The following is a 332,612-nucleotide window of genomic DNA, read 5'->3' as shown; positions in this document are numbered from 1 at the left end:
GAATTCCCAAAACCCCTGTCTGCTGACGCAGACAGGGGTTTTGTCGTTTCAGAGCACAAAAAAGCCAGCCCCTGCTTCCAGGGGCTGGCCTGATTCAACGCAACGGATCAGAACTGGTAGCTCACCGTCGCGCTGACATTGCGCTCCTCGCCCATGTAGCAGAAGTTCAGGCTCGCACAGGAAGCGACGTAGGACTCATTGGTGAGGTTATTGGCATTGAGCCGAACATCCACGCCCTTGAGCCCGACCTTGCCTAGGTCATAGCCCACCGAGGCGTCCCACAGCGTGTAGGAAGGCACCTTCATGGTGTTCTCGGCATCTACCCAGCTTGAGCCCACATAACGTAAGCCCGTGCCCAGTCGCAGGCCATCCAGTGCGCCGCTGTTGAAGCGGTAATCCCCCCAGACCGATGCCATGTGTTTCGGCGCCTGGGTGGGAGAGTTACCTTTGTTGTCGACGTCGCTGACGGTGCTCGGCATGGACTTCGAATATTCGATGTCAGTCAGCGTGTAGCTGCCCAGCAGCTTGAAGTTGTCGGTCAGTTGCACATGGGCTTCAAGTTCCAGCCCCTGGGAGCGGACAGCGCCGATCGGTCGGTAGAAGTTTTCCTGCGGCAGCTTGGTGGCCAGGTTTTCCTGATCGATGCGGAACACCGATGCAGTAAACAGATTGTCGGTCCCCGGCGGCTGATACTTGATGCCGGCTTCCCACTGCTTGCCATCGGTTGGGGCCAGCGGATTGCCTGCGCTGTCGGAGTACGAGTTCGGGTTGAACGACTCCGAATAGCTCAGGTAAGGCGCAAGGCCGTTATCGAACAGATAGAGCACGCCGGCGCGCCCGGTGGTCTTGGTGCGCTTGTCGCTGATTTCAGTGCCTTCAGGGCGACCGAATTCGGCGATACGGTTTTCGTCCGATGTCTCCACCCAGTCATGGCGCAGGCCCAGGGAGAAACGCCATTTGTCCCATTCGATCAGATCCTGCGCATATACCCCGGTCTGCTCCAGGCGTCGCAGATAACTGGTCGGGTCGAAATAGGTGATCTGGGCGTTGCCATACACCGGGTTGAACGCGTTGATCGGCGCCAGAGACCCGCTCTGCCAGTCCACCACGGTCTTGCGCCGCTGGTAGTCAGCGCCGAACAGCGCAGTGTGTTTGACCGGGCCGGTGTAGAAATCCGCCTGCAGCATGTTGTCGACGATGTACGAATGCAGGTGCTCGTTGGCCCCCGAGTAATAACGGTTCAGCTCGTTGCTGGTCGGTGAAGTCCAGCCATAGCTGTAGACCTGATCCAGGCTCACCTTGGAATCCAGGTAGCGGAAGTTCTGCCGCGCGGTGAAGACGTCATTGAAGCGGTGTTCGAACTGATAGCCAAAGGATTGTTGATCGCGGCTGTAGCCATCGATGCCCGGCTCGCCTTCAAAGAAGTGCTGGGAGATACGCTGGCCGTTGCGCTGATGCAGCACACCGTCGGCCGGATTGCCGCCGTGGTACCCGCCCTCAGGATCGTGCTGCAGATACGCCTGCAGCGTCAGCGAGGTGTCCTCGCTGAAGTCGATGCTCAGGGTCGGCGCCAGTGCGTAGCGTTTTTCTTCGGTATGGTCGAACTGCGTGTCGGACTGGTCGGTGAGGCCGATCAGACGATAGGCAATGCGTTTGTCGTCATCCACCGGGCCGCTGAAGTCGAAACCCACGCCACGTTTATGGTTGGAGCCGACCGTCGCCTGAATCTGGTGATAGGGCTCGTACAGCGGTTTCTTGCTGGTCAGCGCGACCAGGCCGCCCGGCGAGCTGCGACCGTACAAGACCGAGGACGGGCCTTTGAGGATATCCACCCGCTCGAGGAAATAAGGGTCGACCTGCATCGTGCTGTACGTGCCGCTGTCGCCCATGGATTTGAGGCCATCGAGATAGATGTTGTCCACCGAGCCATCGTTGAAGCCGCGCAGCGCCACGTAGTCATATCGGTGGGTTGCGCCGTAGGGATTGGTCAGCACACCCGGCGTGTAGCGCATGGCCTGGGCGACCGTCTGCGAGCCCTGATCGTCCATCTGCTCGCGCGTGACCACCGACACCGATTGCGACGTTTCCAGCAGCGCGGTACTGGTCTTGGTCGCGATCTGGCTGTGGGTCGCGTTGTAGCCTTCCATGCTGCCCAGCGCATTACCCAGGGCAAAGCCCCGCACCTCGGTGCTGGGCAGCGACATCGCCGCATCATCGCTCTTGCGCAGCACATAACTGCTGCCGTCCTGGTTCACCGCCCGCAAACCACTGCCGCCCAAGAGAATGCTCAAGGCCTGATCCGTGCCGTAATTGCCCTGCAGGCCGGGTGAACGCAGCCCTGCGGTTTGCTCGGGCGTGGCAGACAGCATGATGCCCGCCTGGCGCGCGAACTGATTGAGCGCCTCGCCCAGCGGCCCCGCAGGCACCGCATAGCTGCGTACCGGGCTGATTGAAGCGGCGGGCTCCTGGGCCCAGACGTGCAGCGGCATGACGCCTACCGACAAGGTGGTGGAAATCAGCGCGGCACGAATGGCCGAGCCAAGCGCAGAAGGTCTGGCTGACAAGGGATCATTGCCCGTTTGCAGGAGCGGTGTAGGTTGAAGCCGGGTCATTGCAGGATTCCGTACAGGTCGGTGAAGAGAAGGGGTACTGATCTCTAAGCCGGACTCACGAGCAAAACCCGCCAAAATAAATCGTCATGCATTGCGTTGTAGCGTCACCCACCAGCGCGTGCGGTACTTGAGCTGGACCGGCAGCGTTTGTGGCAGCATCGCCAGCAGCTTGTCGGTGTCCTCCAGACGAAACACGCCCGAGAGCCGCAACCCGGCGATGTCCGGCGCGCAGCCCAGATAGCCATGGCGATAGCGCGAGACTTCAGCGAGGAAGTCGTCCAGGCGCATGTCGCGGGTGACGATCAGGCCATCGGCCCAGGCGCCGGGCTCCATGTTCAGCGGCGCGACCCGATCGGCGTGCAGCCCATCGACCCGGTAACTCTGCCCGGCGTCGACGATCACCGGTGTGACGCCGGGCGAGCGGATCACCACCTTGCCTTCGATCACGCTCAGGCGCGCATGCCCCGCGTCCTGGCGAACGACAAACCGCCCCGACAGCCCTTCGAAGACCCCATGTGCGCAACTGACCAGCAACGGCCGTCTGGTCGCGCTCTGCCCATCGGCGCCGCAAGTGACCAGAATCTCGCCCTTGCTCAACCGGATCAGGCGCTGCGTCGCACTGAAATCCTGATCCACCGCCGTGTCGGTATTGAGCTGCAGGCGAGTGCCATCGGCCAGTGCGAAGCCGCTGCGTTCGCCAAAGCCCGTGGCGAAATCGGCGTTCCATTGCTGCCACGGGGCAAGATCCTTCGCCAGATAAGTACCCGAGCCCAGCACCAACAGGCCACTCAACAGCTTCAACGTCTGCCGCCGTCCCAGTCGCTGCGCGCTGTTTTCCAGCGCATCGAACGCCACGCCGTTTCCGGGCAGTGCCTGAAAGCGGCCCTGCAGATCGGCGTTGAGCGAAAGCACCCGTTGCCAGGCGAGTTCATGATCCGGATGCGCCGTGCGCCACTGTTCACAGCGCTGTTGCACCCGAGCACTTGCCGCAGGATTGTCGAGCCGCATCATCCATTCGATGGCCTGATGCACGACGGCCGGGGAGGGCTGGCGATGGTTCAGCGCGGATGCCTGATTCATGCGCCGTACCGCAACAGGTAGCAGTGATACAGGGCATCGGCGACATGGCGCTCCACCGAGCGCACGGAAATGTCCATGTGTTCGGCAATCTGTTTGTGGGTCAGGCCCTCGCATTGGGCCAGCAGAAAGGCGCGGCGCACTTTGGGTTTGAGGCCGTCGAGCATGCGGGCGATGCTTTCCAGCAACTCGAACACCAGCTCTCGTGCCTCTGGCGAGGGCGCGAGCTGTTCGGGCAAATGGGCGAGGGCTTCGAGGTAGGCGCGTTCCAGCTCTTCACGGCGCCAGTGATCGATCACCAGCCCGCGCGCGACGGTGCGCAGGAAGGCTCGCGGAGCCTTGAGTTCCAGCAGTTCGCTGCGGTTGAGCAAACGCAGGAAGGTGTCCTGCGCCAGATCCGCGGCATCGGCAGCGTTGCCCAGCCTGCTGCGCAGCCAGCCGTTGAGCCAGCCGTGATGATCGCTGTACAGGGTGCGCAGGGTCGCGTTGGAAGAAGGCATCGAACCGCGCCATCCCAGCGCCGCTTAAATGATAATGAGTCGCATTGTGTTGAGATGTCTGGCGATTTGCAACTCCAGATCGGGGGATCGGCTGTAGGAGCGAATTCATTCGCGAATGGCCATGGCATCCGACATTGATGTATCGGATGCACCAACGCATCGCGAATAAATTCGCTCCTACAGGTTTGTTGCAGTGCCGTTAGATCTGTTAATCAGCCGAATAATTTCTGCACGTTGTTCATCGCATCATCGGCAAACCCCTGCAGAAACGCCTGAAAGTCTTGAGCGCTCATCGGGTTCCCTGCCGCCGGCTCGGCGATGATGGTCCAGGTGGCCACACTGCTGTCACCGGCAGGCACCACGGTCATCGACGCCCACAGATTGCCGACGCCCAGGTTGTTGTAAATCGTCGTCCAGGTCATGGACAGCGCCTTGTCGTCCCGCGAGTTGAGCTGCTCGACCACCTCCAGCCCGCCTTCCTTGAACTTCTTGTGGCGCACCGACCCCGCGCCGCTGCCAATCACCTCGATGCTGGCCAGCGCCGGAATGAATCTGGCGAAGCCGCCGAAATCACCGACGACTTGCCAGACGTCCTGCGCGCCAGCCGCGACCTTGACCGAGGCCACCACCGGTGTACCGGCAGGGTTGCTGACCAGAGTGTCGGGTTTGAGCGGCTGGATCTTGTTGATTGCGTTCATGTCGTTCTCCATTACGTACGTGGGTGTTGCGTTGGAATTGCCCGAATGACGGGGATGGGGGTCAGATGAAGTCGATTTCCCTGAGGTAATCGCAGCCCTTGCGCAGCAGCGCCGGGGTTTTCTGCGGGTAGCGCTCGCCCATGCGCTCAACCCCGGCCAGGGCGTTCTGATAGGCGATCATCGAGATGTCGCCGATGTCTTCCTCGAAGCCGTCCAGGTAGAAGCCGAGCACGCCGAACAGCGCGTTGTGGCTGTCGACCCGGTTGAGCTGGGTCTGCCAGTGCGCCACGCTGACCATCTCGAACTCGCGCCCGGCCTCGCGGAACGCATCGACATAGCCGCTCCAGCTCAGAGGCTCGGGGTTGTGCAGGTTGAACACCGCGCGGGCGGGCTGATAGCGGCTGCTGTGAAAGCCGATGAAGCGGGCCAGGAAATCCACCGGCATCAGGTCGAAGGTCATCGAGAAGTCGGGGACCTGGCCCAGCTGCATCGAGCCCTTGAGCATCAGCATCAGCCGGTTCTTGTGCGGCTGGCAGACGCCGGTGACGCTGTTGAAGGCGATGTTCCCCGGGCGGTAGATATTCACCCACGCCCCCAGCTCGCGGGCCTGCTGCAGGATGCGCTCGGCGACCCACTTGGACAGGTTGTAGCCGTTCTTGATGTAGATCGGCGGCGTCTCGGCGGCAGGCGCTTCCAGGACGCTGCCGTCGGCGGCCACGGCGCTGGAGGCCGAGAGCGTCGAGACAAAGTTGAAGACCTTCTTGCTGCGACCCTCGCACAGACGCAGGCATTCGAAGATCGGCGCCACGTTGTCCCGCGCCAGCGTCTCGTAGTCCTGCACGTGATTGACGTTGGCGGCGTTGTGCACCAGCGCGCCGAACTCGCGGTCCAGGCGCTCGTACACCTCGTCGGCCAGGCCCAGTTGCGGCTGGGTGACGTCGGCGGCGTAGACCCGCACTCGGCTCAGGTCCAGGTCCTGCAGGCGGTTTTCCCGCAGGGATTCGATGAAGCGATCCTGCGCCGTCATCCCGCCGCCTTCGCGCACCAGGCAGGCGACTTCGGTGGCACCCCACGCCAGCAAGGCCTCGACGATGTGTACGCCGAGAAAGCCATTAGCGCCGGTGACGATCACCTTGTGCACATCGCCCAGCTTGCCCACTGGCAAAATCGGGAGATCCAGAGGCGCGGTAGCGTCCTTGATCGCCTGCGGGCTGACGGTCCAGGCCGAAGCACCATCGCTGTCGATCAGCGACGCCAGGTTGATCAGCGTCGGCGCTTCGATGAAGCGGTTGATCGGGATGCTGCGCCCGAACCGCTCGCGAATGCCGAGCAGCATCTGTGACAGCAGAATCGAGTGGCCGCCGAGGTTGAAGAAGCTTTCATCGGTGGAAATATCCCCCGGCGGCAGCTCCAGCAGTTCGGCCCACAGCGCTAGCAGCACTCGCTCGTTTTCCGTGGCCGGTTCCCGCCGCGGCGCCTGCTCGATCATGTTCACCGGCAATTGCAGCAAGGCCTTGCGATCGATCTTGCCGTTGCTGGCGTAGGGCATCTTCGCCAGCTCGGTGTAGGCGGCCGGGCGCATGTAATCGGGCAGCAGGCGCTCGACATGGGCCTTGAGCAGATGCCGCGCAGCGTCCGGCTCGACGCCATGGGGCTGGGCGAGAAACGCCAGAATCCGTCGCTGCTCGTCGACCACCACCGCCACCTGCCGGTACAACTGACTGTCGCGCAGACAGTGTTCGATCTCCTCGGGCTCGACGCGAAAGCCGCGGATCTTCACCTGATTGTCGCGGCGCCCGGAAAGCTCGATGCCGTCCTCGGTCCACTTGCCGATATCGCCGGTGCGGTAGGCGCGCAGGGTTTCGCCGTCGCCCAGCCCAATCTGCACGTAGCGCTCGTCGGTCAGCGTGGGGTTGTGGATGTAACCCAGACACACGCCGGGCCCTGCGATGTACAGCTCGCCCGGCGTCTGTTCGGCGACCGGTTGCATCTGCTCGTCGAGAATCAGCAACTGGCTGTTGGCGATCGGCCGGCCCAGGTTGCGATTGCTACTGCCCGGCCGGAACTGCCCGGCAGTGATCAGCACTGTCGCTTCGGTCGGGCCGTACAGGTTGTGAAACTGGCACTGCGCGGCCAAGCGCTCAATCACGTAGGGCTCGCAGACGTCGCCTCCGGTCATCAAGTGCTCAAGGCGCAGCGGCTGCTCCATCGGCAGGATGCTCAGCAAAGCGGGTGGCAGGAAGGCATGGGTCAGGCCGTCATCGAGCAGCTCGCGCAGCTGCAACGGATCGCGGCGTTGATCCTCACTGGCCACCACCAGCTCGGCACCACTGAGCAGTGTCGGGAAGATGTCGATCACCGAGGAATCGAAACTCAGGGTCGAGAACTGCAGGACCCGGCTGTGCTGGGTCAGCCCCACGTACTCCGCGTACCAGGCGGTGAAGTGGCTGAGGTTGTGCTGGCTGAGCATCACACCTTTCGGATGCCCGGTGGTCCCCGAGGTGTACAGCGCCATGCACGGCGCGTGGCTTTCAGGGCGATGCTGCATCAGCGCTTCGGCGCTCGGCACCGCCTCGATCAGGCTGATGTCCAGCCCCGGTACGCTCTCGCCCGCCAGCGGGTGCTGGCCGTCGTGCAGCAACAGCGCGGCGCCGGAGTTCTGCAGGATGTACTGCTGGCGCTGGACCGGCTGGCTGGGGTCCAGCGGCAGGTACACCGCTCCCAGACCCAGAATCGCCAGAATCCCGGCAAACAGCGCCGCTGATTTGGGCAAGCAGATACCGATTACCACTGGCTCGCTCGTAGCCGCGAGCAGCGGCCTGATCTGCGCCTGAATCGCCACGCTGTGGACGCGCAAGGCGTCGTAGCTGATCCGCTCGCCATCGATATTCAACGCACAGCGCTCGGCAAATGCCGTGAAGCTCCCGTTCAATCGCGCTGTCAGCGGCACCTGCGCGATGCTCAGCAGGTGCGGTTGTGCGGTGCGGTTGAAGCGATGCTCGAAGGCCAGCCGGTCCAGCTGCTGCAAGCCTTCCTGCCATTCGCTCTGCGGCGCGGTGGCTGACTCGGCCCGGGCGAAATGCTCGGCGTCCCGGGAGAAGCGGCTGACCATCAGCGCCACGCTGTCGATCAGCGTCGCCACGGCGGCATCACGCAAGACACGGCCGTTGCCTGAGGGCTCGGTGGGCAGGGTTTGGCAGAGGATCAGCCGTTGCGCCGTTGCAGTGCCGCACCAGCACAGCAGCTCAATGCGCGGCAGGCTCTGTTGCAGATCCGGCGTCAGCCCGGCCCGCAGCCCCAGGTGCACGCTGCTTTTGAAGGCCTGCAGGCGCGTGCTGGTGAGGTCCAGCGTGCCGTCTTCGATCAGCATCGACGGGCTTTGCAACCTGTTGTCTTCAAGTGCCTGGGCGTCGGCAATCAGATGAAGCAAATGCCCGTGGCTGTCGAGTTCGACGCTCAGCTCATGCAGCGCCCGGCTATGGCCGATGAGCACGATTTCCAGACGTTTCATTGCGCGCCTCCTGCTGGCAGGTAGTCCGCCAGGGCCTGTTGCACGCAGGGTGATTCGAGCATCGAGCTGGTCTTGAAGAAGCGCACGATGTTGCCCACCAGCGGGTGGTGGCGATTGATCGGAAAGCACATCGCCTGGCTTTCTTCGCGCAGCGCCTGTTTGATCGGCTCGGCTACGTCGAGGTGGTCAATCAGCACGAAGTCGAAGGACTTCTGGATGTCATTGGTCAGATATTGAGCAATGAACACCGGCATGATCTGCGCGATGGTCGCCCGGTCTTCTTCCGGCGCGACATGCCAGTAGATGCGCACCAGCCGCGCCCAAAAGCCCGAATGGCGGCCTTCGTCGAGCAGGTGATCGGCCATCAGCCCCTTGATCGACTGCTTGACCGTGTCATCCTTGGCAAAGGCCGCCACATCGTTGGTCACGGTGTTTTCCGCGATCGCCACGCAGATCAGCTCGACCGCGCTGCGCAGGTGCTCGGGCGCCAGCGCCAGGGCGGCGGGAATCGCGCGGCTGAGTTCGATTTCAAGCGGCAGGTGTATGGGTTCGATGCCGGTCAGGGCGATGGTCTGCTGCATGAAATCCATGGCCACCAGCGCGTGATAGTCCTCGTCGACCACCACGGTCATCGCGTCGTAGCGGCAGGCGAACGGGAAACGGATTGCGAAGTTGTCCTTGGCGATGCTGCGGGCGGTCTTGTCGACGATCTCGGTCTCGAAGATCACCACGTCGTTGATGAACTTGTAGAGGCTCTGGATCAGCGCGAAATCGCGCAGGTGCGGGCATTCGCGGGTGAAGGTTTCGCTGAGCACCAGCGGCTGGCGACTCAGCGGATAGATGAGTTTCTCGTCGTTCTCGACGATGCGACGCGGCCGGGTGCGGATTGTGGCACGGCCTTCCCAGGCATCGACGAAAGACAGGTAGTCTTCGGCTTTCATGGTCTTGTCCCTGTGCGGTGGGCGAAAGAGGTGGCGGCCTGCGAGCGGCTCATACGCTGGCTTCCAGCGCCGGGCTGCGCATGCTCAGGCGCAGCGCATCCCACAGCGCGATGCGGCTTTCCACCGCGGCGATGGCGGCGGCGTAGACCTCGTGTTCGCGTTGCTCGTCGCCGTCGACCAGCCGCGCCAGCAGCGACTCGGCGGCCGGTCCGTGATCCTCGGAATCGACTTCGATGTGCCGCTGCAGGTAGTAGCGGAAGGTCGGCGCCTGGTGGGCGGTGATGCCCCAGTCGTCGAGAATGCTCTGGAACATCAGCGGGATGACGCTTTCGCGGCCATGCAGAAAGGCCGCGGCCACGCTGTGGGCGGGGGCGTTGAGTGCGGTTTCCAGGGTGTCCCGGACAAAGCGCACGGCGGCGCGGTCGGCGTTGACGCTGTCCAGCGCGGTGTCGACCTGCACGCCTTCCTGCTGCAGTTCGATAAAGCGCTCGATGTGCGCAGTGCTGGCGCCCACTTCGCGCATGGCATCCAGGTACAGCTCGAAATGGCTGTAGTGGCCGTGATCGACGCGGTCGTCAGACTCCTCGCCGAGCACGATCTCGTTGATCAGGCGCGCGGCCTTGGGATCCTTGGGCGGCAACCAGGGCAGTCGGGTGCAGGTCAGTTCCTGCTGCAGGCGCTTGGTCAGTGACATGAAGTCCCAGACGGCAAACACATGGGCCTCCATGAAGCGGCGCAGCACGTCCAGTGAATCGATTTCGGAAAAGATCGGATGACCACTTAGTTCAGACTTCTTACGGTTCAATAGTTGTTGTTGGCTATGCATTTTGTGGCGCCCTTGAGGTGGGAAAGTTATGGCGGTCCATACGGTTATTTCAGATTTAAGCATCGGATAAGTTGCCCGCTGACAGAGGCGTAAGTAATAGCCTCCCTTAAAGGCAGGCGAGCGCAGGCCGCGAACATAAACGTCCTCAAATGGTCAGTTGGTTGCTGAGCCAAATGCCTTGGGCACTGACGCCGCATGGCTTCAAGACGCTGAATAGCTAGGGCTTTCAGCGCCGTACAGCGAGCGACGGGAAAACGTTAAATCACTTTTTAATCATTGATCAAATACTTTTTGATACTTTTTAATGGGTATAAAAACAGGGCGCGAAGTGTTGGGATAAAACTTTTAAAATAAGTTTTATTGGGTCGAGCGCAACCCTTCCGACTCAATAAAGTCAGAATTATCAATAATGAACGAATGCCTCGTTCAGCGTTGCGCGTTAACTAAATAATCAAATGAAAGGGATTTTTATGTGGGCGGCGTTGATAGGCATCCCGATAAGCCGCACCCGTTGCACTGCTCCTTTTGTTGCTCCATGAAAATGACCTGTGCACAACCGACTGCAGGCGGGTCCGTCTGGCGAGTGTGCCTGAAACACGGGAATGCGCAGGGGTAACGCTGGCAGAAATCAGCAAGGGTGCAATGTCAGGGGGCGTGGGCGAGAGGTGCAGCGAACGTCAGCCAGGGGCGCTGACCGGCCAGGCTCAGACGTCGAGCAGTCCCAGGTGAGTGTTGATGATGTGCAGCAGCCGGCGGCGCTGCGCGGTGAGGAGGTCATGCTTGCCGGGGAGTTCGATCAGCTCGAATTCGCGGCGGGTGAATTCGCGCCAGTTCATCATGCTGGTGGCGGTGTCTTGAGGGTCGTCGCTGCCGTAGAGCGCGGTCAGCGGGATGTTCAGCCCTTCGTCAGGGTGGTGCGACCACAGCTCGGAGAGTTTCAGGTCGCTGCGCATCACCGGCTCGAACAGCTGCATGAGCCGGGTGTCCTGCAGCACGGACTCGGGCACGACGCCGAGTTTGATCAGCGCCTGGATGAAATCGTCCTTGGGCAGTGTGTGCAGATAGGGGCGGGCCTGCTGGCTGTCGGGGCTGCGGCAGCCAGAAATGAACAGGTGGCGGGTCAGCTTCGGATAATGGGCCTGTGCCAGGCGCGCCATTTCGTAGGCCAGGCGGGCGCCGAAACTGTGGCCATAAAAGGCGTGGGGTTCGGTCAGGTAATGGCGCAGCGCGCCGAAGGTGTCTTCGAGCAGCGGTGCCCACTGATCGTACGGGGTTTCCTTGAAGCGGCTGCCGTGGCCGGGCAGGCGTAATGTCACGAGTTCGATGTGGTCCGCCAGGCCCTGGGACCAGTCGCGGAACTGCTCGGGATCGACCCCGGCGTCCGGAAAACAGATCAGGCGCGTGCGGATGGGCTGTCCGGAATTGACCACCATCAGCCATTTGCTTTTCGCGGCGTACACTGAAAATCCCCGGGGCCTGCAGGGCAAGCCAGTTACTGCTGTGGGGCCGTGTCCTTCGGCGCTGGCACCGCGCCAGGCGGTGCCCAATCAACCCCATGCTCAATCCGGTCGGGGACCGCAAGCAGGGGCGCGAATGCCAGGGTCATGAACCGTTGCCGTTCATGACCGTGTCACCGTCATTGCTGGGCGAGGGCGCGCTTCCTCGTCGAGGCGGGTTTGGCGACTTCCGCCGGACGGCTCTTCAGGTAGTTGTTGATGGCCTCGACACCGCGGTTCAAGTGGTGGGCCAGGGCGCTGACGGTGGATTCGGTGGCGCCGGCCTCGGCCATGCGCAGCAGTTCGTAGTGGTCGTGCTGGGACAGCTTGCCCAGGCCCATGTGCTTGAGGTTGAAACGCAGGAAACGTTCTTCCTCGTTCAGGCCGTCCTCGACCAGCTTGAGCAGGCGCTTGTTCGGTGCCCGGCTGTACAGCGCCATGTGAAACATGCGGTTGAGCGTGCCCATTTTCGAGTAGTCGGTTTCGATCTCCAGCTGTTCGATATAGCTGCGCGCGCGGCTGATGTCTTCAGCAGTCAACAGCGGGATCGACTGACGCAGTGCTTCGGACTCCAGCAAGATGCGCAAGGCGTAGGCGTCGGTGGCGTCTTCGTTGATCAGCGGGGCGACCACGGCGCCCTTGTGGGTTTCGACGCGCAGCAGTGACTGGGCTTCGAGTTGGCGCAGGGCTTCGCGAACCGGCATGCGGCTGACCCCGAACAGGGTGGCCAGCTCTTGCTGACGCAGGGCCATGCCCGCCGACAGACGGCCGTCGAGAATCGCGCTGCGCAGTTTTTCTTCGATCACCGCGCGCGCCAGATGGGCAGGAGGCTGTTCGTCCCCCAGGATTTCCCGCAGAAATTGCTCTCTCTCAGTCCTGCGCATCGATTACTTCTTCTTCACTGATCAAATATTGGATCCAATGGAACACTAGAAGCCACGGCCCACCTTGTCAAACTTTGTTACATCTCTGGCCCTGTTGCGGCGGACCGCATTCTACAAGGCTTTCTGGCGAGAATGTGCGCACCGTGTTCTATCCTTTTAACGATACGAGGCGTCGGAAAACGGTCGCCTGGACGTGGCATTTTTACGCTCACTCGGGCAGACAATCGAAGTCATTGAATTGCAAGCCAATGATCGCCAGATGCCATTATTCTCCTCGGTTGGAGGCTCGCCAGCGAGTACCTCCGGTCGATCCCATGGATTGAGAGCTTTGGCGACCCGTTGCGCGTTTGGCCGGCTTGCACGCAGGTGCTGTCAGTTGCTGCTGACGGGCGTCGTGCTGGTCGGTTTTGTGCACGCCGACTGGGACTTTTCCCTGATCGTGCGCCGCGCGAGCGCGCTGTACGGGCCGTCGGTGGAAGGACGACAGCGGGTCGATGAATGGAAAGCCATGCTCGCCGGTCGCAAGCCGGGCAACGACCTGGAGATGCTGGAGCGGGTGAACCGGTTCTTCAACGGCGAGCTGCGCTATGTGGAAGACATCGACCTGTGGCACATGGACGACTACTGGGCCACGCCCATCGAGGCATTGTGGAAAGGCGCAGGCGATTGTGAGGACTTCGCCATCGCCAAGTATTTCAGCCTGCGGCAACTGGGCATGCCTGCAGACAAACTGCTGATTACCTACGTCAAGGTGCTCAACCCGGAACGGGCACACATGGTCCTGACGTACTACCCCGACGCAGACGGCGAGCCGCTGGTGCTCGACAGCCTGGTCGATACGATCACACCGGCCGATGCACGCAAGGACCTGCTGCCGGTGTATGCCTTCAATGGCGAAGGCGTGTGGTTGCCGGACGCGACGGACAGCACCATCGGCGGCAGTAACAGCATAGCGGGGGATATCAAACAGCTGTCCCGCTGGCAGGAAGTGTTGAACAAGATGAAAGCCGAAGGTTTTCCGGTCGAGGGCAATACGCCCTGACCCATCCGACAGAACAAGGATTGACCCATGACCCTGTTCAAACAGCTGTTGATCGCCATTTGCCTGTTCATGATCATCGCCTTTGGCGGCGGCTTCATGGTCAGCCTGGAAAGCTCACGAAACCAATACGTCAATCAGTTGCGCTCGCATGCCCAGGATGCGGCGACTGCGCTTGCGCTGTCGCTCAAGCCGGCAGTGGACGACCCGACGATGATGGAGCTGGTGGTCAGCTCGATCTTCGACAGCGGCTATTACGCGCGCATCCGGGTGATCAATCCTGCCACCGGCCAGGTCATCGTCGAGCGCAACGCCGTGCCCGCGAGCACAGCGCCCGACTGGTTCATCAAGCTGATTGCGCTGGAGCCGGCCGGGGCGAGCGCGATCATCAGCCGCGGCTGGCGCCCGGCGGCGCGGGTCGAGGTGGTCAGCCATCCGATGTTCGCCATCGGCAAGCTGTGGCAGGGCGCGCTGGGTTATCTGGGCTGGCTGGTGCTGTGCGGGGCGCTGAGTTTTCTGGTGGGTGCGTGGCTGTTGCGGCGCCAGCTCAAGCCGCTCGATTACATGGTCGAGCAGTCCCAGGCCATCGGCCGACGGGAATTTCTCAGTGTGCAGGAGCTGCCGGCCACGCCCGAGCTGCGAAGGGTGGTGCAGGCCATGAACCAGATGGTCGACAAGCTCAAGGCGCTGTTCCACGAGCACGCCGAGCGCACCGAAAAACTGCGCATCGAATCCTACGAGGACAGCCTGACGGGCCTGGCCAACCGGCGCTATTTCGACATGCGCCTCAACGAACACGTCAGCCAGGTCGAGGATGCGCGCTCAGGCTACCTGCTGCTGATGCGGGTCAATGACCTGACCGGCCTGAACGAGCGCCTGGGCGGCAAGAAAGCCGATGCGCTGCTGGTCGCCGTCAGCGATGTGCTGGTGCGCCAGTGCTTCAACCATGCCGAAGCGCGGCATCTGATCGGGCGGATTCGCGGCGGTGAATTCGCCGTGCTGGCGCCGGGGCTGGTCAAGGAAGAAGCGCTGCAACTGGCCCGCGAGCTTGAAACCGCGCTCAACAGCCTGCGCGGCACTGGCGCCTCGGACGTCAGCCCGGCCGCCTACATCGGCCTTGCGCCCTACAACCCCGGCGACTCGGCGCAGACCCTGCTGGGCCTCGCCGACCAGGCCATTTCCCAGGCCGAAAGCCAGGGTGGGCAGATCTGGTACTGCATCGAACACGGCGCGGTGAACAGCCTGGAGGACGATCATCACGCCTGGTACGAACTGCTGGACCAGGCCTTGAGCGAGCGGCGTTTTCAGCTGTTTTTCCAGCCGGTGATGGACGCCAGCGACGAGGGGCGGGTGTTGCACTTCAAAGTGTTGTCGCGGGTCATCGATGAGGATTCGCAAACCCTGCCCGCTGGCCGCTTCCTGCCGTGGATCGAGCGCTTCGGCTGGTCGGCGCGGCATGATCTTCTGATGCTGGAAACCGTGTTCGAGCAACTGGTGCGGCATGACCAGATGCTGGCGCTTAACCTCTCTGCGGCGACCGTCTCCGACCCTGTTGCGCTCAATGAGGTGATGGACGTGCTCAAGCGCAACGGGCATCTCGCTCACAGGCTGATTCTGGAAATCGGCGAAGAGCAGGTGCCGGACCAGCAGACCCTCGAAGACCTGACCCGGCGCCTGAAGGAGCTGGGTTACTCACTGGCCCTGCAGCATTTCGGCGGGCGCTTCAGCATGATCGGCAACCTGTCGAGCCTGGGCCTGGCGTACCTGAAGATCGAGGGCAGTTACATCCGCAATATCGATCATGAGCGGCACAAGCGGCTGTTCATCGAAGCCATCCAGAGGGCGGCGCACAGCATCGATCTGCCGCTGATGGCCGAACGCGTGGAGACCGAGGGCGAGTTTCTGGTGCTGCGGGAGATGGGGATTGTGGGCGTGCAGGGGCAGCTGTTCGGCGACCCGGCGCCGTGGGGGGAGTGAACGCTGTTTCGTCACACAACATTGGACCTGTGGGAGCCGGCTTGCTGGCGAATGCGGCGTGCCATTCAACCTCGCAGCGTCTGATCTAACGCATTCGCCAGCAAGCCGGCTCCCACAAAAGCTCAGCGACTAGACATATCGGCCGGTCACGAAATGCTGCACATCGTTGAAGCCTGGCGTCGAGGCATGCCCCGGAGTCACCAGCGAATCGATGAAGGCTTCGTCTTCAGCGCTGATCTTCACCTCGAGCGCCTTGGTGTAGCTGTCCCACTGCTCTTCGGTGCGCGGGCCGACGATGGCCGAGGTCACCGCCTGGTTGTTCAGCACCCAGGCAATCGCGAACTCCACCAGGCCGACGCCCTTGTCCTTGGTATAGGCCTGCAGCTTCTGCGCGATGTGCAGGGATTCGCTGCGCCATTCGGTTTCCAGAATCCGCTTGTCCTGCCGCCCGGCGCGGGTGCTGCTGTCCGGCGTCACATCAGGTGCGTATTTGCCGCTGAGCACGCCACGGGCCAGCGGGCTGTATGGCACGACGCCCAGACCGTAGAACTTAGCCGCAGTGATCTGCTCCAGCTCCGCCTGGCGGTTGACGATGTTGTACAGCGGCTGGCTGATCACCGGCGCATCCACGCCCAGGCGCCGGGCCACGTTGACCACCTCGGCGATGCGCCAGCCCCGGAAGTTCGACACGCCCCAGTAGCGAATCTTGCCTTCGCGAATCAGATCGCCGATGGCCGACACCGTCACCTCCAGCGGCGTGCTGTGGTCTTCCTTGTGCAGGTAATGGATGTCGATGTAATCGGTGTCCAGGCGACGCAGGCTCGATTCGATCTCGTTGAAGATGTGCTTGCGGTTCAGGCCGCTGGTGTTGGGCGCGGTATTGCCCGAGCTGCTGCCGACCTTGGTCGCCAGCACCCATTCGCTGCGGCGCGAGGCGATGGCTTCGCCGACGATCTCTTCGGAGCGACCGGCGTTGTAGACGTTGGCGGTGTCGATGAAATTCACACCTTGATCCCAGGCCTTGTCGATGATGCGCAGGGATTCTTCAGTGCCGGTCTGCACCCCGAACATCATGGAGCCCAGGGTCAGCGTGGAAACTTTCAGGCCCGATTGGCCAAGCGTGCGGTAGATCATTGCTCGATATCCTTTTCGTCAGGGAAGTGGAAATCAGGATGGCTCTAGACCGGACATACTCGCCTGTTTGACGCGGATTTGAAAAGTGACACTTTTTGAGGAATGGCATACGCGCTCCCGTGGGAGTGAGCTTGCTCACGAAGAGGGACTTCCAGACGCGAGGTTTTCTGCGCCTGAACCATCGCTTTCGTGAGCAAGCTCACTCCCACAGGATGTCGATGGAAGATAGGTCCGCGTCACAGGGCTATGTCGGTATTGGTCAGCCTGGCCTTGCGCCCCGCCAGAAAACACAAGGTCCCACCCATCGCCGTCAGCGCCGCCAGTGCATAGAACATCGTCGGCGCCGGGGTGTTGATCAACAGGTAACCACAGATCACCGGGCTCATCGCACCGCCGAACGCCGCCAGATTCTGCGCCCCCAGATAACTGCCACGCAGGTGCTCGGGCGCGATGGTGTCGACGAACAGGTATTCGGCGGGGTAGATGATCATCTCGCCCAGGGTGAACACGAACATCGCCGCGCACCAGGCCAGGGTCGACTGGGCGAAGCTGAAACCGAACAGGCCGACGGCGAACAGCGCAGTGCCCAGGCAGATCCAGTACGGCAGCTGCTCGCGCTTGAGAAAGCGGCCGATCTGGTACTGCATCAGGATCACCGTGATCGCGTTGCAGGCGAGCACGGCGGAGAGGATTTTCAGCGCCTGTTCCGAGGTGTGGGTCACCAGCAGAAATTGCGACAGATAGAGCGTGTAGCGGCCATGGACGATGGTGCTTAGCAGGCTGCCGCCGGTGAACAGAATCAGCGTGCGGTCGCTTTTCAGCGTGGCCAGGGTGTCGAGAAAACTGCGCGGCTGGTTTTCCCCTTCGGCCACGGTCGGCGGGATGCCGATCATCAGAAACACGCTGGCGAAGGCGATGGCGGCGGCAATGAAAAACGGCGCCAGCGGCAGTTGCCCGGCAATCACCACGCCGAGCATGGGGCCGGTGGCGTAGCCGATATTGGTTAATGTGTAGCGTAGCGAGAACACCTTGGCGCGCTGCCCGATGGGCAGGTTTTCACTGATGATCGCCTTGGAGCCGATGAGAAAGAGTGCCGACGCGGTTTCGGTGATCACCAGCGTGAGGGTGGTCAGGTAAACGTTGCTGGCAAAGGTCAGCAGGGTGAAGCCGATGGAACTGGACAGCATCGCCAGAATCATCAGCTTGCGCTTCTCCAGCCGGTCGATGACGTACCCGCCATACAGGCCCAAAAGCGTTGCGATAAACACCGCAATCCCCATCAACAGCCCGACATCCTGCTGATTCAGGCCCAGCCGGGTGCTCAGAAACAGCGTCAGCAGGGGGCTGGTCATCGCCCGGCTGACGACGATGGTCAGCGAACAGACCATCAGGCGGCGGATGACGAGGGAGTAGGTGGCCACTGTTGTTCTTCTGTCCTGAGGTTAAAACGACCCCGTGTAGGAGTGAGCTTGCTCGCGAATGCGGCCGGTCAGACACCGCAATATCGCCTGACACACCGCATTCGCGAGCAAGCTCACTCCCACAGGATGCGTGGCGCTCTTACTGGCCTTGATTCATCCCCACCTTGCTCACCGCACCCTGCTCCAGCTCCCACTTCTTGAGGATCTTGCCGTAGGTGCCGTCATCGACCATCGCCTGAATCGCCTCGGCAATCGCCTGGGCCAGTTCCGGGTTGGACTTGTTCACGCCAAGGCCGGTGAACTGCTTGCTGATCGCCAGGCCAATCGGCTTGTAGGTGTCCTTTTCCTGCGCCATCAGGTACGGAATGGTCTCGCTGCCCTGCATGGCCGCGTCCAGGCGCCCCTGACGCAACTGCGCGCGGGCGTCGGCCGAACCTTCGGAGCCGGTCACGATGATTGCCGGCTTGCCGGCGGCCTCGCAGTTCTGCTTGCTCCACTCGGCGATTTCGGCCGGCCACGTGGTGCGGCGGCTGGTGCCGACTTTCTTGCCGCACAGGTCGGTGGGCTGATTGATTTCCGTGTTCTTGGTCAGGGTGTACAGCTGTGGGCCGCTGGTGAAGTAATCGACGAAGGTCACCGACTTCTGCCGCTCGGCGGTGTCGGTCATGCCCGACAGGATGATGTCGAAGCGGCGGGTCACCAGACCGCTGACCATTTGCTCGAAAGCGGTTTCCTGCCATTTGATCTTCACGCCCAGACGCTCGGCCAGGGCGTTACCCAGATCGACGTCCAGGCCGGTCAGGGTGTTGGTGGCGGTGTCCTTGAAATCCATCGGCGGGTAGTTCGGCACGATGGCCGCAGTGATTTCACCTTTTTCCTTGATGCTGGCGGGCAGCGCGGCGAAGGCCGAAGCGCAGGACACAAGGCTTGCGAGCAGAGTCGGGATGATCAGTTTTTTCATGGTCGTTCTCGTTTGTTCTGGTTTAGGTGCGAACGGCAGAAATGAAGCTTTGGGTTCGTGGGTTTTGTGGGCTTATTAGAATGTCTTCGGGGCTGCCGGCCTCCACAATCTGGCCGCCGTCCATGAACACCATGCGGTTGGACACTTCGCGAGCGAAGCCCAGTTCATGGGTCACGACGATCATGGTCATGCCGGTGTGCGCCAGGTCGCGCATCACCGACAACACTTCGCCGACCAGCTCCGGGTCAAGGGCGGAAGTGGGCTCGTCGAACAGCATCAGCTTGGGCCGCATGGCCAGCGCACGGGCAATCGCCACGCGCTGTTGCTGGCCGCCGGACAGTTCGACGGGATAGGAATGACGCTTGTCGGCCAGGCCCACGCGGGCCAGCAGCTCGACGGCTTCCTCGCTGGCTTCCTTGGGCGAGCGCTTGAGCACCTGGATCGGCCCTTCAATGACGTTCTGCAACGCCGTCATGTGCGGAAACAGGTTGAAGCGCTGAAACACCATGCCGGTGCTCAGGCGCTGGCGAGCGATCTGGGCGTCGGTCAGTTCGTGTAGTTTTTTGCCGACCACGCGATAACCCACCAGCTCGCCGTCGACCCACAGGCCGCCCTTGTCGATCTTCTCCAGCTGGTTCACGCAGCGCAGCAAGGTGCTCTTGCCCGAGCCCGAAGGGCCGATGATGCACAGCACTTCACCTTGCTCGACTTCCAGGCTCACGTCCTTGAGGGCGTGGAACTGGTCGTAGTATTTGTTCAGGCCGACGGCTTTGACGATGCTTCTCATGACGAATTCTCCTGGGCCTGACTTACGAGCGCTTGCCGGCGCCGCGAGCGAAACGACGCTCCAGGCGGCTCTGGCCGAATGACAGCACGGTGACCACGGCCAGGTACCAGATCCCGGCAACGATCAACAGCTCCATGACGCGGGCGTTGGCGTAGTAGATGTTCTGCGCGTTGTGCAGCAGTTCGGAGTACTGGATCACGCTGGCCAGGCTGGTCATCTTGACCATGCCGATGAATTCGTTGCCCACCGGCGGGATGATCACGCGCATGGCCTGGGGCAGGATCACCCGGCGCAACGCCTGCAGGCGCGGCATGCCGATGGACTTGGCCGCCTCGTACTGCCCGGTGTCCACCGACAGCAAACCGGCGCGCACCACCTCGGCGGTGTAGGCGCCCTGATTGATGGAAAGGCCCAGCAGCGCAGCCACGAACGGCGTCATCACACTCACGGTGTCGAGCTGGAACAGGCCGGGAATGCCGATCACCGGGAAGATCAGCGCCAGGTTGAACCACAGCAGCAGTTGCAGAATCAGCGGCGTGCCGCGAAACAGCCAGGTGTAGGTGATCGCCACGTAGCGCAGGATCGGGTTGGCCGACATGCGCATGATCGCGGTGATCACGCCGATCACCACGCCCAGGATCATCGCCAGAATCGACATGACGATGGTGTTCAGCAGGCCCCACAAAATGGCTTCGGAGGTCAGGAACTGGCCGATGTAGTTCCACTCGATCTGGCCGTTGGCGAATGCCCGGGCCAGGCCCGCCAGGGCGACGACGATCAGCGTGGCGAAGAAGATCCGGCCGTAGTAGCGGCGCGGGACGTGTTCGTACTGGGTGATGTCGAACTCGTTCTCGGCCTGCTTGCGTTCGGCTCGCAGATGCTCTGCCTGGTTCTGGTTCATGGTGTGTCTCCCAAGCGGTGGTCAGACCGTGCGTGTTCGATTTCAGCGAGTTATCGACAGACTGGTCAGTGTGTTCGGGCACGCTTTCCAGGGTGAAATTTCGCTGAGAGTGGAGGGCAGTTTCAGGTCAAGGGTCCTGATCGAAGTGCCAGGTTTTATTCGCTGATTTCAATGATCGGGTCATTGATCAGGGCGTCGTGCAGATGGTTGCCAATCGCCATTTTCTGTGTTCATTATTGTCTTTCGGGCACGTTTTTGTTGTGGGTCAAAGCCTGTTGAATATGACGGGCGAGGTAAATCAGCATTATGGAAACTCCACTTTCCACTTCTGGAAACGTGCCACCCAAACCGGGCTATCGCCCGCCCATTTCCCTCAGCGGGATGGACTTCAAACTGCTGCGAGTGTTTCAGGCTGTGGTCGAGGCGGGCGGTTTCAGCGCCGCGCAAAACGAGCTGAACGTGGGGCTCGCAGCGATCAGCAAGCAGATTTCCGACCTGGAAATCCGCATCGGCATGCGCCTGTGCACCCGAGGCCGCGAAGGCTTTCACCTGACCGAAGAAGGCAAGCTGGTCTATCAGGCGGCCATCGAATTATTTGCCTCGGTGGACACTTTTCGCGACCGCATAAGTTCGGCGCAGAACGAACTGATCGGCGACTTGAGTATTGGTGTTATCGACAACACCATGTCCGACCGAAGTTCGCCGTTAATACCCTCGCTTCGCACCATGCACGATGAAGCGCCGAAAGTAAGATTGCGCCTGCTGGCCTCGCAACTTGACGAAATCGAACGCGGCGTTGTGGAGGGGAGGCTGACGGTCGGGATCGTCCCGGTCTACCAGCGTCGCGAAGAGTTCGATTACTTCGAGCTGTACCAGGAACAGGCCCACGCCTACTGCGCGCCGGGCCATCCGCTGTTCGACGTCGAAGACAGCACGCTGGACATCGACAGCCTGCGCCAACATCAAGTGATCAACCACCGCTACGCGATCCATCGCGACAAGGCCAGTTTCGTCAACTACGACAGCCAGACGGCGTCCGCCTCACAGGTCGAAGCCGTGGCAATCCTGATCCTGACCGGGCGCTTCATCGGCTTTCTGCCGGAGCACTACGCCCGCAACCTGGTCCGCGACGGCCAGCTGCGCGCGTTGCGCCCGGACCTCATCCACCTGCGCACCCCCTTCAACCTCATCCTGCGCCACAACGCCCCACGCAGCCCGCTGGTCACGGCGTTTGCCCAGGCGTTGGGGGTGGATTTGAAGCGGGTGGATTGAGAGCGGGCCATGGGCTTGAATTAGATGGCGAATGGCGGTCATCAGCCCTTGAAATCCGCCTTCCTCATCACGCTCAAGAATCGCTGCCTTCATGTACTCGGCCGCAAATTCTGGGTCATCCCGAATCATCGCAATGACAGCTTCGTCGTGGTCACTTGAAATGTTCATATCACGTCTTGGTGTTCAGGATTTCGAAGATGCTCAGGCTAGCCTTCGGTAAGGCTACCAAGATAGCGACTACCTCGTAGGACCTGACTGAAGAGCGAGTAAGGCGATTCCTACAGATAAATATAGGGTCACCTCATTTGTTTCTGCCCGGAGGGCGTAGGAGCGTAGCTAGCTCCGGGCCGCGATCGGACGATCTGGCGCGAAGCGGCAGTAAATCCTGACGACCCGGTATCACTGACACGGCCAGTGTGTCTGGCTTTGCTGCCGCTTCGCGCCAGATCGCGAGCAAGCTCAGCTCCTACGCCTTCGGCAGAAGCCGATAGTCAATGGTTCGACGTATTGGGTAAAAGCGGTCAGTCGGTGCGCCAACGCATATGGCAAAAGCAGGACGCTTTTAAAAATCCACCGTAGCCGACACCTTCAACGTCCTCGGTTCACCCTGGGTCAGGTAGTTGTTGGCCGTCGAGGCCGAGGCCCAGTAGGCCTTGTTGGCGACGTTTTCCACGTTGGCGCGCAGGGTGATGTATTTGTCGTCGGCCTTGAAGCCGTAGCGGGCGCCGAGGTCGACGCGCGTCCAGGCCGGGATGCTCAGGGTGTTGTCGGCGTTGACGTATTCGCCGCCGGTGCGCAGCATCCGCCCGCTCAGTGCGGCGCCTTCGATGCCCGGCACGTCCCATTCGGCGCCCAGGTTGTACTGGAAGCGCGGCACGCCGGCGGCGCGGTTGCCATCGGTCAGGCCGTTGGAGGTCTTGTTCAGTTCGGTGTGCATCAGCGTCGCGCCCGCCAGCAGGCGCAGGCCGTCGACCGGTTCGCCGAACAGGTTCAGTTCCACGCCTTTGTTGACCTGTTCACCGTCGACGCTGAAGGTGCCGAGACGGTTGCCGGGAGCGGTGGTGGTGGCGCTGTTGGGCTGCTCGATGCGGTACACGCCCAGGGTCGCGCCGTAGCTGTCCCAGTCCAGCTTCACACCGGCTTCGGTCTGCTTGCTGCGCCGTGGCGGGAAGACTTCGTTGGGGTTGGTGACGTTGGTCGCTGGCGCGGTCGGGCCCTGTGCCAGGCCCTCGATGCGGTTGGCGTAGAACGAAACATGCTCCCACGGTTTGATCACCAGGCCGTAAACCGGTGTGGTAATTGACTCGTCGTAGTTGGCGTTGCGCACGCCGGTGGTGGTATTCCACGCGTCGACTTCGATGGTCTGACGACGCACACCCACGGTCAGCAGCACGCGGTCGTCGACAAAGCCCAGGGTGTCGGAGACTGCCGCGCTCTTGATGCGGTTCTTGCCGACAATGCGCGGGTCGTGGATGTCGCTGCCGAAATAGGTGTTGGTCGGGCGCGGGATCTGCACCGGGTTGTACAGATTGTTCGGCTGACGGTTGGCCACCAGAATCGCTTCGAACGACGAGCGCTGCTCACCCCAGATACCCGACAGGCCGAAGTTCATCTGATGCGTCACCGGGCCCGTATCGAAGTGGCCATTCAACCCGGCGATGGCGCTCTTGTTGTCTTCATCGTGGGGCGAGTACAGGAAACCGGTGCGCGCCGTGCCGTTGTTGTCGCTGACGTACAGCGAGGAGTACTCGCCGTTCTCGCGGGTGTGCTTGGCGCCGGCGCCTGCGTAGGCGGTCCAGTGGTCGTTGAGGTCGTACTCGGCGTTGAGCATGCCGTAGGTGTCTTCCAGCTGCGACCAGGTCCAGTCCTGGGCGTAGTTGTCCTTGGCCGACGGCGGATGCGGCACGACAGAGCCGTTCGGATAGACCACGGCGCGGCCCTGATTGATGCGTTCTTTCTGGTAGCCGAAATCGGTCGACACCCGCAGGCGGTCGCCGCGGTAGTCCAGCGCCACGGCGATCAATTGCGAGCGTTTGGTCTCGTCGTCGATCGCGGTTTCGCCGCCGTGCTGCGCCAGGTTGATCCGCGCACCGAAGCGGTTGTCTTCGCCAAAGCGCTGGCCCAGATCCAGATGCCCGCCCACCTGGCTGTCGCTGGCGTAATCCAGCGTCACACTGCGGGTCGGCGTGTCTTCGGCGCGTTTGGGCACGATGTTGACGCTGCCGCCAATGCCGCTGCCCTGTGGCGCTACACCGTTGACGAAGGCGTTCGGGCCCTTGAACAGCTCGACCCGCTCGACGGCTTCGGTGGTGATGATCTGGCGCGGCAGGATGCCGTACATGCCGTTGAAGGCGATGTCGTCGGATTGCAGCGGCAGGCCGCGAATGGTGAACACTTGGGAGAAGTTGCCGAAGCCTGCCGACTGGCGCACCGAAGCATCGTTGAGCAGCACGTCGCCCACGGTTCGGGCCTGCTGGTTGGCGATGGTTTTCGAGGTGTAGCTGACCACGCTGAACGGTACGTCCTTGATCTCGCGATTGCCCAGCACACCCAGGCGCGCCGAACGCGCGACCTGCCCGCCGGCGTAGGTGTCGGCCTGGGCGTTGTTCTCGCCGGTGACCGTGGTGGCGCCCAGCTCCATCGCGTCACCGACCTTGACCTCAGGCGCCACGGTGTAGCCGTTGTCGCCGGTGCTCAACAGCGAGTAACCGCTGCCCTGCAGCAGGTGGGCGAAGCCTGACTGCACCGTGTAGCTGCCTTGCAGGCCGTCGCTGTGGTGGTCATTGAGCAGCTTCGAATCGAAGGACAGCGGCACGCCGCTGATAGCCGCGAACTGCGCGAGCACATCGCCCAGCGGGCCCGGCGCGATCGCGTAGCTGCGCGCCACGCTGCTCTGCACAGGATCGGCGGCCATGACGCTGTGCAGCGGCGCGAGGCCGACCAGTGCAACGGCAAGACTCAGGGCTTTTACCGGGAAGCGAGTGGGACTCATTCTGGAAGAGGGCGAAAGCGGCCTGAAAGTCATTCGGCAATCCTGTCGAAGCGAAGAAAAGTGAGGGGTTCTCTCCCACACCGAATGACAGGGGAAAAGGTATCAGGGAAATCATTAAAAAATGTTGGGCGCTTCATTGTGGGAGCCGGCTTGCTGGCGAATGCGGTGTGTCATTCACTGCTGCTTCGACTGACCTGACGCATTCGCCAGCAAGCCGGCTCCCACAGTTCGGCGGCGTTGCGCAGAATTAGGACCGGCCCGGTGCCTGCAGGAGCGCCGGATCGACCTCAAGCCCTGGGCTCCACCGCCACCCAATACCGGGTCAGGCTGCTGACGCTGATCGGCAGGGTGTTCTGCAGAAGGCGCAGACTGGCGTCGGTGTCACGCAGGGAAAACGCGCCGGAGACGGTCAGGTCGGCCACCGATTCATGGCAGCGCAACACGCCCTGTCGATAGCGCCCAAGCTCGGCCAGCAGGTCGGCCAGGCGCATGTTTTTCGCCACCATCATGCCGTTTTCCCAGGTCATGCTGGCCTGATCCAGCGGCAGTACCGCTTCGGTACCGCGCGAGCCGAATCCGCTCTGTTCGCCGGCGTTGACGATGACCGCCTGGCTGGCGTGGGAGGGGCGCATTTCCACCGCGCCTTCCAGCACGGCCAGGCGGCTGATGTTGTCCCCGACCCGCACGCTGAATCGCGTACCCAGCGCGCGGGCTGTGCCGTGGCGGGTCTGCACGATGAACGGGCGATTGGCCGGCGAAGGGTCCTTGGCCGTGGTGATCAGCACCTCACCATCGAGCAGCCGGATGCGCCGCTCATGGGTGTTGAACGCGATGTTCAGGGAACTGCCTGTGTTGATCAGCATGCGCGTGCCGTCGGGCAACGTCAGGTTGCGTTGCTCGCCAATGGCCGTGTGCTGATCGGCCATCCATTCCTCCCACGGCAATTGCCACTGCGCGAGCCAGATAGCGGGCCCCGCGAGCAGAAACAGGCCGATGCGGTTCATCGCCTGGCGGCGGCTGAGCGTGTTGCTGCGGCCGATGCGCTTGATTGTGTCGCTGGCAATCGAGCCTGGCACGGAACGGAAATCGCCGATGATTGCTTCCGCGCGCTGCCAGGCCTGGGCGTGTTGCGCGCTGCGACCGCGCCATAGCTGGATCGCGCGGTGATCCTCGTCGGTGGCGGTGCCTGAGTGCAATTGCACCAGCCAGTCGGCGGCTTCGCCGAGGATCTGCGGGTCGATGTGGTGGTTCATCAGGCCACGCTCAGGCAGGCGATAAAGGCGTCGCGCATGTAGCGTTTGACCGTGATCAACGACACGCCAAGCTGCTCGGCGATCTGCTGGTAGGTCATGCCGTCGATCTGCGACAGCAGAAACGCCTGGCGCACTTTGTCCGGCATTTCCCGGAGCATGGCGTCGATGCGATACAGCGCTTCGAGAATCAGCCAGCGGGTTTCCGGCGACGGCACCTCGGGCTCTGGCAGATGCGCGATGGTTTCCAGATAGGCGCGCTCGACGTCCTGCCGGCGCCAGCGGTCGATCACCAGGCCCTTGGCAATGTGCGTCAGCAGGGCACGCGGCTCGGCGCCCAGGCTGGCCGTGTTCTGCCGGGTCAGCAGACGGACGAAGGTGTCATGGGCCAGATCCGCGGCATCACAGGTATTGCCCAGCTTGCGGTGCAGCCAGCGGTGCAACCAGCCGTGGTGTTCGCAATACAGGTTCTGGACGTGCAGGTTGAGCGATCGATCGACAGACGACATAGAGACCACTGGAAACATTCCGGGCTTCCGTGCCGGATGTAATTAAGAATTGATCGCATTCTATAGTCGAGACGAGATTGCTGGCAATTTCATTGCACAGGGGACATGACGAGTGGTGAATGCCCCCCGTAGCATTGATGTCAGGCGCGATATCCCGGCAACCCCCAGTCTTCCAGTGGAAATTCGCTCAACGACCCCAGCATCAGATCGGCGTGGGCATATTGCTCCACAGGCATGTGCGAATCCGGCACCGCCACGGCGTACATGCCGGCGGCCTTGGCGGCTGTCACACCGAACGGCGAGTCTTCGAATACCAGGCAGTCCTTCGGATCGACGCCCAGCTTGCGCGCAGCAACGAGAAAGATATCGGGCGCCGGCTTGGCCGCCGTCACGTCTTGGTGATCCGCAGTCACCACATGTTCGAACAGCTCGAACCACGCGCGATGCTTGCTGGTTTTCACGCCGAAGTAGTGCAGCGAAGAGCTGGTGCCCACGGCAATCGGAATGTTGTGCTCGGCCAGATGCCGCACCAGCGCCTCGGCGCCGTGCATGGGCTGGGCGTGAGGGAAACGCTCGTCGAGCATGGGCTGGCGCACGGTGAGGAACTCGTCGGCAGACATCGGCAACTGGAGCGCGCCGATCACGTACTCGGCAAAATCCCGCGAGCCACGGCCGATGGAGTGCTGCTTGATCGCCCAGTCGAAGGTCTTGCCGTGCCAGTTGGCGATGGTGTTGGTCACGTCGGTGTAGATGCCCTCGGTGTCCAGCAGCAGGCCATCCATGTCGAAGATCACCGCCTTGATCGGCCCCTTTGGCTTGCGCGTGTCGCTCATCACATCGATCCCTTATCGCAGATTGAGGCCCAGCCTAACGCCGCTGCGCAGGCGCTGGCTAGGCGCAACGACTGCAAAATGCCCTCGCCAGATGCTACCCTCGGCCCGTTCTCGGCAGCGCAGGTGCTGCCCGGCGCGGGTATCGGAGCGCCGCAGCCCTACGGGGTCAGGGAAGACACGACCTCTTTTCAAGAACGGACATCTTCGAGTCGACACATGAATACATCAGCCAAATTTGCCGTAGGCGTCGTTGTGGTTGCAGGCGCTGTGATCACTGCGGGCGCCTGGTACACCGGCACTCGCCTGGAAGGCGTGCTCGGTGATGCCGTTGCACAGGGCAACCAACAGATTCAGGCTGCATTGGTCGGCCATCAGGGCAGCGCCAACGTCCAGCTGGTTTCGCTGGACCGGCACTTCTTCACCAGCACCGCGCACTACAAACTCACCTTCCAGACGCCCAAGCTCAACGACGGCCAGCCGGTGGAGCTGCTGTTCGTGGACAACATCGAGCACGGCCCCTTCCCGTGGAGCCGGGTGAAATCCCTGCAGTGGGTGCCGGTGATGGCGGCCAGCAACACGCAGCTGGAAAAGAACGCCTACGCCGAGAAATGGTTCGCCATGACCGGCGGCCAGTCGCCGCTGACCGGCCATTTCAGCATGGGTTATGACCGCGCCAGCCAGGGCCGCATGGAGCTGCTGCCGTTCCAATTCAGCAACCAGGAAGGCTCGTTCAGCTTCTCGGGCTTCACCCTCAATGCCAGCGGCAGCGCCAATGGCGAGAAGCTCGAAGCCAATGGCGTATTGGGCAACCTGGACGTGACCGCGACGTCCGAAGAAGGGCCGGTCAAGTTGAGCCTGCGCGACCTGACCTTCAACACCGGCGGCACCAAAGGCAAGTCGGGTTTCTACCTGGGGCACAGCGACGCGAAGGTCAGCTCGGCGGTGTTCGAGGCGGCCGGTCGGCCGCCCATCGAGTTCAAGAACTTCGTCAACACCAGCCTGCTGCAGGAAGTCGAAGGCAACCTCAATGCCCAGGTCAGCTATGACATCGGCAACATCAGCGTCGATGGCAAGGACATCGGCTCGTCGCAGATGCTCTGGAAGTTCGCCAACTTCGACATCGCCTCGACCAAGGCGCTGCTGCAGATCTATCAGGAGAAGGTCCAGCCTCAGGCCCAGGCCGCCGCTGCAATGGGCGAGTCGTACACGCCGCATCTGAGCGCAGCGGATCAGGCGCTGGTGCAGGCTGAAGTCGGCAAATTGCTGGCGGCCAAACCGCATATCGAGCTGGAAAAACTCTCGCTCAAGACCGCCAACGGCGAGAGCCGCCTCACCTTGTCGATGGACCTGGCCAACCCGACGTCCCTCGACCAGCCCGGCGCCCAGTTGCTCAAACAACTGCTGACCCAGCTCGACGCCAAACTGGTGCTGTCCAAGCCGATGATTCAGGACCTGGCGGCGCTGCAGGCCAAGGCGGCCGGGCAGACCGATCCTGCCGCCATCGCGCAGCACGCCCAGGGCACCGCCGAGTCCGTTGGCGGCATGGCGGTGATGCTGCAAGTGGGCAAGGTCGAAGGCGACAACATCGTCTCCACGCTGCATTACGCCAACGACGTCGTGGACTTCAACGGCGTGAAAATGAGCGCTCAACAGTTCGCCGCGGCGATGATGGGCAAAGTGGTGATGCTCAACGGCGGGCAGTGAGGCTTATCTGACTGACGTGCGTGAGCCGGTGAAGGCGCGGTAGGCACTGGGCGGCCGGGTTTCGAGCAGTTGTGCAAGCAGCTGATCGATGAACGGTTCGCCGTCCCCCGCGCTGGTATCGACCACGTACTCCGGCTCGATCGGCGGCTCGTAGGGGCTGTCGATGCCGGTGAAGTTGCGGATGCGACCCTCGCGCACGGCCTTGTACAAACCCTTCGCGTCGCGGCGCATGCACTCGCTCAGCGGCGTGTTGACGTGCACCTCGATGAACTGCCCTTCGGCGAAACGCTGGCGACAGGCATCGCGGTCCTCCCGGTACGGCGAGATGGCCGAAACGATGACGATCAGGCCGGCGTCCACCATCAACTTCGCCACCTCGCCGATGCGCCTGACGTTTTCGCGCCGGCTGTTCTCGCACATCCCCAAGTCCTGACACAGGCCGCGACGCAGGCGGTCGCCATCGAGCAGGTAACTGTGCAGGCCGTGGGCGACCAGGGTCTGGTCCAGCCGGTTGCCCAGCGTGGTCTTGCCGGCGCCGGACAGCCCCGTGAACCAGATGCAGCAGGCGCGCTGCAGCTTGAGCGCTTCTCGCTCCTGCTGATCGACAGCCAGGGGCGCGGCGATGATGGTCGGACGTGGCTCAGTCATAGGAAAACAACTCGTAATCTCGGGCATAGACCTCGCGGATGCGCTTGCGCGAGGCATCCGAGCACAGGTTTGCAGTCTGGTAGCGGGGGCCGGGTGAGCGGTTGAGGTGGCGCAGCTGAGTGCTGATGCCCAGGTGTTCGCACAGGGTGGCGAAATCTGATTCCAGATGTTCCTGGCGGCCGATGAAATCAACGGCAATCTGGCCCATGCCGTTCTGCAGAAAATGATATTGCGGGGCGAAATGTATTTGTCTGGATACATTTTCTGGGTGCAGCCAGCCATCCACGAAAGTGTCGAAGCGCGAATAACGGCTGACCAGTTCGTAAGCCGCTCTATCCCGGGCCTGCGGATTCTGTAATAAGTAACGATAAGCCGACAGTGCTCGATGTAATGGATCGCGTACAAAGCCAAACTTGAAGTATTGCTCATAGCGGTCTTTGAACTGTTTCTCATACCAGTACAGCGGCAAGTGGCCGGTGGGTGTATCGCCAAAGATCGACATCGCCACACTGCTGCCCGCGCACTTGGGGACGTGGATGAAGATGCATTCGAAATGGTCGAAAGCCTCGGGAAACCGGGCCTTGCGCGACAAGGTCTTGTTGACTACCTGACGATCGACGACAGAAAGCCGCTCCAGCAGAAACTCGCGATGGCTCTTTGGAAACAACTTCCAGAGTAAGTGATTCATGGGGGATGACCTGTAACGAGGTATGTAGCGACGTTCAGATTACAGGCAGTTATAAAGGGTGGGGCGAACTTTGCAAATACTTTACGCAGGCGGGAAGTTGAAGTGAATAATGTAGATATTTGTAGAGTTGTTGATACATATCAAGCGGGTTAGTTGGTGCGTGTGCTGTAACTGACTGTTTTCAGTGCAGTTGGCAAGTATCTGCTTTGTGAAGCAGCGCCCGGGCAATGACCCGGGCGCTGTCACCGATCAGCGGACGAAGTACGCCTGAAACTGCGGATAGGTCATGGCCTTGTACGCGACATACACCAGCGCCACTGCGATGAAGATCATCGGCCCGCGTTTGACGTTGGGCAACCGGTTGCGGATCTTTTCAGACAACGCTTCATACCCCTTCGGGAAGCGTCCGGGCGATGCGAATATCCACAACAGCATCAGCACCGTGAAGCAGCCGAGCGCCCATGGGCCGACCTGAGCCCCGATCACGCCCGCGAGCAGCAGGGGAACGCCGTGGCGTATCACCAGCGCCTGCGAACCGGGCCAGCTCAGCCAGTCAGGCAACAGCTTCGTGCTCAGCCATTCGTCCTGACCTTGCAGGGCATTGGCGATCGGCGTCCAGATCGTCATCACCCACATGCACACCACCATCATCAGCACCGGATACACCCCGAGCAGCGTCGCGACGTCGGCGAATGTAGTGGGGCGCGACAGCATGTGTTGCGGCAGCATGCAGGTCAGCGCCATCAGCATCCAGCCGATCCACAGCCAGCGCCGCACGTGGATCGGGCGCCTGTGCAGTTCGCGCCAGCCATTCAGATCGGCATTGGGGAAATGCTCCAGCAGGTCCGGGAAACGATGGGTCAGCTTGCTGCACAGGATCTCGCAGGCTTCCCACAAATCCGCATTGCCATGGCGCACCAGGTGCACGCGCTCGGCGTTGCTGGCGGGCGGGTCGAGCACCAGCACCGCAGCCTGTTCGTCGGTGCGGGTCGAGCCGCGGATCAGACTGCGCTGCAACTGCTTGAGGTATTCCTGTTTCTCGCAGCGCTCGATCAGGCCATGCCAGATGAACTCGGGCTGCGGCGGCGTGTGGCTGTTGATGTCCCAGCCGAGCAGCGTGCAGATCCGGTCGAACAGCGCGGCCGACCAGCCTTGCGAGTTGTGCAGGAACACCAGCATCCAGCGGTAAAACTGCTGGCGACGTTCCAGAGCGTTGAGCCAGGGTTGGCGGCTCAGGGTTTCGATATCGCCAAACAGACGACGCTCGTCACCCCGCGCGAGCAGCACTTCGAAGCCTTCGCTGTGGTCGTCCAGCAAGGCCTCGGTCAGCCTGACTTCCTGATCGAGGTTGATGCGCGCGGTTTGCCAGGGCGTGAGCCAGTGCAGATGCGCCACGCCCGCCAGCAGAAGTGCGATATTGGCCGCGGGGTTGTGCAGGCAGCGATTGAGCAGGGCCTGTTGATAGGGCGCCGCGCAGTCCTGCTCCTGGGCCTGCTGATACTGTTGCTGCAGATTGGTGTCTGTAGTGTGGGCCGCCAGCTCCATCCCGAGCTTGGCGGCCAGTTCCGCCGAAGTCGGGCCCCAGTCGACCAGCGACGGCTGCTGGTCACTGATCTGCTCGGGGACGATTTCAGGCTCGTGGCTGAGCGTGGATGACTGGAATTCGAAGCCATCGTCCTCGTCATCGTCCTGACGCATCCGCGCCCAGTTCAGGGCGTGTTCATAGGCTTCGCGCAGGCGCTGAAAGGCCTCGGGGTCGTCGTCCGGGCGGTTCACTTTCAACAGCCGGGCGTACTGGCGCTTGATGCTGCGCTCGTCAGCATCGTGGTCCAGTTCAAGCACACTCCAATGATCCATCTGGCTCACCACTCCCCGCGCTCGAACCGGTCGACCTGCTCGGCCAGACGCTTGCGCACCTCGCCGATCTGGCGCTCATCCTGGGTCTCCAGCACCTGCTGGAACTGGCTGGCCCACAGGCCGATCAGCTCGCGGGCATCGCCCAGGTATACCTGATACAGCCGCTCCAGGCGCGCCACCATATGGGTGTTCACTTGCTGCTCGCGAGGGTGGATCTTCAGCGACTCCAGCGCCTTGAGGCGCTCCTGGATCTCGGCGGCCGAGAGCACGCCCGGGTTGTTCTCAATCACCAGCGTGTGCGCCTCGCCGGTCATCGGGATGCGCACGTCAGCCTCCAGAATGCCGTTGCTGTCGTAGGTGAAACGCACGTCGATTTCGACCTCGCCGGCCTTGTGCGGCGGCACCTCGACTTCCAGCTCGCCCAGCGCGATGTTGTCTTTCACCAGCCGGCTTTCGCCCTGGAAAATATTCACCACCACATGGCGCTGGTTGTCCTGCAAGGTGTTGACCGTTTTCACCCGGCTCACCGGCACCACGCTGTTGCGCTCGATGATCGGCAGGTAATGACCGGCTTCCTGAACCTTGCCCATCGTGCGCGACACTTCGATACCCAGCGTGTACGGGCAGACATCGGTCAGCACCACTTCTTCCAGCGCCGAATCCCGCGCCTTGAGCGCCGCCTGAATCGCCGCGCCCTGGGCCACGACCTCATCGGGGTTGAGCGTGATCGAAGGAAAGCGCCCGAACAGGCTCGCGGTTAGCTTGCGGATCAGCGGCATGCGCGTGGTGCCGCCGACCAGCAGGATTTCATCCAGATCGGCGACGCGGATGCGCGCGTCACGCAGCGCTCGTTCGATTGGCGCACGCAGGCGGTCGAGCAGCGGCGTGTAGAGCTTGAGCAACTGCTCCTGAGTGATGCTCTGGCGCCATTCCTGGCCGGCGTGGCGCAGCACGAAATCCACGCTCGCCTCCTGCCCCAGCGCCTTGCGCACACGCTCGGCCTCGCGCCGCAGCGCCTGCTTGACCGAGTGAATGGTGGGAAACGCCGACTCGCCCTTGTGCAGTGCAACGAAGTGCTCCATCAGCACCTGATCGAAATCCTCGCCGCCGAGAAAGTTGTCCCCGGCGCTGGCGCGCACTTCCATCACGCCTTCGAACAGCTCCAGGATCGACACGTCGAACGTGCCGCCGCCCAGGTCGAACACCAGAAACGACGTCTCGCCTTCCTTCTGGTGCAGCCCGTAGGCCAGCGCCGCAGCGGTCGGCTCGTTGATCAGCTTGTCGACCTTCAGCCCCGCCAGTTCGCCCGCCACACGCGTGGCCTTGCGCTGCGCATCGCTGAAATACGCCGGCACACTGATCACCGCCTCGGTCACCGGCTCGCCAAACGCGCGCTCCACATCGGCCTTCAGGCTCTTGAGCACCAGCGCCGACAACTCCTCCGGCCGATAACTGCGCGACCCCAGCTTCACCTCATGAGCACTGCCCATGTGCCGCTTGAACAGCGCCGTGGTCAGCGCCGGATGCGTCTGCAAACGCTCGCGCGCCGCAGCGCCCACCAGCACATGCCCCTCGTCATCCAGCCCGACCACGCTGGGCGTCAACAACGCCCCCAGCGCATTGCCGACCAGTTGCGTGGCGCCCTCGCGCCATACGGCGACCAGGCTGTTGGTGGTACCAAGATCTATACCGACGATCATGCCGAACGTGCTCCTTGCGGGACTGCTGTGTCTGTATCAAGTAGACGAAAAAGACGGGGTGGTGATTAGGGGTTATCGGCAGTGATGGGTGAGGCTTGAAGGTTTCGGCACATGTCCTGTCTCGTCTACAGCTTTGAGAAACAGGAATGGATAGATTTTCAGAAGGGTAATGTCCCTTTGATTGCACTCAGTTTGCTGATATCCGCGCCGTTGGATACCAGATACTCCAATGCGTCTTCCAGAGTCTGGAATGTGTGTGTTTCTTCCTCGGCGTAATCTTCAAACACGTCGAACTTTGCCTCTTCGATCTTCAGGAAGTAAGTCTCATAGGTTCCCGTCTCTTTTTTTAGTGCGTACTGATACAGGTATTTAACCGACGCGACCTCACGCACTTCGTCGTAGCCGCGCCTTTTGCCCGCATCAAGCGCTTTGGTGAGATTTTCCATGCTGCCCTCTAATTCGTGATGTCGAGCCATGAGCTGCTCGTAGCCTTCTGGATATTTGGGCACACCATGACAACGCGCTTTTTCTCGATTGTTTCGCTCCAGTCCTGATAACGCGCTTGCCAGACGGTCATGCCGTCGGGTTCGGTGAGTTGATCGGGCAGGCCGTTGAGGGCGTTGTGGTAGTTGCGGATTTTCTGGGTTGCGCCTCGGCCACCCACCCACGCCAGGGTTTCATGGCTGCTTTCATCCTGGCGATTTTCTGTTTCTTGATCCGCTATTTGCAGTCGTCTTCATGGATCAGAGCTTTTTAACGCTCCATACTCGCAATGCTGCGGTAAAGGACAAATCTCTAAAGTGATCAGCCAGTTGCAGTGCCGACTCCCATGAATAGGCTTTTCTTGAAGTATAAGTTTGGGAACCTTCCTGATTCGCTATTTCGATAAAGTACATCCCTTTATTGTAATCCTGCTGCCTGCCGATGCGGTCTTCATACCTTGCAGGACGCATTGATATAACGCAGTCATCCATTAGGTAGCACCGTTTTTCATACTCGGACTCATCTTGGTTCCACGGGTTTTTCTTGGCGAGCACTTCGTCTACGACGTCGTCGTGAATGACGGTATACCAATGCGACGGTACGCCTACATCTCGAGCGTTCTGATCATCGGAATCAGAAAGGAGCAAAATTTTATTCATCTTCAATAGTCCAGGTGCAAGTTGTCGAAAATTCCTTTTCCGTTGTTCCACGCATTGACGTGCGGTCCAGCGCCGAATTCAGGATGCCCTAATTCGTCGTCCCTCCAGCCAGACGTCTTATCCTGCGTCCTCATCCCAATTCTTCCTTTGGAAGTTTGCCAACTCCGTGGGCCTCCCCGGAAATCTGGCTTTCTTGTTGTAACTGGGTCAGAGCCCAAATTCCCAGCTATCTCAGAAGCCGCCTGCCGCGCAGCGCGTCGGTTTGGCATCTTGTATCTATTCTCACCGGCGGCCACACCGCCATGCCGCTTGATGATTGATTCCGCGTGGGCTTGAGCTTTCGCGTCGCGGAAACACGGCTTCCATCCCAGCGGGTCAATCCACCCAACCGGATTCGGCGCGTACTGATACAGATTCAGCCCACCGGCCAACCCTATCGGATCCGGCGTGGTAAACCGCCCCACATCCGGGTCGTAGAACCTGAAGGTGTTGTAGTGCAGTCCGGTCTCGCGATCAAGGTATTGGCCCTGGAAGCGCAGGTTCTGGTTTTCCACGAAGTGCGCTTCGCGGGTTTCTTCGACGGTGTTGCCCCAGACCTGATAACGCGCCTGCCAGACAATCTGGCCGTCGGCTTCGGTGAGTTGTTCGGGCAGGCCGTTGAGGGCGTTGTGGTAGTAGCGGATGTGCTGGTGCGCGCCTCGTCCGTCCACGCGCGCCAGCGGTTCATGGCTGCTGTCGGCGTAGAGATAGAGAGTCGGCAGACCGTTCTGTTCTTCCTGCAGCAGGCGCAGGCCGTCCCAGGTGAATCGGGTTTCGCTGATCGGGTATCCGTTCGGATGCAGTTCGCGCTTGGCGATGCGTCGACCCAGCGGGTCATAGCTCATGCGTACGACATGGCCGTTGGGGTTGCGCACTTCGATCAGGCGGCTTTCGGCGTCGTAGGCGAAGCGTTGGGTGCCGCGGCGGATGCTGGTTTTCTCGACCAGGCGGCCGAAGCCGTCGTAGCGGTAGCGCTTGTCCTTAAAGGCCCGGAGCCTGTTGTGGGGCACGCGGCTGGCGTCCGATTGACTGCCGTCCACGAGGTTGGCGGCGGCGTCATAGGCGAAGGTTTCCAGTTGCCCGACGCGGTTGTCCTGAGCCGACATGATCCGGCCACTGGAGTCGTAGCCGAGCAGCGTCCGCAGTGTGCCCTGGCGGCTGCTGTCCACCCTGGCGGTCAGGTTGTCGACCGGGTCGTATTCGAATGTCCGGATGTTTTCGGCGGGTAGCGGCCTGGGCTGGCTGTTGAGCCTGCGCGTGCGCATGTTCAGGCGGCCGATGCGGTCGTACTCGCTGCGCGTGTTCATCTGCCCTTGGGTGCGCAGAACCTCCCGATGCAGCCGGTCACGTTCGAAGTCGCTGATCACCTGGCCGTCGAGGTTGATCTGGTGCAGATGGCCGCTGCCGTACAGCAGGCGATTGATCCAGCGGCCGTCGGGCGTTTGGGTCTGGATCAGGTTGCCGATTTCGTCGTAGCGGTGCTGGACGGTGCCGGAAGCGGTCGTTTCGCTGAGCAACTGGCCCAGCGCGTCGTAGCTGAAAGCGACACTGTTTTTTTCGCCGTCCGCATCGGTAAAGCTCACGTCGATCAGGTTGTCGAGCAGGTCGTATTCGTAGGCAGTGCGGCCATCATCGGTGACCTTGGCGACGAGCCTGCCTGCCGCGTCGCGTTCCAGTGAATGGGCGATCGACGCGCGCGAGCCTTCGCTGCCATCGGGCGCTGCCAACTGGTCGACATGCGCAGGGTTACCCAGCGCGTCATAGCGGTAGCGGCGCTGGCTGCCATCCAGATCCTGCTGCGCCGAGAGCCGATCTTCGGCATCCCAGGCAAACCGATAGCTTTCACCGTTCTCGTTGGTCAGTGCATCCAGCCGGCCGTAGGCGTCGTAGCGAAACTGCACTGGGCGGTTGTGCGGGTCGATCCGCTGGCGAACCTGGCCGCGCCGGTTGTAGTGATAGCGCGAGATTTCACCCGCGCCATTGATGTAGCCCGTCAGCAGTCCGCTCGGGTCGCGTTGATAACGCTCTGTGCGGCCATCGGGCCACTGGCGCTGTACCAGCCGGCCTTGGGCGTCGTATTGGTAGGACGTCGTTTCGGCGAGGGTGTCGACAACGCTTTCCAGCAGCCCGCGCCGGTTGTAGTTGAATTCGGTGCGATAGCCGGAGCAGTCGAGGTGATCGGTCAACTGCCCTGATTCGTTCCAGCGCAAACGGTTGGTTTTGCCCGAGGCGTCGATGATTTCGATGACTCGCCCGCGCTCGTCGAAGTGATAGCGGGTGATGTGTCCCAGCGGATCGGTTTCGTGGGTGCAATTGCCGCGAGCGTCGTAGCGGTACTGCCAGTGGTTGCCGACAGCATCGGTCTGTACTTTCGGCAGCGACCAGTGCTCCAGCCACAGGGTCGAGTCGATGCGCCCCAACGGGTCTTCGGTCGAGCTCAGATTGCCGGCGTCGTCGTAGCAGTACTGCCACTTACCGCCCTGGGGATCGACGGCGCTGAGCAACTGGCGTTCGTCGTTCCAGACAAAGCGCCAGGTCCGATCCAGAGCGTCGGTGTATTCGGTGATCTGATGCTGGCTGTTCCAGCGCCGGGTGCTGCGCCGGTTGAGCCCGTCTACGATCTGCGTGATGCCCGCGTCCAGATCGTAGCTGAAATGGTATTCGTCGCCCTCGTCGGTCCAGTGATGCACGACGCGCCATTCGCGTTCGTCGATCAGCGCCCACTCATAGAAGCAGCGCAGGCCGGTCGGCAGTTGATGCTCGGCCATTCGCTGGTGCTCGTCATAGGTGAAGCGGCGCTGAACGTTGCCTGCGGCGTCGCGTACCTCGGCCAGATTTCCCGAGGCGTCAAAGGCATAGCTGGCCAGTGTTTCGCGAACTCCATCGCTGAATGAGCGCTCGATTCGCTCCACACGGCCGGGCCAGCGCGCTGAATACCCGAGATTCACGCAGAGCACGTCATAAGTATCGCGCAGTTGCACCAGACGCCCTTGAGCGTCGTAGTCCAGATAAATGCGGTTGTCGTTGCGGTCGCCCAGTTGCGTCAGGTGCAGAAAACCCGGTTCATTCGATGTGGGCTCGAACAGCCGGTAAAGCCCGTCTTCGCTCTCGATCAACAGCTGACCATTGCCATGGCGACGTACGGCAAGACCCTCGCCCGGGCTGAATACTGCGCCGCCCAGAGGAACAGCGCCCATATCGATGCGGCGCGCCTGTTCATCGATATAGATGAGGCGTTCGCCACCGTCAGGGTGCGCCTCGATCTGCACGCAGACCTCATACGGCACACTCCAGCCGGCGCCGAACAGGCTGGAGCGTCGTTCGTCCCGGCTGTTGTAGAAGCGTTGCCACTCGATGGGCAGCATTGCCGGCAGCACGAAATCCAGGTCTTCGACGTCGCCTAATACCTTGGCGCCTGTTGCGGCATGCACCGGGTTGGGCGAGCCGGCGATGGCCTGGGTGAGCGCGCCCATCGCAGAGCTGACCACGAATGAGTTCACGCCGCTGAGCAGCATGCATGGCAGGTTGCTCAGAAACTTGCCTTTGCTGCCCTTGAGCATCATCAGGGCAGTGATCGCGAGCCCTACGCCCGGAGTCTTTCCGCTGCGAATTTCCCGAACCACCACTTTGCCGCCGCCAATGCGCACGTTCGGCGAAATCAGCCCGGAGGACACGACGGTGGCATCACAGGTGCTGCGGTCGCCACTGCGAATCGCGGGTTGCCCGTTGATCGTGACCTTGTCCGAGCCTTCGGCCAGCAACTGCGGCGGCATCGGCGGATGGCGGGTGCAGAGCACAAGATCCAGAGGTTTGGGCACGACTCCCGGCCCCGGCATGGCGACAGTTGGCCGCCACATCTGCGAGAAAAAGCCCTTGGCCATGTCCAGATAGCTGGCTTCTGGCGCGGGTTGATCATCGGGCTCCGGCGCCGCTTCTGGCGAGCCTGACGGCGCCAGCATCGACGGGACGCTGCCTGCGGCGCGCGCGGCGGGCAGGCCGTTGATGAAGGTGTCGGTCGAACCGGTGCTGATGGTGGCCTGTACCGTGGGAGGGAACAGGCCGTTGCCAATGTCCTCGCAAATCCGGCTCAGGCCCTTGTCGGCGCCGGTCTTGCTCATCACTACGCCGACCACCAGCCCGACCACGGCGCCAAGCACGCAGGCGCCGATGCCGCCGGTCGCGACGGTGATGCCCGTTGCAGCCACAACAGCGGCGGTCGCCAGAGCGCCGATGGCCACGTTGGCCGCGACCTCCAGCACACCGCCAAGGATGTCGGCCATCATTGAGGTATGCGCCAGCGCATCGCCGACCCGGGCGGCCCAAAGTGCGTCAGACATTCAGAGGCTCTTGCCGGAAATCATGGGGTGGCATCGAAATTCAGCGACTGCTTGAGCCGCGCCCAGTGCGCGGCCTCGGCATCGCCCAGCGGTTGCGGCTTGACGTAGCTGAGCGCCAGGACCTTGCGAGTGCCGGCCGGCACCAGCGCCAGCTGAAACTGGTAAACCATGTCGCTGCCCTTGCGAAACTGGCTGCGCAGTTCCAGCGCGTCGAGTTCCTGATCGGCGCCCACCCGGATCGCTTGCGGCGGCTGGTAGCGCAGATCCTGCACCTGCTGCTCCAGACGCTTGAGCTGCGCGTCGAAGTTGCTGTGCAAGGTTTCGTCATCGGCCAGAAAGCTGCGGCTGACGATCAACGTGGTGCCCAGCGCGGGAAATGTCAGGATGTTGATCGATGTGTCCTGCAGGCTGTCGTCGGGCAGGGCGAACTGAAATTCGTTGATGCGGTAAGTCATGTCGAACGTTTCTCTGCAAATAGGGGGCGTTACTGAGCCGCCTTGGGCTCAGGGAACATGGCGTTGACGGACGCATCGATGCTGCCCTTGTCGCCCTGGCCATCCGGCGTGGCGCCGGGGGCGCCGCCAATGTTCAGGTGCAGCTTGCCGCCGGTGTTGATCTCGGCGCTGCCCTCGGTGTTGAAGTTGAACTGCACGCCGGTGAGATTGATCTGGCCGCTGGCATTGAGCTCCAGGACGCTTTTGCCGCAGACCAGACGCAGGTTGCTGCCCACCTCGATCAGATAGCTGCTGCTGATGCTGTCGGTCTTGCTCGCGCCGACCAGGAGCACGTCGTTGCGCTTCACCGCGCGCAGGCGATCCTGACCCACTGTCACCGTCTCATCATTACCAACGCTCTTGCTCCGGTCATGCCCCACCGAGTGGCTTTCATCCACCTCCACCACGATGTCCTGATTGCGCTCGGCATGGATGTACAGTTGCTCGGCACCTTTCTTGTCTTCCATGCGGATTTCGTTGAAGTTGGCCGGCGTGCCGCCTTTGCTCGAACGGCTTTTCATGCCGCTTTGCGTGGCGTTGGCGGGCAGGTCGTAGGGCACGGCCTGTTCGGCGTTGTAGACGCGGCCGGTGATGATCGGGCGGTCGGGGTCGCCTTCGAGGAAGCTGACGATGACTTCCTGGCCGATGCGCGGAATCTGCATCGAGCCCCAGTTCTTGCCGGCCCAGGCCTGCGACACACGAATCCAGCAGGAGCTGTTTTCGTTGGATTGGTCGTGGCGGTCCCAGTGGAAATGCACTTTCACCTGGCCGTACTGGTTGGTGAAGATTTCTTCGTTCTCGGGGCCGACGACCACGGCGGTCTGCGGGCCGCGAACGATGGGGCGGCGCGTTGTCGGTTGTGCGCGAAAGCTCTGTTGAGCGTCGATGCATATCAGCGTGCTTGAGAACTGCAGGCCCGATGAGCTGATGCCGGTTTCCAGGTGTTCCTGAGTGATCTGGTATTGCGTGCGGACGACCAGATACTCGCGGTTCTGATCCTGACGGCTGAATCCGCTCAGGCTGAACAGGTGGCCTGCGCCCAGGCCACGGGCGTTGCTCTTGAGGTCGATGCGCTCGTGCAGGCCCTGAATCGCTTCGATGCGGGTGCGCGCGTAATGTTCGCCATCCTCGCTCTGCACGTAGGTGCCGGGGTAATCGAACAGCGGATAATCGCCCGCAGCATGAGGGCGGGGCATGGCCGAGCGGACGTCGATGCGCGCGCTGGGCCGCTGGAAATCGTAGTCGTTGAGCTCCAGGGAGCCGGGCTGGACCTGCTGCACCACGCGCCAGTCGCTGATGTGATCGCGCTCACGATGCTGGCCGTCCGGCGGGTAGAAGGGCACGGTCTCGTAGCCCGGCGCGGGCTGGTGCGCGCCATAAGCGTCGGCGAGCACCAGGACGTGGCGGTCCTTTTCGTGGCGAAAGAAGTAGTAGATGCCTTCCTGTTCCATCAGCCGACTGACGAAATCAAAGCTGGTTTCGCGGTACTGAACGCAATATTCCCACTCGCGATAGGGGCGGCTCAGGGTGTCTTCGAAATCGGAAAAGCCCAGGTCGCGAAACACCTGCTTGATGATCTGCGGCACGCTCAGGTGCTGGAAGATCCGGCAGTCCGAGGTGCGCGTCAGCAGCCACAGCCAGGGACGCAGTTCGACTTGGTAGCTGGCGAACTGGCCGACGTCCACGCCCTGGCTGCAGGTGGCGACCAGCCCGTGAAAATACCGGCTGCCACCGCCACTCAGTTGCAGGGTTACGCTCATAGGCTTGCCCAGCAGTTGATTCAGGTCGATGGCGTCGTCGCTGGAGGTCAGCTCCAGCGTGTACTGAAACGGTCGCCCCAGCTCATCATGGCCACCCATCTGTTTGAGCAGCAGGATGTCCGGCCCAAGGGGGCTGCTGACCTGGGCCAGGCGGGTGAGTTGCATGAATTGCATGGGCTGATCCGTTGAGTTGTTCGTGTTTCCGACCCGTAGCAGCACGGCTTGCCGGCGGTTGCGTTGTGTCAGGCAATGCATCGCCGACAGACAGAACGTCCCGCCGGCAAGCCGTGCTGCTACGGAGTCGTTGGTGTATCGCTGAATGTGTAATCGAACTGATTACCCCGCTCGCGAATGCTCACATTGGCCATCGGCTTGCCGTCGAGCATGCGGGTCAGGAACTCGCGGCTCATGTCCGGCAGCAGGGTGTTAGTGAGGATAGTGTCGATCATCCGTCCGCCGCTTTCGGTTTCGTTACAGCGTGAGACGATCAGGTCGATCACGCCGTCGTCGTAGTCGAACGCCACCTTGTGCGTGCCTTCCACGCGCTTTTTGATCCGGTTCATTTGCAGGCGGGCGATCGCTTTGAGCATGGTGTCGCTGAGCGGGTAGTAGGGGATGGTGACCAGGCGCCCGAGCAGCGCGGGCGGGAAAATCTCCAGCAGCGGCTGACGCAGGGCCTTGGCGATGTCTTCGGGATCGGGCACGTTCTGCGCGTCCTTGCACAGGTGCGAGATCAGCTCGGTGCCTGCGTTGGTGGTCAGCAGGATCAGCGTGTTCTTGAAGTCGATCACCCGGCCTTCGCCGTCTTCCATCACGCCTTTGTCGAACACCTGGAAAAAGATTTCGTGCACGTCCGGGTGGGCTTTCTCCACTTCATCGAGCAGCACCACGCTGTAGGGCTTGCGCCGCACCGCCTCGGTCAGCACCCCGCCCTCGCCATAGCCGATATAGCCGGGTGGCGCGCCCTTGAGCGTGGAGACGGTATGCGCTTCCTGGAACTCGCTCATGTTGATGGTGATGACGTTCTGCTCGCCGCCGTACATGGCTTCGGCCAGCGCCAGCGCGGTTTCGGTCTTGCCCACGCCCGAGGTGCCCGCCAGCATGAACACGCCGATGGGCTTGCTCGGGTTGTCCAGCCCGGCGCGGGAGGTCTGAATGCGCCTGGCGATCATTTCCAGCGCATGGTCCTGGCCGATGATGCGTTTTTTCAGGTGCTGACCGAGGTTGAGCACGGTTTCCAGCTCATTGCGGGCCATGCGGCCAACCGGAATCCCGGTCCAGTCGGCAACCACTGACGCTACCGCCTGATAGTCCACGGTCGGCAGGATCAGCGGGTTTTCGCCCTGCAGGGCGCTGAGGCGCGATTGCAGTTCGACCAGCCTTTCACGCAAGCCATGGCTCTGTTCGTTGTCTGCGTCCCGATCGACAACGCCCGCGATTTCACGCAGTTCGGCGCGTGTGGCGAGCAGTTCGTCCACCAACGCCTTTTCCTCGCTCCAGCGACTCTCGACCGCTGCCAGGCGCTCACGCTCGGTGCCCAGCAAGGTTTCGCTGTTGGCGCGTCGAGACGCGCTATCGATGCCAATCGCATGCTCGCGCGCAATGATCTGCAACTCGATTTCCAGCGCTTCGATGCGGCGACGGCTGTCGTCCACTTCGGCAGGCACAGCGTGCAGGCTGACCGCGACCCGGGCGCAGGCAGTGTCCAGCAGGCTCACGGATTTATCCGGTAACTGGCGCGCCGGAATGTAGCGATGGGAAAGCTTGACCGAGGCCTCCAGCGCTTCGTCGAGGATCTGCACCTGATGATGCTGCTCCATGGTCGAGGCCACGCCGCGCATCATCAGCAGCGCCTTGTCTTCCGATGGCTCGTCTACCTGCACCACCTGAAAACGGCGAGTCAGGGCCGGGTCTTTCTCGATGTGTTTCTTGTACTCGGCCCAGGTGGTGGCGGCGACGGTACGCAGGGTGCCGCGGGCCAGCGCTGGCTTGAGCAGGTTGGCGGCGTCACCGGTTCCCGCTGCCCCACCGGCACCGACCAGCGTGTGGGCCTCGTCGATGAACAGAATGATCGGCTTGGGCGAGGCCTGAACGTCTTCGATGACCTGACGCAGGCGCTGCTCGAACTCGCCCTTCATGCTGGCGCCGGCCTGTAGCAGGCCGACATCCAGGCTGCGCAGTTCGACATCCTTGAGCGCTGGTGGTACGTCGCCGGCCACGATGCGCAGCGCGAAACCTTCGACCACGGCGGTTTTGCCGACGCCGGCTTCCCCTGTGAGGATCGGGTTGTTCTGCCGGCGGCGCATGAGGATGTCGACCATCTGCCGAATCTCCTCGTCACGCCCGACGATAGGGTCCAGCTTGCCGCTGCGGGCCTGTTCGGTCATGTCGACGGTATAGCGCTTGAGTGCCTCCTGCTTGCCCATCGCGCTGGGGGCGATGGCGCCGCTGGCTTCGCCGGGTGTGGCGCCTGCGTTGAATCCGTCGCTGGCGCCCATGGCGTTTTCCGGTGAGTCACCGATGTACTCGTCGAAGCGATCGGTCAGGGTTTCGACCTTCACCTTGTCGAACTCGGACGACAGCGCCATCAACCCGTTGCGCAGGCTTGGGGTCTTGAGAATGCCGATCAGCAGGTAGCCGGTGCGCACCTGGCTTTCGCCGAACATCAGGCTGCCATACACCCAGCCGCGTTCGACGGCTTCTTCGACATGGGACGACAGGTCGGTGATCGACGTTGATCCGCGCGGCAGGCGATCCAGCGCATCGGTCAGGTCGCGGGCCAGTCGTGCGGGCTCGATGTTGAACTGGTGGATGATGCGGTGCAGGTCTGAATCCTGAAGCTGCAACAACTGGTGGAACCAGTGAGCCAGCTCCACATACGGGTTGCCCCGCAGTTTGCAGAACACGGTGGCGGCCTCGATGGCCTTGTAGCCGACGCTGTTGAGTTTGCCGAACAGTGCCGCGCGGCTGATCTCACCCATGTTCCGTGCTCCTTGCTGATTGATCTGAGTAGCTGTGTTGAGGGGTTTTTGGCGATGGGGGGCGATCTGCGTGATGGCGAGTCAGCAGCAGATCGTCGGCATCTGCCGAAGGGCGGCCCAGCCAAGTGTTGAAACCCAGACGGAACTGGCCGTTGAGTTGCAGTTTCGGGATCTGCGACTGTTGCAGAACCAGGTTCAAATCCCAGTCCAGCTCATGGCCCAGGTACTCGGCGACCCACGCCAGCAGATGCCGGAAGGGCTCGCCGTCGGGCAGCATGCCCATGTACTCGTCGAGTGTGAGCGGGCCCAGGCGGATGCGGAATTTGTGCTGGCGATCCCAGACATGGCTGCCCAGGCAAAAATCGACACCCAGCCGATTGGCGCTGACCGACACGCGCGTACGCTCCGGCAGCTCCAGCCATTGACCGACGAATTCCTCGATCTGCACCGGCAGGCCAAAGTAATCCTCGAGAATGGCTTTCAGTCCGTCCGGGTAGCGGGTTTGCGCAGAAAGGTGTCCGCTGAAATGCAGCTTGGCCGTGCCGGGAATCAGCCCCTGATCGATCAGGCTCGGCATGCCGCGCCCGCTGAACGCCGCCAGCCGCGCGGACCAGTAATCGTCATCGGGCCGGTCGTGGCTGACGGTGGGGCGTGCCTCGGCCCAGGCCCGGTAAAACAGGCTCAGCAGGCGATGATGGAACACATCGAGAAAGCGTTTGCTGGTGTCGTCGGCGTTGTTGCGCTGGCGCTCGCGCACGTACTCGGTGAGGTGCAGCGGCAGCGGTCCGTTCGGGCCTCCGAGGCCAAAGAAGAACTGCTCGAGCCGCGCCGGATCGCCTTCATCAGCGGGCGTCAGCGCGGCCAGTGTCGAGGGCGCGAAAGCGCAGTCGGGCTGCTGGCCCAGGCGCAACGGGTCGTCCGTCAGACGCAGCGAATGGCCGAAGCGCGGCAGATGTGGCGATTCACACTCGATGCGCCGCAGCGCCTGAAAGAAATCGTATTCCCAGGGCGCGGCGTGCATGTCGGTGAGCGTGCTCACAGGGTCGGGCGTCGGCCGGGCTTGGCTTTCCATCGCATGATCTCGCCGCGCTCGCTAGTGCGAATCACGGTCTCGGTGAAACTGTTGATGGAAACGTAGCGCGCCAGGAAACGCTCGAAGACCGCGCCCAGCAGAAACACGCCGGTGCCGCGAAAGGCGTTTTCGTCGAACTCCAGAGTGATTTCCAGCCCGCGCCCGAAGACGATCGGGCCGGGCATTGGCAGGCGACGGGTGCAGGGTTTGCTGCCGGCCTCGCGCAGGCCCTCGATCTGCAATTGCAGCGCGGCGTCGGTGCTGTCGCCGTACAGGCGCAACAGTTCGCGCAGGGCGGCGGCACCCTGGCCTTGTTCGCTCAGGGACAAATAGTTCAGGGATAACTGGCTGATCAAGCGCCAGGCTTTCTGATCGTGGGCATGGCTGGCGCGCGGGCGGCTTGGGCCCGCCACGCAGCGGATCGACGCCACCGGCGCGCTGTCGGCCAGGGTGAAGTCGGTCTTGCCGCCACCCACATTCATGAACAGCGGCAGATCGCGGTTGGTGCACAGGGCGCTGACGCCCAGTTGACGCAGGTCGTGGCGATACGGCGCCTGCTGGCTGTCGACCAGGCTGACGAAGGTCTCACTGCCGACGTAAGTCGAGCGCGTGCCGCTGCGGCGCTGCTCGCTGGACAACACTCGCGGCTCGCGGCGCACGATGTAATAGGCCTTGTCCCGGCCGTAACGCGACGGATCGCGCACCGCGTAGAACGGCAGAAACCCTTGCTCCGGCCCGGTGCCGTGGCCGGTGACGGCGGTCAGCGAATGGATTTCGAAATCCATGGGCCGGGTGCGGTCGGCAATCACATGGTGTTCGTTGACGCGATCGGACAGATGAATCCGGTCGACACGGCGGGGAAACAGGTTGATCGCCGGGGTGCAGAAGGGCACGAACTGCGCGGCCCCGACACCACCTTCCAGGCTCTGGTCGAAGCGGTCGAACAGCACGATCACTTCCAATTCTTGCCCGCTGCAGCGCTGTACGGCGCGTTCCAGGCCGATGAAATCGACGAACAGATAACGCTGCGGCAGGGCAAAATATTCCTGCAGCAGCCGATAGCCCTGAAACGCCTGGGCGACCACCGGCATCGCTGCTTCGCGGTCATCGAACCCGCAGGGTTGCAAGGCATCGACGGGCAGGCGTTCGACCCAATCGCTGCCCGGCTGGCGGGCGAATACCGCACAGGCGTTGCCGAGCAACTGTTCGTAGAGCCGAAACGGCAACTCATCCGCGCCGTTCAGGTACAGCGGCAGATGCTTCAGCTCCAGACTGTTGAACGGTACCTCGGCGCCGGTGCGCAGGGTCAGCCGCAAGCCGGCCTTGGCCTTGGGTTCGCTGGCGGCCAGGCGACCGAGCACTGTGGCCGGGTTGCCGAAATACTCCGCGCCGCTGACCTTGAGCGGCCACAGCGTCACTTCATGGGCGCTGCGGTATTCACAGGAGGTCTGCGAGTCCCGGCCCAGGGTGGCGCGCAACACGCTGTTGCGAGGCAGGGTGAAGCCGTTTCCGAGCGAGCCTTCGTCCGGATCGATCTGCATCTGCACGACGGTCATCGACGGCGTCGGCGCCAGATAGTGCGGGTAGGCGATCTCCAGCAGGTTGTGGGTGAAGGTCGGGTACTCGGCGTCGAGCTTGAGCTGCACGCGAGCGGTCAGATAGGCGAAGCCTTCGAGCAAGCGCTCGACATACGGGTCGGCGCAGTCCATGCCGGACAGCGTCAGGCGCCCGGCGATCTTCGGGTACTCCCGGGCGAACTCCGCCGCACTCTCGCGCACGTGCTGCAGCTCCTGGTTATACAGCTCGAGCAACTTCGGGTTCATGCACGCCTCCGTTGCTCGGCGGGCACCACTTGCACGTGGCCGGATTCCAGATCCATATCGGTGCGCAACAGCAACGGCAACGCCACCGGCTGCGCCCACAGGTCGCCCTCGATCTCGAAGCTCAGGGCGTTGTGGTTCATCTGCTCGGGCAGGGTCTGGGCGCGCACTCGCAGCGTATGGCGCAGGATCCGCGGCTCGAACGTGGCGATGGCCTGATGAATCAGATTCTCCAGCACACGGACATCAATGCTCGACGCGCTGTTGCCGGCCAGTGCAGGCAAACCGTAATTGACCACCGACGTACCCGCCGGAGTGTGCAGCGTGGCGTCGGTGTCCAGCAACGAAGTGGTGTTGAGCAGCCAGGTCAGGTCACGCAAGACTGAAGCCTTGAGCTGGTTGAGCGACAGCACGCGGCGGTCTGCGCTTTCCTGCAGATTGCCGGGCTCGTCGTCGGTCAGACGATCCAGCAGGGAGGGTTGCAGGCGTTCGCGGGGGCTCAAGTTGTTCACCAGCGGAAGCTAGCAACGAACATTTTCTGATCCCATTGGCCGGGACCGCACATGGCAATGCGCTGAACACGCGCTGCCTCCAATCGGCCTTTGTACCATCGCACTGCCTGCAGATCTGTGCGGCAATCCCGGCTCGGTGCAGGTAAATGCTCACCGCGTTCAACCATAAGTATCGGTGTCTCGTTGAACATCTCGATACGTGGCTGATTTTGCCTGGTTATGCTGAACTGACAGGGCCATTGCATATCCAGAATGACATCCGGAGTATCTGAACCCGCCAATTTGCAGCGACCCTGGTCGTTACTCAGGTTCACCACCTTCTCAGCAATCACGGCTTGAGTCGGGCCTTGCACCTCAGCATCCGGTTGCTCTGCACATGCCGCCATGCCGAACAGACTTGCAATCATGAGTGTTATCAGTTGAGTGAAGCGCATCACGACAACTCCCAGAACCAAACAGCTTTGGCCTCGTAGAAGTAGTCGCCGCTTTTGGTCTGGCCTCGGTCCCAAAGATCGATGTGATCACCCGTTGGCTGACCTGGGGCATCGTTGAGCTGCAGATAAAAGTCCTTGTAGAAGATGATCCCGGTTTTCGTCAGCAGCTTTGCTCGGTCAGCAGCGCTGTTGCTGTAGATCTTTGGCGGACCGATTTGTGCTTTTTTCCATAACCAGTTCGCCAGCGACTCGGCACCTCTGGCGTGCCCATGAGAACAGCGTGGTTCGCTGTAGGTGGAAGAGTTCACGGGTAGCGTGCGCTCGCCGCAAAGTGCAATGCTTACCCTTATGGCGCATTGATTTGCCCAAGGGCCGTCGCAGACGGGGGAGCCGGGTGAGTACTGTGGATAACTGTTCCACAGATTGATGAACGAAGGTTTTGGCACGTTCAGGCATCCTGCAATTAATCCATTTCCACCATGCGCCCGCCCCTATCAGGCAGGCGCACGGATGCAATCACAGCTTGGTGTTGTTGCGAATGTTCCAGCCGTACTTGATCACGCCACCTTCCTTGGTGCCGTCGGCTTTCTGCGGCTGGTAGTCGACGCTGACTTGCGCGAAGTTCAGGGTGACGCTTTCGGTCAGGCGGTCTTCGGAGCCCGAGCCGCCGGTGTCGTAGGCGGTGACGATGACTTGCTCCAGATTGATCACCAGGTACTCGACCTGGCTCTCGCCGCCGGCTTTGCGCACGGTCAGTTTGACCTTGTCGATGTGCTTGCCGCTGGAGCAGTACATCATCAGGTTCGGCGTTGCCTTGTCGATGTACTTGCGGAAGTTCAGGTTTTTGATGTCCACCTTGCCCGCACCCCCGCCACTGCCGGTGTGCATGTTGCCGGACTGGGTCATGCCCCAGCTCCAGTTCAGGACGTCGATCTCGTCCTTGTGCGTCTTGTCCTGCGACTCGCCCTTGATGTCGCCGATCTTGATGAAGATATCAACTGCCATGTTTTCTCCGATGTGGCCTTCGCCACGACTTCTTGATCAGGGCCGACGCCCCGTTGCGTCAGGCCAATGCTTGCCCCGTAGCAGTCCGGCAAGCCGTGCTGCTACGGGTTTGCGGTTAGGCACCCTTGGCTGAAGGCAGCTTTGAGACCAGGCGCAGCGACACCGTCAGCCCTTCGAGCTGGTAATGCGGGCGCAGGAAGAACTTGGAGGTGTAGTAACCCGGGTTGCCCTCGACGTCCTCGACCACCACTTCGGCAGCGGCCAGCGGCTGCTGGGCCTTGGTGGTTTCGGTGGAGTGCGCCGGGTCGCCGTCGACGTAGCGCAAGATCCAGTCCTGCAGCCAGCGCTGCATCTCGTCCTTCTCTTTGAACGAGCCGACCTTGTCGCGCACGATGCACTTCAAGTAATGGGCGAAGCGGCAGGTGGCGAACAGGTACGGCAGGCGCGCGGCCAGGTTGGCGTTGGCGGTGGCGTCCGGGTCGTCGTATTCGGCGGGCTTCTGCAAAGACTGGGCGCCGATGAAGGCTGCGAAGTCGGTGTTCTTCTTGTGCAGCAGCGGCATGAAGCCGTTCTTCGCCAGCTCGGCTTCACGACGGTCGGAAATCGCGATCTCCGTCGGACACTTCATGTCCACGCCGCCGTCGTCGGTCGGGAAGGTGTGCGCTGGCAGGTTCTGCACTTCACCGCCGGATTCCACGCCGCGAATCCGCGAGCACCAGCCGTAATGCTTGAACGAGCGATTGATGTTCACCGCCATCGCATACGCCGCGTTGGCCCAGGTGTACTTGGCGCTGTCGGCGCCGTCGGTATCTTCTTCGAAAGCGAAAGCCTCCACCGGATCGGTCTTGGCGCCGTAAGGCAGGCGGGCCAGGAAACGCGGCATGGTCAGGCCGATGTAGCGTGAATCCTCGGACTCACGCAGCGAGCGCCAGCCCGCGTATTCCGGGGTGGTGAAGATCTTGGTCAGGTCGCGCGGGTTGGACAGCTCCTGCCACGAACCCATGCCCATGACCGTCGGCGAGGCGGCGGCGATGAACGGCGCGTGCATCGCCGCGCAGGTCTTGGACAGCTCGCCCAGCAGCTCGACATCCTGGGGCGACTGATCGAAATAGTAATCGCCGACCAGACAGCCATAAGGCTCGCCGCCGAACTGGCCGTATTCCTCTTCGTACATCTTCTTGAAAATCGGGCTCTGGTCCCACGCCGTGCCCTTGAATTTCTTCAGGGTCTTGTGCAGTTCTGGCTTGGAGATGTTCAACACGCGAATCTTCAGCTGTTCGTCGCTTTCGGTGTTGTTGACCAGGTAGTGCAGGCCGCGCCAGGCGCTTTCCAGCTGCTGGAATTCAGGGTGATGAATCACCTGATTCACTTGGGCGGTCAGCTTGGCGTCGATGGCGGCGATGATCGATTCGATCGAGGTGATGGCGTCGTTGGAAACCAGATCGGTCTGCGCCAGCGCCTGCTCGGCGAGGGTACGCACTGCCGTTTCCACGGCTTCGCGGGCGCGCTCGGTCTTGGGCTTGAATTCCTGAAGCAGCAGCGAGGCGAACTCGCTGGCGTCTTCGGTGAGGCTGGTCTGGGGCTGATTGTCCTGCAGCAATTGGCTCATGATCGTTCGTCCTGATTAGGCCTTGGGCTCGGCGTCCGTGGGTTTTGGCGCGCTCGCCAGGGCCTGCAGCAATGCCGGGTCCTTGATCGCCTTCATGATGATGTCTTCGGCGCCGGTCTTGCCGTCCATGTAGGTCAGCAGGTTGGCCAGCTGGGTGCGTGCGTCGAGCAGCTGGTTGAGCGAATCGACCTTGCGTGCGACGGCGGCGGGGCTGAAGTCGTCCATGCTCTCGAAGGTGATGTCCAGGCTCAGGTTGCCTTCGCCGGTCAGCTCGTTGGGCACGTGAAAGGCCACGCGCGGCTGCATGGCCTTCAGGCGCGAGTCGAAGTTGTCGACGTCGATTTCCAGGAATTTGCGATCGGCCACGGCCGCCAGCGGCTCGGCAGGCTTGCCGGCCAGATCTGCCATGACGCCCATGACGAACGGCAACTGGACCTTTTTCTCGGCGCCATACAGCTCCACGTCGTACTCGATCTGGACCCGTGGGGCGCGGTTGCGCGCAATGAATTTCTGAGAACTGGTGTTCGCCACGTTGCTCCTCCTGGTCGCCTTTGCGACGTGATTGGCGTCATCGGACTGGGCCGGTAACGGGTTTGCGTGATCCTTGCCGGGTCATTGCGCGCAGCGCGCTACTCGGCGTCGGGCCCGCGCAGGTTTTCGAACTGGGACATGCCGTCCGGAATCAGATTGCGCACGATGGCGGCGAAGTCGGCGTGCACCAGGTTCTTCGCCCGGTTCAACAGCACCGGCAGCGGGCTCGAAGGCTCGTGCCTGGCGTAGTACGCAAGGATCCGGTCAAGGCTGTTCAGTACGTCGTCGCGGTTGGTGATTTCACCGCTGACCCGCGGCGCGCTGGCATTGGCGATGGTTTGCACGGTGGCCTGTGCTGCAACGACTTGCGTCGGTTCGGTTGGCGAAAGCTGGCTTTCACCGTCAGGCGCATACTCGGCGAGGATGTGTAGCGCCTGCTTGAGCGGCTGCTTGAGGGCGGACAGATCCACGCCCTGGGCCGAACCCACCTGTTGCGACACGTAATGCTCGATGGCGTCGGCGGTGCTGTGGGCCTCCGAGAGCGCGGAGCGCGTGGCCGACAATTGCTCGGGATCGGTGTCACGCAGGGCGCCGGCCAGCTCATCGGGCCGCAAGGTCTCGTCGGGAAAACTCTGCAGGCCGCTGGCGTTCAGCGCTGCGCGCAGGCTGACCGGGCCGAAAGTGCGTGATCGGGTCAGCAGGCTCTCGCGCAGCAGGCGGATGTTGCTGTCGCAGACGATACCGGCCAGCGCGTTGATGCGCACGGTAGGGTCGTTGTCGTCATCGGCGTCCAGCTGCGGGTACAGCGTTGGCCAGTATTGCCCGAGCAGGTCGTTGATCAGCGTCAGGGCATTGGCAAGCCCGGTGAAGCCATCGAGGGCCAGGGCACTTTGCAGGAGGAAATGGGTAATTCGCAGGTCTTTGCTGCGTTGCAGAAGAGCGATGCTGGACTGTTCGATCTGCCGCCATTGCGGGGGTTCGGCCGGCTGTACCGAGTCGCCCATGGCGCGCTCCGGTTTACCCTGGGCGTCGCGCTCCAACTGCAGAAAGTCGGCGTCGTACTCCAGGTCTTCACCACATGGAGAGTTCGCTGAAACTGCGGCGAGCAACAACGGAACATCCACCAAAATCGATCTCCTTATCGGGTGCGGATATATCTGATAGTTCGCGGTAAAAATTCCTACGCAAACTTCTAAATGGTCTTTCTTCTATATGGCTAATGATGTCATCGCGACATCATAGTTGTTTTGAAAGTTGTGCATTTTTGGTGTGGAAGTTATCCGTTGTCAAGGTAAGCTATGCGCCCTCTGTGACAGTTGTGATGTAGCTAACAGCGTGCAGTACTGATGAGTAACGGGCTGTACGAGTGTCACGAAGGTGTGTGTAGAATCGCGGAAAATCCCGCATCTGCAGCGTTTTAACCCGGTTTTTGAGCGTTATTGCACGATATTCGACTGTCATCGACAGGCCCGCGCGTCTGTGTGAAAAGGCACGAAGTGTAAGCAAGGAGGCGAAGTGTCGCTCTGTCTGACTATCACCAGTTATCACAAGATAACCCCTGGCCAGGTCCCCGAGATATCGATGGATAACGGGGTGATGGCAATAGGCCGCAGTCAAGAAAATGACTGGGTACTTCCCGATCCGGAACGCCTTGTTTCTTCTAGACATTGCGTCATTCAGTACAAGGATGGCCGTTACTACTTGACCGATCAAAGTACTAACGGCGTGGAGCTGGTGAACGCCGGTATTCGTCTGCGTCGCGGCAACAGTGAACCACTGGCCGATGGCGAAGTTATCCGCATTGGCGAGTACGAGATAAGCGCGCGAATTGATTTCGAAATGAAACTGGCGCAGCAAAGTGTTTCAACAAGTGACTCGGCCAACAGTTTCGAAGCGCTGATGGGCATGCACAAGAGCGCTGCGCCAGTACCTTGCGAACCGTTGCCGACTGCGCGGTTTCAGGGTGGTGGTGCGCAGGATACTTTTCCCGATCTGTTCGATTTTCTGTCAGCGCCCAGCGTTCCCCCCGCCACCGTTTCGGATCATGTACCCGCCGAACGCCACGACTTTCGCCCACCCGAAGTTCAGGCGTCTGTGGAGCACGTCCCGCCTTCTGCGGGCGTCATTCCGGAAGACTGGAACCTGCTCGCCGAGACACCTAAACCTGCGGCTCAAGCGCCGGTGATCCCGGCCGAACCGCTCCCTGCGCAAGCGCCATCTCCCGTTGTCGTTCAGGCCCAGGCAGCAGGATCTGAAATTGGCGCCGATCCGCTTCAGGCGTTTCTGCGCGGGGCGGGCCTGGAACAGCTGCGCATCGATCCAGAGCAGGTGCAGGCACAGATGGAGGCCATCGGGCGCAGTTATCGGCTGATGGTCGAGGGTTTGATCGACGTGCTGCGCGCCCGCAGCAGCCTCAAGGGCGAGTTCCGCCTGCAGCAGACCATGATTCGCCCGGTCGAGAACAACCCGCTGAAGTTCGCACCGAACGTCGACGAGGCCCTGCTGCTGCTCCTGCGCCACGGCAATCAGGCGTTCATGCCGCCGGATCAGGCGGTTGCTGACAGCTTCGACGATCTGCGCGCGCACCAACTGGCGGTGATGGCGGGCGTCGAAGCGGCGATCAAGGCGCTGCTCAAGCGTTTCGAGCCTGCGCAACTGGAAGCGCGCATGGGCAAGCCCGGTGCCTTGTCCAACCTGTTCGGCTCGCGTCAGGCCCAGCACTGGCAGCAGTTCACCGAACTTTACGCACAGATTTCCCGCGAGGCCGAGGACGATTTTCAGGTCCTGTTCGGTCGCGAATTCAGCCGCGCCTACGAAGAGCACAGCGCACGGTTGCGCCGCCCGTAAGCGGCGGCCCATGGAAAAACGGATAGACAGTCAGTACGTCATGAGGACGCAGGATGTTTGCAAGAGTTGTATCGGCAGCCGCCACGGCGCTGTTGCTGGTGTCGTGTGCGAAAGACGCAGCTACGCCTGCGTCAGTCGAAAATCCGGCTGACACCCGCGCTATTGCCCTGCATTTCAATGCCGCGCTCGGCCTCAACCCGGGCGCTACCGGCGAGCCCGCGCCTGTGCGGGTGCGCATCTACGAGCTGAAAAACAGCGCCACGTTCCTGCGCTCGGACTACTTCGCGCTGGCCGAGCGGGCGCAGGCGACGCTGGGCGCCGACCTTGTCGATCAGGACGAGGTGCAGGTCCTGCCCGGGCAGCAGCTCGATATCGAGCGCGACCTCAACCCTGCCACGCGCCAGGTCGGGCTGGTGGTCGGCTATCGCGAGATCGATCAGGCCCGCTGGCGCAGCGTGCTCAGCGTTTCATCCCGGCAAACCACCGCGCTGCGGATCGATCTGGATGCCCGCGCCGTGAACGTCCCTTCCTCAACTCGTTCTGCCCAATAGGCAACCGGAGAAACCATGTCCTGGAATAATCGTGTGGTCTGGTCGGAAGGCATGTTCATTGGAACCCAGCACTTCCAGCAGCATGACCGCTATCTGGAAAACCTCATCGATGCCCGCAGCCGCCCGCTGTCGGCCGGTGCCTGGGGTTTTTCCGAGCTGTTGCTCGATCAGGGGCTTCTGGCCCAGGGCAAGCTGGCCATCGTTTCCGCCCGCGGCCTGTTGCCCGACGGCACGCCGTTCAACATTCCCCATGACGACCTGGCGCCGAGCCCGCTGAACATCGATGACCAGCTGCGCGATGGTGTGGTGTATCTGGCCTTGCCGCTCAAGCGCGCGGGGCAGCGTGACACCGTGGATGAAGGCGAAGCGGCGGGCGGCGCGCGGTTTGTCAGCCAGGTGCGCGAGGTGCGTGACGACAATGCGCCCTTCGAAAACCGCGCCCCGGTGGCGGTCGGCGCCCGGGCGTTGCGCCTGCTGACCGCGAAGGACGGGCTAAGCGATTACGCTGCCATCGGTGTGGTGCGGGTCAAGGAAAAACGCGCCGACCGGACCCTGTCGCTGGACGAGCACTACATCCCGCCGGTCCTCGACGTCACGGCGTCTCACCTGCTTTCCACCTTTCACAGCGAGCTGGTCGGCTTGTTGCATCAGCGTGGCGAAGCGCTGGCCGGTCGGGTGGTAGCCTCCGGTGCCGGCGGTGCGGCTGAAATCGCCGATTTCATGCTGCTGCAACTGGTCAACCGCTCGGCGCCGCTGCTCGAGCATCTGAGTCAGCTGACCCCGCTGCACCCTGAGCGCCTGTACAGCGAACTGGTGAGCCTGGCAGGCGAATTTGCCACGTTTTCAGCCTCCGGGCGCAGGCCCGAGAAGTTTGTGCGGTACGAGCACGACGACCTGGTGACGACCTTTGCGCCGGTCATGCAGGCCTTGCGCGAAGCGCTGTCGATGCTGATCGACAGCAAGGCCACGCCGATTCCTATCGAAGAGCGCGCCTACGGCATCCATGTGGGGATGCTGTCTGACCGCACCCTGCTCGACAACGCCAGCTTCGTGCTGGTGGTGCGCGCCGACATGCCCAGCGAAACCCTGCGCGGGCGCTTTGGCCAGCAGAGCAAGGTCGGTTCGGTCGAGCACATCCGCAACCTGGTCAACCTGCAACTGCCCGGCATCGGCCTGCTGCCGCTGCCCGTGGCGCCCCGGCAGATCCCGTTTCACGCGGGCTCGACCTACTACGAGCTTGATCGCGGCAGTGAGCACTGGAAGGAGCTCGCCAAGTCGGGCGGTTTTGCCTTCCACGTCGCCGGTGAGTTTCCCGGCCTTAACCTGGCCTTCTGGGCCATTCGAGGATAAGCCGCGATGAACTCCCAGGACGGTCCGTTCAATACCTCGACGCCTGCCAACGAGCGCACCCAGTTCATGCCGCGCCCCGGTGGACGTGGCCCGCAGCCCGCAGGACCTGCCGAGCCTGCGCCGCCGTTGTCGGTGCCCGCCGCGCCATTGCCGATCGGTCAGGCCAAAGGCCTGAACCCGCTTGAGGCTGCGGCAGGTCCCCTGCTGGCCATGCTGACGCGCCTGCGCAGCACCATCGCCCACCCGGCACCGGCCAGCCTGCGTGCGCAATTGCTGGGCTATCTGCGCCAGTTCGAAGAGCGCGCCGAGGCAGCGGGCGTGGTGCGCAACGAGGTGTTGCTGGCGCGTTATGCCTTGTGCACCGCGCTGGACGAAGCCGTGCTCAGCACGCCCTGGGGCAGCGAAAGCGAATGGGGCAAGCAGAGCCTGCTGATCACTGTGCACAACGAGGCCTGGGGCGGCGAAAAGGTTTTCCAGCTGCTCGAACATTGCCTGCAAAGTCCCCGCGAGCGCCTGTACCTGCTTGAGCTGTTGTACCTGTGCATGTGCCTGGGCTTTGAAGGCCGCTATCGGGTGATGAACGACGGTCGCAGTCAGCTGGAAGTGTTGCGCGAACGCACCAGCGCGGCGATTCGCAGCGCACGGGGCGAGTTCGAGCGCGAGCTTTCGCCGCACTGGCGCGGGCTTGCGCTGGTGCGTGATCGGCTGTCGCAGTTCATGCCGCCATGGGTCGGGCTGGCAATTGGCCTGGCGCTGCTTTTGGTGTTGCTGGTCGGGCTGCGCCTGAAACTGGCCGCCGATGCCGAGCCGGTGTTCAAGAACATTCACGCGCTGGGCGAGATTCCGGTGCAGGCGATCACGCCTGCGGTGATTCAACCCAAGGTGGTCGAACGTCCTCGTCTGGCAGGCTTTCTTGTGGACGACATCAAGGCCAATAGGGTCGCGGTCGAAGACGCGGTTGACCGATCGGTGGTGACCATCCGTGGCGACGAAATCTTCTCGTCCGGCAGCGCCAGCATCGTCGACGACTTCCAGCCGCTGATGCTGCGCATCGCCGACGCCATTCGCAAAGTCAAAGGCCAGGTCCGCGTGACCGGCCACAGCGACAACCGCCCCATCGCCACCCTGCGCTTCCCGTCCAACTGGGCATTGTCCCAGGCCCGCGCCGAGCAGGTGCTGCAGATCCTCGCGGCCAAGACCGGCCAGCCGGAGCGCTTCTCTGCCGAAGGCCGCAGCGACACAGAGCCTGTGGCGTCCAACGCGACCGCCGAAGGGCGGGCGAAGAATCGTCGGGTTGAAATCACGGTATTGGCGGAGGGAGTCGAGTGAAGGCGTTTTTCGGTTTTGTCATTCGCTGGGTCGTCCCGGTGCTGGGCCTGATCGCGCTGAGCCTGATCATCTGGTTCATCGGCCCGCTGCTGGACGTGCTGGTGCCGGAAGGCCGTCGCTGGGCGTTGATCGTTCTGCTGTTCGCGGTGTGGATCGCCTGGCGGGTGTTCCGCATTGTTCAGGCGCGTCGTCATGCGGCGAAAGTTCTGGAAAGCCTGGCGGCAGAGACTGCGCCGGATCCGGCCAGTGTCGCCACCGCCGAGGAACTGGCGACCCTGCGCCAGCGCATGGACGAAGCGCTGCAGCTGTTGAAGAAAGCTCGTCTGGGTGGCGATGAGCGGCGCAATCTCTATGAGTTGCCGTGGTACGTGATCATCGGCCCGCCCGGCTCGGGAAAGACCACGGCGCTGGTCAATTCCGGGCTGCATTTTCCACTGGCTGCGCAAATGGGCGCCGGTGCGATTCGCGGCGTGGGCGGCACACGCAACTGCGATTGGTGGTTCACCGATCAGGCGGTCTTGCTCGACACCGCGGGCCGCTACACCACTCAGGACAGCCATGCCCAGGTCGACAAGGCGGCCTGGCTCGGCTTTCTCGATCTGCTGAAAACCCAACGCTCGCGCCGGCCGATCGACGGGGCCTTCATCGTTATCAGCCTGTCCGATCTGTTGCTGGGCACAGAGGCCGAGCGCGCGGCCCACGCCGCTGCGATTCGCTCGCGCATTCAAGAGTTGTACAGCCAGTTGGGCGTGCGCTTCCCGATCTACGTGATGCTGACCAAGCTTGATCTGGTGCCAGGCTTCATGGAGTTCTTCGATGCCTTGAGCAAGGAGGAGCGGGCGCAGGTCTGGGGCATGACCTTTGCGCTGGATGACGGCAAGAACAGCGAAGGGCCGCTGGCGAGTTTCCTCGGGGAATTCGCGTTGCTGGAGCAGCGCCTGAACGAGCGGCTGGTCGAGCGCCTGCAGCAGGAGCGTGACCCGGCAAGGCGGGATTTGATCTACGGATTCCTGCAGCAATTCGGTGCATTGAAAGAAACGCTGCAAGGCTTCCTGGACGGTGTGTTCAAGCCCAATGCCTTTGAAGACCGCGCTTTGCTGCGCGGGGTGTATCTGACCAGTGGCACCCAGGAAGGCAGCCCGATCGATCGCCTGATCGGCGCCATGGCCCAGAGCATGAATCTGGACCGCCAGTATCTGGCGCGGCAGACGGGCACCGGTCGCAGTTACTTCATCGAGAAGCTGTTCACCGCCGTCGCCTTTGCCGAGCGCGGGCTGGTGGGCGTGAACCCGGCAGTCGAGCGTCGCCGCAAATGGCTGGCGCGCGGAGCATTGGCGGCCACCGTTGCACTGGTGCTGGTGGTCGGCACGCTCTGGCTGGTCAGCTACCGCGCCAATCAGGCCTACATCGCGCAGGTCGATCAGAAGGTCGCCCCATTGGGCCAGAGCGTTCAGGCCCTGAGCCCGGCGCAGCGCGACGTGCTGGCGGTGCTGCCGCTGCTCAACGCCTTGCGCCATCTGGCCGGGGACGCACCGAGCATGTCCCGGGGGCTGGGGTTGTATCAGGGCGACATGCTGGAGGCCGAGTCCGCCAGCGTTTACCGCAAGTTGCTGATTGCCGTGTTCGCCCCGCGTCTGGTCAGCCGGGTCGAGGAACAGCTGCGCAGTGGCGGCAGCTCGGATTTTCTCTATGAAGGCTTGAAAGCGTACCTGATGCTCGCCGACAACGAGCATTACGACCCCGATTTCATCAAGGCCTGGGTGGCGCTGGACTGGGACCAGAGCCTGCCGCGCGATTTGCCGCCCGATCAGCGTCAGGCGCTGGGCGAGCATTTGCAGGCGCTGTTCGAGCGCCATCCGCCGACGGCGCGGCTCGACCAGCGGCTGATCGACGATCTGCGTCGACAATTGCAGCAGTTGCCGGTGGCGCAGCGGGTCTATGACCGGGTCAAGCGTCAGAAACTGCCACAGGGCGTGAGCGATTTTCGTATCACCGAAGCGGCCGGGCGCGATGCAGCGCTGGTGTTCTCGCGCAAGAGCGGCAAACCCCTGGGCGAACCCTTGAGCGGCTTTTTCACCGCCAAGGGTTATCGCCAGGCGTTTCTGGCCACCAGCCTGAGTCAGGCCGGCACCCTGGCCGAAGAGCAGTGGGTACTGGGCCTGGACCGCGCCGATCAGCAGAACGTCGCCAGCCTGGCGGCCGATGTGCGTCGCCTGTATTTCCAGGATTACCAGCGCCAATGGGACGCGCTGCTGGCCGATGTCGACTTCGTGCCCATCACCAGCGTCGCCCAGGCTGCCGATGTGTTGCGGGTGATATCCGGGCCGACGTCGCCGTTCAAGAAACTGCTGGTCGCCGTGGCCGCCGAAACCGATCTGCAGCACGAAGACAAACGCTTGGCCGAGCAGGGCAAGAAGGTCGAAGGCGGTGTCGATCAACTCAAGCAACGGCTGGGTTCGATGCTGGGGCAAGAACCGGCCAGCATTGCTGCTGCGCCTGAAGCGACGCAGGATCCGGTGTCCAGCCACTTCGCCGAGCTCAATGCCTTTGTCAGCAAGGGCGACGGCGAGCCCGCCGCCATCGACGGCCTGCTGGCGGACATGAACGCGCTCTATGTGCAGGTCAGCGCGATGGTCGGCGCCAGCGGCGATGCCTTGCTGGGTGAGGCGAAGAACTCGGCCAGCGCGGCAGCGACACGGGTGAGTCTGAACGCCGAGCGCCAGCCGCCTGTGGTACAGGGGCTGGTGAAATCGGTGGTCAGTTCGACCACCAACACCATGATGGGCGGCGTGCGCAATCAGCTGAATGCGGCGTGGGTCAGCGACGTGGTGAACGTTTACCGGCAGTCCCTGAGCGGCCGCTACCCGCTGACCCCCGGAAGCACGCGGGACGCGACCCTCGATGACTTCGGCCTGTTCTTCGGCGTGGGCGGGGTGATGGACAACTACTTCCGCAAGTACCTGCAAGGCTACGTCGACACCGCCAGCCCGACCTGGCGCTGGCAGCCGGGGGCGGCGCAGAAGCTGGGGATCAATGCACAGGTGTTGCAGACCTTCCAGCGGGCTTCGGCGATTCGCGATGCGTTCTTCCGCTCAGGCGGCCTGCAGCCGACCGTACGTTTCGAGCTCAAACCGGTGGCGATGGACGCTTCGATCACCCAGTTTCTGCTCGATCTGGACGGCCAGCAGATCAGCTACGACCACGGCCCCAGCCGCCCGGTGGCGATGCAGTGGCCTAATCCGGGCAGCATCGGCGTAGTGCGCCTGTCGATCCTGCCACCCGCGGCCAGCGGTCGCTCGGGCGTCACCCTCGATGGCCCATGGGCGTGGTTCCGCCTGCTGGATCAGTCGGATCTGGTCAGCGGCGGATCTCCCGACCGCTTCAACCTGAGATTGCGGGTCGACAACGCCAGCATTTCCTACGAACTGCGCGCCAACAGCGCCTTCAATCCGTTCAAGAGCCGTGTGTTGAGCGGGTTCAGCCTGCCGGAGCGGTTATGACGACGCTGGGTTTCTACGGCAAGTTGGCCAGCCGCGGCGATTTTGTCAGCCGGGGTCTGGGGCAGGACTTCATCAAGCCCTGGGACAGCTGGCTGGCGGCCGGGCTGCTGATGAGCCAGCAGCAACTGGGCCCGGACTGGCTCGATACCTATCTGGTCAGCCCGCTCTGGCGCTTTGCCCTGGCGCCGGGCGTATGTGGGCCGCAGGCCGTGGCGGGAGTGTTGATGCCCAGCATCGACCGGGTCGGGCGCTATTTCCCCATGACGGTCGCGCAGACCCTGGAACCCGGTCAGTCGCTGGCCGCAGTGGTCAACGCGCCTGACGACTGGTTCGAGCAGGTCGAGGCATTGATGCTGGCGACGCTGGAGGAGGGCGCGGATTTTTCGGCGTTCGACGACAGCGTGTCGAACCTGGGCTTTCTGCCCACATCTGCGCACCCGTCCATCGGCCGTTTCGCCGGGTTGCAACGCACCCAGGCGAGCGACCCGCAGGCACGTTTTCAGACACTCGCCGAGCTGGCCTGCGAAGGCGCAAGCCTGTGGTGGGGGAAGGGCTCGGAGCGTATCGCGCCGGGCCTGATGCGCTGTCAGGGCCTGCCTGATCCTGCGCAGTTCGCAAGCTACCTGTTGGGACAAGGAGCGTCGACCTAGATGCCTGCATTACCTGAATCACTGCACTACCGCAGCGCCAGCTACAGCCACGTCGGCCTGGTGCGGCAGATCAACGAAGACGCCTTTCTGGAGCTGGCGCACAACGGCCTGTGGGTGGTCGCCGATGGCATGGGCGGCCACGCGGCCGGGGATTACGTCGCCAGCCTGATCGTCGACAGCCTGCGCAGCATTGCGGCCAGCGACTCGCTGGCGACCTACAGCGCCGCACTGCGCGACGGGCTGATTCAGGTGAACAGCGCCGTGCGCGAAGAGACCCGGCGCCGCGGGTTGAGCCTGATGGGCAGCACCGTGGTGGCGCTGGCCGTTCAGGGCAATCAGGGCGTGTGCCTGTGGGTCGGCGACAGTCGCCTCTATCGCCTGCGCGACGGCCAGTTGCAGCGCATTTCCCACGATCACAGCTACGTGCAGGAGTTACAGGACAGCGGCTTGCTCAGCGAATCCGAAGCCCGGGTGCACCCGCGCGCCAACATCGTCACCCGCGCCATTGGCGTCGAGGATTCGCTGGAGGTGGCGGTGACCGAATTCGAGATCCTGCCCGGCGACACCTGGCTGCTGTGCAGCGATGGGCTGAACAAGACTGCCGAAGACCATGAAATCGGTGACGTGCTGGGCCACGCCGACCCCCTGCAGGTGGTGCGCAGCCTGGTGCACCTGGGCCTGACCCGGGGCGCCCCCGACAACATCACGGCCATTGTCGTCAAAGCCTCTTGAAGACCCGCACATGGACATACTGATTCCCGGATTCGACATCGAAGGCGAAATTGGCGAAGGCGCGATGGCCACCGTCTACCTCGCCACGCAACGCTCGCTGGAACGCAAGGTCGCGCTGAAAGTCATGGCCGCTTCGCTGGCGGCTGACCCCACGTTCTGCGAACGCTTCCTGCGCGAAGGCAAGACCCTGGCGCGCCTGACTCATCCGCACACTGTGACCATCCACGACATCGGCAATGTCGGCGATCTGTACTACATGGCCATGGAGTATCTGCCCAACGGCACGCTCAAGGAGCGCGTGGCGGCGGGCATGAGCGCCGAGCAGGGCCTGACCTACATTCGCCAGATCGCCCAGGCGCTGGGTTATGCCCATGCGCAAGGGCTGGTGCACCGCGATGTGAAACCGGCCAACATCCTGTTCCGCGCCAACGGTTCGGCGGTGCTGTCGGACTTCGGGATCGCCAAGTCGCTGGACGACCGCACCCAGTTCACCCAGGCCGGGTTCGCCGTGGGCACCCCCAGTTACATGAGCCCGGAGCAGGCGCGCGGGCTGGAGATCGACGGCCGCGCCGATCTGTATGCGCTGGGCGTGGTGCTCTACGAGATTCTCGTCGGCAAGTTGCCGTACGACGGCACCGATGCACTCTCCACCGCGCTGGCGCATCTGACCGAACCGCTGCCGGAACTGCCGATCCATCATGGCCGTTATCAACACATTCTCGAAAAGCTGCTGGCCAAGGATCGCGAGCAGCGTTTCGCCGATGCCGCCGAGCTGATCGCCGCGCTGGATGCCTTGCCGCCAGACGACCTGGACGCCACTCAGGTGCGCGTCTTGCCGTTGCCGCCTGCTGATTTCTCTGCGGCCAAACCCAAGGAAGACCTGGGCGGATTGACGCCGGTGTCCATCGAGATTCCGGACACGCCACCTGTGCAGCCAGCCACTGCACCCGCGCGACCCACTCCGGCGTCAAGCACTTCGGGCCAGTCCGAGCAGCGCAAGGGCCCTGTGCTGGCCTTGCTGGCTGTCGCAGTGGCGGCGGCGCTGGGATTGGGTGTCGGTGGTTACTGGTGGCTGGACAACGACAAGCCCGCGCAGGCGGCCGATGTCGCACCCGTCAGCCAGGCTGCGGCGGCACCCACCAAGCCGCTTCAGACTCCGCCACTTTCGACGAAACCGGTTTCCTCCACCACTGACGTCGATGGCGGCGAGCGCCCGCTACTGATGACGAACAAGAAAACCCTGTTCCAGCGGGTACTGAGCAAGCCCGGTGCGCTGCTCTCCGACGAAGCCGGTATCACGCCGGGCAGGCAGCCGCTGACGGCGTTTTCGGTGCTGTATGTCTACCAACGCAAGACGGTCAACGGCGCGCCATGGTTGCGGGTCGGTGCCGCCAGCGACGGGCGCAGTCAGGGCTGGCTGCCGGCCGACCAGGTCAGTGACTGGAAGCAGAGCCTGGTGCTCAAGTTCAGCGAACGTTCCGGCCGTGCGCCGGCAATGTTCCTGCGCGAGCCGGGCCCGCTGGAAAAGCTGCTCAACGATCCGGCTGCGGCGAAGCAACTACTGCTCGATGCGCAGAAAAACGCCGATCACTCGCAACAGGTGCTGGCCCTGGAGCCCGCCAACAGCGCCATCGCGCAAAACCAGTTCTACCTGCTGCCGATCTTCGATTCCCGCGAAACCTTCGATCAGAACGGCCAGCCGGTCCAGTTGCTCAACGTCGCGTCCATCGACCCCGGCAACGCGCCGCAGAAAACCGGTTCGGGTGAGCTGATCAAGCCTGTCGCCACAAACAACGCGTTCCGCACGGGCGTGGTGCTGGTGGTCGACACCTCGGTGTCGATGCAGCCGTACATCGATCAGGTGCGTGATGTCGTTGCCGAGTTGCAGAGCCAGATCGCCAAACGCGGCGAGCTGGACAGCGTCAGTTTCGGGCTGGTGGGTTTTCGCAACAACATCAGCAAAACCCCGGGCCTTGGCTATCTGAGCAAGACCCTGGTCACGCTGGAGCAGGGGCGTGACCCCAAGCGATTCCTCGAGCTGGCGAGCCAGGTCAAGGCCACGGATGTCTCCAGCCACTCGTTCAACGAGGACGGCTTTGCCGGGGTGATGCAGGCCGTCAACGGCATGGACTGGGATGGCTATGGCGGGCGGCTGATCCTGCTGGTCAGCGATGCTGGTTCATTGCGCAAGAACGACCCGTACAGCAGCACCCAGATGAACGAGGCCGAGGTGCGCCAGGCCGCGCTGGGCAAGCAGATCAAGATCTACGCCCTGCACCTGAAAACCCAGGCGGGGGCGAAGAACCATGCCTTCGCCGAGCAGCAATACCGCACGCTGACCGCCGATGCCAATCCGCAGATCGGTGATCTGTATGTGCCGGTGCCCGGCGGCGATGTGCACAAGTTCGGCGAACGGGTGGCGGAAATCGGCTCGGTCTTCGCCGATCTGGTGCATCAGGTACGCAGCAACCAGCCGCCCAGCGCGCCGGCTCTGCCAGCAGCGCCCGGCCTGAAGGACAAGTCGGCCGCCATCGGTTACGCGATGCAGATGGACTTTCTCGGCCAGAAGACCGGCACCCGTGCGCCGCAATTGGTCAGCGCCTGGACCGCCGATCGCGACCTGACCAACCCGACCCTGCCCGAATTCCAGGTGTGCGTGCTGCTGAGCAAGTTGCAGCTCAACGACCTGCAACAGTCGCTGAAGCTGATCGTCGACGCTGCGCGCAAGACGCAAAGCTCGCCCAAGGACTTCTTCCAGGAAATCGCCAGCGCCAGCGCCTACATGAGCCGCGACCCGGCTGCGCTGCGCCAGGGCGGCAATCTGGCCCAGAGCGGTGTGTTGGGCGAGTACCTGGACGGGCTGCCTTATCGCAGTAAATCCCTGAGCATGACTCAGGATCTTTGGCTGTCGCTGAGCGTGGCCGAGCAGGAAGACTTTATCGACGAGCTGGATTCGAAGATCCGCCTCTATGAAACCTTCCACAACGACCTCGCCAACTGGGTTCGCTTCGGTGATGCCGAGCCTGGCGATGCGTTGTACCGCGTTCCATTGTCGACGCTGCCGTGATGATCAGCCTGCGAGAGGTGCGCAAGACGCGCGGCCAAGGCAGCCAGCGCTACAGCCTGATGATCCCGCGCCTGGATCTGGCCGCCGGGCAGCAGTTCGCGCTGATCGGGCCCAGCGGCAGCGGCAAGAGCACGGTGCTCGACCTGCTGGCGCTGGTGCTTTCGCCGGATGACTCCCGGCGCTTTGATTTTTCCACCGAGCAAGGCCCCATCGACGTGGCCGGATTATGGCGCGAGGGTCGCCAGAACCGCCTGGCCAGCTTGCGCAGCCGGCAGGTGGGCTACGTGCTGCAGACCGGCGGCTTGCTGAGCTACCTGAATGTGCGCGGCAATATCGAGCTGTCGCGCAAACTGCTGGGGCTGGGGGACGATGGTTGTGTCGAGCGGTTGGCGGCGCAGCTGGAAGTCAGCGAGCAACTGGACAAAAAGCCCCATGCGCTTTCGGTGGGCCAGCGCCAGCGTGTCAGCTGCGCACGGGCGCTGGCGCACAATCCTTCCTTGTTACTGGCAGACGAACCGACCGCCGCGCTGGATCCGTTCAATGCCCTGCGGGTCATGCAGCTGCTGCTCCGGCAAAGCCGCGAGCAGCGAACATGCTGCGTAATCGCGACCCACGATGAGCAACTGGCCCGGGATGCCGGGTTGCAGCCGCTGCGCATCGACTGCGCGCGCGACCAAGACGGCGGCGTGACGGCCACGCTTGTGGGGGCGCACTGATGCCCTTCGCACTGGTAGCGTCCCTCGCCTGGCAGGACTACCGCGCCGATGCGCGCCTGTCGGCCTGCACCGTGCTGGCGCTGGTTGCGGTGATCGCGCCGCTGCTGGTGCTGTTCGGCTTGAAGTTCGGCCTGGTCGGCAGCCTGACCGAGCGGCTGGAACGCGACCCAGGCATTCGCGAAATCATCCCCATGGGCGGCGGGCGTTTCAGCGCCAGCTTCATCAATGAACTGGCGCAGCGGCCGGACGTGGCGTTTGCCCTGCCGCGCACCCGACAGATTGCCTCCACTGCCGACCTGTCTTTCCCGGCTCAGACCCAGCCGGTCAATGTGGAAATGATCCCCACTGCGGCAGGCGATCCATTGCTGGGCGATATCGCGCCGCCCGCGCGAATCGATCAGATTTTGCTCAGCGCGACCGCTGCCGAAAAACTCGGCGCCAAGTCCGGGGACTGGCTGGACGCGACCTTCACCCGGCAGGTGTCCGGGCGGCCCCAGGCCCAGCGCACCCGCTTGCAGGTGGCTGCAGTGCTGAAACTGGAAGCGTTCGGGCGAGACGGTATGTTCGCCTCGATGGCCTTGCTCGAAGCGGTCGAGGACTACCGCGACGGGCGCGTCGTCGAGGCTTTCGGCTGGAGTGGCGAGAGCTCCGATGCCGCGTCGCAGCGGGTGTTTCCGGCGTTTCGCCTGTACGCCCGCACGCTGGACGATGTCGAGCCGCTGCGCCGCTATTTCGCCGATCAGCATTTGCTGGTTTCCACTCAGGCGTCCGCCATCGCGCAAGTGCGATCCCTGAGCCGCAATCTGTCCATCGTCTTCTGGGTCATCGCCGGGCTGGCGTTGATCGGTGCGCTGGCTGCGGTGTTCGCAGGCGCCCTGGCGGCGGTCGAGCGCAAGCGGCGGGAACTCTCAGTGTTGCGTCTGCTGGGCTTGAGCACCGGAGCGCTGTTGTCGTTCGTGGTTATGCAGGCCTTCTACAGCGGCGTGCTGGCATCGCTGGTCAGCGCCGGGCTCTACCGTCTGGCCGAGTGCGGCCTCAACCAGTTATTCGTGCAGGTGCCGGGCGAGCACGCCAGCCAACTGCTTGTTCAGCATTACGTCGTTGCGGCGGGCGCCGTGCTGGCCGCCAGTGCGTTGGCAGCGGCGCTGGGCGGCTGGCGCGTGGCGCAGATCGAAGCTTCGGAAGGAATCAGAGATGTTTGAGTTGCGACGGGTTGGCCTGGCGCTGGCCATGGCGTCCTTGTGCGCGTCACTGGGCGTTGTTTCGCAGGCACTGGCCGAAGACACGCTGGATAACCCCAAGCCCTTGGCCGACGATGTGATCCTGCCGCTGCCCTGCGAAGGCCAGATGGTATTGCGCTACATCTATGTATTGGCGCAGGGCACGCTGGATGATCGGGAAATCAGCCTGGGTTATCCCTTCAGCGAAGGCGAGGCGGGCTACAAGCAGTCGTTTATTTCCGGCTATCGCCGCGACTTCATCAACGGCCAGTTCACCCTCAATGACTTGCCTGCCGACTGGCGCAAGACTATCAGCCCCAAGCTGCCGAAAACCGATGGCGCCACGCCGCTCAAGCCGATGCTGTATTTCATCGGCAAGTACGAAGTCACCGCGCGCCAGTACGCGCAAGTGATGTCCCAGGCCCAGTCTCTGGCCAGTGGCGAACCGGCCCCGGCCTGTGATGCGCCAGAAGGCATGGCCGGGCGCCTGCCCAAGGTGAAGCTGTCGCGCTTCGAGGCCGAACGCTTTTCGGCGGTCTACAGCGCCTGGCTGATGAAATATCACCGCGACCTGCTACCAGTCAGCGGCCGGGGCAAGAACGATGACGATGGCGGCGTGGGTTTCGTGCGCTTGCCCACCGAAGTCGAGTGGGAATATGCCGCTCGTGGCGGGCAGGCTGTCAGCCGTCAGGAGCTGGAAGGCCGGTTGTTTCCGCGCCGCGTCGAAGGCAGCGAAGAAGACGGCCCGCTGGGTGATTGGGCGGTATTCAATCAGGTGGCGGGCGGGACCGGGCAGGCTGCGCGCTTGATGCCCATCGGCACCAAGCTGCCCAATCCGGTCGGGCTGTTCGATGTGATCGGCAACGCTGCCGAGATGGTTCAGGAGTCCTTCCAGCTGGTGCACGCCGGGCGTCGTCAGGGCACCTACGGCGGATTCGTCGCCAAAGGCGGCAACTACCTGGAAGGCGAGGGCACGCTGTTTACCGGCATGCGCCGCGAATACCCGCTGTTCGCCGCCGATGGCACCGAACAGAGCAACGAAACCACGGGTTTCCGGGTCGCCATCGGCGCGCTCTCGGCACCGCGCTCGCGTTACAACGAGCTGTTCGAACAGTGGAAGAAGGAAGGACGCCTGGCCTCGCTGACCGACGCCATCGACGACGCCCAGGACCCGACCAAACGCCTGGACACCATCATCGCCGCCAGCACCGACCCGCGCCTGCAGGCGGAGCTTGGGCTGGTCAACGAAGAACTCAAGCGCAACGTTTCGCTGATTGCCCAGCAGCGCGAAGAAGCGGCGGGCAACCTGATCCAGTCTTCGGCGCTCGTTGCCGAGACCATCAACAACTACAACATCCGCCTGACCAACCTGCGCAAAAGTCAGAAACAGGCTGCCGACGCCAAGGACGAAGCCAGCGTGAAGCTGTTCGCGGGCGCCATCGAAAACGGCACCAGCGCGCTGGACGGTGCGGTCGCCATTTACATCGACAACCTGGCCACCGGGACGCGCTACACCGATGCGGTGATCCAGGCGCAGTTCCAGCGGGTGAAAGAAGAACTCAATCGCAAGCCGGTGCTGGGCAAGAGCCTGGTCGCCCGGGCCACGTTATTTGTTCGTCACGTGGGCAACTACCGCCAGCAAAAGCGCGCGGACCCACAGGCGATTCTGAAGGAACTGCTCGCTTCGGCCGCACAGCCGTGACGGCCGTCGTCCAGCGAGCTTAAAAAGGGAGTCCGGGCGGCCACCGCCGCGCCGGCGTTGTAACAACCAGAAAAGAGAGCATCACCATGCAGTTTTCCCGTAACCCTGCTGTTAACACTGTGGTTTCGAATTCCAAGTGCCGTGGGCTGACGTTGATCGCCGCAGGATTCAGCTTCGTGCTGATGGCCGGATGCGCCAACTCGCCGGTGTCCAAGGTCGGCGCCAGCACCAAGGTCGAGTACTACCCGACCTGTTACGAGCCGGTGCAGCACCTGCGCGACACCGATTCGAACATGAGCAAGTCGGTGATCGGTGGCGCCGCCGTCGGCGCACTGGGCGGTGCTCTGGCCGGCGCGCTGGTGGGCAGCTCCGAAGACCGCGCGCGCAACGCGGCCATCGGCGCCGCAGGTGGCGCACTGGTCGGCGGCGCCGCCGGTTACTACACCGAGAAGCAGAAGCAGATCACCGACGACAACCAGCGCATCGGCTCTTACGCTGCCGATATCAACAAGAACGCCGCCGACATGGACCGCAGCACCGCCTACGCCAAGGCGTCGCAGTCCTGCTACCAGAGCGAGTTCACCAAACTGCTTTCGGCGCGCAAGGCCAAGACCATCAACGACACCGAAGGCCGCAAGCGCTTGGCTGAAATCGTCGCAGGCCTGAAGGAATCCAACGACCTGATCACCGCTGTGAACGGCCGTACCGGCGAGAATCTGGACAACTACACCCAAGCGTACGAAAAAGACCTGCAGACCGTAGGCGTTCAGCGCGCTGACGTCGCGACTGTTGCCTCGGCGGACATCGCACCGGTGACCACCAGCAAGAAAAAGGCGCCAGTGAAGAAGAAACTGCCGACCGTGCCGCAGGAAGCCGTCAGCACCGAGAAGACGATCCAGGACGCCAAGACCAAACAGGCCGCCAGCCAGCAGGTTGCAGCGACCGGCCAGTCCCAGGTCAACGCCATGTGCAAGAACCCGGACCTGGGCGACTGGGCGCCGGTGCCGTGCCCGAACGTCTGATCGATCGCGCCTGATACACCTCGAACCGGCCTGGCTCCCTGAGCCAGGCCGGTTTTTTCTTGGGCGGGCAACACTGAAAGGCTGGCGGCTGTCAGAGATTTCTCTAACCTCACAGCATGCCTTCCCGTGTATTGCCGGACATCGCCTTCATGACTGCCATCTCTCGCCTTCCTCTGCTGTTGATCGCCGCCCTTTGCCTGTCGCCTCTGGCCGCGCACGCGGGTGAATGCAGCCAGTACGAACCCTCGGACGCGACCCTGAGCGGCACGCTCACTCGGCAAGTATTCCCGGGCCCGCCAGGTTTTGAGGACGTGGTTACCGGAGATGAGCCGCAAGTCGGCTTTTACCTGTCGCTGTCCGAGCCGCTGTGCATGACCGGCAACGACAAGGAAGCCGACATCAACGTCGAAGACAACGAAACCCTCGTGCAGCTGGTGCTCCAGCCCACCGACTACGACAACCTGCGCCCGTATCTCGACCAGCCGGTGGTGCTCAACGGAACCCTGTTCGGCGCCGTCACCGGCTTTCACCACACTCAGGTCTTGATGCAGCAAGTGCAACTGGTCAGCGGCATGAAAGCCGCGCCTGTCGACTGCGAACTGCTGAACCAGAAAGTCGGCATGCAGGAAGAAACCTACACGCCGTCGCTGCAAGGCAAGGTCATCGGCGGCCGGGCCTGGATCTACCAGGCCCCCAACCCGACCTGCAGCGACAAACGCCAGTTCATCGCCCAGGGCACGCCCGTTAGCGTGACGTCTATTGCCAATGGCGGTTGGGTGCGGGCCGAGATTGCTGGAAATGGCGGCAAGCCCGAGGTGGTGTGGCTGGATCAGGCGCAGGTGGTGTTGGGGTTGGGGGATGCGGAGCAGGAGTAGAGGCTCCGAAACGCTCGGCATCCAGGCCAGCTGTAAACTTTGAGTTTTTAACTGGCTTCATACACCCACAAAAAAAGCCCGCACATCGGCGGGCTTCTCTATATAGGTCGATTCACAGAACGTATCCCACGCACTGAAATCAAAAATGGCGCACCTGGCGGGATTCGAACCCACGACCCCTGCCTTCGGAGGGCAGTACTCTATCCAGCTGAGCTACAGGTGCAACGCGGGCGCCATGATACTCATCTGGCCCGCGTGCGTCCATGCTGGCGAGTCACTGTTGTCGATTTCGCACGTTTGCGTGTGTTGTTGCGGAGGCGAAATCAGGGTTTTGTTGCAAAGCGACGGTCTGCGTTCTTTTTTTCGAACACCCTATTGTCCTTTGCGGTTGTTGAACCTAGGATTCGTTTGAGATTTCAAACGCTCCCCGGTTCTGTCTGTTCGCGATCGCGCGGCAGGCCCGGCAACAGTTTTCCTGACGGCAGCCTCTGCAAGGAGGCGCCTTTGAACAATCAATAATATGCCCCGCCCCACGCGGTGCTGTTTAGGAGGCCGACATGCAGCTCAAAGACTCGAAGTTGTTCCGCCAGCAGGCGTACATCAATGGCGCTTGGGCCGATGCCGACAGTGGCCAGACCATCAAGGTCAACAACCCGGCGAACAACGAGATTCTGGGCACCGTGCCAAAGATGGGCGCTGCTGAAACCCGCCGTGCCATCGAAGCGGCCGACAAGGCGCTGCCTGCCTGGCGTGCCCTGACCGCCAAAGAGCGTGGCGCCAAGCTGCGCCGCTGGTTCGAACTGATGCTGGAGAACCAGGAAGACCTGGGCCGCCTGATGACCCTGGAGCAGGGCAAGCCGCTGGCCGAAGCCAAGGGCGAAATCGCCTACGCCGCGTCGTTCATCGAGTGGTTCTCCGAAGAAGCCAAGCGCGTCTACGGTGACGTGATTCCTGGCCATCAGCCGGACAAGCGCCTGATCGTCCTGAAGCAGCCTATCGGCGTAACCGCTGCAATCACCCCGTGGAACTTCCCGGCGGCGATGATCACCCGCAAGGCCGGCCCCGCGCTGGCAGCGGGCTGCACCATGGTCCTCAAGCCTGCTTCGCAAACCCCGTATTCCGCACTGGCGCTGGCTGAGCTGGCCGAGCGCGCCGGCATTCCGGCTGGCGTGTTCAGCGTCGTGACCGGCAGCGCCGGCGACATTGGCACCGAGCTGACCAGCAACCCGATCGTGCGCAAGCTGTCGTTCACCGGCTCGACTGAAATCGGTCGTCAGCTGATGGCCGAATGTGCCCACGACATCAAGAAAGTCTCGCTGGAACTGGGCGGCAACGCGCCGTTCATCGTGTTCGACGACGCGGACCTGGATAAGGCCGTCGAAGGCGCGATCATTTCCAAGTACCGCAACAACGGCCAGACCTGCGTCTGCGCCAACCGCATCTACGTGCAGGATGCCGTCTATGACGCGTTCGCCGAGAAGCTCAAGGCCGCAGTCGCCAAGCTGAAAGTCGGCGACGGCCTGACTGAAGGCACCACCACCGGCCCGCTGATCGACGAAAAAGCCGTGGCCAAGGTCAAGGAGCACATCGCCGACGCGCTGGGCAAAGGCGCGAAAGTGCTGAGCGGTGGCAACAGTCTGGAAGGCAATTTCTTCGAACCGACTATTCTGGTCAACGTACCGAAAGACGCTGCCGTGGCGAAGGAAGAAACCTTCGGCCCGCTGGCGCCGCTGTTCCGCTTCAAGGACGAGGCCGAAGTGATCGCGATGTCCAACGACACCGAGTTCGGCCTGGCCTCGTACTTCTACGCGCAGAACATGAGCCGCGTGTTCCGTGTGGCCGAAGCGCTGGAGTACGGCATGGTGGGTATCAACACCGGCCTGATCTCCAACGAAGTCGCGCCGTTCGGTGGCGTGAAGGCGTCGGGTCTGGGCCGTGAAGGTTCGAAATACGGCATCGAAGACTATTTGGAAATCAAATATCTCTGCATCAGCGTCTGACGCAGGGGTATTCAGCCCGCGAAGCGCGAGAGCGACGTTTCGCGGGTTTTAGTGGCAAAAAACACATAGGTGGCCGGGAGGCCGCGGCAGTCGATCATCGTATGCTGCCGCTGTTGACCCCCGCCGCCCTATCCTTGAACCACGCCGCCCGATGAGCGGTGAATGAGGAAATCATGAGCAAAACCAACGCATCCCTGATGAAACGCCGCGAAGCCGCTGTCCCACGTGGCGTTGGTCAAATCCACCCGATCTTCGCCGATTCCGCGAAGAACGCTACCGTTACCGACGTTGAAGGTCGTGAGTTCATCGACTTCGCAGGCGGTATCGCGGTACTGAACACCGGTCACCTGCACCCGAAAATCGTCGCTGCCGTGCAAGAGCAACTGACCAAGCTGACCCACACCTGCTTCCAGGTGCTGGCGTACGAGCCGTACGTTGAACTGTGCGAAAAAATCAACGCCCGCGTGCCAGGCGACTTCGCCAAGAAAACCCTGCTGGTGACCACCGGTTCCGAAGCGGTCGAGAACTCCATCAAGATCGCTCGCGCCGCCACTGGCCGCGCTGGCGTGATCGCCTTCACCGGCGCTTACCACGGCCGCACCATGATGACCCTGGGCCTGACCGGTAAAGTCGTGCCTTACTCGGCCGGCATGGGCCTGATGCCAGGCGGCGTGTTCCGCGCGCTGTACCCGAACGAACTGCATGGCGTGAGCATCGACGATTCGATCGCCAGCATCGAGCGCATCTTCAAGAACGACGCCGAGCCGCGCGACATCGCCGCGATCATCCTGGAGCCAGTGCAGGGTGAAGGCGGTTTCTACGTCGCACCGAAAGCCTTCATGCAGCGCCTGCGCGAGCTGTGCGACAAGCATGGCATCCTGCTGATCGCCGACGAAGTGCAGACCGGCGCTGGCCGTACCGGCACCTTCTTCGCCATGGAGCAGATGGGCGTCGCGCCTGACCTGACCACCTTCGCCAAGTCCATCGCTGGCGGCTTCCCGCTGGCCGGTGTCTGCGGCAAGGCCGAATACATGGACGCCATCGCCCCAGGCGGCCTGGGCGGCACCTACGCTGGTAGCCCGATTGCCTGCGCCGCGGCCCTGGCCGTGATGGAAGTGTTCGAAGAAGAGAAACTGCTGGACCGCAGCAAGGCCGTTGGCGAGCGTCTGGTGACCGGCCTCAAGGCCATCCAGGCCAAGCACCCGGCTGTGATCGGTGACGTGCGCGCGCTGGGCTCGATGATCGCCATCGAGTGCTTCGAGAACGGCGACACTCACAAGCCGAACGCTGCTGCCGTGGCGTCCGTTGTGGCCAAGGCTCGCGAGAAGGGCCTGATCCTGCTGTCCTGCGGCACCTACGGTAACGTGCTGCGCGTGCTGGTTCCGCTGACCTCGCCAGACGAGCAACTGGACAAAGGCCTGAAAATCATCGAAGAGTGCTTCGCTGAAATCGCCTGATGTCCGCCGATCACATTTGTAAAATGTGATCGAGTCGTCAGAAAAAACCTGCTCCGGCAGGTTTTTTCGTTTATTGACGTCAGAAAACGCGCTTTCTCCCTGTCTCCATTGCCAGTCTTTGACTAATGTACGAAGACTGGATGCCGGAGAGTCATGATGACCGTTGTAGAGGCGCCTTCCGTCCCTCGTGTATTGATCGCCGAAGCGGACCCCTGGGCCCGCGAAATGCTCAGTGAACTCGTGCTGGATGTGCGATGCGACGCACAGCTGGACGTGTGCCCGGACGGCAAGCAGGCGGTGGACATCATGCGCGGGTTCATCCCTGACCTGGTGATCGCCTCCCGCGAGCTGCCGGGGGTGGATGGCCTGACCCTTTTGCGCGGCGTGCGCATGCTCAAACGGCAGATCCCGGTGCGTTTCATCCTGCTCAGCAGCCGCAGTGACAGCGCCAGTGTGCGCGAGGCTGTGCAGCTAGCGCCTACTGCTTACCTGACCAAACCCTTGAATATCGACAGCCTGCGCCAGCGCCTGGAAAACCTGCTGCTGCGCGACGGTGCGCAGGTGGCGTGTGAAGTGCCGGCGCTGGCGCCGGGCGTGGGGCTGGACGGTTTTCTGGAAAAACGCCGCGAACTGGCCGACGGCGGGCCGTTGTACGTCGATGTGCGGGAGGTGCTGGCGCGCAGCCGCAACGCCAATGGTGTCGATCTCAAGCTGCTGGAACACGAGCTGATCGAAGACCCCCATGTCACGGCGGTGCTGATCGCCGCCTCCAACAGCGCCTCGCAACATCAGGGCAAGCCGCAGCAGACCCTCGGCCAGGCACTGACCACATTGGGCGGCACCCAGAGCGCCAACCTGATTCAAGGCCTGGCGCTCAAACGTGGGGCGATCCTGACCGACGAGAACTTGATCCTGCAGGCCAGCCAGATCTGGGCGGTGTCACGCCGTACCGCAGGTTATGCGCGGATTCTGGCACGCACGCTGGACCTGAACCACGAGCGTTGCTATTGCGCGGGCCTGCTCAGAAGCCTGGGCGAGCTGTCGGTGATTCGTTGTCTGCAGGAATGGCGACAGGCCGGCGGCACGCTGGACGAGGCGAGCATTGCCCGCGCGCTGGAGCAGTATTCGGCGGCGTTCGGCTCGGCCCTGCGTACCCGCTGGCGTCTGCCGCTTGAACTGCGCGAGCTGATCGCGGCGGTGTATCAGTACAACACCGGGGTCTACACCCGCGAGGTGCTGGCCATGAACCTGGCCGGGCAGATGGGGCGTCTGGGGCAGGAAGACCCGCTGGAAGCGCTGGCCAAGAGCAAGTCGGCGCGGTTGCTCAAAGTCAATGCGATGGATCTTGAGCGGGTGCGCAACAAGTTGGTGGCGTAAGAACGACGTGGATTCTGCGCATGGATCGTTGTTCGCGTCGGGCAGAGGACCTGTAGGAGCGAATTCATTCGCGATTGGCCTGAGCAGACGATACACCTGCATCGCCTGTTCGATTTTTCGCGAATGAATTCGCTCCTACAGAGGGATCGGCGTATGGATCGTTGATCGCGGGAAGTTCGGGAATCAAACCAACACGATCTGATTCTTGCCTTGGCGCTTGGCCTGATACATCGCGGCGTCGGCACGGGCGTAGAGCGCTTCCAGGCCCTGATCCTGCTTGTCGAGGTTGGTCAGGCCTTGGCTTGCGGTGATACCGAACGACTTTTCACCCTGGGGGAACACCAAGCGTTGGATCTCCCGTTGCAGGCGTTCGGCGATCTGTTTGGCCATGTCCGGCGCGCAACCGGGGAACACCGCGGCGAACTCCTCGCCACCGATACGCCCGAACAAATCGCCGCGGCGCAGCGTCTTGCGGCCGCATTCGGCGATCCGTTGCAGCACCACGTCGCCTTCCTGGTGGCCGTAGGTGTCGTTAACCAGCTTGAAGTCATCCACATCCAGCAACAGAAACGCCATGGGCGTGCCCTGCAGGCGGGCCTGTTCGAACTCGCGCTGGGCGCATTCGAAGAAGTGCCGGCGGTTGCTGCTCTGGGTCAGCACGTCGGTGGTGGCCAGGCGTTGCAGGTCGTCTTCGAGCTGTTTCTTTTCGGTGATGTCTTCGGCGATACCCACCACGATCAGGCGCTGGCCGGCCTGATGGCTGACGAAGCACTTGTCGCTGAGCCAGCGGACCTGGCCGTCGGCGCGCATGATGCGGTATTCGCGGTCTTCAATGGAGCCCTTTTCCAGCACTTCGCTGAGGCTGCGCTCGGCGTAGTCCAGATCGTCCGGGTAAATGCTGTCGCGCCATTCGCCGAAGTCGGCCAGCAGCAACCCGGCCGAGCGCCCGAAGATTTTTTCGTAGGCGGGGCTGACGTAGATCATGCGCTGGGTCTGCCAGTCGAACGCCCAGAGCACGGCGTTGACGCTGACCAGAAGGGAGCTGAAGAGCTGTTCGCGTTCACTCAGGCGTGCCACTTCGGCTTGGGCGTGCATCAGGGCCAGCAGGGTTTCTGCGGCGGCGGGTGTTTCGATTGAGGATGTCGAGTTGTCCATGAGCACTGCATCTCAAAATAAGGTGCGGCGCACAGCCACAACATGTCACACAGCATAGTGCGAAGGTGATAATGAGATGGGTGTAGTGGCACTTAGTTCCGACGGGCGCCCCGTCAGATGACGGAGCGCCGATCAACGGCAGGCGAAATCAGCCGTGGTGAGGGCGCAGCGAGTAGGTCTTGAGCTGGTCGGCGAAGTCGCGCAACGACTGGATGCCGCTGGCCTCGGCCTCGTGAACCCAGTCCTTGATGGCGGCCAGCATGTCGTGGCCGTTGCTGCTGGTGCGGGCCCAGATCTGTTGCAGCGCCAGGCGTTTTTCGTAGATCACCTTCAGTGCCTGGCTGTGCTCGAGCATGGTCTGGATGCGCACCTGATGCTTGTCTTCCAGCAGGCTGGTTTCCCGCGACAACAGGCGTTTGGCGCGGCGGAACTGGTGGCGAACCGAGGCGTCGGCCTTGGCCAGTTCCTGTTTCACCAACGGCGCGATCACCAGCTTGCGGTACTGGGCCATGATCTGAAAACGGTTGTTGAGGATCGCCATGGCGGTGTCCATGTCCACATGGCCCTTGCCTTCGACACGGTGGGCGATGGGGGCGATGCGCTGCACCTTGGCCAGGCGCAGCCAGCAGAACAGCTTGATCCACGCCCAGCCCATGTCGAACTCCCAGCGCTTGACCGACAGCTTGGCCGAGTTGGGGTAGGTGTGGTGGTTGTTGTGCAGTTCTTCGCCGCCGATCAGGATGCCCCACGGCACCAGATTGGTCGCCGCGTCCCGGCATTCGAAGTTGCGATAGCCCACCGCATGGCCCAGGCCATTGACCACACCTGCGGCCCACAGCGGAATCCACATCATCTGGATCGCCCAGACGGTGATGCCGATCACGCCGAACAGCGCCAGATCGAGCACGGCCATGATCGCGATGCCCAGCTTGGGGTAGCGCGAGTACAGGTTGCGTTCGATCCAGTCTTCCGGGCAGTTCTTGCCGTAGATGCGCAGGGTCTCGGGGTTCTCGGCCTCGGCGCGGTACAGCTCGGCGCCCTTGCGCAGGACGGTCGACAGGCCTTTGACGACCGGGCTGTGCGGGTCGTCCTCAGTCTCGCATTTGGCGTGGTGCTTGCGGTGCACGGCGGTCCACTCGCGGGTGTTCTGCGCCGTGGTCAGCCACAGCCAGAAACGGAAAAAGTGCTTGAGCCCGGCGTTGAGTTCCAGCGAGCGGTGAGCTGAATAGCGATGCAGATAGACCGTGACGCTGACGATGGTGACGTGGGTCATCGCCAGAATGACTGCGACCAATTGCCAGACGGAAAGGTCGAGCAGACCGTTGTTCCACATAGGCTGAAATGCCCTCGGTTGTAACGCGAACAGATGGCGGGCGCAGGCGTTGGCCAGGCCCGGTACGGCAGCGCGCATTATCACTTAGCCAGCAGAGAAAACCAGTCGGTGTTTTCCGAAAGCGTCGCAGGATGTTTCTTCCTCTATAATCCGCTTCTTTCGTCTGGCTTTGGCTTTTCCATGTCGGCTATTACCCGTGATGCGCTCAAAACCGCACTGTTGTATGGGCTGCTGTCGATTTTCTGGCTGGCGTTCAGCGACTCCCTGCTGCCACTTCTGATCGATGATCCGGCTCAGCTGGCCCGCGCCCAACTGATGAGCGGTTATGCCTGGCTGGCGCTCAGCGCGCTGTGCATCTTCTTTGCTCGCGCCCGTTTATCCGCATTCATGAGCAGCAAAGCCCGCGCCCGCCAGGATCAGGATATGCAAAGCCTGCGGCTGGCAGCAGCGGTGTTCGACAGCACGCTGGAAGGGGTGCTGGTCACCGATGCCAGCGGTGTGATCGTCCACGTCAACCGGGCGTTCATGGAGATCACCGGCTACCAGCAGGACGAAGTGCTCGGCCAGTTCCCCAGCAAATTCAAGTCCGGGCGCCATGGCCCGGATTTCTACGAGCGCATGTACAAGACCATTCTCAGCGCCGGGCAGTGGAGCGGCGAGATCTGGAACCGGCGCAAAAGCGGCGAAATTTATCCGCAGTGGCAGAGCATTCGCACCATCAAGGACGACCAGGGAAACATTACTCACTTCGTCGCGGTGTTTTCCGACATCACCTCCATCAAGCACTCGCAGCAGGAGCTGGCCCACGCCGCTCATTACGATGCGCTGACCGGTCTGCCCAACCGCCTGCTGTTCTCCGACCGCGCCGAGCAGGCCCACACCCACGCCCGGCGCAGCAAGCACTCGCTGGGGCTGCTGCTGATCGATCTGGACCACTTCAAGCACATCAACGACAGCCTGGGCCATAACGTCGGCGACGAAGTGCTCAAGGCGGTCAGTGAGCGATTGACCGGGCTGGTGGATAAGGGTGCGACGCTGGCCCGCCTCGGCGGCGATGAGTTCGCGGTGCTGGTGGAAGGGCCGGGGCAGGCCATGCAGATTGCGGAAAAGGCGCAGGCGCTGCTCGATGGCCTGCGCGAGCCCTTTGTCATTGGCGAGCAGACGCTGTTTCTGACAGCCAGCATCGGCATCAGCCTGTTTCCCAACGACGCGATGAATGCTGCGCAACTGTTGCGCAATGCCGACACCGCGCTGTTTCAGGCCAAGAGCCAGGGCCGCGAAGGCTACGCGCTGTACACCGAAGAGCTGACCGCCCACGCGCAGCGGCGTCTGGAGCTGACCGCGGAACTGCGGCGGGCCATCGAGCAGGACGAGCTGCGGGTGTTCTACCAGCCGATCCACAACCTGCAGACGCGGCGCATCGAAGGCGTCGAGGCGCTGGTGCGCTGGAGCCACCCGCAGCGCGGCATGGTGTCGCCGGGGGAATTCATTCCGGTGGCCGAGCAGAGCGGCCTGATTGCCGACATCGACAATTGGGTGTTGACCCGCGCATGCCTGCAGATGCGCCAGTGGTGCGAGGCGGGGGTGGGGCTGTCGTTCGTGGCGGTGAACGTGTCGACCCGGCTGTTCAGCCGTGGCGATCTGGACATCCGCGTGGCGCGGGTGCTGAACGAGACGGGTCTGGCGCCCGAGTTTCTTGAGCTGGAAGTCACCGAAAGCGCGGTCATGGACGATCCCGAGCAGGCCATCGAGCAGATGCACCGGCTGCGCGAATTGGGCCTGAAGCTGTCCATCGACGACTTCGGTACGGGGTATTCATCGATGCTGCGCCTCAAGCGCATGCCGGTGCAGAAGCTCAAGATCGATCAGGGCTTCGTGGCGGGCCTGCCGGGGGATGAAGACGATATCGCCATCGTGCGCGCGATCATCGCCCTGGCCCGCGCCATGGACATGCGGGTGCTCGCCGAGGGCATCGAACAGGCCGATCAGGCGGCGTTTCTGCTGCAGGCTCAGTGCGAATTGGGCCAGGGTTACTGGTTCGCCCGGCCGATGCCTGCCGAGCAGATTGACTGGGAGCATGCGCCGGTCTTTGCTACCGCCTGATGCCGAGTCTGTAGGAGCGAATTCATTCGCGAATGGGCGGGTCAGACAATACATATCCATCGCCTGATGAATCGTTCGCGAATGAATTCGCTCCTACAGGGTTCCGAGTTCGTATCGGGTCTAGCGGAGTCGCTACAGCTGATAAATTCCATTCGGTTATATCTGCATTCTTAAATAGTATTTTTAAGAATAAAAATCCCTCTCTACTATCGCTCCTACGCCACAAGCAGCTGCCTTCCCACGACGCTGCGGGCACTTCATTTCAGGAGCACGACAATGAGCGCATCTCTTCGTAGCGTCGACGGCCAGGACGAACAAAGCATTCTGCGGGAAATCCAGAGCGCACTGCGCGACCTGCGTTTCGGCGCGGTGGAAATCACCGTGCACAACGCACAGGTGGTGCAGATCGAGCGCAAGGAAAAATTCCGTCTGCAGAACCCGGGCAAACAGCAGGGCTGAGCCCGGCACCGGCAATCACGAATAACGCTTCACCAAAACTAGAAAAAGCCAACAACAGAACAGATTCCAGGAGCTTGATTCATGTCCATTCGCCGTTACGCGCTGGCCGCTCTGGCCAGTGCCGTGCTTGCCGGATCCGCCGTTGCCAAGGATTACCAGCTGCTGAACGTGTCGTACGACCCGACCCGTGAGCTGTATCAGGACTACAACGCCGAGTTCATCAACTACTGGACCAAGGCCCACCCTGGCGACACGGTCAAGATCAACCAGTCCCACGGTGGCTCGGGCAAGCAGGGCCGTTCGGTGATCGACGGCTCTCCTGCTGACGTGGTGACCTTGGCGCTGGCCGGCGATATCGACGAAATCGCCAAACTTGGCAAATCGCTGCCGGCCGACTGGCAAAAACGCCTGCCGGACGCCAGCACGCCGTACACCTCGACCATCGTGTTCCTGGTGCGCAAGGGCAACCCTAAGGGCATCAAGGACTGGGGCGATCTGGTCAAGAAAGACGTTTCGGTGATCACGCCCAACCCGAAAACCTCGGGCGGTGCGCGCTGGAACTTCCTGGCCGCCTACGCTTATGGCCTGAAAGCCAACAATGGCGATGAAGCCAAGGCCAAGGAATACATCACTCAGCTGTTCAAGCACGTGCCTGTGCTCGACACCGGTGCTCGCGGCGCCACCATCAGCTTCGTGCAGAACAACCTGGGCGACGTGTTGCTGGCCTGGGAAAACGAAGCCTTCCTGTCGCTGAAAGAAGACGGCGGCGCCGACAAGTTCGACATCGTTGTGCCTTCGCTGTCGATTCTGGCCGAGCCGCCTGTCGCGGTGGTCGACAAGAACGCCGAGAAGAAGGGCAACACCGAAATCGCCACCGAGTACCTCAAGCACCTGTACAGCAAGGAAGGCCAGGAAATCGCGGCGAAGAACTTCTACCGCCCGCGTGACAAGGAAGTGGCCGCCAAGTACGAGAAGCAATTCCCGAAACTGGACCTGGTGACCATCGACAAGGATTTCGGCGGCTGGAAGTCGGCACAGCCGAAGTTCTTCGATGACGGTGGCGTGTTCGACCAGATTTACGTGCCACAGTAACGCAAGGCACTATCACACCCGTAGCAGTCCGGCTTGCCGGCGGCAGCGATCTTCAGGACGCCACCGCCGGCAAGCCGGACTGCTACGGGGTCGACGCGAATCAAGTTATAGGCCCGGTTCATTCCGGGTTATGTGCATCAACCAAGGACACTTATGTCTCGACGCATATCCCCCGTCATACCCGGCTTCGGGCTGACGCTGGGCTACACCCTGGTGTACCTCAGTCTGATTGTGCTGATACCGCTTGCGGTCATGTTCATCCACGCGTCCCAGCTGAGCGCCGCGCAGTTCTGGAACATCGTCACCGCGCCCCGGGTGCTGGCGGCGCTGAAACTGAGCTTCGGCACGGCGTTCTTCGCGGCCATCATCAACGGCGTGATCGGCACGCTCTTGGCCTGGGTGCTGGTGCGCTACACCTTTCCGGGACGCAAGATCATCGATGCGATGATCGACCTGCCGTTCGCCTTGCCCACCGCCGTTGCCGGTATCGCGCTGACCGCGCTGTACACACCTACAGGGCTGGTCGGCCAGTTCGCTACCGATCTGGGCATCAAGATCGCCTACACTCCGCTCGGCATCACCCTGGCGCTGACCTTTGTCACCATGCCGTTCGTGGTGCGTACGGTGCAGCCGGTGCTGGCGGATATCCCCCGTGAAGTGGAAGAGGCCGCGGCCTGCCTGGGCGCCAAGCCGCTTCAGGTGTTTCGTTACATCCTCGTGCCTGCCTTGCTGCCTGCCTGGCTGACCGGCTTCGCCCTGGCCTTTGCCCGTGGAGTGGGCGAGTACGGCTCGGTGATCTTCATCGCCGGCAACATGCCGATGAAGACCGAGATCCTGCCGCTGCTGATCATGGTCAAGCTCGACCAGTACGACTACGCCGGCGCCACGGCCATCGGCGTGATGATGCTGGTGGTGTCGTTCATTCTGTTGCTGCTGATCAACATCCTGCAGCGACGCATCGAAACCCCTAACTGAGGAGGCGTAATCATGTCTGGTCCATCGCTTATTGCCGCTTCCTCCGCCAACGCTGCCCGCCGTGGCAGCTCGGGGGCGCGGCGCATCCTGATCGGCCTTGGCTGGCTGGTCTTTGCACTGTTTCTGTTGCTGCCGCTGGTGGTCGTGGTCAGCCAGGGCCTGAAGAATGGCCTGGGCGGGTTCTTCACCGCGATCCTTGAGCCTGACGCCCTGTCAGCCCTGAAACTGACGATCTACGCGGTGCTGATTTCGGTGCCGTTGAACGTCGTGTTCGGCGTGGCAGCGGCCTGGTGCGTGAGCAAGTACTCGTTCCGTGGCAAGGCCATTCTGGTCACCCTGATCGACCTGCCGTTCTCGGTCTCGCCGGTGATCGCCGGTCTGGTCTACATCCTGATGTTCGGCGCCCGTGGCGTGTTCGGCCCGTGGCTGCAGGATCACGACATCCAGATCGTCTTCGCCCTGCCGGGCATCGTGCTGGCGACCATCTTCGTGACGGTGCCGTTCGTGGCCCGCGAGCTGATCCCGCTGATGCAGGAGCAGGGCACGCAGGAGGAGGAGGCGGCGCGTCTGCTGGGCGCCAACGGCTGGCAGATGTTCTGGCACGTCACGGTGCCGAACATCAAATGGGGCCTGATCTACGGCGTGGTGCTGTGTACCGCGCGGGCCATGGGTGAGTTCGGCGCGGTGTCGGTGGTGTCCGGCCACATCCGCGGCGTGACCAACACCCTGCCGCTGCATGTCGAGATTCTCTACAACGAGTACAACCACGTGGCTGCATTTGCCGTGGCGAGCCTGTTATTGATCCTTGCGCTGTTCATCCTGCTGCTCAAGCAGTGGAGCGAAGCGCGCATTAGCCGTCTGCGCCAAAGCGCGGCGGAGGAATAATTCATGTCGATCGAAGTCCGTAACGTCAGCAAGAATTTCAACGCCTTCAAGGCCCTCAACAGCATCAATCTGGACATCCAGAGTGGCGAGCTGGTGGCCTTGCTGGGCCCGTCCGGCTGCGGCAAGACCACGCTGCTGCGCATCATCGCCGGGCTTGAAACCCCGGATCAGGGCAACATCGTGTTCCATGGCGAGGACGTCTCCGGCCACGATGTGCGCGATCGCAACGTCGGGTTCGTGTTCCAGCACTACGCGCTGTTCCGCCACATGACGGTGTTCGACAACGTCGCCTTCGGCCTGCGCATGAAGCCCAAGAACCAGCGCCCGAGCGAAACCCAGATCGCCGCCAAGGTCCATGAGCTGCTGAACATGGTGCAACTGGACTGGCTCAGCGACCGCTATCCGGAGCAACTGTCCGGCGGCCAGCGCCAGCGTATCGCCCTGGCCCGCGCGCTGGCGGTGGAACCCAAGGTGCTGCTGCTCGACGAGCCGTTCGGTGCCCTCGACGCCAAGGTGCGCAAGGAGCTGCGCCGCTGGCTGGCTCGCCTGCACGAAGACATCAACCTGACCTCGGTGTTCGTGACCCACGACCAGGAAGAGGCCATGGAAGTCGCCGACCGCATCGTGGTGATGAACAAGGGCGTGATCGAGCAGATCGGCTCGCCGGGTGAGGTCTACGAGAATCCGGCCAGCGACTTCGTCTACCACTTCCTCGGTGACTCCAACCGCCTGCACCTGGGCGAAGACAACCACGTGCTGTTCCGCCCCCACGAAGTGTCGCTGTCGCGTCAGGAAGTGGAAGGGCACCACCCGGCGGAAGTCCGCGACATCCGCCCGTTGGGTGCAACCACCCGCGTGACCCTGCGCGCCGAGGGCCAGCCGGATCTGATCGAGGTGGAAGTGGTGAAGGACCACGACAGCCTGATCGGCCTGGCGCGGGGCGAGACCTTGTTCTTCAAGCCGAAGGTCTGGCAGAAGGTCGCGAATCTCTAGGCTACACCCGCCTCGTAGCAGCACGGCTTGCCGGCGGGAGCGGTGTGTCAGACGACCTGTTCGTCACAGATACACCGCCCCGCCGGCAAGCCGTGCTGCTACGGGTTGAGTCGATTCCAGTTACACCGCAGCTTTCTTCATATCGCGCTTGTGCGTTCGCCCAACGCGCCCTTCGATGTTGCCCTGCAACTTTTTCCTCATCCCCATCAGAAAAGCCGCCTCGGCCGTGACGAACAGCGGGCCGATGATCAGACCTGAGAGGTCGTCCACAAACGCCGGCTTGCGACCTTCGTAATAATGGCCGACGAACTGGATCGCCCAACCCACCACGAACAGCCCGACGCCGCTGCCGAGCCAGACCAGGGTGCTCTGCTGTGCCAGATGTGCGCCAATCCACAGAAACAGCACGAGCACGATGCCGAGGGCGATGCCCAGTGGCCGGTCCAGCTTCAGGTAAAACCAGGCCGCCGCCACCGTCGCCAGCAGGGCCGGGGACAGCCACAGCTCGCCCAGCGCCCAACTGCTCCAGCCGGGGCGCGACAGCAGGATGGAGACCGCCAGCACGATCAGCGGCACGCCGACAAAGTGCGTGGCGATGTTTCGGGTATCACGGTGGTAGGACGCGTACTGACTGAGATGATCGACGAGGTTTTTCATTGTTATTCCTCACTGGATACGTGGATCATGCGGCCCGACTCAATCTGGCGGATCCATCGGAGGAACCAGCCTGCAATAAATCGCCATCAAGAAAAAGGAGATTCACGTGACGAATGGGACCCAATGGCGCTCATGGTTGGACAACGACCACTGGTTCACCGACTTGCCCACTTCCCTGCAGGATAGCTTGCTGGTCGGCATGCGGCAGCGGCGGTTCACGCCCGGCAAGCTGATCTTCGAACATGGTGAGGCGCCCTGCGGTTTGTACGCGCTGCTGTCCGGATCGATCCGCTTCAACGGGGTCAAGCAGCAGCGCGACTGGTTGCCCCCTGCCAAAACGCCGCGACCCTACTGGTTCGGCGAGGTTTCGCTGTTCGACGGCCTGCCCCGGCTGCACGATGTCTTCGCTCAGGACCAGATCATCGTCCTGCACCTGCCCCAAGCGTCCTTGAGCGAAATGCTCGAAGCCAACCCGCATCACTGGCGCTACTTCGCCCGATTGCTTGGCCGCAAGCTCGGCCTGGAAGTGCCGCCTAACGACCAGGTGACGCTGATGCCCACCGATGAGCGGGTGGCCTTTCGCCTGTTGCTGCTCACCGAAGGTTACGGTGACCTCGACCATTCGACGCGCACGGTGTCGGTCAATGACGTGTTATCCGACACCCGGCTGGGCCTGGCGCCGGAAGTCGTTGATCGGGTGGTCGGGCAGTTCGCCGAACGCGGCATCGTGCGCCGCGAGGGCGATTTCATCTGCGTGCTGGACGTCGAGCGCCTGCGCAAGGCCGCGCGGCATCGTCTGACCGGCGGCTGAGGCGGTCAGCGCAAGCCGTCGCGGTACTGGCTGGGGGTCATGCCGGTCCAGCGCTTGAAGGCGCGGCTGAAGCTGCTGGTGTCGGCGAAGCCTAGAAGAAAGGCGATTTCACTGAGCGAGCTGCCCGGCTCGCGCATGTGCAGCAACGCCAGGTTCTGCCGGCACTGGTTGAGCAGCAGGTCGTAGCTGCAGCCTTCATCGGCCAGGTGCCGCTGCAGGCTGCGCAGGCTCAAGTGCAAGTGCTGGGCGATGCGTTCGGCTGAGGGTTCGCCTTCGGGCAACTGCGCTTCGATGGCGCCGCGCACCTTGCGCTCCCAGGTCAGGGGGCTGAGTTTTTCCAGGGTGCGGTTGAGCACTGCTTCGTTGTGCTCGGCCAGTTCCGGGTTGGCGTCGTCCAAGTGGCTATCGAAATCCGCGCAGGCAAACTCCAGCAGGTTTTCCGCCGCACCGAAGTGCAGCGGCGCGCGGAACACGTCGTGCCAGGGCTTGGGGTCGGCGGGTTCGGGCCGCACCAGATGCACCGCCAGCGGCGCGTAGTGGCGGCCCAGACGGTTGCGGCAGGTCCTCACGTAGATCGCCGCGAAGGCGTCCATGGCCTCATTGGCCGGCATCGCGCCGCCCTCGGGCACGCGAAAGCGAAACTCGTAATGCTCACCGACGCGGGTGAAGCTCAAATCCAGCGCATCGCTGACCACCGGGTGATAGCGCACGATGCGTTCGAACACTTCGCGTAACGAGCCGCTGGCCACCAGCGCGTACCCCAGCGCATGAAAGGTCGTGGGGCTGACGAAGCGCGAGACGCGCAGCCCCAGCGCCGGGTCGCCGCTGGCCTGCACCGACAGCTCCCAGAAACGCGTGGTGACCGCCACCGGGTATCGAGCGTTGGGGTCGTCCATCAATTGCGGGTCCAGCCCCGCCGCCTGGCTCAGCGCGAGGCTGTCCAGGCCCAGCGCGTCGAGTTGCTTGCGCAGGGCACGGGTCCAGCTGGCGAGAACGCTTGGATCAGACATGAATATTGGCGCCTGCGGTCAACAACCTGGCGTCCACGGTCGGGCGGTTTTGCGCCCCGCGCGGCACAGTGGAGCCTCGTTTTTCATCATCATAAGACCGGAGAATGGAAGCATGCACGACTCTTCTGCAAGCGTGGCCGGATTGAATGCACAACAGCGATCAGCCCATATTCGCGCGGTGGTTACGGCCTACGGTGTCACCTTGCGCGAGCGCTACCCGATCCTGGCCCATCAGGATGCGATCGGCGCCGGCATCCTGGTGTTCACGCTGGCCGGCATGGTGGGCTGTGCGGCGCTCTATCTCGCGGGTTACATGGCGTGGTGGGTGTGCCTGTTGCTCAACGCTTTCTTCGCTTCACTGACCCACGAGCTGGAGCACGACCTGATCCACAGCATGTATTTTCGCAAGCAGCGCGTGCCTCACAACCTGATGCTGGCACTGGTGTGGCTGGCCCGTCCGAGCACCATCAACCCGTGGATTCGCCGGCATCTGCACCTCAACCATCACAAAGTCTCCGGCACCGAAGCGGACATGGAAGAACGCGCCATCACCAACGGCGAACCCTGGGGCATCGCGCGTTTGCTGATGGTGGGCGATAACGTCATGTCGTCGCTGATTCGCACCTGGCGCGCCAAGACCTGGGCGCACAAGTTCAGCATTCTCAAGCGCACTGCGCGGGTGTACGCGCCGCTGGCGTTGCTCAACTGGGGCGCGTGGTATGTGTTTCTCGGTTTTCATGCCGCCAACGGGATGGCGAGCCTGATGGGCGCATCGGTTGATTGGTCGGCCCATACGCTGGCGGTCATGCAGGTGATCGACATCGCTGTCGTGGTGCTGGTCGGGCCCAACGTTTTGCGCACCTTCTGCCTGCATTTCGTCAGTTCCAACATGCACTACTACGGCGATGTCGAGAGCGGCAACGTGATGCAGCAGACCCAGGTGCTCAACCCCTGGTGGCTGTGGCCGTTGCAGGCGTTCTGTTTCAACTTCGGCAGCACCCACGGCATTCACCATTTCGTGGTCAAGGAGCCGTTCTACATCCGCCAGATGAGCGCGCCGGTGGCGCACAAGGTCATGGCCGAGATGGGGGTGCGGTTCAACGATTTCGGGACGTTTGCGCGGGCGAACAGGTTCTCTGCGGTCAAGGCCAGCGCTGTCGCGCCTGAACCTGTACGCGGTTGAAACTGTGGGAGCCGGCTTGCTGGCGAAAAGCGGTGTGTCATTCGAAGTTGCAGTGCCTGACACGCCGCATTCGCCAGCAAGCCGGCTCCTACAGGTTGTGCATCCATCCGGAAATTTCAGGCGATAAAAAATTCTGTAACAACCCCACCGTATTCTCTGCTCATCCCCGGCGAGCTGGGGGCAGACAGCGTGATTTATCAGGGCCGCTCCTTAAGGCAGGGGGTGGCCCTCTTTTTTTCCGGCGGCGATCACCTGTTTTTGCGGTATATGAGTTCGAGTTATTAATAAATATCTTCTTATTCTTTTTCGAATATATATCCCGTCCCTATACTCGCCGCCATGAACGCAAAAAATGCAGGAGGCGAAGGCCATGCATAACGAGTCGATCCGTTACCTGATCGTGCCAGGCTGGCAAGGATCCGCCGACGATCACTGGCAGACCCACTGGCAGAACAGCCTGCCCAACAGCGTGCGCGTGGAGCAGGCCAACTGGTTGACGCCGCGCCGTGAAGACTGGGTCGGGGAGTTGCAACGCGCCATCGCCGCCGACAGCTCGCCGGTAATCCTGATCGCTCACAGCCTGGGCTGCGTGACGGTCGCGCACTGGGCGCAACTGGCGCCGCTGGAAACCCTGCGCCAGGTACGCGGTGCCTTGCTGGTCGCGCCTGCCGATGTCGAGCGGCCCAACTGCCCGCCGGCGATTCGCAATTTTGCGCCTATCCCTGAGCACCTGCTGCCGTTCCCGGCGCAGGTGGTCAGTTCCGACAACGACTCGGCCGTCAGCGCCTTGCGGGCGATGGAAATGGCCCGCAACTGGGGCGCCGAGATCGGCATCCTGAGCGGTGCCGGGCACATCAACGTCAAATCCGGTCACCAGCGCTGGGAGCAAGGCTTCGCCTATCTCTTCCGCTTGCAAGGCCGCATCGAACAGCTGGCTCGGCGCCGAGCATGAGCCTGCACCCTGTGAACGTTTTCGCCGCAGTGATCCGACAGGCGCTGCGGCCTTTTTTTTAACGCTCAAGCCCACGGATGGCTTGGGCGGGAGACTGCCATGAGCCACCCAGACGTACCCAGCCAACCGCTTCTGACCTTCCCCGACGCCGAAAAAAGCCCGCTGAGCATCCGCGCCAAGGCGCTGGTGTTCTTCGACCCGCGCTCACGGCGCCTTCGCGAAGAAATGGAACAACTGGCGCCGCTGGATCTACCGGTGCTGATTCGCGGCGAACCGGGCACGGGCAAGGAATTGCTGGCCCGGCACATCCATCGCGGCAGTGATCGCTCGGGGCTGTTCGTGTCGGTCAATTGCGGTTCGATCAGCCCGACCTACGCCGATGCCGAGCTGTTCGGCCATGCCGCCGGCGCCCACAGCGGCTCAGCCAGCAGCCGGGCAGGCTGGTTCGGCTCGGCCACCGGCGGCACCCTGTATCTGGACGAGATCGCCGACCTGCCGCTGTCGATTCAGGTCAAGTTGCTGGCGGCCCTGGAAAACCACGAAGTCACCCGCGTCGGGGCGTCCCAGCCAAGCCCGGTGGATGTGCGCCTGGTCGCGGCGACCAGTATCGACCTGAGCCTGGCGGTGAAGGCCGGCAAGTTTCATGAGCGTCTGTATCGCTACCTGAGCGAGGGGCGGCTGGATTTGCCCGCGCTGCGCGAACAGCCCGGCAACATCCTGCCGCTGGCCGAGTATTTTCTGGGGATCTACAGCCAGCGGCTGGACTTCGACATGCCGCTGATCAGCGAGGCTGCGCAACAGGTGCTCGAAGCGCATTACTGGCCGGGCAACACCCGGGAGCTGGAAAACGTCATCCACTTTGCGCTGTTGGTCAGCAGCGGGGCGGAGATCCTTCCCGAGCACCTGAGCTTGCCGCTCCGCTGACTTGCTTTTGTGGGAGCCGGCTTGCTGGCGAATGCGTCAGGCCAGACACCACGACGTTGACTGACACACCGCATTCGCCAGCAAGCCGGCTCCCACGGGTTGAATCGGGCCGATCACCATGGAAAATCCGCGAGATAGACGCATGGCTGATGGCTAAAAGCCTTCTGAGAACCAAAAGGCATATATCCGAGATGAAAAAGTATTGTCTCGGAATAAAAAATCTCGGTAATGTCCGCCTCAGCCGCCACCCCGACCGGGTCGAATCCGCGGCACTCTCAATAAGGGTTGCCCACAAGGTGACCGGATTTTTCCTAAGGAATTCGCATGAAAAAGACCTTGTTGTTCACCGCTCTGGCGGCTGCCCTTTCCATTGGCGCGGCTCAAGCCGGCGAGAAACTGGTGGTCGGCGCGACGCCGGTACCACACGCCGAGATTCTCGAACTGATCAAGCCTGAGCTGGCCAAGGAAGGCGTGGATCTGGAAATCAAGGTCTTCACCGACTACGTGCAGCCAAACGTTCAACTGAACGAAAAACGCCTGGACGCCAACTACTTCCAGACCAAACCGTACCTGGACGGCTTCAACAAGGGCAAAGGCGCTTCGCTGGTCACCGGCGTAGGCGTGCACGTCGAACCGTTCGGCGGCTACTCGAAGAAGTACAAGTCCCTGGCTGATCTGCCGGTTGGCGCGACCATCGCCATCCCGAACGAAGGCAGCAACGCTGGCCGTGCACTCCTGCTGCTGCAGAAGGCTGACCTGATCAAGCTGAAGAACCCGACCGACGCACTGGCCACGCCGAAAGACATCGCCGAGAACCCGAAGAAATTCAAGTTCCGCGAGCTGGAATCGGCTGTACTGCCACGCGTGCTGGATCAGGTCGACCTGGACATGATCAACACCAACTACGCGCTGGAAGCCAAGCTGAGCCCGAAAAAGGACGCGCTGATCCTGGAAGGTGCCGACTCGCCGTACGTGAACTACCTGGTGACCCGTACCGACAACGCCCATGCTGACGCGATCGAGAAACTGTCCAAGGCGCTGACCAGCCAGCAGGTCAAGGATTTCATCAACAAGAAGTACGACGGCGCGGTATTGCCAGCGTTCTGATGAAATAAACCGATTGGCGGGGTTTCCGTCCGTAGCAGCACGGCTTGCCGGCGGGAGCGATCTTGAGAACGACGGATGATCTGTAGGAGCGAATTTATTCGCGAAACGATCATCCCGACGACGCATATGTGTCGGGCGCACGGGCCATTCGCGAATAAATTCGCTCCTACAGGTTTGTTGCGACTAGTGACTCAGATGTTTAACGCCGACGGCTTTCACATGCGTCGGCGTTTTTGCGTGCGTGCCCAGCGCCCGGCGCAACGCGATAAGCAGCTTGACGTTGTCGTCGTGCGCTTTGTCGTGTGAGTGCTCGTTGTCGTTTCCACGTACCGGCATGATCGGTCCTCTTTTTGTTATCCCTGACGGCGGCTGATCGCGGCAGTGCCTTGCCGCGAGATGCGAGGATAGACACCTATAGTGCCCTTTGGGTTCGCTGGCGAAGATAAGAATTTGGTAACGCTGCGGTTACCAACTAGTGGCGTAACGCCTGCCCTAGTTCGTTCAGCGCTAACCATATGCCTTAACGGTATTTAAATTTCGTTTCTTATATCTATAAAGTTCCGACTTCAAAGCCATTCGCCTTTTTGCAGTCGGAGTACTCATGCCAGCAGCCTCCCAAGCTTCTACGTCCGCGCAAGCGCCGGATCAGCAGTTCGATGTACGCCCCTTCGCCGAGAAGGTGGGTGCGGAAATCGTCGGTCTGGACCTGTCCCGCCCGCTCAATGACGCAGATTTCGCCCGTGTGCACCGCGCGCACCTGGATCACCACGTCGTGGTCTTCCGCGACCAGCAGATCACCCCGCAACAACAGATCGATTTCAGCCGCCGTTTCGGCGTGCTGCAGATTCACGTGCTCAAGCAGTTCCTCCTCGCCAACCACCCGGAAATCCTGATCGTTTCCAACATCGTCGAGAACGGCCAGCCGGTCGGCCTGGGCGACGCCGGTAAATACTGGCACTCGGACCTGTCCTACAAGGAACTGCCAAGCCTGGGCTCGATGCTCTACGCCCAGGAGCTGCCGAGCGAAGGCGGCGACACCCTGTTCGCCGACATGCATCAGGCCTGGGACACGCTGCCCGAGCACCTGCGCAAGGCCGTCGAAGGCCGCAATGCGGTGCACAGCTACACCTCGCGCTATCGCGACGGGAAGAACGCCGAAAACTGGCGCCCGACCCTGAGTGCCGAACAGCTTGCACAAGTGGTTGTGGTCAGCCATCCGGTGGTGCGTACCCATCCTGAGAACGGCCGCAAGGCCCTGTTCGTCAGCGAAGGTTTCACCACGCATATCGTTGGTCTGCCCGAAGACGAGAGCCGCGCGATTCTGGAAGAAATCTACGCTCACAGCGTGCGTCCGGAAAACGTCCTGCGCCACAAGTGGCAGGAGAACGACATGGTCTTCTGGGACAACCGCTCGCTGATTCACCTGGCCGGCGGCACCCCGGACCACCTGCGCCGTCGCCTGCACCGCACCACCATTCAGGGCGATGCTCCGTTCTGATCTTTCCTCGACTCGGGAGCCCCGTTCCATGAACGCTGTCCTGCAAAGCCACACGGCTAGCAATCGCTTGAACGCGCAACAGGCTAATCAGCCTACCGCTGACGCGCTGTTGCAAGTCAAGGGCGTAAGCCTTGAATACCGCACGCCGGAACGCGTGGTGCGGGCCACTCACCAGGTGAGTTTCGAGATCGACCCGGCCGACCGCTTCGTGCTGCTCGGCCCATCGGGTTGCGGCAAGTCGACGCTGCTCAAGGCCGTGGCCGGCTTCATCTCGCCGGTCGAAGGGCAGATTCGCCTCGCCGGCGAGCAGGTCAGGGAGCCTGGTCCGGATCGCATCGTGGTGTTCCAGGAGTTCGATCAGTTGCCGCCCTGGAAGACGGTGATCGAGAACGTCATGTTTCCGCTGCTGGCTTCGCGCACGCTCAAGCGCCGTGAGGCCGAAGAGCGCGCGCGGCATTATCTGGAGAAGGTCGGCCTGAGCGCGTTCGCCAACGCCTACCCGCACACCTTGTCCGGCGGTATGAAGGCCCGCGTGGCCATCGCCCGTGCGCTGGCGATGCAGCCGAAAATCCTGCTGATGGATGAGCCGTTCGCGGCGCTGGACGCGCTGACCCGGCGCAAGATGCAGGAAGAGCTGCTGCAGCTGTGGGAAGAGGTGCGTTTCACCCTGTTGTTCGTCACCCACTCCATCGAGGAAGCGCTGGTGGTGGGCAACCGGATCCTGCTGCTGTCGCCGCATCCGGGGCGCGTGCGGGCGGAAATCAACAGCCATCAGTACGACCTGAAAAGCCTGGGCGGCGTGGATTTCCAGCGCTCGGCGCAACGCATCCACAACCTGTTGTTCGATGAAGGCGAGGCGCCGGTGATCGAGCAGGATTTGCGGTTTCAGGATATTCGGATCGCTTACTAGCCCCACTGATTTTCCTTGTGGGAGCCGGCTTGCTGGCGAATGTGGTGTGTCATTCACCGTTGCAGCGTCAGGTCTGACGCATTCGCCAGCAAGCCGGCTCCCACAGGGCAAGTGCATCGACTCAGAGAGACAACACCATGAGCCTTTCACCCCCGATTCGCGAGGAATACGAAATCGCGCTGGAGCCTTTCACCCAGGCTGATCTGGCGCGCGACATTCCTCTGGCCCAACGCATCTGGCAACTGGGCTGGGTGCGCAAGAGCGTGATCCTGATCGCCCTGGCGGTGATCTGGGAAATCGCCGCGCGCATTCAGGGCAACGACCTGCTGCTGCCCAGCTTCCTGCAAACCGCCAAGGCCTTCGTCGACGGCATCGTCACCGGCGAGCTGCTGGCCAAGGTGTGGATTTCCCTGACAGTACTGGTCAAGGGTTACCTGATCGGTATCGTGCTGGCGTTTGGCATGACCACCCTTGCCGTGTCGACCCAGCTGGGTCGCGACCTGCTCGGCACGCTGACTTCGATGCTCAACCCGCTGCCCGCCATCGCGCTGCTGCCGCTGTCGCTGCTGTGGTTCGGGCTGGGCGAGAATAGCCTGATTTTCGTGCTGGTGCATTCGGTGCTCTGGGCCCTGGCGCTGAACACCTACGCGGGTTTTCTCGGTGTCTCGGAAACCCAGCGCATGGCCGGTCGCAACTATGGCCTGAAGGGCATCCGGTTCGTCTGGCACATCCTGATTCCCGCTGCGCTGCCGTCGATCCTGGCGGGTCTGAAAATCGGCTGGGCCTTTGCCTGGCGCACCTTGATCGCTGCCGAGCTGGTGTTCGGCGCCTCCTCGGGCAAGGGCGGGCTGGGCTGGTACATCTTCCAGAACCGCAACGAGCTGTACACCGACAAGGTGTTCGCGGGCCTGGCGGCGGTGATCATCATTGGCCTTCTGGTGGAAAACCTGCTGTTCAGCAACGTCGAGCGCCTGACCGTGAAGCGGTGGGGCATGCAGCGCTGAGGCCGAGCGTACAAAACCGATCCGTAGCCGCCTGGCTTGCCAGCGGGAGCGATCTTGAGAACGCCCCGCCGGCAAGCCGTGCTGCTACGGGAAATTCGAACAATCAGCCGAATGGACCGGACCACCGGACATGAAGCCTTCCAATACTTTTCGCTTTTTCTTTGAGGATCGTTGCATGGAGACTTCATTCAAACGCCCGCTGTTGACCGCGCTGGCGGCCACGCTGGGCCTGGTCGGCGCGCTGTCGAGCGCGGGTGCGCAGGCCGAGGGCAAGATCAGCATCGCCCAGCAGTTCGGCATCGGTTATCTGATTCTTGACGTGGTGCAGCAGCAGAAGCTGATCGAGAAGCACGGCAAGGAGCAGGGCATCGACATCAAGGTCGACTGGAACAGCATTTCCGGCGCCACGGCGATGAACGAAGCGCTGCTGGCGGGCGCGCTGGACGTGGTGTCGGCCGGCGTGCCGCCGATGCTGACCATCTGGGACCGGACAAAGGGCAAGCAGAACGTCAAGGCCATCGCCTCGCTGGGGTCGATGCCCAACTATTTGCTGACCAACAACCCGAACGTGAAGACGCTGAATGACTTCACCGACAAGGACCGCATCGCCGTGCCTGCTGCCGGCGTGGGCTTCCAGTCGCGCACTTTGCAGATCGAAACCGCCAAAGTGTTCGGTAACGACAATTTCAAGAAATTCGACAACATCTCCGTCAGCCTGCCGCACCCGGACGCCACTTCGGCGCTGATCGCGGGCGGCTCGGAAATCAGCGCACACTTCTCAAGCCCGCCGTTCCAGTATCAGGAACTGGAGAGCGACAAGGTGCATAAAGTGCTGAGTTCCTACGACGTGCTGGGTGGTCAGGCGACGTTCAACGTGCTGTACACCACGCAGAAATTCCACGACGAAAACCCCAAGACCTACAAGGCGTTCTACGACGCGCTGGTCGAGGCCGAGAAGATCATCAAGGCCGACAAGAACGCGGCGGCCAAGACCTACATCGAGGTCGAGAAATCCAAGCTGCCGTTGCCGCTGGTGGAGAAGATCGTCAACGATCCGGAAATCGACTTCACCGTCGTGCCGCAACGCACCTTCATCTATGCCGAGAAGCTGCAGGAACTGGGCGTGCTGAAGAACAAGGCTGCGAGCTGGAAGGATTTCTTCTTCGAAGAGGCGCATGGCGGGGCGGGGAGCTGACTGCTCTGTGGGAGTGAGCTTGCTCACGAATGATTAGTGCTCACAACCAGTGTTGTGGATGTACCAGCCCTTTCGTGAGCAAGCTCACTCCCACAAGATCGGATGCCGTCTTCGTCAATCCGGCCAATGCCACGCCGGTTCATCCAGCATCCCCTGCCCGACCACCCCGGTCTGCCCCAATTCCTTCTCCAGTACGATGCAATTGCATTGGTCATCCCGTTCCAGCGCCGCGATCAGGCGGCTGGCGTGGGACACCACCCATACCTGGCATTGCTGCGACGCACGGATAATCAGCCTTGCCAGCGCAGGCAGCAGATCCGGATGCAGGCTGGTTTCCGGCTCGTTCAATACCATCATGGTCGGCGGACGCGGCGTCAGCAGCGCGGCGATCAGCAGCAGATAACGCAACGTGCCGTCCGACAGTTCCGCTGCCGACAGAGGCCGCAGCAGCCCTTGTTGATAAAACTCCAGCGCGAACAGGCCGCCGCTCTGCGCGTTGATCGCTATTCGAGCGCCGGGGAAGGCGTCGCTAATGGCCGCGTCCAGCGCTTCGGGCTCGCCGATTTCGCGGATGGTCTGCAAGGCGGCCGCAAGATCCCGGCCGTCGTGATGCAGCACTGGGGTGCGCGTACCCAGTTGCGCCTTGCGCGCGGGCGCGTCGGCGTCGGTGCGAAAGTGGTCATAAAATCGCCAGCCGCGAATGCTGTCGCGCAGTTGCAGTACTTCCGGCGAAGAACGCATGTTGCCCACCTGATCGAACAGGCTGTCGAACGCGGGCGTGTGTTGTGCCAGTACGTCCCAGCTGCGGCCTTCGCGAGCACGGATCATGGGACCTGCGCGGTCCACCAGCAGGCTGGCCGGGCGATACAGCGGGCCGGCCCAGATGCATTCGCGCTTGATCTCGGGGTCCAGCGAGAACGCGGTGGGGGCGTCGGGCGGTGGCGGCAGGCCGAGGGAGATCGCATAGCTGAAATCCTCGGCGGCAAAGCCCAGGCGCAAGCGCACGACGTCCTTGCGCGGCCCGCCCTGCACCTCGACTTCGCCATTGCGCATGCGCCGGCTGATGGTTTCGGGGCCCGCCCAGAAGGTCGAGTTCAAGCCGCCCTCACGGGCCAGCGCACTGATCACGCCACCCTGTGCGGTTTCCGCCAGCAGGCGCAGCGCGCGATAGAGGTTGGACTTGCCGCTGCCGTTGGGCCCGGTGATCAGGTTCAGGCGCCCGAGGGGCACCACCAGCGTGTTGATCGAGCGGTAATTGGCGACGGCCAGGGTGGTGAGCATCGAGCGATCCTTGCTGTGTGTGAACACAGGTGGCGAAACAGGTTCGGCGCAGTTTAGCGGTGCAAGGAACCCTGATCTACGCTCACAGTCGCATGTTCACGTCGCGCTCGTCTTGCGGGGCACGTCGCGGAACACGGCATTGGCACAAGGAGCTTGCATGCCCGTCCAACTTTCGATGCATGGATTAAGACTCCCCATGTTGGCGCTGTGCCTGGCGCTGGCGGCCGGGTGCGGCAAGGAAAAACCTGCCGAGCCGGTGCGCCCGCGCGTGCAGATACAGGAAGTCAAAACCAGCGAATTCGCCGCCACCGTGGCGCTGACCGGCGATATTCAGGCGCGGGTGCAGACTCAGCTTTCGTTCCGGGTGGGCGGCAAGATCATTCAGCGCTCGGTCGATGTCGGCGATCGCATCACCGCCAAACAAGTGTTGGCCCGGCTCGACCCCAAGGATCTGCAGACAAACGTGGATTCGGCGCAGGCCGCCGTGGCCGCCGAAGAGGCGCGGGTGAAGCAGACCGCCGCGGCCTTCGTGCGCCAGGAAAAACTGCTGCCCAAGGGTTACACCAGCAAGAGCGAATACGATTCGGCCCAGGCGCAACTGCGCAGCAGCCAGAGCGCGCTCAAGGCCGCCCAGGCGCAACTGGCCAATGCCCGCGAGCAACTGGGTTACACCGCGCTGATCGCCGATGCGCCGGGCATCATCACCGCGCGCCAGGCCGAGGTCGGCCAGGTGGTGCAGGCGACCATGCCGATCTTCAGCCAGGCCCGTGATGGCGAGCGCGATGCAGTGTTCAACGTCTACGAATCGCTGTTCGTCCAGCCGCCCACCGATCAGGAGGTCGAGGTCACGTTGCTCGACAACCCGAAAATCAAGGCCAGCGGCAAGGTTCGCGAAGTGACCCCGGCCGTGTCGGCGCAAACCGGCACCTTGCAGGTGAAGATCGCCCTGAATTCGCTGCCCGACGGCATGGACCTCGGCTCGGTGGTCAGTGCCGCACTGAGCGTGCCCGCCCGGCAGAGCGTCGAACTGCCATGGTCGGCATTGACCAAAGGGCTGGGCGATCAGCTCGGCCAGCCGGCGGTGTGGGTGGTCGACGAGCAGAACAAGGCCAGCCTGCGGGGTGTCACCGTGGGGCGCTACCTGACCGGCAAGGTGATCATCGTCGACGGCTTGAAAAACGGCGAAAAAGTGGTGGTCGCCGGAAACCAGCTGCTGCACCCGGACATGCAGGTGGAACTGGCCGACGTCTATAAACAGCCTGCGGGAGCGACGCCATGAAGCGCTTCTCGGGAATCGTCATCGCCGGCCTTTTGCTGAGCGCCTGTGGCAAGGAAGAACCGCCCGCAGAACCCGTGCGCCCGGTGCTGTACATGGAGGTCAAACCCCAAGCCGAGGAAAGCCTGGGCCGGTTCGCCGGCAATATTGCCGCCCGTTACGAAAGCACCCTGGGCTTCCGGGTGGCCGGGCGCATCGCCTCGCGCAGCGTGGACGTCGGCAGCGAGGTCGAGAAGGGCCAGTTGCTCGCCACGCTCGACCCTACCGACCTGCAGAACCAGGTGCGCGCCAGCCAGGGCGATCTGGCCCGGGTTCAGGCGCAGTACATCAATGCCCAGGCCAACGCGCGGCGCCAGCAGGAACTGTTCGATCGTGGCGTGGGCGCGCAGGCGGCGCTGGACGTCGCGGTGACTGACCTGAAGACCACCAGGTCCTCCTTCGATCAGGCCCAGGCTCAGGTGCAGCAGGCGCAGGATCAGTTGAGCTACAGCGAATTGCGCACCGACCACGCTGCCGTCGTGACCCAATGGAAAGCCGAAGCCGGGCAAGTGGTCAGCGCCGGCGAGCAGGTGGTGACCCTGGCCCGCCCCGACATCAAGGAAGCAGTGATCGACCTGCCCGCGCCATTGGCTGAGCAGTTGCCGCAGGATGTGGTGTTCAAGGTCGCCAGCCAGTTGGAACCGGAGATCAACACCACCGCAACCCTGCGCGAACTGGAGCCCCAGGCCGAAAGCTCGACCCGCACCCGTCGTGCACGCCTGACCCTCGCTGACACCCCAGCGGCGTTCCGGCTGGGCACGGCGATCAGCGTCACCCTGAGTTCGGCCATCGAGCCGCGCATCGAACTGCCCGCCAATGTGTTGCAGGAGGTCGAAGGCAAGACGCAGATCTGGATCGTCGACATGCAGAACCAGACGGTTTCGCCGCATCCGGTGAAGGTCGTCAGCCGCGACGGCGATTCCGTGGTGCTGGCCGGTGGCGTCAAGGGCGGGGAGCGTGTGGTCACGGCCGGGGTGAACAGCCTCAAGCCCGGCCAGAAAGTCAAAGTCGATAAGGACAGCCCACGATGAAAGGGACCTTCAACCTCTCCGAATGGGCGCTCAAGCATCAGTCGTTCGTCTGGTACCTGATGTTCGTCGCCCTGCTGATGGGTGTGTTCTCGTACATGAATTTGGGCCGCGAGGAAGACCCCTCGTTCACCATCAAGACCATGGTGATCCAGACCCGCTGGCCGGGCGCGACCGTCGACGAAACCCTGGAGCAGGTCACCGACCGCATCGAGAAGAAACTCGAGGAGCTCGATTCACTCGACTACGTGAAAAGCTACACCCGGCCCGGAGAGTCGACGGTGTTCGTCTACCTGCGCGACACCACCAGCGCCGCAGCGATTCCGGAAATCTGGTACCAGGTGCGCAAGAAGATCGACGACATTCGCGGCACCTTTCCCCAGGGGCTGCAGGGGCCTTCGTTCAACGACGAGTTCGGTGACGTGTTCGGTTCGGTCTACGCATTCACCGCTGACGGCCTGACCCTGCGCCAGCTGCGCGACTACGTGGAGCAGGTGCGCGTGCAGATCCGCGACGTGCCGGGGCTGGGCAAGATCCAGATGATCGGCCAGCAGGATGAGGTGATCTACCTCAACTTCTCCACCCGCAAACTAGCCGCGCTGGGGCTCGATCAGCGACAAGTCGTGCAAAGCCTGCAGGCGCAGAACGCGGTGACGCCAGCGGGTGTGATCGAGGCCGGGCCCGAGCGGATTTCGGTGCGCACCTCCGGGCAGTTCGATTCGGAAAAGGACCTGCGCGACGTCAACCTCAGGCTCAATGACCGTTTCTATCGCCTCAGTGACATCGCCGAAATCAGCCGCGGTTACGTCGACCCGCCCAAGCCGCTGTTCCGCTTCGACGGCAAACCGGCCATCGGTCTGGCCATCGCGATGAAGAAGGGCGGCAACGTTCAGGAATTTGGCAAGGACCTGCACGCGCGCATGGACCAGGCCACAGCGGATTTGCCCATCGGCGTTGGTGTGCATGTGGTGTCGGATCAGGCGCAGGTGGTGGAGAAGGCCGTGGGCGGCTTCACCAGCGCGCTGTTCGAGGCAGTAATCATCGTGATGGTGGTGAGCTTCATCAGCCTGGGCGTGCGCGCGGGGCTGGTGGTGGCGTGCTCGATTCCGCTGGTGCTGGCGATGGTCTTCGTGTTCATGGAGTACAGCGGCATCACCATGCAGCGGATTTCCCTCGGCGCGCTGATCATTGCGCTGGGGCTGTTGGTGGATGACGCGATGATCACGGTGGAGATGATGGTCACGCGGCTGGAGCTGGGCGACACCAAAGCCCAGGCTGCGACCTTCGCCTACACCTCGACCGCCTTCCCCATGCTCACCGGCACGCTGGTGACGGTGGCCGGGTTCGTGCCCATCGGCCTGAACGCCAGTTCCGCGGGCGAGTACACCTTCACCCTGTTCGCGGTGATCGCCGTGGCGATGCTGGTGTCGTGGATCGTCGCCGTGCTGTTCGCGCCGGTGATCGGCGTGCATATCCTCAGCGACAAGGTGAAAAAGCACGACGAAAAGCCGCCGGGCCGGCTCGCCCGAGGCTTCACCGGCTCGATGTACTGGGCCATGCGCAACCGCTGGCTGGCGATCATCATCACCATCGCGTTGTTCGCCACCGCGCTGTTCTGCATGCGCTTCGTGCAGAACCAGTTCTTTCCGTCATCGGACCGGCCGGAAATCCTGCTGGACCTGAACCTGCCGCAAAACGCTTCAATCAACGAAACGCGCAGGGCCGTGGACAAGCTGGAAGCCAGTATCAAGGACGACCCGGACATCGTGCGCTGGAGCACCTACATCGGCCAGGGCGCGGTGCGCTTCTACCTGCCGCTGGACCAGCAACTGGAGAACCCGTACTACGCGCAGCTGGTGATTGTCAGCAAAGGCCTGGAAGAGCGCGGGGCGCTGATGGAGCGCCTGAAAAAACGCCTGCGCGAGGATTTCGTCGGTATCGGCACCTACGTCCAGCCGCTGGAAATGGGGCCTCCGGTGGGGCGGCCGATCCAGTATCGGGTCAGTGGCGACAACATCGATAAAGTCCGCCAGCACGCCATCGACCTGGCCACGCTGCTGGACAAGAATCAGCACATCGGCGAGATGATCTACGACTGGAACGAGCCGGGCAAAGTCCTGCGCATCGACATCAACCAGGACAAGGCGCGGCAACTGGGGCTGTCGTCCGAAGACGTGGCACAGTTGATGAACACGATTGTGGTGGGCGCCAACGTGACCCAGGTGCGCGATGACATCTATCTGATCAACGTGGTCGGGCGCGCGGTGGACTCAGAACGCGGCTCGCCGGAAACCCTGCAGAACCTGCAGATCGTCACGCCGGGCGGCACCTCGATTCCGCTGCTGGCGTTCGCCAACGTGCGCTACGAACTGGAGCAGCCGTTGGTCTGGCGCCGCGATCGCAAGCCGACGATCACCCTGAAGGCGGCGGTGCGCGACGAGATTCAGCCCACCGACCTGGTCAAACAGCTAAAACCGGAGATCGACAAGTTCGCCTCGGAGTTGCCGGTGGGCTACAAGATCGCCACCGGCGGCACCGTGGAGGAAAGCGGCAAGGCCAAGGGGCCGATCGCCAAGGTGGTGCCGCTGATGGTGTTCCTGATGGCGACCTTCCTGATGATCCAGCTGCACAGCGTGCAGAAGATGTTCCTGGTGGCCAGCGTCGCGCCGCTCGGCCTGATCGGCGTGGTGCTGGCGCTGGTGCCGACGGGCACGCCCATGGGCTTTGTGGCGATCCTGGGGATTCTCGCGCTGATCGGCATCATCATCCGCAACTCGGTGATTCTGGTGACCCAGATCGAAGAGTACGAACACGCCGGCTACCTGCCGTGGGACGCCGTGGCCGAAGCCACCGAACACCGACGCCGACCCATCCTCCTGACTGCCGCAGCGGCCAGCCTGGGCATGATCCCCATCGCCCGCGAAGTGTTCTGGGGCCCGATGGCCTACGCGATGATCGGCGGCATCATCATCGCCACCCTGCTCACGCTGCTGTTCCTGCCCGCGCTGTACGTGGCCTGGTACAAGATCAAGGAGCCGACGCAGGAACAACGGGAGAAGGCCGAGGCCGAGAAGCAGCGGCACGAGGACGACGACGGCGCACATCCCGCCGCGCCTTAGATTGATGCACCGTCTTGAAATGTGGGAGCCGGCTTGCTGGCGAATGCGGTGTGTCATTCAACGTTGCAGTGTCTGGCCTGACGCATCGCCAGCAAGCCGGCTCCCACGCCTTCGGCAGAGGCGGATGGGTGTCGGATTCAAACCCTGCGCCAGACGCTCGCCAGCCACGGTTGCTGCTCTCTGGGCAGCCCCGCTGGGCGGTAGTAATGTTCGACCTCGACGAACCCGGCCTCGGTCAGGAGCGCGCTCCAAGACGCCAGGTCGTGAAACGAGCCATAGCGTTCGCCCTTCCAGCCTTCCTGATTGCTCCCGCGCGGGTTGGAGCTGAACAGCACGCCGCCGGGCTTCAACGCCGCGCGCAATTGCTTCAGCACTCGGGGCAATTCCTGGCGGGGTACGTGAAACAGCGAGGCATTGGCGAAGATCCCGTCGAAGCGCTCGGTGGGCAGGTCGAGTTCGAGAAAGTTCTGATGAAAGACCTCGCAGCCGCTGTCGGCACGCGCCATTTCGGCGAAGCGCTCCGAGCCGTCGAGCCCGGTCGCGATGTGCCCCAGCGCCGTGAACGTACGCAAATCCCGCCCCGGCCCGCAGCCGAAATCCAGAATCTGAAACGGCGCCGGGCCCTGAATATTGCGCAGCAGCGCGTCGATGTTCTGGCTCACATCGTGATCGCGCGTGCCCTCACGAAAGTCCTCGGCGACATCGTTGTAATTGCCCAGCGTGGTGGCGGTGATTTGGGCGAGATCCTGCGGGTCGAGTTTCATCGGTGCGTGTTTTGGTCGAAGGAAGCCGCCAATATACCCCCGCCCGACCTTGCTGCAATCCTGTGCTCACCACGACCTGCTTCTACGCCCTCCGGGCAGAGTCAAGAACGCGAGAACAAGGCGACGGTCACCGCTTGTTCAACCGCACCGCCAGCTGGTCCCCACTCAGCAGAGTCACCGCTGGCTAATGATGAAATCAACCAGTTGCTCCATGGTCTCGACTTTCAGTAAGCGCTCTGGATCCGGGTTGAGTTTGTACTGCCGCTTCACCTGCATGATGAAGCAGGTGAGGTCGTCGTCGATGATGTCGAATTCGGTGATGAAGTTTGTTTTTGCGGACACCGCTTCCCTGGGGATGAACCCAATAATCGACACGAACAGATCGATTATTTGTTCGGTCAGTCTTTCCCGGTCTGTATCAACGCCCATTTTTTGCCTCGTATGCACACAGTCCGATGCTCACCAGATCAAATATTGCAAGTCCCGCTGCGACGAAAGGAATTCCTCGTCCGATAACACCAAAGACCCTAACGGTACCAAAAGTGGCTTTGGCAACTCTTGCGGCAGTGGGCTGCCTGATAAGGGTTCGTGGAAAAAAATGAAGGCCAACTAAACTTGCCAAGTTGGTGGTTTTGCTCGATCCGGTAAGTACCCAGGCCCCTACTCCTGTTTTGCTGATCGGGATGCCAGCGGCGGCGGTGAGTATTGTCGCCGTTGTCAAGCCGTAATGCTCTTTGGTGCAACTCCAGAGAGTTTCAAGCGTAGTGTCCGGGATCGACGGCTGGGTCGGCACCGCATGGATAACTTCGTGAGCCGCAGCGCCGGTTGTCCATTCCTTGGTAGGAAGCAGCAGGGTGGCGGGGCAGGACGTCATCATCGAATTCGTCAGATTGAACATCACCAGACTAGGTGATCCCAGATCGACTCCTTGGCGTTTTAACTGGTGAAACTCCTTGAAAACAGCCTCTGACAAATCTCTCTCTTCCATGGCCTTGCGTCCAAGCTGATCAACGTGGCATGGAGACTATCTGATTTGTACCGCGACTTGTCGCCACCAGATAAAACAAGACTGCTCGTACGTTAGAGCAGGAATTTTCCTACTTTTTAGCGCTTGTTCAACCGCACCGCCAACCTGTCCCCGCCCAGTTGAATCACCGCCACCAACACCACCAGCAACACGATCACGGTCAGCATCACTTGCGTATCGAACCGCTGATAGCCATAGCGGTAGGCGATGTCGCCCAGGCCGCCTGCGCCGATGGCGCCGGCCATGGCCGAGGAGTTGATCATGGTGACCAGGGTGATGGTGAAGCCGCCGACGATGCCGGGCAGCGCCTCGGGCAGCAACACGTGCCAGACGATGTGCCAGCGGCGGCAGCCCATGGCCTGGGCGGCTTCGATCAGGCCGTGGTCGACTTCGCGCAGGCTGACTTCGGCGATGCGTGCGAAGAACGGCGTGGCGGCGATGGTCAGCGGCACGACCGCGGCCCACACGCCATAAGTGGTGCCGACGATCAGGCGGGTGAAGGGGATCAGCGCGACCATCAGGATAAGGAAGGGCACCGAGCGAAAGATGTTCACGAAGGCACCGAGCACGCGGTTGACGTTGGGCGCCTCGAAGATCCCGCCCTTGCCGCTGGTGACCAGGATCACCGCCAGCGGAATGCCCAGTACCAGCGCGATCAGCGATGACACGCCCACCATCAGGAAGGTGTCGATGACGCCTTGCCACAAACGATCAAGCCACATAACCCAGTACCTTTGCGTGTTGCGCCTGTCTGCGGGCGCGGATGAGCAGTTCGTCGACCGACAGCGGCGAGTGGCTGACCGAGAGCAGCAGATGCCCCAAGGCGCGGCCCTGAATGCGCTCGACGCCGCCGTGCAAGAGGCTGACCTTGCCACCGAAAGCACTGAACAGCGCCGACAGATCGGGCTCGTTGCCAACGAATTGCAGGTCGAGCACGACGCTGGCGTGAGCGGCTGCAGGCTGCGCTTTCAGGCGGGCTTGCAGGTCATCCGGCAGCGCGTGCTGCAGGGGGGCGAGCAGGGTTTTGCTGACCTCATGCTGAGGGTCGCCAAACACTTGCCAGACCGGGCCCTGCTCGACGATACGGCCTTGTTCCAGCACCACGACGCGGTCGCAGATCTCGCGGATTACCGCCATTTCGTGAGTGATCAGAATGATCGTCAGACCCAGGCGCTGATTGATCTCGCGCAGTAGCCCCAGGATCGACTGCGTGGTCTCCGGGTCAAGCGCCGAGGTGGCCTCGTCGCACAGCAGGATCGCCGGGTCGTGGACCAGCGCGCGGGCAATGCCGACGCGCTGTTTCTGGCCGCCGGACAACTGCGCGGGGTAGGCATGCTGCTTGTCTTTCAGGCCCACCAGTTCCAGCAGTTCGGTGACTTTGCGCTGGCGTTGCTCTCTCGGCACCTTCGCCACTTTCAGCGGCAGCTCGACGTTCTGCCACACGGTCTTGGCCGACATCAGGTTGAAGTGCTGGAAGATCATGCCGATGCGCCGGCGCAGCTCGACCAGCATGTCCTCGTTGAACGCGGCGATGTCGACCTGATCGATCAGCACCCGCCCGCTGCTGGGTTGTTCCAGGCGGTTGATGGTGCGGATCAGCGACGACTTGCCCGCGCCGCTGCGACCAATGATGCCGAACACCTCGCCGCGCTGGATGTCCAGGTCGATGCCCTGCAGCGCCGCCACCGGGCCGTGGGTGCCTTGATAGACCTTGCCCAGCTGGCTGAAGCGCACGTGAGCGCTGGCTTTTTCAGGGTGCAAACGCGCCTGATCGGCGGAATGCGGCGTGGGCTCTTCCAGTGGCAGGGAACGTTGCACAGTTGCGTTCATGTTCAGTTCTTCCAGCCGACCTGATACAGCGAGCCATTCACTTTATCCAGCGAGGCGCGCACCACAGGGGAGTGTTGGTAGATGTCGATGAATTTGGCCAGACGCGGGTCGTTCTTGTGGTCCGGCTTGATCACGAACTGGATGACGTACTCGGGGTGGTCCAGGCCGTCGAAGAGAATCGCCGAACCTGCATCGAAGCTTTTCGCCAGGCGAATGTAGGCGGGGTAACCCTGCACCAGATCGGCGTCGTCATAGGCGCGCACCAGTTGCACGGCTTCGACCTGAATGATCTTGAGTTTTTTCGGGTTGGCGGTGATGTCGTCCTCGGTGGCCTTGTAGCCCACGCCCGGCTTGAGGGTGATCAGCCCGGCCTTGGCCAGCAATTGCAGGCCGCGGCCGCTGTTGATCGGGTCGTTGGCGATGGCCACGCTGGCGCCAGTGGGCAGCTCATCGAAGCTCTTGTACTTCTTCGAATACAGGCCGACGTTGTTGATGATGCCCGGCGCGTAAGGGACCAGATCGAAGCCCGAGGCGGCCTTGGCGTTCTCCAGAAACGGGATGTGCTGGAAGTAGTTCACGTCGATGTCGCCAGCATTGAGGCTGACGTTGGGCGCGATCCAGTCGGTGAATTCCACCAGCTCGACCTTCAGGCCCTGCTTGTCGGCTTCGGCCACTGCGGCCTCCAGCGGGATGGCGAAAGCGGCCGTGGTGCCGACTTTCAAGGGTTGCTCGGCGGCCTGGGTGAGGCCGGTGAACAGGCCCAGGGAGAGGGCGAGGGTCAGCAGGGTTTTTGGCATCTTGTGTTGTCCGGTTCAATGTCGGTGGTCTGGTTTGATTTCATTGCTGTCAATGCCGCCGCGTTCGTGAGCAAGCTCACTCCCACATGCTCATAAGGGCCTTGGTGCAGCTGTGGGAGTGAGCTTGCTCACGAAGAGGCCAGGTCAGACGCCACATGTCTTGGGGTTGAAGCTTGGTATCTCGCCCCCGCATGGCGCTGCGGCAGCCGGGCGCCCCCCTCGACAAACAACTTCTCACGCAAGGTGCCGTGCTCATACGCGGTCTTGTACGACCCACGCCGCTGCAACTCCGGGATCACCAGGTCGATGAAATCCTCGTAACTTTCCGGAGTGACGATGCGGGTCAGGTTGAAGCCGTCCAGGCCGGTTTCGGCGATCCAGGATTCCAGCTCGTCGGCTACCTGCTCGGGCGAGCCGATCACGGTGATGTAACGCCCGCCCAGCGCGTGCTGATCCAGCAGTTTGCGTCGGGTCCAGTCGTTGTTCTTGAGAATCTTCGTCGCCGATTGAATGGCGTTGCTCTTGACGTGCTGGATCGGCTCGTCGAGTTCGTACTCGGCAAAGTCGATCGCAGTGGAGGCGGAAAAATGCGCCAGCCCCGCCTCGGCGCTGGCGTATTGCACATATTCGGCATATTTGGCCTGAGCGGCCTGTTCAGTGGCGCCGACGATCACGTTCAGCCCCATGAACACCTTGATGTCGTCCGGGTTGCGCCCGGCTGCCACGGCGCTGGCGCGGACCTTGTCGACCTGCTCGCGGGTCGCGGCCTTGTTCTGGCCGCTGATGAACACGCACTCGGCGTTGTTGCCGGCGAACTTCAACCCGCGCTCGGAGCTGCCTGCCTGAAACAAAACCGGTGTGCGCTGGGGCGAGGGCTCGCACAGGTGATAGCCCTGAACCTGATAGAACTCGCCGCTGTGGCGCACGTAGTGGACTTTGTCCGGCTGGGCGTAGATGCGATTGGCGCGATCTTCGATGACCGCGTCGTCTTCCCAGCTGCCTTCCCAGAGTTTGTAGAGCACCTCCAGGTACTCGTCGGCCTGATCGTAGCGCCGGTCGTGTTCGATCTGCTCGGTCAGGCCCATGGCCTTGGCGGCGCTGTCCAGATAGCCGGTGACGATGTTCCAGCCCACGCGCCCGCGCGTCAGGTGATCGAGCGTCGACATGCGCCGCGCGAACAGATACGGCGCCTCATAGGTGAGGTTGGCAGTCAGGCCGAAGCCCAGGTTTTTTGTGACCGCCGCCATGGCCGAGACCAGCAGCAGCGGGTCGTTGACTGGCAGCTGGATCGACTCCTTGAGCGGCACATCGACCGACTTCTGGTACACGTCGTAGACGCCGACGATATCGGCGATGAACAACCCGTCGAACAGGCCGCGCTCCAGCAGCTGCGCCAGGTTCGTCCAATAGTCGAGCGTCTTGTATTGGGTGGAAGTGTCCCGAGGATGGGTCCAGAAGCCGTGGTTGATGTGGCCGATGCAATTCATGTTGAACGCATTGAGCAGGATCTTCTTCTTGCTCATGAGCGGACCGCTCTGCGAACGCGAGCGCCGGGGTGGTTGCGCGTGACCATGGAAACCTCGATTCGATACCGCGTGGCGGCAGGAAAACTGACAAAGGTCCGGTGGTCCGGTGCATATACCCTAAGCGCTTATAAAAATTAAAAGAACTAATATTTGGGAATAAGAATAGAAGATTGAGTGGCCGTCGTCGGGCGTCGATCGGGGTCGCTCCACGTGTCGCGCTACAGCCTCCCTGCACCGCGACAATGTGCTTTGAGCCGACAGCATCAGGCCTGCGGACTTTGTGGGTCGCTGATGCAAACCCGGATATCGCGTGGCGGCGCCCAGCGCGAGTTGTTGCCCACGCGGTCGATCACGCAGTAGGTCACCTCCTGATGCAGGTCCTCGCCTGCTTCCCTGATCAGGTCGGCGGGCACATGCACGCTGACTGCCTTGCCGACGTGATCGTCGGTGAGCACCGGCAAGTCCATGCGCAGATCGCCCCAGCGCAGGGTGATCTCATCGTAGGCCTGCATGTTGGGGTAGCTGGGGATGGTGATATCGACGCCGCGCTCGATTTGCTCGGCGCACAAGCCGTTTTGCATGATCGTTTCGGCAAAGGTGACCGGGGCCAGCCCCTGGTTTTCTTCTCCATCGGCACTGACCAAATGACCTCCCGGCATCTCCAGTTTGACCCACAACTTGCAGGACGGTGATTGAACAGGTTCGCAGCCTATTTTCGTGACTTTGTAGTAAGTCTTGACCTTGCCACTTCGTAGAAAACTTTCCGGAACATGTAGGACGCAAGCCTGGCCCAAGTCGGACTCAGCTAACAATGTTGACGCGACATAACAGTCTCCCCAGAACAGTTCGATCAGATCCGCGCATTCCATATCGTCATAGGGCGGTACATGCACCAACAGATTGGCCGCAGCCTGGGCGCCGATGCCGTGCCTGTTCGACTGCGGAATGCAAGGCGCAAGCAGGTTGAAGCGGGGCTGGCAGACAGGTGTTTTTATCATGTCAGGGTACTCCTTGAAAGTTGAACGAAAGATCACTCAGCGATGTTCTTCGTTGCCATCGCAACTTGAAAGCGGTGGCGCTAGTACAAGCGTGATGTGGACTGAAGGCAATCATTACAAGCTGTATTAAATAAGTGATTGCATATCTCTGGTAATGGGTTTTTCAGGTTTTCAGTGAGCTAATTGTGTTGCTGCGTATATGTCAACAGTCAAAAAGATGCGTCTTGTTGTGAGCGAAAGAAACAGACTATTCCTACAGAAGTTTCTCTAACTAAGTCCTAAGCAATTGATGTGATGTCCTACTTGGAATGCGTAAAACTCTGATAGGGCGGAATCTGAAAGGCGAAATCTGTCAATCGCTTAATTGCACCGACCTGCAGGTTCATTCTTGGCGTCAGGGGAAGAGCGTGGTTTTGATAAAGGAAATCGATGAATGGTGACGCATAGCCTCATCGAAGGCCTGGAAAGGTCGATCAATCGGAGTTGTTTCAAGATCTACGGACCAACGAAAACGGCGCCCTGAGGCGCCGTTTTTTGTTCAATTGATGTAGGACTAATTTCTGCTGCGTTCCAGAAACTGCCGCGTGCGTTCCTCTTTGGGGTTGGCGAACAGCTCCTTGGCTTCACCCTGCTCAACGATCACGCCCTTGTCGATGAACACCACACGATTGGCCACGTCCCGCGCGAACTTCATCTCGTGGGTGACGATAACCATGGTGCGGTTCTCTTCGGCCAGCGCGCGGATAGCGTTGAGCACCTCGCCCACCAGTTCCGGATCGAGGGCCGACGTAGGTTCGTCGAACAGAATCACTTCAGGCTCCATCGCCAGCGCCCGGGCGATCGCCACGCGCTGTTGCTGCCCGCCCGACAGGCGCCGGGGGTAGGCGTCTTCCTTGCCCGCCAGGCCAACCTTGGCCAGCAGCTTGCGCGCCAGTTCCACGGCCTGCTCACGCGGCACCTTCTTGACCACGGTCGGGCCTTCGATGACGTTTTCCAGCGCGGTGCGATGGGGGAACAGGTTGAAGTTCTGGAACACGAAACCCACATGTTGACGCAGCTTGCGGATCAGGCCCTGTTGCTGGCTCAGCGGCTTGCTGCCATCGATCCTGATGTCGCCGACGACGATGGTGCCGCTGCTGGGTTCTTCCAGCAGGTTCAGGCAGCGCAGCAGGGTGGTCTTGCCCGAGCCGCTGGGGCCGATGATCGCGACCACTTCGCCCGGCTCGACTTTCAGATCGATGCCCTTGAGCACCTGGTTGCCCTTGAACTCCTTGGTCAGTTTCTCAACCGTGATCATGCTTCAGGACTCCTGATCATGGCGGTTGACCCGCGATTCGAGACGGTTCTGGAAATGCGCGAGCACGCTGCACAGGACCCAGTAGATCAGCGCAACGGTGATGTACATGGTGAAGACTTCCAGGGTCCTGGAAGAAATCAGCTGAGCCTGACGGAACACTTCCGGCACCTGAATGGTGGCGGCCATGGCCGTGTCCTTGACCAGCGAAATGAAGCTGTTGCCCAGCGGCGGCAGCGCGGTGCGCGCAGCTTGCGGCAGGATTGCCCGGCGCATGGTCTGGGCGCGGGTCATGCCGATACTGGCGGCCGCTTCCCACTGGCCCTTGTCCACAGCGCCGATGGCCGCACGCAGGATTTCGCAGGCGTAGGCAGCCATGTTCAGCGACAGACCGATCAATGCGGCGCTGATGGCATCCAGTTCGATGCCCAGATCAGGCAAGCCGTAATAGATCACGAACAACTGCACCAGCAACGGTGTGCCGCGAAAGAACGACACGTAGACGCGGGCGATGGCGCTGACGATCCAGACCTTGGACAGGCGCATCAGTGCCAGGCCGAAGCCCAGCACCAATCCGAAAAACATCCCGCCCAGGCTCAAGCCAACGGTGTAATACGCGCCCTTGAGCAGAAAGGGCGCGGAGTCCAGCGCGAGCTGAATGCTCTCTGAGATCATTTGGTCACGTCAGCCTTGAAGTACTTCTCGGACAGCTTGGCCAGGGTGCCGTCGGCGCGCAGCTTGTCGATGGCCTTGTTCAGGGCGTCGAGCAGTTCAGGCTCGCCCTTGCGCAGTGCGATACCGGCTTCCTGACGGGAGAACGCAGGGCCGGAGATGGCCAGGTTGTCCTTGGTCTTGGTGATCAGGTCCAGCGCGGCCAGGCGGTCGACCAGAATGGCGTCGATACGGCCGACTTTCAGGTCCTGGTACTTGGTCGGATCATCGTCGTAGGTCTTGACGACGGCGCCTGGCACGTTTTCCTTGAGCCACTGCTCGTAGTTGGTGCCCAGGCCTACGCCGACTTTCTTGCCGTCGAGGTCTTTAGGCGTCGGGAACTTGTTCTCGTCTTTCTTCTGCACCAGCGCCTGGATACCCGAGACGGTGTAGGGCTCGGAGAAGTCGTACTTCTTCTTGCGCTCGTCGGAAATGGTCACCTGGTTGACCACCACGTCCAGACGCTTGGACTCCAGTGCCGCAAGGATGCCGGCCCATGGGGTGGCGCTCAGTTTGACCTTGACGCCCAGCTCCTTGGCCAGCGCTTCAGAGAACTCGACCTCGAAACCGGTCAGCTTGCCGTCTTCACCCACGAAGCTGAAGGGCGGGTAAGTGCCTTCCAGGCCGACGTTGAGGGTGCCGTTCTTTTTGATGGTTGCCAGTTGCTCGCCGGCGACGGCGTGCGTGACCAGACCGGTGCCCAGCACCAGGCTGAAGGCCGACAGCAGGAAGGTGCGGCGGATAGCAGACATGTTCATGTGAGTCCCCTGTTTTTAATTGGTATGTCAGGTTGGTGTCAGACCTGACGAAGCTACTGTGGCATCGCGCGTTTATCCAGCTTTTTCAGTGCTCTGCCGGGTTTTGTCGTACACGCTGGGATGAATCATAGGAGGCGTTGGTTAGGATTAAAAATAATTAAAAACGAATCGCTTATCTTATTTTTGAATATACGATCGAGTGCTGTCTTCAATCTGTGGGAGCCGGCTTGCTGGCGAATGCGGTGTGTCATTCAACATCGATTGCGAATTACACACCGCATTCGCAAGCAAGCCGGCTCCCACGCCTTCGGCAGAAGCGGTGAATACTTACTGACCTGAGAAAACATCCGGATAGGCAAACAGCGCCGGCGCCCCGCCGGTGTGCAGGAAAATCACCGGGCCGTCGTCCAGCCGATGCCGACCGATGCCATCCAGCAGCCCGGCCATGGCCTTGCCGGTGTACACCGGGTCCAGCAACAGACCTTCCTGGCTCGCCACCAGCTTGACCGCCGCTAGCGTCCCGGCATTCGGTTCGCCATAACGCGGGCCGTAATACTCGTCCCACAGTTGCACCTTGAAGGCGTCGGGCAGCGGCACGCCGAGCAGTTCGACAGTGCGCTCGGCCAGTGTCTGCACCTTCGGCGCCTGGGTTTCTTCCGGGCGCGAAACGGTCACGCCGATCACCGGCAACTGCGGCAAGGCTTCGGCCAATGCCAGCGCCAGGCCACTGTGGGTGCCTGCGCTGCCGGAGGCCAGCACCACGGCGGCGAAATCGACGCCGCTGGCCTTGATCTGCTCGGCCAGCTCGAAACCTGCGCACACGTAACCCAAGGCGCCCAGCGCGTTGGAGCCGCCGATCGGCACCAGATACGGCTTCTTGCCGCTGGTCTGCAGGCGCGTGGCGAGGGCCTGAAGCTGTTCGTCGGCGTTGTCGAGGTTTTCCACCAGCTCGACTTTGGCGTCGAACAAGTCCAGCAACAGGCGGTTGCCATTGCCCAGGTAGTTGCTGTCTTCGGTGGCGATGGGGTTTTCCAGCAGCGCGACGCAGCCCAGGCCCAGTTTTGCGGCCAATGCGGCGGTCTGGCGAACGTGGTTGGACTGGATGGCGCCGGCGGTGATCAGCGTGTCGGCGCCTTGGGCCAGAGCATCTGCGGCGAGGTATTCGAGTTTGCGCAACTTGTTGCCGCCCATCGCCAGCGGCGTGATGTCGTCACGTTTGACGTAGATGTCGCGGCCGGCCCAGGCGGACAGGCGTTCGAGTTTTTCCAGAGGCGTCGGAGCGTTGAGCAGCTCCAGGCGGTTAAAGCGGTCGAGCTGATGTTTGATCATGATGAGGTCGATACGTGTTGCGAGTGAGTCGCTGGACTATAGGCAGACGATTCCCACAGGGCAACCCGGCGAGTTCTTGCGGCTTGCGGGTTATAGCCTCACGAAAATTGTTATTTTTTTGCGCTGAATGATTGCCGTAGAGTGATTCCCATTGCGGCCATGTCCAGCCTGACGAGCCGTTGAACCGAGGAGAAATCTGCGTGAGCACACTTCCTGACATGAGCCATGGTCCTGAACTGTCCCCGCAAGACTGTGCCCAGGGCGTGACCGGCCATTGGCAATTGCAGCGGATCGTGGGCGAGTTGCGCGCCGCACGGGATGACTGGCGCACCCGCAATGGTCGGGTCAGTGGCGAGAAGGGCGGGCGCGAACTGCCTTCGCGCGAGGCCCTGCGTGACATCCTTGAAGCGCTCTGTGGTGCGCTGTTTCCGATGCGTCTGGGGCCGGTGGACCTGCGCGAAGAAAGCGAGGACTTCTACGTTGGCCATACGCTGGACGTTGCGCTCAACTCGTTGCTGGCCCAGGCGCGGCTTGAGCTGCGCTATGTGGCGCGCCAGCGCGGCGAGGACGCCAGTTGCGCCGACGTGCATGCCGAGCGGCTGATTCAGGATTTCGCCAGCGCCTTGCCGGGCATCCGTCGCATTCTCGACACCGACGTGCTGGCGGCCTACCACGGCGACCCGGCGGCGCGCAGTGTCGACGAAGTGCTGCTGTGCTACCCCGGCATTCTGGCGATCATCCATCACCGTCTGGCCCATCATCTGTACCTGAACGGCCTGCCGCTGCTGGCGAGGATCAGCTCGGAGCTGGCGCATTCGGCCACCGGCATCGACATTCACCCCGGTGCGAAGATCGGCCCGAGCTTCTTCATTGATCACGGCACTGGCGTGGTCATCGGCGAGACCGCGATCATCGGCGAGCGCGTGCGGATCTACCAGGCCGTGACCCTGGGCGCCAAGCGCTTCCCGGCCGACGAAGACGGCCAGTTGCAGAAGGGCCACGCGCGCCATCCGATCGTCGAGGACGACGTGGTCATCTACGCCGGCGCGACCATTCTGGGGCGCATCACCATCGGCCAGGGTTCGACCATCGGCGGTAACGTCTGGCTGACCCGCGGCGTGCCGCCGGGCAGCAACGTCAACCAGGCCAGCCTGCAGCATGATGACGGCACCCAGAAATAAGGCTTAGCCCCAGAATCTCTGTTCATCGCCGATCTCCATCTGTGGGAGCCGGCTTGCTGGCGAATACGTTGTGTCATTCACAGATGTATCGTTTGACACACCGCATTCGCCAGCAAGCCGGCTCCCACAGTCGACTACCGCTCACGCTTGTGAATTGGTCCTCACCCCGCAATTCGTGTTTTAATTGAACGTTCAATCAAGTTAAACCGGTGGTTCGCTGCCCTCACAAAAGGAGGCCTACCCTTGCCGCATCAGCCTTGCATGAACGTTTTTCCCACCTTCGCCACGGTGAGCGCATGAGTGTGCCGAGCGCGCAGAACAGCGCGCCGGTCCGTATGAATGCCCCCGTTTTCTACTTCGCTGCCAGCTTTATCCTGATCTTCGGCCTGGTGGTCATCAGCTTCCCCGAAGCCGCCGGCCAGTGGCTGCTCGCCGCGCAGAACTGGGCGGCCAACACCGTGGGCTGGTACTACATGCTGGCCATGACGCTGTATCTGCTGTTCGTGATCGTCACGGCGTTTTCCAGCTACGGCAAGATCAAGCTCGGTGCTGACCATGACGAGCCGGAATTCAGTTACCTGTCCTGGGCCGGCATGTTGTTCGCCGCCGGGATCAGCATCACCCTGTTTTTCTTCTGTGTGTCAGAGCCGCTGACCCATTTGCAGCAACCGCCGCAAGGCGAGGGCGGTACCACCGAGGCCGCGCGCCAGGCCATGCAGCTGCTGTTTCTGCACTGGGGCCTGCATGGCTGGGGCGTGTTTGCCTTTGTCGGCATGGCGCTGGCCTATTTTGCCTATCGCCACAACCTACCGCTGGCACTGCGTTCGGCGTTGTATCCGCTGATTGGCAAGCGCATCAACGGCCCGATTGGCTATGCGGTGGATGGCTTCGGCATCATCGCGACGATCTTCGGCCTGGGCGCGGACATGGGCTTCGGCGTGCTGCACCTCAATTCCGGGCTGGATTACCTGTTCGGCGTGGCGCACACGCAATGGGTCCAGGTCGGGCTGATCACCCTGATGATGGGCGCGGCGATCATCGTCGCCGTGGCAGGCGTCGACAAGGGCGTGCGGGTCATGTCCGACATCAACATGCTGCTGGCCTGCGCGCTGCTGTTGTTCGTGCTGTTCGCCGGGCCCACGCAGCATCTGCTCAACACCCTGGTGCAGAACATCGGCGATTACCTGGGCGCCTTGCCGGTCAAGAGTTTCGACGTCTACGCCTACAACGAGCCCAGCGCCTGGCTGGGCGACTGGACGGTGTTCTACTGGGCCTGGTGGATCGCCTGGTCGCCGTTCGTGGGGCTGTTCATCGCGCGGATTTCCCGGGGCCGGACCATTCGCGAGTTCGTCTTCGGCGTGTTGCTGATTCCCTTGGGCTTCACCCTGGCCTGGATGTCGATCTTCGGCAACAGCGCCATCGACCAACTGCTCAACCATGGCCTGACTGCTCTGGGCCATGCAGCCATCGACGATCCGTCCATGGCGCTGTACCTGATGCTTGAGCAGTACCCGTGGAGCAAGACCGTGATCGCGGTCACGGTGTTTATCAGTTTTGTGTTCTTCGTGACCTCCGCCGACTCCGGCACCGTGGTGTTGTCGACCCTCTCGGCCAAGGGCGGCAGCCCCGACGAAGACGGCCCGAAGTGGCTGCGGGTGTTCTGGGGCGTGATGACCGCGCTGGTCACCAGCGGGTTACTGTTCTCGGGCAGCATCGATGCGCTGAAGTCGGCGGTGGTGCTGACCTCGCTGCCGTTCTCGCTGATTCTGCTGACCATGATGTGGGGCCTGCACAAGGCGTTTTACCTGGAGTCCCAGCGCCAGATCGCCCAGTTGTATTCGCTGGCGCCGGCGTCCGGGTCACGCCGGGGCGGCTGGCGCCAGCGCTTGAGCCAGGCGGTGCACTTCCCTTCGCGCGATGAGGTGTACCGCTTCCTCGACCACACGGTGCGCCCGGCCATCGAAGAAGTGACCGCGGTGTTCGTCGAGAAGGGCCTGAGCGTGATCACCCAGCCCGATCCCGTCACCCACACCGTCAGCCTGGAAATCGGCCTCGGCGAAGAGCGCCCGTTCGTCTATCAGGTGGCCATGCGCGGCTATTTCACGCCGTCCTTCGCCCGTGCCGGAATGGGCTCCAAGCAGCTGAACAACCGCCGCTACTACCGCGCCGAAGTGCATTTGAGCGAGGGCAGCCAGGATTACGATCTGGTGGGCTACACCAAGGAGCAGGTGATCAACGACGTGCTGGATCAGTACGAGCGGCACATGCAGTTTTTGCATCTGGTGCGTTAGATACGAAGCTGGATCGCAACCAAACCCGTAGCAGCACGGCTTGCTGGCGGGGCGGTGTGTCAGGCGACACTTTCGTCACAGACAGATCGCCCCGCCGGCAAGCCGTGCTGCTACGGGGCGATATGCCCCTTTTGCAAATGCCCGTGCAACAGCCCCAGCGCCGGCACATCCAGCGCCTGTGCCGCATAGCACAGGCCGACCCGGCGGATCAGGTTGGGGATCGGCGCGGGCAGGGTGATCACGCCCTGCTGATGGTCGAGCATGGATGCGGGCAGCATCGCCAGCCCGGCGCCGGCCTTGACCAGGCGCAGCGCCAGCGTCAGCGAGCCGGCAATCGCCGCCACCGGGCAGGCCGCGCGGGTGTAGAACTCCATCAGGCGCTGGTGGGACGGGTGCGACGGGCAAGTGATCCACTGCACGTCGAGCAGGTCGGCCTCATCCAGCGCCGCTCGTTGTGCGAGAACATGACCGGCCGGCAGCGCGAGCACGAAGGCCTCCTCCCAGATCGGCAGAAACAACTCGTCTTCGCAGCAGTCTTCCTCCACCGACAACCGCGCATCGCCGCTGCAACCGTCGGCCAGGGTCAGTTGCAGATTGGGCACGACCCGATACGCCGTCTGCAGAAAGGTTTCCAGATGACTGGCAGCGATCTCGCCCTCGATGCCGATGGCCAGGGTCAGGCGGTCGTTGCGCTGGCGGAACTGATTGCTCAACGCCTGGGCTTCGGCCAGCAGCCGACGTGCCTGCGGGTACAGCGTGCGCGCATCGTCAGTGACCTCGACGCCACGGGGCTGACGCTCGAACAGCGTGGTGCCCAGTGCTTCTTCCAGCTGGCGGATGGTCACCGACAGCGTGGGCTGGCTGGTGAACAGCCGCTGGGCAGCCTGGGTGATGTTGCGTTCTTCGAACACCGCGATGAAGGCGTTGAGTTGGCGAATATCCATATCAGAAACCGATGTCAGCCAGAGGAATAAAGCATTTTTCGCCCGAAGCGAGCGCTGAATATACTCGCTTCACTGCTTATCCATCGGCGTTTCTTATCGCAGCTGCTCATCCATGCGGCGCCACTCGAAGAAGAGAGAATCGAATGACCTACATCGCTGCCGAAAATCGTTATGAACGCGTTCCCTATCGCCGCGTCGGCCGCAGCGGCCTGGTGCTGCCTGCGCTGTCCATGGGCCTGTGGCACAACTTCGGCGACACCACCACGCTCGACACCCAGCGCGCCATGCTGCGCACCGCGTTCGACCTGGGCATCAACCACTTCGACCTCGCCAACAACTACGGGCCGCCCTACGGCAGCGCCGAGATCAACTTCGGCCGGCTGCTCAAGGAAGACTTCAAGCCCTATCGCGATGAGCTGATCATCTCCACCAAGGCTGGCTGGGACATGTGGCCGGGCCCTTACGGGCAGGGCGGCGGCTCGCGCAAATACGTGCTGGCCAGCCTCGACCAGAGCCTGGCGCGCATGGGCCTGGACTATGTGGATATCTTCTATTCGCACCGCTTCGACCCGGACACCCCGCTGGAGGAAACCGCAGGTGCGCTGGCGACCGCCGTGCAGCAGGGCAAGGCGCTGTATATCGGCATCTCGTCCTACTCGGGCGCCAAGACCCGGGAGATCGCCGCGCTGCTGAAAGAGTGGAAAGTCCCGCTGCTGATTCACCAGCCGGCCTACAACATGCTCAATCGCTGGGTCGAAAGGGATCTGCTGGAGACCACCGACGAGCTGGGCACCGGGGTGATCGCGTTCACGGCACTGGCCCAGGGGCTGCTGTCGGACAAGTACCTCAATGGCATTCCCCAGGATGCGCGGGTGAATCGTCCGGGCGGTGGTTCGTTGCAGGCTTCGCACCTGTCGGAGCAGAACATTGCCCACGTGCGGGCGCTGAACGAGATCGCCAAGCGTCGTGGCCAGAGCCTGGCGCAGATGGCCTTGGCCTGGACACTGCGCGACCCGCGGGTGACCTCGGCGCTGATCGGCGCCAGCCGGCCTGAGCAGATCATCGAGAACGTGGGGGCGCTGGATAACCTGACATTCAGCCAGGAAGAACTGGCCGAGATCGACCGGTTCGCGCAGGAAGGCGGGATCAATCTGTGGGCGAAGCCTTCATTGGCCGAGTAATGTGATCGCCGCTGTAGGAGCGCGCTTGCCCGCGATTGCGGTATGTCTGTGACGAATCCGTCGACCGACACGAAGCAATCGCGGGCAAGCGCGCTCCTACAGCGAATGCGGTATGTCGTTCAACGCTGTGTCGTCTGACCTGACGCATTCGCCAGCAAGCCGGCTCCTACAGGTTTTGCGTATTGAGGACAGATTGAAATCAATCAGCCCTCATCCCCCTCATCATCATCCCCACCATCGATCTTCATGCCCAGTTCCTTGATCTTGCGGGTCAAGGTATTGCGGCCCCAGCCCAGCAGCACGGCGGCGTCGCGACGGCGGCCGGCGGTGTGCTTGAGGGCGGTTTCGATCATGATGCGTTCGAAGGTCGGCACGGCGCTGTCCAACAGGCTCGACTGCCCGCGCGCCAGCGCCTGATCGGCCCACTGACGCAGTGCCTGCTCCCAGTTGGTCACTGGCGCGGCGTCCTGCGGCAGGCTCAGCAGTTCAGGCGGCAGGTCGCTGATGTGCACCTCGCGCCCCGACGCCATGACCGTGATCCAGCGGCAGGTGTTTTCCAGCTGGCGCACGTTGCCCGGCCACGGCAGATGCTTGAGGTATTCCTCGGTCTCGGCCTTGAGCAGCTTGGGCTCGACCGCCAGTTCCTGCGCGGCGCGGCTCAAGAAGTGCTTGGCCAGCGTGCCGATGTCTTCGCGACGGTCCGACAGGCGTGGAATGTGGATGCGGATCACGTTCAGGCGATGGAACAAGTCCTCACGGAACTTGCCCGCCTGCACCAGGGTTTCCAGGTTCTGGTGAGTCGCGGCGATGATGCGCACGTCGACCTTGACTGGTACATGGCCGCCTACCCGGTAGAACTCGCCGTCGGCCAAGACGCGCAGCAGGCGGGTCTGGGTGTCGGCCGGCATGTCGCCGATCTCGTCGAGAAACAGCGTGCCGCCGTCGGCCTGTTCGAAGCGGCCGCGACGCAGGTTGGCCGCGCCGGTGAAAGCGCCTTTTTCATGGCCGAACAGCTCGGATTCCATCAGGTCCTTCGGAATCGCCGCCATGTTCAGCGCGATGAACGGCGAGGCTGAGCGCGGGCTGTGACGATGCAGCGCGTGGGCCACCAGCTCTTTACCGGTGCCCGATTCCCCATTGATCAGCACGGTGATGTTGGAATGGCTCAGGCGCCCGATGGCGCGAAACACTTCCTGCATCGCCGGGGCTTCGCCGATGATTTCCGGCGTGCGGGTCAGGGTGGGCGCCGCGTCCATGCCCTGTTGTTCCTGGGCGTGCTGGTTGGCGCGCTTGACCAGCGCCACCGCCTCGTCGACGTCGAACGGCTTGGGCAGGTATTCGAAGGCGCCGCCCTGATAGGACGCCACGGCGCTGTCCAGGTCCGAGTGCGCGGTCATGATGATGACCGGCAGGCGCGGGTGCTGTTCGCGGATGCGTGCCAGCAGGTCCAGGCCGCTGGCGCCGGGCATGCGGATGTCAGAGATGATCACGTCCGGTTGCTGACGCGCCAGGCGGCTCATCACGCCATCGGCGCTGTCGAAGCTCTGAGTGGTCATGCCTTCCTGTTGCAAGGCCTTTTCAAGTACCCAGCGGATGGAACGGTCGTCATCGACGATCCAGACAGTTTCACTACGGCTCATGTCGAAGCTGCTCCTTGTTCCAGCGGCAGGAAGATCGAGAAAGTGGTGTGGCCAGGATGGCTGTCACACTCGATCAGCCCCTGGTGCTGACTGATGATGTTCTGGGTGATGGCAAGGCCCAGCCCGGTACCGTCCGGGCGGCCGCTGACCATTGGGTAGAAAATGGTTTCCTGAAGTTCCTGCGGGATGCCGGGACCGTTGTCGATGATTTCGATCTTGCTCACCAGCCGGTGGCGCACGTGGCCGATGGTGAACTGACGCATGGCCCGGGTGCGCAGGCTGATGCGGCCCAGGCGCAGCTCGTTCTGGCCGCTGATGGCCTGCATCGCGTTGCGCACGATATTGAGCACGGCCTGGATCATCTGCTCGCGGTCGATCAGCACATCGGGAATGCTCGGGTCATAGTCGCGCACCAAAGTGATGCAACCCTGGCTTTCGGCCTCGACCAGGCTGCAGACGCGCTCAAGCACTTCGTGAACGTTGGTCATCGCCAGCGACGGCAGCTTGTTCGAGCCGAGCATGCGGTCGACCAGGTTACGCAGGCGGTCGGCCTCTTCGATGATGACGTTGGTGTAGTCCTTCAGGCCTTCGTCGGGCAGCTCGCGGGACAGCAGCTGCGCGGCGCCGCGAATCCCGCCCAGCGGGTTCTTGATCTCGTGAGCCAGGCCACGCACCAGCATCTTGGTGGTTTCCTGCTTGGACAGCTGGGCCTCTTCCTTGGTGATGCGCAACAGGCGGTCACGGGGATGGACTTCCAGCAGCAACAGGGTCTCGCCTTGGGACAGAATCGGCGTGACGGCGTAATCCACCGTCAGGGTCTGGCCGGTGAGCGCGGTCAGCATCGCCTCGCGCTTGGTGAACGGATGCGCTTGCTCCACCGCCTGGCGCAACGAACTCAGTGCCTCGGCCGACTCGGTGAACAGCTCGCTGATGAATTGCCCATGGCTGCGCTGCCCGCTGATCGCCAGCAGCATTTCGGCGGCCGGGTTCATGTATTCCAGGCGCAGATCGGCATTGAGCAGAATCGTGGCAGTGGTCAGGTTGTCGAGCAGCAGTCGGTGCAAGGTATCGCTGATAGTCATGAATCTCGTTGACCTCTTTTGGCACATCGCACTGGGGCAAGCCCGAAAGTGCAGGCTCTGGTTGGTCTCTGCCGGCGTTGAACGTCCACTGACCGGCAGCGGATTCCTCGCATATGCACTGGCATATTCCGTAGAAACTGCAAAAACCAAACCAAGCTCCGAAAAGAAGCGCTGGCCGAGTCATTTCGGGCCTTTTCTGCACCTGAAAATTGAATGAGCGGCTGAAACGCGCGATTAGTGACCCAAAATGGTGTTTTGGTCAGGGCATTCGTTCAGCTGATGCACCATTTTGGAGCTTAGCCGCTTATCTGGTCGGATTCAGAAAAACGGCAGGATGCTGCCTTCTTCTTCCGGCGGCTTGTCCTTGAGCGGACACTCGGGGCGCACGCCGTAGTCGTCGGCCTTGCAGGGCTGGGCCAGGCGTTTCTGCGCCAGGGAGATGCGCATCATGTGGAAGGGCTGGTTGGGCGTGCGCTCGACCACGCGGCCGAACTCGTCGACGATCTCGATCGACAGTTGATGGGTGCCGCGGTCGATGTTGGTCATCGGGAACACCGGGCTTCTGCCCTGTTCGCTGAACGTCTTGCCGTCGAGCAACAGGCGATAGGTGTGGCGCGGTTGCAGCTCCGGATCGTTGGTGACGGTCACGATCAGGTTGCCCTGAATGTCGCGGATAGTGCTGTCCGGCTCGGGCGCGAGAATGCGCAGCAGCTGATAACGGAACAGCGGCCCGGGTTGCGGCTTGCTGCTGGCCGCCTGGCGCGGCGCCTTGGGCGTGGATTTGATCTGGTTGCTGGGCGCGATGTCGACCTTTTTCGCGCCGCGATGGGGCTGATCGGTGAAGACCCGGTTCCCCTCGGCATCGATGTAGGTGTAGACCTCGGCCACTGCCAGCCGGCCGCCGAACATCAGCAGGCAGGCCAGAAGCATTGCGCACCAACGGGGCTTACGGCTTGCCGACATGGACCCGCTGCACTGTCAGGTTGAGGGTCTGGCTCTGCTGGATCGCCTGGTTGCCTTGCAACACCGCCACCGAGAGGCTGTGTTCGCCACGATCGATCTCCATCACCTGCATGCGCGGTATGTTGGTGGGCTGGCCATAAGGCTTGCCGTCGATGATCAGTTGCAGCAGATGCCCCGGCTGCAGGCGCGGCTGGATCGCCACGCCAACGGTGAAGCTGCCGTTGTTGGCGCGCAGGGCTTCGTCGGTGGGCAGGTCGGTCAGTTCCAGCACTTGATAGGCCGCCGTGCTTTGTTGCGCCTGGTTTTGTGGCGACGGTGCGCTCGGCGCGGGTGGTGGTGCGTTGGTCGGCACGCTGTTGAGCGGCGGCAAGTCCACCGTCTGCGCCTTGATGCCGTCCGGCGGCTGGTTGGTGTAGGCCGTATTGCCGTTGGCGTCGGTGTATTTGTAGATCTGCGCGACGGCGGGCAGGGCAAGCAACAGCAGCAAAAGGGCAAGGCTTTGACGCATGAATGCTCCAGTACCACGATCAGGAGAACGGCGCGTGCCGCGCGCTTGAGTAACAGACGCCAGCATAGAGCAAAAGCGCCTCGCCTGGGGCATTGGCAAGGCGGCGCTGAGATCAGGCGTTGCCATGGGCGCTGCATAGGCCTTCGGTGGCGCGTTGCATCGCCGTCACGATGATCGGGTCGGAAGTGTGACGATGTATTTCGGCCTGTACCCAACTCGGGCAAGTCGCGTCCTGACGCCAGGGCATAAAGGCTGCGTACTGCTGCATCATCACCGGTTGCAGCGTGTCGAGCCGCACCCGAATACCTTGTAACACACTGGCGTCGGGCCTGGCCGGCACCTGACCGTGCTCGTGCCATTGGCCGATGCGCGCGTACTGGACCATCTTGTTGGCCTCGATCTGCGCGGTCATGAACCTTCGCACATCGTCTTTGCCCAGCCCGAAACTGCCCGCCTGGTTTTCGGCGTTGAGAATCACCTGTTGCTCGCGTTCGCTGTCCTGCACCTGCTTGCCGCTGTACCACTTGCTCAGCGCGACTTCGTTGGCGATGTCCGTGCGCTGGCCGATGGCTTCGATCAACGGGCGAAGGGCGGCCGGGGCAGGGTGATTCGATGCCGTGGTCGTGCAGCTGGCAAGCAGCGGCAGGGCGGCGAAAAGCGTCGCGAGAGAGGAGCGCATGGTGGAATCCTTGGTGTGAAAAGTCGCGTTCGGTCAGCGTCCGGGCAGGAACCGTGCGGGCAATTATCGCCCCGGTTTTTTTCCTGAATGCGGTACTGGAGTATCGCGTTTGATATCCGATTGTGTGCTACGGACAACATCACGGCCACAAAAAAGGCCTCCCGAAGGAGGCCTTTTCAAATCACGCAGCTAGCGCTGACGCAACGGGATCAGACGCTGTAGTACAGGTCGTATTCCAGTGGGTGTACGAAGGTACGTACCTTGATTTCTTCTTCCGATTTCAGCGCGATGTAAGCGTCGATGAAGTCGTCGCTGAATACGCCGCCCTTGGTCAGGAACGCACGGCCCTTGTCCAGCTCTTCCAGAGCTTCTTTCAGGCTGCCGCACACTTGCGGGATCTCTGCTGCTTCTTCTGGCGGCAGGTCGTACAGGTTCTTGTCGGCTGCATCGCCAGGGTGGATCTTGTTCTGGATACCGTCCAGACCGGCCATCAGCAGCGCTGCGAAAGCCAGGTACGGGTTGGCAGCCGGATCCGGGAAGCGGGCTTCGATACGACGGCCACGTGGGCTGGAGACGTAAGGAATACGGATCGAGGCGGAACGGTTACGAGCCGAGTAGGCCAGCATGACCGGAGCTTCGAAGCCTGGAACCAGACGCTTGTAGGAGTTGGTTGCAGGGTTGGTGAAGCCGTTCAGCGCCTTACCGTGCTTGATGATACCGCCGATGAAGTACAGAGCGGTGTCGGACAGGCCGGCATAGCCTTCGCCAGCGAAGGTGTTCTTGCCGTCTTTGGCGATCGACATGTGAACGTGCATGCCCGAACCGTTGTCGCCGTACAGTGGCTTCGGCATGAAGGTCGCGGTGCGGCCGTAAGCGTCAGCAACATTGTGGACAACGTATTTCAGGGTCTGGACTTCGTCAGCCTTCTTGACCAGCGTGTTGAATTTCACGCCGATTTCGTTCTGGCCGGCAGTGGCAACTTCGTGGTGGTGAACTTCCACGACCTGGCCCATTTCTTCCAGGGCGTTGCACATTGCGGTACGGATTTCGTGGTCGTGGTCGACCGGTGGCACTGGGAAGTAGCCGCCTTTGACGCCTGGACGGTGGCCTTTGTTGCCGCCTTCGACTTCCTGGTCAGTCATCCACGAACCTTGTTCGGAGAAGATCTTGAACATGGAACCGGAGATGTCGGACTTGAACTTGACCGAATCGAAGATGAAGAATTCTGGCTCTGGACCGACGAATACGGTGTCACCGATACCGGTGGACTTCAGGTACTCTTCGGCGCGGTGAGCGATGGCGCGTGGGTCGCGGTCGTAACCTTGCATGGTCGAAGGTTCGATGATGTCGCAGACCAGGATCAGGGTCGGCTCTTCGGTGAACGGATCCAGAACAGCGGTTTCGTCGTCCGGCAGCAGGATCATGTCGGAAGCTTCGATGCCTTTCCAGCCTTCGATGGAGGAACCGTCGAACATCTTGCCGACTTCGAAGAAGTCGTCGTCCAGTGCATCACGCGCTGGCATGGTGACGTGCTGCTGCTTGCCCTTGGTGTCCGTGAAGCGCAGATCAATCCACTTAACGTCATGATCTTTGATGAGTTGAACCGACTTCGACATGCTGTCCTCCGGGGTGAAATAGGGCGAGGTAGTTGTAGGCCCTTAAATTTGGGTGATGCCGGGCGCGAATAGTCGGCCAAGGCAACCTGCCTCACAAGGGAGCAATTTGCATGCCAGTGCCCCGTGATGGGTTTTTTGCGCAAATCCCACTGTTTTAGGGCGCAAAACGTCGCATTTGTGAAAATCGACGCACCTTATTGGTGCTTTTGGATTGTATACAGTGCCATTTTGGTGCGCTGATGATCGGCTGTGAGATAGTTGGTCAAACCTTGAGCAATTTCCGCTATAATCCGCGCCCCCCTTTTTCGACCGGCACCTCGCGCGCTGTTTTCATGAAACTAATCGTCAAAGTTTTCCCGGAAATCACCATCAAAAGCCGGCCTGTGCGCAAGCGCTTCATCAAGCAGCTGGCCAAGAACATCCGCACCGTGCTCCGCGACTTGGACCCGGCGCTGGTGGTCGATGGCGTGTGGGACAACCTCGAGGTCGAAACCAAGGTCGAGGACGCGAAAGTCCTGCACGAGATGACCGAGCGCCTGAGCTGCATGCCGGGCATCGCGCATTTCCTGCAGGTCGATCAATACCTCCTGGGCGACATGGACGACATCTATGAGAAGTGCAAACAGCACTTCGGTGACGTCCTGCCCGGCAAGATTTTCTCGGTGCGCTGCAAGCGCGGCGGGCACCATGACTTCAGCTCCATGGACGTCGAGCGCTACGTGGGCAGCAAGCTGCGCCGCGAGTGCGGGGCGGCCGGTATTTCGCTGAAGGATCCGGAAGTCGAGGTGCGGATCGAGATCCGCGACCAGCGCCTGTTCGTGATCCACAGCCAGCACAACAGCATCGGCGGTTATCCGCTGGGCTCGCTGGAGCAGACCCTGGTGCTGATGTCCGGTGGTTTCGACTCCACCGTCGCGGCCTACCACGTCATGCGCCGCGGCCTGATGAGCCACTTCTGCTTCTTCAACCTGGGCGGCCGGGCCCACGAGCTGGGCGTGATGGAAGTCGCGCACTTCATCTGGAAGAAGTACGGCAGCTCCCAGCGCGTGCTGTTCGTCAGCGTACCGTTCGAGGAAGTTCTCGGCGAAATTCTCGGAAAAGTCGATAACAGTCATATGGGCGTAGTATTGAAGCGTATGATGTTGCGCGCTGCGACTAATATTGCCGACCGCCTGGAAATCGACGCGCTGGTCACCGGCGAGGCGATTTCCCAGGTGTCCAGCCAGACGCTGCCCAACCTGTCGGTCATCGATTGCGTGACCGAAAAGCTGGTCTTGCGCCCGCTGATCGCCAGCCACAAGCAGGACATCATCGACGAGGCCGATCACATCGGTACCGGCGATTTTGCCCGGCACATGCCCGAATACTGCGGCGTGATCTCGGTCAATCCGAAGACCGCGGCCAAGCGCCACCGCGTCGAGCATGAAGAAAAAGAGTTCGACATGGCCGTGCTCGAGCGTGCGCTCGAAAACGCCCGTCTGGTGCCGATCGACCGCGTGATCGAGGAGCTGGGCCAGGACGTTCAGGTCGAGGAAGTCAGCCAGGCGCTGGCAGGACAGGTGGTCATCGACATCCGTCACCCGGATGAAGCCGAGGACCGTCCGCTTGAGCTGGCCGGCATTGAAGTACAAACGCTGCCGTTCTTTGCATTGAACAGCCGTTTCAAGGAACTGGATGAAACGCGCCAGTACCTGCTCTATTGCGACAAAGGCGTCATGAGTCGCCTGCATGCTCATCATCTGCTCAGTGAGGGGCATGCCAATGTGCGCGTTTATCGACCGAGCTAAGTGCCCGGGGCTGTTTGCCTGTGGCTTGCGTCACCGGCCCCCCGACACCAGTCGTCAGCCGTAACGGCTTTCGCCGGTTATTCGTTTTCATAGCTGACTACAATCAGTCAGCTCACCGAATCCTCTGATCGAGATACACAAGTGATCGAAAATCTACGTAACATCGCCATCATTGCTCACGTTGACCACGGTAAAACCACCCTCGTCGACAAGCTTCTGCGCCAGTCCGGCACTCTTGAGCGCAACGAGCTCAACGACGAGCGCGTGATGGACTCCAACGACCAGGAAAAAGAGCGCGGCATTACCATTCTCGCGAAAAACACCGCGATCAACTGGAATGGCTACCACATCAACATCGTCGACACCCCCGGCCACGCCGACTTCGGCGGTGAGGTAGAGCGCGTGATGTCGATGGTCGACTCCGTTCTGCTGCTGGTCGACGCTCAAGACGGCCCGATGCCACAGACTCGCTTCGTGACCAAGAAGGCCTTCGAAGCCGGTCTGAAGCCAATCGTCGTGATCAACAAGGTTGACCGTCCGGGCGCGCGTCCTGACTGGGTTCTGGACCAGATCTTCGACCTGTTCGACAACCTGGGTGCCACCGACGAACAGCTGGACTTCAAAGTCGTCTACGCCTCGGCGATCAACGGCATTGCCGGTCTGGACCACACAGACATGGCCGAAGACATGACCCCGCTGTATCAGGCGGTCGTCGATCACGTTCCGGCGCCAAGCGTTGACCGTGACGGTCCATTCCAGATGCAGATCTCCGCTCTGGACTACAACAGCTTCCTGGGCGTCATCGGTGTTGGCCGTATCGCTCGCGGTCGCGTCAAGCCAAACACTCCGGTTGTGGCAATCACCGCTGACGGCAAGCGCCGCAACGGTCGTATCCTCAAGCTGATGGGTCACCACGGTCTGCACCGTGTGGACGTCGAAGAAGCCGCTGCCGGCGACATCGTCTGCATCAGCGGTTTCGAAGAGCTGTTCATCTCCGACACCCTGTGCGACATCAACACTGTCGAGGCGATGAAGCCTCTGACCGTTGACGAGCCAACCGTTTCCATGACCTTCCAGGTCAACGACTCGCCATTCTGCGGTAAAGAAGGCAAGTTCGTGACCTCGCGTAACATCAAGGACCGTCTGGACAAAGAGCTGCTGTACAACGTTGCTCTGCGCGTTCAGGAAACCGATTCCCCTGACAAGTTCAAGGTATCGGGCCGTGGTGAGCTGCACCTGTCGGTACTGATCGAAACCATGCGTCGTGAAGGCTTCGAGCTGGCCCTGGGCCGCCCTGAAGTGATCATTCGTGAAGTCGACGGCGTCAAGCAGGAACCGTTCGAAAACGTCACCATCGACGTCCCTGAAGAATCCCAGGGCAAGGTCATGGAAGAGATGGGCCTGCGTAAGGGCGACCTGACCAACATGATGCCGGATGGCAAAGGCCGTGTTCGTCTGGAGTACAACATCCCTGCTCGCGGTCTGATTGGTTTCCGTAACCAGTTCCTGACCCTGACCAACGGTGCTGGCATCCTGACCTCGATCTTCGATCGTTACGACACCGTCAAGTCGGGCCACATGTCCGGTCGTCTGAACGGCGTTCTGGTTTCGGTCGAAACTGGCAAGGCACTGACCTACTCGCTGGAAACCCTGCAGGCGCGCGGCAAGCTGTTCATCGAACACGGCCAGGACATCTACAACGGTCAGATCATCGGCCAGAACAGCCGCGACAACGACTTGGGCGTCAACCCTACCAAGGGCAAGAAGCTTGACAACATGCGCGCTTCGGGTAAAGACGAAGTCATCGCGCTGGTTCCACCTGTTCGCTTCACCCTGGAACAGGCTCTGGAATACATCCAGGACGACGAGCTGTGCGAAGTCACGCCTCAGTCCATCCGTCTTCGCAAGAAGATCCTGGACGAAGGCGAGCGTACCCGCGCTGCCAAGAAAGCCAAGAACTAAGACTTAGTTCCGGCTGAACGAAAACGCCCCCGGTCGCAAGGCCGGGGGCGTTTTTGTTTGTGTCGGGATTATTATGAATATCCCAATCCTGTAGGAGCGAATTCATTCGCGAATGGCCGGTGCGTCCGATGCATCTCTTGCGCCTGACCGATCATCGCGAATGAATTCGCTCCTACAGGATCTCAGTCATCTTTAGAATTTAAGCGGAACCCGCCCGGAATTCGCGCTCAACGCGCCGCTACTCTGGCGCTCCGGCGCCTTGGGCTTGTACGCGCAGTAACCCGGGCGCGGGCCGATCTTCGGATGGTTGCGGCAGGTGTCCGGGCGCTTGTCGTAGATGGTGCACAGGCGGCTCTTGCGGTCCAGATACAGGCAGTCGTCGTTGCTCATGCGCTGCAGGGTGAAGATCCCCGACTTCTGGTTGAAGCGCTCGATAATGCCTTCCTTCTGCAGGCGCTTGGCGATGTTCTTGGGGTTGTCGCCCATCTCGAACTCATCGACCACGCCAATCCGGATCAGGTCCTTGATCTTCGCTTCCACAGGCAGGGGGCAGCAGCTGGAAACACAGCCTCCGCACATGTGGCTGGAGTATTTCTGCCAGGTCTCCAGGCGGTCGATTTCAGCGGCGGCGATCAGGGTCGGTTTCATCACGGTGAACTCTGGGTGTATCGGGCGCGCGATCATACCGGGCGCCGCGCATTTCCCCTATCGCAAAATGCTCGATTCGACTATCGGCATCTCTGGTGTTTCTGCCACGGCTTCGCAACACGCCGCGGGTAGGGTGTGCGCTCTGGCAGGCAACGGGTTGGTGAGGGCAGGTGATGCAACAGGCTGAGCAGGTGGTTAACGAGGTTTTCGGGTTGTATCTGCAACGTGGCAGCGACGACTACATCGGCGAGCCGGTGTCGCAGATCGAGCACATGTCGCAGTCCGCGCAACTGGCGCTGCTGGAAGGCTATGACGACGAAGTGGTGCTGGCCGCTTTCTTTCACGACATCGGCCACATCTGCGAGCACGATCCTGACGCCGCGAGCATGGGCGGCTACGGCGTGGCCAGTCACGAGCGGGTGGGCGCCGATTACCTGCGCAAATGCGGCTTCGGTGAGCGCATGGCCCGGCTGGTGGAGTATCACGTACAGGCCAAGCGCTACCTGACCCTGCGCCAACCCGGCTATTACGCGCAGTTGAGCGAGGCCAGCCGGCGCACGCTGGAGTACCAGGGCGGGGTCATGACCGAGTCTGAGGCTGATGCATTCGAGCAGGATCCCCTGTGCAGCGTCAGCCTGCGGATGCGGCAGTGGGACGAGATGGCCAAGGAAATGAATGTGCCGGTGATCGATCTGGATGTGCTCAAGGCCAAGGCGCTAGCCCTGCTTGCCACATAACTCTGATCAACACATACCCCTGTAGGAGCAATCCGAGGTTACGAGGGTCGCGATGCGGTGTGTCAGACAGATCGCGTTCGCGACCGTCCTAACGTCCGATTGCTCCTACAGGGTCCGCAGTGTTTCGGCGAGATTATCTATCTGCTCCTGCCGCTCCGCCTGATTGAGCCTGGAGTGCGGATTGAGTGTCGACCACTGCGGATGCGCCCGGGCTTTGTGCAACGGCTCGGGCAGTTTGCCTTCGCGCCAGGTTTTGTCCTGTGGAGTGGCCAGCTTGATGCTGTCCATCGCCGCATGGCCCCGCGCTTCCAGAGCTGCGAGCAGTTGGCGCTGGCGCAGGGCGAGCAGGCGCAGCACGGCGTCGTCGACGGTCAATTCACGCTGGCCCTTGAGCTTGCCCAGCAGTCGCCCGCCATAGCTGCGCGCGGTCTGCAGGGCGCCGCCGGCAATGGCACCGACCAGCGCGGCCGCGCCCAGGGTGATACCGCCGACCAGCAGGTCCACGCCCGCACCGGCCGCCGCGCCCGCCGCGATGCCGCTGCCCACTCGCACGCCAAGCAGTTTCAGGGTTTCCGGATTGAAGAGGTCATCGCCCCAACGGCCATCCAGCAGCGGCAGATCACTGGCCGAGGCGTCCTGCAGGCGAAACGCGTAGAGCTTGAGCAGCGATTCGACACAGCGCTGCTCGCGTTGACGCACAGCCTTGCGCAAGTCTTCGATAGCGCGTTGCACCTGATCGGACTCGGTGGCGACGCTACGTCGACAGGCCGCGCAGTCCACCAGCAGATCGGCAATCAGCCGCGCCGCGCTCTGCCTGCGCATTTCCCGCTGCGCCTGTTGATCGAGGATCAGCCGCTCCAGTTGTGCGCGTGAGTTCTCCAGCAACAAGGCCAGGCTTTCATACAACCGCCGTTCGCCGTCTTCCGGTGGCGCGACGCTGTCGAAGCGCACCAGTGCGTGCAGCCCGAGGCGGGCCAGCGCCTCGCGCCAGTCCGCTTCGCGATGCTGGGCGCTGCTGACGAAATTCAGCACCGGCAGCAGCGGTTTTCCGCAACTGGCCAGCACCGCCAGCTCGTCACGATACTTGGCCAGCACCGGCTCCCGGGCGTCGATCACGTACAGCCCGGCATCGGAGGCCAGCAACTGGCGAAGGACCTTGGCCTCCTGCTCGAAGCGCTGACGGGCCTCGCTGCCGTCGAGAAACCGGGCCAGACGCGCCGGCCCATCGAGCCGTTCGCCGGGACGGTCGAGGCGTTCCAGAAAATCCAGCAGCGCGATGGCGTCTTCCAGGCCTGGCGTGTCGTACAGCTCCAGCAACGCTTGGCCATCCACCGACAGGCGTGCGCCTTCGACGTGGCGGGTGGTGCTGGGGCGATGGGACACCTCGCCGAACCCGACATCGCGGGTCAGGGTGCGCAGCAGCGACGTCTTGCCGACGTTGGTGTGGCCGACGACTGCCAGTTTCAGTGGGCGATGGTCAGTCATGTCCGGTCTCCAGCCAGGTCAGTGGCGCGCTGTCGGCCCACTGCAGTTCGAGCTGCTGCAGCGCGGCATGCCAGTCACCCAGGCGGTCGGCGTCCAGCGCCTCGCCCACCGGCGCGGGCAGCAGCCAGACACGTGTGGCGCTGGCGCAGCGGGCCAGTTCGGCGATCAACGCCAGGCTGCCGCGATCCGGCGAACGGCGCGGGTCGCAAGCGATGGCCAGGCGCGCAGGCGGGTAGCGGGTCAGTTGATCGAGCAGATTGCGCCGCGATTCCCGGCTGTCGAGCACGCCCGCGTCGGCGATGCCCTCGGGCAGTTTCGGTGGCCAGGGGCGCTGGTCGTCCAGTTCGATGGCCACCAGCAATGCGCCCTCGCTTTCCTGGGTCGCGGGGCTGCGGGTCACCTGATGCAATTGCGCGGGCGCCGCATCGTTGACCCCCAGGCGCTCGCTGCTCGGCATCAGGCGCTCGCGCAATTCGGCAAAACCGGGGGCGCTCAGGTCCAGCGCAAGCTGCTTGCGGCCCGCGCGCCAACGGCCATAGCAGAACAGCGCGAGCAGCAGGCGCGGCAAGATGCCGTAGATCACTAGCACGCCCACCAGCCATCCGGCCCAGGCCTGGCGAGCGTTTTCGATGACCAGCGCACTGTCGCCGCTGGCGCGGATCATCGACTCGCTCGGCACGCTGAAACCCACCAGCGCTGGCAGCACGCCGAGCCCTTGCGTCAGGCTGACGAAAGTATCGCTGCTCAGAATCGTGGTTTCCCAGACAAAGCCGTAGCGCCGGGTCGCCATCAGCAACAGCAGCAAAGTCAGTGCGCTCGACAGCGCCAGCAGCCAGAGACCGTTGACGCAGGCGCCGAGCAGCCAGCGGTTCAGGCGCTTGCGCTGCAGCAGGAGAATCAGCGCCGGGGCCAGTTGCGCGGCCTGCGCATCCCGGGCGAGCCGTTCGCTGAGCCACAACCACAATCGCCCAAGGCTGGCGGCGCTTTCACCGGCGAACAGCAGCCCCAGCGCCCAACTGATCAGCAGAATCAGGTTCACGCCCAACAGGCTGCCCAGGGCCCAGAACACATTGACCGGCGTTTGCCCGTCGCCCAGCGCTGCAAAGGCCAGACCCGCGCCACTGACGATGGCAAAGGCCGCCAGCACGATCATCGACAGACGCGCGCCCTGTTTCCAGTGGCGCAGGGCCGCAACCATGCCATCGCGCTCGGCCAGCCACAGCGCCCTGTGTTTGATGCGCGCGAGCAGGTCGCCGCCACTGGCGCGGGCGCGGCGGGTCGCTTCGTCGTCTTCAAGAGGCCCTGCGTGTTGCTCGCGCAGGCGCACGGCTTCAGTCAGCCAGAGTTCATCGAGTGGGGTCAGTGCAGTCACGCGGCGTCTCGTTGGTCAAATCAGAGGTGAGCATAACCGTTGTGCCTGTGTTGCGCAGGCAAGGTGCTCGTGCTGCTTGGACCGCGCGGTAACCGAATGTTCTGTCGGGGCGTGCCTCTGCTATCCTCGCCGCCATGAAAAAACATCTTCCCCTCAGCCTGATCGCCGCGCTCGGTGAAAACCGCGTCATCGGCGTCGACAATTCCATGCCCTGGCACCTGCCGGGGGATTTCAAGTATTTCAAGGCGACCACCCTGGGCAAGCCGATCATCATGGGGCGCAAAACCTGGGATTCGCTGGGGCGTCCGCTGCCAGGACGGCTGAACATCGTCGTCACCCGTCAGGCGGATCTGCAACTCGAAGGCGCAGAAGTCTTCACCTCACTCGAAGCTGCCGTAGAGCGCGCAGAGCAGTGGGCCGTTGAGCAGGGCGTCGACGAGCTGATGCTGATTGGCGGTGCCCAGCTGTATGCGCAAGGCCTTGCGCACGCCGACCGCCTGTACCTGACTCGCGTAGCGTTGAGCCCTGAGGGCGATGCGTGGTTTCCGGAGTTCGATCAGGCGCAGTGGAAGCTGGTTTCCAACACCGAAAATCCGACTGAGGATGACAAGCCTGCGTACCGCTTTGAGGTGTGGGAACGGTCATAAAAGTGTCGCTTTTGTGTCATCTGTCGCGATCAGCTCGCAAGATGACGTCATCAGAACGCACACGGTCGCTGACGTTTTAAAACAGTAATGGCTTTTTGTTACGGTCCCTCCTCGAATTAATAAAGGGGAGGACACCGTTATGAATTTCGTACCAAAGCTGTTGGCCGCCGCGCTGTGCCTGGGCCTTGCCGGGCAGGCGTTTTCCACCGAGCTCAAACACTGGCCCGAGCCTGCTGCCAAGCAGTTGAACGCCATGATTGCGGCAAATGCCAACAAGGGTAATTTCGCTGTCTTCGACATGGACAACACCAGCTACCGCTACGACCTGGAAGAGTCGCTGCTGCCGTTCATGGAAAACAAAGGGCTGCTCACCCGCGAGAAGCTCGATCCTTCCCTCAAGCTGATTCCGTTCAAGGACACGGCCGACCACAAGGAAAGCCTGTTCAGCTACTACTACCGCCTCTGCGAAATCGACGACATGGTCTGCTACCCGTGGGTTGCGCAGGTGTTCTCCGGTTTCACCCTCAAGGAACTCAAGGGCTACGTTGACGAGTTGATGGCCTCGGGCAAACCGGTGCCTGCCACCTATTACGAGGGCGATGTGGTCAAGACCATTGAGGTCCAGCCGCCGAAGGTCTTCACCGGCCAGGCCGAGCTGTACAACAAGCTGATGGAAAACGGCATCGAGGTCTACGTGATGACTGCCGCGTCCGAGGAGCTGGTGCGCATGGTCGCGTCCGATCCCAAGTACGGCTACAACGTCAAACCGCAGAACGTCATCGGCGTGACCACGCTGCTGAAGAACCGCGACACCGGCGAGCTGACCACCGCGCGCAAACAGATCAGCGCGGGCAAATACGACGAGAAGGCCAACCTCGGTCTTGAGCTGACCCCTTACCTGTGGACCCCGGCCACCTGGATGGCGGGCAAGCAGGCGGCGATCCTGACCTACATCGACCAGTGGAAAAAACCGGTGCTGGTGGGCGGCGACACCCCGAGCAGCGACGGCTACATGCTGTTCCACAGCGTCGACGTCAACAAGGGCGGCATCCACCTGTGGGTCAACCGCAAGGACAAGTACATGACCCAACTCAACGGCATGATGAAAACCAACGCCGAGGCCCAGGCCAAGGAAGGTTTGCCGGTGACGGCGGACAAGAACTGGGTGATCGTCAAGCCGGAAGAAATCCAGTAGTCATCCGCTGCATTTGATACCGACACAAAACCTGTAGGAGTGAGCTTGCTCGCGAATGCGTCAGTTCAGGCAATTCAGCATCGTCTGGACTGACGCATTCGCGAGCAAGCTCACTCCTACATTGATCATCGGTGTCCATGCGATTGCGTTTCGTCAGGTTCTGGGTAGATCGAGAATCGCCTCAAGCCCGCCGCTGTCGCGATTACGCAGTTGCAGGCGGCCGTCGTGGGCGGCCGCTACGGTGTGGGCGATGCTCAGGCCCAACCCGTAGCCGCCGGTGCCCGCATTGCGCGAGCTTTCCAGGCGGTAGAACGGCTCGACCACCTGCTCCAGTTGATCCTCCGGAATGCCCGGGCCCTGATCGGCGATCACGATGCGCAAGCGCTCGGGTTGATCCTCGATAAAGATGTCCGCCTGATGCCCGTAACGAATGGCGTTCTCCAGGAGGTTCTGCACGCAGCGTTTCAGGCTGCGCGAGTAGGCGGGCAGTGGCTGATACGCCTCGCCATGCAACGCGACCTGGGCGCCCATGTCCTGAAAATCCACTTGCAGGCTTTGCAGCAGCGCGTTGATGTCCACGCTCTGGCGGGTTTCGTTGATTTCGCCGCTGCTGACGAACTCCAGCGTCGACGACACCATGTTTTCCATGTCCTCCAGATCCTTGCGAAAGCGCTCCCGCGTCTGCTCATCGGCGAGCATTTCGGTGCGCAGGCGCAGCCGCGTGATGGGTGAACGCAGGTCGTGGGAGATCGCCGCGAGAAACCGCGTACGCTCGCGCAGGTTGGCGATCAGGCGCTGCTGCATGCTGTTGAACGCCTTGGCCGCGCGGCGCACTTCCAACGGGCCGTCCAGCGCCAGCGGTGCGCGCTTGATGTCGCGGCCCAGCGCCTGCGCGGCGTTGGTCAGCTCGGTCAGCGGGCGAATGGCCAGGCGCACCGCGAGCAGGACAATGATGGTCAGCAGAATGATCCGCACCAGGTAAATGCGCAGGAAGTAATCGAACATCACCTGCAGCGGCGTCAGGCTGGTCCAGCCTTGATCCTCTCGGGCGCGCACCTGCAACCAGCGGCCATCGGGCAGGTGCAGCTCGATATTGAACATGCCCGCTGCGGGGCTTGAGCCAAACAGCGTGCTCATCCCGGCCGCATGGCCCTGATCGTCGAGCAGCGAGAGGTGCAACAGGCGCAGATCGCTGGGGATGCCGGTACGCTGTTCGATCACGTTGTTGAGCAGGCGCTCGGTGGCCTGATCGGCACTGCTCAGGGTTTCGCTGCGCGGCGTCGGCGCTTCGATGAACTGCAAGCGAAAGTCTGGCGTATTGAGGTGGCCGATAAAACCGTTGGTGTGGGTGGGTGCGACATGGATGACCCGCACGATATCAGCCAGACGGCTGGCGATCAGGCGCGTGGGAATTTCCAGCACCTGGCTGTGGCGCACGTCGTACCAGATGCTGCTGGTGGCGATCTGCGCGGCGATCATCCCCGCGACCAGAATGATCACCAGGCGCCCGTACAGCGTGCGCGGCCAAAGCCTCATGGAAGTCTCACGAGGCGCTGGCCACTTCAGTTGCAGTCAGCATGTAGCCTTCGTTGCGCACGGTCTTGATCAGCTTGGGATCGAGCTGCTGACGCAAGCGGCTGACGCAGACATCGATGGAGCGGTCGAACGGCGTGCTGTTTTTCTCGAACACGTGATTGAGCAGAAAGTCGCGGCTCAAGGGGCGATTGGGGTGCTGCAAGAGCAAGCGCAGTACGCGGTAATCGGAGTTGCCCAGGCTGATCACCAGCCCTTGGGGTGACAGTACTTGGCGTGCGCGGGTGTCCAGCTGCCAGCCGTCGAAGTTGACGAACGGGGTTTCATCGACGCGGGCGCGTTCGGGGAAGCTCTGCACCCGGCGCAGCACCACCTTGATGCGTACCAGCAATTCGCGCGGGTCGAATGGCTTGGGCAGGTAGTCGTCCGCGCCGATCTCCAGGCCGACGATGCGGTCGATCAGGCTGCCGCGCGCAGTGAGCATGATCACCGGCGTGTTGGAGGTGGTGCGCAACTCGCGGCACAGGCTCAGGCCGTCTTCGCCGGGCAGCATCACGTCCAGCACGATCAGGTCGATGACGTTCAGCTCAAGGCGGCGACGCATCTCCTTGCCGTCGCAGGCGGTGGAGGTCTGATAGCCCGCATCGCGCAGGTACTCGGCGATCAGTTGGCGGATTTCCGGATCGTCATCGACGATCAAAACGTGGTCTTGCCTGGACATAGGGGACGCTGTGCCTGTGAACCGAAGAAGGGCAGCCCTGCCGAAATGTGCACCGGACGATCCTGCCGACGCTGTGGTAGCGGAAAAACCGACCGGCGGGCGGAGCAAATGTAATGGAATGTTGTGGGCGACGAATTCCTGCACCCGCAATACAAACTCGGCCCGACCCGGGCCGCGCTGCTCTTTAGACTGGCTGTTGTAAATGCGAGTCATTGTAATCTGGAGACGTGCGTGTTCAAAACTTTCCTCTCGATGCGCAGCGCCGCTGCGCTGGTCTTGCTGCTCGGCGCCTGTGTGGGCCAGATGTCCATGGCCTCGGCCAAAGAAGTCACCGACGTGTTGGGCCGCAAGGTTCAGGTGTCGGACCACGTTCAGCGCGTGGTGCTGGGTGAAGGCCGGTTGATCTCGGTGTTTGCGCTGCTTGATCGCGACGAGCCGTTCAAGCGCATCGTCGGTTGGCAGGCTGATCTCAAGAAGCTGGACCCCAACACCTACAACGCCTACGCGGCGAAATTTCCCGAAGTCAGCAAGATTCCGCTGATCGGCCAGGCCTCCGAGCAGAGCGTCAGCGCCGAAGAAATCCTCAGCCTGAAACCTGACCTGGCGGTGTTCAGCATTTCCGGCCACGGCCCCACCGAGCACAGCCCGGTGGCTGACACCCTGGCAGCAGCGGGCATTCCGGTGCTGTTCGTCGACTTTCGCATCAAGCCCATCGAAGGCACCCGCACCAGCATGATGGCGCTGGGGCAGGCCCTGGGCCGTGAGAAACAGGCTGCCGATTACATCGATTTCTACGATCAGCACCTCAAGCATGTGATCGACACCGTGGGCAAGGTCGACGACGGCCAGCGCCCGAGCGTGTTCCTCGAACTGCTGGCCGGTGCCTGGCAGGCGCCGGGGCACACCACCGGCAAGAGCGGCCTGGGTGAAGTGATCAAGCTGGTGGGCGGGCGCAACATCGCCGAAGGCGTGGTGCCGGGCGCACTGGGCGACGTGAGCGTGGAATATGCGCTCAAGGCCGACCCGGACGTCTATATCGCCACTGGCAACCACGAACCGGGTCTGCTGCTGGGCGCGGGCGTACAAGCAGCGCCAGCGCAGGCAGCATTCCAGAAAGTGTTGGCGCGCCCCGAGTTCAAGGACCTGCGGCCGATTCGCGAAGGGCAGGCCCATGGCCTGTGGCATGACTTCTACAACTCGCCGTACAACATTCTGGCCATCGAAGCGCTCGCCAAATGGATCAGCCCGGCCAAGTTCAAGGACCTGGACCCGCAGCAGACCATGGCTGAGATGAACCAGAAATTCCTGCAAACGCCGCTGTCCGGCCAGTACTGGATCGATCAGCAGAAGTGACTTCTCAAGCACATGGCCTGCCCGCTGCCGCGGCAGGTCTTGAAGCCGCCAGCCAGGGTTATCGACGCTTGCTGGCGCGGCGTTTCTGGCTGCTGGCCGGGCTGGCGGTGGTGCTGGTGTTCGCGGTGCTGATCGACCTGACCACCGGCCCGTCCGGCATGAGCCTGGGCACGCTGCTCGACGGCGTGCTGCACCCCGACCATCTGCCGATCACCGACCGCATCATCATCTGGAACGTGCGCCTGCCGTACGCGCTGATGGCCGTGCTGGTGGGCTGCGCCTTGTCGCTGGCGGGCGCGGAAATGCAGGCCATCCTCAACAACCCGCTGGCCAGCCCGTTCACTCTGGGCGTGTCCTCGGCGGCGGCGTTGGGCGCCTCGCTGGTGATCGTTTTTCCGGTCTCGTTCAGTTGGCTCTCAGGGAATGCCGCCGTGACGGTATCGGCGTTCGTGTTCGCCTGCGCATCGGTGTTTCTGCTGCAAGCCATGTCGAAGCTGCGCGGCGCGGGTGTGGAGAGTCTGGTGCTGTTCGGCATCGCGCTGGTGTTCAGCTGCAACGCGTTGGTGGCGCTGCTGCAACTGGTCGCCACTGAAGACGTGCTGCAGCAACTGGTGTTCTGGAGCCTGGGCAGTGTTGCGCGGGCCAACTGGGACAAGCTGGGCATGCTGGCGCTGGTGCTGGCGGTGATCATGCCGATGTCGTTCGCCGCATCGCCGCGCATGACGCTGCTGCGCATGGGCGAGGACCGGGCGCAGAGCTTCGGCATCGACGTGCGCCGCTTGCGGTTGTTTTCCCTGCTGCGCATCAGCCTGCTGTCGGCCACGGCGGTGGCGTTTGTCGGCACCATCGGATTCATCGGCCTGGTCGGCCCGCACATCGCGCGGATTCTGGTGGGCGAAGATCAGCGCTTTCTGCTTCCGGCCAGCGCATTGGTCGGCGCCCTGTTGCTGTCGCTGTCGTCGATTGCCAGCAAGCTGATCATGCCCGGCGTGATCGTGCCGGTGGGTATTGTTACGGCGTTGGTCGGCGTGCCGATTTTTGTGTTTCTGGTGTTCAAGCGCGGGAGGCAGCTATGAGCGGCCTGAACGTGGGGGATGTGCATATCGCCTATGGGCGCCGGCAGGTGGTGCGCGGGCTGTCCTTGCCAGAGCTTCGGCCGGGCACGGTGACCGCGCTGATCGGCCCGAACGGCGCTGGCAAGTCGACCTTGCTCAGAGGCATCGCCGGGCTGGAAAGGATGACCGGCGATGTCAGCCTGCAAGGTCGCTCGCTGAATACTGTGTCCATCGCAGAGCGTGCGCGGCAGATCACCTACATGCCGCAGAACCTGCCGCCGGGGCTCTCGCTCAGCGTCATGGAAAGCGTGGTGGCGGCGTTGCGCGCGGGGACGTCCGACGGCGTGCCGTTGTCGAGCGAGGCTTGTCTGCGCGAGGCGTATCAGGCGTTGCAGCGGATCGGCATCACGCACTTGGCCGATCACCTGTTGAACGGGCTTTCCGGCGGGCAGCGGCAATTGGTCAGCCTGGCGCAACTGATTGCACGCCGGCCAAAGGTCATGCTGCTGGATGAGCCGACCAGTGCGCTGGACCTGAATTACCAGCTCAAGGTCATGGCCTGCGTGCGCGACATGGTGCGTGAGCATCAGTTGATTGCGGTGGTGGTCCTGCACGACATCAGCCTGGCGGCGCGGCATGCCGATCATCTCGCTGTGTTGCGCGACGGGCAATTGTTCGCCTTCGGTGGCGCGGGGCAGATCCTCACACCGGGGTTGCTCGCCGATGTGTATGGCGTGCAGGGGCGGGTCGAGTTTTGCTCGCAGGGCAGCATTCAGGTGCTGGTGGATGGGGCGTTGGCCTGATATCGCCACCGATCCGTAGCAGCACGGCTTGCCGGCGGGAGCGTTGTGTCAGGCAATGCATCTTTTGCTGATCGATCGCCCCGCCGGCAAGCCGTGCTGCTACGTGGGCGAGAGTGACGCCAAATAAAAAAGCCCGGCATCGCTGCCGGGCTTTTTGGTTGCTGCGCCGAGGCCGATTACGGCACCAGCTTGTCCAGCATGCCTTTGTCACGCACTGCGCCTTTATCGGCGCTGGTGGCGAGCAGGGCGTAGGCCTTGAGGGCCGTGGTCACCTTGCGAGGGCGTGCTTCGACCGGTTTCCAGCCTTTCTTGTCCTGCTCGGCGCGGCGGGCGGCCAGTTCTTCGTCGGACACCAACAGGTTGATGCCACGGTTCGGAATGTCGATCAGCACCTTGTCGCCATCGCGCACCAGGCCAATCGCGCCACCGGCTGCGGCTTCTGGCGAAGCGTGGCCGATGGACAGGCCCGAGGTACCGCCCGAGAAGCGGCCGTCGGTCAGCAGCGCACAGGCTTTGCCCAGGCCCTTGGATTTCAGGTAGGAGGTCGGGTACAGCATTTCCTGCATGCCCGGGCCGCCTTTCGGGCCTTCGTAACGGATGATCACGATGTCGCCGGCCTTCACTTCATCGGCGAGGATGCCGCGCACGGCGCTGTCCTGGCTTTCGAAGATCTTCGCGCTGCCTTCGAACACGTGGATCGACTCGTCCACGCCCGCGGTTTTCACCACGCAACCGTCCAGCGCGATGTTGCCATACAGCACGGCCAGGCCGCCTTCTTGCGAGTAGGCGTGCTCGACGCTGCGGATACAGCCGTTCTCGCGGTCGTCGTCCAGGGTTTCCCAGCGGGTCGACTGGCTGAAGGCGGTCTGGGTCGGGATACCGGCCGGGCCTGCCTTGAAGAAGGTGTGCACCGCTTCGTCGTCAGTCTGGGTGATGTCCCACTTGGCGATGGCTTCTTCCATGGATTTTGCGTGCACGGTCGGCAGGTTGGTGTGCAACAGGCCGCCACGGGCCAGCTCGCCCAGAATGCTGAAGATGCCGCCGGCGCGGTGCACGTCTTCCATGTGGTACTTCTGGATGTTCGGCGCGACCTTGCACAGCTGCGGCACTTTGCGCGACAGGCGATCGATGTCGCGCAGGTCGAACGCGACCTCGGCTTCCTGGGCGGCCGCCAGCAGGTGCAGGATGGTGTTGGTCGAACCGCCCATGGCGATGTCCAGGGTCATCGCGTTTTCAAAGGCCTTGAAGTTGGCGATGTTGCGCGGCAGCACCGACTCGTCGCCATCGCGATAGTAGGTTTTGCACAGCTCGACGATGGTGCGGCCTGCCTGCAGGAACAGCTGCTCGCGGTCAGCGTGGGTGGCCAGGGTCGAACCGTTGCCCGGCAGGGCCAGGCCCAGCGCTTCGGTCAGGCAGTTCATGGAGTTGGCGGTGAACATGCCGGAGCACGAACCGCAGGTTGGGCAGGCGCTGCGCTCGTATTCGGCGACTTTCTCGTCGGACGCCGAAGAGTCGGCGGCGATGACCATCGCGTCGACCAGGTCCAGGCCGTGGCTGGCCAGTTTGGTCTTGCCGGCTTCCATCGGGCCGCCGGAGACGAAGATCACCGGGATGTTCAGGCGCAGGGCGGCCATCAGCATGCCGGGGGTGATCTTGTCGCAGTTGGAGATGCAGACGATGGCGTCGGCGCAGTGCGCGTTGACCATGTACTCCACGGAGTCGGCGATGATCTCGCGGCTCGGCAGCGAGTACAGCATGCCGTCGTGGCCCATGGCGATGCCGTCATCCACGGCAATGGTGTTGAATTCCTTGGCCACACCACCGGCTTTTTCGATCTCGCGGGCAACCAGCTGGCCCAGATCCTTCAGGTGCACGTGACCCGGTACGAACTGGGTGAACGAGTTGGCGATGGCGATGATCGGTTTCTTGAAGTCTTCGTCTTTCATACCCGTGGCGCGCCACAGGGCGCGCGCACCGGCCATGTTGCGGCCGTGGGTGGACGTTTTCGAACGATAATCAGGCATGGAGCACTCCGGGCGGCTAATCAGGTTTAAACAGGGAGTGAGCTTCTCTTGGTCCATTGCAACGGCGACAGGTAGCTGCCGTTGCGGATGAGGTCGGTGACGCCACAGGATCGCTGCGCGCTCGGCCGGAGCTCATAAACCCGCCGGGGATGATTGGCGATGAATACGCCGATTCTACACCGCTGGCGTGCGGATGGAATGCCAAGACCGATCAGGGGCTTGCTGGATCACCGAGAAAGCTTCGCGAGCAAGCTCACTCCTACAGGAAAGGTGCAAGGCCTGTAGGAGTGAGCTTGCTCGCGAATGACGTCAGATCAGTCGCCGCATCGATCAGCTGTTGGGCAACAACCGGCAAGTAATGCTCTTGATGTAACGCGTTTCCGGAATCGCCGGGTGTACCGGGTGATCCGGGCCCTGGCCGCCGCGTTCCAGCAGCTGGATGTTGCGGTCAAGGTGGCGGGCGCTGGTCAGGAGGATGTTTTGCAGATCGTCTTCCGGCAAATGCATCGAGCAGGATGCGCTGACCAGGATGCCGTCCTTGGTCAGCAGGCGCATGGCCTGTTCGTTCAAGCGGCGGTAGGCACCTTCGCCGTTCTTCAGGTCTTTCTTGCGTTTGATGAAGGCGGGCGGGTCGGCGACGATCACGTCGAAACGTTCTTCGGCAGCCTTCAGCTCTTTCAGGGCTTCGAAAACATCGCCTTCGACGCAGGTGACCTTGTCGGCAAAGCCGTTCAGCGTCGCGTTGCGTTCAACGCCATCCAGGGCGAAGCCCGAGGCGTCGACGCAGAACACTTCGCTGGCACCGAATGCGCCGGCTTGCACGCCCCAGCCGCCGATGTAGCTGAACAGGTCCAGCACGCGCTTGCCTTTGACGTACGGCGCCAGGCGTGCGCGGTTCATGCGGTGGTCGTAGAACCAGCCGGTTTTCTGGCCTTCCATCACCGGCGCTTCGAACTTCACGCCGTTCTCTTCCAGCGCGACCCATTCCGGCACCAGGCCGAACGCGGTTTCGACGTAGCGATTCAGGCCCTCGGCATCGCGTGCGGCCGAGTCGTTCTTGAGCAGGATGCCGCTTGGCTTGAGCACTTGAATCAGCGCCGCCAGCACGTCGTCCTTGTGCTGTTCCATGGTGGCGGAGGCCAGCTGCACCACCAGAATGTCACCGAAACGGTCGACCACCAGGCCCGGCAGCAGGTCCGAATCGCCGTAGACCAGACGATAGAAAGGCTTGTCGAACAGGCGCTCGCGCAGAGACAGGCAGACGTTCAGGCGGTGCACCAGCAGCGACTTGTCCAGCGGCAGCTTGATATCGCGCGACAGCAGGCGTGCGCAGATCAGGTTGTTCGGGCTTAGCGCGACGATGCCCAGCGGCTTGCCGCCAGCAGCCTCAAGTATCGCTTGTGCGCCAGGAGCGAAGCCGTTGAGCGGGGTGGCGGCAACGTCGATTTCGTTGCTGTAGACCCACAGGTGACCGGCGCGAAGGCGGCGGTCGGCGTTGGGCTTGAGGCGCAAGCTAGGCAGGGACATGACGTCGCTCCGGGAAAAAAGAGCGGGATTATACCCCGTGATTCCGCCTGCGGGCGCGTCGCCTTGAATTAACCGGCTGACGGTCTGTCGGATCCAAAGACTGTATCAACGGTTGTCGAAGCATGGGCGACAAGGGTTAAAATCGCCCCCTGACCCCGAGTGTGTACTTATGTCCCAAGAGCTTACTTCCGAGCAGATCCAGCAGGCGTTGCAAGGCATCAGCGTCCCGCCCCAGCCGCAAATCATGGTGGATTTGCAGATGGAGCAGTACATGCCCGACCCTGACCTGGGTGTCATCGCCCGGTTGATCGCGCAGGATCCGGGGCTTTCCGGTGCCCTGCTGAAAATCGTCAACTCGGCGCATTACGGCCTGGCCAACAAGATCGCCTCGATTCAGCGCGCAGTGAACCTGCTGGGCAGCCGTTCGGTGATCAACCTGATCAACGCGCAGTCGATCAAGGGCGAGATGAGCGACGAGACCATCGTGGTGCTCAACCGCTTCTGGGACACTGCGCAGGATGTGGCGATGACCAGTCTGACGCTGGCCAAGCGCATCGGCTCGCAGACCGTGGACGAATCCTACGCGCTGGGCTTGTTCCATGACTGCGGCGTGCCATTGATGCTCAAGCGCTTCCCCGAGTACATGAATGTGCTCGAAGAGGCCTACGCCAACGCCGGGCCCGAGTCGCGCGTAGTCGACACCGAAAACCGCATTCTCAACACCAACCATGCGGTTGTCGGCTATTTCACTGCCAAATCCTGGCGTTTGCCTGAACATGTCAGCAATGCCATCGCCAATCACCACAACGCGCTGGCGATTTTCCAGGACGAATCAGGCCGCAACGCGCCGCTGAAGAATCTGCTGGCGATCCTGAAGATGGCCGAGCACATCTGTTCTTCACACCGCGTGCTGGGCAATCAGGTGGTCGATCATGAGTGGAACAGCATCGGCCACCTGATCCTCGATTACGTCGGGCTCTCGGACTACGATTTCGAGAACCTCAAGGAAAGTATCCGTGAACTGAGCTCGCACTGACCCTGCGAGCCGCGCGCCTGGCCCCCACCGAGTTGTCCCATGCCTGAATTGCCTGAAGTCGAAACCACCCGCCGGGGCATCGCGCCCCACCTGGAAGGGCAGCGCGTCAGCCGCGTGATCGTGCGTGATCGCCGCCTGCGCTGGCCGATCCCGGAAGATCTGGACGTGCGTTTGTCCGGCCAGAAGATTGTGGTAGTGGAGCGGCGCGCCAAGTATCTGCTGATCCAGGCAGAAGTCGGCACCTTGATCAGCCACTTGGGCATGTCGGGCAATCTACGCCTGGTGGAAGTGGGGATGCCGGCGCTCAAGCACGAGCATGTGGACATCGAGCTGGAGTCCGGGCTGGCCCTGCGCTACACCGACCCTCGTCGTTTTGGCGCGATGCTCTGGAGCCTCGACCCGCACAACCATGAGCTGCTGGTGCGCCTGGGGCCTGAGCCACTGACCGATCTGTTCGACGGCTTGCGCCTGTTCGAGCTGTCCCGTGGCCGCTCGATGGCGGTCAAGCCGTTCATCATGGACAACGCCGTGGTGGTCGGCGTGGGCAATATCTACGCGACCGAAGCGCTGTTCGCCGCGGGCATCGACCCTCGCCGTGAAGCCAAAAGCATCTCCAAGGCGCGCTATATAAAGCTGGCGGTGGAAATCAAACGGATTCTGGCGGCAGCGATCGAGCGGGGCGGCACCACCTTGCGCGACTTCATCGGCGGCGACGGCCAGCCGGGTTACTTCCAGCAGGAGCTGTTCGCGTACGGGCGCGGCGAGGAGCCGTGCAAGGTCTGCGGCACGACAATGCGCGAAATCAAGCTGGGGCAGCGGGCGAGCGTTTATTGCCCCAAATGCCAGAAATAAGGGCGGGTTTCCTACAGGATCTGTGTCGTTAAAGAGACACGCATTCCCTTGCTTAACCTTGATGCCTGTTTATAGTGATCAGCATCACTTTTGTTGCCGAGCCTGAAGGACCACGCCATGAGCCCGTTTCGCATTCTCGCTGCTACCCTGGCCCTGTTTTTTGGTTTGCAGATGACACCCGCCATGGCGCAGGTTGAGGCATCGGGCGGGGAAGATCCCGTCTATCAGATTCAGAATCCCCCTGCCTACGCGATGATCGGCGACCTGCTGGTGGCCCGTCCGCTGCTGATCGTGGCGACCGTGCTCGGCGCCGGGCTGTTTGTCATCGCATCACCGTTCGCCGCAGCAGGCGGCAACCTGGGCGCCACCGGCAAGGCGCTGGTGGTCGATCCCGGCAAGGCTGCGTTCGTGCGTTGCCTGGGTTGCACCACCAGCGGCTACGGCAAGCACGACTGATCCGCGCAGGCGCGTATCAGGCTCAACGGCGCCGTCGGTTTGAATATTTCTGAAACACCAATGCCGCGAGGATCGCTCGCGGCTTCCACGCGGGCGTTGGTCTTGCGCCACAGCAGCACCTGCTGATTGCCGAAGTCGCGCTTGGTCTCCCGCAGCCGATAGCCGCGCTCGCGCAGGTCGGCCAGTTCCTCGTCAGTGAACGCCCCCGGTTCGTACTCCATCACGTCAGGAATGTACTGATGGTGATAGCGCGGCACTGATATCCAGTTGGTAATGGGTTGATCGTCCAGATACTCCAGCATCGACAGCAGCACCATGCTGGGAATCCGGCTGCCGCCCGGTGTGCCAAAGGCGGTGAATGCATGGGGGCTTTCGATGAAGCTGGGGCTCATGCTCGACAGCGGGCGCTTGCCCGGCTCGATGATGTTCGCCTGGCTGCCCACCAGGCCGTAGGTATTGCTGCCCTTGGGATCGACGGCGAAGTCGTCCATCTCGTCGTTGAGGATAACGCCCGTGCCGGGCACGGTGAAGGTCGAGCCGAACGGCAGATTCAGCGACAGGGTCGCGGCGACCGCATTGCCCTCGTTGTCCAGTACGGCGAAGTGGCTGGTGTTGTCGCCCTCGCGCCAGCGCGGCGCAGGCGGCAGGATGTTGTTCGGCGTGGCCCGGTGCGGGTCGATGCTGGTGGTCAGTTGCATCAGGTAATCGGGCGCCAGGACCTGTGCCACCGGATTGGGCACGTAGTCCGGATCGCCGAACAGCACCCGGTCGCGATACGCACGGCGCAGCACTTCAACCACGTAATGGGCGCGCTGGACCTTCTCGGATTCGCGCCACGGCAACTGCTGCAGCATGTACAGGCTCTGCGCCAGTGCCACGCCACCGGCGGAGGGCGGTGGGGCGCTGATCAGCTCGCGCTGGTCAGCCAGTGGAAAGCGCAGCGGCGTGCGGGTAATCACGTCGTATTCTTCGAAATCGTGGTAATTCCAGATGCCGCCCGCTGCCCGAACCCCGCTGACCATCGCCTGGGCCGTCAAGCCGCTGTAGAACCCGGCGCGGCCTTTGTCGGCCAGGCGATCCAGGGTCTGTGCCAGTTCCGGCTGTTTGATGATCTCGCCCAGTTCCGGCACATCATTGTTGCGCAGGAACAGCCGGGCGCTTTCCTTGTTTTCCCGGAGTGCGAACAGCCGCCAGCTGGCACGTTCACGGTAGACCCCGTCGACCTTGAAGCCGCGATAGGCCACGCGGATGGCCGGTGCCAGGGAGATCGTCAGTGGCAAACGGCCATAGCGTTCGGCCAGTTCCACCAGCGCGGCGGGCAGGCCGGGGATGGCCGCAGCCATCGGGCCATTCAGGGAAAGATCGGCCTGGGCGACGCCATGGCGATAAAACATCCTGCTCTTGGCCTTGAGCGGCGCTTTTTCGCGGGCATCGAGGAACTGGTACTGCACCGGCTCCCCGGCCTGACGCAGCAGAAAAAAACCACCGCCGCCCATGCCGGAGCCATAGGGCTCGACCACGGCGAGTGTTGCGCTGATGGCGATGGCGGCGTCGAAAGCGTTGCCGCCGTCGACCAGAATTTCCCGACCGGCGGCAGTCGCAATGGGGTGAGGGCTGGCGATGGCCGCCTGACCCGGATGGTCGGGACTGGCCTGGGTGTTGAAGGCGCACAGGAAAAGCGCCGCGCCCACCGAGGACGGAATCCGCGAAAGCTTCGATGTCATGCGTATCTCGCTCAGGTCAACAGGCATTACAGCCAGTGTCTTCGGCGAAAGCGCGGATGCCGACAGGATATGCCTTCGGTTATGCCTTACTGGTGATCAACTTGTATTTGGCCATGAGCTCGTCCTTGCTCTCCACGTGGTTTTCATCCAGCGGGATGCAATCCACGGGGCACACTTGCTGGCATTGCGGTTCGTCGTAATGGCCGACGCACTCAGTGCACAGGTTCGGGTTGATCACGTAGATCTCTTCACCTTGAGAGATCGCTTCGTTCGGGCACTCGGGTTCGCAGACGTCGCAATTGATGCAATCGTCGGTGATGATCAGGGACATGGATACTCCTGCCGCGGTCGATGCCGGGGCATATCAAAACGAATGCGGCGAATTGTGCCGCATTAGCGCTCGACATGCACCTGCACCATCGCGTCGAGGTCAGGTCTTGAACCTTTCGCTCAGCGCCTTGGCGACCGCAGGGTGTACGAATTTGCTGATATCACCGCCTAACGCTGCGATTTCTCTGACCAGCGTAGATGAAATGAACGAGTAGCGTTCGGATGGGGTGAGAAAAAGACTTTCCACGTCCGGCGCCAGCTGCTTGTTCATGTTGGCCAGCTGGAATTCGTATTCGAAGTCAGACACGGCGCGCAGGCCGCGCAGCAGAATATTGGCGTTCTGCTCCTGGGCGAAGTGGGCGAGCAGTGTCGAAAAACCGACGACTTCGACGTTCGGCAGGTGTTGGGTGGCTTCACGAGCCAGTTCGACACGTTGCTCCAGCGGGAAAAGCGGGTTTTTCTTCGGGCTGGCAGCGATGGCGATGACCACTTGATCGAACATGCGCGAAGCGCGCTCGACCAGATCGCCATGGCCCTTGGTGATGGGGTCGAAGGTGCCTGGGTACAACACTCGGTTCATCGCGTCGTCCTGATGTCGCAGGGAACCGGGATGGTAGCGTAGCGGGCACGCGGGGCCAAGTCGCGGGGCGGCGTCTACGCCGGATCTTGCAACCGCTGCAACAACGCCGTCGCCAACTGCGCCGTCAGCCCATACACCGACAACTGCGGATTGGCGCCGATGCTGGTGGGAAACAGCGAGCCGTCGTGGATCGACAGGTTTTCCAGCTGATGATGGCGCCCCAGGCTGTCGGCCACCGCCAGCCTTGGGTCCTCGCCCATGGCGCAACCGCCCATCACATGAGCGCTGCCCAGGCGGGTGCGGAAAGTCTCAAGGCTCAGGCCATCGATCAGCGTGCGTGCCTGTTCGGCGGTTTTCATGTAGTGCGCGTCGCCGTGCAGCGGCATGACCGCTCGGGCGCCGCCTGCGAACTGGATCTCGGCCATGCTGTGCAGGGCGCGGCGTACGCCGTCCCAGGCGTAGGGCGAAACCTGATAGTCCAGCACCGGGGTGCCATCGCTGCGCAATTGCACGTCGCCGCCCGCGCTGTCTGGGTGAAACCCGTCGCGCAGCAGCGCCAGCATCATGTGGGTATGCGGGAGTTGCGCCATGCGCTCGGCGTTGGTCGGGCCGTAGCTGCCCAGCAATGTGCTGGCCAGCGCGGGCTGCAGCGGCGGCACTTCGAGTTTGTAGGCCATGGGCCCGGTCACACCGTCGCGCCACTGGAAATGGTCGGAATAGATCGACTGCGGCGCGCCGTAGAACGGGTTGATCACCTGATCGAACAGCGCCGCCGAGAAGGCCACCAAGTGCAGAAAGGTGCGCTTGCCCAGTCGCTCGTGCGGGTCGGGCGCCTTGGAGCGCATCAACAGCGCGGGGCTGTTGATGCCGCCGCCAGCCAGCACGGTGTGCCGCGCCTTGACCCTGATCTTGCGGCCGGTCGGGGCAACGCAGCGTTCGTCCATCGCCAGGCATTCCACGCCGGTGACCTTGCCGGCGTTGATGATCACGCGCTCGGCGCGGCTCAGGTAAAGCAGCTCGCCGCCCTTATCCAATGTCGCGGGGATGGTGGTGACCAGCATCGATTGCTTGGCATTGGTCGGGCAGCCCAGGCCGCAATAGCCCAGGTTCCAGCAACCGCGCACGTTGCGTGGGATCACATGCCAGCTGTAGCCAAGTTTTTCGCAGCCCTGGCGGATCACGTCGTTATTGGCGTTGGGCGGCATGATCCACGGCGCCACGCCCAGGCGCTGCTCCATTTTCTCGAACCAGGGCGCCATTTCGGCGGGGCTGTGCCCTTTGACCTGATGCTGTCGCGCCCAGTGCTCGAGGGTCTGATCGGGCGTGCGAAAGCTCGACGTCCAGTTCACCAGCGTCGTGCCGCCCACCGCGCGGCCCTGCAGAATGGTGATCGCGCCATCATTGCTCATTCGGCCGATGCCTTCCTGATACAGCGTGGAATACGCCTGATCTTCCAGCAGCGCGAAGTCGGAGCTGGTTTTCAGCGGGCCCTCTTCGATGATCAGCACCTTGAGCCCGGCGGCGCTGAGGATTTCTGCGGTGGTACCGCCGCCCGCGCCGCTGCCGATGATGGCGACATCGGCTTCCAGAGTCAGATCGCTTTCAAGGCGCGAACCATCGTAGGTTTTCCATCCGCGAGCAAGACCTTCGCGAAACGTGTCGGCAACTGGCATGTAACCTCTGCTTATTGTTGTTTTTCTTGCATCAGACTTTAGGTGGGCCAGGGTAGCCGCAGTGAGCCCAGGACTCGGGCTGGCTGTACCAGGCCATGAGCACCAGCTGCAGCAGCGAGCTGTGGCCCTGACGCAGCAAGTTCAGCGAACTGTGCTCCCAACGATCGAGAAAATGGCGGATCTGACCGGCGTCGGCGCTTTCCCAGGATCCCCAGATACCCGTCAGCGGCCCACGGGTGATGGCCATCGTCAGCACGTCGAACAGCTGGCGAGTCAGTTTCAGCATTTGCGGCGACAGGCTCGCAAGGCCTCGGTCCAGGCTGTGCAAGGTGCGTTCGGTGGCCGATTGCGCAGAAATGTTCGCCAGCGCGCCATCGAGCAGCACCGGGATCAAAGCCTTCAACAACGGCAGGTCGCTGGCGCGCAACGCCGAAAATCCCGCTGCCGCGCTGCTGGCCGAACAACCGCTGAGGCTGGCCGTGACGCCGACTGTGCCCAGAAATACGGTGGCGCCGAGGCTGAACTTGAGCAGGTTTCGCCGTGAAAACCCTTCAGCGGTTTCAGCGCTCATCGTACGAACAGTCTCTGAATCAGCTTCTGAATCGCCTTGCCGTAGGGCGGATAAATCAACCGCGCCGCGTTGAAGCGTTGCTTGATGAACACGCCTTTGGCCTTGCTGAAGGTGAGAAAGCCTTCGTGGCCGTGGTAGTGCCCCATCCCCGAGGGGCCGATGCCGCCGAAGGGCAAGTCGTCCTGAGCGACATGCAGCAGGGTGTCATTCAGACAAACTCCGCCGGAATGCGTCTGTTCCAGCACGCGATTCTGCTCGGCCTTGTTGTAGCCGAAGTAATACAGGGCCAGTGGGCGAGGACGTTGATTGATGTAGTCCAGAGCCTGCTCGATACGCTCGTAAGGCACGATGGGCAATAACGGCCCGAAAATCTCGTCCTGCATGACCAACATGTCATCGCGCACATCGAGCAACAGGCTGAACGACATGCGTCGCCCCTGGCCTTGCGGGTACAGCGGGATGACGCGCGCGCCTTTGTCGGTGGCGTCTTCCAGGTAGCTGTTCAGGCGTGCCAGATGGCGCGGATTGATGATCGCGGTGTAGTCCGGATTGTCGGCAAGCGTAGGAAAAAAGCCGGTAACCGCCTGTTTGTAGGCCGCGACGAACCCCTCGACGCGATCCTTGGGCACCAGCACGTAGTCCGGCGCCACACAGGTTTGTCCGGCATTGAGGGTCTTTCCGAAGGCGATGCGCTCGGCGGCGTCCTTGAGCGGCACGTCCTGGGCGACGATGGCGGGGGATTTGCCGCCCAGCTCCAGGGTCACCGGGGTGAGATTTTCCGCAGCGGCGCGCATCACATGCCGCCCGACGCTGGTGGCGCCGGTGAACAGCAAATGATCGAACGGCAGTTTCGAGAAGGCGATGCCGACATCCGCCTCGCCCAGCACCACAGCCACCAGATCTTCGGGAAAGACTCTGGCGAACAGCGTCTTGAGCAACTGGCCGGTGGCGGGCGTGGATTCGCTGAGTTTGAGCATCACCCGATTGCCCGCCGCCAGGGCGCCGACCATCGGGCCGATGGCGAGGTACAGCGGGTAATTCCACGGCACGATCACGCCCACCACACCGAGCGGCTGGTACACGACTTTCGCCGCCGCTGGCTGAAACGCCATGCCCACGCGGCGGCGGGACGGACGCATCCATTTCTTCAGATGACGGCGGGCGTAATGGATGTTGTGCAGGCTGGGCATCAGCTCGGCGAGCAGCGTCTCGTCGGCGCTGCGGTGGCTGAAATCGGCGCTGATGGCCTCGATCAGGGCCTGGCGTTCATCGCTGAGCAACTGGCGCAGGCTGTCGAGCCATTGCCGCCGCTGCCCCGCGACCGGCATCGGGTTCGCCGCAAAGGCCCGGCGCTGGGCGTCGAAGATGTACTGGAGATCATCCTGCTGGGCGGGAATGTCGTCTGGCAGGGACGAGCGGAGGGATTCGACAGGCATCGCTGCACTTCCTTCTGATTTTATAGAGTGATTTTTAGAGTCATTACTCTATAAAGTCAAATGCAGCCTCTGCCTGCCCCCGGCCTCGATGCATGCGTTAAGATTCAGCACATTCCCGTCACATTCAGCCTCTGAGTCGAGCATGGCGCCGCGCATCAAGACCCTTCGCATCAACACCCGAGACCGTATCGTGCAGACGAGTCTTGCGCTGTTCAATCAGCAGGGTGAGCGCAGTGTCAGCACCAATCACATCGCGGCCCACATGGAAATTTCGCCAGGCAACCTGTACTACCACTTCCCCAACAAGCAGGCGATCATCGCCGAGCTGTTCAGCGAGTACGAAGCGCTGGTGGACAGTTTCCTGCACCTGCCCGAAGGGCGTCTGCCTGGGGTTGAAGACAAGCGTCATTACCTCCTGGCGATCCTCGACGGCATGTGGCGCTACCGCTTCCTGCACCGCGATCTCGAGCACCTGCTCGATGCCGACCCTGAGCTTGCGGCGCGCTATCGACGCTTTTCCCAGCATTGTTTGCTCAAGGCCATGGCCATTTACGGCGGCTTCGTCGAGGCCGGCATTCTGCAGATGGACGAAGTGCAGATCGAATCGCTGACCCTCAATGCCTGGATCATCCTGACCTCGTGGGTGCGATTTCTCTGCACGACTCGTGAGAACGCCACGCGGCTGAACGAAGATGCCATCCGCCGGGGTGTCTATCAGGTGCTGATGCTGGAAATGGCCTACGTCACCCCCAAGGCACGGGATGAAGTGCAAGCGCTGTGCGAGCAGTTCTGCGTGCCGCTGGTTGGCATCTACCAGGATTGAACCTCGCTTCAGCGGTCGCTCACCCTTGGGCGAGTCGGCCCCTGCACGGCAGGTCACCACTGCATTTCGCCTTTGGCGACCTTGGCGCTGAGCTCCAGCGATGATTCGTCCCCAAGGCCGGGAAAGGCGCGTTGCATGGCACCGATCAGCTCGCTTGAGTTCTTCGCCTTCGGCGTTTCCTTGAGGAAGGTGCTGATGTAATCCCTGGTGAATTGAGCCGCTTTGACGGACCGGCTGCTTTCACCCAGGTAATGACCGGGAATCACGGTTTGCGGCGCAAGGTCGAGGATGCGTTGCAGCGTCTTGAGCCATTGCTGCTGCGCCTCTTCACCCTGAGTGTCGGCCATCCAGACGTGGATGTTCTCGGCGACTACCACGCCCCCGACCACCGCCTTGATCGACGGAATCCAGACGAAGCTGCGATCGGGTTGCTGGCTGTCCAGCCCGATGACTTCGAGCTTCTGGCCTTCGAGGGGCAGGCTGTTGCCTTGCAGCACGTCCGGTATGACCAGCTTCGAAGGCTTGTCAGCCCCCATTTTCGGCCCCCAGTAAGCCAGTTTGTCGGTCATTGTCTTCTTGATATGGGCAACGGTCGGGGCAGAGGCGACTACGCGAGCATCGGGGAATGCCGTGGTCAGGGTTTCAAGGCCGAAGTAGTAGTCCGGGTCGCCGTGGCTGATGTAGATGGCGGTCAGGTGTTTGCCGGATGCCCGGATCTGCCTGACTACCTGTTCGGCCTGGCTCGCGCCGAATTGGGCATCCACCAGAATGGCGTCCCTCTCACCGCTGACGATGACCGAACTGACTGGAAACAGCGCGTCGTTACCGGGGTTGTAGACCGTCAACTGCAATGGCGCAGGGCTGGCGTAGACGTGGCTGGCGAACATCAGTGCGCCCAGTGCCGAGAGGCAGTATTTGAACAATGACATGCATGAGCTCCGCAGTGATTTGGACCGGATAAGGTCGAACCTGAAGCTTAGTTGCGCCTTGCGGTACAAAAAACGTCGGTATTCAATACGGTTTGTTTCTGAAACCGGGCAAATCATGGATCACCTGAGCGCCATGCGCGTCTTCGTCGCCGTCATCGATCAAGGCAGCCAGTCGGCGGCGGCTGAACACCTGGGAATGTCCCGGCCAGTGGTTTCCCGCTACCTGGCGACACTGGAGGACTGGCTCGGGGCGCGGCTGATGCATCGCACCACTCGCAAGCTGAGCCTCACCGCTGCCGGGCAGGAAGCCTTGGTCCGCTGTCGGACGATGCTGGAGTATTCCGATTCTCTGCGCGCTGCAGTCAGCGAACCTGATGCCATACCGCGGGGCGAGCTGCGCGTGAGCGTGAGCACTTCGTTCGGGCAGGCCCAATTGATCGACGCGATTGCCGATTTTGTCGCCCTGCACCCCGCCGTGTGTATCGACATGGAAGCGCTGGATCGCACCGTGCATCTGGTGGATGAGCGCATCGATCTGGCCATTCGCACCAGCAATGTCGTGGACCCGGGCCTGATCGCCCGACGCCTTTGCGTCTGCCGCTCGGTGGTGTGCGCCTCCGCCGGTTACTTGCGCGAGCATGGCTGGCCTGAGCGGGTCGAATCGCTGAGCGAGCACAACTGCCTGACGCATGCCTACTTCGGGCGCAATCTGTGGCAGTTCGAGGTGGACGGCAGGCAGGTCTCGGTTCCCGTCAAAGGCAGCATCACGTCCAATGATGCCCTGGCCCTGCAACGTGCCGTGTTGATGGGCGCGGGCATTGCGATGTTGCCCACCTACCAGGCCGGCGCGCTCGTTCAGCGGGGCGAGCTGGTTCGTCTGCTGCCGCACGCCAGGCCGCAGGAACTGACCCTGTACGCGGTCTACACATCGCGCAAGCACATGCCGGTTGCGCTGCGAGCATTTCTGGATTTCCTGATCCAGCGATTCGCCACGCAGCCGCAATGGGATCAGTGGCTGGAACCGTCGGCCAGGGGTGGACATTGATTGCGTGCTGCGGACACACTTCCAGACACATTCACGCTGTCGAAATGTCCGTTACTCCACTTGCAGGAGCCAATCATGTCTATTGCGCAACTGATCAGCCCGCAACAACTGGCGGATCGCCAAAACAGGAAATCCGGGCTGGTCATTCTGGATTGCCGTGCCTCCCTCGATGACCTGGACTACGGCCAGCGCAGCTATGCCGAGGGGCATATCGAGGGCTCTTCCTACGCCGACTTGCTCAACGACCTGAGCGGGCCGATCACCAAGGGTGTGACGGGGCGTCATCCATTGCCCAACCCGCAGGCGCTGATCGAGCGGTTGCGGTTCTGGGGCGTCGATAACGACAGCGAAATCGTACTGTATGACGACGGCCCCGGTGCCTATGCGGCTCGTGCCTGGTGGCTGCTGGCCTGGCTGGGCAAGCGCGACGGCGTGTTCATTCTCGATGGCGGCCTGAAGGCCTGGCATGCCACAGGCCTGCCGCTGAGCCTGGACCCGCCAGAGCATCGCGAGGGCAACTTCCGGGGCAAGCCGGACGACGCGCTGGTGCTCAGTGCTGCCGATGTGCGGAAAAAACTCGAAAAGCCGGAAGTAGCCGTGATCGATGCCCGGGCGCCTGCGCGCTTTCGCGGCGAGGTCGAGCCGATCGATCCGGTGGCGGGGCATATTCCGGGCGCCCAGTGCGCGGCCTTCACTGACAATCTGGGTGCGGATGGACGTTTTCTGCCAGCCGATCAGCTCAAGCAGCGTTTCACCGAGATACTGAACGGGCGGCCTGCCGAGAAGCTGGTGGCCTATTGCGGCTCCGGCGTGACGGCGTGCCACAACCTGTTCGCGCTATGCCTGGCGGGTTATCCGTTGGGGCGGTTGTATGCGGGGTCGTGGAGTGAATGGATCACCGATCCGCAGCGCGCGGTCGCGACAGGGGAGTGAACGCGGATCTGTAGGAGCGAATTCATTCGCGAAAATGGGTCAGGCGATAGAGATATGTCGTCTGATCGGCCTTCGCGAATGAATTCGCTCCTACAGAGGGCCGCGTACATCGGGGCAATTGCGATGGGCCCGATCCGTCGCCGTTGGGCTTCAGATCTGCCCCATTGCCCAGCGCAGCAAGAAGAACACCGCCAATCCCCCGGCGATCGTTGCCAATAAATTGCGGGTAAATGCCGCGATCGCGATGGCAATGATGCCGCCCAGCAGATAAGCGTTATCCAGTGACAGCTGCCAGTGCTGGCCATCGGGCATCAGCATGCCGGGCACCACGATTGCGGTCAGCACGGCGGTCGGCACGTAATGCAGGCCCTGGCGCACCACCGGCGGGAAGCGCAGGTTCGGCCAGGCGAACAGGCTGTAGCGCATCAGGAAGGTGATCGCGGTCATGCCCAGAATCAGCCACCAGTAACTCATGAATGCACCTCCTTCGCGGGCGCCACGCCATTGGTCTGTCGGCGTTCGAGGATCACGCCGACGGCGATCCCGCTGAAGGCTGCGGCCATCAACCCCAGTTTGTAGGGCCACGACCAGGTCATCAGCGCAACCACGCCCGCGGCCAGTGCTGCGGCGATTTGCGGCTGGTTGCGCAGCACCGGCACGACGATACCGATGAAGGTCGCCAGCATGGCGAATTCCAGGCCCCAGCCCGCCATGTCCGGCACGGCCTGGCCGAACAGCACGCCGACCAGCGAGCTGCCCACCCAGCAGGCATACAGCGAGCAGGCGACACCGAGCCAGTACCAGTGCGCCAACGGCGATTTGCCGTGCACCAGGTAATAGCGCTGAACCACGGCGAAGGTTTCGTCGGTGAGCCAGAACGCCAGCAGCAGGCGCCAGCGCTGTGGCATGTCCTGGACCTGGGGTTGCAGGGTGGCGCTGTACAGCACGTGGCGCAGGTTGACGATCAGGGTGGTCAGCAGAATCACCACGGCACTGGCGCTGGCGCCCATCAGGCTGATGACGATGAACTGCGCGGAACCGGCGTAGACGAACATCGACATGCCGACCGCCTGCCACAGCGACAGGCCGCCGACCCCGGCCAGGGTTCCGAAAATGATGCCGAACGGCGCGATGCCGAACAGCATGGGCACGCTGTCGCGAAGGCCGCGAACGTAGAGTTGGTTGCGGGACATGGGTTTTCTCCTTATGTCCCGGATGGTAGGCCGGTGCGGGCGGGGGTTGTCTTGAACGATCTTGCAAGATCGTCCGTGGCAACACGGGGGCGATTTACATTACGCCGTGGACGTCCGCCAACCACTGCGGAATCCGCTGTTCCAGGTAGTAGACCGGCGTTCTGATCGAGCCGCCGACAAATCCCACATGCCCGCCTTTGGTCTGCAGATCGAACGCGGTGCTGGCTGACAGTTCGCTGGCATCGGGCAGGCTGTGCTTGAACACGAACGGGTCGTCCAGCGCTTGCACCAGCAAGGTCGGTGTGCGGATGGCGCCGAGGAAGTAGCGGCTCGACGCCCTGCGGTAATAGTCGTGCGCATCGAGGAAGCCATTGAGCGGCGCCGTCACCCGGCCGTCGAATTCCCAGAAGGTGCGAAGGTTTTCCAGCGAGCCCAGCGCGGCCAGTTCGGCCAGTCCCTCGCTCAGCCCTTCATGCTGAAAGCGCCGCTGCTTGTCCTTGATGTAACCGACCATCTCGCGCATGAAATGCCGCTGGTAAACCTTGGAAAAGCCCTGGCCGATGCGGTCGGCGCATTCGTCCAGGCGAAACGGCACCGAGACCGCCGCCGCGCCCTGCAAGTGGCTGTCCACGCCCGACTCACCCAGGTGCTTGAGCAGGATGTTGCCGCCCAGCGAGTAGCCCACCGCGTACAGCGGCGCCAATGGCCGGGCGGTGCGAATGTGGTCGATGACGGCGGCCAGGTCTTCGCTGGCGCCGGAGTGATAGCTGCGTGGCAGCAGGTTCGGCTCGCCCGAGCAGCCGCGCCAGTTCAGCGCGGCGCTGGTCCAGCCGCGTTTGGCCATGGCCTGCTGCAAGCCCACCACATAGGGCGAGTTGGACGAGCCGGTCAGGCCATGCAGGACCAGCACGACGGGCACTTTCGCGTCATGCGGGCCGTGCCAGTCGATGTCGAGAAAGTCGCCGTCTTCCAGCCAGAGACGTTCGCGGCGCCGTTCCAGATGAATGGTCTTGCGCCACAGGGGCCCCCACAGGGTTTGCAGGTGAGGATTGCCGAGACCGAACGCGGGAACGAACGGACGGCTGTCAGTGAGCGGTGCCACTGCGTTCCCACAGCGCGTAGTACACCTGCCCGGCCTTTTTCTCTCGGTGCAGGCGCCAGTTACCCGGCATGCCCAGGGTCGAAGGCGCGGTTTCGCTTTCGGTATAGACCCAGGCGTCATTGGCCAGCCAGTTGCGTTCCTCCAGCAGCGTGCAGGCAGGCGCCAGCAGGTTCTGGTGGAACGGCGGGTCGAGGAACACCACGTCGAACTGCTCGGCAGGCTGGGTTTCCAGATAGCGCAGGGCGTCACCGGTGGACGTCTTGCCCACGGTGCAGCGCAAGGTGCCCAGATGCTCGCGCAGGCTGGAGATCGCCGCCGAGTTTGTGTCCAGCGCCAGGCCCATGCTGGCGCCACGCGACAGCGCTTCGAGGTACAGCGCGCCGCTACCGACGAACGGGTCGAGCACGCGGGCGCCTTCGATGTAAGGCGCCAGCCAGTTGAACAGGGTCTCCCGGACCCGGTCCGGCGTCGGGCGCAAGCCCGGGCCATCAGGGAAAGTCAGACGCCGACTGCGCCATTCACCGCCGATGATCCGCAAGTGGCCAAGGCCTGTGTGTACTTTGGCGCCTTTGTGGATACGCGGCGGTTTGGAAGTCGAGGTCATCAGTGCTCCGGAACGCCAAGTGGTTGCTCGGCGGGTCTGTCAGTTGGGGGTGGCAGCGGCTTCTGCGGGACGGTCGGACCTGCGGTCACGATCACCAGATTGTCCACGTTCAGGTGCTTGTTCATCACGGCCTTGATCTGCTCGACGGTGACGCTCTGGGACTGCGTCATGAAATCTTCGAGGTAATTCAGAGGCAGATTATAGAAGCCGATGGCGCCCAGTTGGCCAACGATGGCCGAATTGCTGGCGGTCGACAGCGGAAAACTGCCCGCCAGTTCGCGCTTGGCGTCGTCGAGTTCTTTCTGGGTCGGGCCGTTGGCGAGGAACTCGCGGGTGACGTCCTTGACCAGCTTGAGGGTGTTTTCGCTCAGTTCGGCGCGGGTCTGCAGGCCGATCATGAACGGGCCCTGGGCCTGCATTGGGGTGAAGCCCGACGACACGCCGTAGGTCAGGCCGCGTTTTTCCCGCACTTCGGTCATCAGGCGGCTGCCGAAACCGCCGCCGCCCAGAATCGAGTTGCCCAGCGACAGCGCCGCGTAATCAGGGTCGGCGCGGTTGATGCCCAGTTCGGCCAGCATCAGGTGAGTCTGCTTGGACGGGAATTCGATGTGGGTTTCGCCCGCTTGCGGCGCGGTCGGCGCAACGGTTTTCGCCAGTGCCGGACCTTTTGGCAACGCTGCCGAGACTTGCGCGGCCACGGCTTCAGCGTCGGCGCGGGACAGGTCGCCCACCAGCGCGATCACCGCGTTGCCGGCAGCGTAGGCCTTGGCGTGGAAGGCCTTTAGCTGCGCCAGGGTGATCGGCGTGATGCTCTTGGCCGTGCCCATGCTCGGATGCGCGTACGGGTGCTCGCCGTACAGACGCTTGAACAGCTCATCGCCCGCCAGTTTGCCGGGGTTCTGCTTCTGGTATTCGAAGCTGGCCAGCAGCTGGTTCTTGATGCGCGCCAGTGAGTCGGCCGGGAAGGTCGGCTTGCCCACGACTTCCGAGAACAGCTTCAGGGCCGGTTCGCGCTTGTCGGGCGCGCTCAGGCTGCGCAACGAGGCAATGGCCATGTCGCGATAGGAACCGTTGCCGAAGTCGGCGCCCAGACCTTCGAACCCTTCGGCGATGGCGCCGACGTTCTTGCCTTTGACGCCCTCGTTGAGCATGGCGTTGGTGATCAGCGCGATGCCTGGGGTGGCGCCGTCCTGGCTGCTGCCGGCGGCGAACAGCAGGCGCATGTCGAACATCGGCAGCTCGTGGGCTTCGACGAACAGCACGCGAGCGCCCTCGGCGGTGTTCCAGGACTGGATGTTCAGCGTACGCCGTGCGGGCGCCTTGCCGTCCAGCTCCTTGAGGCTTTCCAGTTTCGAGGCGGCCTTGTCGATGGCCTTGGGCGCGTCAGCAGGCGCAGTACCGGACGTTTCTGCAAAGCTCTGCGCGCTGCCGAACAGTCCGAGGCTCACCGCCAGCAGCAGTGCCTGCGTCCGTTTCGGCGCACGACGTGTCTCAATGCGCTGGGTCATTGGGCTTTCTCCTCTGGCAGAACGTGCGCGACGGTCAGGCGTTCGCGGGTGAAGTAAGTGCGTGCGGCTTTCTGGATGTCTTCCGGGGTGACGCTTTGCAGGTCGTTCAGCTCCCGGTCGATCAGCCGCCAGGACAGACCGACGGTTTCCAGCTCGCCGATGGTGCTCGCCTGGCTGGTGATCGAATCACGCTCGTAAACCAGCCCGGCAATGACCTGGGCGCGAACCCGTTCGAGTTCCTCCTTGGTCGGCGGCTTGGTTTTCAGCTCGTCGAGCAGGCGCCAGATACCGGCTTCGGTGTCGGCCAGGGTTTTCTTCTTCTGCTGGTTGGGCGTCGCGCTGATGGTGAACAGGCTGTCGCCACGGGTATAGGCGTCGTAATTGGAGGACGCGCCGGTGACCAGTTCTTCGCCGCGTTCGAGGCGCGTCGGGATGCGCGCACTGTAGCCGCCGTCGAGCAGGGCCGAGATGAGGCGCAGGGCGTTGACCGACTGCGGATCGGTCGCGGTGGTCAGGCTCGGCACGTTGAAGCCGTACATCAGGCTCGGCATCTGCGTCGCCACATGCACGGTGATCTGGCGCAGGCCCGGTTCGGCCAGTTCCAGCGGCTTCTTGGTCGGGGGAATGTCGCGGCGCGGGATCGGGCCGAAGAAACGCTCGGCCAGGGCCTTCACTTCGTCGGGTTTTACGTCGCCAACCACCACCAGCGTGGCGTTGTTCGGCACGTACCAGGATTCGTACCAGTGGCGCAGCTCTTCGACGGTCATCCGATCGAGGTCGGCCATCCAGCCGATGGTCGGCGTGTGGTAGCCGCTGGCCGGGTAGGCGATGGCCTTGAAGCGCTCGTAAGCCTTGGCGTTGGGCTTGTCATCGGTGCGCAGGCGGCGCTCTTCCTTGATGACTTCGATTTCTCTGGCGAATTCCTCCGGCGGCAGGCGCAGGCTGGCCATGCGGTCGGCTTCCAGCTCGAAGGCCACACCCAGTCGGTCGCGGGCCAGCACCTGGTAGTAGGCGGTGTAGTCGTCACTGGTGAAGGCGTTCTCTTCGGCGCCCAGATCCCGCAGGATCAACGAGGCTTCGCCCGGGCCGGTCTTGGAGCTGCCCTTGAACATCATGTGTTCCAGCGCATGGGACAGGCCGGTCTGGCCCGGCGTCTCGTAACTGGAGCCGACCTTGTACCAGACTTGCGAAACCACGACCGGGGCGCGGTGGTCTTCACGCACGACGACCTTCAGGCCGTTGTCCAGCGTGAACTCGGAGGTAGGTTGCGGATCGGCGGCGATGGCAGCGAGGGGCAAGCACAATGTGCCGAGCAGAAGGCCTGCGGCACGGCGGGCGAGAGCATTCATTCGTAATTTGAACCTTCGAGACGGCCTGCGTGAACTTAGCGTCGGCGGGCGCGGGGGTGTTAGGATAGCGACCAGTTTGCTCGGCGACCATGGCTTTGACGTAGGACACTTCGTCTTATGCTGGAAGGCGATGCTTAAATGGCGTGAACGGCAGTGTGCTTGCTGAACAAGCGAGCGCTATTACAGTCTGTTTCGCATTGAAAGAATTTTTCAGAGGCGCCGCTCTGGCGCGTCGCTACCTTGAGATAGCCGTCCTCCATGTTTGGTTCCAACGACGACAAGAAGACCCCAGCCCCGGCTGGCGAGAAGAAAGGCCTGTTCGGATGGCTGCGCAAGAAGCCGCAGGAAACCGTCGCCGAGCAGCCCAAAGACGTACCCGCTGCAGCGCCCGAGCCTGTTGTCGAACCGACGCCGGTGGTTGCCGAGCCATGGCTCAAGCTGCCGGTGGCCGAAGAGCCGGTTGCGCTGACCGATCCGAGTGAGCCCCATGTCACGCCAGACATCCCGGCCCACACCGAATCTCACGTGCCTGACTCGCCCGTGGTTACCGAGGCTGCTCCCGTTGCGGCACCTGCTGCCGTGGTGCCAGTGGTAGAGCCGGTCCCTGTCACGACACCCGACAAGCTCGCGGGCGACGATCTGCCAGCCTTGGCGCAACCCGCTCCTGCGGCCGCTGCTGCCCCTGCTGCTGTAGTGCCGCCGGTCGTGGCGGCGGCAGTTGTACCTCCAGTCGAAACGCCAGTTGCGCCGGCCGTCGAAGCCCCTGCCAAACAACCCGGTTTCTTCGCCCGTCTCAAGCAAGGCCTGTCCAAGACCAGCGCCAGCCTGGGCGAAGGCATGGCCAGCCTGTTCCTGGGCAAGAAGGCCATCGACGATGACATGCTCGACGAGCTGGAAACCCGTCTTCTGACCGCTGACGTCGGTGTCGAGGCCACTTCGCTGATCGTGCGCAACCTGACGCAGAAAGTTGCGCGTAAACAGCTGACCGACAGCGATGCGCTGTACAAGTCCCTGCAAACCGAGCTGACCGAAATGCTCAAGCCGGTCGAGGCGCCGCTGGTGATCGACCAGCAGCACAAGCCGTTCGTGATTCTGGTGGTGGGCGTCAACGGCGCCGGCAAGACCACGACCATCGGCAAGCTGGCCAAAAAGCTTCAGCTCGAAGGCAAGAAAGTCATGCTGGCCGCAGGCGACACCTTCCGTGCCGCAGCGGTCGAGCAGTTGCAAGTCTGGGGCGAGCGCAACAAGATCCCGGTGATTGCCCAGCACACCGGCGCCGATTCGGCTTCGGTGATCTTCGACGCCGTGCAGGCCGCCAAGGCCCGTGGCATCGACGTGTTGATCGCGGACACCGCCGGGCGCTTGCACACCAAAGACAACCTGATGGAAGAGCTGAAAAAGGTTCGTCGCGTCATCGGCAAGCTCGATGAGCAGGCGCCTCACGAGGTGCTGCTGGTGCTCGACGCCGGTACTGGCCAGAACGCCATCAACCAGGCCAAGCAATTCAACCAGACCGTGAACCTGACCGGCCTTGCCCTGACCAAGCTCGACGGCACCGCCAAGGGCGGGGTGATCTTCGCTCTGGCCAAGCAGTTCGGGCTGCCAATTCGCTACATCGGCGTCGGTGAAGGCATCGACGATTTGCGGACTTTCGAGGCCGAACCCTTCGTTCAGGCCCTATTCGCCGAGCGGGAGCGCACATGATTCGTTTCGAACAGGTCGGTAAACGCTATCCGAACGGACACGTCGGCTTGCATGAGCTGAGCTTTCGAGTACGTCGCGGCGAGTTTCTGTTTGTAACCGGCCACTCCGGTGCCGGTAAAAGTACGCTCTTGCGCCTGTTGCTGGCGATGGAACGTCCGACCTCCGGCAAACTGCTGCTGGCGGGGCAGGACCTGGGCCAGATCAGCAACGCGCAGATCCCTTTCCTGCGCCGGCAGATCGGCGTGGTGTTCCAGAACCACCAGTTGCTGTTCGATCGCACGGTGTTCAACAACGTCGCCCTGCCGCTGCAGATCCTCGGCCTGTCCAAAGGCGAAGTGACCAAACGCGTGGACTCGGCGCTGGAGCGCGTGGCCCTGTCCGACAAGGCCGAGCTGTATCCTGGCGACTTGTCCACAGGCCAGCAGCAGCGCGTCGGCATCGCTCGCGCCATCGTTCACCGCCCGGCCCTGCTGCTGGCGGACGAACCGACCGGTAACCTCGACCCACGGCTGGCGGCGGAAATCATGGGTGTATTCGAAGACATCAACCGGCTGGGCACCAGCGTGCTGATCGCCAGCCACGACCTGGCGCTGATCGCGCGCATGCGTCATCGCATGTTGACGCTGCAGCGCGGCCGACTGATCGGTGACGGGGAGGCCACGGCATGAGCGCCACTCGCAGCCCTAAGGTTTCGGAGCGCGTGGCGCCCAAGGCCGCCGACCCGGCTCCACAGAAGAAAAAGAAACACGATGACGACGACGGCCCGGGTTTCGGCCAGCTCTTTCACGCCTGGATCGAGGCCCACCGGTCGAGCCTGATCGACAGCCTGCGCCGTCTGGGCAAGCAGCCAATTGGCAGCTTTTTTACCTGCATGGTGATGGCAGTGGCCTTGAGCCTGCCCATGGGGCTGTCGCTGCTGTTGAGCAACGTCGAGCGCCTGGGTGGTTCCTGGCAGCGTGCGGCGCAGATCTCCCTTTATTTGCAACTGGATGCTTCGGCAACTGAAGGCCAGGGGCTGGTGGCGCAGATCAAGGAAATGCCTGGCGTCGCCGAAGCGGAGTACATCAGCCGCGATCAGGCGCTGAACGAGTTCCAGCAGCAGTCCGGTCTGGGCGAAGCCCTGAAGGAGTTGCCGGAGAACCCGCTGCCGGGCGTCGTGCTGGTCACCCCGCAGGAAGTTGACAAGGCCGCGCTGGAAGCATTACGTACACGTCTGGCTGAACTGCCGAAGGTTCAGCAGGCCCAGCTGGATCTGGTCTGGGTCGAGCGTCTGGCGGCGATCCTCAAGCTGGGCGACCGGTTTGTGTTCGGTCTGACGGTACTGCTGGTGGGTGCCTTGCTGCTGGTCATCGGTAACACCATCCGTCTGCACATCGAGAACCGGCGCACGGAAATCGAGGTCATCAAGCTGGTGGGCGGTACTGACAGCTATGTGCGCAGGCCCTTCCTTTATATGGGCGCGATCTACGGCCTGGGCGCGGGTATCTTCGCCTGGGGCGTGCTGGCCTTCGGCCTGGACTGGCTCAACGACGCGGTCATCAAACTGGCCGGGCTGTATGGCAGCGACTTTGCGCTGGCCGGTGTGCCGGCTGCCGACGGTCTGTCGCTCTTGCTTGGGGCGGTGTTGTTGGGGTATATCGGTGCGTGGATTGCGGTTGCGCGCCACCTGAGGGAACTGGCCCCTCGTTAATGTTCAGGTAATCGTCAGGGTTTTTAGTATATTTTGTTTCATCTATTGACTTTTCAGCTAAGGGAACTTGTCTCGCGGTTCCCGGTCAATTTCGCAGTGCTGAACTGCACGAGTCATGTGTAGGAGGTTTTTTCGTATGACCAATTCTTTGCAACCTGCTTATGCGCTGGTTCCGGGTGCGAACCTGGAAGCCTATGTGCACACGGTGAACAGCATTCCGCTGCTGACGCCCGAGCAGGAGCGTGAACTGGCCGAAAGTCTCTATTACGAGCAGAATTTAGAGTCGGCCCGTCAGATGGTGCTCGCCCATCTGCGTTTTGTCGTGCATATCGCACGCAGTTATTCGGGTTACGGCCTGGCTCAGGCTGACCTGATCCAGGAAGGTAACGTCGGCCTGATGAAGGCCGTGAAGCGCTTCAACCCTGAAATGGGCGTGCGTCTGGTGTCTTTTGCCGTGCACTGGATCAAGGCGGAAATTCACGAGTTCATCCTGCGCAACTGGCGCATCGTGAAAGTCGCGACCACCAAGGCCCAGCGCAAGCTGTTCTTCAACCTGCGCAGCCAGAAGAAACGCTTGGCCTGGCTGAACAACGACGAAGTGCATCGCGTCGCCGAAAGCCTGGGTGTTGAGCCGCGCGAAGTGCGTGAAATGGAAAGCCGTCTGACCGGCCAGGACATGGCGTTCGACCCGGCAGCGGAAGCTGACGACGACAGCGCCTTCCAGTCGCCGGCCAACTATCTGGAGGACCATCGCTACGATCCGGCCCGCCAACTGGAAGACGCTGACTGGAGCGACAGCTCTACGGCCAATCTGCACGAAGCGCTGAACGTGCTCGACGAGCGCAGCCGGGACATTCTCTACCAGCGCTGGCTGGCAGAGGAAAAGGCCACGCTGCACGACCTGGCCGAGAAGTACAACGTCTCCGCCGAGCGTATTCGTCAGCTCGAAAAGAGCGCGATGAACAAGCTCAAGCTGTCGATCGCCGCGTAAGCGACACGCCGAAATGCAAAACGCCCCGATAACCTCGGGGCGTTTTTGTTTGTGCGTTCTTCCACCTTGTGGGAGCCGGCTTGCTGGCGAATGCGTCAGGTCAGACGCCAACGGGCTGAATGACCCACCGCATTCGCCAGCAAGCCGGCTCCCACAGGGTTATGCATCGTCCAGGCGCGAGGGTTTACCACTCGCGCCGATGATTGATCCCCACCAGATACTCATCCCCACCCAACTGGCGCATCTGCTGGCGGATCCACCCGGCGCGGCGCGAGACGTAGCTGGTGGGATGGCTGGCGCTCCATTCCCGCGGGTTGGGCAGTACGGCGGCCAGATAGCTGGCCTGCTGCATCGAGAGCTGGCTGGCGTTGATGTGGAAGTGGTGCTGCGCCGCGGCCTGGGCGCCGAACACGCCGTCGTCCCATTCCACGCTGTTGACGTAAACCTCGAGGATCCGCTGCTTGGACCAGAGCACCTCGATCAGTCCGGTGAACCAGGCCTCAAGGCCCTTGCGCAGGTAGCTGCGACCGGACCACAAGAACAGGTTCTTCGACACCTGCTGGCTCAGGGTACTGGCGCCGCGAATGGAGCCGCCCAGTTCGTTGTGGGCCAGGGCGGCGCGAATGGCGTCGATGTCGAAACCCCAGTGCTCGGCGAACTTCTGGTCTTCGCCGGCGATGACCGCGACTTTCAGGTCGTCGGAGATTTTCTCCCAGGGCTCCCAGTCACGCTGCAGGTCAATGGGCTGGCCGTCGAACCATGATTCGATCTTGCGCTCTACCATCAAGGCAGTGAACGGAGGAGGGACCCAGCGGAAAATCAGAACCAGCACGACACTGGCCGCTGCGAACCACAGCAGGCCTTTGACGACGCGACGAAGAAGAAATTGCAGCATATGAGATGGCTTGGCCGAACCCGTTGAGCGGGCCATTATACAGACCACGGGCCATTGAACGACTTTGCAGGGAGCTGCACATGTTACGAACCTTTCTGATGTTGGCTGCATTTTTCGGCTTCACCGGCGTAGGTCTGGGTGCCTTCGCCGCTCATGGCCTGAAAAACCGCCTGACGCCGGAGTATCTGGCGATCTTCCACACCGGCGTGCTGTACCAGTTGATTCATGCGCTGGCGATCTTTGGCGTGGCGATCCTGGCCACGCAGATTCAGGGACGGTTGATCAGCTATGCGGGGATCGCCTTCACCCTGGGCATCATTCTGTTCTCGGGCAGCCTGTATGTGCTGACCCTGACCGGGTTCAGCAAGCTGGGCATCATCACGCCGATTGGCGGGCTGTGCTTTCTCATCGGCTGGTTCATTCTGGGCTGGACCGCTTGGCGGTTGGGGCTCGACACGCTTTAACCGTAGCAGCACGCCACCTCCCCCGTAGCAGCCGGGCTTGCCCGCGGGAGGATCTTGAGGGCGATGGTGATCTGACGGGCGCACCCGCCGGCAAGCCGTGCTGCTACGGGTATACAATGCGTCTGGCATCATGCATCCAATCTGCGTGAGACGAATGGCATGACTATGCCTTGGTCGCACCGGCCGATCGGGCTAGAATGCTCGCCCCCCAAAAATGATGGCTGCCTTTCGCATGCGCATTCAGTTGAACGGTGAATCCTATGAACTGCCCGACGGCGAGACCGTTGCGGCATTGCTGACCCGTCTGGACCTGGCCGGGCGTCGAATCGCGGTCGAGCTGAATCTGGATATCGTCCCACGCAGCCAGCACGCCTCCACGGCGTTGAATGAGGGCGATCAGGTCGAAGTGGTGCACGCCATCGGTGGCGGCTGATCCGCCCCGCGCAACCTGATCCGCAAGACCTGCAAGCACCTCAACCGTAAAGAGGATTTTCGATGAGCAATGTTCGTAGCGACAAGCCGTTTACCGTGGCCGGTCGTACCTTCCAGTCGCGCCTGCTGGTGGGTACCGGCAAGTACAAGGATATGGAAGAAACCCGCCAGGCCATTGAGGCCTCGGGTGCGGAAATCGTCACCTTCGCCGTGCGCCGGACCAACCTGGGCCAGAACCCGGGCGAGCCGAACCTGCTCGACGTGCTGTCGCCGGAACGCTACACCTTCCTGCCGAACACTGCCGGTTGCTACGACGCCATCGAAGCCGTGCGCACCTGCCGTCTGGCCCGCGAGCTGCTCGACGGGCACAACCTGGTCAAGCTGGAAGTGCTGGCTGACCAGAAGACCCTGTTCCCCAACGTGATCGAAACCCTCAAGGCCGCCGAAACGCTGGTCAAGGACGGCTTCGACGTGATGGTGTACACCAGTGATGACCCGATCGTCGCGCGCCAGCTGGCCGAAATCGGCTGCTGCGCGATCATGCCGCTGGCAGGGCTGATCGGTTCGGGCCTGGGGATCTGCAACCCGTACAACCTGCAGATCATCCTCGAAGAATCGAATGTCCCGGTGCTGGTCGACGCCGGTGTCGGTACTGCGTCGGACGCCACCATCGCCATGGAACTGGGCTGCGAAGCGGTGCTGATGAACTCGGCCATCGCCCATGCGCAGCAGCCGGTGCTGATGGCCGAAGCCATGAAACACGCCATCCTGGCAGGCCGCATGGCTTACCTGGCCGGTCGTATGCCGAAGAAACTCTATGCCAGCGCGTCCTCGCCGCTGGATGGTCTGATCAAGTAAGAGCCTGTTGATGATTGATTCGCAAAAGCCCGAAGCACTTCCGGACGACGAAGTGATGAACGACGAAGACGGTAAAGAGCAGGGCGATGACAGCCATCATCGGCGCATCAAGAGCTTTGTGATGCGCGCCGGTCGCATGACCGAAGGCCAGCAGCGCGGCCTGGATCAAGGCCGCCCGCTGTTCGTGCTGCCGCTGGCCGATGCGCCGGTGGATTACGACAAGGTGTTCGGCCGCTCGGCGCCACGCACTCTGGAAATCGGTTTCGGCATGGGCCACTCGTTGCTGGAAATGGCAGCGGCGGCGCCTGAGCAGGATTTCATCGGTGTTGAAGTGCATCGGCCGGGTGTCGGCGCGCTGCTCAATGGCGTGCTGACTCAGGGCCTGACCAATGTTCGGGTCTACGATTGCGACGCGATCGAAGTGCTCAACCGCTGCGTGGCCGACAACAGCCTGGACCGTCTGATGCTGTTTTTCCCGGACCCCTGGCACAAGGCGCGTCACCACAAGCGCCGCATCGTCCAGGCCGAGTTCGCCGCGCTGGTGCGCAGCAAGCTCAAGCCCGGCGGCATCCTGCACATGGCCACCGACTGGGAGCCGTATGCCGAGTACATGCTGGAAGTGATGAACGTCGCGCCGGGTTATCGCAACCTGGCCGAAGACGGCAAGTGCGTCCCGCGCCCGGCCGAACGCCCGATCACCAAGTTCGAACGCCGTGGCGAGCGGCTGGGCCATGGTGTGTGGGATCTGAAGTTCGAAAAACTGGCGTGATGGGTTGAGTTGAAAGGCGCTGCGGCGCCTTTCTGCTTTTTGCAGGCATCGCTTGCAAATGTTACCACCTGCTCGCAGGGTCCAGATGTGAGCCTTCCGGTATTCGGGCATTGAGCCCGGACCACTATAGGAGGCTTTACATGTCTGCAAATCGTTTTGCACTGCAACTGGCGTTCTCCGCCGCAATGGCCGTGCTTGCCCAGGCCGCATCCGCTGTCGCTGTACCTGCCGTCGCCACACCCGGCTTCGATCGCTCCGCCATCGCGCAATACCAACGCCCCTCAAGTCTCTATCTGGCAAAGCTGGCGGATGGCATGGAGAGCACGGCATTTCTGATCGACAGCGGCAATGATGCCGCACCGGCACTGTTGGTGGCGACCGGGCACGGCGTGCACAGGGTGATCGACGGCGTTGGCGAACAGCTCGTCGGCAAGGGGACGGTGACGTTCGAAGAGGGTGGCGCTCACGCGTTTTCGGTCGCGCACATTCGCTATACCTCGCTGCGCGGCCTGGATTTTTCCGTCCTCGAACTGCAACAGACCCAAGGCGCGCTCAAGGCCCTGGGGATCGTGCCCATGAAGCTGGCCGGGCGCCAGGCAGCCGAAGGCGACCCCCTCACGATCGCTGCCCGTTTGAGCGGCAACTCCCAGAGCGATGCCCGATGGGGCACCCAGGAGTTGACGCGCATCGACCTCAAGACCGGGCGCGGCTTTCTCAATCGGCATCTGCTGGTGATGGACGGTGCGCGGCTGCAGGAGGGCGACTCCGGTAGCCCGGTGCTGGATCCGGCCACTGGCAGCGTATTGGCGGTCACTCATTCCGCCAATGCTCGCAAGGGCTATTCATCTGACCTGAGTTTTCTGCCGGCCTGCCTGCAAAACGGGCGCTTCGAGGCCAGTACTCAGGGCTGCGGGTTAAGCAACGCGTTCAACGTTTCGCTGGACGAGGATGATGATCGCCTGATCTACAAGGCAGGCAACGGCTCGATGATGATCAGCCAGGCCCTGTATTCGACCACGACCCTGTATCAGACCAAGCTCGTCGAGTTTCCCGAGCAATGCGAGGTGGCTGGCGGCTATGGCGTGACGCAGGCTTCCGGCAGCGCGCTGAATGTGCCGATCGAGGGCTTGACGCTGGCGCCAGCGAATCCGACGGTGCTGGCTTTGTGTGTCTGGGGGCGTGAAGCAACAGGGCCTGAACCTGCCAACCGCAACGCTGTGGCGCTGCCTGTGGTGGTGCACCCTGCGGGGCCGGCAGGGCGGCCCGAACTGGACATTGGCAAGCCGTACAAGGACATGCACGGCCGCAACAGCTATCTGGTGAGCGTCGATCCTGAGCAAATATCATTGCGTCGCGTGGAGCTCAAGAGCGGGCCGTGGGCTGGCACCGACTGCGCCGATCCATCAGGATATGTGGCCCTCGCGGGCGCCCGAAAGGTACTGGTGACCGAGGATACCCGGCTCTGCGCAGTGGGCGTCGACTATGCCGGGCAGCGCTCCCGCCCGGTGAAGCAGCGTTTGCTGCCGTGATGCGTCAGCCGCGCCGGTCGGCCACCACGCCGATCAGCACCAGCACCACCAGCAGCACCGGGGCCAGCGAGTAGTTGTTGAACTGGCTCAGCCCGCGCACCACCCATGGCGTTGCATAGATCAGTGCAGCGCCACTGCCGATCATCACCAGCAGCGCCATGAACGGCACTCGCAGCGCGCCGGCCAGCCCGCCCAGGCGCGCTTCGACCCAGCCTTTGATGTCGGTGCCGAACAGCACCAGCAGGCAGCCCACCAGAGCCAGCGAGATCTCCGACAGGTTGCTGCGGCTCCAGCGGGAAACGGTCGAGAGCAGGTCAAGTACCAGGTCCATGGGTCATCCTTAATTCAAGAAATACTGCAGCAGGTCATTGAGAAACAGCTGGCCGCGGGGCGTGGCCGCCAGGCGCTCCGGTTCGACCTGCAAAAGGCCTTTTTGTTCGGCGTCACGGCGCGCCTGGGCGAGCTGTGCCAGTGGCAGGCCGGTGCGTTGGGTGAACAGTTCGGCCTTCACGCCATCGGTCAGGCGCAGGGCGTTCATCAGGAATTCGAACGGCAGCTCATCGGCGGGCAGCAGTTTCTCACCGGCCTTGAATGGCTTGGCCAGGTTCAGATAATCCTTGGGCAGACGGGTTTTCCAGGTGCGCAGGATGCGCCCGTCCGGGAACGACAGCTTGCCGTGGGCGCCGGCACCGATGCCGATGAAGTCGCCGAAGCGCCAGTAGTTGAGGTTGTGGCGCGCCGCACGGCCGGCCTGAGCGTAGGCCGAGACTTCGTACTGGCGATAACCGTGCTCGGCCATCAGCGCCTGCCCGGCTTCCTGAATGTCCCAGAGGATGTCGTCCTCGGGCAGCTCCGGCGGCTGGCTCCAGAACACCGTGTTCGGCTCCAGCGTGAGCTGGTACCAGGACAGGTGGGTCGGCCCCAGCTCGATGGCCTGGCGCAGGTCGCCCAGGGCGTCGTCCAGCGACTGATCGGGCAGCCCGTGCATCAGGTCCAGGTTGAAGTTGTCGAAGCCCGCCGCCCGCGCCATGCCGGCGGCGCGTACCGCTTCGTCGCCGTTGTGGATGCGCCCCAGTTTCTCAAGTTTGGCTGGCTGGAAGCTCTGCACGCCGATGGACAGGCGGTTGATGCCGGTCTGCCGATAGGCCTTGAATTTCTCCTGCTCGAAGGTGCCGGGGTTGGCTTCGAGGGTGATCTCGATGTCCGCCGCAAACGGGATGCGTTGCTCCACGCCGCGCAGCAGTCGACCGAGGGCATCGGCGCTGAACAGGCTGGGCGTGCCGCCGCCGAAGAAAATGGTGCTGATGAAGCGCCCGTGAACGGCTGGCATTTCCTGATCCAGATCGCTCAGCAATGCAGTGACGTATTCGTCTTCAGGCAGCGTCGGCCCAGCCTGATGCGAGTTGAAGTCGCAATAAGGGCATTTGCGCACGCACCAGGGAATATGGATGTACAGCGACAGCGGCGGGAGTTCTGGAAGGATCAGGCCCGCCGGTTGCACAAGCAGCTTTTCGGTCATTACAGGCCCAGGCGTTGACGCAGAATGGCCATGGCGCGGGCGCGGTGGCTGATCTGGTTCTTGTCCGCAGGCGTCAGTTCGGCACTCGACATGTGGCGCTCAGGCACCCAGAACAGCGGGTCGTAGCCGAAGCCGTGCTCGCCGCTGGCGGCGGTCAGGATGCGGCCGTGCCACAGGCCTTCGCAGAGGATCGGCAGCGGATCGTCGGCGTGACGCACCAGCGCCAGCACGCAGACGAACTGAGCGCCGCGCTGCTCCTGTGGCACGTCCTTCAGGGCTTCCAGCAGCTTGGCGTTGTTCGCCGCATCGCCTTTGCCGTCGGCGTAACGGGCGGAGTAGATGCCCGGTGCGCCGCCGAGGAAATCCACGGCCAGGCCCGAGTCGTCGGCCAGCGCCGGCAAGCCGGAGATGCGCGCCGCGTTGCGGGCCTTGAGGATGGCGTTCTCGACGAACGACAGGCCGGTTTCTTCAGGCTCCACGCTGCTGAATTCGCCGATGGAGCGCAACTGGACACTGCCGCCGAGCATGGCTTGCAGTTCCTTGAGTTTGCCGGCGTTGTGGCTGGCGAGTACGAGTTGGGAGAAATTCATCATTCGTCCGAAAAAATCTGTTGGTTGAAGCTCAGGGTGTGGGTTTCGCCATCACCGGCTTTCACATTGACCGTGAATACGTAGGTCGCTGCGGTGTCAGGCTCGACGGCGAACTGCGCGATGTAATTGACCGAGCTGTTTTCGCTGATGGGCCGGAAGGTCAGCGGTTTTTTCCGGCCGGTCAGGTCGGCGACCGTGCCGTCGACGCTGGCCGTTACCGTTTTGCCATCCTTGATGGCCGTGATGTTGATCACGCCTTGGCCTTTGCTGCGGATCAGCCCGTTCTGCTGGGCGATGGCCGGTTGCAGCACGCGGGATGCGAAGGCGTTGTAGTGAACGATCAGGTCGCCGAACTGTTGTTGCCGGTTCGGGTTGGCGCTGTCGGCGGCCATCACTTGAGTGGCCAGCGCCAGCAGCACGCCCAGCAGTAAGGTCAGACGGCGCATGATCGTTCTCCTGTTTATAGGGATTACACGGCGATCTGATGGTCCTGCAGAGTGGGGCTGCTGACGCGGTAGATGCCGATCTCACCCAACAGATTAGGCCAAAGCCTGCTCGCCAGGCCATGCCGATGCTGTTGATCCACGGCCAGCCGATCAATGACCTTGGCCGAGCGCTCGCGGCACAGCTCCTCGAAGTCGGCGAAGGTGCAGAAGTGGATGTTCGGCGTGTTGTACCAGGTGTACGGCAGGAACTCCGACACTGGCATCCGGCCCTTGCTGGCCAGGTACCAGCGGCAGCGCCAGTGGCCGAAGTTGGGGAACGTGATGATGCACTGGCGCCCCACGCGCAGCATTTCGTCGAGGATCTTGTCGGGGTAATGCACGGCTTGCAGCGCCTGGGTCATGACCACGATGTCGAAGCTGTTGCTGGCGAAGTTGCCCAGGCCCTTGTCCAGGTCCTGCTCGATGACGTTGACGCCGCGTGCCACGCAGCGGGCGATGTTGTCGGCGTCGTTTTCCAGGCCGTAGCCGGTGACTTGCTTGTGTTCCTGCAGCCAGGCCAGCAATTCGCCGTCGCCACAGCCGAGGTCGAGCACGCGGCTGCCTGCCGGTATCCAGTCTTGGATGATTTCCAGGTCGGCTCTCATGGTATCCTCAGAGTGCAATTCGGTTCATGTAGCTGGAGAAAGCCTGCAGGTAGCGCGGGATCGGCATCAGGAAGGCGTCGTGGCCCTGGGGTGCGTCGATTTCCAGGTAGCAGACGTCCTTCTTGGCGGCCATCAGCGCGTCCACCAGTTCCCGCGAGCGGGCGGGGGAGAAGCGCCAGTCGGTGGTGAACGACATCACGCAGAACTTGGCCGAGACGTTGGCGAAGGTCGCCGCCAGGTCGTCGTTGAAATTGGCGGCCGGGTCGAAGTAGTCCAGCGCCTTGGTCATCAGCAGGTAGGTGTTGGCGTCGAAACGCCCGGAAAACTCCTCGCCCTGATAGCGCAGGTAGCTTTCGACCTGGAACTCCACGCTGTGGAAGTCGTAGTTGAGCTTTTCGCTCTTCAGGCCCCGGCCGAATTTCTCGCCCATGGAGTCGTCGGACAGGTAGGTGATGTGCCCGACCATGCGCGCCAGCATCAGGCCGCGCTTGGGGATCACGCCTTGTTCCTGGAACGAGCCGCCGTGGAATTCGGGGTCAGTGAGAATGGCCTGACGCGCCACTTCGTTGAACGCGATGTTTTGCGCCGAGAGCTTGGGTGCCGAGGCGATGGCCAGGCAGTGGCGCACGCGGTCGGGGTAGGTCATGGTCCATTGCAGCGCCTGCATGCCGCCCAGGCTGCCGCCGACGATGGCGGCCCACTGGGTCACGCCCAGCCGGTCGGCCAGCCGCGCCTGGCTGTGCACCCAGTCCTCGACGGTCAGCACCGGGAAGTCGGCGCCGAACGGCTTGCCGGTTTCCGGGTTGATGCTGCTGGGGCCGGTCGAGCCGTTGCAGCCGCCGAGGTTGTTCAGGCTGACGACGAAAAAGCGGTTGGTGTCGATGGCCTTGCCCGGGCCGATGCAGCTGTCCCACCAGCCCGGCTTGCGGTCTTCGGCACTGTGGTAGCCCGCCGCGTGGTGATGCCCCGACAGCGCGTGGCAGATCAGCACCGCGTTGCTTTTGGCGGCGTTGAGTTGGCCGTAGGTTTCATAGACCAGGTCGTAGGCGGCGAGCGAGCGACCGCAGGCCAATGCCAGCGGCTCGTTGAAATGCGCCGTTTGCGGCGTGACAAGACCGACAGAATCTTCGGGAAAAACCGTGGACATCGACCCGCTCTCACTGAAATGAGGCGTAAGTCTAAAGATCGCGGGGGGGAGCGGCAAGCGAACAGCGGGGCGGTGGGCAGTTGAAGGTTTGGGATATCGAAGCGGGCGCTTGGTGGGAGTGAGCTTGCTCACGAAAGAGCCCGTGTATCCGCACCTACTATAGCGTCTGAAACACAGCGTTCGTGAGCAAGCTCACTCCCACGGGGAGGGTGTCCAGCCGTGGGAGCGAATTTATCCGGTTTAGATCAACCGCCACAACACATCCGGCATCGACACCGACGCGGCAACGCTCGGCATCACGTACGACTGCAGCACCTGAATCGCCAGGAAGGCGAAGATCGGCGAAATGTCCAGGCCGCCCAGGTTGGGAATAATCTTGCGGAACGGCGCCAGAATCGGCTCGCTGATCTGCCAGGCCAGTTCCGCGGCCGGGTTGTGAGTGCCGGGGGCGATCCACGAGACGATCACCATGATGATCATCGCCACCCAGAAGATCTTCAGCAGCAGCGAGACGATGCCCAGCAACGCCCAGATCAGCAGGTGCGGGAAGTCGAAGATGGTGCCGAAGCTCATCATCAGCACGAACGCCATCAACAGCCCCTGAATCACGATGGCCAGCAGCAGCGACGAGGTGTCCATGCCCATCAGGCTTGGCACAATCCGGCGGATGGGTTTGAGCAGGGGCTGAGTGGCCTTCACGGTGAACTGGCTCAGCGGGTTGTAGAAGTTGGCCTTGACCAGTTGCAGCACGAAACGCAGCAGGACGATGGTCAGGTACAGGCTGATCAGCGTCTGGATGACGAAAATCGTGGCGCCGGTGAGTGCATTCATGAATGGCTCCTTATTTGCCCAGCAGTTCGGCAAGCTCGGCCGAACGGTGTGCGGCAGCGCCCAGCGCTTTCTCTACGATGGTTTCGAAGCCGTCCGCCTGGAACGACTTGATCGCAGCTTCCGTGGTGCCCGCAGGCGAGGTGACGCGACGGCGCAGCTCGGCGGCGTCGACATCGCTTTCAGTGGCCATGCGCGCAGCGCCCAGGGCGGTCTGCTCGGCCAGTTGCTTGGCGACGTCAGCAGGCAGGCCCAGCTTGGTGCCGGCGGCGGTCATGGCTTCGATCAGCAGGAAGAAATACGCAGGGCCGCTGCCCGATACGGCGGTAACGGCGTCGATCTGCGCTTCTGTCTCGACCCACAGCGCGATGCCGACTGCAGACAGCAGGGTCTCGGCCTGTTGGCGCTGGGCCTGGGTCACGTCAGCGGTGGCGTACAGGCCGCTCACGCCCTGGCGCAGCAGGGCCGGGGTGTTGGGCATGCAGCGCACCAGCGGCTGTTCGCCCAGCCAGGCTTTCATGCTGGCGCAGGTGATGCCAGCGGCGATCGAAACGATCAGTTGATTGGGCTTGAGCGCCGGTTTGAGCGCTTCGCAGACCGCTTTCATCATCTGCGGTTTGACGGCCAGCAGGATGACGTCCGCGCCCTCGACGGCTTCGGCGTTGTCGGCCACCACTGTGATGCCGTGTTCCCTGGCCATGCGTTCACGGGTCTCGGCGCCTGGGTCGCTGGCGCGAATCAGCTCGGCTGCCACGCCTTGGGCGCGCATGCCGCCAATCAGGCTGGCGGCCATGTTTCCGGCACCGATGAACGCGATACGGGTCTTGCTCATGAATGATTCCCTGTGAGGCAAAGGTTAAGGCTGCCCGTAATCGCGGGCGCCGAAGAGGGCAGTGCCGATCCGGACCCAGGTCGCACCTTGTGCGATGGCGGCCTCCAGGTCGTGGCTCATGCCCATGGAAAGCGTGTCGAGCGGCAGGTTCAAACTCTCTTGCAAAGTGCGCACGGCTGCGAAGGCCGCGTTCTGTTCGTCGCTGTTTTCGGTCGGCTCGGGAATTGCCATCAAACCGCGCAATCTCAGATTGGGCAGGCCGCTGATGGCCTGGGCCAGCGCCGGAAGGTCTTCAGGGGTGCAGCCAGACTTGCTGGCCTCGCCACTGACGTTGACCTGAATGCAGATATTGAGCGGCGGCAAATCGGCAGGACGTTGTTCGGACAGGCGTTGAGCGATTTTCAGACGATCCACGGAGTGCACCCAGGCAAAGTTCTCGGCGATGGCGCGAGTCTTGTTTGACTGGATGGGGCCGATGAAATGCCAGATCAAGGGCAGGTCGCTCAATTCGCTCTGTTTGCCCAGGGCTTCCTGCAGGTAGTTCTCGCCAAAGTCGCGCAATCCGGCGGCGTACGCCTGACGCAGATCGCTGGCCGGTTTGGTCTTGCTCACCGCGAGCAGGCCGACAGAGGCCGGATCGCGCTGCACGGCCTTGGACGCGTTGTGAATTCGCTCTGCGAGCGTTGAAATGTTCTCTGCTATCGTGGACATTGATTTGCGCCAGCAGGGCTAAAGTCTGCGGCATTCTATGTGATGAGGAGCTGTATGGATATTACCGAGCTGCTTGCCTTCAGTGCCAAGCAAGGCGCGTCGGACTTACACCTCTCGGCCGGCCTGCCACCGATGATTCGTGTCGATGGCGATGTGAGGCGGATCAATCTGCCAGCGCTGGACCAGAAAGAAGTCCAGGCGCTGATCTACGACATCATGAACGACCGCCAGCGCAAGGACTTCGAGGAAGATCTGGAAACCGACTTCTCCTTCGAAGTGCCGGGCGTTGCGCGTTTCCGGGTCAACGCGTTCAACCAGAACCGTGGCGCCGGCGCGGTGTTCCGGACCATTCCGTCGAAGGTCCTGAGCATGGAAGAGCTGGGCATGGGAGAAGTGTTTCGGAAAATTACCGATGTGCCCCGTGGCCTGGTGCTGGTGACCGGGCCGACCGGCTCGGGTAAATCGACGACGCTGGCGGCGATGGTCGACTACCTGAACGCCAACAAGCACCACCACATCCTGACCATCGAGGACCCGATCGAATTCGTTCACGAGTCCAAGAAGAGCCTGATCAACCAGCGTGAAGTGCACCGCGACACCCACGGCTTCGCCGAAGCCCTGCGTTCAGCCTTGCGTGAAGACCCTGACGTGATCCTGGTGGGCGAGCTGCGCGACCTGGAAACCATTCGCCTGGCGCTGACCGCCGCCGAAACCGGCCATCTGGTATTCGGCACGCTGCACACCACCTCGGCGGCCAAGAGTATCGACCGGATCGTGGACGTGTTCCCGGCTCAGGAAAAATCGATGATCCGCTCGATGCTGTCCGAGTCTTTGCACGCGATCGTGTCCCAGGCACTGCTCAAGAAGGTCGGCGGCGGTCGCGTGGCGGCGCACGAGATCATGATCGGCACCTCGGCGATCCGTAACCTGATCCGCGAGGACAAGGTGGCGCAGATGTATTCGTCGATCCAGACCGGCGGGGCGCTGGGCATGCAGACCCTGGACATGTGCCTGAAGGACCTGATCGCCAAGGGGCTGATTACCCGGGAAAGCGCGCGGGAGAAGGCGAAGACGCCGGATAATTTTTGATTAGCCAGCGCCGCATACATCTGTGGGAGCGAGCTTGCTCGCGAAGAGGCCGGAACATCCGCCGCATTTTCATAGGCAGTCATTCCGTCTTCGCGAGCAAGCTCGCTCCCACAGGTTGTAGCAGTCTTGTGCGAGTAGCTGTCAGCGTTGCGCGATACGCACGGTGCCCTTGTGGCTCGGCGGCTGTTTGGGCAGCACGCGCTTGGCGACCACGTAGTGGCTGTCCCAGTACGGTTTCTTCAGCGTATCGATGGTCACCGCCTTGCCACGACGCGGTGCGTGGACGAAGCGGTCGTCACCCAGGTAAATGGCGACGTGGTTGACCTTGCGGCTCTTGATGTTGAAGAACAGCAGATCGCCCGGTTTCAGATCCTTGCGATCGACCTTCTGCCCGTGGCCTTCGGCCATGGCATTGGAGGTGCGCGGCAGATCCACTTCACTGACGTCGTTGAAGGCGTACTTCACCAGACCGCTGCAATCGAAGCCTTTCGTCGGGCTGGTGCCACCCCAGCGATAAGGCGTGCCAATGGCCTTCACGGCGCGATTGACGACGTTGCTGCTCTGTTTGCTCCCCATCTGCGCAGGCGCGGCGAGGGCGACAGTGTTTTGCGAAATCTTGCGGGAACCCTTGGTGGCTTTCACCTTGGTGGACCGGCTTTTCTTGCCCGAGGTCTTGAGCGGCGTTGCCGTTTCTTCAAGGGCCTCTTGAGTGGCGGTGTTGCTGGCTACCGTGGTTTCGGTGGTTTGCGAAGCGTGGTTTTTCGCAGTGAAACCGGAGAAGCTTGGGGGTAGCGATTGCTCACGATTGGTGGCGTGGGCGGCCAGTGGCATAAAGAGACAAATAGTCAGCCATGTCTTAAAAAATGGACGCATCAGGCAGGGCTCATGTTGGTCAGCGCGCAACTTTATAACAGCTTTTGCCTGCATTCCGAGGCCACTTGTCGAACAATTTACTGCCCGCGCGGTCAGTTTTGACGTCAAAATTGTCACATGCCTGTAGTGATCGCCTTGCAGAACAAGGGTTTGCGCGATCGGCGCGAGGTTCAAACCATACGTCGGACGGCGCCATAAAAGTCACAAAAGTTACGCATATTTTTTTCTATCGCGGTAAATGAGGTACCCAATGAACACCTATCAGCACGACGTTCAGCGCCCGGACACCCACAGCAAGATCATGGGGTATCTGTTATGGATCGTCGGTTTCACCGGTTCCCATCGCTTCTATTACGGCAAGCCCGTGACCGGCACGATCTGGTTTTTCACCCTCGGCCTGCTCGGCATTGGCTGGCTGATCGACCTGTTTCTGATCCCGTCGATGGACCGCGAGGCGGACCTGCGCTTCAACGCAGGCTCGACCGACTACAGCGTCGCCTGGATTCTGCTGACGTTTCTCGGCGTGTTTGGCGTGCACCGGATGTATCAGGGCAAATGGATCACCGGGATCCTCTACCTGCTGACCGGCGGGCTGGCCTTTCTGGGGGTGCTGTATGACTTCTGGACGCTGAATGATCAGGTTTCGGTGAAGAACGCCGAGCGGCGCTAATCGGACTCGGCCGCGGCGCCGACTTGTGGGAGTGGGCTTGCCCACGAAGAATGCGTATAAGGCGCAGAAGCTGTGTTGCCATTCCTGGCCCTTTCGTGAGCAAGCTCACTCCCACGGGGTGTTGAGTCGCCCGTGGGAATGAGGTGTGCCAGGTCGGGCATCAACCGATATAGCTGATTCGCCCGTCCACAAAGGTGTACTTCACCGCGCTCGGCAGGCAATGGCCGATGAACGGGCAGTTCTCGCCCCGGGACAGCCACTTCTCGCCTGCGACGGTGGACGCCGCCGGGTCGAACAGCACCAGATCCGCCGCAGCACCCGCCGCCAGTTGCCCGGTCGGCAGGCGCAGCGCCGCTGCAGGGCCTGCGCTCAGGCGCGCGAGCAGGGTCGGCAGATCCAGCAGGCCGTCGTCAACCAGGGTCATCGCCAGCGGCAGCAACAGCTCGACGCTGCTGATGCCAGGCTCGGTCGCACCGAACGGCGCCAGCTTGGCGTCGCGCTCGTGGGGTTGGTGGTGGCTGGAAATGGCCTGGACCACGCCCGATTTCACCGCCTCGCGCAGCGCATCGCGGTCGGCGCGGGTGCGCAGCGGCGGCTGGACGTGATAGAGGCTGGAGAAATCGATCAGCGCCTCATCGGTGAGGATCAGCTGATACAAGGCCACATCCGCCGTCACCGGCAGGCCGCGGGCCTGGGCCTGGGCAATCAGCGCCACGCCGCGGGCGCTGGTCAGCTGGGTGAAGTGAGCGCGCACGCCGCTTTGTTCAACCAGCAGCAGGTCACGGGCCAGTGCCACGGTTTCGGCGGTTTCCGGGATGCCCGGCAGGCCGAGGAACGCTGCAGTCGGGCCGTCGTGGGCCAGGCCGCCCGCAGCCAGGTCTGCATCCTGAGAGTTGAAGATCACCGTCAGGTCGAAGGTGGCGGCGTATTCCAGCGCGCGGCACAGGGTGCGGTTGTTGCCGAAGTTCTGCAGGCCGTTGGTGAACGCCACGCAACCGGCGTCGCGCAGGGCGATCAGCTCGGCCAGTTGTTCGCCTTCCAGGCCCTTGCTCAGTGCACCGATCGGGAACACCTTGCTGTGCCCGGCCTCGCGGGCGCGGTCCAGAATCAGCTCGGCCACTGCCGAAGTATCCAGGACCGGTTTGGTGCGTGGCGGGCAGCACAGGCTGGTGACGCCGCCGGCCGCTGCAGCGCGGGTTTCGCTGGCGATGCTGCCTTTGCGGCTGTAACCCGGTTCGCGCAGGGATACGTTCAGGTCGACCAGCCCCGGCGCTGCGATCAGGCCCTTGCCGTCGATGGTCTGCGAAGGAGTGAAGTCGGCCGGTGCCGCGCCCAGGGCGAGGATCTTGCCGGCTTCCAGATGAATGTCGAGGACCTGATCCAGCCCGCTGACAGGGTCGATGACGCGAGCGCCGATGATGCTGAACTTCACTGGGCGTTCTCCTGCTCGAACTGACGTTGTGCGGTCTGGCCACTCATGGCCATGGACAAGACGGCCATGCGCACTGCGATGCCGTAGGTCACCTGATTGAGAATCACCGAATGGGCGCCGTCGGCCACCGCCGATTCGATTTCCACGCCGCGGTTGATCGGGCCGGGGTGCATGACGATGGCGTCAGGCTTGGCACCGGCCAGGCGCGCGGTGGTCAGGCCGAACAGGCGGTAGAACTCGCCCTCGCTCGGCAGCAGGCCGCCAGACATGCGTTCGCGCTGCAGGCGCAGCATGATGACTACGTCGACGTCCTTCAGGCCTTCGGCCAGATCGGTGTAGACCTTCACGCCGTACTGTTCCACGCCAATCGGCAGCAGGGTTTTCGGGCCGATCACGCGGATGTCCGGGCAGCCCAGCGCCTTCAGGGCAATCATGTTCGAGCGGGCGACGCGCGAGTGCAGGATGTCGCCGACGATGGCCACCGACAGGTTTTTGAAGTCACCCTTGTGGCGGCGGATGGTCAGCATGTCGAGCATGCCTTGAGTCGGGTGCGCGTGGCGCCCGTCGCCACCGTTGATGATCGCCACCTGCGGGCAGACGTGCTCGGCGATGAAGTGTGCCGCGCCCGAGTCGCCGTGCCGCACCACGAACATGTCCGCGGCCATGGCTTCCAGGTTGCGCAGGGTGTCGAACAGGGTTTCGCCCTTGCTGGTCGAGGAGGTCGACACGTTCAGGGTGATGACGTCGGCCGACAGCCGCTGGGCCGCCAGTTCGAAGGTGGTGCGGGTGCGCGTCGAGTTCTCGAAGAACACGTTGCACACGGTCTTGCCGCGCAGCAGGGGGACTTTCTTCACCGCCCGGGCGCCGACTTCAAGGAAAGAGTCGGCGGTGTCGAGGATTTCGGTGAGCAGTTCGCGGGGCAAACCGTCGAGCGAGAGAAAATGTTGCAGCTGACCCTGATGGTTCAGTTGCAGCGGGCGCTTGGCGTCGAGAGGCGTCATCGCAAAGGACTCTTAAAGGGCGGCGGAATCGGTGGAGAGGTCTTGCAGTTCCAGCGTCAGGGGCGCGGGGCCGGACAGCTTGACGCGCTCGTTGGGAGACAGGTTCAGCGTCGCTCCGGTCACATTCGGGCGAATCGGCAGTTCGGCGGCGTCCAGGTCCAGCAGGGACACCAGGGTCACGCTGGCCGGGCGGCCGTAGTCGAACAGCTCGTTGAGGGCGGCGCGGATGGTGCGGCCGCTCATCAGCACATCGTCGATCAGCACCAGGTGCTGGCCTTCGATCTCGAACGGCAGCTCTGAGGGGCGAACCTGTGGGTGCAGGCCGTTCTGGCTGAAGTCGTCGCGGTAGAACGAAACGTCCAGCGTGCCCAGCGGCGAATCGTTGTTCAGCGCGTCGAGCAGGGCCTGGGCAACCCAGACGCCGCCGGTGCGAATGCCGATGAAGCGGGGTTCGCTGATGCTGCGTTTGTTCAGGTGGGCAGTCAGATCGGTCGCCATCTGGCGGATCAGTTCGGCGGGGTTGGGCAGGCTGCTCATGGTCGCTCCTTCAAGAGCCAGGTCGTGCGCAACGCGGGTGACCTGGCTAAAACTCAGATTCGGTGCAGTGTAACGCTCACAGATGTCAGCTCGCTCAGCTGTCAGTTCTCGAACAGGGCGCTGTTGGCCTCCAGCCAGCCTTGCAGCAGCAGCGCTGCGGCGATGGCGTCGACCGGGTTGTCGCGATAGCTGCCGCGCTGGCCGCCACGTGCCAGGCGCTCGCCCTTGGCTTCAAAGGTGGTCAGGCGCTCGTCGTGGGTGTACACGGGCAGGTTGAAGCGGCCGTTGAGCTTGCGCGAGAACTTCTCGGCGCGGGCGCTCATCTCGCTCGGCGTACCGTCCATGTTCAACGGCAGGCCGACCACGATCGCGTCAGGCTTCCACTCGTTGATCAGGGCCTGGACCCGGTCCCAGTCCGGGACGCCGTTCTGGGCCTTGAGCGTGCACAGCTCTCGGGCTTGGCCGGTAACGACCTGGCCGACCGCCACGCCAATCTGTTTGGTGCCGTAGTCAAAACCCAGCAGCAGACGCAACGCGGCCATCAGGCGTGACCCGCCTGGCTGGTGAGCAGATTCAGGTTGATCCCAAGCTTGGCGGCGGCGGCGTCCAGGCGTTGTTCGCTGTCCAGCTCGAACAGGATCGCCGGATCGAACGCGCAGTTCAGCCAGGCATTGGCGGCGAACTCGGCTTCCAGCTGGCCTGCGTCCCAACCGGCGTAGCCCAGGGTGATCAGATTTTGATCAGGGCCGTAGCCGTCGGCGATGGAGAACAGCACGTCCTGCGAGGTCGACAGCGCGATGCCACCCAGGTCCACCGTGGCCTGGAACACCTGGCCGGGCGGGTGCAGCACGAAGCCGCGATCGGTCTGGACCGGGCCGCCGATGTGGATCGGGATCTGCTGGCAGCGCGCGGGTGCAGGCACTTCGGGACGAAGCTGCTCCAGGATGTCCGACAGGAAGAGGTTCTGTGGCCGGTTGATGACCAGACCCATGGCGCCATTGGCGTTGTGCTCGACGATGTAGGTCAAGGTCTGGGCGAAGTTCTCATCGTGCATGTGGGGCATGGCGATCAGAAATTGATGCTTGAGGTATGACGCGGGGACGTTTTTCATGAGCCCTAGTGTGGCGCCGCAGGGCTGTTGTGACAACTGGCAGAACCGACCCTGCGGTGGATAAATCGCGACCGGGTTCAGGTTTCATCTTCTCCGGATGATGATCTGTCCCGTAGCAGCACGGCTTGCCGGCGGGCGCGTCGTGTCAGGCAGTGCATCTGTTGCTGACCCACCGCCCCGCCGGCAAGCCGTGCTGCTACGGGGGGCGTGTGATTCAGAAATAATCAATTACTGGAAAGCTTGTCCCCACGGGCGAATTTCCAGGTGCGGATGATTTCCAGCCGGTCGATGTCCGACAAGTCGCCGGTGAACGGCGCAAACGGCGCGGCCAGGCGCACGATGCGCTGTGCGGCCTGATCCAGCAGCGGCTGGCCGGAAGACTCCAGCACCAGCACTTCATACAAGGAGCCGTCGCGGTTGATCGACACCATCATCCGCAGGCTGCCGTAGATCTGCTGGCGGCGCGCCTCTTCGGGGTAGTTGAGGTTGCCGATGCGCTCGATCTTCTTGCGCCAGTCTTCTTTATACCAGGCGCCCTTGTCGCGCATGGTCGACGCGGCGCTCAGGCGGTGGATCTTCGGCCGCTTGGCATAAGCCTGTTGCTCATCGGCCAGTTCGGCCTCAAGGCTGGCGATCTCGCTGTTGAGCTGGGTGCTGTCGAAGGTCGGCGCGGCTTTCTTCGGCTCGTCCGGTTTGACTTCGTCGCGCTTGGCGACGGTCTTCTGCGGCGCCTGGGCCTTGGTGGCCACGGCGGTCTTGGGCGCTTCCTGCTTGACCACCGGCTTGGCGGCAGGCGGAGGCGTCACCTTGTTGATCTGGGTGTCCTGATAGGGCGCGATTTCGGTGGTCTTGGGCACCGCTTTCTTGTCCAGCGTGCCGCTGCCCTGCTGGTTTTCCTGGGCGAGGAAGTCCGCGTCCTTGGGCTTGGTGTCGCTCTTGAACGGGGCCAGGGTGATTTCCAGCGTCTGGCTGATCTTCTCCGGTTTGACGTAGGTGAAGCCCACGCCGAGGATCAGCGCCAGGTGCACGAGCGCTGCGATCATCAGGGTAAAACCCAGACGATCAGCCGGGCGCACGGTGGTGCGGGTAAAGGCCATCGGGAGATCACTGTTGACCGCAGCGTTCATCGACGCTCCGGTATCGCATGAGCCAGCATTGCTAAAACCAACCTAGGGCGAAATTCAGGCCGCGCATGATAACGCAATGTTCGTAGGGACTTTGGTGTTGTTGCGAGTTGGCCGATTAGTGGACGGTGGTGGCTGCTTTGCTTTTGATTCTGGCCGCAGGCCGTGGGAGCTGGCTTGCCTGCGATCTGCCGGAAACCGGCAGTAAATCCTGTGATCGCGATCTGTCTGACACAGTCGGGTTGAATGGATTTACTGCCGGTGCCTGGCAGATCGCCAGCAAGCTGGGCTCCCACGCCCTCCGGGCAGAAGCGGGACTATGACCGGGCCTTGAGCTTCTTCTCGATCGCATCCATCAGCAGCCCGCCGATGTCCGTGCCGAACGCATTGTCGATCTCGCGAATGCAGGTCGGGCTGGTGACGTTGATTTCGGTCAGGTGCTCGCCGATCACGTCCAGGCCCACGAACAACAGGCCTTTCTCGCGCAGGGTCGGGCCGATTTCGTTGGCGATCCAGCGATCACGCTCGCTCAAGGGGCGGGCTTCGCCACGGCCACCGGCGGCCAGGTTGCCACGGGTCTCGCCGGCGGCCGGAATCCGCGCCAGGCAGTACGGCACCGGTTCGCCGTCGACCATCAGGATGCGCTTGTCGCCATCCTTGATCGCCGGCAGATAGGCTTGGGCCATGATCTGATGCGCGCCGTTGACGGTCAGGGTTTCCAGGATCACCGACAGGTTCGGGTCTTCTGCGCGGTGGCGGAAGATCGAGGTGCCGCCCATGCCGTCCAGCGGCTTGTAGATCACATCGCCATGCTCGGCGGCGAAGGCGCGCAGGATGTCGGCGCGGCGGCTGACCAGCGTCGGCGGCGTGCAGTGCGGGAACTGGGTGGCGAACAGCTTCTCGTTGCAGTCACGCAGGCTTTGCGGCTTGTTGACGATCAAGGTGCCCGCACGCTCGGCCATTTCCAGCAGGTACGTGGTGTAGATGAAGTCCATGTCGAACGGCGGGTCCTTGCGCATCAGGATCACGTCCAGATCGTCCAGCCCGCTGTCGATTTCGGCTTCGAATTCGAACCAGTGCTCGGGGTTGGCGAAGACTTTCAGTGGCTTCATGCGCGCACGGGCCTGGCCCGCGATCTGATACAAATCCTGCTGTTCCATGTAGAACAGTGACCAGCCGCGCGCTTGCGCGGCCAGGAGCATGGCCAGCGAGCTGTCCTTTTTATAGGAGATACGCTCGATGGGGTCCATGACAATTCCAACGCGAACGCTCATGGGCAATATCCTCTGATCGGTAAAGGCCTTGGGCCTTGAAAACAGGCGTCAGGGTGGCGCTGCGCAGCCTTGCGGTCAAGGGGCAAGCGTGGCGCATATGCTTTATGGAATGAGTCTTTAGAGTGTGCTAAAAAGGCTCGGCGTCCAACGTGATGCCAGTTGTCATACGCCCCTCCAGCCTCTTTCAAAAGCTGGAGGGTAGCGATCCGAACAGAACCACGCGCCAGGCCGAAGGCCAACCCGTCTGAATCGCCTGAGCGATGGTAGAGCAGATATGGAACAGCATTCAGCCCCATTGAAAGTGATGATCATCGACGACTCGCGCACGATTCGTCGCACCGCCGAGACCCTGTTGAAAAACGTCGGCTGTGAAGTGATCACCGCCGTCGATGGTTTCGACGCTCTGGCCAAGATCGCCGATAATCATCCAAGAATCATCTTTGTCGACATCATGATGCCCAGGCTGGACGGGTATCAGACGTGTGCGTTGATCAAGAACAACCGGGCTTTCAAGGCAACGCCCGTGATCATGCTGTCCTCGAAGGACGGGCTGTTCGACAAGGCCAAGGGCCGCATCGTCGGGTCCGATCAGTTTTTGACCAAGCCGTTCAGCCGCGAAGAGCTGCTCGGTGCGATCAAGGCGCATGTGCCGGAGTTCGTTGCAGTAGAACAACAACTATCTTGATGCCGGCCCCGCGCGGGGCGGCTGTTTGTATGGGGAAGCACCATGGCTCGAATTCTGATCGTCGATGATTCGCCGACCGAAATGTACAAGCTGACCGGCATGCTGGAAAAGCACGGCCATGAAGTCCTCAAGGCGGAAAACGGCGCCGATGGCGTGGCGCTGGCGCGTCAGGAAAAACCCGACGCGGTACTGATGGACATCGTCATGCCGGGCCTGAACGGCTTCCAGGCCACCCGCCAGCTGACCAAGGATGCCGACACCAACATGATCCCCGTGATCATGATCACCACCAAGGATCAGGAAACCGACAAGGTCTGGGGCAAGCGCCAGGGCGCGCGGGACTACCTGACCAAGCCGGTGGACGAAGACACCCTGATGAAGACCCTGAACGCGGTTCTGGCAGGCTAAGGCCGGCTGGCGTTCATGGCCCGTTCGCAAACGGCGTTCGCCCTGCTGCTGGACATCGATCAGCGTTGCCGCTCGCTGGCTGCCGGCCTGCCCCTGCAGGAAACCCGGCAGCAAGGCTGGAGCGGCATCGGCTTTCGCATGGGCGAGCGTTATTACGTGGCGCCGATGGGCGAGGTCGACGAGATCCTTCACGAGCCCCACTGCGCGGCCCTGCCCGGGGTCAAACCCTGGGTCAAAGGCATCGCCAACCTGCGCGGCCGCCTGCTGCCGGTGATGGACTTGCACGCCTACTTCTGCCAGGACCTTTCGGTGCTGCGCAAACAGCGGCGGGTGCTGGTCATCGATGATCAGGACGTGTTCGCAGGGCTCTTGGTCGATGAGGTGCTGGGCATGCAGCATTTCAGTGAGCGCAGCCTGATGCCCGAGCCTGCCGGCGACAGCGAGCCGAACATCGCGCCTTATATAAAGGGTCGCTTTGTCCGCGAGCAGGCCTGGCGGGTGTTCAGCCCCAGAGCCTTGGTGCAGTCGCCGGGTTTCATGGATGTCGCGCTTTAATATGGCCTGGCACAACCGCGACCTGGATCCTGTAGGAGCCGGCTTGCTGGCGAATGCGGCGTGTCAGACGACCCTTCTGCGATTGACCCACCGCGATCGCCAGCAAGCCGGCTCCTACAATGAATGGTCAGGCACATGCAGCAAGGCGTTTCCAACGAACTGTGATCCGGGCGGAGCCCTGAGAAATGAGTAATACCGGCAAGTCCCTGGAAGGCGCTCGCAGTCGTTCGCTGATCATCGCGCTGTTCATCGGCCTGATCGTGTTCATCATGCTTCTGTTCGTCAACTTCGCGTACCTGAGCACCCAGTCCAACTACGACAAGCAGTACATCGGCCACGCTGGCGAGCTGCGCGTGCTGTCCCAGCGCATCGCCAAGAACGCCTCGGAAGCCGCCACCGGCAAGGCTGCGGCCTTCAAGCTGCTGGCCGACTCGCGCAATGACTTCGACACCCGTTGGCAGTACCTGAAAAAAGGCGACAAGAACACCGGCCTGCCGGCAGCGCCCGCCGAAGTCACCGACGAGCTGAAAGCGGTGCAGAATGACTGGGAAAATCTGCGAAAAAGCACCGATGTGATTCTTTCCCGGGAACAGACGGTATTGTCCCTGCATCAGGTGGCGGCGACGCTGGCCGAGACCATTCCGCAATTGCAGATCGAGTCGGAAAAGGTCGTCGACATCCTTCTGCAAAACCGTGCCCCGGCGAGCCAGGTAGCCTTGGCCCAGCGTCAGTCGCTGCTGGCCGAGCGGATTCTGGGGGCGGTGAACACCGTGCTGTCCGGCGATGAAACGGCGGTTCAGGCGGCCGATGCCTTCGGCCGCGACGCCACGCAGTTCGGCCGCGTGCTCAATGGGATGCTCGAAGGCAACGCCACGCTGAAGATCGCCCAGGTCGAAGACAAGGACGCCCGGGCGCGGCTGGCGGAAATCGCCGAGCTGTTCCAGTTCGTGTCGGGATCGGTCGACGAAATTCTGGAAACCTCGCCGGAATTGCTCGAAGTGCGCGAAGCGTCGAGCAACATCTTCACCCTGTCCCAGACCCTGCTCGACGAAGCCTCGGTGCTGGCCAACAGCTTCGAACATCTGGCCGGCGGCCGCGCCACCAACAGCTATGGCGGCTATATCCTGGGCCTGCTGGCGCTGGCGTCGATCATCCTCATCGGCCTGGTGATGGTGCGTGAAACCAACCGCCAGCTGCGGGAAACCGCCGAAAAGAACGAGCGCAACCAGACCGCGATCATGCGCCTGCTCGATGAAATCGAAGACCTGGCCGATGGCGATCTGACCGTCGCGGCCTCAGTGACCGAAGATTTCACCGGCGCCATCGCCGACTCCATCAACTATTCCATCGACCAGTTGCGCGAGCTGGTGGCGACCATCAACCTTACCGCCGAGCAGGTGTTCGGCGCGGTCAAGGACACCCAGACCACCGCGACCCAGCTGGCGGCGGCGTCCGAGCACCAGGCGCTGCAGATCGCCGCAGCGTCCAACGCGGTCAACGACATGTCCAAATCCGTGCAGCAGGTCTCGGCCAACGCGTCGGAATCGGTGGCCGTGGCCGAGCGCTCTGTTGCCATCGCCAACAAGGGCAACGAGGTGGTACACAACACCATCAACGGCATGGACAACATTCGCGAGCAGATTCAGGACACCTCCAAGCGGATCAAGCGTCTGGGCGAGTCATCCCAAGAAATCGGCGACATTGTCAGCCTGATCGACGACATTGCCGACCAGACCAACATTCTTGCGCTCAACGCGGCAATCCAGGCGTCCATGGCCGGTGACGCCGGGCGCGGCTTCGCGGTCGTTGCCGACGAGGTCCAGCGGCTGGCCGAGCGCTCGTCGTCGGCCACCAAGCAGATCGAAACGCTGGTGCGCGCGATTCAAAATGACACCAACGAAGCGGTAATCTCCATGGAGCAGACCACCACCGAAGTGGTGCGTGGCGCGCGATTGGCGCAGGATGCGGGGGTGGCGCTGGAGGAAATCGAAGGGGTTTCCAAGGTGCTGGCGGCGCTGGTCGAAAGCATCACCAATGCCGCGCAGCAGCAGGTGGCGCTGGGCCGGCAGATTTCTTCGACCATGACCGTGATCCAGGAAACCACCACGCAGACCACCTCGGGCACGGCGGCCACCGCGAAAAGCATGGGCAACCTTGCGAAAATGGCCAGCGAGATGCGCCGCACGGTGTCCGGCTTCACACTGCCGGCCCCGCGGGATCAGCAGTGATTGCCACGTCGCAGCAATTGGGCAACTGGAGCCAGCATGGCTGACCGTCACGACTACGTGGCCCTGGAGTGGGTCAAGGGCGAAATAGCCGAAACCCTCAAGCATGCCCGGCAGGCGCTGGACACGTTTGTCGCGCGCCCGCATGACCCGTCGAGCCTGGAAGTCTGTCTGGATTTCATCCATCAGGTCCACGGCAGCCTGCAGATCATCGAGTTCTATGGCGCGGCCCTGTTCGCCGAAGAGATCGAACAGCTGGCGCTGGCATTGCAGCAAGGCCATGTGGTTCAGGAAAGCGAAGCCATTGCGCTGCTCAATCAGGCCATGAGCCAGTTGCCGGTGTACCTGGAGCGCGTGCATTCGGGCCGCCGCGACCTGCCGCTGGTGGTGCTGCCGCTGCTCAATGACCTGCGCAGCGCCCGGGGCGAGAGCCTGCTGACCGAGACCAGCCTGTTTTCCCCGCAACTGCTGTCTATCCCGGAACTGGACGCCGACACCCTCGCCGAGCGCGACAACCCCGAATTGCCGGCAAAACTGCGCAAGCTGCGCCAGACCCTGCAAACCGCGCTGGTCGGCCTGCTGCGCGAGCAGGACGTGCAGACTCAGCTGGGCTACATGAGCAAGGTCTTCACGCGCCTGGAAACGCTGTGCAAGGACGCGCCGCTCGAGCCCTTGTGGCGCATCACCGCGGCGCTGTCCGAGGCCATGGCCGAAGGCAACTTCACCAACAGTCCCGCGCTGCGCAGCCTGTTCAAGGACGCCGACAAGGAACTCAAGCGCCTGCTCGAACAGGGCATCGCCGGCATCAACCAGCCGGCGCCGGACGAACTGTTGAAAAGCCTGCTGTTTTACATCGCCAAGTCCGACAGCCGGGCCCAGAGGATGATCGATTTGAAGGATGACTACGGGCTCGCCGAAGCCATGCCGCAAAGCGCGCTGGTCGATGAAGAACGCGCGCGCATGGCAGGCCCTGATCGCGACGCGATGCGCTCGGTGATCATCGCCCTGTGCGATGAACTGGTGCGCACCAAGGAGCGGCTGGACGTCTTCGTGCGCGGCGATCGCCAGCATGTCAGCGAACTCAACAGCCTGCTGCCGCCGCTGCGGCAGATCGCCGACACCCTGGCGGTGCTGGGTTTCGGCCAGCCGCGCAAGGTCATCATCGACCAGCTGACCGTGGTTCAGGGCATGGCCCAGGGGCAGCGCGAGCCCAGCGACCCGACGCTGATGGATGTCGCCGGAGCCCTGTTGTACGTCGAGGCCACGCTGGCCGGCATGGCCGGCACCGTCGATCAGAGCAGCCCCGAAGAAAGCCGCTTGCCGACCACCGACCTGAGCCAGATCCACCAGTTGGTGATCAAGGAAGCCCGCGTGGTGCTGCAGCAAGCCAAGGACGTGATCGACGATTACTTCGATGGCGGCCTGAATCGCGAGCGACTGGCGCCGTTGTCGGCGCAACTGATTCAAGTGCGCGGCGCGCTGGCGATGATCCCCCTGACCCGGGCATCCGGCCTGCTGGCGGCGTGCAATGAATACATCGTCACCCACTTGCTGGGCTCCGATACCCAGCCTGCGCCCTCGCAGCTGGACCATCTGGCCGACGTCATCATCGGCATCGAGTATTACCTGGAGCGCATGGCCGAAGACCCGGAAGCACCGGGCGAGCACGTGCTCGATCTTGCCCAGGAAAGCCTGGCCCGGCTGGGTTACGCGCCGGTGGCGGAAACCGTCGATGTGCCGATGCTCGAACAGGTCATCAGCCACGACGAGTTGAGCGAGCTGCATGACCGCCAGGCGCTGGTCAGCCCGACCCAGAGCATCGCTGAAGTGCTGGCAAGCCCGCTGTCGAAGGTCAATCCGCCGGCCCGGCATGTGCCCGCCAGCCTGCTGCCGCCGCCCAAGGGCGAGCCTGCGGTGGACGACGAGCTGCGCGACGTGTTCCTCGAGGAAGCCGACGAGGTGCTGCAGGCGCTGCACGAATACCTGCCGCGCTGGCTGGCCGATGCCGAGAATTTCTCGGCCCTGGGCGAGATCCGCCGCGCCTTCCACACCCTCAAGGGCAGCGGGCGCATGGTCCGCGCGCTGGTGCTGAGCGAGCTGGCGTGGGCGCTGGAGAACCTGCTCAACCGCGTGTTGGAGCGCAGCGTTGCGCCGGACGCGAAGGTACAGCAGCTGCTGAGCGATGTGCAGGCGCTGTTGCCGGATGTGATTCGTGATTTTGCCGAAGAGGTGCAGCGCCAGCGCGATGATGTCGACCTGCTGGCCGCTCGCGCCCATGGGCTGGCCCAAGGCGAGGTCGTCGAGCCTGAGCCTGCAGTTTCACAGCCCGCGGCAAAGCCCCAGCGGGAAAGCTTCGACCCGCAACTGCTGGAGATTTTCCGCCAGGAAGCGCAGACCCACCTGGACACTTTCACTCGCTATCTGGAGATGAGCGAGGGCGACGATTCGCCGATTTTCAGCGATGAACTGCTGCGCGCGCTGCACACCTTGAAAGGCAGTGCCTACATGGCCGGCGTGCTGCCGATGGCCGAGCTGGCGGCTCCGCTGGACACCCTGGTGCGCGAGTACAAGACCAACCAGATCGCCGTCGGCCAGCCGGAACTCGACCTGCTGCGCAAGGCGCCGCCGCTGTTCTATCAAGGCCTGGCGCAGCTGAACATCGACCCGTTGATGCCGATCGAGGGCGCCGCCGCGCTCATCACCGAGGCCCAGGCACTGCTGGCCGAGCGCATGGCCGATGTGCTCAACGACGACAAGAACGGCCTGCGCACGCGGCGCAATCCGCAGATGTTGGCGAGCTTTCTGGCCGAAGGCATGGACATCCTGCTGGACGCCGAAAGCCTGCTGCAGCGCTGGCAGCGTCACCCCGGCGAGCGTCTGGAACTCAATGCGCTGCTCGACGAGCTGACCATGCTCGGCCAGGGCGCGCACATGGCCGATCTGCCGCAGGTGGACGAGTTGTGCGAGGCGCTGCTGGACCTGTACGGCGCGGTGGAAGAGAGCAGCCTTGCGGTCAGCGAGCGGTTTTTCCACGAAGCGGAAAACGCCCACGAAGCGCTGATCAACATGCTCGATCAGCTGGCCGCCGGGCAGCAGGTCGAGCCTCGCCCCGAGCGGGTTCAGGCCCTGCGCGAGCTGCTCGAAGAAGCGCTGGACCCGTCTGCTATGGGCCTGATCAAGAGCGATGGCGGGCTGGCCACCAGCGTCACCGAGCTGGGCGAGGCCACTGAGGATCTGGCCAACACACAAGCGACTCGCGACGCGCTGGATCAGGAAATCGTCGATATCTTTCTGGAAGAGGCCGTCGACATTCTCGAAGGCGCCGGCCAGGCCTTGCAGCGCTGGCTGAGCGACCCGGAAAACCCGCTACCGCTGTCGTCCCTGCAACGGGACTTGCACACCCTCAAGGGTGGCGCGCGGATGGCGGAAATCGGCCCCGTTGCCGATCTGGGCCACGAACTGGAGTCGTTGTACGAAGCGCTGACCGATCGCCGCTGCAGCTACTCGTCGCAACTGGCCGACTTGCTGGTGCGCAGCCACGACGCGCTGGCGCTGATGCTCGAGCAACTGCAGAACCGCGACCCGCTCACCGACCCGGTGGCGGTGATCGAGGCGATCCGCGAGTTTCGCCAGAACAACTGCTATGTGCTGCCTCAGGACGGCGAGGGCCGCAACGTCGGCTCGATGATCCAGCCGCTGGACGAGCGCGATCCCGAGCTGTTGGAGATCTTCCTCGAAGAAGCCGACGACATCATCGAAAGCTCCAGCGCCGCGCTGGTGCGCTGGCAGGCCGAGCCGCAGAACACCGTCGAAGTGGAAAACCTGCTGCGCGACCTACACACCTTGAAAGGTGGCGCGCGGATGGTCGAAATCACCCCCATCGGCGACCTGGCCCATGAGCTGGAGTCGCTGTACGAAGGGCTTTCCAGCGGCGCGCTGAAGAACGGCGCCCTGCTCAATGGCCTGCTGCAAAGCGGCCACGACATGCTCGCCGACATGGTCGATGCGGTGCGCGGCTACGAGCCTTTGCCCAACCCGGCGTTGCTGATCGAGAGCATCGCGCAGTATTCGGCCTCGGGCGCGATTCATGAAGTCGCCAGCAAACCGGCCGAAGAGCCTGTGATCGCCGTGCCGCCGGTGGTTGAGCCGGCAGCACCGGCGGCCGACCCCGATGCCGAGCGCCCCGGCCCGGAAATGGTCAAGGTGCCCGCCGAGGATCTGGAAGACCTGGTCAACCTGGCCGGGGAAACCTCGATCTTTCGTGGCCGTATCGAGCAGCAGGTCAGCGACGCGCAAGTGACCCTGGCTGAGATGGAAACCACCATCGAGCGCATGCGCGATCAGCTGCGGCGCCTGGACATGGAAACCCAAGGCCGGATTCTCAGCCGCGACCGTCAGGCCGAACAATTGGGCTACGAAGAATTCGACCCGCTGGAGATGGACCGCCACTCGCAGTTGCAGCAGCTGTCCCGCGCGCTGTTCGAGTCCGCCTCCGACCTGATGGACCTCAAGGAGACCCTCGACACCCGCGCCCACGAAGCCGAGACCCTGCTGCAGCAACAGGCGCGGGTGAACACCGAGCTTCAGGAAAACCTGATGCGCACGCGCATGGTGCCGTTCGAGCGCATGGTCCCGCGCTTGCGGCGGATCGTGCGTCAGGTGTCCAACGAGCTGAACAAGAAGGTCCGGTTCGACGTGCTCAACGCCGAAGGCGAGATGGACCGCAACGTACTGGAGCGCATGGTCGCGCCGCTGGAGCACATGCTGCGCAACGCCATCGACCATGGCCTGGAAACCAGCGAAAAACGCCAAGCCAAGGGCAAGCCCGAGACCGGCCACATCACCCTGAGCCTGGCACACGAAGGCGGCGACATCGTCATCGAGATGAGCGACGACGGCGCCGGGGTCGACTTCGAGGCCGTGCGCCGCAAGGCGATCAAGCGTGGCCTGATCAGCCCCGATGCCGAGCTGAGCGAGCACGACACGCTGCAGCTGATCCTGCAGGCCGGTTTTTCCACGGCCGAGACCATCACTCAGATTTCCGGGCGCGGCGTGGGCATGGACGTGGTGCTCGCCGAGGTCAAGGAGCTGGGCGGCTCGATGGTCATCGACTCAAGGCCGGGGCAGGGCGCGCGGTTTCGCATTCGCCTGCCGTTCTCGGTGTCGGTCAATCGTGCGCTGATGGTGCAGTGCGGCGAAGAACAATACGCCGTGCCGCTGAACAGCATCGAAGGCATCGTGCGGGTCATGCCGTCGGAGCTTGAGGCCTATTACCAGTCGGTGCCGCCGCGTTATCAGTACGGCGAGCGCAGTTACGAATTGCGGTATCTGGGCGAATTGCTCAACAACGGCCAGCCGCCCAGGCTGATCGGCCAGACCCAGCCGCTGCCGGTGTTGCTGGTGCATGTGCATGAACAGTGGGTGGCGGTGCAGGTGGATGCGCTGGCGGGCTCGCGGGAAATCGTGGTCAAGAACCTCGGGCCACAGTTCGCGGCGGTGCCGGGGGTTTCCGGCGCGACGATCCTCGGCGACGGGCGGGTGGTGCTGATTCTCGACCTGTTCGCTCACGTGCGCCGCTTCCATTCGCGGCTGTTGGCGCTGCACGCCAGCGGCCAGGTGCCGCCGCCCTATGTCGAGGCCGAACAGGTTCGGCCGCTGCTGGTGATGGTGGTGGACGATTCGGTCACCGTGCGCAAGGTCACCGGGCGCCTGCTGGAGCGCAACGGCATGAACGTGCTGACCGCCAAGGACGGCGTCGATGCCATGGCGCTGCTGCAGGAGCACACGCCGGACGTCATGCTGCTGGACATCGAAATGCCGCGCATGGACGGCTTCGAGGTGGCCAGCAAGGTCCGCGCGGACGACGCGCTCAAGCACCTGCCGATCATCATGATCACCTCGCGTTCCGGCCAGAAACACCGCGACCGCGCGATGGCCCTGGGCGTGAACGACTACATGAGCAAGCCTTACCAGGAGGCGGCGCTGCTGGCGAGCATCGCGCAATGGAGCCACGCCCATGTCTGACAGCACCACCCAGGCCGCGCGCCTGACCAGCCTGACCGGTTTGCTCATCCCCTTGAGCGACCGCCATCTGCTGCTCCCCAACGTGGCCGTGGCCGAGCTGATCGACTACCAGGACAGCATCGCCGACCCCGCCGCGCCCCAGTGGTACCTGGGCCCGATCAACTGGCGCAACCGCAGCCTGCCGCTGCTGAGCTTCGAAGCCGCCTGCGGCAGCCGCGCCCGCGTGGGCGGCCGCGCACGGATCGTCGTCCTCAACGCCTTGGGCGGCCGCCCCGACCTCAAATTCATCGCATTGCTGACCCAAGGCATCCCGCGCTCGTGCAAGCTCGACAACCAATTGAGCTACGTCGACGTCCCGCTTTCGCCGCTGGAACTGGCGGCCGTGCAAGTGGGCGAAACCGTGGCCAAAGTCCCGGACCTGGTGGCACTGGAACAGCGGCTGGTGGATTCGGGGTTGGTGCAGGTGGCGGGGTTGGGGATTTAGCGGCTGATCGGTGTTGGTCAGCCGGATCTGCTTTTGCTTCTGCCGAAGGCGTAGGAGCTCGGCTTGCCGGCGATCTGCCGCGAAGCGGCAGCAAAACCAGACGCCTTGGCCGCTTCAGATGCACCGCATGCACCGGATTTGCTGCCGCTTCGCGCCAGATCGCGAGCAAGCTCGGCTCCTACGCCCTTCGGGCAGACGCTGATTGGTGTAGGTCAGCCCGATCTGTTCTTGCTTCTGCCGAAGGCGTAGGAGCTCGGCTTGCCGGCGATCTGCCGCGAAGCGGCAGCAAACCCAGACGCCCTGGTCGCTTCAGATACACCGCATGCACCGGGTTTGCTGCCGCTGCGCGCCAGATCGCGAGCAAGCTCGGTTCCTACGCCCTTCGGGCAGACGCAACGTCAGAGATCTTGAGCCAATCATTACTCTAACCGTAACGATCCCACACCCAGCTTGATTGATGCCCACCCCCGCAACTTCTAAGGTGACCCACGACAGCGAACCCGTGGAGTCAGCATGACGACAACAACCAACCTTGACCCGCGCTGGTCGCGTCGTCGCAGCGAGAAGCAGCGGCGGCTCGAGCAAGTGCGTTCCCTCGCCGATGGCGTGGTACTGCCCACCGACAAGATCGTTGCGGCGCTTGAAGCGTTGATTGCGCCGGGCGACCGCGTGGTGCTTGAAGGCAACAACCAGAAACAGGCGGATTTCCTCTCTCGTTCGCTGGTCAAGGCCGATCCCGGCAAGCTGCACGACCTGCACATGATCATGCCCAGCGTCGGCCGTGCCGAGCATCTGGATCTGTTCGAACGCGGCATCGCCCGCAAACTCGATTTCTCTTTCGCCGGTACGCAAAGTCTGCGCATCAGCCAGTTGCTGGAAGACGGCCTGCTGGAAATCGGCGCGATTCATACCTACATCGAGCTGTATTCGCGCCTGCTGGTCGACCTGATTCCCAACGTCGTGCTGTCCGCCGGTTTCAAGGCCGACCGGGCGGGCAACATCTACACCGGCGCCAGCACCGAAGACACGCCCGCGCTGATCGAGCCCGCCGCGTTCAGCGACGGCATCGTCATCGTTCAGGTCAACGAGCTGGTGGACGACGTCACTGACCTGCCGCGCGTGGACATCCCGGCGTCCTGGGTCGACTTTGTGGTGGTGGCCGACAAACCCTTCTACATCGAGCCGCTGTTCACCCGCGACCCGCGCCACATCAAGCCGGTCCACGTGCTGATGGCGATGATGGCGATTCGCGGGATTTACGAGAAACACAACGTTCAGTCGCTCAACCATGGCATCGGCTTCAACACCGCCGCCATCGAACTGATCCTGCCGACCTACGGCGAGTCCCTGGGCCTGAAAGGCAAGATCTGCCGCAACTGGACCCTCAACCCGCACCCGACGCTGATCCCCGCCATCGAAAGCGGCTGGGTGGAAAGCGTGCATTGTTTCGGCACCGAACTGGGCATGGAGAACTACATCGCCGCCCGGCCTGATGTGTTCTTCACCGGCCGCGATGGCTCGATGCGCTCCAACCGGATGATGTGCCAGCTGGCAGGCCAGTACGCCGTGGACCTGTTCATCGGCGCGACCCTGCAAGTGGACGGCGACGGCCATTCTTCCACTGTCACCCGCGGACGCCTGGCCGGTTTCGGCGGTGCGCCGAACATGGGCCACGACCCGCGTGGCCGCCGCCACGGCACTCCGGCCTGGCTCGACATGCGCCAGCAGAACCCGGACACCGACGCCTACCTCGAACGCGGCAAAAAGCTCGTGGTGCAGATGGTCGAGACCTTTCAGGAAGGCGGCAAACCCACTTTCGTCGAGACCCTGGACGCGATCGACGTGGCGAAGAAAAGCGGCATGCCGCTGGCGCCGATCATGGTCTACGGCGACGACGTCACCCACCTGCTCACCGAAGAAGGCATCGCCTACCTGTACAAGGCGCGCAGCCTTGAAGAGCGTCAGGCGATGATCGCCGCCGTGGCGGGCGTCACTGCCATCGGCCTGCGCCACAACCCCAAAGACACCGCGCGCATGCGCCGCGAAGGGCTGATTGCGCTGCCCGAAGACTTGGGCATTCGCCGCACCGACGCCACCCGCGAACTGCTGGCCGCCAAGAGCATCGCCGAGCTGGTCGAGTGGTCCGGTGGCCTGTACAACCCGCCTGCGAAATTCAGGAGCTGGTGATGCGCGCACTCAATCTGGCTTTGCATGAAGCGCCCAGGGCGTTGCCGCTGGCCGAGCGATTGGCGGACCTGGCCGTGGATGCGCTGATCGACGAGGCCGACCTCTCGCCCAAGCCCGCGCTGGTCGACCGTCGCAGCAGCGGCGCGCACAGCGATCTGCATCTGGGCCTGATGCACGCCTCGGCGCTGTCGCTGTGGCCGGCCTTCAAGGAGATGGCCGAGGCCGCCATCGCCATCGGCGAAATCAACCAGCCACTGCGCGAAGCCATCGGCCGCATCGGTCGTGAAGGCGAAGCGGCGATGATGCGCACCACCGGCGGCGTGAACACTCATCGCGGCGCGATCTGGGCCCTCGGTCTTTTGGTCACCGCTGCGGCGCTCGATCCATCGGACCTGTCCGCCGCTGGCCTCGGCCTGCGCGCTGCCTGCCTGGCGCTGATCGACGACCGCCAGCAACCGGCCAGCAACAGCCACGGCGCGCAAGTCGCTCGTCAATATGGCGCGATGGGCGCGAAAGAGCAGGCGCAGATGGGCTTTCCGGCCGTCACCCAACACGGCTTGCCGCAGCTCATGCGCAGTCGCAACGCGGGGCACGGTGAACAGAACGCCCGGCTCGATGCGCTGCTGGCGATCATGACCACGCTGTCGGACACCTGCGTGCTCTACCGCGCGGGCGAGCATGGCCTGAACGCCATGCAGCAAGGCGCGCAGCGGGTATTGAGCGCCGGAGGCAGCGCGACCTTGAGTGGCCGTCGTGCGCTGCATGAGCTGGATCAGCAACTGCTGAGCCTCAACGCATCCCCTGGCGGCGCCGCCGATCTGCTCGCCGCCACCCTGTTCATCGATTGCCTGGAGCCTGCGCTCGGCAACGCCACGAGGACTGTCTGACCATGGAAACCCTGTCTTTTGAATTCCCCGCCGGCCAGCCGCCATTGGGCCGTGCACTGGTGGGCTGCGTCGGCTCGGGCGATCTGGAAGTGCTGCTCGAACCCGGCCTGCCCGGCAAGTTGACCATCAATGTCGTGACCTCGGTCAACGGCAGCTCGGCGCGCTGGCAGCACCTGTTCGAGCGCATGTTCAGCGAGCAGACGCCGCCCGCGATGAGTATCGACATCCACGATTTCGGCGCCACCCCGGGCGTGGTCCGCTTGCGACTGGAACAGGGTTTCGAGGAGATCGGCCATGACTGACAGCGCCCGTTTGCTGCAACAGCACAGCTTCATCGAACTCGGCGCCCGCCAGCGCGCACGAGCACTGCTCGATGAAGGCACCTTTCGCGAACTGATCGACCCGTTTGCGCGCATGACCTCTCCCTGGCTGGCGAAGCAGGGCGTCGTGCCCCAGGCCGATGACGGCGTGGTCGTCGCCAAAGGCGCCATCGGCGGTCAGCCAGTGGTGGTCTGCGCCATCGAAGGCGCCTTTCAGGGCGGCAGCATGGGCGAGGTCGGCGGTGCGAAAATGGCCGGCGCCCTTGAGCTGGCTGCCGAAGACAACCGTAAGGGCATTCCGACGGCCGCGGTCTTGCTGCTGGAAACCGGTGGCGTGCGCTTGCAGGAGGCCAATCTGGGCCTGGCCGCCATCGCCGAAATTCACGCAGCCATCGTCGACCTGCGCCGTTATCAGCCGGTGATCGGCGTGGTCGCGGGCAGCGTCGGCTGCTTCGGCGGGATGTCGATTGCCGCCGGGTTGTGCAGCTATCTGGTGGTCACTCAGGAAGCGCGTCTTGGCCTGAACGGCCCGCAGGTGATCGAGCAGGAAGCGGGCATCGAAGAATACGACTCCCGCGACCGGCCCTTTATCTGGAGCATCACCGGCGGCGAGCAGCGTTTTGCCAGCGGCCTGGTGGACGCCTATGTGCCGGACGACATCAAGGCCATCGCCCAGCAGGTGGAAGATTTGCTGAGCAAAGGCAAACCCGATCAGGAGCGCAGCGGCCAGTACGCACAGTTCCTCAAGCGTCTGGCGCAAGTGGACACCCGCGCCCAGATCGACCCCGCCACCGTGCGCCGCCTGTATCAAGGAGAGCAGCCATGAGCGAAGAAAAAGCCATGAGCATGTATTCGACCCGTGGCCTGAACTGGTTCAACGCGCTGGCCAATGGCGCTGCCGAAGTGGCTGGCTTGCCGGTTTCGGTGAAGGCCGCCGATGGCAAGGTGGGCGATCAAGACGTGCGTTTTGTCGCCGTCGTCGCAAACCCGGAAAACCCTTTCCCCCGCGCCCGCAACGGCGAAGTCGGCTTGCTCGAAGGCTGGGGCCTGGCGCAGGCCGTCGATGCCTTTATCGAGCAGGATCGCCAGAGCACGCATAAACGGGCGCTGGTCGCGATCATCGACGTGCCCAGCCAAGCCTATGGCCGTCGCGAGGAAGTGCTGGGCATTCATCAGGCCCTTGCTGGCGCCGTCGATGCTTACGCCTGCGCTCGGCTGGCGGGGCATCCGGTGATTGGCCTGTTGGTCGGCAAGGCGATGTCCGGCGCTTTTCTCGCCCATGGCTATCAGGCCAACCGGCTGATCGCCCTGCGTGATCCGGGGGTGATGGTGCACGCGATGGGTAAGGCGTCGGCGGCGCGGGTCACCCTGCGCAGCGTCGAAGAGCTGGAAAAACTCGCCGCCACCATCCCGCCCATGGCCTACGACATCGACAGCTACGGCGGCCTCGGCCTGCTCTGGGAAACCCTCTCGGTCAGCCAGATCGAACAGCCGTCCGCTGAGGATTTGGCGTCTGTTCAGCACTGCCTGAGCGCTGCCATCAGCGACGCGCGCGCCAGCGGCACCGACTTGAGTTCACGCCTCGGAGCGCCCAATCGTGCGGCGTCCTCCAAGGTGCGCGAACTGCTGCGGGCGCAGTGGTAATGAGCGCCTTCGCGCCGGTACAGCCCCACGATCTGTTGTGGGGCTTGCCCGTGGCCGCTTTGCCTGCAGACGCTCCGGCGTGGGTGGCCGAGGTGATTGGCCTTGGGCATCCGGTGGTGGTGCGTCGTGCGCGAGTGGCCGACGATTGTGTGGCCGTGGGTGTGCGCGGCAGCGCTCGCGATCAGCGTTTTGCGCTGGTGATGAAGCGCGCCGACATTACCCGTCGCGTTCATCCGGAGCAGTTGATCGATGTCGCGACAGACCTGATGTGGCCCGCTTTAGAAGCGCTTCGGCAGATTTACCCGGTGATGCAGGCGTTTGGCTTGCCGTGGGGCGTTGCAGGCAGTGCCGGCTTCGAGCTGGCGACCGGCATGCCTGTTCTTCATAAAGACAGCGACCTGGACCTGATCCTGCGCACCCCACAATTTTTCAGCCGCGAACAGGCCGCGCAACTTGTGGAAACACTGGACCGCGCCATTTGCCGCATCGACTTGCAACTGCAAACCCCGCTCGGCGCGGTGGCCCTGCGCGAGTGGGCAGGCAAGGCGCGCCAGGTACTGCTCAAGGCCGAAGACGGCGCGCGGCTGGTGAGCGATCCGTGGCAGTTTCAGGAGCGCGCGGCATGAGCAGCTTCTGGGTGTTTCCGGGGCAGGGCGCGCAGCAGGCGGGCATGTTGCACGCACTGCCGAGCGACCCGCTGGCCGCCGAATGCCTGCGCGAAGCCAGTGATGCGCTCAACGAAGACGTCCTGAATCTCGACACCGCTGACGCCCTGCAATCGACCCGCGCCGTGCAACTCAGCCTGTTGATTGCCGGGGTCGCCTGCTCCCGGGTGCTCATGGCCCAGGGCAACACCCCGGACTACGTCGCGGGCCTGTCCATCGGCGCCTATCCGGCAGCGGTCATCGCCGGCGCGGTGAGCTTCGCCGACGCGGTGCGGCTGGTGGCGCTGCGCGGCGAGCTGATGCAAAACGCCTACCCACAGGGCTACGGCATGACCGCCCTGATTGGCCTGGACCAGACCACCGTCGAAGGCTTGATCGCCCAGGTTCACAGCGCCGCGACCCCGGTGTATCTGGCCAACATCAACGCCGACAACCAGTTCGTCATCGCAGGTTCCGATCAGGCCATGGTCAGCGTCGCCAAGCTGGCCCATGAACAGGGCGCTGCAGCGACCAAACGCCTGGCTGTCAGCGTGCCGTCCCATTGCGAATTGCTCAACGAGCCTGCCCAACGCTTGGCCGAGGCGTTCGCCGAGGTATCGATTCATCTGCCGACCATCCGTTACCTCAGCGGCAGCACCGCACGCCCCATCTTCAATGCTGACAAATTGCGTGACGACCTGGCGTTCAACATGAGCCGGGTCATCGACTGGCGCAGCACCGTGCAGACCGCCTACGAGCGCGGTGTGCGCCTGCAGATTGAATTGCCGCCCAGCACCGTGCTCACGGGGCTGGCGCGGCGAGTGTTCGAACAAGGATCGGCAGTCGCCTTCCAGGGCGCGCGGCTGGACACGCTGAGCGCACTGTCGAAAGAGGAGGAACATCGCCACCCATAAACCGACTGCTGCTTTCGAAGGAACAAAAACAACAACTTCGACGATGCAATTTGAGGGCAATAACAATGATTATTTATGGTGTCGCGTTACTGGCTATCTGCACCCTGGCCGGGGTGATTCTCGGTGATCTGCTCGGTGTGCTGCTGGGCGTCAAATCCAACGTGGGCGGTGTCGGCATCGCCATGATCCTGCTCATCTGCGCCCGCCTGTTCATGCAAAAACGCGGCGGCCTGAGCGAAGGCTGCGAAATGGGCGTCGGCTTCTGGGGCGCCATGTACATTCCGGTGGTGGTCGCCATGGCCGCCCAGCAAAACGTCGTCACCGCGCTCAAGGGCGGCCCGATTGCCGTCATCGCCGCCATCGGTTCGGTCGTGGTCTGCGGCGTGACCATCGCCATCATCAGCCGCACCAACAAGGGCGAACCGCTGCCCAGGCTCGAAGATGATAACCCGCCCCATGCCGCAGTGATCGCGCCGAAAGTGAGCGCCACGCCGACGCCAGCAGGAGGCCGCTGATATGTGGGATCTCATCCAGAAAGACCTCATCAGCCAGGGCCTGGTCACCGCATTCGCCGTCGTCGGCGTGGTCATGTGGATTTCCGTCGTGCTGTCCAAGCGCCTGACGTTCGGCCGCATCCACGGCTCGGCGATCGCCATCGTCATCGGCCTGGTACTGGCCTGGGTCGGCGGCGTCATGACCGGCGGCCAGAAAGGCCTCGCCGACCTCGCGCTGTTCTCCGGCATCGGCCTGATGGGCGGCGCCATGCTGCGCGACTTCGCCATCGTCGCCACCGCCTTCGAAGTGCAAGCCACCGAAGCCAGAAAAGCCGGCCTGATCGGCGCCTTCTCGCTGTTCCTCGGCACCGTGCTGCCCTTCATCGTCGGCTCCTGCGTGGCCTACGCCTTCGGCTACCGCGACGCCGTGAGCATCACCACCATCGGCGCGGGCGCCGTCACCTACATCGTCGGCCCCGTCACCGGCGCTGCGCTGGGCGCCAGCTCCGACGTCATGGCCCTGTCCATCGCCACCGGCCTGATCAAAGCCATCCTCGTCATGGTCGGCACCCCCATGGCCGCCCGCTGGATGGCCCTCGACAACCCGCGTTCAGCCATGGTCTTCGGCGGCCTGGCCGGCACCGTCAGCGGCGTCACCGCAGGCCTGGCCGCCACCGACCGCCGCCTGGTGCCCTACGGCGCACTCACCGCCACCTTCCACACAGGCCTCGGTTGCCTGCTCGGCCCGTCGCTGCTGTACTTCATCGTGCGGGGGATCATGGGCTGATTGCGGATCGCTGATTGCTGATCGCAATGACACCCAACCCCCTGTGGGAGTGAGCTTGCTCGCGAATGCGGCCCCCCAGTCGCCGCATTCGCCAAGCCATACCCGAATCTCAAGCATATGAATTGCGACTCAGCCCTGTTTCTTATCCCGAAACCGAGCCTCCCCCAACCCCGCAATAGACGCCTCAACCAACGCCTTCGCCGCCTCGATCTGATGCACCACCGCCCGCGCCAGCGGACGGAATTCCGGCGTGGTGTTATCAGCAGATTCATAAGCCGTGGCAGCGGCGCAGTTCAGGTACTCGGACACCAGCACCAACGCGTCCTCGACCAGAATGCCTGGCTGCACGTTGAACAGGCTGCGATGGCCGAAATTGACGCCGAAGGGGAGGGATTGGGTGACTGGGATTTCAGGTGGATGTGGTGTGGATCTGATCATGTTCTCTTCCTGGAGGCTGAAACCGACACCGTCCCGCTGTCAAACAGATTGGTGGCAGCTGTAAGCGGGTTGACAGACCAGTCCAGGAACCTGGCGCACACGAATGTGCCCCACCCACAGCCGCCATGGCACAACCAGCAGATCAAAAACCTGCGGGTCGTTGCGTGCGCTGCATTCCAAGAGTCGGTCTGTCAAAACCGGTCGCCGAATAGCGACGGACCGAAGCCTAAGCCCAGACCCAGAGCACCGCAACGCGGTCGGGAGCATATCGACAATTTTCAGAAACGTCCTACAGGAACTGGTTTGTTTTGTGGGGGGATGTGTCTGTTTGAGCGATTTTTGATCGGTGGCTCGTGATTGAGAGCAGGTCTGCAAGCTTGGGAATATCTGAAATTTCCCACGAGTTCTTAAGACCTGTCGGGCATCCGAGCAGCAGACGGAAGAGCAGCCTTAGCGCCCTACTGAACGATGAGGGCCGAGCATGAAGCATTGGGGAACGTCTTTGGCGATCGCCTTGGTCATATCAGCACTGGCTTGGGCTTTCTGGCATTTTCTGGGGCGAGACGCGATGGACGTGTTTACTGCGAGCGTGATTATGCTTTTGGCGATAGACAACATGCGATTGAGGCGGACGGGTAAATGACACGCGCCAAAGAACCTAAAGCGATGACCCATGACAACCCCAATAAGCACTGCCCCCTGCTGCTCGAATCGACCCCAACTACCGATGAAGACGATGCGATTCTCAAGGTCGTGAACGAGCGCTTGGCCGATCCCCAGCGGGTAAAAGTCTCACTGGACAATTTGTAGTCGCCCCGAGCGACAGGCAGAAAAGAAAAACCTCCGGTTAAGGAGGTTTTCGCGGATGTCCTCAGGGACCTCACCCATCAACCGGCACGGCCGAGAACCAATGGCGGCATCTGAACACCTTCACCCTGAGTCGCCTGGGTGGAAGCTCCGATTTATCCAGATGGAACGAGCGGTATTCAAGACTGCCGCCATCGTCAACGGCGCCTGATGAACGTGGCCAAATTCAGAATCGGCCTACAAGAGTTGCGGCGATTTGCGCGCAGGCGGCGGTTGTATTGCCGTGGCGCGATCCCTACCATCAGGCCGTTCCCGAAGGGGGCTTGCGAGACTCTAAGGATCCTGGTCCGCCAGCAATCGTAGAGCCAAACAGGTGTGAGGCGATGACAAGCCGACCTGTTTGCAAAGGGGGCGCCTTTTGTCTTTCTAGGCAAGCAGTTCGCTTAGGCTGTCTTGCTCCAACATCTGCATTTGTAGCGAACTTCGATTCGTCGCTGTGCTGTATACCCATCCCAATTCGAGTCGTCGCCTTGCAATCCGCGAGATATCGCCGACAGGATTTTTCACTGACAGGCTAATCTACAACTCCTGAAAACCGGCCTAGCCTCGTCGAGATGTTCATGCAGCATATCCATATCGTGGAACCGGCTTCGGGGTGGCGAATGATCAGCTATTCATCAAGACGAATGTTGAGAGACTCAGCGTTCAACTCGACTCTGGCGATATTTATCATCCCACATTCAAGTACATGTGCTAGTGCCTCGGCCAACTTCAACCCTGTCCTCTTGTTCCTACGGAAAAGATGACTAGTGATCCTTTGTCGCGCGAGCCTCTTGGTAGTCTCTCCGAGATATCTGACTGAACATTCTGTTTCGCCGAGTGTAGTAAAGATAGCGTGTAAGTTTGCTGATCCTGAAACGCTGTCCAGTATCGTTTTATAGAGGCGAGCCAGCGTATCTCCGTTTAACGACGTGGTTTTAGTTTTAGCTGCGGCTGGTAGGTACGAAGCGCTCACTTTTCGTTCCGGATCCAAGAGATGAATTTAAACTTGATTAAGAAACTCCTCGAATGAAGAATTTTTTTCGCAGTGCTTAGCTAAAAGTAAGATCTCTGAGATCTGATGATCAAGCTAAAATACAGGTCTGAGCCCCTCAGAAATGGCTGCTTCGTGTCGAATGCAGCTGGGTTTTGCGGGGCGCTTCGACCCTATTTAGTCGGTATCCATCAGTGGGGAGTGATTAAGGATTGTCCTATAAGTAATACTATCATTAGGCTGGGTTTGTATGGGTCTAAATGGGGGTGGATGTGTGAATATTAATGGTTTATTTATAATTGTGCTCATTGTGAAGATTCTCCATCTGAAGTCCTAGATTTAGGCCGTATGTTGATTTTGTATTGATTTGAATATCTCGGGAAAATCGATGGGAGCAAACTGCGGATAGTCTAGTAGTACTTTGTTTATGATGTCGCTTTTTAGAGAGTTCTCATTTCGAAAACGCTTTAGAGGCGGGAAAGCATTTTTGACAGCACTCTCTAGATCGTGGCCATTCATTTTTAAGTACCATTCAGGTGTAGAGATAGCAAGCCCGCCTGCATATGAAACCTCCACTGTGCTGTGATCATCGCCACCCCCGATCTCTTTGCCAACAGTTCTCGCAACGTGGAGGGCAAGCCTTTCATAATCGGCAGGCTGCAATCCCCCTATTTTCATATAGCTTATTCTTCGGTCGAGCCCAGCGCACTCGGGTGTCAAATGTGACTCCCTTATCAGATAGAGCGCTAGAAGAAGCGGATCAAATACAATGTTTTCAAAGCTGTATCTATTATGTTCAGATACAACCTTTATGAAGTCGCTTCCGTTGTTCTTTCCGTCCCAGTCAATAACGCCATATATTTTGGTATTACCGTTTCGGCGGAGTATTCCAACTATTTCACGAACTTGATCGCTACTTCCAGAACCTCCTGAGCCAGACGAAATAAAATTCAGAGAAATTTCACTTTCCGCATCTCCCTTTAAAGCTTCGTAGATATCGCCGTAATTTTTTGCATCGTGCTTACTCTCCACGAAGACCTGAACGCGGTTGTCGTAGTTTACGCTAAGTGCTGGCACGCCAGAGGTGAGAATTTTTATGCATCTATCCTTCGTTTGCTTCGAAATTCGTCCTTCCGATTTTTTCATAGTATATAAGTATTCATCAGGAGCCAAAGCCACCGTGGATGGGGAGTGCGTTGTCATGATTACATGTACATTTCTTTTCTTGACAAAAACATCTTCAACTACCTTTAGTAGCTTTCCTGCCATCGAAGGATGCAGGTGACAGTCGGGCTCATCAAGTAATAGTACTTCAGGATAAATTCGCTCATAATGAGAATTGTAAAGTGCCAATACCAATGACATGAGTACCTTTTCTCCAGAGGATAGCTCGGAGAATGCTATCTCTAGACCGCTGGATCTAGTAACCAGCTTTACTGTGAATGGATCTTCTGGGGCTTGGTCTTCAGGCGTCGTTAAGGAGTAGTCTATATTGGCTGAGTCTAATATCTCGTTAGCAAGGATCCAAGGTGGTTCGCCATGCTTTGCTGTAAATTCAGCGTCTGACAATGCATCGATTTCGGCTCTGCCTTTGATTTCTTTTAAATAGCAATCAATGTCATTTTTGGCGTGAAGGATTTGATAGTTCTTGAAAATCTGTGATAAATCCGCATGGAAAATGTCTTGCCCCTTATTCTGCGGGCTTGCCTCGTCAATTATGAAGCCTGGCGGAATGTTTTTCATTATCTCTAATCGATCGGCATATTCAAGCTCGCCTTGCCCATGTTTCTTGTTTTGCTTTATCGCATTCAGTATTTTTTGCTCGTCTTTTGTGAAGAAAGTTTCGAACACGTAGTAGGTGAGTTGTGGTGAGTTCTTTTTGTGATAGCTGTAGTTGGAAAGCTTCGATTGGAGTGTTATGCAAAATCGTTCCAGTGCGCTTCCGTAAAATGTACTGCTAGGGATTTCTCCAAGGTTTCCGGAGAATAATTTTATTCTTTTTGCTGTTTCTCCATTGATAGTTAATTTGGCTTTCTTGTTTGAAATGGCGTGCAGTAGCTGCGTTTTGCCTGCGCCGTTTACGCCTGTAAGTATTACGAGGGGAGGGAACTCAATATCATTGAGGGTTTTTAATGACTTGAACTCTGCCTCAAGACTGATTCTCATATTGATATACTCAAGAATATGTTAATAATGATTGATTGATGTGTTGAAAGTGACTAGCTCGGAGCGGCGCCAAAGTTAAGCGGCTGGTCCAAGTCTTCCCTAGAGGTACTATTGTATGGGCGCAGTTTTGAGACTCGTCCGCTATCATCGAGTAGCAGTATTTTGTGGTGTGCGCCTGTAGCTGATATTTACTATGGGGATTCTTCCGCGCAGGAGTGTAAACTTTCTCCAATTGGCTAATTTGGTGAGAAATATCAGAGAGTTCAGGTCGGAAAGAAAGTTAATGTCTGTTTGACGTTCGATAAATAACCATAGGCATACCTGCTTTACATGAAAGTCTGCTCCGTTTACTTGGGCAATGAATGAGTTTCGTTCAAGAACACTAAGAGACGCAATCGCTTGGTCGATGGCATAATTCAGTTTTTGCGGCTCTCCAATTTTTACGATGAAGATGGTTTCATCCTTAAAAAGATCAGCAACTTCCACCGCAGCACCTTCTGGCGAACTCAAGTCACGATCCCCGTCACAGTACCCAAAATTTTCAGCCAGTGTTACGTTGACAAAGCGCTCGGCATATCTAACTCTGCCGGTTTGCTGTCCTTTCCAAATCTCAAAAGCATCATGATCAAATAGAGGCATTTCAGTCGAAAATCTAGTGTCAATCCGATTGACTTCATGACGAATTGTGTTCAAGTAAGTTAGATCATATCGATGCCATCTACCGCCCTCAAGGTAAAATCCTTCTTCATCCTTGTAGTCCAAGACGTCTTTGAGTGTCGTTATCAGCCTCTCGCCATCATCACCTAAAATAGAGACTGTTGCCTCGAATAGCGCTTCGTAATTCCCATCGAAATCTTCACGTGCAATGGTACGAAGCGTCGTCAACTCAAGTTCGTCATTTAAGACAAATTGCTGTTTTGGTGTCCTGAGCACATAGTCGCGCTCTTCAGGAAACATCAAAGCGACGCCTGATAACTGCGTTGGACAGATGTCGGCCATATACAGATTATTTTCAATTGCCTCAATTAACTTTCGATCTTGCTCCAGAATCGTGTCCTGTTGATGAATTATAATTCGCCGAGGAATCTGCTTTACAACACCGCCTTCAAGTACCTTAACAAGTCTTTGGCATATGAGATGACAGTTTTCTACTCCAAATTTTCTATGTCTAAGATGAACTGAATGTCCGCAACTTATGTTTCGACCCCACATTGTGATGTCGGTTGGAATACCTCGAATGTAATCGACGGCTTCGCCCGCCTCATAGGCCAGATCTGAAATGATTTTGTATGTGTCGATGCTTCTCAGTCGGCTTCCGGCAAACTCTTGCGAACTCTTGATTTTGAAGGAGCTCAGTAGTCGACTGGCTACATCTATCCCGAAGTCGAGGTCAGAAAACTTCGAGATGTAGAAGTGTGCTGATCCATAACTTAATGCAAATGCTTGATCATCAAAGGTTACTACTACGGCTGCGGCGTAGTGAGGGGTGCTCTTTTCTTCGATTTGAAAATTCTTTGCGAGGTCGACGGTCCATTTTATAGGCGTGGGATGGGTATTCTGTGTGAAGAATAGACTCAACTTAAAAAGTTTCCCTTCGTACTCGCGTTCTATTTCCTGTACGAACGTAAGATTGTTGTTTGTTAATGAATTGACCAAGTTGTCAAGTTGAGAAGTGTATATTTTGAATATATTGAGGGCAGCCATACCAATCCCTTGGTTGTGAAACCACTTGCCCGACAGTGCGGTTAGAACCAGGCATGAGGTGTCATTTTGTGGGTACAGAAAAAAGCCTGCGAACTTAATGGTAGCACAAGGCTACTCTAGGGTGACGCGTGCGAAGCTAAATGCTGTACCACCCACGAATCCCTGCCACCGACCACAGTGCGCCCTGACCGTGCCGCACTGGCCTACGGCGAACATGTCTTTCAGTGCTTTCGGCGCCGGGTAGCTCAACTACCTGCCGTAGTCGAAATTACGACCATCGCGTTTACCTACCAATGTCATGCCGATCACCTCATCTTCCTATCTCCGATCCTCGCTCCGCGTCATCCCGCCAAGAACGCTGAATGACATCAATGATCAAGGCTCCTGCGACCTATGAGGATGTCCTAGAGCGCGGGACTCGCGGTTCCTTAGGAGCAAGAACAAGAGCAAGCATCTCATGATCTGGCCTGCTGAACTCTGTTACCGGTGGGCGGGTGAAGGCTGCATTGGCTGACGAGACCAATGCCGCAAGATCCTGAGCCTGTACAAGCAGCAATGCGATGGCCGGGGCATGCCTGATTTTCAGTCAAGTGCAGTCCATTCCCTGGCTTGCGGCACCATTATCAACAGCGCTGTTGCTGGTGACATCGACGTTTGTCACGCCGATTGTCGCGAGAGTGATTGCCGCGAAGTCGTTTTGGGCTGCAGCGGTGTCAGGAGAGCTCGCTAGGGGAGAGGATCGAGGGCAGCTGAGCGCAGTATTCGATCAAGCGAACATGCAGCAGTAGTGCGGTTGAGACAGCCGACCGCCGCAGCTATGAGATCGTGAAAAACAGCCCAAACAAAAAAGGCCCACCTCTCGGTGAGCCTTTCTCGTTGTGTCATGGTGCGGCACCAGGAGTCGAATCGAAAGCCAACTATATGTTTAGTATGGTTTTTTTCTGTGGTTATTCAGCGCGCTATCTCTAATTCTACCCCTTTGACGCTTAGAAATTAGAACGGCGTCCTGCTTCTAATATTTGATGAATAAGGTTTGTTTCCCTGCCCGGCTGGCACTTACTCTGAAACTGGCCGTGTGAGGCATGCCCCATCGCTATCCTTGCAACGAGTGTTGCAGCCCTGTTCGGAAGTCTGGCTGACCCTTTTTTTGAACCTACAGGTATGGTAGATTCTGCGATGTCATAGTGACATCGCTCAAGGGAATGCATAAAAATGACAATCAAGGAAGTTTTCATAACGCCGCTGGGCGCGCGCAACAAAAAGTCTAAATATCGGATACGGAAATTAAGATCATATTCTATTGAGTTAGAAGTTTACTTCTGACTCTGTCTCTAAATTTGCCTAGGACATATTGCATGTCAAAATCGGCTGCCTCCCATCCTCATACAGCTGCGCCTACATGGAGTGGGTTTATTTACCAAGGGCATTTAGCGCTATATCATTCCATAGAATGTGTGCTAAATAAAATGTCGTTTGAGTTGCAAATCGACAGCATTGATGATTTTGCGATAATTGAAAATGGAATTGCAGTTTCTACGCATCAGGTAAAAGCGTTAGCAGATGATAAAAGAGCTGCTTATGGGGAGGCTCTCGAAAAAGCTGCATCCACACATAAGTTGTGTGATAAGAATACCAAAAGATATTTTCATACATCTGCGCGCCTTGATGATGCTTCTGATTTTGTTGGCAGTAATGGGAATGTTGTTAAATTTTATACTTACGATGGGCTGCCTTACTGCTATCTCCAAGATGTTGAAGAAAAAACGAAGTCAAGAATTAAGAGCTACTTGATTTCCGAAGGGTTGCCTTGTAGTGATTTTTTAGTGAATTTGAAGTTCGAAGCTTTGCAGAGTCATATTGCTGCTCAAGTAATATATATACATGCGTGCAATCAGGATGGGTTAATGAGCGCCGCAGAAGCTGCGTTTACTCAAACTTTAAAAAGTAAGAAGATTGTAGAGTTATTAAGCCTCGCCGCTACCCATGAAGACGACATTGTATACAAGATGTTCCAAGCCAGAATGGCCGTTTGTAAATCATTGTATGGGTATACCAATACAATGGAAAAAACAGTAGATAGAACTGTTATTCAAAAAGTCGCAAATGTTTACGATCAGATTAAAGAATTGGGTGATACCCCATTTACATGGCTGTGGAAGTCGTTATGTTTTGGATCTTCCTCAATGGTCGTGAGTGAGAACAGTGTTTATGACTATGTGGATGTGATCTACGATATAGATAAAGCACCACTGAGTGAGCAAAAGCCGCCTTATTATAGGTGCTCTGCCGGAGATTTTTATTTGCCGACAGCAATTTCGGCAGACAATGCTCGACGGGAGCATAGGTTTGCTGAAGATCTCATGGAGCAGCTGAAAAGCGATCCAGAGCTGATAGATATATTAGTTGAATATCAATGGCTAATTGCAGCTAGAGCAAATATTTTTTCACCTGCTGAGCGATTTTGTGCAGCTACCGGAGCTTCGCGGGATGCTGTAGAAGATGAGTTTTCATTGATGGGTAAGGATCGTAATAAAATAACTAAAGCCTTTGATGCAACAATAATTTCAAGGGAAGAGGCGAGGGTAAAGTTGAATGATTAAAGAGATTGTTCTACAGGCTGCCTTGAAGCATGAGTTTACTTTGTTTGATGTCGGCGACTATTCTAAAGTAGATGACGTCACCATAGAACATTCGGCAGGAAAAACCTTAGCAGGTCTTGAAGATATTGACTATAAGTCTTTGACTTATTTTAGTCAGGATAGTGGAGATAGGAAGCGATTCCTCGCTGTGGTTGAGTGTGGAAAAATACCATCACCGCAGGTGCTGAATAAATTAGTGCTACTGCATGCTCCTGAATCATTCAAATCTGATCCTGCTTTTGATAAAAATACCGACCTGATTATTTTGCATGAGTTAAGGCGTCGAGCTGACTTTAATGGAGTTGAGAGCAAGATATTTGGTATTGAAGAAAACCCATATTATTTTAAAAAATATTTTCTTTATTACAGCGAAGAAGAGCTTAGGTTGTTAGAAGGGCACAGCTTCGAAAGCGTTTCAGCGATGGTTGTCGATGATAGGATGTTTGCAGAATATCGAGATCAACCACTATCGCCTACATTATATAGTGTCGCGGCGAGAATTTTTATAAAGCTCCCATTTGTAAAGGTTCCAGTTAAGGAAAGCTCACTGAAGCCGCTTGATATTTATGTAGAGGAAGCACTTGCCGAGAAAAAATTGACCGATCTTCATCTCAGAATCTTTAATGCTTCTGCATCTGGGATTGAAGCAGACAAACTAATCGAGACTCTGATTCATGAAGAAATGGAAAATATCTAGCCTCAAGATTGAAAATTTCAAGCCATTTGAAAATACATCTATTGATTTTCGAGCTGCCTCCATGATTACTTTGGATGGCCCGAATGGTTTTGGAAAGACTAGCATATTTGATGCGTTGGAGCTTTTGTTTACTGGCGTCATACAAAGAATTATCAATACAAATGATGCAACAGTTGCGAAGCGTTCGCGCAAAAAACAATTTGAAGAAAACATATACTGGAATAGAAATAAAGAAGGCGACATCGCTATTAGAGCGGAGCTAATAAATCAAGATTCAGGAGAGTCAATTTTCCTAGCTCGTGTTGCTACCATAGCGGACTTATCGAACCCGGAAAATAATGCACCTGACAATTTTTCTATTTTTAAGCTTTACGAAATAAGCAGTATTGACTCCAATGAATTTGGAGTGAGTCTTGATTCTAAAGCGCTAGAGAGTATTCTAGGAGAGAATTTCTTAAAAAATTTCTCTTTATTGAACTATCTTGAGCAAGGGCAGAATAGGTACCTGTACTCGACGGACGCCACTGAAAGAAAAAAAGGTATTGAGCATCTGATTAATACCGATAAATTAACGAGCCAGATATCATATTGCTCCGCGTTAGAAAGTATTATTACGGAATCTTACACTGGGAAAGAGCATACTGACCTCCAAGCTGAGTTGAATGAAAAAATTAAACAGCTTAGTGGTCAGTTTCAAGATGCCGAGAATACCGTTGACTTCAAGCGGTTGAGTACCGCGCTGCCGTCGCCTGGTTGGGATGTTGAACAGCCTCTGTCGGCTGTAAATGATACTGATATTGAAACTCTGATACGTGAATTGCGGGATATATTTAAAATACATCAGAACTTTGATGAGGTTCTGAAGAGAAAAGCTAATAGTAATATTGATGAGTTTTTAAAAAGAGAGGTCGATATAAAGCTGGCTCTTCAGTTGGGTTCTGAAGTTGCTGGATATGAAGGTCTGAAAGTAAAAAACTCGACGCTAGTTGGGCTGGATCATGATATTTTGATATTCAGAAAGCCAGCTTCAGAGATAAAGGAAGTAGATCTAAAAGGTCTTAAGAATACTGCTGATTTGGTTGGTATAAATAGTCTCATTGAAGCGCGGGATCTAATTAAATCTGATAGTGCAGATAAGAACGCAAAGCTTGTAAATTTACTAAGTGCTCATGCAGAGTTACTACGACAACACCAAGAATGTGAAGATTTGGAAATTTCCGGTTGTCCATTTTGTGGGTTCTCATGGGCGACTTACGCTGCGTTAGAGGAAGCCGCTTTAAATAATGCGGAAAGAATTCGATCTGAAATAGATGCTTCTGCTCAGAAGCTAGAAGAGACAGTAAGGTCAATGCAGGACTTGCTGAATTTACAGATAGCAGCATTCACGCAGCAGCGTGACCTAGTCGCAAAAGATTTCGATAGTGTTCTTTTTAAGGCTCTCACATCAGCAGAATCTAAGTTCTCAATTATAAGTGAAGTGGTTTTGCAGTTGGTGCAATATGGCGTATCAAAAAATCTAAGTTTTACGGCTGATGATGCAGCTCTGCTGTTACGGTTTAATGAAGCAAAAGGTATTATTGCTACAGCTAAAAAACCAGAAAGTGATGTGCTTCCTTTAGGCTGGTCATCTAGCTTAGAGATGGCTTTCTCGAATGCATCAGATATAACCTCACTTAGTATTTCGGATTTTGAAAATAAAGAATCCTATCTCAGAGCCGCTCATTCTAAATTCAAAAGCGAAGAGTACAAGTCTAAAGTAGCGGAGCTTGATAAGCTCAGATCTAGGATTGAAGCTGGCAAAAAAATAAAAGCAAAAATTGTTAAGCTTAGGAAGCAATTGGACGAAACTGCGAAGCAGTATGCGAAAAAGACTATTGGTGACATAGAGCTGTTGTTCCATATTTATAGTGGGCGACTCATACAGAATTATCAGCGTGGATTAGGTTTGTTTATAGTGAGCGGTAAAGGAGATATACTCAAATTCAATACTGCGCTGAAGTCTGATCATGATGCAATCCTGTCTATGAGTAGTGGGCAAATCGCATCATTAGGTTTGGCGTTTTTCCTAACATTGAATAGGGTATATGCTCTTAATCCATTCATACTGATTGATGATCCAGTACAGTCAATGGATGAAATTAACATTGCTTCATTGAGTGATTTGTTACGGGTAGAACTTTCAGATCGTCAGATTTTATTGTCAAACCATGAGATGGAAGTGTCAACGTATATGCGGTATAAATTCAAGCGCGCAGGATTGTCTCAAGCGTCTGTTTCTATGTTGCCAAAAAACATAACAGCATAAATGTGTTTTAGGGGGGGCGCCTCACAATTAGGTTTTTGAGGCGCGTTTCTTAGTTGTTTGTTGCGCTTTGCCTAACCGAGCTAATATCAGGTTCATGGTTAGCCAGTAGTAATATTTGGTCGAGGTTGAGCGTGTTTTTATATGCGTAGTCAGGAACCAACTAAGATGCTTTCGCTGCCAAGCCCACGGATTGTCTATGTGCCAGCGTTTGGCAATCGCTGCTTGAATGGCTATTGCCTGGCGGAGATGACGCAGGCGCGTGGAGTGTGACCCCGTCAGGACGCCTACAAGGAATAGCTCCATGTCGAATGCCTTGCTCATGCTCGATCACCGATGTAAGCGGAAGCCACATCTGTACGACCGTGTCCCAGCTCATAGCTAATTTCTCTACGGGCCTGACGATCAAGATGCCTATCTACCCGGCAACATTGGCCGCCGTTGATAGGCGCGGGGTGCTGGGTGATTTGCTCATAGCGTTCACATGCGTAGGCCGCTCGTAACTCATGGAAGCCCTTGAGGCTGTGTGTATGCAGGATGTTCCGCGCAGGGCGGACGATTTTCTGCAAAACATGTAGGTAGCTTTCGCTTGGTGCAACCAGGTTGCGGCTACCGGCAGGAGAGACCTGCTGTGTAAATCCAAGCGCACCACGAATATGATCATCCACCGTAACCCAGCGTGGCGCCGAGGCGCCGGCGCGGCCGCCTTTAGTGCCATCCTGAATGTTAATCCTACCTAGTTCGCGAGCCTCACGGGTTAGTCGTGGCAGATCAGCCAAGATGGCCTCACGCAAGCGCATGCCGGTGGCTCGTGCCAATAGAACGATCGCTGCGGCTCGCAGCTGATCACGACTACAAAGTGCGTCGACGATCTGCTTAATCTGTTCGCGGTCTTGGCCCTGCGGAACCGAGTGACGAACCCCGGTGCGCTGCATAGCCAACGCCTTGCTCGGACTTGGCAGTTTCACATGCTGATCACCGCGAAGCGCAGCCATGGTCCTGTTAACGCTGGATAGTCGGTTTTGTGCGGTGCTGATGGCGAGGTCACCGCGCTCAACCGCACCGCGCAGATAAGCCGCATAGGCGGCCAACACCTTTCGATCGATTTGTCGCGCGTCATTGATACCGGGCCCATGTTCGGAGCGGCACCACTTCACGAATGCCTGCCATCGATCACAGTGCGCCTTGACCGTGCCGTAGTGGCCTCCGCCGAACATGTCTTTCAGCGCTTGTGGCCCTGCGTAGCTCAGTTGCCTGCCATACCCAAAATTGCGGCCATCCCGCCTACCTACCAATGCCATGTCGGTCACCTCATCTTCCGATTTCCAATCCTCGCCCCACGTCATCCCGCCAAGAATGTTGAGTGTTATCAGGGATCAAGGCCCCTGCGACCTGTGGGGAATGTCCACTACGCGGGACTGGCGGCTCCTTACATCCGGGAGCAAGGGCATCTCATGATCTGGCCTCCTGAACACCGTTACCGGTGGGCGGGTGGAGGCAGCACTGGCTGACTAGACCAGCGCCTGAAGATCCTGAGCTGGGTGAACGCAGCACTGCGATGACCGGGGCATGCCTGACTGTCAGTCAGGTGCAGTCCATTCCTTGGTCTGCGGCACCATCATCTACAGCGCTGTTGCTGGTGACATCGGCGTTTGTCACGCCGATTGTCACGAGGGGGAATGCCGCAAAGCCTTGTGCGATCAGGGCTGCAGCAGTGGTAGAAGTGCCCGTCTCTTTCCAGAAGAAAGAGACGGGCACAGGCTGGCGCAATATTCGGCCAAGCGGATAGGTTGCTGCAGGGCAGCGAGGTACGGTGTATCTGGCGCACGAGCGCTATATGTGTAAGAGCATCCATCACATGGGTAGTGACCGGGCGAGCTGCCGGATGCGAATCGCCCTTGGGGAGAACCACCGCGGGAGCGGCGTGACCTTTAAGGTTCGGGTCACCTGGGGTGCTGTTATCGACAGCGCTTGCAACTCCCGGTCTACGCCTGTGGACAATATTCGTCAAGCAAAGCGATTTCAGGGATTTAGCGCCTGTGGATAAAACTATCCCCCGGTGGACATCAGTGGTTTTCCACAGACGCACTCTGTGCCAGCAGTTTTTTTCTTAGGTATGGTCCTTTCAAACGGGGCGGCTTTGCAGCCCCGTTTGAAAGGACCCGCGCGGAGGAGCTTCATGCGGTGCTGTGGGTAACTTCACTACGAGTTGAGGTGGTGATGCGGCGGGTTACTCGGTCCTTTTGGCACTGCGAAGCCGCGTGACGTTCTCGCCCGTCTGCTTGGCAAACTCATGCGGCGTCACATGGTCCTCGCGGTTTGCCTCTAGAAACCGACTCCACCAGGTCATGATCATCCGGCGCTCTTCGAGGAACTCGGCCTTGTGGGTATAGGCGGCGCGCACGTTGTTGCGTTCCTTGTGGCTCATCTGGCGCTCGATCGCTATCTCTGACCACAGCCCGGACTCGACCAGTGCACTGCACGCCATGGCTCGGAACCCGTGGCCGCAGATATCCACCTTAGTGTCGTAGCCCATCGTTCTGAGCGCGGCATTCACCGTGTTCTCGGACATCGGTTTCCACGGCTTGGCATCCCCCGCGAACACCAGCTCGAACTTGCCGGTGATCGCGTGGATCTGCTCAAGCAAGGCCACTGCTTGCGGCGATAAGGGTACAACGTGAATGTCCCCGGCCATCTTCGTACCTCTTGTGGAAAACGGCACGCCGTCCAGCGCCGGGCGGGTGTCGGGGATTTCCCAAATTCCGCGTTTGAGGTCGAATTCGTTCCAGCGGGCGAAGCGCAGTTCACTGGAGCGTACGAATACATGCAGCGACAGCATCACCGTGAGGCGCGTAAGCGGGCGACCTCTGTAGTCCTCGATGCATGCCAGTAGCTCTGGCAGCCGCGATAAGGGTAGTGCGGGCCGGTGAGTTACTCGAGGAGTCTTGATCGAGCCATCGAGGTCGTGAGCCGGGTTCGCCGTGATCAGTCGCAGACGTTTGGCTTCACGCATGATGCTTTGCAGGTAGTTCTTGATCCTGAGCGCCACGTCGATGGTGCCGCGCTTCGTCACGGCTTCCAGTGGCTGCATAAGGTCGTGAGTGTCGAGCTCAACGATTGCCCTGGCACCGAGAAGAGGGAAGACGTGGGTCTTCAATCGGCTGAGCACCGTCTTGGCGTGGCCGGGCGCCCACTTCGGCACCATGCTCGCATACCAGTCGAGCGCAACGCTTTCAAAGGTGCGGCCGTTGATCACGGCTTGGGTCTTGGTTTGTTGCTTGTACTGGATGGGATCTATGCCGTTGGCGAGCTGCTGCTTGATCTCGAAACGCTTGCGGCGTGCATCACCCAACCCGACCACCGGGTAGCTGCCGAGGGCGGTCAGGCCTTCGCGGCCATCGGGTTTAACGTACCTGAGCCGCCAGCCTTTGCGGCCGTTGGGTTGCACAAGCAGGTAAAGACCGTCGCCGTCGAAGAGCTTGTACTCGCGCTCTCTGGGCTTTGCCGTGCGACAGGTGGTGTCTGTAAGCGGGGCAGTGGTGCGGGCCATAAGGGTAGTCTCCGATATCGAAACGGACCTCTATCCTTAAAACTACCCTTATTAGCGCTGGCTACCCTCGGAATCCGACGGAACGCCAAAACGAAAAAACCCGCCAGAAGGCGGGTTTTTCGGGGGTTCCAGAGATTTTGAAAGCTTTCTATGGAACCTTGAATGGTGCCGGCACCAGGAATCGAACCCGGGACCTACTGATTACAAGAAAGATGCTCGCTGTAGCGATTTCAATAGCTTACGGCAATGTCTGGTACGTGCTCAATAGTCTAAAGGCTAAGCAGGGTGTGGACCTCAACCTTCTTGGTACGTGGGAAATCAGTCTGCAGAAGGGGATACGAGCGGCAAGCTGAAGTCGTAAATATCGAGCATGGACTCATCTCGGTGGCCGCTGGCGTCTTGCTTCTGCTTGCGATCGCCTTGAGTGTCGGTGATGCCGCGCCGCTTGAGGTCGTGCAACGCGAAGCGCTGCTGCTCGCTGATTATTCCTTCCTCGATTGCCCTGGTGATGAATCGTTGCCAGGCAGTATCCAGACTGGACTTCTGCAGGGCGCCGCCGTGGGATGCAACAATGATAAATCTGCGATCGGCTGCCGCTGGAATTGGATAGCTCTGGCGAGTCCACACCCGACGCCGGTAGGCTTTAGCACCCTCCCAGGCCGCGCGCAGGCGGGGAGTCCAGCGCACGACGTTGTCGCGGCTGCCCTTGCGTCTGTTGGTCTGTAACCCTTCGTCCAGTTCATTGGCATCGGTCAGAGTGACAGCCTCGATCCCGCGCAAGCGGCAAAGGTAGGCCAGTTCCATGACGTAGCCCAGGTAGGCCGGACAGGAGCCGCGCTGGCCGCGTGCGAGTTTGCCCATCTCGTGCGCCCGGGCGATCAGTTCGGCCATGACCTTGGGGTTCGGTAGCCGACGCTGCTTTCGTTCGGTCGGGGCTTCGATGCCTTGTGCGACGTTGATTTCCAAGTAACCGCGATTGCGACCCCACTGCATCACTCGTCGAAGGTATCGCAACGCATGTGCGGCCTTGGAAGGAGTGCCCTCGTCTGCAATCCGATCGATTACACGCTGCACAAGGGCTGAGGTGAATTTGCGAACGCAAAGTTCACCCAACGGTTTTTGCAGTTTAGTTGGGATGGCTAACAGCACCTTCCGGCAGTATTCATAGTCGTCTCGGGAATTCTTCCCCAGCTTGGTGAACTGCGAGCTGGCGTGGAACTCCTTGCAAAGATGGTTGAGACTGTCACGGTCGATACCCTTTCTTTCTTCCATAATCCGGTGCAATTCTGCCAGCGTCGCGGTTGGCCCTGCGATGTTGACGCGTTTGCGATTTCCGCCTTCGTCCCGCCAGGTGGTGTACCAGACGCCGTTCCAGCGCTGATCAAAAAAAACGGCCGCCGGAATGGCGGCCTGGTCGATGTGCGCAGGGATGTGCGGGTTGTGTTTACGGGACCGCCTCATAGGATCTCGCTGCCATATTTTTCAGTTACCGGCGATGCTCCACCGGCTTGGTTGACCAGGTCGATGGTGGTCCAAGGGCCTTGGCGGCCCCAGAACCAGCGGATGCCCTGCTTTCGCAGGGCTTGCTCCACTCCAGATCGACGGGTGTAACCCGTGAGGCGTTGCAGATCCTGAAACGTCAGGACCTTGCTCGGCTGATGGTCGATCATACGGGTGGTGCTCCTCGGCAGGCGACTAGAACCGTAACGTCTGGGTTCTGGTGATCAAACCTCATCAGAGTGGTCAGAGCGATCTGTATCGACCGCCAGTCGTTGCGGGTTTTATTGACGTGCACAACTGGGCTCCCGGCCTTTGTCAGTCTCAGGTGGCCACCTCTGGTGAGGTGGATGTCCCAACCGTGATTGTGGCCGTACCAGGCCAAAATGCCGATCCGTTTTCCTATTCGCCTTGGGCGCGGCAGCATAATCATGCTCATGGCGCATCGCCCGCACTACAGACATGATCGGCCTCCCGTTGCGCGACGCTTAGCCCCACAGCCACCGGCTTTACCCATACCGGCATGTTGCTGAGCATGAATGTTTCGCCGGCGGCGGCCAGCAATAGGGTAGTGCCCATCACGTGAGCGATCGCTTCGGCTGCTGCCGGTGGTACCGCGTTACCGATTCGCTCGCGCCAAGCCTGATCGCTCAGGCCGTCCAGCTCGAACTGCTCTTCTGGGTCTACCAAGCTTTGCAGCGCAGCCAGCTCCAGTGTGGTGAAAGGTCGGTGCCAGGTTCCGTCGAGGCTCTCAATAACGCATGTCAGCCGATCATTGGCTTCCGGCATGCGTGGATCAGCGACTGACCACCGGCCGTTGTCCTGCTTGGCACTGGCCGAAACAGCGCCACACTGGCTGTTCCAGTCGACAACTCCGTAATGCCCTCCAGTGAGATAGGCGTCACCCTTCGCGCGCTTCATGCCTGGTCGAGGATCCTGAACAGCGAATGCGCCTTGCCCGGTTGTGCTTGCAGAGATAACTGTGCGCGAAGTGCCGTCCCACTGAGCCACGTTGTATTTTCCGTGGCCTATTCCTGGGTCGCGCGGATCAGCAACGCTGAACGTTCCTTGCCCGGGTGACTTCACACCGATGACCGCGCCGCTGGTTTCGCTCCATTTGCGAACACCGTACTGCTGGTACTGCAAGGCCCGTTCGGGGGCGCGCGGATCCGCTACGGAAAACTTCCCGTTGGCGGGACCGCTACGTGCAGCTACCGTGCCCGCGCTCTCTTGCCAGCTGTGCACGCCCAAAAATCCATTGCGAAACTGGGGAACGATGACCAGGTCACGCAAGTACCCGTCCTCGATCGCCAAGTCATTCAAGCTGCGCCAGTCTTTGCCAGCTTCGACTAAGGCGAGGCGTACCCATGTTTTCCACTGCAGCGCCGGAACTCGGTGCATTGGGCCTGCGGCTTCGATATCGCCGGCCAGCGGCATGCGATCGAGAATCGAACCTACTGACTTGAGGGTCTTCTTTTCTGGTTCGTACAGGAACGGTGGCACCTTCTCAATGTGACGGGCTACCAGCAAAAAGCGCTTGCGGCTCTGGGCCAAACCACCGATGACTCCACAGTCATGAGTGGTTTCAGCTACGGCGTAACCGAAGTGAGACAGCAATTTGTTGATCTGATCGAGCAGGTGTCGGCCACGGGAAGCCAAACGCGGAACGTTTTCAAACACCAGTAGCGGTACAGGATCATCTTTCCAGGCTTCGCCAAACAACCAGATGCAGCGCAGTGTTAGCTCGTTCAATGCCTGATACTTCGGCGTCATGCTCATCGTCTCGGAAAGAAGGCCGCTGGCCCCTTTGCAAGGCGAACTGATGAATACTGCATCAGGGCGGCGCCCGCCTGCGGCACGACGAATGTCTTCGGCTGTAGCTTCTCTCCAGCCTGGTGGCGGCTCTTTGCCGTGGAAACGGATGTACTGGTCGCGAGTGAACAGGTCAATCAGCGTGCCTTTCACACCGCTCAGTCGCTCGAAATCGGCGAGGCCGGCCGGGTCAACATCAACCCCACCGATGCATTCCCACTCGCCTTGCATGTTGCCAACGACAGGTTTTGCCCGGTTAAAGCCCTTGGCACCACCGCCGAGACCGCAGCACATGTGAAAGTGGTACAGCTTGCGCTTAACGAGCATTGTGACGTTCTCCCTGCGCGCGCTTGGCCTGGATATTTGCCATGTACGAATCCCATTCAGCGGATTTGCGCTTCTGGCGCAATTGACTGCAGCGTTCGTGGGTGCGAGTGGAGCGCGCTTTGCCGCAGATGTCACAAAAGTTGGGGAGGTCGAGGCGATGGCTGGCCATCGTCGGGCGTTCGCGGGTTTTGGCCATCACGCGTCCCCCAACAAGGCGCGGGTCAATGCGTTGCGCTGACCGGCGGGAGTGAGTTTGTGAACTGGCTGGGTACTAGTGCGGCCGTTGCGGCTGCGGACCTTGGCGACACCGTTGTCGATCGCGATGACCTTTCCTTCTTTGACCGACATGCCATAGCCGCCGGCGGTTGCCGTCATTTTCACGTAAGTGACCTGGTCACCTACCTTGATCGTGTTCGTGGTAGCCTCGGCCGCGCTGCCGTTGGGGGTTTGAATTTGCATGGTTCTCTCCTTTCAGGGGTGGCAGGTGCCATGGGGTTGCAGCCCCATGGCACCAACTCTTCTCAGTTGTTCAGCTCAGGATCAGGATCATCAGATCCGGCACTTTCATCGCAACGACGACAATTACCGCGATCGTCATCAATGCTCCGAGCAGTTGGCCCAGCAGGGCGCCGTGATGGTGTTGCTCAAGTTGTTCTGTGTTGCGCATGGTTCTCTCCTTTCAGGGATTTGCCGGTTGCAGCCGGCGGTTAACTCAGGCGGTACTGCTTGCCTTCGCTGATTACGTAAAAATTCACATCGCGCAGGCGATACACACCTCCCGGCCCGCCGTGCACGACGAAGTCGTCGTATGGCGCTGCACCCACGCTCACAGGAAAAAGCTTGTCGGTCTGATGGGAGTACTCGCTGCTCTTCTTGAGATGGGCGTACAGCTGTTGCCCAAAGGGTTTGCAACCGGCTTCGCCGTGTGCAGCTTCAAAACCCAGCCAGGCTGCATTTGTTTCAAGAGATGCGTACTGGCTCTTGTCAGGCGTCCGGATCACGCTGTAGCCGCGTGCTCCGGCCCAATCCTCAAATGCGAACACCAGCTCAAGGTTCTCCGTAGTCACTTCGCTCATGACCCTTCCCCTACGCTTGTTTTGACTGACATCGCAGGCCCGGTGATGACTTCGATTTGCATGGTTCTCTCCTTTCAGGGTTGTATGCGTGGGTTGCAGCCCTACGCCTGGAACATCCAGCACTTGACGGTGGGGGACTTGGTGATCGTGTTGTTGTGGCGCGTTGCCTGGTGAGCGCGCACGGCGCTGTCGACGGCCTTGTTCGACTCCAGAAACTTCCGCGAGCGGGACTCTTTGAGCCGGTCGCGCAGCTCGCTGACGTCGGCCAGCTTCTGGCGATGCTCTGCAGCGCGCTCGACGAACTCGTTGAGGTTGATGGCGATGACGTTGTCTTTCTTGCTGTGATTGACCACTGGGCCTTCGACGTCCAGACCCTGCAGGTACTCGTACACCTCCCAGAATTCCGCCACCACCGGATGATCCGCGCTGATTGAGCTCTGGCGCTCGATCGCCATCGACACGATGCAGCGTTGCGTGGTGGTCATCTGCGCGTCCGTGAACGGCACAAGCGTGCGCAGGCAGTCCAGCAGGCCGAGCATCTGGGCGTGGTTCTTCACGATCCGCTCTACACGGATGTAGCCCCGCAGCTGGTTTCCGCATTTTTGGCAGGCGGCTTTCTCATTGTTGGCCGGGTACGCGGTGTCGCAGGTGATGCAGTGGGTATGCAGTCGACGCAGCCGGGCTTCGTGAGCCGGGATCTTGTCGGCGAGCGTGGACATGACGTCCGCTTCCCGCTTCACGGCCTGCAGCAGGAAGTGGCTGAGCTGGTTGCCGTCCAGAGCGGTGAGCTGGTCGGCGGCGGCGCGGCTTTCCGGCGTCACGTTCGGGCGCACAAAGTGCAGCTTAACGATCCGAGTCATGATGGCTTCGGACGCCACCACGGGCGCGTTCTGGCTGATTGCGATCGTGCCTCGGAAAGGCGGCTCGTAGGTCTCGTTACCTGCGGTTTTCACGCCTTTGGTGGCCAGCGTGCCCCCGCCGAAGTAGTCCTTGAGTTCGTCCCATTCGAAGTTCTTCGCGTGGGCCTTGTCGTCGCCGCTCCGATCGGACTCCAGCAGCACCACCGGCATGCCCGAAACCTGCCCCATCAACCGGCTACGGCCTGCTTTCGTGGACTTCGACGGGTCGAAACCCTCATAGCCGGAGCGCCCGAGCAGTTTCCATAGCAGGTTGAGCAGGGTGGTTTTACCGGCGCCGGCCTCACCGGTGGCTTCCAAGAACGGAAACGACTGGTACCGCGCCCGGATCTGCTCGGCGAACAGAGAGCCGAACCAGAACGTCAGCGCTACGACGCCTTGGGGGCCGAAGCATGTCCACAGCAGTTTCGCCCAGCTGTCGCTGTACTCCTTTGGGTCGCGCTGGATACGAATCGGCACAGCTTTTTGCAGGGTTTTCAGCCGTAGCTTGCCAAACTCGAAAAACTCCTCGTCGTTGACTTCGACCACCTGGCCATCCTTGATGGCCAGCTCGCCGTAGACATAGCAGCTGTATTCCTTGCTGTACCCGACGTAATCGATCGTCTGGACCGTTTTGATAGCGAACAGTTGGTCTTTCATGATCTTGTCGAGCTGCTGGCCGCTACCGGTAAAGAAGGCACCGGCTGCCATGCCCACCAATCGTTTCTTGAACTCGCTCGCTGCAGCGACCTGCCCACCGGTGAAGGTGTTCTTCACTGACGGGCCGTCATGTGGGAAATCAACGCGGAAGAAGTACCAGGACTCGTCGGTAATCTCGTTGCGCTGGAAGTACAGGGCCTGCGGATAGCAGTTGGCGATCTCGACGACGCAGCCAGACATGCGCAGCGCTTTTTCTCGCATTGCGCGGTCGTTCAGCTGCTGCTCTTCGTGGTTGTCGCTTGATTCCAGCGCCTGCATGGCGTTGTTGAACTTGCTGATGTCGAGCTTCCACCAGTACAGGCGGGATTCGAAGCCGAAGTGGAATTCTTCGCGCTCGCGCCAGTTGTATATCAGCAACGCCTTCTCTGCCGCACTCTCGGCGATCAGCAGTGCTCCGTGGTGGCGGGCCTCATCGAGATCTGCATCCAGACGCCGCTGGCGATCTTCGTCACTGTCGATGAACGTCCAGCGCTGGTGCAGATCGTTCCAGTCGACCTTGCGTGCATCGCGTTGAGGGATTTGGGCCGCTTCGCAGGTGAAGCCCAGCGCGCGAGCCATTGTGACCCACTTGCGGGTGTAGCGGTGCGCACCTGGTTCGTTGTCCAGAGCCCAAACCAGCTTCGGCAGATTGCCGGCGCGAGCTGTGGCCAGCGCTTTGAGAGACGCCTCCGGGAATGCGTTGGATGACATTGCCGCTACGGCATCGATGTCGTTGTGCTGCAGCGCGATCGCGTCAAAGATCCCCTCAACAATCCACAACTCTTTGACCTGCGTGAGATCGGTGTGAGGCGAGCACCACCAGTAGCCGCGGTACGACTCACCGGGCTGAAAGCGGGCCTTTTTCTTGCCGAAACGGTGAGGCTGATCAATCAGGCGCTCCCAGTAACCGCCACGCTCCAATGGGAAGCGGACGGTCGCTGAGCCGATGCCCAATCTCGGATCGAAGAAATGCTCTTGAGTGAACAGGCCAGCCACCAGTTCGATCTTGAAGCCGCGTGCGAATTCCAGATATGCCCTAGCGCTGGCGTTCGGTTGATCGTCCGACGCCGGGGCGCGCTTGCTCCAGTCGTCGAACAGGTCGGCATAAAGCTCTTTCGCATGCCACTGCTGCCCGCACTTACTCTCTCGGCCGCATTTGATGAACCACGGGTTGACGTGGCTGCTGTACAGCTCTTTCTTGCCGCAGGCCGGGCAAGTGCCGCCGCGCATGAACTCGGTACCGGGCCGATGCTTCAAGCCGTAGTCGTTCTCGAACCGGGTCAGCACATCTGCCCGGATTTTTTGCTCCATCGGTTCCATCTTCACGCCTGCTGTCTGATGGCGACCTGTAGGGCGCCGAGAGTAGTTTTTTGAGCAGCCAGAGCCGGATAGGCGGTCAGAATTGCGCCGGTGCGCAGGCCATCAGGAATGAGGCGAAACTCGTCCGAGTACCAGTGCTCCTGGATGGCATGGCGCAGACGCTCACGCAGTTCCTGCTGCAGCGCCTGTGCGAGTGAAATGCTCAGATCCATTCGGATGGAAAGTGCTGTGTTCATGGCTGTTTCCCTGATTTCGGGCGCAATTTGCCCAAACCCATGCGATACGGGCGGCTCTATTCGGTCAGTTGGTCGGGGTGGTCTGTCGCTGACCGGGTGGATCGATCAGGTACTGGAAAATCAGTGAAACGGGGATGGCGAAGGATTTGCCACTACGAGGGTCGGAGAGCATGGCCACTGATTCGCTGCTGGCTGTCAGGTCCAGACGGCGCTGATCGCCGCACGTACGCAACTCCCCATACGCCAGCCCCACCAGTGTCTCGGCCAGGTACACCGGGACTTCCAAAGTCGCCTGCAGGTAGGTGACCGTGCGGGTGAACAGCATTTGGTCGTTGTGCAGATGTTCGGCCTGGTGGCGCTGCATGAAGCACAGCGCTGCACTCTGCATGGCTTCGCGATATTCGCGCTCGGGGTTCTGATGGCCAAGTTTGATTTTCATCAGGCTGTCTCCAAATCCAGTAGGTCCAGCTGCTGCTCGCCTTCTTTTTTCATGGCGTGCCTACGAATCGCGACTGGCGCGGCAGGTAGGCTTACCGAAGGATTGGGCATGCCCGATGGGCTCATTTCATGGGTCATTTCGAACTGTGCCCGGACCGACCAGCCACAGGCTTCGTTGGTGCATTGCAGATAGGCAATACGCAAAAAGATATGCGTGCCTTCACTGGTTCGGATGCGCATTCGCCCCTGGCAGTGTGGACATACCAGCTTGTAGGTGCTCACGTTTTCTCCCCGCCGCTAATCGCGGCCTTCGGCTAGTGCCGAGAATTGGAGGCGCTTCCTGCGCCTATTGCTGATCCTGGCTGCCCGAGTTTTCTCGGTGCAGAACGATCACCGCAGTGATCTCTTCATGTCTGGCTGCTACGTGTGCGTGGTGTGCCGCAAGAATTTCCTGAACCTCGCTGTCCTTAATAACGCCGTCCTCAAGTGCCTTCGCGATGATGGCGTCAACCAATCCCCGCTTTACGGCTGTATTGATAGACCGGGCGTACAAGTCGAGGTTGTCCAACTGACCTGCCTCCGCTACCGGAACAAACACGCCGCCGTACAAGCCGCAGATGTAGTCCGGAAGGTGGGTAGTTTGTGTTTCTGACTCCAAAAGCGAGATCTGCTCATCGGTCAACGGGCGGCTGCCTGCATTCTCATAAGCATGATTGTCGAACTTCTTGAGCGTCATACCGAGCCGAGGCGCTGCACAATCACGCCCACCGGGATAGGCGCAGATGACGGCGCTCACAACTTGACGGCGGGTTTCTAGAACAGTGCGTTTCATCTTCTGGTTTCTCGAACAAAGGTACGCCGTTAATTTGGTATTACGCCGTCTTTGATTCCCAACAAAACTGCTGCTCGGTGGGCTTCGCCTCGCAAGCATTTCTTCTGTCCGTTCAACACTGCGTAGACAGTGCTTGGATTGAGGTCATGTCGCTTGGCGAAATCAGCAGCAGACAACCCTTGCTCTACCAACTTATTACGAGCAAGCAGCAGCGCTTGCTCGGTGATAGCTGTGTTCGGCATAGTGCTCATTCGTGTGATTTCGTGTGGAATTGTGGCGATCATGGTCCAAATATTTGGACCTGTCAAGCATATGGGGTGCAATTTTGATGACCATTGGAGCTCGGCTTCGCGAAGAGCGTGGACGGCTGGGTATAAGCCAAACGGATCTGGCAACCGCTTGCGGCATTGCGAAAAACACACAGCTCAACTACGAGAAGGATGAACGCAGTCCGGATGCGGCATATCTGGTGTCAGCGCGCCAAGCGGGAGTCGATGCGCACTACGTGCTTTTCGGTGAGCGCATACATGAGTCTGTGGACAGCTTGTCAGGATTAGAAGCTGAGCTGTTGGAGTACTTCAGAGATCTGCCTGACTACGACAAAGAGTCTATTCGTCGCATGGCATTCGCAATGGCGACAGTTGCAAAAACTTCCGCCTAATTCCTGTTATCAAAAATTTATCTGCAAGAAGGAACTTGAACTAATGATGTCATCCATCAAGAAAAGTGTATGGACCGGTTTTCTGTTGTCGTTTTTATCAATTTCCGCCCACGCTCTGGAACCCCTGCATTACGCCAGCGTTCCCGCAATGGTCGAGGATCTCGGAGACTTTTCGGATGAAAACGGAACATTCAAGCTTGTCACGTCCAACCCCTTGCATGTGAAGTTCTCACCGCATGTAGTTCCAGGTGATCTTGCTGAAAATGTTCGCTATGAAGTGCAGCGTGCCGCCATTTATGGAGTGTACAGAACCTTCGTTCACACATCGGCAGATGCAGTGCGAGTGACCGCCAGCCCCCTTGAAATTGATTTGAAGAGCGGAAAGTCCAAAGCGCTGAATATGCCTACGGTGGATGTGACGGTTACTCGCGCGCAAGCTCTCGCCGCAGTAAACAAGATAATTCAGGCAGGGGATTTTGCTGACTTAGTGAGCCCTGAGCAGATGGGTGACATGCAGCTCGACAACTGGACGAAGGGATTTGAAACCCTTTACTACAAGCAGCCTGGTATCGACAAGCTGCTCAAAGAGCTGAAAGCAAAGCAGGGATAGGTACCTCTCCAGCACCGTTAGGGGCTAGCGAATCGTAACCCTCGTCAACGGATATGTATCCGATGCGACGAATTTCCGTTGGCTAAACGTTCCATTGTGGTTACTGTATGTTCATACAGTAGTGGAGCGTAGCAGACAATGGAACCGATTTGCGTCACCCCCGTAGCCGCGCCCGATGGGCTGGTAACCATGGAGCCGATTACCAAGTGGGAAAGAGAGCTGATCGTTGGCTACAGACGGCTTTCCTGTGACGACCAGCAACGTTTCCTGCTGGTGCTGGATGCTCTTGTTGCGGTAGCCCCGCGCAATCAAAGTGAATCCCGTGTGGGGTGAATTGAAGCCTCACGCTGTAGCTGCGGTGGACGCCGCAGCATTCTTCGCCTGCAGGCGCTTGTACTCACGCTCAACTGCCCGTTTCGCGGTCTTTTTGCTCTCGTACAGGTGAGTCAGCCGGCGGGGTTTGGTCTGGTCACCCTCGGTGATTGTCTGTTGCTTGCCCGTCTTAGATTCGCGGTACCAGGCAACGATGCCGGTGTAGTCGCGCTCATCCGTTGCCAGTTCTGCTACCTCGTCGCCGTCTGGCAGCTTTGATTCCAGATCGAGGCTGGTGGTGAACGATTCCGCCGAGAAGCTGTGCTTGATGTTGCCCCCCAACCAGATGATATCGGTGATTTCCTGTTTGAAGCCCGTCAGCGTGTACGTGAGTTCAGGTGACAGATCGGGGCGACCGCGCGCCAAGGTGTAGCTGAGCGTCGCGCTGCCGCGCTGCAGCCTATTCCACTCGGCCCGAGCTGCGACCAGCGCGCTTTGCTGGTCGGTGTAGGTGTGCCGTAAAACCTTGATGTTCTCGCCACCGCCGGAGACCGCCTCCTTCTTTTCGGCGCTGTTGACGTCGTAGTAGAACGCCCGAACGCCCGTGTAGCTGTCGCGGTCAGCCTGCAGGAAGCGGTGCTGATCGCCATCGCGGCGGGTCAATGTGACGTGAGGGAGGCTGAGGCCGCTGGCACTGGTCGCGTTGCCGATCGGCATGAAGAGCAGCTTGTCGGCCTTCACCGTTGCGATCGCATCATGCTCCTGGCCCAGTCGGGAAAGCAGGTTCGCATCGGACTCATTCGCTTGGTCGATGTGCACCACCTGGATGGCACTGAGCACGGCGCTCACCAGCGGGGCCAGACCATAGGCTGCAGCGATAACGTCAATCACCGTGCCGATCGTCTCATTGTGCCAGCTGCGCTCGCGTTTGATTTTGAGTCCGGCCCGTAGATCCACGCTGCGGGCGCGGATGCTCAGTTGATCGGGCGCGCCGCTGTGCTCGGTTTCGTCGACAGTGAACGTACCTTTGTCGACGAGTCCGGTGTCGCTCCAGCCCAGCCACAGGCGCAGCGTTGCTCCCCGGGGTGGAATGCTGAGTCGGCCATCGTGATCGGACAGGTTGACGTCCAGTTGGTCTGCTTCAAGCCCTCGATTGTCGGTCAGGTCGATGCCGATCAGGCGCTGCTCGATCGCAGTTGTGATGTCGCGGCCGTCCACGAGTAGCCGACAGATCGGGCGCGGATAGGCCTGCGCCTCGCGCATCGAATCTTTGGCGCTTTTGACATACGCGTCGAACTGGCTCAGTGCTTCGTCAATCACAGGATCTGCCTCAGAATGTTGCCCGCAGTGCTGACGCCAGCGCCGAGCAGATCTACGCGGCCATCGTCAATGCGCTTGAGCGCGATGGTGAATTCGATCCGGCGCGCCGCACCATCGGGGAAGAACAAGGTTCGGGTTTCGTTCAGGCTTTCGATGACCCAGATCCCAAGGATTCGCCCGGTGCCCTCAATGAGCGGCCAGGCCTTCCCGGTGTCCGCCATGGCCCGCAGCGTGTCGAGGCTTAACGGCGTTCCGGCGAGGGCGGGCAACAGCAGACCAGGCAGGGAGATTGAGTCGTCCCCCCTCCCAAGAAACTGCCGTGCCGGGTTGGTGCCAATGCGTGAGGTTGACCCGTGCCGCCATTCGGTCTGCCGCTGCAGCTCCTGGTACGCGAGCGTTTCGAGGCTGAAAATGAACATGCCCAAAGACATCATCATGTCCGATTACTCCTGGTCATACAGGGCGCTGCGCCCTTTGGCCCGCTTCGCGTTCTGGCGCCTGTCCAGCTCGGCGGATACGGCGCGGGCAATGGCCGCAGGATCCATACCCGAGGCCGGGTGAATGTTGATGACGATCGAATCTGGCGCGACCTGCGCCGCCGCAGGGGCAGCCATGGCAGCGATCGGGGGACGGTTGTCCACAGCGATCGCACTTTGCGCGCCAGTTACACCGATCGCCATCGCTCCCGCTTGCGCCAGGCGTTTGCCCATCCCCAGAACCGAGTCGAGCATCCCATCGCCCGGGTTGATGGCTTCACCGGCCTTGGTCATGAGCCCCCCGACTGCCTTGATCGCGTCGAGCGGCCCGCCTTGGGCGCCTGTCACACCTTGCGCGAGACCTGCCATGGTGAAACCGCCCAGCTCGGCAAACACCCGTGAAGGGCTGTGAATGCCCAACTTTTCCTTGAACCAGCCGATGGTGTTTGTGCCAGCGTCAGAGATTGCTGTTTTTACTGAACCCATGGCATTCGTGATGCCGTTGACCAGGCCAGAGATGATCATTCCGCCGAACTCCGTAAAACGGGTCGGCAGGTCCACGCCCAGGTAACTCATCACCGCAGCGAACGCCTGGTAGATCAGCCCGATTGGGCTGAAGTTGGCCAGCGTCTGCAGAATTCCGGAGATTCCGCCGCTGAACCCCTGCTTGATCTCCGTCCAGGCGTTGACGAAGTACGTCTTCACCTGGTCCCAGTTCGCATAGATCAGGTACGCAGCGGCCGCGATCGCAGTGATCGCCAGCCCGATTGGGTTGGTGAGCAGCAGGCGACCCATCCACAGGAAGGCTTGCCCGACGAAGGGCAGCACCTTCGAGCCTAGGTTGAACAGCATCCCGATCAGGGATGGAAGACGAATGCCGATCAGCGACAACCCATAGCGCACTGCGAGGAACGGCCCGAGTGTGGTGGCCAGAGCGAGCGCAACGGTGCTGAAGCCGATCGCCATTGCTGAAATACCGGCGCCGACCTTGAGAATTCCCAGTACGAGACCCGGGTTAGCGTTGGCCCAAGCGTTGACTTTCTCCAGCACGCCGTTGAAGCCGTTCATCAGTTCGACCAGGGCCGGCCGCAGCGTGGCACCCATCGCGCTACTGAGATTGAACATGCGGTTCTGGGACATCTGCCAACGGGCGGAGAGCTGGTCGCCCTTGATGTCGCCTTCACGTTGCATGGAGCCTTCGCGTTTTTTGGCAATTTCCGGGTTGGTGCTGTTCACCAGTTCGAGCTGGTGCCGGTATTCCTCCATGTTCGATGCAAGCTTGGCCGCGTCGTCGCCGTATTCCTTGCCGAACAGTTCGGTCATTACGCCGAGCTGTTTGTTCTTCGGCAGTTTGTTCACGGCATCCATGACTTTCTGAATGGTGCCCGTGGCGTCTTTGGTCATGCCGTCCTGCACGGCCTTCGCTTCGAGGCCGATCGCTTTCAGGCCGTTCACGAACCGTTTGGGCTGCTGGGTGGCGATGGCCAGCTCTCGGATCATGGCGTTGGTAGCCGTGGCTGCGATCTCGGACGACGCGCCGAGCGTCAGGAACGTCGAGCCGAGCGCCGCTGCGTCCTTGAACGACATGCCGACCGACGCAGTAATACCGGCGGTGCGCTGCAGGACATCGATGATATCGGAGCCCTTGGACATCGCGTTGTCATCGAGATAGTTGATTGCATCGCCGAGCTGGCTGACGTTCTTGATCGGCAGCTTGTAAAGTTCGGCGATGCGCGCCAGGTTCTCGCCGACTTGCTCTGCTGGCAGATCGAATGCGGTCGCAGCCGTTGCGGCCACGCGGGCGAACTCAAGCAGATCATCTTTTCCCTGAACACCCATTCGCGCACCACCCTCAACCAGAGCGGCAATATCGGTGGTGGCCATGGGGATGGTTTCGGACATCTTTTTGATGGCCGCGCCCATGTCGTAATAGGTCTGGGTCAACTTGCCATTGCTGTCCCGGGCACCGTCGACCTGTTTGGCCACGCCCGCCATGGCGTCTTCAAAGCTGGCGTAGTTCTTCACCATGCCCAGAATAGGCATGCCCGCAGCCGCACCAACCGCACCAGCGCTCGCACCAGCGACGGCGGCGTTGCCCGCAAACTCTTTGCCTCTCGAATAACTCTTCTGCGCGCGAGAGACGCGTTCCTGTTGTTTCGCCAGCGCTGAGAGGCGGTCTTTCTGTGCCTGAATCGCTATGCTGGCCGCCTCGATCTCAGATTTCAGCCGGCTTTCTGAGCTGCCAAGGTTCCGGGTGTCGACACCGGCGGATTTCATGGTAGTGATCAGCCGTTGCATCTCTGATCGCTGCGCAGTGTGCTTGGTCGTGAGCCGTTCGACCGTGTTGCTCGCGTTGACGAAGGACTTTTGGAATGCCGCTGTGGGTGCTTCCATGCTCTGCAGCTGCTCTCGCAGGCCGCGCAGCCGGTTCTGAGCCTTGGCCAATTCCTCAGACGATTGGCGCACAGCATCCTTCTGCCGGACGTAGCTGGAAATGTCGGACTGCTGGGTGTTCAGCTCTTTCAGTCGATCGCGCGCATCCTTCAGCGCGCGGGACGTCGATTTACCACCTGCAGCGATCTCTTTGAGGGGGGCGGTCACTTTGTCGATCGCCGACAACAGCAACTCTAGCCGTAGCTTGTCACTCATCTTTTGCCCCACTTCTCACACGGGCGCGCTCGCGCCATTCCATCAGCTCAGCCAGGGGCAGCGGATCCATTGCCGCCGGCCCCCAGTGGAAAATCACGGCGATGTCCGCCATGGCGTCATCTACGCAACGAGGGATGCTTCCGCCCTCGCCGACTTCCGAAGCAAAAAACTTGCGACCTCGGTTGCCATCTGCATCAAGTCAGCCGGATCCATCATGCCGATTTCATGATCGGTCAGGGTCGGCGTGGTGATCCTGGGTAGTACCTTGCGCAATGCCAGGACATCCATCTGCAACAGATCACTCAACGACACACCGCGCAGCTCGCCGGATGCGGGCTTGCGCAGGGTGACTTCGGTGATTTCGCCAGAGCCGCGAACGATCGGAGTGTCCAGGGTGATGACTGGACGGTTCGGATTTTTTTCGGTCGGGGTGCTGGAAGCTTCGGTGCTGGTTTCGGGGGTGGTCATGTTGGTGCCCTTTGGTAAGAGGAGGGCCGGCAGCGCCGGCGGGAGTGCCTGGAATTACAGACCGATCGCCTTGCGGTGCTCGGCCAGCATGTCTTTGCCGTTGACGTTGAAAACGAAGTTGAGCAGGTCGATCTCGACCTCTGCGTTTCCGTCGATAGAAAGCTTGTAGTAGCTGCAGGTGGTGGTGAACTTGTGTTCGGTGTCTTCACCGGATTCAGCGTCACCCATGTCGATTTCCTCATGCCGACCGCGCACGACGACTTCCACAGCGGAAACCTCGCCGGTATCGTCACGTTGAATCGCCCCTGCCCAGCGCAGCATGACGCCGCTTGCAGACACAGCGCCGTACTGACGCAGCGCTGTCAGGTCCCAACCGCCCAGCGTCCATTCCAGCTGGATACCGTCGTCGCCATGGCCCAGATCGACCTTCACGCCGCCATCCATGCCGCCGCCCCGAAAGGACTCCAGCTTGCGCGCCAGCTTGGGCAGCGTGACGCTTTTGCACTGGCCGACGTAGCTGACACCGTCGTTGAACAGGGTCATGTTCTTTAGCTTCTTGGGTAGAGCCATTTGGGCGCTCTCCTGCGGGCGCGGCTATGGCCGCGCGGATGAATGAATGTCAGCCGTTGACGCGGCTGGCGAAGTCGACCAGGTAGCGATCGGTGATGCGCTGGCGTAGCAGCAGGTTTTCCAGTGGTGGCACTGGCGTGTAGTCGTAGTCCAGGTACAACTTGCCTGCCTTGAGCGTGTCCTTGTCGTTGGCGGCCTCGTCGTACCAGCACTCGCCGCCGATCAGATAACCGAGGCGCACCATTTCGCGGAACTTGGCGTTGATGCCTTCGACGATGTCGCGGACCAGGCTGGCGTGCATTGGCGCGTCGACCGCCCAGAACTGCCCGTCAGCCATCGTGTCAGCCAGCACCTGGGCGGTTCGGGTGTAGTTCTCGAATGCAAACAGCGGATCGGCGCTGCAGGTGCGGGAGCCCCAGAACCGGAAGCCTTCACGGCGGATCAACGTAGTGACGTCTGCGGCGTTGAGCAGGCCTGCATCGGTCGCGGGGTCCTGCAGGTCCCAGTAGACATCGCGGCTCAGGCCAGTGACGCCGTTGACCGGAACGTTCGACAGGGTCTTGTGCCATCCCACCTGTTCATCGATCTTCGCCCGCATGCCCAGCGCACGAGCAATGGCAGTGGCCGGGGCGTCGGCGTTCAGGGTGGTGTCCCAGTTCACGAAGTCCGGCCAGATGGTCATCAGCTCGCGGGCACCGAAGTTTTCGCGATAGGCGATGACCTCTGAGACCGTCTCACAGTCCCAGGCATTGGCGTAGGCGAAGCCGCGAAGCTTCTGCGCGGTGATGATCAGCTCGTTGGCTACCGCGAGCGAGTCCAGCCCTGGCACACCGAGGATCCGGGGCTTTACGCCAAGCTGGGCTTCGGCCGCGAGCAGGGCTTTCATGCCGGTGTACTGGCCGTTAGCAGATACTCCGCCGATCACATTGCTGGTGGTGGCTGCTGAGTCAGCACCCTCGGGGACCCGAACGACAACAGTTACAGGGCTTGCCTGGTCGGCAATCGCGTCGAGACTTTTTGCCAGGGTGCCGCTCTCACCGGCCTTACCGCTGGCGGTCAGAACGTCGGTCAGCAGAACCGGGCGGTTTAGAGGAAACGTCGCGGCGTCAGCATCCTCGGCGGTGCAGACCATGCCGATGATGGCGGTAGCGACGGTGCGAATAGGGCGGGTGCCTTCGTTGATTTCGACAACTCGGACGCCGTGGTGATAATCGGTTGGCATGGGAGATCCTGCGCGTGGGTGGCAATGAAGCGCAGAGTGACGCGCGCGCGAAGTGCGTGCGAGTAACGGGCTCTGTATGCGAGCCCATTACAGGTGCGGTGGCATTTGAGTGGGAGAATTCAGGCTTTGAGCTGATCGGCTAACCAGTCAGGTGGTACCGGCCGCTCCGCACTGTCAGGAAAGGCGGGATTTTCCGGCCAGTCCCGGAGCTGCTTGCGATACAGGAGGAGCTCCGAGTACTGCGCATCAGTTAGGGTCGTCGCCTCGCCAATCTCCTGTTCGTCACGATGACGATTCACCAGCCATTCATTTGCGGCCAGCTCGCCGTCACGCCAGAAGCGTTCGTTCGTAGCCAGATCCTCGCCAGTGTCTCCGGTTGCCGCGGAGAATGCTCCATCGGCAAATAGCCAACCAAGCGCAACGTCCTCGGAACAGGCCTTCCAGATCCATGACGGGTGATACCGCCCTTCGGGGTCGACGTCTGTAAGCTCGGCCACTACGTCGTTTTCAATACGTGCCCACATAATCAATACCTGAGAGTTACAGAACCAGCAATTCCGGCCCCGGAGAGGCCGCCGTTATCCATCCGACCACCGCCCCCAGCCCCCGGCGCTTGGCCCGGCCTGAGAGGCGACTGGCCTACGCTGCTACCGTCGACTACCGCGCCGGCACCGCCCGCCCCACCGCCGCTACCGGGGAAACCCCACGTCGTTGCGGACGGTCGGCCGCCGCTCTGACCGTCACCAAGACCGTAGTTCAGCTCGCCGCCCGTACCAGTGCCGCTCTTGCCACCGCCGCCGCTGGAATCCCCACCGCCGCCACCGGTTGCAGACATGAGTGTGCCAAACGATGAGCTGGAGCCTGCCAACCCAGGGCTACCGCTGACGGAATAGGACACCCCCAAACCGCCAGCACCGACGGTGACGGTAATGGTGCTGCCCGGCACGAGGTCCACCATTCCTTCGGCAACGCCTCCACCGCCACCCCCGGAGCCGAACAACTGGCTGTTACGGCCGCTACCACCACCGCCCTTAACAACGACGTAGCCTTTGGTCACACCTGCAGGTACGACCCATTGATACACTCCGGGCACTGTCCACGAGATTGCGCCCCGAAATGGCAAATTTGAAAGCAGGGCGTAGTTCGCCAGCGCTGCAGCAATTTCTGTCTTGGTGAAGACATCGGTGATGCCGTAGGCGGCCAGCGTCGTCGGGTTTGTACCGCCAATCACGCGCCCGAACTTGTCAACGGTGACGCTGCGGTACGTCCCGGCAGTGACGCCGCTGCGTCCAATTGGCGATTCAAAGGTCAGGTCTGTTGTGCCCAAGACAATTGGAGCATCGGTGACGAGCTGGAAGACGCTGTCGCCGTACTTGTCACCCTTTTCCACATGCACGAACAGGCCCGGCGTCACCTCCAGGCTCGTATCGGCGTCTGCAGATCGTGACCAAGCATTGGTCGACATCAGGTAGATGCCGTTTTCTTTGGCGAGAGCCTGGTTCCAGACCAGCACGCGAGCACCCTCCGCTCCAGGCACGCCATCGAGCGTCTGCAGGCCGTTTAGCACAATCGGGACGGTGGTGGCCGCTACCACCGAGAACTTGAAGTCCAGCTTGTTCATCTCTTCGACAATGCGCTGATCGACATAAGCGCGGGTCGCCAGCACCACGGACGGGTCAATCTTCAACTCGACGTTGCCCGAATTGTTGACCTGCATGTTGAGGCGTACCACTTGTGTGCGGCCAGAGCCCTGAGCAAGCAAGGGCTTGAACGATGGTGCGCAGTTGGCGACCGCAACCAAGTCGCCGTCGGTGTCGTAGAGGCCGATTTCGCGAATCCATTTGCCGCCGACGTCTGCAGGAATAACCTGCTCTGCGATGATGATCGCTGCGTTTGTCGGGTCGACCTTCAGCGAGTTCAGCGGAGCACGTCGCCACTCGTTAATGAGTTTGGTCTGCGTGGCGTTCGGGACCGGGTCGGTATCATTGGCGTCACCAACGCCCATCTGGGCGATCTTCCACGGTACGCCGAGGGCATCGGCGTTCGCTTGCTTGGCCAGACCGACATTGGTCAGGATCGCAAAGAACTGCGAGTTTTGATTGATCATACGTACACATCCAGAGTGTCGATTGAGATTTCTCGGCCGGCCATGTCGATACCGCCCGTGACCTCGATGTCACGCGGCGCAGGCGGATAAACGTCGATTTCGTCGCCGTCGTAGAGGGATGCGGCCACGGTCACCGCCCCGGTTGTCTCCAGGCTGATGGCCAAGCCGGTCAGTTGGCGGGTCAGCGGCTTGGCGTCATCAATGAGCCACGTCAGCTCCTGGTACATCTCGTCCGTGATTCCGGTGTCCAGAACGCCGACTTTCAAAGCGAAAGTGCCCGGCACGCCTTCTGGTACGGTCTGCCACCACTCGACGACTTCAATCAGATAGCCAAGCGGCTCCACCACGCGGCGCAAAGCGCCGATCGTTCCCTTGCGTGAATGGATGAAGTAGGAGGACTTGATGACCTGGCGTTTCACGCTCTCCGGCCAATTGCTGTCCCAGCGGTCGACGGAGAAGGACCATGCCAGGTAGGGAAGCAGGTTGACCGGGCACTTGTCCGGGTTCATCAGGTCCCGGATCGGCACCGGCACGCGCTCGATCTGCGCCAGCGCGTCAGCGGCAAGCCGCTCCAACTGCTTGGAGTTCGGTGGGAGCTGTGCTGTCACGGTTGCGCTCCGATGGCCACGGTGTAGCCAGTGCAGAACGCTGCCTGTGCGACTGTGGGGGACAGATCGACCCATCCGTCCAGGACGACTTTGCGCACGCCTTCAACATGCAGGGCGGCATGGATTGCCGATTCAGAAATCTCAACCCCGAGGCGGCGCCGCTGATTGACGTACGCGGCGAGCTTGGCTTCGGAAGCCGCCCGGATCGGCTCGGCTTCGGGGCCGCTGGTGGCGAGATACAGCGTGGCGTTGACGCTGTAGTTCAGGATCTCCGCCGATTGAACCGTCAGGCGATCCGCGACCGGGCGCCTGTCATCGTCGCTCAGGTACTTGGCAACGATATCCAGCACTGCCTGATCTACAGCCCCGTCACCTAAGAGCGACTGCACGGTGACCACTGCAACGGCCGGTGATGGGCTTTCCGCCGAAGCATCGGCGATGCGCCCGTCCGAGCTGCGCGCATGCAGGATATAGCTGTTGCGTGGCCCCGCTGTAGAGAGCCCCTCCCATGCCATCTGGGCGCGCTCGCGCAGGCTGTCATCAGATTCCATCACTGCCTGGACGGGAGGCACGGCAGTGTTGTCGGCGGGGGTCACCACCAGGCGCTCTACGTTTACGTTGGCGGCCAGCTGCTCCAGGTCTTTGCCTTTAGCCGATTTCAGCATGTTGGCCAGCGAGGCTTCATTCACCCGCTGGCGCAGCAGCATTTCCCGGTAAGCGTTCTCCTGCAGCAGTTTGGTGAGCGGTTCCGACTCGATCGCGAGCGTCGCTGCGACCTCGGCCTGCTTGTCGGCGGGCCAGAGGCTGACAGCGTAGGCCTTTCGCTCGGCGAGGATCTGCTCGTAGTCGATTTGCTCAACGACGTCCGGATCCGGCAACTGCGAGAGGTCGATAGGCGTGAAAGTGGTCATGCTGTGGCCCCGAGGCTGAGTGGTACCCGAAGGCTGAGCGGCTCATTGGTGTCCACCACGCTGCCTTCGATATCGAGAATCGCCTGTCCGGCGACGTCACCCAGCGACAGCTGGACGCGGCTCAAGCGGATTCGTGTTTCCCAGCGCATCAATGCGATGGTGATCGCGGCGTAGGCCTGCAAGCGGGTTGCGTTGTTGAGCGGCCAGTCGATCAGATCAGCGATCTGGCAGCCGTATTCGCGGCGCATGACCCGGGTTCCAATAGGCGTGGTGCAGATGTCTTCGATGGACTGCACCAGGTGGCTGTAGCCCGAAATCTCACCCCCGGTGTTGCGGTTCATGCCAATCATGGGACTGGCCCGTCCGAAATCTGCCCGCCGCGCAGGACGCCGGAGGTGCGGTGGTTAATCAAGCTGATCTCTTGAGGCCCGGCGATAACATCCTTTGTCGAGGTCACGAGGCCATCGACGACAAGGTCGCCAGTGATGTGCGTACCGCCTGGCGTCACCAGAATGACCTTGCCGCCGTCTGGCAGCGTCGCGCTCAGGGTGTGGGTTTCGGTGTCGTAGTCGATCACAGCACCGTCGCGGTATCGGCGGCGACGGCGGGTTGGCTGGTTATCCGGCGCTGGAAACCGGTCGCTGTACAGACCGAAGATCACGAATCCGTGGGCCGGATTGCCGGACGGCGACAGCACCAGGCACTGTTCGCCCTCGCTGGGCGGATCCCAGTCACTGTCCTCGCCGGCACGCAGGGCGAAAAATGGCAGCCAATCGGTAGTCAGTCCGCCGGTACTGACGCGGCAACGTGGCTTCGCCGGATCCAGCTCGGCGATGGTGCCAGCGCGGATCAGGTTTTCAAGGCGACGAGTCAGATCGATGAGAGAGTCCATGCCGCCGATGTTGCAGGTCGCGCGTGCGAGCTGCATCGGCGGGAGGCTGTAGCGAAGGTGTGTACAGAGGGCGGTCAGCCCGTGAGGTGGTCGATCAGCAGGTTGCGTATGTTTTCCAGCTCGTCGCCACTGAACCCCAGCAACTGGCGAGCGTCGTATTGCACGTCCGGTTGCCCACGCTCAGGCCGGTCTTTCAGGCCGTACTGATGCACCCGGGCGATCCGGCCAACGCGTCCAAGGAATCCGAGCGACAGACCGTTCGCGCTGGTCTGGATGCGCAGATACCGAGCGGTTCGGAGCTTGGTAAACATCCTGTTCTTGATGCGCCCCTTTTTGCCGCGCAAATCTTTGGGCTTTCGCGGGGCATAAGCTGATCCATCAGGGTTGCGCTGGGCGGTGATGCGCTTCTGCTGACTGCGACGCAGGTCGCGGGCGATCGTGCTGAGCAGAGATCGACGTTCGCGCTCGTCCAGTTTGGCCAGGAGCACGGCAGCCCACTGTTCAAGGGCCTGCAAATCGTCGCTCATGGCTGCTCCGATTCACCCAGCGGCTGACCATCCGGAGTGATGATCTGCAAAGCGTCGATGGTGAAAAACTCGTCATCAACCACTGGCTCAGGCGGGTGAGTGACCACCAGCTTTCCGTCATCCTGGCGTTTGACGATGACCCGCTCCGTCAGCGGCAGCTTTATGGAGAGATCGACCTTGCTGTTGTCTAGGACGTCGGCCTCAAAGGCGATCGCGTCCTTGCCCCGTTCGAGGTTCTCCATCAGCTCCCGCTGGTTGACCATTATCCAAGCGAACAGCGGAATCGCGATGGAATCCGGGTGCCCGGCATAGTCGGTGAAAATCAGGTTCAGCGTGTAGCTGTATTCGAACGACAGGCCCGGCGCCGCAGTGCTTCGCATCGTGCCGTTGTCGATGAAGACCATCATCCGGTCAGGGTTTTTTGCGAGCCCGGGTACTTGGGCCAGCAGGTGAGCGCGCAGTGATTCTGGCTTGTTCATGGGTGGGCAGCCTGCTTTTGCTGATACTCATACACCGCATCGACCTGCGAGGCGCACTGTGCCCAGTCGCCTTCTGTGATGTCCTGATCGTTGACCAGGTCGCCGTTATTGGCCGGTTTTGTCGCTGACAGGACGCACGGCACCACGGCCGGACAGCCAGTCGCGATAACCTGCTGCTCCGGTGATGGCGGGACGTTCGCGCAGCCTGCGAGCAGCATCAGGCAGAGGCTGGCCAGCCCATTTCTTGAGCTCACTGTTTTCATGTTTCAGGTCCTCGATCATGCTCTGGCGGCTCGCCAGCGCATTCCGCAGTTGATCTTGAGTGCCGCGCAGCTTGGTCTGCGCCTTCCGTTCATCCTGCAATGCCTGCGCGAGTGCGCTGGACTTGGCATCGCTGCGATCGGCGCGTCCCTGCGCCGCAGTTGTCGCGCTCTGGGCCAGTTCGGTGTTCTTGTCCGCGACCTCAATGCGTTGCGCCTGGGCCCAGACCAGCAACGCCAAAGCACCGAGCAGGGCGATCCCATACAGCACCTGGCGAAGCGTGCTCATGCCCGGTACCAGCCGGCGGCGTTCATTTCAGCGGTGCTGAGCTTACGTACGTCGCTGCAAATCACCATGGCTTTGATTCCCGGCTTGGCCATAGCAATGGCTTCCATCAACGCCTTGGCCACCTCGTGCGGTGTACCTTCCGGCAACATGAAGATGTCCCCGTCAGAGGGGTGCAGTTTGCGAACCTGATCGGTGAGAGTCATGCGACCTCCGGTACTCGGCAACTGGTGGCGTGGCGCTGGTAGGCGGCTTCAAGTTTGGAGTCGTACAGGTTGCGTGCGTAGTCCGGGCCGTTGTACTCCTTCGCGAACGCTGCCCACTTCTTGCCCTTCAACGCTTTAAGCAGGATCGGGTCAGCTTCGACAAAGCGCACGAACGCCTCGAATTGCTCGTTCTCGTCCTTGCTCATCAAATCCACAAAGCTCTGTACGCTGCTGTATCCCAAGCGCACAGCGTGATAGCCCATGATCTGGAAGGCGCCCCAGCTCGCAGCCTCAGGCGCGCAGGTGTCATCAATCAGCCGAGCATTGGCCAGGCGCTGGTGCTCGGCGCTACCACCGGAATAGCCGCCGGGCTTGGTATTGACCAGGTTCGGTTGTGTGGCCGCCAGCTGGTCTGCGTGGGCTTTCAGTGCGCCAGGATCATCACCAGGTGTTCGCGGCGCGCAGAGCTGCCGGTACATGATGTGGCGCTCGAAGAGAATCTTCGGCTTGCCATTGCTCAAAAAGCCCAGACCTTGGCTCTCAACCTCGTTGACGGCCATCACGGTGGCGAGTTCGACGCCCAGACGCGCGGCTGCTTTGACCAACGAGGCTTGCTGCAGCATGTTGCCGCAGCCCGTGGCACCGGACAGCACCATGAGGGTTTTCGGACCCGCAATACCATCGGTTACCAACCCAACCTTGCGCTGGTAATCGCGCACCGCCGTCTCCGTTTTCTCGCCGAAGATACCGTCCACAACAAGGACGGTACCCTGGGCGTTGAGGCGTTGTTGAAGCGTGCGGACGTCCTGACCGCGATCGCCGTAGCGCAAAACGTTCATACCTGTTCCACCTTGCGTTTGAAGAATGTCTTGGCGAGTGCGCGGGTGCCCTCTACGCCGAGCAGGCCGATGACGCCGCCGAAGAATGGGCCGGTGGTGGCCGGAATCCCCAGCAGCGATAGCCCGTGACTCGCGGACAGTGCCAGCAGGCCGCAAAGCGGGGCCTCCAGCAGCACCCGACGCCAGGAGCCGCCTCCGTACATGATCCGCAGGGCCGCGATGACGCAGGCTAGGCCGCCCGCGTAAATGGCGGGCCAGTTCTGTTCGAGCCAGGCGGCGAACCAGGCCCATGTATCCGGTTTGTCAGGCATGCGCGTGGTTCCGCTGTCCGAAGTTGAAGGGGTAGGGGCGTCCGAGCCGGGTTTCGCGTGAGTCAGTCCCATAGGCTCACCATTTGCTGCTCTTGCGCTTGTGGTGCCACGTCCGGCAGTAAAACCTGCGTTCCGTGAGGAAGTACCGTGCCCAGATCGGCGAGGCCGGGGTTTGCGTCCAGCACCGCCTCGGTGACGCTTGCTGTCCGGCCGTATGCCCGCCAGCAGATTGCCTCGACGGTGTCACCCTGCTGGGCGTAAACGGTGGTCGGCATCAGATCAGCTCCACCGTGGAATGGCCGGTGCCCAGTAGGTCGCGGATCGCGAACCGGGCGTCTCGGCGGTACTCGTCCACCGATGGGGTCAATTCGTCCGCGTTCTTGTTGCCCTCGGCGGAGCTGTCGTAGCTGCGATATCGCTCGGCGATTTCGGCACCGGCCGTGCAGTAGATCGAACGGCGGTAGAGGTGAATCAGCACGCTGGTGCCTTGGATCTCGTCCGCTGGTACAGCGTCCAGCGTCTCAAAACCATTCGCGAGGTGGCCCGACTTGATCGCGGCCAGCTCGGTGTTGACTTGGATAAGTGCATTGACCACGGCGGTCTCCAGGCGCGGGTCACTCACGCTGCCGTCAATGCGCAGGCTGTCGCGAACAGCGGTACCGTCGATGTCCGGCCAAAATCCGTCGTTGGTGATCGGGAACGGAGCAGTGGCTACTGCGCCGTTGGCAATGAATCCGCTCATGTTTCGGCCCTAAGTCGGCGGTGGCCGGGGCGTCACAGCTAGGAAAGGAGAGAAACCTGCTGATCAGCCCCGGGCCGCCGGGGTTGCGGGGTACGCCCTGTCAGCTCCCAGTCGCGGGAGCAATTTTTTTCAGGAGGCGCTCGGCGCCTTCCAGATCCTTCTTGCCACCACAGCTGTTGTGCAGCTCGATGGCGCGTTTCAGCAGTTCGATACCGGTTTCCACCTGCCCGATTACCCCGGGGTTATCTGGGGTAAGGCCTGCGACCGTTGCCCGGCCGGTGGCCAGATACAGCTTGGCTTTGGCCTCGTCGGGCATGTCCTGGTCTGCGGTCAGTTGCATGGTGCGTTGAAGGGTTGCGAGGTCGAAACTGCCAGCGGCCTTTTGGGCCTTGAGTGCCGCCTCGGCAATTTCTTCCGCGATCAAGCAACCGGTGGTGCGCTCGAAGCGGTCAGGCATCAGCAGGTTGTGCTGCAACACATACGCTGCGATGTCGAGCGCCCCGGCGAAATCACCGGCGTCGATCCGCCAGATCATGATGGTGGTGAGCACCTCGTCTTGGGCGCCGTTGCCAGCGCCCAGAACACCTTCGACGTACGGCGCATACGCCGGCAACAGCTGCAGCTTCAATGCGGCCTTGCCTTCGTTGGACTGGATCTGCTTGAGGCGCAGCCGGTCCTGCAGCAGTTGGGCCAGCTGCATTTCGTACGCCGTCCCGCCCGCCATCGACACAGCAGGCGTAGCGGCGGCGGCTTCCTTTGACGCGAGTGCCTGTAGCCGATGACGTTGGGCGAGAGAGAGGGCCATGGTTATGCAGCCTCTTCGATGTTTTCGACCAAGGCGCCCAGACCGAAGTCTTCGACGACATACGCTTCGTTCGAGGATTGGTAGTCGGCGATGCGATCGCGTTCTGGTTCCTCGCGGGTCATGCGGCGGCGTCCACCGATCTGGAAGTAGATCGACAGGTTCTTCAAGGTGGTGATGAAGATGCCACCGTCGATGAAGAAAGGAGCGTCGACCACTGGCAGTCCACCGAGTGTGCCATTGGCAATGATGCGGGCTGCAGCGAGCTCGTTTTCGTTATCCGCTGCGCCTTCGATGTTGGCCAGGAACTTGGAGTGCAGCAGGCTGCGGTCAACCAGCACCACCAGATCCGGGCGCTTGCGATGCCACGGGTCCAGCAGTTGGATGGCGTCGTACACCAGGCCGTCGAGAGTTTTGTAGTCGCCGTTCGGGCCGATGGTAACTTTGCCAGCGACCTTACCGCTGCTCAGGACACGTTCAGGCGCCTTGGTGCGATACTTTTCCAGCCAGCCAACGTTCACATCCTGCAGCAATGGATTCGCGATACGGTCAGTGTCAGCAGCAACCGACTTGCCGTTGAAACCGATCATGATGCGGTCGAGGGCCTGCTGCCCCACGATCGCAGCGGACAACCGAGCTTGAAAATCCTTGAATTTCGCCCAGGCATCGAGCAGTTGGTACTTCACGAAGGTGTCGAAGTCGGTTTTTTTGCAGCTGTAGCTGTCGCTTTTCAGCGACCCGACGCCGTTCGGGCTGCGAGCCTTGGTAGAAGTGTCGGTGCGACCTGCGATAGTCGAGCCGACGCCCAGCAGGATCGCTTCACCGTCCTGTTCGTCTACGCCAATCACGTTGATTTGTTTCAGGAAGTCACTCGACTCTTGAATAGCGGTTTCCAGCGTTTGCTGAATCGTGGGGGTGACGGTGAATTTCTCAGAAGCCGATGCCACGGCGTTGAGCAAAGCCACCTGTTTCATGAAGCCGTTGAAGGCAATCCGTGTTTCGTTACGCATGGTGTTCTCCAGTTAAAGCTTGCAGGGGGCAGTCGGATCAGTAGGCAGTCAGAACAGCGCCTGCGCCGCCGCTCACCGGTGGCCGTGAGGTTTGGCTGTGGTCTTGGGTTTCGCCCAGGCGCTTGACCAGGTCGGCGAAGTCGGTGCTGAGCTTTTCGAACTTGCCCTGCAGCGCTTTGTGATCTTTCTCCGCAGCGGTGAATGCCTCGGCCTGTTCGGAGGCATGGGTGGCGAGTGCTTGAACGGCATCGTTCAGCTTGCTGAACTGCTCGCCTTCGGCAGCAGAGCCACCACCGCCCGCTGGTTTGTCCTTTTCCTTGCTCGACCCCAGCAGCTCGGCAACCCTGGCAAACAGTTCCTCGAATTTGCTGGGCGCGTCTTCGATCTCGTCGAACTCCAGCTGCGCTTCGACCAGTTCGGAGAACAGGTTGTCGGGTTTGCTCTTGCGGGCTTTGAGCGGGGACGAATCGGGGTTCTGAGCGCTGAAAGTGAGCATCTCGGTGCCCAGGCTCGCCGGGGAGTCAGTCACAGCCAACCCGTCCAGGTAAGCGCGGCCGGTGTCAGCAAACTTCGGCGAGATCTCGATGCTGGTGTAGAGCTTCTGGCGCGCCTTGTTCATGGCGACCAGGTCGTCGGTCGGCTCGATCTGGGCAAAAAGCCCCAGCTTCTTCACGCCGTTCACTTCGACTTCTTCAGTCTTCAGCGCGAGGACGTCGCCGTACGCCTTGAATGGGTTGTCGGGCAGCACGCTGCGGAAGTGCTCCAGCCAGACACGCGCACCATAGGTGTTCGGGTTGTAGGTTTCGGCGGCGTCGACCAGCCACTGGCGTTCGATCTGACGGCCGTCAGTGGTCGCGCCTTCGACGGCAACGCGAAACCATTTGGAACGGAATTTCTTCTTCATCGAGCGAGTCCTCAAAGCGGTGCTGCTGGGTGCAGTTGCGTTGAGGTGCATCGTCGACATCTGTACGGCGCCGAGCAATCGACGCCAATTGTAGGTTCTGGCGATACACGCCGCGTCGCTACGCCTTCACGCGCGCGTGGCCTCAGCATCGCCGCCATGACGACAACCGAAGCTGTGCCCATCCGCGATAACCGCCGTCAGGCCAAGTTCCTCTACTGGACCGGCCTGCGGATCTGCGCGATCGCCGAAATGCTGGGCGAGAAGGAAAAGACGGTTCACGCCTGGAAAACCCGGGACGAATGGGACCGGGCCGACAACGTCGAGCGAATCGGTGGTGCGCTGGAAGCCCGCCTGGTGCAGCTGATCCTGAAGGACGGCAAGACGGGCGGCGACTTTAAGGAAATCGACCTGCTGCACCGCCAGTTGGAGCGGCAGGCGCGTATCGAGCGCTTCAAGTCCGGCGGTACCGAAACCGAGCTGAACCCAAACCTGGCCAAGCGCAACGAAGGGCCGAAGAAGAAGGCCGCGCGCAACGAGTTCAGCGAAGAGCATGTCGAGCTGCTCACCGAGGCGTTCAAGGATGGCTGCTTTGGCTACCAGCTCGACTGGTACCGGGCGAGCAACCAGCGCACCAGGGCGATCCTGAAGAGTCGCCAGATCGGCGCGACATACTACTTTGCCCGCGAGGCGCTGATCGACGCGTTGGTGACCGGACGCAACCAGATTTTCCTGTCCGCTTCAAAGAACCAGGCGCACATCTTCAAAGCCTACATTCAGGGCTTTGCCCGCGAAGTCTGCGGCGTCGAGCTGACTGGCGATCCGATCATTTTGGCCAACGGCGCGGAGCTGCATTTCCTCGGTACCAACGCCCGAACCGCTCAGGGTTACCACGGTAATTTCTACTTCGACGAATTCTTCTGGACGTTCAAGTTCAACGAGCTGAACAAGGTCGCCAGCGGCATGGCGATGCAGAAGCAGTATCGCCGCACCTACTTCTCGACGCCGTCGAGCATGGCGCATGAGGCGTACACGTTCTGGACCGGCGAGCGCTTCAACAAGGGCAAGCCAGCCGCGCAAAGGCTGAAGATCGATGTCACGCACGACGCCCTGCAGCAGGGTCGGCTCTGTGAAGACCGGATATGGCGGCAGATCGTCACCATCCTAGACGCCGAGCAGCGCGGGTGCGATCTGTTCGACCTGGAAGAGCTGCGGCTTGAGTACAACGCGGACGCCTTCGCCAACTTGCTCATGTGCCAGTTCGTCGACGACGGCGCGAGCATCTTCCCGCTCAACGTGCTGCAGCCGTGCATGGTCGACAGTTGGGTCGAATGGGCCGAGGACTACAAGCCGTTCGCCGCCCGCCCGTTCGCCGATCGGCAGGTCTGGGTGGGTTACGACCCAGCGGAGACCGGCGACAGCTCGGGCTTGATCGTCGTTGCACCGCCGCTGGTGCCAGGCGGGAAGTTCCGGATTCTGGAGCGCCACCAGTTCCGGGGCATGGACTTCGCTGCGCAGGCCGAGGCGATCCGCCAGGTCACCATGCGGTACTGGGTTACCTACATCGGTATCGATATTACCGGCATGGGTTCGGGCGTTGCGCAGCTGGTGCGCCAGTTCTTCCCGAACCTGATCACGTTCAGCTATTCACCCGAAATCAAGACGAAGCTGGTGTTGAAAGCCTATGACGTCATCCACAAGGGGCGTCTGGAGTTCGACGCGGGCTGGACGGACATGGCCCAGGCACTGATGGCGATCCGCAAGACCATCACCGCCAGTGGCCGGCAGTTTACCTACACCGCAGGCCGCAACGACGAGACCGGGCACGCGGATCTCGCCTGGGCGCTGTTCCATGCACTGCAGAACGAACCGCTTGAGGGCCAGACCTCAACGAACACCGGATTCATGGAGATTTACTGATGAGCAAACGTCACAGCAAGGCCCTGCAAACGAGCGGCTCGCAACCTCCTGCGATCGAGGGGCAGGTGCTGCCGGCGAATGGCGGCAAGATGGAGGCTTTCACCTTCGGCGATCCGACCCCGGTCTTGGATGAACGAGGAATTCTCGACTACCTGGAGTGCTGGCTGAACGGCCGCTGGTACGAGCCGCCCATGTCGCTCGACGGTCTGGCGAAGTCATCGCGGGCCAGCGTGTTCCTGCAGTCAGGCCTGAACTTCAAGCGCAACATGCTCGCCCGGACCTTCATTCCCCACCGTCTGCTCTCGCGGCAGACCTTCGAGCAGTTTTCCCTGGACTTTCTCTGGTGCGGGAATGGCTACCTCGAAAAGCGCGAAAACATGCTACGCAGTGCGCTCGGCCTGCAGCCCGCGCTGGGCAAGTACATGCGGCGCGGTGTCGACCTCGATACCTATTACCAGGTGCGCACCTGGCGGGACGAGTACGAGTTTAAGAAGGGGACCGTCTACCAGCAACGCGAGGCCGACATCAATCAGGAGATCTACGGCCTCCCAGAGTGGCTGCCAGCACTGCAGAGCGCGCTGCTCAACGAGTCCGCAACCCTTTTCCGTCGCAAGTACTACAACAACGGCAGCCATGCCGGTTTCATCATGTACATGACCGACACCGCGCAGAACGAAACCGACGTGGCTGCGCTGCGCACGGCGCTCAAGTCGGCAAAAGGCCCCGGCAACTTTCGGAACCTGTTCATGTACGCACCTGGTGGCAAGAAGGACGGCATTCAGCTGATTCCGGTCAGCGAGGTGGCTGCCAAGGACGAGTTCGGTTCGATCAAGAACATCAGTCGCGACGACATGCTCGCAGCGCTCAGGATCCCGCCGCAACTGATGGGCATCGTGCCTCAGAACGCTGGTGGCTTCGGCTCGATCAAAGAGGCGGCGCAGATCTGGGCGATGAACGAGCTGGAACCGCTGCAGGCGCGTCTGCAGCAGGTAAATGAATGGCTGGGGGAGGAAGTGGTGCGGTTCCGGCCATTTGAGGAAGCACCTGGCGCTCCGACTCTTCTCAATCCGTAGGCGAAAAAAAACCGCCCATCGGGGCGGTTTCTCTTATCAGCTATCAGCTTCTTCAAGCCTGACGGTCAGTAGCATCTCTGCTGGCAATGCTACCTTGGAGATCAGCGCCAAGTGGTATTCCTGTTCACTATCTTCTGACCACAGCTGATCCTCAAGGTTGTTGAGCTCATCTTGGTTAGCGATAACTTTCAGCGAGGCAGAAAGCATCTCGTAGTAGTAAACGTGCAGGTTGAGCGCCAGTGCATTAGACATCTGACGTTGCCAGAAGAATTTGCCTTCGCCCGTCTGCTGATTGTCAGACAAAATTACGTCGTAACGCTCAAGGATGTAATTGAAGAACACCTTCTGCGCTACATCGCGTAGCACCGTGGCGTGCTGAGCATTCGGAGTGCGCCAGACTAGGTTCTGCGTCGCAGGACGGCAGTTCAGATCGACGATCGCAGAGATCACCACACGGTTGTAGTAGACAACCGATTGCTCGACGTCATTCAGCAGCGCAATTTCGAACTCATCGCTTGAAGGGCGAACCCGGTGGTCAATTCGGAGCAGCCGATAGCCTGGTGCCAAGATGCACTGTGCATCGGCACTGATGTCCGAGATGCTTTCTGCGCCTGATAACTGCGCGTAGAGCCGCTCATTGTCCGCCGTTCGCATCAGATGTGCGAAAGCCTCGCGGATTTCCGAATGCTTCACTATGAGTCTAGGCATAGGTTTTGGCCTGAGAATTCACTACCTGGGACAACAAAGCGCGACCTCGATCATACGAAGCCTGCGCTTTTGCATTGGGCTGATCATCGCGCATGTGTTCAATGAAACGCGTAGCGTCAGCACCAGTCAGCTCAACGCCGCTGAATGTGTCGCTCTTGATAGCCATCTGAAAATCCTTGCGGGAGACCGCGAGTTATCAGGCGTAAATCGCCGCTGAACAGAGTGACATAAAACAATTATGTCAAGATCGATAGTTAAACACGTTTGAACACCATGTCAAAGGGGAATACGCCTGAGGCGTATGGTGACGTTACGTTTCGCCGACGAAATGCGCTGTGAAATTGTCGGCTGTGGGTGTTGAGGCTCAAAACGACAACGGGCCAGCTTTCGCTGACCCGTCTGGTCTATCGGTACGCGGGGGGGATTACGCGGCTTCGCGTTCTTTCACTTCGATTTGAATCTGCAGGTTTGCGCCGCCTAAAAGGTTGACGAGAGCATCCAGGGAAAATTTATCGATCTTCCCTTTCAGCAGGTCATTCAGCCGTGGCTGGGTGACGCGCAGGCGTTGAGCCGCTTCTTTCTGAGAGACCTCCCAGGACTTTACTGTTTGGCTCAAAGCCATCATCAACTGAGAACGAATTCTTAGGTTTTCAGCTTCCTCTGGCGAGTCAACCAACGCATCCCAGACACTGGCATAGCGTTCGCTGGACATAGCGGTGATACCTCTACTGTGGCGTGCCGGCTACAAGCCAACACGCGAAAACTCGGACTGCACCATGATCTACGCATGTAGCGTAGTCGGAGGCCTCGTCTCAAAGACGGATCCCCTCTGAGCAGAGAGGGTCCCATGTCTTGTACCAATCAATCTAGCGACTTGAACCGGGCTTTTGCCAAGTCAATGTCGCGCTTTTCAGTCTTTTGTGTGTTTTTTTGGAATGCATGCAGCACATAGATCGCTTCAGGCCTATCCACCACATAAAACACGCGAAAAGCTCCATCTTCGCACTGCACTCTGATCTCTTTGACACCTTTGCCAACAGATTTCATTGGCTTCCAATCGTCAGGCTCGCACCCGGCTTCGACTAGAGAGAGCTGATACCCACATCGCTGGATGGCGCTGCGAGGGAATGCCCTCAGATCATCGAGACTGGAACCGACCCATGTGACCACCTTCTTCTTTACGTTGCTCATTTTCATACAGTCCTAAGATCAGTCTGAAGAACCCGCCATTGGTATGCATGCTTGGTCACCTGCTTTGAGTGTTACTAGAGAGTGTCGATGTGTTACGAAAAGGCAGGAAGCCTCCCCCCCGGCACTATTGATATCAGAACTGATATAAAAGTCAACGACGCCTGATCTGTTTTGAAAGGTGGGCACACAAAAAAGCCCCGCGTTCAATGCGGGGCTTTCTTACGTTACCGACGACTTACCCTTGGGTTAGGCTCAGTTGGCGCGGCTCTGGTTCATCAAACATCCAGCACTTCACGGTAGCCTTGCGTATGGAGCTATCCACCGCTTTCAGTTCGCGGAAACGCGGCTCGCTGCAGCGCTTGAGAGCGTTGGTGACTTCGCTGCTGATGGTGAATCTGATGCCATTGGCAGCGAACAGCTCGGTCAGGTGCGGCATGTTCAGGGCGATCAGCCCCGGCTTCTTGGAGTGGTTGTACGCGACGCCTTTGCTGTCCAGCTGCTGCAGCGCGCTCCAGAAGTCAGCGACCACGTCAGCCGGTGGGGGCTCAACGGTGCCGATGGCGGCTAGGTCGGGGACGGGCAGGCCCATGGCGCTCGACAGGTTGGTGATCTCTATCCCCAGCATGTCGCGCATCGAACGGTTGCGCGCTCGCAGCAGTTCTTTTAGGAGTGTCAGGCGGTGCTTCGACATGCTGATCTGTTGCGCGACAGTGATCGTACCTGGTCGGCTGACGGCGCCCTTGGTCCAGTATTGCCACAGCACTTCGTCGCATTCTTCCTGGTACTGGATGATCTTGTCGCGCAACTCGGGCGCTACCTTGTTGGGGCTGATCGAGTAGAGCCAGGCAGCAAGCTTGCGAAGGGGGAGGCAGGTCATTGAGCGTAGCTTGCCATCCTCGGCAACTGTTTCGATTTCCGAAATGGTTGCGCCGAACTTGTCCTGCAGCTTCACGTACTGAGCTGCCCAGATCAGCCCCATGTTTGCCACCACCGGTTTCATCGCCACATACGGCTCGTTGTTCTGGCCCACCAGCAAAACGGTGTCGCCGTGAAACGGAACGGGCATGAGTTGAGTGTTCATGTTCAGAGTCCTTTCGTTCAGTCGCGGGATTGGTTGTTGGTGGCAGAGCGGATCACGCCATTCAAGTCGGCGCAGATGCGATCGAGGAAGCCGGCCAGCATCTGTGGCTGGTACAGGCCTGGATCAGTCGCCATTTTGGCCAGAGCGTGTACCAGGGCGAGCGAATCTCGCACCTGCTCCAGCCGAAAAAGATCGTCGTCGGTAAGGCCGTGGGGTCTTCTCATTGAGCACCGCCTTGCGTTTCGAGCGTGCGAGCCAGGTGCATGTGATGGTTGTAGCGTTTGAGTCGGGTAGGGAGGGAGGAGTCAGCGTGCAGGGCGGCGAGGGCCATGCGGCGGTGTGCGAATGCACGGATTTTGGACGGAATGAGGGCGGTCATGGTCTAGATCCTCTTGCTAGATGGATCTGCCACCAAACGTCGCCAAACGATATGGGTGGCAGCTGTACGAGGGTTGGCGAACCGGGGCAAAAGGAACCCGGCAGACCCGAGGGTCTCCCGCGCACAGCCGCCATAACACGGAACTGCGGGCACAAAAAAAGCGCCTGCAATTGTGAAGATGGGCGCTGTTGCGCCTTTTGCTGATCGGGTCGCCAAACCCGGTCGCTGAATTGGCAGCGACGTGAGCAATGTAAAGCCATAAGGCTTGGCATTGCAAGTATCCCCGGACAAGACGATGCGCTCAGTTGCAAACGCAGGGGGGGAGTCCACGGATGTGGCCGAGATCGAAACGGAATGTACGGGGATAGTTTGGGAGAAGACTAAGCCGTAGGAAGCGCGACTGGGCAGCGTCGGTACGAGCGCACTCAACCCGTCACGACAAAACCGTGCGGCAATTGTGCTGAGGGGGCTGTCCGCACTACAAAACAGTCGGGTACCAGGACGAAGTTTTGCCGCTCATCAGCACGAAAAACCCCAGCACATCCTACCTTTACCACCCCTTTCAATCAAGCGGTAACAGGGCTGGAGCCCTTATTTTACGAGGGTTCCAGCCCCGGTCAGGCGCACCGATGGGTACGTGTAGCGCGGCGCTGCGGAACTGCTCCGAGCGGCTGGCGAGAGGGCGGCGGCATGCACCAAATCGGAGCGGTCTTGTGGGTGTGGGGGAGTGGCGTGCTACAGCTCCACCTGGCGCGCGCCGTCGTCCCCCCGCCACGCCTGCGGGCTAAATGGGTCTTTTTTTCTGCACCCCTGCACCCGGCTCTACTCAGCGCCCGCTGGGCCTCTCCTGCGCTGATCCTGGCTGCGAAAACCCTGCAGAACCCTGCAAGGCACCCCCTTTTTCAGAGCGCGTGCAGCAGGCTGTCTCCGGGGCTGATTCTCGGTTGACCCACGGGAAAATGGTAAGTCGTAGAAATGAGGGCTGCGAAAACCCTGAAACCCGCGCGCGATGCGGCGCTCAGGCATTACTTTGCACTGGGTTTTTTGAGTAATAGGATCGATGAAAAAAGGTTAGGTAATTGATTTATAACGATTTTTTATTTTGGTTTTCTGACCATGCAAAAAAGTAATGTCATTACCATATTCGACTAGTCAACTTACCTATCAGAACAGACTGAAAGCCTTTATCTACGCGGTCTTGCTCGATGTCGGGGTGGAAACTTACTTAAAATACTGGTTTCCCATGGGTCAACATAAAAACCAAAAACGCCATAGGGGGAGGTGGCTGGAAGGTGACGCGTCCATCTGCTCGCTTGCACGCAAGCATTCGTCCTGGCGCTCACAGACACGCTCACGGCCGCAACCGTCCCGATACGCGAGAGGTATACAGAGCTTGGTACGTGCGTTGGTACGTGGGGGAGATAAAACAAAGGCCTGCATCGCTGCAAGCCTTTGATTTATATGGTGCCGGCACCAGGAATCGAACCCGGGACCTACTGATTACAAGTCAGTTGCTCTACCAACTGAGCTATACCGGCGTGTGGGCGGTGATTATAGGGATTTGAGCTGTCGAGTAAAGCCTTAATTTCGCTTTTTTCGCCCGGGCTTATGCCGGATCGCGATTACCGTTATTCACAACCGATCCAATGCCGCGCTGACGGGCGGTCGGTTTGTGGAAGCGTTCTCATTTGTTCGCAAGCTACTGTTTTTGCGCAAATTTAACAGCTGTATAAAAAATGACCGATTTGTTAAAACGTTTGCGGATCAGGTTTTCTCTGGCTTGGGGGGAATTCCATCAACAGAGTTATCCACAGGCTGGGACATGTTTTGTGACTCAGTTGCGTTCCGCCAGGATGAGCAGATTGCGTGGTGTGAGCTGGCTGTCGCAGAAGGTGCCGATTCGGACTGTGTAGTCACGTTGTTGCAGGTAGAGGGCGCGGTCGAGGATCAGCCAGAGTTCCAGCGGGCGGCGGAAGAGGTTGCGCAGCAGTTCGAGGTTGCGCACCTGGGCCAGTCGTTGCCAGCCGGCGGCTTCGAGGGCGGGCCAGTCTTGGGGGCCGGGCCCGGGGAGTTGTTTGAGTTCGGCGAGGCCTTTGCAGTATTCGGCGAAGGGTTTGTCGAGCCAGGCGCTGGGCAGCGATGGGGTGGGCAGATATTCGTCGATGCCGCGCAGTTGGCGTTGCAACAGGTCGAAGCCCAGGCGGCGGGCCATGGAGGTGTCGCGCTGGCGGCGTACGCGGGCGCCTGCGGTGACGGTTTCGCTCAGCGGTAGGCCGAGGTCGTCGAGGGAGAGTGTGAGTGTCGAGGCCAGGCCTTCGGCGGATAGCGGTTGGTAGTGGTCGCTGGCGATGCGGTTGTAGCAGCAGGGGGCGATGGCCAGTTGTTGGCAGTGGGCGCTGCTTGCCAGGTGCATGAGGCGCACGTGCAGGTCGCCGCAGGCGTGGAGGGCGACGGGGGTGTGTTGGGCGGTCAGGCGGTCGGCGGCGTCGGGGGCCATGACGTCCTGGTGCAGGTGTTGGGCGGGGATGCCGAGTTTGTCGCTCAGGTGGCGGCCGGATTCGACCAGTTGCGGGTCGTATTCGAGGCAGGTCAGGGCCTGACCTGAGTGGGCGAGGCGGCGGCCGAGGTGGCCTTTGCCGGAGCACCAGTCGAGCCAGTGGCTGGGCGTTTGCGTGAAGCTGAGGCGGCTGGCGAAGGCTTCGATCTGTTGCCATTTGCGGCCGGGGACGTCGACGCTCATGCGCGATGAGACGCTGGCCAGATCGGTTTGCGGCAGCGCGGCGACTTCGCTCAGGGCTTTTGCCTGTCTGGCGATGGCGGCGAAGGGCTCGGGGGCGTCGAGGGCTTCGGGGTGGTTGTGGGCGGCTTCTGCCTGTTCCAGGGTGCGTTGGCGCAGCCAGCCGGCGAGCTCGGGGTGTTGCGCTTCCCATGGCAGCACGCGGTGGGTGAAGGGGCGCGGGCGCCACAGGTGCTGGTGCGCGAGCAGGAAGGCGTCGAGCGCGTGGAAGCGGGTTTGCAGGTCGGCGGGCATGGTGGGGAGGCGGTGTTGGGTGATGTGCAGAGTTTACGGGTATTGGGGTGCCTGATGCTGCCGGGTTGTCTGGTTTTGCTGCCGCTGCGCGGCAGATCGCAGGGCAAGCCAGCTCCCACGCCCTCCGGGCAGAATCAAAAGCGCGCCGTGTGGGCGCGCTTTCGCTGTCAGCGCCCTTGCAGCGCATTCACCCGCAGTTTGCGTTCCAGCAACTTGAAACCTTGCACCAGCACGAAGGAGATCAGCAGGTAGATCATCCCGGCCAGGAAGAAGCTCTGTTCGGGCATGTAGGTGCGGGCGTTGATGGTGCGGGCCATGCCGGTGATGTCGAGCAGGGTCACGGTGCTGGCCAGGGCGCTGGCCTTGAGCATCAGGATGACTTCGTTGCTGTACGCGGGCAGGCCGATGCGGGCGGCGCGGGGCAGGATGATGTAGAGCATCGCCTTGGCGCGGGACATGCCCAGGGCGCGAGCGGCCTCGACTTCGCCCACCGGCACGGCCTGGATGGCGCCGCGCAGGATTTCGGCGATGTAGGCGGTGGTGTGCAGGGTCATGGTCAGCGCGGCGCAGAAGAACGGGTCACGCAGGTAGGGCCACAGCGGGCCCTGGGTGATGACGTCGAACTGCGCCAGCCCGTAGTAGACCAGAAACAGCTGCACCAGCAGCGGCGTGCCGCGAAAGAAGAAGATGTAGGCGTAGGGCAGGGCGCTGACGTAACGGTTACGCGATGCGCGGGCGATGCCCATGGGGATTGCCAGGATCAGCCCGGCGACTACGGCGATGGCCACCAGCTCCAGCGTTACCGTCGCCCCATGCAGCAGCTTGGGCAGCCATTTGAGGGTGAATTCCCAGGTCATGACGCGCTCCTCACAAAGCCGATCGATGCGCGTTTTTCCAGCCACGCCAGGCCGACCATCGACAGCGCGGTCATCGCCAGGTACATCAGGGCCGCGACCATATAGAAGGTGAATGGCTCCTTAGTGCTGGTCACCGCGATCTGCGCGTGGCGCATGACTTCTTCAAGGCCGATCACCGACACCAGCGCGGTGTCTTTCATCAGAATCATGAACAGGTTGCCCAGCCCGGGCAGCGCGATGCGCCACATCTGCGGCATCACCAGCTTGATGAAAATGCGCGAGCGCGACAGGCCCAACGCCAGCCCGGCTTCGCGGTGGCCCTTGGGGATCGACAGCATGGCGCCGCGAAACACTTCGGTGGCGTAGGCGCCGAAGCACAGGCCCAGGGCGATCACGCCGGCGGCGAAGGCGCTGAGGGAGAAGTTGACCAGCCCAAACACCTGGCCGATGGCGCGCATGGCGTTGACGGTGCCGAAGTAGATCAGCAGCACCCACAGCAGCTCTGGAATGCCGCGCACCAGCGTCGAGTAGGTGCCGCCGATCCATTGCAGGGCGCGATTGGACGAGGTTTTCGCCAGCGCGCCGAGCAGGCCCAGGATCAGCCCCAGGCACAGGGCTGACAGCGCGAGTTGAATGGTCATCAGCATGCCAGCCGCCAGGGCCGGGCCGAATCCGTGGAGATCGAGGTTCATAACGCTTCTTGGCAGGAGAACGCCCGCCGCCGCTCACAGGGAAGCGGCGGCGTCGCTCGGGCGAATCAGAGAATGCTGAACGGGAAGTACTTGTCGTTGATCTTCTTGTAGGTGCCGTCTTCGATGATTTCTTTCAGCGCGGTGTTCAGGCGCTCACGCAGGGCATCGCCCTTGCGCACGGCGATGCCGATCTTGTCGTCGCCGAACATGGGCTCGCCCTTGAACTCGTAGTTCTTGCCGGCGTCGCTTTTCAGCCACTCGTAGCTGGCGTACTTGTCGCCGAGCAGGGCGTCCAGGCGGCCCGAGGACAGGTCCAGGAAGGCGTTTTCCTGCGAGTCATAGAGTTTGACGGTGACGTCGTCGCCCCAGTTGTCTTCCAGCCAGGTGCCGGACAGGGTCGCGCGCTGGGCGCCGATGGTCTTGCCTTTGAGGGCTGCCTTGATGGCGTCGTTGTCGGCGCCCAGGTTGGTCGACTTCGGTGCGATGAACTGCAGCTTGTTGGAGTAGTACGGGTTGGTGAAGTCCACCGCCTGCTTGCGCTCTTCGGTGATCGACATCGAGGAGATCAGGAAGTCGAACTTCTGCGCGTTCAGGGCCGGGATGATGCCGTCCCAGTCGGAGGTGACGACTTCGCAGGTGACTTTCATCTTGGCGCACAGGGCGTTGCCGATTTCCACGTCGAAGCCCACGACCTGGCCGCTGGCGTCCTTGTTGTTGAACGGCGGGTAGGCACCTTCGATGCCCATCTTGAGAGTTTCTGCAGCAAAAGCGTTGCTTGCCATGGCCAGGGTGGCGGCAGCGGCCAGCAGGAGGTGTTTCAGGGTCTGCATCGATGTTGCTCCGTTAGCGATTGCTGGACATGAATTGTTTGCAGCGCGCCGACTGCGGGTCGTCGAAGACCTGTTGCGGCGATCCTTGTTCTTCTACCAGCCCTTGGTGCAGGAAGACCACTTCACTGGACACCTGCCGGGCAAAATTCATTTCGTGGGTCACCATCAGCATGGTCCGGCCTTCTTCGGCCAGGCCACGAATCACGTTCAGCACTTCCTGCACCATCTCGGGGTCCAGCGCGGAGGTCGGCTCGTCGAAGAGGATAACCTTCGGCTGCATCGCCAGGGTGCGGGCAATTGCTGCGCGTTGTTGCTGGCCGCCCGAGAGCTGATTCGGGTAGGCGTGGCGCTTGTCGGCGATACCGACCTTGGCCAGCAACGCCTCGGCCGCCTCGATCGCTTCTGCCTTGCTCTGGCCAAGCACGCGGCGCGGTGCCTCGATGATGTTGTCGAGCACGGTCATGTGCGGCCACAGGTTGAAGTTCTGGAAGACGAAACCGATTTCGCTGCGCAGGCGGTTGATCTGACGGTTGTCGGCAGCGATCAGTTCACCCTTGCGCGTGGCCTTGAGCTTGAGCGACTCGCCTGCGACGAGGATTTCACCCTTGTGCGGATTTTCCAGCAGGTTGATGCAGCGCAGCAGGGTGGATTTGCCGGAGCCGGAGGAGCCCAGGATCGAAATCACGTCGCCATCGCGCGCGCTCAGCGAAATGCCCTTGAGCACTTCCAGTTGGCCGTAACGCTTGTGCAGATCGCGGATTTCCAGGGCGGGCGTGGCCTGGGCCATTGAGGGACCTCGTGTGTTCGGTGTGTTGCCGCGCACGACAAGCGGGCTCGCCTTGCGCAAAAAGGGCGCGATGTTGCCAGCTTTACCCGCCGCGGGAAAGGGTATTTCGGCCAACGGCATGAACACTTCATGAAACCTTGCCCTGGTTTGGTGCTTTTCGTCCGATGGTGTGTATTTTCGGTGCGGGTAATCGTCTTCTTCGTGTGGCGCTCGGTAACGTTTCCTACAGAAATGGCGAAATGCTAGCTCTCTCAGATACTTACCGAACGCCTCTGCCACGGGCATATCCGCGAGCGACGTCGCTAGTGAAATATTTTGGCGTAATTCTTGCGTAAAAAATAAATAACAGGACTGTTGTGATCTTTTTACGAGGGATCACAAACCGCTCTGATCCGTATAAAAATTCTTAAAGGTTGCTTCCATGAGCAGTACCCCAAACTCTTCGAACCTCGATCAGGGGCTCAAATCGCGGCACATCACCATGCTGTCCATTGCAGGTGTGATCGGTGCCGGTCTTTTCGTGGGTTCCGGCCATGCCATCGCTGAAGCAGGCCCGGCTGTTCTGCTGGCTTACGCGGCGGCGGGCACGCTGGTGGTATTGGTGATGCGCATGCTGGCAGAGATGGCCGTTGCGTCCCCGGACACCGGCTCGTTCTCGACTTATGCAGACCGCGCAATCGGCCACTGGGCCGGTTTCACCATCGGCTGGCTGTACTGGTGGTTCTGGGTGCTGGTGATCCCGCTGGAGGCCAACGCTGCCGCGACGATCCTGCACGCCTGGTTCCCGAACGTGGCGATCTGGGTCTTCACCCTGGTGATCACCCTGCTGCTGACCGCGACCAACCTGTTCAGCGTGAAGAACTACGGCGAGTTCGAGTTCTGGTTCGCGCTGATCAAGGTGCTGGCGATCATCGGCTTCGTGATTCTGGGCGTTGCCGCGGTGTTCGGCCTGCTGCCAAGCAGCCAGGTCAGCGGCGTGAGCCATCTGTTCGACACCAATGGCTTCATGCCTAACGGCATGGGCGCGGTGCTGGCAGCGATGCTGACCACCATGTTCTCGTTCATGGGTACCGAGATCGTCACCATCGCGGCGGCGGAATCGAAGAACCCTGGCCAGCAAATCACCAAGGCCACCAACTCGGTGATCTGGCGGATCTGCCTGTTCTATCTGGTGTCGATCTTCCTGGTTGTGGCGCTGGTGCCGTGGAATGACAGTCGTTTGGCCCAGGTCGGCTCCTACCAGACCGTGCTCGACCTGATGGGCATCCCGAACGCCAAGCTGATCGTCGACATCGTGGTCCTGGTCGCCGTCACCAGCTGCCTGAACTCGGCGCTGTACACCGCTTCGCGCATGCTGTTCTCCCTGGGCAAGCGCGGCGATGCGCCTGCAGTCTCCCAGCGCACCAGCAAGGCCGGTACGCCGTACTGGGCGGTGCTGCTGTCCACTGCAGCGGCCTTCGCTGCCGTGTTCGCCAACTACGTTGCACCGGCTGCGGTGTTCGACTTCCTGCTTGCCAGCTCCGGCGCCATTGCCCTGCTGGTGTACCTGGTGATCGCCGTCTCGCAACTGCGCATGCGCCGCAAGCGCGAAGCCGAAGGCCAGACCATCGCGTTCAGCATGTGGCTGTTCCCGGGCCTGACCTGGGCGGTGATCGTGTTCATCGTTGCGGTCCTGACCATTATGCTGTTCCAGGACGCCCACCGCATGGAAATCATCGCCACCGGCCTGCTGAGCATTCTGGTCGTGGCCGCGGGCCTGATCGTTTCGAACCGCCGCAAGGCAGTGAAAGCGGGGAAAGTCGTGCTCAATTGAGGGTTGATTGAGCCGGCTTTGCAGGTGAGAAAGAACGGCTGCCTTCAGGGATGAGGGTGGCCGTTTTTTTTTGAAGTTGGGTTGTTACTGGCTGTCGTAGCAGTCCGGCTTGCCGGCGACAGCGCCCGTGAGATCGCTGTCGCCGGCAAGCCGGACTGCTACGGGGATTGTGCAAAGGCTCGAATGCTCTAGCGGTTGATCATCCTTCCCAAAACCGACTTCCCTCGCACCTGATGCATCACCACCGCCGCCAGATGCAGCGCCACCAAACCCGCCAGGATTGCGCACAGCACGTGATGCAGTTCATGCAGCTCTACGAGCGCGATCTTCGAATGAATCAGCTGAGGCAGCGGCACAAGCGCGAGCAGAGTGATCGGGTGGCTCATCATAAGCACGCCCGTGATCAGTACGCCTGACACCGCTGCGTAGATCGCGGTATGGGCTGCGCTCGCCAGGCGTTCTTGCGAGCCGGTGCGATGGCGCGGGGCGGCACGCAGGGCCAGCCACAATCGCCCGGCGAAAAAAGGGATGAACAAGCTGGTGATCTGCGGATTGAAGGATTCGACCCACTGGCGGAACGGGTCGTTGGCATCCAGCAGTACGACGCCGAAGCCGCTGAAGGTCGCCCAGAGGATGATCGCGGCCGACAGCCAGTGCAGGAAGATTCTCGGCTTGGAGTAGGGGATTGCGTGTTGCGCTGTAGGCGATGGGGAATGTGGATCAGTCAAAACGGCAGCCTTGGTGAGAAGGAATTGCATTCTCGTAATGGCGCAAAGCTACCGTCTTGATCCGGGTCATGCAAACGGGAATTGTTTCAGCGGCGGCCTGCGTCGCGCGCGTTTTTCTTCTCGATGATCTGCGAGGCTTCGGCATAGGCCTTCTGGAAGCTGTCGCTGCCGATCCATTCGATGGCGGTGTCTTCGTCTTCATCGTGGAAGATCCCGCGATAGGTGATGAGCAGGCCCATCATGAAGTCGGTGGCCGGTTCTTCGGCTTCTTCGGCGATCACCAGTTCCAGCACCGGGTACTGCAGGAACACCACGCACAGGGCCAGCAGGCTGATCGCCTCGCCGGCTTTCATGGCCTCGAACAGGTCATCGAAGTCGGCCGGGTCGAAGCCGTTTTCTTCGATGTCCTTGAAATCGAACGTACTCAGGTCGATCGCCACGTCATCGAAAGGCTCGTTGACGTGTGCATGATTGAGCACCGGATGCACGACGCTCGGCTTGCCCTTGCCGGAACGGTTCTGCTTGGCCTTGGCTTTGGCCCGCTGGGCGCGTTTTTGCTGTTTGTCGGGGGAGGCCATGACGGCAGTTTCCTTGTGTGGTGCAGCCATTCGCATGGCCCGGGATCATCGGGCGCTCATTGTATTCACTTTTTGCCTGGATAGAGACTGTGATCGGGATCGAGCCACACCACGAAAAATACGTGATCTACGAAGAAACCGTGAATGCGCCCGTGCAGGTTGGCGCTCACGGCAAACTGAAATGGGGTGCTGCTGCGCAATTGCTCGTTCAGGTGGGCGAAGCCGTCGGGTTCCGAGGTGCCTTCCCAGTCGATGGGGTGCGCGCGCATGGCGGATGAGCGGTCCGCGTGAAACTCCTGCGCCGAGTAATGGCTTAGCGCGCTCAGGCGTTCGATGACTTTGCAGAAGTAAGTCGAGTCGCGCCGTGAATAGCTGAATTTTGCGTGGGCCTGATCGACGTGCCGAAATGAGAAGCTGATTCGTTGTCTGCCATCTGGCGCGCTGGCCCTGATCAGTGTGTGGCTCTTGGGGAGGCGTCTTGCTTTCATCGCCGTTCCTCACTGCTCAGTGTGAGACATCTCGGTGTAGAAGGCCCGGGTCAATGACTTGTCGATTGGCGCGGTACAGGCTGCATCGAGCGCAAGATCGCCGCGGGCGGCCTGCCATGGCGCTTCCTGATGAGTCATTTGCTCCAGCTCGTAAGCCGAGAAGCCGCCAAAGACCCGGTAGACATCAGCGAGAAATTTTTCGACGTGTTCCGCCACGGCAGGTTTTTCGGCATCGCCCGGGATAGGGTGCCACTTGTGTGCGCTGAACCTGACGTAGGTTTCCCGGTGAACCGGCCCGTGTACCCAGGCCTCGAAAGGCTCGTCGATCAGTTGCTCGCCATCGTGCATGACCATGTGCCAGGCGTCCGCATAAAACATCAGTTTCTGCAGCTTGAGGGGCGTGACGAGATCGCCGTGCTCTCTGGCAAACCACAAAAAATAGTCTGCGACGCCATTTGCTGTGCTGGCGGCCATGAATGATTTCCTTGGTTGGGATGGCGCGACGTTAGGTTCTGCCTGCATCGGATGTCAAACCGCCCTGTGTCCAGAATCGATACCCGGTAACCGGGTTGCATGGGTCCACTATAGGTGCGGCGGATGCGGTTGTGATCGGCTAAGCGGTCTGGTTGGGCGAAAAAAGACGAGTCTGAGAGGTGGTTCAGAATTGCCGACGGCGGTGCTTCGCGATGTCCTACAGATTCTGCATTTCAGGCCGGTTCAGGAGGGCTGGGGAAGGGCACCGAATCGCGCGCAATAAAAAACCCCTGAACCTTTCGATTCAGGGGTTTCGGTATTTGGTGCCCAGAGACGGAATCGAACCGCCGACACGGGGATTTTCAATCCCCTGCTCTACCGACTGAGCTATCTGGGCAACGGGGCGCATTAAACGTCTTTTTCAGGGGGTCGTCAAGAAAGTTTTTAAAAAAAATCGAATTATTTCCTTCGCTTACGTCCGCCCCCTGCTGCAAAGGCTTATTCGGACGGTGGAACGTAGCCTTCGGCCTTGGCGTATTCCTCGCCGGAGAGGTACTTGTCCATCTCGGTCTGGAGGAACTTGCGGTCTTCGGCGTTCATCATGTTCAGGCGACGCTCGTTGATCAGCAGGGTCTGGTGTTTCTGCCAGTCGGCCCAAGCTTTCTGCGAGACGTGGTTGAAGATGTCTTCGCCCTTGGCGCCCGGGTACGGTGGGCGTTCCAGGCCTGGCAGTTCTTCTTTGTACTTGCGGCACATTACGGTGCGGGTCATGGCGACTCTCCTGCATTCAATACGTCGGCTGCGTTTTTCAGCAGCTTTTTCACCGGGGCGGCCAGGCCCAGGCGCGGCGGGGTGGCGAGGTTATACCAGAGCCAGTCGTCCTCGGCCACGTGATGGGCGGTCTCCTGGACGCGCACCAGCCAGGGCTCGATGGTCAGCTGGAAGTGGCTGAAGGTGTGCACCAGACCCGGCATCGCCTGGTGTTCGCCAACGTTGAGTGCGTGCTGATCGGCCAGGTGCTGCACGTCGCTGAAGTCATCCAGCTCGGGCAGGCTCCAGAGCCCGCCCCAGAGGCCGGTCGACGGGCGGCGATAGAGCAGGATTTCCCCCGCGTCGTTGGCGAAGATCGGCATCAGCGTGCGCTTCTGCGGCACGGCCTTGCGCGGTTTGGGCACCGGGTAGCGGGTTTCCTGGCCGAGCATATGCGCTTCGCAGCCGCGTTCCAGCGGGCAGAGCAGGCAGATGGGTTTGCTGCGGGTGCAGAGCGTGGCGCCCAGGTCCATCATTGCTTGAGTGTAGTGATTGACCCGGCTGTGGGGCGTGAAACGCTCTGCGGTGGCCCACATCTGCTTGGCTACCTTCGGTTCGCCCGGATAGCCTTCCTGGGCGGTGAAGCGCGCCAGAACGCGTTTGACGTTGCCGTCCAGGATTGGCGCGCGCAGGCCCATGCTGATGCTGGCGATGGCGCCTGCGGTGGACTGGCCGATGCCGGGCAGCTCGGTGAGTTTCTCGACGTCGCGGGGGAATTCGCCACCGTGTTCGCTGACGACGATCTTCGCCGCCTTCTGCAGGTTGCGTGCGCGGGTGTAGTAGCCCAGGCCCGTCCACAGGTGCAGCACTTCGTCTTCCGGCGCGTCGGCCAGGGCCTGGACGGTGGGCAGGGCGTCCATGAAGCGGTCGAAGTAACCCAGCACGGTGCTGACCTGGGTCTGCTGCAGCATGATTTCCGACACCCAGACGCGGTAGGGCGTGATGTTGCGTTGCCAGGGAAGGTCATGGCGGCCGTGACGGTCGTACCAGTCGAGGACGGCGGAGGAGAACTGCTCGGGTTGCATCGGGGGTTCCGGTGTTCAGGGATATGTGTAGGTGGGTTGCGCCGATCCTTGTAGGAGCGAATTCATTCGCGAAGATCGATCAGTCGACGTAAATGCATCGGCTGGGCGATTTTTCGCGAATGAATTCGCTCCTACAGAGGGCTGCGTTGTATCAGATCAGCGTTTGAACAATCCCTTGAGCGCATCCTTGAGCTCGGGACTGACCTTGTCCCCGAGCTTTTCGTCGATCTTGTCGTTGAGCTTTTCACCCAGGCGATCAGTCGCCAGTTTCGCGGCGACCTTGCCCAGGCCTTCGTTGTCCAGGCGGCAGGCCTTGGCGCCCAGTTCCAGCGGGCCGCGGCAGAGGATCGGCCATTCGATGCCGACGAAGCGCGGGTTCACCTCGCAGGCCGGGTCCGGCATGTCGCTCTTGTCGCCTTCGATGATCACGCCCACGCGGTAGTTCATGCCCATCACGCGCAGGTCGATGTCGCCATCGCCGTTGACGGTCAGGCCCGGGGTGCGGACTTTCAGGTCAGGGTTGCTGGCCACGCCATTGCGGAACACCAGATTGCCGTTGAGCTGCTGGAAGGGCGTGTCCTTGCCCCGCGGCTCGCCGCTCAGGGTCTTGCGATTGAGCGTGGAGATGCCACGGCACAGCTGCTGTTCGAGGTTGGCGTTGACCAACACGCCGTCATTCAGCGCGAAGCTGGCGGTGCCGTTGAGGCTTTCGACCAGCGCCTTCTGGCTGTTGCCCTTGGCGGTGACGTCGCTGTTGAGGTTCATCAGGCCGCGCAACGGAGGCGTGGTGCCCTGGCTCTGGATAAAGTGCTCCACCGGCACCTTGGCGATGCGCGTCTGCACGCTGGCCAGCGGCACTTCGGGGCGCACATCGAGGTTGCCTTTGACTTCGAAATTGCCGTTGTAGAGATCGCCGCGCAGGCTGTCGACTGTGACCACGCCGTCAAGCGCCGAGGTTTTCAGCGCGGCGTTCTGGATCGGCAGTTTTTCCACGGTCAGCTTGCCGAAGCTCAGGTCGGCGTCGACATCCAGCTTGCGCATGCGCTCAAGCGGCAGCAGGCGCGCGTCACTCCAGGCCACCTGGGTGGGCTGGTTGGGCAGCGGTGAGGCGCCGGACGGCACCATGGCCTCGGCTTCGCCACTTTGAACCTCGGTTTTGCGTGCGGCACCGGCGGCCTTGGCTTGCTCGCTTTGCGGCGGACGATAGCGGTCGGCATCGAAGGTGTCGGCTTTCAGTTGCAGGCGCAGCGACTGTTTGGCGAAGTCTTCCACCGCCACGTGACCGGTGAAGGTGCTGTCGTCGAGTTTGAGCGTCAGGTCATCCAGCGACACGCTGCTCTGGGTGGCGGCGATGCGGGTGACCATCTCCAGCCTGGTCAGGCTGCCTTCGCCCAGTGCCGGCGCGGGTTGGCCGATGCTGTCGAGGAAGTCGCGCAAGTTGAACTGGGCGATGGACAGGCCGCCACTCAGTTGCGGGCTCTTGTCCAGATCACGCACATGCAGCTCGCCGATGGCGCGCAGCTGGTTGGCTGAGAGTTTGAGGTTGGTCCATTCGGCGACGTTGGCCGACATGTCTGCCAGCAACTGGCCCTGGGCGGAGAACGTCACGGTTTTGCCTTGCAGCGGGTCGCCCGCCGCTTCGCCGGAGAAGCGCATGTCATCGAACTGGTAGCGCTTGAGGGCGCGGTCAAAGCGCAGCTTGCCGGTCAGCTCGGTCTTGGTGCGGACCACCGGCTGGTTGGTGCTGAGGAACGCGGTGAGTTTTACCGGGATGTCGGTGGCGTTGTGCACGGGGCCGGTGCTCAGCTGAATGCTCTCGGCGGTGAATTGCCGGGCTTTCTGCATGTCGTTGAAATCGACCCGCGCGTTGTTCACGGTCAGGCTGTCGATGTCCAGTTTGAGCGGTTGCCATGTTCTTTCCGGTTTGGCGCTGTCGGCCGTGCTTTCAGGCGCAGGAGCAGGCGCAGCCGGTTGCGCCGGATCGGCCGGCTTGGGCGGCACCTTGCCGATGTCTTCCCAGTTGCCATGGCCGGTTTCGTCACGGGTCAGGGTCAGGTTCAGGCCTTCAACCCGCACGTCGCTCATCTGCACTTCCTTGCGCAGCAGCGGCAGCACGCGCACCGAAAGCCCGAGCATTTGCAGGTCGGCGAAAGGCTTGGTCGGCTCGTTCAGCGTGGCGATGCTGGCGTCGTGCAGCTCAAGGCCCAGCCAGGGGAACAGGCTCCAGCCGATGTCGCCGTTGAGGGTCAGTTCGACGTGAGCCCGCTCGCGGACCAGTTTACGAATCTCGTCTTTGTAGTCGTTGGGATCAAACAGATGGGTCAAGGCAAAGCCGAGAGCCACGATGATCAGCAACAGCCCGAGAATGAATAGTCCCAGGATTTTGCCGAACGCTTTCATGGGCGAGTCCTTGTAATCGAGTCGTTCAAAATTTAGCCCGCGAGTATAGCGTTCTCACGCAGGCGCCGGGCCCCGGTCGGCCTTGCGCGGTGTCTGACCAATGTTTAGCGGATGTTTGCACAGCTGGGACAGCACGAAAACGAGGTTATTCCGAGTGATCCTATAGATGGCGCGCAAGGTTCATGCAATGACAGATGGCATAAAAAAGGTAATGGCAGATTGATTTAAGTCACGCGTCAAGTGGTAATCTCTCGCCGGTCGCAGCCAGCCTGCGTCCAATTGTCACGTAATGAGGCTTTCTGCCGATAAAACTTCCGATGCTTGCGGCGTTAAGAGAAGTGGCGGAGGTAATGCCGGAGTTCATGCGCGGCACCACTATAAATGGGGGCACTACAATGAGTTCTACTGCTGCTCTGGGCGATTCCGTCGCTCAGCCTGCGTTCCTGTCCAAGGAACGCATCATCGCCAAACGCGGTTTCAACCGCTGGATGGTTCCGCCAGCTGCGCTGGCCATTCACCTGTGTATCGGCATGGCCTATGGCTTCTCGGTGTTCTGGTTGCCGCTGTCCAAGGCAATCGGTATCAAGACCGCCGTCGCCTGCGCGCCCGACATGGGCTTCTTCGAGCAGATCTTCTCGTCCAGCTGTGACTGGCCGATTTCGATGCTCGGCTGGATCTACACCCTGTTCTTCATCTTCCTGGGCTGCTCGGCTGCCATCTGGGGTGGCTGGCTGGAACACGCAGGCCCACGCAAGGCGGGTGTCGTTTCGGCACTGTGCTGGTGTGGCGGTCTGCTGATTTCCGCGCTCGGCGTTTATACCCATCAGATCTGGATGATGTGGATTGGCTCGGGCGTGATCGGCGGTATCGGTCTGGGCCTGGGTTACATCTCGCCGGTCTCGACCCTGATCAAGTGGTTCCCGGACAAGCGCGGCATGGCCACCGGCATGGCGATCATGGGCTTCGGCGGCGGTGCGATGGTGGGTGCTCCACTGGCGACCGCGCTGATGAGCCACTTCGCCACGCCTGACAGCGTCGGCGTCTGGCAGAGCTTCGTGGCCATGGCCGTGATCTACTTCGTCTTCATGATCGGCGGTGCCCTGCTGTACCGCGTTCCGCCTACTGGCTGGAAGCCTGAAGGCTGGACCGCTCCGGTCAAGAAAGCCAACAACGCAATGGTCACCAGCCGCCACGTACACGTGAGCGTGGCCTGGAAAACCCCGCAATTCCGTCTGGTCTGGCTGGTGCTGTGCCTGAACGTCTCGGCGGGTATCGGCATTCTGGGCATGGCCTCGCCACTGCTGCAGGAAGTGTTCGGCGGCAAGCTGCTGGGCACCGATCAGGCCTTCGGCCAGCTGGACGCCTCGCAACTGGCGGCCATCGCGGCCATCGCTGCAGGCTTCACCGGCCTGCTGAGCCTGTTCAACATCGGCGGTCGTTTCTTCTGGGCCTCGTTCTCCGACTACATCGGCCGCAAGACCACCTACTTCGTGTTCTTCGCGCTGGGCTTCCTGCTGTATTCGTCGGTTCCGACCCTGGGCCACTTGGGCAGCGTTGCGCTGTTCGTGGCGGCGTTCTGCGTGGTGCTGTCGATGTACGGCGGCGGTTTTGCCACCGTTCCGGCCTACCTGGCTGACCTGTTCGGTACGCAAATGGTCGGTGCGATCCACGGTCGTCTGCTGACTGCCTGGGCCGCCGCTGGCGTGCTGGGTCCGGTGCTGGTGAACTACTTGCGCGAGTATCAGCTGAGCCACGGCGTGGCGCGTGCCGATGCCTACGACATCACCCTGTACATCCTCGCAGGCCTGCTGGTGCTGGGTTTCATCTGCAACATGCTGGTGCGCCCGGTGGCCGACAAGTACTTCATGACCGAAGAAGAATTGAAGGCCGAGCAGGCGATCGGTCACGACGCTGGCGCGGACCACACCACTTCGCTGGAGTGGAAAGCCGACCCGAGCACCAAGCCATTGGCAATTCTGGCCTGGCTGGCCGTGGGCATTCCGCTGGCGTGGGGTGTGTGGATCACCCTGCAGAAGACTGCGGTGTTGTTTCACTAAACCGCTGTTGGAATCGGCCTGAGCGTTTTTCAGGCCGACGCAGAACCTGTGGGAGCGAGCTTGCTCGCGAAAGCGGTCGGACAGCCGACAGAGATGTTGGATGTTAAGCCCTCTTCGCGAGCAAGCTCGCTCCCACAATCGTTTATTGTGAGCTTGTACAGACATGTCTGCTCCCGATGACGCCTGACTCCCTCCGTCTGCCATAACACGCTTCGTGTTTCTGTTTCCCCGCCACACGCCTATAATGTCTGCCTTTTTCGCCCAATGATTTGCGGAGCTGGTGATGGCCGAACGTAAGGCGTTCGTCGAGCGCGACACCCTGGAAACCCAGGTCAAAGCCTCGATCAACCTGGATGGCACCGGAAAGGCTCGATTCAATATCGGTGTGCCTTTTCTTGAACACATGCTCGACCAGATCGCCCGTCACGGGCTGATCGACATCGAACTCGATTGCAAAGGTGACCTGGAAATCGACGACCACCACACCGTGGAAGACGTCGGTATCACTCTGGGCCAGGCGTTCAGCAAGGCCATCGGCGACAAGAAAGGCATCCGCCGCTACGGCCACGCCTATGTGCCGCTGGACGAAGCGCTGTCGCGCGTGGTCATCGACTTCTCCGGCCGTCCGGGCCTGCAGATGCACGTGCCGTACACCCGCGCCACTGTGGGCGGCTTCGACGTTGACCTGTTCCAGGAGTTCTTCCAGGGCTTCGTCAACCACGCCAACGTCACCCTGCACATCGACAACCTGCGCGGTCACAACACCCATCACCAGATCGAAACCGTGTTCAAGGCTTTCGGCCGCGCGCTGCGCATGGCCGTCGAGCTCGATGACCGCATGGCAGGGCAAATGCCGTCGACCAAGGGCGTGCTGTAATGCAGACGGTTGCAGTTATCGACTACGGCATGGGCAACCTGCATTCGGTAGCCAAGGCGCTGGAGCACGTAGGCGCCGGCCGAGTGCTGATCACCAGCGACGCCGAGGTGATCCGCGAAGCCGACCGCATCGTGTTTCCGGGTGTGGGCGCGATTCGCGATTGCATGGCTGAAATCCGTCGCCTGGGCTTCGACGCGCTGGTGCGCGAAGTCAGCCAGGATCGTCCGTTCCTCGGCATCTGTGTCGGCATGCAGGCGCTGATGGACCGCAGCGAAGAGAACGACGGCGTTGGTTGCATCGGCGTGTTTCCCGGCCAGGTGCGTTTCTTCGGCAAGGATCTGCACGAAGACGGCCAGCACCTGAAAGTCCCGCACATGGGCTGGAACGAAGTGGCGCAGGCGGTGGATCACCCGCTGTGGCACGGCATTCCCGACAAGGCGCGGTTCTATTTCGTACACAGCTATTACATCGAATCGCCGAACCCGCGGCAGATCGTCGGCCGTGGCCACTATGGCCGCGACTTCGCCGCCGCACTGGCTGACGGTTCGCGCTTCGCCGTGCAGTTCCACCCCGAGAAGAGCCATACCCATGGCCTGCAATTGCTGCAGAACTTCGCTGCGTGGGACGGTCGCTGGTAATGAGCCGCAAGAACAAGCCGCCGATCATGACCCTCACTCCCGAGCAGGAGAGCGAGGCGTGTCACAAGATCAAGCGGTTCATGGAAGACCGCTTCGAACTGGACCTGGGTTCGTTCGAGGCGGCTGAAATCCTTGAATTGTTCAGCCGCGAAATTGCCCCGCACTATTACAACCGGGCGATCTTCGACGCGCAGGCGCTCTTGAAGGAGCGTTTCGAAAGCATCGAAAGCGATGTTTGGGCGCTCGAGAAAAACTAATTTCCGATTAAGTAGGTTTCCAGATGCTGATTATTCCCGCTATCGACCTCAAAGACGGTGCCTGCGTGCGCCTGCGCCAGGGTCGCATGGAAGATTCCACAGTGTTCTCCGATGATCCGGTGAGCATGGCCGCCAAGTGGGTTGAAGGCGGTTGCCGCCGTCTGCATCTGGTCGACCTGAACGGCGCGTTCGAAGGCCAGCCGGTCAATGGCGAAGTGGTCACTGCCATCGCCAAGCGCTATCCGAACCTGCCGATCCAGATCGGCGGCGGCATTCGCTCGCTGGAAACCATCGAGCACTACGTCAAGGCGGGCGTGAGCTACGTGATCATCGGCACCAAGGCGGTCAAGGAGCCTGAGTTCGTCGCCGAAGCCTGCCGCGCGTTCCCGGGCAAAGTGATCGTGGGCCTGGATGCGAAGGACGGTTTCGTCGCCACCGACGGCTGGGCTGAAGTCAGCTCGGTGCAGGTGATTGACCTCGCCAAGCGTTTCGAAGCCGACGGCGTCTCGGCCATCGTTTATACCGACATCGCCAAAGACGGCATGATGCAGGGCTGCAACGTGCCGTTCACCGCTGCGCTGGCCGCTGCGACCAAGATCCCGGTCATCGCTTCCGGCGGTATCCACAACCTGGGCGACATCAAGGCGCTGCTGGATGCCAAGGCACCGGGCATCATCGGCGCCATTACCGGCCGCGCGATTTACGAAGGCACGCTGGATGTGGCCGAAGCCCAAGCCTTCTGCGATCAGTACGCGGTCTGATTCGTAGGAGCGCGCTTGCCCGCGATTGCGGTGTGTCAGCAACAGAAATGTTGAGTGAAGAGACGCAATCGTCGGATTGCCGCCCAGAGCAAGCGCGCTCCTACAGTTGATCTACAGAATTTTGGAGACATAGCCCATGGCCCTGGCTAAACGCATCATCCCTTGCCTGGACGTCGACAACGGTCGCGTGGTCAAGGGTGTGAAGTTCGAGAACATCCGCGATGCCGGTGACCCGGTCGAGATCGCCCGTCGTTACGACGAGCAGGGTGCCGACGAGATTACCTTTCTCGACATCACCGCCAGCGTCGATGGCCGCGACACCACGTTGCATACCGTCGAGCGCATGGCCAGCCAGGTGTTCATCCCGCTGACCGTGGGTGGTGGCGTGCGTACCGTGCAGGACATCCGCAACCTGCTCAACGCCGGTGCCGACAAGGTCTCGATCAACACCGCTGCGGTATTCAACCCCGAGTTCGTCGGCGAGGCGGCTGCGCGTTTCGGCTCGCAGTGCATCGTCGTCGCCATCGACGCCAAGAAGGTCTCCGGCCCGGGCGAAACCCCACGCTGGGAAATCTTCACCCACGGCGGGCGCAAGCCGACGGGGCTGGACGCCGTCGAGTGGGCGAAGAAGATGGAAGGCCTGGGGGCTGGTGAGATCCTGCTCACCAGCATGGATCAGGACGGCATGAAAAACGGCTTCGACCTGGGCGTGACCCGCGCCATCAGCGATGCGCTGGGCATTCCGGTGATCGCGTCCGGTGGTGTGGGCAACCTGCAGCACCTGGCCGACGGCGTGCTTGAAGGCCACGCCAGCGCGGTGCTGGCGGCGAGTATTTTCCATTTCGGTGAATACACCGTGCCTGAGGCCAAGGCGTTCATGGCCAGGCAGGGCATTGTCGTTCGCTGATCAAGGGAACAGCAGGTCGGTACGTGGCAGCGACGCTTGCCTGGACCGCTCAAACGCCTTCGAGCACAGCTTGAGGGGCAGTTCGGACGCGGAGAAGGTCATCACGCCCTCAAACATATAGGGCGTGTAGCCCTGCGGCGCATCGCACTGCACCGCGTTGGGCGCGCCGGATTTGAACTGGTAGGCGAACAACGACGGGTCGGAGAAGTAAGGCGTTACGCGGTAGCCGCCATCGGCCAGTCGATCGATCGTCAACTCCGGTGCGCGAGTAGGGCCTGGTGGCGCCAACTCCATCGCCACGATCACCGGCTTGTTCATAACCTCAGGTTCAGGGCGCTGATCCTGCGAGGCCACGCCAATGATGCACAGAAAGTGCATGCCTGGCTCAGGGCCAACGGTGTCGGCAATCAACGCCCCGTTTGCAGGGCTGGCGTCCTTGTAATAATGCGGGCTCTCGCAATCCGATGCGTTACGGGTGCTCTTGTAGCGATACATCTGCGTGTCCAGCGAGAACGGCCAGGCCCATGTCGGCAGCACTAACCCGCCGTGCTCATCCAGTGTGATCCTGCTGTAGGTCTTGGGTGAGTAGGCATCGCTCAGGGTCATTTCCAGTGTCGGGAACAACTCGCAGTCAAGGTCGTCCGGGTTGAACAGGCCGTTGGCGAAACACGTCCGCAAACCTATTGTCGGGCTGGAGTACTGAGTGTCTGGCGACCACACTGGCTGGCCTTCTTTGATCTCGCAGGGGGCGTCGGTCCTGCAGCGGTTTTCCTCCTTTGCGCGGTTCGTCGAAGTGCTCAGCACGGCCATTATCCGGTTTGACTGCCGATCCATTACGGGACTTCCCGAGCTGCCGGGCGCGAGACCTGCGCAGCGATGTTTGTGGAATCGGCGGAAGACATAGATCTCCTCGACCAGATCCTCGGCGCTCTCGTACGGGCACGTCGACAGCCTCAGTCCCGGTGTATCTTCATGGCCCGAAGGTACCCCAACGATCATCAGGTCCGTGCCTGCAGTGGGCGAGTCGGCGCTCAATGTCAGCGGTTCGATGCCCTTATCGAGCAGGGCCTGCAGCGGTGCGTGCAGTTCAATGATTGCCAGGTCCGCACCGCGCAGGGTCGCTCTGACGATCTGCTTCAACGGGTAGCGCTGAATCTGGTGCATGTTGCCGGTGAAGTAGTCGAAATCGATGTGGCCCGTCACGGGAACATCCTGTACGAAATTGAGGCTCTGGCGGGTCGCGCAGTGGCCGCTGGTGAGAATGTACGCAGGGCCCGAGGCTGGCGCGCCTTCGTTGCGAGAATCGATCAGGGCCCCGGTGCAGCGAGACTTTTGTGTGGCCTGATTGACCTGCAGGCGACCCACCGCTCGCCAGTGATCGTGACGCCCCTGTGCATTGTCGAGGGCCACGGAGGCCGAATGATTCACCAGGCCTTGGCCATAATCCCGAGCCTGTGTCGGCCCGGCTGAAATGAGCACGACCATTACAGCCATTGCAGTGGAGGGAGCAGCTTTTCGATGTTTCATGCGATACCTTTCTAACCTGTTGGCCCCCGTTCAAGGTCTGAGTTCATGGGGGAAACCAGCAGCTAGCCAGAAACGGCGAGCCTGAAATCCATACATATATATTGAGCGTCTGCGAAGCTGCTCAAGGCTCTGGACAAGGCGGCCCGGGATCCTCACTCTGTGCGCAGCCATGGATAAGGAAAGTGTTGTATGTTGAAACCGGTGGCGTTTTTTCTTGCACTGTTCGGTTTGATGTCAGGCGTGGGCGCATATGCGCAAGATTTGCCCGTAAACGCTGGTGACGGTGGGAAGGCGGCTTATTCGATGGTGCTCCTGACCGAGAATTTCCCGCCTTACAACATGGCCAACGACGGCAAGAACTTTGCCCAGGAGAGCAATATCCAGGGCATCGCCGTGGAGATCGTGCGCGAGACCTTCAAGCGCGCCGGTATCGGCTACAGCATGACCCTGCGTTTTCCCTGGGAGCGCATCTACAAACTCGCACTGGAAAAGCCCGGCTATGGCGTGTTCGTCATGGCGCGTGTGGCCGAGCGCGAGAAACTGTTCAAGTGGGTCGGCCCCATCGGTCCGGACGACTGGATCATGCTCGCCCGCGCTGACAGCCCGATCGAGCTGAACTCTCTTGAAGACGCCAGGCATTACCGGATCGGCGCCTACAAGGGCGATGTCATCGCCGAGGAACTGGGGCGCCAGGGCATGAAGCCGCTGACCGTGCTCAGTGACAAGGACAACGCCAGAAGGCTGGTCGAGGGGCAGATCGATCTGTGGGCGACGGGCGACCCGGCAGGGCGCTATCTGGCGCGTCAGGAAGGCGTGACGGGGCTCAAGACGGTGCTGCGCTTCAACAGCGCCGAACTGTATCTGGCGCTGAACAAGGACACGCCGGATGAGGTGGTCAAGAAGCTGCAGACGGCGTTGGATCAGTTGCGCAAGGAAGGGGCGGTGGATGGGATTTTAGGCAAATACCTCTGATGATCGGAGGCTTCTGCCCGGAGGGCGTGGGAGCTGCCGGGGTGGCGCTCCACCTTGCCAGCGATCTGCCGCGAAGCGGCAGTAAAATCAGGCAGCTTGGCCGTGTCAGATACATCGCGTCGTGGAATTCACTGTCGCTTCGCAACAGATCGCCGGCAAGCCGGGCTCCCACGGCCTCCGGCCAGAATCAAAAGCGCGATTGCGTCACGGGTCAGCGATAAACCCCATCCTTCCCATGCCCGGCCATCGCCTGATTGCCGCGCAGGCTGATCATGTGGCGCAGCTCGATCCACTCGATGCCTTGTGACTTGAGCTTGGGCAACTCGCGCTCCAGCACCTCCATGGTCACCGGATACGGATGGCCGATCATCACCGCAGAACCCTGCTTGTGGGCCAGCTTGATCGCGGTCTGCAGCTGGCCGTAGATGGCTTCGGCGGTGCGCTCATCGTCCAGAAACACATCCCGTGACAGGCTCGCCAGCCCGATCTTCTGCGCTTCTGCCGCCGCAACCGTCTTGGCGCTGGTGCGGCTGTCGACCAGGAACAGATGACGGCGCTGCAACTCGCCAGCCAACCAGGCCATGGCCACTGGTTCTGCGGTCATGCGGCTGCCTTCGTGGTTGTTGATCCCGGCGGCGTACGGCACTTTCAGCAGCGCGGCGTTGAGGCGCGACTCAAGTTCGGGCAATGGCAGATCGGGGCGCCAGGCGTAAGGCCCGGTGGCGGGGTCCATTGGCATGTGCAGCATGACCGTGCGGCCGGCCTTGTGGGCCTGGCGGGCGAAGTCGGTGGCGTGTGGGGTGTCAGGCATGATCGCCAGCGTCACGGGGCCGGGCAGGGCCAGCACGCGGCTGTCCTTTTCGGTACTTTGCCCCAGGTCGTCGATGATCAGGCTGATGTAGGCCGCTTTCGGCTTCTGGCCGTTGGCGGAAGGCTCGGCGGATGCCGCCGCGTGGGCGGCACCGGTCAGAGCGACTGTAAGCACTGCGAGGGCTCTGGCGAGCCCCTTCAAACGAAATCGCATATCAATTGCCGCGTGTCACACTCAATCCCTTGAGCAGGCTCAGGGCCTGGTTCAGCTGATAGTCGTCGTCCTGCGGACGCGCCTTGGCAGCCTTGGATTTGGTGGTCGGCTTGTCCGCGCCGCCATTGCCGTTGCCCAGGTGGCCGAGCAGGTCGGCTTCCTTGTAGTTCTCGCCATCGGCTTCGGTGGTGAGCTTGCCGCGTTTGACTTCGATGTCCGGGTTGATGCCCTGTGCCTGGATCGAGCGGCCGTTGGGCGTGAAGTACAGCGCCGTGGTGATCTTCAGCGCGCGGTCGTTGGCCAGTGGCAGAACGGTCTGCACCGAGCCTTTGCCGAAGGTGTCGGTGCCCATCAGGATGCCGCGTTTCTGGTCTTGCAGGGCGCCGGCGACGATCTCGGAGGCCGAGGCACTGCCGCCGTTGATCAGCACCACCAGCGGCGCGCCTTCGCTGGCGTCGGCCGGGTCTGCCGAGAAGCGCAGTTCGGAGTTGGCGATGCGGCCCTTGGTGTAGACGATCAGGCCCTTGGTCAGGAAATGGTCGGCCACTTCAACTGCCGCCTGCAGCACGCCGCCGGGGTTGTTGCGCAGGTCCAGGATCAGGCCGTTCATCTTCTTGCCGTTGTCCTTGCGCAGTTTGGCCAGCGCCTTGCCGACTTCCTCGCCGGTCTTGACCTGGAACTGGGTGATGCGGATGTAGCCGTAGCCCGGCTCGAGCATCTGCGACTTCACGCTCTTGACCTGAATGGTCGCGCGGGCCAGCGTCACGTCGAACGGGTTGCCGCCGTCGCGCACCAGGGTGAGGGTGATTTTCTCGCCGATCTTGCCGCGCATCTTGTCGACCGCTTCCTGCATGGTCTGACCCTGGGTCGGCGCGCCGTTGATCTTGACGATCAGGTCGCCTGCCTCGATGCCAGCCTTGGAAGCCGGGGTGTCGTCGATCGGCGAGACCACCTTGATGAAGCCGTCCTCGACGCCCACTTCGATGCCCAGCCCGCCGAATTCGCCGCTGGTGCTTTCCTGCAGCTCCTGGAAGTCTTCCGGGCCCAGGTAGGCAGAGTGCGGGTCGAGGTTGCTGAGCATGCCCTTGATGGCGTTTTCCAGCAGGGTCTTGTCATCCACCGGCTCGACGTACGCGGCCTTGATCCGGTCCATCACCTCGGCGAAGGTGCGCAGCTCGTCGAGCGGCAGCGGCGCCTTGAGGTTCGCCGCATTGGCGGGCGCGGAGGCCAAGGCGGCAGGCGTCGCAGCAGGGGCGGCACCGGCGGCCATGGCCTGCGGAGCACCGAGAACCACGGCGATGGTCAGGGCCAGCGAGGTGAGGCGGGACGAAAACGGCATCTCTTACGAACTCCTGAGTGAGGCGTCGACTTATCCTTGAGAGCGACACCATTGGGCCGGATCACTAGGGCGACCCTGCTGACGAATAGCGAAATACAGCGCCGGCGTGTCCTGACCACCACCACTGTTGCCCACAGTGGCGATCGCTTCCCCGGCTTTTACAACGTCCCCAGCTTCTTTCAACAGACTCTGGTTGTGACCGTACAGACTCAAATAACCGTTGCCATGGTCGAGAATGACCAGAAGCCCGGCCCCGCGCAACCAGTCGGCGAACACCACACGGCCACCATGTACGGCGTGTACCTGGCTGCCGGCGCTGGCGCTGATCATCACGCCGTCCCACTTGGTGCGGTCGTCATCGCCGCGGGTTTCCCCGAAGCGCGCCAACAATCGACCATCGACAGGCCAGGGAAGTTTTCCCTTTGCGGCTTCAAATGCGCCACCAAAGGATTGACCCGCGCTGGAAACCAGTGCGCCCGGCGCCTTGGTGGGGCGGCGCGGGGCTTCGTCGCTGTCGTCCTTGCCACGGCTTTTGGCCAGCGCTTCCTGCTCGCGCTGGCGCTTCTCGGCCTCCTGCTGGGCCAGCAGCGCTTTCTGCCGCGCCTCTTCGGCTTCGCGGGCTTGCCGGGCGAGGGTTTCTTCGATGGTCTTGAGGACTTTAGTCAGGTCTGCCTGATCCTGCTGGCGCGCCTGCAGTTTCTGATCGCGGGCCTTGTAGTCCTGATTGAGCTTGGCCAGCGCCACCTGACGTTCCTGGCGCACGGTGTCGAGCTGGGCCTTCTGGTCGTCCAGCGTGCTTTTTTGCACCAGCAACTGGGCCTGCTGCATGTCGATGTCTTTTTCGACTTCGGCCAGTTGGCGCAGGGTTTCGTTGAAGGTGCGCAACTGCGCCAGACGGGCCTGGCTCAGGTAGTCGTAATAGGTGAGGGTGCGGGCGAATTTTTCCGGGTTCTGCTGGTTGAGCAGCAGCTTGAGGTATTCCTGGCGACCATTCTGGTAGGCGGCGCGGGCCTGTATCGCGATCAGGCGTTGTTGTTCAACGCGTGCGCTCTGGAGTTTTTTTTTCTCCCCATCGAGCCTTTGCAGCTCGGTTTCACTCTTTTTTAGTTCCTTTTGCAGGGCCTCCACCTGCTTTTCCAGCTTGCCCATTTCGGTTTCGGTGGCGCGCAGGTCCTTCTGGACCCCGGATTTTTCTTCCTGCAACTGGCCCAGCACTTTCTTCAGCTCAGCGATGTCCTGACGCGTGGCATCGAGCTGTTTCTGGGTTTGTGCGCGCTCATCGTCGGCAAAGGCCGGATTGAGCAGACAAATCAAGGCTAGGGCGATCAGGGCGCGGAGCATGGGGTTGGGCATTACCAGAGGTGAAGACGGGCCTAGTATGCCCGCCGATGGCTGCAAAAAAAACGCTCCGGGAGCGCGGCTTTCAGACATTTCATACAAATAACCGGCCTGGACGCGATGCCAGGCCGGTTATCGGGTCTTACTTGGCGACCAGAATCGAGGTGCCGGTCATTTCTTTCGGGATTTCCAGGCCCATCAGCATCAGCATGGTCGGCGCAACGTCAGCCAGCACGCCGCCTTCGCGTACCTTCAGGTCACGCTTGCCGACGTAGACGAACGGCACCGGTTCCGTGGTGTGCGCGGTGTGCGCCTGGCCTGTGGTGTCGTCGGTCATCTGCTCGACGTTGCCGTGGTCTGCGGTGATCAGCGCTTCGCCGCCGACCTTTTCCAGCGCCTCGGTGATGCGGCCCACGCAGACGTCCAGGCATTCGACCGCCTTGACCGCCGCTTCCATGATGCCGCTGTGGCCGACCATGTCGCCGTTGGCGTAGTTGACCACGATCACGTCGTAACGCTGGTTTTCGATGGCGTCGACGATCTTGTCGGTGACTTCCGGCGCGCTCATTTCAGGCTGCAGGTCGTAGGTCGCGACTTTCGGCGATGGAATCAGGATGCGCTCTTCGCCTTCGAACGGCTCTTCGCGGCCACCGGAGAAGAAGAAGGTCACGTGGGCGTACTTCTCGGTCTCGGCGATGCGCAGCTGGGTCTTGCCGTTCTTGGCCAGGTATTCGCCCAGCACGTTTTCCAGGCTGCCTTTGGTGAACGCGGCGGGTGCCGGAATAGAGGCAGAATATTCGGTCAACCCGACGTAGCCAGCCAGCTTCGGCTGACGGGCGCGGGCGAAGTCCTTGAAGTCATCTTCGACGAACACGCGAGACAGCTCGCGAGCGCGGTCGGCGCGGAAGTTCATGAACACCACGGCGTCGCCGTCTTCGACCTTCACTTGCTCGCCGATGCGGGTGGCTTTGACGAATTCGTCGTTCTCGCCACGCTCGTAGGCGGCGTCCAGCCCGGCTTTGGCGGTCTCGGCCTGGAATTCCGACTTACCGTCGACGATCAGGTTGTAGGCAGACTCAACGCGCTCCCAGCGGTTGTCGCGGTCCATGGCGAAGTAGCGGCCGATGATGGTGGCGGTACGGCCCTTGCCCAGACGCTTGTAGGCCGTCTCCATGGTTTCCAAGTACTGGTGCGCGCTGCGCGGCGGCGTGTCGCGGCCGTCGAGGAAGGCGTGCAGGTAGATCTTGTCGGCGCCACGCTTGACGGCCAGTTCGACCATCGCCACCAGGTGGTCTTCGTGGCTGTGCACGCCACCGTCCGAGAGCAGGCCCATGACGTGAACGGCCTTGCCGGCAGCCACAGCCTTGTCCACGGCGGCGCAAATGGTCGGGTTCTCGAAGAACTCGCCGTCGCGGATCGCCTTGGTCACGCGCGTGAAATCCTGATACACCACGCGGCCAGCGCCCAGGTTCATGTGGCCGACTTCGGAGTTGCCCATCTGGCCGTCTGGCAGGCCGACGTCCATCCCGGACCCGGAGATCAGGCCGTTGGGCATGGTCTTGTACAGGCGATCGAACACCGGCGTCTTCTTGTTGGCAGTCGCGGTGTAGACAGCGTTGCCTTCGTGGCTGTCGCTGTGACCGAAGCCGTCCAGGATGATCAGAACCAGAGGTTTAGGCGTGGTAGTCATGAATCCCACTCTTGGCTAAAAGGTGATGGAGGAAAAAGATCGACATTCTAGGGGCTGTTGCCTTCCCAGTGCGAGTGGCCGTGTTGAAAGGACAGCGCACCCGCCAGCGGGTTCAAAAGCGGCGACCGCTGTACGGGCTTTGGCGCACCTTGGGGGCTGTGTATACTGGCCGGCATTTTAACGCCCTGGAACCCGATGATGGTCGAGCACCTGATTGCATTTGCCACTAACCACTATTTGATCGCTGGCGCTTTCGTCATCCTGCTGGCGCTGCTGATCGCCACCGAGTTGAACAAGGGCGGCAAGAGCCTCTCTACCGGCGAGTTGACCGCACTGGTCAACCGCGACGAAGCCGTCGTCATCGACGTGCGCGCCAAGAAGGAATACGCCACCGGGCATATCGTCGGCGCGCTGAGCTTCCCTCAGGACAAGATCATGACCCGTACTTCGGAGCTGGAGAAGTACAAGTCCAAGACCCTGATCATCGTCGACGCCGCTGGCCAGCACGCCGGCCACGTAGCCCGCGAGCTGCTCAAGGCCGGTTTCACTGCCGCCAAGCTGTCGGGCGGCGTCTCGTCGTGGCGCGGCGACAACCTGCCACTGGTGAAGTAAATGGCTCAGGTCGTCGTCTACTCCAGCGATTATTGCCCTTATTGCTCGCGCGCCAAGTACCTGCTCGAGAGCAAGAATGTCGACTTCGAAGAGATCAAGGTCGACGGCAAGCCACAGATTCGCGCAGAAATGACCCAAAAGGCCGGGCGCACGTCGGTGCCGCAGATCTGGATCGGCTCGGTCCACGTCGGCGGTTGCGACGATCTGTTCGCGCTGGAACGCGCAGGCAAACTCGATGCGCTGCTGAGCGCCTGAATCCCATACGTACAAGACCCTATATAGAGAAGGATCTGAGATGACCGATCAACAGAACAACGGCGCCACTTCCAACGAAGAAGCTCCACAGTTTTCCCTGCAGCGCATCTACGTGCGTGACCTGTCGTTCGAAGCGCCGAAAAGCCCGGCGATCTTCCGTCAGGAGTGGACCCCAAGCGTCAGCCTGGACCTGAACACCCGTCAGAAGCAGCTCGAAGGCGACTTCTTCGAAGTGGTGTTGACCCTGTCGGTGGAAGTGAAGAACGGCGAAGAAATCGCGTTCATCGCTGAAGTCCAGCAAGCCGGTATCTTCCTGATCAAGGGCCTGGACGCGGCTTCCATGAGCCACACCCTGGGTGCCTTCTGCCCGAACATCCTGTTCCCGTACGCCCGCGAAACCATCGACAGCCTGGTCGTGCGCGGTTCGTTCCCTGCGCTGATGCTGGCTCCGGTCAACTTCGACGCCCTGTACGCGCAAGAACTGCAGCGCATGCAGGAAGCGGGCGAAACCCCGGCTCCGACTGTTCAGTAAGGTTTGCTGGATGGATGAAAAAAAAGCGCCTTTTGTGGGCGCTTTTTTTTGGGTGGGGTGTTGGCTTGAGATTCTTACTCTGTTGCCCTGCGGGCCTATTCGCCAGCAAGCTGGCTCCCACATTTTTTGCAACGTGCCGCCATCTGACAGATCGCCTTGACCGCCTTTGGTGATCGACTCCAAATCGCCAAGCTTTTAAGCAACAGGGTCACCCCATGATTTCAAGCCTGACGCCAAAGGCTAACAATGGGGTGTGTCAGGCCATGGCACGTTGCAGCAAATGTGGGAGCCAGCTTGCTGGCGAATAGGCCCGAAGGGCATCAAAGTAAGAATCCCAAGCCAAGAACAATTACTTGAACCCGAGCTGCCGCCACCCCTCATAAACCGCCACGGCCACGGTGTTGGACAGGTTCAGGCTGCGGCAGCCTTCGCGCATGGGCAGGCGCAGGCGTTGCTCGCTGGACAGCGGGTCGAGCACCTCGGGCGGCAGGCCGCGGCTTTCCGGGCCGAAGAGAAAGGCGTCGCCTTCCTGGAACGCCACATCGTGGAAGGGCCTGGAACCCTTTGTGGTAAAAGCGAACAGGCGCGCAGGGCCGATGCTTTCCAGGCAACTGGCCAGGTCGGCGTGGCGGTGCAGCGTGGCGTATTCGTGATAGTCAAGGCCTGCGCGGCGCAGGCGCTTGTCATCGAGCTCGAAGCCCAGCGGCTCGATCAGATGCAGGCTGCAGCCGCTGTTGGCGCAGAGCCTGATGATGTTGCCGGTATTCGGCGGAATTTCTGGTTGAAAAAGGATCACGTGAAACATGCACGGCTCCGAACATAAGGACGGGATGCATTCTACCCCTGATGAGGACCCGAGACCGAAGCTATGGCGGCGGTTTTTGGGGTCTATCGCGATTTTCGGCGTGATGGTCGGCCTGATGATCGGTCGGCTCACGGCGCCGGACCCGATCGAGCTGCAACAGATCGAGGCGCTGCCCGATGGCGTGGCGGTGTGGTTCAACCGCGAGCCGCAACTGCATGGCGAGATCGTCGACGGCGCCGTGGCGCTGCTGTTCAACGCGCAAGGTCAGGCGCAGCATGGCGAACTCAAGCTCAACGGCCGGGATGTGCGCTGGCGGGTACGTAAAAGCGATAAGGGATTGTTGCTGAACCTGCTGGCGGCCCGTCCGTTGCGCGGTGAGTGGCACGGCGCAACTCAGGACGGGCGCTGGAGACTCCAAGTGAGTCTCCGGGAGGAATAAAAGAGGGGATTCCCCGGCCTGCCTGTACCAAGGTCCCCAAAACTGGTGATGCTTAACCTATTGCAGCGTGCGTGCCAGTTTTGGAGAAGACCTTGGAAAAACTTCAAAAAATCTCGCAAGGGCCCGGATCAAGGGCATTTGAGCGAGTGTTTACAGGAGTGGACGGTTTCCGGCATTCGAATCGGTTTTCGAATTTGGCTATTTTCTGATCGGTTTTGCACGTTATTCGCGCATTTTTCAGAGGCATGGGGCCAAAGTGATGCACGGCCACGAAGCCTCGGTCTGTACCGACTGATCTAAAACGGCACGTCGCCCAGAATGGTCGCCCGATGCATCACCCGCCGGTTGGGCCGGTAATCGTCCACTGCGTAATGCTGGGTGACGCGGTTGTCCCACATCGCCACATCGTTTTCCTGCCAGCGCCAGCGAATGGTGAATTCGGGGCGCGTGGCATGGGCGAAGAGCAACTTCAGGATGGCCTCGCTCTCGGCCGGTTCCAGTTCGTTGATGCGGGTGGTGAAGCCATCATTGACGAACAGCGCCTTGCGCCCGCTCACCGGGTGGGTGCGGATCACCGGATGGGACAGCGGCGGGTTCTTGCGCCGGGTTTCTTCCCAGCGCGCCAAATCTTCAGCGGTACTCCCGAAGCGCTCCAGCGGGAAGGAGCGGGTGAAATCGTGGGTCGCGGTCAGGCCGTCGAGCAGCGTCTGCAACGGTCGGGACAGTGCTTCGAAGGCAGCGATGCCACTGGCCCACAAGGTGTCGCCGCCGAAAGCTGGCAACTGCTTGGCACTCAACACCGCGCCCATCGCCGGGGTCGGCAGGAAGGTCACGTCGGTGTGCCAGATGGCGTTGTCGCGCACGTCGGTCAGGGCGGTGTCGAGCACCATGATCTCGGGCTGCTCGGCGACGTTGGGGTAGATCGGGTGCACGTGCAGGTCGCCGAACTGGGCGGCAAAGCGCGCTTGCTGCTGCGGCATGACAGGCTGCTGGCGAAAGAACAGCACTTGATGGACGAGCAGGGCCTGTTCGATGGCGTTGCGCTGTTCGGCGCTCAGGTCCCGGGCGAGGTCTACGCCACTGATGACTGCGCCGAGCGCAGCGCTGATCGGGGTGATGTGAAGGCTCATGGTGTTCTCGCAATGCGCCGAAATGTCGGCGTAGTCAGTGTCGGTAAATAAAGGCAGTCAGTGGTTCTGGCCGTGCCAGGGCACCAGTTTGCGTTGCAGGGCGCGCAGGCCCATTTCCAGCGCAAAGGCGATCAGCGCGATGACCAGGATTCCCAGCACCACCACGTCGGTGACCAGAAACTGCGCCGCCGACTGCACCATGAAACCCAGGCCGCTGGTGGCGGCGATCAGCTCGGCGGCCACCAAGGTCGACCAGCCGACGCCCAGGCCGATGCGCACCCCGGTGAGAATGTCGGGCAGGGCGCTGGGCAGGATCACATGGCGAATCAGCTGCCAGCGCGTGGCGCCCAGCGATTGCGCGGCGCGCAGCTTGGCGCTGTCGACCGTGCGCACGCCGGTGGCAGTGGCGATGGCGATCGGCGCGAAGATCGCCAGGTAAATCAGCAGCACCTTGGAGAACTCGCCGATGCCGCACCAGATCACGATCAGCGGCAGATAGGCCAGAGGCGGAATCGGGCGATAGAACTCGATCAGCGGGTCGAAAATGCCCCGGGCGATGCGGTTGTGGCCAATGGCGATGCCCACCGGAATCGCCGTCAGCACCGCAGCGCCCAGCGCCAGGCCGATGCGTTGCAGGCTGGCGCCCAGGTGCTGCCAGAGCGTCGAATCCATGTAGCCCTGGGTCATCAGCAGCCAGGCTTTCTGCAGCACGGCCGAGGGCGGCGGCAGAAACAGCGGCTCGACCCATTCGAACGCTGTGACCAGCCACCAACTGCCCAGCAGCACCAGCAGCGTCAAAACGCTAATGGCGCGGGTGCTCAAGGCCAGGCGTGGCGTGGCCGCTTTGTTCGATGAAGGCTTTGCCAGAATGTCGTTGGCAGGCGACGAGGGAAACTGGCTCATGCGCGTTGCTCCACGGTGGCTTGACGTTGGGAAAACACCCGCGCCAGCACGTGCTCGCGGGTTTCGATGAATTGGCGGTCGGACTTGATCGATCGCGCCGACTCGCCTGCGCTGTAGCGCTGGCCGAAGTCCAGTTTCAGGTGCTCGACGATCTGCCCGGGATTGGGCGCCAGCAGAATCAGGTCGGTGGCCAGAAACACGGCCTCTTCGATGTCGTGGGTGATCAGGAACACGGGCTTGGCGCTGCGCTGCCAGACCTGCAGCAGCAACTCCTGCATCTGTTCGCGGGTGAAGGCGTCCAGCGCGCCGAAGGGCTCATCCATTAGCAGCACCCGCGGATCGGCCGCCAGCGCCCGGGCCAGGCCCACGCGTTGCCGTTGCCCGCCGGACAGCTGCCAGATGCGGCGCTTCTCGAAACCGGCCAGGTCCACCAGCGCCAGCATTTCGCGAGCCTTGGCTTCCCGCTGCTCGCGAGGTACGCCGGCGAGTTCGAGGCCGAAGGCGACGTTGGCGAGGACGTCTTGCCAGGGCAGCAGCGCGTCGTCCTGAAACACCACGCCGCGCTCGGCGCTGGGGCCGCTGACTGGCGCGCCGTCCAGGGTGATCCGCCCGGCGCTGGGCGAGACGAAACCTGCGATCAGGTTCAACAGCGAAGTCTTGCCGCTGCCCGACGGGCCGAGGGCCACCAGCAGTTGCTGCGGGCCCAGGCTCAAGGAAATATCCGCCAGCACGGGAGTGGCCGCACCGGGGTACTGTGCGCTGATGCGCTCGAGTTTCAACAAGGCCATGGCAATGACTCCGCTGGTCCCAAAGGTAATGAACATCCACATTGTGGGAGCCGGCTTGCTGGCGAATGCGATCTGTCGTTCAGCTTTGCGGCGTCTGACCTGACGCATTCGCCAGCAAGCCGGCTCCCACAGGTCTTCGTTCTTTAAATCAGAACGCCGACTCTCATTTCTTACTGAGTAACGAATTTCGAGCTGACATAAGGCGTGTAATCCGCCAACACCGCATCCACCTTGCCCTGCTCCTTGAGGAAGGCCGCCGTCTTGCCGATGGCTTCGGTGGTCGGCGCGCCCAGCTCTTTGACCTGATCACTGGCCAGCGGGTACACGTTGCCCTGCAGCAGGCCCGGAATGTCAGCCGCCTTGGCGCCGGAAAGGGTCACCAGCTTGTCGACGTTCTTGCTGTTGGCCAGCCACGCGGCAGGATCCTTGCGGTAGTCGGCGTAGGCGTCGAGGGTGGTCTTGGCGAAGGCCTTGACCAGATCGGGGTGCTTGTCGGCGAAGTCCTTGCGCACGATCCAGGCGTCGAAGGTCGGCGCGCCGAGCTTGGCCAGCTCGCCGGAGGTAATCAGCACCTTGCCGGTTTCCTTGGCCACACCCAGCGCCGGGTCCCAGACGTAAGTGGCGTCGATGTCGCCGCGCTGCCAGGCCGCCGCGATGGCCGGTGGCGCGAGGTTGAGGATGGTCACTTTGGCCGGGTCGATGTTCCAGTGTTTCAGCGCCGCCAGCAGGCTGTAGTGCCCGGTGGACACGAACGGCACGGCGATTTTCTTGCCGACCAGATCCTGCGGGCTGTTGATGCCGGCGCCGTTGCGCGCGACCAGCGCTTCTGCAGCGCCGATCTGAGTGGCGATCAGGAAGGTTTCCACCGGCAATTTGCGCGTAGCCGCTGCGGTCAACGGGCTCGAGCCCAGATAGCCGATCTGCACGTCGCCAGACGCGATGGCGGTGATGACGTCCGCGCCGTTTTCGAACTTGCGCCAGTTGATCTTCGAGCCGGTGGCCTTTTCATAGGCACCGTCGGCCTGGGCGACTTTGGCCGGGTCCACGGTGGTCTGGTAGGCGACGGTGAAGTCGGCGGCCTGGGCGATGAGTGCAGAACCTGCCAGCGACAGGGCCGCGAGCAGGCGAAGTGGGTTGCGCAGTTTCATGATGGGGCTCCGAATCAAGGCAGGCCGTGGCTGATGATGCGGAGCGTAAATGATCTAAGAAACACAAAATAAATAACTTTTTTGCATGAGCTTAGAGAGGAAAAAGCGCGGGGATCCGGGGCGCTCGGCCCGTGGATCAGGGAATTGCGACAACAGGATGACGATTCATCGATCTGTCACATTTTGCAAATAAGATCGGCGCGCTTGCCCAAAAGGGATGCTTTTGCCCTGCGTGCGTCAACCCGAAACGGGGATGATGGCAGCGGTGGCCATCATGGATTTTCAGCGGTCAATCAGCGTAGCCGGTTCTGCCAGTTAACTGATGAGTTAATTCCGCTCTCCTCGAAAAAAATGACGAACAGCAGGATGACAACTGTAACAATCGCGTCTACCTGCTCAGCGATATCATATTTTTCAATAGGTTATGTCTTGAATTCTCAAGTCGTTTCGCAGCTCGACAGTGACTGAGCGGTCGAGTTCAGGTCGTACGATGTGCCGAAACCAATCGATCTGACGAATGGACATGAAATATTTTTTGGGAATTAGGTTAAGACGCCGATACACTCCGCAACGGACGGCTGAAACGGCTTGTGACATATAACTGCTTAGCATAAAAGCAGACCCACAAAGTCTTTTTAGGTTTAAAGGATTTCCCTTACCGTGCAGCCAGCTGTTTAGAGCGGTCTAGTCAATTAGTCGAAGGCCCATTGACTCCGCGAGTCGTGGCCAGTGCTAATCGCGCATCCGCGGTCTGAAGCCAAATGGCCATGACCAACGAACTACAAAAATTAGATTCAAGAGGAGCGAAACACAATGAAGAAGTCCACCCTGGCTCTGGCCATCTCTGTAGGGTTCATGGCCACTCAGGCTGGTGCAGCTGGTTTCCTGGAAGACAGCAAGGCATCGATCAGTTCCCGTACCATGTGGTTCGAAAGCGACAACCGTGATGGCGGTGCCGACCAGCGCGAAGCGGCGGAAGGCCTGCTGTTCAACTTCATCTCCGGCTACACCCCGGGCACCGTTGGCTTCGGTCTGGACGTGCAAGGCATGTACGGCCTGCACCTGGACGGTGGTAAGGGTCGCCACCCGGACAGCAACAGCTTCTTCCCAAGCGACAGCGATGGTTCGGCCGTTGCTGACTGGGCTCGCGGCGGTGCTAACGCCAAGGCCAAGTTCTCCAAGACCGAGCTGAAAATCGGTACCGCTCTGCAGCCTAACCTGCCGATCCTGGTAGCGAACGACGGCCGCCTGCTGCCACAAACCTTCACCGGTGGCACCATCCAGTCGAAAGAAATCGACGGCCTGACCTTCAACGGCGGCAAGCTGGAGCACCAAGCGGCTCGTGCTTCGAGCAACTACTCCGGCCTTTCGGTCAACGGTGCAACCCGCGACTCGAACAACTTCGTGTTCGGCGGTGTTGATTACAAAGTCACCAAAGACCTGACCCTGCAGTATTACTACTCGAACCTGGAAGACTTCTACAAGCAGCACTTCCTGGGTCTGGTACACGTTCTGCCAATCGGCGAAGACCAGTCGTTCAAGACTGACCTGCGTTACTTCGACAGCAGCTCCGACGGCAAGAACGGCCAGGGCGCTACCGGTTATGGCTTCAACAACAACGGCGGCTACGCCAAGCACGCTGGCGAAGTTGACAACAAAACCTGGTCGGCGATGTTCACCTACTCTCTGGGCGGCCACGCGCTCATGCTCGGTCACCAGCGTGTGAACGACGACGGCGGTTTCGTCTGGCTGAACCAGGGATCGGTACGTGACGGCAACAACCGTCCGGAAGGCGAGGCTGGTTCGAGCTTCTACCTGTTCACTGACTCGATGATCAACCAGTTTGCCCGTGCCGGTGAGAACACCACCTTCGGTCAATACTCGTACGACTTCGCCCGCGTTGGTATCCCAGGCCTGAAAGCTGCCTTCGCTTACCTGCACGGTACCGACATCAAGGCTACCAACGGTATCGGTGGCGATTCGTCCGAGTGGGAACGTGACATGCGTATCGACTACGTGTTCCAGGACGGCCCTCTGAAAGGCTTCGGCGCTACCGTGCGTCGTGCAAACTACCGTGGCGATGCCACCGGTATTGCTGATCAGGACCAGACCCGCGTGATCTTCAACTACACCTACGCTTTCAAATAAGCCCAGGTCAGTTGAAAGAAACCCCGCTTCGGCGGGGTTTTTTTATGCCCGAATGATTTGACGCCATGGTTTTTCGGTCTTTTCTTTTCAGTTGCCGCACAGGCACAGTAACCCGATAAATCACAGCCAAAGGAGCACGCTTGTATGGGACTGAAGCTCGGCGATATCGCCCCGGACTTCGAACAGGATTCCAGCGAAGGACGGATCAAATTCCACGAGTGGCTGGGCGGCAAGTGGGCGGTGCTGTTTTCGCATCCTGCCGATTTCACACCGGTTTGCACCACCGAGCTTGGCTTCACCGCCAAACTCAAGGACGAATTCGAAAAGCGCAATGTGAAGGCCATTGCCCTGTCGGTTGACCCGGTCGACTCCCACATCAAGTGGATCGACGACATCAATACCACCCAGAACACGATCGTGAATTTCCCGATCCTGGCCGACGCCGACCGCAAGGTCTCCGAGCTGTACGACCTGATCCACCCCAATGCCAGCGAAACCCTGACCGTGCGCTCGCTGTTCGTGATCGACCCGAACAAGAAAGTGCGCCTGACCATCACCTACCCGGCCAGCACCGGCCGCAACTTCCACGAGATCCTGCGGGTGATCGATTCGCTGCAGCTGACCGACAACTATAAGGTCGCCACGCCCGCGAACTGGAAGGACGGTGAGGATGTGGTGATCGTGCCGTCGATCAAAGACGAGGCCGAGATCAAGGAACGCTTTCCCAAGGGCTACAAGGCCGTCACGCCGTACCTGCGCCTGACGCCGCAGCCCAACCGCTGATACACCCGCTTTCAACCACGACATTCGGGCCGATTGATCGGCCCTTTTTTTGCCCGCCGCAAAACCCTTGTGGGAGCCGGCTTGCTGGCGAATGCGGTGTGTCATTCAACATCGCAGCGTCTGATCCGACGCATTCGCCAGCAAGCCGGCTCCCACGGCCTTCGGCCAGAGGCGAACCGTGGTACGGCGAACAATACGAGAAACTTACATATTCATTTCGGTGCTAACCAAATGAATAAATATGATTTTAAAGAATAAAAAGCCCCTGTTATGGTCTCTCCGTCCTGGCGAGATCGCCGGTCATGAATCCCCTCACCACCTTACTTCGCCCGCCATCGGGCAAGCAGGTGCAACCACAATAGCTACAGCAAAGGAGCGTGCCATGCGCACAGTCATTTTGCGTCGAAGCCTGGTCGCTCTGTTTGCTGCGGCGGTGTCTTTCGGCGTTCTGAGTCAGGCCCAGGCGGATACCCTGCGCATCGGTTATCAGAAATACGGCACCCTGGTGCTGCTCAAGGCCAAGGGCTCGCTGGAGAAGAAACTCGCCGAGCAGGGCGTGCAGGTGCAGTGGACTGAGTTTCCCGGCGGCCCGCAACTGCTCGAAGGCCTGAACGTCGGCTCCATCGATTTCGGCGTGACCGGCGAAACCCCGCCGGTGTTCGCCCAGGCTGCCGGTGCGGATCTGCTGTACGTGGCATCCGAGCCGCCAGCGCCGACCAGCGAAGCGATTCTGGTGCCCAAGGATTCGCCGATCACCTCGGTCAAGGACCTCAAAGGCAAGAAAGTTGCCCTCAACAAAGGCTCCAACGTGCACTACCTGCTGGTGCGCGCGCTGGAAGAGGCAGGCCTGAAATACAGCGACATCCAGACCGTATTCCTGCCACCGGCCGATGCCCGCGCGGCGTTCGAGCGCGGCAGCGTCGATGCCTGGGTGATCTGGGACCCGTACCAGGCCGCCGCCGAACAACAACTGCACGCCAAGACCCTGCGCGACGGCAAAGGCATCGTCGACAACAACCAGTTCTACCTGGCGACCAAGCCCTATGCGCAGCAGCATCCGAAAGTGATTCAGACGCTGGTCGAGGAAGTGCGCGCCGTGGGCGAATGGTCCAAGGCCAACCCTGACGACGTCACCAAGCAGGTCGCGCCGCTGCTCGGCCTGCCAGAAGACATCACCAAAATCTCGGTCAAACGCCAAGGCTACGGGGCGCTGTTCATCACCCCTGAAACCATCGCCGCGCAACAGAAGATCGCCGACACCTTCTATCAACTGAAGTTGATCCCCAAACCGCTCAGCATCGCCGACGTGATCTGGACGCCACCCGCTGCCGTTGCCAAGGCGCAGTAAGCGCGGGCCCAAGAGAGGAGACAACTCCATGAGTGTGGAAAAAATCACCCATAGGCTGGCGCCCTGGCTGCTACCGGTCCTGTTGTTGGCAATCTGGCAACTGGCGGTGAGCGCCGGCTGGCTGTCGACCCGCATCCTGCCCGCGCCCAGCGCGGTGATCGAAGCCGGTGTGACGCTGGTGCGCAGTGGCGAGATCTGGAACCACCTGGCAATCAGCGGCTGGCGCGCGGCGATTGGGTTCGCCATCGGCGGCGGCATCGGCTTGACCCTGGGCTTTATCACCGGCCTGTCGAAGTGGGGTGAGCGCCTGCTCGACAGCTCGGTGCAGATGATCCGGAACGTGCCGCACTTGGCGCTGATTCCGCTGGTGATCCTGTGGTTCGGCATCGACGAGAGCGCGAAGATTTTCCTGGTGGCGCTGGGCACGCTGTTCCCGATTTACCTGAACACCTACCACGGCATCCGCAACATCGATCCGGCGCTGGTGGAGATGTCGCGCAGCTATGGGCTGTCCGGTTTCGCGCTGTTTCGCCACGTAATTCTGCCAGGGGCGATGCCATCGATTCTGGTCGGCGTGCGCTTTGCCCTGGGCTTCATGTGGCTGACGCTGATCGTGGCTGAAACCATCTCGGCCAGCTCCGGCATCGGTTACCTTGCGATGAACGCCCGTGAATTCCTGCAGACCGACGTGGTGGTACTGGCCATCGTTCTGTACGCCGTACTCGGCAAACTGGCAGACCTCGCAGCGCGCGGTCTGGAGCGGGTCTGCCTGCGTTGGCACCCGGCGTATCAAGTGGCCAAAGGTGGTGCCCGATGAGCAATCTCCAACAACCGGCAAACCTGTTGCGCGGGATTCCGTTGCAAGTGCGCAAGCTGAAGAAAACCTTCGGTTCGCGAGAAGTGCTCAAGGACATCGATCTGCACATCCCGGCCGGCCAGTTCGTCGCCGTGGTCGGGCGCAGTGGTTGCGGCAAGAGCACCTTGCTGCGCCTGCTGGCCGGGCTCGACAAGCCTTCGGCGGGGCAACTGCTGGCAGGCTCGGCGGCGCTGGCCGATGCCCGGGAAGACACACGACTGATGTTCCAGGAAGCGCGCTTGCTGCCCTGGAAAAAGATCATCGACAACGTCGGCCTGGGTCTTTCCGGCGACTGGCGCGGCAAGGCTCTTGAGGCGCTGGACGCCGTGGGCCTGGCCGAGCGCGCCGAGGAGTGGCCCGCTGCCTTGTCCGGCGGCCAGAAGCAGCGTGTGGCCCTGGCCCGCGCCCTGATTCACCAGCCGCGCCTGTTGCTGCTGGACGAGCCGCTCGGCGCGCTGGATGCCCTGACCCGCATCGAGATGCAGCAGTTGATCGAGCGCCTGTGGCAGAAGCATGGCTTCACCGTGCTGCTGGTGACCCACGACGTCAGCGAAGCGGTGGCGATTGCCGACCGCGTGCTGTTGATCGAGGAAGGCCGCATCGGCCTGGACCTGCAGGTCGATCTGCCGCGCCCTCGGGCTCGTGGGTCGCACCGCCTGGCGACGCTGGAAACCGAAGTACTGAACCGCGTGCTGTCGCTGCCCGGCAGCCCGCCCGAACCTGAACCGACTTCACCCCTGCCCACGCAGCTGCGTTGGGCCAACTGAAACCCGGCGCACTGTCGCGCCGGGCACTGATCTCAAAAAAGGAAGCGCTACCATGACTATCAAAGCCATCAACGTCCGTAACCAGTTCAAAGGCACCATCAAGGAAATCGTCACCGGCGACGTCCTGTCCGAAATCGACGTACAGACCGCCTCGGGCATCGTCACCTCCGTGATCACCACCCGCTCGGTCAAGGAGCTGGAACTGGCCGTGGGCAGCGAAGTGATCGCCTTCGTGAAATCCACCGAGGTGTCGATCGCCAAGTTGTGATCGATGCGTTGTGAACAACCCCGAAGGGTGCGAGCCCTTCGGGGTTTTTGCATTCGATATCGTACCCGTAGCAGCACGGCTTGCCGGCGGGGCGGTGTGTCAGACGAATGCATTCGTTTCAGATAGACCGCCCCGCCGGCAAGCCGTGCTGCTACGGGGGATGTATGTCAGGTCGTTGGCGTGCGTTTGGGCAGGAATGGCGGCAGATACAACCCCAGATACGCATCGAACACTCGCTGGCCTTCTTCAGCCATGCGCGGGGTGATGGTGTCGTGCAGCTGCACGGAGCGGGCGTAGACGCGGTCGGCCAGTTCCAGCGCCAGGGCGAAGATCTCCACATCCTCCGGCAGCGCGGGCAGCTGGAAGTGCCGGGCGAACAGCTCGTGCATCAGGTTGCCCAGTTCGACGTCGTGCTGGCGGTCGGCCTGGGTCACTTCGGTCAGACCATGCTGGGCGAGGATCAACTGGCGGGCGCCGGCGTCATCGCTGTAGATGTGCAGCATGCGTGTTTCCACCAGCCGCGACAGGTCGTGCCAAGTGTTGAGCTGTGCGTGATCGATGGGCTGCTGCAGGCTTTCACGGAAGGCCGCGTGGACGTCGGCAGTCAGGGCTTCGAGCAGGGCCGGGACGCTGGCGAAGAAGTGATACACCGAGGAAGGCGGGATTTCTGCGCGCTCGGCCACGCTGTAGATCGACAGGCTCGCCACGCCATCGGACGCCAGCAGGGTACGCGCGGCATCGAGGATCGAATCGATTCGGGCCTGGCTGCGTGCACGGGGTTTGCGGGGTGTGGCGGGGCGGGTCATCGCGTGTTCTCTTGATCGGGGCGCGGAGCATTCTACCGTGGCGAGTGAGAGATTGCTTTCGTGAGCAAGCTCGCTCCCACACGCAGTACGCCAGGCGTATGAGGTCTGTAGGGGTGAGCAAGCTCACCTCCGTACGCTCTGCGCCCGTGGGAGTGAGCTTGCTCACGAAGGCGCCGGGGCGGTCAGCATCGGTCTGACAGGTGCCGTCTAAAATAAAAAACGCCCCTGACCATCCGGTCGGGGGCGTTCTTTTTATTTCACACAGTTGTCACACCGTGTGCAGGTACCAGTTGTACTCAAGGTCGGAGATGGAGTGCTCGAACTCCTCCAGCTCGCTTTCCTTGCACGCGACGAAGATGTCGATGTACTTCGGATCGATGTACTTGGCCATGATCTCGCTGTCGTCCAGCTCGCGCAGGGCATCGCGCAAGTTGTTCGGCAGGCTCTGCTCGAACTGCTCGTAGGAGTTGCCTTCCACGGGGGCAGTCGGCTCGACCTTGTTGGTCAGGCCATGGTGGATACCGGCCAGCACCGAAGCCATCAGCAGGTACGGGTTGGCATCTGCACCGGCCACGCGGTGTTCGATACGCACGGCGTCCGGGGTTCCGGTCGGCACGCGTACGGCCACGGTACGGTTGTCCAGGCCCCAGGTCGGCGAGTTTGGCACGTAGAACTGAGCACCGAACCGGCGATACGAGTTGACGTTCGGGCAGAGGAACGCCATCTGCGCCGGCAGGGTCTCGAGCACACCGCCGATCGCATGACGTAATGCGGCGTTCTGCTCGGGATCCTCGCTGGTGAAGATGTTCTTGCCATCGCGATCCAGGATCGAGATGTGCACGTGCAATCCGTTGCCCGCCTGGCCTGGGTACGGCTTGGCCATGAAGGTGGAGTCCATTTCATGGTCGTAGGCGATGTTCTTGATCAGGCGCTTGAGCAGCACCGCGTAGTCACACGCCTTGAGGGCGTCGGCGGTGTGGTGCAGGTTCACTTCGAACTGTGCCGGGGCGCTTTCCTTGACGATGGCGTCGGCAGGAATGCCTTGCTCCTTGGCACCTTCCAGGATGTCCTGGAGGCAGTCGACGTATTCGTCCAGGTCGTCGATCAGGTAGACCTGTGTCGAATGCGGACGCTTGCCGGAGATCGGCGAGCGCGGCGGCTGCGGACGGCCGTTCACGTTCTCCTGGTCGATCAGGTAGAACTCGAGCTCAAATGCGGCGCAGATGGTCAGGCCCAGTTCGTCGAACTTGGTCACCACCTGACGCAGCACTTCACGCGGATCAGCGAAGAATGGCTCGCCTTCCAGCTCGTGCATGGTCATCAAGAGTTGTGCGGTCGGACGCTTCTGCCAGGGCTCGTTGCAGAGAGTGTCGGGAATGGGATAACAGATTCGGTCTGCGTCACCGATGTCCAGGCCAAGACCGGTGCTTTCCACCGTCGAGCCGTTGATATCCAGTGCGAAAAGAGAAGCCGGGAGGTTGATGCCTTTCTCGTAAACCTTATGAAGGCTGGTGCGTTCAATGCGCTTGCCGCGCACCACGCCATTCATATCTGCAATCAGAAGGTCAACGTATAGAACCTCAGGATGTTCCTTAAGGAACGCGTTCGCTTCGTTGAGCTGAACGGCACGCGGGGGTACCGACATGATGCAACACCTTTGTTGTTGAAAATATCAATCATCGAGCATTACGGGGTTCAGTCAATCCGAAAGCCCGATTGAAGTCAAGAGAGCCCTGTTTTGCCCTAAAACGGCGCCTTGAGGCCATTTTTGCCGCACTTTAGGGCGGTAAATCGACGCTGGGGCGCTTGGGAACTGCGATCTTGAGCGGGGCGTGTTTTATTTTTTACGGGGCTGTTGTGTAAAAAAATGAACAAGGCTAAGCTCGGTCGCAACCCATAACAGCAATAATACCGGGGGTCACATGTCTCGCCTTCCGCTGATCGGCGTCACCGCCTGCACTCAGCAAATCGGTTCGCACGTCTATCACATCAGCGGCGACAAGTACGTCCGCGCCGTGGCCGTCGCTGCCAAGGGCCTGCCGATGATCCTGCCGTCACTGGCCGAACTGCTCGACCCTGCCGACATCCTCGCAACGGTCGATGGCCTGCTCTTCACCGGTTCTCCATCCAACGTCGAACCCTATCACTATAGTGGTCCTGCCAGCGCGCCGGGGACTCTCCATGATCCTGCGCGCGACCGCACTACCTTACCCCTGATTCGTGCCGCTGTGGCCGCTGGTGTGCCTGTTCTGGGCATTTGCCGCGGTTTTCAGGAGCTGAATGTGGCGTTTGGTGGCACTCTTCACCAGAAGGTTCACGAGACTGGAACCTTTATGGATCATCGTGAGCCAGACAACGAACCCGTTGAAATTCAGTACGCTGCGAGCCATCCGATGCACATCGAGGCGGGCGGCGTGTTGGCGGGTCTGGGGCTGGGTGAAGAAATTCGTGTCAATTCAATTCACGGGCAGGGCGTCGAGCGCCTTGCGCCCGGTTTGCGTGTTGAAGCGACAGCGCCGGATGGCCTGATCGAAGCGATCTCGGTACCTGCGGGCGCGCCTTTTGCTTCATTTGACGTGTTTGCACTCGGCGTTCAATGGCATCCGGAGTGGCAGGTCACGCACAACCCCGACTATCTTTCAATCTTCCAGGCATTTGGCGATGCCTGCAGAAAACGGGCAACACAACGCGACGCGCAAGCGCGCAAACACGCCTGAATCCATGATGGTTTTCAGGACACCAAAACCCTGAGGTATTTATGAGTACCAACCTCGACCAGCTCACCGATTGGTTGAAAGAACACAGGATTACCGAAGTCGAGTGTCTGATCGCCGACCTCACCGGTATCACGCGGGGCAAGATCGCACCGACCAACAAGTTCATTGCCGAAAAGGGCATGCGCTTGCCGGAAAGCGTATTGCTGCAGACCGTGACCGGGGACTACGTCGAAGACGACATCTATTACGAATTGCTGGACGCCGCGGACATCGACATGTTCTGCCGTCCTGACCAGAACGCGGTGTATCTGGTGCCCTGGGCCATCGAGCCCACCGCGCAGGTGATTCACGACACCTACGACAAGCAAGGCAACCCCATCGAGCTGTCGCCGCGCAACGTATTGAAGAAAGTCCTGCAGCTGTATGCAGATCGCGGCTGGAAGCCGATCGTCGCGCCCGAGATGGAGTTCTACCTGACCAAGCGCAGCGAAGATCCGGATTATCCGTTGCAGCCACCGGTGGGCCGTTCGGGTCGTCCGGAAACCGGGCGCCAGTCGTTCTCCATCGAGGCGGCCAACGAATTCGACCCGCTGTTCGAAGACGTCTACGACTGGTGCGAACTGCAGCACCTGGACCTGGACACGCTGATCCACGAAGACGGCACCGCGCAGATGGAAATCAACTTCCGTCATGGCGACGCGCTGTCGCTGGCCGACCAGATTCTGGTGTTCAAGCGCACCATGCGCGAAGCCGCGCTCAAGCACGACGTGGCCGCCACCTTCATGGCCAAACCCATGACCGGTGAGCCTGGCAGCGCCATGCACCTGCACCAGAGCATCATCGACATCGAGACTGGCAAGAACATCTTCTCCAACGAAGACGGGACCATGAGCCAGTTGTTCCTGCACCACATTGGTGGCCTGCAGAAACTCATCCCCGAGCTGTTGCCGCTGTTCGCGCCCAACGTCAACTCGTTCCGCCGCTTCCTGCCCGATACCTCGGCGCCGGTGAACGTGGAGTGGGGCGAGGAAAACCGCACCGTCGGCCTGCGCGTGCCGGATGCCGGCCCGCAGAACCGTCGTGTGGAAAACCGCCTGCCGGGCGCCGATGCCAACCCGTATCTGGCCATCGCCGCGAGCCTGTTGTGCGGCTACATCGGCATGGTCGAGGGCCTCAACCCCAGCGCGCCCGTGGTCGGCCGCGGCTACGAGCGCCGCAACCTGCGCCTGCCGCTGACCATCGAGGACGCGCTGGAGCGCATGGAAAACAGCAAGACCATCGAGAAATACCTCGGCAAGACCTTCGTGACCGGCTACGTGGCGGTCAAGCGCGCCGAGCACGAAAACTTCAAGCGTGTGATCAGTTCGTGGGAGCGGGAATTCCTGCTCTTTGCCGTCTGAAGACTGCCGGTGCCGCAGGGCCTCGCAGGCCTGCGGCACCTGACACGCGATACCCAGTCAATGGAGTGGTTCATGAGTTCCAACAACCCGCAAACCCGTGAATGGCAAGCCCTGAGCAACGATCATCACCTGGCGCCGTTCAGCGACTTCAAACAGCTCAAAGAGAAAGGCCCGCGCATCATCACCAACGCCAAGGGCGTTTACCTGTGGGACAGCGAAGGCAACAAGATTCTCGACGGCATGGCCGGTCTGTGGTGCGTGGCGGTCGGTTACGGTCGTGAGGAACTGGCCGAGGCTGCCAGCAAACAGATGCGCGAGCTGCCGTATTACAACCTGTTCTTCCAGACCGCCCACCCGCCTGCGTTGCAACTGGCCAAGGCAATTGCCGACGTTGCACCAGAGGGCATGAACCATGTGTTCTTCACCGGCTCCGGCTCCGAAGGCAACGACACTGTGCTGCGCATGGTGCGTCACTACTGGGCGCTGAAGGGCAAGCCGGCGAAGAAGACCATCATCAGCCGCATGAACGGCTACCACGGCTCTACCGTGGCGGGCGCAAGCCTGGGCGGCATGACTTACATGCACGAGCAGGGCGACCTGCCGATTCCGGGCATCGCCCACATTCCGCAGCCTTACTGGTTCGGCGAGGGCGGCGACATGAGCCCTGACGAGTTCGGCGTCTGGGCGGCCGAGCAGCTGGAAAAGAAAATCCTCGAGCTGGGCGAAGACAACGTCGGCGCGTTCATCGCCGAGCCTATCCAGGGCGCAGGCGGCGTCATCGTTCCACCTGCAACCTACTGGCCGAAGATCAAGGAGATCCTGGCCAAGTACGACATCCTGTTCGTGGCTGACGAAGTGATCTGCGGTTTCGGCCGGACCGGTGAGTGGTTCGGTAGCGATTTCTTCGGCCTCAAACCTGATCTGATGACCATCGCCAAGGGCCTGACCTCCGGCTACATCCCCATGGGCGGTGTCATCGTGCGCGATGAAGTGGTGAAAGTGCTGAACGAGGGCGGCGACTTCAACCACGGCTTCACCTATTCGGGGCACCCGGTGGCAGCGGCGGTGGGCCTGGAAAACATCCGCATCCTGCGCGAAGAAAAGATCGTCGAGCGGGTCAAGGCAGAAACGGCACCATACTTGCAAAAGCGTTTGCGTGAGTTGAACGATCATCCGCTGGTGGGTGAAGTGCGTGGTGTCGGCATGCTCGGCGCCATTGAGCTTGTGAAAGACAAGACGACTCGCGAGCGTTACACGGGGCTGGGTGTGGGCATGATCTGCCGCAACTTCTGCTTCAATAATGGGCTGATCATGCGAGCGGTGGGAGACACCATGATTATTTCGCCGCCGCTGGTGATCAGTTTCGCCGAGATCGATGAGTTGGTGGAAAAGGCACGCAAATGCCTGGATCTGACGTTGGCCGAATTGCAGAAATGACGGCCACGTTGTAGGAGCGACCGGGGTGGCGTTCCACCTTGCCCGCGATAACGGGATGTTAGTCGCAGAATTGGGCACAGACAGATCGCAATCGCGGGCAAGCGCGCTCCTACAGAGGTTCAATGTGTTGGCGTGCAGATGAAATCTTTGAAAGTTAAGCAACACGGCGGGTCAGTCGGCTTGTAAGCCCGCCCAGGAAATTGCCAGACTAACGGTTGTTTTAGTCGCCGCTAACATAAAAACACTGGAGCTGTACGAATGAAGAAATTTGGCAAAACCCTCCTCGCGTTGTCCCTGATGGGCGCAGTGGCTTCGGCTGCTCACGCGGATGACAAAGTTCTGCACGTCTACAACTGGTCCGATTACATCGCACCGAACACCATCGCCGACTTCGAGAAAGAGTCGGGCATCAAAGTGGTGTACGACGTCTTCGACAGCAACGAGACCCTGGAAGCCAAACTGCTGGCGGGCAAGTCGGGCTACGACATCGTCGTACCGTCCAACAACTTCCTGGCCAAACAGATCAAGGCCGGTGTTTATCAGGAGCTGGACAAGTCCAAGCTGCCTAACTACAAGAACCTCGACCCTGCGCTGTTGAAAGCGGTGTCGGTCAGCGACCCGGACAACAAACACGCCTTCCCGTACATGTGGGGTTCGATCGGTATCGGTTACAACGCCGAGAAGGTCAAGGCTGCACTGGGCGCCGATGCCCCGGTCAATTCGTGGGATCTGCTGTTCAAGCCTGAGAACGCAGCCAAGCTGAAATCCTGCGGCGTGAGCTTCCTCGATTCGCCAACCGAAATGCTGCCAGTGGCGCTGCATTACCTGGGCCTGCCAACCGACAGCCAGAAGAAAGAAGACATCGAGAAAGCCGAAGCACTGTTCAAGAAGATTCGTCCTTCGGTCACCTACTTCCACTCGTCCAAGTACATCTCGGACCTGGCCAACGGCAACATCTGCGTAGCCGTGGGTTATTCGGGTGACGTGTATCAGGCCAAGGCCCGCGCTGAAGAAGCCGGTGGCAAGATCAAGGTCAGCTACAACATTCCGAAAGAAGGTGCTGGCAGCTTCTACGACATGGTCGCCATTCCCAAAGACGCCGAAAACGTCGAAGGCGCCTACAAGTTCATGAACTTCCTGCTGCAACCAAAGGTGATGGCTGAAATCACCAACGCCGTTCACTTCCCGAACGGCAACAAGGCAGCCACCGAGTTCGTCGACAAGGAAATCACTTCCGACCCGGGTGTTTACCCACCAGCGGACGTTCTGGCCAAGTTGTACGCCATCGCCGATTTGCCAGCCGCGACCCAGCGCCTGATGACTCGTAGCTGGACCAACATCAAGTCGGGCAAGTAAGCCGTTAGTCCCTGTGGGAGCGAGCTTGCTCGCGAAGCGGCCGGTACAAACGCCACATCTGTGGCGGCTGTATTCGTGAGCAAGCTCACTCCCACAAGAGATTCCGTGATTGCGGCGTGACGCACGCGTCACAAAAAGTTTTTTTGCGAGAAGGGTTTATCGAAGGTAAGTTGCGCGCCGGATTGGTTTCAGGCAGCCGCGGCTGTCATCGGCACGGGCACAGGCCCACCTACTGAAAAGGACTGCAGACGTGTCTATCTCTTTATTTTCCAAAGGCTTGCTGCTCAGCGCCGGCCTTTCCCTCGCTGCCGGTGCGTACGCAGAGTCCACCGTCCGCATTTATAACTGGTCCGACTACATCGGGACCACGACCCTGGCGGACTTCGAGTCCACGACCGGGATCAAGACCAAGTACGACGTCTTCGACTCCAACGAAACCCTGGAGGGCAAGCTGCTGGCCGGTCACACTGGTTATGACGTGGTAGTCCCCTCCAACCACTTCCTTGGCAAACAGATCAAGGCCGGTGCGTTTCAGAAGCTCGACAAGTCGCAACTCCTCAACTATTCCAACCTCGATCCCGAACTGATGAAGCGCCTGGAGAAGAACGATCCGGGCAATCAGTATGCTGTGCCTTATCTGTGGGGCACCAACGGCATCGGCTACAACGTCGACAAGATCAAGCAAGTGCTGGGCGTCGATACCATCGATTCCTGGGCCGTGCTGTTCGAACCCGAGAACATCAAGAAGCTGCAGAAGTGCGGCGTGGCGTTCCTCGACTCGGCAGATGAAATGCTCCCGGCGGTGCTCAATTACATGGGCAAGAACCCCAACAGCACCGACGAGAAAGACTACAAGGCGGCCACCGACAAACTGCTCAAAGTTCGTCCGTACGTGACCTACTTCAACTCGTCGAAATACATCACCGATCTGGCCAATGGCGACATCTGCATCGCGGCCGGTTTCTCCGGCGACGTGTTCCAGGCCAAGGCCCGCGCTGAAGAAGCCGGCAAGGGCGTGAACATCGCCTATTCGATTCCCAAGGAAGGCGGCAACCTGTGGTTCGACATGCTGGCGATCCCCGCCGATGCGCCGGACGTCAAGGCTGCTCACGCTTTCATCAACTTCATCCTCAAGCCTGACGTGATCGCCAAAGTCAGCGACCAGGTGGGATACGCCAACCCGAACCCGGCTTCGGGCGAACTCATGGATCAGGAAATCCGTAACGACGAGTCGGTGTACCCACCGGCCGACGTGCAGAAGCGGCTGTACGTCAACTCGGAGTTGCCACCCAAGATTCAGCGCGTGATGACACGCAGCTGGACCACCATCAAAACCGGTAAATAAGACCAGGCGTCCGGCCGTAGTGGCCGGGCGCAAAAACAGTTGGGAGTTTCACCCATGGCAGTTGCCTCCGGCGCCTACAAAAAAGCCCTTGAGGGTGGTCAGCAACCTAAACAGGTGCTGGTCAAAATCGATCGGGTCACCAAAAAGTTCGACGAGACGGTTGCTGTGGACGATGTGTCTCTGCAGATCAACAAGGGCGAGATCTTCGCCCTGCTTGGCGGTTCTGGTTCGGGCAAGTCCACGCTGCTGCGCATGCTCGCCGGTTTCGAGCGGCCGACCGAGGGGCGGATTTTCCTCGACGGCGTCGACATCACCGACATGCCCCCGTACGAACGTCCGATCAACATGATGTTCCAGTCCTACGCGCTGTTCCCGCACATGACCGTGGCGCAGAACATTGCCTTCGGCCTGCAGCAGGACAAGCTGCCCAAGGAAGAAATCGAAGCCCGCGTGGCCGAGATGCTCAAGCTGGTGCAGATGACCCAGTACGCCAAGCGCAAGCCGCATCAGCTCTCCGGCGGTCAGCGTCAGCGTGTGGCCCTGGCCCGTTCGCTAGCCAAGAAGCCGAAACTGCTGCTGCTCGACGAACCCATGGGCGCGCTGGACAAGAAGCTGCGTTCGCAGATGCAGCTGGAACTGGTGGAAATCATCGAGCGCGTGGGCGTGACCTGCGTGATGGTGACCCACGACCAGGAAGAGGCCATGACCATGGCCCAGCGCATCGCGATCATGCACCTGGGCTGGATCGCCCAGATCGGCAGCCCGGTGGACATCTACGAGACCCCGACCAGCCGTCTGGTCTGCGAATTCATCGGCAACGTCAACCTGTTCGACGGTGAAGTCATCGAGGACATGGAAGGCCACGCGCTGATCAGAAGCCCGGAGCTTGAGCGCGAAATCTACGTCGGCCACGGCATCAGCACCTCGGTGGAAGACAAGCACATTACCTACGCGATTCGCCCCGAGAAGCTGCTCATTACCACCGAGCAACCGACCTACCAATACAACTGGTCGCGCGGCAAGGTCCACGATATCGCCTACCTGGGCGGCCACTCGGTGTTCTACGTGCAACTGGCGTGCGGCAAGCTGGTGCAGTCCTTCGTCGCCAACGCCGAACGCCGCGGCGCGCGTCCGACCTGGGATGACGAAGTCTACGTGTGGTGGGAAGACGACAGCGGCGTGGTACTGCGCTCATGAAAATTCGCAAAGTCAAACGCATGCTGCAACGCATAACGCCCAACGGCCGCACCGCGGTCATCGGGGTCCCGTTCCTGTGGCTGTTCCTGTTCTTCGCGCTGCCGTTTCTGATCGTCATCAAGATCAGTTTCGCCGAAGCCGACGTCGCGATTCCGCCCTACACCGAGATCTTCTCCTACGCCGAGCAGAAGCTCGACATCGTCCTCAACTTTGCCAACTACGCGTTGCTGAGCGGCGACGACCTGTACATTGCGGCGTACTTGGGTTCGCTGAAAATGGCCTTCTTCAGCACCCTGCTGTGCCTGTTGATCGGCTACCCGATGGCCTACGGCATCTCTATCGCCCGTAAAGAGATGCAGACGGTGCTGTTGCTGCTGATCATGATGCCGACCTGGACCGCGATCCTGATCCGCGTCTACGCCTGGATGGGCATTCTCAGCAACAACGGCCTGCTCAATGCCTTCCTGATGTGGCTGGGCGTGATCAGCGAGCCGCTGCAGATCCTCAACACCAACCTGGCGGTGTATATCGGCGTGGTCTATTCGTACCTGCCGTTCATGATCCTGCCGCTGTACGCCAACCTGGTTAAGCACGATCAGAGCCTGCTGGAAGCCGCCTCGGACCTGGGTTCGAGCACCTTCAACAGCTTCTGGAAGATCACCGTGCCGCTGTCCAAGAACGGCATCATCGCCGGCTGCATGCTGGTGTTCATCCCGGTGGTGGGCGAGTTCGTCATTCCTGAGCTGCTCGGCGGCCCGGAAACCCTGATGATCGGCAAGGTCCTGTGGCAAGAGTTCTTCAACAACCGCGACTGGCCGGTGGCGTCTTCGCTGGCGGTGGTGATGCTGTTGATCCTCATCGTGCCCATCATTCTGTTCAACCGTAGCCAGGCCAAAGAACTGGAGGGCAAGGCATGAGAGGCTTCCGATTCTCGAACCTGATGTTGGTATTGGGTCTGATCTTCATCTACGCGCCCATGGTCATCCTGGTGATCTACTCGTTCAACGCCTCCAAGCTGGTAACGGTCTGGGGCGGCTGGTCGGTGAAGTGGTACGTGGGCCTTCTGGACAACACCCAACTGATGGCCGCCGTGGCGCGCTCGCTGGAAATCGCCTGCTACACGTCCATCGCCGCCGTGGCGCTGGGCACCATGGCCGCCTTCGTGCTGACCCGCGTCACGCGCTTCAAGGGCCGCACCTTCTTCGGCGGCCTGGTGACGGCGCCATTGGTGATGCCTGAGGTGATCACCGGTCTGTCCTTGCTGCTGCTGTTCGTGGCCATGGCGCAGATGATCGGCTGGCCGCAGGAGCGCGGCATCGTCACCATCTGGATCGCCCACACGACGTTCTGTGCGGCTTACGTGGCCGTCGTGGTCTCGGCTCGCCTGCGCGAGCTGGACATGTCGATCGAAGAGGCTGCGATGGACCTGGGTGCGCGTCCATGGAAAGTGTTCTTCCTGATCACCATCCCGATGATCGCGCCTTCGCTGGCAGCGGGCGGCATGATGTCCTTCGCCCTGTCGCTGGACGACCTGGTGCTGGCCAGCTTCGTGTCCGGCCCGGGTTCGACGACTCTGCCGATGGAAGTGTTCTCGGCGGTACGTCTGGGCGTGAAGCCTGAGATCAACGCGATCGCCAGCTTGATTCTGCTGGCCGTGTCGCTGGCGACCTTCCTGGTGTGGTTCTTCAGCCGTCGTGCCGAAGAGAAGCGTCGCAAGGCGATCCAGCAGGCCATCGAAGAAGCCGCGGCCGATGGCTGGAAACAGCCTGAAGTGCGCCGCCCGCAGGTGGTTGAGCCGGTTTGATCCCGCGCAACGCGCGTGACCCGTGGGAGTGAGCTTGCTCACGAATATGTCTGTACATTCACCGCATCTGTGGCGGCTGAGGGTCAGTCTTCGTGAGCAAGCTCACTCCCACGTTGGCTTGGTGCTGCTAACGGGCATGAGATTCGGCCCTTGCGGTTCAGTTGGTGTTATTTGGCCGGCACCAACCTCAACTCTTCCTTGCTGTTCTGCTCCACATCCCCCTCACTGAACCGCTCCGGCTTGTACTGGCCGCTGATGTAGGCCTGTGCCTGATCGGCGTAGTGCTTGTCGAACAGCACGCCGCTCTGGCCCACCGGATTGATACCTAGCGCATGAGCAGGGTCGGCGAAGTCGATCAGGCGGCGGGTCGACGGGCCGTAGGTCACCGGCCACGGCGCCGTGGTGATGCTGGCCGAAAGGTTATTCGGTACTTCGTGAGTGCCCGGTGCAGCGAAGGGCCCGACGTTGAACAGCCTGTCCAGCGGCGGCTGACGGCCCAGCGGATGCTCGTGGGTCAGGGTATGCGCCTTGCCCCATGTCCACTCCTCGGGGTTGAGCCCGTACAGCGATTTCAGGTGCGACACCGCCATGTGCCAGGCGACCTTGACCGTGTTGTCGCGGGTTTCCGGCTCGTTGGAATTGCGATTGTTCCACCATGGCGAGTGCTCGTCGGCGGCCAGCTTCGGCAGCGCCAGGTCGATCACTCGCGTGGAGATCAGCGTGGCGAACAGGCCGTCGCCCAGCTCATCGCGAAAGGTCTGATCACACAGGTTGAACAGGAACTGGTTGAACAGCGTAGCGCCCACCGAATCCACCGAGTAATCGCCTTTCCAGGCGGCGAGGCGTTCGAGCAGGTCGTGCTCTTCGGGATCGCTGACCACGCGGCGCAGCACGGGAATCAAGGGCTTGAGGATCTGCGCGGCGTAATCGGTCTGCGTACCCAGCTGCAGCGCCTGGCTGTTCTGCAGATTCCATTTCACGCTGTCGTCGCTCAGTTGCTTGTTCAACTGGCGACCGCGCTCGGCGAGGTTGTAGTAGCCAGGGATCTCGATGCCCATGGGCGAGACGGGCTGGAAGTTGGCTGAGACGATGTACCCGCGCGCCGGATTTTCTTCCTGCGGGTTGGCGCTGAAAGGGTAGAAGCCGTGCTTGTCGGCCTGATCGCTGCTGCCGTCGAGTATGAACGCCGGGTTCACTCCATCCGCACGTTTGGGCAACTGCGCGGCGGCCCACCAGCCGATATCGCCACGGGCGTTGGCGTACACCACGTTCAGGCCGGGTGACTGAATCTTCTCGGCGGCGCTGCGCATCTTGTCCAGGGTGTCGGCGCGGTTGGCCTCAAAGAAGCCCTGCAGGATCGGGTTCTCCGACTCCAGAAACGACCACCACATGGCAATCGGCGTGTCGGCCTGTTCCTGAATCCCGCTGGCGCTCAGCACGTCGTTGACGATGGGGCCGTGGGGCGACTGGCGCAGGGTGAAGTTGATCGGGTCCTGGCCCTTGACCTTGATCTGCTCGGTGCGTGAGGTCATGTCGACCCAAGCGCCGTGGTACCAGACCTGATTGGGGTTGGCCGGGTTGGTCTTTTCGGCGATCAGGTCCACGTCGTCGTTCTGGAACATGGTCAGGCTCCAGCCGAAATCCATGTTGTGGCCCAGCAGCGCGAAGGGGTTGAGCGCCTGAAAATGGCCGTACAGCTCAAAGCCCGGCGCCGACAGTTGCGCCTCGTACCACACCGCCGGCACCGAGAAGCGAATGTGCGGATCGCCCGCCAGCAACGGCTTGCCGCTCTGGGTGCGGCTGCCCGAGACCGCCCAGGCGTTGCTGCCTTCGAATTGCGGCAGGCCGGCGTCTTCAAGGGCTTGCTGGCTGAGCAGCGCCAGGTCGCTCAGGCCTTTCCAGTCCTTGCTGGTCAGGGTCGGGTGCAGGGCGCCCTGTGGCTGCCAGTCCAGGTCGAAGGTTTTCAGATAGTCCGGGCCCAGCTTGTCGCGCACGTAGGTCAGCAGCGGCTCGGTGCGAAACGCGGCGGCGAAGCTGTAGGCCAGATAGCCGCCGATGCTCAGGGTGTCTTCTGCGGTGAATGGGCGTTTATCGATGCCCAGTACGTCGAATTCGATCGGCTTGGGGTGGCTGGCCTGAAACTGGTTCACGCCGTCCAGATAGGCTTGCAGCGCCTTCCAGGCAGGGGCGTTCTTGTCCATGCGGGCAACGTAGGCGTCGGCATGCTCGCGGATGCGCAGGCTGCGAAACAGCTTGTCGGTGTTGACCAATTTCGGCCCCAACACCTCGGCCAGCTCGCCACGGGCTAGGCGCCGCAGGATTTCCATCTGGAACAGCCGGTCTTGGGCGTGCACATAGCCCAGCGCGCGGTACAGGTCGTCCTGATTTTGCGCCTTGATGTGCGGCACGCCGCGTTCATCGAAGCGCACGCTGACCGGCGCCTGAAGATGGGCCATGGCGATCTCGCCATCGCGCACCGGTTGCTTGCCGTGGATGTACCAGGCGCCTGCGCCGACGATCAGCACGACGGCAACGGCAATGACGGAAAGACTGCGTTTCATCCGAAGGCCCGAAAGGTCGTTGAGAAGCCCGAAAGGCTACAGATTTGTCCCATGGGTGGGTAGCGGGGCAGGTGTCACCCGTTCCACGGGCAATAACACCCCACCGCCATGGTATGCGTAGCACTGACCGGCCGATCGTCCTTGAGCGCCTGCAGGATCGGCTCGATGAAGCTGTTGTTTGCATTGCACACCAGCCCCTCGCTGTAGGGGCCGAAATAGGCGAGGCGGCCTTGCCGGTCCCAGATCGCCACCGCCGGGCTTGAGGTAATGCGTTCGGCGCCCGGCAAATGGTCCAGGGGTTTGATCGCTGCCAGTGTCTCGGGCAACTGGCCGTGGCTGCCGGGCTTTTGCACGGCGTAGAAGTCGACGCCGCCGGCGCCTGCGTAATGCGCCACCAGCTCGCTCAGGTGCTGCTGATTGCCGACGTTGCAGGGGCAGGCCGGGTCCCAGAAGTGCACGACGCGAATGCGCCCCGGCCCGGCGAGCTCTGGCGGCAGGCTCAGCACGTCACCTGCGAACAAAGCCGTGCGATCACTGAACGCGCGCACGTATCGGCCCTCAAACCAGCCATACGCCCACCACAGGGCTGCGGCACAGAGACAGCCGATGAGCGCGACAAGAATGGTGCGACGTCGAGTGTGTGATTGAGCAGTCATGGGGAGGGCTTGAATTGGGGTGCCGTAGCTTGCCACGCCTTGGCGGACAGATGAAACTCGCAGCTATGCTCCTTCTGATCTCACCTGCCTGATCTGGAATACCGATGTCCAACACGTTCGACCCCGACCGCTTGCGTGCCAGCCTGCAGCCCTTGAGCGCAAAGCTCGCGCTGTCCGAAGATGGCCAGGCTTACCTGCGGTTCTACAGCCTGGCCGGGCTTGGGCGTGATCGATCGGTGACCAGCCGCCTGGGGCGCTTCGACATCGGCGGGTACGAAATCGTCACTCAGTTGTGGATGCCGGAAAACCCGGTCGCCACGCTGGTGCTGGTGCACGGGTTCTACGACCACATGGGCTTGTATCGCCACGTCGTCGAGTGGGCGCTGGAGCTGGGGTTCGCGGTGATTTCCTGTGACCTGCCCGGCCACGGCCTGTCCAGCGGAACCCGGGCGAGCATTACCGATTTCGCCGAGTATCAGCTGGTGCTCGACCGGCTGTTCGTCGAAGCCGAGCTGCTCGATCTGCCCAAACCCTGGCACCTGTGCGGGCAGAGCACCGGGGGCGCCATCGTTATCGACCATCTGCTCAATCATGGCGACGAGAGCCCGATCCAAGGCCAGTCGATCCTCCTGGCGCCGTTGGTGCGGCCGCGGGGCTGGACCTGGTCGAAAGTCAGCTATTACCTGCTGCGGGCGTTCGTCAAAGGCATCGACCGGCGCTTCAGCGAAAACTCCAATGCGCCGGCCTTCCTGCCGTTTCTGATGGCCGACCCGCTGCAACCGCGGCGCCTGCCGACGGTGTGGGTCGGCGCGCTGGCCAAGTGGATCGAACGCATCGAAAACGCCCCGCGCAGCCGCCGCAGCCCGCTGATCGTGCAGGGCGAGTCAGACATGACCGTGGACTGGAGCCACAACCTGGCGGTGCTCAACGACAAGTTCGATCATCCGCAGATCTTCATGCTGCACGAGGCGCGGCATCACCTGGCCAATGAATTGCCGGAGCTGCGGGAACAGTTTTTCAGGTTTCTGACCCAGCGGATGGTTTGAGCTTCGTTGTGGCTGTAGGAGCGCGCTTGCCCGCGATTGCGTCGGGTCAGCCACTCGTGATGTTGAATGACACACCGCAATCGCGGGCAAGCGCGCTCCTACGGGCATAGGCGTAGGTGGCGTTTATTTCAGCGGCTGCCCCACCGCCAACCCCGCGCGAATCGCAGCCAGCGCCGCCTGGTAATAGGCCTTGCCCTCGGCGGACTCTGCAAAGGTCGCGAATTCGTCCAGCTCGGCGTCGGACAGATCGCGATAGACGTACAGCAGCGTGTTGCTCATGTCGTTGGCGATCTGGCCCATCAGGCGCTGGCGCTGGCCGTCGAGCATGGCCTGGGTGGTGCCGCCGCCCATCAGCCCCGGAATCATCGAACTCAGGCTATCTGCCGCCACGCCGGCAATCGCCAGGCTTACTTCGGCGCCGGCTTCCTTGGCTGGCAGGGCGTTGGCCAGGTGGCCGATGATCAGCAGGCGATTGTCGTCGGCGGGCATCTTTGGCAGGCCCTGGGCGTTCTTGGCCAGTTGGTCGGGGCGGGTGGCGGTCAGTTCGGCGTTGACGATCTTGCGCCCCAGGGGCGACTGGAAGAATTGCAGCGCGGGGTTGGGGTCCGCCAGGGTCTGGCGCAGTTTCTGTTCGGCGCGCTGGTCCATGGCCTGCGGGGCGAAACGCTGATTGCTGTTGCTCACCAGCGCATCGAACACCGCCGGTGGCAGGCTGTTCTTGTAGCGCTGTTGGGCGGCTTTGAGGGCGTCGTTGAAGTGCGCGCGTTGATCCGGCCAGCCAGCGGTCTTGTAGAGCTGGTCGTGGACGTCTGCCCAGACAGGCGTGGTGCAGAACATCAACAGCAGGAAAAACAGACGGCGCATTTATGACTCCTGTCGGCAAGCCGCTATTTTCGTCGGGGCGGCGGTGATTTGTCGAGTTAACAGTTGCCAGACCCCGGGAAAACCGACGGGTTCGACGCTCCGGCGTGCAAAGCACGCTTTGATCATTGCGCGCTGAAAAATATTCCGCGTTTTACAGACCGCAGGATCTGTTGGATCGGGCGGCGTATGGATACTATGCGCGGCATGTCCCTATCCCCTGATGATCCACTGCTGCTGCGCATCGTCGACGACCTGGCGGAACGCGGCTGGTCGCAGCAGGACCTGTTCCTGACGCCCGAGCTGACTCGCGCGCTGGCCCTTGAGTGCCGCACGCGTTCGGCCGAGGGCGAGCTTGCGCCTGCCGCTGTCGGGCGCGGCGCCGCGCAGGAAGTACGCGAGGGGATTCGCGGCGATCACATCCAGTGGATCGAGGCCGGGCAGGCGGCGCCCTGCGACCGCTATCTGGAGCTGATGGACAGCCTGCGCCAGGCGCTCAATCGCGGGCTGTACCTGGGGCTGGAAGACTTCGAGTGCCATTTCGCGCTGTACCCGCCGGGCGCGTTCTACCGCAAGCACGTCGACCGTTTTCGCGATGACGACAAGCGCATGGTTTCGGCGGTGATCTACCTCAACGAAGACTGGCAGCCCGAGCACGGCGGGCAATTGCGCATGTTCCCCAGCAACGCTGCCGAGTTCGACGTACAGCCGGTGGGCGGCACCCTGGCGATTTTCCTCTCCGGCGACATGCCCCACGAAGTGCTGCCCGCCCACCGCGAACGCCTGTCGCTGACCGGCTGGTTCCGCCGACGCGGCAATGAGCCGTTCGATCTCTGATCGTCAACATGAAATCTTCGACACAAACTCATTCTCCCAAGGGCTGACGCACCAGATCAGGCTAATGTGAATGCCATGAACCGGGCCTGCTCGATTGCGGTCCGACATTCAGGATTCATCAAAAGGTAGAGATCATGAAGACGCTATTCGCAAGAACTGCCCTGGCCGGCCTGCTGCTGGGCGCGACCTTGGTGGCGCAGGCTGCCGATGTGCCGCGCACGCCGTCACCTGCCGGAGCCGAGGTGTACATCATCTCGCCCAAGGACGGTGCCACGGTCAATGGCACGTTCAAGGTGCAGTTCGGCCTCAAGGGCATGGGTGTCGCGCCAGCGGGCGTGGACGTGCCGGAAACCGGCCACCATCACCTGCTGATCGACGTGAAGGACCAGCCGGACATGAACGCGCCGCTGCCCACCACCGACAACATCCGCCACTTCGGCAAGGGCCAGACCGAAACCGAACTGACCCTGACCCCGGGCCAGCACACCCTGCAACTGCTGATGGGTGACAAGAGCCACATCCCGTTGAACCCACCGGTGGAGTCGCAGAAGATCACGATTACCGTGAAGTAGCGGGCTTCGCAGTTCCCTGTGGGAGTGAGCTTGCTCACGAAGCTTTTTCAGACCACGCATCCACGGTATGTGCTGGCCTTTTCGTGAGCAAGCTCACTCCCACGGTTAAAGCGTGTCATTGCATCGCTTTGATGGCAGCCACAAAAAAGGAGACCTAAAGGTCTCCTTTTTTTGTTGCAGCAAAGGGCTTAGAACAACACGCGGCTGCGGATGGTGCCTTTGATGTGCTGCAGTTTTTCTTGCGCCAGATCCGAGTACTCGGCGTCGACGTCGATGACCACGTAACCGACTTTCTCGTTGGTCTGCAGGAACTGACCGGAGATGTTGATGCCGTTTTCCGCGAACACCTTGTTGATTTCCATCAGCACGCCCGGGATGTTTTCGTGGATGTGCAGCAGGCGGTGCTTGCCCGGGTGAGCCGGCAGGGCCACTTCAGGGAAGTTGACCGAGGACACCGACGTACCGTTGTCGCTGTACTTGACCAGCTTCTCGGCCACTTCCAGGCCGATGTTGGCCTGGGCTTCGGCGGTTGAGCCGCCGATGTGCGGGGTCAGGATCACGTTGTCCAGGCCACGCAGCGGGCTTTCGAAGATGTCGTCGTTGGAGCGCGGCTCGACCGGGAACACGTCGATGGCGGCGCCGATCAGGTGCTGGTCTTTGATGGCAGAAGCCAAGGCGTCCAGGTCAACCACGGTGCCGCGAGCGGCGTTGATCAGGATCGCGCCTTTCTTCATGGCACGGATTTCTTTCTCGCCGATCATCATCTGCGTGGACGGCAGCTCAGGCACGTGCAGGGACACGATGTCAGCCAGGCCCAGCAGCTCGGTCAGGGAAGTGACCTGAGTGGCGTTGCCAAGTGGCAGCTTGGTCAGCGGGTCGAAGAAGAACACCTGCATGCCCAGACTTTCAGCCAGAACCGACAGCTGAGTGCCGATCGAGCCGTAACCGATGATGCCCAGCTTCTTGCCACGGATCTCGAAGGAATTGGCCGCGCTCTTGATCCAGCCACCGCGATGGCAGGAAGCGTTCTTCTCCGGGATGCCGCGCAGCAGCAGGATGGCCTCGGCCAGTACCAGCTCGGCCACCGAACGGGTGTTGGAGTACGGCGCGTTGAACACGGCGATACCGCGCTCGCGGGCTGCGTCCAGATCAACCTGGTTGGTGCCGATGCAGAAGCAGCCGACGGCGACCAGTTTCTTGGCGCAGTCGAACATCTCTTCGGTCAGTTGGGTGCGGGAGCGAATGCCGATGAAGTGGGCGTCGGCGATCTTTTCCTTGAGCTCGGCTTCCGGCAGAGACTTGGTGTGGTACTCGATGCTGGTGTAACCGGCGGCCTTGAGGACGTCGACGGCGGATTGGTGGACGCCTTCGAGAAGAAGGAACTTGATCTTGCTCTTGTCGAGGGAAGTCTTGCTCATCTGCGTAAACCTGTGTCCCGGAGAAAATGGCAGGAAATGGACAGCGCAAGCTGCCTCGCGGCGCAACGGCGCCACCGAGAGTCGGCCTCAGGCACGTCTCTGCGGGGGCGGTATGCTAGCATATGTGCCCCGCTAAATACCCGTTCCTGCGACGTGAAGCGTTCTCAGGATAATCATGAATATTCCGAGAGTTCTGCTGATGATCGACGTTGCCGCGATGGACGAACTGAAGACCCTGGTCGAGCCTGGCAAGGTGCTGACCGACCCGGAATCCCTCGAAGCGTACGGCAAGGACTGGACCCGCCAATTCGCCCCGGCGCCCAGTGCTATCGTGTTTCCCAAGTCTGTAGAGCAGGTTCAGGCCATCGTCCGCTGGGCCAACGAGCGCAAGGTCGCGCTGGTGCCATCGGGCGGGCGCACCGGGCTCTCGGCAGCCGCGGTAGCGACCAACGGCGAGGTGGTCGTTTCCTTCGATTACATGAATCAAATTCTCGAACTCAACGCCACCGACCGCACCGTGCGCTGCCAGCCGGGCGTCGTCACCAAGCAATTGCAGAACTTCGCGGAAGAAAACGGCCTGTATTATCCGGTGGACTTTGCTTCGTCGGGTTCCAGCCAGATTGGCGGCAACATCGGCACCAATGCCGGCGGGATCAAGGTCATTCGCTACGGCATGACCCGCAACTGGGTGGCCGGCTTGAAGGTGGTCACTGGCAAGGGCGACATCCTTGAGCTGAACAAGGATTTGACCAAGAACGCCACCGGCTACGACATGCGCCAGCTGTTCATCGGCGCCGAAGGCACCCTGGGGTTCGTGGTCGAGGCCACGATGCGCCTGGACCGCGAGCCGAAAAACCTGACCTGCATGGTGCTCGGCACCCCGGATTTCGACTCGATCATGCCGGTGCTGCACGCCTTCCACGGCAAGCTCGACCTGACTGCCTTCGAGTTCTTTTCCGACAAGGGCCTGGTCCACATCATGGCCCGTGGTGATGTGCCCGAGCCGTTCGCCACCCGCACGCCGTTCTACGCCTTGCTGGAATTCGAGGCGGCCAACGAGGACATCTCCAATCAGGCGCTGGAAATCTTCGAGCACTGCGTGGAGCAGGGCTGGGTGATCGACGGGGTGATGAGCCAGAGCCAGCAGCAGTTGCAGAACCTGTGGAAGTTGCGCGAATACCTGTCCGAAACCATTTCGCACTACACGCCCTACAAGAACGACATTTCGGTGACCGTCTCGAAAGTGCCGGCCTTCCTTAATGAAATCGACGCCATAATGACCGAGCATTACCCGGATTTCGAAGTGGTCTGGTACGGCCATATCGGCGACGGCAACCTGCACCTGAACATCCTCAAGCCCGAGAGTCTCGACAAGGCCGAGTTCTTCGCCAGATGTTCGAAGGTCAATAAGTGGGTGTTCGAGATCGTCGAGAAGTACAACGGTTCGATTTCCGCCGAGCATGGCGTAGGCCTGGTCAAGCGCGATTACCTGGAATACAGCCGCTCAAAGGTGGAAATCGACTACATGAAGGCCCTCAAGGCTGTCTTCGACCCGAACGGCATCATGAACCCGGGCAAGATCTTCACGCTATAAGTAAGCTGCACCGGCCGCCAAACGCATTCAGGAGCGCTCAATGAGCTATCAGCACAAGTACACCGACGGGACCACGGTCCATTTTCCACTGGGCAAGGTGGTCTGCATCGGCCGCAACTACGCCGAACACGCCAAGGAACTGGACAACCCGGTGCCGACCGAGCCGCTGCTGTTCATCAAGCCGGGCAGTTGCGTGGTCGAGATCGAAGGCGGCTTCAGTATTCCGCAGGACCGTGGTTCGGTGCATTACGAGGCTGAAATCGTCGTGCTGATCGGCAAGTCCCTGAGCAAGAACCCGAGCTGCGAAGAAGTGCTGGATGCGATTTCCGGTTTCGCCCCGGGCCTGGACCTGACCCTGCGCGACGTGCAGTCCAAGCTCAAGGAAAAAGGCCTGCCGTGGGAAATCGCCAAGTCGTTCGACGGCGCGGCGGTAATTGCCCCATTCGTCTCGGCCGATGCCTACCCGGACCTGACCGACATCGCCATCCGCCTGACCGTCAACGGCGAAGTGCGCCAGGACGGCAACAGCAGCCAGATGCTCAACCCGATCGTGCCGATGATCCAGCACATGGCTTCGCAGTTCTCGCTGCAGGCGGGCGACCTGATCATGACCGGCACGCCGGCGGGCGTCGGGCCGTTTAATGTCGGCGACCAGATCGTGCTCGAACTGCCGGGGCAAAGCCGCTTCGAAAGCGACGTGCGCTGATCATTGGCGTATCGCCCGGAAGCCGCCTGTGAGAGATTGCAGGCGGCTTTTTTGTTGAACGGATTGCCGTTTTTTTCACATGCGATCCGGATAATGCTCCGCCGACCCTAGCGCCCTGTCGCTGTATCCATGGATTTTTCAGGATCGTCTCGATGACCGTTGACACACCGTCGTTGCACAAACCCAAGCGCAGGCTGCGTTCCGTTGGAGGCTGGTTGCTGCTCGCCCTGGTGGTGATTCTGGTGGGCTTGTCCTACGCCTGGCACTGGGACGACCGCGGGCTGCTGTGGCTGCGCGAGCAGACGGCGTCGGCGGCGCAGAAGGATGCGAGCATCTGGCTGCCGGACTATCGGGTCGTCATCGACGGCAAACCGCTGGCGGGGCTGGAAAAGGATGAGGCGTCGGATCTGTCCTACGATCCATCCAGCAAAACCCTCTACTCGGTGATGGGCAAGAACGCCTTCCTGGCCGAACTGAGCGTGACCGGCGATGTGCTGCGCAAGATTCCGTTGGTGGGCTGGAGCAACCCCGAAGGCGTGGCGGTGCTGGGCAATGACCTGATCGCCATCGTCGACGAACGTCAGCACCTGTTGACCATCGTCACCGTGACGCCGGAAACCAAGACCCTGAACATCGCCGACTTCCCCAAATACGACCTGGGCCCGTCGGCTGACCAGAACAAGGCGTTCGAGGGCGTGGCCTGGGATGCGCGCAACCAGCAGATTCTGTTGGGCGAGGAGCGTCCGCCGGCGCTGTTCAGCTGGAAGTCCGATGGTACTGCCGTGTTGAAGGGCGACAAGCAGAAGCTGCCGGATACCGGCAACCTGATCATGCGCAACCTGTCGGCGCTGCATGCCGATCAGAAAACCGGGCATTTGCTGGCGCTGTCGGCCGAGTCGCACCTGTTGCTGGAGCTGGACGAGAAGGGCAACAAGGTCAGCTTCATGGCGCTGATCCGTGGCCTGAACGGCCTGGATCGCACGATTCCCCGCGCCGAGGGCATGACCATGGATGATGAGGGCACCCTTTATATGGTCAGCGAGCCGAACCTGTTTTATTCGTTCAAGAAGAAATAACGGGTAACGGCGATGATCCATCCGTAGCAGCACGGCTTGCCGGCGGGGCGATTTCGAGGACGCCTTCGCCAGCAAGCCGGCTCCTACAGTTTTGAAACAACGTTTTCAGGTTGGTTTCAGACTAGGGTGATATTAAAACGCCCCCTATCTGATCCCGAGCTTGATATATGCATGGCCTGACCTTCCTCAAGCGCGTTCTGCTGCTTGTGCTGATTCTCCTGTTGCTGGCGCTGGCTTATCTTGGCGCCCGCGAATACCGGGTCGTCGAACGGCTGGTGTTCAATTGGCATGTTTACTGGCAGGCCAGCGATGCGCAGGCGCTCGGCCTGGATGATTATGAAGTGGTGATCGAGGCCCGGGTCATCGAGGGGCTTGAAGACAACGTGTCGGCGCTGAGTTTCGATCCTGATCGCAAGACGCTGTTCACCGTCACCAACAAAGACCCCGAGCTGGTCGAACTGAACCTTGAAGGACGCATTCTGCGCAGAATCCCGCTGACCGGCTTTGGTGATGCCGAAGCCGTGGAATACATCAGCCCCGGGGTTTACGTGATCAGCGACGAGCACAGCCAGCGGTTGATCAAGGTGCATGTGGACGACAACACCCTGTTTCTCGATGCGGCCGATGCCGAGCAACTGACGCTGGGCCTGGATGCCGGTGGCAACAGCGGGTTCGAAGGCCTGGCGTACGATAACCAGGGTCAGCGCCTGTTCGTGGCCAAGGAGCGCAAGCCGGTGCAGATCATCGAAGTGCGCGGTTTCCCGAATGCCAGCCACGACACGCCGAAGATTCTGGAAGTGACGTCCAGCAAGCAGCGCAACGCCGGGTTGTTCGTGCGTGATCTTTCAAGCTTGCAGTTCGATGAGCGCAGCGGGCATCTGCTGGCGCTGTCAGATGAGTCGCGGCAGATCCTGGAGCTGGATACGACGGGGCGACCGGTCGGCAATGTGTCGCTGAGCAAGGGCAGCATGGGGCTGAACAAGAGCGTGCCGCAGGCCGAGGGCATTGCGATGGGCGCAGACGGGACGCTGTATGTGGTCAGCGAGCCGAATCTGTTTTATTCGTTCAAGAAAAATTAAGTAGGTGTTGGTTATTTGCCACTGTGGGAGCCGGCTTGCTGGCGAATACGGTGTGTCATTCAACATTGTGTTGTCTGACCTGATGCATTCGCCAGCAAGCCGGCTCCTACAGGGTTAGGAAGCGCGCCCGGGTTTGCGCAGCGCCTTACTCAACGCTTGAGGGCTTTCACGCCTTCAGCAGTGCCCAACAGCAACAGATCCGCCGAACGCGCGGCGAACAGGCCGTTGGTGACCACACCGACGATGGCGTTGATCTGCGCTTCCAGGGCCACCGGGTCGGTGATGCTCATGTTGTGAACGTCGAGAATGATGTTGCCATTATCGGTAATCACGCCTTCGCGGTAGACCGGGTCGCCGCCCAGTTTCACCAGCTCGCGAGCCACGTGGCTGCGGGCCATCGGGATGACTTCGACCGGCAGCGGGAAGGCGCCCAGCACCGGCACCAGCTTGCTGCCGTCAGCGATGCAGATGAAGGTCTTGGCCACGGCCGCGACGATCTTCTCGCGGGTCAGGGCTGCGCCGCCGCCCTTGATCAGGTTCAGGTGCTCGTCGCTCTCGTCGGCGCCATCGATGTAGAACTCCAGGTCGCTGACCGTGTTGAGCTCATACACCGGAATGCCGTGGCCCTTGAGGCGTGCGGCAGTGGCTTCGGAACTGGCGACCGCGCCGTCGAAAGCGGCCTTGTGCTGGGCCAGGGCGTCGATGAAGCAGTTGGCGGTGGAGCCGGTGCCGACGCCCACGATGCTCTTGTCGTCGAGTTTCGGAAGGATGAAGTCGACGGCGGCCTGGGCAACGGCCTGTTTGAGTTGATCCTGGGTCATGCGGGGCTCCACGGCGGGCAAAGGGCGCAAAAAGGGCGGGCATTATAGCGATATGCCGCTGTTAAAACCCGAGTCTTCGTGTGGTCGTCGGTCGGGACGCGGGGTAGACTCCTTGGCCTTGCCCCTTTTCGCCAGTGATGCCTTTGTGATGCTCGAACAGTACGTCAAGAAAATCCTCACCTCCCGCGTCTACGACGTCGCCGTGGAAACTCCGCTGCACGGCGCCCGTCAGCTGTCCGAACGCCTCGGCAACCAGGTGCTGCTCAAGCGCGAAGACCTGCAGCCGGTGTTCTCCTTCAAGATCCGTGGCGCCTACAACAAGCTCGCGCAATTGAGTGCCGAGGAACTGGCGCGCGGCGTGGTCACGGCCTCCGCAGGCAACCACGCCCAGGGCCTGGCGTTGGCGGCGAAGAAGCTGGGGATCAAGGCGACCATCGTCATGCCCAAAACGACGCCTGAGATCAAGGTCGAAGGCGTGCGTTCGCGGGGCGGCAAGGTGGTGCTGCACGGGGATTCTTTCCCCGAGGCCCTGGCGCATTCTCTGAAGCTGGTCGAGGAAAAGGGCTACGTCTACATCCACCCCTACGACGACCCGGACACCATCGCCGGTCAAGGCACGGTGGCCATGGAGATCCTGCGTCAGCATCCGGGCCAACTGGACGCGATCTTCGTGCCGGTGGGCGGCGGTGGGCTGATCGCGGGTATCGCGGCCTACGTGAAATACCTGCGCCCGGAGATCAAGGTGATCGGCGTCGAGCCGGATGATTCCAACTGCCTGCAGCAGGCCATGGCCTACGGCGAGCGCGTGGTGCTGCAGCAGGTCGGGCTGTTCGCCGACGGCGTGGCCGTGGCGCAGATCGGCCAACACACCTTCGACCTCTGCAAGGACTACGTCGATGAGGTGATCACGGTCAGCACTGACGAAATCTGCGCGGCGATTAAGGACATCTACGACGATACCCGCTCGATCACCGAACCTGCCGGCGCCCTGGGCGCGGCGGGGATCAAGAAGTACGTCGAGCAGTACGAGGTCAAGGGCCAGACGTTCGTCGCCATCGAGTCCGGCGCCAACGTCAACTTCGACCGCCTGCGCCATGTCGCCGAACGCGCCGAGCTGGGCGAAGGCCGCGAGGCGATCATCGCCGTGACCATTCCCGAGCAGCCGGGCAGCTTCAAGGCGTTCTGCGAGGCGGTGGGCAAACGCCAGATCACCGAATTCAACTACCGCTACCACACCGACCGCGAGGCGCACATCTTCGTCGGCGTGCAGACCCACCCGGAAAACGACCCGCGCAAGGCGCTGATCGCCAGCCTTACGGCACAGGGCTTCCCGGTGCTGGATTTGACCGACAACGAACTGGCCAAACTGCACCTGCGACACATGGTCGGCGGGCATTCGGAGCGGGTCAGCGATGAAGTGGTGCTGCGCTTCGAGTTTCCAGAGAGGCCGGGGGCGCTGTTCAACTTCCTGAATAAGCTGGGCGGGAAGTGGAATATTTCGATGTTCCACTACCGCAACCACGGCGCGGCCGATGGGCGTGTGGTGGCGGGGTTGGTGGTGCCGGAGGAGGAGCGGCATCTGGTGCCGAAGGCGCTGGAGGAGATTGGGTATCCGTATTGGGATGAAACCAATAACCCGGCGTACAAACTCTTTTTGGGCTAGTTGAACGCTCCGTAGCAGCACGGCTTGCCGGCGGGGGGCGTCCGCAAGATCGCTCCCGCCGGTAAGCCGTGCTGCTACGCTGAAATTACGGTTTCTATAAAGGAATGAACCGCCATGGAACACTTCGCCGCTCTGAAAATCCTGCACATGACCACCACTGCGCTGCTGTTCATCTGCGCGTTGGCGTTGGTGATGTGGATCGTTCGCGCGCGGCGGGCGGGGGATCTGACGGTGCAGAATCGGGCGATGCAGCGGCCCTGGGTGTTCGTCTGGCTGTTGATGGGGCTGTGCCTGCTGACTCTGCCCATCAGCGGCTGGTGGCTGGTGCATTACGCAGGCTGGTCGCTGGGGCAGATGTGGATTCTGGCCAGCAGCATCCTTTATACCGTCGGCGCCTTGAGCTGGGCGTGGCTGGCGGTGCGGGTCAACCGGTTGCGCCGGCCGGTGATCGTCGGCAACCCCAGGTTCACCCTGGGGCTGGCGATTTTCAGCATGGTCTGTTTCGTGGCAATCGCGGGTTTGATGGGCGCCAAGCCCGTCTGAGCGTCAATCGCGCAGCGAAATCACCGGCCAGCCACGACGGGTCGCCTCGGCGCGCAACTTCTCGTCCGGGTCCACCGCAACCGGGTTGGCCACCTGCTCCAGCAGCGGCAGGTCGTTCATCGAGTCGCTATAGAAGTAGCTGTCATCCAGGTTGAAGCCGTTTTCCTCGATCCAGCGATTGAGTCGCGTGACCTTGCCTTCGCGGAAGCACGGCACGTCGGTGGTGCGCCCGGTGTAGCGACCATCGATTACTTCGCATTCGGTGGCCAGCAGGGTGTCGATGCCCAGGCGCTCGACCACAGGCGCGGTCACGAAACGGTTGGTCGCGGTAATCACCACCAGCTTGTCGCCTGCGTCGCGGTGCTTGGCGATCAGGGCCAGGGCTTTAGGCAGCATCAGCGGCTCGATGCAGTCACGCATGAAGTCACGATGCCATTCGTCGAGTTGCGCCATGTCGGTGCGGCCGAGAATTTCCAGGCTGAAATTCAGGTAGTCGGTCAGGTTCAGGGTGCCGGCCAGGTAGTCCTGGTAGAAGGCGTCATTGCGCGCCTTGTAGGCGGCTCCGTCCAGAATGCCGCGTTCGCACAGGTAATCCCCCCAGGCGTGATCGCTGTCACCGCCCAAAAGGGTGTTGTCGAGGTCGAATAAAGCCAGGCGCATGGGTTACTCGCTGAAATGACTGGAAAAAGAGCACAAGAATACGAGGTTTTTCCAAGAGACTGCATCTATTAATGCCGGAGTCGCGATAAGCTGTCGCCGCCTCGTTGCTGCCTTCACGATCTTTGTGGAACAATGCGACGACATGCGTTTGCGAGGTTGTAGCCGTGATCGACCCCGATGGTTTCCGCCCTAATGTCGGGATAATTCTGACAAATGATGCTGGCCAGGTCTTATGGGCTCGCCGTATCAATCAAGATGCCTGGCAGTTTCCGCAAGGGGGAATCAACCCTCAGGAGACGCCGGAAGACGCGCTCTACCGTGAATTGAATGAAGAAGTCGGGCTGGAACGGCACGATGTGGAAATTCTTGCCTGCACCCGAGGCTGGTTGCGCTATCGTCTGCCGCAACGTCTGGTCCGTACCCACAGCCAGCCGCTGTGCATCGGCCAGAAGCAAAAGTGGTTTCTCCTGCGCCTGATCTCCAACGAGCAGCGGGTGCGGATGGATTTGACCGGTAAACCGGAGTTCGATGGCTGGCGCTGGGTCAGTTATTGGTACCCGTTGGGCCAGGTGGTGACATTCAAGCGCGAAGTCTATCGCCGCGCACTCAAAGAGCTTGCCCCGCGCCTGTTGGCGCGCGACTGACACGGAGTTCGACCCCGAGCCATGCTCAATACGCTGCGCAAGATCGTCCAGGAAGTTAACTCCGCCAAGGATCTCAAGGCGGCGTTGGGGATTATTGTGTTACGCGTCAAAGAGGCCATGAGCAGCCAGGTCTGCTCGGTCTATTTGCTCGATCCCGAAACCAACCGTTTCGTGCTGATGGCCACCGAGGGCTTGAACAAGCGCTCCATCGGCAAGGTCAGCATGGCCCCGAACGAAGGTCTGGTCGGCCTTGTGGGTACGCGCGAAGAGCCGCTGAACCTGGAAAACGCCGCCGACCACCCGCGTTATCGCTACTTTGCCGAAACCGGCGAAGAACGTTTTGCCTCCTTCCTTGGCGCGCCGATCATTCACCATCGGCGCGTCGTCGGCGTGCTGGTCATCCAGCAAAAGGAGCGCCGCCAGTTCGACGAGGGCGAAGAAGCCTTCCTGGTGACCATGAGCGCGCAGCTCGCCGGGGTTATTGCCCACGCTGAGGCCACCGGCTCGATCCGTGGCCTGGGCCGTCAGGGTAAGGGCATCCAGGAAGCCAAGTTCGTCGGCGTGGCCGGTTCGCCGGGTGCAGCAGTGGGCACGGCGGTGGTCATGCTGCCCCCGGCCGATCTGGAAGTGGTGCCGGACAAGGCCATCACCGACATCGATGCCGAACTCAAGCTGTTCAAGAATGCACTTGAAGGCGTTCGCAGCGACATGCGTGCGCTTTCGGCGAAGTTGGCTACACAGTTGCGCCCGGAAGAGCGCGCGCTGTTCGACGTCTACCTGATGATGCTCGACGATGCCTCGCTGGGCAGTGAAGTCACCAACGTCATCAAGACCGGCCAGTGGGCCCAAGGCGCGCTGCGTTCGGTGGTCAACGAGCACGTCAGCCGTTTCGAGCTGATGGACGACGATTACCTGCGCGAGCGGGCGTCGGACGTCAAGGACCTGGGCCGCCGCCTGCTGGCTTACCTGCAGGAAGAGCGTCAGCAGGCGCTGGTCTACCCCGACAACACCATTCTGGTCAGTGAAGAGCTGACCCCTGCCATGCTCGGCGAAGTGCCGGAAGGCAAGCTGGTGGGCCTGGTTTCGGTACTGGGTTCGGGTAACTCCCACGTCGCGATCCTGGCCCGGGCCATGGGCATTCCGACGGTCATGGGCGCGGTCGACCTGCCGTATTCCAAAGTCGATGGCATCGACCTGATCGTCGACGGCTACCACGGCGAGGTCTACACCAACCCCGGCGAAGTGTTGCGCAAGCAGTATTCGGTGGTGGTCGAGGAGGAGCGCCAGCTGTCCCAGGGGCTGGACGCTCTCCGCGAGCTGCCTTGCGTGACTCTGGACGGACACCGGATGCCGCTGTGGGTCAACACGGGCCTTCTGGCCGACGTGGCACGCGCCCAGCAGCGCGGTGCCGAAGGCGTCGGGCTGTACCGCACCGAAGTGCCGTTCATGATCAACCAGCGCTTCCCGAGCGAGAAAGAGCAGCTGGCGATCTATCGCGAACAACTGGCCGCCTTCCATCCGCTGCCGGTGACCATGCGTACACTGGACATCGGTGGTGACAAGGCGCTTTCGTACTTCCCGATCAAGGAAGACAACCCGTTCCTGGGTTGGCGCGGCATCCGCGTGACCCTCGACCACCCGGAAATCTTCCTGGTGCAGACCCGCGCGATGCTCAAGGCCAGCGAAGGCCTGAACAACCTGCGCATCCTGCTGCCGATGATCTCCGGCACCCACGAAACCGAAGAGGCGCTGCACCTGATCCACCGCGCCTGGGGTGAAGTGCGCGACGAAGGCACCGACGTGCCGATGCCGCCGGTGGGGGTGATGATCGAAATTCCGGCGGCGGTCTATCAGACCCGCGAGCTGGCGCGGCAAGTGGACTTCCTCTCGGTCGGCTCCAACGACCTGACCCAATACCTGCTGGCGGTCGACCGCAACAACCCGCGGGTGGCCGATCTATACGATTACCTGCACCCGGCGGTGTTGCAGGCCCTGCAGACCGTGGTGCGCGACGCCCATGCCGAAGGCAAGCCGGTGAGCATCTGCGGCGAGATGGCGGGCGATCCGGCGGCAGCGGTGCTGTTGATGGCGATGGGCTTTGACAGCCTGTCGATGAACGCCACCAACCTGCCGAAAGTGAAGTGGATGCTGCGCCAGATCAACCTGAGCAAGGCCAGGGAATTGCTCGATCAGTTGATGAAGAACGACAACCCGCAGGTCATCAGCAGTTCGCTGCAGCTGGCGCTGAAAAACCTCGGGCTGTCGCGGATGATCAATCCTTCGCCGGTCAAGGGGCACTGATCGGCGGAATGCAGACCCTGTGGGAGCCGGCTTGCTGGCGAATGCGTCAGGTCAGACGCTGCGATGGTGAATGACCCATCGCATTCGCCAGCAAGCTGGCTCCCACAAGGGACTGCGGCGTGTCAGTCAGATCTGTAGCTCGACCTCCCCCAATCTCCCACCATACGGCCCGAAACTGCGCTCGATCATCCGGCGCCCGCCATCGGCCGAGACGATCAACACCGTGCTGGCGCGCGTTCCGTAATTGGGGCTGGCGATGAACACGCTGGACAGCAGCTTTTCCGTGGCATGGCCCACGCCGGTGTCGGGCAGTTCGGCCTCGTTGGCCGGCTGCGGATCGGCGAGAAATCTGAACAGCGCTTCCGGCTCAGCTGTATCCACGTGCTCCGCCAGCGCGGCCTTGGCCTTCACCAGCTTGGGCCAGGGCGTGTCGAGCCCTGCATTGGACACCCCATAAAATCCGGCTTCGAGGCGCTGAGGCACTGGTTGCGCCGCATTGAGAAAGTGCAGTTCTTCACGATTTCCCACCAGCAGGTTGAACCCGCCGTACTCGGACGAGCGCCCTGCGACCTCCCGCAGATAATCCTCGATAGGCATTGAGCCGCTCAAAAATTGAGCAACCAGTTCGCCCCGAGAGCGACGTCCTGGCGGTTTGCCCGGATCGCGGATGTTGGTCAACGCTGCGAACCGTCCGTCGGCATTGACTCCAAGCCAGGTGCCGCCCGCTTCCAGATCCCGTCCGGCAAAGACACCGGGAGCGTGTTCCCATTGCGCCAGCGGCAACGTGGGGCGCGCATAAAACTCGTCGCGGTTAGCCGCTAGAATCAACGGTTGTGGGTGGGCAGGGCGCCAGGCGAAGACGATCAGGCACATGTGGCCTCCTTTTTTCGGTCACTTTACGCATACCCGCCATTGGCATCCATCGCTCACTGCTAGAGCGCGATGGCTCGCTCCGGTAACATGCCGCACTGATTTTTCGGAGACCTGCATGGAATTTCTGCTCTATCTGGCCCTGGGCGCGTGCGCTGGGGTGCTGGCCGGGCTGTTTGGCGTCGGCGGCGGCATCATCATCGTTCCGGTGCTGGTGTTCAGTTTCACCCTGCAAGGTTTCGACAGTTCGGTGCTGACCCATCTGGCCGTCGGCACTTCGCTGGCGACCATCGTCTTCACCTCGATGCTCTCGGTGCGCGCTCACCATCGCATGGGCGCGGTGCAGTGGCCGGTGTTTGCGTGGATGACGGTCGGTATTCTGATTGGCGCGGGCCTCGGTTCCCTGACCGCCAGCTACATCGCCGGGCCCAATCTGCAGAAAATCATCGGCGTGTTCGCGATTCTGGTGGCCATCCAGATGGCGCTGGACATCAAGCCCAAGGCCAGCCGCGGCGTGCCCGGCAAGGGCGGCCTGACCGCTGCGGGCGTGGTGATCGGCTGGGCCTCGGCGATTTTCGGCATCGGCGGCGGCTCGCTGACGGTGCCATTCCTGACCTGGCGCAGTCTCACCATGCAGCAGGCCGTGGCCACGTCATCGGCCTGTGGTTTCCCCATCGCGGTGGCCAGTGCGATAAGTTTCATGATTCTTGGGTGGCACGATCCCCTGTTGCCACCGCATAGTCTCGGTTTTGTTTACCTGCCAGCCCTGATTGGCATTGCGGTCACCAGCATGTTTTTCGCCCGTTTCGGCGCGAAGCTGGCCCACAAACTGTCACCCAGGCTGCTGAAACGACTGTTCGCCCTGTTGCTGGTGGTCGTAGGTACCAGTTTTCTGATTTGATCCGTCGCTCACCGAGCGCACCATTCTTAAGGAGTCGCAATGCTGCCTTACCCGCAGATTGACCCGGTAGCCGTGGCCATCGGGCCGCTGCAAATTCACTGGTACGGCCTGATGTATCTGGTCGGTATCGGCAGTGCCTGGTTCCTCGCCTCGCACCGCTTGAACAAGTTCGACCCGACCTGGACCAAGGAAAAACTCTCCGACATGATCTTCTGGGTCGCGATGGGGGTGATCGTCGGCGGGCGTTTGGGTTACGTGTTGTTCTACGATCTGCCGAACTACATCGCCAACCCGCTGCTGATTTTTGAAGTGTGGAAGGGCGGCATGGCGTTCCACGGCGGTTTCATCGGCGTGATGATCGCGACGTACTGGTTCGGCAAGCGCAACGGCAAGTCGTTCTTCCAGCTCATGGACTTCATCGCGCCGATGGTGCCGATCGGCCTGGGCGCCGGGCGCATCGGCAACTTCATCAACGGCGAGCTGTGGGGCAAGCCGACCGATCTGCCGTGGGCGATGGTCTTCCCACCGTTCAGCGACCCTGCGCAACTGCCGCGCCATCCGTCGCAGCTGTATCAGTTCGCCCTGGAAGGTGTGGCACTGTTCGTCATTCTTTACTTCTTCTCGCGCAAGCCGCGCCCGACCATGGCCGTTTCCGGGATGTTCGCGCTGTTCTACGGCATCTTCCGCTTCGTCGTGGAGTTCGTGCGGGTGCCGGACGCCCAGCTGGGTTACCTGGCCTGGGGCTGGGTCACCATGGGCCAGATCCTCAGCCTGCCGATGATCGTCGCGGGCCTGGTGCTGATCTGGCTGGCCTACCACCGCGCGCCTGCTGCCGACAAGGCAGCCGTTTGATTTCGAGCCGCCAGGCCTGCGCGCCCGGCCGGTTCACCGATACAGAGGGCCTTAGGGCATGAAGCAATACCTTGAGCTGTTACAGGACGTCATCGCCAACGGCACCCGCAAGGGCGACCGCACCGGCACTGGCACCACCGCCGTGTTCGGCCGTCAGATCCGCCACAACCTGGCCGACGGCTTCCCACTGCTGACCACCAAGAAGCTGCACTTCAAGAGCATCGCCAATGAACTGATCTGGATGCTCAGCGGCAACACCAACACCAAATGGCTCAACGACAATGGCGTGACCATCTGGGACGAGTGGGCCACCGAAGAAGGCGACCTGGGCCCGGTCTACGGCGCGCAGTGGACCGGCTGGCCGACCAAGGACGGCGGCAAGATCAACCAGATCGACTACATGGTCGACTGCCTGAAGAACAACCCCAACAGCCGGCGGATCCTGTTCCACGGCTGGAACACCGAATACCTGCCGGACGAAAAACTCTCGCCGCAGGAAAACGTGAAAGCCGGGCGTCAGGCCCTGGCGGTCTGCCACTTGCTGTATCAGGCGTTCGTCGCCGACGGCAAGCTGTCGATGCAGCTGTACATCCGCAGCTCCGACGTGTTTCTGGGCCTGCCGTACAACATCGCCGCGCTGGCCTTGCTAACCCACATGCTGGCGCAGCAGTGCGACCTGATCCCCCACGAGATCATCGTCAGCCTGGGCGACACCCATGCCTACTCCAACCACGAAGAGCAGATCGCCACGCAGCTGGGCCGCACGCCGAAAAAACTGCCGACGCTGAAGATCAATCGCCGCCCGGAGAGCATCTACGACTACCGTTTCGAAGACTTTGAAATCGTGGGCTACGATGCCGATCCGAACATCAAGGCGCCTGTGGCTGTTTGATGATGCGCTGAAATCGGTAGGAGTGAGCTTGCTCGCGAATGCGTCAGGTCTGACAACGCATTGTTGACTGGACCGGCGCAATCGCGAGCAAGCTCACTCCTGCACGGGTTCTGCATGGGAATACGTTATTTATACAAATCCGCTTTGTTCAGTGTTCGAACCGGTTAGAAATTTTAAACCTTGTTTCGCCTAAGGTTAATTACTGTGGCCATTGTTGCAAATGTGTAATAAGTGTTTTGCAGCGCAGTACACAAAATCGGCACGATAGATATTTTCAATCTATATATTGCTGAGGTTGATTTTAATTTCATGGTTTGTCTGGCATATAGTCGGGGTCTACCTACCTATAAGTCTTTAGCCTGACACGCGTTTGGAAATAACTATCCATGACCACGACGAACTTCAGCACTGACACCTATTCGGACCACACCTCGGGTCTCTATCGCACCGCTGCACG

General features: G+C 61.2%; 310 protein-coding genes, 3 tRNA genes and 6 pseudogenes (1 of these 319 only partly in view). 132 read left to right on the top strand and 187 right to left on the bottom strand.

Annotated features, from left to right (window positions below):
* Nucleotides 1–107 precede the first annotated feature (107 nt).
* From AC1MEK_RS09795 to AC1MEK_RS09755, 9 genes are all read right to left on the bottom strand, one after another.
* The gene (locus AC1MEK_RS09795; RefSeq protein WP_480396052.1) at nucleotides 108–2,612 is read right to left on the bottom strand and encodes a TonB-dependent siderophore receptor; all 2,505 of its coding nucleotides are present in this window, start codon (nucleotides 2,610–2,612) and stop codon (nucleotides 108–110) included.
* 84 nt (nucleotides 2,613–2,696) lie between these two features.
* On the bottom strand, nucleotides 2,697–3,692 hold the full coding sequence (locus AC1MEK_RS09790; RefSeq protein WP_480396051.1) for a FecR domain-containing protein: 996 nt from the start codon (nucleotides 3,690–3,692) through the stop codon (nucleotides 2,697–2,699).
* The gene (locus AC1MEK_RS09785) at nucleotides 3,689–4,189 is read right to left on the bottom strand and encodes a sigma-70 family RNA polymerase sigma factor (RefSeq protein WP_480396050.1); all 501 of its coding nucleotides are present in this window, start codon (nucleotides 4,187–4,189) and stop codon (nucleotides 3,689–3,691) included. The genes AC1MEK_RS09790 and AC1MEK_RS09785 overlap by 4 nt, the downstream gene beginning before the upstream one ends.
* A 212-nt stretch (nucleotides 4,190–4,401) precedes the next feature.
* Nucleotides 4,402–4,887: an SRPBCC family protein gene (locus AC1MEK_RS09780; RefSeq protein WP_480396049.1), complete on the bottom strand. Its 486-nt coding sequence runs from the start codon at nucleotides 4,885–4,887 to the stop codon at nucleotides 4,402–4,404.
* Nucleotides 4,888–4,948: 61 nt separating this feature from the next.
* Complete coding sequence (locus AC1MEK_RS09775) at nucleotides 4,949–8,398, bottom strand: non-ribosomal peptide synthetase (protein WP_480396048.1); 3,450 nt, start codon at nucleotides 8,396–8,398, stop codon at nucleotides 4,949–4,951.
* Nucleotides 8,395–9,339 (bottom strand): diiron oxygenase, encoded by a 945-nt coding sequence (locus tag AC1MEK_RS09770; RefSeq protein ID WP_480396047.1) that lies wholly within the window; start codon nucleotides 9,337–9,339, stop codon nucleotides 8,395–8,397. The genes AC1MEK_RS09775 and AC1MEK_RS09770 overlap by 4 nt, the downstream gene beginning before the upstream one ends.
* A gap of 49 nt (nucleotides 9,340–9,388) precedes the next feature.
* Complete coding sequence (locus AC1MEK_RS09765) at nucleotides 9,389–10,165, bottom strand: DUF3050 domain-containing protein (RefSeq protein ID WP_480396046.1); 777 nt, start codon at nucleotides 10,163–10,165, stop codon at nucleotides 9,389–9,391.
* Nucleotides 10,166–10,869: 704 nt separating this feature from the next.
* The gene (locus AC1MEK_RS09760) at nucleotides 10,870–11,625 is read right to left on the bottom strand and encodes a thioesterase II family protein (RefSeq protein WP_480396045.1); all 756 of its coding nucleotides are present in this window, start codon (nucleotides 11,623–11,625) and stop codon (nucleotides 10,870–10,872) included.
* Between the two features lie 176 nt (nucleotides 11,626–11,801).
* Nucleotides 11,802–12,545: a GntR family transcriptional regulator gene (locus AC1MEK_RS09755; RefSeq protein ID WP_480396044.1), complete on the bottom strand. Its 744-nt coding sequence runs from the start codon at nucleotides 12,543–12,545 to the stop codon at nucleotides 11,802–11,804.
* Between the two features lie 328 nt (nucleotides 12,546–12,873).
* Between AC1MEK_RS09755 and lapG the strand changes: the two genes are divergently transcribed.
* On the top strand, nucleotides 12,874–13,587 hold the full coding sequence (gene lapG / locus AC1MEK_RS09750) for a cysteine protease LapG (protein ID WP_480396043.1): 714 nt from the start codon (nucleotides 12,874–12,876) through the stop codon (nucleotides 13,585–13,587).
* A gap of 27 nt (nucleotides 13,588–13,614) precedes the next feature.
* Nucleotides 13,615–15,561 carry a cyclic di-GMP receptor LapD gene (gene lapD, locus AC1MEK_RS09745; protein WP_480396042.1) on the top strand — a complete coding sequence of 649 codons (1,947 nt, stop codon included), beginning with the start codon at nucleotides 13,615–13,617 and terminating at the stop codon, nucleotides 15,559–15,561.
* A 129-nt stretch (nucleotides 15,562–15,690) separates the two neighbouring features.
* Here the strand turns inward: lapD and AC1MEK_RS09740 are convergent, their stop codons facing one another.
* The 5 genes from AC1MEK_RS09740 to AC1MEK_RS09720 all read right to left on the bottom strand — a co-directional run bounded on the left by AC1MEK_RS09740 (nucleotide 15,691) and on the right by AC1MEK_RS09720 (nucleotide 20,765).
* Nucleotides 15,691–16,695 (bottom strand): aldo/keto reductase, encoded by a 1,005-nt coding sequence (locus tag AC1MEK_RS09740; protein ID WP_480396041.1) that lies wholly within the window; start codon nucleotides 16,693–16,695, stop codon nucleotides 15,691–15,693.
* A 236-nt stretch (nucleotides 16,696–16,931) separates the two neighbouring features.
* Nucleotides 16,932–18,116 (bottom strand): MFS transporter, encoded by a 1,185-nt coding sequence (locus AC1MEK_RS09735; RefSeq protein WP_480396040.1) that lies wholly within the window; start codon nucleotides 18,114–18,116, stop codon nucleotides 16,932–16,934.
* A gap of 139 nt (nucleotides 18,117–18,255) precedes the next feature.
* Entirely contained in the window at nucleotides 18,256–19,077 is an 822-nt protein-coding gene (locus AC1MEK_RS09730; RefSeq protein ID WP_480396039.1) for an ABC transporter substrate-binding protein, read from the bottom strand.
* Between the two features lie 22 nt (nucleotides 19,078–19,099).
* Nucleotides 19,100–19,864: an amino acid ABC transporter ATP-binding protein gene (locus AC1MEK_RS09725; protein ID WP_480396038.1), complete on the bottom strand. Its 765-nt coding sequence runs from the start codon at nucleotides 19,862–19,864 to the stop codon at nucleotides 19,100–19,102.
* 22 nt (nucleotides 19,865–19,886) lie between these two features.
* Complete coding sequence (locus AC1MEK_RS09720) at nucleotides 19,887–20,765, bottom strand: amino acid ABC transporter permease (protein WP_480396037.1); 879 nt, start codon at nucleotides 20,763–20,765, stop codon at nucleotides 19,887–19,889.
* A 306-nt stretch (nucleotides 20,766–21,071) separates the two neighbouring features.
* Between AC1MEK_RS09720 and AC1MEK_RS09715 the strand changes: the two genes are divergently transcribed.
* Nucleotides 21,072–22,037, top strand: a complete 966-nt coding sequence (locus tag AC1MEK_RS09715; protein ID WP_480396036.1) for a LysR family transcriptional regulator — start codon at nucleotides 21,072–21,074, stop codon at nucleotides 22,035–22,037.
* A 562-nt stretch (nucleotides 22,038–22,599) separates the two neighbouring features.
* Here AC1MEK_RS09715 and AC1MEK_RS09710 read toward each other — a convergent pair.
* The 4 genes from AC1MEK_RS09710 to AC1MEK_RS09695 form a co-directional block, all read right to left on the bottom strand.
* Nucleotides 22,600–25,062, bottom strand: a complete 2,463-nt coding sequence (locus AC1MEK_RS09710; RefSeq protein WP_480396035.1) for a TonB-dependent siderophore receptor — start codon at nucleotides 25,060–25,062, stop codon at nucleotides 22,600–22,602.
* Nucleotides 25,063–25,316: 254 nt separating this feature from the next.
* Nucleotides 25,317–26,282: a FecR domain-containing protein gene (locus AC1MEK_RS09705; protein ID WP_480396034.1), complete on the bottom strand. Its 966-nt coding sequence runs from the start codon at nucleotides 26,280–26,282 to the stop codon at nucleotides 25,317–25,319.
* Nucleotides 26,282–26,788, bottom strand: coding sequence for a sigma-70 family RNA polymerase sigma factor (locus AC1MEK_RS09700; RefSeq protein WP_480396033.1), 507 nt, complete (start codon nucleotides 26,786–26,788; stop codon nucleotides 26,282–26,284). The genes AC1MEK_RS09705 and AC1MEK_RS09700 overlap by 1 nt, the downstream gene beginning before the upstream one ends.
* A 140-nt stretch (nucleotides 26,789–26,928) precedes the next feature.
* Complete coding sequence (locus AC1MEK_RS09695; RefSeq protein WP_480396032.1) at nucleotides 26,929–27,621, bottom strand: HAD-IA family hydrolase; 693 nt, start codon at nucleotides 27,619–27,621, stop codon at nucleotides 26,929–26,931.
* Between the two features lie 216 nt (nucleotides 27,622–27,837).
* Between AC1MEK_RS09695 and AC1MEK_RS09690 the strand changes: the two genes are divergently transcribed.
* On the top strand, nucleotides 27,838–29,325 hold the full coding sequence (locus AC1MEK_RS09690; protein ID WP_480396031.1) for a YdgA family protein: 1,488 nt from the start codon (nucleotides 27,838–27,840) through the stop codon (nucleotides 29,323–29,325).
* Nucleotides 29,326–29,328: 3 nt separating this feature from the next.
* On the opposite strand, the gene cysC is transcribed toward AC1MEK_RS09690, so the two are convergent.
* From cysC to tssA, 20 genes are all read right to left on the bottom strand, one after another.
* The gene (gene cysC / locus AC1MEK_RS09685; RefSeq protein ID WP_480396030.1) at nucleotides 29,329–29,973 is read right to left on the bottom strand and encodes an adenylyl-sulfate kinase; all 645 of its coding nucleotides are present in this window, start codon (nucleotides 29,971–29,973) and stop codon (nucleotides 29,329–29,331) included.
* Nucleotides 29,966–30,661 (bottom strand): sulfotransferase family 2 domain-containing protein, encoded by a 696-nt coding sequence (locus AC1MEK_RS09680; protein ID WP_480396029.1) that lies wholly within the window; start codon nucleotides 30,659–30,661, stop codon nucleotides 29,966–29,968. Before AC1MEK_RS09680 ends, cysC begins: the two co-directional genes overlap by 8 nt.
* A gap of 249 nt (nucleotides 30,662–30,910) precedes the next feature.
* Nucleotides 30,911–32,518 (bottom strand): J domain-containing protein, encoded by a 1,608-nt coding sequence (locus AC1MEK_RS09675; RefSeq protein ID WP_480396028.1) that lies wholly within the window; start codon nucleotides 32,516–32,518, stop codon nucleotides 30,911–30,913.
* Between the two features lie 5 nt (nucleotides 32,519–32,523).
* Entirely contained in the window at nucleotides 32,524–34,218 is a 1,695-nt protein-coding gene (locus tag AC1MEK_RS09670; RefSeq protein ID WP_480396027.1) for a molecular chaperone HscC, read from the bottom strand.
* 158 nt (nucleotides 34,219–34,376) lie between these two features.
* Entirely contained in the window at nucleotides 34,377–34,664 is a 288-nt protein-coding gene (locus AC1MEK_RS09665; RefSeq protein WP_480396026.1) for a hypothetical protein, read from the bottom strand.
* 8 nt (nucleotides 34,665–34,672) lie between these two features.
* On the bottom strand, nucleotides 34,673–34,882 hold the full coding sequence (locus AC1MEK_RS09660) for an RHS domain-containing protein (protein ID WP_480396025.1): 210 nt from the start codon (nucleotides 34,880–34,882) through the stop codon (nucleotides 34,673–34,675).
* Between the two features lie 79 nt (nucleotides 34,883–34,961).
* Complete coding sequence (locus AC1MEK_RS09655; protein ID WP_480396024.1) at nucleotides 34,962–35,360, bottom strand: hypothetical protein; 399 nt, start codon at nucleotides 35,358–35,360, stop codon at nucleotides 34,962–34,964.
* Between the two features lie 2 nt (nucleotides 35,361–35,362).
* The gene (locus AC1MEK_RS09650; RefSeq protein ID WP_480396023.1) at nucleotides 35,363–39,736 is read right to left on the bottom strand and encodes an RHS repeat-associated core domain-containing protein; all 4,374 of its coding nucleotides are present in this window, start codon (nucleotides 39,734–39,736) and stop codon (nucleotides 35,363–35,365) included.
* A 20-nt stretch (nucleotides 39,737–39,756) separates the two neighbouring features.
* Entirely contained in the window at nucleotides 39,757–40,191 is a 435-nt protein-coding gene (locus AC1MEK_RS09645) for a DcrB-related protein (protein ID WP_480396022.1), read from the bottom strand.
* Nucleotides 40,192–40,220: 29 nt separating this feature from the next.
* Nucleotides 40,221–42,164, bottom strand: coding sequence for a type VI secretion system Vgr family protein (locus tag AC1MEK_RS09640; RefSeq protein WP_480396021.1), 1,944 nt, complete (start codon nucleotides 42,162–42,164; stop codon nucleotides 40,221–40,223).
* Nucleotides 42,165–42,283: 119 nt separating this feature from the next.
* Nucleotides 42,284–44,971: a type VI secretion system ATPase TssH gene (tssH, locus tag AC1MEK_RS09635; protein WP_480396020.1), complete on the bottom strand. Its 2,688-nt coding sequence runs from the start codon at nucleotides 44,969–44,971 to the stop codon at nucleotides 42,284–42,286.
* Nucleotides 44,964–46,043, bottom strand: coding sequence for a type VI secretion system baseplate subunit TssG (tssG, locus tag AC1MEK_RS09630; protein ID WP_480396019.1), 1,080 nt, complete (start codon nucleotides 46,041–46,043; stop codon nucleotides 44,964–44,966). The genes tssH and tssG overlap by 8 nt, the downstream gene beginning before the upstream one ends.
* On the bottom strand, nucleotides 46,007–47,866 hold the full coding sequence (tssF, locus tag AC1MEK_RS09625) for a type VI secretion system baseplate subunit TssF (protein WP_480396018.1): 1,860 nt from the start codon (nucleotides 47,864–47,866) through the stop codon (nucleotides 46,007–46,009). The genes tssG and tssF overlap by 37 nt, the downstream gene beginning before the upstream one ends.
* A complete protein-coding gene (gene tssE / locus AC1MEK_RS09620) occupies nucleotides 47,863–48,375 on the bottom strand; it encodes a type VI secretion system baseplate subunit TssE (protein ID WP_480396017.1) in 513 nt (170 codons plus the stop codon). The genes tssF and tssE overlap by 4 nt, the downstream gene beginning before the upstream one ends.
* Nucleotides 48,372–48,809 (bottom strand): hypothetical protein, encoded by a 438-nt coding sequence (locus AC1MEK_RS09615; RefSeq protein ID WP_480396016.1) that lies wholly within the window; start codon nucleotides 48,807–48,809, stop codon nucleotides 48,372–48,374. Before AC1MEK_RS09615 ends, tssE begins: the two co-directional genes overlap by 4 nt.
* Entirely contained in the window at nucleotides 48,809–49,255 is a 447-nt protein-coding gene (locus tag AC1MEK_RS09610; RefSeq protein ID WP_480396015.1) for a type VI secretion system amidase effector protein Tae4, read from the bottom strand. Before AC1MEK_RS09610 ends, AC1MEK_RS09615 begins: the two co-directional genes overlap by 1 nt.
* A gap of 70 nt (nucleotides 49,256–49,325) precedes the next feature.
* Nucleotides 49,326–49,814 carry an Hcp family type VI secretion system effector gene (locus AC1MEK_RS09605; RefSeq protein WP_480396014.1) on the bottom strand — a complete coding sequence of 163 codons (489 nt, stop codon included), beginning with the start codon at nucleotides 49,812–49,814 and terminating at the stop codon, nucleotides 49,326–49,328.
* A gap of 115 nt (nucleotides 49,815–49,929) precedes the next feature.
* Nucleotides 49,930–51,423, bottom strand: a complete 1,494-nt coding sequence (gene tssC, locus AC1MEK_RS09600; protein WP_480396013.1) for a type VI secretion system contractile sheath large subunit — start codon at nucleotides 51,421–51,423, stop codon at nucleotides 49,930–49,932.
* Nucleotides 51,424–51,438: 15 nt separating this feature from the next.
* Entirely contained in the window at nucleotides 51,439–51,954 is a 516-nt protein-coding gene (gene tssB / locus AC1MEK_RS09595; RefSeq protein WP_480396012.1) for a type VI secretion system contractile sheath small subunit, read from the bottom strand.
* A 98-nt stretch (nucleotides 51,955–52,052) separates the two neighbouring features.
* The gene (tssA, locus tag AC1MEK_RS09590) at nucleotides 52,053–53,078 is read right to left on the bottom strand and encodes a type VI secretion system protein TssA (protein ID WP_480396011.1); all 1,026 of its coding nucleotides are present in this window, start codon (nucleotides 53,076–53,078) and stop codon (nucleotides 52,053–52,055) included.
* Between the two features lie 391 nt (nucleotides 53,079–53,469).
* On the opposite strand from tssA, the gene tagH reads away from it, so the two are divergent.
* The 13 genes from tagH to AC1MEK_RS09525 all read left to right on the top strand — a co-directional run bounded on the left by tagH (nucleotide 53,470) and on the right by AC1MEK_RS09525 (nucleotide 71,515).
* A complete protein-coding gene (tagH, locus tag AC1MEK_RS09585) occupies nucleotides 53,470–54,801 on the top strand; it encodes a type VI secretion system-associated FHA domain protein TagH (RefSeq protein ID WP_480396010.1) in 1,332 nt (443 codons plus the stop codon).
* Nucleotides 54,802–54,854: 53 nt separating this feature from the next.
* Complete coding sequence (gene tssJ, locus AC1MEK_RS09580; protein WP_480396009.1) at nucleotides 54,855–55,352, top strand: type VI secretion system lipoprotein TssJ; 498 nt, start codon at nucleotides 54,855–54,857, stop codon at nucleotides 55,350–55,352.
* A gap of 15 nt (nucleotides 55,353–55,367) precedes the next feature.
* Nucleotides 55,368–56,702 (top strand): type VI secretion system baseplate subunit TssK, encoded by a 1,335-nt coding sequence (gene tssK / locus AC1MEK_RS09575; RefSeq protein WP_480396008.1) that lies wholly within the window; start codon nucleotides 55,368–55,370, stop codon nucleotides 56,700–56,702.
* Nucleotides 56,703–56,708: 6 nt separating this feature from the next.
* Entirely contained in the window at nucleotides 56,709–58,031 is a 1,323-nt protein-coding gene (locus AC1MEK_RS09570) for a DotU family type VI secretion system protein (protein WP_480396007.1), read from the top strand.
* On the top strand, nucleotides 58,028–61,531 hold the full coding sequence (gene tssM / locus AC1MEK_RS09565; RefSeq protein ID WP_480396006.1) for a type VI secretion system membrane subunit TssM: 3,504 nt from the start codon (nucleotides 58,028–58,030) through the stop codon (nucleotides 61,529–61,531). Before AC1MEK_RS09570 ends, tssM begins: the two co-directional genes overlap by 4 nt.
* Nucleotides 61,528–62,181: a type VI secretion system-associated protein TagF gene (gene tagF, locus AC1MEK_RS09560; RefSeq protein WP_480396005.1), complete on the top strand. Its 654-nt coding sequence runs from the start codon at nucleotides 61,528–61,530 to the stop codon at nucleotides 62,179–62,181. The genes tssM and tagF overlap by 4 nt, the downstream gene beginning before the upstream one ends.
* Nucleotides 62,182–62,913, top strand: coding sequence for a PP2C family protein-serine/threonine phosphatase (locus tag AC1MEK_RS09555; RefSeq protein ID WP_480396004.1), 732 nt, complete (start codon nucleotides 62,182–62,184; stop codon nucleotides 62,911–62,913).
* A 10-nt stretch (nucleotides 62,914–62,923) separates the two neighbouring features.
* The gene (locus AC1MEK_RS09550; protein WP_480396003.1) at nucleotides 62,924–65,980 is read left to right on the top strand and encodes a protein kinase domain-containing protein; all 3,057 of its coding nucleotides are present in this window, start codon (nucleotides 62,924–62,926) and stop codon (nucleotides 65,978–65,980) included.
* A complete protein-coding gene (locus AC1MEK_RS09545) occupies nucleotides 65,980–66,696 on the top strand; it encodes an ABC transporter ATP-binding protein (protein ID WP_480396002.1) in 717 nt (238 codons plus the stop codon). Before AC1MEK_RS09550 ends, AC1MEK_RS09545 begins: the two co-directional genes overlap by 1 nt.
* Complete coding sequence (locus AC1MEK_RS09540) at nucleotides 66,696–67,898, top strand: ABC transporter permease family protein (RefSeq protein WP_480396001.1); 1,203 nt, start codon at nucleotides 66,696–66,698, stop codon at nucleotides 67,896–67,898. The genes AC1MEK_RS09545 and AC1MEK_RS09540 overlap by 1 nt, the downstream gene beginning before the upstream one ends.
* On the top strand, nucleotides 67,891–69,618 hold the full coding sequence (locus AC1MEK_RS09535) for a formylglycine-generating enzyme family protein (RefSeq protein WP_480396000.1): 1,728 nt from the start codon (nucleotides 67,891–67,893) through the stop codon (nucleotides 69,616–69,618). The genes AC1MEK_RS09540 and AC1MEK_RS09535 overlap by 8 nt, the downstream gene beginning before the upstream one ends.
* A gap of 86 nt (nucleotides 69,619–69,704) precedes the next feature.
* Nucleotides 69,705–70,640, top strand: coding sequence for a type VI secretion system-associated lipoprotein TagQ (gene tagQ, locus AC1MEK_RS09530; protein ID WP_480395999.1), 936 nt, complete (start codon nucleotides 69,705–69,707; stop codon nucleotides 70,638–70,640).
* A 149-nt stretch (nucleotides 70,641–70,789) separates the two neighbouring features.
* Nucleotides 70,790–71,515 (top strand): DUF4431 domain-containing protein, encoded by a 726-nt coding sequence (locus AC1MEK_RS09525; RefSeq protein WP_480395998.1) that lies wholly within the window; start codon nucleotides 70,790–70,792, stop codon nucleotides 71,513–71,515.
* A gap of 146 nt (nucleotides 71,516–71,661) precedes the next feature.
* On the opposite strand, the gene AC1MEK_RS09520 is transcribed toward AC1MEK_RS09525, so the two are convergent.
* Nucleotides 71,662–71,738, bottom strand: a tRNA-Arg gene (locus AC1MEK_RS09520).
* 334 nt (nucleotides 71,739–72,072) lie between these two features.
* On the opposite strand from AC1MEK_RS09520, the gene gabD reads away from it, so the two are divergent.
* From gabD to AC1MEK_RS09505, 3 genes are all read left to right on the top strand, one after another.
* Nucleotides 72,073–73,515, top strand: a complete 1,443-nt coding sequence (gabD, locus tag AC1MEK_RS09515) for an NADP-dependent succinate-semialdehyde dehydrogenase (RefSeq protein WP_480395997.1) — start codon at nucleotides 72,073–72,075, stop codon at nucleotides 73,513–73,515.
* Nucleotides 73,516–73,688: 173 nt separating this feature from the next.
* A complete protein-coding gene (gene gabT, locus AC1MEK_RS09510; RefSeq protein WP_480395996.1) occupies nucleotides 73,689–74,972 on the top strand; it encodes a 4-aminobutyrate--2-oxoglutarate transaminase in 1,284 nt (427 codons plus the stop codon).
* Nucleotides 74,973–75,125: 153 nt separating this feature from the next.
* Complete coding sequence (locus AC1MEK_RS09505) at nucleotides 75,126–76,349, top strand: HDOD domain-containing protein (protein WP_480395995.1); 1,224 nt, start codon at nucleotides 75,126–75,128, stop codon at nucleotides 76,347–76,349.
* A gap of 183 nt (nucleotides 76,350–76,532) precedes the next feature.
* On the opposite strand, the gene AC1MEK_RS09500 is transcribed toward AC1MEK_RS09505, so the two are convergent.
* Entirely contained in the window at nucleotides 76,533–77,504 is a 972-nt protein-coding gene (locus AC1MEK_RS09500) for a GGDEF domain-containing protein (protein ID WP_480395994.1), read from the bottom strand.
* A 148-nt stretch (nucleotides 77,505–77,652) separates the two neighbouring features.
* On the bottom strand, nucleotides 77,653–78,837 hold the full coding sequence (gene desA, locus AC1MEK_RS09495) for a delta-9 fatty acid desaturase DesA (RefSeq protein ID WP_480396072.1): 1,185 nt from the start codon (nucleotides 78,835–78,837) through the stop codon (nucleotides 77,653–77,655).
* Between the two features lie 180 nt (nucleotides 78,838–79,017).
* Between desA and dibA the strand changes: the two genes are divergently transcribed.
* From dibA to AC1MEK_RS09465, 6 genes are all read left to right on the top strand, one after another.
* On the top strand, nucleotides 79,018–80,940 hold the full coding sequence (gene dibA / locus AC1MEK_RS09490) for a phosphodiesterase DibA (protein ID WP_480395993.1): 1,923 nt from the start codon (nucleotides 79,018–79,020) through the stop codon (nucleotides 80,938–80,940).
* Between the two features lie 276 nt (nucleotides 80,941–81,216).
* Nucleotides 81,217–81,399, top strand: coding sequence for a sulfur starvation response protein OscA (gene oscA, locus AC1MEK_RS09485; protein WP_274134169.1), 183 nt, complete (start codon nucleotides 81,217–81,219; stop codon nucleotides 81,397–81,399).
* 81 nt (nucleotides 81,400–81,480) lie between these two features.
* The gene (locus AC1MEK_RS09480) at nucleotides 81,481–82,491 is read left to right on the top strand and encodes a sulfate ABC transporter substrate-binding protein (protein ID WP_480395992.1); all 1,011 of its coding nucleotides are present in this window, start codon (nucleotides 81,481–81,483) and stop codon (nucleotides 82,489–82,491) included.
* 153 nt (nucleotides 82,492–82,644) lie between these two features.
* The gene (cysT, locus tag AC1MEK_RS09475) at nucleotides 82,645–83,466 is read left to right on the top strand and encodes a sulfate ABC transporter permease subunit CysT (RefSeq protein ID WP_480395991.1); all 822 of its coding nucleotides are present in this window, start codon (nucleotides 82,645–82,647) and stop codon (nucleotides 83,464–83,466) included.
* Between the two features lie 12 nt (nucleotides 83,467–83,478).
* Nucleotides 83,479–84,351, top strand: coding sequence for a sulfate ABC transporter permease subunit CysW (gene cysW, locus AC1MEK_RS09470; protein WP_480395990.1), 873 nt, complete (start codon nucleotides 83,479–83,481; stop codon nucleotides 84,349–84,351).
* Nucleotides 84,352–84,354: 3 nt separating this feature from the next.
* Entirely contained in the window at nucleotides 84,355–85,344 is a 990-nt protein-coding gene (locus AC1MEK_RS09465; protein ID WP_480395989.1) for a sulfate/molybdate ABC transporter ATP-binding protein, read from the top strand.
* A 120-nt stretch (nucleotides 85,345–85,464) separates the two neighbouring features.
* Here AC1MEK_RS09465 and AC1MEK_RS09460 read toward each other — a convergent pair whose 3' ends face one another.
* On the bottom strand, nucleotides 85,465–86,001 hold the full coding sequence (locus AC1MEK_RS09460) for an Mpo1 family 2-hydroxy fatty acid dioxygenase (protein WP_480395988.1): 537 nt from the start codon (nucleotides 85,999–86,001) through the stop codon (nucleotides 85,465–85,467).
* A 106-nt stretch (nucleotides 86,002–86,107) separates the two neighbouring features.
* Between AC1MEK_RS09460 and AC1MEK_RS09455 the strand changes: the two genes are divergently transcribed.
* Nucleotides 86,108–86,812, top strand: a complete 705-nt coding sequence (locus AC1MEK_RS09455; protein WP_480395987.1) for a Crp/Fnr family transcriptional regulator — start codon at nucleotides 86,108–86,110, stop codon at nucleotides 86,810–86,812.
* Nucleotides 86,813–86,817: 5 nt separating this feature from the next.
* Here AC1MEK_RS09455 and AC1MEK_RS09450 read toward each other — a convergent pair whose 3' ends face one another.
* Nucleotides 86,818–87,822: an AraC family transcriptional regulator gene (locus AC1MEK_RS09450; protein WP_480395986.1), complete on the bottom strand. Its 1,005-nt coding sequence runs from the start codon at nucleotides 87,820–87,822 to the stop codon at nucleotides 86,818–86,820.
* Between the two features lie 112 nt (nucleotides 87,823–87,934).
* Between AC1MEK_RS09450 and AC1MEK_RS09445 the strand changes: the two genes are divergently transcribed.
* The 4 genes and pseudogenes from AC1MEK_RS09445 to AC1MEK_RS09430 all read left to right on the top strand — a co-directional run bounded on the left by AC1MEK_RS09445 (nucleotide 87,935) and on the right by AC1MEK_RS09430 (nucleotide 91,988).
* Nucleotides 87,935–89,005: a fatty acid desaturase gene (locus tag AC1MEK_RS09445; RefSeq protein WP_480395985.1), complete on the top strand. Its 1,071-nt coding sequence runs from the start codon at nucleotides 87,935–87,937 to the stop codon at nucleotides 89,003–89,005.
* 370 nt (nucleotides 89,006–89,375) lie between these two features.
* The gene (locus AC1MEK_RS09440; protein ID WP_480395984.1) at nucleotides 89,376–89,957 is read left to right on the top strand and encodes an alpha/beta hydrolase; all 582 of its coding nucleotides are present in this window, start codon (nucleotides 89,376–89,378) and stop codon (nucleotides 89,955–89,957) included.
* A gap of 99 nt (nucleotides 89,958–90,056) precedes the next feature.
* Nucleotides 90,057–90,872: pseudogene (locus tag AC1MEK_RS09435) on the top strand (sigma 54-interacting transcriptional regulator); the annotation flags it as partial.
* 333 nt (nucleotides 90,873–91,205) lie between these two features.
* Nucleotides 91,206–91,988, top strand: coding sequence for a MetQ/NlpA family ABC transporter substrate-binding protein (locus AC1MEK_RS09430; protein WP_480395983.1), 783 nt, complete (start codon nucleotides 91,206–91,208; stop codon nucleotides 91,986–91,988).
* 183 nt (nucleotides 91,989–92,171) lie between these two features.
* Here AC1MEK_RS09430 and AC1MEK_RS09425 read toward each other — a convergent pair whose 3' ends face one another.
* A complete protein-coding gene (locus AC1MEK_RS09425; RefSeq protein WP_480395982.1) occupies nucleotides 92,172–92,324 on the bottom strand; it encodes a hypothetical protein in 153 nt (50 codons plus the stop codon).
* Between the two features lie 265 nt (nucleotides 92,325–92,589).
* Here AC1MEK_RS09425 and AC1MEK_RS09420 point away from each other — a divergent pair, with 265 nt between their 5' ends.
* The 4 genes from AC1MEK_RS09420 to AC1MEK_RS09405 all read left to right on the top strand — a co-directional run bounded on the left by AC1MEK_RS09420 (nucleotide 92,590) and on the right by AC1MEK_RS09405 (nucleotide 96,595).
* Nucleotides 92,590–93,486, top strand: coding sequence for a TauD/TfdA dioxygenase family protein (locus AC1MEK_RS09420; protein WP_480395981.1), 897 nt, complete (start codon nucleotides 92,590–92,592; stop codon nucleotides 93,484–93,486).
* A gap of 28 nt (nucleotides 93,487–93,514) precedes the next feature.
* Nucleotides 93,515–94,396: an ABC transporter ATP-binding protein gene (locus tag AC1MEK_RS09415; protein WP_480395980.1), complete on the top strand. Its 882-nt coding sequence runs from the start codon at nucleotides 93,515–93,517 to the stop codon at nucleotides 94,394–94,396.
* Nucleotides 94,397–94,533: 137 nt separating this feature from the next.
* Nucleotides 94,534–95,400 (top strand): ABC transporter permease, encoded by an 867-nt coding sequence (locus AC1MEK_RS09410; RefSeq protein ID WP_480395979.1) that lies wholly within the window; start codon nucleotides 94,534–94,536, stop codon nucleotides 95,398–95,400.
* A gap of 175 nt (nucleotides 95,401–95,575) precedes the next feature.
* Complete coding sequence (locus AC1MEK_RS09405) at nucleotides 95,576–96,595, top strand: ABC transporter substrate-binding protein (RefSeq protein ID WP_480395978.1); 1,020 nt, start codon at nucleotides 95,576–95,578, stop codon at nucleotides 96,593–96,595.
* Between the two features lie 114 nt (nucleotides 96,596–96,709).
* Here AC1MEK_RS09405 and AC1MEK_RS09400 read toward each other — a convergent pair whose 3' ends face one another.
* On the bottom strand, nucleotides 96,710–97,876 hold the full coding sequence (locus tag AC1MEK_RS09400; protein WP_480395977.1) for an AAA family ATPase: 1,167 nt from the start codon (nucleotides 97,874–97,876) through the stop codon (nucleotides 96,710–96,712).
* Between the two features lie 175 nt (nucleotides 97,877–98,051).
* Here AC1MEK_RS09400 and AC1MEK_RS09395 point away from each other — a divergent pair, with 175 nt between their 5' ends.
* The 3 genes from AC1MEK_RS09395 to AC1MEK_RS09385 are packed head-to-tail and all read left to right on the top strand — an operon-like array spanning nucleotide 98,052 to nucleotide 103,338.
* The gene (locus AC1MEK_RS09395) at nucleotides 98,052–99,155 is read left to right on the top strand and encodes an efflux RND transporter periplasmic adaptor subunit (RefSeq protein WP_480396071.1); all 1,104 of its coding nucleotides are present in this window, start codon (nucleotides 98,052–98,054) and stop codon (nucleotides 99,153–99,155) included.
* Nucleotides 99,152–100,222 (top strand): efflux RND transporter periplasmic adaptor subunit, encoded by a 1,071-nt coding sequence (locus tag AC1MEK_RS09390; protein ID WP_480395976.1) that lies wholly within the window; start codon nucleotides 99,152–99,154, stop codon nucleotides 100,220–100,222. The genes AC1MEK_RS09395 and AC1MEK_RS09390 overlap by 4 nt, the downstream gene beginning before the upstream one ends.
* A complete protein-coding gene (locus AC1MEK_RS09385; RefSeq protein ID WP_480395975.1) occupies nucleotides 100,219–103,338 on the top strand; it encodes an efflux RND transporter permease subunit in 3,120 nt (1,039 codons plus the stop codon). Before AC1MEK_RS09390 ends, AC1MEK_RS09385 begins: the two co-directional genes overlap by 4 nt.
* Before the next feature lie 137 nt (nucleotides 103,339–103,475).
* Here AC1MEK_RS09385 and AC1MEK_RS09380 read toward each other — a convergent pair whose 3' ends face one another.
* The 12 genes from AC1MEK_RS09380 to AC1MEK_RS09325 all read right to left on the bottom strand — a co-directional run bounded on the left by AC1MEK_RS09380 (nucleotide 103,476) and on the right by AC1MEK_RS09325 (nucleotide 114,372).
* A complete protein-coding gene (locus AC1MEK_RS09380) occupies nucleotides 103,476–104,102 on the bottom strand; it encodes a class I SAM-dependent methyltransferase (RefSeq protein ID WP_480395974.1) in 627 nt (208 codons plus the stop codon).
* Between the two features lie 174 nt (nucleotides 104,103–104,276).
* Complete coding sequence (locus AC1MEK_RS09375) at nucleotides 104,277–104,531, bottom strand: acyl carrier protein (protein WP_480395973.1); 255 nt, start codon at nucleotides 104,529–104,531, stop codon at nucleotides 104,277–104,279.
* Nucleotides 104,521–105,090 carry a hypothetical protein gene (locus AC1MEK_RS09370; RefSeq protein WP_480395972.1) on the bottom strand — a complete coding sequence of 190 codons (570 nt, stop codon included), beginning with the start codon at nucleotides 105,088–105,090 and terminating at the stop codon, nucleotides 104,521–104,523. The genes AC1MEK_RS09375 and AC1MEK_RS09370 overlap by 11 nt, the downstream gene beginning before the upstream one ends.
* 116 nt (nucleotides 105,091–105,206) lie before the next feature.
* Complete coding sequence (locus AC1MEK_RS09365) at nucleotides 105,207–105,851, bottom strand: methionine ABC transporter permease (protein ID WP_480395971.1); 645 nt, start codon at nucleotides 105,849–105,851, stop codon at nucleotides 105,207–105,209.
* Nucleotides 105,841–106,959: a methionine ABC transporter ATP-binding protein gene (locus tag AC1MEK_RS09360; protein ID WP_480395970.1), complete on the bottom strand. Its 1,119-nt coding sequence runs from the start codon at nucleotides 106,957–106,959 to the stop codon at nucleotides 105,841–105,843. The genes AC1MEK_RS09365 and AC1MEK_RS09360 overlap by 11 nt, the downstream gene beginning before the upstream one ends.
* A 2-nt stretch (nucleotides 106,960–106,961) precedes the next feature.
* The gene (locus AC1MEK_RS09355) at nucleotides 106,962–107,756 is read right to left on the bottom strand and encodes a MetQ/NlpA family ABC transporter substrate-binding protein (protein WP_480395969.1); all 795 of its coding nucleotides are present in this window, start codon (nucleotides 107,754–107,756) and stop codon (nucleotides 106,962–106,964) included.
* Nucleotides 107,757–107,884: 128 nt separating this feature from the next.
* Entirely contained in the window at nucleotides 107,885–109,279 is a 1,395-nt protein-coding gene (locus tag AC1MEK_RS09350) for an LLM class flavin-dependent oxidoreductase (RefSeq protein WP_480395968.1), read from the bottom strand.
* 266 nt (nucleotides 109,280–109,545) lie between these two features.
* The gene (locus tag AC1MEK_RS09345) at nucleotides 109,546–110,280 is read right to left on the bottom strand and encodes a hypothetical protein (RefSeq protein WP_480395967.1); all 735 of its coding nucleotides are present in this window, start codon (nucleotides 110,278–110,280) and stop codon (nucleotides 109,546–109,548) included.
* A 553-nt stretch (nucleotides 110,281–110,833) separates the two neighbouring features.
* Nucleotides 110,834–111,577, bottom strand: coding sequence for an L-cystine ABC transporter ATP-binding protein TcyN (tcyN, locus tag AC1MEK_RS09340; RefSeq protein WP_480395966.1), 744 nt, complete (start codon nucleotides 111,575–111,577; stop codon nucleotides 110,834–110,836).
* A gap of 3 nt (nucleotides 111,578–111,580) precedes the next feature.
* Nucleotides 111,581–112,249, bottom strand: coding sequence for a cystine ABC transporter permease (tcyL, locus tag AC1MEK_RS09335; protein ID WP_480395965.1), 669 nt, complete (start codon nucleotides 112,247–112,249; stop codon nucleotides 111,581–111,583).
* The gene (gene tcyJ / locus AC1MEK_RS09330) at nucleotides 112,246–113,043 is read right to left on the bottom strand and encodes a cystine ABC transporter substrate-binding protein (protein WP_480395964.1); all 798 of its coding nucleotides are present in this window, start codon (nucleotides 113,041–113,043) and stop codon (nucleotides 112,246–112,248) included. The genes tcyL and tcyJ overlap by 4 nt, the downstream gene beginning before the upstream one ends.
* A gap of 327 nt (nucleotides 113,044–113,370) precedes the next feature.
* A complete protein-coding gene (locus AC1MEK_RS09325) occupies nucleotides 113,371–114,372 on the bottom strand; it encodes a D-cysteine desulfhydrase (protein WP_480395963.1) in 1,002 nt (333 codons plus the stop codon).
* Nucleotides 114,373–114,590: 218 nt separating this feature from the next.
* Here AC1MEK_RS09325 and epsC point away from each other — a divergent pair, with 218 nt between their 5' ends.
* Both epsC and betT read left to right on the top strand, forming a co-directional pair.
* Nucleotides 114,591–115,553: a serine O-acetyltransferase EpsC gene (gene epsC, locus AC1MEK_RS09320; protein WP_480396070.1), complete on the top strand. Its 963-nt coding sequence runs from the start codon at nucleotides 114,591–114,593 to the stop codon at nucleotides 115,551–115,553.
* Nucleotides 115,554–115,849: 296 nt separating this feature from the next.
* Nucleotides 115,850–117,844 (top strand): choline transporter BetT, encoded by a 1,995-nt coding sequence (gene betT, locus AC1MEK_RS09315; protein ID WP_480395962.1) that lies wholly within the window; start codon nucleotides 115,850–115,852, stop codon nucleotides 117,842–117,844.
* Between the two features lie 110 nt (nucleotides 117,845–117,954).
* Here betT and AC1MEK_RS09310 read toward each other — a convergent pair whose 3' ends face one another.
* On the bottom strand, nucleotides 117,955–118,788 hold the full coding sequence (locus AC1MEK_RS09310) for a LysR family transcriptional regulator (protein ID WP_480395961.1): 834 nt from the start codon (nucleotides 118,786–118,788) through the stop codon (nucleotides 117,955–117,957).
* Between the two features lie 143 nt (nucleotides 118,789–118,931).
* On the opposite strand from AC1MEK_RS09310, the gene mgrA reads away from it, so the two are divergent.
* Nucleotides 118,932–119,969: an L-glyceraldehyde 3-phosphate reductase gene (gene mgrA / locus AC1MEK_RS09305; protein ID WP_480395960.1), complete on the top strand. Its 1,038-nt coding sequence runs from the start codon at nucleotides 118,932–118,934 to the stop codon at nucleotides 119,967–119,969.
* 203 nt (nucleotides 119,970–120,172) lie between these two features.
* Here the strand turns inward: mgrA and ntrC are convergent, their stop codons facing one another.
* Together ntrC and glnL are read right to left on the bottom strand one after the other, a co-directional pair.
* Nucleotides 120,173–121,609 (bottom strand): nitrogen regulation protein NR(I), encoded by a 1,437-nt coding sequence (gene ntrC, locus AC1MEK_RS09300; protein ID WP_480395959.1) that lies wholly within the window; start codon nucleotides 121,607–121,609, stop codon nucleotides 120,173–120,175.
* Nucleotides 121,606–122,691, bottom strand: a complete 1,086-nt coding sequence (gene glnL / locus AC1MEK_RS09295; protein WP_480395958.1) for a nitrogen regulation protein NR(II) — start codon at nucleotides 122,689–122,691, stop codon at nucleotides 121,606–121,608. The genes ntrC and glnL overlap by 4 nt, the downstream gene beginning before the upstream one ends.
* On the opposite strand from glnL, the gene AC1MEK_RS09290 reads away from it, so the two are divergent.
* Nucleotides 122,690–122,908, top strand: a complete 219-nt coding sequence (locus tag AC1MEK_RS09290; RefSeq protein ID WP_480395957.1) for a hypothetical protein — start codon at nucleotides 122,690–122,692, stop codon at nucleotides 122,906–122,908. The two genes, glnL and AC1MEK_RS09290, sit on opposite strands and share 2 nt — an antisense overlap.
* A gap of 101 nt (nucleotides 122,909–123,009) precedes the next feature.
* Here the strand turns inward: AC1MEK_RS09290 and AC1MEK_RS09285 are convergent, their stop codons facing one another.
* The 4 genes from AC1MEK_RS09285 to glnA form a co-directional block, all read right to left on the bottom strand.
* Complete coding sequence (locus tag AC1MEK_RS09285) at nucleotides 123,010–123,621, bottom strand: DUF4124 domain-containing protein (RefSeq protein ID WP_480395956.1); 612 nt, start codon at nucleotides 123,619–123,621, stop codon at nucleotides 123,010–123,012.
* Between the two features lie 16 nt (nucleotides 123,622–123,637).
* Complete coding sequence (locus AC1MEK_RS09280; RefSeq protein ID WP_480395955.1) at nucleotides 123,638–124,162, bottom strand: DUF4124 domain-containing protein; 525 nt, start codon at nucleotides 124,160–124,162, stop codon at nucleotides 123,638–123,640.
* Between the two features lie 112 nt (nucleotides 124,163–124,274).
* On the bottom strand, nucleotides 124,275–124,841 hold the full coding sequence (locus AC1MEK_RS09275; RefSeq protein WP_480395954.1) for a chorismate mutase: 567 nt from the start codon (nucleotides 124,839–124,841) through the stop codon (nucleotides 124,275–124,277).
* A gap of 209 nt (nucleotides 124,842–125,050) precedes the next feature.
* Nucleotides 125,051–126,457, bottom strand: coding sequence for a glutamate--ammonia ligase (glnA, locus tag AC1MEK_RS09270; protein WP_480395953.1), 1,407 nt, complete (start codon nucleotides 126,455–126,457; stop codon nucleotides 125,051–125,053).
* Between the two features lie 332 nt (nucleotides 126,458–126,789).
* Between glnA and thiI the strand changes: the two genes are divergently transcribed.
* Both thiI and typA read left to right on the top strand, forming a co-directional pair.
* Nucleotides 126,790–128,244 (top strand): tRNA uracil 4-sulfurtransferase ThiI, encoded by a 1,455-nt coding sequence (thiI, locus tag AC1MEK_RS09265; protein ID WP_480395952.1) that lies wholly within the window; start codon nucleotides 126,790–126,792, stop codon nucleotides 128,242–128,244.
* Nucleotides 128,245–128,385: 141 nt separating this feature from the next.
* Nucleotides 128,386–130,206, top strand: a complete 1,821-nt coding sequence (gene typA / locus AC1MEK_RS09260; protein WP_480395951.1) for a translational GTPase TypA — start codon at nucleotides 128,386–128,388, stop codon at nucleotides 130,204–130,206.
* Nucleotides 130,207–130,398: 192 nt separating this feature from the next.
* Here the strand turns inward: typA and AC1MEK_RS09255 are convergent, their stop codons facing one another.
* Complete coding sequence (locus tag AC1MEK_RS09255) at nucleotides 130,399–130,854, bottom strand: YkgJ family cysteine cluster protein (RefSeq protein WP_480395950.1); 456 nt, start codon at nucleotides 130,852–130,854, stop codon at nucleotides 130,399–130,401.
* Nucleotides 130,855–131,027: 173 nt separating this feature from the next.
* Here AC1MEK_RS09255 and AC1MEK_RS09250 point away from each other — a divergent pair, with 173 nt between their 5' ends.
* Complete coding sequence (locus AC1MEK_RS09250) at nucleotides 131,028–131,591, top strand: phosphonate degradation HD-domain oxygenase (RefSeq protein ID WP_480395949.1); 564 nt, start codon at nucleotides 131,028–131,030, stop codon at nucleotides 131,589–131,591.
* Nucleotides 131,592–131,696: 105 nt separating this feature from the next.
* Here the strand turns inward: AC1MEK_RS09250 and AC1MEK_RS09245 are convergent, their stop codons facing one another.
* Nucleotides 131,697–133,076 carry a DUF3482 domain-containing protein gene (locus AC1MEK_RS09245; RefSeq protein WP_480395948.1) on the bottom strand — a complete coding sequence of 460 codons (1,380 nt, stop codon included), beginning with the start codon at nucleotides 133,074–133,076 and terminating at the stop codon, nucleotides 131,697–131,699.
* Nucleotides 133,069–134,448 (bottom strand): DUF2868 domain-containing protein, encoded by a 1,380-nt coding sequence (locus tag AC1MEK_RS09240; RefSeq protein ID WP_480395947.1) that lies wholly within the window; start codon nucleotides 134,446–134,448, stop codon nucleotides 133,069–133,071. Before AC1MEK_RS09240 ends, AC1MEK_RS09245 begins: the two co-directional genes overlap by 8 nt.
* A gap of 134 nt (nucleotides 134,449–134,582) precedes the next feature.
* Between AC1MEK_RS09240 and AC1MEK_RS09235 the strand changes: the two genes are divergently transcribed.
* Both AC1MEK_RS09235 and AC1MEK_RS09230 read left to right on the top strand, forming a co-directional pair.
* The gene (locus AC1MEK_RS09235; protein ID WP_480395946.1) at nucleotides 134,583–135,095 is read left to right on the top strand and encodes a dihydrofolate reductase; all 513 of its coding nucleotides are present in this window, start codon (nucleotides 134,583–134,585) and stop codon (nucleotides 135,093–135,095) included.
* A gap of 139 nt (nucleotides 135,096–135,234) precedes the next feature.
* Nucleotides 135,235–136,290, top strand: a complete 1,056-nt coding sequence (locus AC1MEK_RS09230; protein WP_480395945.1) for an HAD family hydrolase — start codon at nucleotides 135,235–135,237, stop codon at nucleotides 136,288–136,290.
* A 153-nt stretch (nucleotides 136,291–136,443) separates the two neighbouring features.
* On the opposite strand, the gene AC1MEK_RS09225 is transcribed toward AC1MEK_RS09230, so the two are convergent.
* Both AC1MEK_RS09225 and AC1MEK_RS09220 read right to left on the bottom strand, forming a co-directional pair.
* Entirely contained in the window at nucleotides 136,444–137,826 is a 1,383-nt protein-coding gene (locus AC1MEK_RS09225) for an ATP-binding protein (protein WP_480395944.1), read from the bottom strand.
* Nucleotides 137,827–137,833: 7 nt separating this feature from the next.
* Nucleotides 137,834–138,544 carry a response regulator gene (locus AC1MEK_RS09220; RefSeq protein WP_480395943.1) on the bottom strand — a complete coding sequence of 237 codons (711 nt, stop codon included), beginning with the start codon at nucleotides 138,542–138,544 and terminating at the stop codon, nucleotides 137,834–137,836.
* Between the two features lie 252 nt (nucleotides 138,545–138,796).
* Between AC1MEK_RS09220 and AC1MEK_RS09215 the strand changes: the two genes are divergently transcribed.
* The 3 genes from AC1MEK_RS09215 to AC1MEK_RS09205 are packed head-to-tail and all read left to right on the top strand — an operon-like array spanning nucleotide 138,797 to nucleotide 141,755.
* The gene (locus AC1MEK_RS09215) at nucleotides 138,797–139,897 is read left to right on the top strand and encodes an ABC transporter substrate-binding protein (protein WP_480396069.1); all 1,101 of its coding nucleotides are present in this window, start codon (nucleotides 138,797–138,799) and stop codon (nucleotides 139,895–139,897) included.
* The gene (locus tag AC1MEK_RS09210; RefSeq protein WP_480395942.1) at nucleotides 139,894–140,973 is read left to right on the top strand and encodes a FecCD family ABC transporter permease; all 1,080 of its coding nucleotides are present in this window, start codon (nucleotides 139,894–139,896) and stop codon (nucleotides 140,971–140,973) included. Before AC1MEK_RS09215 ends, AC1MEK_RS09210 begins: the two co-directional genes overlap by 4 nt.
* Complete coding sequence (locus AC1MEK_RS09205) at nucleotides 140,970–141,755, top strand: ABC transporter ATP-binding protein (RefSeq protein ID WP_480395941.1); 786 nt, start codon at nucleotides 140,970–140,972, stop codon at nucleotides 141,753–141,755. The genes AC1MEK_RS09210 and AC1MEK_RS09205 overlap by 4 nt, the downstream gene beginning before the upstream one ends.
* A gap of 176 nt (nucleotides 141,756–141,931) precedes the next feature.
* On the opposite strand, the gene ilvD is transcribed toward AC1MEK_RS09205, so the two are convergent.
* Nucleotides 141,932–143,779: a dihydroxy-acid dehydratase gene (ilvD, locus tag AC1MEK_RS09200; protein ID WP_480395940.1), complete on the bottom strand. Its 1,848-nt coding sequence runs from the start codon at nucleotides 143,777–143,779 to the stop codon at nucleotides 141,932–141,934.
* Between the two features lie 330 nt (nucleotides 143,780–144,109).
* Nucleotides 144,110–145,306 (bottom strand): class I SAM-dependent rRNA methyltransferase, encoded by a 1,197-nt coding sequence (locus AC1MEK_RS09195; protein ID WP_480395939.1) that lies wholly within the window; start codon nucleotides 145,304–145,306, stop codon nucleotides 144,110–144,112.
* A gap of 169 nt (nucleotides 145,307–145,475) precedes the next feature.
* On the opposite strand from AC1MEK_RS09195, the gene AC1MEK_RS09190 reads away from it, so the two are divergent.
* From AC1MEK_RS09190 to AC1MEK_RS09180, 3 genes are all read left to right on the top strand, one after another.
* The gene (locus AC1MEK_RS09190) at nucleotides 145,476–146,342 is read left to right on the top strand and encodes an HDOD domain-containing protein (protein WP_480395938.1); all 867 of its coding nucleotides are present in this window, start codon (nucleotides 145,476–145,478) and stop codon (nucleotides 146,340–146,342) included.
* A 39-nt stretch (nucleotides 146,343–146,381) separates the two neighbouring features.
* Nucleotides 146,382–147,194, top strand: coding sequence for a bifunctional DNA-formamidopyrimidine glycosylase/DNA-(apurinic or apyrimidinic site) lyase (mutM, locus tag AC1MEK_RS09185; RefSeq protein ID WP_480395937.1), 813 nt, complete (start codon nucleotides 146,382–146,384; stop codon nucleotides 147,192–147,194).
* Between the two features lie 117 nt (nucleotides 147,195–147,311).
* Nucleotides 147,312–147,650, top strand: a complete 339-nt coding sequence (locus AC1MEK_RS09180; RefSeq protein WP_480395936.1) for a multidrug transporter — start codon at nucleotides 147,312–147,314, stop codon at nucleotides 147,648–147,650.
* On the opposite strand, the gene ggt is transcribed toward AC1MEK_RS09180, so the two are convergent.
* From ggt to AC1MEK_RS09150, 6 genes are all read right to left on the bottom strand, one after another.
* Nucleotides 147,632–149,374, bottom strand: a complete 1,743-nt coding sequence (ggt, locus tag AC1MEK_RS09175) for a gamma-glutamyltransferase (protein ID WP_480395935.1) — start codon at nucleotides 149,372–149,374, stop codon at nucleotides 147,632–147,634. The genes AC1MEK_RS09180 and ggt overlap by 19 nt on opposite strands.
* A 79-nt stretch (nucleotides 149,375–149,453) precedes the next feature.
* Entirely contained in the window at nucleotides 149,454–149,705 is a 252-nt protein-coding gene (locus tag AC1MEK_RS09170) for a YfhL family 4Fe-4S dicluster ferredoxin (RefSeq protein WP_400599356.1), read from the bottom strand.
* A gap of 99 nt (nucleotides 149,706–149,804) precedes the next feature.
* Entirely contained in the window at nucleotides 149,805–150,284 is a 480-nt protein-coding gene (gene coaD / locus AC1MEK_RS09165; protein ID WP_480395934.1) for a pantetheine-phosphate adenylyltransferase, read from the bottom strand.
* A gap of 74 nt (nucleotides 150,285–150,358) precedes the next feature.
* The gene (locus tag AC1MEK_RS09160) at nucleotides 150,359–151,957 is read right to left on the bottom strand and encodes a GMC family oxidoreductase (RefSeq protein WP_480395933.1); all 1,599 of its coding nucleotides are present in this window, start codon (nucleotides 151,955–151,957) and stop codon (nucleotides 150,359–150,361) included.
* Between the two features lie 31 nt (nucleotides 151,958–151,988).
* Complete coding sequence (locus AC1MEK_RS09155) at nucleotides 151,989–152,528, bottom strand: twin-arginine translocation pathway signal protein (RefSeq protein ID WP_480395932.1); 540 nt, start codon at nucleotides 152,526–152,528, stop codon at nucleotides 151,989–151,991.
* The gene (locus AC1MEK_RS09150) at nucleotides 152,525–153,964 is read right to left on the bottom strand and encodes a coniferyl aldehyde dehydrogenase (protein WP_480395931.1); all 1,440 of its coding nucleotides are present in this window, start codon (nucleotides 153,962–153,964) and stop codon (nucleotides 152,525–152,527) included. Before AC1MEK_RS09150 ends, AC1MEK_RS09155 begins: the two co-directional genes overlap by 4 nt.
* A 142-nt stretch (nucleotides 153,965–154,106) precedes the next feature.
* Between AC1MEK_RS09150 and AC1MEK_RS09145 the strand changes: the two genes are divergently transcribed.
* Nucleotides 154,107–154,787, top strand: coding sequence for a TetR/AcrR family transcriptional regulator (locus AC1MEK_RS09145; protein WP_480395930.1), 681 nt, complete (start codon nucleotides 154,107–154,109; stop codon nucleotides 154,785–154,787).
* A 53-nt stretch (nucleotides 154,788–154,840) separates the two neighbouring features.
* On the opposite strand, the gene AC1MEK_RS09140 is transcribed toward AC1MEK_RS09145, so the two are convergent.
* On the bottom strand, nucleotides 154,841–155,716 hold the full coding sequence (locus AC1MEK_RS09140; RefSeq protein WP_480395929.1) for an MBL fold metallo-hydrolase: 876 nt from the start codon (nucleotides 155,714–155,716) through the stop codon (nucleotides 154,841–154,843).
* Between the two features lie 115 nt (nucleotides 155,717–155,831).
* Here AC1MEK_RS09140 and AC1MEK_RS09135 point away from each other — a divergent pair, with 115 nt between their 5' ends.
* Nucleotides 155,832–156,761, top strand: coding sequence for a LysR family transcriptional regulator (locus AC1MEK_RS09135; RefSeq protein ID WP_480396068.1), 930 nt, complete (start codon nucleotides 155,832–155,834; stop codon nucleotides 156,759–156,761).
* Between the two features lie 75 nt (nucleotides 156,762–156,836).
* Nucleotides 156,837–157,694, top strand: a complete 858-nt coding sequence (locus tag AC1MEK_RS09130; protein WP_480395928.1) for a sulfurtransferase — start codon at nucleotides 156,837–156,839, stop codon at nucleotides 157,692–157,694.
* A gap of 150 nt (nucleotides 157,695–157,844) precedes the next feature.
* Here the strand turns inward: AC1MEK_RS09130 and AC1MEK_RS09125 are convergent, their stop codons facing one another.
* The 6 genes and pseudogenes from AC1MEK_RS09125 to AC1MEK_RS09100 form a co-directional block, all read right to left on the bottom strand.
* Nucleotides 157,845–158,168 carry an AzlD domain-containing protein gene (locus AC1MEK_RS09125; RefSeq protein ID WP_480395927.1) on the bottom strand — a complete coding sequence of 108 codons (324 nt, stop codon included), beginning with the start codon at nucleotides 158,166–158,168 and terminating at the stop codon, nucleotides 157,845–157,847.
* Complete coding sequence (locus tag AC1MEK_RS09120) at nucleotides 158,165–158,887, bottom strand: AzlC family ABC transporter permease (protein WP_480395926.1); 723 nt, start codon at nucleotides 158,885–158,887, stop codon at nucleotides 158,165–158,167. The genes AC1MEK_RS09125 and AC1MEK_RS09120 overlap by 4 nt, the downstream gene beginning before the upstream one ends.
* A gap of 94 nt (nucleotides 158,888–158,981) precedes the next feature.
* Nucleotides 158,982–159,989 (bottom strand): hydrolase, encoded by a 1,008-nt coding sequence (locus tag AC1MEK_RS09115; RefSeq protein ID WP_480395925.1) that lies wholly within the window; start codon nucleotides 159,987–159,989, stop codon nucleotides 158,982–158,984.
* On the bottom strand, nucleotides 159,973–160,593 hold the full coding sequence (rsmD, locus tag AC1MEK_RS09110) for a 16S rRNA (guanine(966)-N(2))-methyltransferase RsmD (protein ID WP_480395924.1): 621 nt from the start codon (nucleotides 160,591–160,593) through the stop codon (nucleotides 159,973–159,975). Before rsmD ends, AC1MEK_RS09115 begins: the two co-directional genes overlap by 17 nt.
* A pseudogene (locus tag AC1MEK_RS09105) lies at nucleotides 160,593–161,969 on the bottom strand (M16 family metallopeptidase); the annotation flags it as partial. The gene rsmD and the pseudogene AC1MEK_RS09105, both read right to left, overlap by 1 nt.
* Before the next feature lie 128 nt (nucleotides 161,970–162,097).
* A complete protein-coding gene (locus tag AC1MEK_RS09100; RefSeq protein WP_480395923.1) occupies nucleotides 162,098–163,450 on the bottom strand; it encodes a M16 family metallopeptidase in 1,353 nt (450 codons plus the stop codon).
* A 258-nt stretch (nucleotides 163,451–163,708) separates the two neighbouring features.
* On the opposite strand from AC1MEK_RS09100, the gene ftsY reads away from it, so the two are divergent.
* The 4 genes from ftsY to rpoH all read left to right on the top strand — a co-directional run bounded on the left by ftsY (nucleotide 163,709) and on the right by rpoH (nucleotide 167,835).
* The gene (gene ftsY / locus AC1MEK_RS09095; RefSeq protein ID WP_480395922.1) at nucleotides 163,709–165,154 is read left to right on the top strand and encodes a signal recognition particle-docking protein FtsY; all 1,446 of its coding nucleotides are present in this window, start codon (nucleotides 163,709–163,711) and stop codon (nucleotides 165,152–165,154) included.
* Nucleotides 165,151–165,822, top strand: a complete 672-nt coding sequence (gene ftsE, locus AC1MEK_RS09090) for a cell division ATP-binding protein FtsE (RefSeq protein ID WP_480395921.1) — start codon at nucleotides 165,151–165,153, stop codon at nucleotides 165,820–165,822. The genes ftsY and ftsE overlap by 4 nt, the downstream gene beginning before the upstream one ends.
* On the top strand, nucleotides 165,819–166,844 hold the full coding sequence (ftsX, locus tag AC1MEK_RS09085) for a permease-like cell division protein FtsX (RefSeq protein ID WP_480395920.1): 1,026 nt from the start codon (nucleotides 165,819–165,821) through the stop codon (nucleotides 166,842–166,844). The genes ftsE and ftsX overlap by 4 nt, the downstream gene beginning before the upstream one ends.
* A gap of 136 nt (nucleotides 166,845–166,980) precedes the next feature.
* Complete coding sequence (rpoH, locus tag AC1MEK_RS09080) at nucleotides 166,981–167,835, top strand: RNA polymerase sigma factor RpoH (protein WP_480395919.1); 855 nt, start codon at nucleotides 166,981–166,983, stop codon at nucleotides 167,833–167,835.
* 184 nt (nucleotides 167,836–168,019) lie between these two features.
* Here rpoH and mtgA read toward each other — a convergent pair whose 3' ends face one another.
* Nucleotides 168,020–168,730, bottom strand: a complete 711-nt coding sequence (mtgA, locus tag AC1MEK_RS09075) for a monofunctional biosynthetic peptidoglycan transglycosylase (protein ID WP_480395918.1) — start codon at nucleotides 168,728–168,730, stop codon at nucleotides 168,020–168,022.
* A gap of 80 nt (nucleotides 168,731–168,810) precedes the next feature.
* Here mtgA and AC1MEK_RS09070 point away from each other — a divergent pair, with 80 nt between their 5' ends.
* The 5 genes from AC1MEK_RS09070 (at nucleotide 168,811) to AC1MEK_RS09050 (ending at nucleotide 172,782) form a co-directional block, all read left to right on the top strand.
* On the top strand, nucleotides 168,811–169,194 hold the full coding sequence (locus AC1MEK_RS09070) for a DUF423 domain-containing protein (protein ID WP_480395917.1): 384 nt from the start codon (nucleotides 168,811–168,813) through the stop codon (nucleotides 169,192–169,194).
* Between the two features lie 232 nt (nucleotides 169,195–169,426).
* Nucleotides 169,427–169,627, top strand: a complete 201-nt coding sequence (gene thiS / locus AC1MEK_RS09065; RefSeq protein ID WP_296186335.1) for a sulfur carrier protein ThiS — start codon at nucleotides 169,427–169,429, stop codon at nucleotides 169,625–169,627.
* Nucleotides 169,628–169,689: 62 nt separating this feature from the next.
* On the top strand, nucleotides 169,690–170,484 hold the full coding sequence (locus tag AC1MEK_RS09060) for a thiazole synthase (protein ID WP_480395916.1): 795 nt from the start codon (nucleotides 169,690–169,692) through the stop codon (nucleotides 170,482–170,484).
* Nucleotides 170,485–170,539: 55 nt separating this feature from the next.
* A complete protein-coding gene (gene trmB, locus AC1MEK_RS09055; protein WP_480396067.1) occupies nucleotides 170,540–171,253 on the top strand; it encodes a tRNA (guanosine(46)-N7)-methyltransferase TrmB in 714 nt (237 codons plus the stop codon).
* Nucleotides 171,254–171,393: 140 nt separating this feature from the next.
* A complete protein-coding gene (locus AC1MEK_RS09050; RefSeq protein WP_480395915.1) occupies nucleotides 171,394–172,782 on the top strand; it encodes a trypsin-like peptidase domain-containing protein in 1,389 nt (462 codons plus the stop codon).
* 4 nt (nucleotides 172,783–172,786) lie between these two features.
* Here AC1MEK_RS09050 and AC1MEK_RS09045 read toward each other — a convergent pair whose 3' ends face one another.
* The 9 genes from AC1MEK_RS09045 to AC1MEK_RS09005 form a co-directional block, all read right to left on the bottom strand.
* A complete protein-coding gene (locus AC1MEK_RS09045; protein WP_480395914.1) occupies nucleotides 172,787–173,113 on the bottom strand; it encodes a DUF3392 domain-containing protein in 327 nt (108 codons plus the stop codon).
* Between the two features lie 9 nt (nucleotides 173,114–173,122).
* Nucleotides 173,123–174,301: a radical SAM family heme chaperone HemW gene (gene hemW / locus AC1MEK_RS09040; RefSeq protein WP_480395913.1), complete on the bottom strand. Its 1,179-nt coding sequence runs from the start codon at nucleotides 174,299–174,301 to the stop codon at nucleotides 173,123–173,125.
* Nucleotides 174,301–174,894 carry an RdgB/HAM1 family non-canonical purine NTP pyrophosphatase gene (rdgB, locus tag AC1MEK_RS09035; RefSeq protein ID WP_480395912.1) on the bottom strand — a complete coding sequence of 198 codons (594 nt, stop codon included), beginning with the start codon at nucleotides 174,892–174,894 and terminating at the stop codon, nucleotides 174,301–174,303. The genes hemW and rdgB overlap by 1 nt, the downstream gene beginning before the upstream one ends.
* On the bottom strand, nucleotides 174,891–175,337 hold the full coding sequence (locus AC1MEK_RS09030; RefSeq protein ID WP_480395911.1) for a DUF4426 domain-containing protein: 447 nt from the start codon (nucleotides 175,335–175,337) through the stop codon (nucleotides 174,891–174,893). Before AC1MEK_RS09030 ends, rdgB begins: the two co-directional genes overlap by 4 nt.
* A gap of 23 nt (nucleotides 175,338–175,360) precedes the next feature.
* Complete coding sequence (metW, locus tag AC1MEK_RS09025) at nucleotides 175,361–175,981, bottom strand: methionine biosynthesis protein MetW (RefSeq protein ID WP_480395910.1); 621 nt, start codon at nucleotides 175,979–175,981, stop codon at nucleotides 175,361–175,363.
* A 7-nt stretch (nucleotides 175,982–175,988) separates the two neighbouring features.
* Complete coding sequence (metX, locus tag AC1MEK_RS09020; protein ID WP_480395909.1) at nucleotides 175,989–177,128, bottom strand: homoserine O-succinyltransferase MetX; 1,140 nt, start codon at nucleotides 177,126–177,128, stop codon at nucleotides 175,989–175,991.
* Between the two features lie 240 nt (nucleotides 177,129–177,368).
* Nucleotides 177,369–177,959 (bottom strand): YggT family protein, encoded by a 591-nt coding sequence (locus AC1MEK_RS09015; protein WP_480395908.1) that lies wholly within the window; start codon nucleotides 177,957–177,959, stop codon nucleotides 177,369–177,371.
* A gap of 10 nt (nucleotides 177,960–177,969) precedes the next feature.
* A complete protein-coding gene (gene proC / locus AC1MEK_RS09010) occupies nucleotides 177,970–178,788 on the bottom strand; it encodes a pyrroline-5-carboxylate reductase (protein WP_480395907.1) in 819 nt (272 codons plus the stop codon).
* Nucleotides 178,789–178,812: 24 nt separating this feature from the next.
* The gene (locus tag AC1MEK_RS09005; protein WP_480395906.1) at nucleotides 178,813–179,499 is read right to left on the bottom strand and encodes a YggS family pyridoxal phosphate-dependent enzyme; all 687 of its coding nucleotides are present in this window, start codon (nucleotides 179,497–179,499) and stop codon (nucleotides 178,813–178,815) included.
* Nucleotides 179,500–179,553: 54 nt separating this feature from the next.
* On the opposite strand from AC1MEK_RS09005, the gene AC1MEK_RS09000 reads away from it, so the two are divergent.
* Nucleotides 179,554–180,588, top strand: coding sequence for a type IV pilus twitching motility protein PilT (locus AC1MEK_RS09000; RefSeq protein WP_480395905.1), 1,035 nt, complete (start codon nucleotides 179,554–179,556; stop codon nucleotides 180,586–180,588).
* A 141-nt stretch (nucleotides 180,589–180,729) separates the two neighbouring features.
* Here the strand turns inward: AC1MEK_RS09000 and AC1MEK_RS08995 are convergent, their stop codons facing one another.
* Nucleotides 180,730–181,461 (bottom strand): C40 family peptidase, encoded by a 732-nt coding sequence (locus tag AC1MEK_RS08995; RefSeq protein ID WP_480395904.1) that lies wholly within the window; start codon nucleotides 181,459–181,461, stop codon nucleotides 180,730–180,732.
* Nucleotides 181,462–181,711: 250 nt separating this feature from the next.
* Here AC1MEK_RS08995 and AC1MEK_RS08990 point away from each other — a divergent pair, with 250 nt between their 5' ends.
* Nucleotides 181,712–182,131 (top strand): NINE protein, encoded by a 420-nt coding sequence (locus AC1MEK_RS08990; RefSeq protein WP_480395903.1) that lies wholly within the window; start codon nucleotides 181,712–181,714, stop codon nucleotides 182,129–182,131.
* Nucleotides 182,132–182,291: 160 nt separating this feature from the next.
* Here the strand turns inward: AC1MEK_RS08990 and AC1MEK_RS08985 are convergent, their stop codons facing one another.
* The 7 genes from AC1MEK_RS08985 to gshB all read right to left on the bottom strand — a co-directional run bounded on the left by AC1MEK_RS08985 (nucleotide 182,292) and on the right by gshB (nucleotide 188,610).
* Nucleotides 182,292–183,563: a dihydroorotase gene (locus AC1MEK_RS08985; RefSeq protein WP_480395902.1), complete on the bottom strand. Its 1,272-nt coding sequence runs from the start codon at nucleotides 183,561–183,563 to the stop codon at nucleotides 182,292–182,294.
* Nucleotides 183,560–184,564, bottom strand: coding sequence for an aspartate carbamoyltransferase catalytic subunit (locus AC1MEK_RS08980; protein WP_480395901.1), 1,005 nt, complete (start codon nucleotides 184,562–184,564; stop codon nucleotides 183,560–183,562). The genes AC1MEK_RS08985 and AC1MEK_RS08980 overlap by 4 nt, the downstream gene beginning before the upstream one ends.
* A gap of 12 nt (nucleotides 184,565–184,576) precedes the next feature.
* The gene (gene pyrR, locus AC1MEK_RS08975; RefSeq protein WP_480395900.1) at nucleotides 184,577–185,101 is read right to left on the bottom strand and encodes a bifunctional pyr operon transcriptional regulator/uracil phosphoribosyltransferase PyrR; all 525 of its coding nucleotides are present in this window, start codon (nucleotides 185,099–185,101) and stop codon (nucleotides 184,577–184,579) included.
* A 101-nt stretch (nucleotides 185,102–185,202) separates the two neighbouring features.
* Complete coding sequence (gene ruvX / locus AC1MEK_RS08970; protein WP_480395899.1) at nucleotides 185,203–185,643, bottom strand: Holliday junction resolvase RuvX; 441 nt, start codon at nucleotides 185,641–185,643, stop codon at nucleotides 185,203–185,205.
* Nucleotides 185,643–186,212 (bottom strand): YqgE/AlgH family protein, encoded by a 570-nt coding sequence (locus AC1MEK_RS08965; RefSeq protein ID WP_480395898.1) that lies wholly within the window; start codon nucleotides 186,210–186,212, stop codon nucleotides 185,643–185,645. The genes ruvX and AC1MEK_RS08965 overlap by 1 nt, the downstream gene beginning before the upstream one ends.
* A 224-nt stretch (nucleotides 186,213–186,436) precedes the next feature.
* Nucleotides 186,437–187,339, bottom strand: a complete 903-nt coding sequence (locus AC1MEK_RS08960) for a TonB family protein (RefSeq protein WP_480395897.1) — start codon at nucleotides 187,337–187,339, stop codon at nucleotides 186,437–186,439.
* Nucleotides 187,340–187,653: 314 nt separating this feature from the next.
* A complete protein-coding gene (gene gshB / locus AC1MEK_RS08955; protein WP_480395896.1) occupies nucleotides 187,654–188,610 on the bottom strand; it encodes a glutathione synthase in 957 nt (318 codons plus the stop codon).
* Nucleotides 188,611–188,884: 274 nt separating this feature from the next.
* Here gshB and pilG point away from each other — a divergent pair, with 274 nt between their 5' ends.
* From pilG to madM, 16 genes and pseudogenes are all read left to right on the top strand, one after another.
* The gene (pilG, locus tag AC1MEK_RS08950; RefSeq protein ID WP_480395895.1) at nucleotides 188,885–189,295 is read left to right on the top strand and encodes a twitching motility response regulator PilG; all 411 of its coding nucleotides are present in this window, start codon (nucleotides 188,885–188,887) and stop codon (nucleotides 189,293–189,295) included.
* Nucleotides 189,296–189,337: 42 nt separating this feature from the next.
* Entirely contained in the window at nucleotides 189,338–189,703 is a 366-nt protein-coding gene (gene pilH / locus AC1MEK_RS08945) for a twitching motility response regulator PilH (protein WP_480395894.1), read from the top strand.
* Nucleotides 189,704–189,718: 15 nt separating this feature from the next.
* Nucleotides 189,719–190,258, top strand: coding sequence for a chemotaxis protein CheW (locus tag AC1MEK_RS08940; RefSeq protein WP_480395893.1), 540 nt, complete (start codon nucleotides 189,719–189,721; stop codon nucleotides 190,256–190,258).
* 185 nt (nucleotides 190,259–190,443) lie between these two features.
* Nucleotides 190,444–192,486 (top strand): methyl-accepting chemotaxis protein, encoded by a 2,043-nt coding sequence (locus tag AC1MEK_RS08935; protein WP_480395892.1) that lies wholly within the window; start codon nucleotides 190,444–190,446, stop codon nucleotides 192,484–192,486.
* Nucleotides 192,487–192,522: 36 nt separating this feature from the next.
* Nucleotides 192,523–195,042: pseudogene (locus AC1MEK_RS08930) on the top strand (FimL-related protein); the annotation flags it as partial.
* A 228-nt stretch (nucleotides 195,043–195,270) separates the two neighbouring features.
* A pseudogene (locus AC1MEK_RS08925) lies at nucleotides 195,271–198,507 on the top strand (Hpt domain-containing protein); the annotation flags it as partial.
* Entirely contained in the window at nucleotides 198,500–198,991 is a 492-nt protein-coding gene (locus AC1MEK_RS08920; protein ID WP_480395891.1) for a chemotaxis protein CheW, read from the top strand. The pseudogene AC1MEK_RS08925 and the gene AC1MEK_RS08920, both read left to right, overlap by 8 nt.
* A gap of 513 nt (nucleotides 198,992–199,504) precedes the next feature.
* Nucleotides 199,505–201,178, top strand: coding sequence for a malonate decarboxylase subunit alpha (gene mdcA / locus AC1MEK_RS08915; RefSeq protein ID WP_480395890.1), 1,674 nt, complete (start codon nucleotides 199,505–199,507; stop codon nucleotides 201,176–201,178).
* The gene (locus AC1MEK_RS08910) at nucleotides 201,178–202,065 is read left to right on the top strand and encodes a triphosphoribosyl-dephospho-CoA synthase (protein ID WP_480395889.1); all 888 of its coding nucleotides are present in this window, start codon (nucleotides 201,178–201,180) and stop codon (nucleotides 202,063–202,065) included. The genes mdcA and AC1MEK_RS08910 overlap by 1 nt, the downstream gene beginning before the upstream one ends.
* A gap of 2 nt (nucleotides 202,066–202,067) precedes the next feature.
* On the top strand, nucleotides 202,068–202,367 hold the full coding sequence (locus AC1MEK_RS08905; protein ID WP_480395888.1) for a malonate decarboxylase subunit delta: 300 nt from the start codon (nucleotides 202,068–202,070) through the stop codon (nucleotides 202,365–202,367).
* Nucleotides 202,360–203,211, top strand: a complete 852-nt coding sequence (locus AC1MEK_RS08900; RefSeq protein WP_480395887.1) for a biotin-independent malonate decarboxylase subunit beta — start codon at nucleotides 202,360–202,362, stop codon at nucleotides 203,209–203,211. The genes AC1MEK_RS08905 and AC1MEK_RS08900 overlap by 8 nt, the downstream gene beginning before the upstream one ends.
* Nucleotides 203,212–203,225: 14 nt before the next feature.
* Nucleotides 203,226–204,029, top strand: a complete 804-nt coding sequence (mdcE, locus tag AC1MEK_RS08895; RefSeq protein ID WP_480396066.1) for a biotin-independent malonate decarboxylase subunit gamma — start codon at nucleotides 203,226–203,228, stop codon at nucleotides 204,027–204,029.
* Nucleotides 204,029–204,655 carry a malonate decarboxylase holo-ACP synthase gene (locus AC1MEK_RS08890; RefSeq protein ID WP_480395886.1) on the top strand — a complete coding sequence of 209 codons (627 nt, stop codon included), beginning with the start codon at nucleotides 204,029–204,031 and terminating at the stop codon, nucleotides 204,653–204,655. Before mdcE ends, AC1MEK_RS08890 begins: the two co-directional genes overlap by 1 nt.
* Nucleotides 204,652–205,587, top strand: coding sequence for a malonate decarboxylase subunit epsilon (gene mdcH, locus AC1MEK_RS08885; protein ID WP_480395885.1), 936 nt, complete (start codon nucleotides 204,652–204,654; stop codon nucleotides 205,585–205,587). The genes AC1MEK_RS08890 and mdcH overlap by 4 nt, the downstream gene beginning before the upstream one ends.
* Before the next feature lie 65 nt (nucleotides 205,588–205,652).
* Nucleotides 205,653–206,102, top strand: coding sequence for a malonate transporter subunit MadL (gene madL / locus AC1MEK_RS08880; RefSeq protein WP_480395884.1), 450 nt, complete (start codon nucleotides 205,653–205,655; stop codon nucleotides 206,100–206,102).
* A 1-nt stretch (nucleotide 206,103) separates the two neighbouring features.
* Nucleotides 206,104–206,868 (top strand): malonate transporter subunit MadM, encoded by a 765-nt coding sequence (gene madM / locus AC1MEK_RS08875; RefSeq protein WP_480395883.1) that lies wholly within the window; start codon nucleotides 206,104–206,106, stop codon nucleotides 206,866–206,868.
* 129 nt (nucleotides 206,869–206,997) lie between these two features.
* On the opposite strand, the gene AC1MEK_RS08870 is transcribed toward madM, so the two are convergent.
* Entirely contained in the window at nucleotides 206,998–207,306 is a 309-nt protein-coding gene (locus tag AC1MEK_RS08870) for a DUF6124 family protein (protein WP_480395882.1), read from the bottom strand.
* A 639-nt stretch (nucleotides 207,307–207,945) separates the two neighbouring features.
* Here AC1MEK_RS08870 and AC1MEK_RS08865 point away from each other — a divergent pair.
* On the top strand, nucleotides 207,946–208,116 hold the full coding sequence (locus tag AC1MEK_RS08865; RefSeq protein ID WP_480395881.1) for a hypothetical protein: 171 nt from the start codon (nucleotides 207,946–207,948) through the stop codon (nucleotides 208,114–208,116).
* A 1,369-nt stretch (nucleotides 208,117–209,485) separates the two neighbouring features.
* Here AC1MEK_RS08865 and AC1MEK_RS08860 read toward each other — a convergent pair.
* The 3 genes and pseudogenes from AC1MEK_RS08860 to AC1MEK_RS08850 all read right to left on the bottom strand — a co-directional run.
* Entirely contained in the window at nucleotides 209,486–211,312 is a 1,827-nt protein-coding gene (locus AC1MEK_RS08860) for an AAA family ATPase (protein ID WP_480395880.1), read from the bottom strand.
* A 144-nt stretch (nucleotides 211,313–211,456) separates the two neighbouring features.
* Nucleotides 211,457–213,016 (bottom strand): DUF6119 family protein, encoded by a 1,560-nt coding sequence (locus AC1MEK_RS08855; protein WP_480395879.1) that lies wholly within the window; start codon nucleotides 213,014–213,016, stop codon nucleotides 211,457–211,459.
* A 153-nt stretch (nucleotides 213,017–213,169) separates the two neighbouring features.
* Nucleotides 213,170–213,265: pseudogene (locus AC1MEK_RS08850) on the bottom strand (integrase); the annotation flags it as partial.
* A 1,106-nt stretch (nucleotides 213,266–214,371) separates the two neighbouring features.
* On the opposite strand from AC1MEK_RS08850, the gene AC1MEK_RS08845 reads away from it, so the two are divergent.
* Genes AC1MEK_RS08845 through AC1MEK_RS08835 form a run of 3 tightly spaced genes read left to right on the top strand, consistent with a single transcriptional unit; the run spans nucleotide 214,372 to nucleotide 218,657 of the window.
* Nucleotides 214,372–215,616, top strand: coding sequence for an ABC-three component system protein (locus tag AC1MEK_RS08845; RefSeq protein ID WP_143512069.1), 1,245 nt, complete (start codon nucleotides 214,372–214,374; stop codon nucleotides 215,614–215,616).
* Nucleotides 215,609–216,352, top strand: a complete 744-nt coding sequence (locus AC1MEK_RS08840; protein ID WP_480395878.1) for an ABC-three component system middle component 1 — start codon at nucleotides 215,609–215,611, stop codon at nucleotides 216,350–216,352. Before AC1MEK_RS08845 ends, AC1MEK_RS08840 begins: the two co-directional genes overlap by 8 nt.
* A complete protein-coding gene (locus AC1MEK_RS08835) occupies nucleotides 216,330–218,657 on the top strand; it encodes an AAA family ATPase (RefSeq protein ID WP_480395877.1) in 2,328 nt (775 codons plus the stop codon). Before AC1MEK_RS08840 ends, AC1MEK_RS08835 begins: the two co-directional genes overlap by 23 nt.
* 27 nt (nucleotides 218,658–218,684) lie before the next feature.
* Here the strand turns inward: AC1MEK_RS08835 and AC1MEK_RS08830 are convergent, their stop codons facing one another.
* The 16 genes from AC1MEK_RS08830 to AC1MEK_RS08755 all read right to left on the bottom strand — a co-directional run bounded on the left by AC1MEK_RS08830 (nucleotide 218,685) and on the right by AC1MEK_RS08755 (nucleotide 231,579).
* Nucleotides 218,685–218,978: a hypothetical protein gene (locus AC1MEK_RS08830; RefSeq protein WP_480395876.1), complete on the bottom strand. Its 294-nt coding sequence runs from the start codon at nucleotides 218,976–218,978 to the stop codon at nucleotides 218,685–218,687.
* Nucleotides 218,975–219,955, bottom strand: coding sequence for an integrase domain-containing protein (locus AC1MEK_RS08825; RefSeq protein WP_480395875.1), 981 nt, complete (start codon nucleotides 219,953–219,955; stop codon nucleotides 218,975–218,977). Before AC1MEK_RS08825 ends, AC1MEK_RS08830 begins: the two co-directional genes overlap by 4 nt.
* Before the next feature lie 929 nt (nucleotides 219,956–220,884).
* Nucleotides 220,885–222,204 carry a tyrosine-type recombinase/integrase gene (locus AC1MEK_RS08820; RefSeq protein ID WP_480395874.1) on the bottom strand — a complete coding sequence of 440 codons (1,320 nt, stop codon included), beginning with the start codon at nucleotides 222,202–222,204 and terminating at the stop codon, nucleotides 220,885–220,887.
* Nucleotides 222,205–222,522: 318 nt separating this feature from the next.
* On the bottom strand, nucleotides 222,523–223,665 hold the full coding sequence (locus tag AC1MEK_RS08815; protein ID WP_480395873.1) for a site-specific integrase: 1,143 nt from the start codon (nucleotides 223,663–223,665) through the stop codon (nucleotides 222,523–222,525).
* Nucleotides 223,662–223,874, bottom strand: a complete 213-nt coding sequence (locus AC1MEK_RS08810) for a DUF4224 domain-containing protein (protein WP_480395872.1) — start codon at nucleotides 223,872–223,874, stop codon at nucleotides 223,662–223,664. Before AC1MEK_RS08810 ends, AC1MEK_RS08815 begins: the two co-directional genes overlap by 4 nt.
* Nucleotides 223,875–224,136: 262 nt before the next feature.
* Nucleotides 224,137–225,840 (bottom strand): DNA cytosine methyltransferase, encoded by a 1,704-nt coding sequence (locus tag AC1MEK_RS08805; protein WP_480395871.1) that lies wholly within the window; start codon nucleotides 225,838–225,840, stop codon nucleotides 224,137–224,139.
* Nucleotides 225,830–226,036 (bottom strand): hypothetical protein, encoded by a 207-nt coding sequence (locus AC1MEK_RS08800; protein WP_480395870.1) that lies wholly within the window; start codon nucleotides 226,034–226,036, stop codon nucleotides 225,830–225,832. The genes AC1MEK_RS08805 and AC1MEK_RS08800 overlap by 11 nt, the downstream gene beginning before the upstream one ends.
* Nucleotides 226,036–226,299 (bottom strand): hypothetical protein, encoded by a 264-nt coding sequence (locus AC1MEK_RS08795; protein WP_480395869.1) that lies wholly within the window; start codon nucleotides 226,297–226,299, stop codon nucleotides 226,036–226,038. The genes AC1MEK_RS08800 and AC1MEK_RS08795 overlap by 1 nt, the downstream gene beginning before the upstream one ends.
* A 70-nt stretch (nucleotides 226,300–226,369) precedes the next feature.
* Nucleotides 226,370–226,507 carry a hypothetical protein gene (locus AC1MEK_RS08790; RefSeq protein ID WP_480395868.1) on the bottom strand — a complete coding sequence of 46 codons (138 nt, stop codon included), beginning with the start codon at nucleotides 226,505–226,507 and terminating at the stop codon, nucleotides 226,370–226,372.
* A gap of 40 nt (nucleotides 226,508–226,547) precedes the next feature.
* Complete coding sequence (locus AC1MEK_RS08785; RefSeq protein WP_480395867.1) at nucleotides 226,548–226,916, bottom strand: hypothetical protein; 369 nt, start codon at nucleotides 226,914–226,916, stop codon at nucleotides 226,548–226,550.
* Nucleotides 226,917–227,017: 101 nt separating this feature from the next.
* A complete protein-coding gene (locus AC1MEK_RS08780; protein ID WP_480396065.1) occupies nucleotides 227,018–229,822 on the bottom strand; it encodes a toprim domain-containing protein in 2,805 nt (934 codons plus the stop codon).
* A gap of 11 nt (nucleotides 229,823–229,833) precedes the next feature.
* Nucleotides 229,834–230,067 (bottom strand): hypothetical protein, encoded by a 234-nt coding sequence (locus tag AC1MEK_RS08775; RefSeq protein ID WP_480395866.1) that lies wholly within the window; start codon nucleotides 230,065–230,067, stop codon nucleotides 229,834–229,836.
* A gap of 64 nt (nucleotides 230,068–230,131) precedes the next feature.
* Nucleotides 230,132–230,506: a hypothetical protein gene (locus tag AC1MEK_RS08770; protein WP_480395865.1), complete on the bottom strand. Its 375-nt coding sequence runs from the start codon at nucleotides 230,504–230,506 to the stop codon at nucleotides 230,132–230,134.
* Nucleotides 230,506–230,787 (bottom strand): Ogr/Delta-like zinc finger protein, encoded by a 282-nt coding sequence (locus tag AC1MEK_RS08765; protein WP_480395864.1) that lies wholly within the window; start codon nucleotides 230,785–230,787, stop codon nucleotides 230,506–230,508. Before AC1MEK_RS08765 ends, AC1MEK_RS08770 begins: the two co-directional genes overlap by 1 nt.
* A gap of 64 nt (nucleotides 230,788–230,851) precedes the next feature.
* Nucleotides 230,852–231,337: a YmfL family putative regulatory protein gene (locus AC1MEK_RS08760; protein WP_480395863.1), complete on the bottom strand. Its 486-nt coding sequence runs from the start codon at nucleotides 231,335–231,337 to the stop codon at nucleotides 230,852–230,854.
* 29 nt (nucleotides 231,338–231,366) lie between these two features.
* Nucleotides 231,367–231,579 (bottom strand): DNA-binding protein, encoded by a 213-nt coding sequence (locus AC1MEK_RS08755; protein ID WP_480396064.1) that lies wholly within the window; start codon nucleotides 231,577–231,579, stop codon nucleotides 231,367–231,369.
* Nucleotides 231,580–231,665: 86 nt separating this feature from the next.
* Between AC1MEK_RS08755 and AC1MEK_RS08750 the strand changes: the two genes are divergently transcribed.
* Both AC1MEK_RS08750 and AC1MEK_RS08745 read left to right on the top strand, forming a co-directional pair.
* On the top strand, nucleotides 231,666–231,998 hold the full coding sequence (locus AC1MEK_RS08750; protein WP_480395862.1) for a helix-turn-helix domain-containing protein: 333 nt from the start codon (nucleotides 231,666–231,668) through the stop codon (nucleotides 231,996–231,998).
* 43 nt (nucleotides 231,999–232,041) lie between these two features.
* Complete coding sequence (locus AC1MEK_RS08745; protein WP_480395861.1) at nucleotides 232,042–232,608, top strand: hypothetical protein; 567 nt, start codon at nucleotides 232,042–232,044, stop codon at nucleotides 232,606–232,608.
* A gap of 342 nt (nucleotides 232,609–232,950) precedes the next feature.
* On the opposite strand, the gene AC1MEK_RS08740 is transcribed toward AC1MEK_RS08745, so the two are convergent.
* The 25 genes and pseudogenes from AC1MEK_RS08740 to AC1MEK_RS08620 form a co-directional block, all read right to left on the bottom strand.
* Entirely contained in the window at nucleotides 232,951–234,240 is a 1,290-nt protein-coding gene (locus AC1MEK_RS08740) for a phage late control D family protein (RefSeq protein ID WP_480395860.1), read from the bottom strand.
* Nucleotides 234,237–234,677, bottom strand: coding sequence for a phage tail protein (locus AC1MEK_RS08735; protein WP_480395859.1), 441 nt, complete (start codon nucleotides 234,675–234,677; stop codon nucleotides 234,237–234,239). Before AC1MEK_RS08735 ends, AC1MEK_RS08740 begins: the two co-directional genes overlap by 4 nt.
* Before the next feature lie 6 nt (nucleotides 234,678–234,683).
* Complete coding sequence (locus AC1MEK_RS08730) at nucleotides 234,684–237,365, bottom strand: phage tail tape measure protein (RefSeq protein WP_480395858.1); 2,682 nt, start codon at nucleotides 237,363–237,365, stop codon at nucleotides 234,684–234,686.
* Nucleotides 237,358–237,477, bottom strand: coding sequence for a GpE family phage tail protein (locus tag AC1MEK_RS08725; RefSeq protein WP_480395857.1), 120 nt, complete (start codon nucleotides 237,475–237,477; stop codon nucleotides 237,358–237,360). The genes AC1MEK_RS08730 and AC1MEK_RS08725 overlap by 8 nt, the downstream gene beginning before the upstream one ends.
* Before the next feature lie 8 nt (nucleotides 237,478–237,485).
* Nucleotides 237,486–237,833 (bottom strand): phage tail assembly protein, encoded by a 348-nt coding sequence (locus tag AC1MEK_RS08720; RefSeq protein WP_480395856.1) that lies wholly within the window; start codon nucleotides 237,831–237,833, stop codon nucleotides 237,486–237,488.
* 54 nt (nucleotides 237,834–237,887) lie between these two features.
* A complete protein-coding gene (locus AC1MEK_RS08715) occupies nucleotides 237,888–238,403 on the bottom strand; it encodes a phage major tail tube protein (RefSeq protein ID WP_480395855.1) in 516 nt (171 codons plus the stop codon).
* Between the two features lie 49 nt (nucleotides 238,404–238,452).
* Nucleotides 238,453–239,625, bottom strand: a complete 1,173-nt coding sequence (locus tag AC1MEK_RS08710; RefSeq protein WP_480395854.1) for a phage tail sheath protein — start codon at nucleotides 239,623–239,625, stop codon at nucleotides 238,453–238,455.
* Nucleotides 239,626–239,744: 119 nt separating this feature from the next.
* The gene (locus AC1MEK_RS08705) at nucleotides 239,745–240,149 is read right to left on the bottom strand and encodes a phage tail assembly chaperone (RefSeq protein ID WP_480395853.1); all 405 of its coding nucleotides are present in this window, start codon (nucleotides 240,147–240,149) and stop codon (nucleotides 239,745–239,747) included.
* Nucleotides 240,150–240,151: 2 nt separating this feature from the next.
* On the bottom strand, nucleotides 240,152–241,732 hold the full coding sequence (locus AC1MEK_RS08700; protein WP_480395852.1) for a phage tail protein: 1,581 nt from the start codon (nucleotides 241,730–241,732) through the stop codon (nucleotides 240,152–240,154).
* The gene (locus AC1MEK_RS08695) at nucleotides 241,729–242,340 is read right to left on the bottom strand and encodes a phage tail protein I (protein WP_480395851.1); all 612 of its coding nucleotides are present in this window, start codon (nucleotides 242,338–242,340) and stop codon (nucleotides 241,729–241,731) included. Before AC1MEK_RS08695 ends, AC1MEK_RS08700 begins: the two co-directional genes overlap by 4 nt.
* On the bottom strand, nucleotides 242,337–243,251 hold the full coding sequence (locus AC1MEK_RS08690) for a baseplate J/gp47 family protein (RefSeq protein ID WP_480395850.1): 915 nt from the start codon (nucleotides 243,249–243,251) through the stop codon (nucleotides 242,337–242,339). Before AC1MEK_RS08690 ends, AC1MEK_RS08695 begins: the two co-directional genes overlap by 4 nt.
* On the bottom strand, nucleotides 243,248–243,601 hold the full coding sequence (locus AC1MEK_RS08685; protein WP_480395849.1) for a GPW/gp25 family protein: 354 nt from the start codon (nucleotides 243,599–243,601) through the stop codon (nucleotides 243,248–243,250). Before AC1MEK_RS08685 ends, AC1MEK_RS08690 begins: the two co-directional genes overlap by 4 nt.
* On the bottom strand, nucleotides 243,598–244,179 hold the full coding sequence (locus tag AC1MEK_RS08680; protein ID WP_480395848.1) for a phage baseplate assembly protein V: 582 nt from the start codon (nucleotides 244,177–244,179) through the stop codon (nucleotides 243,598–243,600). The genes AC1MEK_RS08685 and AC1MEK_RS08680 overlap by 4 nt, the downstream gene beginning before the upstream one ends.
* A gap of 38 nt (nucleotides 244,180–244,217) precedes the next feature.
* Nucleotides 244,218–244,670: a phage virion morphogenesis protein gene (locus AC1MEK_RS08675; protein WP_480395847.1), complete on the bottom strand. Its 453-nt coding sequence runs from the start codon at nucleotides 244,668–244,670 to the stop codon at nucleotides 244,218–244,220.
* Nucleotides 244,667–245,149, bottom strand: coding sequence for a phage tail protein (locus tag AC1MEK_RS08670; protein ID WP_480395846.1), 483 nt, complete (start codon nucleotides 245,147–245,149; stop codon nucleotides 244,667–244,669). Before AC1MEK_RS08670 ends, AC1MEK_RS08675 begins: the two co-directional genes overlap by 4 nt.
* A pseudogene (lysC, locus tag AC1MEK_RS08665) lies at nucleotides 245,146–245,334 on the bottom strand (Rz1-like lysis system protein LysC); the annotation flags it as partial. The pseudogene lysC and the gene AC1MEK_RS08670, both read right to left, overlap by 4 nt.
* On the bottom strand, nucleotides 245,255–245,698 hold the full coding sequence (lysB, locus tag AC1MEK_RS08660; protein WP_480395845.1) for an Rz-like lysis system protein LysB: 444 nt from the start codon (nucleotides 245,696–245,698) through the stop codon (nucleotides 245,255–245,257). The pseudogene lysC and the gene lysB, both read right to left, overlap by 80 nt.
* Nucleotides 245,695–245,901 carry a hypothetical protein gene (locus AC1MEK_RS08655; protein ID WP_480395844.1) on the bottom strand — a complete coding sequence of 69 codons (207 nt, stop codon included), beginning with the start codon at nucleotides 245,899–245,901 and terminating at the stop codon, nucleotides 245,695–245,697. Before AC1MEK_RS08655 ends, lysB begins: the two co-directional genes overlap by 4 nt.
* Nucleotides 245,898–246,740, bottom strand: coding sequence for an N-acetylmuramidase domain-containing protein (locus tag AC1MEK_RS08650; protein WP_480395843.1), 843 nt, complete (start codon nucleotides 246,738–246,740; stop codon nucleotides 245,898–245,900). The genes AC1MEK_RS08655 and AC1MEK_RS08650 overlap by 4 nt, the downstream gene beginning before the upstream one ends.
* Nucleotides 246,737–247,051 (bottom strand): phage holin, lambda family, encoded by a 315-nt coding sequence (locus AC1MEK_RS08645; RefSeq protein WP_480395842.1) that lies wholly within the window; start codon nucleotides 247,049–247,051, stop codon nucleotides 246,737–246,739. Before AC1MEK_RS08645 ends, AC1MEK_RS08650 begins: the two co-directional genes overlap by 4 nt.
* A 62-nt stretch (nucleotides 247,052–247,113) precedes the next feature.
* Nucleotides 247,114–247,326 (bottom strand): tail protein X, encoded by a 213-nt coding sequence (locus tag AC1MEK_RS08640; RefSeq protein ID WP_480395841.1) that lies wholly within the window; start codon nucleotides 247,324–247,326, stop codon nucleotides 247,114–247,116.
* Nucleotides 247,326–247,793 (bottom strand): head completion/stabilization protein, encoded by a 468-nt coding sequence (locus tag AC1MEK_RS08635; protein WP_480395840.1) that lies wholly within the window; start codon nucleotides 247,791–247,793, stop codon nucleotides 247,326–247,328. Before AC1MEK_RS08635 ends, AC1MEK_RS08640 begins: the two co-directional genes overlap by 1 nt.
* A 100-nt stretch (nucleotides 247,794–247,893) precedes the next feature.
* Entirely contained in the window at nucleotides 247,894–248,598 is a 705-nt protein-coding gene (locus AC1MEK_RS08630) for a phage terminase small subunit (RefSeq protein WP_480395839.1), read from the bottom strand.
* Between the two features lie 2 nt (nucleotides 248,599–248,600).
* The gene (locus AC1MEK_RS08625) at nucleotides 248,601–249,605 is read right to left on the bottom strand and encodes a phage major capsid protein, P2 family (RefSeq protein WP_480395838.1); all 1,005 of its coding nucleotides are present in this window, start codon (nucleotides 249,603–249,605) and stop codon (nucleotides 248,601–248,603) included.
* Nucleotides 249,606–249,642: 37 nt separating this feature from the next.
* The gene (locus AC1MEK_RS08620; RefSeq protein ID WP_480395837.1) at nucleotides 249,643–250,509 is read right to left on the bottom strand and encodes a GPO family capsid scaffolding protein; all 867 of its coding nucleotides are present in this window, start codon (nucleotides 250,507–250,509) and stop codon (nucleotides 249,643–249,645) included.
* A 156-nt stretch (nucleotides 250,510–250,665) separates the two neighbouring features.
* Here AC1MEK_RS08620 and AC1MEK_RS08615 point away from each other — a divergent pair, with 156 nt between their 5' ends.
* Nucleotides 250,666–252,426 (top strand): terminase ATPase subunit family protein, encoded by a 1,761-nt coding sequence (locus AC1MEK_RS08615; RefSeq protein ID WP_480395836.1) that lies wholly within the window; start codon nucleotides 250,666–250,668, stop codon nucleotides 252,424–252,426.
* Nucleotides 252,426–253,499, top strand: a complete 1,074-nt coding sequence (locus AC1MEK_RS08610) for a phage portal protein (RefSeq protein WP_480395835.1) — start codon at nucleotides 252,426–252,428, stop codon at nucleotides 253,497–253,499. The genes AC1MEK_RS08615 and AC1MEK_RS08610 overlap by 1 nt, the downstream gene beginning before the upstream one ends.
* A gap of 36 nt (nucleotides 253,500–253,535) precedes the next feature.
* Here the strand turns inward: AC1MEK_RS08610 and AC1MEK_RS08605 are convergent, their stop codons facing one another.
* The 13 genes from AC1MEK_RS08605 to AC1MEK_RS08545 form a co-directional block, all read right to left on the bottom strand.
* On the bottom strand, nucleotides 253,536–254,192 hold the full coding sequence (locus AC1MEK_RS08605; protein WP_480395834.1) for a hypothetical protein: 657 nt from the start codon (nucleotides 254,190–254,192) through the stop codon (nucleotides 253,536–253,538).
* A gap of 7 nt (nucleotides 254,193–254,199) precedes the next feature.
* Nucleotides 254,200–254,373, bottom strand: coding sequence for a hypothetical protein (locus tag AC1MEK_RS08600; protein WP_480395833.1), 174 nt, complete (start codon nucleotides 254,371–254,373; stop codon nucleotides 254,200–254,202).
* Between the two features lie 258 nt (nucleotides 254,374–254,631).
* On the bottom strand, nucleotides 254,632–254,919 hold the full coding sequence (locus AC1MEK_RS08595) for a helix-turn-helix domain-containing protein (RefSeq protein WP_480395832.1): 288 nt from the start codon (nucleotides 254,917–254,919) through the stop codon (nucleotides 254,632–254,634).
* 149 nt (nucleotides 254,920–255,068) lie between these two features.
* Complete coding sequence (locus tag AC1MEK_RS08590) at nucleotides 255,069–255,398, bottom strand: type II toxin-antitoxin system RelE/ParE family toxin (RefSeq protein ID WP_480395831.1); 330 nt, start codon at nucleotides 255,396–255,398, stop codon at nucleotides 255,069–255,071.
* Between the two features lie 235 nt (nucleotides 255,399–255,633).
* Nucleotides 255,634–256,479, bottom strand: coding sequence for a phage antirepressor N-terminal domain-containing protein (locus AC1MEK_RS08585; RefSeq protein WP_480395830.1), 846 nt, complete (start codon nucleotides 256,477–256,479; stop codon nucleotides 255,634–255,636).
* A 17-nt stretch (nucleotides 256,480–256,496) separates the two neighbouring features.
* Nucleotides 256,497–256,703, bottom strand: coding sequence for a hypothetical protein (locus AC1MEK_RS08580; RefSeq protein ID WP_480395829.1), 207 nt, complete (start codon nucleotides 256,701–256,703; stop codon nucleotides 256,497–256,499).
* Entirely contained in the window at nucleotides 256,700–256,858 is a 159-nt protein-coding gene (locus AC1MEK_RS08575; RefSeq protein ID WP_480395828.1) for a hypothetical protein, read from the bottom strand. The genes AC1MEK_RS08580 and AC1MEK_RS08575 overlap by 4 nt, the downstream gene beginning before the upstream one ends.
* A gap of 1,462 nt (nucleotides 256,859–258,320) precedes the next feature.
* Nucleotides 258,321–258,396: transfer RNA gene (locus AC1MEK_RS08570), tRNA-Thr, on the bottom strand.
* A gap of 296 nt (nucleotides 258,397–258,692) precedes the next feature.
* Nucleotides 258,693–259,889, bottom strand: a complete 1,197-nt coding sequence (locus AC1MEK_RS08565; RefSeq protein WP_480395827.1) for a methyltransferase — start codon at nucleotides 259,887–259,889, stop codon at nucleotides 258,693–258,695.
* 167 nt (nucleotides 259,890–260,056) lie between these two features.
* The gene (locus AC1MEK_RS08560) at nucleotides 260,057–260,746 is read right to left on the bottom strand and encodes an ABC transporter permease (RefSeq protein WP_480395826.1); all 690 of its coding nucleotides are present in this window, start codon (nucleotides 260,744–260,746) and stop codon (nucleotides 260,057–260,059) included.
* Nucleotides 260,743–261,438 (bottom strand): ABC transporter permease, encoded by a 696-nt coding sequence (locus AC1MEK_RS08555; protein WP_480395825.1) that lies wholly within the window; start codon nucleotides 261,436–261,438, stop codon nucleotides 260,743–260,745. Before AC1MEK_RS08555 ends, AC1MEK_RS08560 begins: the two co-directional genes overlap by 4 nt.
* A 65-nt stretch (nucleotides 261,439–261,503) precedes the next feature.
* The gene (locus AC1MEK_RS08550) at nucleotides 261,504–262,268 is read right to left on the bottom strand and encodes an ABC transporter substrate-binding protein (RefSeq protein WP_480395824.1); all 765 of its coding nucleotides are present in this window, start codon (nucleotides 262,266–262,268) and stop codon (nucleotides 261,504–261,506) included.
* A gap of 13 nt (nucleotides 262,269–262,281) precedes the next feature.
* Nucleotides 262,282–263,055 (bottom strand): ABC transporter ATP-binding protein, encoded by a 774-nt coding sequence (locus AC1MEK_RS08545; RefSeq protein WP_480395823.1) that lies wholly within the window; start codon nucleotides 263,053–263,055, stop codon nucleotides 262,282–262,284.
* A gap of 421 nt (nucleotides 263,056–263,476) precedes the next feature.
* On the opposite strand from AC1MEK_RS08545, the gene gabP reads away from it, so the two are divergent.
* The gene (gene gabP, locus AC1MEK_RS08540) at nucleotides 263,477–264,868 is read left to right on the top strand and encodes a GABA permease (RefSeq protein ID WP_480395822.1); all 1,392 of its coding nucleotides are present in this window, start codon (nucleotides 263,477–263,479) and stop codon (nucleotides 264,866–264,868) included.
* Between the two features lie 188 nt (nucleotides 264,869–265,056).
* On the opposite strand, the gene AC1MEK_RS08535 is transcribed toward gabP, so the two are convergent.
* From AC1MEK_RS08535 to AC1MEK_RS08500, 8 genes are all read right to left on the bottom strand, one after another.
* Nucleotides 265,057–265,626: a cytochrome b gene (locus AC1MEK_RS08535; RefSeq protein WP_480395821.1), complete on the bottom strand. Its 570-nt coding sequence runs from the start codon at nucleotides 265,624–265,626 to the stop codon at nucleotides 265,057–265,059.
* 56 nt (nucleotides 265,627–265,682) lie between these two features.
* The gene (locus AC1MEK_RS08530; RefSeq protein ID WP_480395820.1) at nucleotides 265,683–266,174 is read right to left on the bottom strand and encodes a hypothetical protein; all 492 of its coding nucleotides are present in this window, start codon (nucleotides 266,172–266,174) and stop codon (nucleotides 265,683–265,685) included.
* 65 nt (nucleotides 266,175–266,239) lie between these two features.
* Complete coding sequence (locus AC1MEK_RS08525; RefSeq protein ID WP_480395819.1) at nucleotides 266,240–266,662, bottom strand: hypothetical protein; 423 nt, start codon at nucleotides 266,660–266,662, stop codon at nucleotides 266,240–266,242.
* Between the two features lie 9 nt (nucleotides 266,663–266,671).
* Complete coding sequence (locus AC1MEK_RS08520) at nucleotides 266,672–267,136, bottom strand: Panacea domain-containing protein (protein ID WP_480395818.1); 465 nt, start codon at nucleotides 267,134–267,136, stop codon at nucleotides 266,672–266,674.
* A gap of 321 nt (nucleotides 267,137–267,457) precedes the next feature.
* Nucleotides 267,458–267,533: transfer RNA gene (locus AC1MEK_RS08515), tRNA-Phe, on the bottom strand.
* Between the two features lie 101 nt (nucleotides 267,534–267,634).
* A complete protein-coding gene (locus AC1MEK_RS08510; RefSeq protein WP_480395817.1) occupies nucleotides 267,635–267,907 on the bottom strand; it encodes an oxidative damage protection protein in 273 nt (90 codons plus the stop codon).
* Nucleotides 267,904–268,971 (bottom strand): A/G-specific adenine glycosylase, encoded by a 1,068-nt coding sequence (gene mutY, locus AC1MEK_RS08505; protein ID WP_480395816.1) that lies wholly within the window; start codon nucleotides 268,969–268,971, stop codon nucleotides 267,904–267,906. The genes AC1MEK_RS08510 and mutY overlap by 4 nt, the downstream gene beginning before the upstream one ends.
* A 156-nt stretch (nucleotides 268,972–269,127) precedes the next feature.
* Nucleotides 269,128–271,371 (bottom strand): AsmA family protein, encoded by a 2,244-nt coding sequence (locus AC1MEK_RS08500; RefSeq protein WP_480395815.1) that lies wholly within the window; start codon nucleotides 271,369–271,371, stop codon nucleotides 269,128–269,130.
* 395 nt (nucleotides 271,372–271,766) lie between these two features.
* Here AC1MEK_RS08500 and AC1MEK_RS08495 point away from each other — a divergent pair, with 395 nt between their 5' ends.
* From AC1MEK_RS08495 to hisF, 6 genes are all read left to right on the top strand, one after another.
* On the top strand, nucleotides 271,767–273,428 hold the full coding sequence (locus AC1MEK_RS08495; RefSeq protein WP_480395814.1) for an OFA family MFS transporter: 1,662 nt from the start codon (nucleotides 271,767–271,769) through the stop codon (nucleotides 273,426–273,428).
* Between the two features lie 283 nt (nucleotides 273,429–273,711).
* Nucleotides 273,712–274,305, top strand: a complete 594-nt coding sequence (gene hisB, locus AC1MEK_RS08490; RefSeq protein ID WP_081563617.1) for an imidazoleglycerol-phosphate dehydratase HisB — start codon at nucleotides 273,712–273,714, stop codon at nucleotides 274,303–274,305.
* Complete coding sequence (hisH, locus tag AC1MEK_RS08485; RefSeq protein WP_480395813.1) at nucleotides 274,305–274,943, top strand: imidazole glycerol phosphate synthase subunit HisH; 639 nt, start codon at nucleotides 274,305–274,307, stop codon at nucleotides 274,941–274,943. Before hisB ends, hisH begins: the two co-directional genes overlap by 1 nt.
* Nucleotides 274,943–275,200, top strand: coding sequence for a DUF2164 domain-containing protein (locus AC1MEK_RS08480; protein WP_480395812.1), 258 nt, complete (start codon nucleotides 274,943–274,945; stop codon nucleotides 275,198–275,200). The genes hisH and AC1MEK_RS08480 overlap by 1 nt, the downstream gene beginning before the upstream one ends.
* A 23-nt stretch (nucleotides 275,201–275,223) precedes the next feature.
* Nucleotides 275,224–275,961, top strand: coding sequence for a 1-(5-phosphoribosyl)-5-[(5-phosphoribosylamino)methylideneamino]imidazole-4-carboxamide isomerase (gene hisA, locus AC1MEK_RS08475; protein ID WP_480395811.1), 738 nt, complete (start codon nucleotides 275,224–275,226; stop codon nucleotides 275,959–275,961).
* Between the two features lie 136 nt (nucleotides 275,962–276,097).
* A complete protein-coding gene (gene hisF / locus AC1MEK_RS08470) occupies nucleotides 276,098–276,868 on the top strand; it encodes an imidazole glycerol phosphate synthase subunit HisF (RefSeq protein WP_480395810.1) in 771 nt (256 codons plus the stop codon).
* On the opposite strand, the gene AC1MEK_RS08465 is transcribed toward hisF, so the two are convergent.
* Nucleotides 276,869–278,296 carry a trypsin-like serine peptidase gene (locus AC1MEK_RS08465; RefSeq protein ID WP_480395809.1) on the bottom strand — a complete coding sequence of 476 codons (1,428 nt, stop codon included), beginning with the start codon at nucleotides 278,294–278,296 and terminating at the stop codon, nucleotides 276,869–276,871.
* Nucleotides 278,297–278,584: 288 nt separating this feature from the next.
* On the opposite strand from AC1MEK_RS08465, the gene AC1MEK_RS08460 reads away from it, so the two are divergent.
* Nucleotides 278,585–279,367 carry a substrate-binding periplasmic protein gene (locus AC1MEK_RS08460; protein ID WP_480395808.1) on the top strand — a complete coding sequence of 261 codons (783 nt, stop codon included), beginning with the start codon at nucleotides 278,585–278,587 and terminating at the stop codon, nucleotides 279,365–279,367.
* Between the two features lie 211 nt (nucleotides 279,368–279,578).
* Here AC1MEK_RS08460 and AC1MEK_RS08455 read toward each other — a convergent pair whose 3' ends face one another.
* The 4 genes from AC1MEK_RS08455 to gpmI all read right to left on the bottom strand — a co-directional run bounded on the left by AC1MEK_RS08455 (nucleotide 279,579) and on the right by gpmI (nucleotide 284,758).
* Nucleotides 279,579–280,391 carry a divergent polysaccharide deacetylase family protein gene (locus AC1MEK_RS08455; protein ID WP_480395807.1) on the bottom strand — a complete coding sequence of 271 codons (813 nt, stop codon included), beginning with the start codon at nucleotides 280,389–280,391 and terminating at the stop codon, nucleotides 279,579–279,581.
* Between the two features lies 1 nt (nucleotide 280,392).
* Nucleotides 280,393–281,730 carry a S41 family peptidase gene (locus tag AC1MEK_RS08450; RefSeq protein WP_480395806.1) on the bottom strand — a complete coding sequence of 446 codons (1,338 nt, stop codon included), beginning with the start codon at nucleotides 281,728–281,730 and terminating at the stop codon, nucleotides 280,393–280,395.
* 30 nt (nucleotides 281,731–281,760) lie between these two features.
* Nucleotides 281,761–283,071 (bottom strand): murein hydrolase activator EnvC family protein, encoded by a 1,311-nt coding sequence (locus AC1MEK_RS08445; RefSeq protein ID WP_480395805.1) that lies wholly within the window; start codon nucleotides 283,069–283,071, stop codon nucleotides 281,761–281,763.
* A 139-nt stretch (nucleotides 283,072–283,210) separates the two neighbouring features.
* Entirely contained in the window at nucleotides 283,211–284,758 is a 1,548-nt protein-coding gene (gpmI, locus tag AC1MEK_RS08440) for a 2,3-bisphosphoglycerate-independent phosphoglycerate mutase (RefSeq protein WP_480395804.1), read from the bottom strand.
* A 198-nt stretch (nucleotides 284,759–284,956) separates the two neighbouring features.
* Here gpmI and AC1MEK_RS08435 point away from each other — a divergent pair, with 198 nt between their 5' ends.
* Genes AC1MEK_RS08435 through secB form a run of 3 tightly spaced genes read left to right on the top strand, consistent with a single transcriptional unit; the run spans nucleotide 284,957 to nucleotide 286,157 of the window.
* Nucleotides 284,957–285,370, top strand: coding sequence for a rhodanese-like domain-containing protein (locus AC1MEK_RS08435; RefSeq protein ID WP_480395803.1), 414 nt, complete (start codon nucleotides 284,957–284,959; stop codon nucleotides 285,368–285,370).
* Nucleotides 285,371–285,625, top strand: a complete 255-nt coding sequence (gene grxC, locus AC1MEK_RS08430) for a glutaredoxin 3 (protein WP_480395802.1) — start codon at nucleotides 285,371–285,373, stop codon at nucleotides 285,623–285,625. It begins immediately after the preceding gene.
* 40 nt (nucleotides 285,626–285,665) lie between these two features.
* Nucleotides 285,666–286,157 carry a protein-export chaperone SecB gene (gene secB, locus AC1MEK_RS08425; RefSeq protein ID WP_480395801.1) on the top strand — a complete coding sequence of 164 codons (492 nt, stop codon included), beginning with the start codon at nucleotides 285,666–285,668 and terminating at the stop codon, nucleotides 286,155–286,157.
* 349 nt (nucleotides 286,158–286,506) lie between these two features.
* Here the strand turns inward: secB and trmL are convergent, their stop codons facing one another.
* Nucleotides 286,507–286,962, bottom strand: coding sequence for a tRNA (uridine(34)/cytosine(34)/5-carboxymethylaminomethyluridine(34)-2'-O)-methyltransferase TrmL (trmL, locus tag AC1MEK_RS08420; protein WP_480395800.1), 456 nt, complete (start codon nucleotides 286,960–286,962; stop codon nucleotides 286,507–286,509).
* Here trmL and AC1MEK_RS08415 point away from each other — a divergent pair.
* Nucleotides 286,961–287,401: a hypothetical protein gene (locus AC1MEK_RS08415; RefSeq protein ID WP_480395799.1), complete on the top strand. Its 441-nt coding sequence runs from the start codon at nucleotides 286,961–286,963 to the stop codon at nucleotides 287,399–287,401. The genes trmL and AC1MEK_RS08415 overlap by 2 nt on opposite strands.
* A 296-nt stretch (nucleotides 287,402–287,697) precedes the next feature.
* Here AC1MEK_RS08415 and tauD read toward each other — a convergent pair whose 3' ends face one another.
* The 4 genes from tauD to tauA form a co-directional block, all read right to left on the bottom strand.
* Nucleotides 287,698–288,531: a taurine dioxygenase gene (gene tauD, locus AC1MEK_RS08410; RefSeq protein ID WP_480395798.1), complete on the bottom strand. Its 834-nt coding sequence runs from the start codon at nucleotides 288,529–288,531 to the stop codon at nucleotides 287,698–287,700.
* Nucleotides 288,532–288,588: 57 nt separating this feature from the next.
* Nucleotides 288,589–289,434 (bottom strand): taurine ABC transporter permease TauC, encoded by an 846-nt coding sequence (gene tauC / locus AC1MEK_RS08405; protein ID WP_480395797.1) that lies wholly within the window; start codon nucleotides 289,432–289,434, stop codon nucleotides 288,589–288,591.
* Nucleotides 289,431–290,222 (bottom strand): taurine ABC transporter ATP-binding subunit, encoded by a 792-nt coding sequence (gene tauB / locus AC1MEK_RS08400; RefSeq protein WP_480395796.1) that lies wholly within the window; start codon nucleotides 290,220–290,222, stop codon nucleotides 289,431–289,433. Before tauB ends, tauC begins: the two co-directional genes overlap by 4 nt.
* Before the next feature lie 170 nt (nucleotides 290,223–290,392).
* The gene (gene tauA, locus AC1MEK_RS08395; RefSeq protein WP_480395795.1) at nucleotides 290,393–291,370 is read right to left on the bottom strand and encodes a taurine ABC transporter substrate-binding protein; all 978 of its coding nucleotides are present in this window, start codon (nucleotides 291,368–291,370) and stop codon (nucleotides 290,393–290,395) included.
* Nucleotides 291,371–292,183: 813 nt separating this feature from the next.
* Here tauA and AC1MEK_RS08390 point away from each other — a divergent pair.
* The 6 genes from AC1MEK_RS08390 (at nucleotide 292,184) to AC1MEK_RS08365 (ending at nucleotide 297,540) form a co-directional block, all read left to right on the top strand.
* Complete coding sequence (locus AC1MEK_RS08390; protein ID WP_480395794.1) at nucleotides 292,184–293,518, top strand: OprD family porin; 1,335 nt, start codon at nucleotides 292,184–292,186, stop codon at nucleotides 293,516–293,518.
* 144 nt (nucleotides 293,519–293,662) lie between these two features.
* Nucleotides 293,663–294,301 (top strand): peroxiredoxin, encoded by a 639-nt coding sequence (locus AC1MEK_RS08385; protein ID WP_274133164.1) that lies wholly within the window; start codon nucleotides 293,663–293,665, stop codon nucleotides 294,299–294,301.
* 382 nt (nucleotides 294,302–294,683) lie between these two features.
* The gene (locus AC1MEK_RS08380; RefSeq protein ID WP_480395793.1) at nucleotides 294,684–295,649 is read left to right on the top strand and encodes a sulfonate ABC transporter substrate-binding protein; all 966 of its coding nucleotides are present in this window, start codon (nucleotides 294,684–294,686) and stop codon (nucleotides 295,647–295,649) included.
* A 28-nt stretch (nucleotides 295,650–295,677) separates the two neighbouring features.
* Nucleotides 295,678–296,466 carry an aliphatic sulfonate ABC transporter permease SsuC gene (ssuC, locus tag AC1MEK_RS08375; protein ID WP_480395792.1) on the top strand — a complete coding sequence of 263 codons (789 nt, stop codon included), beginning with the start codon at nucleotides 295,678–295,680 and terminating at the stop codon, nucleotides 296,464–296,466.
* Complete coding sequence (gene ssuB / locus AC1MEK_RS08370) at nucleotides 296,463–297,272, top strand: aliphatic sulfonates ABC transporter ATP-binding protein (RefSeq protein WP_480395791.1); 810 nt, start codon at nucleotides 296,463–296,465, stop codon at nucleotides 297,270–297,272. The genes ssuC and ssuB overlap by 4 nt, the downstream gene beginning before the upstream one ends.
* A 52-nt stretch (nucleotides 297,273–297,324) precedes the next feature.
* Nucleotides 297,325–297,540, top strand: a complete 216-nt coding sequence (locus tag AC1MEK_RS08365; RefSeq protein ID WP_404635088.1) for a TOBE domain-containing protein — start codon at nucleotides 297,325–297,327, stop codon at nucleotides 297,538–297,540.
* Nucleotides 297,541–297,707: 167 nt separating this feature from the next.
* Here AC1MEK_RS08365 and AC1MEK_RS08360 read toward each other — a convergent pair whose 3' ends face one another.
* Entirely contained in the window at nucleotides 297,708–298,346 is a 639-nt protein-coding gene (locus AC1MEK_RS08360) for a TetR/AcrR family transcriptional regulator (RefSeq protein ID WP_480395790.1), read from the bottom strand.
* A 268-nt stretch (nucleotides 298,347–298,614) separates the two neighbouring features.
* On the bottom strand, nucleotides 298,615–299,991 hold the full coding sequence (locus AC1MEK_RS08355) for a glutamine synthetase family protein (protein ID WP_480395789.1): 1,377 nt from the start codon (nucleotides 299,989–299,991) through the stop codon (nucleotides 298,615–298,617).
* Between the two features lie 277 nt (nucleotides 299,992–300,268).
* Here AC1MEK_RS08355 and AC1MEK_RS08350 point away from each other — a divergent pair, with 277 nt between their 5' ends.
* From AC1MEK_RS08350 to AC1MEK_RS08315, 8 genes are all read left to right on the top strand, one after another.
* On the top strand, nucleotides 300,269–301,063 hold the full coding sequence (locus AC1MEK_RS08350) for a gamma-glutamyl-gamma-aminobutyrate hydrolase family protein (protein ID WP_480395788.1): 795 nt from the start codon (nucleotides 300,269–300,271) through the stop codon (nucleotides 301,061–301,063).
* Between the two features lie 41 nt (nucleotides 301,064–301,104).
* Nucleotides 301,105–302,463 carry a glutamine synthetase family protein gene (locus AC1MEK_RS08345; protein WP_480395787.1) on the top strand — a complete coding sequence of 453 codons (1,359 nt, stop codon included), beginning with the start codon at nucleotides 301,105–301,107 and terminating at the stop codon, nucleotides 302,461–302,463.
* 72 nt (nucleotides 302,464–302,535) lie between these two features.
* Nucleotides 302,536–303,900: an aspartate aminotransferase family protein gene (locus AC1MEK_RS08340; RefSeq protein WP_480395786.1), complete on the top strand. Its 1,365-nt coding sequence runs from the start codon at nucleotides 302,536–302,538 to the stop codon at nucleotides 303,898–303,900.
* Nucleotides 303,901–304,158: 258 nt separating this feature from the next.
* Entirely contained in the window at nucleotides 304,159–305,256 is a 1,098-nt protein-coding gene (locus AC1MEK_RS08335; RefSeq protein WP_480395785.1) for a polyamine ABC transporter substrate-binding protein, read from the top strand.
* Nucleotides 305,257–305,506: 250 nt separating this feature from the next.
* Nucleotides 305,507–306,601 carry a polyamine ABC transporter substrate-binding protein gene (locus tag AC1MEK_RS08330; RefSeq protein ID WP_480395784.1) on the top strand — a complete coding sequence of 365 codons (1,095 nt, stop codon included), beginning with the start codon at nucleotides 305,507–305,509 and terminating at the stop codon, nucleotides 306,599–306,601.
* Nucleotides 306,602–306,655: 54 nt separating this feature from the next.
* Complete coding sequence (potA, locus tag AC1MEK_RS08325; protein WP_480395783.1) at nucleotides 306,656–307,798, top strand: polyamine ABC transporter ATP-binding protein; 1,143 nt, start codon at nucleotides 306,656–306,658, stop codon at nucleotides 307,796–307,798.
* A complete protein-coding gene (locus AC1MEK_RS08320; RefSeq protein WP_480395782.1) occupies nucleotides 307,795–308,715 on the top strand; it encodes an ABC transporter permease subunit in 921 nt (306 codons plus the stop codon). Before potA ends, AC1MEK_RS08320 begins: the two co-directional genes overlap by 4 nt.
* Nucleotides 308,712–309,602, top strand: a complete 891-nt coding sequence (locus AC1MEK_RS08315) for an ABC transporter permease subunit (RefSeq protein ID WP_480395781.1) — start codon at nucleotides 308,712–308,714, stop codon at nucleotides 309,600–309,602. The genes AC1MEK_RS08320 and AC1MEK_RS08315 overlap by 4 nt, the downstream gene beginning before the upstream one ends.
* A 167-nt stretch (nucleotides 309,603–309,769) precedes the next feature.
* On the opposite strand, the gene AC1MEK_RS08310 is transcribed toward AC1MEK_RS08315, so the two are convergent.
* A complete protein-coding gene (locus AC1MEK_RS08310; protein ID WP_480395780.1) occupies nucleotides 309,770–312,163 on the bottom strand; it encodes a penicillin acylase family protein in 2,394 nt (797 codons plus the stop codon).
* A 74-nt stretch (nucleotides 312,164–312,237) separates the two neighbouring features.
* Nucleotides 312,238–312,819 (bottom strand): DUF6436 domain-containing protein, encoded by a 582-nt coding sequence (locus tag AC1MEK_RS08305; protein ID WP_480395779.1) that lies wholly within the window; start codon nucleotides 312,817–312,819, stop codon nucleotides 312,238–312,240.
* A gap of 104 nt (nucleotides 312,820–312,923) precedes the next feature.
* Between AC1MEK_RS08305 and bipL the strand changes: the two genes are divergently transcribed.
* Nucleotides 312,924–313,865: a phospholipase BipL gene (bipL, locus tag AC1MEK_RS08300; RefSeq protein WP_480395778.1), complete on the top strand. Its 942-nt coding sequence runs from the start codon at nucleotides 312,924–312,926 to the stop codon at nucleotides 313,863–313,865.
* Between the two features lie 123 nt (nucleotides 313,866–313,988).
* On the opposite strand, the gene AC1MEK_RS08295 is transcribed toward bipL, so the two are convergent.
* A complete protein-coding gene (locus tag AC1MEK_RS08295) occupies nucleotides 313,989–314,729 on the bottom strand; it encodes a DUF2059 domain-containing protein (protein WP_480395777.1) in 741 nt (246 codons plus the stop codon).
* Between the two features lie 195 nt (nucleotides 314,730–314,924).
* Between AC1MEK_RS08295 and AC1MEK_RS08290 the strand changes: the two genes are divergently transcribed.
* Together AC1MEK_RS08290 and AC1MEK_RS08285 are read left to right on the top strand one after the other, a co-directional pair.
* The gene (locus AC1MEK_RS08290) at nucleotides 314,925–315,563 is read left to right on the top strand and encodes a 2OG-Fe(II) oxygenase (protein ID WP_480396063.1); all 639 of its coding nucleotides are present in this window, start codon (nucleotides 314,925–314,927) and stop codon (nucleotides 315,561–315,563) included.
* 134 nt (nucleotides 315,564–315,697) lie between these two features.
* The gene (locus AC1MEK_RS08285) at nucleotides 315,698–316,135 is read left to right on the top strand and encodes a DUF4399 domain-containing protein (RefSeq protein WP_480395776.1); all 438 of its coding nucleotides are present in this window, start codon (nucleotides 315,698–315,700) and stop codon (nucleotides 316,133–316,135) included.
* A 188-nt stretch (nucleotides 316,136–316,323) separates the two neighbouring features.
* Here the strand turns inward: AC1MEK_RS08285 and serA are convergent, their stop codons facing one another.
* Nucleotides 316,324–317,553 carry a phosphoglycerate dehydrogenase gene (serA, locus tag AC1MEK_RS08280; protein ID WP_480395775.1) on the bottom strand — a complete coding sequence of 410 codons (1,230 nt, stop codon included), beginning with the start codon at nucleotides 317,551–317,553 and terminating at the stop codon, nucleotides 316,324–316,326.
* Between the two features lie 199 nt (nucleotides 317,554–317,752).
* Here serA and AC1MEK_RS08275 point away from each other — a divergent pair, with 199 nt between their 5' ends.
* From AC1MEK_RS08275 to AC1MEK_RS08260, 4 genes are all read left to right on the top strand, one after another.
* Nucleotides 317,753–319,147, top strand: a complete 1,395-nt coding sequence (locus tag AC1MEK_RS08275; protein ID WP_480396062.1) for an FAD-binding oxidoreductase — start codon at nucleotides 317,753–317,755, stop codon at nucleotides 319,145–319,147.
* A gap of 40 nt (nucleotides 319,148–319,187) precedes the next feature.
* A complete protein-coding gene (locus AC1MEK_RS08270; RefSeq protein WP_480395774.1) occupies nucleotides 319,188–319,853 on the top strand; it encodes a fumarylacetoacetate hydrolase family protein in 666 nt (221 codons plus the stop codon).
* 152 nt (nucleotides 319,854–320,005) lie between these two features.
* Nucleotides 320,006–320,929, top strand: a complete 924-nt coding sequence (locus tag AC1MEK_RS08265) for an SdiA-regulated domain-containing protein (protein ID WP_480395773.1) — start codon at nucleotides 320,006–320,008, stop codon at nucleotides 320,927–320,929.
* A 167-nt stretch (nucleotides 320,930–321,096) separates the two neighbouring features.
* Nucleotides 321,097–322,008 (top strand): SdiA-regulated domain-containing protein, encoded by a 912-nt coding sequence (locus AC1MEK_RS08260; RefSeq protein WP_480395772.1) that lies wholly within the window; start codon nucleotides 321,097–321,099, stop codon nucleotides 322,006–322,008.
* A gap of 149 nt (nucleotides 322,009–322,157) precedes the next feature.
* On the opposite strand, the gene rpiA is transcribed toward AC1MEK_RS08260, so the two are convergent.
* Nucleotides 322,158–322,829: a ribose-5-phosphate isomerase RpiA gene (gene rpiA / locus AC1MEK_RS08255; protein ID WP_480395771.1), complete on the bottom strand. Its 672-nt coding sequence runs from the start codon at nucleotides 322,827–322,829 to the stop codon at nucleotides 322,158–322,160.
* Between the two features lie 148 nt (nucleotides 322,830–322,977).
* Between rpiA and ilvA the strand changes: the two genes are divergently transcribed.
* Together ilvA and AC1MEK_RS08245 are read left to right on the top strand one after the other, a co-directional pair.
* On the top strand, nucleotides 322,978–324,492 hold the full coding sequence (ilvA, locus tag AC1MEK_RS08250; RefSeq protein ID WP_480396061.1) for a threonine ammonia-lyase, biosynthetic: 1,515 nt from the start codon (nucleotides 322,978–322,980) through the stop codon (nucleotides 324,490–324,492).
* A 114-nt stretch (nucleotides 324,493–324,606) separates the two neighbouring features.
* Nucleotides 324,607–325,035, top strand: coding sequence for a DUF2269 family protein (locus tag AC1MEK_RS08245; RefSeq protein WP_480395770.1), 429 nt, complete (start codon nucleotides 324,607–324,609; stop codon nucleotides 325,033–325,035).
* Nucleotides 325,036–325,038: 3 nt separating this feature from the next.
* Here the strand turns inward: AC1MEK_RS08245 and AC1MEK_RS08240 are convergent, their stop codons facing one another.
* Nucleotides 325,039–325,695, bottom strand: coding sequence for a histidinol-phosphatase (locus tag AC1MEK_RS08240; protein ID WP_480395769.1), 657 nt, complete (start codon nucleotides 325,693–325,695; stop codon nucleotides 325,039–325,041).
* Between the two features lie 164 nt (nucleotides 325,696–325,859).
* On the opposite strand from AC1MEK_RS08240, the gene AC1MEK_RS08235 reads away from it, so the two are divergent.
* Nucleotides 325,860–326,339 (top strand): RNA pyrophosphohydrolase, encoded by a 480-nt coding sequence (locus AC1MEK_RS08235; protein ID WP_062379340.1) that lies wholly within the window; start codon nucleotides 325,860–325,862, stop codon nucleotides 326,337–326,339.
* A gap of 21 nt (nucleotides 326,340–326,360) precedes the next feature.
* Nucleotides 326,361–328,640, top strand: a complete 2,280-nt coding sequence (gene ptsP / locus AC1MEK_RS08230) for a phosphoenolpyruvate--protein phosphotransferase (RefSeq protein WP_480395768.1) — start codon at nucleotides 326,361–326,363, stop codon at nucleotides 328,638–328,640.
* Between the two features lie 126 nt (nucleotides 328,641–328,766).
* Here the strand turns inward: ptsP and AC1MEK_RS08225 are convergent, their stop codons facing one another.
* On the bottom strand, nucleotides 328,767–329,513 hold the full coding sequence (locus tag AC1MEK_RS08225; RefSeq protein WP_480395767.1) for an NRDE family protein: 747 nt from the start codon (nucleotides 329,511–329,513) through the stop codon (nucleotides 328,767–328,769).
* Between the two features lie 115 nt (nucleotides 329,514–329,628).
* On the opposite strand from AC1MEK_RS08225, the gene AC1MEK_RS08220 reads away from it, so the two are divergent.
* The 4 genes from AC1MEK_RS08220 to cfa all read left to right on the top strand — a co-directional run.
* Nucleotides 329,629–330,411 carry a sulfite exporter TauE/SafE family protein gene (locus AC1MEK_RS08220; RefSeq protein ID WP_480395766.1) on the top strand — a complete coding sequence of 261 codons (783 nt, stop codon included), beginning with the start codon at nucleotides 329,629–329,631 and terminating at the stop codon, nucleotides 330,409–330,411.
* 39 nt (nucleotides 330,412–330,450) lie between these two features.
* Nucleotides 330,451–331,263 carry a prolipoprotein diacylglyceryl transferase gene (gene lgt, locus AC1MEK_RS08215; protein WP_480395765.1) on the top strand — a complete coding sequence of 271 codons (813 nt, stop codon included), beginning with the start codon at nucleotides 330,451–330,453 and terminating at the stop codon, nucleotides 331,261–331,263.
* Between the two features lie 58 nt (nucleotides 331,264–331,321).
* A complete protein-coding gene (locus tag AC1MEK_RS08210; RefSeq protein ID WP_480395764.1) occupies nucleotides 331,322–332,155 on the top strand; it encodes a thymidylate synthase in 834 nt (277 codons plus the stop codon).
* A gap of 386 nt (nucleotides 332,156–332,541) precedes the next feature.
* Nucleotides 332,542–332,612, top strand: the beginning of a protein-coding gene (gene cfa / locus AC1MEK_RS08205; protein WP_480395763.1) for a cyclopropane fatty acyl phospholipid synthase. 1,087 nt of this gene lie beyond the right edge of the window; the window shows 71 of its 1,158 coding nt (coding positions 1–71); the start codon lies at nucleotides 332,542–332,544; the stop codon falls past the right edge of the window.

It is taken from the genome of Pseudomonas sp. 2 (assembly GCF_056627435.1).
The sequence above is the reverse complement of the archived record's forward strand: the minus strand, read 5'-3'. Positions and strand labels throughout refer to the sequence as shown.

What these genes read in the sequence shown, in the direction of transcription:
- AC1MEK_RS09690 (WP_480396031.1), top strand. Translation starts at nt 27,838, where the DNA reads ATGAATACATCAGCCAAATTTGCCGTAGGCGTCGTTGTGGTTGCAGGC.
- AC1MEK_RS09675 (WP_480396028.1), bottom strand. Translation starts at nt 32,518, where the DNA reads ATGGATCATTGGAGTGTGCTTGAACTGGACCACGATGCTGACGAGCGC.
- AC1MEK_RS09365 (WP_480395971.1), bottom strand. Translation starts at nt 105,851, where the DNA reads ATGTGGCTTGATCGTTTGTGGCAAGGCGTCATCGACACCTTCCTGATG.
- AC1MEK_RS09400 (WP_480395977.1), bottom strand. Translation starts at nt 97,876, where the DNA reads ATGCTCACCACCCTGGCCGTCGCCAATTACCGCTCGATCAACACGCTG.
- AC1MEK_RS08785 (WP_480395867.1), bottom strand. Translation starts at nt 226,916, where the DNA reads ATGAGCGAAGTGACTACGGAGAACCTTGAGCTGGTGTTCGCATTTGAG.
- AC1MEK_RS08550 (WP_480395824.1), bottom strand. Translation starts at nt 262,268, where the DNA reads ATGCAGACCCTGAAACACCTCCTGCTGGCCGCTGCCGCCACCCTGGCC.
- AC1MEK_RS08625 (WP_480395838.1), bottom strand. Translation starts at nt 249,605, where the DNA reads ATGCGTAACGAAACACGGATTGCCTTCAACGGCTTCATGAAACAGGTG.
- grxC (WP_480395802.1), top strand. Translation starts at nt 285,371, where the DNA reads ATGGCTCAGGTCGTCGTCTACTCCAGCGATTATTGCCCTTATTGCTCG.
- AC1MEK_RS08535 (WP_480395821.1), bottom strand. Translation starts at nt 265,626, where the DNA reads ATGCAATTCCTTCTCACCAAGGCTGCCGTTTTGACTGATCCACATTCC.
- AC1MEK_RS09140 (WP_480395929.1), bottom strand. Translation starts at nt 155,716, where the DNA reads ATGTCATTGTTCAAATACTGCCTCTCGGCACTGGGCGCACTGATGTTC.
- ftsE (WP_480395921.1), top strand. Translation starts at nt 165,151, where the DNA reads ATGATTCGTTTCGAACAGGTCGGTAAACGCTATCCGAACGGACACGTC.
- betT (WP_480395962.1), top strand. Translation starts at nt 115,850, where the DNA reads ATGAGTGTGCCGAGCGCGCAGAACAGCGCGCCGGTCCGTATGAATGCC.
- ssuB (WP_480395791.1), top strand. Translation starts at nt 296,463, where the DNA reads ATGAGCAATCTCCAACAACCGGCAAACCTGTTGCGCGGGATTCCGTTG.
- lapD (WP_480396042.1), top strand. Translation starts at nt 13,615, where the DNA reads ATGACCCTGTTCAAACAGCTGTTGATCGCCATTTGCCTGTTCATGATC.
- AC1MEK_RS08790 (WP_480395868.1), bottom strand. Translation starts at nt 226,507, where the DNA reads ATGCGCAACACAGAACAACTTGAGCAACACCATCACGGCGCCCTGCTG.
- AC1MEK_RS09375 (WP_480395973.1), bottom strand. Translation starts at nt 104,531, where the DNA reads ATGGGCGTTGATACAGACCGGGAAAGACTGACCGAACAAATAATCGAT.
- AC1MEK_RS08590 (WP_480395831.1), bottom strand. Translation starts at nt 255,398, where the DNA reads ATGAGCAACGTAAAGAAGAAGGTGGTCACATGGGTCGGTTCCAGTCTC.
- AC1MEK_RS08750 (WP_480395862.1), top strand. Translation starts at nt 231,666, where the DNA reads ATGACCATTGGAGCTCGGCTTCGCGAAGAGCGTGGACGGCTGGGTATA.
- AC1MEK_RS09070 (WP_480395917.1), top strand. Translation starts at nt 168,811, where the DNA reads ATGTTACGAACCTTTCTGATGTTGGCTGCATTTTTCGGCTTCACCGGC.
- AC1MEK_RS08585 (WP_480395830.1), bottom strand. Translation starts at nt 256,479, where the DNA reads ATGAACACTCAACTCATGCCCGTTCCGTTTCACGGCGACACCGTTTTG.
- cysW (WP_480395990.1), top strand. Translation starts at nt 83,479, where the DNA reads ATGTCTGGTCCATCGCTTATTGCCGCTTCCTCCGCCAACGCTGCCCGC.
- AC1MEK_RS08240 (WP_480395769.1), bottom strand. Translation starts at nt 325,695, where the DNA reads ATGCGCCTGGCTTTATTCGACCTCGACAACACCCTTTTGGGCGGTGAC.
- AC1MEK_RS09570 (WP_480396007.1), top strand. Translation starts at nt 56,709, where the DNA reads ATGAACTCCCAGGACGGTCCGTTCAATACCTCGACGCCTGCCAACGAG.
- AC1MEK_RS08830 (WP_480395876.1), bottom strand. Translation starts at nt 218,978, where the DNA reads ATGAGCAAGGCATTCGACATGGAGCTATTCCTTGTAGGCGTCCTGACG.
- ftsY (WP_480395922.1), top strand. Translation starts at nt 163,709, where the DNA reads ATGTTTGGTTCCAACGACGACAAGAAGACCCCAGCCCCGGCTGGCGAG.
- AC1MEK_RS08450 (WP_480395806.1), bottom strand. Translation starts at nt 281,730, where the DNA reads ATGCCGTTTTCGTCCCGCCTCACCTCGCTGGCCCTGACCATCGCCGTG.
- AC1MEK_RS09235 (WP_480395946.1), top strand. Translation starts at nt 134,583, where the DNA reads ATGAAAAAACATCTTCCCCTCAGCCTGATCGCCGCGCTCGGTGAAAAC.
- AC1MEK_RS08315 (WP_480395781.1), top strand. Translation starts at nt 308,712, where the DNA reads ATGAGAGGCTTCCGATTCTCGAACCTGATGTTGGTATTGGGTCTGATC.
- AC1MEK_RS09700 (WP_480396033.1), bottom strand. Translation starts at nt 26,788, where the DNA reads ATGTCGTCTGTCGATCGATCGCTCAACCTGCACGTCCAGAACCTGTAT.
- gabT (WP_480395996.1), top strand. Translation starts at nt 73,689, where the DNA reads ATGAGCAAAACCAACGCATCCCTGATGAAACGCCGCGAAGCCGCTGTC.
- AC1MEK_RS09415 (WP_480395980.1), top strand. Translation starts at nt 93,515, where the DNA reads ATGAACGCTGTCCTGCAAAGCCACACGGCTAGCAATCGCTTGAACGCG.
- AC1MEK_RS08810 (WP_480395872.1), bottom strand. Translation starts at nt 223,874, where the DNA reads ATGATCGACCATCAGCCGAGCAAGGTCCTGACGTTTCAGGATCTGCAA.
- AC1MEK_RS08285 (WP_480395776.1), top strand. Translation starts at nt 315,698, where the DNA reads ATGAAGACGCTATTCGCAAGAACTGCCCTGGCCGGCCTGCTGCTGGGC.
- AC1MEK_RS09380 (WP_480395974.1), bottom strand. Translation starts at nt 104,102, where the DNA reads ATGAAACTCGACCCGCAGGATCTCGCCCAAATCACCGCCACCACGCTG.
- lgt (WP_480395765.1), top strand. Translation starts at nt 330,451, where the DNA reads ATGCTGCCTTACCCGCAGATTGACCCGGTAGCCGTGGCCATCGGGCCG.
- AC1MEK_RS09355 (WP_480395969.1), bottom strand. Translation starts at nt 107,756, where the DNA reads ATGCCAAAAACCCTGCTGACCCTCGCCCTCTCCCTGGGCCTGTTCACC.
- AC1MEK_RS08910 (WP_480395889.1), top strand. Translation starts at nt 201,178, where the DNA reads ATGCGCGCACTCAATCTGGCTTTGCATGAAGCGCCCAGGGCGTTGCCG.
- tcyN (WP_480395966.1), bottom strand. Translation starts at nt 111,577, where the DNA reads ATGATCACGGTTGAGAAACTGACCAAGGAGTTCAAGGGCAACCAGGTG.
- AC1MEK_RS09150 (WP_480395931.1), bottom strand. Translation starts at nt 153,964, where the DNA reads ATGCCTGTCGAATCCCTCCGCTCGTCCCTGCCAGACGACATTCCCGCC.
- AC1MEK_RS08795 (WP_480395869.1), bottom strand. Translation starts at nt 226,299, where the DNA reads ATGCAAATTCAAACCCCCAACGGCAGCGCGGCCGAGGCTACCACGAAC.
- AC1MEK_RS08455 (WP_480395807.1), bottom strand. Translation starts at nt 280,391, where the DNA reads ATGCGATTTCGTTTGAAGGGGCTCGCCAGAGCCCTCGCAGTGCTTACA.
- AC1MEK_RS09195 (WP_480395939.1), bottom strand. Translation starts at nt 145,306, where the DNA reads ATGTCCCTGCCTAGCTTGCGCCTCAAGCCCAACGCCGACCGCCGCCTT.
- AC1MEK_RS08900 (WP_480395887.1), top strand. Translation starts at nt 202,360, where the DNA reads ATGACTGACAGCGCCCGTTTGCTGCAACAGCACAGCTTCATCGAACTC.
- AC1MEK_RS09250 (WP_480395949.1), top strand. Translation starts at nt 131,028, where the DNA reads ATGCAACAGGCTGAGCAGGTGGTTAACGAGGTTTTCGGGTTGTATCTG.
- AC1MEK_RS08640 (WP_480395841.1), bottom strand. Translation starts at nt 247,326, where the DNA reads ATGCCGACCACCGTTTACGCCCAGCAGGGTGACACCGTCGAGGCAATC.
- mdcA (WP_480395890.1), top strand. Translation starts at nt 199,505, where the DNA reads ATGACGACAACAACCAACCTTGACCCGCGCTGGTCGCGTCGTCGCAGC.
- tssH (WP_480396020.1), bottom strand. Translation starts at nt 44,971, where the DNA reads ATGGGTGAGATCAGCCGCGCGGCACTGTTCGGCAAACTCAACAGCGTC.
- AC1MEK_RS09060 (WP_480395916.1), top strand. Translation starts at nt 169,690, where the DNA reads ATGAGCAATGTTCGTAGCGACAAGCCGTTTACCGTGGCCGGTCGTACC.
- AC1MEK_RS08520 (WP_480395818.1), bottom strand. Translation starts at nt 267,136, where the DNA reads ATGGCCGCCAGCACAGCAAATGGCGTCGCAGACTATTTTTTGTGGTTT.
- ruvX (WP_480395899.1), bottom strand. Translation starts at nt 185,643, where the DNA reads ATGGCCGCGTTGCGTCTGCTGCTGGGTTTTGACTACGGCACCAAACAG.
- AC1MEK_RS08525 (WP_480395819.1), bottom strand. Translation starts at nt 266,662, where the DNA reads ATGAAAGCAAGACGCCTCCCCAAGAGCCACACACTGATCAGGGCCAGC.
- AC1MEK_RS08820 (WP_480395874.1), bottom strand. Translation starts at nt 222,204, where the DNA reads ATGGCCCGCACCACTGCCCCGCTTACAGACACCACCTGTCGCACGGCA.
- AC1MEK_RS09410 (WP_480395979.1), top strand. Translation starts at nt 94,534, where the DNA reads ATGAGCCTTTCACCCCCGATTCGCGAGGAATACGAAATCGCGCTGGAG.
- AC1MEK_RS08595 (WP_480395832.1), bottom strand. Translation starts at nt 254,919, where the DNA reads ATGTCCAGCGAACGCTATGCCAGTGTCTGGGATGCGTTGGTTGACTCG.
- AC1MEK_RS08675 (WP_480395847.1), bottom strand. Translation starts at nt 244,670, where the DNA reads ATGAGCGACGATTTGCAGGCCCTTGAACAGTGGGCTGCCGTGCTCCTG.
- AC1MEK_RS09430 (WP_480395983.1), top strand. Translation starts at nt 91,206, where the DNA reads ATGAAAAAGACCTTGTTGTTCACCGCTCTGGCGGCTGCCCTTTCCATT.
- hisA (WP_480395811.1), top strand. Translation starts at nt 275,224, where the DNA reads ATGCTGATTATTCCCGCTATCGACCTCAAAGACGGTGCCTGCGTGCGC.
- AC1MEK_RS09540 (WP_480396001.1), top strand. Translation starts at nt 66,696, where the DNA reads ATGCCCTTCGCACTGGTAGCGTCCCTCGCCTGGCAGGACTACCGCGCC.
- rdgB (WP_480395912.1), bottom strand. Translation starts at nt 174,894, where the DNA reads ATGATGAATTTCTCCCAACTCGTACTCGCCAGCCACAACGCCGGCAAA.
- AC1MEK_RS08960 (WP_480395897.1), bottom strand. Translation starts at nt 187,339, where the DNA reads ATGAACGCTGCGGTCAACAGTGATCTCCCGATGGCCTTTACCCGCACC.
- AC1MEK_RS08855 (WP_480395879.1), bottom strand. Translation starts at nt 213,016, where the DNA reads ATGGCTGCCCTCAATATATTCAAAATATACACTTCTCAACTTGACAAC.
- glnL (WP_480395958.1), bottom strand. Translation starts at nt 122,691, where the DNA reads ATGACTATCAGCGATACCTTGCACCGACTGCTGCTCGACAACCTGACC.
- AC1MEK_RS08225 (WP_480395767.1), bottom strand. Translation starts at nt 329,513, where the DNA reads ATGTGCCTGATCGTCTTCGCCTGGCGCCCTGCCCACCCACAACCGTTG.
- pyrR (WP_480395900.1), bottom strand. Translation starts at nt 185,101, where the DNA reads ATGAGCAGCCTGCCCAACCCCGCCGAACTGATCCGCCAGATGGCGACC.
- AC1MEK_RS08305 (WP_480395779.1), bottom strand. Translation starts at nt 312,819, where the DNA reads ATGACTGCTCAATCACACACTCGACGTCGCACCATTCTTGTCGCGCTC.
- AC1MEK_RS08565 (WP_480395827.1), bottom strand. Translation starts at nt 259,889, where the DNA reads ATGCCCGCCGACCTGCAAACCCGCTTCCACGCGCTCGACGCCTTCCTG.
- AC1MEK_RS09370 (WP_480395972.1), bottom strand. Translation starts at nt 105,090, where the DNA reads ATGGAAGAGAGAGATTTGTCAGAGGCTGTTTTCAAGGAGTTTCACCAG.
- AC1MEK_RS08530 (WP_480395820.1), bottom strand. Translation starts at nt 266,174, where the DNA reads ATGGCCTCCCCCGACAAACAGCAAAAACGCGCCCAGCGGGCCAAAGCC.
- AC1MEK_RS09425 (WP_480395982.1), bottom strand. Translation starts at nt 92,324, where the DNA reads ATGCCGGTACGTGGAAACGACAACGAGCACTCACACGACAAAGCGCAC.
- ftsX (WP_480395920.1), top strand. Translation starts at nt 165,819, where the DNA reads ATGAGCGCCACTCGCAGCCCTAAGGTTTCGGAGCGCGTGGCGCCCAAG.
- AC1MEK_RS08825 (WP_480395875.1), bottom strand. Translation starts at nt 219,955, where the DNA reads ATGGCATTGGTAGGTAGGCGGGATGGCCGCAATTTTGGGTATGGCAGG.
- AC1MEK_RS09275 (WP_480395954.1), bottom strand. Translation starts at nt 124,841, where the DNA reads ATGCGCTCCTCTCTCGCGACGCTTTTCGCCGCCCTGCCGCTGCTTGCC.
- AC1MEK_RS08935 (WP_480395892.1), top strand. Translation starts at nt 190,444, where the DNA reads ATGAGTAATACCGGCAAGTCCCTGGAAGGCGCTCGCAGTCGTTCGCTG.
- AC1MEK_RS08580 (WP_480395829.1), bottom strand. Translation starts at nt 256,703, where the DNA reads ATGAGAAGACCCCACGGCCTTACCGACGACGATCTTTTTCGGCTGGAG.
- oscA (WP_274134169.1), top strand. Translation starts at nt 81,217, where the DNA reads ATGAGCGCATCTCTTCGTAGCGTCGACGGCCAGGACGAACAAAGCATT.
- rsmD (WP_480395924.1), bottom strand. Translation starts at nt 160,593, where the DNA reads ATGACCTCGACTTCCAAACCGCCGCGTATCCACAAAGGCGCCAAAGTA.
- AC1MEK_RS09125 (WP_480395927.1), bottom strand. Translation starts at nt 158,168, where the DNA reads ATGAGTTACTGGTGGCTGATTCTGGGCATGACCGCGATCACCTTCCTG.
- AC1MEK_RS09730 (WP_480396039.1), bottom strand. Translation starts at nt 19,077, where the DNA reads ATGAAAAAACTGATCATCCCGACTCTGCTCGCAAGCCTTGTGTCCTGC.
- mdcE (WP_480396066.1), top strand. Translation starts at nt 203,226, where the DNA reads ATGAGCATGTATTCGACCCGTGGCCTGAACTGGTTCAACGCGCTGGCC.
- AC1MEK_RS09395 (WP_480396071.1), top strand. Translation starts at nt 98,052, where the DNA reads ATGCATGGATTAAGACTCCCCATGTTGGCGCTGTGCCTGGCGCTGGCG.
- tssF (WP_480396018.1), bottom strand. Translation starts at nt 47,866, where the DNA reads ATGAACCCGAAGTTGCTCGAGCTGTATAACCAGGAGCTGCAGCACGTG.
- cysT (WP_480395991.1), top strand. Translation starts at nt 82,645, where the DNA reads ATGTCTCGACGCATATCCCCCGTCATACCCGGCTTCGGGCTGACGCTG.
- glnA (WP_480395953.1), bottom strand. Translation starts at nt 126,457, where the DNA reads ATGTCGAAGTCGGTTCAACTCATCAAAGATCATGACGTTAAGTGGATT.
- AC1MEK_RS08735 (WP_480395859.1), bottom strand. Translation starts at nt 234,677, where the DNA reads ATGATGATGTCTTTGGGCATGTTCATTTTCAGCCTCGAAACGCTCGCG.
- AC1MEK_RS08805 (WP_480395871.1), bottom strand. Translation starts at nt 225,840, where the DNA reads ATGCTCGTTAAGCGCAAGCTGTACCACTTTCACATGTGCTGCGGTCTC.
- hemW (WP_480395913.1), bottom strand. Translation starts at nt 174,301, where the DNA reads ATGACCGAAAAGCTGCTTGTGCAACCGGCGGGCCTGATCCTTCCAGAA.
- AC1MEK_RS09640 (WP_480396021.1), bottom strand. Translation starts at nt 42,164, where the DNA reads ATGCAATTCATGCAACTCACCCGCCTGGCCCAGGTCAGCAGCCCCCTT.
- madL (WP_480395884.1), top strand. Translation starts at nt 205,653, where the DNA reads ATGATTATTTATGGTGTCGCGTTACTGGCTATCTGCACCCTGGCCGGG.
- AC1MEK_RS09740 (WP_480396041.1), bottom strand. Translation starts at nt 16,695, where the DNA reads ATGATCTACCGCACGCTTGGCCAATCGGGCCTGAAAGTTTCCACGCTG.
- AC1MEK_RS08290 (WP_480396063.1), top strand. Translation starts at nt 314,925, where the DNA reads ATGCGCGGCATGTCCCTATCCCCTGATGATCCACTGCTGCTGCGCATC.
- AC1MEK_RS09190 (WP_480395938.1), top strand. Translation starts at nt 145,476, where the DNA reads ATGTCCCAAGAGCTTACTTCCGAGCAGATCCAGCAGGCGTTGCAAGGC.
- gpmI (WP_480395804.1), bottom strand. Translation starts at nt 284,758, where the DNA reads ATGACTACCACGCCTAAACCTCTGGTTCTGATCATCCTGGACGGCTTC.
- AC1MEK_RS08725 (WP_480395857.1), bottom strand. Translation starts at nt 237,477, where the DNA reads ATGGCGGACATCGCCGTGATTTTCCACTGGGGGCCGGCGGCAATGGAT.
- ssuC (WP_480395792.1), top strand. Translation starts at nt 295,678, where the DNA reads ATGAGTGTGGAAAAAATCACCCATAGGCTGGCGCCCTGGCTGCTACCG.
- AC1MEK_RS08480 (WP_480395812.1), top strand. Translation starts at nt 274,943, where the DNA reads ATGAGCCGCAAGAACAAGCCGCCGATCATGACCCTCACTCCCGAGCAG.
- AC1MEK_RS08260 (WP_480395772.1), top strand. Translation starts at nt 321,097, where the DNA reads ATGCATGGCCTGACCTTCCTCAAGCGCGTTCTGCTGCTTGTGCTGATT.
- AC1MEK_RS09050 (WP_480395915.1), top strand. Translation starts at nt 171,394, where the DNA reads ATGTCTGCAAATCGTTTTGCACTGCAACTGGCGTTCTCCGCCGCAATG.
- AC1MEK_RS08335 (WP_480395785.1), top strand. Translation starts at nt 304,159, where the DNA reads ATGAAGAAATTTGGCAAAACCCTCCTCGCGTTGTCCCTGATGGGCGCA.
- AC1MEK_RS08270 (WP_480395774.1), top strand. Translation starts at nt 319,188, where the DNA reads ATGAGCTATCAGCACAAGTACACCGACGGGACCACGGTCCATTTTCCA.
- tssJ (WP_480396009.1), top strand. Translation starts at nt 54,855, where the DNA reads ATGTTTGCAAGAGTTGTATCGGCAGCCGCCACGGCGCTGTTGCTGGTG.
- tssG (WP_480396019.1), bottom strand. Translation starts at nt 46,043, where the DNA reads ATGGAAAGCCAAGCCCGGCCGACGCCCGACCCTGTGAGCACGCTCACC.
- AC1MEK_RS08905 (WP_480395888.1), top strand. Translation starts at nt 202,068, where the DNA reads ATGGAAACCCTGTCTTTTGAATTCCCCGCCGGCCAGCCGCCATTGGGC.
- AC1MEK_RS09405 (WP_480395978.1), top strand. Translation starts at nt 95,576, where the DNA reads ATGGAGACTTCATTCAAACGCCCGCTGTTGACCGCGCTGGCGGCCACG.
- AC1MEK_RS08980 (WP_480395901.1), bottom strand. Translation starts at nt 184,564, where the DNA reads ATGACGCCTCTCGACGCCAAGCGCCCGCTGCAACTGAACCATCAGGGT.
- AC1MEK_RS09100 (WP_480395923.1), bottom strand. Translation starts at nt 163,450, where the DNA reads ATGAATGCTCTCGCCCGCCGTGCCGCAGGCCTTCTGCTCGGCACATTG.
- AC1MEK_RS09460 (WP_480395988.1), bottom strand. Translation starts at nt 86,001, where the DNA reads ATGAAAAACCTCGTCGATCATCTCAGTCAGTACGCGTCCTACCACCGT.
- AC1MEK_RS08845 (WP_143512069.1), top strand. Translation starts at nt 214,372, where the DNA reads ATGTCAAAATCGGCTGCCTCCCATCCTCATACAGCTGCGCCTACATGG.
- AC1MEK_RS08720 (WP_480395856.1), bottom strand. Translation starts at nt 237,833, where the DNA reads ATGACCACCCCCGAAACCAGCACCGAAGCTTCCAGCACCCCGACCGAA.
- madM (WP_480395883.1), top strand. Translation starts at nt 206,104, where the DNA reads ATGTGGGATCTCATCCAGAAAGACCTCATCAGCCAGGGCCTGGTCACC.
- tauD (WP_480395798.1), bottom strand. Translation starts at nt 288,531, where the DNA reads ATGAGCCTTCACATCACCCCGATCAGCGCTGCGCTCGGCGCAGTCATC.
- AC1MEK_RS09550 (WP_480396003.1), top strand. Translation starts at nt 62,924, where the DNA reads ATGGACATACTGATTCCCGGATTCGACATCGAAGGCGAAATTGGCGAA.
- AC1MEK_RS08360 (WP_480395790.1), bottom strand. Translation starts at nt 298,346, where the DNA reads ATGACCCGCCCCGCCACACCCCGCAAACCCCGTGCACGCAGCCAGGCC.
- AC1MEK_RS08355 (WP_480395789.1), bottom strand. Translation starts at nt 299,991, where the DNA reads ATGTCGGTACCCCCGCGTGCCGTTCAGCTCAACGAAGCGAACGCGTTC.
- AC1MEK_RS09325 (WP_480395963.1), bottom strand. Translation starts at nt 114,372, where the DNA reads ATGATCAAACATCAGCTCGACCGCTTTAACCGCCTGGAGCTGCTCAAC.
- AC1MEK_RS09005 (WP_480395906.1), bottom strand. Translation starts at nt 179,499, where the DNA reads ATGTCCACGATAGCAGAGAACATTTCAACGCTCGCAGAGCGAATTCAC.
- AC1MEK_RS09720 (WP_480396037.1), bottom strand. Translation starts at nt 20,765, where the DNA reads ATGAACCAGAACCAGGCAGAGCATCTGCGAGCCGAACGCAAGCAGGCC.
- potA (WP_480395783.1), top strand. Translation starts at nt 306,656, where the DNA reads ATGGCAGTTGCCTCCGGCGCCTACAAAAAAGCCCTTGAGGGTGGTCAG.
- AC1MEK_RS08575 (WP_480395828.1), bottom strand. Translation starts at nt 256,858, where the DNA reads ATGACCGCCCTCATTCCGTCCAAAATCCGTGCATTCGCACACCGCCGC.
- AC1MEK_RS08870 (WP_480395882.1), bottom strand. Translation starts at nt 207,306, where the DNA reads ATGATCAGATCCACACCACATCCACCTGAAATCCCAGTCACCCAATCC.
- AC1MEK_RS08745 (WP_480395861.1), top strand. Translation starts at nt 232,042, where the DNA reads ATGATGTCATCCATCAAGAAAAGTGTATGGACCGGTTTTCTGTTGTCG.
- AC1MEK_RS08645 (WP_480395842.1), bottom strand. Translation starts at nt 247,051, where the DNA reads ATGCCTGACAAACCGGATACATGGGCCTGGTTCGCCGCCTGGCTCGAA.
- AC1MEK_RS09155 (WP_480395932.1), bottom strand. Translation starts at nt 152,528, where the DNA reads ATGAGCGCTGAAACCGCTGAAGGGTTTTCACGGCGAAACCTGCTCAAG.
- AC1MEK_RS08835 (WP_480395877.1), top strand. Translation starts at nt 216,330, where the DNA reads ATGAAGAAATGGAAAATATCTAGCCTCAAGATTGAAAATTTCAAGCCA.
- AC1MEK_RS09145 (WP_480395930.1), top strand. Translation starts at nt 154,107, where the DNA reads ATGGCGCCGCGCATCAAGACCCTTCGCATCAACACCCGAGACCGTATC.
- AC1MEK_RS08775 (WP_480395866.1), bottom strand. Translation starts at nt 230,067, where the DNA reads ATGAACACAGCACTTTCCATCCGAATGGATCTGAGCATTTCACTCGCA.
- gshB (WP_480395896.1), bottom strand. Translation starts at nt 188,610, where the DNA reads ATGAGCGTTCGCGTTGGAATTGTCATGGACCCCATCGAGCGTATCTCC.
- hisB (WP_081563617.1), top strand. Translation starts at nt 273,712, where the DNA reads ATGGCCGAACGTAAGGCGTTCGTCGAGCGCGACACCCTGGAAACCCAG.
- tssC (WP_480396013.1), bottom strand. Translation starts at nt 51,423, where the DNA reads ATGAGCCAATTGCTGCAGGACAATCAGCCCCAGACCAGCCTCACCGAA.
- AC1MEK_RS09205 (WP_480395941.1), top strand. Translation starts at nt 140,970, where the DNA reads ATGAGCGGCCTGAACGTGGGGGATGTGCATATCGCCTATGGGCGCCGG.
- AC1MEK_RS08940 (WP_480395893.1), top strand. Translation starts at nt 189,719, where the DNA reads ATGGCCCGTTCGCAAACGGCGTTCGCCCTGCTGCTGGACATCGATCAG.
- AC1MEK_RS08670 (WP_480395846.1), bottom strand. Translation starts at nt 245,149, where the DNA reads ATGAACAAGCCAGAATCACTGCGCGCTCACCTGCTGGCCCAAGTACCC.
- AC1MEK_RS09710 (WP_480396035.1), bottom strand. Translation starts at nt 25,062, where the DNA reads ATGACTTTCAGGCCGCTTTCGCCCTCTTCCAGAATGAGTCCCACTCGC.
- ggt (WP_480395935.1), bottom strand. Translation starts at nt 149,374, where the DNA reads ATGACATCGAAGCTTTCGCGGATTCCGTCCTCGGTGGGCGCGGCGCTT.
- AC1MEK_RS08445 (WP_480395805.1), bottom strand. Translation starts at nt 283,071, where the DNA reads ATGCTCCGCGCCCTGATCGCCCTAGCCTTGATTTGTCTGCTCAATCCG.
- AC1MEK_RS09770 (WP_480396047.1), bottom strand. Translation starts at nt 9,339, where the DNA reads ATGAAAGCCGAAGACTACCTGTCTTTCGTCGATGCCTGGGAAGGCCGT.
- trmB (WP_480396067.1), top strand. Translation starts at nt 170,540, where the DNA reads ATGAACGACGAAGACGGTAAAGAGCAGGGCGATGACAGCCATCATCGG.
- AC1MEK_RS08560 (WP_480395826.1), bottom strand. Translation starts at nt 260,746, where the DNA reads ATGACCTGGGAATTCACCCTCAAATGGCTGCCCAAGCTGCTGCATGGG.
- AC1MEK_RS08265 (WP_480395773.1), top strand. Translation starts at nt 320,006, where the DNA reads ATGACCGTTGACACACCGTCGTTGCACAAACCCAAGCGCAGGCTGCGT.
- AC1MEK_RS09465 (WP_480395989.1), top strand. Translation starts at nt 84,355, where the DNA reads ATGTCGATCGAAGTCCGTAACGTCAGCAAGAATTTCAACGCCTTCAAG.
- tagF (WP_480396005.1), top strand. Translation starts at nt 61,528, where the DNA reads ATGACGACGCTGGGTTTCTACGGCAAGTTGGCCAGCCGCGGCGATTTT.
- AC1MEK_RS08245 (WP_480395770.1), top strand. Translation starts at nt 324,607, where the DNA reads ATGGAACACTTCGCCGCTCTGAAAATCCTGCACATGACCACCACTGCG.
- cysC (WP_480396030.1), bottom strand. Translation starts at nt 29,973, where the DNA reads ATGACTGAGCCACGTCCGACCATCATCGCCGCGCCCCTGGCTGTCGAT.
- AC1MEK_RS09390 (WP_480395976.1), top strand. Translation starts at nt 99,152, where the DNA reads ATGAAGCGCTTCTCGGGAATCGTCATCGCCGGCCTTTTGCTGAGCGCC.
- AC1MEK_RS09220 (WP_480395943.1), bottom strand. Translation starts at nt 138,544, where the DNA reads ATGTCCAGGCAAGACCACGTTTTGATCGTCGATGACGATCCGGAAATC.
- AC1MEK_RS08705 (WP_480395853.1), bottom strand. Translation starts at nt 240,149, where the DNA reads ATGTGGGCACGTATTGAAAACGACGTAGTGGCCGAGCTTACAGACGTC.
- AC1MEK_RS08860 (WP_480395880.1), bottom strand. Translation starts at nt 211,312, where the DNA reads ATGAGAATCAGTCTTGAGGCAGAGTTCAAGTCATTAAAAACCCTCAAT.
- AC1MEK_RS09605 (WP_480396014.1), bottom strand. Translation starts at nt 49,814, where the DNA reads ATGGCAGTTGATATCTTCATCAAGATCGGCGACATCAAGGGCGAGTCG.
- AC1MEK_RS09245 (WP_480395948.1), bottom strand. Translation starts at nt 133,076, where the DNA reads ATGACTGACCATCGCCCACTGAAACTGGCAGTCGTCGGCCACACCAAC.
- AC1MEK_RS09795 (WP_480396052.1), bottom strand. Translation starts at nt 2,612, where the DNA reads ATGACCCGGCTTCAACCTACACCGCTCCTGCAAACGGGCAATGATCCC.
- AC1MEK_RS09655 (WP_480396024.1), bottom strand. Translation starts at nt 35,360, where the DNA reads ATGAATAAAATTTTGCTCCTTTCTGATTCCGATGATCAGAACGCTCGA.
- AC1MEK_RS08310 (WP_480395780.1), bottom strand. Translation starts at nt 312,163, where the DNA reads ATGAAACGCAGTCTTTCCGTCATTGCCGTTGCCGTCGTGCTGATCGTC.
- AC1MEK_RS08650 (WP_480395843.1), bottom strand. Translation starts at nt 246,740, where the DNA reads ATGAACGTTTTGCGCTACGGCGATCGCGGTCAGGACGTCCGCACGCTT.
- AC1MEK_RS09665 (WP_480396026.1), bottom strand. Translation starts at nt 34,664, where the DNA reads ATGGAAAATCTCACCAAAGCGCTTGATGCGGGCAAAAGGCGCGGCTAC.
- AC1MEK_RS08615 (WP_480395836.1), top strand. Translation starts at nt 250,666, where the DNA reads ATGACGACAACCGAAGCTGTGCCCATCCGCGATAACCGCCGTCAGGCC.
- AC1MEK_RS09615 (WP_480396016.1), bottom strand. Translation starts at nt 48,809, where the DNA reads ATGCGCTTCACTCAACTGATAACACTCATGATTGCAAGTCTGTTCGGC.
- AC1MEK_RS09680 (WP_480396029.1), bottom strand. Translation starts at nt 30,661, where the DNA reads ATGAATCACTTACTCTGGAAGTTGTTTCCAAAGAGCCATCGCGAGTTT.
- AC1MEK_RS09030 (WP_480395911.1), bottom strand. Translation starts at nt 175,337, where the DNA reads ATGCGCCGTCTGACCTTACTGCTGGGCGTGCTGCTGGCGCTGGCCACT.
- ilvD (WP_480395940.1), bottom strand. Translation starts at nt 143,779, where the DNA reads ATGCCTGATTATCGTTCGAAAACGTCCACCCACGGCCGCAACATGGCC.
- gabD (WP_480395997.1), top strand. Translation starts at nt 72,073, where the DNA reads ATGCAGCTCAAAGACTCGAAGTTGTTCCGCCAGCAGGCGTACATCAAT.
- AC1MEK_RS09715 (WP_480396036.1), top strand. Translation starts at nt 21,072, where the DNA reads ATGGAAACTCCACTTTCCACTTCTGGAAACGTGCCACCCAAACCGGGC.
- ntrC (WP_480395959.1), bottom strand. Translation starts at nt 121,609, where the DNA reads ATGAGCCGTAGTGAAACTGTCTGGATCGTCGATGACGACCGTTCCATC.
- AC1MEK_RS09225 (WP_480395944.1), bottom strand. Translation starts at nt 137,826, where the DNA reads ATGAGGCTTTGGCCGCGCACGCTGTACGGGCGCCTGGTGATCATTCTG.
- ilvA (WP_480396061.1), top strand. Translation starts at nt 322,978, where the DNA reads ATGCTCGAACAGTACGTCAAGAAAATCCTCACCTCCCGCGTCTACGAC.
- hisF (WP_480395810.1), top strand. Translation starts at nt 276,098, where the DNA reads ATGGCCCTGGCTAAACGCATCATCCCTTGCCTGGACGTCGACAACGGT.
- AC1MEK_RS08655 (WP_480395844.1), bottom strand. Translation starts at nt 245,901, where the DNA reads ATGACTCTCACCGATCAGGTTCGCAAACTGCACCCCTCTGACGGGGAC.
- AC1MEK_RS09255 (WP_480395950.1), bottom strand. Translation starts at nt 130,854, where the DNA reads ATGAAACCGACCCTGATCGCCGCCGCTGAAATCGACCGCCTGGAGACC.
- tauC (WP_480395797.1), bottom strand. Translation starts at nt 289,434, where the DNA reads ATGAGCCAGTTTCCCTCGTCGCCTGCCAACGACATTCTGGCAAAGCCT.
- hisH (WP_480395813.1), top strand. Translation starts at nt 274,305, where the DNA reads ATGCAGACGGTTGCAGTTATCGACTACGGCATGGGCAACCTGCATTCG.
- lysB (WP_480395845.1), bottom strand. Translation starts at nt 245,698, where the DNA reads ATGAGCACGCTTCGCCAGGTGCTGTATGGGATCGCCCTGCTCGGTGCT.
- AC1MEK_RS09450 (WP_480395986.1), bottom strand. Translation starts at nt 87,822, where the DNA reads ATGTCTGATCCAAGCGTTCTCGCCAGCTGGACCCGTGCCCTGCGCAAG.
- AC1MEK_RS08345 (WP_480395787.1), top strand. Translation starts at nt 301,105, where the DNA reads ATGAGTACCAACCTCGACCAGCTCACCGATTGGTTGAAAGAACACAGG.
- AC1MEK_RS09790 (WP_480396051.1), bottom strand. Translation starts at nt 3,692, where the DNA reads ATGAATCAGGCATCCGCGCTGAACCATCGCCAGCCCTCCCCGGCCGTC.
- AC1MEK_RS08385 (WP_274133164.1), top strand. Translation starts at nt 293,663, where the DNA reads ATGGGACTGAAGCTCGGCGATATCGCCCCGGACTTCGAACAGGATTCC.
- AC1MEK_RS08610 (WP_480395835.1), top strand. Translation starts at nt 252,426, where the DNA reads ATGAGCAAACGTCACAGCAAGGCCCTGCAAACGAGCGGCTCGCAACCT.
- AC1MEK_RS09650 (WP_480396023.1), bottom strand. Translation starts at nt 39,736, where the DNA reads ATGTCTGACGCACTTTGGGCCGCCCGGGTCGGCGATGCGCTGGCGCAT.
- AC1MEK_RS09160 (WP_480395933.1), bottom strand. Translation starts at nt 151,957, where the DNA reads ATGCCAGTTGCCGACACGTTTCGCGAAGGTCTTGCTCGCGGATGGAAA.
- AC1MEK_RS09525 (WP_480395998.1), top strand. Translation starts at nt 70,790, where the DNA reads ATGACTGCCATCTCTCGCCTTCCTCTGCTGTTGATCGCCGCCCTTTGC.
- AC1MEK_RS08920 (WP_480395891.1), top strand. Translation starts at nt 198,500, where the DNA reads ATGTCTGACAGCACCACCCAGGCCGCGCGCCTGACCAGCCTGACCGGT.
- thiI (WP_480395952.1), top strand. Translation starts at nt 126,790, where the DNA reads ATGAAACTAATCGTCAAAGTTTTCCCGGAAATCACCATCAAAAGCCGG.
- AC1MEK_RS08365 (WP_404635088.1), top strand. Translation starts at nt 297,325, where the DNA reads ATGACTATCAAAGCCATCAACGTCCGTAACCAGTTCAAAGGCACCATC.
- AC1MEK_RS08815 (WP_480395873.1), bottom strand. Translation starts at nt 223,665, where the DNA reads ATGAGGCGGTCCCGTAAACACAACCCGCACATCCCTGCGCACATCGAC.
- AC1MEK_RS09045 (WP_480395914.1), bottom strand. Translation starts at nt 173,113, where the DNA reads ATGGACCTGGTACTTGACCTGCTCTCGACCGTTTCCCGCTGGAGCCGC.
- AC1MEK_RS09645 (WP_480396022.1), bottom strand. Translation starts at nt 40,191, where the DNA reads ATGACTTACCGCATCAACGAATTTCAGTTCGCCCTGCCCGACGACAGC.
- AC1MEK_RS08800 (WP_480395870.1), bottom strand. Translation starts at nt 226,036, where the DNA reads ATGGCCAAAACCCGCGAACGCCCGACGATGGCCAGCCATCGCCTCGAC.
- AC1MEK_RS08755 (WP_480396064.1), bottom strand. Translation starts at nt 231,579, where the DNA reads ATGCCGAACACAGCTATCACCGAGCAAGCGCTGCTGCTTGCTCGTAAT.
- AC1MEK_RS09385 (WP_480395975.1), top strand. Translation starts at nt 100,219, where the DNA reads ATGAAAGGGACCTTCAACCTCTCCGAATGGGCGCTCAAGCATCAGTCG.
- AC1MEK_RS09780 (WP_480396049.1), bottom strand. Translation starts at nt 4,887, where the DNA reads ATGAACGCAATCAACAAGATCCAGCCGCTCAAACCCGACACTCTGGTC.
- desA (WP_480396072.1), bottom strand. Translation starts at nt 78,837, where the DNA reads ATGTGGAACAACGGTCTGCTCGACCTTTCCGTCTGGCAATTGGTCGCA.
- AC1MEK_RS09120 (WP_480395926.1), bottom strand. Translation starts at nt 158,887, where the DNA reads ATGTCCCGCAACCAACTCTACGTTCGCGGCCTTCGCGACAGCGTGCCC.
- dibA (WP_480395993.1), top strand. Translation starts at nt 79,018, where the DNA reads ATGTCGGCTATTACCCGTGATGCGCTCAAAACCGCACTGTTGTATGGG.
- AC1MEK_RS08510 (WP_480395817.1), bottom strand. Translation starts at nt 267,907, where the DNA reads ATGACCCGCACCGTAATGTGCCGCAAGTACAAAGAAGAACTGCCAGGC.
- AC1MEK_RS09360 (WP_480395970.1), bottom strand. Translation starts at nt 106,959, where the DNA reads ATGAACGCAACTGTGCAACGTTCCCTGCCACTGGAAGAGCCCACGCCG.
- mutY (WP_480395816.1), bottom strand. Translation starts at nt 268,971, where the DNA reads ATGCAACCCGAGCAGTTCTCCTCCGCCGTCCTCGACTGGTACGACCGT.
- tcyJ (WP_480395964.1), bottom strand. Translation starts at nt 113,043, where the DNA reads ATGAACATGTCTGCTATCCGCCGCACCTTCCTGCTGTCGGCCTTCAGC.
- tauB (WP_480395796.1), bottom strand. Translation starts at nt 290,222, where the DNA reads ATGGCCTTGTTGAAACTCGAGCGCATCAGCGCACAGTACCCCGGTGCG.
- AC1MEK_RS08770 (WP_480395865.1), bottom strand. Translation starts at nt 230,506, where the DNA reads ATGAAAATCAAACTTGGCCATCAGAACCCCGAGCGCGAATATCGCGAA.
- AC1MEK_RS08295 (WP_480395777.1), bottom strand. Translation starts at nt 314,729, where the DNA reads ATGCGCCGTCTGTTTTTCCTGCTGTTGATGTTCTGCACCACGCCTGTC.
- AC1MEK_RS08600 (WP_480395833.1), bottom strand. Translation starts at nt 254,373, where the DNA reads ATGGCTATCAAGAGCGACACATTCAGCGGCGTTGAGCTGACTGGTGCT.
- AC1MEK_RS08890 (WP_480395886.1), top strand. Translation starts at nt 204,029, where the DNA reads ATGAGCGCCTTCGCGCCGGTACAGCCCCACGATCTGTTGTGGGGCTTG.
- AC1MEK_RS09500 (WP_480395994.1), bottom strand. Translation starts at nt 77,504, where the DNA reads ATGGACAACTCGACATCCTCAATCGAAACACCCGCCGCCGCAGAAACC.
- AC1MEK_RS08990 (WP_480395903.1), top strand. Translation starts at nt 181,712, where the DNA reads ATGAACACCTATCAGCACGACGTTCAGCGCCCGGACACCCACAGCAAG.
- AC1MEK_RS09765 (WP_480396046.1), bottom strand. Translation starts at nt 10,165, where the DNA reads ATGCATAGCCAACAACAACTATTGAACCGTAAGAAGTCTGAACTAAGT.
- AC1MEK_RS09705 (WP_480396034.1), bottom strand. Translation starts at nt 26,282, where the DNA reads ATGAACCACCACATCGACCCGCAGATCCTCGGCGAAGCCGCCGACTGG.
- metX (WP_480395909.1), bottom strand. Translation starts at nt 177,128, where the DNA reads ATGTCCACGGTTTTTCCCGAAGATTCTGTCGGTCTTGTCACGCCGCAA.
- AC1MEK_RS08275 (WP_480396062.1), top strand. Translation starts at nt 317,753, where the DNA reads ATGATCGACGTTGCCGCGATGGACGAACTGAAGACCCTGGTCGAGCCT.
- serA (WP_480395775.1), bottom strand. Translation starts at nt 317,553, where the DNA reads ATGAGCAAGACTTCCCTCGACAAGAGCAAGATCAAGTTCCTTCTTCTC.
- AC1MEK_RS08220 (WP_480395766.1), top strand. Translation starts at nt 329,629, where the DNA reads ATGGAATTTCTGCTCTATCTGGCCCTGGGCGCGTGCGCTGGGGTGCTG.
- AC1MEK_RS09480 (WP_480395992.1), top strand. Translation starts at nt 81,481, where the DNA reads ATGTCCATTCGCCGTTACGCGCTGGCCGCTCTGGCCAGTGCCGTGCTT.
- AC1MEK_RS09440 (WP_480395984.1), top strand. Translation starts at nt 89,376, where the DNA reads ATGCATAACGAGTCGATCCGTTACCTGATCGTGCCAGGCTGGCAAGGA.
- secB (WP_480395801.1), top strand. Translation starts at nt 285,666, where the DNA reads ATGACCGATCAACAGAACAACGGCGCCACTTCCAACGAAGAAGCTCCA.
- AC1MEK_RS08680 (WP_480395848.1), bottom strand. Translation starts at nt 244,179, where the DNA reads ATGCAGCTCGCACGCGCGACCTGCAACATCGGCGGCATGGACTCTCTC.
- tauA (WP_480395795.1), bottom strand. Translation starts at nt 291,370, where the DNA reads ATGAAACTGCGCAACCCACTTCGCCTGCTCGCGGCCCTGTCGCTGGCA.
- tssK (WP_480396008.1), top strand. Translation starts at nt 55,368, where the DNA reads ATGTCCTGGAATAATCGTGTGGTCTGGTCGGAAGGCATGTTCATTGGA.
- AC1MEK_RS09670 (WP_480396027.1), bottom strand. Translation starts at nt 34,218, where the DNA reads ATGATCGTCGGTATAGATCTTGGTACCACCAACAGCCTGGTCGCCGTA.
- AC1MEK_RS09015 (WP_480395908.1), bottom strand. Translation starts at nt 177,959, where the DNA reads ATGAATGCACTCACCGGCGCCACGATTTTCGTCATCCAGACGCTGATC.
- AC1MEK_RS08780 (WP_480396065.1), bottom strand. Translation starts at nt 229,822, where the DNA reads ATGGAGCAAAAAATCCGGGCAGATGTGCTGACCCGGTTCGAGAACGAC.
- AC1MEK_RS09785 (WP_480396050.1), bottom strand. Translation starts at nt 4,189, where the DNA reads ATGCCTTCTTCCAACGCGACCCTGCGCACCCTGTACAGCGATCATCAC.
- AC1MEK_RS08380 (WP_480395793.1), top strand. Translation starts at nt 294,684, where the DNA reads ATGCGCACAGTCATTTTGCGTCGAAGCCTGGTCGCTCTGTTTGCTGCG.
- trmL (WP_480395800.1), bottom strand. Translation starts at nt 286,962, where the DNA reads ATGTTTCACGTGATCCTTTTTCAACCAGAAATTCCGCCGAATACCGGC.
- rpiA (WP_480395771.1), bottom strand. Translation starts at nt 322,829, where the DNA reads ATGACCCAGGATCAACTCAAACAGGCCGTTGCCCAGGCCGCCGTCGAC.
- AC1MEK_RS09230 (WP_480395945.1), top strand. Translation starts at nt 135,235, where the DNA reads ATGAATTTCGTACCAAAGCTGTTGGCCGCCGCGCTGTGCCTGGGCCTT.
- AC1MEK_RS09545 (WP_480396002.1), top strand. Translation starts at nt 65,980, where the DNA reads ATGATCAGCCTGCGAGAGGTGCGCAAGACGCGCGGCCAAGGCAGCCAG.
- AC1MEK_RS08635 (WP_480395840.1), bottom strand. Translation starts at nt 247,793, where the DNA reads ATGAGCGGATTCATTGCCAACGGCGCAGTAGCCACTGCTCCGTTCCCG.
- AC1MEK_RS09350 (WP_480395968.1), bottom strand. Translation starts at nt 109,279, where the DNA reads ATGAGCAAGAAGAAGATCCTGCTCAATGCGTTCAACATGAATTGCATC.
- AC1MEK_RS08320 (WP_480395782.1), top strand. Translation starts at nt 307,795, where the DNA reads ATGAAAATTCGCAAAGTCAAACGCATGCTGCAACGCATAACGCCCAAC.
- AC1MEK_RS08995 (WP_480395904.1), bottom strand. Translation starts at nt 181,461, where the DNA reads ATGCGTCCATTTTTTAAGACATGGCTGACTATTTGTCTCTTTATGCCA.
- bipL (WP_480395778.1), top strand. Translation starts at nt 312,924, where the DNA reads ATGTCCAACACGTTCGACCCCGACCGCTTGCGTGCCAGCCTGCAGCCC.
- AC1MEK_RS08350 (WP_480395788.1), top strand. Translation starts at nt 300,269, where the DNA reads ATGTCTCGCCTTCCGCTGATCGGCGTCACCGCCTGCACTCAGCAAATC.
- rpoH (WP_480395919.1), top strand. Translation starts at nt 166,981, where the DNA reads ATGACCAATTCTTTGCAACCTGCTTATGCGCTGGTTCCGGGTGCGAAC.
- ptsP (WP_480395768.1), top strand. Translation starts at nt 326,361, where the DNA reads ATGCTCAATACGCTGCGCAAGATCGTCCAGGAAGTTAACTCCGCCAAG.
- AC1MEK_RS09170 (WP_400599356.1), bottom strand. Translation starts at nt 149,705, where the DNA reads ATGTCCCTGATCATCACCGACGATTGCATCAATTGCGACGTCTGCGAA.
- AC1MEK_RS09535 (WP_480396000.1), top strand. Translation starts at nt 67,891, where the DNA reads ATGTTTGAGTTGCGACGGGTTGGCCTGGCGCTGGCCATGGCGTCCTTG.
- AC1MEK_RS09445 (WP_480395985.1), top strand. Translation starts at nt 87,935, where the DNA reads ATGCACGACTCTTCTGCAAGCGTGGCCGGATTGAATGCACAACAGCGA.
- gabP (WP_480395822.1), top strand. Translation starts at nt 263,477, where the DNA reads ATGAGCAGTACCCCAAACTCTTCGAACCTCGATCAGGGGCTCAAATCG.
- mdcH (WP_480395885.1), top strand. Translation starts at nt 204,652, where the DNA reads ATGAGCAGCTTCTGGGTGTTTCCGGGGCAGGGCGCGCAGCAGGCGGGC.
- AC1MEK_RS09755 (WP_480396044.1), bottom strand. Translation starts at nt 12,545, where the DNA reads ATGCGCAGGACTGAGAGAGAGCAATTTCTGCGGGAAATCCTGGGGGAC.
- mutM (WP_480395937.1), top strand. Translation starts at nt 146,382, where the DNA reads ATGCCTGAATTGCCTGAAGTCGAAACCACCCGCCGGGGCATCGCGCCC.
- AC1MEK_RS09775 (WP_480396048.1), bottom strand. Translation starts at nt 8,398, where the DNA reads ATGAAACGTCTGGAAATCGTGCTCATCGGCCATAGCCGGGCGCTGCAT.
- AC1MEK_RS08700 (WP_480395852.1), bottom strand. Translation starts at nt 241,732, where the DNA reads ATGATCAATCAAAACTCGCAGTTCTTTGCGATCCTGACCAATGTCGGT.
- AC1MEK_RS09725 (WP_480396038.1), bottom strand. Translation starts at nt 19,864, where the DNA reads ATGAGAAGCATCGTCAAAGCCGTCGGCCTGAACAAATACTACGACCAG.
- AC1MEK_RS08865 (WP_480395881.1), top strand. Translation starts at nt 207,946, where the DNA reads ATGACACGCGCCAAAGAACCTAAAGCGATGACCCATGACAACCCCAAT.
- AC1MEK_RS08690 (WP_480395850.1), bottom strand. Translation starts at nt 243,251, where the DNA reads ATGACCACTTTCACGCCTATCGACCTCTCGCAGTTGCCGGATCCGGAC.
- AC1MEK_RS09215 (WP_480396069.1), top strand. Translation starts at nt 138,797, where the DNA reads ATGCGCAGCGCCGCTGCGCTGGTCTTGCTGCTCGGCGCCTGTGTGGGC.
- thiS (WP_296186335.1), top strand. Translation starts at nt 169,427, where the DNA reads ATGCGCATTCAGTTGAACGGTGAATCCTATGAACTGCCCGACGGCGAG.
- coaD (WP_480395934.1), bottom strand. Translation starts at nt 150,284, where the DNA reads ATGAACCGAGTGTTGTACCCAGGCACCTTCGACCCCATCACCAAGGGC.
- proC (WP_480395907.1), bottom strand. Translation starts at nt 178,788, where the DNA reads ATGAGCAAGACCCGTATCGCGTTCATCGGTGCCGGAAACATGGCCGCC.
- AC1MEK_RS08435 (WP_480395803.1), top strand. Translation starts at nt 284,957, where the DNA reads ATGGTCGAGCACCTGATTGCATTTGCCACTAACCACTATTTGATCGCT.
- AC1MEK_RS09280 (WP_480395955.1), bottom strand. Translation starts at nt 124,162, where the DNA reads ATGCGTCAAAGCCTTGCCCTTTTGCTGCTGTTGCTTGCCCTGCCCGCC.
- AC1MEK_RS09345 (WP_480395967.1), bottom strand. Translation starts at nt 110,280, where the DNA reads ATGATAAAAACACCTGTCTGCCAGCCCCGCTTCAACCTGCTTGCGCCT.
- AC1MEK_RS09130 (WP_480395928.1), top strand. Translation starts at nt 156,837, where the DNA reads ATGTCTATTGCGCAACTGATCAGCCCGCAACAACTGGCGGATCGCCAA.
- AC1MEK_RS09310 (WP_480395961.1), bottom strand. Translation starts at nt 118,788, where the DNA reads ATGGATATTCGCCAACTCAACGCCTTCATCGCGGTGTTCGAAGAACGC.
- mgrA (WP_480395960.1), top strand. Translation starts at nt 118,932, where the DNA reads ATGACCTACATCGCTGCCGAAAATCGTTATGAACGCGTTCCCTATCGC.
- AC1MEK_RS08495 (WP_480395814.1), top strand. Translation starts at nt 271,767, where the DNA reads ATGAGTTCTACTGCTGCTCTGGGCGATTCCGTCGCTCAGCCTGCGTTC.
- AC1MEK_RS08340 (WP_480395786.1), top strand. Translation starts at nt 302,536, where the DNA reads ATGAGTTCCAACAACCCGCAAACCCGTGAATGGCAAGCCCTGAGCAAC.
- AC1MEK_RS09000 (WP_480395905.1), top strand. Translation starts at nt 179,554, where the DNA reads ATGGATATTACCGAGCTGCTTGCCTTCAGTGCCAAGCAAGGCGCGTCG.
- AC1MEK_RS08710 (WP_480395854.1), bottom strand. Translation starts at nt 239,625, where the DNA reads ATGCCAACCGATTATCACCACGGCGTCCGAGTTGTCGAAATCAACGAA.
- AC1MEK_RS08210 (WP_480395764.1), top strand. Translation starts at nt 331,322, where the DNA reads ATGAAGCAATACCTTGAGCTGTTACAGGACGTCATCGCCAACGGCACC.
- AC1MEK_RS08685 (WP_480395849.1), bottom strand. Translation starts at nt 243,601, where the DNA reads ATGATTGGCATGAACCGCAACACCGGGGGTGAGATTTCGGGCTACAGC.
- AC1MEK_RS08415 (WP_480395799.1), top strand. Translation starts at nt 286,961, where the DNA reads ATGCACGGCTCCGAACATAAGGACGGGATGCATTCTACCCCTGATGAG.
- AC1MEK_RS09555 (WP_480396004.1), top strand. Translation starts at nt 62,182, where the DNA reads ATGCCTGCATTACCTGAATCACTGCACTACCGCAGCGCCAGCTACAGC.
- AC1MEK_RS08620 (WP_480395837.1), bottom strand. Translation starts at nt 250,509, where the DNA reads ATGAAGAAGAAATTCCGTTCCAAATGGTTTCGCGTTGCCGTCGAAGGC.
- AC1MEK_RS09135 (WP_480396068.1), top strand. Translation starts at nt 155,832, where the DNA reads ATGGATCACCTGAGCGCCATGCGCGTCTTCGTCGCCGTCATCGATCAA.
- AC1MEK_RS08760 (WP_480395863.1), bottom strand. Translation starts at nt 231,337, where the DNA reads ATGAAACGCACTGTTCTAGAAACCCGCCGTCAAGTTGTGAGCGCCGTC.
- AC1MEK_RS08500 (WP_480395815.1), bottom strand. Translation starts at nt 271,371, where the DNA reads ATGAAAGCGTTCGGCAAAATCCTGGGACTATTCATTCTCGGGCTGTTG.
- AC1MEK_RS09505 (WP_480395995.1), top strand. Translation starts at nt 75,126, where the DNA reads ATGATGACCGTTGTAGAGGCGCCTTCCGTCCCTCGTGTATTGATCGCC.
- AC1MEK_RS09290 (WP_480395957.1), top strand. Translation starts at nt 122,690, where the DNA reads ATGAATCTCGTTGACCTCTTTTGGCACATCGCACTGGGGCAAGCCCGA.
- AC1MEK_RS09285 (WP_480395956.1), bottom strand. Translation starts at nt 123,621, where the DNA reads ATGCTTCTGGCCTGCCTGCTGATGTTCGGCGGCCGGCTGGCAGTGGCC.
- mtgA (WP_480395918.1), bottom strand. Translation starts at nt 168,730, where the DNA reads ATGCTGCAATTTCTTCTTCGTCGCGTCGTCAAAGGCCTGCTGTGGTTC.
- AC1MEK_RS08460 (WP_480395808.1), top strand. Translation starts at nt 278,585, where the DNA reads ATGTTGAAACCGGTGGCGTTTTTTCTTGCACTGTTCGGTTTGATGTCA.
- AC1MEK_RS08730 (WP_480395858.1), bottom strand. Translation starts at nt 237,365, where the DNA reads ATGAGTGACAAGCTACGGCTAGAGTTGCTGTTGTCGGCGATCGACAAA.
- AC1MEK_RS08555 (WP_480395825.1), bottom strand. Translation starts at nt 261,438, where the DNA reads ATGAACCTCGATCTCCACGGATTCGGCCCGGCCCTGGCGGCTGGCATG.
- AC1MEK_RS09695 (WP_480396032.1), bottom strand. Translation starts at nt 27,621, where the DNA reads ATGAGCGACACGCGCAAGCCAAAGGGGCCGATCAAGGCGGTGATCTTC.
- metW (WP_480395910.1), bottom strand. Translation starts at nt 175,981, where the DNA reads ATGAGAGCCGACCTGGAAATCATCCAAGACTGGATACCGGCAGGCAGC.
- AC1MEK_RS09180 (WP_480395936.1), top strand. Translation starts at nt 147,312, where the DNA reads ATGAGCCCGTTTCGCATTCTCGCTGCTACCCTGGCCCTGTTTTTTGGT.
- pilH (WP_480395894.1), top strand. Translation starts at nt 189,338, where the DNA reads ATGGCTCGAATTCTGATCGTCGATGATTCGCCGACCGAAATGTACAAG.
- AC1MEK_RS08840 (WP_480395878.1), top strand. Translation starts at nt 215,609, where the DNA reads ATGATTAAAGAGATTGTTCTACAGGCTGCCTTGAAGCATGAGTTTACT.
- AC1MEK_RS08965 (WP_480395898.1), bottom strand. Translation starts at nt 186,212, where the DNA reads ATGAAAAACGTCCCCGCGTCATACCTCAAGCATCAATTTCTGATCGCC.
- tcyL (WP_480395965.1), bottom strand. Translation starts at nt 112,249, where the DNA reads ATGATCTCAGAGAGCATTCAGCTCGCGCTGGACTCCGCGCCCTTTCTG.
- AC1MEK_RS08545 (WP_480395823.1), bottom strand. Translation starts at nt 263,055, where the DNA reads ATGGCCCAGGCCACGCCCGCCCTGGAAATCCGCGATCTGCACAAGCGT.
- tagQ (WP_480395999.1), top strand. Translation starts at nt 69,705, where the DNA reads ATGCAGTTTTCCCGTAACCCTGCTGTTAACACTGTGGTTTCGAATTCC.
- AC1MEK_RS08630 (WP_480395839.1), bottom strand. Translation starts at nt 248,598, where the DNA reads ATGGCCCTCTCTCTCGCCCAACGTCATCGGCTACAGGCACTCGCGTCA.
- AC1MEK_RS08390 (WP_480395794.1), top strand. Translation starts at nt 292,184, where the DNA reads ATGAAGAAGTCCACCCTGGCTCTGGCCATCTCTGTAGGGTTCATGGCC.
- pilG (WP_480395895.1), top strand. Translation starts at nt 188,885, where the DNA reads ATGGAACAGCATTCAGCCCCATTGAAAGTGATGATCATCGACGACTCG.
- epsC (WP_480396070.1), top strand. Translation starts at nt 114,591, where the DNA reads ATGAGCCATGGTCCTGAACTGTCCCCGCAAGACTGTGCCCAGGGCGTG.
- AC1MEK_RS09420 (WP_480395981.1), top strand. Translation starts at nt 92,590, where the DNA reads ATGCCAGCAGCCTCCCAAGCTTCTACGTCCGCGCAAGCGCCGGATCAG.
- AC1MEK_RS08715 (WP_480395855.1), bottom strand. Translation starts at nt 238,403, where the DNA reads ATGGCTCTACCCAAGAAGCTAAAGAACATGACCCTGTTCAACGACGGT.